Raw genomic sequence first — 451,593 nt, 5'->3', positions numbered from 1 at the left:
GCGGGCGACGAAGGGCACGGTGACGAACACGGTGGCGAGGACGATGCCGGGCAGGGCGAAGATGATCTGGATATCACGCTCCTGCAGCCATTCGCCGAAGAAGCCCTGGGCGCCGAACAGCAGCACGTAGATCAGGCCGGCGATCACCGGGGAGACGGAGAACGGCAGGTCGATCAGCGTCACCAGGATGCTCTTGCCGGTGAACTCGTACTTGCTCACGCACCAGGCGGCGGCCACGCCGAACACCAGGTTGAGCGGCACCGAGATGCCCACGGCGAGCAGGGTCAGATTGAGGGCGCTGATGGCGTCCGGCTCGATCAGTGCGGTGAAGAAGGTGCCCAGGCCGAGCTTGAGCGCCTCGTGCAGCACCACCAGAAGCGGCAGCAGCAGGAAGATCGCGAAGGCCAGCCAGGCGCCGACGATCAGGGCGATGCGCCCGGCCGCGCTGCCACGTCGGGCGGCATTGGCGGCGGCGCTGGCCGACAGGGTTGTAGTCGTCATGGCGGCCTCCTTACGGGCGTTCGATGCGGCGCTGCAGCAGGTTGATCAGCAGCAGCAGGATGAAGGAGACCACCAGCATCAGCACGCCGATGGTAGTGGCGCCGTGGTAGTCGTACTGGTCGAGCTTGACCATGATCAGCAGCGGCAGGATCTCGGTCTTCATCGGCATGTTGCCGGCGATGAAGATCACCGAGCCGTACTCGCCGACGCCGCGGGCGAAGGCCAGGGCGAAGCCGGTCAGCCAGGCCGGCAGCAGGGCCGGCACCAGGATGTGGCGGAACACCTGGAACGGCTTGGCGCCCAGGCAGGCGGCGGCCTCCTCGACCTCGCGCGGAATGTCCGCCAGCACCGGCTGGATGGTGCGCACCACGAAGGGCAGGGTGACGAAGGTCAGCGCCAGGGTGATGCCCAGCGGTGTGTAGGCGATCTTGAAGCCGAGCCAGGTGGCGATCTGCCCGACCAGGCCGGCCGGGGCATACAGAGCGGTCAGGGCGATGCCGGCGACGGCGGTGGGCAGGGCGAACGGCAGGTCGATCATGGCGTCGATCAGCTTGCGTCCGGGGAAGTCGTAGCGCACCAGCACCCAGGCCAGCAGCGTGCCGATGATGCCGTTGAGAACGGCGGCGGCGAGGGCGGTGGAGAAGCTCAGTTTCAGCGCGGCGAGCACGCGCGGGGCGGTGACGATGGTCCAGATCTGCTCCCAGCTGAGCTGGGCGGCGTGGACGAACATGGCACCCAGGGGAATCAGCACCAACAGGCTGAGGTACACCAGGGTGTAGCCCAGCGTCAGCCCGAAGCCGGGTATGACGGGGGAAATGCGGCGTGACATTGTCTGTCCCTTATTCCGTTGTGAAGCGCCGAGGGCGGAACACACCCGCGTGAGCCGGTGTTGCGGTGAGCACGCGATTGTTCCGACCTACACACCAAAAAGCCACAGGTCGAGGTCATCGGCCTGTGGCTGCTTTCAGTCGCTTACTGCGCCTGGTAGATCTGGTCGAAGATGCCGCCGTCGTTGAAGAACTTCGGCTGTGCTTCTTTCCAGCCGTTGAAGTCCTTGTCGATGGTGACCAGCTTCAGCTGCGGGAACTGCTTGGCGTATTCGGCGGCGACCTTCTCGTCACGCGGACGGTAGAAGTTCTTCGCGGCGATGCGCTGGCCTTCCTCGCTGTACAGGTACTGCAGGTAGGCGGTGGCCACTTCGCGGGTGCCTTTCTTGTCGACGTTCTTGTCGACCACGGCCACCGGCGGCTCGGCCAGGATGGACAGGCTCGGCGCGACGATCTCGAACTGGTCGCCACCTTGTTCCTTCAGGGCCAGGAACGCCTCGTTTTCCCAGGCCAGCAGCACGTCGCCGATCTGGTTGTTGACGAAGGTGATGGTCGAGCCACGGGCACCGGTGTCCAGTACCGGCACGTGCTTGTACAGCTCCTGCACGTATTCCTGCGCCTTGGCGTCGCTACCGTACTGCTGCTTGGCCCAGGCCCAGGCGGCCAGGAAGTTCCAGCGCGCACCGCCGGAGGTCTTCGGGTTCGGGGTGATGACTTCCACGCCCTTCTTGGTCAGGTCGCCCCAGTCCTTGATGCCTTTCGGGTTGCCCTTGCGCACCAGGAACACGATGGTCGAGGTGTACGGAGTGCTGGATTGCGGCAGGCGGCTCTGCCAGTCGGCGGGGATCAGCTTGCCGATCTTGTTCAGCTCGTCGATGTCGCCGGCCAGGGCCAGGGTCACCACGTCGGCCTTGAGGCCGTCGATCACGGCGCGGGCCTGTTTGCCCGAGCCACCGTGGGATTGCTGGATGGTCACGGCTTCTTTGCCCTGGGCGGTCCAGTGCTTGTTGAAGGCGGCGTTGTACTCCTGGTACAGCTCGCGGGTCGGGTCGTAGGACACGTTGAGGATTTCCGCGGCAGCGGCGGCTTGGCCGGCGAACAGGGCGGAGGCCAGTGCGGCCAGGGCGAAACGACGAATGGACATGGTGCAGCTCCTGAATCTCGGGTGTTGTTCTGTGTTGGCTTATGGGCGTTGCGGAGGTGCCGTGGCGCTCACTGACGCATTCGCGCTGGGCAAAGACTGGGCCGCTGCATGGGCATGCTCGTGGCGGGTATGCTGACTTTCATGGGTGGCGCCCTCCGGTCGTCCAGTCGGGTTTCGCGGTGATCAGGCCTGCTTGGCGTTCTGGGCCTGCAGGCGGAATTTTTCCTTGCGCTCGATCTGCACCACCTGGCCGTTGTGCACGGTGATTTCCACCGAACCGAAACGCAGGTTCTGCAGGGCTACTTGGATTTCGCGCAGGATGCCGGCTTCGTCCTGGCCTTCGACGCTTCTGAGAGTGGCGCTCATGACTCTGCTCCTTGGATGGGGGCCCGGGGTTGGGCGTGGAGCGGATAGTAGGGGGCGTTTTATATTCTTAAAAAGAATGTTTTTTTCTTTATTTATTCTCTTGAGATCTATAAGGCCTCGGTATACCGCAGAATCTGCTTCGGGTTCCCGCTTCCTGACTGCGGAGTCGAAATTTCTGCCACTCGTCACAACACCCGGTTGCCACCATCGCCAGCGGGGCGGCTGGGCGCATAGTCTTAGTTCATGAACGTGACAAGGCGGCGTCCTATGGACGACAACGAGCAGGCTCCCAGCGAGCTGGAAACCCTGACCCTGGCGCTGCTGCACAGCCGCGGCGAGGTTGAGCGCCTGCGTGAACGCGAGCTGCTGGTGAGCAGCCTGCTGGCCGGTCTCAACGCCGTGCTGTGGGCCTTCGACTGGGAGCAGCAGAAGGTGGTCTACGTCAGCCCGGCGTACGAGCAGATCTTCGGCCGCAGCGCCGCGCTGCTGCTGGCCGACTACAACGAGTGGCTCAACAGCATCTACCCGGACGACATGGAGTACGCCGCCCAGAGCCTGGCGTCGGTACTCGAGGTGGGCTCGGTGGAGCAGCGCGAGTACCGCATCATCCGGGGCGACGGCGAGGTGCGCTGGCTCAGCGACAAGTGCTTCATCAGCCCGCCCAACCTGTTCGACGGGCAGACCCTGATCGTCGGCATCGCCGAGGACATCACCGAGAAGAAAGTGCTGCAGAGCGAGCTGCATCGCCTGGCCACCAGCGACGTGCTAACCGGCGCGAGCAACCGCCGGCATTTCTTCGACCAGGCCGGCACCCTGTTCGACGAGGCGGTCGCCAACGGCCGGCCGCTGTCGTTCCTGCTGCTGGATATCGACGACTTCAAGAAGATCAACGACGGCCACGGCCACCAGATGGGTGACCGCGTGCTGCAGCGCGTGGCCCACTGCGGCGCCTATGTGGTGCGGCGCGACGACCTGTTCGGGCGCATCGGCGGCGAGGAGTTCGCCATCGTCTTCCCCGGCTGCGACAGCGAGCAGGCGCGCCAGGTGGCCGAGCGCCTGCAGCGCGAGGTGCAGCGCCTGCAGTTCCACAACGACGGCGAAAGCTTCGGCGTGACCATCAGCCAGGGCATCACCAGCCTGCGCGAGGGCGACGAGCTGGAGGATCTCTACGCCCGCGCCGACGCCGCCATGTACCAGGCCAAGCGCCAGGGCAAGGACTGCATCGTCCTCGGCTGAGCCGCGCCTAGGGGTGCAGCCAGAAGGCGAACTCGGCGAACTGCTCGTCGCGCCACCAGTCGCTCCTGCCGGTGCCATAGCGGAAGTTGCTCGCCCCGGCCTGACTCTGCAGCGGGGCGGTGATGCGCCCAGCACTGTCGCGACGGGCATGTAGCTCGCCCGACTCCGGCACCACCACCACGATATGCCCGGATTTGCCGTCGACCTTGCGCCGCGCCACGATCAGGCCGATGGCACCCTGGTTGGCTTCCAGCTGCAGTTCATTCAGGTCGGCGGCACGGCGCCAGGCGAAGCCCTCGCCGAAATCGCGCAGCCAGCGGAACAGGTCGTTGGCCCGCTGCTCCTCGATGGTCTGCCCGTAGTGTGCCGCCACCGTCTCGCCACGGCCCATGCGCAGCAGCGCGCCGGCGCTCCACCAGACCCGCGGCAGGTAGGCACCGGCCAGGTGGCAGTAGTCGTGGGCGTACAGGTTGCAGTAGGTGCGGCCGTTGCCCGGCTGGTAGCGCAGGTGCGCGGGGTTGTCCACCGCCAGCCAGGCGATGATCGCCGCCAGCTCCGCGCGGCGCTGGGCTGCGTCGCTGCCCTGGCGCCCCGGCTGGTTCTTCTCGTTCAGCGAATGGGCGTTGGCCGCTTCGCTGCGTCTGGTCAGCGAGCCGCTCTTGCGCGGCATATGCGCCTCGGGCAGGCCCTGCGCAGCACTCGCCGGTGGCGCCAGCACGCTGCCGGCGGGCGCCGGCTTTAGGTAGCGCGCGGCGACGAAGCCCTGCAGCAGGGCGCCGCTGAGCCGGGTCTGGATCTCCAGGAAGCCATTCTCCTGGCGCCCGCCCACGGCCTGCACCAGCTGGCCGTCCGGCAGCGAGCCGCGCAGGTTGCTCGCCGGCCTGGCGGGTATCTCCGGGCTGGCGCGCAGGTTGAGCATGCCGCTGCTGACCTGCACCTCGAACAGCTTGCCCGCCGCACTCGGCTCGGCCACCGGCGGTAGCGGCGCCTGGCCGGGGGCCGTTGGAGCGCTCGGGCCGTCCGGATCGACCCTGTGGCACAGGCGGATGAAGTCGAACAGCGCCTCGCCGTAGTAGCGCGTACCGTCGAAATAGCCCTGCCTGAGTCCTTTGGACGGGGTGAAGCTGCCGCGATTGTAGGCGATTCCCAGGGCCGCCATCTCGAAGTCGCTCAGGCTGCTTCTGTCCGCCCAGCCGAGGCGGCGCAGCTTGGCGCGCAGCTCGCCGACCGCCTTGTCCAGGGCGGCGTCGAAGTCCGCGTAGCGGCGCTGCAGGAAGTAGTCCGGCTCCTGCAGGAAGAACTGCAGGTCGTACTGGAAGATGCCGAAGCCATGGCAGAACTTGCTCGGGTTGGCGGCCGCCTTGCGGTAATCGGGAATATGCTCGGCCATCTCCACCAGGGCCTGGCGCGCCAGGTCGAACATGGCCTGGCCGTTGGGCTTGCTGAGCAGCTCGGCCTTGGTCTGCGGGAAGGCGCGGCGCCCGGCGCTGGCGTCCAGCGTGTCGCCCACGCACAGCTCAAGCACCCGCGCCACCGGCATCTGCTTGCGCAGGCGGTTCCACAGGTAGCCGGTCTCCTGGCAGGCGATGGCGGTGAGCAGGTCGAGGGTGAGGGGCGTGCCACGCAGCACCGGCTCGATGCGCGGGCGGAACTCTTGCTTGAACCAGGCGATGGCCGCGGCATCGGGCATGGCGGCTCCTCCTCCGTGAGTGGAAACGGTCCTACGTTGGAGTGAGCGAGCAAGACCGGAGGGCGCCACTGGAACGACATCGGGACGATGCGAACAGGCTCAAGCAAAGACGAGCATGCTGGCCGCTGCCAGGCCGTTCGGCAGACGAGCATTGGTATAAATGGAATAAGTAAATGAATTCTTATTCCTTAACTTGTCATCCATCCCTGCCTAGACTGGCCTCCGGAACGTATCGAGGAGGCCCGTCATGGCCAGCCAGACCACCAGTTACCTGATCCTGCCAGGATGGCAGGGTTCGCCGGACGACCATTGGCAGAGCCATTGGCAGCGCAATCTGCCGCATGCCAGCCGGGTCGAACAGGCGGACTGGGACAATCCCGACCCGCAGAGCTGGGTCGCCGCCCTGGAACAGCAGGTGGCCGCCGCCCGCGGCCCGCTGATCCTGGTGGCGCACAGCCTCGGCTGCGTCACCGTGGCCCGCTGGGCCATCCAGGCGCCGCTGGCGTCCCTGCGCAAGGTGCGCGGTGCCCTGCTGGTGGCCCCGGCCGATGTCGAACGGGCCGGCTGCCCCGAGGCGCTGCGCGGTTTCGCGCCGATCTCCCGCGAGCTGCTGCCGTTCCCCAGCCTGCTGGTCGGCTCGGACAACGATCACGCCGCCAGCGCACCGCGTGCCCTCGAACTGGCCCGCGCCTGGGGCGCCCAGGCGGCCATCCTGCCGGGCGCCGGGCATATCAACGTGAAGTCCGGCCACCAGCGCTGGGAGCAGGGCTTCGCCTACCTGTACCGCCTGCAGCGCCAGATCGAGCAGCAGGAACGCCTGCGCGCATGAACGCCGGGTGCCGTGCGCCACGAATGTGCCCGCCGCGGCGCCGCGTCCCGCCCATTCCCATCTGAGCCGCCGCCAGTCGGCGGCTCGCCGTGACAAGAGATTCCGCAATGAGCCGCCCAGATTTCCCCCAGCAAGCCCTGCTGACCTTTGCCGACACCGAGAAGAGCCCGCTGAGCATCCGCGCCAAGGCGCTGGTGTTCGTCGACCCGCGCTCGCGCCAGTTGCGCGAGCAGGCCAATGCCCTGGCCACCGCCGAACTGCCGGTACTGATCCTCGGTGAAACCGGCACCGGCAAGGAGCTGCTGGCCCGCCACGTGCACCGCGAGAGCGAGCGTGGCGGCCTGTTCGTCGCCGTCAACTGCGGCGCGATCAGCCCGCAGTGGGGCGAGGCCGAGCTGTTCGGCCATGCCGCCGGGGCCTATTCCGGCGCCGCCAGCAGCCGCGCCGGCTGGTTCGGTTCGGCCAACGGCGGCACCCTCTACCTGGACGAGATCGGCGATTTGCCGCTGGCGCTGCAGGGCAAGCTGCTCAGCGCCCTGGAGACCCGCGAGGTGCAGCGCGTCGGCGGGCAGCAGGCGACGCCGGTGGACGCGCGCCTGGTGGCCGCCACCAGCATCGACCTGGCCCAGGCGGTGGCCGCCGGCAAGTTCAACGAGCGGCTGTTCCTCTACCTCAACGAAGGACGCCTGGAACTGCCGGCACTGCGCGAGCGGCCGGGCGACATCCTGCCGCTGGCCGAGTACTTCCTCGGCATCTATGCCCAGCGCCTGGGCCTGGATATCCCGCAGATCGGCCTGGATGCCCAGGCGGCGCTGGAGGGCCACCCCTGGCACGGCAATACCCGCGAGCTGGAGAACGTCATCCACTTCGCCCTGCTGGTGAGCAGCGGCGAGGAGATCCTGCCGCAGCACCTCAATCTGCCGGCGGGCTCGCCGCTACAGGCCATCGAGCGTCAGCTGGCGCTGCTCAGTGGCGCGGAGCTGGAGCTGCTGCGCCAGCGCCTGGCGATCTACTCGCCGAGCTGCTCCAGCCACTGCGCCTCCAGCTCGGCGACCTTGGCCACCGAGGGGCGCGCGGCGATGCGCTCGACGTAGGCCTGGATCACCGGCAGCGCCGGCACCACGCCGAAACCGACCGTCCATTTCAGCGCCGTGCCCCAGAGGATGTCGGCGCTGCTCAAGCGCTCGCCGAGCAGGTAGGGCCCCTGTTCCAGCTGCTGCACCAGGGTGCCGAGCATGGTGTCGAAGTCGCCGTAGGGGCTCATCGACTGCGGCGGCACATGCTGCTGGGCGCGGTCGGCGATGGCCGGCTCGAAGCTCGAACCGTAGAACACCAGCCAGCGCAGCCAGGCGCCGCGCTGCGGGTCGCCCAGCGGCGGGGTGAGGCCGGCTTCCGGATACAGATCGCTGAGGTAGATGAATACCGCGCCCTGCTCGGTGATCAGGGTGTTGCCGTGGAGAATGGCCGGCACCTTGCCCATCGGATTGATCGCCAGGTACTCCGCCTGGCGCGTCTGGCCCTGCTTGATGCTGAGCAGGCGTGGGCGGTAGTCGGCGTGCAGCTCCTGGAGCAGGATGGCGGTGCCGGTAGAGCGGCTGCGCGGCGAGTGAAAGAAGGTGATGCGGCGATCCTGTTGCATGACGGCCTCCGGTCTGGTCGGGTAGTGAACCCTAGTCCAGGCCAGAGGCCGCTGTCGGGATGGCGGATGAAAGGCGCGGGCCGAGCGGCCCGCGTAGCCGCTTCAGCTCAGGAATACAGCGACGGCGTCGGCGCCACGCCGCTGGTTAGCCACTGGCCGATGTCGCGCACCTTGTAATCCAGCGGGTCGTGCAGGCTGTGCACCCGCACGTTGCGCCAGAAGCGGTCGAAGCCGTAGCGCGCGGCGGTGGCGCGGGCGCCCATGGCCTCGAACACCTGGCTGGTGATCTCCAGCGCCGCGCGGGCCGAGGCCACTCGCGCCTCGGCGATCAGCAGCGCCACCTCGCCGCGCTCGGCGGCGCCCAGGGCCGGTTTGTCCCAGGCCTGCTGTAGGCGCTCGGCGGCCTGTTCGGCCAGCAGCAGGGCGCCGCGATAGAGCAGCCACAGTTCGCCGTAGCGTTTCTGGATGAACGGGTCTTCGCGTGCCTCGTCGACTCCGGCGCCGGGCCAGGGGCGGGCCTGCTCGCGGGTGTAGCGCAGGGCGCCGTCCAGCGCGCCCTGGGCATTGCCCAGGTAGAGCTGGGTGAGGATCAGCTGCGACACGCAGACCCGCAGGCTGCTGCGCGGGCTCTGGCCGCCGGACACCAGCAGCTCGTCGCGGTCGACGAAGACGTTCTCGAACTGCACCGTGCCGCTGTCGGTCTGGCGCTGGCCGAAGGCATCCCAGTCGTCGTTGATGGCCAGGCCCTCGCGCTGCGCCGGCAGCACCAGGAACACCCGCTCCGTGGCGCTGTTGCCACGCGGCGCGCTGACCACCAGGGCGTCCGAGCCGAGGGCGCCGGAGCAGAACGACTTGCGCCCGTTCAGCTCGAAGTGTTCCTCGCGTGGCGTTAGGCTCAGGCCGAGGTCGCGGCCATTGCTGGCATTGCCCCAGAACCAGCGCTCGCGCACCGCGCGGGTCAGCCAGTGGCGCTGCTGCTCGGCGCTGCCATGCAGGAGGATGGTCGCTACCTGCAGGTGGTTGAAGGCTAATAGGTGGGCCAGCGAGCTGTCGGCCGCGGCCAGGTGGCGGACGATGCGGTAGATCTCCGGCCAGGCGCGTTCCTGGCCGTCGAAGCGTTGCGGGATCGCCAGGCCGAGCAGGCCGCTGTCGCGGATCAGCTCGCGTTCGGCCCGCGCGTGGCCGCCGCGGCGGTCGCGCTCCACGGCGCTCTCGGCCAGCTTGCGGGCCAGCCGTTCGACCCGGGCGGTGAGGTTGCCGAAGTCGACCGGGAACAGCCGCGCATCCAGCAGCGGTTCGGCCTGCGGGTGCAGATGACGGGCTTCACTGGCCATCGCGGGGCTCCGGCTGCCAGATGGCGACCTGGCTGGCGTCCACGCGCTTGGGCAGCAGGCCCTCGGCGAAGAAGGCGTCGGCGATCTTCTGTTGCTCGGCCAGGCTGCCCGGTTGCACGGCGCGCACCTGATAGCTGCGACGGCCGTTGGCCTGCTGGACGATGGCCGGGTCGAGGTTGCCCCACAGCGGGCCGAGGATCTGCGCGCCCTCGGCCGGGTTGGCGCGCAGCCAGTCGCCGGCCTTGACCAGCTCGGCGTATACGGTCTGCAGCACCTGGGGATGCTCGGCGGCGAAGCTGGTGCTGGTCAGGTAGTAACGCTGGTAGCTGGCCAGGCCCTTGCTGTCGGCCAGGGTGCGGGTCGGCAGCTGGCGCTGGGCGGCGCTGAGGAAGGGCTCCCAGATCACCCAGGCGTCGACCTTGCCGTTCTCGAAGGCGGCGCGGCCGTCGGCCGGGGTCAGGTAGGCCGGCTGGATATCGCTGAACTTCAGGTTGGCCTTGGCCAGTGCGGCGATCAGCAGGTAATGGGCGCCGGCGGCCTTGGTCACAGCCACCTTCTTGCCTTTGAGGTCGGCCAGGGCCTGCAGCGGCGAGCCGTCGCGCACCAGGATCGCCTGGGCGGCTGGCGAGGGCGCCTCCTGGGCGAAGTAGGTGAGCTTGGCGCCGGCGGCCTGGGCGAATACCGGCACGGTGTCGGCGACATCCGCGGACAGGTCGATATTGCCGACATTGAGCGCCTCGAGCAGCGGCTGGCCGCTGGCGAACTCGTGCCAGCTGACCCGGATGTTCTGACCGGCCAGGGCTTTTTCCAGGGTGCCCTGGCTCTTCAGCAGGCTGATCAGGGTGGAGGACTTCTGGTAGCCGATGCGCAGGGCGGTGTCCGCCTGGGCTGGGCTGGGCAGGCTGGCGAACAGGCCGAGGCTCAGGCCGAGGCCGAGCAGGGTGCGGCGGGAAAGCAGATGGCGGGACATGACAGGCCTCTTGTTAGGGCGCGTCCCGGCGGTGCGAGGCGGCGGAACACGGAAACTTCAGAAGAAACAGCGCGAAGTCCGGTGATCCGGTAGGGCACAAGCTAGTCGATCTAAAAAACAGGCTGCAAATACTTTTCGGGAATTAGCTTATGAGTCGGTTGGATGACGACTTATATTCTTTTTTGTTACATAAAAGTGAAAAACAATTCTTTTTGGAGATTATGAAAATCCCCTAGATTTGCCGCCAAGCCGCCAGCGGACCACCGCACCGAGCCCGAACTCTATAAGGGGCTCCATTGCCAACCCGAGCCCCAGACAACTAGAACAGCATCTGGAGCATCGAGCATGAACAAGTCGTCCCTGGCCCTGGCCATCGCCCTCGGCGTGATCGCCCAGCAGGCTTCCGCCGCCGGCTTCATCGAGGACAGCAAGGCCACCATCGGTCTGCGCAATTTCTACATCAATCAGGACACCCGCAATCAGGACGCCAACACCCAGGAAGAGTGGGGTCAGGGCTTCCAGTTCAACTACATATCCGGCTACACCGAGGGCACCGTCGGCTTCGGCGTCGACGCCCTGGGCCTGCTCGGCGTCAAGCTGGATTCCGGCAAGGGTCGTCACTACAACCCGGACTCGAGCAAGTACGGCGGCACCGTGTTCCCCACCGATGAAAACGGCCGCGCCGTGGACGATTTCAGCAGCCTGGGTCTGACCGGCAAGGTGCGTCTGTCGAAGACCGAGGCGCGTATCGGCACCCTGCAGCCCAAGCTGCCGGTCGTGACCTTCAACGACGGCCGTCTGTTGCCGCAGACCTTCGAGGGTGGCCAGGTCACCTCCGCTGAAATCGACAACCTGACTCTGATCGGCGGCCAGCTGGAACATGCCAAGGGCCGCAATTCGAGCAACGACGAGGGCCTGTCCATCGCCGGCGCCAACAACGCCGAGACCGGCCAGTTCAGCAACAAGTTCTACTACGGTGGTGCCGACTACAAGATCAGCAAGGACCTGCTGGCGCAGTACTACTACGGCAATCTGGACGACTTCTACAAACAGCACTTCCTCGGCCTGACTCATAACTGGGCGATCGGCCCGGGCGCACTGAAGACCGACCTGCGCTACTTCCACAGCAGCTCCGACGGCAAGAACTCCAGTGCCGAAGGTCGTGCCGATGGCTACCGCAGCAGCGGCTACTGGGCAGCCGGTGACAGCGACCGTGGCGAAGTGGACAACAACACCTGGAGCGCCCTGTTCACCTACAGCCTGGGCGGCCACGCGCTGAGCGCCGGTTACCAGCAGGTGGAAGGCGACAGCAACTTCCCGTTCCTCAACCAGGGTGACGGTGCCACCGCCTACCTGATCACTGACCGCCAGATCGGCAAGTTCCTCTCCGCCGGTGAGCGCACCTGGCTGGCCGAGTACGCCTACGACTTCACCAAGGTTGGCGTACCGGGTCTGAAGGCCACCGTCACCTACCTGTCCGGCGACAACGTCGATTCGGCCGACGGCGAGAAGAAGGAATGGGAACGCGACTTCCGCCTCGACTACGTGCTGCAGGACGGCGCCCTCAAGGGCCTCGGCTTCTCCTGGCGTAACGCCACCCTGCGTGGCAACACCAGCGCTGCGGACCAGGACGAGAACCGCCTGATCGTCAGCTACAGCCTGCCGATCCTCTGACCGGCAACGGGCGGGGCCATATGGCCCCGCCTTCTCCTGACCCGTCCGCCATCGGTCGGGAAGGTCTCATCCAGAGTCCAAGGAGATTCCCATGCAAAGCTTCAAGCCCCGTCATCTGCTCGCCGCCCTGCTGGCCGCCGCCCTGCCGGTCACCACGCACGCCGCCGAGCCCAAGGAAGTCCGTCTGGACTACGCCTATTACGCCCCCACCAGCCTGGTGCTGAAAGACCAGGGCATCCTCGAGAAACGCCTGGCCGCCGACGGCATCGCGGTCAAATGGGTGTTCAGCCAGGGCAGCAACCGCTCCCTCGAATACCTCAATGGCGGCAGCATCGACTTCGCCTCCACCGCCGGCCTGGCCGCCGTGCTCAGCCGCGCCAACGGCAGCCCGGTGAAGACCGTGTACATCGCCAGCCGTCCGGAATGGACTGCCCTGGCCGTGCCCAAGGATTCGCCGATCAAGACCCTGGCCGACCTCAAGGGCAAGAAGGTCGCCGCCACCAAGGGCACCGATCCCTACCTGTTCCTGCTGCGCAGCCTGCACAGCGTCGGCCTGGACAAGGGCGACGTGGAGATCGTCCACCTGCAGCATCCGGACGGCCGCGTGGCCCTGGAGCGCGGCGACGTGGACGCCTGGTCCGGTCTCGATCCGCACCTCGCCGCCAGCCAGCTGCAGGCCGGCTCGCGCCTGCTGTATCGCAACCTCGAGTTCAACAGCTACGGCGTGCTCAACGTCAGCGACAGCTTCCTCAAGGAGCAGCCGCAGCTGATCGGCAAGGTCATCGCCGCCTACGAGGAAGCACGTCAGTGGACCCTCGCCCATCCGCAACAGACCGCCGAGCTGCTGGCCAAGGAAGCCAAGCTGCCGCTGGAAGTGGCCAAGCTGCAGCTGTCGCGCACCGACTTCAGCAACTCGCAGCCCGGCGCCGAACACGTGACCGCACTGAAGGCCGCCGCGCCGATCCTGCTCGACGAGCAGCTGGTACGCCCCGGCACCGACGTGGCCGCGGTGGTCGATCAGCTGATCAGCCCGCAGGTGGCGGCCGCCGTCATCGGCCAGCCGCTGGCCAAGACGGAGCGCTGAGTGGTGATCGGCACCAGCCTACTCGCCCTGCTGGCCGCCCACGTCGCGAGCCGTCCGGCCGCCGCCGGTGGCCGGGCTCGGCTGCTGCCGGGCAACTGGCGCGGGCTGGTGCTGCCGCTGGCCTTGCTGGTGCTGCTGGAAGTGCTGGTGCGTCTGGGCTGGATTCCCGCCCACCAGCTGCCGGCGCCCAGCCAGATCGGCCAGACCCTCTGGTGGCTGGCTGCCGGTGGCGAGCTGTGGGGACATATCGGCGTCAGTCTGGCGCGGGTCACCGCCGGTTTCGCCATCGGTGCGGCCCTGGCCGTGCTGATCGGTGCCTGGGTCGGCCTCAGCCGGCGGGCCGAGGGTTACCTGGAACCGACCTTCCAGGCCCTGCGGGCGATTCCCAGTCTGGCCTGGGTGCCGTTGCTGCTGCTGTGGCTGGGCATCGACGAGACGCCCAAGGTGGTGCTGATCGCCCTCGGCGCCTTCTTCCCGGTGTACCTGGCGTTGCTCGCCGGCATCCGCAATGTCGACCGCAAGCTGGTCGAGGTCGGCCGTCTGCATCGCCTGTCCGGTGTCGAGCTGACCCGACGCATCCTCCTGCCGGCGGCCCTGCCGAGCCTGTTCACCGGCCTGCGCGGGGCGCTCAGCCTGAGTTGGATGTTCCTCGTCGCCGCCGAGTTGATCGCCGCCACCCGTGGCCTCGGCTACCTGCTCAGCGACGGCCGCGAGACCTCGCGCCCGGACCTGGTGATCGCCGCCATCCTGCTGCTGGCCGTGCTCGGCAAGCTCAGCGACGGCCTGCTCAAGAGCATCGAGGCGCGCGCCCTGCACTGGCGCGACAGCTTCGCCGGCGGGGAGGGCTGAAGATGAGCAGCGCACTGCTGGAGCTGCGCGGCATCCGCAAGGCCTTCGCCGGCCAACGGGTGCTCGACGATATCGACCTCAGCCTGGCCCCGGGCGAGATCGTCAGCCTGCTCGGCCCCAGTGGCTGCGGCAAGAGCACCCTGCTGCGCATCGCTGCTGGCCTGGACGACGACTTCACCGGCGGCCTGGCACACAACCCGTTGCTGGACTTCGGCGGCGGCAGTGGCATCGGCGTGGTGTTCCAGGAACCGCGCCTGCTGCCCTGGCTGAACGTGGCGCAGAACATCGGCTTCGCCGACGGTCGCCGCGCCGATGCAGCCTGGATCGAGCAGCTGCTGAGCGACGTCGGCCTGGCCGGCCAGGGCGACAAACTGCCCAAGCAGCTCTCCGGCGGCATGGCCCAGCGCGTGGCCATCGCCCGCGGCCTGTACCAGCGTCCGCAGGTATTGCTGCTGGACGAACCGTTCAGCGCGGTGGACGCCTTCACCCGCATGAAACTGCAGGACCTGGTGGTGACCCTGGCCGATCGCTACGGCATCGCCCTGCTGCTGGTCACCCATGACCTCGACGAGGCCTTCTATCTCAGCGACCGCGTGCTGATCCTCGGCGGAAGCCCCAGTCGCATCCAGCGCGAGCTCGCCGTGCCGCTACCCCACCCGCGCGACCGCCGCGCGGTGGAGCTGGCCTACCTGCGCGGCGAGGCGCTGACCGAGCTGACGCTGTAAACGATTCCTCAAGGTGGAAGCTATTTCCGGGCCCCATGGCCCGGTTTTTTTAGCTGCGCTGTAACGAGGAAGCGGCCAGACCCAGGCCCAGCGCCACCAGCACGCCGCCGATGGCCCGTTCGATCAGGTGCCGGCTGCGGGCGACGAAGCCGCGTGCGGCCTCCGAAGACAGGCCGTAGGCAACCAGGGCGAACCAGAACAAGTGCGCCGCAGACATGAACAGGCCGTAGCCAAGCTGGGTCAGGCTGGCGGTGTCCGGGCTGATCACCTGGGTGAACAGGGCGACCACGAACAGCGTGGTCTTGGGGTTCAGCGCATTGGTCAGGAAGCCGATGCGCAGCGCCTGCCAGTCGCTCAGCTGCGGTGCGGCCACCACCTGCTGCGGGTCGACCTTGCGGCTGCGCAGCATGCCGATGCCGAGCCAGATCAGGTAGGCGGCGCCGGCGAACTTGACCAGGTTGAACAGCAGGATCGACTGCGAGATCAGCAGGCCGATGCCGAGCATCGAGTAGGTCACGTGGACCAGCACGCCAAGGCTGATGCCCAGCGCCGTGAGCAGGCCGGCGCGACGCGAGAGAAACATGCTGTTGCGGCTGACCATGGCAAAGTCGGCGCCGGGGCTGATCACGGCGAGCAGGGTGATGGTGACGACCGAGACGAGTTCGAGCATGGTGCAGTCCGCTTTCCGGGTGGGCAGATCAAGATGGCGGCAGCCACCGTTTCCTGCAAGCCTGCGCTAGCGCTGCGCCAGCTGGCGCAGGTACTCCGCGCTCTCGGCATCGGCCGGGAAGAAGGTCTCCAGGGCCAGCTCGGCCAGGGTCACGTCGTTGGGCGTGCCGAAAACCGTGGTGGTGCTGATCAGGCTGAGCACGCCCTGCTCGGTCTGGAACTGCAGCGGCATCAGCACGCTCTCCGGCATCGGTTCGGCCTTCTCGGTCGGGGCCGGGTAGCTCAGCAGTTCTTCCTGCAGGGCCATCAGCTGCGGGTCGCCGCTGATGTCGATGTCGTGCTGCAGACGCATCAGCAGGTAGGCACGCCAGTGGGCCAGATTGAGGATGCGTGGTGCCAGGCCGTCCGGGTGCAGCGACAGGCGCAACACGTTGAGTGGCGGGCCGAGCAGCTCGGTCGGCACGCCGGCGAGGAAGGGCGCCACCGAGCCATTAGCCGCCACCAGGTTCCACTGGCGGTCGATGGTCAGCGCCGGATAGGGCTCGTGGGCCTTGAGCAGCTGCTCGATGGCGGCGCGGGCGGCGGCCAGGGCCGGGTCGTTCAGGCCGTGCTGGCTGTACAGCGGTGCGTAGCCGGCGGCGCTTAGCAGGCGGTTGCGCTCGCGCAGGGGAATCTCCAGCTGCTCGGCCAGGTGCAGCAGCATCTCGCGGCTGGGCAGGGCGCGGCCGGTCTCGACGAAGCTCAGGTGGCGGGTGGAGATATCCGCCTCGCAGGCGAGGTCGAGCTGGCTCAGGCGGCGGCGCTGGCGCCACTGGCGCAACAGGGCGCCGACGGGGTGATTGGCTGTGTTCATGGTTGCGGACGATAGCCCAGGAGCGTCATCGCGACCATTACCTGGCAGGTAATCGACTGGCATCCCACGCAGGGAGAACTCTATGGCCAGGCGCCAATCCGGCGCTGTCACCTGGAGGTTTTGCCATGACTACCCTGAACGCTTCTCCGCTGCTGCGTCGCGCCCTGCTCGCCGATGGCCTGATGGGGATCGCCAGCGGTTCGCTGCTGATCCTGCTCAACGGCTGGTACGCCAATCTACTGGCCCTGCCCGGCGATCTGTTGCTGGCTGCGGGGCTGACCCTGCTGCCTCTCGGCCTGTTCCTCATGTGGCTGGGCAGCCAGGAGACGGTCAGTCGCCGCCTGGTGTGGGTGGTGCTGGCGATCAACGCGATGTGGGTCATCGACAGCCTGGTGCTGTTGTTCTCCGGCTGGATCTCGCCCAACCTGCTCGGCCAGGTCTTCGTCATCGGCCAGGCTGCGCTGGTGCTGCTGCTCCTGGAGCTGGAGCTGATCGGCCTGAAACGCTCGGAGCCGGTGCTGGCCTGAGCGCCAATGAAAAAGCCCGGCGCAGGCCGGGCTTTATTTGCACGGGTGGCTTATTGGGCGGTGTAGATCTGGTCGAACACGCCACCGTCCTTGAAATGGGTGGCCTGCAGCTGCGGCCAGTCGCCGAAGGTCTTGGTCACGCTGAAGAAGCTGACCTTGGGGAAACGGTCGGCGAATTCGGCGAGGATCTGCGGATCACGCGGGCGCAGGTAGTTGTTGGCGGCGATGCGCTGGGCTTCCGGCGACCACAGGTACTTGAGGTAGGCCTCTGCCTCGGCGCGGGTGCCTTTCTTGTCGACCACCTTGTCGACCACCGTGACCGGCGGCTCGGCCTCGGCGGAGACGCTGGGGTAGACCACCTCGAAGCTGCCGCGGCCGAACTCGCGGGCGATCATCTCGGCCTCGTTCTCGAAGGTCACCAGCACGTCGCCGATCTGGTTCTGGATGAAGGTGGTGGTGGCGGCGCGGCCGCCGGTATCCAGCACCGGGGCCTGCTTGAACAGCTTGCCGACGAAGGCCTTGGCCTTGATCTCGTCACCGCCGTTCTGCAGCACGTAGCCCCAGGCGGAGAGGTAGGTGTAGCGGCCGTTGCCCGAGGTCTTGGGGTTCGGCACCACCACCTGCACGCCATCCTTGAGCAGGTCCGGCCAGTCCTTCAGTGCCTTGGGGTTGCCCTTGCGCACGATGAACACGGTGGCCGAGGTGAACGGCGCGCTGTGATTCGGCAGGCGCTCGGCCCAGTCCTTGGGCACCAGGCCGCCGTTGTCGGCCAGGGCGTTGATGTCGGTGGCCATGTTCATGGTGATCACGTCGGCCTGCAGGCCGTCGATCACGGCGCGGGCCTGCTTGCTCGAACCGCCGTGGGACATCTGGATCTGCAGCGGCTTGCCGCCCTCGGCCTGCCAGTGCTTCTGAAAGGCGGCGTTGTAGTCCTTGTAGAAGTCGCGCATCACGTCGTAGGAGACGTTGAGCAGGCTCGCCGCTTGGGCGGAGGTGGCGAGAGCGAAGCCGGCGGCCAACAGCGAGAGGGGCAATAGGCGTTTCATCTGACGTCCTTGGAAGATAGAGAGCGCCGCCGACTATAGAAGGCGACTTTTATTCTTTGAAAGAATAATTGATTAGATGCTTATGCTTTTTCGTTGCGATCCTTTATAGCTCTTAATGGAATAAATAAATCGTTATTTATTCTTTTTATTCCATTTCGTTCCTGAGCATAGTGAGCCCACGCAACGAACAGCCAAGGAGCAGCACCATGAGCATTCGCCTGGGCGATATCGCCCCCGACTTCGAGCAGGACTCCAGCGAGGGTCGCATCCGTTTCCACGACTGGCTGGGCGACGGCTGGGGCGTGCTGTTTTCCCACCCCGCCGACTTCACCCCGGTGTGCACCACCGAGTTGGGCTTCACCGCCAAGCTGAAGGAAGAGTTCGCCCAGCGCGGCGTGAAGGCCATCGCCCTGTCGGTGGACCCGGTGGATTCGCACATCAAGTGGATCGACGACATCAACGAGACCCAGAGCACCCGGGTCAACTTCCCGATCCTGGCCGATGCCGACCGCAAGGTCTCCGGCCTGTACGACCTGATCCACCCGAACGCCAACGACACCCTCACCGTGCGTTCGCTGTTCATCATCGACCCGAACAAGAAGGTGCGCCTGATCATCACCTATCCGGCCAGCACCGGGCGCAACTTCCACGAGATCCTGCGCGTCATCGACTCGCTGCAGCTCACCGACAACCACAAGGTCGCCACCCCGGCCAACTGGCAGGACGGCGATGAAGTGGTGATCGTGCCGTCGCTGAAGGACGAGGAGGAAATCGCCCGCCGCTTCCCGAAAGGCTATCGCGCGGTGAAGCCTTACCTGCGTCTGACGCCGCAGCCGAACCGCTAAGGACAGAGCATGCACGTTGTCCTGTTGTCCGGCAGCCCATCGGCGCGCTCACGCACCGAACTGCTGCTGGAGTATGTCAGCCAGCGCCTGCAGGCCAATGGCCTGGAGGTAAGCCTGCTACGGGTGCGCGACTTCCCGGCCGACGCCCTGCTGCACGCCGACTTCGCCAGCCCCGCCGTGCAGCAGCTGCAGGCTGCGGTGGCTAGCGCCGATGGCCTGGTGGTGGCGACGCCGGTGTACAAGGCGTCCTTCACCGGTGCGCTGAAGGTGTTGCTCGACCTGCTGCCGGAGCGCGCCCTGGCGCACAAGGTGGTGCTGCCCATCGCCAGCGGCGGTAGCCCGGCTCACCTGTTGGCCGTGGACTATGCGCTGAAGCCGGTACTGGCCGCGCTGAAGGCCCAGGAGATGCTGCCCGGCGTGTTCGCCGTGGACAAGCAGATCGCCTATCCCGAGGGCGAGCGTCCCGCGCAGTTCGACGACGAACTGCGCGAACGTCTCGACGAATCGGTGGACCAGCTGCTCGCCGCCCTGGCGCGCCGGCCCAAGCCGATCGACCCGCAACTGTTGAACGACCGGCTGGTGAACGCCCGCTGGAGTATCTGAGCCAACTCGCTAGACCCCGCCTTACTCGCCCGCCAACGGGCCAGCAGGTAGCCAACCAAGAAACCACAGCAAAGGAGAGCGCCATGCGCACCATTACTTTGCGTCGGAGCCTGGTCGCCCTGTTTGCCGCGGCCATCTCGTTCGGCGCCATCACTCAAGCTCAGGCCCAATCAGAGCAGGAGAAAGTCCTGCGCATCGGCTATCAGAAATACGGCACCCTGGTGCTGCTCAAGGCCAAGGGTTCGCTGGAGAAGCGCCTGGCCGAGCAGGGCATCGAAGTGCAGTGGACCGAATTCCCCGGCGGCCCGCAGCTGCTGGAAGGGCTGAACGTCGGCTCGATCGACTTCGGCACCACCGGCGAAGCGCCGCCGATCTTCGCCCAGGCCGCCGGTGCCGACCTGCTGTATGTGGCGCATGAGCCGCCAGCGCCGACCAGCGAGGCGATCCTGGTGCCCAAGGACTCGTCGCTGAAGTCGGTGAGCGAGCTGAAGGGCAAGAAGATCGCCCTGAACAAGGGCTCCAACGTGCACTACCTGCTGGTGCGTGCCCTGGAAGATGCCGGCCTGAAGTACAGCGACATCCAGCCCGTGTACCTGCCGCCGGCCGATGCCCGCGCCGCCTTCGAGCGCGGCAGCGTCGATGCCTGGGTGATCTGGGACCCCTTCCAGGCCGCCGCCGAACACCAGCTGCAGGCCCGCACCCTGCGTGACGGCAAGGACCTGGTCGCCAACCACCAGTTCTATCTGGCCGCCAAGCCCTACGCCGAGAAGCACCCGGAAGTGGTCAGCGTACTGGTCGAGGAGATTCGCTCGGTCGGTGGCTGGATCCGCGAGAACGGCGACGAGGCGACCAAGCAGGTCGCACCGCTGCTCGGCCTGTCGCCGGAAATCACCCGCACGGCGGTCGAGCGCCAGGCCTACGGCGCCCAGTTCATCGGTGCGGATGTGATCGCGGCGCAGCAGAAGATCGCCGACACCTTCAGCGACCTCAAGCTGATTCCCAAGCGCCTGACCATCAAGGACGTGATCTGGACCCCGCCGGCCTCGGCCAAGGTGGCCCAGCAATAACCTGAAGCCCTCCAGCCCTTCTCCTGCCCGCTTGCGGGAGCAGGGGCGGGAGCGCCGAGCGATTCGAGTAGCCCGGATGCAATCCGGGAAATCCAGTCCCGGATTGCATCCGGGCTACGCCTGACCAAGGAGACCACTCCATGAGCCTCAATATCTTCTGGTTCCTGCCCACCCACGGTGACGGCAAGTACCTCGGCACCAGCGAAGGCGCGCGCGCCGTCGATCACGGCTATCTGCAGCAGATCGCCCAGGCCGCCGACCGTCTCGGTTTCGGCGGCGTGCTGATTCCCACCGGGCGTTCCTGCGAGGACTCCTGGCTGGTGGCCGCCTCGCTGATTCCGGTGACGCAGAACCTGAAGTTCCTGGTCGCGCTGCGCCCGGGGATCATCTCGCCCACCGTGGCCGCGCGCCAGGCGGCGACCCTGGACCGCCTGTCCAACGGCCGCGCGCTGTTCAACCTGGTCACCGGTGGTGACCCGGACGAGCTGGCCGGTGATGGCCTGCACCTGTCCCACGAGGAGCGTTACGAGGCCTCCGTCGAATTCACCCGCATCTGGCGCCGGGTCCTGGAGGGCGAGACCGTCGACTACGACGGCAAGCACCTGCAGGTGAAGGGCGCCAAGCTGCTCTACCCGCCGATCCAGCAGCCGCGTCCGCCGCTGTATTTCGGCGGCTCCTCCGAAGCTGCCCAGGATCTGGCCGCCGAGCAGGTCGAGCTGTACCTGACCTGGGGCGAGCCGCCGGCCGCGGTGGCCGAGAAGATCGCCGCCGTGCGCGAGAAAGCCGCTGCCCAGGGCCGCGAAGTGCGCTTCGGCATCCGCCTGCACGTGATCGTGCGCGAGACCAACGAGGAAGCCTGGGCCGCCGCCGATCGCCTGATCAGCCACCTGGACCAGGACACCATCGACCGTGCCCAGGCGTCCCTGGCGCGCTTCGACTCGGTCGGCCAGCAGCGCATGGCCGCCCTGCACGGCGGCAAGAAGGACAAGCTGGAAGTCAGCCCCAACCTCTGGGCCGGCGTCGGCCTGGTGCGTGGCGGCGCCGGCACCGCGCTGGTCGGCGATGGCCCGACCGTGGCCGCGCGGGTCAAGGAATACGCCGCGCTGGGCATCGACACCTTCATCTTCTCCGGCTACCCGCACCTGGAAGAGTCGTACCGGGTCGCCGAGCTGCTGTTCCCGCATATCGACGTGGCCCAGCCGGAGCGCCCGGAGTCGCGTGGCTACGTCAGCCCGTTCGGCGAAATGATCTCCAGCGACATCCTGCCCAAGGCCGCTGCGGCCAGCTGACCCGACAACGGGGCGGCCCACCGCCCCGGTTCCCTGCAACACGAGAGAAGGAGCGTTGCCATGTCGACGCAGACGCTACACAACATCGGTCGCCGTCTGGCGCCCTGGGCACTGCCCGTGGCCCTGCTGGCCATCTGGCAGGGCGCGGTGGTGGCCGGTTGGCTGTCCACCCGCATCCTGCCGGCGCCCAGCGCGGTGATCGAAGCCGGCTGGAGCCTGCTGGCCAGCGGCGAGATCTGGACCCACCTGGCCATCAGCGGCCAGCGCGCGGCCATCGGCTTCGCCATCGGCGGCGGCCTGGGCCTGCTGCTCGGCTTTATCACCGGCCTGTCCAACTGGGGCGAGCGCTTCCTCGACAGCTCGGTGCAGATGATCCGTAACGTGCCGCACCTGGCGCTGATCCCGCTGGTGATCCTGTGGTTCGGCATCGACGAGGCGGCGAAGATCTTCCTGGTCGCCCTCGGCACCCTGTTCCCGATCTACCTGAACACCTACCACGGCATCCGCAACGTCGACCCGGCCCTGGTGGAAATGGCGCGCAGCTATGGTCTCAAGGGCTTCGCCCTGTTCTGGCAGGTGATCCTGCCCGGCGCGCTGCCGTCGATCCTGGTGGGCGTGCGCTTCGCCCTCGGCTTCATGTGGCTCACCTTGATCGTGGCGGAGACGATTTCCGCCAGCAGCGGCATCGGCTATCTGGCGATGAACGCCCGCGAGTTCCTGCAGACCGATGTGGTGGTGCTGGCCATCCTGCTGTATGCGGTGCTGGGCAAGCTGGCCGACGTCGCCGCGCGGCTGCTCGAGCGCCTGTGGCTGCGCTGGCACCCGGCCTACCAAGCCAAGGCAGGTGCGCAATGACCGCCCTGCACAGCATTCACCGCGGCATCCCGCTGAGCATCGAGGGCATCCGCAAGGCCTTCGGCGAGCGCGAGGTGCTCAAGGGCATCGACCTGCATATTCCGGCCGGGCAGTTCGTTGCCGTGGTCGGCCGCAGCGGTTGCGGCAAGAGCACCCTGCTGCGCCTGCTGGCCGGCCTCGATGCACCCAGCGGCGGCGCGCTGCTGGCGGGCAAGGGTTCGCTGGCGGCGGTGCGCGATGACACCCGACTGATGTTCCAGGACTCGCGCTTGCTGCCGTGGAAGCGGGTGATCGACAACGTCGGCCTTGGCCTGTCCGGTGACTGGAAGCCCAAGGCCCGCGAGGCGCTGGCCGCCGTCGGCCTGGCCGAGCGTGCCCAGGAATGGCCGGCGGCCCTGTCCGGCGGGCAGAAGCAGCGCGTGGCCCTGGCCCGTGCGCTGATCCACCAGCCGCGTCTGCTGCTGCTGGACGAGCCGCTGGGCGCCCTGGATGCGCTGACCCGCATCGAAATGCAGCAACTGATCGAGCGTCTGTGGCAACAGCATGGCTTCACCGTGCTGCTGGTGACCCACGACGTGGCCGAGGCCGTGGCCATCGCCGACCGGGTGATCCTGATCGAGGACGGCGAGATCGGCCTCGATCTCGCCGTCGACCTGCCCCGCCCGCGTCAGCGCGGTTCGGCGCGCCTGGCCGCGCTGGAGGCCGAAGTGCTCAACCGGGTGCTGGCGCTGCCACCGCTGCCGCCGCAACCGGAACCCCTATCCCCTCTGCCCACGCAACTGCGCTGGGCCCTGTAAAACGACCCAAGGAGCAACATCATGACCATCAAAGCCATCAACGTGCGCAACCAGTTCAAGGGCAACATCAAGGAGATCGTGATCGGCGACGTGCTGTCGGAAATCGACGTGCAGACCGCCGCCGGCATCGTCACCTCGGTGATCACCACCCGCTCCGTGCGCGAGCTGGACCTGCAGGTGGGCAGCGAAGTGATCGCCTTCGTGAAATCCACCGAAGTGTCGATCGCCAAGCTGTAACGGCAGGGCGGCGTCGCGCCGCCTGCGGCTCAGTTATCCGCCTGCACCGCCAGCAGCCGCTCGGCTGGTTGCGGGCGGCCGAACCAGTAGCCCTGGCCGAACGGGCAGCCGATCTCGCGCAGATAGGTGGCCTGCTCTTCGGTTTCGATGCCTTCGGCCAGCACGTGCAGCCCCAGGCTCTGGCCGAGGGTGATCACCGCGTGGGCGATGGCCGCGTCCTTGCCGTCCTGGGGCAGGCCGCGGACGAAACTCTGGTCGAGCTTGAGCTTGTGCACCGGCAGGCTCTTCAGGCGCGCCAGGGACGAGTAGCCGGTGCCGAAGTCGTCGATGGCCAGGCGCACGCCCAGGCGATGCAGCTGGGTGAGCAGCTCCTCGGCCCGCTGCGGGTCGTCCATCACCGCGCTCTCGGTCACTTCCAGCTCCAGCTGCGCCGGGTCCAGCCCGGTCTCGCGCAGCACCCGCTCCACGCGCAGGTCCAGCTCGCCACGGCTGAACAGGCGGCTGGAGACGTTGACCGCGATGAACTCCAGCTGCAGGCCCAGGGCCTGCCAGCGACGCATCTGGGTGCAGGCCTGCTCCAGCACCCAGGCGTCGATGGCGCCGATCAGTCCGCTGTCCTCGGCCACCGGAATGAATTCGCCCGGCGGCACCAGGCCGCGCTCGGGATGCTGCCAGCGCACCAGGGCCTCGGCGCCGATCATCCGCCGGTCATCCAGGCGGTGGATCGGCTGGTAGTGCACGCGCAGCTCGTCCTGCTCCAGAGCCTGGCGCAGCTCGGCCTCCAGGCGCACGCGCTGCTGGGCCAGGGCGGTCATGTCCTGGCTGTAGAAGCTGAAGGTCTGGCGGCCGCTGCTCTTGGCGCGGGCCAGCGCGGAGTCGGCGTTGCGCATCAGCTGCTCGACGCTGTCGCCGTCGTCGGGGAACAGGCTGATGCCGATGCTGGCGCCGATGAACAGGGTCTCGCCGTTGATGGCGAAGGGCTGGGCGAGGCTGTCCAGCAGCTCCAGGGCCAGTTGCGAGGCCTGGTCGGCTTCGCTGCAGTCGCAGCTGAGCAGGCCGAACTCGTCGCCACCCAGGCGCGCCAGGGTGACATTGGCGCCGATGGCCTCGCTCAGGCGTTCACCGATCAGCTTGAGCAACTGGTCGCCGGTGTTGTGGCCAAGGCTCTCGTTGACGATCTTGAAATGGTCCAGGTCAAGCAGCAGCAGGGCTCCGCCGCGCTGGATGGCCTGCTCGATGCGCTCGCCGAACAGCAGGCGGTTGGGCAGGCCGGTCAGTGCGTCGTGGTGGGCCAGGTAGTCCAGCTCGTGCTGCGAATGCTTGATCGCGCTGACGTCGGAGAACACCGCCACGTAGTGGGTCAGGGTGCCGCTCTCGTCGCGGATGCTGCGGATGCACTGCCACATGGGGAACACCTCGCCGTCCTTGCGCCGGTTCCACACTTCGCCGCTCCAGGCGCCGCGGCTGTTCAGGGCGTGCCACAGGCTCTGGTAGAAGGCCTCGTCGTGGCGCCCGGACTTGAGCAGGCTCGGCAGCTTGCCCAGCACCTCGTCGACGGCGTAGCCGGTGATACGGCTGAAGGCTGGGTTGACGTGGACGATGCGCTGCTCGCGGTCGGTGACCAGCACGCCTTCCAGGGTGCTGTCGAATACGGCGGCGGCCTGGCGCAGGCTGTCCTCGTCGGCGCGGCGCCGGGTGACGTCGCTGGCGGTGCCGATGAAGCGGCTGGGCTGACCCTGGGCATCCAGCAGCATCTGGCCACGGTAGTGCAGCCAGCGATATCCGCCGTCGCGGTGGCGCATGCGAAAGCTGCTCTCGTCGTGCGTGCTGCGGCCGGCGAGCAGGGTCTTCAGGCGCTGTCCGGCACGTTCGCGGTCATCGGGGTGCAGGCGCGAGAGCCAGGAGTCATTGGTCGCGCCGAATTCCTCGAGTGTGTAACCGAGCATGTCGCAGTACTGCCGTGAGTAATACACCTGGCCGCTCTGCATGTCCCAGTCCCACAGACCCTCCTGGGCCGATTCCAGGGCCAGTGCCAGGCGTTCCTCACTGTGTTTCAGGGCGCTGCGCGCGCGCCGCTGTTCGAGGCGATACTGGTTCAGTGCGCAGTACAGAGCGAAGCCGGTGACCAGCACGAAACACACGCCCTTGAGGGTCTGGTAACGGTTCAGCGTGTCGCGGTCCAGACCCAGCCACAGTAGCAGGGCGTCGCTGCAGAAAATCCACAGTGCGGCGACGATCAGGTAGAACAGAGAGAGCTGCAGCGGGCTACGCTGGAATTTCATCGAGATGGGGTCGGCCCTGTCGGTGTGAGCTGCGGCACATTATAGATAAGTCATCATCCAGTGCATTCTCGTCTAATGGTGCACTGGCTTTATCTCCCGTCTTGGTGATAATGCCCGCAAGGCCAGGGCCCCGGCCGCTCTATTTCTCCCCGCGAGGCTACACCCTTCATGTGGTACAACGGCTTTCTCGACCTGTCACCCTGGCAACTGGTGGCGGTCACCCTGGTGATGACCCACATTACCATCGTCAGCGTCACCGTCTACCTGCACCGCTACTCCGCGCACCGCGCGCTGGAACTGCACCCTGCCCTCAAGCACTTCTTCCGTTTCTGGCTGTGGATCAGCACCGGCCAGAACACCCGCGAGTGGACCGCCATCCACCGCAAGCACCACGCCAAGTGCGAGACCGTCGATGACCCGCACAGCCCGGTGATCAAGGGCCTGGGCACCGTGCTGCGCAAAGGCGCCGAGCTGTACCAGGAAGAGGCGAAGAACGAGGAGACCCTGCGCATCTACGGCAAGAACTGCCCGGATGACTGGCTCGAGCGCAACGTCTACAGCCGCTTCCCGATGGGCGGCATCATCTTCATGGCAGTCGTCGACCTGGCCCTGTTCGGCGTGCTCGGCATGACCGTGTGGGCGGTGCAGATGATGTGGATTCCGGTGTGGGCGGCGGGCGTGATCAACGGCCTCGGCCATGCCGTCGGCTACCGCAACTTCGAGTGCCGGGACGCCGCCACCAACCTGGTGCCCTGGGGCATCCTGATCGGCGGTGAGGAGCTGCACAACAACCACCACACCTACCCTAACAGCGCCAAGCTGTCGGTGAAGAAGTGGGAGTTCGACATGGGCTGGGCCTGGATCAAGCTGTTCAGCTTCCTGCGCCTGGCCAAGGTGCAGCGCGTGGCGCCCATCGCCCACCGCGTCGAGGGCAAGCGCAGCCTGGACATGGACACCGCCATGGCCATCCTCAACAACCGTTTCCAGATCATGGCCCAGTACCGCAAGCTGGTGATCAAGCCGCTGGTCAAGCAGGAGCTGGCCAAGGCCGACGAGTCGGTGCGCCACCTGTTCCGTCGCGCCAAGCGCCTGCTGTCGCGCGAGACCAGCCTGCTCGACGAGAGCCACCAGGCACGCATCGCCGCGATGCTGGAGCAGAGCCAGGCGCTCAAGGTGATCTACGAGAAGCGCATCGCCCTGCAGCAGATCTGGGTCAAGACCAGCAGCAACGGCCACGACATGCTCGAAGCCATCAAGCAGTGGGTGCACGAGGCCGAGGCCAGCGGCATCCAGTCCCTGCGCGACTTCGCCGAGCAGCTGAAGACCTACTCGCTGCGCCCGACCGCTGCCTGAGTAGCAGTCACCTGAACAAGCCCGCCACTCGGCGGGCTTTTTCTTGGGTGCAAAAAAGTTTGAACCGCCGGACCTGCTGGCCACGACTGAGGGGTGTCATTCACCCGGCAGGAGAGCCCGGTCATGCAACGCAATCTCAACCCCCTGTTCCTCGGCCTGCTGTTGGCCTGCAGCGGCGCCGCCAACGCCGAAGACACCTACGCCCCCGACAACGTCACGCCGAGCACCATGCTGTCCGGCATAAAGCGGATCGAGGTCAAGCAGACCGGGCCGGTACCGGTCATCCGCGTGCAGTCCGACGGCACCAGCTACACGGCGGTCAAGCCGGGACAGCAGGTGGCCTGGCAGGCCAGCAGCCAGGTCGAGTGCCGTGGCGTGCGCAAGATCGACCGGTTGATCTGGTGGATCAATGACAACAGCCAGGTCGGCCCGCGCAGCTACTACATCCATCACCAGCGTCTGCTGCAGAAGGACTGGATCACCAGCAAGTCTAAGCACAAATCGCACAGCACCAGCGGCAGCATCAACGTGCCGGTGAGTGCCAAGCTGGCCAACGCGGCCAAGCAGGCCTGCAACAGCTATCTCAAGGCCGAGCAGGGCAAGGGCCGCGACCTCAAGCAGATCCTGGCCCAGGACAAGCGCCTGCCAGCCACCGACAAGCCGCTGCTGGCGGGGGTGGTCTATCTGCAGTGCAATGGCCTGGACGACAAGGAAGCGCACGCCTGGCAGCACGTGAAGATCGAGACGATCTGCGAGGGCTATGACTTCCCGAATGTTGCCCCGAAACCCAAGGGAATGGATCTGGCCGCCGCCTTCGCCCTGGAGCAGCCCAAGATCAAGGTCGAGCCTACGCCCTACAGCGGCACCTGCCCGGTGACCCTCAAGGTGGAAGGCACGCTCAAGGCCAACAAGGGCCAGCAGCAGGTGCAGTACCGCTGGGCGCACAACGGTGGCCTGGGCCCGGTCTACACCATCACCCTCAACACCAGCGGCTGGCACAGCGTCGCCACGCAGCTGAAAGACATCGGCAAGCAGGCCGGCCCCAATGCCAAACTGGCCCTGCCGAACCAGGCCAAGGGCCAGGGCCTGCAGCTCAAGGGCCACGCTGCCAACGTGCACAGCGGTCAAGTGGAGCTGAAGGTGCTAGCGATGGGCGAGAACAACTGGAGCAAGGCCAAGAGTGCCGCCGCCGCTTACCAGGTGACCTGCAAGGAGGCGCCCAAACCTGCTCCGGATACCTTCACCGCGCCGCAGCCCAAGCCTGCTCAGATCGATCTGTCCTACGCACCGGCGCTGACCATCGGCAATGCCAGCGCACAGTGGGGCGGCAGCCTCAAGGTAGACGCCAGCCAAGCCGGACGGCAACGCGAGGGGCGCTGCGAGCTGCGCCTGGTCTACGATGTGAAGAACCTGGGCCAAGCCGCGGCGGGCACCTTCGTCAGCCGCTTGCGCGAGGACCAGGAGCTGCTGCATAACGCCTCTTTGCCCGGCCTGGCCGGAGGGGCGCAGCACAAGGTGTCCGGCTTGATCTACCTGGGTAACGGCACGCACCTGCTGGGCCTGTCGGTCGATGACCAGCAGCAGGTTGGGGAAAGCAACGAGAGCAATAACAAAGCACGGGTCACGGTGGAAGTACGCAACTGTGGCCAAACCCAACCCGGCCGGGCGCCGCTGCGCGCTCCGGTCCTGCCCCAGTGAGTCGTTCCGGCCGCCTGTTGCGTGCGGGCGGCCGGGGTGAATGCCAGGAACAGGCCATGAACATCCTGAAGCCTATTCGTAGCTGCTGCGTCCTGCTGCTCGGGGGCCTGATCGGCCCGGCGGCAGCCGAGGAGCTGCTGAGCGCCGAGCCCGGCCAGACCCAGCTGAGTTTCAGCGTGCAGGGGCTGGAGATACTCGCCGAAGGCGATCAGCTGGCCGTCGAACTGGACGGCTACGACGTGACCGCGCTGATCAGCCGCAGCGAGAGTGAGTTCATCCTCGACATGCCCAGCCCGTTGGCGAGCGGCAAGCATCCGCTGCTGGTGATGGTGTTCCACGCCGACGGCAACGTCGCCACGCTGCTGGAGGCCGAGGTCCAGGTCAGCGGCCCCGCCGAGGCTGAGGTGGCCCTGGAGGGCGATGCGGGCGAGCCGGTTGCGGCCGATGCCGATGCCGGTGTTGATGCCGCCGACCCGGCGCCGGTGGATAGCGATTTCGTCGGCCCGCTGCCGGCAAGTGCCGAGGAGCTGGCCCAGGCGCCGGCCCCGGCGGCGCATCGCTATACCCTGTACGGCCTGCTCAGCAACAGCTACCGGGTCGACGAGAAGGATGCCGCCAGCTACACGGGTACTCCGCGCTACGCCAGCAACGGCGGCGTCAGCTATCGCGGCGAGGGCGCGGCCGCCGAGTGGCAGTGGCAGGCCGAGGTGGACGCACTGTACGACAACCTCAGCGACAACAACCCCAGCGGCCACGAATGGGAGCTGCCCAACTACCGCCTGGCCGCTTCTCGTGGCAGCGGCCTGCGCCGCCAGGGCCTGGCCCTGGGCAACTATGGGGTGCTGCGCGAGGACCTGCTTTTCAGCGCCTACCAGCGCCGCGGCGCGGTGGTGACCCTGGGAGATGCCTTGGACGGCCCGCTGCAGCTGGATGTGTTCGGCCTGCAGAGCGAGCCGCTGACCGACTACAACCGCCATCTGGGCTATCCCTCCAGCGGCAGCGAGCGCAGCAGCGGTGGCCTGCTGACCTTCACTCCGCTGCAGGACGACCCGCAGCTGCTGCAGCTCAGCGCCGCCTATATCAACGGCGAGACGACCGACAGCGGTACCGCCTGGCTGGCCACCGACCAGCAGACCCGCTACGGCGGCGACAGCTGGAACCTGGCGGTGGATTCGCGCTTCGGCGAGAACAGCCTGTGGCTGCACGCCGACTACGCCTGGTCGAGCTTCGACAGCGACGGCCTGGGACGCGGCGAGGATGCCAGCAGTGACGGCTCCCACGACCTGCAGGCGCAATTCAGCTCCGGCCAGTGGTTCCCCTCCGGCCCGTTCGACCAGTGGAACCTGACCCTGCAGCGGCGCGAGGTGGGCCTGGACTTCTTCACCCTGGGCAACCTCTCGCTGCCCGGCGACCTGCGCATGGATCGCCTCAACTGGCAGGGCTACCTGGGCAACCTGCAGATGGACGCCGAACTGGCGCGCGAGACCAACAACCTCGACGACCAGGACGAGGTGGCCGACCAGATCGCCGAGCGTCGCGTGCTCAACCTCTACTACTACCCGACGGTGGACGGCGAATCGCTGCCCTGGCGCCTGCTCGGCCTGCCCTCGCTGAACGCCGGCTTCAACGACACCCGTCGGCGTCAGGACGACGAGGACGCTCCGCGAGTCGGCTTCGATCTCGACGACCGCACGCGCGAAAGGCTGTTTGGCATGAGCTTCTATCACGCGCGCTGGAACTGGTCGGTGCAGCACACCCTGCAGAGCACCGACGACTATTCCCGCGAGGTGGAGCAGAACGGCTACCTGATCTACGAGCCGCCATCGGACCAGCGCAATCGTTTCACCACCCTGCAGATCGGCTACATGCCGCTGGATTCGCTGAGTCTCTCCACCAGCTGGCAATGGAACAAACTGCAGGAGACCGACAACGGCAATGTCTACCGCGGCATCAGCCGTGGCCTGGATGTGGCGTGGCAGATCGTCCCGGAGCGCTGGCGGCTGAACGCCTCCTACTACCGCGGCCGCGACACCAGCCATCTGGGCGATGGCGATTTCCTTGGCGACAGCGTGCTGCAGCAGAGCGCCAACCTGCAGCTGACCTGGACCGTGGCACAGCCGCAAGGCATGCGCCCGGGCCTCGACTGGTTCCTCAAGAGCAGTTACGCGCAACAGGACAGCCGGCTTTACGACCAGGCGCTGGAGGACTGGCAGCTGCTGCTGGGCTTCGACCTGCGCTGGGATACTCACAACTACTGACAGGCAGTCCCGCGCACAGGCGCGGGCGGAAGGTGAACCATGAACGCTTCATACAAGCTGATCCTGCGCGCCCTGCTGGTACTGCTGCCGGCGCTGCCCATGGCCGCCGAGGCGGTGTTGCTGAATGCCAGCGCGCAGCCGGCCCAGCGCCAGTTGCTGGCGACCCAGGACAACAACTGGGCGGTGAGCTGGCGCGTCACCAGCGACTCGGCCCATAGCGGTGGCGCGGTGTCCACCCAGGCGCGGATCGTCAATCCATCCGGCGGCGCCACTCTGGCCACGGTCGGCGGCACCCTCAGCCAGGGCGGCAGCGGCCCCTTCATGTTCGGCGAATTCATCGTGCTGCCCCAGGCCACCGTGCAGGCCTGGCAGGCCAGCGGCTTGCGGCGGGTGCTGCTGGTACGCGACTTCGCCGATCTGTCCGGTGGCGGCGTGGTGCGTGGCCAGCAGGTGTTGACCATCCCGGTGGCCGGCGCCCTGCGTGCGGTGAAGATCCAGCCGGCGCAGCGCCAGTTGCTGGCCAGCCAGAACAACCCATTGCCGCTGGCCTGGCAGGTGGTGGCCAGCGATGGCTACAGCGGTGGCGTGACCTCGGCGCAGGCGCAGGTGGTCGATCCCGCCAGTGGCTCGATCCTGACCAGCCTGGGCTCGCGCCTGAGCGCCGACGGTGGCGGCCCCTTCCTGCTCAACGAGCAACTGGAGCTGCCGGCCGGCATGGTGCAGGGCTGGTACGAGCGCGGCCTGCGGCGTCTGGTCCTGCAGCGTGAATTCATCGGTGGCGCCTCGCGGCTGCGCGGCCAGATCACCCTCAACCTGGTCAGCAGCGGCCTGCGTGCTCCGCGCGAGAATCGCACCGGCGAGCTGCTGGTACAGCGCCTGAGCCTGAGCTTCACCGACAACCAGCGGATCAAGGTGGTGCCGCCAGGCGAAGGGCTGATGGCCAAGGTGCTGCTGGCCTACAGCGGCAACGGTCTGCTCGAAGGGCGCTGGCAGGTGGCGGAGCCGGGCAGCACCGAAGGCAAGCCGATCTACCGCACCCTGACCCTGGTGCGCAGCTACCTGCGCGACGCCCAGCAGAGCACCATCAACAGCCCGCCGCTGCCCAGCGATAAGGCCGGCAAATACCGGGTGCGCTTCTGCGTGACCAATCGCGAGCTGGTGCCGGCCGATGCCCTGGTGCTGGACGCCGGTTGCCCGCTCGACGGCCTGACGGTGGAGACGGTGTATGAGGTGCTCGGCGGCAGCGAGCCTGCACGCCAGCCGCTGATCGACGCCGGTCCGCGCGATGGCGATGTCGGCAGCGCCAGCCAGTTCCACTGGCAGCCGGTGGCCGGTGCGGTGGTCTATCAGCTGCAACTGTTCACCGCCGATGCCCAGCGCACCGGTGAGGGCGAGGTGCTGGGCGAGTCGCCCAACTTCGTCGCCGGCATGCTGTTGCCCGCCAGCGTGACCCGCAGCGCGCTGTCGACCCTGCTGCGCAGCAAGCTGCAGCCGGGGAGTTACTATCTGTGGCGGGTCACCGCCCACGACCAGGGCGGCGCCATGATCGGCCGCAGCCAGGAATGGAGGGTGCGTTACCAGCCATGATCGACGACACGGATGTGCAGTTGCTGCACCGCATCGCTGGCGGCGACCAGCGCGCGTTGCGGCAGTTCTACGAACGCTTCCACGGCGTGGTCTACCAGTTCTCCCTGCGCACGGTGAACAACGCGGCGGATGCCGCCGAGGTGCTCAACGAGGTGATGCTGGAAGTCTGGCGCCGTGCTGCGACCTTCGCCGGCCAGTCGCAGGTGCGCACCTGGCTGCTCAGCATCACTCGCTACAAGTCGGTGGACCTGCTGCGCCGCAAGCGCCCCAGCGAGATGCTGGACGAGGCGAGCCTGGAGGACGAGGCGAGCGACCAGGCCTGCCCGGCCAGCCTGGCCATCGAGCTGAGCCAGCAGGGCGAACAGGTGCGCCAGTGCCTGGACAGGCTCAAGGACGGCCACCGCCAGGTGGTCTACCTGACCTTCTTCGAGGAGCTGTCCTATCCCGAGATCGCCGCCATCATGGACATCCCCAACGGCACCGTGAAGACCCGCATGCTGCACGCCAAGCAGCAGCTGCTGCAGTGCCTGCGCCGTTTGCTCGGGAGCGCGCCGACATGAGAAGACTGAACCGCCAGCCCACCGCGAACGACTCAGTGGCACAGACCGCGGAGGTGAAATATGAACACTGAAATCGACGACGGGTCGCTGCTGCAGCTGCTGCCCTGGTACCTGAACGGCACCCTGGAGGGTGAAGAGCTGGCGGCGGTGGAGGCCTTGCTGTTGCGCTCGGCCGAGGCCCGCGAGGAGCTGGAGGTGCTGCGGCGACTGGCCGTCGCCGTGCGCGAGCAGGAGAAGGTGCATTCCGCCGGGCAGACGCCGCCCTTCGAGCTTGGCTGGGCCCGCCTGCAGCGCAGCCTGCAGCAGGAGCAGCCGGCGCTGCCGAAGCGCGACTGGTGGCGTCCTGGCCTGGCCGTGGCGGCTGCCCTGGTGGTGGCGCTGCAGGTGGGCATCCTGACGCGTCCGGCGCAGACCGATAGCGACTGGCGCATGCTCAGTGGCGGCCAGGAGCAGGTGCTGAGCGGCGGCTACCGGGTGCAGCTGCGCTTTGTCGAGCATGCCCAGTGGCAGCAGATACGTGCCCTGCTGCTGGAGCTGGATGCCGTGCTGGTCGATGGGCCTTCGGCGCTCGGCGTGGTGCAAGTGCATGTACCGGCCGACCAGCGCTTTGCCGATGGCCAGGCCCTGCTGCGCTGGCTGCAGCAGCAGGCCGTGGTGCAGCACGCTGCACTGCTGGCGCGGGCGCAGCCGTGAAGCGTTGGGCGCTGCTGCTGGCGTTGCTGCTGAGCCTGCCGCAGCAGGCCACCAGCGATCCGGCCACGGCGCCCACCGCGCCCGGTGCTGCGCCGCCCTCCAGCACTGCTCCACCGGGTAGCGCCCCGCCGAGTACTGCGCCGCTGCCCGGCAGTTCCGCCGTGCCGCCTGCTGCCCCCCCGCCGGCACCTAGCGTGCAGGCGGCAACACCACCTCCAGCGCCCACGCCTGGCCAGGTTGTCCCTGCGCCGCCGCGGCGCGGTGGTGGCAGCCTGCTGGACAGGCCGACCCTGCAGGCGCCTCCGGCGCAATGGCGTGGCGTGGCGCAACCGCCGGCGGACGATCTGCCCGTGCTGCGCGAATGGCTGGTGTTCGGCCGCGACCTGCCGGAGGCGGAGCACCAGCGCCAGGCCCTGCAACCCTTCGGCCTGAGCATCCTGCGGCGCCAGCGTCTGCTCAATCTGGGCCTGGTGCTCAGCGTGTTTCGCATTCCCGCCGAGGTCGATCTGCCGACGCTGGAGAGCGAGTTGCGCGGCAAATTCCCCGGCTGGCAGCAGGAGCTCAACCTGCGCTACCGCCCGCTGCAGCAACCGGATGGCGCCGAGCTGCAGCTGCGCAACTGGGGGCAGCGCGCCATGGGCCGCGGCCAATGGGCGCCCGCAAACTGTGGCAAAGACAAGGTGCTGGCGATGCTCGACGGTCCGGTAAATACCGGTTTGGCGGAGTTCGGCGGTGCCGACCTGCATTACCAGAGCCTGCCGCCCGAGCAGTACGCGGCGACCAGTGCCGAGGCCCGGCGGCATGGCACCGCACTGGCCGCGCTGCTGGTCGGCCGCCAGCAGGTGGCCGGCCTGCTGCCGGGGGCGCGCCTGCATGCCTTCGGCGTCTTCGGCGAGGACCGCGCCGCCGGCCTGCATACCCGCAGCGACTGGGTGATCGCGGCGCTGGATCGCGTGGCCGGTGTGCAGCCGCCCCCGCAGGTGGTCAACCTGAGCTTCGGTGGTTCGCGCAGCCAACTGCTCGAGGGGCTGTTCGAAAGCCTCGGCGAGCGCCTGACGTTCGTCGCCGCCGCCGGCAACGATGGCCAGGCCGGAGTGCGCTACCCGGCGGCCTATCCCGATGTGCTGGCAGTAGGCGCCGTGGATGCGCGCCTGCGCCGCCTGCGCCAGTCCAACTTCGGTCGCCATCTGGCGCTGGTGGCGCCGGGCGAGGACATCTGGACCCTGGACGGCGACGGCCAGGGCTTCTACGCCAGCGGCACCTCCTTCGCCGCGCCCTTCGTCGCTGCCGCTCTCGCCCTGGCGCCGTCCAGCGAGGCTCTGCTGGCTCAGGCCCGCGACCTCGGCGAGCCCGGCCGCGACGAGCAATACGGCGCCGGCCTGCCGCGCCTGGCGGCCTGTCGCTGAGTGTGCTGCGGTTTTGCAGACAGGTGCTGGCACGCTTTACTCAGAAAGAAAAAATGCCGCTGAAAATTTTTTGAACCGTTGCCGGGGCTGCCAACGACAGAGGGGCGTAAGGCAACCAATCACGCCCCACCAGGAGCAACCCCATGAAAGCGTCCAAATCCATCTTCACCCTCAACACCCTCGGCCTGGCCCTGCTGCTGGCCACCGGCCAGGCCCTGGCCGTCGATGACAATCCGGCCGCCAAGGCCAGCATCAAGGCCATGCCGGATGCCGGCCAGTCGCATACCCTCAAGGTGCAGCTGGACCAGAAGGGCGAGTGGACGGTGATCCCCAGCACTACCGTGAAGATGCGCTTCCAGTACACCCACCAGTGGTCGCAGCAGCCGAACAAGCCCTGGGCGCGCATCTATGTCGGCGAGGCGAAGATCCCCAAAGGCGGCGAGAACTACTTCGAGAAGTCGCAGATGTTCGACCTGGGCGCCAGCAAGGTGCTGGCCAGCAGTGGCTACCTGAACGCCAACCTGCCGTTCAAGCTGCTGGTGGCGGACGGTATCCCGGGTACGGATATCGCCGGCTACTGCAGCTTCGAGAAGAGCAACCGGCTGAAGCAGGGCAAGGGCCTCAACCAGGTGTTGCGCCAGGGCTTCAACGTCAAACTCAACGTGCCGCTGAAGATGGCCGGCTTCTACCAGCTGGGCGGTGGCCCGGGCACCTCGCGTCCGCCGAGCAGCCACCAGTACCACCTGTGGGACAAGAGCGCGCCGGTGACCATCCAGTGCCTGGGTAATCCGGCCATCGCCGACAAGGTGGCTCCGCCGAAGGGCCCGCAGGGCCTGGTAGCCGGCTTCCAGGTCAACAGCGTCGAGCTGGCCGCCCAGCCGGCCAAGCTGAAGGGTGTGTGCCCGGCCGAGATCACCCTCAAGGCCACGATCAAGGGCTCCGGTGGCGGCCAGATCAAGTACTGGCTGGAAGAAGTCGGCGGCAAGGGCGCGGCCGTGCAGATGACCAGCAACCTGCCGGGCAAGGTCGGCGAGGCCACCCAGCGGGTGATCAGCCAGAAGGTCAGCATCAAGCCCGACCCGCAACCGCAGCAGCAGGGCATCGGCGGCTTCAAGGCCAATACCCAGGGCCAGGGCACGCTGGTCAAGCGCAGCTACCGCTTCAACGTCATCGCGCCGAACAAGAAGCAGTCGAGCGTGGTGGCCGTGGAAGTACTGTGCACCAGCACCCTCAACATCGATATCGGTGAGCAGAACAAACAGCTGCAGATGGATACCGTGAAGCCCGAGCCGCACCCGCAACCCAACCCGGGCATGAAGCTGCAGGCCCCGCAGCCCCAGCCGAAGCCGGAGATGAAGCTGCAGGCGCCGCAGACCCAGCCCGAGCCGCCGAAGCCGAGCCTGCAGATCAAGGCCGTCGAGCCCAAGCCGCAACCGCCGAAGCCGCAGATGCAGCTCCAGGCCCAGTGAGCCGCAACGAAAAAGCCCGCCGATTGGCGGGCTTTTTTATGGGCGGCAATCAGCGCTGTTGCGGCGCCGGTTGCTGCTGGGTGATGCAGTGGATGTTGCCGCCGCCGAGGAGGATCTCGCGGCCCGGCACCATCACCACGCGGTGCTCGGGGAACACGCGCTGGAGGATGGCGCGGGCCTCCTCGTCCTTGGCGTCGTCGAAGCTCGGCGCGACGATGCCGCCGTTGACGATCAGAAAGTTGACGTAGGAACCGGCCAGGCGCACGGCGGGGCTGCGCTCCTGGCTGCCGTCGGCGGCGTCGACGCCGGCGCACTCTTCCCCGGTGGCGTGGATCGGCCCGGGGATCGGCATCTTGTGCACCACCAGCTGGCGGCCCTTGGCGTCGCGGACGGACTCCAGCACCTGCATCGCCGCCTGGCAGCGCGGGTAGTTGGGGTCGTTGACGTCGTCGGTCCAGGCCAGCAGCACTTCGCCCGGGCGCACGTAGCAGCAGAAGTTGTCGACGTGGCCGTCGGTCTCGTCGTTGAACAGGCCGTCCGGCAGCCAGATCACCGTGTCGATGGCCAGGTGGTCGCGCAGCACCGCTTCGATCTCTTCGCGAGTCAGGTGCGGGTTGCGGTTTTTGTTGAGCAGGCATTCCTCGGTGGTGATCAGGGTGCCTTCGCCGTCGACGTGGATCGAGCCGCCCTCCAGCACGAAGCCCTCGGTGCGGTAGCGGTCGCGGCGCTCGATCTCGAGGATCTTGCTGGCCACCTGGTCGTCGCGCTGCCAGGGCCAGTACAGGCCGCCGTCGAAGCCGCCCCAGGCGTTGAAGGTCCAGTCCACGCCGCGCACTTCGCCGCTGGCGTTGGTGACGAAGGTCGGGCCGGTGTCGCGCACCCAGGCGTCGTCAGTGGTGATTTCCACCAGGCGGATGCCGCTGCCCTCCAGGCGGGCGCGGGCGTTCTCGTACTGGCCGGCGGACACGCAGATGGTCACCGGCTCGAACTCGGCGATGGCCTTGGCCACGGCGGTGAAGGCGGCCTGCGCCGGTTTGCCGCCGAGGCGCCAGTTGTCGGGGCGCTCGGGCCAGACCATCCAGGTCTGGCTATGGGGCTCCCACTCGGCGGGCATGCGGAAGCCGTCGGCGCGTGGGGTGCTGTTGAGGGTGGTCATGTCCTGCTCCTGTAACCCGGATGTAGTCCGGGGGCGTGTGTCAGGGATTTCCGGATGACATCCGGGCTGCTGCGTCGGGCCCTGGTGGGAGCCGACGCCGTGAATCACTCGGAGGCCAGGTGGCCGTCGAGGGTCTTGAGCGGACCATACAGGGTCGGTCGGCGATCGCGGAAGCTGCCCCAGGCGCTGCGGATGTGTTCCAGCTGGTCGAGGTCGAAGCTGCGCACCAGCACGCCTTCCTCGGTCTCGCCCAGTTCCGCGACCTTCTTGCCGAACTGGTCGGCGATGAACGAGGAGCCGTAGAAGGTGATGTGGTAGCCGTCCTGCTCCTCGCGACCGATGCGGTTGGCGGCGATCAGCGGCATCAGGTTGGCGCCGGCGTGGCCCTGCTGTACGCGCTGCCAGTGATCGCGGGAGCTGATGCTGGGGTCGTGCGGCTCGCTGCCGATGGCGGTCGGGTAGAACAGCAGCTCGGCGCCGAGCAGGGCCATGCTGCGCGCCGCCTCGGGGAACCACTGGTCCCAGCAGATTCCCACGCCGATCTTGGCGTAGCGGGTGTTCCAAACCTTGAAGCCGGTGTCGCCCGGGTTGAAGTAGTACTTCTCGTGGTAGCCGGGGCCGTCGGGGATATGGCTCTTGCGATACACGCCGAGGTTGCTGCCGTCGGCGTCGATGATCGCGATGCTGTTGAAGCGCGCGCGGCCGGCACGTTCGTAGAAGCTGATTGGCAGCACGACCTGCAGCTCACGAGCGACTTTCTGGAAATGCAGGATGGCCGGATTTTCCGCGGTCGGCGTGGCCAGCTGCAGGTAGTCGGGGTTGGGCTTCTGGCAGAAGTAGGGCGTCTCGAACAGCTCCTGGATCAGGATGATCTGTGCACCGTTGGCGGCCGCCTGACGCACCAGTTTCTCGGCCGTGGCGATATTGGCGGCGCTATCCCAGGAGCAGGCCATCTGGGTAGCGGCGACGGTGACGATACGCGACATGGAGCACCTCGGTGGAGCATGCAGAGGAGGTCTTCTGACACTAGCAGAGACCCATGGCTGCGCCCCGCTGTTGGGTCGGGCGGGGCGCTGGATAGCCCAATTTATATCCGATAAAAATCGACTTTAAAAGGCGTTTTATCGATTTCCATCGAAAACTATCCAGATATTGCAGATAAATATTGGCTGTTTCGGGTGGGTAAAGCCTGAAGGCAGGGCGATTGCCTGCCGGAAGGTAAGGCTGAGAAGACGCGGGTAAATCGATGAATATCGGCTTACGACAGGGGCTTTTCGCGCTTGGGCAGGGCGGGCGGCAGGTACAGGGCCAGGTAGGCATCGAACACGCGCATGCCTTCCTCGGCCATGCGAGGGGTGATCTCGCCGTGCAGCTGCACGGCGCGGGCATAGACCCGGTCGCCCAGCTCCATGGCCAGGGCGAACACGTCGATATCGCGCGGCAGTTGCGGCAGCGGGAAGTGGCGCTCGAACACCGCCTGCATCAGGCGCCCCAGCTCCAGGTCGTGCTGGCGGTCGGCCTGGATCACTTCGGCCAGGCCGTGCTGGGCCAGGATCAGCTGGCGCGCGGCGCTGTCGCCGGCGTAGATCGCCAGCATGCGTTCCTCGATGACACGCGACAGGTCGCGCCAGTCGCGCAGCGAGGCGTGCTCCACCGGTTGCAGCAGGCAGTCGCGGAAGGCGGCGTGGATGTCGGCGGTCAGCGCCTCGAGCAGCGCCGGCACGCTGGCGAAGAAGTGGTACACGGAAGAGGGCGGGATGTCCGCGCGCTCGGCCACCGCATAGATGGTCAGGCCGGCGAAGCCCTGGCTGCTGAGCAGATCGCGCGCCGCCCCGAGAATCAGGTCGATGCGCGCCTGGCTGCTGGCGCGGGGCTTGCGGGGGCTTGCGGTGCGGGTCATGCCGGTCTCCTGTCCGTGGCAGGCGCTATTGGACGCCAGACGGACAGGGGAGGCAAGCCGCCCCAGGGAGGGGGCTGAGATCGTAAGCAGATGCTCAGCTGCCGTCGCGGAAGCGGTTCCACACCTCGTCGCGGGCGCCCTTCAGCTTGTCCGACAGGGGCATGAGGGCGAACAGGCGGTTCTTGGCGTCGTCCAGGTTGCGCCCCAGCTGCTCGCGCAGCTTGGGTTCGAGGAACCGCTGGGCCTCGGTGTTGGCGCTGGGGTACAGCGTCTCGCTGCTGATCTGCGCGGCCACCTGCGGCTGCATCAGGTAGTCGATGAACTTGTGCGCCAGGTCGGCGCGGCGCGCGCTGGCCGGAATCACCAGGTTGTCGATGAACAGGGTGGAGCCCTCGTCCGGCACCACGAACTGCACCGGCTGGCCGGCATCGCTGGCGCCCAGGGCGTCGCCGACCCAGGCCACGGCCACGCACAGCTTGCCCTGGTTGAGATCCTCGATATAGCGCTCGCTGTCCACGTAGCGCAGGTTCGGCCGCAGGTCCTGGAGGGTCTCGCCGGCCTTGCGGATGCGTCCCGGCGAACTGTTGGTGAAGCTGCGGCCCTGGTAGCTGAGCAGGTTGTAGAGCAGCTCGTCCGGGGCATCCAGCACGCTGATGCCGCAACCGGTCAGCTTGGCGCTCTGCGCCGGGTCGAACAGCAGGCTCCAGCTGTGCGGCAGCGGGCCGCCATAGGCCGCCTCGGCTTGCGGTGTGTTGATCGCCAGGCCCACGGCGCCCCAAAGGTAGGGCACCGCATGGCGATTCTGTGGGTCGACTGCGGCCAGTTTGCTCAGCAGCTGCTTGTCCAGATGCTTGCGGTTGGGCAGGCGGGCGAGGTCCAGCGGCTGCAGCAGGCCGGCCTTGATCAGCGATGGCAGGTCGTTCTGCGAGGGTACGGCGATGTCGATGCTCTCGCCGCTGGCGAGGATCTTGTCGAGCTCCTCGGCCGAGGCGTAGGTGTGGTACTCGACGGCGATGCCGGTGGCCTTGGTGAAGTCCTCCAGCACCTGCGGGGCGATGTAGTCGTTCCAGTTGTAGACCCGGATGCTATCGGCGGCGGCCGCCAGTCCGGGAGCGAGGGCCAGCAACAGCGGAGCAAGAACGCGAAACATGACGACCTCCTTGGCGAATGATGGGCAAGGCTTCGCCAGTCCGCGCGCCGGGGCGAGATGGCAGAACCTGGGCAGTGGAAAAAACAACGCCGGCACTAGGGCCGGCGTCGGGTGTTGCGTCAAACGGTATGCAGGTACCAGTTGTATTCGAGGTCGGAGATGGTGGTCTCGAACTCCTGCAGCTCGGCTTCCTTGCACGCGACGAAGATGTCGATGTAGTCCGGGCTGATGTACTTGTTCAGCACTTCGCTGTCGTCCAGCTCGCGCAGGGCATCGCGCAGGTTGTTCGGCAGGCTCTGCTCCAGCTGCTCGTACGAGTTGCCCTCGATCGGCTCGCCCGGCTCGACCTGGTTGGTCAGGCCGTGGTGAATGCCGGCGAGGATCGCCGACATCATCAGGTACGGGTTGGCGTCGGCGCCGGCCACGCGGTGCTCGATGCGCACGGCATCGGCGCTGCCGGTCGGCACGCGGACGGCTACGGTGCGGTTGTCCAGGCCCCAGCTCGGCGCGTTGGGTACATAGAACTGCGCGCCGAAGCGGCGGTACGAGTTGACGTTGGGGCAGAGGAAGGCCATGGACGCCGGCATGGTCTCCAGGACACCGCCGATCGCATGGCGCAGTGCGGCGTTCTCCTGGGGATCATCGCTGGTGAAGATGTTCTTGCCGGTGGTCTTGTCGAGCAGCGAGATGTGTACGTGCAGGCCGTTGCCCGCCTGGCCCGGGTAGGGCTTGGCCATGAAGGTGGTGTCCATCTCATGGTCGTAGGCGATGTTCTTGATCAGGCGCTTGAGCAGCAGCGCGTGGTCGCAGGCCTTGATGGCGTCTTCCACGTGGTGCAGGTTGACCTCGAACTGCGCCGGGGCGCTTTCCTTGACGATGGCGTCGGCCGGGATGCCCTGTTCCTTGGCGGCTTCGAGCATGTCCTGCAGGCAGTCGACGTACTCGTCGAGGTCGTCGATCAGGTACACCTGGGTAGAGATCGGACGCTTGCCCGACATCGGCGAGCGCGGCGGCTGCGGACGGCCGTTCACGTTCTCCTGGTCGATCAGGTAGAACTCCAGTTCGAAGGCGGCGCAGATGCGCAGGTTCATCTCGTCGAACTTAGCCACGACCTGGCGCAGCACTTCGCGCGGGTCGGCGAAGAACGGCTTGCCGTCCATCTCGTGCATGGTCATCAGCAGCTGCGCGGTGGGGCGCTTCTGCCAGGGCTCGTTGCACAGGGTATTGGCGATGGGGAAGCAGATGCGGTCGGCGTCGCCGATGTCCAGGCCGAGGCCGGTGCTTTCGACAGTGGAACCGTTGATATCGAGGGCGAACAGCGAAGCGGGCAGATTGATGCCCTTTTCATACACCTTGTGCAGGCTGTTCCTTTCGATGCGCTTGCCGCGCACCACCCCATTCATATCTGCAATTAGAAGGTCAACGAACTGGACCTCAGGATGTTCCTTAAGGAACGCGTTCGCCTCGTTGAGCTGAACGGCACGCGGGGGTACCGACATGATGCAACACCTTTTTTGTTAAAAATTTCAATCATGCTATTGAGCAGCTGTGAGTCAATCTCAAACACCCAGGGCTGTCAATAGCGGGCCATTTTGCCCCGAAACGGGGCTCGATGGCCAGTTTTGGGGCACTCCAGGGTTTTTCGACCCGCTGGTCAGCCTTGTGCGGCCTGCTGCTCAGTTGCCTGTGTTCAATTTTTTACAGCCCTATTGTGTAAAAAATTGAACAAGGCTAATCTCGGCCTCAACCTAACAACAGCAATAAAACAAGGTGTCCCATGTTGCGCCTGCCGTTGATCGGCGTCACCGCCTGCACCAAGCAGGTCGGACTTCACCCCAACCACATCGTCGGCGACAAATATGTCCGCGCGGTGGCGGTCGGAGCGGAGGGTCTGCCTCTGGTGATCCCCGCCCTGGGCGAACTGATCGATCAACCCACCCTGCTGGCCAGCATCGACGGCCTGCTGTTCACCGGTTCGCCGTCCAACGTCGAACCTCATCATTATAGTGGCCCGGCCAGCGCGCCAGGCACAGCCCACGATATCGCTCGCGACGCCACCACGCTGCCGCTGATCCGCCAGGCCATCGCTGCCGGGATTCCGGTGCTGGGCATCTGTCGTGGCTTCCAGGAAATGAACGTGGCCTTTGGCGGCAGCCTGCACCAGCGCGTGCAGGAAGTGGCCGGGCTGATGGACCACCGCGAGCCGGCCGACGAGCCGGTCGAGGTGCAATATGCCCCCCGTCACACCGTGCGTGTGCAAGCGGGCGGGGTGCTCGCCGGCCTCGGCTTGCCGGACGAGATTCAAGTCAATTCCATTCATGGCCAGGGCGTTCAGCGTCTGGCGCCGGGCCTTCGCGTAGAAGCACTGGCGCCTGACGGGTTGATCGAAGCCTTCTCCGTCGAAGGTGCGCCAAGCTTCGCTCTCGGTGTGCAGTGGCACCCGGAGTGGCAGGTACGATCCAACCCGAATTATCTCGCAATCTTCCAGGCCTTTGGTGAGGCTTGCAGGAAGAGGGCGGGACAACGCTGAGTAGGTGAGCAACCGGTCGGTGAAACTGGGAGGTTTCGCTAGGCTTTAACCGGTCCGCAGTAGCCGCTCTACAACCCTGAGGTCTCTATGAGTACCAAGCTAGACCAGCTCACCAGCTGGCTGAAAGAACGCAAAATCACCGAAGTTGAATGCTTGATCAGCGATCTTACCGGCATTGCGCGCGGCAAGATCTCGCCGACCAACAAGTTCCTCGACGAGAAGGGCATGCGCCTCCCCGAGAGTGTGCTGCTGCAGACCGTGACCGGCGACTACGTCGAGGACGACATCTATTACGAACTGCTCGACGAGGCGGACATCGACATGTTCTGCCGTCCGGACGAGAACGCCGTGTTTCTCGTGCCCTGGGCCATCGAGCCCACTGCGATGGTGATCCACGACACCTTCGACAAGCAGGGCAACCCGATCGAGCTGTCGCCGCGCAACATCCTTAAGAACATCCTCAAGCTCTACGCCGACAAGGGCTGGAAGCCGATCGTCGCGCCGGAGATGGAGTTCTACCTGACCAAGCGCAACAGCGATCCAGACTTCCCGCTGGTAGCGCCGATGGGCCGCTCCGGCCGTCCGGAAGTCGGTCGCCAGTCGTTCTCCATCGACGCGGCCAACGAATTCGACCCGCTGTTCGAAGACGTCTACGACTGGTGCGAGCTGCAGGAGCTGGACCTCGACACGCTGATCCACGAGGACGGCCCGGCGCAGATGGAAATCAACTTCCGTCACGGCGACGCCCTGCACCTGGCCGACCAGATCACCGTGTTCAAGCGCACCATGCGCGAGGCCGCGCTGAAGCATGACGTGGCGGCCACCTTTATGGCCAAGCCGATCACCGATCAGCCGGGCAGCGCCATGCACATCCACCAGAGCGTGGTGGACATCAAGACCGGCAAGAACCTGTTCTCCAACGACGACGGCAGCATGAGCGAGCTGTTCATGCACCACATCGGTGGCCTGCAGAAGTACATCCCCGAGGTGTTGCCGCTGTTCGCGCCCAACGTCAACTCGTTCCGCCGCTTCCTGCCCGATACCTCGGCGCCGGTGAACGTGGAGTGGGGCGAGGAGAACCGCACCGTGGGCCTGCGCGTGCCGGAAGCCGGCCCGCAGAACCGCCGCGTGGAAAACCGCCTGGCCGGTGCCGACGCCAACCCTTATCTGGTGCTGGCCGCCTCGCTGCTGTGCGGCTATATCGGCATGGTCGAGGGGCTCAAGCCCAGCGCGCCAGTCAAGGGCCGCGGCTACGAGCGGCGCAACCTGCGTCTGCCGGTGACCATCGAAAGCGCGCTGGAGCGCATGGAGGCCTGCAAGGCCGCCGAGAAATACCTGGGCGAAAAGTTCGTCCGCGGCTATGTCGCGGTGAAGCGCGCCGAGCACGAAAACTTTAAGCGGGTGATCAGCTCCTGGGAACGCGAGTTCCTGCTGCTCTCCGTCTGATGGGGGACGGGCGCCGGGTATCCGCCCTGCGCCCCGACCGGATGCGTAATCTGAGGTGAAGAATGACTAACCAAGCGAACAACCCGAAAACCCGCGAGTGGCAGGCCATGAGCCGTGAGCACCACCTTGCGCCGTTCAGCGACTATCAGCAGCTGCACGAGAAGGGCCCGCGCATCATCACCAAGGCCGACGGTGTCTACCTGTGGGACAGCGAAGGCAACAAGATTCTCGACGGCATGGCCGGTCTCTGGTGCGTCGCCGTCGGTTACGGCCGCGAAGAGCTGGTCGAGGCGGCTGCCGCGCAGATGCGCGAGCTGCCGTTCTATAACACCTTCTTCCAGACCGCCCATCCGCCGGCGCTGGAGTTCGCCAAGGCCATCGCCGATGTGGCGCCGGCCGGCATGAATCACGTGTTCTTCACCGGCTCCGGCTCGGAAGGCAACGACACCATGCTGCGCATGGTCCGCCACTACTGGGCGAGCAAGGGCCAGCCGAGCAAGAAGGTGATCATCAGCCGTCACAACGGCTACCACGGCTCCACCGTGGCCGGCGCCAGCCTTGGCGGCATGAAGTATATGCACGAGCAGGGCGACCTGCCGATCCCCGGCATCGTCCACATCCCGCAGCCGTACTGGTTCGGCGAGGGCGGCGACATGAGCCCGGAAGAATTTGGCATCTGGGCCGCCGACCAGCTGGAGAAGAAGATCCTCGAGGTCGGCGAAGACAACGTGGCGGCCTTCATCGCCGAGCCGATCCAGGGCGCGGGCGGCGTGATCATCCCGCCGGACAGCTACTGGCCGCGCATCCGCGAGATCCTCGCCAAGTACGACATCCTGTTCGTCGCCGACGAAGTGATCTGCGGCTTCGGCCGTACCGGCGAGTGGTTCGCCAGCGAGTTCTTCGGCAACAAGCCGGACCTGATCACCATCGCCAAGGGCATGACCAGCGGCTACGTGCCCATGGGTGGCTTGATCGTCAGCGACAAGGTGTACCAGGTGATCAACGCCGCCGGTGACTTCAACCACGGCTTCACCTACTCCGGCCACCCGGTGGCCGCCGCCGTCGGCCTGGCCAACCTGCGCATTCTCAAGGAAGAGAAGATTATCGAGCGGGTTCAGGCGGAAACGGCACCCTATTTGCAAAAGCGTTTGCGTGAGCTGGCGGATCATCCGCTGGTGGGCGAAGTCCGCGGCGTGGGCATGCTCGGCGCCATCGAACTGGCGAAGAACAAGCAGACCCGCGAGCGTTTCCCGAGCGAGATGGGCGTGGGCATGATCTGCCGCGGCCATTGCTTCGAGAACGGACTGATCATGCGCGCCGTGGGCGATACCATGATCATCGCGCCACCGCTGGTGATCAGCAAAAACGAGATCGACGAACTGGTCGAAAAGGCACGCAAGTGTCTCGATCTGACCGCCCGGGCAGTGCTGGTGTAAGGCTTGAGTGACAGGCCAGACCTTGCCAGACTGCAGGGTGCGTTGGCCAGGCTCACCGGAGGGTGCGTCGCTCAGGCGACGCAGCCTTCGGATACTTCAAACGACAATGGAGCTAACCCGCATGATCAAGACCTTCGGCAAGACTCTGCTTGCCATGACTCTGGCAGGCGCCGTAGCCGGCGTGGCCCAGGCTGATGACAAGGTACTGCACGTCTACAACTGGTCCGACTACATCGCCCCGGAAACCCTGGAGAAGTTCACCAAGGAAACCGGCATCAAGGTCGTCTACGACGTCTTCGACAGCAACGAAGTGCTGGAAGCCAAACTGCTTGCGGGCAGCTCCGGTTACGACATCGTCGTACCGTCCAACCCCTTCCTGGCCAAGCAGATCAAGGCCGGCGTGTTCCAGAAGCTGGACAAGTCCAAGCTGCCGAACTGGAAGAACCTCGATACCAACCTGCTCAAGGCCCTCGATCCGAGCGACCCGGGCAACCAGTACTCCATCCCCTACATGTGGGGCACCATCGGCATCGGCTACAACGTCGACAAGGTCAAGGCCGTGCTGGGCGAAAACGCCCCGGTCGATTCCTGGGACCTGGTGTTCAAGCCGGAGAACATGGCCAAGCTGAAGGAGTGCGGCGTGTCCTTCCTCGACTCGCCGACCGAGATCCTGCCGGCCGCCCTCAACTACCTGGGCTTCAGCCCCACCAGCGAGAAGCCGGATGAGCTGAAGAAGGCCGAGGAACTGTTCCTCTCCATCCGTAAGGACACCGCCTACTTCCACAGCTCGAAGTACATCGGCGACCTGGCCAACGGCAACATCTGCGTGGCCATCGGCTACTCGGGCGACCTGTACCAGTCCAAGTCCCGCGCCGAAGAAGCCAAGAACGGCGTGAACATCCTGTACAGCATCCCGAAAGAAGGTGCCGGCAGCTTCTTCGACATGCTGGCCGTACCGGCCGACGCGAAGAACGTCGAGGGTGCCCATGCCTTCCTGAACTTCCTGATGAAGCCGGAAGTCATGGCCGAGATCACCAACTTCGTGCAGTTCCCCAACGGCAACGCGGCGGCCACCCCGCTGGTTGACGAGGCGATCCGCAACGACCCGGGCATTTATCCGGACGCCGCGACCATGGCCAAGATCTACACCTTCCCGGATCTGCCGGCGAAAGTGCAGCGCACCATGACTCGTAGCTGGACCACCATCAAGTCCGGCAAGTAAGCCAAACAGCGACACCCTCCGGCGGGTGCTCCCGCCGGAGCCACCGCCAGGAGGTCCCATGACCCACCTCGACTACCGTCACACACGAGCCCCACACAGCTCCGTGCGCGGGCGGCTGGGCGAACGGCATGGGCGTCAGGGATAGGACAGCCAGATTTTCCACCACCCCCAGGACGCATCGCGGCCTGCAAGATCAACAAGAAAGAGGACTGACGTGTGCGAATTTCCTTCCGCAGAACCCTGACCGCCGTCGCCGTGGCGCTGGGCCTGAGTGGCGTTGCCCAGGCCGAGTCGACCCTGCACATCTACAACTGGAGCGACTACATCGGCGAGACCACCCTGGCCGATTTCGAGAAGGCCAGCGGCATCAAGCCGGTCTACGACGTGTTCGACTCCAACGAAACCCTGGAAGGCAAACTGCTGGCGGGCCGTTCCGGCTACGACATCGTGGTGCCGTCCAACCATTTCCTCGGCAAGCAGATCAAGGCCGGCGCGTTCCAGAAACTCGACCGCTCCCTGCTGCCCAACTGGCAGAACCTCGACCCGGCGCTGCTCAAGCAGCTCGAGGCCAACGACCCGGGCAACCAGTATTCCGTGCCCTACCTGTGGGGCACCAACGGCATCGGCTACAACGTCGAGAAGGTCAAGGCGGTGCTGGGCATCGACAAGATCGACTCCTGGGCCGTGCTGTTCGAGCCGGAAAACCTGAAGAAGCTCAGCGCCTGCGGCGTGGCCTTCATGGACTCGCCGGACGAGATGTTCCCCTCGGTGCTCAACTACCTGGGCCTCGATCCGCGCAGCACCAATCCGGACGACTACAAGAAGGCCGAAGAGAAGCTGCTGGCGCTGCGCCCGTACGTCACCTACTTCCACAGCTCCAAGTACATCGGCGACCTAGCCAACGGCGACATCTGCGTGGCCTTCGGCTACTCCGGCGACGTGTTCCAGGCCGCTTCCCGTGCCGAAGAGGCCGGCAAGGGCATCGAGATCGCCTACAGCATCCCCAAGGAAGGCGCCAACCTGTGGTTCGACATGCTGGCCATCCCGGCCGACGCGAAGAACGTCAAGGAAGCCCATGCCTTCATCAACTACCTGCTCGACCCGGCGGTCATCGCCAAGGTCAGCGACTACGTCGGCTACGCCAATCCCAATCCCAAGGCCGGCGAACTGATGGACCAGGAAGTGCGCAACGATCCTTCGGTCTATCCATCGCAGGCGGTATTGGACAAACTTTACATTTCCACCGAACTGCCGCCGAAGATTCAGCGGCTGGTCACCCGCAGCTGGGCCAAGGTCAAGTCGGGCAAGTAAGCAGTATCAGTAATACACCGTACGGCGGGCCGGGCCTGACCGTACGGGACCGCTGCGCATAGCGCGGCAGATTATCGTTCGGGTCTCTGACCTTATTTTCCCGGGAGTTTTGGAAATGGCTGTTGCCTCCAGCGCCTACAAGAAAGCCCTAGAGGGCAACCAGCAACCCAAAGAGGTGCTGGTCAAGATCGATCGCGTGACCAAGAAATTCGACGAGACCATCGCCGTCGATGACGTCTCGCTGACCATCAACAAGGGCGAGATCTTCGCCCTGCTCGGTGGTTCCGGTTCGGGCAAGTCGACCCTGCTGCGCATGCTGGCCGGGTTCGAGCGTCCCACCGAAGGGCGCATCCTGCTCGATGGCGTCGACATCACCGACATGCCGCCCTACGAGCGGCCGATCAACATGATGTTCCAGTCCTACGCGCTGTTCCCGCACATGACCGTGGCGCAGAACATCGCCTTCGGCCTCAAGCAGGACAAGCTGCCCCAGGCCGAGATCGACGAGCGCGTGGCCGAGATGCTCAAGCTGGTGCACATGACCCAGTACGCGCGCCGCAAGCCGCACCAGCTGTCCGGTGGCCAGCGTCAGCGCGTGGCCCTGGCCCGCTCGCTGGCCAAGCGTCCCAAGCTGCTGCTGCTTGACGAGCCCATGGGCGCCCTGGACAAGAAGCTGCGCTCGCAGATGCAGCTGGAGCTGGTGGAGATCATCGAGCGCGTCGGCGTGACCTGCGTGATGGTGACCCACGACCAGGAAGAGGCCATGACCATGGCCCAGCGCATCGCCATCATGCACCTGGGCTGGATCGCCCAGACCGGCAGCCCGGTGGACATCTACGAGACCCCGGCCAGCCGCCTGGTCTGCGAGTTCATCGGTAGCGTCAACCTGTTCGACGGCCAGATCACCACCGACGAGACCGACCACGCCATCATCAGCTGCCCGCAGCTGGACAAGCCGATCTACATCGGCCACGGCGTCTCCACCCGGGCCGAGAGCAAGGCGGTCAGCTACGCCCTGCGCCCGGAAAAGCTGCTGATGGCCACCGCCCTGCCGGCCGATCACGAGCACCCCGAGTACAACTGGTGCAACGGCACCGTGCACGACATCGCCTACCTGGGCGGCCACTCGGTGTACCACGTCAAGCTCACCTCCGGGCAGATCGTGCAGTGCTTCATCGCCAACGCCGAGCGTCGCGGCAAGCGTCCGACCTGGGACGACGCCGTGGTGGTGTACTGGGAAGACGATAGCGGCGTGGTACTGCAATCATGAAAATCGGCAAACTGAAACGCTATCTGCCCAGCGGGCGGCATGCCGTGATCGGTGTGCCCTTCTTCTGGCTGTTCCTGTTCTTCCTGCTGCCGTTCTTCATCGTGCTGAAGATCAGCTTCGCCGAAGCAGACGTGGCGATTCCGCCCTACACCGAGATCTACAGCTGGGCCGACAATCAACTGTCGATCGTGCTCAACCTAGGCAACTACATCTTCCTCAGCGAGGATGAGCTGTACCTGGCGGCCTATCTCGGCTCGCTGAAGATGGCCTTCGTCAGCACTCTGCTGTGCATCCTCATCGGCTACCCGATGGCGTACGCCATCGCCCGTGCCAGCAAGGAGATGCAGACCACCCTGCTGCTGCTGATCATGATGCCGACCTGGACCGCGATCCTGATCCGCGTCTACGCCTGGATGGGCATCCTCAGCAACAACGGCCTGCTCAACGGCTTCCTGCTGTCGATCGGGGTAATCAGCGAGCCGCTGCAGATCCTCAACACCAACCTGGCGGTGTACATCGGCATCGTCTATTCGTACCTGCCGTTCATGATCCTGCCGCTCTACGCCAACCTGGTGAAGCACGACATGAGCCTGCTGGAGGCGGCATCGGACCTGGGTTCGAGCAACTTCAACAACTTCTGGAAGATCACCGTGCCGCTGTCCAAGAACGGCATCATCGCCGGCAGCATGCTGGTGTTCATCCCGGTGGTGGGCGAGTTCGTGATTCCGGAACTGCTCGGCGGCCCGGAGACCCTGATGATCGGCAAGGTGCTGTGGCAGGAGTTCTTCAACAACCGCGACTGGCCGGTGGCGTCCGCCCTGGCGGTGATCATGCTGCTGATCCTGATGGGCCCGATCATCTGGTTCAACCGTAACCAAGCCAAAGAGATGGAGGGCCGCGCATGAAAAAGCTGAATTTCTCCACCGTCATGCTGTGGCTGGGACTGACCTTCATCTACCTGCCCATGGTCATCATGGTCATCTACTCGTTCAACGCCTCCAAGTTGGTCACCGTCTGGGGTGGCTGGTCGGTCAAGTGGTATGCCGGCCTGCTCGACAACAGCCAGCTGATGGGTTCGGTGCTGCGCTCCCTGGAGATCGCCCTGTACACCGCGGTCGCCGCCGTGGCGCTGGGTACCCTGGCCGCCTTCGTGCTGACCCGGGTGACCCGCTTCAAGGGCCGCACCCTGTTCGGTGGCCTGGTCACCGCGCCGCTGGTGATGCCGGAAGTGATTACCGGTCTGTCGCTGCTGCTGCTGTTCGTGGCCATGGCTCAGCTGATCGGCTGGCCTGCCGAGCGCGGCATCATGACCATCTGGATCGCCCACACCACCTTCTGCTCGGCCTACGTGGCGGTGGTGGTGTCGGCACGCCTGCGTGAGCTGGACCTGTCCATCGAGGAGGCGGCCATGGACCTGGGCGCCAAGCCGTGGAAGGTGTTCTTCCTGATCACCATCCCGATGATCGCGCCGTCCCTGGCGGCCGGCGGCATGATGTCCTTCGCCCTGTCGCTGGACGACCTGGTGCTGGCCAGCTTCGTCTCCGGTCCGGGCTCGACCACCCTGCCGATGGAGGTGTTCTCCGCCGTGCGCCTGGGCGTGAAGCCGGAGATCAACGCGATCGCCAGCCTAATCCTGCTGACCGTGTCGATCTTCACCTTCTTCGCCTGGTTCTTCGCCCGCCGCGCCGAAGAGCGCCGCAAGCGCGCCATCCAGCAGGCGATGGAGTCGATGGCCGAGGAAGTCACCAGCACCAACTGGAAACCGGCTCAGGCTGCCTGATCGTTTCCCGCTCAAGAAAAAGGTCACCTTCGGGTGGCCTTTTTCATTGCCGGCGTTGTCAGTCGGCCGGCTGCAGTTGCAGGGTGCCGCGGGTATCGGCCTGCACATCCTCGTCGCTGAAGTGCATCGGCACGTACTGACCGCCGATGTAGGCCTCGGCTTGGTCGGCGTAGTGCGCGTCGAACGGTACGCCGCTCTGACCGACCGGATTGATGCCCAGGCCCTTGCTGGCATCGGCCATGTCGATCAGGCGGCGGGTCGAGGGACCGTAGACCACCGACCAGGGCGCCGGGCCGACCCGGTGCGACAGATTGTTCGGCACCTCGTGACCGCCCGGTGCGGCGAACGGACCGACGTTGAACAGCAGGTTGAGCGGCTTCTGCGCACCCAGCGGATGCTCATGAGTCAGGGTGTGGCCCTTGCCCCAGGCCCACTGGCTGCTGTCCGTGCCGAAGCTCTGGCGCAGGTGGGCGAGGCTGGCCTGCCAGGCGGCCTTGACCGTGTCGGCGCGGCTCTCCACCGCATTGCTACCACGCTTGTCCCACCAGGCCGAACCGGCATCGGCGGTCAGGCGCGGCAAGGCCACGTCGAGCACGCGGGTCTGCAGCAGGCTGTCGAAGAAGGCGTCGCCCAGTTCGTCGCGCATGGCCTGGTTGACCAGCTCGAAGGTCAGCTGGTTGAACAGGGTGGCGGCGGTCGATTGCAGCGGATGGCTACCGTCCCAACTGGCGAGCTGCTCGACCAGGCCGCGCTCCTCGTCACTCGCTGCCGCAGCGCGCAGGTCGGCGAGGATCGGCGCCAGCAGGCGCGGGCCATAGCCGGTGCCGTCGTCCAGTTGCAGGGCCTGGCTGTTCCGGGTATCCCACTTCACGTCCGGCTGGGCCAGGCGCTGGTTCAGACGCTCGCCGCGGTCGGCCAGGTTGTAGTAGCCGGGGATGCTCACCCCGGTCGGCGAGGCCGGCTGGTAGTTGGCGGAGACGATATAGCCGCGCGCCGGATTCTCTTCCTGCGGGTTGGCGCTGAACGGCAGGTAGCCGGGCTTGTCCGCCTCGCCGCTGGCGCCGTCGAGGATAAAGCTCGGGTTCACCCCGGCCGGGCGCTGCGGCAGCTTGGCCGCGGCCCACCAGCCGATGTCGCCGCCGGCGTTGGCGTACATCACGTTGAGGCCCGGCGAGTGGATCTTCGCGGTGGCGGCGCGGGCCTTGTCCAGGCTGTCGGCGCGGTTGAGCTGGTAGAAGGCCTCGAGGATCGGGTTCTCGGTCTCGAGGAAGGCCCACCACATGGCGATCGGTGTCTTGCCGGTGTTGGCGCCGAGGGCGTCGTTGATGATGGGGCCGTGGGGGGAGCGGCGCAAAGTCAGCTTGACCGGTTCGCCGCCCTTGACCCGGATGGTCTCCTCGCGGCTCTGCAGATCGACCCACTGGCCATCGATCTGCACCTGATTGGCGTTGTCCGGATTGACCTTCTCGGCGATCAGGTCGAGATCGTCGTTCTGGAACATGGTCAGGCTCCAGGCGAACTGCCGGTTGTGGCCGAGCGAGGCGTAGGGGTTGAGCGCCTGGTGGTGGCCGTACAGCTCGAAGCCCGGGTAGCTCAGCTGCGCCTCGTACCAGACCGCCGGTACGGCGAAGCGGATATGCGGGTCGCCGGCCAGCAGCGGCTTGCCGCTGGCGGTGCGGCTGCCGGCCACGGCCCAGGCGTTGCTGCCTTCGAACTGCGGCAGGCCGGCCTCGACCAGCGCCTGCTGGCTGAGCTGGGCGAGACCATTGAGCGCCTGCCAGTCGGCGCCGCTGAGGTTCTGGGCGACGGCGCCGCCGGGGTGCCAGGCGAGGTCGAAGACCTTGAGGTAGTCGCCGCCCAACTGGTCGCGCACATAGGTCAGCACCGGTTCGGTGCGGAAGGCGGCGGCGAAGCTATAGGCCATGTAGCCGGCCACGGACACCGTGTCTTCCAGCGTGAACGGGCGCGGGTCTATGCCCAGCAGATCGAACTCCACCGGCGCCGGGCGGCTGTCCTGGAACTGGTTGATGCCCTCCAGATAGGCCTGCAGCGCCTTGACGGCCGGGCTGTCGCGGTCGAGGGTCTTGGCGTAGCTGTCGGCCTGCTCGCGAATGCCCAGGGTGCGGAACAGGCGGTCGGTATCGACCAGCTTCGGCCCCAGCACTTCCGCCAGTTCGCCACGTGCCAGGCGGCGCAGCATCTCCATCTGGAACAGGCGGTCCTGGGCATGCACGAAGCCCAGGGCGCGGTACAGGTCGGCTTCGTTCTGCGCCTGGATATGCGGCACGCCGCGTTCGTCGTAGCGCACGACGACCGGGGCCTGCAGGCCGGCCAGCGGCAGGGTGCCGTCGCGCACGGGAAGTTTGCTCTGGCTGTACCAGGTGGCGCCGGCGGCGGCCGCGGCAATGGCCACAGCGAGGAAGGTCAGACTGCGTTTCATGACGCGCTCCTTGTTGTTGTGCGGCCATTCTGCGCAGCGCTTCGGCCAGCGGCATTGACCGTAGACCTTGCGACTGGAATTCTCCGGTCAAACAAGGAGTCGCCATGAACCCGCTCGCCGGCGCCGCACCGCTGACCCATTCCGCCACCCTTCGGCGTCTGCTGTACGAGGCCCTGGCCGAGCTCGGCCATGATCCGGCAGCGATCTATCGGCGCACCAACCAGCATCGGCGGCTGGTACCGCCGCCCAGCGAGGGCCGCCTCAGCCACGACGAGGCGCCGCTGTTTTGGCTGGCCGCCGATGCATTGACCGGCGACGCCGATATCGGCCTGCACCTGGGCGAGATGATGAAGCCGCGCCTGCTCGATGTGGTCGGCTACCTGCTGCTGGCCAGTCGCGACTTGGAGCAGGCGCTACGCAGCTTCCTGCAGTTCCAGCACATCCTCGCCGGCGGCTTCGTCGCCCAGTTGCGTGTCGAGGGCGAGCGCGCCTGCCTGGTGCTGGACCTCAACTACCGCGGCTTCGGCCCGCTGCGCCAGCAGATGGAATGCTTGGCCCTGCTGTTCATCAAACTGCTGCGGCTGGTCACCGACGACGAGTTTCGTTTCGACGCTCTCGACTTCCGTCATGCACGTCCAAAACGCGTGACCGAGCACCGCCGGCTGTTCGGCCTGCTGCCGAGCTTCGCCCGCGAGCATGACGCCCTGTGGTTCCCCGCCGCGTTGCTCAAGCGCCCCTCGCGCAATGCCAACCCCGCACTGCACCGCCTGCTTTGGCAGCATGCCGAGGTGGAGCTGGCCGCCTTGGTGGAAAATGACCTGCTCAATCGCCTGAGCTACCTGATCGGCGTGCGCCTGGGGCGCGCCGACTGTTCGCTGCAGGCCTGCGCGGCCGAACTGGGCATGCCCGCCGCCGCCCTGCAGCGCGGCCTGGCCGCCCAGGGCAGCCACCTGCGCCAGTTGCGCGAGGCGATCCAGCAGGCCCGTGCCCATGCGCTGCTGCAGGACGGCCAGGCGATCCGCGAGGTGGCACGCGCCTGCGGCTTCGCCGAGTTGTCGCCGTTCTACCGGGCGTTCCGCCGCTGGTACGGCATCGCGCCGGATGCCTATCGGGCCAAGCTGTTGCGGGAGGAGGGATAGTCGAGCGGTTAAGGGCGCCGCGCAGGCGCCCGAAAATCAGCTCTGGATGGTCGCCGCCGGGTTGATCACGCGACCCAGGCCGAGGTTGCGCAGGGCCAGGTGCAGGGTGCTGTGGATCACCTGCGGGTTGTCGATGGCCATCAGGTGGCCGAGCAGTTCCTTGGCGCGGGTCGAGCTGATCTGGCGCAGCAGCCACTTCACCTTGGGCAGGTTGGTGGCGTTCATCGACAGGCTGTCGAAGCCCATGGCCAGCAGCAGCACGGCGGCCGCCGGGTCACCGGCCATCTCGCCGCAGATGCTCACCGGCTTGCCTTCGGCGTGGGCGCCGTCGACCACCAGCTTCAGCGCGTGCAGCACGGCCGGGTGGAGGAAGTCGTAGAGGTCGGCGACCCGCGGATTGTTGCGGTCCACCGCCAATAGATACTGGGTCAGGTCATTCGAGCCGACCGAGAGGAAGTCGACCTGGCGCGCCAGGTCGCGCACCTGGTAGACGGCGGCTGGGATCTCGATCATCACGCCCACCGGCGGCATGGGGATGTCCACGCCTTCGTCGCGCACCTCGCCCCAGGCGCGGTGAATCAGGTGCAGCGCCTCTTCCATCTCCTGCATGCCGGAAATCATCGGCAGGAGGATGCGCAGGTTGTTCAGGCCCTCGCTGGCCTTGAGCATGGCGCGTACCTGGACCAGGAAGATTTCCGGGTGGTCGAGGGTGATGCGGATGCCGCGCCAGCCGAGGAAGGGGTTCTCTTCCTTGATCGGGAAGTAGGAGAGCGCCTTGTCGCCGCCGATATCCAGGGTACGCATGGTCACCGGCAGCGGGTGGAAGGCGGCCAGCTGCTCGCGGTAGGTGGCCAGCTGTTCCTTCTCACTGGGGAAGCGCTCGCCATTCATGAACGGCACTTCGGTGCGGTACAGGCCGACGCCTTCGGCGCCGCGTTCCTGGGCGCGCTTCACGTCGGCCAGCAGGCCGGTGTTGACCCACAGCGGCAGGCGCTGGCCGTCCAGCGTCTCGCAGGGCAGCTCGCGCAGGGCGTCGAGGCCCTGGGCCAGTTGGCGCTCTTCTTCGACCACTTCGGCGTACTGCTTGCGCAGCAGATCGCTGGGGTTGGTGAAGACCTCGCCGTGGTAGCCGTCGACGATCAGCTCGATGCCGTCGACCTTGGAATAGGGCAGGTCGACCACACCCATGACCGTGGGGATGCCCATGGCACGGGCGAGGATGGCCACGTGGGAGTTGCCCGAGCCCTGCACCGAGATCAGGCCGACCAGCTTGCCTTCCGGCACCTGGCCGAGCATGGCCGGCGACAGTTCCTCGCTGACCAAGATGCTGTTGTCCGGGTAGACCAGGCTCTGCTTGCGCTCTTCCTGCAGGTAGGCGAGCAGGCGGCGGCCGAGGTCGCGCACGTCGCTGGCGCGTTCGCGCAGGTAGGCGTCGTCCATCAGCTCGAAGCGCGAGACGTGCTCGGTGACCACCTGGCGCAGGGCGCCCTGGGCCCACTGGCCGGTCTTGATGACCTTGCGCACCTCGTTACCGAGGGCGTTGTCGTCGAGCATCATCAGGTAGACGTCGAACAGCGCCAGCTCTTCCTTGCGCAGTTGGCTGGCGAGTTTCTCGGACAGCTCCTGCATGTCCTCGCGCACCCACTCCAGGGCCTTGCCGAACACTTCCAGCTCGGCCTCGATGTCGTCGATGGCCTTGTCCGGCACCACGTTCAGGTCGGCCGGCGGCAGCACCACCACGGCGGTACCCACGGCCGCGCCGGGGGCGCCGGGCACGCCGACGAAGCGCGCCTCCTGGATGCCCTTGCCCTGCTTGCCCAGGCCACGGATCGAGCCAGTGGCCTCGGCGTGGGCGATGACGCCAGCGAGCTGGGCGCTCATGGTGACCAGGAAGGCTTCCTCGCCCTCGTCGAACTGGCGGCGCTCCTTCTGCTGCACAACCAGTACGCCCATCACCCGCCGGTGGTGGATGATCGGTGCGCCGAGGAAGGAGGCGTAGCGCTCCTCGCCGGTCTCGGGGAAATACATGTAACGCGGGTGTTCGGAGGCGTGCTCGAGGTTGAGCGGCTCTTCGCGGGTGCCCACCAGGCCGACCAGGCCTTCGTTGGGCGCCATGCTGACCTTGCCGATGGAGCGCTTGTTGAGGCCGTCGGTGGCCATCAGCACGAAGCGCTTGGTCTCGGAGTCGAGCAGGTAGACGGAGCAGACCTGGCTGCCCATGGCCTCTTTCACCCGCTGCACGATGATCGTCAGCGCCGCCTTGAGATCCTTGGCGGCGTTTACTTCCTGGACGATCTTGCGCAGGGTGTTGAGCATGGCTCGCTATCGAACTCCGTCAGTCGCGCGCCAGCAGGCGCGGGGCTAATTCCTTCAGGGCGCGACGGTAGACCTCGCGCTTGAATGTCACTACCTGGTTCAGCGGGTACCAGTAACTCACCCAGCGCCAGCCATCGAACTCCGGCTTGCCGGTCAGGTCCATGCGCACCCGGCTCTCATCGCCGGTCAGACGCAGGAGAAACCACTTCTGTTTCTGCCCGATGCACAGCGGCTGGCTGTGGGTGCGCACCAGGCGCTGGGGCAGACGATAACGCAACCAGCCCCGGGTGCAGGCGAGAATCTTCACATCCTGCTGTTCCAGGCCGACTTCCTCGTTCAGCTCGCGGTACAGCGCCTGCTCAGCCGACTCGTTGGGGTTGATGCCGCCCTGGGGAAACTGCCAGGCGTCCTGGTTGATCCGCCGCGCCCACAGCACCTGGCCAACATCGTTGGTCAGGATGATGCCGACATTAGGGCGAAAACCATCGGAATCAATCACGGCACAGCACCTCGAAAACGCATGTTTCGGCATTGTTCCACAAAGGCCGCGGGCGCAGCAAACGCGCGGCTCGGCTAATGGGCAGTGGCGGTGAAAGCGGCTATTCTGACGCCCCCTCATGACCCTCCGAACCAGGTAATCCGACGTGCGCCTTGCCCTCTTCGACCTCGACAACACCCTGCTCGCCGGCGACAGCGACCACAGCTGGGGCGAATTCCTCTGCGACACCGGCCGGGTCGATGCCGTCGAGTACCGTGCGCGCAACGATGCCTTCTATGCCGACTACTGCGCCGGCAAGCTGGACGTGGTGGCCTACCAGAGCTTCACCCAGGCCATTCTCAGCCGCACCGAGGCCGCCGAGCTGGTGCGCTGGCAGGCCGAGTTCATGGCCGAGGTCATCGAGCCGATCATCCTGGCCAAGGGCGAGGCGCTGCTGCAGCAGCACCGCGAGGCGGGCGACAAGCTGGTGATCATCACCGCTACCAACCGCTTCATCACCGCGCCGATCGCCGCGCGCCTGGGCGTCGACACGCTGCTGGCCACCGAGTGCGGCATGCAGGACGGCCGCTACACCGGCCAGGTCGCCGGTGTGCCCTGCTATCAGGAAGGCAAGGTGACGCGGATGCAGCAGTGGCTGGCCGAGACCGGCCTGAGCCTGGACGGCAGCTACTTCTACAGCGACTCGCGCAACGACCTGCCGCTGCTGCAGGCGGCGAGCCACCCGGTGGCGGTCGACCCGGACGACACCCTGCGCGCCATCGCCGTCGAGCGCGGCTGGCCGGTGATCAGCCTGCGCGACTGAGCCTCACAGCGGCTTGGCCACCATCAGCCAGAAGATGGCGATAAAGGCGATAAAGGCCGGCCAGCCCAACACGAACCAGATGCGCATATAGCGGTTGGCCCGCTCCGGCAGCGCGCCGCCATCGCACAGCGCCGCGACGGCCATATCGCGCACGCGGATCTGCAGCCACAGCACCGGCAGCCAGCACAGCCCCGCCAGCACGAACAGCCCGGCACTCCACAGCAACCAGGATTGGCTCAGCGGCCAGCCCGCGATCTTGGCCAGGGCCAGGCCGGATAGCGGCTGAAAGACCGCCGTCGTCGCGATAAACAGCCAGTCGGCGGTGACCAGGTGGCGGAAGGTGGTGGCGATCACCTGCACCTCGCCGCTGCGCCAGGCGCGCAGGGCGTAGTAGGCCGAGCCCAGGCCGGTGCCGAACAGTAGGGTGGAGGAGAGGATGTGCAGGGTCTTGAGCAGCAGGTACAGACTCATCGTGGTCTCGTCGTCGAGGCGGAAAGTCCCAGCAGCCAGACACTCAGCAGCAGGACCGCGAAATTCTTGCCCACCGCCATATAGGGGTCGAACCAGTAGTGGGGCAGCAGCAGGCTGATCACCAGGCTATAGACCAGCATCAGAGCGATCTGTGCCTGCAGGGCGCAGCTGCGCCAGCGTCGGGGCAGCAGCGCCAGGCCGAGCAGACCGTCCAGCAGGGCGCCGCCGATCACGGCCAGGCGCGCCGGAAGACCCTCGATGCCGGCCTCGGCCATGATCCGCAGGCCCCAGTCGAAGCCTGGCCCCAGGCAGACCACCGCGGTCCCCAGCCAGATCAGCGCGAGTACCAGCAGCACCAGGGGTTGCAGCGCCATCGCCAGGCTCTGCGCCGGTTGCGGCCAGTGCTGCAGGCGGCTCGCCAGTGGCGCGGCGCGATAGCCGCAGGCCTGCTCCAGTAGTGCGGGGTCGGCAAGGTTGTCGTGCTCGCTCAGCCGCAGGGTCTGGCGATTCAGCGCCTGCCAGCCCAGTCGCTCGCCCAGTGCCGCGCCGAGCCGCGCGAGCGGCGCCGGTACGGTGAAGTAGCGAGCCGGGCGCCAGCCCTGGGCCTGGCGCAAGGCATCGATCAGCTCGCCCTGGGTCAGCGCCTGCGGGCCTACCAGCGGCAGCACGCTCGGCCGTGCCGGCCAGTTGCGCAGCAGCGCCAGGATGGCCGCGTAGAGGTCGTCGACATGCAGCGGCTGCAGCCGTGCCCGGTTGCCCAGCAGCGGTATCAGTGGCAGCGGTGACAGCCGTTGCAGCCAGGCGCTGCTGGCGCCGCCCGGTCCCACGACCAGCGAGGGCCGCAGCACTACGGCCGGGATGCCGAGGCTCAGCAGATGCTGGTCGGCCTCCGCCTTGCTGGCCAGGAAGGGAATATCGGGATGCTCGCCGGCGCCCAAGGCGGAAATCTGCAGCACGGCGGCGCCATGCCGTTTGGCCAGCTCGAACAGGGCGCCGGCGCCATCGCGTTGCAGGCGCCGCATGTGCTCGCCGTCGGTGGAGAGTTCGCCGCTGGCGTTGATCACCAGTTCGATGCCGTCCGGCCAGGCAAAGCTGTCGGGCTGGTCCGCCAGCTGCAGCAGATCCAGCGTGCGCCACTGCACACCGGGCAGCGCGAGTGCCGCAGCCTGGCGGCGGGTGGCGACCACCGAGTGTCCGGCCAGGCTCAGGGTGTCGAGCAGGTGGCGGCCGATGAAGCCGCCGGCGCCGACCAGCAGGATGCGCATCAGGCCGGCTTGGCCCCCATCAGGGCGAAGATCGCCAGCAGCAGGATCAGCACCAGCGCGGCGTAGGCGATGACGAAGCGCAGCAGCATGACCGGCACCGCGTCGTTGGCGACGGCCGCCTGCCAGGCGCCGAGGCGGTTGTGCAGCAGCAGGCCGAACAGCACCAGCAGGCCGAACAGCTTGGCGCTGAACAGCAGCCAGCTGGCGCCCAGCGACAGGCCCAGGGTGTGCACCAGCCACCAGCCGGTGACCGGCAGGCTCAGGGTGAGCAGGCCGATGGCCGGCATGCTGTACAGACGGGTGATCCGCAGCTTGCGGGTCAGGATCGCCGCATCCCCGGACTTGTTCGCCTTCCACAGCATGAAGGCGTGGGCGATGAAGCCCGCTAGGATCAGCACGGCGGGAATCAGGTGGGCGTACTTCAGCAGCTGGTAGTGTTCCATCAGCATTCCTTAACCGAGGAAGAGCTTGTAGGCCGGGTTGTCGGTCTCGTCCCAGTAGGGATAGCCGATGGCGTCGAAGGCTGCCGGGATCTGTTCGCGCTCCTCCGCCGGCACCTGCAGGGCGGCCAGCACGCGGCCGTCGGCGGCGCCGTGGTTGCGGTAGTGGAACATGGTGATGTTCCAGCGCCCGCCCAGGCGGTTGAGGAAGTTGAACAGCGCGCCCGGCCGCTCGGGGAACTCGAAGCGGAACACCACCTCGTCCGCCACTGCCGCCGCATGGCCGCCCACGGTGTGGCGGATGTGCAGCTTGGCCAGCTCGTTGTCGGTCAGGTCCAGCACCGGGAAGCCCTGGCTGCGCAGATTCTCCACCAGCGCCTGACGCGGGTCGTTCTCCGGGTGAGTCTGCACGCCGACGAAGATGTGCGCCTCGCGGTCGGTGTGGTAGCGGTAGTTGAACTCGGTGATCTGGCGCTTGCCGATCGCCTCGCAGAAGGCCTTGAAGCTGCCCGGCCGCTCGGGGATGGTCACGGCGATGATCGCCTCGCGCTTCTCGCCCAGCTCGGAACGCTCGGCCACATGGCGCAGGCGGTCGAAGTTGATGTTGGCGCCCGAGTCGATGCCGACCAGCACCTTGTCGCGCAGGCCTTCACGCTCCACGTACTTCTTGATCCCGGCCACGGCCAGGGCACCGGCCGGCTCGGTGATCGAGCGGGTGTCGTCGTAGATGTCCTTGATCGCCGCGCAGATCTCGTCGGTGCTGACGGTGATCACCTCGTCGACATGGTCCTTGCAGATATCGAAGTTGTGCTTGCCGATCTGCGCCACGGCCACGCCGTCGGCGAACAGGCCGACCTGCGACAGCACCACGCGCTCGCCGGCGGCCATGGCGGCCTGCAGGCAGTTGGAGTCGTCCGGCTCGACACCGATGATCTTGATATCCGGGCGCAGGTACTTCACGTAGGCGGTGATGCCGGCGATCAGGCTGCCGCCACCGACCGGCACGAAGATGGCGTCCAGCTGGCCCGGCTGCTGGCGCAGGATCTCCATGGCCACGGTGCCCTGGCCGGCGATCACGTCCGGGTCGTCGTATGGCGGCACGAAGGTGTAGCCCTTTTCCTCGGCCAGCTTCAACGCATGAGCCAGCGCCTCGGGGAAGGCGTCGCCGTGCAGCACCACCTTGCCGCCGCGCGAGCGCACGCCCTGGATCTTGAGCTCCGGGGTAGTGCGTGGCATGACGATGGTGGCCTTGATGCCGAGCTTGGCCGCCGCCAGGGCCAGGCCCTGGGCATGGTTACCGGCCGAGGCGGCGATCACGCCCTGGGCCTTTTCGACGTCGGACAGCTGCGCCACGCGGTTGTAGGCGCCGCGAATCTTGAACGAGTACACCGGCTGCAGATCCTCGCGCTTGAGCAGAATCTGGTTGCCCAGCCGCTCGGTGAGCTGGCGGGCGGGTTGCAGCGGGGTTTCCACCGCGACGTCATAGACGCGCGAGGTGAGGATCTTCTTTACGTACTGTTCGAGCATCACGGGCTTCACTGGCGGGCTTTTCACGGATTCTGGAGTCTACCCCAGCGCTTCGACCGGCGGCCACCGACAGTCCGCAGCAAAAGCCGCATATCAGTAGGGCTGTGGCGATAAAACGCAGCCGATTGCCCTAGGCAGGAGGCTATAATTCGGCCCTTCCCGTATTTCCCAGGCGCAGAACCCCGCGATGACCCAGGATCAGCTCAAGCAGGCGGTGGCCCAGGCCGCCGTCGACCATATCCTTCCCTTCCTCGACAGCAAGAGCGTGATCGGCGTCGGCACCGGCTCCACCGCCAACTGCTTCATCGACGCCCTGGCCCAGCACAAGATGGCCTTTGACGGCGCCGTGGCCAGCTCCGAAGCCACCGCCGCGCGCCTCAAGGGCCATGGCATCCCGGTGTACGACCTGAACAGCGTCAGCGAGCTGGAGTTCTACATCGACGGCGCCGACGAGAGCGACGAGCGCCTCAACCTGATCAAGGGCGGCGGCGCTGCGCTGACCCGCGAGAAGATCGTCGCGGCGGTGGCCAAGACCTTCATCTGCATCGCCGACGCCAGCAAGCTGGTGCCGGTGCTCGGCGCCTTCCCGCTGCCGGTGGAAGTCATCCCCATGGCCCGCAGCCACGTGGCGCGCCAGCTGGTGAAGCTGGGCGGCGACCCGGTGTACCGCGAGGGCGTGGTGACCGACAACGGCAATATCATCCTCGACGTGCACAACATGTCGATCACCGACCCGGTGAAGCTGGAGGCCGATATCAACGCCATCGTCGGCGTGGTCACCAACGGCCTGTTCGCCGCGCGCCCGGCCGATCTGCTGCTGCTCGGCACCCCTGAGGGCGTGAAGAGCCTCAAGGTTTGAGCGGAGAGAGCCTGTAGCCCGGACTTCAGTCCAGGACACCGCCAGCCCCGGACTGAAGTCCGGGCTACGGCCTGCTGCTTGGCGGCAGCGAAGGTGCGAAAGGCCTCAAGGCCTGAGCCCGGGGGCGCACCAGCGTAGGAGCGAGCTCTGCTCGCGAACCAAGCCCCGGCAAAGCTTCGCGAGCAGAGCTCGCTCCTACAGGATCAGGTCGTAGGGTGGGTGAAATCGCGTTGCTCTCTTGCGCGGGTTGCACCCGCCCTACAAAGAAAACCCGGCCTAGGCCGGGTTTTTCATTTCAGGGCGCGAAGGGCGGCGACTCCAGCACCTCGATGATCAGTGGCCGGTCGCTCGGCGCGTCCTTCAATAGCTGCTGCAGGTGCGCCAGATCGCGCGCGCGTTCCGCTGCGCAGCCAAAGCCACGGGCGATGGCGAGGAAGTCCGGGGTGTAAATATCCACGCCGATCGGGGTGATGTCGCGGCGCTCCATGTAGCGCTTGATCTCGCCATAGCCCGAGTTGTTCCACAGCAACACGACTATGCCGATGCCGGCCTCCACCGCGCTGGCCAGTTCGGGCAGGGTGAACTGGATACCGCCGTCGCCCATCAGGCTGATCACCGGGCAGCCCGGCTCGGCCAGCTTGGCGCCGAGCGCCGCGGGCAGGCCGTAGCCCAGCGTGCCGTAGCCGGTAGAGGCGTTGAACCAGCGCCGCGCGCCGTCCAGCTCGACCAGGTGGTTGCCGCTGTACACGGTCTGCGTCGAGTCGCCGACAAAGCGCGCCTCGGGAAGCACTTCCAGTACCGCATCGAACAGCGCGCGGTAGTGCGTCCAGCCGCTGAAGCCCTCGGCCAGCTCTGCCTGCACGGCGGCGGTGCGCCTCGCGCCGGGGCTGTCAGAGCTGGCCTCGCGCGGCTGCAGTTCGGCCAGCAGCATGCGCATGGCCAGGCGCGCGTCGCCCTGGATCGCCAGGGTCGGGGCGTGGTTGCGGTGCAACTGCTGCGGGTCGATATCGATGCGGATCAGCCGCCCGGGCAGCTTGAAGTTGCCGTCGAACACCACGTCGTAATCGGTCTCGCCCAGCTCGGTGCCGATGGCCAGCACCAGGTCGGCCTGCAGCGCCAGCTGGCGCACCGGCACCAGCGCCTGGTTGCTGCCCAGCAGCAGCGGGTGACCCGGTGGCAGCAGGCCCTTGGCGTTGATGGTCAGCGCGGTCGGTGCGTCCAGCGCGGCGGCCAGGGCGCGTGCCTCAGCCTGGGCCTCGACGCAGCCGCCGCCTAGCAGCAGCAGCGGGCGCTCGGCGCTCTTGAGCAGGCCGGCGGCCTCGCGCAGCAGGCTGCGATTGGGCGCCGGGCGCGCCTGGCGCGGCTTGGGTTGCACGCGCATATGGGTGGCGTCGGCGGTGATGATGTCCAGCGGCAGCTCGATATGCACCGGCCGCGGCCGCTCGCCCTCGAACACGGCGAAGGCGCGGGCCAGCACCGCCGGCAGCTCCTCGACGCTCATCAGGGTGTGGCTGAAGGCGGATACGCCGGCGACCATCGCGCTCTGGTTGGGCAGCTCGTGCAGGTAGCCGTTGCCGTGGCCGAGGCGGGCGCGCTCGTTGACGCTGGAGATCACCAGCATGGGAATGGAGTCGGCGTAGGCCTGGCCCATGGCGGTGAGGATATTGGTCATGCCCGGGCCGGTGATGATGAAGCACACCCCCGGCTTGCCGCTGACGCGGGCATAGCCGTCGGCCATAAAGCCGGCGCCCTGCTCGTGACGCGGGGTGATATGGCGGATCTTGCTGGCCGGCAGGCCGCGGTACAGCTCGACGGTGTGTACGCCGGGGATGCCGAACACGGTGTCGACGCCCCAGGCCTCCAGCTGCTTGACGAGAAATTCACCGCAGGTGGTCATGGTCTGTTCCTTCCGATGACGCGGGATAAAAATGCGACTCCAGTCGGGACGGCTGGAGTCGCCAGGGCCGGCCACATCGAGTGTGGGGGATGGGCCGGCATTCGCATGCTCAGTTGCGGTAATCGGGACACTCACGGTCCAGCTTGCGCAGCCAGGCCTGCCACAGCAGCGGGCGCTGCCACTCGCTGCCCTGGAACTGCTCGCAGGCGTGCTGGCTGAGCGCCTCGGACATCTCGCGCACGCCGGCCAGGGGCGCGGCGGCCAGCTGGATATCGCAGGCCTTGTTCAGGTAGTACATCACGTAGAAGGCATCCGCCACGCTGGCGCCGACGCTGAGCAGGCCGTGGTGGCGCAGGATCAGCGCGATGTTGTCGCCCAGCGAGGCCACCAGGCGCTCGCGCTCGCCCAGGTCGAGGGCGATGCCCTCATAGTCGTGGTAGCCGACCCGCCGGTGGAACTCGGCGCTGATCTGGTTGAGCTGCAGCAGGCCGCCGTCCGCCGCGGCCACCGTCATACCCGCCATAGTGTGGGTGTGGATCACGCAGTGGGCGTCGGCGCGGGCCATGTGCATGGCGCTGTGGATGGTGAAGCCGGCCACGTTGTAGTCGGCCCCGCCCTCCAGCACGCGGCCGTCCATGTCGACCACGATCAGGTCACTGGCGCGGATCTCCTCGAACAGCAGGCCGAAGGGGTTGATCAGAAAGCGCGGCGCCACGCCGGGCAGGCGCACCGAGAAATGGGTGTACAGGGTGTCGTCCCAGCCGAAGCGCGCGGCCAGCCGGTAGGCCGCGGCCAGGTCGCGGCGCAGCAGGGCTTCTTGTTTGTCCATCGGGCGCTCCATCAGTGGCGGATCTGCGACAGGAAGGCGCGGGTGCGCGGGTGCTGCGGATTGTCGAAGAACTCCGCCGGGCTGGCGGTCTCGACTATCTGGCCGGCGTCCATGAACACCACGCGGTCCGCCACCTTGCGCGCGAAGCCCATCTCGTGGGTCACGCAGAGCATGGTCATGCCGTCGCCGGCCAGTTCGGTCATCACCTCCAGCACCTCGCCGACCATCTCCGGGTCGAGCGCCGAGGTCGGCTCGTCGAACAGCATCACCTTGGGGCTCATGCACAGCGCGCGGGCGATGGCCACGCGTTGCTGCTGGCCGCCGGAGAGCTGGCCGGGCTTCTTGTGCGCCTGGCTGCCGATGTGCACACGGCCGAGGTACTTCATGGCCAGCGCCTCGGCGTCCTGGCGTGACAGGCCGCGCACCTTCATCGGCGCCAGGGTGCAGTTGTCCAGCACGGTCAGGTGGGGGAACAGGTTGAAGTTCTGGAACACCATGCCCACCTCGCGGCGCACGTGGTCGCCGCCGGCGCGGGTCGAGACGTCCTGGCCCTCGACGGTGATGGTGCCCGTGTCATGTGGGTTGAGGCGGTTGATGCAGCGGATCAGGGTCGACTTGCCGGAGCCCGAGGGCCCGCAGATGACGATCTTCTCGCCCTGCTCGACGGACAGGTCGATGCCCTGCAGCACCTGGAAGCTGTCGTAGCGCTTGCCGACCTGGTGCAGACGGATGATTTCGCTCATGAGGCTCTCCTCAGATGCGGCGCATGCGCGCCAGGGTACGTTGCACCAGGCCGACCGGGGCGGCGGCGACGGCCACCGAATCCCACGACAGCCGGCGTTCCAGGCCGCCCTGCAGCCAGGTCAGGCTGTAGACCATGGCCAGGTAGTAGACCAGGGCCACGGCGTAGTACTCGGAGAACTGGAAGGTGGTGGAGACCGTCTGCGAGGTCACCGCCATCAGCTCCTGCAGGGAGATCACCGAGGCCAGCGAAGTGATCTTGAGCAGGGTGATGAATTCGTTGGAGGTCGGCGGAATGGCGATGCGCGCGGCCTGCGGCATGATCACGTGGCGGAAGATCTGCCAGCGCGACAGGCCCAGCGCATGGCCGGCGGCGTACTGGCCACGGTCCACGGCCTTCAGTGCGGCGCGGTTGATCTCCACCTGGTAGGCCGCCTCGTTGATCGACAGGGCGATCCAGGCGGCGAAGAACGGGGTGAACCACTCCTCGCGGAAGATCGGGAAGAACTGCGGCAGGGCGTTCCACACGAACAGCAGCTGCAGCAGGGTCGGCGCGCCGCGGAACACGCTGAGCACGCCGCGCAGGGTGGCGCGGGCCGGGTTGTTGGGGCCGTCCAGGGCGAGGGCGGCGGGGATCGAGATGAGGATGCCCACCGAGTGTGCCAGCAGGGCCAGCAACAGGGTGATGCAGGCGCCGCGGAAGAAGTGGTAGGAGGTCAGGGCATCCCAGAAGACGGCGACATCGAAGTTCATGTGCGTGTCCTGCGTGAAGGAAGCGGGCGCCCGCTGCATTGGCGCGGACGCGATGTTGAGGAGCACAGCCCGCCCGTTGCCGGGCGGGCCGGGACCTTACTGGGCGGTGTCCAGATTGGCCGGGTCGAGCTTCCACTTCTCGGCGATGGCCTTGAGCGTGCCGTCGGCCTTGAGCGCCTCGACGGCGGCCTGCACGGCGGCCTTGTCGGCATCGACCGGGCGCATGTAGGCACCGAAGATGTCCTTCTCGGGGAAGCTGTAGAGGGTCTTGAACTGGCCCGGGGTCTGCAGCTCGCGGTAGGCCAGCTCGGTGTCCTGGGACAGGCCGGCGGCGGCGCGGCCGACCAGCACCTGCTGGGCCACGTCGCTGCCCTTGGGGTAGGTCTGCAGGGTGGCCGGAGTCTTGCCGGCGGCCGTCAGGTCGGCGTTGAGCTTCTCCATGATGGCCACGTACTGGGTGCCCGACTGCACGGCCACGACCTTGCCGGAGAGATCCTCCAGGGTGTTCAGCTTGAGGTCGCTCTTGCCGCTGCCGAAGACGATGGTGGCGGTGGCGAGGTAGGGCACCGCATGCAGCTTCTGGGTACGCTCGGGGGTTACCAGGGCGCCGCTGATCACCGCGTCGCAACGCTTGGCGTCGAGGCCCGGCAGCAGGCCGGTGAACTCGGTGACGATGAAGCGCGGCTGCACGCCCCAGTGCTTGGCCAGGGCACGGATCAGGTCGGTGTCGAAGCCGCTCGGCTCGCGGTCGCCGGTCTTCTCGAAGAACTCCATCGGTGGGTAGGTCGGGTCGGAGCAGACCTGGAAGCTGCCCGATTCGACGAAGGAGGGCTTGCCGGCGGCCAGCAGGCCGGTGCTCAGGGTGGCGGCCAGCACAGCGCTGGCCAGTTGCAGCGGACGTTTGTTCATGGTGACTCCCGTTCAGGCTAGATGCATCGTTTATTGGCAGTACGTGGGAAAAGCCTTTCTTGTTATGCAGCCTCAGGTGCGCCCTGAGTAATGGGTTGCTGATGGGGCTTGCCCGCCTTGACCCAGCGCGGCCCCTTGGGACCATAGACGGCGGCGGGCTCGGGGAAGAGCAAGAGCAGCAGCAGGTAGAGCACCGCGGCCAGGCCGAGGGTCACCGGCAGGCTGATGTCGATGCCGCCGGCCAGCTCGCCGAGCGGGCCGACGAACTGCCCCGGCAGGTTGACGAAGCACAGGCCGACCACCGCGCTGGGGATCCAGGCGCCCATGCCGCGCCAGTTCCAGCCGTTGTGGAACCAGTAGGCCCCGCCGCGCTGGCCGCGGGTGAACACCTGCAGGTCGTCGGCGTGGTAGAAGCCGCGGCGCACCAGCAGGCCGATGATCATGATCACCATCCACGGGCTGGTGCAGGTGATGATCAGCACGGCGAAGGTGGACACGCTCTGCACCAGGTTGAAGGCGAAGCGGCCGACGAAGATGAAGGCGATCGACAGCAGGCCGATCAGCAATGTGGCCTGCACCCGGCTGAGCAGGCGCGGCAGCACGCTGGACATGTCCAGGCCGGTGCCATACAGCGCGGTGGTGCCGGTGGACATGCCGCCGATCACGGCGATCAGGCACACCGGCAGGAAGAACCAGGTGGGCGATACGGCCAGCAGGCCGCCGACGTAGTTGTAGCTGGCGATGTAGTCCGGTGCGCGGGCCGCGACTATGGTCGCGGTGATCAGGCCGAAGAAGAACGGGATCAGGGTGCCGACCTGGGCACCGATCACCGCCAGCATGATGCGTTTCTGCGAGGTCTCGCGCGGGATGTAGCGCGACCAGTCGCCGAGGAAGGCGCCGAACGACACCGGGTTGCTCATGGCCAGCAGGGCGGCGCCGATGAAGGCGGCCCAGAAACCGGCCTGGCCGAGCTGCACGCTGCCGGCGTAGGCCGCGTCGAACGGACCGAAGAAGGCCGCGGCGCCGAGCAGGAACAGCAGGCTGGCGGCCCACACGGCGATCTTGTTGACCCACAGCATGAAGCGGAAGCCGTAGATGCACACGATCAGCACCAGCACGGCGAACAGGCCGTAGGCCAGGCCCAGGCTGAGGTCGCTGTCCTCCAGGCCGACCAGGCGCTTGGCGCCGCCGACCAGGGCATCGCCCGAGCTCCACACCGACAGCGAGAAGAAGGCGATGGCGGTGAGCAGCGAGAGGAACGAGCCGACGATGCGCCCGTGCACGCCCAAGTGGGCGCCGGACGACACCGCGTTGTTGGTGCCGTTGAGCGCGCCGAACAGGCCCATGGGCGCGAGGATCAGCGAGCCGACCAGCACGCCGAGCAGGATGGCCCAGGCGCCGGCCTGGAACGACAGACCGAAGATCACCGGGAAGCTGCCCAGCACTGCGGTGGAGAAGGTATTGGCGCCGCCGAAGATCAGGCGGAACAGGTCGAACGGCTTGGCCGTGCGTTCGCCGGCGGGGATCTGTTCGACCCCGAAGGCTTCTATCTGTGTGATGGCGTGCTGCTTATTGTTGTTATGCATTTCTGTCTCCCGGGATGCCTTGTCAGATTGGCGGCAGCTGCTCCGGCATGGCCGATAAGTGTTCGTGACAGGCCAGCCAGCGGCCCTGTTCTTGTTGTTGGAAGACGATGGTCTCCCGTTCCTGGCTGTCCACCACGCGGCCGTCCACCTGCAAACGGGTGGTCACGTCGTGGATGAAGATCGCCAGCCCGTCGTGCAGGCTGACCATTGGGTTGCTCGGCTCGCAGGCCAGCACGCGGAAGCCGTCGCGCTGCCACTGGTCCCACAGCTCGCGGTAGGCGGCGCGCGACGGCAGCACCCGACCGTGGCCATGGAAGACGAAGGTGGCGTCCTCGCTGAAGGCGGCGAAGTAGGCCTCGGTGTCGTTGGCGGCGAAGGCCGCCACCAGCGCACGGGCGGCCTCGAGCACCTGTTGCGCGGCGATCATTTGTGTTGCACGCCCGGCAGGATGCAGAGCATCTCGTACAGCAGGTTGGCGCCCAGCAGCGAGGTGTTGCCGGTGGTGTCGTAGGGCGGGGAGACCTCGACCAGGTCGCAGCCGACGATGTCCAGGCCCTGGCAGCCGCGAACGATCTCCATGGCCTGGATAGTGGTCAGGCCGCCGATTTCCGGGGTGCCGGTGCCGGGCGCCCAGGCCGGGTCGATGCCGTCGATGTCGAAGCTCAGGTACACCGGGCCGCCGCCGACCTTCTCGCGCACTTCGGCCATCAGCGGCGCGAGGGACTTGTGCCAGCACTCCTCGGCCTGCACCACGCGGAAGCCCTGCTTGCGGCTCCAGTTGAAGTCCTCGGCGGTGTAGCCCTGGGCGCGCAGGCCGATCTGCACCACGCGCTGGCAGTCGAGCAGGTCCTCTTCCACGGCGCGGCGGAAGGTGGTGCCGTGGGCGATCTTCTCGCCGAACATGTGGTCGTTGACGTCGGCATGGGCGTCGATATGCACCAGGCCGACCTTGCCGTGCTTCTTCTTGATCGCGCGCAGGATCGGCAGGGTGATGGTGTGGTCGCCACCCAGGGTCAGCGGCAGGATGCCGTGCTCGAGGATGCGGTCGTAGGACTCCTCGATGATGCGCACGGCGTCGAGCAGGTTGAAGGTGTTGATCGCCACGTCGCCGATATCGGCGACGTTCAGCGAGTCGAACGGCGCGGCGCCGGTGGCCATGTTGTACGGACGGATCATCACCGATTCGGCGCGGATCTCGCGCGGGCCGAAGCGGGTGCCGGAGCGCAGCGAGGTGCCGATGTCGAGCGGCACGCCGACGAAGGCGGCATCCAGTTTGGCGAGCTCGGCGGGGTCCTGGATATGCGGCAGGCGCAGCATGGTGGCGATGCCGCCGAAGCGCGGCATTTCATTGCCGCCCAGGGGCTGGTGGAGTTCTTTATCCACGGGTGGCCTCACGGTGTTGTGTTTGTAATCGAGCCACGGGGAGCGAGCCCCATGGCCAAGGCGTGAGGCGGATTCTTCTGCCGAATCGCAACGGGAAGAATCGCTGCGGTGAAATAATTAGTTCAGAAATTTCAAAACTAATGGCAGCCTGGGCACGTTCGCCGGAGACCGCCCATGACCCTCGCCCTGCCCGATATCAAGCTGCTGCGCATCTTCGCCACCGTGGTGCGCTGCCAGGGGTTCGCCGCCGCCCAGCAGGAGCTCAACCTGTCGACTTCGGCGATCAGCACCTACATGAGCCAGCTGGAGACCCAGCTGGGCCTGAGCCTGTGCCATCGCGGCCGCGGCGGCTTCAGCCTGACCAGCAAGGGCGAGCTGTTCCACCAGGAGTGCCTGCGCCTGCTGTCCGAACTGGAAGGCTTCGAGCGCTACTCGGCGGCGCTCAAGGGCGAGCTGCGCGGCACCCTCAACCTCGGCGTGCTGGATTCCACGGTAAGCGACCCGGCCCTGCCGCTGGCCGAGGTGATCGGCGCCTACAGCCAGGAACACCCGGCCGTGCACCTGCACCTGGCGGTGCTGAGCCCGGCCGAGCTGCAGCTGGCGGTGCTGGAGAATCGCCTGGACCTGGCCATCGGCGCCTTCTACACGCGGATGAACGGCCTCACCTACCAGGCCCTGTACCGCGAGCAGCACTGGCTGTACTGCAGCGACCGCCACCCGCTGTTCGAGCAGCGCAAGATTCCCGCCGAGGTGATCACCCAGCAGCGCATGGTCGGCCGTGGCTACTGGAGCCAGAGCGAGCTGGCCCGCCACGGCTTCAAGCACAGCGCGGCGACGGTGGAGTCGATGGAGGCGCAGCTGATCCTGGTGCTGTCCGGCGCCTATATCGGCTACCTGCCGGAGCACTACGCCCAGCCCTGGGTGGAGCAGGGCCGGCTCAAGGTGCTGCTGCCGACCACCTTCGGCTACCAGGCGCCCTTCAGTCTGGCCCTGCGTCGCGGGCGCTCGCGCGAGCCGCTGATCCAGACCTTCCGCGACCGCCTGAAGAGCCAGCTCGACCCGGCCTGATGGGCGCGCCGTTGCGCTTTGCATCTGCGGCTACGCTTAGCTGACTTCACCAAGGAGGTCCGGCCATGGCCAGCAAGTTCCACCTGAAGAAAGCCAGCAACGAGCAGTTCCATTTCAACCTGCACGCCGGCAACGGCGAGATCATTCTCGGCAGCGAGCAGTACAAGGCCAAGCACTCGGCCCTGGACGGCATCGAGTCGGTGCGCAAGAACGCCCAGCGCGCAGACGCCTTCGAAATCAAGGCGGCCGCCGGTGGCAAGTTTCACTTCGTGCTCAAGGCCAGCAACGGCCAGGTGATCGGCACCAGCCAGCTGTATGCCAGCGAGGCCAGTGCCAAGGCGGGTACCGAGTCGGTAAGGAACAACGCGCCGGGCGCGGGCGTGCAGGACGACGCCTGAGGGAAGCCGGGCGATCATCCCCGCCTCATGATGCGTTGCTACTGCGCCGCCTGCTTCTCGAACACGTAGAACAGGTTCGGCTCGCTGACCACATACAGCCTGCCCCGGTCGTCCGTGGCCACGCCCTCGGCCTGCGGCACGCTCTTGTCCAGGCCGCTCTGGCCGCCGATCAGCGACAGCGTGCTGATCGGCCGGCCATCGGAGTTGATCTCCAGCACCAGGTGCGACTCGTCCGACAGGGCCAGCAGGTGCCCGGTGTGGGCATCGTAGTCGAGGCTGGAGAGGTCGCGCACGAACAGCCGGGCGTCGCGCTCCGGGTCGTCCACCACATGCACGGCGAACGGCTTGTCCGGGTTGGTGTGTGGGAAGCCGTGGATCTCGTAGATGCTCACCGGGTCGCGCTCCTTGGCGGCGAACAGGCGGTGCTTGGCGGCGTCGTAGGCCAGGCCCTCGAAGCCCTTGTTGCCGTTGAGGCCGATGCCCAGCGACAGCTGCTCGGAGTCGGCGGCGTCGACGAAGTCGGTGTCGTCGTCCAGGTGCACGCGGAACAGGCGCTGCTGGCGCTCATCGGTGATCACGTAGAGGTCGCGGCTGATGTACTCGATGGCCTCCGGGTCGCCGAAGCCGACCAGGGGCACGCGGCGCACTATCTTGCCGTCCAGCGACAGCTCGATGATCTCGGGATTCTTGTTGGTCACGGTGAACAGGCTGCGCCGGTCCGGATCGTAGGTCAGCGCCGACACGTCGTCGCTCAGCCCCTCGATCGGCAGCGCCTGCACGGTGGCGCGGTAGTCCGGCAGCCAGATCGACTTGTCCCGCCACTCGGCCGCATGGCGCCATTCTTGCACCACGAACCAGCCACGTTCGAGCAGGCGCCATTGCTGGGCAACCACCAGCAGGGCCACGAGAACGAGCAATGCCAGGGTGGGCAGCAGAACGCGAGCTTGAGTCAGGCGGCGCATGGAAGAGGTTCCAGGTCAGAGGTGCTGCATCAGAACAGGTGCAGCTGAATTGAAGCTTAAGAAGCCTGAAGCGAAACGCCAGACGCAGTTACCGAATACCACCCCAGTGGAACGGCAGTCATGTCAGTGTTACCGGAAGAACGCATCTTGACCACCCTGCATACGGTCGCCCTGGCCGTGCAGAGCCTGCAGCGCATGGGGGTCGATGCCGAGCGGGTACTGGAAGGTAGCGGCATCCCGGTGGCCGACCTGGCCAGCCCGACGCGCCTGGTCAGCCATGCCCAGGAACTGCGCGTGCTGGCCAACGCCCTGGCGGCCAGCGCCGACCCGGCCCTGGGTCTGCTGCTGGGCAAGCGCATGCACGTGTCGGCCTACGGCATGCTCGGCTACACCCTGCTGGCCAGCCGCAATCTCGGCGAGGCCCTGCGCCTGGCCATCGCCCATCCCGCGCTGCTCGGCACCTATTTCCGCCTGGAGCTGCAGACGGTGGGCGACGAGGTGCGCCTGAGTGCCAGTGGCTACCGCTACGACCCATCGTTGACGCTGTTCAATATCGAGCTGTGCCTGACCTCGCTGCTCACCGTGGTGCAGGACCTGCTCGGCGAATCGGTGCGCCCGCGCCGCCTGCTATTGGCCTACCGCGCGCCGGCGCATGCCGCCAGCTATAGCGAGAAGCTCGGCTGCCCGGTGGAGTTCGATGCCGGCTGCAATGCCCTGTGCTTCAACCCGATTCTGCTGGAGCGAGCGCTGCCGCTGGCCGACCCGGTCAGCCACCAGCACGGCCTGCAGCAATGCATGCAGCTAGAGGCCCAGCTGTACAACCGCCACGACCTGCGCGACCTGATCCGCCAGCAGCTGTCCGGCGACCTGGCCGAATGCTCCAGCCTGGAGCGCGTCGCCACCCGCCTGCACCGTTCCGAGCGCACCGTGCGCCGCCATCTGCAGCAGCTCAACACCAGCTTCCAGCACCTGCTCGACGAGGTGCGCTACGACAAGGCGCGCCAGCTGCTGCTGCACACCGACCTGCCGATCTACCTGATCGCCGAGCAGCTCGGCTACAGCGAGACGGCCAGCTTCCGCCACGCCTTCCAGCGCTGGAGCGGCCTGGCGCCGAGCGAACTGCGCCGCTGATTGATCGGGGACAAGGGCCGGCCTGGGTGCCAGCCGTAGACTCGTGCGCATCCCAGTGCCGCGCGGAGCCCCCATCCATGATCCACGATGTCGTCATCATCGGCGCCGGTCCGGCCGGCCTGTGCCTCGCCCGCGCCCTGTCCGGCCATGGCCTCTCGGTCGTGCTGCTGGAGCGCCAGGCCGAGCAGGAGTTGGCCGAACCGGCCTTCGATGGTCGTGAGATCGCCCTGACTCACGCCTCCCAGGCGCTGCTGGAAAAACTCGGATTGTGGCAGCGGCTGCCTGCAGAGGAGGTCGCCGTGCTGCGCGACGCCCAGGTGCTCAACGGCCCCTCGCTGTTCGCTTTGAAGATCCGCGCCGAGCAGGCCGGTGCCGAGCGCCTCGGCCATCTGGTGGCCAACCGGGCGATCCGCCGTGCCGCCTTCGAGGCGGTCGCCGAGTGCGCCGATGTACGGCTGCGCTGCGGGGTGCAGGTAGGCGCGATTCGCCATCGTGAACGCGTGGTAGAGCTGGAGCTGGCCAATGACGAGGTGCTGCACACAGGCCTGCTGGTCGCCGCCGACAGTCGCTTCTCCGAGATCCGCCGCCAGCTGGGCATTGGCGCGCGGCTCAAGGACTTCGGCAAGAGCATGCTGGTGTGTCGCATGGACCACCAGAAGCCGCATCGGCAGACCGCTTGGGAGTGGTTCGGCTATGGCCAGACCCTGGCTCTGCTGCCGCTCAATGGCAACCGGTCTTCCGTGGTGCTGACCCTGCCGCCGCGGGAGATCGAGCGCCTGCGCGGGCTGCACGAAGAGGCCTTCGCCCGCGAGATGGAGCGGCGCTTCGACCGGCGCCTCGGTGCCATGCAGCTGGCCAGCGAGCGCCACGCCTATCCGCTGATCGGCGCCTACGCCGACAAGCTGGTCGGCCCGCGCTGCGCGCTGATCGGCGACGCCGCCGTCGGCATGCATCCGGTCACCGCCCATGGCTTCAACTTTGGCCTGGGTAGCGTGCAGTGCCTGACCGAGGCCGTGCTGGCCGCCCAGTCGCGTGGCGAGAATATCGGCGCGCCGGCGCTGCTGTCCCGCTATGAGCGCCAGCACCGCCTGGCGACATGGCCGTTGTACCAGGCCACCAACCTGTTGGTGGATGTCTATACCAACGACCGTCTGCCGGTGAGGCTGCTACGTGGGGCTGGGCTGCGGGTGGCGCAGGGGTTGTTGCCGCTGAAGAAGGGGATTGCGCGGCATCTCACTGCGCTGAATTAGTAAGAGATGGTTCTTGAGTGATTTTTGAGCGTTGGCTCTGTTGATACGTCACCAGCCGAATGATTTGGTCATTCTTGAAGACATATCTATAGCGAGCGGAGCTGGTGACCGGTTTCCGGTTGTTCCTACCGAACTTGTGGGTGATGGTTTCCAGAAGATCGGCATGACCATCCGCGTCCAGGTCTACGTACTGCCAGTCCAGTTCCTTCGCTCTGTACCTATCGGAGCGAGTGCCCCACGTACCCTCGTTGCTCTCGAAGGTCGATTGATGCAGCACTACCGCTTCCCAACCGTCGAATTGAACCAGCGAGGTATGACCGTAAGTTGCTCCTCCGCCAGACTCTATTCGGGTTGTCTCTACTTCTGAAACACCGTCCTTGTCGAGATCGAGCACTTTCACATGCCTGCCGAGTAGAAATGGTATTTCTTGGGCCAACTGTTCCTCGGGGCGGACGATAACCATCCCAAACATCCCGTTTCTGCTTCTCGACCCTCCGAACATTGCATTTTGGAGGTAGGCGAGCTCTCCGCTGGCAAGGCGAATCGCAACAGGCGGCTCATTGAGCATGAGCTTCTCGTTCGAGCTATGGCTCCACCAAGCGTGAATATCCGCTGCCGAGGGAGGGCTGCCGGTTGCCGCACAAGTACCGCCGCTGAGGAAGAGACAGATCAGCCATGGCACCCGTATTCCCTTCATGTTTTCTCCTTGATGCAGGCCGCTCTTAATTCTTTCAGCCCTCGCAGCTTATCTGCTTGTGGCTGGGCTAGATAACTTGGCCACATCTATCCCCTTTTGTCCGCATCTATCGTTCTGCCGCCAGCGCCGCGCTGCCTAGAATCGATCCCAGTGCGCCCTGGCGTCTACCTGCCTCTTAATCACCAATAAAAACAATTGGTTAGGAGCTAATTGCGGATGAGCAGCGCGATCTTGATCGAAACCCTGAGCATGGAGTTCGGTCCGGGCATGAAGGCCTTGGACGAGGTCTCTCTGGAAATCCGCGACAACGAATTCTTCACCCTGCTGGGCCCCTCCGGCTGCGGCAAGACCACGCTGCTGCGGCTGATTGCCGGTTTCGAGCAGCCCAGCGTCGGGGTGATTCGCCTGTACGGCGAGCCGATGCAGGACCTCCCGCCCTTCCGCCGCCCGGTCAATACGGTGTTCCAGAGCTATGCGCTGTTCCCGCACATGACGGTGGCGCAGAACATCGGCTTCGGCCTGGAGATGCAGGGCAAGCCCAAGGGCGAGATCGCCGCCACGGTGGAGCGCATGCTGGCGCTGGTGAAGCTGCCGGACGTGGGCAACCGCCGCGCCGACCAGCTCTCCGGCGGCCAGCAGCAGCGCATCGCCCTGGCCCGCGCGCTGGCCAGCCGGCCCAAGGTGCTGCTGCTCGACGAGTCGCTGTCGGCGCTGGACATGAAGCTGCGCAAGGAGATGCAGATCGAGCTCAAGCGCCTGCAGGCGGAGACCGGCATCACCTTCATCTTCGTCACCCACGATCAGGAAGAAGCGCTGACCATGTCCGACCGCATCGCGGTGATGAGCAAGGGGCGCATCCTGCAGATCGGCACTCCGAGCGAGATCTACGAGAGCCCGGTGAACCGCACCGTGGCCGACTTCATCGGCGAGACCAACTTCCTCGAGGCCCGTGCGGTCGGCGAGCAGCTGCAGCTGGCCGACGGCCAGACCCTGCCCAGCTATTGCGCGACTCAGGGCGCGGTGACCCTGGCCATCCGCCCCGAGCGGGTGGCGCTGAGCGAGACTGGCAACCTGGCCGGCGAGGTGGAGGAGGTAGTGTATATCGGCACCGACACCCTCTACCTGCTGCGGGTCGCCGGGCAGTCGGGCTTTCGCGTGCGCCAGCAGAATCGCTGCGGCGCGCGCCGAATGCTGGAGCGTGGCGCCCCGGTGCGGCTGGACGTGCCGGCCGCGGCCATCCGGGTGCTGAGCGAATGAGTACGCCGCGGCAACTGGCCGAGCGCCGCCAGCTGCTGCGCCGCCTCGGCCTGATCGCGCCGGGCATGGCGGTGCTGGCGGTGTTCCTGGTCGCGCCGCTGGCGATCATGCTGCTGGTGTCCTTCCTGCAGCCCGGCGAGTACGGCGGGGTGAAGTGGGGCGAGTACTCGGTGGAGGCCTACGTCAGCTTCCTCTACGAGCGCGACTTCGATGACAGCCTGGTGTTCAACACCGATTACCTGGGCATCTTCCAGCGTTCCTTCTGGCTGGCCGTGGCGACCACCGCTGGCTGCCTGCTGATCGGCTTTCCCACCGCGCTGTACCTGGCGCTGCAGAGCGAGAAGAAGCGCAATCTGCTGCTGTTCCTGGTCACCGTGCCGTTCTGGACCAACCTGCTGGTGCGGGTCTACGCCTGGATGCTGCTGCTGCGCAACGGCGGCCTGGTGGATGGCGTGCTGGGCGTATTCGGTGTGCCCGAGGGCAGCGTCGGCCTGCTCTACAGCAATGGCGCGGTGATGATCGGCCTGCTCTACAGCTTCCTGCCGTTCATGGTGCTGCCGATCTACACCAGCCTGGAGAAGCTCGACTGGCGCCTGGTGGAGGCGGCCTTCGACCTTGGCGCCAACCGCTGGCAGGCGCTGAAGCGGGTGATCCTGCCGCTGGCGCTGCCCGGCATGCTGGCCGGCGCCACGCTGGTGTTCATCCCGGCGCTGGGCAACTACATCATTCCCGAGCTGCTCGGTGGCGGTAAGGCGCTGATGATCGGCAACCTGGTGCAGCTGCAGTTCGGCTCCGGGCACAACTGGCCGCTGGGTTCGGCGCTGGCCTTCTCGCTGTTCAGCCTGGTGCTGCTGGCCCTGCTGTTCAATGGTCTGCGCCAGCGTGGCCAGGTACGCGGATGAACCTGCAGGGCCCGCTGTGGCGCTTCACCGGCGTGCGTCCGGCTGCCTGGGCGTTCTTCGCCTTCCTCTACATCCCGATCCTGGTGCTGGTGGCGCTTAGCTTCAATGCCGGGCAGTCGGCCACCCTGTGGCAGGGCTTCAGCCTCAAGTGGTACGGGGTGGTGGCCAATGACCCGGAGATCCTGCGCGCGGCGAAGAATTCGCTGATCGTCGCCGTGTGCGCCACGCTGATCTCCACCTGCCTGGCGACCCTGGCGGCGCTGGGCATGCACGGCCGGCGCTTCCGTGGCCAGGGCGCGCTGCAGGGCGTGCTCGGCCTGCCGCTGCTGGTGCCGGACATCGTCTGCGCGGTGGCCATCCTGATGTTTTTCGCCTTTATCGGCCTGAAGCTGTCGCTGCTGACCATCCTGATCGCCCACGTGGTGTTCTGCACGCCGTTCGCCTACCTGCCGATCCGCGCGCGCCTGCAGGGCATGGACCCGCGCCTGCTGGAGGCCGCCGCCGATCTGTACGCCTCGCCCTGGCGGGCGTTCTGGCGGATCAGCTTCCCGCTGCTGCTGCCCGGCATCCTCTCCGGCGCGATGCTGGCCTTCATCATCTCGATGGACGACTTCGTCATCACCTACTTCGTCGCGGGGGCCGGCTCGACCACCCTGCCGGTGTACATCTTCAGCTCCATCCGCATGGGCATATCGCCGAAGATCAACGCGATTTCCTCGATCATGCTCGTGCTTTCCATTCTGTTCGTCACCCTGTCGTACTACCTCGGCCAACGCAAACGCTAGGAGCCAGACCATGATCCGTCGTACCCCGCTCGCGCTATCCGTCGTACTCGCCCTCGGCCTGTCCGGCGCCGCCCAGGCTGCCGGCAGCCTGAACTTCGCCAACTGGTCGGACTACTACCCGCCGGAGCTGCTGAAGAAGTTCGAGGCCGACACCGGCATCAAGGCCACCCTCGACGCCTACGACTCCAACGAGACGCTGCTGGCCAAGCTCAAGGCCGGTGGCGGCAACTACGACGTGGTGGTGCCGTCGGACAGCTTCATCCAGATCATGGTCCAGGAAGACCTGCTGCAGAAGTTCGACAAGAGCAAACTGCCGAACCTGGCCAACCTGGCGCCGACCTTCCAGAAGCTCGACTTCGACCCAGGCCACGACTACAGCGTGCCGTACCTGTGGGGCACCACCGGCTACAGCTACGACAGCGCCCAGGTGCCGGGCGGCAAGCTCGACGAGAGCTGGGGGCCCTTCTTCGCCCCGCCGGCCGACCTGAAGGGCAAGGTGGTGGCGCTCAACTCGATGGACGACCTGTTCCCGCCGGCCGCCTTCTACCTCGGCATCGACCGCTGCACCGAGGACCCGCAGGAGGTGAAGAAGATCATGGAGCTGCTGAGCCAGCAGAAGGACATGCTCGCCATGTACAACAGCGACGGCACCATCGAGCGCATGGCGGCCGGCGAGGTGGCCATGCACCAGCAGTGGAACGGCGCCTTCCACCGCGCCAAGGAGCAGCGCGCCTCGCTGGTCTACGTCTATCCGAAGGAGGGCGTGTCCACATTCATCGACAACTTCGTGATTCCCAAGGGTGCGACCAACGTCGAGGAGGCCCACGTGTTCATCAACTGGATGATGCAGCCGGAGAACATCGCCGCCGCCTCCAACTTCGCCAAGTACAACAACGCCATCGCCGGTGCGGAGAAGTTCATGGACAAGGCGCTGTTCGAGGACCCGGCGATCAACACCCCGGCCGACAAGCTCGAGCGCCTGCGCTCGTTCAAGCTCTGCTCGCCCAAGGCCCTAGCCCTGCGCAGCAAGGTCTGGACGAAACTCAAGAAGTAAGCCCATGGCTCCCCTCTCTCTTTTACGGGAGAGGGGATTCCACTCGCAACTTTCACGGACCGACCCGAGTCCGGGGAGCCCCTCATGCTGACGATCTATAGCGACGACCATCACCTGCACCACGGCAAATACGAGCTGATCGACGGCCAGCTCACGCCCTGCTTCGAGAAGCCCAGCCGCGCCGACATGGTCCTGGCGCGCGCGCAGAAGGTGAAGCTGGGTGAAGTGGCGGCGCCGCGCGACTTCGGTTTATCGCCAATCCTGCGGGTGCACGACGAGGGCTTCGTGCACTTCCTCAAGGACGCTTGGGCCGAATGGCAGGCCCTGGGTCGCGATTACGACATGCTGCCGTTCACCTGGCCCAACCGCCGCCTGCGCCAGACCATTCCGGACTGCATCGACGGCAAGTTCGGCTACTACAGCTTCGACGCCGGCGTGCCGATCACCGCCGGCACCTGGCAGGCGGTGAGCAGCTCGGTGAACGTGGCGCTGACCGGCCAGGCCGAGCTGGCCAAGGGCGCGCGCGGGGTGTTCTCCCTGTGCCGCCCGCCGGGTCACCACGCCGCGGCCGACTACATGGGCGGCTACTGCTACTTCAACAACGCCGCCATCGCCGCCCAGGCCATGCTCGACCAGGGCGCCAGCCGGGTGGCCATCCTCGACGTGGACTACCACCACGGCAACGGCACCCAGGACATCTTCTACGACCGCGCCGACGTGCTGTTCACCTCGATCCACGGCGACCCGCGCTTCGAGTACCCGTTCTTCCTCGGCTATGCCGACGAGAAGGGCGAGGGCGTCGGCCGCGGCTTCAACTTCAACTACCCGCTGGCCGCCGGCAGCGACTGGTCGGCCTGGAGCCTGGCGCTGGCCGCCGCCTGCCGGCAGATTGCCGCCTACGCGCCGGACGCGCTGATCGTCTCGCTGGGGGTGGACACCTTCAAGGAAGACCCGATCTCGCAGTTCAAGCTGGATAGCCCGGACTACCTGCGCATGGGCGAAGTCATCGGCGCGCTGGGCCTGCAGACCCTGTTCGTCATGGAAGGCGGCTACGCGGTGGAGGAGATCGGCATCAACGCCATCAATGTGCTGCAGGGCTTCGACAGCGTTACTCGCTGAGGCCTGGGCAACAGCGCCTCAACCCTGGGGCGCGGTGAAGGGTTCATCCTTGCGGAACACGTAGAACAGGTTCGGCTCGCTGACCATGTAGATGGTGCCGTCCTCGTCCATGGCCACGCCCTCGGCGCGCGGGATGCGCCGGTCCAGGCCGCTCTGGCCGCCGATCAGGCTGATGAAGCTGACCGGCTCGCCGCGCTCGTCCAGCTCCAGCAGCAAATGCGACTGGGCGGACAGGGCGAGGATATGCCCGGTGCGCGGGTCGACGCTCAGCGCCGAGAGGTTGCGCATGCCCAGACCGTACCTGGGTAGCGGCTGCAGCTGGCTGTCGAGCAGGTGCTGGCCGTCGCTGCCGAGGCTGAACATGGCGGTGGGGTTGCGCTCCTTGCCGAGCAGCAGGCGCTGCTGGGCCGGGTCCCAGGCGATGCCCTCGAAGCCCTTGTTGCCGGCGTCGGGGAAGCCCAGGTCGAAGGGCTTGGCGTCGGCCAGGTCGAGCTCGCGGGTCAGCGGATTCAGTTCGAAGATCGACAGGTTGCGGCGCCGCTCGTCGGCCACGGCGATGTTGCCGTTCTCCAGCACCGCCACGCCCTCCGGATTGGAGAAGCCCTTCAGCGCGATGCGCCGCAGCACGTCGCCGCTGCGGCTGAGCTCCACCAGCATCGGCAGCTTGCCGGTGACGGTGAACAGGGTGCCGGTGATCGGGTTGTAGGTCAGGTCGGAGGTCTCGTCCTCCTCCAGGCCGACCAGCGGTTTGCCCTCGACGCTGGCCTTGTAGCCTGGCAGCCAGATGCTGGCAGCGCGCTCGGCGGCCGGCACGCTCTGCTCCTTGAGCCACAGCAGGGCGCGGTCGTCCCAGTGCAGGTAGCGGGTCAGGGCGGCGGTGCAGGCGAGGGCGACGACCAGCGCCAGGGTCAGGCGACGCTGGCGCGGCAGGAAGAGGCTGAGGGACATCGAATACTGCTCGGGGGGATCGAGCCTCTCAGACTACTCGGCGCCGGTGAAAGTTCTGTGAAGGGCGGCGGAAAGGCCCGCCGCACAGGACCGGTGGCGGATCAGAGTACGCGGCTGGTGAAGCGCGACAGGCCGACCAGTTCGATCTCCAGGCTCTCGCCGCTGGCCAGCGGGCCGACGCCGGCCGGGGTGCCGGTGGACACCACATCGCCCGGTTGCAGGCTGAAGTGGCCGGCAATGTGCTGGATCAGGCCGATGATCGGGTTGAGCATGTCGCGGCTGTTGCCGTCCTGGCGGACCTGGCCGTCGATGGACAGGAGGATGCCGATGTCGCGCACGTCTTCCACCGCGTCGGCGGCGACGAAGGGCGCCAGCACATAGGCGCCATCGAAGGACTTGGACAGCTCCCAGGGCAGGCCCTTCTCCTTGAGCTTGGCCTGCACGTCGCGCAGGGTCAGGTCCAGGGCCGGGGCGAAGCCGGAGATGGCGTCGCGCACTTCTTCCTCGGACGGCTTCTTCGACAGCGGCTTGCCGATCAGCACGGCGATCTCCGCCTCGAAGTGCACGGCACCGCGGTCGGCCGGAATGGCGAAGCTGTCGTTCAGCGGCACGGTGCAGCTGCCCGGCTTGATGAACAGCAGCGGCTCGGTCGGGATCGGGTTGTTCAGTTCGGCGGCATGCTCGGCGTAGTTGCGCCCGACGCAGACCACCTTGCCCAGCGGGAAGTGGATCGGCGTGCCGTCGGTGTACTGGTGCTGGTAGCTCATCCGCTTTTCTCCGAATAGATGCCTGTGAAGCGTCACGAGCGAAGGTCAGGCAAGGCGGCGGAGCTGGGAAAAAGCGGAGTTGGCTAGTGCCAATGAGCATTTTTCCCGGCTTCGCCAACGCAGCATGGCCGAGCGCAGTAGCTTCAGAGCGGGAAGATTTTGCCGGGGTTCATGATGCCGTTCGGATCGAACGCCTGCTTGATCGCCTTCATGTAGCTGATCTCGGCTTCCGAGCGGCTGTAGTGCAGGTAGTCGCGCTTGGTCATGCCCACGCCGTGTTCGGCGGAGATCGAGCCGTTGTACTTCTGCACGGTCTCGAACACCCACTTGTTGACGATGGCGCACTTGGCGAAGAAATCGTCCTTGGACAGGTTCTCCGGCTTGAGGATGTTCAGGTGCAGGTTGCCGTCGCCGATATGGCCGAACCAGATCACCTCGAAGTCCGGGTAGTTCTCGCCGACGATGCGGTCGATGTCGTGCAGGAAGGCCGGCACCTGGCCGACGGTGACCGAGATGTCGTTCTTGTACGGGGTCCAGTGGCTGATGGTCTCGGAGATGTACTCGCGCAGCTTCCACAGGTTCTGCAGCTGCTGCTCGCTCTGGCTCATCACGCCGTCGACCACCCAACCCTGCTCGACGCAGTGCTCGAAGGTGGCCAGAGCCTGCTCGGCGACTTCCTCGGTGGTGGCCTCGAACTCCAGCAGGGCATAGAACGGGCAGTCGGTCTCGAAGGCCGGCGGCACGTCGCCGCGGGCCATGATCTTGGCCAGGGCCTTGTCGGAGAAGAACTCGAAGGCGGTCAGGTCCAGCTTGTTCTGGAAGGCGTGCAGCACCGGCATGATCGAGTCGAAGTCCGGGGTGCCGAGCACCATGGCGGTGAGGTTCTTCGGCGCGCGTTCCAGGCGCATGGTGGCTTCAACGACAAATCCGAGCGTGCCTTCGGCGCCGATAAACAGCTGGCGCATGTCATAGCCGGTGGCGTTCTTGATTAGGTCACGGTTCAGCTCCAGCAGCTCGCCGGTACCGGTGACCACCTTGAGGCCGGCGACCCAATTGCGGGTCATGCCGTAGCGAATCACCTTGATACCGCCGGCGTTGGTGCCGATGTTGCCGCCCAGCTGGCTGGAGCCGGCGGAGGCGAAGTCCACCGGGTAGTACAGGCCCTTGTCCTCGGCGTACATCTGCAGCTGCTTGGTCACCACGCCCGGCTGGCACACCACGGTGCGGTCGAATTCGTTGAATTCGAGGATCTGGTTCATGTAGTCGAAGGCCACCACCACTTCACCGTTGGCGGCGACGGCGGCGGCGGAGAGGCCGGTACGGCCGCCGGAGGGCACCAGGGCGACCTTGTGCTGGTTGGCCCAGCGCACGATGGCCTGCACCTGCTCGGTGGTCTTGGGGAAGACGATGGCGCTCGGTGCGGGGGCGAAATGCTTGGTCCAATCCTTGCCGTAGGCGTTGAGGGAATCGGCGTCGGTCAGCACCTTGCCGGGTTCCACCAGGGTCTTCAGCTCATCGATCAGGGCAGGATTGGTCATCTGGGAACTCTCAAACGATTCATGGTCACCCTGAGAACGCTTCATCGGTCAGGGGTGGCGGTTTCGCGGGGCTCGTATGCTAGCATACGCACCCCGTCAATCGTGCCCCCGAGCCGATCCGCGGGGCCGGCCGGCAGCGTTTTCGGCCGTTTTCCTGACACCTTTTTGTGGGACAACAGGTACTCCGATGAGCAAGACCTCTCTCGACAAGAGCAAGATCAAGTTCCTTCTGCTGGAAGGCGTGCACCAGAATGCCGTCGACACCCTGAAGGCCGCTGGTTACACCAACATCGAGTACCTCAAGGGCGCCCTGTCCGACGACGAGCTGAAGAGCAAGATCGCCGACGCCCACTTCATCGGCATCCGTTCCCGCACCCAGCTGACCGAGGAAGTCTTCGACTGCGCCAAGAAGCTGGTCGCCGTAGGCTGCTTCTGCATCGGCACCAACCAGGTCGACCTGGACGCCGCCCGCGAGCGCGGCATCGCCGTGTTCAACGCCCCCTATTCCAACACCCGCTCGGTCGCCGAGCTGGTCCTGGCCCAGGCCATCCTGCTGCTGCGCGGCATCCCGGAGAAGAACGCCTCCTGCCACCGCGGCGGCTGGATCAAGTCGGCAGCCAACTCCTTCGAGATCCGCGGTAAGAAGCTGGGCATCGTCGGCTACGGCTCCATCGGCACCCAGCTCTCGGTCCTGGCCGAAGCCCTGGGCATGCAGGTGTTCTTCTACGACACCGTGACCAAGTTGCCGCTGGGCAACGCCACCCAGGTGGCCAAGCTGCACGACCTACTGGGCATGGCCGACATCGTTTCCCTGCATGTGCCCGAGCTGCCGTCCACCCAGTGGATGATCGGCGAGAAGGAAATCCGCGCCATGAAGAAGGGCGGCATCCTGATCAACGCCGCCCGCGGCACCGTGGTGGTGCTGGAGGCCCTGGCCGAAGCCATCAAGGACGAGCACCTGATCGGTGCCGCCATCGACGTGTTCCCGGTCGAGCCGAAGTCCAACGACGAAGAGTTCGAGAGCCCGCTGCGCGGCCTGGATCGCGTGATCCTGACCCCGCATATCGGTGGTTCGACTGCAGAGGCGCAGGCCAACATTGGCCTGGAAGTGGCCGAAAAGCTGGTCAAGTACAGCGACAACGGTACTTCGGTTTCGTCCGTGAACTTCCCGGAAGTCGCCCTGCCGGCGCACCCGGGCAAGCACCGCCTGCTGCACATCCACCAGAACGTGCCGGGCGTGATGAGCGAGATCAACAAGGTGTTCGCCGACAACGGCATCAACATCTCCGGCCAGTTCCTGCAGACCAACGACAAGGTCGGCTACGTGGTGATCGACGTCGACGCCGAGTACTCGGATCTGGCCCTCGAGAAGCTGCAGCACGTCACCGGCACCATTCGCAGCCGCGTCCTGTTCTAAGAACGCCGCGCTGCAACGAAAAAGGGAGGCCTAGGCCTCCCTTTTTCATGTCCGGCGTTTCAGCGCACGCTGAGGGTGAAGCCGATCCGCGTCAGCCACTCGGCTTCCTGCTCGAAGTCGGCCTGGGTCAACGGATTGGCCGCCAGCCAGCCGTCGGGGAAGGTCAGGTCCAGGCTCTGCGGGCCGGCCTTGAGCTGCACCTTGGGCATCTCCTGGGTACCGCGGATGTGGTGGAAGAGGATGGCGAAGCGCAGCAGCACGCACAGGCGCTGCAGCTGCACTCCATCCTCGCCGAACTCGGCGAAGCGATCCTTGGGGATGTTGCGGCGATGGCCGCGTACCAGCAGGGCCAGCATCAGTTGATCGCGACGGGAGAAGCCGGCCAGGTCGGAGTGCTCGATCAGGTAGGCGCCGTGCTTGTGGTACTGGTAGTGGGCAATGTCCAGGCCGATCTCGTGGACCCGCGCGCCCCATTGCAGCAGGTCGCTGTGCCAGTCCTCGTCCAGCTGCCAGGCCTCGGTCACCTTCTCCAGGGCCTGCAGGGCCTTGGCCTCGACGCGCGCGGCCTGCTGCAGGTCGACGTGGTAGCGCTCCATCAGCGCGCCCAGGGTGCGCTCGCGCACGTCCTCGTGGTGATGGCGGCCGAGCAGGTCATACAGCACGCCTTCGCGCAGAGCGCCTTCAGAGTGGTCCATGCGCTGCAGGTCGAGGGCGTCGAAGATGGCCTCGGCGATGGCCAGGCCGGCCGGGAAGATCTGCCGGCGATCGGGCTTGATGCCTTCCAGGTCGAGCTTGTCTGCTTCGCCCAGCTTGAACACCTTGCGCTTGAGCCAGGCCAGGCCCTCGGGGTTGATCTCGCCGTTGCCCAGGCCGCCGGCCTTGATCGCCAGGCCCACGGCGCGGATGGTGCCGGAGGCGCCCACCGATTCCTGCCAGCCCAGGCGCTGCAGGCCCTGCTCGATGCTCATCAGCTCCAGGCGCGCGGCGGTGTAGGCCTGGGCGTAACGCGCCGGGGTGATCTTGCCGTCGCGGAAGTAGCGCTGGGTGTAGCTGACGCAGCCCATCTGCAGGCTCTCGCGCAGCAGCGGCTCGAAGCGCTGGCCTACGATGAATTCGGTGCTGCCGCCACCGATGTCCACCACCAAGCGCTTGCCGGGGGTGTCGGCGATGCTGTGCGACACGCCGAGGTAGATCAGGCGCGCTTCCTCGCGGCCGGAGATGACTTCCACCTGGTGGCCGAGCAGTTCGTCGGCGCGGCGGATGAACTCGGCGCGGTTGCGCGCCTCGCGCAGGGCGTTGGTGCCGACGATGCGCACGGCGCCCTGGGGCAGGCCTTGGATCAGTTGGCCGAAGCGGCGCAGGCAGTCCAGGCCGCGCTGCATGGCTTCCTCGCTGAGCACGCGCCCGTCGTCCAGGCCGGCGGCCAGCTGCACTTTTTCACCGAGCCGCTCGAGGATGCGGATCTCGCCGTGGTCGGCCTTGGCCAGCACCATGTGGAAGCTGTTGGAACCGAGGTCGATGGCGGCAATCAGAGGAAACTGCTTGGCGGTGTTGGGCATGAAGGATTGTCCCTTGGCAAACGTTGGCGCCGGTCCTGAGCGAGCGGGCACCGCATGGCAGCATGTTAACCGCCCGTGGCTGGGTTGCCGTAGTCTTTCATCAGCAGTATGAAATCCATTGATAGTCAAGCTCAATGGAGAGCGGCTTTCGGCAGGGGCGGATGCGGGCTATCATGGCGCCACTTTTCTGCTTCCGATCACGGAGACTCACATGAGCGATTTCATCACCAACGTCAGCGACACCAGCTTCGAAGACGACGTGATCAAGGCCGAAGGTCCGGTCCTGGTCGACTACTGGGCCGAATGGTGCGGCCCGTGCAAGATGATCGCCCCGGTGCTGGACGAAATCGCCCAGACCTACGCCGGCAAGCTGAAGGTCTGCAAGCTGAACATCGACGAAAACCAGGAAACCCCGCCGAAGTACGGCGTGCGTGGTATCCCGACCCTGATGCTGTTCAAGAACGGCAACGTCGAGGCCACCAAGGTCGGCGCCCTGTCCAAGTCGCAGCTGGCTGCCTTCCTCGACGCCAACATCTAAGGCGTTCGCCGCTGTAATAGAAGCCCCGTACTCGCGGGGCTTTTTCTTTGGGCGCAGGCTGGACGTCGCGATAAACGCGGTGTTACATTCGGGCCTGCAACGGGTTCCCCGTTGCCCCCCAAGCCGTCGCCGACGCACTCCTCCCGATAATATCGAGCGATCCAGTCGCCTTCTCGCGGCGCGGCCAGCAAAGCCCAAGGCTTTCCTTCCCTCCTTCATATACCTACGTCATTCCTATGAATCTGACCGAACTCAAGCAAAAGCCGATTGCCGAACTGCTGGACATGGCCGACCAGGCTGGTCTGGAAAACATGGCCCGTTCGCGCAAGCAGGACATCATCTTCGCCCTGCTCAAGAAGCACGCGAAAAGCGGCGAAGAGATTTCCGGCGACGGCGTGCTGGAGATTCTCCAGGACGGCTTCGGCTTCCTGCGCTCCGCGGACTCCTCCTACCTGGCCGGCCCTGACGACATCTACGTCTCGCCCAGCCAGATCCGCCGCTTCAACTTGCGTACCGGTGACACCATCGTCGGCAAGATCCGCCCGCCGAAAGAAGGCGAGCGCTACTTCGCCCTGCTCAAGGTCGACACCATCAACTTCGACCGTCCGGAAAACGCCAAGAACAAGATCCTGTTCGAGAACCTGACGCCGCTGTTCCCGACCAAGCGCCTGACCATGGAGGCCGGCAACGGCTCCAAGGAAGACCTCACCGGCCGCGTGATCGACCTCTGCGCGCCGATCGGCAAGGGCCAGCGCGGCCTGATCGTCGCCCCGCCGAAAGCGGGCAAGACCATCATGCTGCAGAACATCGCGGCCAACATCACCCGCAACAACCCCGAGTGCTACCTGATCGTTCTGCTGATCGACGAGCGCCCGGAAGAAGTGACCGAGATGCAGCGCACCGTGCGCGGCGAAGTGGTCGCCTCCACCTTCGACGAGCCGCCGACCCGCCACGTGCAGGTCGCCGAGATGGTGATCGAGAAGGCCAAGCGCCTGGTCGAGCACAAGAAGGACGTGGTCATTCTGCTCGACTCCATCACCCGCCTGGCGCGTGCCTACAACACCGTGATCCCGAGCTCCGGCAAGGTGCTGACCGGTGGTGTCGACGCCCATGCCCTGGAGAAGCCCAAGCGCTTCTTCGGCGCCGCCCGTAACATCGAGGAAGGCGGCTCGCTGACCATCATCGCCACCGCGCTGGTCGAGACCGGCTCGAAGATGGACGAGGTGATCTACGAGGAATTCAAGGGCACCGGCAACATGGAGCTGCCGCTGGACCGCCGCATTGCCGAGAAGCGCGTGTTCCCGGCCATCAACATCAACAAGTCCGGCACCCGCCGCGAGGAGTTGCTGACCGGCGAGGAAGAGTTGGCGCGCATGTGGATTCTGCGCAAGCTGCTGCACCCGATGGACGAGATCGCCGCCATCGAGTTCCTCACCGACAAGCTGAAAGACACCAAGACCAACGAAGAATTCTTCCTCTCCATGAAGCGGAAGTGATTCGAGCGTTGCCACAGAGGCCGGGGAAACCCGGCCTTTGCATTTGCGCAGCCTTCTGAATAACCCAGTTCGGCGCTAAACTTTGCGCCCCGACCTGTGAGGCCCAAGCATGCAGTACCGCGACCTGCGCGACTTCATCCGCGAGCTGGAAAAGCGCGGCGAACTCAAGCGCATCCAGACCCCGGTCTCCCCCGTGCTGGAAATGACCGAAATCTGCGACCGTGCTCTGCGCCGCGGCGGTCCTGCGCTGCTGTTCGAGAAACCCACGGGCTTCGACGTGCCGGTGCTGGGCAACCTGTTCGGCACCCCCGAGCGCGTGGCGCTGGGCATGGGCGCCGAGGATGTCGGCGAGCTGCGCGAGATCGGCAAGCTGCTGGCCTTCCTCAAGGAGCCGGAGCCGCCCAAGGGTCTGAAGGACGCCTGGAGCAAGCTGCCGATCTACAAGAAGGTCATCAGCATGGCGCCCAAGGTCCTCAAGGACGCGCCGTGCCACGAGGTGATCGAGGAGGGCGACGCCGTCGACCTGGGTAAGCTGCCGGTGCAGACCTGCTGGCCGGGCGACGTGGCGCCGCTGATCACCTGGGGCCTGACCATCACCAAGGGGCCGAACAAAGAACGGCAGAACCTCGGCATCTACCGTCAGCAGGTGATCGGCCGCAACAAGGTGATCATGCGCTGGCTCAGCCACCGCGGTGGCGCGCTGGATTACCGCGAGTGGTGCCAGAAGTACCCGGATCGTCCCTATCCGGTGGCCGTGGCCCTGGGTGCGGATCCGGCGACCATCCTCGGCGCGGTTACCCCGGTGCCGGACACCCTCTCCGAATATGCCTTCGCCGGCCTGTTGCGCGGCCATCGCACCGAGCTGGTCAAGGCCATCGGATTCGACCTGCAGGTGCCGGCCAGCGCCGAGATCGTGCTGGAGGGCCATATCTACCCGGGCGAGACGGCGCCGGAAGGCCCCTATGGCGACCACACCGGTTACTACAACGAGGTCGACACCTTCCCGGTGTTTACCGTCGAGCGCATCACCCGTCGCCGCGAGCCGATCTACCACAGCACCTACACCGGCCGGCCGCCGGATGAGCCGGCGATCCTCGGCGTGGCGCTGAACGAGGTGTTCGTGCCGATCCTGCAGAAGCAGTTCCCGGAGATCACCGATTTCTACCTGCCGCCGGAAGGCTGCTCCTACCGCATGGCGGTGGTGACCATGAAGAAGCAGTACCCCGGCCATGCCAAGCGCGTGATGCTCGGCGTCTGGTCCTTCCTGCGCCAGTTCATGTACACCAAGTTCGTCATCGTCACCGACGACGATGTGAATGCCCGCGACTGGAACGACGTGATCTGGGCCATCACCACGCGCATGGACCCCAAGCGCGACACGGTGATGATCGACAACACGCCGATCGACTACCTCGACTTCGCCTCGCCGGTCTCCGGTCTGGGCTCGAAGATGGGCCTCGATGCCACCCACAAGTGGCCGGGCGAGACCTCGCGCGAGTGGGGTCGGGTGATCGAAAAGGACCCGGCCGTGGTCGCACGTATCGACGACATGTGGAAAGAGCTGGGCATCGACTGATGAGTGCGTCACCTGCTGAGCAAGTCATGAAGGTCACCCTGCAGCCCTCGGGCGCGGTGCTCGACGTGCATGGCGGCGAGCGCATCCTAGATGCCGCGCGGCGCCTGGGCTACGACTGCCCGCAGAGCTGCCGCAACGGCAACTGCCATATCTGCGCGGCGTTGCTGGTAGAGGGTAGGGTGCGCCAGGCCGGCGCCGAGCTGGATCATGGCGAGCTGTTCACCTGCCTGGCCGAGCCGTTGCAAGACTGCGTGTTGCACTGGGACGGCGTGCTCGCCCCGGGCGAGTTGCCGGTGCGTACCTTCGGTTGCCAGGTGCTCGATCTGGAGGACCTCGGTGGCGATGTCTGCCGCGTGCTGCTACGCGCACCGGCCGGCAAGGCGCCGCGCTACCACGCCGGGCAGTACTTGCTGCTGCAGCGTGACGACGGCGAATGGTCGGCCTTCTCCCTGGCCTCGGCGCCCCATCAGGGCCGTGATCTGGAGCTGCATATCCTCACCCGCGAGGACAGCAGCCGGCAGATCGTCGCGCAGCTGCGCCGCACGCGCCTGGCGGGGGTGCAGATGCCGTTCGGCGATACCCATCTGGCCGAGTTGCCCGACGGGCCGCTGGTGCTGCTCGCCGCCGGTACCGGCATGGCGCAGATGCACAGCCTGATCGAGCACTGCCGCGCCACCGGCTTCACCCATCCGCTGCACCTGTACTGGGGCGTGCGTCAGCCAGACGATTTCTATCGGCTGGACAGCTGGCAGGCCTGGGAAGGCCAGCCCGGCCTGCATCTGCACAAGGTGGTCAGCGACAGCTGCGGCTGGGAGGGGCGTTGCGGCATGCTGCACGAGGCGGTGTGCCAGGACTTCGCCGATCTCAAGGCCTTGCACGTCTACGCCAGCGGCTCGCCGGGCATGGTCTACGGCACCCTCGATGCCCTGGTCGAGGCCGGCATGGATGCGCACCAGATGCGCGCCGACGTCTTCGCCTACGCACCGCGGGAATGATCGCCCGGCCATGAAAAAAGCCGCCCGCGGGCGGCTTTTCCATTCATCCGATAGGCTGAATCACCCTTCTCCCTCCGGGAGAGGGGCCGGGGGTGAGGGATCTCACAGGCGACTCGGCGCCCCTCACCCCAACCCTCTCCCATAGGGAGAGGGAGCATCAGCGAACCTGTACCACCACCTTGCCCACGGCCTTGCGCTGACCCAGCGCATCGATGGCCGCGGCACCCTGTGCCAGCGGGAAGGTCTGCGACACCAGCGGCTTGAGTTTGTTCTCGGCATGCCAGGCGAACAGCTGCTCGAAGTTGGCGGCGTTGTCCTGCGGTTGGCGCTGGGCGAACGAGCCCCAGAACACGCCGACCAGCGATGCGCCCTTGAGCAGCGGCAGGTTGGCCGGCAGGGCCGGAATGCCGCCGCCGGCGGCGAAGCCGACCACCAGGAAGCGGCCGTTCCAGGCGATGGAGCGGAACGCCTCCTCGAACAGCTCGCCACCCACCGGGTCGTAGATCACGTCCACGCCCTGGCCGCCGGTGAGCTTCTTCACCTCGTCCTTGAGGCTCTGTTCGCTGTAGTTGATCAGGTGGTCGGCACCGGCGTTGCGCGCCACTTCCAGCTTCTCGGCCGAGCTCGCCGCGGCGATCACGGTGGCGCCCATGGCCTTGCCGATCTCCACGGCCGCCAGGCCGACGCCGCCGGAGGCGCCCAGCACCAGCAGGGTCTCGCCCTTCTGCAGGTTGGCGCGCTGCTTGAGGGCGTGCATCGAGGTGCCGTAGGTCATGCTGAAGGCCGCGGCGGTGGTCAGGTCCATGGTCTTGGGCACCGGCAGCACGTTGTAGCCGGGCACCGCCACCTCTTCGGCGAAGCTGCCCCAGCCGGTCAGGGCCATGACCCGGTCGCCGGCCTTGAGGTGGCTGATCTTCTCGCCAACCGCCTTGACCACGCCGGCCGCTTCACCGCCCGGGGCGAACGGGAACGGCGGCTTGAACTGGTACTTGCCTTCGATGATCAGGGTGTCGGGGAAGTTGACGCCGGCGGCATGCACCTCGATCAGCACCTCGTTCTTCTTCGGTTCGGGGCTGGGCAGGTCTTCCAGGACCAGGCTGGAGGCCGGGCCGAAGGCTTTGCAGAGCAGGGCTTTCATCGCACTTTCCTCGGGTTCGTGACTGTCCGGCAGTGTAGGAGGCGCGCCCGGTGGGTCAACGAGCATGCCCGCATCTGATGGCGGCCTATAAGCGTCGGGCTTGGGCGCGCGGGCCGCTATGGCTATGCTAGGCGGCATCTGCCTTCGAGGAATCGTCCGTGAAAAACCGCATCGCTCTGCTGCTGGCCCTGATCCTGCCGTGCACCGCCCTGGCCAGTGGCGGCGGCGAGGAAGAGAACGCCGCACCCAAGGTCGCCTACGTCAGTCTGGTGCCAGCACTGGTGGGCAACTTCGGCGCCGGGCCCAAGCTGAAGTTCTTCAAGGCCGACATCGCCCTGCGGGTGACCGGCAGCGAGGCCGAGGAGAAGGTCGAGCACCACGAGCCGCTGATCCGCAACCAGCTGGTGATGCTGTTCGCCCAGCAGACCGAGGCCGGCATGGCCGACGAAGCGGCCAAGGAGAAGCTGCGCCAGGAGGCGCTGAAGCAGGTACAGGACGTGCTGAATCAGGAAGAGGGCAAGCCCATCGTCGAGGACCTGCTGTTCAACAACCTGATCATTCAATGAGTCAGGCGGGCGGCGCCTGGCGCTCGCGCCCTTCGCCGGCCATGGCCTCGCTCCACACGCAGGTGCGATTGCGCCCCTCGTGCTTGGCCCGATACAGGGCCTGATCGCTACGCGCCACCAGCCCGCCCGGTTGTTCCTCGCTGACCGGCTCCGCCACCGCCAGGCCGATACTCAGGGTCAGGCGGCCCAGCGGGCTGCCTGGGTGGGCGATGGCCAGCCCGGCGATCAGGTCGTGGACCCGCGCGGCCACATGCTCGCCGCCCTCGAGGCCGGTATTGGCGAGGATGATGGCGAACTCCTCGCCGCCGTAGCGACAGACTACATCGCCCTCGCGCTGCAGGCTGTTCTGCAGGACTTCACCGACCTTGCGCAGGGCATCGTCGCCGGCCAGGTGGCCGAGGCCGTCGTTGAACGCCTTGAAGTGGTCGATATCCAGCATCAGCAGGGCCAGCGGCGCGCCGATCCGGCGCAGGCGGCGCCATTCGCTGTGCAGCTGCTGGTCGAAGAAGCGCCGGTTGTACAGGCCGGTCAGGCCGTCCAGCTGCGACAGGCGCTGCAGGCGCGCCTCCAGTTCCAGGCGCTCGCTGTTGTCGCGAGACACGGCAATCAGGTACTCGCGCTCGCCCAGCTGCACCAGTTGGGTATTGATCTCCGCCGGCTGGCGGCTGCCGTCACGGCGGCACAGCTCGCGCTGAAATATCCGTGACTGGTTGTCCTGCTGGGCCGTGCGCACCTCCTCCAGCCAGGCGTGGAAGCCCGGCAGCAGCTGCTCGGGTGCCTCGCGCAGGAGCTGGGCGAACTGCTCGGCGCGGTAGCCGAGGCCGGCATAGGTGGCCTGGTTCATGTGCAGCAGCTCGCGGCTGCGGGTGTCGAAGATGAACAGGCTGTCGTGGCTGGAGTCGGTGAGGTCGAGCACCAGCTGCAGACGCTCGCGACTGTCGCGCAGGTGGCGCTCGATCTCTTCGCGGCGCGTGGCTTCCACCTGCAGGCTGCGATTGGTGCGCTGCAAGGCGCCGGCGCGGTGGGTGTTCTCCAGGGCCAGGGCCAGGGCCGCCACCAGCAGCAGGCTGATGGTCAGCCCGGCGCCCAGAACCACCTGCGGCAGGGGCGTGGCCAGGCTCTGCAGGAGTTTGGCGGTGGGGCTCAGCTGCAGGCTGAAGGTATCGTTGTTGAGCAGTCGCAGCGGCACCTCGCTGGCCATCTGCGGCAGCGTGTCCGGGCGCTCGCGGCTGTACAGGCTCTGGCCATTTTCCCGCAGGCGCACGCTGAAGCTGTCGCTGTCGAGCTGAGCGAGCAGCTCGTCCATCAGCGGCTCGACGCGGAATACGCCCTGCAGGAAGCCGTCGAAGCGATGCTGGTCCGGGCCTGCCTCCAGATACAGCGGGGTATAGAGAACGAAGCCACGCCCGCCCTGGACCAGCTGGAAACTGTTGGAGAAGCGCTGCTCGCCGGTCTGCTTGGCCTGCATGGCCAGCGGGTAGTTGGGATGATCGGCGGTGAGGCGGAAATTGGCGGCGGCCTCGTTGCCGCGCAGCGGCAACAGCCAGCGCATCTGCAGGTCGGGGCCGATCCACTGCACCGATTGATAGGCGCGGAAGTCGGTTAGTGCCAGCTCGGCTTCCTGTTCCCAATCGTCGCGTGACAGGCGGCCCAGGTTGTTCCACAGGCGGGCGATGCGGCCGAGGCTCTCGACCTCGGTGTGCAGCGTGCCTTCCAGCTGGCGCGCCAGACTGCGCGCCTGGTAGTCGACCCGTTCTTCCACGCGCGCCTGCTGGTCGCGCTCCAGCTGGCGCCAGAGCATCAGGCTGGCCAGGCACAGCACCAGGAAGAGGAAGCCCAGCGCCAGGCGCGCGGGCCAGACGGGTCGTGCGCGCATTATCGGCTCCGCGAGGCTATGCCGTGGTGATAGCACAGCGCCGGTAGGGACTCAACGCATGGCGAGAATGGCCTGCCATTGTTCTGCGCTGACCGGCATCACCGACAGGCGGCTGCCGCGTTGCACCAGGGCCAGTTCGGCCAGTGCCTGCTGCTCGCGCAGGCTGGCCAGCGGCAGCACGCGCGGGAAGGCCTCGACGAACTCGACGTCGAGGGCGCTCCAGGGATTCTTCTCGGCGCTGGCCTTGGCATCGAAGTAGTGGCTGTTCGGGTCCAGGGCGGTAGGGTCCGGATAGACCGGGCCGGCGATGCGCGCGATGCCGGCGATGCCCGGTTCCGGGCAGCTGGAGTGATAGAAAAAGAACTCATCGCCGATCTGCATGCTGCGCATGAAGTTGCGCGCCTGGTAGTTGCGCACCCCATCCCAGCGCGCTCGGCCCAGCTGTTTCAGATGTTGGATGGACAGTTCGTCGGGTTCCGATTTCATCAGCCAATAAGGCATGAACTTTGCTCCTGTCTGCCGGTCATTGCGCGGGACTGAAAATCGTTCCCGCGGATGACTGCCGGATGGCGTCAAAAAATGTGTGAGCCTTCACCGCTTCCTGGCGGCCGATGGCCCAGGCTAGGCGCCGCCGTAACGGCCAATAACAACACCGCCACCGGTAGAGAACAGTAGTGTGCCGAAAGGGGGAGGCAACTCGATGAAGCGCAAGCCAGATATTTTGTGGGTCCTGGTCATTCTATTCAGCCTAGGCATGGTTACCACGGGTTACACCCAGGGTCTCTGGGACCGTCAGGGCAATTCGCCGTCCAGCCAGATTCAGCAATGACCTGCTGATATCGCCGCAGGGAGCGCGGCGGTCTCAGTGATGCCAGCGGCGGTCGGTCACCACCGCGCCGAGGCGAATATCCCAGCTGGCCAGGGTCAGCCTGTCCACCTGCTGACACTCATGCGCCACTCCTAAAAGCGTCGGCTTGTGCCAATTTTTGCGCAGTTGCCTATAGGCCAGGCTGCGGTCATAGAAACCGCCGCCCATGCCCAGGCGCCCGCCGTACAGATCGAAGCCCACCAGCGGCAGCAGCACCAGGTCCAGTGTCCAGACCTTGCGTTGGCGTGCGCGCCGCGCCGGCGGTTCCTCGATGCGGAAACGATTGCGTGCCAGCGCCTCGTGCGCATGCACGCGCTGGAAGTTCATCTTGGTGCGTGGCCAGTCGCGGAGCACCGGCAGGTACGTCGCCTTGCCGCGACGCTGAGCCTCGCGCAGCAACGGGCGCGGATCGATCTCGCCGTCATTGGGCAGATACAAGGCGATATGGCGGGCGCGGCGGAACAACGGATGCTGGGCCAGTTGCCGGTACAGCGCGCGGGCAGCGCGCTGTTGTTGCTGGGGGGAGAGGTTGCGGCGAGCCTGGCGGAGCTGGCGGCGTAGCGCCGCGCGGGATAGATCACCAGCCAGGATCATGGAATTCTGGACTCCCCGGTCATGCCGCTGTCGGGTTAGCCCTTGAACCCGAAAGTTCAAGGTGGAGATTGCAGGAGGCGTTAAGGCTTTCCGTCAGGCGGACATGCACACCGGCCCCGCTGGCAACCCCCGTGGTTGTGCGTATCGGCTCAGGGACATCACCGACTGGCCAACACACCAGGGAGCTCGAGGCGAGTATACCCCATTCGACCGCTCTGCAATCAGAGTGTCTGGCCATCCGGATCGGCGGCCAAGGCAGTGTCGACCCGATCCAGCAGGTCGCGCACGCGCTCGCGGGTGGAGTTGGCTTCCTGATCCAGGCGCTGCTGCTTGTGCAGCAGATCGTGGGTGATGTTCAGCGCGGCCATTACGGCGATGCGGTCGGCGCCTATGACTTTGCCGCCGGAGCGGATCTCGCGCATCTTGCCGTCCAGGTAGCGCGCGGCGCTCTCCAGGTTGGCGCGTTCGTCCGCCGGGCAGGCGATGCAGTATTCCTTGTCGAGAATATGCACGGTTACGGTGTTCGACTGGGTCATGAGTCCTGCTCCAGGGCTTTCAGGCGCGAAATCATCGCTTCGACCTTCTGCCGGGCCATTTCGTTCTTTTCGATCAGATGGGCGCGTTCCTCGCGCCAGGCCTTTTCACTGGCCAGCAGGGAGCGATTCTGCGTCTTCAGCTGCTCGACGCGCTGGATTAACAGTTCCAGCTTGCGTGTGAGGGCTTGCAGTTCGGCGTCTTCCATCGGCTCCATACCTGGGCAGTTATCTCGGCACTATAAAGGATTGCGGGGAGGGGGCGGCAAGCGCTGTGCGGCAACGAGGCGGTGGAAACCCTGGCGCGCAGGCCCTAGGATACGAGGCCTCCATTCTAGAGATTGCGCGATTCAGCGCCTAGTTGCCATGTCCATTTCGAATTCCCCCTACGCTGCCTTCGCCGCCCTCCTGGCGAGCACTGGCAAACCCGTTTCCCCTGCCGAACTGCACGGCCTGCTGCTCGGTCGCAGCTGTGCCGGTGCCGGCTTCGAGGCCGATGCCTGGATCGCCGATGCCGTCGAGCTGCTCGGCGCCGAGCCGGCCGACAACGTGCGCCAGGCCCTGGTCGGTCTGCAGGAGATGGTCAAGGGTGAGCTGGGTGGCAGCGATGTCACCGTGGTCCTGCTGCTGCCTGGCGACGATGCGCCTCTGGGCGAGCGCGCCAAGGCCCTCGGCCAGTGGTGCCAGGGCTTCCTCGACGGCTTCGGCATGATCCTCGGCAACGCCGCGCTGAGCGCCGAGGCCATGGACGTGCTGCAGGATCTTTCCGCCATCGCTCAGGTGCAAAGCGCGCTGGAGGAATCCGAGGACGGCGAAAGTGACTATATGGAAGTGATGGAATACCTGCGTGTGGCTCCGCTGCTGCTGTTCGCCGAGTGCGGCAAGGCCGCGGCGCCCGCCCCCAAACCTTCTCTGCACTGAGGTTCAGCCATGGTCAGCATCCCCCGCGCGGAATACGCCCGTCGGCGCAAGGCGCTGATGGAGCAGATGGAACCCAACAGCATCGCCATCCTCCCGGCGGCGCCGGTGTATATCCGCAACCGCGACGTCGAGCACGTCTATCGCCAGGACAGCGACTTCCAGTACCTCACCGGCTTCCCCGAGCCGGAGGCGGTGCTGGCGCTGATTCCCGGTCGCGAGCACGGCGAGTATGTGCTGTTCTGTCGCGAGCGTGATCCCGAGCGCGAGCTGTGGGATGGCCTGCGCGCCGGCCAGGATGGTGCCGTGGCGCAGTATGGCGCCGACGATGCCTTCCCCATCGGCGATATCGACGACATCCTGCCCGGCCTGATCGAGGGCCGCGAGCGCGTCTACTACGCGATCGGCACCAACCAGGAGTTCGATCACCGGCTGATGGACTGGATCAACGTGATCCGCTCCAAGGCGCGCCAGGGCGCGACGCCGCCCAACGAGTTCGTCGCCCTCGACCACCTGCTGCACGACATGCGCCTGTACAAGAGCGCGGCCGAGGCCAAGGTGATGAAGGAGGCCGCCGAGATCAGCGCGCGCGCCCATGTGCGTGCCATGCAGACCAGCCGCGCCGGGCTCTACGAATACCACCTGGAAGCCGAGCTGGATTACGAGTTCCGCAAAGGCGGGGCGAAGATGCCGGCCTACGGCTCCATCGTCGCCGCCGGCAAGAACGCCTGCATCCTGCATTACCGCGAGAACGACGCGCCGCTGAAGGATGGCGACCTGGTGCTGATCGACGCCGGCTGCGAGATCGACTGCTACGCCAGCGACATCACCCGCACCTTCCCGGTCAACGGCAAGTTCTCGCCCGAGCAGAAGGCCATCTACGAACTGGTGCTCAAGGCCAACGAAGAGGCGTTCAAGCACATCGCCCCCGGCAAGCACTGGAACGAGGCCCACGAGGCCACCGTGCGGGTGATCACCGCCGGCCTGGTGGAGCTGGGCCTGCTCGAAGGCGACGTCGAGGAGCTGATCGCCAGCGAGGCCTACAAACCCTTCTACATGCACCGCGCCGGCCACTGGCTGGGCATGGACGTGCACGATGTCGGCGACTACAAGGTCGGCGGCGAGTGGCGCGTGCTCGAGCCGGGCATGAGCATGACCGTGGAGCCGGGCATCTATATCGCCATCGACAACGACAAGGTGGCGAAGAAGTGGCGCGGCATCGGCGTGCGCATCGAGGATGACGTGCTGGTGACCAAGACCGGCTGCGAAGTCATCACCAATGGCGTGCCCAAGACCGTCGCCGAGATCGAGGCGCTGATGGCCGCCGCTCGCGAGCAGGCCGCCTGAGCCGATGAGTCGTGTGCAGCTGGCCATCGTCGGTGGTGGCCTTGTCGGCGCGAGCCTGGCCCTGGCCCTGCAGGCCGGGGCTCGGGCGCGCGGCTGGCGCATCGTGCTGGTCGAGCCCTTCGCCCCGGGCGATGCTTGGCAGCCCAGCTACGACGCGCGCTCCAGTGCGCTGTCCTATGGCTGTCGGCAGATCTTCGAGCGCCTCGGCCTGTGGCCGGCGCTGGCCGAGCGGGCCGAGGCCATCACCCAGATCCAGGTGTCCGACCAGGGCCGCTTCGGCGCTACCCGCCTGTCCGCCGCCGATGAAGGCGTGCCGGCCCTGGGTTACGTGCTGGAGAACGCCTGGATGGGCCATTGCCTGTGGCGTGCGCTGGACCCCGAAGTGGTCGAGTGGCGCTGCCCGGCGGAAGTGACCCGCATGGAGGCGCTGGACGACGGCTACCGCCTGTTCCTCAGCGACGACTCCAGCCTCGATTGCGACCTGGCCGTGCTGGCCGACGGCGGTCGCTCCGGCCTGCGCGAGCAACTCGGCATCGCCGTGCGCCACACGCCATACGACCAGTGCGCGCTGATCGCCAATATAAGCCCGGCCGAACCCCATGCCGGCCAGGCCTTCGAGCGTTTCACCGAGCAGGGGCCGCTGGCCCTGCTGCCGTTGCCGGACAAGCGCTGCGCGCTGGTCTGGACCCGCCCACCGGTGGACGCCGAGCGCCTGCAGCAACTGCCCGACCGCGAGTTCCTCGCCGAGCTGCAGCAGGCCTTCGGCTACCGCCTGGGCAGCTTGCGCCAGGTTGGCGCGCGGCATGTCTACCCGCTGGCGCTGGTGGAGGCCACCGAGCAGGTGCGTCCGCACCTGGTGATCCTCGGCAACGCCGCCCACAGCCTGCATCCGGTGGCGGGGCAGGGCTTCAATCTGTCCCTGCGCGACGCCCAGGCCCTGGCCGAGACCCTGCTGGCAGGCGGCGAGCAGCCCGGCGATTTCGCCGGCCTGCAGCGCTACCTGGCGCGGCAGAGCCAGGACCAGGCGCTGACCGTCGGTTTCTCCGACCGCGTCACCCGCCTGTTCGGCCGTGACGAGTCGCTGCTGGTGGCCGGGCGTACCCTCGGCCTGCTCGGCCTCGATCTGCTACCGCCAGCCAAGCGCTGGTTCGCCCGCCAGGCCATGGGCCTCGGCACCCGATCCTTATGAGAGCTGTACATGAGTGACCGTAAACTGGCGCGTCGCGCGCGCCTGCTGCGCATCGGCCTTAACTGCTACCCGCCTTACATCGGCGCCGGCATCCGCGTGCAACAGATCAGCCCGGACTGCCGCCATGCGCGGGTGAAGATGGCCCTGCGCTGGTACAACCGCAACTTCGTCGGCACCCAGTTCGGCGGCTCGCTGTACAGCATGGTCGATCCCTTCTACATGCTGTTGCTGATGCCGCTGCTGGGCGACGACTACATCGTCTGGGACAAGTCTGCCAGCATCGACTTCGTCAGCCCCGGCAAGGGCCCAGTGTACGCCGACTTCCGTATCGACGACGCCCTGCTAGCCGATATTCGCGCCAAGACCGCCGGCGGCGACAAGTACCTGCCGCAGCTGCACGTCGAGATTCGCGACGGCGAAGGCACCCTGGTTGCCACTGCCCACAAGACCCTCTATATCCGTCTCAAGCCGCGCGCGCGGCCGGCTGCGGCCTAAGGAAGCGAGATGCAAGCGGACCTGATCATCGTTGGCGCCGGCATGGTCGGCAGTGCCCTGGCCCTGGCCCTGGAGCACAGCGGCCTGGAGATCCTGGTGGTCGACGGCGGCCCGCTCAGCGTCAGACCCTTCGATGCCAGTGGCGCCTTCGAGCCGCGGGTCAGCGCCCTGTCCGCCGCCAGTCAGCGCATCCTCGAACGCCTCGGCGTGTGGGACGGCATCACCGCCCGGCGCGCCTCGCCCTATCGCGACATGCAGGTGTGGGACGGTTCCGGCACCGGCAGCGTGCACTTCTCGGCGGCCAGCGTGCATGCCGAGGTGCTCGGCCATATCGTCGAGAACCGTGTGGTCCAGGACGCCCTGCTCGAATGCCTGCACGACAGTCAGATCGGTCTGCTCGGCAACGCCCGCCTGGAACAGCTGCGCCGCTCCGGCGACGGCTGGCTGCTGACCCTGGCCGACGGCCGCGAGCTGCGCGCGCCGCTGCTGGTGGCCGCCGATGGCGCCAACTCGGCGGTGCGTCGCCTGGCCGGCTGCGCCACCCGCGAATGGAATTACCTGCACCACGCCATCGTCACCAGCGTGCGCTGCGAGCGGCCGCACCAGCTCACCGCCTGGCAGCGCTTCACCGACGATGGACCGCTGGCCTTCCTGCCGCTCAACCGCCAGGGCGACGAGCACTGGTGCTCGATCGTCTGGTCCACCGTGCCGGCCGAGGCCGAGCGCCTGATGGTGCTGGACGACGAGGCCTTCCGCCACGAGCTGGGCAAGGCCTTCGAATGGCGCCTGGGCCCGGTGACTGCGGTCGATCCGCGGGTCTGCATCCCGCTGCGCCAGCGTCACGCCAAGCGTTATGTGGAGAGTGGCCTGGCGCTGATCGGCGACGCCGCCCACAGCATCCACCCTCTGGCCGGCCAGGGCGTCAACCTCGGCTTCCTCGATGCCGCGGTGCTGGCCGAGGTGCTGCAGCACGCGTTGCCGCGCGGCGAGCAGCCGGGCGATGTGCGCGTGCTCAGCCGCTACGAGCGCCGGCGAATGCCGCACAACCTGGCGATGATGGCGGCCATGGAGGGTTTCGAGCGCCTGTTCCAGGCCGACCCGCTGCCGATCCGTCTGCTGCGCAACAGTGGCCTCAACTGGGTCGACGAGCTGCCGGATGCCAAGGCCCTGTTCGTTCGCCGCGCCCTCGGCCTGGTCGGCGATCTGCCCGAGCTGGCCAGCGCCTGAGGTTGCCAACGCCGGCGGTGGCTGCCGCTGGCGAAACACTGCGACATAAAATCGCTACAGCTCTCAGCTGCGAGTCACTATCATTTGTGATCTTTCCGCAGTCACGAGAGCCTTCGCCATGTCGCTGTCCAAACGCCTGCTCGCCGTCCTGGCCCTGAGCGCCGCCGCCGGTTCCGCCACGGCCGCCGAGGAAGTGGTGGTCTATTCCTCGCGCATCGACGAGCTGATCAAGCCGGTCTTCGACGCCTACACCGCCAAGACCGGAGTGAACATCAAGTTCATCACCGACAAGGAAGCGCCGCTCATGCAGCGCATCAAGGCCGAGGGCGAGAATGGCGTGGCCGATCTGCTGATCACCGTGGATGCCGGCAACCTGTGGCAAGCCGAGCAGATGGGCATACTGCAGCCCTTCACCTCGCCGGTGATCGACGCCAACATCCCGGCCCAGTACCGCTCCAGCAACCATGCCTGGACCGGCCTGTCGCTGCGCGCGCGAACCATCGTCTACTCCACCGAGCGCGTGCAGCCGGGTGAGCTGACCACCTACGAGGCGCTGGCCGGCCCCGAGTGGGAAGGCCGCCTGTGCCTGCGCACCAGCAAGAAGGTGTACAACCAGTCGCTCACCGGCACCCTGATCGAGACCCATGGCGCCGAGAAGACCGAGCAGATCCTGCAGGGTTGGATGAACAACCTGGCCACCGACGTGTTTGCCGACGACAACGCGGTGATCCTCGCCGTGGACGCCGGTCAGTGCGACGTCGGCATCGTCAACACCTACTACTACGGCCGCCTGCACAAGGAAAACCCGCAGCTGCGCGCCAAGCTGTTCTGGCCCAACCAGAGCGACCGTGGCGTGCACGTCAACCTGTCCGGCGTCGGCCTGACCAAGCACGCACCGAACCCGGAGGCGGCGAAGAAGCTGGTCGAGTGGATGACCACGCCGGAGGCCCAAGGCTTGTTCGCCGAGATCAACCAGGAGTTCCCGGCCAACCCGGCGGTCAAGCCGTCGGCGGAAGTGGCGGCCTGGGGCGAGTTCAAGGCCGACAGCATCCCGGTGGAAGTGGCCGGCAAGCGCCAGGCCGAGGCGATCAGGATGATGGATAGGGTCGGCTGGAACTGATCGGACTCCTCCCATTCGTGGGGAGGGGTCGAGGGGCTGCGGCGCTAAGGCTCTCTCCCCCCACAACCTCTCCGCTCGGCATACCCGTAAACGGGAGAGGGCGCGTCCAGCATCTGCTCTGCCGTTATACTCTCGACGCCCCGGCCCGCCCGGGGCGTATCGTTTCCGCCCGCCAGGAGTTCGCGTGAGTCATCCCGTCCAGCGCCGCTGGTATCCCATCGCCTTTGCCATCGCCGCCCTGGTGCTGCTGCCGCTGTCGGTGCTGGTACTGTCCTGGCACGAGGTCGATGGCGAGATCTGGAGCCATCTGTGGGATACCCAGATGCCGCGCCTGCTGGGCAACACCCTGGTGCTGGTGTTCGGCGTGGGCGTCGGCGTGACGCTGCTCGGCGTCAGCCTGGCCTGGCTTACCAGCCTCTGCGAGTTTCCCGGCCGACGCTGGCTGGACTGGGCGCTGATGCTGCCCTTCGCCATCCCGGCCTACGTGCTGGCCTTCGTCTTCATCGGTCTGTTCGATTTCTCGGGCCCGGTGCAGAGCCTGCTGCGCGAGTGGTTCGGCACGGGCATCCGTTTGCCCCGGGTGCGCTCCACCGGCGGGGTGATCAGCGTGCTGGTGCTGGTGTTCTACCCCTACGTCTACCTGCTCGCGCGCAGTGCCTTCCTGGCCCAGGGCCGTGGCCTGCTGGAGGCGGCGCGAGTGCTCGGCCAGTCGCCCTGGCAGGCGTTCTGGCGCGTGGCCCTGCCGATGGCCTGGCCGGCCATCGGTGCCGGGCTGGCGCTGGCGATCATGGAGACCCTGGCCGACTTCGGTGCGGTGGCGGTGTTCAACTTCGACACCTTCACCACCGCCATCTACAAGACCTGGTACGGCTTCTACAGCCTGTCCAGCGCTACCCAGCTGGCCAGCCTGCTGCTGCTGGCGGTCATGCTGGTGCTCTACGGCGAACGGCGCGCGCGCGGCGCCAGCCGCCCGGCCAGCGAACGGCCGCGGGGCAAGGCGCTGTATCGACTGCATGGCTGGAAGGCCCTGGCCGCCAGCGCCTGGTGCGGCCTGGTGTTCGTCTGCGCCTTCGTGGTGCCGCTGCTGCAGCTGCTGGTGTGGTTCTGGCAGCGCGGCCGCTTCGACCTGGACGAGCGCTACGCCGGCCTGATCCTGCACACCCTGTCCCTCGGCGGCCTGGCCGCGCTGATCACCGTGGCCGTGGCGCTGCTGCTGGCCTTCGCCCGCCGCCAGGCGCCGACCCGACCGATCCGCAGCGCGGTGAGCCTGGCCAACCTCGGCTACGCGCTGCCCGGCTCGGTGCTGGCGGTGTCGATCATGCTGGCCTTCAGCTTCCTCGACCGCGAGCTGGTGATCCCTCTGTCCACCTGGCTCGGCGGCGCCGGCAAGCCGCTGCTGCTGGGCAGCCTGGCGGCGCTGCTGCTGGCCTATCTGGTGCGCTTCATGGCGGTGGCCTACGGCCCGCTGGAGAGCGGCCTGGCGCGCATCCGCCCGTCGTTGCCGCAGGCCGCGCGCAGTCTCGGTGTTGGCGGGCCGGCGCTGTTCCTGCGCGTTTACCTGCCGCTGCTGGTGCCGGGTGCGCTGTCGGCCGCGCTGCTGGTGTTCGTCGATGTGCTCAAGGAGATGCCGGCCACCCTGCTGATGCGCCCCTTCGGCTGGGACACCCTGTCGGTGCGTATCTTCGAGATGACCAGCGAGGGCGAATGGGCCCGCGCCGCGCTGCCGGCGCTGACTCTGGTGCTGGTCGGCCTGCTGCCGGTGATCGGTCTGATCCGCCGTTCCGCCCGCCAGCCGGGGCATTAGGGCGGGCTGCCAGGCTCTGGCTGGCGCGATCCGCTCGACATTGACTGGTCGGTCGGCTATCGAGGTGACCGGGCGGCGCGTCGGGGCTACAATGCGCGCCTGCTGACGCAGCCGTCCATGAGCCCGTGCCCACCAGGGCAGGGCCCGTTTGAGGAGTTTTCCATGGGACAGCGTACACCCCTGTATGAACAACATCTGGCGCTCGGCGCCAAGATGGTCGATTTCGGCGGCTGGGATATGCCGTTGCATTACGGTTCCCAGGTCGAGGAGCACCACCAGGTGCGCCGCGACTGCGGCGTGTTCGACGTCTCCCACATGACCGTGGTCGACGTCACCGGCGCCCAGGCCAAGGCCTGGCTGCAGCATCTGCTGGCCAACGATGTGGAACGCCTGAAGACGCCCGGCAAGGCGCTCTACAGTGGCATGCTCAACCCGCGTGGCGGGGTGATCGACGACCTCATCGTCTACCTCACCGACTGGGGCTACCGCGTGGTGGTCAACGCCGCCACCCGCGACAAGGACCTGGCCTGGATGCAGGCGCAGACCGCCGGTTTCGAGGTCAAGCTGAACGAGCGCGCTGAACTGGCCATGCTCGCCATCCAGGGCCCCAACGCCCGGGCCAAGACCGCCGAGCTGGTGTCCCCGGCTCGCGCCGCGCTGATCAACGAACTCAAGGTGTTCCAGGGCCTGCCGGAAGGCGACTGGTTCATCGCCCGCACCGGCTACACCGGTGAGGACGGCCTGGAGATCATGCTGCCGGCCGCACAGGCTGCCGATTTCCTCAACGAACTGGTCGGCGCCGGCATCGCCCCGATCGGCCTGGGCGCCCGCGACACTCTGCGCCTGGAAGCCGGCATGAACCTGTACGGCCAGGACATGGACGAAGAGGTTTCCCCGTTGGCCGCCAATATGGGCTGGACCATCGCCTGGGAACCGGCCGAGCGCCAGTTCGTCGGCCGCAGCGCCCTGGAAACCCAGCGCGCCGCCGGCGATCAGCAGAAGCTGGTCGGCCTGGTCCTGGAAGAGCGCGGCGTGCTGCGTGCCCACCAGGTAGTGCGGGTGGAAGGCGTGGGCGAGGGTGAGATCACCAGCGGCAGCTTCTCGCCGACCCTCAACAAGTCCATCGCCCTGGCCCGCGTGCCGGCCGCCACCAGCGATCGCGCCGAGGTGGAGATTCGCGGCAAGTGGTACCCGGTACGCGTCGTGCAGGCGAATTTCGTCCGCAACGGCAAGGCCGTCATCTGATTCGAACGGGCGGAGCTGCGGCTTCCGCTCCAACTGCTAAATTTTCCGGGCGGGTCTTCCGCCCCCACTGATTTCGAGGGTACCGACATGAGCAATATCCCCGCCGACCTGCGTTACGTTGCCAGCCACGAGTGGATCCGCCTGGAGGCCGACGGCTCGGTCACCGTGGGCATCACCGACCATGCGCAGGAAGCCCTGGGCGACGTGGTCTACGTCGAGCTGCCGGAAGTCGGCAAGCAGCTGGCCAACGGCCAGGAAGCCGGTGTGGTCGAGTCGGTGAAGGCCGCCTCGGACATCTACGCCCCGCTTTCCGGTGAAGTCCTCGCCGTCAACGAGGCCCTGGCCGACGCTCCCGAGCAGGTCAACGGCGACCCTTACGCCGCCTGGTTCTTCAAGCTGCAGCCGAGCAATCCGGCCGAGCTGGAAGAGCTGCTCGACGCCGCCGGCTATGAAGCCGTCTGCTCCGCCGATGCCTAAGGTGCGTGGCCGCGTCTAGGTCGCGGCCGCCCGCCGATCAACCCGATTTCCGCTGTCGAGCCTCGATCCGTCGAGGCTCTGTCATTTTCCGAGAGCCCTGCTATGTCCACGCCCCGTCTCGATCAACTGCAACAGCCCGATGCCTTCCTCCGCCGCCACCTCGGCCCGGACGCCCGTGAAGAACAGGCCATGCTCGACGCCCTCGGCGTTGCCAGCCGCGAAGAGCTGATCGTGCAGACCGTGCCGCCGGCCATCCGCCTCAACCGCCCGCTGGATCTGCCGGCGGCACTGGACGAGCAGGGCGCCCTGGCCAAGTTGCGGGGCTATGCCGAGCAGAACCAGCTGTGGACCAACCTGATCGGCATGGGCTACCACGGCACCATTACCCCGACCGTGATCCTGCGCAACCTGCTGGAGAACCCGGGCTGGTACACCGCCTACACCCCCTACCAGCCGGAAATCGCCCAGGGTCGCCTGGAGTCGCTGCTGAACTTCCAGCAGCTGACCATCGACCTGACCGGCCTCGACCTGGCCAGCGCCTCTCTGCTCGACGAAGCCACCGCCGCCGGCGAGGCCATGGGCCTGGCCAAGCGCGTGGCCAAGTCGAAGAGCAATGTGTTCTTCGTCGACGAGAACTGCCACCCGCAGACCATCTCCGTGGTGCAGACCCGTGCCGAAGGCTTCGGCATCGAAGTCCAGGTCGGCGCGCTGGACCAGCTGGCTGGTCTCGACGTGTTCGGCGCCCTGCTGCAGTACCCGGATACCCACGGCGAGATCCGTGACATCAAGCCGCTGATCGAGCAGCTGCACGCCAAGAATGCCCTGGCCTGCGTCGCCACCGACCTGCTCAGCCTGCTGCTGCTGACCCCGCCCGGCGAGCTCGGCGCGGACGTGGTGCTCGGCTCCGCCCAGCGCTTCGGCGTACCCATGGGCTACGGCGGCCCGCACGCGGCCTTCTTCGCCACCCGTGACGCCTTCAAGCGCGCCATGCCCGGCCGCATCATCGGCGTGTCCAAGGACGCCCGCGGCAATACCGCATTGCGCATGGCCCTGCAGACCCGCGAGCAGCATATCCGCCGCGAGAAGGCCAACTCCAACATCTGCACCTCGCAGGTGCTGCTGGCCAACATGGCCAGCTGCTACGCCGTGTACCACGGTCCGGAAGGCCTCAAGCGCATCGCCCAGCGCGTGCACCGCCTGACCTGCGTGCTGGCCGCCGGCCTGGAACAGAAGGGCGTCAAGCGCGACAACCAGTTCTTCTTCGACACCCTGACCCTGGATGTCGGCGGCATGCAGACCGCCATCCTCGAGTCGGCCAAGGCCGCGCGCATCAACCTGCGCATCCTCGGTCGCGGCAAGCTGGGCGTCAGCCTGGACGAGACCAGCAGCGCGCAGACCGTCGAGCAGCTGCTGTCGATCTTCCTCGGTGCCGACCACGGCCTGAGCGTGGCCGAGCTGGACGCCGGCAACGTGCCGGAAGGCATCCCGGCCGACCTGCGCCGCACCTCGGCCTACCTGACCCACCCGGTGTTCAACAGCCACCACAGCGAAACCGACATGCTGCGCTACCTCAAGCGCCTGGAGAACAAGGACCTGGCGTTGAACCAGGCCATGATCCCGCTCGGTTCCTGCACCATGAAGCTCAACGCCACCAGCGAGATGATCCCGGTCACCTGGCCGGAATTCGGCGCCCTGCACCCCTTTGCCCCGCGCGAGCAGGCCGCCGGCTACAAGCTGATGATCGACGAGCTGGAAGCCTGGCTGCGCGCCATCACCGGCTTCGACGCCATCTGCATGCAGCCCAACTCCGGCGCCCAGGGCGAGTACGCCGGCCTGCTGGCGATCCGCAAGTACCACGAGAGCCGCAACGACGGCCACCGTGACATCTGCCTGATCCCGGCCTCGGCCCACGGCACCAACCCGGCCTCGGCGCAGATGCTCAACATGCGCGTGGTGGTGGTGGAGTGCGACGCCGCCGGCAACGTCGACATGGACGACCTTAAGGCCAAGGCCGCCGAAGCCGGCGACAAGCTGTCCTGCCTGATGATCACCTACCCGTCGACCCATGGCGTGTACGAGGAAGGCATCCGCGAGATCTGCGAGGTGGTCCACGGCTTCGGCGGTCAGGTCTACATGGACGGCGCGAACTTGAACGCCCAGGTCGGCCTGGCGCGTCCGGCCGATATCGGCGCCGACGTGTCGCACATGAACCTGCACAAGACCTTCTGCATCCCCCACGGCGGTGGCGGCCCGGGCATGGGCCCGATCGGTGTGCGCGCACACCTGGCACCCTTCGTCGCCAACCATCCGGTGGTCGAGCTGCAGGGCCCGAACCCGCAGAACACCGCGGTCAGCGCCGCGCCCTGGGGCAGCGCCAGCATCCTGCCGATCAGCTGGATGTACATCGCCATGATGGGCCCGCAGCTGGCCACCGCCACCGAAGTGGCGATCCTCAATGCCAACTACCTGGCCAGCCAGCTGGCCGGCGCCTTCCCGGTGCTGTACAGCGGCCGCAACGACCGCGTCGCCCACGAGTGCATCCTCGATCTGCGTCCGCTCAAGGCCGAGACCGGCATCAGCGAGGAGGACGTGGCCAAGCGCCTGATGGACTACGGCTTCCACGCGCCGACCATGAGCTTCCCGGTACCGGGCACGCTGATGATCGAGCCGACCGAGAGCGAGTCGAAGGAAGAGCTGGATCGCTTCATCGAGGCGATGCTGAGCATCCGTGCCGAGATCGCCAAGGTCGCCGCCGGCGAATGGCCGGCCGAGGACAACCCGCTCAAGCGTGCCCCGCACACCCTGGCCGACGTGATCGGCGTGTGGGAGCGGCCGTACAGCATCGAGGAAGCGGTGACCCCGTCCGCCCACACCCGCGCGCACAAGTACTGGCCGGCGGTGAACCGCGTGGACAACGTCTACGGCGACCGCAACCTGTTCTGCGCCTGCGTGCCGATGGACGACTACCGCGAGTAAGCGCCCTGCACCAGCAAAGAGGCCGCCCAATGGGCGGCCTCTTTGTTTTCGGGGCGAATCATTCTTCCGGCGCGCAGCCCTTTGTCGGCAGCGAGTCCAGCGCCCGCTGCAACAGCGCCACGCTGCGCGCGTCGTGCAGGATGCCGGTGTGATTCGCCTCGATCAAATACAGGCGTTCGGCCTCGTCCTGGGCGGCCGGCAGCAGCTCGCTGGCCAGCGGCACGGTGCCGTCGTTGGGTTCGGCGATCATCCGGCTGTTACCGGTATAGGCCACCAGCTGCCACTGGCGCAGATGCTCCGGCAGTGGCGCGGCGAACAGGCTGCGCAGGTAGGGGCTGCCGGGCGCCATGTCACGCCACACCGGCACGTTGACTGGCGCGTTCTTCACCCCGGAGGCGGCCGAGGGATGTCCGCCCCAGGGCGTGGCCAGGGTCAGGAACAGGCACAGCTCCTGGTCGCTACCGCCCGGCTCCAGCAGCTGCACGGTGCGCCGCGCCACCAGGCCGCCCATGCTGTGGGCGAACAGGTGAAAGCGCGCGGGGCGCAGGCGCAGGCGCACGTCGCGGATCGCCTCGCTGAGCAGGTAGGCGCTGTTGTTCAGCGGCAGGCCGCTGGGGTAATGGAACAGCACCAGCTGGTAGCGCTCTTGGTCGATGCTGGCGGCCAGCTCGCGCCACACGTCGGGCGAGCTGTTGATGCCGTGGACCAGGAAGATCGGCTCCTTGTCCGGGTCCCAGGGCTGCAGCAGGTACAGGCCGTAACCGACCTCGCTGAGGAAATCCAGGGGCCGCCAGGCGCCCTGGGCGGTGCGCTGGGCGGAGAAGCGCGGGTCATCGAAATCCACCTCCCGCAGATAGTTGTGGCGCACCCGCGGCAGATCTCGCAGCAGCCTGTCCAGGCTCAGGTCCAGGGTGGGAAGTGGGGCGCCGTCGGCGGCTGCAGGTTGCAGCAGATTGAGCCGGCCCAGTTCTGCGCGCTGCTCGGTGGTCGGTTGCAGTTGGAAGGGCGCGGTGCGCGGCTGTGGCAGCCAGTGGCGTGGTTCGTCGGCATCCAGGCGGAAATTGCCGTTGCGATCCTGAAAGGCCAGCAACTGATAGTCACCGGCCGCCATGCTGAAGTAGAACAGGCCGCCGGGCTGCACGCTGCGATAACCCACCAGCCGCTCGCCGGAGAACAGCGCGACCAGCGCTTCCTGGCCGGCGCCGGCGTCCAGGCTGCCGGGGATCAGTACCTGGGTTTGCTGGGCCTGCTGCATCTGCCGGTCCAGCGCCAATAGCTGGCAGCCGCCGAGCAGGCTTGCCAGCACCAACAGCAGTAGCGATCTCGACATCCATGTTCTCCAGCCCGATATAGGGCTGGAGTCTAGCCGCTGCGCTTCTAGCGTGTGGGCTGTTGCTGCGTCGGTTGCATGAGCAGGGCCTGGGCCAGTTCCGCGTCGCTGGCCTGCAGCTGCGGATGCTCGCTGCGCACCCGCTGCAGCGCCGCCTCTAGGTGCGCACCGCGGATCTGCCCGCCACTGGCGACGAAGGCACTGGCATCGTCGCGGGCGGCGACCAGCTGCTTGTCGTCCTTGAAGGTCACGTAAGTGGAGGCGGTAGTGGCGCCGGACGAGAGAACGTCGCGCCAGAAGTCGGCGTCGGCCATGGCTGGGGCAGCGGGGGCGGCAACCAGGGCGATGGCGAGGAACAGGCGGTTATGCGGCATGACGATGGCTCCAGGGAGTGTTCCTGGACTTAGGATGCCGCGCCGGTCGGCCGAGTTCCCCCAACCGACCGGCAGGCCGCGGCTAGAGTGCTTCGACCTTGAGCAGCACGCCGTCCTGGCCGGTGACCCGCACCGAACTGCCGGCCGGCAGGTCCGGGCCGATGACCAGCCACAGGCTGTCGCCGGCCTTGATCTTGCCGCGCCCGTCAACGATGGCCTCGTGCAGGACGAAGCTGCGACCGACGAACTCGCTGCCACGGCGGTTCAGCCCCGGCGCGTCGGAAGGCTTGGCCGCACTGCGCTGGCGCTGCCACCAGAACACCGCGGTGAGCACCGAGAGCAGGGCGAAGATGAGGAACTGCCAGGCCCAGGGCAACTCGGGGAACAGGTAGGTGAGCACGCCGACCGTGGCGGCGGCGACGCCGATCCACAGCAGGTAGCCACCGGCGCCGAACACCTCGAAGATCAGCAGCACGGTGCCGAAGGCCAGCCAGTCCCAGAACGACAGGTGCTGCAGGTAGGCGATCATGCTGGCTTGCCGTCCTTGTCGAAGGTGGCGCGGACGATCTCGCCGATGCCGCCGACCGCACCGATCACCTGGCTGGCTTCCAGCGGCATCAGGATGACCTTGCTGTTGCTGGCCGAGGCCAGCTGGCCCAGGGCCTCGACGTACTTCTGCGCGACGAAGTAGTTGACCGCCTGCACGTTGCCGCTGGCGATGGCGTCGGAGACCATGCGGGTCGCCTCGGCTTCGGCCTGGGCGGCACGCTCGCGGGCTTCGGCCTCGAGGAAGGCGGCCTGGCGCTGGCCCTCGGCCTTGAGAATTTCCGCCTGCTTGTGGCCCTCGGCGGTGAGGATGGCGGCGGAGCGCGAACCTTCGGCCTCGAGGATCTGCGCGCGCTTCAGGCGCTCGGCCTTCATCTGGCTGGCCATGGCCTCGACCAGGTCGGCGGGCGGGCTGATGTCCTTGATCTCGATGCGGGTGATCTTGATGCCCCAGGGTGCGGTGGCTTCGTCCACGGTCTTGAGCAGGCGCTCGTTGATCGCGTCGCGCTGGCTGAGCATGGCGTCCAGCTCCATGGAGCCGAGCACGGTACGGATATTGGTCATCACCAGGTTGCGAATGGCGTGCTCGAGGTTGTTCACCTCGTAGGCCGCCTGGGCCGCGTTGATCACCTGGAAGAAGCACACCGCGTCGATCTGCACGATGGCGTTGTCGGCGCTGATCACTTCCTGCGGCGGGATGTCCAGCACGCTCTCCATGACATTGAGCTTGCGGCCGATGCGGTCCATCACCGGCACGATGATGTTGAGGCCCGGGGTGAGGGTGTTGGTGTAGCGGCCGAAGCGCTCCACCGTCCACTCGTAGCCCTGCGGCACCACCTTGAAGCCCATGAACACCACGGCCACCGCCAGGGCGACGAAGAGAAAGATCACACCACCGATTTCCATAGAAACTCCTTTTTGCTGGTCAGTCGCGGGCGGGCGTCGGTGCCGGCCCGGTGCTTCACTTCTGTTCGCTCTGCGGGGTGACCCGCAGCACTTCCTCGATGGTGGTCTGCCCGGCGGCGACCTTCTGTGCGCCAGACAGGCGCAGGCTGCGCATGCCGTCCTTGAACGCTGCCCGGCGCAGGGCGATAAGGTCGGTATCGGCGGTGATCAGCGGCTTGATGTTGTCGTTCAGCAGCATGATCTCGTACACGCCGGCACGGCCGCGGTAGCCGGTCTCGCGGCACTCCAGGCAGCCGACGGCGCGGTGCGCCTGGGTTGGCAGCGGCGCGCTCCAGGGTTTGGTCAGGCTCTGCCAGTTTTCTTCGTCCATTTCCATCGGTGCCTTGCAGTGCGGGCACAGGGTGCGCACCAGGCGCTGGGCCATGACCCCGAGGATGGTGGCCTTGAGCAGATAGTGCGGCACGCCCAGCTCCAGCAGGCGGCTGATGGCGCTGGGCGCGTCGTTGGTGTGCAGGGTGGAGAGCACCAGGTGGCCGGTGAGCGCCGCCTGGATCGCCATCTCGGCAGTCTCCAGGTCGCGGATCTCGCCGACCATGATGATGTCCGGGTCCTGGCGCATCAGGGCGCGCACGCCGCTGGCGAAGGTCAGGTCGATGTTGTGCTGCACCTGCATCTGGTTGAAGGCCGTCTCGATCATCTCGATCGGGTCCTCGATGGTGCAGACGTTCACTTCCTCGGTCGCCAGCTGCTTGAGCGTGGTGTACAGGGTGGTGGTCTTGCCCGAGCCGGTGGGGCCGGTAACCAGAATGATGCCGTTGGGCTGACTGGTCATGCTCTCCCAGCGGCGCAGGTCGTCCGGCGAGAAGCCCAGCTGATCCGGGCTTTTCAGCAGCACTTCCGGGTCGAAGATCCGCATCACCATCTTCTCGCCGAAGGCGGTGGGCAGGGTCGACAGGCGCAGTTCCACTTCGCCGCCGTCCGGGGTCTTGGTCTTGATCCGGCCGTCCTGCGGCTTGCGCTTCTCCGCCACGTTCATCCGGCCCAGTGACTTCAGGCGGCTGACTGCCGCCATGGTCACCTGCGGCGGGAACTGGTAGACGTTGTGCAGTACGCCGTCGATACGGAAGCGCACGGTACCGGCCTCGCGGCGCGGCTCGATGTGGATATCGCTGGCACGTTGCTGGTAGGCGTACTGGAACAGCCAGTCGACGATATTGACGATATGCGCGTCGTTGGCATCCGGCTCCTGGTCCTGGGCGCCCAGGTTGAGCAGCTGCTCGAAGTTGCCGACACCACTGATCTTCTGGTCCACGGCGGTGGCACCGCTGACCGAGCGGGCCAGGCGGTAGAACTCGGTGGTGAAGCGCTGCAGCTCGGCGGGATTTACCACCACCCGCTTGATCGGGCGCTTGAGCACATGGGTCAGGTTGGCTTCCCAGCCATGCACGAAGGGCTGGGCGCTGGCGATGGTCACCGCCTCGCTGTCCACCGCCACCGCCAGGATCTTGTGGCGCTGGGCAAAGGCGAAGGACATCAGAGGGGTCACGGCTGCCACGTCGATCTTCAGCGGGTCGATGCGCAGGTACGGCTGGCCGGCGAAGTTGGCCAGCCACACGGTGAGGCCTTCCAGATCATGCTTCTTGCCCGGCCGCAGCAGATCGTCGAGCTGCTGGGCGGCGAGGAACTCCAGCGGGTGCATTTGCGCGTTGGCCGAGGCGCGGCGCAGCACCATGCATTGCTCCGCGCTTTCCTGGGAGACCCGGCCCTGGGCCACCAGTTCGCGGAGGATGTCGTTGAGATCGAGCCAGCGGTCCTGGGCGGGCGAGGCGAGGGCGGACATGGAGCTCCCTTTGTTCTGGATGACGGGGTGAGCAGCTTATTTCAGCAGCAGCTTCCAGGGTTTGAGCGTCGCCACAGTATGGGCCTGTGCCACGCGTGCGGCCAGCGCCTCGGGGTCGTTGGCCGGGGCGAACAGCGCTTGCAGCTTGCCCAGCTCGCCGTACAGGCGATCCAGCTCGGGCAGCTCCGGCACCTGGCGGGCCAGGCGCAGCCAGGCCTGGATGCGCTCGAGGCGCGGCAGCTGCTCGGCCAGCCCCTCGGGAAACTGCTGGTAGTGCTTCAGGCGCAGGCCCGCGGCTTCCTCGCTAAGCAACGTAGGCAGCCAGTTGCCCAGCGTCGCCGCGCCCTGGCGATCGCCGCGCGGGTTGCGGCCGATCGTCCAGCCGCGTTGCAGCAGCCAGCGCGACAGCTGCAGGGACAGCAGCCCCCAGCGATTGCCCTGCAGCTCGCCGGCGAACATGGCCGGCGCGTTGTGGCGCAGGGCCTCGTCGTCGCGGCCGGCGGCCAGGCGTGGGCGCCAGTCGACCAGCAGCGCGTCGAGGCCTTGGCGCAGTTCGCGGCTGGAGGCGCGTGGCGCGGCCTGGCCGAGGCTGCTGAGCAGGGCGCGCAGGTCAATCAGCTGTTGCAGCCACTGTTCCAGCAGCTTCCAGTGACCGTTCCAGCGGTACTGCTCGGCCAGGCGCTGACTGCTGCCGAGCAGGTGCCAGGCCAGCGCGGCGAAGGCGTCGTCCAGCGTCATCTCGGCGTTCAGTTCCGGCAGCGGCAGGCTCAGGCTGTAGCTGCTGGAGTCGAACAGGCGATAGCCGCGCTCGGCCTTGCTGATGTCGCAGGGCATCAGCGGCAGGTCGGCGGCCAGCTCGCAGGCCAGCTCCAGCAGGGCGGCCGGCTCGCCTTCGCGCAGCTCCAGTTCCAGCTCGCAGATTTCTTCCTCGCCCTCGCCGGCGACCACCTTGCCCAGGTCCAGGGCCGCCTCGATCACCGTCTTGGCCTTGCCGCGGCCCCAGGCGATCTCGGCCTTCTCGCGGACGAAGTCGGTGGTGAACAGCGGCCGCAGGCTCTTCTTGTCCAGTTCGGCCAGGCTGGCCGGCCAGCAGTCGTCGCCGAGCAGCTTGAGATCGAGCTTGGCCTTCTTCAGCTGCCAGTCCCACTCGTTGCGCTCGGACAGCCCGGCCACGCTCTGGCCGCGGCTCTTCAGGGTCTGGATGAACTGCTCGCCGTCGCGGCGCAGGCGCAGCGCGACGCGGGCCTCGGCCAGATCGCGCGCGGGTGTGTCGTAGTACTGGTTGAACAGCTCGTGGGTCTGCCAGCCGGACTTGTTGCGCTTCTTCAGCAGCGGATGGTCGCGCAGTGCGGCGAGGGTTTCGCGGCTGACGCGCAGCTTGATCTCGGTTTCTTTGGCCATGTCGGGACTCTCGGAGCGATTCGGAAAACAACAAGGCCGCCCGTGGGCGGCCTTGTCATGCGGCGGGCGGTGTTCAGACGAACAGCTTCACGCCCACCCAGAACAGACCTGCGGACAGCAGGACGGTGGCCGGCAGGGTCAGTACCCAGGCCATCAGGATGTTGCGCACTGTACCGAATTGCAGGCCGCTCTTGTTGGCGACCATGGTGCCGGCGACGCCGGACGACAGTACGTGGGTGGTCGACACCGGAAGACTGTAGACGTTGGCCAGGCCGATGGCGATGGACGCGGTGATCTGCGCGCTCATGCCCTGGGCGTAGGTCATGCCCTGCTTGCCGATCTTCTCGCCGACGGTCAGCACCACGCGCTTCCAGCCGACCATGGTGCCGATGCCCAGGGCCAGGGCCACGGCGAAGATCACCCAGAGGGGCGCGTATTCGGTGGTGGCGGTGAGGTCCTTGCGCAGCTTCTCCAGGTCCGCCTTCTCGCGCTTGGGCAGGCTGTCCAGCTTGCCGACCTTCTTCGCGGTGTCGTCCAGGCAAAGCAGGTAGCGGCGCACCTGGGTGCGTTTTTCCTGGCCCATCTGGTTGTAGTCGGTGACGCCCTGCAGGTCTGCCAGCAGGGTGGCGATGGTCACCTCGGTCAGTTTGGCGTCGCAGCGGAACTTGGCCGGCAGCTCGGTGGTGCCGTTCTCGCCCAGGGCCAGGTAGTCGCTCAGCGCGTCATGGTTGCGGGTGTAGAACTGCTGCAGGTGCGCGGCGGCGTCGCGGGTGCGCTCGATCTGGTAGGTGGTGCTGTTCAGGTCCAGCACGAACTTGGCCGGGACGATGCCGATCAGCACCAGCATGATCAGGCCGATACCCTTCTGCCCGTCGTTGGAGCCGTGCACGAAGCTCACGCCCATGGCGGAGGCGATCAGTACCACGCGGTTCCAGAACGGCGGCTTCTTCTTACCCTTGACCTCCATGCGGCTCTCGGGGGTCTCATGCATCTTCGAGTCGGCGAAGGCGCGGCGCAGGGCGATCAGGATCAGCGCCGCCACGGCGAAGCCGGCCAGCGGCGAGAGCAGCAGGGACAGGCCGATATCGATCGCCTTCTGCCAGTTCACGCCGTCGGCCAGCGAGATGTTGGTGAGCAGGGCGTTGGCCAGGCCCACGCCGAGGATCGAACCGATCAGGGTGTGCGAGCTGGAGGCCGGGATGCCGAAGTACCAGGTGCCCAGGTTCCAGGCGATGGCCGCGGTCAGCAGGGAGAACACCATCACCAGGCCGTGGGTCGTGTTGACGTTGATCAGCAGCTCCACCGGCAGCAAGTGGACGATGGCATAGGCCACGCCGATACCGCCGAGGACCACGCCGAGGAAGTTGAAGATGCCGGAGGCGATTACCGCCAGGTGCGGCGGCATCGCCTTGGTGTAGATCACCGTGGCCACCGCGTTGGCGGTGTCGTGGAAACCGTTGATGAATTCGAAGGTCAGGACAAAGGCCAGGGCTAGCACCAGACCGATGGCGACCCAGGCATCGAGCCCGCTGAATATCTCGAACATGACGTTTTCGTGACCGGAAAATGGGGCGCGAAGTATGCCAGATGACAGCAAGTTCTGCTCGAACGGTCGTTTCCAGTCATGTCAGCCGGACGAAAGGTCGTCCCGCCGCGGCATAGGCAGCGGGCGCCGGCCTCTCTATGATGGGGCATGCCACGGAGAATCCCCATGTCGCTTCCCTCCCTGCAGGACCAGTTCGCTGCGCTGATCGCCACCCCGTCGGTGAGCTGTACCCAGCCGCACTGGGATCAGTCCAATCGCGCGGTGATCGACCTGCTGGCCGGCTGGCTGGGCGACCTCGGCTTCGCCTGCGAGATCCAGGAAGTGGCACCGGGCAAGGCCAACCTGCTGGCCACCCTCGGCTGCGGCCCCGGCGGCCTGGTGCTGGCCGGGCACAGCGACACGGTGCCGTTCGACGCCGCCTTGTGGCAGAGCGATCCGCTCAAGCTGACGGCGCAGGGCGACCGCTGGGTCGGCCTCGGCGTGTGCGACATGAAGGGCTTCTTCCCGCTGGTGATCGAGGCGGTGCGCAGCCTGCTCGATCAGCCGTTCAGGCAGCCGCTGCTGGTGCTGGCGACCTGCGACGAGGAAAGCTCGATGGCCGGCGCCCGCGCCCTGGCCGAGGCCGGCCAGCCCCTGGGGCGCGCCGCGGTGATCGGCGAGCCGACCGGCCTGAAGCCGATCCGCCTGCACAAGGGCGTGATGATGGAGCGCATCGATATTCTCGGACAGAGCGGCCACAGCTCCGACCCTAGCCTCGGCCACAGCGCCCTGGAGGCCATGCACGACGCCATCGGCGCGCTGCGCGAGCTGCGCAGCCAGTGGCAGCGCGAGTTCAACAACCCGCAGTTCGGGGTGCCGCAGCCGACCCTCAACCTCGGTTGCATCCATGGCGGCGACAACCCCAACCGCATCTGTGGCCAGTGTTCCCTGGAGTTCGACCTGCGCCCGCTTCCGGGCATGGACCCGGAGCAGCTGCGCGCGGCCATTCGCGGCAAGCTGCGGCCGCTGGCCGAGCGGCACCAGGTGAAGATCGACTACGCGCCGCTGTTCGCCAATGTGCCGCCATTCGAGCAGCGCGCCGACAGCGAACTGGTGCGCCTGGCGGAAAAGCTCACCGGGCATGCGGCGCAGTCGGTGGCATTCGGTACCGAAGCCCCGTATCTTCAGCAGCTCGGCTGCGAGACCATCGTCCTCGGCCCCGGCGACATCGCCTGTGCCCACCAGCCGGGGGAGTTCCTGGAGCTGGCGCGCATCGAGCCGACGGTGCGCCTGCTGCGCCAGCTGATCCAGCACTACTGCCTATGACCCGCCCAGCCTAAGGGGAGCACCGATGTTGCGACGACGCTAGACCGACCTTCCTTCTCCGCTTGCGGAGAGGCAAACCATCGCTCGTCCGTCCCCGCTCACAGGCTCCTTCATGCACGACTACGTCAACTGGCTCCGCCACGCTTCGCCCTACATCAACGCCCACCGTGACTGCACCTTCGTGGTCATGCTGCCTGGCGAGGGTGTGGAACACCCGAATTTCGGCAATATCGTCCACGACCTGGTGCTGCTGCACAGCCTCGGTGTGCGCCTGGTGCTGGTGCACGGCTCGCGTCCGCAGATCGAGGCACGCCTGGCCGAGCGCGGCCTGACTCCGCGCTATCACCGCGACCTGCGCATCACCGACGGCCCGACCCTGGATTGCGTGATCGACGCCGTCGGCCGCCTGCGCATCGCCATCGAGGCACGCCTGTCGATGGATATGGCCGCCTCGCCGATGCAGGGCTCGCGCCTGCGCGTGAGCGGCGGCAACTTCGTCACCGCACGGCCGATCGGCGTGGTCGATGGCATCGACTACCACCACACCGGCGAGGTGCGCCGGGTCGACCGCAAGGGCATCGGCCGCCTGCTCGACGAGCGCAGCATCGTGCTGCTGTCGTCGCTCGGCTATTCGCCCACCGGGGAGATCTTCAACCTGGCCTGCGAGGACGTCGCCACCCGCGCCGCCATCGACCTGCAGGCCGACAAGCTGCTGTTGTTCAGCGCCGAGCGCGGCCTGCTCGACGAGAGCGGCAAGCTGGTGCGCGAGCTGCGTCCGCAGCAGGTGCCGGCGCACCTAGCGCGGCTCGGCAGCTGCTACCAGGCCGAGCTGCTGGATGCCGCGGCCCAGGCCTGCCGTGGCGGGGTCAAGCGCAGCCATATCGTCAGCTACATGGAAGACGGCTCGCTGCTCACCGAGCTGTTCACCCGCGATGGCGGCGGCACCCTGGTCGACCAGGAGCAGTTCGAGTCGCTGCGCGAGGCGACCATCGAGGACGTCGGCGGGCTGATCGACCTGATCACCCCGCTGGAGGACCAGGGCATCCTGGTACGTCGCTCGCGCGAGGTGCTGGAGCGCGAGATCGAGCAGTTCAGCATCGTCGAGCGCGACGGCCTGATCATCGCCTGCGCCGCCCTGTATCGCATCGCCGACTCGGACGCCGGCGAGCTGGCCTGCCTGGCGGTGAACCCCGAGTACCGTCACGGCGGTCGCGGCGACGAGCTGCTGGAGCGCATCGAGGAGCGCGCCAAGGCGCTGGGGCTGAAGACTCTGTTCGTGCTCACCACGCGCACCGCCCACTGGTTCCAGGAGCGCGGCTTCGAGCCCAGCGGCGTCGAGCGTCTGCCGGCGGCGCGCGCCTCGCTGTACAACTACCAGCGCAACTCAAAGATCTTCGAAAAGCTGTTGTGAGCGCTGCGGCGCTGCAATGAAAAAGGGCCGCGCTTGCGGCCCTTTTTTCATGGTGTAGGGAATGTCAGGCGCTACGGCGCTGGTGCAGCTTGAATTGCTCGTTGCCGTCGTCCCAGCCGGCCTCCCAGGCGGCGGCCAGCACTTCCACGGGGTAGGGTTGCGCGTGCTGCGGCTGGCCGGTGAGTCCGGCCATGTAGCCTTGCTGGTAGGCCTTGTTCAGGCTTTCCAGGCTCCAGTCGTGGTTGTCTGCGTCGGGCGTCATGGCTGTTCGCCAATGCGGGTTTCCCCACAGGCTAGCCCCTGCCGGCGTCAGCGGCGTACCGTCGGTCAGGGGCGAACGGTCGAAGTGGCGGAATTGTGACGAATTGCCGCTAAAGCGACGGTTCGTTGACCGCTGCGCCTGGCGAGACCGGTGCCGAGCGCATCGGCACGCACCTCACACGCTGATGCCGAGAATGCTCGCCTGATAGGCCGCGACGAAGGTGTCGAAGTCGCCGGCCGGTGCACGCTCCAGTTCGGCCTGTTCGGCCAGGGACTGGCGCGCGGCTGCCTCGAACTGCGCCTGCTCCGTCGCGCTCAGCGGCTGGGCGCGGAAGGTGGCGGCGTGAGCCTTGCTCTGGCGCAGGGCGAACGCGCGGAAGCTCTCGCCGCTGTCCTTCAGCTCGGCCAGCACCCGGGCCGACGGGGTCAGCGCCGGATCTTCGACCTTGCGCCGTTGCAGGTGCAGGGCGGTCTGGTAGGCGTCGCCGCCATAGGCGCGGTCGAGCAGCGCGGCGATCGGGGCGAAGGCGTCGAGCAGTTCGCCGGCCCAGGTCCGCAGCTCGACCTGCTCGCCGTCGCGCTGCAGGTGCAGGCCGGGGCGGCGACCTTCCTTGACCGTCTTGAGGAAGTTCTCGGTGCTGGCGCGACACACGCCGCTGGCCAGCAGCGGGCTGTCCTGCAGGGCGCAGAACAGGATGAAGGCGTCGAGGAAGCGCGCCTGGTCCAGGTCGATGCCCATCGGCAGGTAGGGGTTGATGTCCAGGCAGCGCACTTCCACGTACTGCACGCCGCGGCTCATCAGGGCCTGGATCGGCCGCTCGCCGGAATAGGTGACGCGCTTCGGGCGGATGCTCGAGTAGTACTCGTTTTCGATCTGGATGATGTTGGTGTTGAGCTGCAGCCACTCGCCATTGGCGTCCTTGGTGCCGATCTCGGCGTAGGCCGGGTAGGGCGTGGCCACCGCCGCACGCAGGCTCTCGGTGTAGCTGGCCAGGTCGTTGTAGCAGGGCGTCAGGCCGGACTGGGCGCTGCTCTGGTAGCCCAGGTCGCTCATGCGCAGGCTGGTGGCGTACGGCAGGTGCAGGGTATCGGCGTCCAGCGGCTGCAGCTGGTGCGGGCGGCCGCGCAGGAAGCTGGCGTCCAGTGCCGGCGAGGCGCCGAACAGGTACATCAGCAGCCAGCTGTAGCGGCGGAAGTTGCGGATCAGCGCGATGTAGCTGGCGGACTGGTAGTCGCGTGCGCTCTGCGTGTCGCCGTCCAGCCGCTGCAGCAACGGCCACAGGCCCTCGGCCAGGCTGAAGTTGTAGTGGATGCCGGCGATGCACTGCATGGTCTTGCCGTAGCGCAGGGCCAGGCCCTGGCGATACACGTACTTGAGGCGACCGATATTGGAGTTGCCGTAGCGGGCGATCGGGATGTCCGCCTCGTCCGGCAGCACGCCGGGCATGGACGGGCTCCATAGGTATTCGCCGTCCAGCTGGCTGGCGGCGAAGCGATGGATGCGCTCCAGGTCGGCCAGGGTGTCGGCCGGGTTCGGCTCGGCCGGGGTGATGAACTCCAGCAGGGCCTCGGAATAGTCGGTGGTGATCTGCGGATGGGTCAGCGCCGAGCCGAGTGCAACCGGGTGTCCGGTTTGCGCCAGCTCGCCCTGTTCGGTCACGCGCAGGGTCTCGCGCTCGATGCCGTGCAGGCACTGGGTGAGCAGGGACAGGTGGGCGGCATCGCCGAGCAGAGCCAGGCGGCGGGAGAGGAGATCGCTCAAGATTCTTGTTCCTTCACTCGACGGTCGCCCCTATATGGGGGTGGAGCCGCCACACTGCAAGTCGGGTACGGACGGACGCTGTCGCCTGACCGGAAGGGGAGGATGCGCCGACAGCCCGGCTCTGCGCAATGCCTCTAGCTCCTCTCTCCCGGAGGGAGAGGGAGTCAGATCACTTGCAGATAAAGGTGGCCTGGGCGGTGGCGATCAGCTTGTCGCCCTGTTCCACCTTGGCCTCCAGCACATGCACCTTGCGTCCGCCGTTGAGCACGCGGGCGTGGCAGACCACCTCGCCGGACTCGACGCCGCGGATGTAGTTGACCTTGCATTCCAGGGTCATGCTGCCGGCCTCGCCGTCGAACAGGCTGTGGCTGGCCTGGCCGAGGGCGGTGTCGATCAGCGAGTAGAGCGCGCCGCCGTGCATGCGCCCGTGCAGGTTGAGCATCTGCTCCTGCATGTCCATGCGCAGCTCGGCTTCGCCATTCTCGGCACGCAGGATGCGGATGCCGAGCAGGCGGCTGAAGTTGCTTTGCTTGCCGACGGGCGCGTCACTCATGACTCACTTCCTCAGCTGCTTGGCGTTGGCGAACAGCGAGGCCATGGCCGCGTTGGCCGGGGCCGGCTTGTCCTGGCTGGAGTGGCGCTCGCTGCGCGGCTGGTTGCCGCCATTGCCGCGGGACTGGCCGCCACGGGATTGTCCGCCACGCGGACCATCGACCTTCTCGCCGGGGGTGTCGCTCATGCGCATGGTCAGGCCGACGCGGTTGCGCGGGATGTCCACTTCCATGACCTTCACTTTGACGATATCGCCCGCCTTCACGACCTCGTAGGGGTCTTTGACGAACTTCTCCGACAGGGCGCTGATGTGCACCAGACCGTCCTGGTGCACGCCGATGTCGACGAAGGCGCCGAAGTTGGTGACGTTGGTCACCACGCCCTCCAGGATCATGCCCGGCTGCAGGTCCTTGAGGCTCTCGACGCCCTCCTGGAACTCGGCGGTCTTGAACTCCGGGCGCGGGTCGCGGCCCGGCTTGTCCAGTTCCTTGAGGATGTCGGTGACGGTCGGCAGGCCGAACGTTTCGTCGGTGAAGCGCTTGGGATCCAGGCTGCGCAGGAAGCTGGAGTCGCCGAGCAGCGAGCGCACGTCGCGGCCAGTATCGGCGGCGATGCGCTGCACCAGCGGGTAGGTCTCCGGGTGCACGGCGGAGGCGTCCAGCGGGTTGTCGCCATTCATCACGCGGAGGAAGCCGGCAGCCTGCTCGAAGGTCTTGTCGCCCAGGCGCGGCACTTTCTTCAGCTCGCTGCGGCTCTTGAACGCGCCGTTGGCATCGCGGAACTGCACGATGTTCTGCGCCAGGGTGCTGTTGAGGCCGGAGATTCGTGCCAGCAGGGCGGCGGAGGCGGTGTTCACGTCCACGCCGACGGCGTTCACGCAGTCCTCGACCACCGCGTCCAGCGAACGGGCCAGCTTGAGCTGCGACACGTCGTGCTGGTACTGGCCGACACCGATGGATTTCGGGTCGATCTTCACCAGCTCGGCCAGCGGGTCCTGCAGGCGGCGGGCGATGGAGACGGCGCCGCGCAGCGACACGTCCATATCCGGGAATTCGCGGGCGGCCAGCTCGGAGGCGGAGTACACCGAGGCGCCGGCCTCGGAGACCATCACCTTGGTCAGCTTGAGCGCCGGCAGCTTCTTGATCAGGTCGATGGCCAGCTTGTCGGTCTCGCGGCTGGCGGTGCCGTTGCCGATCGAGATCAGGTCCACCGCGTGCTTGGCGCACAGCTTGGCGAGGATGGCCAGGGTGCCGTCCCAGTCGTTGCGCGGCGCATGCGGGTAGACGGTGGCGGTTTCCAGCACCTTGCCGGTGGCGTCGACCACCGCCACCTTGCAGCCGGTGCGCAGGCCCGGGTCCAGCGCCAGGGTGGCGCGCGGGCCGGCCGGGGCGGCCAGCAGCAGGTCGTGCAGGTTGCGGGCGAACACGGTGATCGCCTCGTCCTCGGCCTTCTCGCGCAGCTCGCCGAGCAGGTCGGTTTCCAGGTGGGTGTAGAGCTTGACCTTCCAGGTCCAGCGCACTACCTCGCCCAGCCACCTGTCGGCGGCGCGGCCGCGCTGCTCGATGCCGAAGCGCTCGGCGATCATCAGCTCGCACGGGTGCATGGTGCCCGGGGCCTCGTCGCCGACTTTGAGGCTGGCGCCGAGGATGCCCTCGTTGCGGCCGCGGAAGATCGCCAGCGCGCGGTGCGACGGTACGCCCTTGAGGGCTTCGTCATGCTCGAAGTAGTCGCTGAACTTGGCGCCTTCGGCTTCTTTGCCAGCAACCACGCGGGCGCTGAGGGTGGCCTCGTGCTTGAGGAAGGAGCGCAGCTTGTCGAGCAGGCTGGCGTCTTCGGCGAAGCGCTCCATGAGGATGTACTTGGCGCCTTCCAGCACGGCCTTCACATCGGCGAAGCCCTTCTCGGCATCGACGAAGCGCGCGGCCTGTTCTTCGGGATTGAGCGTCGGGTCATTGAACAGGCCGTCGGCCAGCTCGCCGAGGCCGGCTTCCAGGGCGATCTGACCCTTGGTGCGGCGCTTCTGCTTGTATGGCAGGTAGAGGTCTTCGAGGCGAGTCTTGGTATCGGCCTCGTTGATTTCGCGGGTCAGCTCGGGGGTCAGCTTGCCCTGCTCCTCGATGCTGGCGAGGATCGCGGCGCGGCGCTCGTCCAGCTCGCGCAGGTAGCGCAGCCGCTCTTCCAGGTGGCGCAGCTGGGTGTCGTCCAGGCTGCCGGTGACTTCCTTCCGGTAGCGGGCGATGAAGGGCACGGTGGAACCTTCGTCGAGCAGGGCCACGGCGGCGGCGACCTGTTGCGGGAGGACGCCGAGCTCGGCGGCGATACGCTTGTTGATGCTATCCATGAACCCTACCTGACAGAAAAACCACGCCGGTACCGACGCGAAAGCGCCGCATTATAAACACCGGGTCGAAAAGCATTGGGAACCGTTCGGGGAAAAATCTGCTAACAATGGTCGAGCCGCCGCGCTGCGGCTCTGGGCGATAATGCCGCGCCACCTCGGACAGGAGAGAACATGAGCAGTACACCCGCAGTCGAAGGCGAGAAGATCCTCATCGTCGACGACGATCCCGGCCTGCGCCGCCTGCTGGAGCGCTTCCTCAGCGAGCAGGGCTACCGCGTACGCGCCGTGGAGAACGTCGAGCAGATGGACCGCCTGCTGGCCCGCGAGCTGTTCCAGCTGCTGGTGCTCGATCTCATGCTGCCGGGCGAGGACGGTCTGTCCGCCTGCCGCCGCCTGCGCGAGGCGAACAACCAGATGCCGATCATCATGCTCACCGCCAAGGGCGACGAGGCCAGCCGCATCCAGGGTCTGGAAGGCGGCGCCGACGATTACCTGGCCAAACCCTTCAACCCGCGCGAGCTGCTGGCGCGGATCAAGGCCGTGCTGCGCCGCCAGGCGCCGGTGGTACCGGGCGCCCCGGCCAGCGAGGACGAGACCGTCACCTTCGGCGACTACGAACTTTCCCTGGCCACCCGCGAGCTGAAGAAGGGCGACGAGCTGCACATGCTTACCACCGGCGAGTTCGCCGTGCTCAAGGCCCTGGTCCAGCACGCCCGCGAGCCGCTGACCCGCGACAAGCTGATGAACCTGGCCCGCGGCCGCGAGTGGGACGCCCTGGAGCGCTCCATCGACGTGCAGATCTCCCGTCTGCGCCGGCTGATCGAGCCGGACCCGTCCAAGCCGCGCTATATCCAGACCGTCTGGGGCGTGGGCTATGTCTTCGTGCCGGACGGTAACAAGTAAGCCCCTTTCCTGATGAAAACCCCCGTCTGGTTCCCGCAGAGCTTCTTCGCCCGCACCCTGTGGCTGGTGCTCATCGTCGTGCTGTTTTCCAAGGCGCTGACCCTGGTCTATCTGATGATGAACGAGGACATGCTGGTCGACCGCCAGTACAGCCACGGCGCGGCGCTGACCCTGCGCGCCTACTGGGCGGCGGAGCCGGAGGACCGCGCGCATATCGCCGAGGCGGCGACGCTGAGCCGGGTGGCGCAGGACAAGGTGCCGGCCACCGAGCAGCACTGGCCCTATTCGGAAATCTTCTTACGCCAGATGCAGGCCGAACTGGGCCCGGACACCGAGGTGCGGGTGCGGGTGCAGAGCCCGCCGGCGCTGTGGGTGCGCGCGCCGAGCCTGGGGCCGGACTGGCTCAAGGTGCCGCTCTACCCGCACCCGCTGCGCGGGCAGAAGATCTGGAGCGTGCTCGGCTGGTTCCTCGGCATCGGTCTGCTGTCCACCGCCGCCGCCTGGATCTTCGTGCGTCAGCTCAATGCGCCGCTCAAGCGCCTGGTGTTCGCCGCCCGCCAGTTCGGCCAGGGGCGCAGCGTGCGCCTGCCGGTGAGCGACACGCCGAGCGAGATGACCGAGGTGTACCGCGCCTTCAACCAGATGGCGGAGAATATCGAGCAGGGCGCCCGCGAGCGCGAGCTGATGCTGGCCGGGGTGTCACACGACCTGCGCACGCCGCTGACGCGCCTGCGCCTGTCGCTGGAGATGCTCGGCGGCGATGCCGAGATGAGCGAGGACATGATCCGCGACATCGAGCATATGGACGCGATCCTCGACCAGTTCCTCGCCTTCATCCGCGACGGCCGCGACGAGAAGCCCGAGCCGGTGCTGCTCGACGAGCTGGTGCGCGAGACGGTGGCGCCGTACAACCAGCAGGAGGAGCGTGTGCGCCTGTGCCTGGAGCAGGTGCCGGCCTTCCCGCTGCGCCGGGTGTCACTCAAGCGCCTGCTGGTCAACCTGCTGGACAACGCCCTGCGCTACGGCGGCCAGGGCGTGGAAGTGGTGGCCAACGTCGCCGGCGACGAGAGCGCGCCCTATGTGGTGCTCAGCGTGCTGGATCGCGGCCCGGGCATCGCCCCGGCGGAGATGGGCGAGATCTTCAATCCCTTCATCCGCGGCGATCGCGCCCGTGGCGGCAAGGGCACCGGCCTGGGCCTGGCCATCGTCAAGCGCATCGCTGCGCTGCACGGCGGCAGCGTGGAGCTGCGCAACCGTTCCGGCGGCGGCCTGGAGGCACGCATCTGCCTGCCGCTGGGCCTGCTGCTGCCGCGCGACGCCAACTGACGGCGCGCGGCGCCTCTCGGTAAAGCACCCCCGCGGGCCTCGGCCGACCGCTCTAGCAGGCCTGATCTATGCTGCTCTGGTGATCCGCATGAGGTCAGCATGGCCGTAGATTCCGCTCCTCTGCCGCGATGGACCTGGTGGCTGCCGCTGCCGCTGCTGCACCTGGCCACCTGGCTGTCATTGTCGACCCAGTACGCCACCGGTGCCGCGCTGTGCTACCTGCCGTTCGCCCTCGGCCTGTGTGCCGTGCTCTGGTGGGGGCCCCGCGTGCTGCTGGCGCTCTATCTCAACGCCGTGCTCAGCGCGCCGCTGTGGGGCCTGGACTGGCAGTGGGCGCCGCTGCATGCGCTGCCGGAAACCCTCGCCATCGGTCTTGCCTGGCTGGCCCTGGGCCGGCGCGGCAACGCGGCGCTGCCGGATGTCGCCAGCCTGCTGCGCTTCGTCCTGCTCGGGGTGCTGGCCCCGGCGCTGCTCGGCGCCCTGCTGGTCCAGGGTGGTCTGCTGCTTACTGGCCGACTGGAGTCTCAGTGGCGCGAGGCGATCCTCGAAATGTGGCTGCTCGACAGCCTGATCGCCCTGGCCGTGTCCCTGCCCCTGCTGTGCCTGTTGACCCGGCGTCTGCAGCGGCGCGGCTGGGCTCTGCTGGCGGGGCCGGCCCTGGGCGAGGAGGGCGTCGGCGTGCGGGTGCTGCCCTGGTGGCTGCTGCCGGTGCTGCTGGCCGTGCTGCCGTTGTCGCTGTGCTTCCTGCCGCTGCTGCTGATCCTGCCGCTGATCGGCGTCATGCTGCTGGCGCTGGCCCTGCTCTGGGGTTTCGCCGGTGCGCTCTGGGGCACGGCGCTGACGGCGCTGACGGTGCTCCTACTGCCGCTGGCCGGGGGCCTCGGCAGCAAGCTGGAATGGGGCGCGCCGCAGCGCCTGGAGATGCACTTCAGTGTGCTGCTGATGATGCTCGCCGCGCTGCTGGTGGGCCGCGCCCTCGGTGACCTGCGCAATACCCTGCGGCGCAGCGCGGCGATGCAGAAGGAGCTGGCCCTGGCCAATCTGGCGCTGCAGTCCTGCCCGCTCGGCGTGTCGATCTCCGACCTGCGTCAGCCCGGCGTGCCCTTCATCTACTGCAACCCGGCGCTGGAGCGCATCAGCGGCTATTCCCGCGAGGAGATCATCGGTACCTCCAGCCGTCTGCTGATCGACCAGGACGAGTCGCAGAGCGGCCTGCTGCGGGTGCGCCATGCAATCCGCCACGGCGTGGCGCACCAGGAGGTGCTGCGCAACTACCGCAAGAACGGTCAGCAGTTCTGGAACGAGATAACGGTGGCGCCGCTGCTCGACGAAAACGGCGAGGTCAGCCACCTGGTGGCGCTGAACAACGATGTCAGCGAGCGCGAGCGCCTTGCCGCCGAGCTGGCCCAGCGCCGCGAGGAACTGCTGCGCCAGGCCCATCTGCTGACCCAGACCGAGGAGGTGGCGGACATCGGTGGCTGGGTGCTGGACCTGGTGACCCAGCGCATGTACTGGACCGAGGGCTGCTTCCGCCTCAACGAGCTCGACCCGGCCGGCGGCGCGCCGGACATGCAGGGCTCGCTGGATCGCTACGATGCGCCCAGCCAGAAGCTGATGAACGAGACCCTGGAGCGGGTGCTGCAGACCGGCGAGCCGTTCGACCTCGAAGTGCGTCTGCTCGGTGCCCGCGGCACTGCGCGCTGGGTGCGCCTGAAGGGCTTCGCCGAGCGCGACGGCGAGCAGGTGGTGCGTCTATACGGGGCGATCCAGGACATCAGTGAGCGCCGCCGCACCGAGCGCCGCCTGCGTGAACGCGACGAGTGGCTGCGCCTGTTCTTCGAGGCGCCGCTGATCGGCATGGCCATGGTCAGCCCGCAGCGTCAGTGGCTGGAGGTGAACTTCAAGCTGTGCCAGATTCTCGGTCGCAACCGCGACGAGCTGCGTGCCAGCCACTGGCTGGAGATTACCCATCCGCAGGACATCGAGCGCGAGGAGGCGCTGTTCGCCGCCATCTGCAGCTGCGAGCGCGACGACTACGAGCTGGAGAAGCGCTTCCTGCGCAAGGACGGCAGCATCGTCTACGCCCGCCTCAGCCTGCGTGCGGTGCGTGACCCGAGTGGCCAGCTGGAGGCCTGCCTGGCCCTGGTGGAAGACATCACCGCGCGCCACGAGGCCGAGGCGCGCTACCGCACCCTGGTCGAACACGCGCCGGAGGCGATCCTGCTGTTCAGCCCCGACGGCGGCATTATCGACGCCAATGCCAACGCCCTGCGCCTGTTCCGCTGCAGCCGCGCCGAGCTGATCGGACGCAAGCCGACCGAGCTGAGCCCACCGCACCAGGCCGATGGCAGTCTGTCGGAACCGCTCGGTCGGCAGCACATCGATGCCGCCATCGCCGGCGAGACACCGGTGTTCGAATGGCTGCACCGCGACCTCGGCGGCCGCCTGCTGCCCTGCGAGATCCGCCTGGTGCGCATGCCCGGCGAACCCCTGCTTATCCGCGCCAGCGTCACCGATATTTCCGAGCGCCAGCGCTACCAGCGCGAGATCGAGCGCCTGGCCTACAGCGACGAACTGACCGGCCTGCCCAACCGCCGCCTGCTGCAGGACCGCCTGCAGCACGCCATGGCCCGCGAGCGCCGCGAGGGCAGTTTCGGCGCGCTGCTGTTCATCGACCTGGACCACTTCAAGACGGTCAACGACAGCCTCGGCCATCACGTCGGCGATGACCTGCTGCGCGAAGTCACCGCCCGTCTCGGCCACAGCCTGCGCGCCGAAGACACCCTGGCCAGGCTCGGCGGTGACGAGTTCGTGGTGCTCCTGGAGACCCTGGCCGACAGCCAGGCCATGGCCGCCGAACTGGCCGCTGAGGTGGGCGACAAGCTGCTGGCCAGCCTGCGCGGCAGTTTCCAGGTGCAGGGTCACGATCTGATGGTGACCGGCAGCATCGGCATCACCCTGCATCCGCTGGCCGGCCAGGACGCCGCCGACGCCCTCAAGCAGTCGGACACGGCGATGTACCGGGCCAAGCATTCCGGGCGCAACGCCCTGCATTTCTTCGCCCCGGAGATGCAGGCGGTGATCGATCAACGCCTGCAGCTGCAGAGCGAGCTGCGCCTGGCCATGGCCCGCGACCAGCTGTACCTGGTGTTCCAGCCGCAGCTGGAGCTGGCCAGCGGGCGCATCGCCGGTGCCGAGGTGCTGCTGCGCTGGCGCCATCCGGAGCGCGGCGAGATTTCGCCGGTGCAGTTCATCCCGCTGGCCGAGGAGACCGGGCTGATCCACGAGCTCGGCCATTGGGTGCTGGAGCACGCCTGCGCCAGCCTGGCGCGCTGGCAGGCCGACTGGCCGCAGCTGGTGCTGGCGGTCAACCTCAGCCCGCGCGAGCTGCGCCAGGCCGATTGCGTCCAGCGCGTCGGCGACTGCCTGCGCCGCCATGCGCTGCCCAACGGCGCGCTGGAGCTGGAGATCACCGAGGGCGTGCTGCTGGAGGATGTCGAACACTGCATCGCCACCATGCTGGCGCTCAAGGCCCAGGGTGTGCGCTTCGCCATCGACGACTTCGGCACCGGCTACTCGTCGCTCACCTACCTCAAGCGCCTGCCGCTGGACCGTCTGAAGATCGACCGCAGTTTCATCCACGACCTGGAAGGCGACGCCAGTGGCGGCATGCTGGTGGAGACCATCCTGATGATCGCGCGCAACCTGGGCCTGGAGTGCGTGGCCGAGGGCGTGGAGAACGAGGTCCAGCTCGACTGGCTACGCCGGCACGACTGCGCGCTGGGCCAGGGCTTCCATCTGGGGCGGCCCCTGGGCGAGCGGGAGTTTATCGAGTGGATGGAGCGTAACGCGGGAGCCGGCCTGCCTCTCGGATAGGCGACTCGGCGGCGGACAACTGGTCAGCCACGCCCGCGGGTGCGGGTCTGTCCCGGAATGGCGTTCTTCTCCAGGTACTCGATGATGATGCCGGCCACGTCCTTGCCGGTGGTGGTCTCAATGCCCTCCAGGCCCGGCGAGGAGTTCACCTCCATCACCAGCGGGCCGTGGTTAGAGCGCAGGATGTCGACGCCGGCCACCGACAGGCCCATCACCTTGGCCGCGCGGATGGCGGTCATGCGCTCTTCCGGGGTGATCTTGATCAGGCTGGCCTCGCCGCCGCGGTGCAGGTTGGAACGGAACTCGCCGGGCTTGGCCTGGCGCTTCATCGCCGCGATCACCTTGTCGCCGACCACGAAGCAGCGGATGTCGGCACCGCCGGCTTCCTTGATGTATTCCTGCACCATGATGTTCTGCTTCAGGCCCATGAACGCCTCGATCACCGACTCGGCGGCCTTCTCCGTCTCGCAGAGCACCACGCCGATGCCCTGGGTGCCCTCCAGCACCTTGATCACCAGGGGGGCGCCGTTGACCATCTGGATCAGGTCGGGAATGTCGTCCGGCGAGTGGGCGAAGCCGGTCACCGGCAGGCCGATGCCCTTGCGCGACAGCAGCTGCAGCGAGCGCAGCTTGTCCCGCGAGCGACTGATCGCCACCGACTCGTTGAGCGGGAACACGCCCTGCATCTCGAACTGGCGCAGCACGGCGCAGCCATAGAAGGTCACCGAGGCGCCGATGCGCGGGATCACCGCGTCGAAGCCTTCCAGCGGGCGGCCGCGGTAGTGGATCTGCGGCTTGTGGCTGGCGATGTTCATGTAGGCGCGCAGGGTGTCTATCACCACCACCTCGTGGCCACGCTCCTCGCCGGCTTGGATCAGGCGACGCGTCGAGTACAGGCGCGGATTGCGCGACAGGATGGCGATCTTCATTGGGCACCGGAAAGAATGGGGAGCTGCGGTTTGTCTTGCACGTAGGTCAGCGCCGGGTTGACCACCAGCTGGCCGTCGACCAGGGCGTGGGCGCCGAGCAGTACGCGATAGCGCATGGTCTTGCGGCAGGCCAGGGTGAAGTCCACTGGCCAGCTGCGGTCGCCCAGGGTCAGCGTGGTACTGATCACGTAGCGGGTCTGGGCCTGGCCGTTGGAACTCTTGATGGTCTTCACCGTCACCACCTTGGCCTCGCACGGGTGGCGGCGCTGCACCAGGGTGCCGAAGTGCGCGGTGAAGCGCACCCAGCGCACGCCGTCACGCTCGAAGGGCACTATGTCGCTGGCATGCAGGGTCGAGGTGCTGGCACCGGTGTCGATCTTCGCGCGCAGGCCGATCATGCCCAGCTCGGGCAGGTTGATCCATTCGCGCAGACCGATCACGGAGAGTTGGTCGAAGGTCTTCAATACGGGTTTCCATCGGCGATGCAGGCATTCTAGATGTGCCATGTGACAACTGCATCAGGCAAGATTCACGCCGCGTGACGAGTTTTCCAGGGTGAGAAATGAGCGACAAAGACGACAAGGTGCGCCTGGACAAGTGGTTGTGGGCGGCCCGCTTCTACAAGACCCGCTCCCTGGCCAAGGAGGCCATCGAAGGCGGCAAGGTGCATTGCCGCGGCGAGCGCTGCAAGCCGGGCAAGGAGCCGAAGCTCGGCGACGAGTACGTCATTCGCGCCGGTTTCGACGAGCGGACCGTGGTGGTGCGTGCGCTGTCCATGGTGCGGCGTGGCGCGCCGGAGGCGCAGCTGTTGTATGAGGAAACGGCCGAGAGCATCGCCCATCGCGAAGAGGCCGCGGCCCTGCGCAAGGCCGGCGCCCTCGGCGTGCAGACCGACGGCCGGCCGAACAAGAAGCAGCGCCGCCAGCTGCTCGGCCTGCGCGGCGACTGAGCCGCCGGCCATCGCCGCATGGCTTGGATGCACCGGCGTTTGTCCCTAGAATTCCGCCTTATTCCCCGGGCCATCCAGCGCGGCGCTCTCGTCAGAGGCGCCGGTGGCCCGTCATCCTCTTCGTCAGGCGGTCCCCGATGCACGATTTCGATCATTCCCAGCGTTTCATCTTCGACGACAACGACGTCCGCGGCGAGATGGTCAGCCTGGCCGAGAGCTACCAGCACGTGCTGGCCAAGCATCCCTACCCGCAACCGGTGGCCCAGCTGCTCGGCGAAATGCTCGCTGCCGCCGCTCTGCTGGTCGGCACCCTGAAGTTCGAAGGCCTGCTGGTGCTGCAGGCGCGCTCTTCCGGCCCGGTGCCGCTGGTGATGATCGAGTGCTCCAGCGAGCGCGAAGTGCGCGGCATTGCCCGTTACGATGCCGAGGCGGTGGATGCCGGCGCCGGCCTGCGCGAGCTGATGCCGGACGGCGTGCTGGCATTGACCATCGACCCGGCCAAGGGCCAGCGCTACCAGGGCATCGTCGAGCTGGAGGGCGACAGCCTGGCCGACAGCCTGAGCGCCTATTTCGCCACCTCCGAGCAGCTGCCGACCCGCTTCTGGCTGCGTGCCGACGGCCAGCGCGCCCGTGGCCTGTTGCTGCAGCAGCTGCCGCCGCACCATCAGACCGAGCCGGAAGAGCGCCAGGAGAGCTGGAATCATGTGCTGACCCTGGCCGACACCCTGAGTGCCGAGGAACTGCTCGGCCTGGACAACCAGACCGTATTGCACCGCCTCTATCACCAGGAGGCCGTGCGCCTGTTCGAGCCGAACCCGCTGCAGTTCCGCTGCAGCTGCTCGCGCGAGCGCTCGGCGCGGGCCCTGATCAGCGTCGGCCAGGCCGATGCCGAGGCACTGCTGGAAGAGAGCGGCGGGCGCGTGGAGATCGACTGCCAGTTCTGCAACGAGCGCTATTTCTTCGATGCCAGCGACGTGGCCCAACTGTTCGCCACGGGCGACAGCCAGGCGCCATCGACGACTCGGCACTGAAAGTGATAGCCAGGCTCTATTGATGGCATTCGCGGACAAGAGGCTGCCAAGCCCCTGGCTTTTCTGGCATACTCCCGCGACTTTTTTATCGCTGTAGTGAAGCTTCAGGCCCACTACACAATGTTCGGAAGACTCGGCCGCCGGCCGACGGGGACCCAAATGACGCAAGCCAATACCACCGTGTACACCGACATCAGCGCTGCCCAACTGGTCGAAGAGGCCATCCGTCGTGGCGAGGGTGAGCTGGCCGCCAACGGTTCTCTGGTTGTCCGTACCGGTCACCGTACCGGCCGCTCGCCTGCCGACCGCTTTATCGTCCAGGAGCCGAGCACCGAGGCGAAGATCGCCTGGGGCAACATCAACCGTCCGTTCCCGGCCGACAAGTTCGATGCCTTGTGGGATCGCGTCGAGGCGTTCAACGCGGCCCAGGGCCACTTCGTTTCCCATGTACACGTAGGTTCGGCCGACGCCCACTACCTGCCGGTGAAGATGACCACCCAGACCGCCTGGCAGAACCTGTTCGGCCGTTGCCTGTTCATCAACCCGGAAACCTACAACCCGGCCGGCAAGGCCGAGTGGCAGATCCTCAACGTCGCCAACTTCGAGTGCGTACCGGAGCGCGACGGCACCAATTCCGACGGCTGCGTGATCATCAACTTCGCCGCCAAGAAGGTCCTGCTGGCCGGCATGCGCTACGCCGGTGAAATGAAGAAAGCCATGTTCTCCGTGCAGAACTTCCTGCTGCCGGAAGCCGATGTGCTGCCGATGCACTGCGCCGCCAACATCGGCGAAGAAGGCGACGTGACCCTGTTCTTCGGTCTGTCCGGTACCGGCAAGACCACCCTGTCCGCCGACCCGAGCCGCTACCTGATCGGCGACGACGAACACGGCTGGGGTGTGGGCGTGGTGTTCAACATCGAGGGTGGTTGCTACGCCAAGTGCATCGACCTGTCCGAGAAGAACGAGCCGGTGATCTGGAAAGCCATCCAGTTTGGCGCCGTGCTGGAGAACGTGGTCCTCGACGAGAACCGCGTGCCGGACTACGCCGACGACAGCCTGACCCAGAACAGCCGTGCGGCCTACCCGCTGGAGCTGGTCGAGAAGCGCTCCGAGAAGAACCTCGGCGGCGAGCCGAATGCAGTGATCTTCCTGACCTGCGACCTGACTGGCGTACTGCCGCCGGTGTCGATCCTCAGCGAAGAGCAGGCCGCCTATCACTTCCTGTCCGGCTACACCGCGCTGGTCGGTTCCACCGAGATGGGTTCGGGCGGCGGCATCAAGTCGACCTTCTCCACCTGCTTCGGCGCGCCGTTCTTCCCGCGTCCGGCCGGCGAGTACGCCGAGCTGCTGATCAAGCGCATCCGTGGCTTCGGCTCCAAGGTCTACCTGGTCAACACCGGCTGGACCGGCGGTGGCTACGGCGTCGGCAAGCGCTTCAACATTCCGACCACTCGCGGTGTGATCGCCGCCATCCAGAGCGGTGCTCTGGTCGGTGCCGAGACCGAGCAGCTGCCGATCATCAACCTGAGCGTGCCGAAGGCCGTTCCGGGCGTCGAGACCAACCTGCTCAACCCACGCAACACCTGGGCTGACGGCAACGCCTACGACGAAGCCGCCCGGGGCCTGGCCCAGCAGTTCGTCGACAACTTCAAGAAGTTCGACGTCTCCGACGCCATCCGCAACGCCGGTCCGCAGCTGTAAGCTGCAGGCCAATGAAAAAGCCGCCCGAGGGCGGCTTTTTTGTGCCTGTCCACCTGATGGCTCAGGCACTGGATGCAGCGTAGGGCTCCGGCCTGGCCGGCTCGTTCTCAGGCCGCTCGGGGCGGCTGGCGATATCTGCGATGTTCTGGGCCCGGTCGTTGCGCTCTTGCGCCTCGCGCAGCTCCGTAGCGGTCTCCAACGGGGTCGGCTGGCTCTCGACTTCGCCTTCGCTGGCCACTGCCAGATAGGTTTCGATCTGCCTTTGCTGAGTGTTGGCGCTATAGATCTGCGTAGCCGCATCGCGCTTGGCGGCCTGGCTCAGTTCGCGGCTTTCCTGGCGCTCTGCGACTCGGTCGGAAGCAGCGTCCACAACCTTGTTCACCTGTTCGGGATTGGTCGGGCCGTACTTGTTGATCACCTGAGTCGAGGGCGGCAGATTGCCGCTGTAGCCTTCGATCTGCATAAGGAATGCGCCTCCCTGTAATTGCCTGGCTTTACTGTAATCCTCGACGAGGGAAGTACATTAGATTGATTGGCAATAGCCGGCCCGCTTCATGGCAGGCCGGTGCCTAGCAGGTGACGGTTGTCTATACCGGCGGACTCGGCGAGCGCACCGGGGCTGAGCAGGCTGGTGAGAATCAGCAGCAGGGGAGCGAAGCGTTTCATGGTGGCCTCCTGATGGTCAGTGAGGACAGCCGGACGGCTCAGTCGATTACCTCTGCGCCCTGGATGGTCAACTCCGGCAGGGCGGCGGGCATCGGACAGATCTGCAGATACTTGATGCTCTCGCGCGGGATCATCAGCAGGTCGCCATCCACCTAGATGCTCAGAAAAGGCGATTCCAGCTGTTTGCGCAAGGCGCGGGCGACGGCCGCCGGGTCTTCGCTCTGCTTGGGAAAGCGCAGTGCCAGGCGCTGGCTGTCCTGAAAGTGCAGGTAGAGATGCTTGAGTGGCTTCATGGTGCTCCTCCCTGGGAGGGCTCGCCCCATGGTGGGCGGCCCTAGCTGCGGTCGGCCAGTACGCCGATCAGGAAGAAGACTAGTAGCAGTACCGGGGCCAGGGTGAAGTTGTTGAAGTAGCCCAGGCCCTTGGCCAGCCAGGGGGTGAGAAAGACGATGGCCAGGCCGTAGCCGATGGCGCAGACCAGCACGAAGATGAAGGTGCGCAGGACGAAGTTGAGGCCGCCGATGGAGCGCTGCACCCAGGCGTTGATGCCGGGACCGAACAGCACGAACAGGGTGGCCATGATCGCCAGGGAAATGTCGTACAGGTTGCCACGGCACCAGCGCGAGAGGGTGGCGATCAGGTCGAGCACGAGATCCATCGGTTCGGTGGTCCTTGGGGCGGATTGTGAGGCCGCCATTCCACCCTAGTCCGGGCGCGAATGCAAAGCGTGGTGAACGGTTTTGCTACAGGTCGCGGTGGCTTGATCGAGAGGGCGTCTTATGCCCTGGCGGGTATCGACCCGCAGGTTCTCGACCGTGGGCGCAGGTCTCAGTCGTCCCGGCGGATCTCGCGCGACTCCTGCCGCACGTCCTGTTTGGTGCCGCGCTTGAGCTGGCGGCAGTCCATGCGGTTATCACCCGAATCGAGACACTCCTGCTTGAGGTCGCGTGCTTCCTCGCGCCCGCTCTGGCGATTGTCGCGGGCGTCTTGGCGATCGTTGCGCCGATCCTGTCGCCGCTCCGAGCCATAGGTGTCCGCATGGGCAGGTGGTGGGGTGAGCAGGGGCGTGACGATAGCCAGCAACAGGGCCGATACCGCGAGGCGCAAACCAGTGGAGCGATTCATGTTGCCTCCTGGTCGATGGGCGGGGCTGGAAAAGTATAGGTGAGGCTGGCCCGGCCTCTTCGGCGAGTGGATATACGGAGTGATGCCGTTGCCCGGGCGACTTATCGGTTGGCCGGGCTCAGGGCAGGAAGTGCTGCAGCAGGTCGTTGAGGAACAGCTGGCCTTCGCGGGTGGCGACCAGGCGCGCGGGGTCGGTCTGCAGCAGCTGGCGCGCCTCGGCCTCGCGGCGCGCCGCATCCAGGCTGGCCAGCGCCAGGCCGGTGCGCTGCTCGAACAGCGCGGCCGGTACGCCATCGCTAAGGCGCAGCACGTTCATCAGAAACTCGAAGGGCAGCTCCTCGGCGTCCAGCAGGCGCTCGCCGGCCTGGAAGCTCTTGCTCGCATCCAGGTAGTCCTTGGGCAGGCGGGTCTTCCAGGTGCGGATGATGCGACCGTTCGGCGCGGAGAGCTTGGCGTGGGCGCCGGCGCCGATGCCGAGAAAGTCGCCGAAGGTCCAGTAGTTGAGGTTGTGCCTGGCCGCCTTGCCGGCCTGGGCGTAGGCGGATACCTCGTACTGCCCATAGCCCTCGGCGGCCAGCAGCGCCTGGCCGGCCTCCTGGATGTCCCATAGCAGGTCGTCCTCGGGCAGCTCCGGCGGCTGGCTCCAGAACACTGTGTTGGGCTCCATGGTCAGCTGGTACCAGGACAGGTGTGTCGGGCCCTGGGCGATGGCGGTGCGCAGGTCGAACAGGGCGTCCTCGATGCTCTGCTCGGGCAGGCCGTGCATCAGGTCCAGGTTGAAGTTGTCGAAGCCGGCGGCGCGCGCCATATCGGCGGCGCGGATCGCCTCGCCGCCATCATGGATGCGCCCCAGGGCCTTGAGCTTGGCCTCCTGGAAGCTCTGCACGCCGATCGACAGGCGATTGATGCCGAGGCTGCGGTAGTCGCGGAACTTGGCTTGCTCGAAGGTGCCCGGATTGGCCTCCAGGGTGATCTCGATATCGCCGGCGAACGGCACGCGGCGCTGCACGCCTTGCAGCAGGCGGCCGAGGGCCTTGGCTGAGAACAGGCTGGGCGTGCCGCCGCCGAAGAAGATCGAGGAAAGCGTGCGGCCGTGGACATGCTCGCGGTCGGCGTTGAGGTCGGCCAGCAGGGCGTCGACGTACTCCTCTTCCGGCAGGCTAGGGCCGGCGGCGTGGGAGTTGAAGTCGCAGTAGGGGCATTTGCGCACGCACCACGGGATGTGGATGTACAGCGCGAGTGGCGGCAGCTGGAAGCCACCGCCGGGCGAGGTGTTCATTGCAGACCCAGGCGCTGCTTGAGCAGGGTCATGGCTCGGGCGCGATGGCTGATGCGGTTCTTCTCGGCGCTGGCCAGTTCGGCGCTGGAGCACTCGCGCTCCGGCACCCAGAACAGCGGGTCGTAGCCGAAGCCCTCGGCGCCACGGGCCTCGCGCAGGATGCTGCCGTGCCACAGACCTTCGCAGATGATCGGCAGCGGATCGTCGGCATGCCGCACCAGTGCCAGGGCGCAGACGAACTGGGCGCCGCGCTCGGCGTCTGCCACGTCCTTCAGGGCATCGAGCAGCTTGGCGTTGTTGGCCGCATCGCCCTGGCCATCGGCGTAGCGCGCCGAGTAGATGCCCGGGGCGCCGCCGAGGAAGTCCACCGCCAGGCCGGAGTCGTCGGCCAGCGCCGGCAGGCCGGACACGCGGGCCGCGTTGCGCGCCTTGAGGATGGCGTTCTCGACGAAGGACAGGCCGGTCTCCTCCGGCTCGATGCTGGAGAACTCGCCCACCGAGCGCACGCGCACATGCTCGCCGAGCATGGCCTGGAGTTCCTTGAGCTTGCCGGCGTTGTGGCTGGCCAGTACCAGTTCTTTGAAGGGCATGGTCATTCGTCCGGGAACACTTCCTGGTTGAAGGTGAGGATGTGCGGTGCGCCGTCGCCGATCTGCACGTTGACGCTGAAGGTCAGGATCTCGCGCTCGCGCAGCGGAAACTCGGCCAGGTAGTACACGGCGCCGCTCTCCAGTACCTGCTTGAACTGCAGTTCGACGGTCTGCCCGAGCAGGTTCTTCAGGGTGCCGGCGACCTTGGCCGGCTGGCCCTTGCCATCCTTGAGCGCGGCGATGTTGAGCACGCCGACGGTCTTGCTGCGAGTCAGGCCGGCGGCTGCGGCGATGTCCGGCTGCAGGAAGCTGGAATTGAACACGCTGTAGTGCACGTCCAACTCGCCGAAGGTCTGTTTGCGTTCGGCGAACGCGGGCAGGGCGAAGAGCAGGCAGAGCAACAGGGATGCGAAACGGCGCATGAGAGGTCCTCCGGTGCGTCGCGGGTTAGACGGCTACGCGGTGATCGGCCAGGCCGGACCCGCTGACGCGATAGATGCCGATCTCACCCAACAGGTTAGGCCAAAGACGGCTACCCAGGTTGTGGCGATGTTCGTGGTCGACGGCCAGGCGTTCTTCCACCTTCGCACCCTGCGCCAGGCACAGGCGCTCGAAGTCTTCGAAGGTGCAGAAGTGGATGTTCGGCGTGTTGTACCAGGTATAGGGCAGGAAGTCCGACACCGGCATGCGGCCCTTGGTGGTCAGGTACCAGCGGCAGCGCCAGTGGCCGAAGTTGGGGAAGGTGATGATGCAGGTCTTGCCGACCCGCAGCATCTCCGCCAGGACCTTGTCCGGATACCTCAGGGCCTGCAGCGACTGGGTCATCACCACCACGTCGAAGCTGTTGTCGGCGAAGTTGCCCAGGCCCTCGTCGAGGTTCTGCTCGATCACGTTGACGCCGCGCTCGATGCACTTGGCGATCTTCTCCGGGTCGATCTCCAGGCCGTAGCCGCCGACCTGCTTGTGGTCGCGCAGGTGGGCCAGCAGTTCGCCGTCGCCGCAGCCCAGGTCGAGCACGCGGCTGCCGGCCGGGATCCATTCCTGGATGATTTCCAGATCCGCTCGCATATCAGACCTCGATCCGTTTCATGTAGGCGCTGAAGCCCTGCAGATAGCGCGGGATCGGCATGAGGAAGGCGTCGTGGCCCTGCGGTGCGTCGATCTCCAGGTAACAGACGTTCTTCTTCGCTGCCAGCAGGGCGTCGACGATTTCCCGCGAGCGCGCCGGCGAGAAGCGCCAGTCGGTGGTGAAGGACATCAGGCAGAAGTCGGCCTTGGCCACGCTCAGGGTTTTGGCCAGGTCGCCACCGTGGGCGGCGGCCGGGTCGAAGTAGTCCAGCGCCTTGGTCATCAGCAGGTAGGTGTTGGCGTCGAAGCGCCCGGAGAACTCCTCGCCCTGGTAGCGCAGGTAGCTCTCGACCTGGAACTCGACGCTGTGGAAGTCGTAGTTGAGCTTATCGGTCTTCAGCTCGCGGCCGAATTTCTCGCCCATGGCGTCGTCCGACAGGTAGGTGATGTGACCGACCATGCGCGCCAGCATCAGGCCGCGCTTGGGAATCACGCCCTGTTCCTGGAAGTGCCCGCCGTGGAACTCCGGGTCGGTGAGGATGGCCTGGCGCGCCACTTCGTTGAAGGCGATGTTCTGCGCCGACAGCTTGGGCGCCGAGGCGATGCACAGGCAGTGACGGACGCGTTCGGGGTAACTGATGGTCCACTGCAGGGCCTGCATGCCGCCGAGGCTGCCGCCGATGGTCGCGGCCCACTGGTGGATGCCGAGCTGGTCGGCCAGGCGCGCCTGGCTGTTGACCCAGTCTTCCACCGTCATCACCGGGAAGTCGGCGCCGTAGGGCTTGCCGTTGGCCGGGTTGAGGCTGGACGGACCAGTGCTGCCATTGCAGCCGCCGAGGTTGTTGAGGCTGACGACGAAGAACTTGTTGGTGTCGATCGGTTTGCCGGGGCCGATGCAGCTGTCCCACCAGCCGGGCTTGCGCTCTTCGGCACTGTGGAAGCCGGCGGCGTGGTGGTGGCCGGAGAGCGCGTGGCAGATCAGCACGGCGTTGCTGGCCGAAGCGTTGAGCGTGCCGTAGGTCTCGTAGACCAGCTGGTAGTCGGCCAGGCTGCGGCCGCACACCAGCGCCAGCGGCTCGCTGAAATGGGCGACCTGCGGGGTGACCAGGCCAACGGAGTCGGCGGGGAAAACAGTCGGCATCGACCCTGCTCTCGATCCAGGAAAGTGCAGCAGTCTAAAGAGCACGGCCCCCGGCAGCAAGCGCGGGGGCCGTGGTCAAGTCCCTGAATCCACAGGCTTTCAGGCCGGGTCGGCGGCGCTGTGCTGGCGCGGTGCCGCGGGCAGGGTGACGACCTTGCCCTGGCGCTGGATCGGTGCCGGGCGGCGCAGGGCGCGGAGCATCTCGTTGGCCTGGGCCAGCTGGGTTTCCAGTTGCTTGCAGTAGCCGGTCAGTTGCTGGCCGCGCTGGCGCGCCTGCTGGGTTTCCTGGGCCAGGGCCTTGAGGCGCAGCATGTGGGTTTCCAGCATCTGCTTGTGCTCGAGGGTATGCTGCATCAGCGGCATCAGCGCGTCGTTGGCCCACTGCTCAGCGTCCGTGCGCAGGCGCTGGTGCATGCCGATGACTTCCTGAACCAGGGTGGCGAAGAAGCGCTTGGTCAGGCTGCGCTGCTCGGTGAGCAGGGTCTTCAGGTGCAGGCGGAACTGGTCGGCCTTGCCGCGCAGCTGCTTGAGCTCGCGCAGGTAGCGCTGACTGTTGAACTGCGGCGCGTCGACCCCGTGCAACGGGTTCTCTTCGTTGTGCCGGCGGTAGATGGCGGCGACCATCTTGTTGGCCATCTCCGCTTCCTGGGCGAGGTTGCCGAGGTCGTGCTCCACCGAATGGAAGAACTGCACGATGGCCTGGTTGATGCCCAGGGTGGTCCAGCTGCCGGTCAGGCCGTGGCGTGCCTGGGACAGGTGTTCCTCCAGGCGCTCCGGGCGCACCGCGGTGCGCAGCAGATCGCCCTGGCGCTTGAGCAGGCGCTGGTTGGTCTTCAGACCGAGCAGGCGCTTGTGGTGCAGGCTGTGGTCTTCCTTGGTCTTGGCGGTCAGCTCGAACAGCAGCTGGCCGTTGTCGTGCTGGTGGCTGTTAAGCAGGTTCTGCTGCTCGCGCACCTTGTCCAGGCGCAGGCTGAGCACGTGCTGGCTGTTGTTGAGCAGGGCCAGCACCTGGTTGACCACGCGCTCCTCGAGCAGGCGTTCCTTCTGCGCCACGATGCGCTCGCACAGCAGCTGCTCCAGATTGGCCAGACGGCTGCGGTCGAGCAGTTCCTCGTCCTTGCGCACCTTGGCGATCAGCGCCTGCTTGGCCGACAGCGGCAGCACGCTGGCCGCGGGAATGCCGAGCTGCTTGGCGGTGGTGTTCTGCACCAGGCCGATGGCCTTGTTGACGTATTCCTCGCCGGCCAGGTCGTCCCACAGCACGTCGATCTTGTTCAGCACGGCGAACAGGCTGGCCTGGGTGTCCTCGTCGAGCTGGCGGATATGCTCCTTCCAGATCGCCATGTCGCTGGCGGTGACGCCGGTATCGGCGGCCAGCAGGAAGATGATCGCCTGGGCGCTGGGCAGCATCGAGAGGGTCAGCTCCGGCTCGCTGCCCAGGGCGTTGAGGCCGGGGGTGTCGAGGATGCGCAGGCCCTGGCGCAGCAGCGGATGGTCGAAGTTGACCATGGCGTGGCGCCAGGCAGGTACCAGCACCTGGCCGGGCTTGCCGGCCGGCTCCAGCATGTCCGGCAGGAAGCCGAGCTGGATCGCCTGCTCGACCAGCATCGGCTTGGTCTTGGCCACCTGGGCGAAGGCCAGGGCCATGTTGTCCGGGTCGCTCGGGTCCAGCGGGATGTTCACCCAGTGCCGCGGGATGCGCTTGAACTGCGCCACGCTGGCATCGGCCATGCGCGTCTCGATCGGCAGCAGGCGGATGTAGGAACGTTCCGAGCGCGGGTCGAAGAACAGCTCGGTGGGGCACATGGTGGTGCGCCCGGCGTGGGACGGCAGCATGCGCTGGCCGTACTCGGAGAAGAACAGGCTGTTGATCAGCTCGGTCTTGCCGCGGGAGAACTCGCCGACGAAGGCCAGGGTGATGTGGTCGGTGCGCAGCAGCTTGAGCGCGCGCTCCAGTCGCGTGTCCATCGCCTCGGAGCCGAGGCGGTTGTGCGCCAGCCAGCTGCGATAGCGGGTGATCTCGCGCATCAGCTCGCGCTTCCAGGCGACGTAGGCATCCACCTGCTGGCTGAGACGTTCCATGCTCATCCGGGCACTCCTGCTTCGAGGGTCGGTTGGGTTGGCGCGCAACGGCAGGGAACGCCCGCGGCTTTGCCGGAGATGGCGGCATTATGCGATGAGAGGCGTTCGCGTCAATCGCTGTGCTTCACAACTTCGGCTCGAAGGTCGCTCAGGGCGACCGGGCGGTCATGCCCGGCAGGTCCGGCAATTGCCGTGGGGCGCGTATGCGTACACGCTTCTGGCGGTTCAGTTCGCCGCTTTCCAGGCTGACCTGGCTCTTGGCGACACCGAAGGCGGCGGCGAGGAAGGCCAGCAACTGGGCGTTGGCCTTGCCCTCCACCGGCGGTGCGGTGAGGCGAATCTTCAGGCGCTCGCCGTGCAGCCCGGCGAACTCGTCCTTGCTCGCCTTGGGCTGCAGGTGACAGTCGAGGATCAGGTCGTCGCCGTCCCAACGGAACCAGCCCACCTCAGATGAAGGGGCTGAGGATCGCCGGCATGCCGGTCATGGCGGCCAGGTTGCCGATCACGAAGCGGTCGATCAGGTTCAGCGCGATGAAGGCGAAGATCGGCGAGATATCCAGGCCGCCGAGGTTGGGGATCAGCTTGCGGAACGGCGCCAGCAGCGGCTCGCAGATCTGGTTGACCAGCTGCGCGCCCGGGTTGTAGCTGCCCGGGGCAACCCAGGAGAGGATCACGCTGATGATCATGGCGAAGAAGAAGATCTTCAGGAACAGCGAGGTCACTGCGATGATCGCCCAGACCAGCAGCTGCAGGCCGACCGCGAGCGGGTTGTAGCCGGCGATCAGCACCACCACCACCATCAGCACCAGCTGCACCAGGATCGCCAGGATCAGCGAGGCCAGGTCGAGGCCGCCGAAGCCGGGGATGATCCGCCGCAGCGGCTTGAGCAGCGGCTGGGTGGCCTTCACCGTGAACTGGCTGAGCGGGTTGTAGAAGTCGGCGCGCACCAGCTGCAGGATGAAACGCAGCAGCACGATCAGCAGGTAAAGGCTGCCCAGTGTCTGCACGATATAGATGAGGGCTTCAGCGAATCCGGACATAGAAGTTCCTTAATGACCCAGTTGTTCGGCGAGTTCGGCGGAGCGCCGGGCGGCGGCGTCCAGGGCCTGTTGCACCAGGGCCTCGAAGCCGCCGGCCTGGAAGGTCTTGATCGCCGCCTCGGTGGTGCCGTTGGGCGAGGTGACGCGGCGACGCAGCTCGGCGGCCTCGACGTCGCTCTCGGTGGCCATGCGCGCGGCGCCGAGGGCGGTGTGCAGGGTCAGCTGGGCGGCGGTGTCGCGCGGCAGGCCGAGTTTCTCGCCGGCGGCGGTCATCGCCTCGATCAGCAGGAAGAAGTACGCCGGGCCGCTGCCGGAGACGGCGGTGACGGCGTCGATCAGCTGCTCTTCATCCAGCCACAGGGCCAGGCCGACAGCGGCCAGCAGTTGCTCGGCCTGCTGGCGCTGGGCGGCGGAAACCCGTGCGTTGGCATACAGGCCGCTGACGCCCTGGCGCAGCAGCGCCGGGGTATTGGGCATGCAGCGCACGATGGCCACGTCGCCGAGCCAGGCACTGAGGCTGGCGCAGGTGATGCCGGCGGCGATGGAGACGATCAGTTGGCCCGGCTGCAGGCTGGGCGTCAGGGCCTGGCACACGCCCTTGAGCACCTGCGGCTTGGTCGCCAGGACCACCAGGTCGGCGCCGGCAATCGCCTCGGCATTGCTCTCAAACAGTTCGATGCCGTATTCGGCGGCGACCTTGGCGCGCTGCTCGGCACCCGGATCGCTGGCGTGGATATGGCCGGCCGGGATGCCCTGGGCAAGCAGGCCGCCGATCAGGCTGGCGGCCATGTTGCCGGCGCCGATAAAGGCGATACGCGGATGAGTCATGTACATGCTTCCTTTATAGGGAGGGTGAGCCATAGTCGCGGGCACCGAACAGCGCGGTGCCGATGCGCACCCAGGTGGCGCCTTCGGCGACGGCGGCCTCCAGGTCCTGGCTCATGCCCATGGACAGGGTGTCGAGGTTCGGGTTCAGCGCGTCGCGCAGCTGGCGCAGGCGTGCCAGGGGGGCGCGCTGGGCTTGTGGGTCGTCGCTCGGTTCGGGGATTGTCATCAATCCGCGCAGGCGCAGTCGCGGCAGTTGTGTAACCGCCTGTGCCAGGGTCGGCAGCTCCTCGGGAGTGCAGCCGGACTTGCTGGCCTCGCCGCTGACGTTGACCTGCAGACAGATGTTCAGCGGCGGCAGGTGCGCGGGGCGTTGTTCGGACAGGCGCTGGGCGATCTTCAGGCGATCCACCGAGTGCACCCAGTGGAAGTGCTCGGCGATCGGCTTGGTCTTGTTCGACTGGATGGGCCCGATGAAGTGCCAGACCAGGTCCAGGTCGGCCAGCTCGGCCTGCTTGGCCAGGGCCTCCTGCAGATAGTTTTCGCCGAAGTTGATCTGCCCGCCGGCATGCGCCTCGCGCACCGCCTGTGCCGGCTTGGTCTTGCTCACGGCGAGCAGGCCGATTGCCTGTGGATCGCGCTGCGAGGCTTGCGCCGCCTCACGGATACGCTCGCGAACCTTTGCAATATTCTCTGCTATCGTGGACATTACTCGCGCTCTATAGCCCGCCCGTCAGGGGTCTGCGGCATTCTACCTGCTTGCATGTGATTGGGGAGTCCCATGGATATTACCGAGCTGCTTGCCTTCAGTGCCAAGCAAGGCGCGTCGGACCTGCACCTCTCGGCGGGTCTGCCGCCGATGATTCGTGTCGATGGCGACGTACGGCGGATCAACCTGCCGGCGATGGACCACAAACAGGTCCACGCGCTGATCTACGACATCATGAACGACAAGCAGCGCAAGGATTACGAGGAATTCCTCGAGACCGACTTCTCCTTCGAAGTGCCTGGCGTGGCGCGCTTCCGGGTCAACGCCTTCAACCAGAACCGTGGCGCCGGCGCCGTGTTCCGGACCATTCCCTCCAAGGTCTTGAGCATGGAGGACCTGGGCATGGGCGAGGTGTTCAAGAAGATCACCGACGTGCCGCGCGGCCTGGTGCTGGTCACCGGTCCGACCGGTTCGGGCAAGTCGACCACCCTGGCGGCCATGCTCGACTACCTGAACAGCAACAAGTACCACCACATCCTCACCATCGAAGACCCGATCGAATTCGTTCACGAGTCGAAGAAGTGCCTGGTCAACCAGCGCGAGGTGCACCGTGATACCCACGGTTTCTCCGAAGCCCTGCGTTCGGCCCTGCGGGAAGACCCGGACATCATCCTGGTGGGTGAGATGCGTGACCTGGAGACCATCCGCCTGGCGCTGACCGCCGCGGAGACCGGTCACCTGGTGTTCGGCACCCTGCACACCACCTCCGCCGCCAAGACCATCGACCGTGTGGTCGACGTGTTCCCGGCCGAGGAGAAGTCCATGGTCCGCTCCATGCTGTCCGAATCGCTGCAGGCGGTGATCTCGCAGACCCTGCTGAAGAAGATCGGCGGCGGTCGCGTGGCGGCCCACGAGATCATGATCGGTACCCCGGCGATCCGTAACCTGATCCGCGAGGACAAGGTGGCGCAGATGTATTCGTCGATCCAGACCGGTGGTGCGCTGGGCATGCAGACCCTCGACAACTGCCTCAAGGGCTTGGTTTCCAAGGGCCTGGTCAGCCGCGAGGCGGCCCGCGAGAAGGCCAAGACACCGGAAAACTTCTAACAACAAAGAGGCGGCCGCCTAGGCGGTCGCCGCATACGAGAGATGCGGGGCGGGAAAGATGGAATTTGAAAAGCTGTTGCGCTTGATGGTGGAGAAGGGCGGTTCCGACCTGTTCATCACCGCCGGCGTGCCACCGTCGATGAAGGTCAACGGCAAGATCATGCCGGTGACCAAGAACCCTATGTCGCCGGAGCAGACCCGCGAGACTGTGCACTCGGTGATGAACGAGCAGCAGCGCCGCGAGTTCGCCGAGAACCACGAGTGCAACTTCGCTATCAGCGCCCGTGGCGTCGGGCGCTTCCGGGTCAGCGCCTTCTACCAGCGCAACCTGGCCGGCATGGTGCTGCGTCGCATCGAGACCAACATCCCGACCATCGACGACCTCAAACTGCCCGAGGTGCTGAAGAAGCTGGCCCTGACCAAGCGCGGTCTGGTGCTGTTCGTCGGCGCTACCGGTACCGGTAAATCCACTTCGCTGGCGGCGATGATCGGCTACCGCAACAAGAACACCAGCGGCCATATCATCTCCATCGAAGACCCGATCGAGTACATCCACCAGCACCAGAGCTGCATCGTCACCCAGCGCGAAGTGGGTATCGATACCGAGTCGTTCGAGGTGGCGCTGAAGAACACCCTGCGCCAGGCGCCGGACGTGATCCTGATCGGTGAGATCCGTACCCGCGAGACCATGGACTACGCCGTGGCCTTCGCCGAGACCGGTCACCTGGCCCTGGCCACGCTGCACGCCAACAACGCCAACCAGGCGCTGGACCGGATCATCAACTTCTTCCCGCCGGACCGACACAACCAGGTGTGGATGGACCTGTCGCTCAACCTCAAGGCCATCGTCGCCCAGCAACTGGTGCCGACTCCTGACGGCAAGGGCCGCCGCGCGGTGATCGAGGTACTGATCAACACCCCGCTGGCCGCCGACCTGATCCGCAAGGGCGAGGTGCACGAGCTCAAGGGCCTGATGAAGCGCTCCACCGAGCTGGGCATGCAGACCTTCGACCAGGCTCTGTACAACCTCTACACCCAGGGCGAGATCACCTACGAAGACGCCCTGCTCTACGCCGACTCGGCAAACGACCTGCGTCTGCTGATCAAGCTGGGTTCGGAAACCGATGGCGATCACCTGACCAGCATGAGCGAAGGCCTCAGCCTGCAGGCCAGCGAGGAAGATCCCGGCCGACGCTTCCGCTGATCAGCCTGCCGCCGGCGCCAGCTGGCGCGCCCGAGTCAAGGCGGTGACCAGCTCGTCGAAGCGCTGTTCGCCGCCATCGCCCGCCCGCAGCACCGCTGCGGGATGCGGTGCCACCACCAGCCAGCGCTCTTCATGCCTGAGCGGCTCGGCGAAGTCTGCCAGGCGCAGGCGTTGCGGCTCGTAGGTTTGCAGCAGCGCTGCCAGTGCCGTCTTGCCGAGCGCCACCACCACCTGCGGCGCCACCTCTGCCAGTTCCTCGCTCAGCCAACGGCGACAGGCTTTTATCTCTCCCGGTTTCGGCGTCACATGCAGGCGCGTGGCGGCGCGGCTGTTCGGTCCGCCGCGCGGGAGCCATTTGAAGTGCTTGACCGCGTTGGTCAGGTAGACCCTCTCGCGAGGTAGTCCGGCCTGGGCCAGCGCACGCTGCAGCACCTGACCGGCGGGGCCGATGAAGGAGCGCCCGGCCAGGTCTTCCTGATCGCCCGGCTGTTCGCCGACCAGCATGATCCGGGCATCGCGCGGCCCCTCGCCGGGTACCGCACAGGTGGCGCCGCGCCAGATGTCACAGGCGCGGCAATCGTCCAGTGACGTTCTGGGCGCGCGCTGCGGCTGGGCTCTGTCGCTGGCGATCAGCACCTCCTTGCCCACGCGCTCGCCGACGCTGGCGGTCTGTGCCAGGCGCTGCTGGCCGGCGCGGGCCTGGCTCATCAGCTGCGGGATCAGCGGGCCCTCGGGCAGATCCTTCCAGAAACGTACCGGCATGTTGCTTTCCAGTACGTCCCGGTTGAGTCGCGCCGGGTTGAAGGTGGCGCCGTAATAGGCCAGCCACAGGTCGGCACCGGGGTCTTCCGCGCCGCGCGCCAGTTCGCGCAGCTCAATGGGGCAGGGGCGCAGGATGCGCATCTGCGCGCCGTCCCACAGCGCGGCGGCGTCCGGCGTGGCGATCAGCCAGGTGGCGCGGCCCAGGCGCTCGGCGAAATGTTCGACGGCGATTTCCAGGATGTCATGGGCCGGTTCGTGCCAGGCGACGAAGGCCGGCGCTCCGGATTCGGCCGGGCGCTGGCGAAAGCGCAGGAAGGCGTGCATGTGGTGAGCTTCGCGGTACACGCTCCTGATCCGCCGCTGCAGCACGCTACCGTCGCGATCGCCAGCCAGCATGGCGGCGCGGTCGCCCTGGCTGACGCGCCAGAGAATCCGGTAGAGCAGCGCCCAGCGATCATCGGCGCGAAAGCGTGCGGCGTTTTCCAGCAGTTCGGGCAGTTCACGTGGGATGAGTAGGGCGGGCGACGACGAAGCCTGTAACGGCTCCGGCGCGAGGCCGGCAAACAGGTTGCCGTCATCCTTGCCCGCTTGCCAGTTCACCGCATGCGGTGGGATGCCCGCCTGCAGCAGGCGCCGGGCCTCGCTGCGCCAGCCGGCGAAGCTGCCATCGAAGTGCGCCGCCTGCATCACCACAGGGCCATCTGTGCCGGCGTGTCGCTGAGCTGGCGGCGCAGCACGGCGGATTCCAGGGTGGCCTGCTGCGGGCGATAGTCCTGGGTGACGATGAAGGGTTTGACCTTGTCCATGGCGCAGCGCAGGCGCACCACGTCGGCGTAACGGATGCGCCGCTGGCGCCGCAAGTCGACCAGGCGCTTGGCGCTGAGCATGCCGATGCCCGGGACGCGGGCGATCATCGCCGGTTCCGCGCGGTTGAGGTCGAGCGGGAACTGCGCGCGATTGGCCAGCGCCCAGGCCAGCTTGGGGTCGATATCCAGGGCCAGGTTGCCCGGTGTGGCGATCAGCTCCTGAACGTTGAAGCCGTAGCCGCGCAGGAGGAAATCCGCCTGGTAAAGGCGGTGTTCGCGCAGCAGTGGCGGCGCCTGGAACGGCACGCTCTTCGGGCTGTGCGGGATCGGGCTGAAGGCCGAGTAATACACGCGCTTGAGCTTGTAGGCGCCGTACAGGGTCTGGGCGGTGTCGAGGATGGTGCGGTCGTCGGTGTCGTCGGCGCCGACGATCATCTGCGTGCTCTGCCCGGCCGGGGCGAACGCCGGGCCACGGGTTTCCTCGCTGGCCTCGTCGACGCCGAGGCGGATCGTGCCCATCGCCTGCTTGATGGTGCCGACCTTCTTCTCCGGGGCCAGGCGGATCAGGCTGGCCTCGCTGGGCAACTCGATATTGACGCTGAGGCGATCGGCATAGCGGCCGGCCTCGGCGATCAGCTCGGGGGAGGCGTCGGGAATGGTCTTCAGATGGATATAGCCGCGGAACTCGTGCTCCTCGCGCAGCAGCTTGGCGACGCGCACCAGTTGCTCCATGGTGTAGTCGGCGGAGCGGATGATCCCGGAACTGAGGAACAGCCCGCTGATGCAGTTGCGCCGGTAGAAGTCCAGGGTCAGGCGCACCACTTCCTCGGGGGTGAAGCGCGCCCGTGGTACGTCGCTGGAGCGGCGGTTGACGCAGTACTGGCAGTCGTAGAGGCAGAAGTTGGTCAGCAGGATCTTGAGCAGCGCCACGCAGCGGCCGTCCGGCGTGAAGCTGTGGCAGATGCCCATGCCGTTGGTGGCGCCCAGGCCGGATTTGCCGCGCGAGTCGCGTTTAGGCGCGCCGCTGCTGGCGCAGGAAACGTCATACTTGGCCGCGTCGGCCAATACGGTTAGCTTGTCGATGAGTTCCATGGGGCGTTATCGATAACTGTATTTATATACAGTATTTGGCGATCGCCCTTATCGCGCAAGTCTTTGCGTCGGCCGGTGGTCGGCCCGTTCAGCCACAAGGAGTTTTCATGCAACGACAGGACACCCACAGCAAGGTCATCGGCTATCTGCTGTGGATCTTCGGCTTTCTCGGCGCGCACCGCTTCTACTACGGCAAGCCGGTGACCGGGACCATCTGGTTCCTCACCCTGGGCCTGCTGTTCATCGGCTGGATCATCGACCTGTTCCTGATCCCGGCCATGGATCGCGAGGCCGATCTGCGCTTCACCGCCGGCGATACCGACTACAACGTGGCCTGGATCCTGCTGACCTTCCTCGGCGTGTTCGGCGTGCACCGCATGTACCAGGGCAAGTGGATCACCGGGATCATCTACCTGTTCACCGGTGGCCTGTTCCTGCTCGGCGTGCTCTACGACTTCTGGACCCTGAATACCCAGGTGTCGATCAAGAACGCCTCGCGCGCCTGAGAACCTGCTTAAAGCCTGCTGCGCGTCGGAAAAACTGCGTTGGAAGTGGCCTGGATCGCCAGCCCGGTCGGAATGCTCATTTACCATTCGTAAACTCCGCTTCCTCAGCCACTTCCGCCTTGTTTTTCTCTAGCTCGCGAGCCTTTAAGCAGGTTCTTGTTTGCGTAGAAAAAAGCCCGCCAATCGGCGGGCTTTTTCATGGCTGGGGGTTTAACCCTGGTAGCTGAGGCGGCCGTCTACCAGGGTGTAGCGCACCTGGCCGGGCAGGCAGTGGCCGATGAACGGGCAGTTGCCGCCCTTGGAGCGCCAGGTCTCGCCGGCCAGGGTTTGGCCCTCGGCATCGAACAGCAGCAGGTCGGCCGGGGCGCCCACGGCCAGGCGGCCGGCGGGCAGGCGCAGGGCCTTGGCCGGGCCGCTGGTAAGGCGGGCGAGCAGGGTCGGCAGATCGAGCAGGCCGTCCTGGACCAGGGTCAGGGCCAGCGGCAGCAGCAGCTCGACGCTGCTGATGCCCGGCTCGGTGGCACCGAACGGCGCCAGCTTGGCGTCCGGCTCATGGGGCTGGTGGTGGCTGGCGATGCTGCCGATCGTGCCATTCTTCACCGCCTCGCGCAGGCCGTCACGGTCGAACGCGGTGCGCAGCGGCGGCTGCACGTGGTAAAGGCTGGAGAAGCCGAGCAGTGCCTCGTCGGTGAGGATCAGCTGGTACATGGCCACGTCGGCGGTCACCGGCAGGCCACGGGCCTGGGCGGCGGCGATCATCTCGGCGCCGCGGGCGCTGGTGATCTGGCTGAAGTGGGCGCGCACGCCGCTCTGCTCGACCAGCAGCAGGTCGCGGGCCAGGGCCACGGTCTCGGCGCTTTCCGGAATGCCGGCCAGGCCGAGGAAGCTGGCCGTGGCGCCTTCGTGGGCTAGGCCGCCGTCGGCAAGGTCGGCGTCCTGCGAATGGAAGATCACCGTCAGGTCGAAGGTGGCCGCGTATTCCAGGGCACGGCGCAGGGTGCGGTTGTTGGCCAGCGGCGCCAGGCCGTTGGCGAAGGCCACGCAGCCGGCGTCGCGCAGCGCGACCAGCTCGGCCAGCTGCTCGCCGGCCAGGCCCTTGGTCAGGGCGCCGATCGGGAAGACCTTGGTGTGCCCGGCTTCCTGGGCGCGGTCGAGGATCAGTTCGGCCACGGCCGGGGTATCGAGTACCGGCTTGGTCAGCGGCGGGCAGCACAGGCTGGTGACGCCGCCGGCCGCGGCGGCCAGGGTCTCGCTGGCAATATTGCCCTTGCGGCTGTAGCCCGGCTCGCGCAGGGCCGCGGACAGGTCGACCAGGCCGGGGCTGGCGATCAGGCCGCGGGCGTCCAGTTCCTGGTCGGCGCTGAAGCCGGCCGGCGCCTGGTCGAAGGCAACGATCTTGCCGCCGTCGAGGTAGAGCTCGCGGACCTGGTCCAGGCCGCTGGCCGGGTCGATCACCCGGGCTCCGAGGATTCGCATGCGCATCAGTTGTGCTCCTCGGCGTTGATTTGGCGCTGGGCGGCCTGGCCGCTCATGGCCATCGACAGCACGGCCATGCGGATGGCGATGCCATAGGTGACCTGGTTGAGGATCACCGATTGCGGGCCGTCGGCCACCGCCGATTCGATTTCCACGCCGCGGTTGATCGGCCCTGGGTGCATCACCAGGGCGTCCGGCTTGGCCAGTTTCAAGCGCTGCTCGGTGAGGCCGTAGAGGCGGTAGAACTCGCCTTCGCTGGGCAGCAGGCCGCCCTGCATGCGCTCGCGCTGCAGGCGCAGCATGATCACCACGTCGACGTCCTTGAGGCCCTCTGCGAGGTCGCTGTAGACGGTCACCCCGTACTGCTCGATGCCCACCGGCAGCAGGGTTTTCGGCGCGATCACGCGCATGTCCGGGCAGCCCAGGGTCTTCAGCGCCAGCATATTCGAACGCGCCACCCGCGAGTGCAGGATATCGCCGACGATGGCCACCGAGAGGTTCTCGAAGCCGCCCTTGTGGCGGCGGATGGTGAGCATGTCGAGCATGCCCTGGGTCGGGTGCGCGTGGCGGCCGTCGCCACCGTTGATGATCGCCAGGTTCGGGCACACGTGCTCGGCGATGAAGTGCGCGGCGCCGGAGTCGGCATGGCGCACGACGAAGATGTCGGCGGCCATGGCTTCCAGGTTACGCAGGGTGTCGAACAGGGTCTCGCCCTTGCTGGTCGAGCTGGTCGACACGTTCAGGCTGATCACGTCGGCCGACAGGCGCTGGGCCGCCAGCTCGAAGGTGGTGCGGGTGCGCGTGGAGTTCTCGAAGAACACGTTGCACACGGTCTTGCCGCGCAGCAACGGGACCTTCTTCACCGCGCGGGCACCGACTTCGAGGAAGGAGTCGGCGGTGTCGAGGATTTCCGTCAGCAGCTCGCGGGGCAGGCCGTCGAGCGAGAGGAAGTGGCGCAGCTGGCCCTGGTCGTTGAGCTGCAGCGAGCGCTTGGCGTCGATGGGCATGGGGTGGTCCTAGGCGGAAAGGCTTTGCAGCTCGAGGGTGAGCGGCGCGGGGCCGGACAATTTTACCCGTTGCGCTGGGGGCAGGGCGAGGGTCGCGCCGAGCACGTCGGCGTGGATCGGCAGCTCGCGGGCGTCCAGGTCGAGCAGGCTGACCAGGGTCACGCTGGCCGGGCGGCCGTAGTCGAATAGCTCGTTGAGGGCGGCGCGGATGGTGCGGCCGCTCATCAGTACGTCGTCGACCAGCACCAGGTGCTGGTTCTCGATCTCGAACGGCAGCTCGGAGGGGCGTACCTGTGGGTGCAGGCCGCTGCGGGTGAAGTCGTCGCGGTAGAAGGACACGTCGAGGGTGCCGAGCGGCTGTTCCAGGTTCAGCTCGCGCAGCAGCGCCTCGGCGACCCACACACCGCCGGTGCGGATGCCGATGAAATGCACCTGCGCGACACCGCGGCGCTTGAGCAGCGCCTGCAGGTCGCCGGCCATGCGCGGCAGCAGCTGTTGGGGATCGGGCAGGGTCATGGCGTTCCTCGCAATCAGTTCGAAAGATTCTGTTCCAGCCAGCCTTCCAGCAGCAGGGCGGCGGCCAGGGCGTCCACCGGGCGCTCGCGGTAGCCGCCGCGCTGGCCCTGGGACAGGCGCTGGCCCTTGGCCTCGAAGGTGGTCAGGCGTTCGTCGTGGGTATGCACCGGCAGGTTGAAGCGACCGTTGAGGCGGCGGGCGAACTTCTCGGCGCGCTCGCTCATCTCGCTCTTCGTGCCGTCCATGTTCAGCGGCAGGCCGACGACGATGGCGTCCGGCTGCCACTCCTTGATCAGTGCCTCTACCTTCAGCCAGTCCGGCACGCCATTCTGCGCCTTGAGTACACAGAGCTCGCGGGCCTGGCCGGTGATGGCTTGACCGACGGCGACGCCGATCTGCTTGGTGCCGTAGTCGAAGCCCAGCAGCAGGCGTGGCGCGCCGCTCATGCGTGGCCGGCCTGGGCGGTCAGCAGGCTGAGATTGATGCCCAGGCGCGCGGCGGCAGCACCCAGGCGCTGCTCGGCGGGGGTGTCGAAGAGGATGGCGGCGTCGGCCGGGCAGGTCAGCCAGGCGTTCTCGGTCAGCTCGGTCTCCAGCTGGCCGGCTTCCCAGCCGGCGTAGCCGAGGGTGATCAGATACTTGGCGGGGCCGCTGCCGTCGGCGATGGCGAACAGCGCGTCCTGGGAGGTGGACAGGGCCAGCTCGCCCAGCTCCAGGGTAGCCTGGAAGCTCTGCCCAGACGGATGCAGGACGAAGCCGCGATCGGTCTGTACCGGGCCGCCGGCGAAGATCGGCAGGCTCTGGCAGAGGGCAGGGGGTGTCTCGTCGGGGCGCAGCTGTTCCAGCACGTCGGCCAGGTTGAGACCGTTGGGGCGGTTGATCACCAGGCCCATGGCGCCCTGCTCGTTGTGCTCCACCAGGTAGGTGACGGTCTGCGCGAAGTTGGGATCGGCCATGTGCGGCATGGCGATCAGGAAGTGATGCTTGAGGTAGCTGGCGGCGGTCTTCATGGGCGCTAGTTTCGACCCTGGCGGCGCCGTCTTCAAGCGCCGGGCGGAAATGCCCGGCGCGCCTTAGTTGCTGGAGAGTCGGTCGCCGCGCTCGAAGCGCCAGGTGCGGATGATTTCCAGGCGGTCGATGTCCGCCAGGTCGCCGGTGAACGGGGCGAAGGGCGCGGCCAGGCGCACGATGCGCAGGGCGGCCTGGTCCAGCACCGGCTGGCCGGACGGCTCCAGTACCTGCACTTCATACAGGGTGCCGTCGCGATTGATCGACACCAGCAGGCGCAGGCTGCCGTAGACGCGCTGGCGCCGGGCTTCTTCCGGGTAGTTGAGGTTGCCGACCCGCTCGACCTTCTTGCGCCACTCGTCCTTGTACCAGGCGCCCTTGTCGCGCATGGTCGAGGCAGCGTTGAGGCGGTGGATCTTCGGGCGCTTGGCGTAGAGCTGTTGTTCCTGGGCCAGTTCGGCCTCCAGGCTTGCGATCTCGGCGGACAGCTGGGCGGTGTCGAACACCGGCGCCGGCTGGGCGTCGGGTTGCGGCTCCTCTTCCTTCTGCTTGGTCGCCGCTTTCTGCTGTTGCTGCTTGGTGGTGGTCAGCGAAGTCTTGCTGGCGACCGCTTCCTTGCGCTGGGTCGGCTGCGGCGCGGCGGCCGGGGTGACCTTGTTGACCTTGCTGTCCTGGAACGGCGCCTGCTCGGTGGTCTTGGGCGCCGCCTTGTGCTCCAGGGTGCCGCTGCCCTGCTGGTTGTGCTGGGCCAGGTAGTCGGCTTTGTCGGGCTGTTTGTCGCTGTTGAAGGTCGACAGCGTGATTTCCAGGGTCTTGCTCAGCTCGCCGGGCTTGGCCAGGGTGAAGCTGACGCCGAGGATCAGTGCCAGGTGCAGCAGGGTGGCGACGAACAGGGTGAAGCCCAGGCGATCCGCGGGGCGGATGCCTGAGCTGGTCAGTTCGGGCGGCGGTCTCAAGGCTGCGTTCATCTGGCGGGCGCGGTTACGAATTGCCGCGCAGTCTGCCGGCTCGGGTCGTCAGGCTGCAAGCCGCAAGCGCCAAGCTGCCACCTGGATCAAGCTTTGCGCGCAGCAAGCTTGCCCTCGATGGCATCCATCAGGCGTTCGCCGATGCGGGTGTCGAAGGCCTTGTCGATCTCGCGGATGCAGGTCGGGCTGGTCACATTGATCTCGGTGAGGTGCTCGCCGATCACGTCCAGGCCGACGAACAGCAGGCCCTTCTCGCGCAGCGCCGGGCCGACCTCGGCGGCGATCCAGCGGTCGCGCTCGGTCAGCGGGCGTGCCTCGCCGCGACCGCCGGCGGCCAGGTTGCCGCGGGTCTCGCCCTGGGCTGGGATGCGCGCCAGGCAGTAGGGGATCGGCTCGCCATCGATCATCAGGATGCGCTTGTCGCCGTCCTTGATGCCGGGCAGGTAGCCCTGCGCCATGCACTGCTGGGTGCCGTGGGCGGTCAGGGTCTCGAGGATCACCGAGAGGTTGGGGTCGCCGACGCGGTGGCGGAAGATCGAGGAACCGCCCATGCCATCCAGGGGTTTGAGAATGATGTCACGCTGCGCTTCGGCGAACTCGCGCAGAATGTCGGCCCTGCGGCTGACAAGGGTAGGTGGCATGCAGTGAGGGAACTGGGTGGCAAACAGTTTCTCGTTGCAGTCGCGCAGGCTCTGGGGGCGGTTGACCACCAGTACGCCATCGCGCTCGGCCTGCTCCAGTAAGTAAGTGGAGTAGACGAACTCGTTATCGAAGGGCGGATCTTTGCGCATCAGGATCACGTCCAGCTCGGCCAGAGGGGCGTCCTTCTCCGCATCCAGTTCGAACCAGCGCTGCGGGTCGTTGAACACCTGCAGCGGCTGCATGCGGGCACGGGCCTGGCCGGCGTTGCTGTAGAGATCGCGCTGCTCCATATAGAAGAGAGACCAGCCGCGAGCCTGCGCGGCCAGAAGCATGGCCAGCGAGCTATCCTTCTTGAAATTGATCTGGGCGATGGGATCCATGACGATCCCCAGGCGAATGCTCATGGGGTGAAACCTGCTTCAGGTTGGCAGAAGTGATGCGCAAGGGTGGCGCCGGAGGGCGCCACCGGTCAAGAAAAACCCCGAGTATTAGGGGCTTATAGATTGCATCAGGAGAGTGTGCTAAAAAGTCCGGACGATCGGGTCGCAGCCCGTCAGTTTTACGGCCTCAGCCACACTGTGCTGTATAGATAAAACAATGACTCACCGAGGCGATGGTAGGGCAGACATGGAACAGCATTCCGAGGGTTTGAAGGTCATGGTGATCGACGATTCGAAAACGATTCGTCGCACCGCCGAGACTCTGCTGAAGAAGGTGGGTTGTGAGGTCATCACTGCGGTGGACGGTTTCGATGCGTTGGCCAAGATCGCCGATACGCATCCGAGCATTATCTTTGTCGATATCATGATGCCGCGCCTCGATGGTTATCAGACCTGCGCCCTGATCAAAAACAACAGTGCTTTCAAATCCACCCCGGTGATCATGCTGTCCTCCAAGGACGGCCTGTTCGATAAGGCCAAGGGGCGCATCGTCGGTTCCGACCAGTACCTGACCAAGCCCTTCAGCAAGGAAGAGCTGCTCGGCGCCATCAAGGCGCATGTGCCCGAATTCGTCCCGGTGGAGCAAGCCTCCTGATAGCTGGCCACAAGCCGGCGATGCCTATTCCGTATGGGGAACTTCATGGCTCGTATTCTGATTGTTGATGACTCGCCGACCGAGATGTACAAACTGACCGCCATGCTCGAGAAGCATGGTCATCAGGTACTCAAGGCGGAGAATGGTGCCGACGGCGTTGCCCTGGCGCGCCAGGAAAAACCCGATGCCGTGCTGATGGATATCGTCATGCCCGGTCTCAATGGCTTCCAGGCGACCCGTCAGCTGACCAAGGACGCCGAAACCAGCCACATCCCGGTGATCATCGTCACCACCAAGGATCAAGAAACCGACAAGGTCTGGGGCAAGCGCCAGGGCGCGCGTGACTACCTGACCAAGCCGGTCGACGAAGACACGCTGATGAAGACCCTCAACGCGGTGCTGGCCGGCTGAAGCCGCGCCAGTCCGTAGCCACATAAGAAGAAAAGGCCAAGGCCGGCATGTCGGACGCGCAATCCCCCTTCCAGCTTCTCGTTGACCTCGATCAGCGCTGCCGTGCGCTGGCGGCCGGTCTGCCGTCGCAACAGCAGACGGTACAGACCTGGAGCGGCATCGGCTTCCGCATGGGCGAGCGTTATTTCGTCGCGCCCATGGGGGAGGTCGGTGAGGTTCTGCACGAGCCGCGGCACACGCTGCTGCCGGGCGTGAAGAGCTGGGTCAAGGGCGTGGCCAACGTGCGTGGCCGGCTGTTGCCGGTGATGGACCTGTGCGGCTTCTTCGGCAGCGAGCTGTCGCCCCTGCGCAAGCAGCGGCGGGTGCTGGTGGTGGACCATAACGAAGTGTTCGCCGGCCTGACGGTCGACGAAGTGTTCGGTATGCAGCACTTCCCGGTGGATACCTTTTCCGAGCAGTTGCCACCGCTGGAGGCGGCCATTTCGCCGTTCATTCATGGGGTCTTCCAGCGCGAGCGACCCTGGCTGGTGTTCAGCCCGCATGCGTTGGCGCAGCACCAGGGCTTTTTAGACGTGGCGGTATAAAGATTTTCGGTTGGGTCGGCAGTTGCCGGCCCTTTGGCGTTACATGGGAACTGAAGTGCGGTCGGTCCAGGCGGGGGCCAAATAATGAAAAAACTCGATGCAGGCAATCTCTTGGCAGGTGTGCGCAGTAACACGCTGATCGCCGGACTCTTCATAGTCCTGATCATTTCCATCGTGTTGCTGTTCGCCAACTTCGCCTATCTCAACACCCAGTCCAACTACGACAAGGAATACATCAGCCACGCGGGCGAACTGCGCGTGCTGTCCCAGCGTATTGCGAAGAACGCCACCGAAGCGGCGACCGGCAAGGCAGAAGCCTTCCCGCTGCTCAAGGAAGCGCGTCGCGACTTCGAAGAACGCTGGGGCTTCCTGACCTCCGGTAACGAGGCCAGCGGCCTGCCGGCGGCGCCGGAGTCGGTAAAGGCGCAGATGGACGAGGTGCAGAAGGACTGGGACGTGCTGCGGCAGAACGCGGACGCCATCCTGCAGAGCGAACAGACCGTACTGTCGCTGCACCAGGTAGCCGCCACCCTCGCCGAAACCATCCCGCAGCTGCAGGTCGAGTACGAAGAGGTGGTCGACATCCTGCTGCAGAGCGGCGCGCCCGCTGCCCAGGTGTCGGTTGCCCAGCGTCAATCGCTGCTCGCCGAACGTATCCTCGGCTCGGTGAACAAGGTGCTGGCCGGTGACGATGATTCCGTCCAGGCCGCCGACATGTTCGGCCGCGACGCCAGCCTGTTCGGTCGCGTACTCAAGGCGATGATCGAAGGCAACGCAGCCATGGAGATCTCCGCCGTTACCGATACCGACGCCCTGGAGCGTCTGGCCGAGATTTCCGAGCTGTTCCAGTTCGTATCCGGCTCGGTGGACGAGATTCTCGAGACCTCCCCAGAACTGTTCCAGGTCCGTGAATCCGCCAACACCATCTTCACCGGCTCGCAGACCCTTCTGGACAAGACCTCCGGCCTGGCCACCGAGTTCGAAAACCTGGCCGACGGCCGTTACTTCAACACCATCGCCGGTTACGTGCTGGGTGCCCTGGCCCTGGCCTCGATCATCCTGATCGGCCTGGTCATGGTGCGCGAGACCAACCGCCGACTGGCGTCCACCGCCGAGAAGAACGAACGTAACCAGTCGGCGATTCTGCGACTGCTCGACGAAATCGCCGACCTCGCGGACGGTGACCTGACCGTGGCCGCGACCGTAACCGAAGACTTCACCGGTGCGATCGCGGACTCCATCAACTACTCCATCGATCAGCTGCGCGACCTGGTAGCGACGATCAACTCGACCGCCGTCCAGGTGGCCGCCGCCGCCCAGGAAACCCAGGCTACCGCGATGCACCTGGCCGAGGCTTCCGAGCACCAGGCCCAGGAAATCGCCGGTGCCTCCGCGGCGATCAACGAAATGGCGGTGTCGATTGACCAGGTATCGGCGAACGCCGCGGAATCCTCCGCGGTAGCGGAACGTTCCGTAGCCATCGCCAACAAGGGTAACGAGGTAGTGCACAACACCATCACCGGCATGGATAACATCCGTGAGCAGATCCAAGACACCTCGAAGCGGATCAAGCGCCTCGGTGAATCGTCCCAGGAGATCGGTGACATCGTTAGCCTGATTAACGACATTGCCGACCAGACCAACATCCTCGCACTGAACGCCGCGATCCAGGCGTCCATGGCCGGTGACGCGGGCCGCGGCTTCGCCGTGGTAGCGGACGAGGTACAACGCCTCGCAGAACGTTCCTCCGCGGCGACCAAGCAGATCGAGGCGCTGGTTAAGACGATTCAGACCGACACCAACGAAGCGGTTATCTCCATGGAGCAGACCACTTCCGAAGTGGTACGCGGTGCACGCCTGGCGCAGGACGCCGGTGTGGCCCTGGAAGAGATCGAGAAGGTATCCAAGACCCTCGCGGCCTTGATCCAGAACATCTCCAACGCCGCCCGTCAGCAGGCTTCGTCCGCTGGCCACATCTCCAACACCATGAATGTGATTCAGGAGATCACCTCGCAGACCTCCGCAGGTACCACCGCTACCGCCAAGAGCATTGGTAACCTGGCCAAGATGGCCAGTGAGATGCGTCGTTCGGTATCCGGCTTCACCCTGCCGGACGGCCAGGCCTGATCAAGGGAGGTGCGGCAGCCTGAGATGGCTGCCGCCCGGGGCATTCGGCCATGAGCGAGGGGCACGGCATGCAGCCAAGCGGCGTCTGGGCCTTGAAACCCCTGGCCGACATGTCACAGGCGGAGTTCCGCGACTGGCAGGCACTGCTCGAAGAGCGCACCGGCGTGGTGATCAACGAACAACGCCGGGCATTCCTGCAGACCAACCTGACCGCGCGCATGCGTGAACTGGGCGTCGGCGACTACGCCAGCTATTTCCGCCAGGTCACCGATGGCCCGCGTGGCGCGGTGGAGTGGTCGACCCTGCTGGACCGCCTGACCGTGCAGGAGACCCGCTTCTTCCGCCACCGCCCGTCCTTCGACGTCCTGGAAAGTTACCTGCGTGGCCGTCTGGCCACGGATGAACAGCAGCAACCCCTGGCACTGTGGAGCGTTGGCTGCTCCAGTGGCGAGGAGCCCTACTCGATGGCCATCGCGGCCGCCGAGGTGTTGCGCGATGTGGGCAGTGATCGGCAGTTCGGCGTGACCGGCACCGATATCAGCCTGAATGTGTTGAACAAGGCGCGCGACGCGACATACGGCGCGCGCAAGCTGGAACAGATGGACAGCGACCTGTGCGAGCGTTACTTCCTCGCCCAGGACGATGGTCGTTACCAAGTGGTGCCGGACCTGGCCGCGCGTGTCTGCGTCGCCCGGTTGAATGTGCTGGAGCTGGCCAAGGCGCCGCAGTCCGGCATGGACGTAATCTTTTGTCAGAACCTGCTGATCTATTTCCGCCGCTGGCGCCGCCGCGAAATCCTCAACCGTCTGGCCGAACGCCTGGCGCCGGGGGGCATGCTGGTGGTGGGAGTGGGGGAAGTGGTCGGTTGGCAGCATCCGGACCTGGTACCGGTGGCCGACGAGCGCGTTCTGGCGTTCACCCGCAAGGGCTAAGACAAGAATATGAGTGGAGTCGGTATGGGTGATCGGCACGACTATGTCGCCCTGGAGTGGGTCAAAGGCGAGATCGCGGAAACCCTGAAGCAGGCGCGTCAGGCCCTGGAGGCGTTCGTCGAGAACCCGCAGGACGCCACGCGCATGCGTTTCTGCCAGACCTATGTGCACCAGGTTCACGGCACCCTGCAGATGGTCGAGTTCTACGGCGCGGCTCTGCTCGCCGAGGAAATGGAACAGCTGACCCAGGCCCTGCTGGACGGCCGCGCGAGCAACCAGACGGAAGCCCTGGAAGTGCTGATGCAGGCCATCCTGCAGCTGCCGGCGTACCTGGACCGCATCCAGAGCGCGCGTCGCGACCTGCCGATGGTCGTGCTGCCGCTGCTCAACGACCTGCGTGCCGCCCGCGGCGAGAACCTGCTGTCGGAAACCAGCCTGTTCTCCCCAGACCTGTCCGGTCGCCTGCCGGCGCTGTCGCTCGATTCCCTGGAAAAACTGCGTACCGCCGAGCTGCCCGTGCTGCTGCGCAAGCTGCGGCAGATGCTGCAGATGGCCCTGGTCGGGGTGATCCGCAACCAGGACCTGGCCACCAACCTGGGCTACATGGCCCGCGTGTTCGCGCGCCTGGAAACCCTGTGCAAGGAGGCGCCGCTCGGCCCGCTGTGGCAGATCGCCTCGGGCATGGTCGAAGGCCTGGCCAACGGCAGCGTGACCAATAGCGCCTCGGTGCGCACCCTGCTGCGCCAGGTCGACAAGGAGCTCAAGCGCCTGGTCGACCAGGGCGCCGACGGTATGAACCATACCGCCCCGGACGAACTGACCAAGAACCTGCTGTTCTACGTGGCCAAGGCCTCGGCCCAGTCGCCGCGCCTGCGCGCGCTGAAGGACCAGTACCGCCTCGACGAGGCCCTGCCCGACAGCGGCGTGGTCGACGAAGAGCGCGCCCGCCTGGCCGGTCCGGACCGCGACGCCATGCGTTCGGTGGTCGCCGCGCTGTGCGAGGAGCTGGTGCGGGTCAAGGACAGCCTCGATCTGTTCGTGCGCAGTGATCGCAAGCAGGTCGCCGAACTGGACGGCCTGCTGGCGCCGCTCAAGCAGATCGCCGATACCCTGGCGGTACTTGGCTTCGGCCAGCCGCGCAAGGTCATCGTCGATCAGCTCGACGTGGTGCACAGCCTCTCCGTCGGTCAGCGCGAGCCGAGCGATGCGGTGCTGATGGATGTGGCCGGCGCGCTGCTCTATGTCGAGGCCACCCTGGCCGGCATGGTTGGCCCCAGCGACGATCAGCAGAACGAACAGAGCCACCTGCCGACCACCGACGTGGCGCAGATCCACCAGCTGGTGATCAAGGAAGCGCGTACCGGCCTGGAACAGGCCAAGGACGCGATCATCGAGTTCATCGCCTCGCAGTGGAACCACGAGCACCTTGCCCGCGTGCCGGAGCTGCTGACCCAGGTCCGCGGCGGTCTGGCCATGATTCCGCTGACCCGTGCCGCTTCGCTGCTGCAGGCCTGCACCCGCTATATCCAGGAGCAGCTGCTGGTGCGCAAGGCCGTACCCAACTGGCAGAACCTGGACACCCTGGCCGACGCCATCACCAGCGTCGAGTACTACCTGGAGCGCCTGGCCGAAGACCATGCCAGCCAGGGCGACCTGATTCTCGACGTCGCCGAGGAAAGCCTGGAGAGCCTGGGCTACCCCCTCAAGGAAAAGCCCTCGATCCTCGACCGCATCGAACCGCGCGAGGAGGCCCCTGCGCCGCTGGCCGACCCGCTGCAGGACATCGAAGTGCTGGCCGCCGAAGAGGCTGCCTTCGAGGAGCCGCTGCTGGAAGAACAGCCGCTGGAGCTCGAAGAGCTGCCCGCACTGTCGCTGGAAGAGTCGGGCGACGAGCTGAGCATCGAGTTCGCCGAGCTGCCGGCCGAAGAGACCGGCGAGCTGCTGGTCTCCGACGACAACTGGAGCCTGGGCGAGGCCACGCCGGAAGCGTCCAGCGGCATCGATCTGAGCCTGGATGCCCCGCTCGAGCTGGGCACTCTGGACGATCTGCAGCCACTGTCCGGCGAGCTGGAAGAGCTCAGTCTTGATAGCTCCTTCAGCGTCGAAGCTGACGAGCTGTCGGGCGGCGCAGAGCTGCCGGCGCTGGACGAGAACCTGAGCGAACTGTCGCTGGAAGCCGAAGAGCTGAACCTCGACAGCGCCCCGGCCAACTGGGACGAGCTGGAAATCGCCGACCTGGAGCTGCCGGAAGTCGAGTTGCCGAGTGCCCCGGTCGAGCCCGAGCCGGTTCAGCCGGCGGCCGACAAGCCGCTGACCATGGCTGAGGTCATGGCCGCTCCGGTGCAGGCGATCAACCCGCCGGCCCAGGACGTGCCGCCGAGCCTGCTACCGCCGCCTGCCGACGAGGAGCCGGTGGACGAGGAGCTGCTGGAAGTCTTCATCGAGGAGGTCGGCGAGGTTCTCGAAACCATCAACGAATACCTCCCGCAATGGCGTGCGGATACCGACAACAAGGACGCGCTGACCGAAGTGCGGCGCGCCTTCCATACCCTCAAGGGCAGCGGCCGCATGGTCCGCGCCCTGATCATCGGCGAGCTGGGCTGGTCCATCGAGAACATGCTCAACCGCGTGCTGGATCGCAGCATCCAGCCCGATCAGCCGGTGCAGCAGGTGATCGTCGACGTGGTCGAGCTGATGCCGGCGCTGGTCGACGAGTTCGCCGCCAAGGCCCAGCGCCAGCGCGACGACGTCGACCGTCTGGCCGCCACCGCCCATGCCCTGGCCCGTGGTCAGGTGCCGAGCTTCGCCAGTGCGCCGGTTGTCGCCGAGTCACAGAGCGAGCCGGAGGCCGAACCGGCCGCCGAGCTGCCAGTAGAAGAGATGGAGGTCGATTTCGCCCAGGAGGAGCTGCCGCAGCCAGTCGCTCCCGCCCTGGCCACCAGCGACGACGAGGCCCTCGATCCGCTGCTGCTGGAGATTTTCCGCAACGAGGCCGAGACCCACTTGGACACCCTGGTCGGCTTCCTTGCCGACTGTGCCCAGGAGCTGCCGCAGCCGGTGACCGATGACCTGCAGCGTGCCCTGCACACCCTCAAGGGCAGCGCGCACATGGCCGGCATCCTGCCGATCGCCGAGATCGCCACGCCGCTGGAAAAGCTGGTCAAGGAATTCAAGACCAACCTGATCGACATGGACCTGGGCGAGGCCGAGCTGCTGCGCGACGCCGAGCATCTGTTCCGCGCCGGCTTGGAGCAGCTGGAGAGTCAGCCCCTGGCGCCGATTCCGGGTGCCGCCGAGTTCCTCGAGCGCGTACAGAAACTGCACAACGCTCGCCTGGAAAGCGCTGAGAGCGCGCGCCTGGAAGAGCAGGATTACCGTGACCCGCAGCTGATCTCGATCTTCCTCGCCGAGGGCATGGACATCCTGCTCGACGCCGAGGACCTGCTGCGCAAGTGGCGTGAGCACCCCAGCGAGCAGCAGGAGCTGTCCGCCCTGCTGGAAGAGCTGACCACCCTCGGCCGTGGCGCCGAGATGGCCGAACTGCCGCAGATCGACGAGCTGTGCCAGGCCCTGCTGGCCCTCTACCAGGCCGTGCTGGATGGCCGCCTGGCGGTCAGCGAGCATTTCTTCGCCGAGGCCGAATCCGCCCATGAGGCGTTGATCGGCATGATGGATCAGGTCGCCGCCGCCCTGCAGGTCAGCCCGCAGCCCGAGCGCGTGGCGGCCCTGCGCAATCTGCTGGATCAGGCGCTCGACCCGGCCACCCTGGCGCTGCTGCATACCGATGCCGTGGCCGGCCTGGAAGTGGTCGAGCTGGACGAGTTGCCCGCCGTTGAGCCGGAGCCCGCGCCGCAATCCGCGCTGGAGCCCGAACCACTGGCCGAGCCGGAAAGCTTCGCCGCCGCCGAGCCGCAGCCGGTGTTCGAGCCGGTGGCGAGCATGCCGGAGAACCTCGACGCCGAGATGGTGGAGATCTTCTTGGAAGAGGCCGTCGATATCCTCGACAGCGCCGGCCAGGCCCTCGATCGCTGGCTGAGCGACCCCGAGAGCAACCTGGCCCTGTCGTCCCTGCAGCGCGACCTGCACACCCTCAAGGGCGGCGCACGGATGGCCGAGATTCGCGCTATCGGCGACCTGGCCCACGAACTGGAGTCCCTCTACGAAGGCCTGGTGGATCGCCGCTTCAGCTACTCCCCTGCCCTGGCCGGCCTGCTGCAGCAGAGCCACGACCGCCTGGCGGTGGTGCTCGAGCAACTGCAGCGCGGCCAGCCGCTGCTGGACTCCTCGGCGCTGATCGACGCGATACGCTCCTTTCGCCAGGGCGGCCCGATAGCCGCGCCGAGTCATTCGGCCAGTAACGAAAGCCAAGCCAGTGCCGACGAGGCGGAGCCCGCAGTCGACGCGCTGCCCTCGATCGAGCTGGAAGAGGACACTGCGCCCTCGGCGGAGATCGACCTGGGCGAGCTGACCGAGGTGGACTTCGTCGCACCGCAGCTGGACGAGCTGCCGGAGCTGCACATCGAGTCTGCCGCGCCGCCAGCCGAAGAGTTGCCGGCAGAGCTGCCCGCGCTGAGCTCGGATGAGTGGCATCTGGACGAATCACTGCCGGCCCTCGGCGCCGAGGCGCTGGACGATCTGCCGTCCACCGATCTGCAGCCGCTGCCCGAAACAGCTGCTGCGGAAGAGCCGAGCGAGTCGCCGGAGATCGACCTGGGCGAGCTGGCCGAGGTGGACTTCGTCGCACCGCAGCTGGACGATCTGCCGGAGCTGCATATCGAGCCTGCCGCCGAGCAGCCCGGCGAACTGCTGCCGGAAGAGCTGCCCGCGCTGAGCTCGGACGAGTGGCACCTGGACGAATCGCTGCCGGCTCTGGGCGCCGAAGACCTGGAGCCACTTGCGCAGGACCTGCCGCCGGCCGAGATTGTCGAGCCCGAGCCCGAGCCCGAGCCCGAGCCCGAGCCCGAGCCCGAGCCCGAGCCCGAGCCCGAGCCCGAGCCCGAGCCCGAGCCGCAGCCTGTATTCGAGGTCGCGCCGATTGCCGTCGCGCCAGCACCTGCGGTCGACCGCGATCCGGAGCTGGTAGAGATCTTCCTCGAAGAAGGCTTCGACATCATGGACAGCGCCGGTGCCGCCCTGCAGCGCTGGATGGCCGATGTCGACAACACCCTGGAAGTGGAAGCCCTGCAGCGCGACCTGCACACCCTCAAGGGTGGTGCGCGCATGGCCGAGATCCGCGAGATCGGCGATCTGGCCCATGAACTGGAATTCCTCTACGAAGGCGTCGGCGACGGCCGCCTGAAGGCCAATGGCGACCTGTTCGGCGTGCTGCAGGCCTGCCACGACCGTCTCTCCGAGATGCTCGAGGCGGTGCGCGGTAACCGGGCGATCCCCGATGGCCTGGCCCTGATCGAGACCATCAAGCGCTTCCGCGCCGACCCCGACGCGCAGCTGAGCATGCCCACCAGCGTGCATCTGCAGCCGGTAGTGGAAGAAGACGAGGTCGGCGCCGAAGCCGACGACATTCTCGACATCTTCCTCGAGGAGGCGGATGAACTGCTGGAGGCCATGGAGGCTGCCATCGGGCGCTGGGAAGCCGATCGCAGCAATGGCAGCCCCATCGACGAGCTGCTGCGCATCCTGCACACCCTCAAGGGCGGTGCGCGCCTGGCCGGGCAGAAGCGCCTGGGCGATCTCAGCCACGACTTCGAACAACACCTGACCGAGGCCCAGCAGCAGGGTGCGCCCTGGCCGGACAGCCTGTTCCTCGACGTGCAGTCCGGCTACGAGGGCCTGCAGAAGGAACTCGACCAGCTGCGCAAGCGCCTGGATGACAGCCATGTGGCCGAGATCCAGGCCGCTCCGGTGGCCGAGCCGCAACCGGTCGAATCGGCTCCGGCGCCCGTGGCGCTGAGCACGCCGATCGTCGCCGCCAGCGCCCAGCCGCAACAGTCGCAACAGGTCAAGGTACTGCCCTTCGTCGAGCGCGCCGCCGAGGCCGCCGCCCGCGCCGCCGCCCAGCGTGCGCCGCAGGAGCTGGTCAAGGTGCCGGCGGATCTGCTTGAAGGCCTGGTCAACCTGGCCGGTGAGACCTCAATCTTCCGCGGTCGCGTCGAGCAGCAGGTCAGCGACTTCGGCTTCACCCTCGGCGAGATGGAAGCGACCATCGAGCGGGTGCGCGATCAGCTGCGCCGCCTCGACATCGAGACCCAGGCGCAGATCCTCAGCCGCTACCAGGCCGAGGCCGAGCGTGCCGGCTACGAAGACTTCGACCCGCTGGAAATGGACCGTCACTCGCAGCTGCAGCAGCTGTCGCGTGCGCTGTTCGAGTCGGCCTCCGACTTGCTCGACCTGAAGGAAACCTTGGCCACGCGTAACCGCGATGCCGAGACCCTGCTGCTGCAGCAGGCGCGGGTCAACACCGAGCTGCAGGAAGGCCTGATGCGCACCCGCATGGTGCCGTTCGACCGCCTGGTGCCGCGTCTGCGCCGGATCGTCCGCCAGGTGGCCGGCGAGCTGGGCAAGCAGGTCGAGTTCCATGTCGGCAACGCCGAAGGCGAGATGGACCGTACCGTGCTGGAGCGCATCGTCGCGCCGCTGGAGCACATGCTGCGCAACGCCGTCGACCACGGCATCGAGCCGGGCGACAAGCGCCGCGCGGCCGGCAAGCCGGAAGTCGGCAATATCCGCCTGACCCTCGGTCGCGAAGGTGGCGACATCCTCCTGACCCTGGCCGACGACGGTGGCGGCATCCGCCTCGACGCGGTCAAGCGCAAGGCCATCGAACGCGGCCTGATGGACGCCGACAGCGATCTCACCGACCACGAGGTGCTGCAGTTCATCCTCGAGGCCGGCTTCTCCACCGCCGAGAAGGTCACCCAGATCTCCGGACGTGGCGTCGGCATGGACGTGGTGCACTCCGAGGTCAAACAGCTCGGTGGCTCCATGAGCATCGAGTCGACCGTCGGCGAGGGCACGCGCTTCCTGATCCGCCTGCCATTCACCGTGTCGGTCAACCGCGCGCTGATGGTGGTCTCCGGCGAAGACTTCTACGCCATCCCGCTGAACACCATCGAAGGTATCGTGCGGGTCTCGCCGTACGAGCTGGAGGCCTACTACGGTCCGGACGCGCCGCGCTTCGAATACGCCGGCCAGGCCTACGAGCTGAAGTACCTGGGTGACCTGCTGAACAACGGCCAGCAGCCCAAGCTGGTGGGCCAGAGCCTGCCGCTGCCGGTGATCCTGGTGCGTTCCAGCGAACACGCGGTGGCGGTGCAGGTGGACGCCCTGGCCGGTTCCCGCGAGATCGTGGTGAAGAGCCTCGGCCCGCAGTTCGCCGGCGTGCACGGCATCTCCGGCGCGACCATCCTCGGTGACGGTCGCGTGGTGGTGATTCTCGACCTGCTGGCGACCATTCGGGTGCGCCACGCGCACCTGCTGGGCCAGGTGCAGATGCCGCGCCTGGTCAGTCAGGACACGACGGCGAGCGATACCGATACCAGCCGGCCGACCCTGGTCATGGTGGTGGACGACTCGGTCACCGTGCGCAAGGTCACCAGCCGCCTGCTCGAGCGCAACGGCATGAACGTGCTGACCGCCAAGGACGGGGTCGACGCCATCGCCCAGCTGCAGGAGCACAAGCCGGACATCATGCTGCTCGACATCGAGATGCCGCGCATGGACGGTTTCGAAGTGGCCACCCTGGTGCGCCACGACGAGCGCCTGAAGGACCTGCCGATCATCATGATCACCTCGCGGACCGGCGAGAAGCACCGCGATCGGGCCATGGCCATCGGCGTCAACGAATACCTGGGCAAGCCGTACCAGGAGTCGGATCTGCTGGAAAACATCCTGAAACTGGTCAAGGACAAGGCCAATGGCTGACAGAACTGCTGCTCGTATCGCGGTCATCGCCGACACCTCGCTGCAGCGCCACGTGCTGCAGCAGGCTCTGTCCGGCAGCGGCTACCAGGTGGTGCTCAACAGCGACCCGGCGCGTCTCGACGAGGCGGCCCTGGCCGACTGCGAGACCGACCTGTGGCTGGTGGACCTGGCCCAGTCGGAAGACTCGCCCCTGGTCGACAATCTTCTGGAGAAGGCCAGCGCCCCGGTGCTGTTCGGCGAGGGCCACGCCCCGGAACGCCACTCGGAAAATTACCCGCGCTGGGAGCGCCGCCTGTTCGGCAAGCTCAAGCGCCTGGTCGGTGACCCGGCCCAGGCCGTAGGCCCGAGCCTGGAGGCCCTGCTGGCCGAGGCGCAGCGCCCCAGCCGCCTGGAGCTGCCGGCCTCGCTGGCCGAAACGCCGCTGGTGGCCGGTGAACCGGCCAGGCAGGTCTGGCTGCTGGCCGCCTCCCTCGGGGGTCCGGCGGCGGTGAAGGAGTTCCTCGACGCGCTGCCCGGCGGTCTGCCGATCGGCTTCGTCTATGCCCAGCATATCGATGCCGCCTTCGAGACGGCGTTGCCCCAGGCCGTCGGCCGCCACAGCCAGTGGCACGTCAACCCGGCGCGCAACGGTGATGCTGTGCGTTGCGGCGAAGTGGTGGTGGCGCCGATCAGCAACGAGCTCGGCTTCGCCGAAGACGGTGCCATGCAGGTGGCCGACCGCGGCTGGCCGGAGCCCTACAGCCCGTCCATCGACCAGATGATGCTCAACCTGGCCCAGCAGTTCGGCGCCCATTGCGGCGTGATCGCCTTCAGCGGCATGGGCAGCGACGGCAGCGCCGCCGCGGCCTACGTGCGCCGCCAGGGTGGCGTGATCTGGACCCAGAAGGCCGACAGCTGCGCCAGCCCGAGCATGCCCGACAGCCTGCGCGAGGGCGGCTACAGCAGCTTCAGCGGCGACCCGCGCGAGCTGGCTTCCGCCCTGGTCAATCACCTGGCCGAACAGTGCCAGTAACGGCGCCAGCAGTCATTCAAGGAGCCGCCATGAGCCAAGCCATCGCCAGCCAGAACAGCATCAGCAGCCTCACCGGCCTGCTGGTGCCGCTGGCCGACCGCACCCTGCTGCTGCCCAACGTGGCGGTGGCCGAGCTGATTCCCTACCGTCCGCCGCATGTCACGCCGGGGCTGCCGTCCTGGTTCCTCGGCCAGGTGGCCTGGCGCGACCTGCAGCTGCCGCTGCTGTCGTTCGAGGCGGCCTCCGATGGTCAGCCGCAGATCGGCCCGGGCGTGCGCGTGGCGGTGCTCAATGCCATGGGCGGTCGCGACCAGGTCAAGTTCATCGCCCTGCTGGTGCAAGGCATCCCGCGCTCGATGAAGGTCGACGGCAACCTGCAGCGCGCCAGCGCCGAACTGGCTCCGCTGGAGCTGGATGCCGTGCAGCTCGGCGAAGCCGTGGTGAAGATCCCCGACCTGATCGGCCTGGAGCAAAAGCTGGCGGACGCCGGCCTGATCTGAAAATCACCCGCCCAATGCCTGCGCTTGCCGATACTGCGTTGGAAATGGCTTCGAAATGCTCATTTACCACTCGTAAACTGCGCTTTCTCAGCCCTTTCCGCCTAGTCTCGACTGCGCTCGGCGATTGCTCGGGCGATTTTTGAGATGAGTTCGGTCCGCCTGGCGCGCCTGGGCGAGCTGGAAGTCGCCAGCAATTTCGCACCGGGCCAGTACTTCGAAAAACACAGCCACGACGAATTCGTCATCGGTGCCAACCTGGTCGGCACCGAGCGCATCTGGCTGGACGGTCGGACCTTCGACGCCGGTGTCGGCGCCATCACCACCTACAACCCCGGCGAGATCCAGGGCGGCGGTGCCCGCGAAGGGCAGCCGTGGCGCTATGTCAGCCTGTACCTGCCCGCGGCGCGACTGGCCGAGAGCCTCGGCCGCAACGAGCTGCAGTTCGAACGTCCACTGCAGCAGGCACCGACCCTGGCCGGTGAACTGGCCCGAGCGATCGAGGCCTGCCTGAGCGACGATCCGCTGCTGCGTGAGCATGGCGAGGAGGGCGTGACCCTGCTGCTCGGACGGATCGCCAGCGGCGCCGGTGTGCGTCTGGCCGAGGCCCGGGATATCGGCAGCGAGGCGGTCGGGCGCCTGCAGGAACTGCTGGCCGCCAGCCTGGAGCAGACGCCGAGTCTGGAGCAGATGGCTGCGGCGGTGGACCTGTCCAAGTTCCACCTGCTGCGCGCCTTCAAGCGCCGTACCGGGCTCAGCCCGCGGCAGTGGGCCATGCAGCTGCGCACTCGCCGCGCCCAGGGGCTGTTGCGCCTTGGCTGCCGGCTGGCGAAGTGGCTCATGCTTTGGGCTTCGCCGACCAGAGCCATCTCAACCGGCATTTTCGCGCCGCCTACGGTGTCAGTCCCGGCCGCTATCAGGCGCTGGTCCGGCGCTGAGCACCTAGCAATCCGGTTCAAGTCGGCGGCTCGCGCTTCGCCGATAATCCGCGCCGTCATCGATTCGGAGCACCCTCCATGCTGGCCATCTTCCTCGCCGCCATGCTGTTCGGCCTGGCCTTCTGCGCATCCCCCGGCGCCGTTTTCAGCGAGACCCTGCGCCGCGGCCTGACCGGCGGCTTCCGTCCGGCGCTGCTGGTGCAGCTGGGTTCGCTGATCGGCGATGCGGTATGGGCGCTGATCGGCCTGACCAGCCTGGTCCTGCTGCTGGCCCAGGACAGCGTGCGCGTGCCGCTGACCATCGCCTGCGCGGCCTATCTGGCCTGGCTCGGTATTCAGGGGTTGCGCGATGCCTGGCAGCCGCCGGCGCAGGAGGAAGGCGCAGCGCAGGGGCGCAATGCCTTCGGCGCCGGCGCGCTGCTGTCGCTGTCGAATCCGAAGAACATCGTGTTCTGGGGCGCCCTGGGCAGCGCGCTGGCGGGCATCGTCGAGGGCACGCCGAGTCGCACGGAGATGGCGGTGTTCTTCGCCGGCTTCATGTTCGCCTCGCTGCTCTGGTGCTTTATCTGTGCGGCGCTGGTGGACTGGCTGCGGCGTAATACTTCTCCGCTTTGGCACCGTATCAGCTACGCCTGCTGCGGCCTGCTGTTGCTGGCGCTGGCCGGGCTGACTCTGCGCGGGATATGAGCGCCCAGCAAAAAGCCCCGGACCTTGCGGTGCCGGGGCTGTGCTCACAGGCGGCGACTCAGCGCTGGGTTTCCGCCCGGCCCTGCAGTTCGGCGGTGTGCTCGGCGGCGAGATTGTCCTCGGAGGTATGGGTGCCCCAGTAGTCGGCGTTCTTGATGCCCAGTTTCTCTGGGTGGAACACCGGTTCCTTGCCCTCCTTCTGCTGCGCCTCGTAGTCCTTCAGGCACTTGAACGCGGTCTTGTGCATCAGCACGATGGCGGCGATGTTGAGCCAGGCCATCAGGCCCACGCCGAGGTCGCCCAGGCCCCAGGCCAGGTCGGCGGTCTTCACCGTGCCATAGACCGTGGCGGCGATGATGCCGGCCTTCAGCAGCAGGGTCAGCACCGGACGGTGCACCTTGCGGTTGATGTAGGCGATGTTGGTTTCGGCGATGTAGTAGTAAGCCACGATGGTGGTGAAGGCGAAGAAGAACAGCGCCACGGCGACGAAGATGTTGCCGAAGCCGGGCATGATGTTCTCCATCGCCGTCTGCACATAGCCCGGGCCAGCGGCCACGCCGGCGATGCCGGTGAACAGAGCGCTACCATCCGGCGCCTGGACGTTGTACTGGCCGGTGATCAGCAGCATGAAGGCGGTGGCGGAGCATACGAACAGGGTGTCGACATACACCGAGAAGCCCTGCACCAGGCCCTGCTTCACCGGATGGCTGACGGCGGCGGCCGAGGAGGCATGCGGACCGGTTCCCTGGCCGGCCTCGTTGGAGTACACGCCGCGCTTGACGCCCCACATGATGGCCAGGCCGAGGATGGCGCCGAAGCCCGCATCCAGGCCGAAGGCGCTCTTGAAGATCAGTGTCATCACGCCCGGCAGCTTGTCGATGTTCAGCAGTACGATGACGCAGGCCACCAGGATGTAGCCCAGCGCCATGAACGGTACGACGAACTCGGCGAAACGCGCGATGCGCTTGACCCCACCGAAGATGATCAGACCGAGCATGATCGCCAGCACGGCGGCGGTGGTATTCGGGTGCACGCCGAGGGCGGTCTGCACGCTGGAGGCGATGGAGTTGGCCTGTACGCCCGGCAACAGCAGGCCGCAGGCGAAGATGGTGACGATGGCGAAGATCCAGGCGAACCATTTGATGCCCAGACCCTTCTCGATGTAGAAGGCCGGGCCGCCACGGTATTGGCCGTCCAGCTTCTCCTTGTAGACCTGGCCTAGGGTGGACTCGACGAAGGCCGAGCTGGCGCCGAGGAAAGCCACCATCCACATCCAGAACACCGCACCCGGGCCGCCGAAGGTGATGGCGGTGGCGACGCCAGCAATGTTGCCGGTACCGACGCGACCGGCGAGGGTCATGGTCAGGGCCTGGAACGAGGTGATGCCGTGTTCGTCGGTGCGCCCGTTGAACATCAGGCGGATCATTTCCTTGAAATGGCGGACCTGCAGGAAGCGGCCGCGCAGCGAGAAGTACAGACCCACGCCGAGGCAGAGGTAGATCAGTGCCGGGCTCCAGATATACCCGTTGAGGGTCGAAACCAGTTCGTTCATTTAGTGCTCCTTGTACCTCGGGCTTGCAGCGACTCCTTTGTGGGGAGTACGGAGCCCGGGCGAACTATTTTTGGAGTGGGGCCGTTGCGATACGCACCGGCTCCGGCAAGGGCGGAGCGGGGTGATAGGCCGTCGCTTCGTCATTGGCGCGCAGAGCATGCCAGAGGCGGACGGCCGTGCCATCCCATGAAGTCACACCTTGTGACGCCCAGACGGCAATCGCCCCTAGAAATCGCCCCATAGCTGCTGGGCTACGGCCAACGCAACCACCGGCGCGGTCTCGGTACGCAGCACGCGTGGGCCGAGGCGGGAGGCGTGGAAGCCGGCGGCCTTGGCCTGCTCCACCTCGGCGTCGCTGAGGCCGCCTTCCGGGCCGATCAGGAAGGCCAGGGTCTCTGGGCTGGCGTGACTGGTCAGCGGCTCGGCCACCGGATGCAGCACCAGCTTGAGATCTGCACTGGTCTGTTTCAGCCAGTCGGCCAGCAGCATGGGTGAGTGGATGACCGGCAGCACCGAGCGGCCGCACTGCTCGCAGGCGCTGATCGCCACCTGGCGCCAGTGGGCCAGGCGCTTGTCGGCGCGCTCGTCCTTCAGACGCACTTCGCAGCGCTCGGAGACGATCGGGGTGATCTCGCTGGCGCCCAGCTCGGTGGCTTTCTGGATCGCCCAGTCCATGCGTTCGCCGCGTGACAGCCCCTGGCCCAGGTGTACGCGCAGGCTCGATTCGGGCTGGCCGGCGAACCGCTCACGCAGCTCGACCCGCACAGTCTTCTTGCCCACTTCGATCAGCTCGCCCAAATACTCCTGGCCGCTGCCGTCGAACAGCTGCACGGCATCGCCCACCGCATGCCGCAGCACGCGGCCGATGTAGTGCGCCTGGGCCTCGGGCAGCTCGTGCTGGCCGAGGGAGAGCGGGGCATCGATAAAGAAGCGGGACAGGCGCATGGCGAGGTTCGTGGCAGTAGCTGGAGGCGTGCAGTTTACCCGCTGATCAGCCGGGGTCGCGATGGTTGGGATACAGGTCGCTGGCCACCGCCACGCTGACCGATTCGCGGGTGGCGATATCGATGCCTTCGCTGGCCACCTCGGCGAGGAAGTCGATCTGCTCGGGCGTGATCACATACGGCGGCAGGAAGTACACCACGCTGCCTAGCGGGCGCAGCAGGGCGCCGCGCTCCAGGGCGTGCTGGTAGACCTGTAGGCCACGGCGCTGCTGCCAGGGGTAGGCGGTCTTGCTGGCCTTGTCCTGCACCATCTCGATGGCCAGGGCCATGCCGGTCTGGCGCACTTCGGCCACATGCGGGTGGTCCTTGAGGTGTTCGGTGGCGCTGGCCATGCGGGTGGCCAATGCCTTGTTCTTCTCGATGACATTATCGTCGCGGAAGATATCCAGGGTCGCCAGGGCGGCGGCGCAGGCCAGCGGATTGCCGGTGTAGGTGTGCGAGTGGAGGAAAGCGCGCAGGGTGGCGTAGTCGTCGTAGAAGGCGCCATAGACTTCATCGGTGGTGAGTACGGCAGCCATCGGCAGGTAGCCACCGGTCAGCGCCTTGGACAGCACCAGAAAGTCTGGGGTGATGCCGGCCTGTTCGCAGGCGAACATCGTCCCGGTGCGGCCGAAGCCGACGGCGATCTCGTCGTGGATCAGGTGCACGCCGTAGCGGTCGCAGGCCTCGCGCAGCAGCTTGAGGTAGATCGGGTGGTACATGCGCATGCCGCCGGCGCCCTGGATCAGCGGCTCGACGATCACCGCGGCGACTTCGTGATGATGCTCGGCCAGGGTCTGCTCCATGGCGGCGAACAGGTTGCGTGAATGTTCCTCCCAACCCATGCCCTCGGGGCGCAGGTAGCAGTCCGGGCTCGGCACCTTGATGGTGTCGAGCAGCAACGCCTTGTAGGTGTCGGTGAACAACGCGACGTCGCCCACCGACATGGCCGCCACGGTCTCGCCGTGGTAGCTGTTGCTCAGGGTGACGAAGCGCTTCTTGCCGGGCTGGTCGTGGTTGATCCAGTAGTGGTGGCTCATCTTCAGCGCCACCTCGATGCCCGAGGAGCCGTTGTCGGCGTAGAACACCTTGTTCAGCCCGGCGGGAGTGATCTGCACCAGGCGCTCGGACAGTTCGACCACCGGCGCATGGGTGAAGCCGGCGAGCATCACGTGTTCCAGGCTGTCGAGCTGGTCGCGGATGCGCTGGTTGATGCGCGGGTTGCCGTGGCCGAACACGTTGACCCACCAGGAGCTGACCGCGTCGAGGTAGCGCTTGCCGTCGAAGTCCTCCAGCCACACGCCGTCGCCGCGCCTGATCGGGATCAGCGGCAGGCGCTCGTGGTCCTTCATCTGGGTGCAGGGGTGCCACAGCACGGCGAGGTCGCGCTGCATCCACTGGCTGTTCTGGGTCATGGGGGCTTCTCCGAAACGAATGCGGGTGAGACTACCAGAAGGCCCTAGGCGATACGCCGCTCGCCGTTCGTTCTCGCAGGTGCGCCGTCCAAGGCCGCCGCGCTGAACCCGGCGGGATGCTTACGGACTAACTCGACGGCGCACAAGTATCTGTTTGCTCGATATTTCGAAGCGAAAATTTCCGCTTTTATTCGATGCGTTTGCCGCTAGGCTGTCTTTCATCCCCTGGTACGGAAACATCTCATGCAGTGGCGCAACTCCAATTCCACCTATGGCCTGGTCAGCATCACGCTGCACTGGCTGGTGGCCCTGGCGGTGTTCGGTCTGTTCGGCGTGGGCCTGTGGATGGTCGGCCTGGACTACTACAGCGGCTGGTATCGCACGGCTCCGGATCTGCACAAGAGCGTCGGCATCACCCTGTTCGTGGTCATGCTCGGCCGTGTCGTCTGGCGCTTCCTCAGCCCGCCACCACCGGCCCCGGCCAACCATGGCGCCGTCACTCGCCTGGCCTCCAAGGCCGGCCACGCCTTCCTCTATCTGGCGCTGTTCGTACTGATGCTCAGCGGTTATCTGATTTCCACCGCCGATGGCCGCGGCATCCCGGTGTTCGGCCTGTTCGAAGTGCCGGCCACCCTGACCAGCATTCCGGACCAGGCCGACATCGCCGGCGTGGTCCACGAATACCTCGCCTGGGCCCTGGTGATCTTCGCCGGCCTGCATGCCCTGGCGGCCCTCAAACACCATTTCATTGACCGTGACGCCACCCTGGTGCGCATGTTCGGTCGCACCGGCAAGTAACCCACAAGGAGACTGTTAATGCTCAAGCAATCCCTCGCCGCCCTGACCCTGGGCGCTGCTCTGTTCGCTGGCCAGGCCATGGCCGCCGACTACGCCATCGACAAGGAAGGCCAGCACGCCTTCATCAACTTCAAGATCAGCCACCTGGGCTACAGCTGGCTGTACGGCACCTTCAAGGACTTCGACGGCAGCTTCAGCTTCGACGCCAAGGCGCCGGAAGCCAGCAAGGTCAGCGTCAAGATCAACACCGCCAGCGTCGACTCCAACCACGCCGAGCGTGACAAGCACCTGCGCAGCGGCGACTTCCTCAACGTCGACAAGAACCCGACCGCGACCTTCGAGTCCACCTCGGTCAAGAGCACCGGTGAAGGCACTGCCGACATCACCGGCAACCTGACCCTCAACGGCGTGACCAAGCCGGTGGTGATCGCCGCCAAGTTCATCGGTGAGGGCAGCGACCCGTGGGGCGGCTACCGCGCCGGTTTCGAGGGCAGCACCAAGCTGAAGCTGAAGGACTTCGACATCCAGAAGGACCTCGGCCCGGCTTCCCAGGAAGTGGAGCTGATCCTCTCCGTCGAAGGCGTTCGCCAGTAACTCGGATTGCCTGCGCAGTGGCCAGGCGGCCGCTGCGTACGATCCTCGCCATCTTTCGGGTGGCACAAAAAAGCCGGCCCTGGGGCCGGCTTTTTCATGGCGCGAGGATTACTCCGCCGCGTCGTTCTTGCGCGTCAGCAGCGCCGGCTTCTCGCCGCGCGGACGGCTGTCCTGCAGGCTTTCCAGCTGCTCCATGGTCGGCAGGCGCTCACCCTTGCGGATGATCAGCGGCTGCTTGGTCGCGCGGCTGTCCTGCACCGCAGGCTCCTGGCGCTCGTAACGCGGCTCGTCGCGACGACCGCCGCCCTGGCTACGCTGACCGCCCTGGCGCTGGCCGCGGTTCTGCCCCTGTCCGCCACCCTGGCGCTGACCGCCGGGCTTGCCCTGACGCTGGCCGCCCTGACCACCACCGCCCTGGCGCTGGCCCTGCTGGCCGCCGCCCTGGCTGCGCTGGCCTTGGCCCTGACCACCCTGGCCGCCGCCGCGCCGCGGGTTGCGACCCTGGGGCTTCGGCTGGGTCGGGACGTAGTCGGCGCGGTTGCCGAAGTTGTCGAAATCGTCGTCGAGGAACTCTTCCGGATCGCGATCGGGGTGCGCCGCCGGAGCCGGCGCTTGTGCTTGCGACTGGCGAGGCTGGCGTGCCTGCTGGCCCTGTTGCTGGCCTGGTTGCTGCTCGCCTTCGCCCTTGCCTTTACCGCGGCGGCGCTTGCGCTTCTTGCCCTGGCCTTCGCCGGCTTCGCCAGCGGCCTTGGGCTCGTGCTTGGCTTCATGGCGCGGTCTGTCGGCGCGTGGCTGGCGCTCGGGGCGCGGGCCGCGCACTTCCGGCTTCTCGACTTCGACGCTGGCCGGGTCGAAGCCCAGGGTGTCGCCGTCGGGAATGCGTTGCTTGGTCATCCGCTCGATGCCTTTGAGCAGCTTCTCCTCGTCCGGCGCCACCAGAGAGATGGCCTCGCCGCTACGGCCGGCGCGGCCTGTGCGGCCGATGCGGTGCACGTAGTCTTCCTCGACGTTGGGCAGCTCGAAGTTGACCACGTGGGGCAACTGGTCGATATCCAGGCCGCGAGCGGCGATATCGGTGGCGACCAGGATGCGCACCTGGTTGGCCTTGAAGTCGGCCAGGGCCTTGGTGCGGGCGTTCTGGCTCTTGTTGCCATGGATCGCCACGGCCGGCAGGCCGTGCTTGTCCAGGTATTCGGCCAGGCGGTTGGCGCCGTGCTTGGTGCGGGTGAACACCAGCACCTGCTCCCAGGCACCCTGGGTGATCAGGTGGGCGAGGAGGGCGCGCTTATGGCTGGCCGGTAGGCGGAACACGCGCTGTTCGATGCGCTCGACCGTGGTGTTCGGCGGCGTGACCTCGATGCGCTCGGGGTTGTGCAGCAGCTTGCCGGCGAGGTCGGTAATGTCCTTGGAGAAGGTCGCCGAGAACAGCAGGTTCTGGCGTTGCGCCGGCAGCTTGGCCAGCACCTTCTTCACGTCGTGGATGAAGCCCATGTCGAGCATGCGGTCGGCTTCGTCGAGCACCAGGATCTCCACATGGGAGAGGTCGATGGCCTTCTGGTTGACCAGGTCGAGCAGGCGGCCGGGGCAGGCGACCAGGACGTCGACGCCCTTGGCCAGGGCCTGCACCTGGGGATTCATGCCGACGCCGCCGAAGATGCAGGCGCTGACGAATTTCAGGTCGCGGGCATAGACCTTGAAGCTGTCATGCACCTGGGCGGCCAGTTCGCGGGTCGGGGTCAGTACCAGGACCCGGGGTTGTTTCGGGCCGTGGCGGTGTTCGCGGTCCGGATGGCCGTTGGGGAACAGGCGCTCGAGGATCGGCAGGGCGAAGCCCGCGGTTTTACCGGTACCCGTCTGGGCGGCGACCATCAAATCGCGGCCTTGCAACACGGCGGGAATGGCCCGCTGCTGCACAGGAGTGGGTTGGGTGTAGCCGGCAGCTTCTACCGCATTGGCTAAAGCCTCGGAGAGACCGAGGGAAACAAAGGACATGAGTCATCCTGTCATATTGGGGCGAAGGCCCATTGGGGAAGTTGCCTGGCTTGAATCGCTCTTGCTGAACGATCCCGTCCGGTACTGCTGGGCGATGGGTTGCCGAGCATCCGGGCGCAAGCCTGGCGGGAGCCCGGAGTATAACAGAGCATCATGGCTACGCCGCTAGCTGCCCGTCGCCTGATTTTCGTGGCCTGGATCAATCCTTGGCGGCGACCGGCGCATCGTCCGGCTCGGCATAGCGCGCCTGCAGATGGGCATAGGCCGGCTCGCGCTTGAAGCGGCGCAGTTCGCTGGCGAAGCGCTCGGCCAGGGCCGCCAGTTCCGGCGTGCGGCGCAGGGCCAGGTACAGGCGGTCCTCGCCGACGGCCTTGGGGTTGTAGCCGAGCTGCGCGCCCAGCCCCATGCGCGCGGCCAGGTACATGCCGGCGCGGCGGTCGTTGACCACCAGGTCCACGCGCTGGCGCACCAGCTTGCCCAGGTTGGCCTCGTGAGTCGGTGCTTCCTCGCGGCTGAACAGGCGCGAGTCGCGGAAGGCCTGGTCGTTGTACCAATAGCCCGGCGAGATGCCGATCAGCAGGTCGCGCAGGTCTTCCAGCGAACGGTAGGGATAGGGCCGCTGGCGCGCGTAGAACAGCACGAACTCGACCTCCGACAACGGCTCGTCGACGAACAGCATCTGCGGCTCGCGCTCGGCGATGCGGAAGATGTCGAGAATGCCGTCGGCCTGGCCCTGCTCGAAGGCCAGCAGGCAGCGCTTCCACGGCAGGAACTGCCACTCGACCTCCACGCCCAGGCGGCGCAGCACTTCGGCGCTGATCTCGTAGTCGAGCCCGACCGGCTGGCCGTTCTCCTCGTAGACGTAGGGCGCCCAGGCTTCGGTGACGATGCGCAGCGGCTCCGCCCGCGCCGTGAAGGCGAGGCAGAGCAGCAGTGCGGCGGCATAAAGCTGGCGCTGGAATAATGGCATTGCGCCAGAGTAGCGAGATTACTGCTGCCGCAACAGTGCTCAATTGGTCGAATACGCGACTAACTGACCACCCGGTAGCAGGGCACGTAGGCGCTGCCGCCCGGCAGCTTCATGCGGTGCTGTTCGACGAAGGCCTGCAGCAGGCGGTCGAGCGGACGCATGATGGTCGGGTCGCCCTTGATCTCGTACGGGCCGTGCGCCTCGATCATGCGAATGCCGTGCGCCTTGACGTTGCCGGCGACGATGCCGGAGAAGGCGCGGCGCAGGTTGGCGGCCAGCTCGTGCAGCGGCTGCTCGCGGGTCAGGTTGAGCGCGGCCATGCTGGCGTGGGTCGGCTCGAACGGACGCTGGAAGCCCTCGTCGATCTTCAGCAGCCAGTTGAAGTGGAAGGCATCGTTGCGCTCGCGGCGGAACTGCTCCACGGCGTGGATGCCTGCGGCCATCTGCCGAGCCACTTCGGCCGGGTCGTTGATGATCATCTGGTAGCGCTGCTGAGCCACTGCGCCGAGGGTCTCGCCGATGAACTCGTGCAGCTGCTTGAGGTAGGTCGAGGCGCTCTTCGGGCCGGTGAGGATCACCGGGAAGGGCAACTCGGCATTGTCCGGATGGGTGAGGATGCCGAGCAGGTAGAGGAATTCCTCGGCCGTGCCGACCCCGCCGGGGAAGATGATGATGCCGTGGCCGACGCGGACAAAGGCCTCCAGGCGCTTCTCGATGTCCGGCAGGATCACCAGCTCGTTGACGATCGGGTTGGGTGCCTCGGCGGCGATGATGCCCGGCTCGGTCAGGCCCAGGTAGCGGGCGCCGACGATGCGCTGCTTGGCGTGGGCGATGGTGGCGCCCTTCATCGGTCCCTTCATCACGCCCGGGCCGCAGCCGGTGCAGACGTCCAGGCGGCGCAGGCCGAGCTCGTGGCCGACCTTCTTGGTGTATTTGTATTCCTCGGTGCTGATCGAGTGGCCGCCCCAGCACACCGCCATCCGCGGCTCGACGCCGGCGCGCAGGGTGCGGGCGTTGCGCAGCAGGTGGAAGACGTAGTCGGTGATGCCCTGGGAGCTCTCGAAGTCGATGCGCTGGTTCTCCAGCTCGCTCTGCGTGTAGACGATGTCGCGCAGGGCGCTGAACAGCATCTCGCGGGTGCTGGCGATCATCTCGCCATCGACGAAGGCGTCGGCCGGGGCGTTGCGCAGCTCCAGGCGGATGCCGCGATCCTGCTGATGGATGATCACCTCGAAGTCCGGGTAGGCCTCGAGGATGGTCTTGGCGTTGTCGCTGTGCGAGCCGGTGTTGAGGATCGCCAGGGCGCATTGGCGGAACAGGGCATAGATGGTGCCGGAGCCGGTTTCGCGCAGTTGCTGCACTTCGCGCTGGGAGAGGGTTTCCAGGCTGCCCTTGGGGCTAACCGAGGCGTTGATCTTGTTGCGTACCAGAGTCATCTAGGCTTCCGTGTCGAGCGCGCGATCGCGTCGGGGGCGGTGCGCAGGGGGTGTCTGGTATGAGATCGCGCCGCCATCGCGAAGTTGCTCCGGCGGCGCGCTCGCCTCAGCGTGGCAGCTTGAGGTTGTTCCAGATGGCCAGACTGGCGTCGGCCTGGTTCAGGGTATAGAAGTGCAGGCCCGGCGCGCCACCTTGCAGCAGGCGCTCGCACATCTCGCTGACCACCTGCTCGCCGAAGGCCTGGATGCTGTCCAGGTCGTCGCCGTAGGCTTCCAGCTGCTTGCGGATCCAGCGTGGGATCTCGGCGCCGCAGGCGTCGGAGAAGCGCGCCAGCTTGCTGTAGTTGGTGATCGGCATGATGCCCGGCACGATCGGCAGCTCCACGCCCAGCTTGCGCACGCGCTCGACGAAGTAGAAGTAGCAGTCGGCACTGAAGAAGTACTGGGTGATGGCGCTGTTGGCACCGGCCTGGCACTTGCGCACGAAGTTCTGCAAATCGTCCTCGTAGCTGCGTGCCTGCGGGTGCACTTCCGGGTAGGCGGCCACTTCGATGTGGAAGTGATCGCCGGTCTCGGCGCGGATGAACTCCACCAGTTCGTTGGCGTAGCGCAGCTCGCCGCTGGCCATGCCCATGCCGGACGGCAGGTCGCCGCGCAGGGCGACGATGCGTTTGATCCCGGAGTTCTTGTACTGGCTGAGCAGGCTGCGCAGCTCGTCCTTGCTGTCACCGACGCAGGACAGGTGCGGCGCGGTCGGCACGCCGACATCGCCATCCAGCTGCAGCACGGTGTTCAGGGTGCGATCGCGGGTGGAGCCACCGGCACCGTAGGTGCAGGAGAAGAAGTCCGGGTTGTAGCCGGCCAGCTGGCGGGCCACGCCCATCAGCTTCTCGTGGCCGGCGTCGGTCTTGGTGGGGAAGAACTCGAAACTGTAGCGACGTTCTTGCGACATATATCTGGTCCTTGCAGACACGAAGAAGGCGGGGCGTTGCCGCCCCGCCTTCCCGGTGCATCAGTAGCGGTAGGCGTCCGGCTTGAACGGGCCTTCGACGGTCACGCCGATGTACTCGGCCTGTTTCGGGGTCAGCTGGGTGACCACGCCGCCGAAGCCGCGCACCATCTCCAGGGCCACTTCCTCGTCCAGCTTCTTCGGCAGCACTTCCACGGTCAGGCGCGCGCCCTTGTCGGCAGCCGGCAGGTCGGCGAACTTGGCGCCATACAGATGGATCTGCGCCAGCACCTGGTTGGCGAAGGAGCCATCCATGATCCGGCTCGGGTGGCCGGTGGCGTTGCCCAGGTTCACCAGGCGGCCTTCGGCCAGCAGGATCAGGTAGTCCTCGTTGCGCGGGTCGAACTGGCCGGCGCCAGTGCGGTGGATCTTGTGCACCTGCGGCTTGACCTCTTCCCAGGCCCAGTTCTTGCGCATGAAGGCGGTGTCGATCTCGTTGTCGAAGTGGCCGATGTTGCACACCACGGCGCGCTTCTTCAGGGCCTTGAGCATGTTGGCGTCGCAGACGTTGACGTTACCGGTGGTGGTGACGATCAGGTCGATCTTGCCCAGCAGGGCCTTGTCGATGCTCGCTTCGGTGCCATCGTTCAGGCCGTTGAGGTACGGCGAGGCGACTTCGAAGCCGTCCATGCAGGCCTGCATGGCGCAGATCGGGTCGATCTCGGAAACCTTGACGATCATGCCTTCCTGGCGCAGGGATTGAGCCGAGCCCTTGCCCACGTCGCCGTAGCCGATCACCAGAGCCTGCTTGCCGGACAGCAGGTGGTCGACGCCGCGCTTGATGGCGTCGTTCAGGCTGTGACGGCAGCCGTACTTGTTGTCGTTCTTGCTCTTGGTCACCGAGTCGTTGACGTTGATCGCCGGGACTTTCAGGGTGCCGGCCTTGAGCATGTCGAGCAGACGGTGCACGCCGGTGGTGGTCTCTTCGGTGATGCCGTGGATCTTGTCCAGCATCGCCGGGTAGCGCTCGTGGATGATCTGGGTCAGGTCGCCGCCGTCGTCGAGGATCATGTTGGCGTCCCACGGCTGGCCATCCTTGAGGATGGTCTGCTCGATGCACCACTCGTACTCTTCCTCGGTCTCACCCTTCCAGGCGAATACCGGGATACCGGCGGCGGCGATGGCGGCAGCGGCCTGGTCCTGGGTCGAGAAGATGTTGCAGGACGACCAGCGCACTTCGGCACCGAGCGCGATCAGGGTCTCGATCAGCACGCCGGTCTGGATGGTCATGTGGATGCAGCCGATGATCTTGGCGCCCTTGAGCGGCTGCTCACCGGCGTACTTGCGGCGCAGGCCCATCAGAGCCGGCATTTCCGACTCGGCGATGATCAGCTCTTTGCGGCCCCAATCGGCCAGGGAAATATCGGCGACTTTGAAATCGTTGAAAGCCATGCAATAGCACTCCATTCGTTGTCTGCGAATGGGCGCCGTTGATGCGTATGGTTAACGCCCCATCCGAGCCTGACAGGTGAAAGCCACATGGGGCTTTCGTCTGCTGCAGCGCCCCTCGGACAGGTGGCGGGCACGACCGGGCGGAGCCGGATCGCGTGAAGCCCGGCGATTATAGCCAGCCTGACGGCGTAGCCCAAGGTCTTCCGTCGCGCGCTTCTATCGGGACGATTGAAAACCTTGCCGGGAAATCGGCGCCGTTACGGTTCATCCTGTCGCTCGAAACTGACCGACCAGACAGGAGAAGTGGCGATGAAATTCCACACACGCAAATGGGTGAAACCCGAAGACCTCAACCCCAACGGCACCTTGTTCGGTGGCAGCCTGCTGAAATGGATCGACGAGGAGGCGGCGATCTACGCCATCATCCAGCTCGACAGCCAGCGGGTGGTGACCAAGCTGATCTCCGAAATCAACTTCGTCAGCTCGGCGCGCCAGGGCGACATCATCGAACTGGGCATCACCGCCACCGAGTTCGGCCGCACGTCGCTGACCCTGCGTTGCGAGGTGCGCAACAAGATCACCCGCAAGAGCATCCTGACCATCGACAAGCTGGTGTTCGTCAACGTGGATGCGGATGGCCTGGCGACGCCGCACGGCAAGACGCAGATCAGCTACATCCGCGACCGCTTCCCGGAGCAGGCTGCGGCATCCTAACCCTTGGCCGCGGGGCGGAGAGTGGCAATACTGTCGCCCTCCGTTCCCAGCCAGTCGTAACGATGAAGTCGAAAATCCTCCTGGCCCTGCTGGCCTGTACCCTGCTCGCCGCCTGCGACCGGGTCGATCCCGACTCGCCACTGGGCAAGCGCCAGGCGCTGTTCAAGGACATGCTGCGCACCAGCGAAGACCTGGGCGGCATGCTGCGCGGACGCCTGAGCTTCAATGAAAAGAACTTCACCGCAGGTGCTATCCGCCTCGACGAGCTGTCGCGCCAGCCCTGGCAGCATTTCCCCCAGGTGCAGGAAGCCGGCGAAGACAGCCATGCGCGTGACGACGTCTGGCAACGCCAGGAGCGTTTCCAGCAGCTGGCGCGCGAGCTGGAGGTGGCCACCGCCGAGCTGCGCAGCCAGGCTCAGGTCAAACCGTTGCGCGCCGAGGCGCTGGGCGCGCCGGTGGCCAAGGTCGAGGGCGCCTGCAAGGCCTGCCACGAAGAGTTTCGCATTTACTAGAAACCCGCCACTCCGGCGCGTTGCAGCTGCTCGCGCAGACGCAGCACTTCCGGGTGACGGAAGAAGGCCGCCAGCTGTGCGGCACGGGTCGGGCCGATGCCGCCGTAGGCGTCCCAATCCGCGGCATCGCGGGCGGCCAATGTCGCCCAGTCGTCTTGCAGCGGTGCCGAGCCGCTGGGCGGCAGTCCCAGGGCGCGCAGCCACTGCTGGAACGGGCGCCGCCGGGCGCTGGCGAAGCTGCCGTGCAGGTTGGCGGCGCTGCGCTGGCCGAAGCCCGGGCGCGTGGCCAGTTCGCTCTCCTGCAATTCCAGCCAGTCGAGCAGCCCCTGCAGACGCAGTTTCTCCCAGGTGCCGGCGCCGACGCCGGGCAGCGCCAGGCCCTGCTTGCCGCTCAGCCATTGCTGGCGCGCGGCGAACTGGCTCTCGCAGCCGGACGTCGGGCGCCAGCAGCTGAGCGGGTGGTGGGCGGCCGGATCGGGAATGGCCAGCGTGCTGCGCTGCTGGCTACGCCAGACCACGCCGTCCAGCCGCGGAATAGTCAGGCCGGCCAGGGCGATCGCCACCTGGTCGCCGGGGCGGATATCCAGCGCCTGCCAGCGTTGCAGCGAGCCGAGGCCGACGCGGCTCACCCGGCGGCCATCCAACTCGACCGGTTGCAGCTGCAGCAGCGGAGTGATGCGCCCGGTGCGGCCGATCTGAAACTGCACGGCACGCACTTGCGCCAGCGCCTGGCGCGGCGGGTACTTCCAGGCGGCGGCCCAGCTCGGTGGCTCGGCGATCCAGCTCTCGCCGCTCGGCCGCCGGCCTTGGCGCAGCACTACGCCATCACTGGCGAAGGGCAGTTCGGTGCGGTACCAGCGCTCGCGCCACTGACCGGCCTCTGTCGCCGAGCGCAGGGGCTGGGTCAGCTCAGCGCTGTCGGCGAAGCCCAGCTCGCGTAGCCCCTGCAGGCGTTGGACCATGCCGGCCGGGCCATTGGGCCAGTCCCACACGAACAGGCCGATGGCGGCGGCCCGTTCGGCGTCCAGCGTGCCGCGCGCCATGGCGCCGGCGGCCTTGCCACGCAGGCCGTTGCCGCCGTCGCGGGCCTGCACATGGCCGGGCGTGCGCCAGTACAGCTCGCCCTGCAGGATAAGTTCGCCGTGTCGCGGCAGTTGCCGGGGAATGGCCTCGATCAGCCTGGCGCGGGCGGTCCAGTCCTGGCCGCTGCGACCGTCACCACGGCTGATCGCCTGCTGCAATCGGCCATCGCGATAGACCAGGGTGACGGCCACGCCGTCGACCTTGGGTTGAATCCACAGATCGTCGCGTCCGGCCATCCAGCTGCGTACGGCCGCTTCGTCACGCAGCTTGGCCAGCCCGGTCTGGGCGACCGGATGCGCAACCGGGCCGCCGGCGCCTTGCAGCGCTGCGGCAGGCGCAGCGGCATGTTGTTGAGCAAAGCAGGCCTGCCACTGCTCGAGGCGAGCGCGGCTCTGGTCATAGAGCTCATCGTCGATCTGCGCCTGGCCATCGACGTGATAGGCCCGATCCCACTCGGCGATGCGCCGCTCGAGGGCGGCGATTTCTTCGGTGCCCTGGGTGGCGGGCCAGTCGGGGCAGGGAGTGGCGGCGAGATGGCCGGCGAACAGGCAGAGGCATAGCGCGATGCGGTATGGCATGGAGAGCATCCTTGCTCGATGAGGGTGGCAATAGCCTAGTCGCCCTATGGGGTTGCGGCTGATAGCATTGCGCCGCCATGCAGGAGTCTGCTCAACAAGGAGGTGTATATGGCGACTATCGGTTTCTTTGTGCTGGTCGGCGGCTGGATCTGGTCGGTAGCCAGGGGGATTCAGGTGTCCATGCTGTGCGTGGTGCTGAATTTCATTTTTCCGCCCCTGGCCCAGGGGATCTTCTCGCTGTACGAGCCGCCCATCCGCGCGCCGCTGATGACCATGGTGGTGGGAACGGCGCTGATGTATTTCGCGGGCGCACTGCGTTTCGCCGACGGCGGCCTGGGTTTCTCCTTCCATCTCTGAGCCGGGTGGGGTTTCGCCCACCAACAAAAAGCCCCGCACTAGGCGGGGCTTTTTGCATTGCGGGATAGCCTTACAGGCCGGCAGCGGCGCGCAGGTCGGCGACCTTGTCGGTCTTCTCCCAGGTGAAGGTGCTGAAGGTGTCGTCGCCGACGGTCTTCTGCTGCGGGGTGCGGCCGAAGTGACCGTAGGCTGCGGTCTCCTGGTACATCGGGTGCAGCAGGTTGAGCATCTTGGTGATGGCGTATGGACGCAAGTCGAACACTTCACGCACCAGCTTGATGATCTTGTCTTCGGCGATCTTGTGGGTGCCGAAGGTGTTGATCGAGATGGAGGTCGGCTGGGCCACGCCGATGGCGTAGGACACCTGGATCTCGCAGCGGTCGGCCAGGCCGGCGGCCACGATGTTCTTGGCGACATAACGGCCTGCGTAGGCAGCCGAACGGTCGACCTTGGATGGGTCCTTGCCGGAGAAGGCGCCGCCGCCGTGACGGGCCATGCCGCCGTAGGAGTCGACGATGATCTTGCGGCCGGTCAGACCGCAGTCGCCCACCGGGCCGCCGATCACGAAGTTGCCGGTTGGGTTGATGTGGAACTGGGTGTCCTTGTGCAGCAGTTCGGCCGGCAGCGCGTGCTTGATGATCAGCTCCATCACGCCTTCACGCAGGTCGCTCAGCGACACTTCCGGGTTGTGCTGGGTGGACAGCACCACGGCGTCGATGCCGACTACCTTGCCGTTCTCGTACTGGCAGGTGACCTGGGACTTGGCGTCCGGGCGCAGCCAGGTCAGCAGACCGGACTTGCGCGCCTCGGCCTGGCGCTCGACCAGGGCGTGGGAGAAGCGGATCGGCGCCGGCATCAGCACGTCGGTTTCGTTGCTGGCGTAGCCGAACATCAGGCCCTGGTCACCGGCACCCTGGTCTTCCGGCTTGGCGCGGTCGACACCCTGGTTGATGTCCGGGGACTGCTTGCCAATGATGTTCATCACGCCGCAGGTGGCGCCGTCGAAGCCGACGTCGGAGCTGGTGTAGCCGATGTCGCAGATGACGTCGCGGACGATCTGCTCGAGGTCGACCCAGGCGCTGGTGGTGACTTCGCCGGCGACGATGGCGACGCCGGTCTTGACCAGGGTTTCCACGGCCACGCGGGCGTGTTTGTCCTGGGCGATGATGGCGTCGAGGACGGCATCGGAAATCTGGTCGGCGATCTTGTCCGGATGGCCTTCGGACACGGACTCGGAGGTAAACAGGGAGTATTCGCTCATTTCAAAATCCTATTCATTCCTGGTTTTGCTTCGCATCCGGCTTGGCGAAGTGCCGTACCTGAATCTGAAAGCCGTTCTTGAGGCCCACATAGAGGCTCTCGCCGGGCGTGAGCCCCGCGGCATCGGCCCAGCGGGCCAGATCTTCCTGTTCGAAGCCGAGCCAGAGATCGCCGCAGGCCGTCCTGGCCCAACTCTGGTCATGGCTGCACAACTCGGTCACCAGCAGGCTGCCGCCGTTCTTCACCAGGCGGGCCAGCTGTTTCAGCGCTTCGGCCGGGGCGGCGAAATGGTGCAGGACCATGTTCACCACCACGCAGTCGGCAGCGCCGATCTCGTCGTTCAGGGCATCGGCGAGCAGTAGCTGAACATTGCCCAGTTGTTCTTGCTCGCAGCGCTGGCGGGCCAGCTCCAGCATCGCCGTGCTGTTATCCAGCGCCACCACCTTGCCGAAGCGGCGCGCCAGCTCGGGCAGGAAACCGCCGTCGCCGGGGCCGACTTCCAGCGCCGTGCTGTTCGGCGCGAAATTCAGCGCATCGAGCAGGGCCAGCACGCTGTCGCGGTACTGCGGCAGGCCGGCGATCAGGTCCTGCTGGGCCTGGAACTTGTCCGCCGTCTTGGCGAAGAAGTCGCGGCTGGCCGCGGCGCGCTGGGCGTGCACGGCGGCGATGCGCTGCTGCACGTCGGCCGGCAGCTGCAGCTCTTCGACTTCCTGCAGCAGCGCGGCATGCAGGGCACCGCCGAGCAGTTCGCCCTGGGGCAGGGCGCGGCGGTAGAACACCGCATTGCCTTCGCGCCGTGTGGCCACCAGACCGGCCTGGGCCAGCACCTTGAGGTGGTGGCTCATGCCCGACTGACCGATGGCGAAGATCTGCGCCAGTTCCAGTACGCCGAACGAGTCGTTGGCCAGCGCGCGCAGCACGTTCAGGCGCAGCGGATCGCCGCCGGCCTTGCACAGGGCGGCGAGCTCATCGGCTGGCTCGAAACGGAGCTGGGGCACGCGCATATTCATAGTGGCGGCAGTCTAGTCGCTCACTTTTCATCCAGCAACAGCAATATCAAAAAGTTTTGATATTGCCTGTCAGCAGCTCCAGGAAAGCGGCCGGTGCCGGGCTCAGCTGGCTGTCGCGGCGCCAGAGCATGTGCAGGTCGCGCTCGATCTGCAGGTCGCGCACGTCCAGGCGCACCAGGCGGCCATCGGCCAGTTCATCCTCGACCACCAGTTGCGACAGCCAGGCGATGCCATGGCCGCCGGCGATCAGGCGCTTGAGCGCCTCGGTGCCGCCGATGGCCATGCGCGCCTCGGCCTGCAGGCCGTGCTCGCGGTAGGCCTGCTCGATGCTGGCGCGGGCGCCGGAGCCGGGCTCGCGCAGGTACAGGTCGTGCTCCTGCAGGTCGCGCCCGTGCAGGCCGCGGCGCCCGGCCAGCGGGTGGGACGGGCCGGCCACCGGCAGCAGCCGGTCGCGGGCCAGGCGGTGGCAGGCGTAGTCGTCCTGGGCGAAGGGACCTTCGACGAAGCCCAGGGCGATACTGCCGTCGTCCAGTTGCTGGGTGACTTCATGGGTGTTGCTCACTCGCAGGTCGACGAACACCTGCGGATGCAGGCGGCGGAAGCGGTTGAGCAGCGGTGGCAGCAGGTACGCGCCTAGAGTGGCGCTGGCGCCCAGGTACAGCTCGCCGTGGCTGAGGTTGGCGTAGTCGCGCAGGTCGCGCTCGGCCGCCTGCTCCAGGGCGAAGATGCGTTCGGCGAACTGCAGCAGGCGCTGGCCGCCCTCGGTCGGCCTCACGCCGCGCGGGTGGCGATCGAACAAAGCCAGGCCGAGGCTGGCTTCCAGATCGCGGATCTCGCGGGTCACCGCCGGCTGGCTGATATGCAGGCGCGCCGCTCCGGCGCTGATGCTGCCGGCCTCGGCGACGGCGAGGAAGACCTTGAGGTGGTGCAGGTTCATGGTGCTTACACATAAAGAGAAGGTATGCGAATCATGCTGAATATGTATTTTTCATATGGCAAGCGCTTGCCTAGCCTTGGCGCCTCGCTTGTCTGCCGTTCGGAATCCTCATGCCGCGCCCCTTTACCCGTCTGCCCGAGCCCTGGGCCTTCGTTCGCCACTTCACGCCCAACTGGTTCGCCATGACCATGGGGACCGGTGTGCTGGCCTTGGTGGTCGCCCATCTGCCGTGGACCCTGCCGGGGCAGATGGCCCTGGCCGAGGCGCTGTGGCTGTTCGGCTTGCTGCTGTTCGCCCTGTTCAGCCTGCTGTTCCTCAGTCGCGTGCTGCTGCACCGCGATACGGTCTGGCCGATGCTGCTGCACCCGGTGCAGTCGATGTTCCTCGGCGCCATTCCCATGGGCCTGGCCATGCTGATCGGCGGGCTGGTGCAGTTCGGCCCCGCGCGCTGGGGCCAGGGTGTGTATGAGCTGGCGCATGTGCTGTGGTGGCTGGATGCGGCCATGGCGCTGGGCAGTGCGCTGCTGGTGCCCTACCTGATGTTCACCCGGCAGAGCCATGCGCTGGAGAAGATGACCGCCGTGTGGCTGCTGCCGATCGTCGCGCCCGAAGTGGCGGCCGGTGCCGCCGGTGGTCTGGCACCCTACCTCGATCCGGCTTCCGCGCGGCTGATGCTGGCGGTCGGTTTCGTGCTGTGGGGCATGTCGCTGTCCCTGGCCTTCTCGCTGATCACCCTGGTGTTGCTGCGCCTGGCCCTGCACAAGCTGCCGGACACCGACTTCGCCGCCACCAGCTGGCTGCCGCTGGGCCCGCTGGCCACCGGCTGCCTGGGCCTGCTGACCATGGGCCAGGATGCCCCGGCCGCCTTCGCCGGCACGGCCATGGCCGGCGCCGCCGAGGTGGCCAGCGGCCTGAGCCTGGTCGGCGGCCTGGCGCTGTGGGGCGCCGGGCTGTGGTGGCTGGTCACGGCGATCTTCTTCACCCGCCACTACATCCGCGACAACATGCCGTTCAACCTGGGCTGGTGGGGCTTCACCTTCCCGCTGGGGGTGTTCACCCTGGCCACCTTCGAGCTGGAGCGCCTGACCGAGCTGCGCTTCTTCGCCCTGGTCGGCCTGGTGCTGGCGGTGCAACTGGCGGCGGTCTGGCTGCTGGTGCTGCAGCGCACCCTGCGCGGCGTATGGCATGGCGAGTTGTTCGAGGCGCCCTGCCTGAGCGGGCCGAACGCGCCGGCCCATGGGGTGTTCACGGCGGATTGAGGGGGCGCTTCGGCACGCTTTTCGCCGATCTGCGCGGGCGTTCGACCATCTGTCATTGCCCCTGAGCACTCGGCTGGGCGAAAATACGCGCCTTTTTACCGCCCCCTTCTTCTAGAAGTAGCCCCCGCAGGAGATTCAGCGATGCCCAGCCGTCGTGAGCGTGCCAATGCCATTCGTGCCCTCAGCATGGATGCTGTGCAGAAAGCCAACAGCGGCCACCCCGGTGCCCCGATGGGCATGGCGGACATCGCCGAAGTGCTGTGGCGCGACTTCCTGCAGCACAACCCGAGCAACCCGAACTGGGCCGACCGCGACCGTTTCGTGCTGTCCAACGGCCACGGCTCGATGCTGATCTACTCGCTGCTGCACCTGACCGGCTACGACCTGTCCATGGACGACCTCAAGCAGTTCCGTCAGCTGCACAGCCGCACCCCGGGCCACCCGGAATACGGCTACACCCCGGGCGTGGAGACCACCACCGGCCCGCTGGGTCAGGGCATCGCCAACGCCGTCGGCTTCGCCATCGCCGAGAAGGTACTGGGCGCCCAGTTCAACCGTCCGGGCCATGAAGTGGTCGACCACTTCACCTACGCCTTCCTCGGCGACGGCTGCATGATGGAAGGCATCAGCCATGAAGTCTGCTCGCTGGCCGGCACCCTGGGCCTGGGCAAGCTGATCGCCTTCTACGACGACAACGGCATCTCCATCGACGGCGAAGTGCACGGCTGGTTCACCGACGACACCCCGGCGCGCTTTGAGTCCTACGGCTGGCAGGTGATCCGCAACGTCGACGGCCATGACGCCGACGAGATCAAGATCGCCATCGAGACCGCGCGCAAGACCAGCGACCGCCCGACCCTGATCTGCTGCAAGACCGTGATCGGCTTCGGTTCGCCCAACAAGGGCGGCAAGGAAGAGTGCCACGGCGCCCCGCTGGGCAACGACGAGATCGCCGCCACCCGCGCTGCGCTGAACTGGAGCCACGGTCCGTTCGAGATCCCCTCGGAGATCTACGCCGAGTGGGACGCCAAGGAAGCCGGCGCCGCCCGCGAGGCCGCCTGGAACGACAAGTTCGCCGCCTACGCCGCCGCCCACCCGGAGCTGGCTGCCGAGCTCAAGCGCCGCCTGGCTGGCGAGCTGCCGGCCGATTTCGCCGAGAAGTCCGCCGCCTACGTCCAGGAAGTCGCCGCCAAGGGCGAGACCATCGCCAGCCGCAAGGCCAGCCAGAATGCGCTGAACGCCTTCGGCCCGCTGCTGCCGGAATTCCTCGGCGGTTCCGCCGACCTGGCCGGTTCCAACCTGACCCTGTGGAAGGGCTGCAAGGGCGTGGAATCCACCGACGCCGCCGGCAACTACCTGTTCTACGGCGTGCGCGAGTTCGGCATGAGCGCGATCATGAACGGCATCGCCCTGCACGGCGGCTTCATCCCCTACGGCGCGACCTTCCTGATCTTCATGGAATACGCGCGCAACGCCGTGCGCATGTCTGCGCTGATGAAGCAGCGCGTGCTCTATGTGTTCACCCACGACTCCATCGGTCTGGGCGAAGACGGCCCGACCCACCAGCCGATCGAGCAGCTGGCCAGCCTGCGTGGCACGCCGAACCTGGACACCTGGCGCCCGGCCGACGCGGTGGAATCCGCGGTGGCCTGGAAGTACGCCATCGAGCGCGCCGACGGCCCGAGCGCGCTGATCTTCAGCCGCCAGAACCTGCCGCACCAGGCGCGCGACGGCCAGCAGGTCGCCGACATCGCCCGTGGCGCATACGTGCTCAAGGACTGCGCCGGCGAGCCGGAACTGATCCTGATCGCCACCGGTTCGGAAGTCGGCCTGGCAGTGCAGGCGTTCGACAAGCTGACCGAGCAGGGCCGCAAGGTACGCGTGGTGTCCATGCCGTCGACTTCCGTGTTCGACCAGCAGGACGCCGCCTACAAACAGGCCGTGCTGCCGCTGCAGGTCGGCGCGCGCATCGCCATCGAGGCCTCCCACGCGGACTACTGGTACAAGTACGTGGGCCTGGAAGGCCGCATCATCGGCATGACCACCTTCGGTGAGTCCGCCCCGGCGCCGGCGCTGTTCGAGGAGTTCGGCTTCACCGTCGCCAACATCCTGGAAACCGCCGAAGAGCTGCTCGACGCCTGATGCGCCTGGCCCCCTCGCCTGAGGGGGCCGCGCCGAGAACCGCCATGGCCAGACGCCCCTATAAAGTCGCCCTCAACGGATACGGCCGTATCGGTCGTTGCGTGCTGCGCGCCTTGCACGAGCGCGGCGCCGCGGCCGGTTTCGAGATAGTCGCGCTGAACGATCTGGCCGACCAGGCCAGCATCGAATACCTGACCCGCTTCGACTCCACCCACGGCCGCTTCCCAGGCGAGGTGCGGGTCGACGGCGACTGCCTGCATATCAATGGCGACTGCGTGAAGGTGCTGCGCCAGGCCACGCCGGAGGCCATCGACTGGGCGGCCCTGGATATCGACCTGGTGCTGGAATGCTCCGGCGTCTACCACAGCCGCGCCGATGCCGAGCGCTTCCTGGCGGCTGGCGCGCCACGGGTGCTGTTCTCCCAGCCGATGGCCAGCGAGGCGGATATCGACGCCACCATCGTCTACGGGGTCAACCAGCAGCAGCTGAGCGGCCGCGAGACCCTGGTCTCGAACGCCTCCTGCACCACCAACTGCGGCGTACCGCTGTTGAAACTTCTCAACGAGGCGGTGGGTCTGGAGTACGTCTCCATCACCACCATTCACTCCGCGATGAACGACCAGCCGGTAATCGACGCCTACCACCACGAAGACCTGCGCCGCACGCGCTCGGCCTTCCAATCGGTGATCCCTGTTTCGACGGGGCTCGCACGGGGTATCGAGCGCCTGCTGCCGGAACTGGCCGGGCGCATCCAGGCCAAGGCCATCCGCGTGCCGACGGTCAATGTCTCCTGCCTGGACATCACCCTGCAGACCGCCCGCGATACCTCCGCCGAGGAGATCAACCGGGTGCTGCGCCAGGCCGCCGAGGCCGGCCCGCTCAAGGGCCTGCTGGCCTATACCGAGCTGCCCCACGCCAGTTGCGATTTCAACCACGACGCCCATTCGGCCATCGTCGACGGCAGCCAGACCCGCGTGTCCGGCCCGCGCCTGGTCAACCTGCTGGCCTGGTTCGACAACGAATGGGGCTTCGCCAACCGCATGCTCGACGTCGCGGAACACTTCCTCGCCGTCTCCACGACTTCCAACTAACCAGCCCCTTGTGAAGGACTGACCATGACCGTTCTGAAGATGACCGACCTCGACCTCGCCGGTAAGCGCGTGCTGATCCGCGAAGACCTCAACGTGCCGGTGAAGGACGGCGTGGTGAAGAGCGACGCGCGCATCCTCGCCTCCCTGCCGACCATCAAGCTGGCCCTGGAGAAGGGCGCGGCGGTGATGGTCTGCTCGCACCTGGGGCGTCCGACCGAGGGTGAGTTCAGCGAAGAGAACAGCCTGGCACCGGTCGCTGCCTACCTGAGCAAGGCCCTGGGCCGCGAAGTGCCGCTGGTCAAGGACTACCTGGGCGGTGTCGAGGTGAAAGCCGGCGACATCGTGCTGTTCGAGAACGTGCGCTTCAACAAGGGCGAGAAGAAGAACGCCGACGAGCTGGCCCAGCAGTACGCCGCGCTTTGCGACGTGTTCGTGATGGACGCCTTCGGCACCGCCCACCGCGCCGAGGGTTCGACCCACGGCGTGGCCAAGTTCGCCAAGGTCGCCGCCGCCGGCCCGCTGCTGGCCGCCGAGCTGGACGCCCTGGGCAAGGCTCTGGGCAACCCGCAACGCCCGATGGCCGCCATCGTCGCCGGCTCCAAGGTTTCCACCAAGCTCGACGTGCTCAACAGCCTGAGCGAGATCTGCGACCAGCTGATCGTCGGCGGCGGCATCGCCAACACCTTCCTCGCCGCGGCCGGCCACAAGGTCGGCAAGTCGCTGTACGAGGCCGACCTGGTCGACACCGCCAAGGCCATCGCGGCCAAGGTCAGCGTGCCGCTGCCGGTGGACGTGGTAGTGGCCAAGGCCTTCGCCGAAGACGCCGAGGCGACCGTGAAAGCCATCGCCGATGTGGCCGACGACGACATGATCCTCGACATCGGCCCGCAGACCGCCGCCCAGTTCGCCGAGCTGCTGAAGTCGTCGAAGACCATCCTGTGGAACGGCCCGGTCGGCGTGTTCGAGTTCGACCAGTTCGGCAACGGCACCAAGGTGCTGGCCCAGGCTATCGCCGAGAGCCCGGCGTTCTCCATCGCTGGCGGTGGCGACACCCTGGCGGCCATCGACAAGTACGGCGTGAACGAGCGGATCAGCTATATCTCCACCGGCGGTGGCGCCTTCCTCGAGTTCGTCGAGGGCAAGGTCCTGCCGGCCGTGGAAGTGCTGGAGCAGCGCGCCAAGTAAGCGCGGGCGCCTAAACCAAACGCCTTGCTCCGCGGTCCCTTGCACAGGAACCCCGGAGAAAGGAACACGGTCATGCGCAGCTTCAGCATCCTGTTACTCTGTGTGGCCGGCCTCGCCGGCTGCAGCGGCAAGGCCCCCAGCACCTGTGAGGTGCTCAGCCCGCCGGAAATCATTCTGCCGTCCACCCAGGACGATCAGCGGGTCGAGGTGCAGAGCAGCGGTGACCCCACCGTGGACGGCAGCGCCCAGCAGGACTGCCCCTGACATGGAGTGAGCGATGAAGGCGGTGATGATGGCGTTGTCCGTCGTGTGGCTGGCCGGCTGTGCCGGCCAGCCGACGCCCAGCGATAGCTGGACCCGCTGGGTCTGCGACAGCCAGGCCGAAGTGCTGTGGCGGCCAGTCGGCGACGAGGCGGTCGATCTGCGTCTGGGTGACGGTGACATCGTTCATCGCCTGCAGCGCGAACCCTCGGGCTCCGGTGCGCTCTATAGCGACGGCGTTCTGGCCTTCCACAGCAAGGGGGAGGAAGGCCTGGTGTACCGGGTGGCGGACAACGACCTGATCGGTCGCGGCTGCAAGGCACAGTAATTGCGTTAGCAGTGGCTCGGACCTGTCCGGGCGAGCAGTGCGGCGGGCGCCCGAGCGCCGCCGGATTCGAATCCCGCGTGCCCCTGGCGCGCGGGGCGGAGAGGGTTGACCCCCGATCCCCTGAAACTTGAACAACGCCCGCCCCTGCGGCAGGCTTGCACACTTAACGACCCTCATTTGGGAGCTTCACAGATGGCACTTATCAGCATGCGCCAGATGCTCGACCACGCCGCAGAATTCGGCTACGGCGTGCCGGCCTTCAACGTCAACAACCTCGAGCAGATGCGCGCGATCATGGAAGCGGCCGACAAGACCGACTCCCCGGTGATCGTCCAGGCTTCCGCCGGTGCCCGCAAATACGCCGGTGCGCCCTTCCTGCGCCACCTGATCCTGGCTGCCATCGAAGAATTCCCGCACATCCCGGTGTGCATGCACCAGGACCACGGCACCAGCCCGGACGTGTGCCAGCGCTCGATCCAGCTGGGCTTCAGCTCGGTGATGATGGACGGCTCGCTTAAGGAAGACGGCAAGACCCCGGCCGACTACGACTACAACGTCCGCGTCACCCAGCAGACCGTCGCCTTCGCCCACGCCTGCGGCGTGTCCGTGGAAGGCGAGCTGGGTTGCCTGGGCAGCCTGGAAACCGGCATGGCCGGCGAAGAAGACGGTGTCGGCGCCGAAGGCGTGCTGGACCACAGCCAGCTGCTGACCGACCCGGAAGAAGCCGCCGACTTCGTCAAGCGCACCCAGGTCGACGCCCTGGCCATCGCCATCGGCACCAGCCATGGCGCCTACAAGTTCACCAAGCCGCCAACCGGCGACGTGCTCTCCATCGAGCGCATCAAGGAAATCCACAAACGCATCCCCAACACCCACCTGGTGATGCACGGTTCCTCCTCGGTGCCGCAAGAGTGGCTGAAGGTGATCAACGAGTTCGGCGGCGACATCAAGGAAACCTACGGCGTGCCGGTCGAGGAGATCGTCGAAGGCATCAAGCACGGCGTGCGCAAGGTCAACATCGACACCGACCTGCGCCTGGCCTCCACCGGCGCCATCCGCCGCATGATGGCCGAGCACCCGAGCGAGTTCGACCCGCGCAAGTTCTTCGCCAAGACCATCGTCGCCATGCGCGACATCTGCATCGCCCGCTACGAAGCCTTCGGCACCGCCGGCAACGCCTCGAAGATCAAGCCGATCTCCCTCGAGGGCATGTACCAGCGCTACGCCAAGGGCGAGCTGACCGCCAAGGTCAATTAAGTCTCTCGATGAATGAAAAGGCCCGCCATAGGCGGGCCTTTTCATTTCTGCTGGATATTTAGACAAGCAGGCTGCTGGCATCCAGGCTGCTGACGCCGAGTAGTTTGATCTCGAAGTCGGCTTTCATATCCCCACTCAGGTTTCCATAGAGAATCTGATTCTGGAAACGCAGCTGGCCTAAGCCGGTGAAGCTCGCCGAGCCGATGAAGGTGAACGCGTTGTTCCCGCTCAGCAGGCTGTTTGCATCGAGTGCCGAAAGGTTGATCTGGTCACCCTGGCTGGCATTGAAGTCGGTAATTACATCACGCTGCGCACCCATTCCCAGTTCGCTCAGTGCTCTGAACAGGAAGATGTCTGCACCTTCTCCTCCAGTCAGGACATCGGCCCCCAGGTTGCCAAACAGGAAATCATTGCCACCCCCTCCAATCAGGGTGTCGGCTCCTGCGCCGCCATCGAGACTGTTGCCATTCGCATCACCGGTCAAGGTGTTGGCCTCACCATTGCCTGTGAGATTGAGGGTGGTGATGCCATTGAGGGCGCTGGCATCGAGGTTCTCCAGGTTGGCCCCGAGGGTGAGAGTGGTAGGCTGGCTCAAGACGTTACCGCGTAATAGCACGGTATCGATACCAGCACCGGCTGCTTCGATTATGTTGTCCTCAAGAGCGGTGGTGCTATTGATGTCCAGCTGGAGGAGATCGACGATGTAGGTGTCGTTGCCCTTGCCGCCGGAGAGGGTATCGGCGCCGGCCCCGCCGTCGAGGATGTTGTTGCCGTCGTTGCCGGTGAGGCGGTTGCGTAGGGCGTTGCCGATGCCATCGAGGTTGGCGGTGCCGGTGAGCGTGAGGTTCTCCAGCTCGGCACCGAGGGTCCAGGACAGGCTACTGCTGACGGTGTCGGCGCCTTCTCCGGCAACCTCGGTGACGACATCGTCGATGTTGTCGACGACATAGGTGTCGTTGCCCAGACCGCCGATCAGGGTGTCGGAGCCAGCGCCGCCGTCGAGGCGATCGTCACCGGCATTGCCGATGAGGAGGTTGTCGGAAGCGTTGCCAGTAAGGATGTTATTGGCCTCATTGCCGGTGCCGTTGATGGCATCAGAGCCTGTGAGGACGAGATTCTCCAGTTCGGCGCCGAGGGTCCAAGAGATGCTGCTGCTGACGGTGTCGGTGCCCTGTCCGGTGAATTCGGTGACGACGTCGCTCGCGTTGTCGACGACATAGGTATCGTGACCCAGGCCACCGATCAGGGTGTCGGCACCGGCCCCACCGTCGAGGCGATTGTTGGCGGCGTTGCCAGTCAGAACGTTGTTGGCGTCGTTACCGGTCAGGTTGAACAGGCCGGTGCCGGTGAGGGTGATGTTCTCCAGGTGCTGGCGGCTGCTCAGATCAATGCTCTGAGCCACGGTGGTCGAGGCGTTGGTATAGGCGATCCGCAGGGTGTCGGTGCCCTCGTCGGCCAGCTCCTGCACCAGGTTCAGCTCGCTGGCATTGTCGAGCACGTAGGTGTCGTTGCCCAGCCCGCCGATCAGGGTGTCGATACCGGCTCCGCCGTCGAGGCGGTCATCACCAAGCCCGCCGCTGAGTACGTTGACCGAGGCGTTGCCGATCAGCACGTTGTTAGCGTCGTTACCGGTCAGGTTGAACAGGCCGGTGCCGGTAAGCGTGATGTTCTCCAGGTGCTGGCGACCGCTCAGATCAATGCTCTGAGCCACAGTGGTGGAGGCGTTGGTATAGGCGATCTGCAGGGTGTCGGTGCCCTCGTCGGCCAGCTCCTGGATCAGGTTCAGCTCGCGGGCGTTATCGAGCACATAGGTGTCGTTGCCCAGGCCACCGATCAGGGTGTCTACTCCGGTACCGCCATCGAGGCGATTGTTGGCGGCATTGCCGGTGATGAGGTTGTTGGCGCTGTTGCCGGTCAGGTTGAGGCGCGTGGTGCCGGTGGCGCTGGCGTCGAGGTTCTCCAGGTTGGCCCCCAGGGTGAGGGTGGTGGCCTGGGTCAGGGCAATGGAGCCACGCAGTTGCACGGTATCGGTGCCGGCACTGGCGGCCTCGGTGAGGCTGTCTTCCAGGGCGGTGCTGCCGCTGCCGGCCTGGATCAGGTCGACGATGTAGGTGTCGTTGCCCTTGCCGCCGGCGAGGGTATCGGCGCCGGCCATGCCGTCGAGGATGTTGTTGCCGTCATTGCCGGTGATGCTGTTGCGCAGGGCGTTGCCGGTGCCGTCGAGATGGGCGGTGCCGGTGAGAGTGAGGTTCTCCAACTCGGCGCCGAGGGTCCAGGACAGGTTGCTGCTGACGGTGTCGGTGCCCTGTCCAGCGAGCTCGGTGGCGACGTCATTGATGTTGTCGACCACATAGGTGTCGTTGCCCAGGCCGCCGATCAAGGTATCGGCGCCGATGCCGCCATTGAGGACGTTATTGGCGCTGTTGCCGGTGATCTGGTTGTCGAGGGCGTTACCGGTGCCGTTGATGGCGGTGGTACCGGTGAGTAGAAGGTTCTCCAACTCTCTGCCGAGAGTCCAGGAGATGCCGCTCTTGACGGTGTCGATGCCTTCGCCAGCGAGCTCCTCGGTACGGTCGGCCGCATTGTCGACGACGTAGGTGTCGTTGCCCAGACCGCCGATCAGGCGGTCAGCCCCAGCACCGCCATCGAGGCGGTCGTCACCAAGCCCGCCAGTGAGTACGTTGACCGAGGCGTTGCCGATCAGCACGTTGTTAGCGTCGTTACCGGTCAGGTTGAACAGGCCGGTGCCGGTAAGCGTGATGTTCTCCAGGTGCTGGCGACCGCTCAGATCAATGCTCTGAGCCACAGTGGTGGAGGCGTTGGTATAGGCGATCTGCAGGGTGTCGGTGCCCTCGTCGGCCAGCTCCTGGATCAGGTTCAGCTCGCGGGCGTTATCGAGCACATAGGTGTCGTTGCCCAGGCCACCGATCAGGGTGTCTACTCCGGTACCGCCATCGAGGCGATTGTTGGCGGCATTGCCGGTGATGAGGTTGTTGGCGCTGTTGCCGGTCAGGTTGAGGCGCGTGGTGCCGGTGGCGCTGGCGTCGAGGTTCTCCAGGTTGGCCCCCAGGGTGAGGGTGGTGGCCTGGGTCAGGGCAATGGAGCCACGCAGTTGCACGGTATCGGTGCCGGCACTGGCGGCCTCGGTGAGGCTGTCTTCCAGGGCGGTGCTGCCGCTGCCGGCCTGGATCAGGTCGACGATGTAGGTGTCGTTGCCCTTGCCGCCGGCGAGGGTATCGGCGCCGGCCATGCCGTCGAGGATGTTGTTGCCGTCATTGCCGGTGATGCTGTTGCGCAGGGCGTTGCCGGTGCCGTCGAGATGGGCGGTGCCGGTGAGAGTGAGGTTCTCCAACTCGGCGCCGAGGGTCCAGGACAGGTTGCTGCTGACGGTGTCGGTGCCCTGTCCAGCGAGCTCGGTGGCGACGTCATTGATGTTGTCGACCACATAGGTGTCGTTGCCCAGGCCGCCGATCAAGGTATCGGCGCCGATGCCGCCATTGAGGACGTTATTGGCGCTGTTGCCGGTGATCTGGTTGTCGAGGGCGTTACCGGTGCCGTTGATGGCGGTGGTACCGGTGAGCAGAAGGTTCTCCAGCTCACTGCCGAGAGTCCAGCTAACACTGCTTTTGACAGTGTCGTGACCCTGATCAACCAGCTCTTCGATGCGATCACTGGAATTGTCGACGACATAGGTGTCGTTGCCCAGGCCGCCGATCAGGCGGTCAGCCCCAGCACCGCCATCGAGGCGATTGTCGGCGGCATTGCCAGTGATGCGGTTGTTGGCGCTGTTGCCGGTCAGGTTGAGGCGAGTGGTGCCGGTGGCACTGGCGTCGAGGTTCTCCAGGTTGGTCCCCAGGGTGAGGGTGGTGGCCTGGGTCAGGGCAATGGAGCCGCGCAGTTGCACGGTATCGGTGCCGGCACTGGCAGCCTCGGTGAGGCTGTCTTCCAGGGCGGCGGTGGCGGTGCTGCCGCTGCCGGCCTGGATCAGGTCGACACGATAGGTGTCGTTGCCCTTGCCACCGGCGAGGGTATCGGCGCCGGCCATGCCGTCGAGGATGTTGTTGCCGTCATTGCCGGTGATGCTGTTGCGTAGGGCGTTGCCGGTGCCGCCGAGATGGGCAGTGCCGGTGAGGGTGAGGTTCTCTAGCTCGGCGCCGAGGGTCCAGGACAGGTTGCTGCTGATGGTATCGGTGCCTTCGCCAGCCAGTTCCTCTGTAAGGTCGCCGATGTTGTCGACAACATAGGTGTCGTTGCCGGTGCCACCATGCAGGGTATCGGCGCCAGCTCCGCCGTCCAGGCGGTCGTTACCCGCACCGCCGGTTAGGACGTTGGCGAGCGCGTTACCTACCAGGGTGTCGTTGTGGTTTGAGCCTATGGCGTTCTCGATCTGTGCGCCATGGGCAATCGCCAGTCCCTGATTGAACTGATAGTTGCCGTATAGGTAATCGATGAAGGTCTTGCCGATATTGCTGTAGGCACCTTCGTTCAGGTTGATCTTGACCGCTGCCAACTGGTTGCTGGCGTCTATGGTATCGGTGCCGCCGCCATCCCAGATGGTCTCGAAGATGCGCTCGTCTGCACCCCAGGTGTAAGTGGTGTCGCCTTGGTTCCAGCTGTAGTTCGCGCCGTAGATGTACTGGATGGCCGCGATGTCCAGCACCATGGGTGTGGTGGGATAGAAGGAGTAGGCATCGTTGTAGCTCATGACGGTGTAGGCCACCTCATCGAGCGCATTTCTCAGAACTGTCGAGTTATAGGGGCTGGTGGAGAAGTTGTGCTTGAGCCCGAGCGCGTGCCCTACTTCGTGGAGAAGAGTCAGGAAGTCGTAAGAGCCTGCACTGGTGTCGGCCGACGAGGTGGCCGGGCCGATCCAAACGTCACCGGCCGCTGGGCCATTCGAAGGTAGATAGGCCCAGGCGAGAGTGCCCTCATCCATGCCGGAGTAACCGCCGAAGCGCAGGTCGCCAACACTGCTGCTCGTCTCGCTGACAGCCGTGAATTGGAGATTGGCGACAGCGCTCCAGCTGGCCAGCACATTGGACACTGCCGTGGCCTGGGATTCGGTAAGCGCGAAAGTGGAAAGGTATTCCCTGTTATTGCTGTAGTAGGGCGAGAACCGAGACTGGCCAGGCGTGATGAAGCTGTAGCTCAGCGTGGTTTGTCCTGCGGTGGACTGCCAGGCGCTGCCGTAGAGGAGGGCGTCGACGAGGTAGTCCTGGCTGAGAGGAATCAGCACGCTTGGGGTATAACCAGTGGGAGACGGCATAATCCTTCCTTAGAGGCGCTAATCCATGGTCTCGCCTGTCCTGCCCTGGCGCCTCAGGGCAACTGCGAATTGGGCGAGGCATTTTGCCAATCCTGATGGGGAAAGTCATGAAGAGGGTGTGCTGGTTAGGCATGATCGCCTTTGTTTCCGGCTGTTCCAGCGTACCTCCGCCGCCTCTTCCGATGAGCGGTCGCACGGAGGCTGATCCGCAGCGTTGCATCGAGCGCGCCGAGTGCACCACCAAGGTCTCGCGCACCCTGCTGTTCGTCTTCGACTATGCCGCTGCCGGCGGTGCACTGATGCAGCGCCAGGGGCGCCTGCTGTTCACCCCGGACGATTCGCCTTCCAGCGATTGGCCGGCACTTGCCATCCGCCTGGCGGAGCCTGCCGACAGCCGCTTCGAGTTCGCCGCCGAGTGCATGAGCTCGAGCTGCCGCTACGACGCCGAGCAGTTGTTGCGGGTGTATCGCAGCTACCTGGCCGATCGGCCCTGCTCGCTGCTGCTGGAGAGCGCCGTGCGCGCCTGTGGCGAAGTGGCGAGTATTCCGCTGGCGCCCTAGTCGCTCAGGCAATCCGGCTCGCCGGGCGCCAGCAGCCGCTCGGGGCCGGCGTCGGCGCTGAGCATCACCTGCATGCAATAGCCACCCTCGACGCTGAACTGGCCGATCAGGTCCGGTTTGCCGTCGCGATCCAGGTCGCCGGCCCAGAGCAGCTGCCAGGAGCCGTTGGCGGGCTCGTTTGCCGGAAGTATCTGGGTGAGCCCCGCACTGCTGAGCAGCAGGTTGTAGCGACCTTCCTGGTCGCCATGGCAGTCCAGGCGGTAGTCGCCCGCCTGCAGCAGGGTCTGCTGGAATACCTTGGGTTCGTATGGGTCGTTGTAGCAGGTGGTCTCTGTGTCGAGCGGCAGGACGCTGGGAATGGCACCGGCGCGCAGCCGCGTATCGGCCAGATTGAGCTGGGCATCCGCCACCGAGCTGCGAATTTCCGCCAGCGCGCCGAGTTCGTCGACGTAGGACTGCAGCTGTGTCGGCAGCAACAGCCAGGCGCCATCGCGCTGCACCAGCGCCATGGCTGGCACCGGCTCGCCGGAGGGAAGCTTCTCCGTCGCGGCGGCGCATAGCGGCAGCAGGAGCAGGGCAGGCAAGAGGCGTTTCATAGCAGTTCGAGCTCGCTGACAGGGCGGTTTCAGGGTTTGGGTGCGTGGACAGTGCCGTGAGTCATTATGCAATGCCAGCATCAGCGCCCGGCTTTATGCGCTCGCTCACTGCTTTGTTGGTGGCTGCGCAACATGTTGCGCACTGGTACGGGCGTACATCACGTTCGTCGGCTGCGCAGGTGCTTCCGGGGGTTGGCAATCAAGCCTTGCGCTGCGCTACCGATAACCGGGATATGCTGATAACAGGCTCATCCCGGGCCTTTCCCGCGACGCAGTGCCGCGCGGGAGCACCGGCAGTCAGCGAGCAGGAGCAACCATGGGCTCAATAAAAACAATCCAGGCCCGTTACACCCTTATTTTCATTGCCTTCATCGCGGTGGTATTTCTGCTCACCGAGGAGGGTATCCGCCACTTCGTCACGCCCAAGCTCAAGGCATCCGAGGAGCAGCTTGTACTGGGGCGGGTCGGCACCATCGCCGACACCATCCTCTTCGAGCTGGCCAAGGTCGAGGCGCAGTCGCGCAGCATCACCCAGACCATACCGCTGCTCGACAGTGACACCATCGATGTCGTGGTGCCCGGCCTGGTCGACCAGTATGGCGATCCCAAGGTCTTCGGCGGCGGCATCTGGCCGCTGGCGCAGAAGCGCTCCGAGCAGGACAAGCACAGCACCTTCTTCCACCGCGATGCCAGCGGCAAGATGACGGTGAACACCTACTGGAACTCCGACGCCGCGCCGGCCTACTACGAGCAGCCCTGGCACCGTGCCGGCCAGCAGGCGCCAGCCGGCAAGTGCGCCTGGGCCGCCGCCTACAAGGACGACGCCAGCGCCCAGCCGCGCACCAACTGCGCCATGGCCATCCAGAAGGACGGCTCCCTGTTCGGCGTATCGACCATCGACGTCACCCTGGGCTTCTTCAACAACCTGGTGGCGGAGAAGGAGAAGGAGATTCAGGGCGAGGTGATGATCGTCGAGCCGGACGGGAAGATCCTCAGCAACCAGGCGCGTATCGGCGGCGAGATCGTGCTGAAGAACGTCTCCGAGCTGGCCCGCCAGTCGGTATTCGTCGGCGAGATCCAGGAAGGCCTGGGCAAGATGGGGCGCGAGGCGCTTTACAAGCACGAGTTCGACAGCCCCGACGGCGAGGCCTGGACCTTCTACCTGCAACCGATCGAGGGCACGCCCTGGCTGCTGGCGGCGGCGCTGCCGACCCGCCTGCTGACCGAGAACAGCTCCGAGGTGCTGAGCACCCTGGCCTACATCCAGGTGCCGCTGGTGATCCTGCTGCTGGCCACCATGCTGTTCGCCATCCGCCAGCTCATGCAGCGCCTGCACGTGCTGCGCGGCAACATCGATTCGCTGTCGGCCGGCGACGCCGATCTGACCCGGCGCATCGCCCTGAAGGGCGAGGACGAGATGGACGCGGTGGGCGACTCGGTCAACCGCTTCATCGCCTACCTGCAGAACATGATCGCCGACGTCACCCAGGCCTCGGCGCTGATCGCCGAGGAGTTGGCCCAGCTGCAGCAGCAGTCGCGGCACACCAACGAGGTGCTGACCCGTCACGCCAACGAGACCGACCAGGCGGTGACCGCCATCACCGAGATGAGCTCCACCGCCGACACCGTGGCGCAGAGCGCCACCGAGACGGCCGCCTTCACCCGCAACGCCAACGACAACGCCGAGCAGTCCAAGCAGGTGGTGGCCGAGGCTTCGGCCAGCGTGCTGGCCCTGGTCGGCGAGGTGGAGAGCGCCACCGCGCGGGTGCTGGCCATGCAGCAGGACGCTCAGCGCATCAACGACGTGCTCGGAGTGATCGGCGAAATCGCCGGGCAGACCAATCTGCTGGCGCTCAACGCGGCCATCGAGGCGGCGCGTGCCGGCGAGCAGGGCCGTGGCTTCGCCGTGGTGGCCGACGAGGTTCGCGCCCTGGCCGGCCGCACCCAGCAGAGCACCTCGGAGATCAACGAGATGCTGGCCAAGCTGCAGCAGGGCGTGAGCTCCGCGGTACAGGCCATGGAGCAGACCAAAGCCAGCTGCCAGGCCACGGCGGACCGCACCTCGCGGGTCAACGTCGGCCTCGACGACATGGCCTCGGCCGTCAGCCGCATCCACGACCTCAGCGCGCAGATCGCCACCGCCGCCGAGGAGCAGAGCGCGGTGACCGAGGAGATCAACCAGAACATGGTCGCCATCCGCCACATGGTCGACGACCTGGTCGCCGGCGGGCAGCAGGCGGACCGCAGCACCGACGCGCTGCTGGCCTCCAACCGTCGCCTGGTCGAGCTGGTCAACCGCTTCAAGGTGCGCTGACCGTTCGCCGCCGACGGCTGCCGGAAGGCGCCCGTCGGCGGTTACACTGGCGACCCCGTACCAAGCACCAGGCTATGACCACATCCTTCAAGTATCTCCAGGGCTACCCGCCGCACCTGCAGCAACAGGTAATGCAGATGGTCGCCGAGGATCGCCTGGGCGACTACCTGGCCAAGCGTTATCCCAATCGCCATCAGGTGCAGAGCGACAAGGCGCTGTACGGCTACACCCTGGAGCTGAAGCAGGAATACCTGCGCAACGCGCCGAGCATCGACAAGGTGCTGTACGACAACCGCCTCGACCTGACTCACCGCGCCCTCGGCCTGCACACGGCCATCTCGCGAGTGCAGGGCGGCAAGCTCAAGGCGAAGAAGGAAATCCGCGTGGCTGCGCTGTTCCGCGAGGCGGCGCCGGAGTTCCTCAACATGATCCTGGTGCACGAGCTGGCGCACCTGAAGGAGGCCGAGCACAACAAGGCCTTCTACAAGCTGTGTCAGTACATGCTGCCCGACTATCACCAGCTGGAGTTCGATCTGCGCCTGTACCTGACCTGGCGCGAGCTGGCGGACTGACTGGAAGGAAATACTCATGGACGAAATTAATCCCTATGCCACGCCGGGCAGTAGCCTGCACAGCGAGGCCTCGGCAATGCCTGGGAGACCGCGGGGATACGGGTGGTACAAGTGGTGCAGCCTTATCTATGGTCTGCTGTTCATCGCCATGGGACTTGCCATTGCAGCGCGGCATGGCCTCGATCTTTCGGTAGTCACGCTGGTAGCGATGCTGATCATCCTCGCGCCCTTGATCAGCTATTTACTGGTGGCGGCTCGCTGGCGGCGTCTGTTCTATGCCTGGATTTCTCTGCACCTGCTGGGCTCGCTATTGCTGACGACGTTTGGCTTCGAGCGGGCAAGTACCAAGGAAGGCGTCGAGTGGGGCTTCATTGTGTTCGTAGCCGGCAGCAATCTGCTGTCCTGGCTTGCAGGCCTTTACTTTCACTGGCGCCTGGGCAAGAAATAGGCACTGCCGGCCAGCCCACGCCAGCCGTGGCCCGGGCGCAGTCATCACCGGCTTATCCACAGAGTCATCCCCGGCCTCTGTGCACAACCCTCTGATTGAGAAGTGCTTTTTTCGGCGCGACCAAAGGACTGGGAGCCACTGGCAGCCGGTGCCATAGTGGTTGTATCACTTGCAGGAGAGCCCGCCATGAGTAGTGCCCCGCTCACGCCCGAACAGCTGAGCAGCTTCAGTCCCATGGACTTCCTCACCCCGGCCTACCGCCAGCAGCTGCACGCCAGCCTCAAGTACCTGCAGCGCCCGGCCGGTACCCAATTGCTGCAGAAGGGCGAGCGCGCCCTTGCCCAATACTACTTGCTGGAAGGCAAGGTCGCGGTGGATGCCGGCCCCGGTCGGCAGACCATTGAGGGCGGTTCGCCACAGGCGCATCTGCCGCTCAATCCGGGTCAGGTCAATCCGAACAGCATCAAGGCGATCACCGACGTGCGCCTGTTCGCCGTCGAGCACCAGCTGCTGGAGCGCCTGCTCGGCTGGAGCCAGGACGCCGCCTACCAGGTCAACAGCCTCGGCGGCGACGGCATGGTCGAGGAGCACGACGAGGACGACTGGCTGGCGCGCCTGCTCAGCACGCCGCTGTTCGGTCGCCTGCCACCTTCGCACCTGCACGCCCTGCTGGCACGCTTCGAGTACCTGCAGGCGCGGGCCGGTGACAGCGTGGTCACTTATGGCGAGCCTGGCGAGCACTTCTACGTGATCAAGCACGGGCGGGCGCGCATCAGCCTGCCGCAGGCCTACCGTGAGCAGCCGACCCAGGTGCTGGAGAGTGGCGACTTCTTCGGCGAGGAAGCTCTGGTCAGTGGCGCCGTGCGTTCGGCCAGCGTGATCATGCTGGAGGACGGCGAGCTGGCGCGCCTGCACCGCGACCTGTTCGTCGAACTGGTGCGGCCGAGCCTGATCCCGCGTATCAACAGCCAGGATCTGCAGCGCATCACTCACCAGGGCAGCCGCAAGTATCTGCTGCTCGATGTGCGCCTGGCTGCCGAGTACCGCCTGGCGCATCTGCCGGAGAGCTTCAACCTGCCGGTGGCCAACCTGCGCACCCATGCCGACAGCCTGGACCGTGCCACCTGCTATGTGGTCACGCCCGAGGGCGGCATCCGCAGCGAGCTGGCCGTGCACCTGCTCAACCAGCTGGGCTTCGACGCCTACCTGCTGGGTGACTCCTCCACCGAGGCGGCCTGAGTGCCGTAGTCGTCCATGCGCCGGACAGCGTTGTGCGCGTGTCTGCTCGGCCTCTGCGCCAGCCTGTTCGGCTCGCTGGCACAGGCGCGCGAGTGGCTGGTGGTGGGCACCAGCTTTCCCCAGGTCTACGAGCGCAATGCCGCCGGTGACTTCACCGGCCTGGCACCGGCGGTTCTGCGCCGGCTGGCTGCCGAACTGGGTGGCGAGCTGCGCTTCGAGCTGTATCCCTGGGTTCGTGCCCAGCGCATGGTCGAACTGGGCCAGGCGGACATCCTGGTCGGGCCCTACCGCACGGCCGAGCGCGAGGCGCGCTTCGCCTTCGCTGCCGAACCCTTCTATCAGGACCGCATCGTCTTCTATGCCCGGCGCAGTCAGGCGGCAAGCTGGAACGGCGATTACGCCAGCCTGCGCGGCAAACGGGTCGCCGTGGTGCGGGGGTGGATCTACGGCAGCCAGTTCGAGGCGGTGCGCGCCAGCCTGCGGCCGATCACGGTGGAGTCGGTGCACAACGGCCTGCTCATGCTGGAGGCCGGGCGCATCGACCTGCTGGCCAGCAACCAGCGCAACACCCAGCCCCATCTGCGCGAACTGAGGCTGCAGGAGCGGGTCGGCGAGGTGGGGCCGTTGATCGATGTGCAACGCGGCTACTTCGCCTTCCCCAAGGGCAGCGCTCATGCGGAATTGCGCCGGCGCTTCGATCACGCCTTCGCGCGCTTGGTCGAGTCCGTTCAGCTGGCGCGGCTGGCGGAGCCGCTCGGGGTCAGCGTGCCCTGATGGCATTCACTCCACGGTAACGATTCGCCAGGCCGCCGCCCCGGCCTGCACCTCGTCGTCGGGGCCGCGGCCGAGCAGCTGCTGGCCGAGTGGCGCCTGGGCGGTGATTAGCATGATCTCCAGGCCCAGGTGCTCCAGCTTGAGCCCGGCGCCATCCGGGCCCAGCAGTAGCCACTGCTGGCGTTCGGCGGCATCGGCCAGGCAGATCAGCGCGCCGAGCTGGATGCCGCTGGCATCGTCGTAGGCGCGCATCTGCAGGGCGCGCCAGACGGCCAGCGCGCGGCGGATGTCCTCGGCACGGCGCGACTGCCCGGCGGCCAGGTACGAGGCCTCCAGACCGCGGGTGTCGTACTTGTTCTCCGCCTTGCTCTCCTCGTGGGTAGCGGCCTGGCGGGCGAGGTCGGCGGCGGCGAGCAGCATGGCCAGGTCGGCCTCGAGGCGCTGGCAGACCTGTTGCTGCAGGAGAAGCTTGTCCATGGTGCGCAATCGCGGGCGGTGGGGTGTGCAGGGTAGCAGCCTCGCCCGATCTCCTACACTGCAACACACAACGCAAGGTGAATCGCGATGCGTATTACCCGCTGGCGTTGGCTGGGATGCCTGCTCGCCCTGTACCTCGCCGCCGGCCCGCACGCCGAGCAGCTGCAGCTGTATACCGAGGAGTACCCGCCGCTGAACTTCGCCCGCGACGGGCGCCCGGTGGGGCTGGCGGTGGATCTGGTGCGCGAGCTGTTCGAGCGCACCGGCCACCACGGCAAGATCAGCGTGGTGCCCTGGGCGCGCGGCTATCAGGCGGCGCAGCACGAGGCCAATACCGGGCTGTTCGTGACCATGCGCACGGCCGAGCGCGAGCGGCTGTTCAAGTGGGTGGGCCCGGTCTGCGTGGTGATCACCGGCTTCTATGCGCTGAAGGGCTCGGGCATCCGCATCGACTCGCTGGACGAGGCGGGTCGGGTCGGCACCATCGCCGTGCCGCGCCAGTGGTACAGCTACCAGGAGCTGCAGTCCCGCGGCCTGCCCAACCTGTACGGGGTGATCGGCCCGCAGCAGATGATGAGCATGCTGCGCCATGGTCGGGTGCCGGTGGTGGTGGCCGACAACGTGACCCTGGAGAGCCTGCTGGCCCTCGGCGGCCTGCGCCCGGAGAACGTCGAGCCGCTCTATGGCTTCCTGCGCAGCGAGGCCTATATCGCCTTCTCGCCGGCCACGGCGGACGCGGTGGTGCATGAGTGGCAGCAGGCGCTGGATTCGACCAAGCGCGACGGCAGCTTCGCCCTGATCTACCGGCGCTGGCTGCCGGGCCAGGAGATTCCCGCCGAGCTGCTCAGTCCAGCGCCGCCGCGCTGACCGCCTCGTCGGCCTGGTCGCGGCAGGCCTGGCGCTGGCGCAGGAACTCGGCGCGGGTGATGCGTTGGCGGATCGCGTAGTTGTAGGGCTGGCCGTCCCGCTGGCTCAGCTGCACCAGAACCTGGTAGTAGCCCAGCGGCTGGCCCAGCTCGAGTGGCGCGGCGCCGCTGCTGGTCAGTTCTAGGCGCTGGTGGCGGGGCTGCGTGTTGTAGGCGCTGAAGCACTGGCCATGAATTTCTGCCTCGCCGAGCTGTGGAGTGCTCCAGCGCAGGCGCAGGTCCTCGAACACTGGCGCGGCCTCGCGCAGGTCCTGAATCTCGCCGATCAGGCCCAACACCGGGCGGTCCGGCGCCACCGGCTGCTGCTCCATGCTCAGCGCGAACTGGCGCAGCGGTTGGCCGTGCACATCGGCGACCACCACCAGGTCGGGCAGGCGGATCTGGTAGTGGGTATCGCCGAGCAGCTTGTCGAGCACATCGGTACTGCCCTCGTATTCCCAGTCGTCCCAGTAGCTCACCTCGGGGCGGAAGTGCGCGTAGTCGCGGCGCAGCTCGGTCAGGTCGCGGTAGGTTTCGGGGTAGGCGAAGGCCACGGCGGCGTCGACCATCTGCTGGCGATCCGCCCGGCCCAGGTGCTGCCAGCTGAAACCGTACAGCGCGCCCAGCTCCCAGACCACGAAAGCGCCGCACAGCAGCAGGCTCAGGCCGTAGCGACGCAGGGCCGGCTCCCAGCCCTGGCGCAGGCCGCGCAGGGGAAACAGCAACAGCGCACGAACCAGCACCGTCAGGCAGAACAGCGCCAGCAACAGGAACCCCAGCAAAAAAATCAGCATGACTCATCTCCCTCGTTCAATCGGGAGCAGTCTGCAGTCGCCGCGTGGGGCGGGTGCGGAGGCAGTGTGGAGATTTGGCGGAGCTCAGTCGTGCTGCGGCTTGACCCGTACCGCCCAGAGCACGCCGACGATCAGCAGGACGATGCCGGCCAGGGTCAGCGGCGCCGGCCACTCGCCGCGCAGGATGAAGGCGTAGCTCAGCGCCGCCAGGGTCTCGAACACGATCAGCTGGCCGGCCAGCGAGGTGGGCAGGCGCTGGCTGGCTTCGTTCCAGCACAGGGTGCCGACCCAGGACGAGAGCAGGGCGATGGTGACCATCAGGACGATGAAGAACTCCGGGCGTGGGCCCAGCGGCATGGCGAACCGGCTGCCGCCAAGCGTCATGCCCAGCCACAGCAGGGCGTAGCCGAGCAAGGCCATGGGCAGGGTCACCAGGCCCTGGGCGGTGGCCCAGGTGCGCGGGCTGCGCCCGGGGTGATCGCGCAGCCAGTCGGCGTTGCGCAGCGGATACCAGGTCCAGCAGGCCACGGCGATCACCGCCAATAGTGCGCCGCTGGCGTAGCGGACCCAGTCCGTCTTGCCGGCGGTCTGCAGGGCATGCAATTCGGCCTGGTTGACGCAGGCGATGCCGGCCGCGATCAGCGCCAGCGAGGGCAGCAGCTTGGCCCAGGGCAGGCGCCCGTCGCGCTTGGCATTACGCAGGTTGGCGGCGATGGCGATGACCACCGGCAGGGTGCCGATGATCATGGTTGGCAGCGGCCCGCCGGCGCGCTGGATGGCGCTGGCCAGGCACAGGTAGTAGAGCAGGTTGCCCACCGCCGACAGCTTGAGCGCCTCCAGCCAGTCGCCGTGCGCCAGCTGGCGCAGGCGATGGCGGTCGAACCAGGCCAGCGGCAGGGCGATCAGGCCGAAGGCCAGGTAGCGCCCGGCCGAGAGCAGGGCGGCCGAATATTCCGGCAGCAGCAGCGGGCCGACGAACACCAGGCCCCACATCATCCCGGCGATCAGGGCGAACAGCGTACCCATCCACATCGACACGAACCTCGAAAGCGCCGCCGGTCATGGGCGGCGGAATTGAATCTACTGGGGCTGGCGACGCATGCCGATATGCGGGATGTCGTCTTCCAGGTAGGGCTCGGTCACCGCGATGAAGCCGTAGCGACCGTAATAGCCCTGCAGGTGGGCCTGGGCTGAGAGGTAGATCGGCAGCCCCGGCCAGCGCTCGAGGCAGGCCGCGACGGCGCGCTCCATCAACTGGTGACCGAGACCGCTGCCGCGCGCCTCCGGGGCTATCACCACTCGGCCGATCACCACGTCGCCATCCTGGGTCGACGGATCGAGCAGGCGCAGGTAGGCCACCAGCCGCTCGTCCTGCCAGGCCAGCAGATGGTGGGTGTCGGCGAGCAGGTCCTGGCCATCGACGTCCTGGTAGGGGCAGTTCTGCTCGACCACGAATACGCGGGAGCGCAGTTCGAGCAGGGCGTATAGCTCGTGCGGAGCCAGTTCGGAGTGGTGCTTGGTGTGCCAGGTAAAGGTCATGGGACGTGGTATTTCCGTGTCGGCGAGAGGCGATTCTGTCATGTCCGGTCGCCGGCCTCGATCTTGCCGAGTAGCCACTGCAGGCCGGCCAGGTGCTGCTGGTCGTGGCTGCACAGATAGTGCACCAGGCTGCGCAGGGTCAGCTCGCCATAACCCTCGAAGCGCGCCGGTCGCAGGAACTGCTCGGCGCTGATCGATTCGATCAGCGCCAGGGTCTCGCGGCGGGCACGGCGAAAGTCGGCCAGCACCGAGTCGGCATCCGCCTCGGCATAACGGCGCTCGCGGGCCATGGCCTCGCCGTCCAGCGAGATCAGCAGCGGGTTGTCTTCCTCCAGCGTGCGGCGCAGGCGCAGCTGGTAGCCCTCCACCTCGATATCGCGCACATGGCAGAGCTGTTCGATGGCGCTGAAGGGCTCACTCGGCACCCCTTCCCAGGACGCCGGCGTCCAATGCCGATGTTCGTGTGCAAAGGCAGCGAAATGGGCCTCCAGCTGATCGGGAAAGGCGGCCAGAGCGGCGAGGGTGGTGGTGAGCATGGCGGTGCTCCGGCTAAGGGCTAGGCCTCATGCTGGCATGCCGCGCTCCGCACCGCGCGGTACAGATAGCGAGAAAATCGGGGCGGCAGTCAGGCCTGGCCACTCCAGATGCGGATCGCGGCGAACAGCTGGTCATCCTCGCCGTACAGGCTGATCAGTTCGGCGCGGGTCTCCAGCAGGTAATCAAGGAAGCGCACCACGAAATCCCGCTGCGCCTCGCTGAAGGTCAGCACATGGCGGTTCTGCGGGCCGTCGTAGCTGATATGGAAGAGGAACTGGCCGATATAGGACCACTCCTCGCTACTTTCCAGGCATAGGCGCACCAGCGCGGGGAAGTAGTAGATGAGGCCCTCTGGCTCGACGAAGCACATGGGGTCCCAGCCGGGATTGCCGAGCTCCTCCATGCCGATGTCGTCGATGGTCGAATTGAGCAGCGTCTGGTCTTGCTCGAAGCACTCCTCGCAGTGCTGGTAGTTGGTGAAGTGGTCGGGCCTGGGCGTGGCGAACAGCGACTTGGATTCTTCCAGCCAGTTCATGGTGGGCACGGATGGTGGGATTGGTTTCCATGATAGGCGTCCGAGCCGCCGGCAGCACCTACACTGCTTCTGGGGGACCTAGGGAGGTGTGCATTGGGCGTCGAGGCTTCGGACTATTCGATCTACCGGCGGGTGGTGTCGCAGTTGATGCAGGGCCAGGAGCAACTACCCAGCTTGCCGGCACTGACCCTGGATATCCGCCGGGCACTGAGCGACGGGCAGATCAGCACCGGTGCGCTGGCCCGGTTGGTCAGTCGCGACCCGGCACTGGCGGCGCTGCTGATGAAGCATGCCTCCTGCGCCCTGTACCGCCACCCGATGGCGCCGCGCACCCTGCAGGATGTGATCGCCCTGCTCGGCATGGGCGAGGTGGATCGCATCACCATGGTCCACAGCATCAAGAGCCTGTTCACCCTGCACAGCCCGGCGCACAAGCGCCTGTTCATGGAGGTGTGGGGGCGGCTGACGCTCAAGGCCAGCACCTGCGCCATGCTGGCGCGGTTGATCGGCCATGTGGCGCCGGAGCATGCCCTGCTGGCGAGCCTGCTCAGCGAGGTCGGCACCCTGGCGGTGCTCTCGGCGTTCAAGGACGAGGCGGAGATTCCCTCCGGCGAGCTGTATTACAAGCTGTGCCGTGAATACAGCAAGTCGCTGGGCGTGATCGTGTTGAAGAAGTGGGCGGTGGACGACGAATACATCGAGGTGATCCGCGCGGCCGGCAACTGGGGCGCCTTGACCAGTCGCGAGCTGGAGCTGATCGATCTGGTCAACCTGGCGCTGTTCCATGCCATCAAGGAGCGCAATGTCGACGCCGAGCTGCCGCTGCTGGTGGAGCTGACCGCCTACCACAAGCTGCAGCCGCCGCTGAACTTCATCGGCGACAACGGCGAGCTGGAGCTGGTGCTCAATCACCGGGCGGACATTCACGCGATTGCCGAGACCCTGCGCTGAGCCGGTGGCATTGGCAGCCGCGGCCCGCGGGCCTGGCGTCCGCCGCATGCAGCCGCGATGCATGACCTGCTAAGGTCTCAGCCCATTGCCCATCCATGAGAGCCCGCCATGCCCGCGCCTTGCGTCCTGATTCCCCTGCCGCGCCGCGACTACGACCCCAGCGAGACGGCCCTGGCCTGGCGCCAACTGCGCCAGGCCGGCTACCGGGTGTGCTTCGCAACCCCGGATGGCCAGCCGGCGGAGCCCGATCCGCAGATGATCAGCGGCGAGGGTCTGGACGCCTGGGGACTGGTCCCCGGCCTGCGCCGGCTCAAGCTGCTCGGCCTGCTGCTGCGGGCCAATGGCGCGGCGCGCGCGGCCTGCGCGGAGATGCTGCGTGATCCCGACTACCTGCAGCCACTGCGTCATGAGCGCCTGCGCGTCGAGGACTTCGCCGGCCTGATGCTGCCCGGCGGGCACTGGGCCCGGGGCATGCGCGAGTACCTGGAGAGCGAGACGCTGCAGGCCTTCGTCGCGGCTTTCTTCGCCGCCGATAAGCCGGTGGCCGCAGTCTGCCACGGCGTGCTGCTGGCGGCGCGCAGCAAGGGCGCGGATGGTCGCTCGGTGCTGCACGGGCGCAAGACAACCGGGCTGACCTGGAAGATGGAGAAGACCGCCTGGGGCCTGACCCGCTTCTACGGTCGCTGGTGGGAGGGCGACTACTACCGAACCTACTCCGAGGCGGCGGGCGAGCCGGCCGGGTACATGAGCGTACAGGGCGAGGTGGGGAGGGTGCTGGCCAGCCCGGATGACTTCCTCGACGTGGCCAAGGATGCCCCCGATTTCTGGCGCAAGACCAGCGGCCTGCACCGCGACACGCCGAGCGACAGCCGCCCGGCCTGGGTGGTGCATGACGGCAACTATGTGTCCGGGCGCTGGCCGGGCGACATGCACGAGCTGATGCGGCGTTTTATCGAGCTGTTGCCGGCGGTCTAGGCAGACATGCAACTGCGTAGCCCGGATGCAATCCGGGAAATACAGGCGGCACCGCCCCCGGATTGCATCCGGGCTACATACTTTGTCGAGCTGTTGCCCAGGCCGTAGGCGTTGAGGATTCGCAAGTGGCGAGCTCATCGGCAGTCGGGCGGTGAGCGAGGGCCTATGGACTCGCCCTCACCCCAGCCCTCTCCCGCGGGGAGAGGGAGCCTGAGCGGTGCTGATCTGGGTCTATAGGCGAGCTTTAGACGAACTGCGCAGCGGCATGGGCTGAGGCCCAGGCCCACTGGAAGTTGAAGCCGCCCAGGTGGCCGGTGACGTCCAGCACTTCGCCGATGAAGTACAGGCCCGGCGACTTCTGCGACTCCATGGTCTTCGACGACACCTCGCGGGTATCGATGCCGCCCAGGGTCACCTCGGCGGTGCGGTAGCCCTCGGTGCCGGCCGGCACCAGGGTCCACTCGGCCAGCTTGGCCGCCACCGCATCCAGCTCTGCCGGGGTGTACTGCTTGAGTGGCTTGCTGACGAACCACTGCTCGGCCAGCAGGCCGGCCATCTTCTTGGTGAACAGCTCGGCGAGCAGGGTCTTCAGCTCGCTGTTCGGCCGCTCGCGCTGCTGCGCCGCCAGCCACTCGGGCAGGTCGATGTGCGGTAGCAGGTTGATGCTGATGGCGTCGCCCGGCTGCCAGTAGGAGGAGATCTGCAGGATCGCCGGGCCACTCAGGCCGCGGTGGGTGAACAGGATATTTTCCTTGAAGCTCTGCCCGTTGCAGCTGACCACGCAGTCCTCCACCGAGGTGCCGGACAGCTCGGTGCACAGGGCCTTGAGCTGCGGCTCGGTGATGGTGAAGGGCACCAGGCCGGCGCGGGTCGGCAGCAGCGTATGGCCGAACTGCTTGGCCACCTGATAGCCGAAGCCGGTGGCGCCGAGGGTGGGGATGGACAGGCCGCCGGTGGCGATCACCAGCGACTCGCAAGTGAACTTACCGGCGCTGGTGTGCAGGGTGTAGCCGGTATCAGACTTGGCGATAGTCTCGACCGAAGTATCCAGGCGCAGGTCGACGCCGTGCTCGTCGCATTCGGTCAGCAGCATGCTGAGGATGTCGCTGGCCTTGCGGTCGCAGAACAGCTGGCCGAGCTTCTTCTCGTGGTAGGGCACGTCGTGCTTGACCACCAGTTCGACGAAGTCCCACTGGGTATAGCGGGCCAGGGCCGACTTGCAGAAATGTGGGTTGTGCGAGAGGAAGTTGGCCGGCTCGCAGTACATGTTGGTGAAGTTGCAGCGGCCGCCGCCGGACATGAGGATCTTCTTGCCCGGCTTGTTGGCGTGGTCCAGCAGCAGGACCTGGCGCCCGCGTGCGGCGGCTTGCGCCGCGCACATCAGGCCGGCAGCACCGGCGCCGATGATGATGACCGAGAAGAAGGACACGGCTGAACCTCGATGAGTCGCGAAGCCGCGCATTCTAGCGGAAAGGCGCGGCGAATCCGCGGACGGTCATCGCCCCGCAGGCGCCGTGGCGCCTGCGGGGTAGGCTCAGCGCCCGCTGTTGTGGTTGTTGCCCTTGGGTTGCTTGCTGTGAGTCTCGCCACCGAAGCTCTGGTTACGGTCTTCGCCGCGCTTGCGGTTGGTGTTCTTGCTCAGGTCCTTGCAGTTGCTGCAGTACTCGGCCGATTCGGCCGGCGCGCTCTTGGCCAGCTGGGAGCCGCATTGGGGGCAGCGTTTCATGGCGTCACCTCGTCACTGAACGGCCCCGGAATGGGGCCGGCAGTGCAATGGTCGGCGGCTGCGGCGCGGCGACGCAGAGGGAAGTGCCTCCTCAGGCGGCCTTGGCCTGGGCCATTTCGGCCGGGCCCTTCTGCAGGTGCGCGACCAGGGTGCGCAGCGGCGCCAGCTGGCGGCAGATCAGGCCGAGCTGCACCTGCACCAGGCGGTGGCCTTCGTCCATCTCCTCCGGCAGTTGTTCCAGCTCCTCGGCCAGGGCCTGGTCGGCTTCGTCGTACACCGCCACCGGAGTGCCCGTCTGCAGGCCCGTGGCGATGGCGTCGAGGCTCTGGCTGATATGCGCCACTGCGCGGTCGTGCAGGGCGTCGCTGGCGTCGTCGGCCAGGGTCGCGCGGTGTGCGCCGAGGGCAGAGAGGTAGCTGAGCAGGGTGTGCGACAGCACCAGGAAGCGGAAGCCGGTTTCGGCGTCTTTGCGGAAGTGGCCGGGCTCCAGCAGCATGTTGGACAGGGTGGTGGACAGCGCCGCGTCGGCGTTGTGCGCGTTGCGCCGGGCCAGGCGGTAGCTCAAGTCGTCGCGGGCACCGGACTCGTACTGCTGCATGATCTGCAGCAGGTAGCGGCTGTTGCTGCTCAGGGTGCTGGCCAGCACCTGGTTGAGCTTGCGTCCCTGCCAGTCCGGCAGGATGAAGAACACCGCCAGGCCGGCGATCACCGTGCCCAGCACGGTATCCACCAGGCGCGGCCAGAGCAGGGTGTAGGCATCGCTGATCTGGTTGAAGCACAGCACCACCACCAGGGTCATGGCGGTGGTGGCCAGGGTGTAGCGGTCGACCCGGTTGGTGAAGAAGATCACCCCGGCGGCCACGGCGATCAGCGATTGCAGCAACGGATCGGGGAACAGGCGGATCAGCGCCCAGCCCAGTACCAGGCCGATCAGCGTGCCGCTGACCCGCTGCACCAGGCGCAGGCGGGTGGCACCGTAGCTGGGGCGGCAGACGAACAGGGTGGTCAGCAGGATCCAGTAGCCCTGCTGCGGATGGATCCAGTGCAGCAGGCCATAGCCGGCGAGCAGCGCGGCGGACAGGCGCAGGGCGTGGCGGAACACCAGGCTGGTCGGGGTGAAGTGCTGGCGCAGGCGCTCGAAGGCCTCCCTGAGGGTCTGCGGCGAGCGATCCAGCAGGCTGCTGTCCTGCTCGTCGGCCAGGGCGTCCGGGTTGCTGGCGCTGGACAGCTTGCGCTCCAGGCTGGCGAGGTTGTCGGCCAGGGCGCCGAGGGAGCGCAGCAGGTGGCGCCAGGCCGGGTTGTGCTGCTCGCGCAGGTAGGTCATGGAGGCGTCGAGGTCGGCCATGGCCTGGCTGTTGTCGTTGTAGTCGAACGGCTGGCGCAGGCGGATGGCGCGGCCCAGCGCCTGGCAGGCCTTGCCCTGCTGGCTGAGCAGGCGGCCGCAGCGGAACATCACGTCGCTGTGGAAGAAGGCCTCGGCCAGGGCGTTGTACGGGTAGTGCGAGGAGCTGGCGCGCTCGTGGATGTCCTGGGCGATGAAGTACAGCTTGAGGTAGCGGTTGGTCTTCTGCCCGCTGCGCTTGCGGCTCATGCGGTTGAGGATGATCTCCTTGGCCAGGTTCAGCGCCGTCACCACCCGACCGTTCTGCCGCGCCAGCTCCAGGCGCCGCGCCTCGACGTCCAACTGCTTGATCGGCTCGAACAGTGAGGCCTTCAGGCGCAGGTAGGCGCCCAGCTCCTCGAACACCCTCGCCAGTGCCTGCTGCACCGGTTGCTGGCTGAACAGCGCGCTCCAGAGAATGCCGAGCAGGCCGTACCAGGCCGCGCCGCCGATCAGCAGCAGCGGCTCCTGCCAGAAGCCGCCGGCCTGGCCGCCGCGGTGCTCCAGGCCGATGGCGGTGTAGATCGCCAGGATCAGAGTGGCCTGGGCCACCGCCGCGTAGCGTTCGCCGATGCCGCCGAGCAGGGTCATGGCGAAGGCCGCCAGGGCCAGGCCGGCGCCGAACAGCCAGGGCATCGGGAACAGCAGCTGCACCGCAGTGGCGGTGGCACCGAAGCACAGCAGGGTGACCAGCAGTCCCTGGGCGCGCCCGCGCCAGTGGTCGTCGTTCTCGGCCAGGGCGCTGGCGATGCAGCCGAGGAACAGCGGGATGACCAGGGCGATCCGCTCCAGGTACCAGCACAGGGCCATGGCGCCGGCCAGGGCGATGAATACCCGCACACCGTAGGTGAATTTCTCGCGCGCCCAGAGCTGGCGCAGGGTGTGCTTGAACGATGAGGGCATGGGCGAACGGCTACCCGCCGGGAAATGGGTTGGTGTGCCGAGAAGACGGCATCAGGTGCTGGCGAGGCACCATTTTATTGACCTTTCGTTCAGAGGATAGCCCGCGCGGTGCGGCAACGAAAACGGGCCCCGTGGGGCCCGTCTGGTTCAGCGCTGGCTGTGATCAGTCTTCGCCGTCGTCATCGTCGGCGCCGTCGACCTTCATGCCCAGCTCCTTGATCTTGCGGGTCAGGGTATTGCGGCCCCAGCCGAGCAGCACCGCGGCGTCGCGGCGGCGGCCGGCGGTGTGCTTGAGCGCGGTCTCGATCATGATCCGCTCGAAGGCTGGCACGGCGCTGTCCAGCAGGCTGGATTGGCCGCGAGCGAGGGCCTGGTCGGCCCACTGGCGCAGGGCCTGTTCCCAGTTGGCGGCCGGCGCGCTTTCCTGGGGCTGGGTCAGCAGCTCCGGCGGCAGGTCGTCGATATGCACCTCGCGGCCGGAGGCCATCACGGTGATCCAGCGGCAGGTGTTCTCCAGCTGGCGCACGTTGCCCGGCCAGGGCAGATGCTTGAGGTAGTCCTCAGTCTCGCTCTTCAGCAGCTTGGGCTCGACGGCCAGCTCCTGGGCGGCGCGGCCGAGGAAGTGGCGGGCCAGGGTGGGGATGTCCTCGCGGCGATCGGCCAGGCGCGGGATATGGATGCGGATCACGTTGAGGCGGTGGAACAGGTCCTCACGGAACTTGCCGGCCTGCACCAGGGATTCGAGATTCTGGTGGGTGGCGGCGATGATGCGTACGTCCACCTTGACCGGGGTGTGGCCGCCGACCCGGTAGAACTCGCCGTCGGCCAGCACACGCAGCAGGCGGGTCTGGGTGTCGGCGGGCATATCGCCGATCTCGTCGAGGAACAGGGTGCCGCCGTCGGCCTGCTCGAAGCGCCCGCGGCGCTGGTTGGCCGCGCCGGTGAAGGCGCCTTTCTCATGGCCGAACAGCTCGGACTCCATCAGGTCCTTGGGGATGGCCGCCATGTTCAGCGCGATGAACGGCTCGGCCGCGCGCGGGCTGTGGCGGTGCAGGGCGTGGGCGACCAGTTCCTTGCCGGTACCGGATTCGCCGTTGATCAGCACGGTGATATTGGAGTGGGAGAGGCGGCCGATGGCGCGGAACACCTCCTGCATCGCCGGCGCCTCGCCGATGATTTCCGGCGTGCGACCCAGTGCGGCCGGCGCCTCCAGGCCCTGCTGCTCCTGGGCGTGCTGGTTGGCGCGCTTGACCAGCGACACGGCCTCGTCGACGTCGAATGGCTTGGGCAGGTACTCGAAGGCACCGCCCTGGTAGGAGGCCACCGCGCTGTCCAGGTCGGAGTGGGCGGTCATGATGATCACCGGCAGGCGCGGGTGCATGTCGCGGATGCGGGCCAGCAGGTCGAGGCCGCTGGCGCCGGGCATGCGGATGTCGGAGATGATCACGTCCGGCTGCTGGCGGGACAGGCGGGTCAGCACGCCATCGGCGCTGTCGAAACTCTGGGTGGTCATGCCTTCCTGCTGCAGGGCCTTCTCCAGGACCCAGCGGATGGAGCGGTCGTCGTCGACGATCCAGACGGTTTCACTGCGGCTCATGACGGTGTGGCTCCTTGGTCCAGGGGCAGGAAGATCGAGAACACGGTATGGCCAGGATGGCTCTCGCATTCGATCAGGCCCTGGTGCTGACTGATGATGTTCTGGGTGATGGCCAGGCCCAGGCCGGTGCCGTCGGGGCGGCCGCTGACCATGGGGTAGAAGATGGTTTCCTGCAGCTCTGGCGGGATGCCCGGGCCGTTGTCGATGATCTCCATCTTCACCACCAGACGATGGCGGGTGTGGCCGATGGTGAACTGGCGCAGGGTGCGGGTGCGCAGGCTGATGCGGCCCAGGCGCAGGTCGCTCTGGCTGGACAGGGCCTGCAGGGCGTTGCGCACGATGTTGAGCACGGCCTGGATCAACTGCTCGCGGTCGATCAGCAGGTCGGGGATGCTCGGGTCGTAGTCGCGCACCAGGGTGATGCTGCCCTGGGACTCCGCCTCGATCAGACTGCCGACGCGCTCCAGCACTTCATGGATGTTGGTCATCGCCAGCGACGGCAGCTTGTTCGAGCCGAGCATGCGGTCCACGAGATTTCTCAGGCGGTCGGCCTCCTCGATGATCACGTTGGTGTAATCCTTGAGGCTCTCTTCCGGCAGCTCGCGGGACAGCAACTGGGCCGCGCCGCGGATGCCGCCGAGGGGGTTCTTGATCTCGTGGGCCAGGCCGCGCACCAGCAGCTTGGTGGTCTCCTGCTTGGACAGCTGCGCCTCTTCCTTGGTGATGCGCAGCAGACGGTCGCGCGGATGCACTTCCAGCAGCAGCAGGGTCTGGCTGCGGTTGAGGATCGGCGTCACCGCATAGTCGACGGTGATGGTCTGGCCAGCCAACGAGGTGAGCATCGCCTCGCGCTTGGTGAAGGGATGCGCGTGCTCGACCGCCAGGCGCAGCGAGCTGAGCGCTTCCGGCGACTCGGTGAACAGTTCGCTGATGAACTGCCCGTGGCTGCGCTGGCCACTGACCGCCAGCAACATCTCGGCGGCCGGGTTCATGTACTCCAGGCGCAGCTCGGCATTGAGCAGGATGGTGGCGGTGGTCAGGTTGTCCAGCAGTAGGCGGTGCAGCGCGTCGTTGATCATGGCAGGTCTGAGTCCCGGCGTTGGGCTGGAAAATGCAAAAAGCAAACCAAAGCCCTGAAAAGACGCGTATCTCTGCCAGCAACCGCCCTTCAGGCTGCGTTTCGGCGCAGCCGGCGCGGTCGTCGATGAACCAAAACGGGGAGAGTATAGAAATCGGTGCAGGCTGATGCATCAATATGGTGCATTGGCCCGCGCGATCAGATGAAGGGAATCAGCGGGATGTCTTTCGGCGGGTCTTTCGGCTTGTCTTCGATGGGGCATTCCGGGCGCACGCCCCAGTCCTTTTTCTTGCAGGGGTTGGTCTTGCGCTTCTCGGCCAGGGAAATGCGCTTCATGTGGAAGGGTTGACTGGGAGTGCGCTCGACGATGCGGCCATAGGAGTCGAGTATTTCCACCGAGAGTTTGTGCGTGCCACGATCGATATTCTGCAGAGGGAATACCGGGCTGCGGCCGGCTTCTCCAATCGGCTGGCCATCCATGATCAGTCTGTAGTTGTGTCCATCGCGCAGCGTCGGCTCGCTGCTGGCGGTGACTATAAGATTGCCCGCCGGGTCGCGAATGGTTGCATCGGGTTCGGGGACGATGATGCGCAGCACGTCATAGGCCGGCTCTACCTTGGTGGTTGGATAGGCGGGAGGTGGGCGTAGTGGCGCTTGGGTTGCGTCCATGGCGTTGGAGGGCGCCAGCTCAATGCGCTGGGCCTTATCCGAGGGCGGCTGGTCGGTGAACACCCGGTTACCTTCGGCGTCCACATAGGTGTAGACCCCGGCATGGCTGGCAAAGCTGGTCAGGCCGAGCAGTAGGAATAGCAGTGGACGTAGCATGGAGGCTCTATGGTCAGGATGCTGGTTTGGGCGGAGGCTTGTGCGGTGTCGGCTTGGGTCTGGCCGGGCTGTTCAGGCTGATGCGTTGCACGGTGAAGGTCACCGGTTCACTCTGTTGCACTTGGCGCTGGCCGCTTAGCACTTCCACGGCAAGGGTGTGTTCGCCCCGATCAATTTCGGTCAGTTGCAGGCGCGGTACATTGCTCGGTTGCCCATAGGGCTGGCCATCCAGCAGCAGGCGAAGGCTGTGGCCTGGTCGCAGGCGCGGTTCGATATCGACGCTGACGGTAAAGGTCCCGTTGTTAGCGCGCAGGGCCTCTTCGCTGGGCATATCGCTCAGCGCCAGATGACTATAGGCAGCCTGTTCTTTCTCGACCGTCTTCGGCTGTTCCACCACTACGGGCTGCTGTGGCTCTACCGTATTGGTCGGCTGCAACTCGACAGACTCCGTCGCCTGGCCTTCCGGCGGCTGGTTGGTGAATACCGTGTTGCCGTTGGAGTCGGTGTACTTGTAGATCTGCGCGGCGGCTGGCAGGGCCAGGGTGCACAGCAGGCAGGCGGTGAGCAGGCGCATCGGTAGGCTCCTGAATGATCCTGCGGCAAGGGTTGCATCGCTGAACGTCTCTGGCAAGTCCGCACGCTGCCGTGCGTGGCGTGGCGCAAGAAATAGTTGCGGCAATCGCTGGTCGCTCCCCAGCTCAGGGCTCTCTCACGGCTCTGCCATGAAATCTCGGGGCACAAAAAAGGCCTCCCGAAGGAGGCCTCTTTCAAGCGAGCCGCGTAAGCGGCCGGCGCTGGATCAGACGCTGTAGTACAGGTCGTATTCCAGCGGGTGCACGAAGGTGCGCACCTTGATTTCTTCTTCCGATTTCAGCTCGATGTAGGCATCGATGAAGTCGTCGGAGAATACGCCGCCCTTGGTCAGGAAGGCGCGGCCCTTGTCCAGCTCTTCCAGGGCTTCTTTCAGGCTGCCGCAAACCTGCGGGATTTCCTTGGCCTCTTCCGGCGGCAGGTCATACAGGTTCTTGTCGGCGGCGTCGCCGGGGTGGATCTTGTTCTGGATACCGTCCAGACCGGCCATCAGCAGAGCAGCGAAGGCCAGGTACGGGTTGGCAGCCGGATCCGGGAAGCGAGCCTCGATGCGGCGAGCTTTCGGGCTGGAAACGTACGGGATACGGATCGAGGCGGAACGGTTACGAGCCGAGTAGGCCAGCATGACCGGAGCTTCGAAGCCCGGGACCAGACGCTTGTAGGAGTTGGTCGACGGGTTGGTGAAGCCGTTCAGGGCCTTACCGTGCTTGATGATGCCGCCGATGAAGTACAGGGCGGTATCGGACAGGCCGGCATAGCCTTCGCCGGAGAAGGTGTTCTTGCCGTCTTTGGAGATCGACAGGTGCACGTGCATGCCCGAGCCGTTGTCGCCGTACAGCGGCTTCGGCATGAAGGTAGCGGTCTTGCCGTAGGCATCGGCCACGTTGTGTACGCAGTACTTCAGGGTCTGTACTTCGTCAGCCTTGTTGACCAGGGTGTTGAACTTCACACCGATCTCGTTCTGGCCGGCAGTCGCCACTTCGTGGTGGTGAACTTCGATAACCAGGCCCATTTCTTCCATGGCATTACACATGGCGGTACGGATTTCGTGGTCGTGGTCGCACGGCGGAACCGGGAAGTAACCACCTTTGACGGCCGGGCGGTGGCCCTTGTTGCCGGACTCGACGTCGGCGTCGGTCATCCACGAGCCTTGTTCGGAGTAGATCTTGAACATGGAGCCGGAGATGTCGGACTTGAACTTCACTTCGTCGAAGATGAAGAACTCCGGCTCCGGGCCGACGAAGACGGTGTCACCGATACCGGTGGTCTTCAGGTATTCCTCGGCGCGCTTGGCGATGGAACGTGGGTCGCGATCGTAGCCTTGCATGGTGCTCGGCTCGATGATGTCGCAGACCAGGATCAGGGTCGGCTCTTCGGTGAACGGGTCCAGAACGGCGGTGTCATCGACCGGCAGCAGGATCATGTCGGAGGCTTCGATGCCTTTCCAGCCATGGATGGACGAACCGTCGAACATCTTGCCGACTTCGAAGAAGTCCTCGTCCAGGGCGTCACGGGCCGGCATGGTCACGTGGTGTTGCTTGCCTTTGGTGTCGGTGAAGCGCAGATCAACCCACTTCACGTCGTGTTCTTTAATCAGTTGAATCGACTTCGACATGCTGTCCTCCAGGTGGATGGGGCCGGCTGAGCCAGCCTCCAAAATTAGGTGCAAAGCCGGGCGCGATAGTCGGCCAGGCTGGGCTGCCTCACAAGGGAGCAAATTGCATGCCAGTGCCCCGGAATGGGTTGGAAGCTTGAAAGTCAGGGGCTGCGCGGCCTGTGTCGATTTTTTGAGCGATTTTGTGCACCGAGTTGGTGCCGTTAAAATGCAGTTCGCACTTTTTTGGTGCCTTGTCGCGACGACTATTGTTTTTGATCAAAGCTTGAGCAATTTCCGCTATAATCCGCGCCCCTGTTTTTCGGTCTCCCGTCCGGCACCCGTTTTCCATGAAGCTCATCGTCAAACCCTTCGCAGAAATCACCATCAAGAGCCGGCCGGTGCGCAAGCAGTTCATCCGCCAGCTGGCGAAGAATATTCGTACGGTGCTGCGTGATCTGGACCCCGAGCTGGAGGTGCAGGGCGAATGGGACAACCTCGACCTGATCAGCCGGGTCAGCGAGCCGAAGGTGCAGGCCGAGATGTTCGCGCGCCTGCGCAGTACGCCGGGCATCGCCCACTTCCTGGAAGTGCACGAATACCCCTACGTCGATTTCGATGACACCTTCGAGAAATGCCGCGCCCACTTCGGCGCCCAGCTGCCCGGCAAGATCTTCGCCGTGCGCTGCAAGCGCGCCGGCAATACCCATGACTTCTCCTCGATGGAGCTGGCCAGCCATGTCGGCAGCCGCCTGCGTCGCGAGTGCGGTGCCGCCGGCATCGACCTCAAGCAGCCCGAGGCCGAAGTACGCTTCGAAGTGCGCTATGACCGCCTGCTGATCATCCACGCCCAGCACGAGGGCCTCGGCGGTTACCCGCTGGGCTCCATCGAACAGACCCTGGTACTGATGAGTGGCGGCTTCGACTCCACCGTCGCTGCCTATCAGATGATGCGTCGCGGCCTGCTCACCCACTTCTGCTTCTTCAACCTCGGCGGCCGTGCCCACGAGCTGGGTGTGATGGAAGTGGCTCACCACCTGTGGCAGAAGTTCGGCAGCTCGCACCGCGTACTCTTTATTAGCGTGCCGTTCGAGGAAGTGGTCGGCGAGATTCTCGGTAAGGTCGACAACAGCCAGATGGGCGTGGTGCTCAAGCGCATGATGCTGCGCGCCGCCAGCCGCATCGCCGCCGAGCTGAATATCGATGCACTGGTCACCGGCGAGGCGATCAGCCAGGTCTCCAGCCAGACCCTGCCCAATCTCTCGGTGATCGACGCGGTCACCGACACCCTGGTGCTGCGCCCGCTGATCGCCGCGCACAAGCAGGACATCATCGACACCGCCACCGCCATCGGCACCGCCGAGTACGCCAAGAACATGCCCGAGTACTGCGGCGTGATCTCGGTGAACCCGACCACCCGCGCCAAGCCCGGCCGCATCGAACACGAGGAGAGCCACTTCGACATGGCCATTCTCGAGCGTGCGCTGCAGCGTGCAACCCGCGTGACGGTGGACAAGGTGATCGACGCGCTGGGCCAGGACCTGCAGGTCGAGGAAGTGCGTGAAGCCCTGGTCGGGCAGATCGTCATCGATATCCGCCACCCGGATGTCGCCGAGGACGAGCCGCTGCAGCTGCCCGGCATCGAGGTGCAGGCCCTGCCGTTCTACGCGCTGAACAACCGATTCAAGGAACTGGATGAGAGCCGCCAGTACCTACTCTATTGCGACAAGGGTGTGATGAGCCGCCTGCACGCTCACCACCTGCTCAGCGAGGGGCATGCGAATGTTCGCGTCTATCGCCCGCATTAAGCGTGCAGGTCTGCTCGGTGGCAGCATCCGCCACCGGCCTCCCGACCGTCGCAGCGCGTAACCCCGAGTTCACAACGGCCAGGCAGACTGCAGGGCCACAGCTTTCAGAATCTTCAATCGAGACGACATCGTGATCGAAAAACTGCGCAACATCGCCATCATCGCCCACGTCGACCATGGCAAAACCACCCTCGTCGACAAACTCCTGCGCCTGTCCGGCACCCTCGACCGCAAAGAAGCGGAAAACGAGCGCGTGATGGACTCCAACGACCAGGAAAAAGAGCGCGGCATTACCATTCTGGCGAAGAACACCGCCCTGAAGTGGAACGACTACAACATCAACATCGTCGACACCCCCGGCCACGCCGACTTCGGCGGTGAAGTAGAGCGCGTGATGTCGATGGTCGACTCCGTGCTGCTGGTGGTCGACGCCCAGGACGGCCCGATGCCGCAGACCCGTTTCGTGACCCAGAAGGCGTTCAAGGCCGGCCTGCGTCCGATCGTGGTAGTGAACAAGATCGACCGCCCGGGCGCGCGCCCTGACTGGGTCATCGACCAGATCTTCGACCTGTTCGACAACCTCGGCGCCACCGATGAGCAGCTCGACTTCCCGATCGTCTATGCCAGCGCCCTGAACGGCATCGCCGGTCTGGACCACGAGAAGATGGACGACAATATGGACGCCCTGTTCCAGGCGATCATCGACCACGTGCCGGCCCCCAAGGTCGACGTCGACGGTCCGTTCCAGATGCAGATCTCCCAGCTGGACTACAACAGCTTCCTCGGCGTGATCGGCATCGGCCGCATCGCCCGTGGCCGCATCAAGGCCAACACCCCGGTGGTCGCCATCAGCGACGACGGCAGCAAGCGCAACGGCCGTATCCTCAAGATCATGGGCCACTCCGGCCTGCAGCGCATCGAAGTAGGCGAAGCCGAAGCCGGCGACATCGTCTGCGTATCGGGCATGGACGAGCTGTTCATTTCCGACACCCTGTGCGACCCGCAGCACGTCGAGGCCCGCCCGCCGCTGACCGTCGACCAGCCGACCGTGAGCATGACCTTCCAGGTCAACGACTCGCCGTTCGCCGGTAAAGAAGGCAAGTTCGTCACCAGCCGCAACATCAAGGACCGTCTGGACAAGGAACTGCTGCACAACGTGGCCCTGCGCGTCGAAGCCGGCGAGTCGGCCGAGAAGTTCAAGGTCTCCGGTCGTGGCGAGCTGCACCTGTCGGTACTGATCGAAACCATGCGCCGCGAAGGCTTCGAGATGGCCGTCGGCCGTCCGGAAGTGGTGATCATCGAGAAGGACGGCGAGAAGCAGGAGCCGTACGAGAACGTCACCATCGACATCGAAGAGCAGCACCAGGGCTCGGTGATGGAACAGATGGGCCTGCGCAAGGGCGATCTGACCAACATGGTTCCCGATGGCAAGGGCCGCGTGCGACTGGAATACACCATCCCGGCGCGTGGCCTGATCGGCTTCCGTAACAACTTCCTGACCCTGACCTCGGGCAGCGGCATCCTGACCTCGACCTTCAGCCACTACGGCGCGATCAAGGCCGGTGAAGTCAGCAACCGTCAGAACGGCGTGCTGGTTTCCATGGCCACCGGCACCGCGCTGACCTACTCGCTGGAAACCCTGCAGAGCCGCGGCAAGCTGTTCCTGGCCCCGGGCGACGAGATCTACGAAGGTCAGCTGGCCGGTATCAACAGCCGCGACAACGACCTGGTGATCAACCCCACCAAGGGCAAGAAGCTCGACAACATGCGCGCCTCCGGCAAGGACGAAGTCATCGCCCTGGTGCCGCCGATCAAGTTCACCCTCGAGCAGGCGCTGGAATTCATCGCCGATGACGAGCTGGTGGAAGTGACGCCGAAGTCGATCCGCCTGCGCAAGAAGATGCTCAACGAGAACGACCGCAAGCGCTACGAGCGCGCCAAGGTCTGATTCTTATCGGGCAATGAAAAGCCCCCGCCGGAGTGATCCGGCGGGGGCTTTTTCATGCGCCGCGTTTTTACAGCAGGGTCGGGCAACGCACGCCCACCTTGGCGAAGGCGGCGATCACCTCGGCACTGCCGTAGCTGCGGTTCTGCGCCGACTGGATCACCCCGCAGGCGCCCTGGTCGAAGCCGCTGGTTTCGGTCCAGTAGAAGCGGTTGGCGTCGACGAACACCTCGAAGGCCTTGCGCGTGTTCCAGCCGCTGGTGCGGCTCAGCAGGTAGAAGGCGCGGTTGTAGATGCCGCTGGAGTGGTGCACGTCGATGCCGTCGTGGTACTGATCGGCGTGCTCGATGGAGGCACCGTCGCGGCTGGGCCGGTTCATGTAGCGCAACGAGCCGCTGCCCTTGAAGATGTCGGCGCCGACCTTCCAGTCGTTGCTGCCCTTCATGAAGTACTCGGCGGCCTCGCCGGCCATGTCCGAAAAGGCCTCGTTGATCCCGCCGGACTGGCCCTCGTAGACCAGGCCGGAGTTCAGTTCGGTGAAGCCGTGACTGACCTCGTGGGCCGACACGTCCAGCGACACCAGCGGATAGAAGCGGCTGTGGCCGTCGCCGAAGGTCATGGCCTGGCCGTCCCAGAAGGCGTTTTCGTAGCCGTTTCCGTAGTGCACCTTCATGTACAGCTTGCGCGCGTTGAGCGGGCGCAGGCCGCCGAACCAGCCGCCGTACATCTGAAACACCACGTTGCCGAAGTAGTGCGCGTCGTTGAGTGGCGAGAAGGCGCCGTTGATGGCCTTGTAGTCGTTGTACGGGCAGGCGAAGCGGAAGGGCGTGACGCTGGAGTTGTCGTAGCTCTGGTTGAGATTGACGGTGATCACGTCGCCGCTGTTCATCTGGCAGTTGCTGTTGACGATCAGCGGGCCGTACTGGGTGCCGTACAGGTGCTGGCCGGTCTTGGCGTTGCCGCCGGGGCCGCTGGCTTCCGCGTGGGCCAGGCCTTCCCAGCGCTGCAGCAGCTCGCCGGTGTTGGCCTCGATCATGAAGTGCGGGCGCGACGGGCTGGCGCCGCCGACGAAGAAGGACACCACGTAGGCCAGCTGGGCCTGGCCCTGCTCGTTGCGGCGCACCACCAGCTCGCTCTGCTGGTTGGTCGGCGGCAGCGCGCTGTCGATCAGGCTTCTGGCCTGCTGCAGTGCCTGCTCCTTGCTCAGGGTCGGGGTGGCGTCGCGGGCCAGGTCCTGCTCGATGCCGACCAGCATGCGGCCGCTGCGTTGCGGGCGTGGGCCGCTGGTTTCGGTGATGACCTCGCCCCACACCCGCACGCCCTTGTAAAACTGCTGGTAGCGGGTGACACGGGCGCCGCTGGGCAGGCGCGCGCTGGTGTCGGCGTCGAGCTCGTCCGGGGTCAGGCCGAGGGCGCTGTGGATATCGCCGGCGGCGATGCCGGCACGGGCCTTCGGCAGGCTGGCGACGTCGACCAGTTCGGCGGCGAAGCCGGCGGCAGGGGCGGCCAGACCGGCCAGTAGCAGCGACTGTTGAATCAACTTCCTATGCATCGTCTTCTCCTTGCGGGGCGGAGGTGTCCTCCGGGGTAGGTTCCGGCCGCCTTGTGGGCGGCGCGGAGTGCTCATCGCCGCCGATGGGCGGATAACCCTGCCATTGGCGATGAAAAGGGAAGGCAGTCGGAGAGGCGCCGACGGGTGGTCGGTAGCGGTGGGGCGGAAGGCTCAGGCGAAGCGCAGGGTCACGCGTCGGTTGTGCCGGCTCTTCTTCTCGATCTTGTCGCAGATCACGGCGCCCACCTCGGCGGTGTTGCGCACGTGGGTGCCGCCGCAGGGCTGCATGTCCACGCCGGGGATGTCGATCACCCGCACCGTGCCGTTGCCCTGGGGCGGTGCCACTTGGGTGCGGCAGAGATTGGGCAGGCTGCGGTACTCATCGTTGGAGAGCAGTTGCACCTGCACGTCGAGGGCGCCGTCGATCAGCTCCATCAGGCTGCGGGTGATCTGCTCCTTGTCCAGGGTCGATTCCGGCAGGTCGAAGTCCAGGCGGCCCTTGTCGGCGGCGATGCTGCAACCGGTCACCGGCGCGTCGACGATGGCGCACAGCAGGTGCAGGCAGGTGTGCATGCGCATGTGCCGGTAGCGCCGTTCCCAGTCCAGACAGCCTTGCAGTTCCGTGCCGGCGCGGATGTCCGGGTGACCTTCCTCCAGCTGGTGCCAGATGATCGCCCGCAGCAGCGGATCGCGCTGGGTGTTGACCACCGCCACGGCCGAGCCGTCCGGCAGCAGCAGGTGGCCCTGGTCGCCGGGCTGGCCGCCGCCGGTGGGGTAGAACAGGGTCTGGTCCAGGGCCACGCCCAGCTCGCTCACCGCCAGTACGCGGGCGGTGAAGGTGTGCTGGTAGGGCAGCTCGTCGAACAGGGGGCGGGTATGCAGGGCCAGTGCCGACATGGGTCAGCCTCCGATACTGAGGATGTGGGGTTTGAGCACCGCCCGGACCAGATGGCTGAGACCGGGCGGATCGAGCAAGGTCATGTCCTGCAGCACGTCGCCGATCCGCAGGTTCAGCGGATAGCGCGGCGCCGGCGTCACGGCGCCGAGGTTGCGCAGGCGGTACTGGCGGTGATGGCGCTCGCGCACCGTGCATTCCAGGGTCAGGCAGCCAAGCAGGTGGTGGTCGGCATCGAGCACGGTGATCTCCTCCGCCTCCGGCAGTTCGCCGACCAGGTGCAGGCGCTCGCCGAGCACGAACGCACCCAGGTAGCCGCGGCTGGCGCCAGCGCTGGCGCGCTGCATCTGCAACTGGTTGACGATGCTGACCCGGGTATTGGCCGGCACGTCCTGGGTGATCACGCAGGCGGGGCTGATGAAGGCGTGGTCGCCGATATGCACGGCGCCGAGGATGCGCGCGCCGGCGCCCACTTCCACGCCGTTGCCCAGGCTCGGGTGGCGCTTGCCGCCGGGGTTGTCGGCGATGCCGGCGGCGCCCAGGGTCACGCCGCTGAGCAGGTAGCAGTCGTCGCCGATCTCGCAGGTCTCGCCGATCACCGTGCCGAAGCCGTGGTCCAGCACGAAGCGCCTGCCGATGCGCGCCGCCGGGTGAATCTCCACCCCCGACTGCAGCTTGCCGGCGTTGGCCAGGCGGTGGGCGATCAGCTCGCGCTCCACCAAGCCGCCGCGCAGCCACACCTGGTGGGCCAGGCGATGGAACAGCACCGCCTTGAACGAGGCATAGGTGTCGAGGATCAGCTCGGTGCGCCCGCACGAGGCCGGGTCGCGCGCGGCATAGGCCTGCAGGTCCTCGGCCACCTGGACCACGGCGCTGTCCATGATGCCGTCCAGGTACGGCATCAGGTGCTCCATGTCTTCCGCTTTGAGCGCATGCACCAGATGGTCCAGCAGCCCGTCGTAGAGTTTCAGCCTGTCGAGGTAGCGCATCCCGTCGTCCTCCATGGCTAGCATTCGAAGTGCGGCAGGTAGCTGTCGACGCTGTCGTAGACCAGCGTCAACACCCTTGTTGCTCGCGGCAGCTCGCCGGCCAGCTGGGCGATGGCCACCAGGTTGGCCGCCGAAGACAGCCCCAGGCTGACGCCGTCGCTGCGCATGGTGCGGCGCACCCGCTCCAGACAGGCCTGCTTGGAGACCTTGAGCATGCCGTCGAGCACGCCGAGGTTGAGGATGCGCGGCACCAGGCCGATGGACAGGCCCTGAATCTCGTGCGGCGCGTGGCGGTCGGCGAGCAGGTCGCACTGCTCCGGCTCCACGCCGAATACCCGCAGCCACGGCCAGCGCGCCTTGAGCGTCTCGCCCAGGCCGGTGACGTGGCCGCCGGTGCCGATGCCGGCCACCAGGCAATCCGGCGGCAGCGTGGCGAAGTCGCGGAGAATTTCCTGGGCGGTGGTGCGCCGATGGATCTCCGGATTGGCCGGGTTGCGCTGCTGGTTGAGCATCACGTAGCCGGGGTTTTCCAGCTGTAGCTCCATGGCCAGCTCGCCGTGGGAGTTGTTGCCGCGGCGGCTGTCGGACAGCACCACCTCGGCGCCGTACAGGCGCAGCAGCTTCTGCTTCTCCGGGCTGTAGTTGTCGGGAATCACCAGGACCACCCGGTAGCCGAGGATGTTGCCGGCGATGGCCAGGCCGATGCCGGTGTTGCCACCACTCGGTTCGATGATGGTCTGCCCGCTGCCGGGCCGCAGAACGCCGCGCTCCTCGGCGTCGCGCACCATGGCCAGGGCGATGCGCGCCTTGTGGCTGCCGCCGGGATTGAGCGATTCGAGCTTGGCGTACACCTCCAGCCCGGTCTCGGCGCTGAAGGCTGCCAGGCGCACCACCGGCGTCTCGCCGATGGCCTGCAGCAGGGATTCGTGGATCATCGCGCGGCCCTCAATACAGCGGCATGTCGGGGGCGACGTCGCGGGCCCAGGCCTTGAGCCCGCCCTGCAGCACCTTCACCTGCGAGTGGCCGGTGTCCAGCAGCTGGCGCGCGGCGCGCTCGGCGCGCGGGCCGCCATAGCAGATCAGGCACAGGGTGCGCTCGCGGTCCAGCTCGCCTAGACGCTCACTCAGCTCGCCGAGCGGGATATTGAGCGCCGTGGGCAGACCGCAGACCTCCAGCTCGTTCGGTTCGCGCACATCCAGCAGTTGCAGATCCTCGCCGTACACCAGGCTCAGTTGCAGCTGCTGCGGGCTGATGAACAGCTCCGCCGGCAACGTGCTGTCGCCGGCCATGGCGGCGCAAGTGGAGGGCGGCTCGACCTGCAGGTTGTGGTCGCTGCGCGCCGGCGAGCAGGTGGGGCAGTCGCCACGGCGCTTGAAGCGTATCTCGGTGAACTTCATCGCCAGGGCATCGAAGCGCATCAGGCGGCCGACCAGGGGCTCGCCGATGCCGAGGATCAGCTTGATCGCCTCGGTGGCCTGGAGCAGGCCGACCACGCCCGGCAGCACACCGATCACCCCGCCGGCGTTGCAGTTGGGTGCCAGTTCGGCGGGCGGGCTCTTGGGGTAGAGGCAGCGGTAGCAGGGCCCGTCCTGGTGATTGAACAGGCTGATCTGGCCGTCGAAGCGGTGCAGGGCGCCGTACACCAGCGGGCGCTTGAGCAGCACGCAGGCATCGTTGAGCAGATAGCGGGTGGCGAAGTTGTCGGTGCCGTCGATCACCAGGTCATAGGCGTCGACCAGCTCCAGCGCGTTGTCCGGGGTCAGGGCGCAGTCGTGGGCGTCGATGCGGATGTCGGGGTTGAGGTCGAGCAGGCGGCGGCGCGCCGATTCCACCTTGGCCAGGCCGAGGGTGCTGGTGCCATGCACTACCTGGCGCTGCAGGTTGCTGCTCTCGACCCGGTCGAAGTCCACCAGGCCAAGGGTGCCGATGCCGGCGGCGGCCAGGTAGAGGCTGACCGGCGAGCCCAGGCCGCCGGTGCCGATGATCAGCACGCGGGCGTTCTTCAGGCGCAGCTGGCCGCGGCGGCCGACGTCCGGCAGGGTGATATGGCGCACGTAGCGGCGCACCTCGTCGTTGCTCAGCTCGTCGCAGTCCAGGCCGCCGGAGGTGGCGAGCATGATGTCCAGCTCGGCATCGGCCGGCAGCTGGCTGTCGGCCTCAACCAGCTCGCCGTCGGCGGTGAGCAGGAAGTGCTCCTTGAACTGGTCGTTGCCGTAGAACAGGTGCTCGCGCAGTCCGGCGTGACGGCCGCAGACATCCTCCACCAGCTCGCGCACGGTACGCCCCTGACCCTCCAGCTTTGCTGAGGGCAGCCTGGCGACGCGGGCCAGCACCTCCGGAAAAATCACCACACTCATAGCCAAACTCCTTTTATTGCAGGCCATTAGGGGGAGCCGGGAACTCCCGGCTGCAGACGAATTCTTCTCCGCTCCACTCGAACAGCTTGGCGCCATGGGCCTGGCCCTCGCGCACGTCGACCACCAGGTAGGCGACCGGGTGGATGGGCTGGCCCATGAACAGAGCCTTGTCCACGTCCTCGCTGCTGAAATAGGCGCCGACATCCGGGTGCGAGTGGTAGATGACCCGCGCCGGGTTGTCGCCGCGCAGGCTGCGGTTGAGCAGCAGGGTGTCGGCCACGGCGAAGGTGTAGCCGTTGGCGGCGCTGCGCCGGTACACCTCGGGATCGAGCCGGTTGAGCTGGTCCTGGATGTTCTGGCCCTGGTGCACGCGTGCATCGGCGAAGACGAAGCCGCAGCATTCCTCCGGGTAGGTGGCGCAGGCGTGGCGGTAGATGATCTGCAGGGCTTGCGGGTCGAGGACGTCCTTGTCGGGCATGGCTTAGTCCCTCTTCGCCAGAAGCTTTTCCACCGGCACCTTGGTGATGGCGAAACCGGCCAGCAGCAGGGCGGAGTACAGCGCCAGGTCGCGGGAAATCGGCAGGCCCTCGTACCAGGAGCCGATGATCACGGCGAACACCGGGAAGATGATGAAGACGAAGGACAGGATCACCGGGCTCAGGCGCTTGAGCAGGAAGAAGTAGACGATGAAGCCGCCCACCGAGGCGCACAGGCCGAGGTAGGTGAGGGCCATCCACGAGCGCGCGCTGATGGCGGAGAAGCTGGGGTGCTCCACGCCCAGGCCGACGAGGAACAGCATCAGACCGGCCAGGCCGATGGGCAGCGTGTTGTAGGTGATGACGCTGATGTCGGCGCCCTTCTTCTTGGTCACCACGTAGCACAGCGCGTGCATCACCGCCGCCGCCAGGATCGCCAGCACGCCGGCGAACTCGTCGTGGGCCAGGCTCAGGCCCTGGCTGCGCAGGATCATGAACAGGCTGCCGAAGCCGATGCCGATGCCCATCACCTGGGACAGGTAGATGCGCTCGCGCAGGAACATCGCGGAGAACAGCAGGATGAACACCGGCATGCAGCTGAACAGCAGCGCGGTGAGGCCGGAAGAAACGTGGGTCTCGCCGTAGTTGAGCAGGTAGTAGGGCAGGCTGAAGTAGCACAGGGTGACGAAGACGAAGAAGCCCAGGTGGCTGCGCGGGAAGAAGATCGAGTCGCCGCGGATCAGGGCGAAGCAGAGGAACAGCGGGAAGGCGATCAGGAAGCGCAGGCCGGAGGCGGTCAGCGGCGGCACGGTCTCCACCGCGATCTTGATCCCCAGCCAGGTGGTGCCCCAGCTCAGGCAGACGATCAGGAACAGCAGGCTGGTGATCAAGGCACCCAACCAGTACTTGGCGGATTTACCGGTGTTTTCAATTACGGCAGACATTGGCATGATGACAATCCTTCGTGATCACAAAATTGAACCCTAATGCTCAGGAATCAATCGCGATTGATACTGGTCAATTAGGCTATTTGGACGAAAAATGGCTGTCAAACCAATTATTGACACGGTGTCAATGCTGCGCGAGGCGTTAACCTCGGGGCATGGCGCCAAATACAAACGCCTGGCCGGGTCCATGGAGATCGGGATTCTGGAAGGCAGCATCGAGGGCGGGGCCAAGCTGCCGCCGCACCGCAACCTGGCGGATCGCCTGGGGGTGACCATCGGCACGGTCAGTCGCGCCTATGCCGAGCTGGAGCGCATGGGCCTGGTGGTGGCGCGGGTCGGCGACGGCACCTTCGTTCGCCAGCGCGACCTGGAGCGCAAGCGCGACGCCGGCTTCAGCAACTTCGTCGAGGAGCGGCCGGAGCAGTTCGACATGAGTCGCAACATGCACATCCCCGGCCTGGAGACCAGCCTGCTGGCGCAGAGCCTGATGGACCTGGCGCATGATCCGCAGACCCTCGCCGAGCTGACCCTCTACACCCCGGACGCCGGCCTGCCGCGCTACCGCCAGGCCGGTGCGGACTGGCTGGCCCATGGCGACTTCCAGCCCCAGGCCGAGCAGGTGCTGTGCGTCAACGGAGGCCAGCACGGCCTGCTCTGCACCCTGATGGCCCTGCTGCGCGCCGGCGACAGCCTGGTCACCGAGCAGCTCACCTACCCGGGCCTGATCACCGCCGCACGCATGCTCGGCATCAAGCTGCTCGGCGCCAGCATGGACGAGGAGGGGATCATTCCCGCGTCCCTCGACGAGCTGTGCCGGCACAACCGGGTCACCGCCCTGTACTGCACGCCGACCCTGCAGAACCCCACCACCGGGGTGATGTCCGCGCGCCGCCGCGAGGCCATCGCCGCCATCTGCCGCGAGCACAACCTGCTGATCATCGAGGACGAGGCCCACGCCGTGCTGGTCGAGGACCGGCCGCCGCCACTGAGCTGCTACGCGCCGGAGCGCACCATCCTCATCGGCAGCCTGAGCAAGGCCATGGCCGCCGGCCTGCGGGTCGGCTACCTGCACGCGCCGGCGACCCTGGTCGGGCGCATCTCCGCGACCCTGCGCGCCAGTTGCTGGATGGCCACGCCGCTGGCCATGGAGCTGGCCACCAACTGGATCAGCAACGGCATCGCTGCCAAGCTGCTGCGCCAGCAGATCGCCGAGATCGGTCGGCGCAAGGCGCTGGTGCAGGGGCTGCTGGAGGGCCTGAGCTATCGCACCCATGCGCAGTGCCCGCACTTCTGGATCGAGGTGCCCGAACCCTGGCGCGCCTCGGACGTAGAGGTGGACCTGAAGCAGAAGAACTGCCTGATCGCCACCGCCGAGGCCTTCGCCGTCGGCCGCGCGGCGGTGCCGCAGTTCGTCCGCGCCAGCGTCAGCAACGCCTCGCACAGCGACCAGCTGTTGCTGCAGGGCTTCCAGGCCCTGGCCGCGACCCTGCGCCAGGACATCGGCCAGTTCGACGAGTAGATGCGCCCGTATGGCGCCTTTTTGCACCTTGATGGCGCAATGCCTTCTATCGTTTAGCTCATGAAGTCAGCGAGGCTTCCGATATCCATGGAAGCCTTGAAGCGGCGAAGGCGTGGCTCGGCATTTGCTAGCTCATGCGTTTCGCAGTTTCGTCCGATTCAGGAGTTCGACGATGAATGCGCTGTTGCTGCCCGGAGTCAACGCACTCGAGAAATTCAGCTTCGCCCGCAAGTTCCAGCTGCTGGCGCTGCTGTTCATCCTGCCGCTGGCCTACGCCGCCTGGTCCATCGGCGAAAACTATCTGGGCAAGCTCAAGGTCGTCGCCGACGAGCATTCCGGTGTCCTGCAGCTGCAGGCCCTGGACAAGGTCGAGCAGGTGCTGGTGCGCCAGCGCAACCTGACCGCCCGCTGGAAGTCCACCGAGCGCAACCGCGAGGCCTCGGCGGAAACCCAGGCCGCCATCACCCGCCTGCAGCAGAGCGAGACCGAGCTGGACCAGGCGCTGGATAGCCTGCAGCAGACCCTGGTCGCCGAGGGCGCCAGCGAACAGCTGCAGGCCAGCCTGCGCACCCTGCAGGGCCAGCGCGACGGCCTGCGGGCCCAGGCACTGGGCGGCATCGGCTGGTGGCCGGATGCCTACGATCGCTTCACCCTGAGCCTGCAGCAGCTCGGCGCCCTGCGCGAGCAGATCGCCACCGAGAGCGGGCTGATCCTCGATCCCTGGCTGGAAACCTACCTGCTGATGCAATTGGCCACCGAAGATTCGCCACGCCTGCAGCAGCGCCTCGGCGTGCTCGCCAGCGTCGGCCAGGGCGCCGTGGCCGCCGGCCAGTTCAGCCTGCAGAGCCGCCTGCAGCTGCGCGAAATGCGCGCCGCCGCCGGTGAGTCGCGCCAGCAGCTGGCCAAGCTCGGCGAGCGCCTGGAAAGCGAATTGCCGAAGTCGCTCTCGGCCTGGAACCAGGCCTATGCCCAGAGCCTGGCCGGGCTGGACGACTGGCTCAAGCAGCTGGACCAGAAGATGTACGGCGACGCCGGCATCCAGCTCGACGTGGCGGCGTTCGAGCAGGGCATGGATACGGCGCTGGGCCATATCGAGACGCTGCAGCGCGCCACCCTGGAGGCGCTGGATACCCGCCTCGGCCAGTATCGCGCCAAGGCCCTGCGCGCACTGATCATCACCCTCGGCGCCTTTGGCGTGCTGGTGGCGCTGGCGCTGTATGCACTGGTCTGCCTGCAGGCGTCGATCCGCGGCAGCAGCTGGCGCATCACCGCGCTGGCCCAGTCCCTGCGCGACGGCGACCTGCGTCGGCATGTCACCGTGCATGGCAATGACGAACTGGCGCTGATCGGCGCCGCGCTGAACGACGCCGTGGCGCAGATGCGCGGCTCGCTGCAGGGCGTGAACCGCGAGAGCGCTGAGCTGAGCGACACCGTGGTCACCCTCAGCGAACAGGCCCAGTCGGCCCTGCGCGCGGTGGAGCAGCAACAGCAGCAGGTCAGCCAGATCGCCGCCGCCGCCACGCAGATGGCCGCCACCGCGCAGAGCGTGGCGGAGAACTGCGAGATGGCCGCCCAGGATGCGACCCAGACCCGTCACATCGCCGAGCAGAGCAACCAGCGCAGCCAGCAGACCACCGCCAGCATGCGTCAGCTCACCGCGCGTCTGGGCGACACCGCCGCCGCCCTCGGCGAGCTGCGCGAACAGGCCCAGCAGATCGACCGGGTGGTGGTGGTGATCAAGGGCATCGCCGAGCAGACCAACCTCCTGGCACTCAACGCCGCCATCGAGGCGGCGCGGGCCGGCGAGCAGGGCAGGGGCTTCGCCGTGGTCGCAGACGAGGTGCGTTCGCTGTCGCAGCGCACCCAGGAGTCGACCCGCGAGATCAGCGCCACGGTCGAGGCCCTGCAGCGCGTGGTCCTGCAATCGGTGGAGCTGATGCAGACCGCCTGCAGCCAGGCCGAAGTGGACGCCGGCTCGGTCACCGAGCTGGGCGACCACTTGGGCGAGATCGCCGGCGCCGTGCAGCGGGTCAGCGACATGATCGCGCAGATCGCCACCGCCGTTGAGCAGCAGGCCGCCACGGCCGAGGAGGTCAGCGGCAATATCCAGCAGGTCGACCAGGCTGCCGCCGACCTGCTGCACGGCGCCCAGGCCGTACACGGCGTCGCCGACCGCCTCAGCGACGGCAGCCGCGCCTTGGCGCAGAACACCGCGCACTTTCATCTGGATTGAAGGGCGGCTGGATTGAACCCGAGCGGGGCGCTATGGTTGGCGCTCCGCAATCACCACGGACAGGTGTCAGTCTCTAACACGCAGCTCATGCCGGTCACCGTCGTTCTGACCGAACAGGAAAGTGTCGAGCAGGCCCTTCGCCGGCTGCGGCACGTACTTCATGCCGAACTGGCGCGCCCCTGGCACAAGCGCCGCTACGGCTGCCACGAAAAACCCTCCGAACTGCGCCGCAAGCGCGAAAAGATGCAGCACCTGCAGTGCCGGTCCGGCAACGGCTTGTGGCTCAAGGTGCCGCTGGCGACGCAGTTCAGTCGTACGGCTGGCTTGGCGGCGGGGCGGTAGGCCTGGCGTAAGGTTGCGCATAAAGCCTCTCGTCGTAGGCAGTGAGAGACTTTTTCTGACCTTTTGACAAAGTTTTCACGCCCGCTCCGGCAGATTCCCCGGCCATAAGGGAGTTTCCCGCTTCGCCTTGGGGCTGTGATGACTATCGCGCAACGCGCCGACGCTTCTCGTGGCGGCATCGACTGGGCTGGCCTGGGCTGGACCTTTCTGTTCTTCTGGTACTTCTCGGGTGTCACCCAGGTACTGATCTACGCCAGTGACAGTGCCGGCTTCTCCGGGCTGCGCCAGTCGCTGGTGCTGAGCCTGCTGTGGCTGGTGCCGCTGGTGCTGTTCCCGGCGCGGGCGCGCCTGCTGGCGGCGCTGATCGGTGTGCCGCTGTGGCTGTGTTCGCTGGCCGGTTTCGGCTACTTCCTGATCTATGGCCAGGAGTTCTCGCAGAGCGTCATCTTCATCCTCTTCGAGTCCAACGTCAGCGAGGGCACCGAGTACCTGGCGCAGTACTTCGCCTGGTGGATGGTGCCGGCCTTCCTCGCTTACGGCCTGGGTGCCTGGCTGTTGTGGCGCAAGGTGCGCCCGGTATACCTGTCCAGGCCGGGGGCGCTGCTGGCTTCGCTGTTTCTGCTGTTTTCCTCGCTTGGCTATCCGGCCCTGCGCCAGTTCAGCAAGCATGACGACCTGCGCTCGGCGCTGGAAAACTTCGAGGAGCGCATCGAGCCGGCCACGCCCTGGCAGCTGGTGGTCGGCTATCGGCAGTACCGCGCGCAGCTGGCCAACATGCAGGCGCTGCTGGAGGGCCGCCAGCGCATCGCACCGCTGACCGATCTGGTGGACGCCCACGCCGGCCAGCCTGCGACCCTGGTGCTGGTCATCGGCGAGTCGACCAACCGCCAGCGCATGAGCCTGTATGGCTACGACCGCCAGACCACGCCGGAGCTGGACAAGCTGCGCGACCAGCTGCAGGTGTTCGGCAACGTGGTCACGCCGCGGCCCTATACCATCGAGGCGCTGCAGCAGGTACTGACCTTCGCCGACCAGAACAACCCCGATGCTTACCTGAACACGCCTTCGCTGGTCAGCGTGATGAAGCAGGCCGGCTACAAGACCTACTGGATCACCAACCAGCAGACCATCACCAAGCGCAATACCATGCTCACCACCTTCTCCAAGCAGGCGGACGAGCAGTTCTACCTGAACAACAACCGCGAGCAGAATGCCCGCCAGTACGATGGTGACGTGCTCGAGCCGTTCGCCAAGGTGCTGGACGAGGATGCGCCGCGCAAGTTCATCGTGGTCCACCTGCTCGGCACCCACATGAGCTATCAGTACCGTTATCCGCCGGAGTACGAGCGCTTCACCGATCGCCAGGGTGCGCCGGAGCATGTCAGCGACGCCCAGCTGCCGACCTACAACGCCTACGACAATGCGGTGCTGTACAACGACTTCGTCGTCTCCAGCCTGATCAAGCGCTTCTCGGCCACCGACCCGAACGGCTTCCTGCTCTATCTCTCCGACCACGGCGAGGCGGTGTTCGACGCGCCCAAGGCCGAGGTGCTGGGGCGCAACGAGGCGGCGCCGACCGGGCCGATGTACACCATTCCCTTCATCCTGTGGAACTCGCCGAAATGGCAGGCCCAGCAGCCGCGCGATTTCAGCCAGGCGTTCGGGCGGGCGGCCAGCAGCTCCAGCCTGGTGCACACCTGGGCCGACCTCGCCGGGCTCGACTTCGCCGAGCGTGACCGCAGCCGCAGCCTAGTGGGGGCCGACTTCAAGCCGCGCCCGCTGCTGATCGGCAATCCGCAACAGCCGCAGAACCTGATCGACTTCAGCCTGATCAAGCCTAAGGCGGTCGATCATGAGCTGGCCCGCCAGGAGCCGCACAAGGTGAGCGCCCAGCCGCTCTAGCCTCCGCTTCATCCCTCGTTGGAACGAGCGCCGCACGGTGGAGTAATCCGTCGCGCGGCGTTTCAGTCTTAGGAGGGAAAATGCGTGGAGCGATCGTGCGCTCCCGCCTCGCCGTCCCCTACAGTCCCTCGCCGCTTGCCCATCACAACAAGAACAAGGGACATGACACATGAAGCGAGTACTGACTCCGCTGGCCTTCGCCTGCCTGCTGGCCAGCGCCACCTCGGCCCAGGCCGGCGCCTACAGCGGCATGGTGGTGTTCGGCGACAGCCTGAGCGACGCCGGCCAGCGCCCCGAGGCGGGCGCCCCGAGCAACCCGGTGCGTCATACCAATCGCGTGGGACCGGGCTTCGGGCCGGGCGAGGCCTATGGCTACACCTCGCCGATGTTGATCAACCAGCAGCTGGGGCTAGCCCCGCAGGTGGCTTCGACCAACGTCATGCGTGCCCTCAACGGTCAGGCCGACGGTGACAACTGGGCGGTGGGCGGCTATCGCACCGAGCAGATCTACAACTCCATCACCGGCGTGTTCGACCCGCTCACCGGCATCGGCGGCTCCCAGGTGCGCGCCGGCCTGAACTACAGCGATCCGCTGATCCGCCAACGCGACGGTTACCTGGTCAACCTGCGCAACCAGGGCCTGAGCATCGACCCGGACACTCTGTTCTACCTCAATGGCGGCGGCAACGACTTCCTCCAGGGACTGATCGTCGACGATGCCAGCGCGCGGGCCGCCGCCGGCCGTCTGGTCGCCGGCGTGCGTGCCCTGCAGGCGGCCGGTGGGCGCTACTTCATGGTGCCGCTGCTGGTGGACGTGGCCAGCCCGGTCACCGGTGGTGTGGTCAACAGCGCCCAGGTGCCGCTGGCCCAGGCGTTCAATGCCGAGCTGGCGACGCAGCTCGGCGCCGTCCGCGCCGAGGTCATTCCGCTCAATGTGCCGCTGCTCTATCGCGAGGTCCTGGCCGATGCCGCCGCCTTCGGCTTCGACCCGACGCAGAATCTGCTCGGCACCTGCTTCGCCGGTTGTGGCGCTGGGGTCAATCCGGTGTATGGCCTGAGCGGCATCACCCCCGATCCCAATCGGCTGATCTACGCCGACATCGTGCATCCGACCACCGCCATGCAGCAGATCCTTGCCGACCAGGGCTATTCGATCCTGGCCGCGCCATGGGAGCTGAGCCTGTTGCCCCAGGCCGCCGAGACGGCCCTGCGCGGCAGCCAGGATCATCTGCGCCAGCAATGGCTGGGCGACACGGGCGCCTGGCAGGCGGTCGGTCGTTGGCGTGGCTTCGTCGACGGCAGCACGCGCCGTGCCGATCTGGAAGGCAGCGACACCAGCGCCGCCGGCGATGTCAGCGGCAAGGGCCTGAGCCTGGGCGGCAGCTATCGCCCGAGTGAGCAGTGGCGCCTGGGGGCGGCGCTGGATGTGCAGGAACAGGGCCTGCAGATGGGCCCGCGCGACTCCGACTACGGCCTGCGCAGCTACCTGGCCAGCGCCTTCGCCCAGTATCGCGACGGCCTGCTGTGGGGCGACGTGACGCTGAGCGCGGGCTACCTGGATTATCAGGACCTGGAGCGGCGCTTCGCCCTCGGCCAGACCACCCGCACCGAGCGCGGCGATACCGACGGCCAGGTGCTGGCCCTCGGCGGGCGCCTGGGCCTCGAGCTGCAAGCCGGCGACCCGCGCCTGAGTCTGCGTCCTTTCGTTAGCGCCGACCTGGCGCGCGTCGAGGTCGATGGCTACCGCGAGGATGGCGCCAGCTCCACCGCACTGAGCTACGACGACCAGGCCCGCGACTCGCGGCGCCTGGGCGTCGGTCTGCAGGCGCGTTTCCAGTTGGCCGAAGATGCCGAGCTGTTCGGCGAAATCGCCCAGGAGAAGGAGTTCGAGGACGAGCAGAGCGAGGTCGACATGCGCCTGAACAGCGTCGCCGGCATCGACTTCAGCCTCGAGGGCGTGGAGCGCGAGGAGCACCTGACCCGCGCGGCATTCGGCCTGCGCCAGCGCCTGGCGCCGGAGCTGGCCCTGCAGGTCGGCTACGACTACCGCAAGGCCGGCGACAACGACCTGCACGGCATCGGCCTGAGTCTGTCGCTGAATTGGTAGGGCGTTGCGCTTGTGGGGGTTGGCCGGTAGCGGATAACATGAGAAGTATTCGCAAATGATTACCGAGCCGTATACGCAGCAGCGGGAAGAGCGCGCGCATGTTCGCCACCGCGAAAAGAGCTCCTAGCCTTTTCGTGGCGGCAGAACTGCTACTGCCAGCTTCCGTTCCTCGCAGGCCGCTCGGACGCCAAGACGAGCCGAAGATGACCGCCCGATCCCTGCGTAACTGGTACCTGGTCCACAAGTGGACCAGCCTGATCTCCACCGTCTTCCTGCTGATGCTGTGCCTGACCGGCCTGCCGCTGATCTTCCACGAGGAGATCGAGCACTACTTCGAGCCGCACCCCGAGCTCAAGGAGATCACCGCCGACTCGCCGCGCATCGACTACGACAAGCTGATCACCGAGGCGCTGGCGGTGCGGCCGGGCGAGGTGGTGCGCTTCGTCGGCTTCGATCCGGAAGAGCCGCTGGGCTTCATCTTCACGGCGCCGACCATTCAGCCGCCGCCGCTGGATGCCTATATCCAGAACTTCGATACGCGCACCGGTGAGCTGTTTCCCTCGGAGCCGCCGGAAGACGGGTTCATGCACCTGATGCTGCGCCTGCACACCGACATGTTCCTCGGCCTGCCCGGCTACCTGTTCCTCGGCTTCATGGGCCTGCTGCTGGTGGCCTCGCTGGTGTCCGGCGTGGTGGTCTACACACCGTTCATGCGCAAGCTGGACTTCGCCACCGTGCGCACCGCGCGCAGCAACCGCCTGAAGTGGCTGGACCTGCACAACGTGCTCGGCATCGTCACCCTGGCCTGGGTGCTGGTGGTCGGCGCCACCGGGGTGATCAACACCCTGGCGATTCCGATTCTCGGCCTGTGGCAGAACGGCCAGCTGGCGGAAATGACCGCGCCCTACAAGGACCTGCCGCCGCTGACCGAGCTGGGCTCGCTGCACAAGGCCATGCAGACCGCGCAGGCGGCTGCGCCGGACATGAAGCCGAGCTTCGTCGCCTACCCCGGCACCGACTTCAGCAGCCAGCACCACTACGCGGTGTTCATGCGCGGCGACACGCCGCTGACCGCGCGCCTGCTCAAGCCGGCGCTGGTCGATGCCACGACCGGCGAGCTGACCGACATGCGCGAGATGCCGATGTACGTGAAAACGCTGCTGATCTCGCAGCCGCTGCACTTCGGTGACTACGGCGGCCTGCCGCTGAAGATCATCTGGGCGCTGCTGGACATCGTGTCCATCGTCATCCTGATCAGCGGCCTGTACCTCTGGCTGGCCCGGCGCAAGGCACCCATCGAGAAGCGCCTGGCGGAGCTGAATGCCGGTGGCCTGGTGGCGGAGGGCGGGGCATGAGGCGCGGACTGTGGATGATCTTCCGCTGGCCCCTGGCGCTGGGTGTACTGAGCCTGTTCGGCCTGCTCTCGGCGCTGGTCGGCGACCAGGTCTACGACCTGCTGTCGTGGCTCAGCCTGGGCATACCGCTGGTGCTGCTCGGCGTGGTCTGGCTACGGATGCGTAACAGCCCGCGCCAACCGTCGTAAGCGCCTGGCCTCAGCCCTTGGGGCGCCAGGCGCAATAGCCCGGGCGCGGGCCGATGCGCGGGTGGTTGCGGCAGGTGTCCGGGCGCTTGTCGTAGACGGTGCACAGGCGGGTCTTGCGATCCAAGTACATGCAGTCGTCGTTGCTCATGCGGGTCAGGGTGAAGATGCCCGACTTCTGGTTGAAGCGCTCGATCAGCCCTTCCTTCTGCAGACGCTTGGCGATGTTCTTCGGCGGCTCGCCGCGCTCGAACTCGTCGACCACGCCGAGGCGGATCAGGTCGACGATGCGTACTTCCACCGGCATGGTGCAGCAGGTGGACATGCAGCTGGTGCACATGTCCTTGTTGTACTTGGTCCAGGTTTCGACGCGGTCGATTTCCGCGGCGGCGATCAGTTGCGGTCTCATGTCAGGCTCGGTGGCGCGGGGCGCAGGTCAATCAGGCGCGCGATGATAGCGGTCACACCGACTTTGTGAACCCCTTCCCGCTCGGCGGCTTTGTAATCTTTGGCTTACACGGCGCGCCGGCGAAGGCTGCTATCACCGTGCCATTAGGAAGATTAATCTCGCTTTCAAGGACTTAGCGCAGGAAGCGCACCGCGACAACAGGGAAATGAGGGATTGTCCGCCAGGATGGCGAACGGATCACGGATGTCAGGAACCAGTCTGCAGAACCCCGCGCAAGCGGGGTTTTTTATTTTCTGCGTCAGCCATTTCCCTTCACCACCTCGTTCAGCAGCTTGCCCAGCAGATCCAGTGTCGGCTGCTGGCGCTGCGCATCGCGGAATACCAGGCCGACCTTGAGCGGCACGCGCGGCTCGCTGATCGGCTTCCACAGCAGTCCCTGATTGGCATGCAGCTGGCGCGCCTGGCCCGGCAGCACGGTAGCCAGGCCGGCCGAGTGCGGCAGGCTGTCGAGGATGCCGCTCATATGGTTGAGCTCGGCCTGCACATGGGGGCGGCGGCCGAGCAGGGCCAGCTGCTCCTGCCAGATCTGCCGCACGCGGAATTCCTCGCCGAGCAGCAGCATGGGCTGCTCCGCCGCCTGGGCCAGCGATACCTTCCTGAACTCGCGCAGCGCATGGTCCGGCGGCACCACCAGCTGCAGCTCGTCCTCGTACAGTTCCAGGCTGTGCAGGCCGGGCTTGCGCGGCGGCAGGAAGCCGATGCCGATATCCAGACTGCCGCTGAGCAGACGCCGCTCGATCTCCAGGCCGGACAGCTCGTAGATCTGCACCACCAGCTGCGGCTGGGCGGCGCGCAATTTCTCCAGCAGGTGCGGCACCAGGCTGGCGTTGACCGTCTGCAACACGCCGATGGCCAGGCTGCGCGGCGCGCGGCCACGGAAGCCGCGCAGGGCATCGCGGGCCCGCTCCAGGCCGTCGAGCAGCGGCAGGGCGTGGTTGTACAGGGTGTGGGCGGCGAGGGTCGGCAGCAGGCGCTTGCCGCTGCGTTGGAATAGCGCCACTTCCAGGTTCTGCTCCAACTGGCGGATCTGCTGCGACAGCGCCGGCTGCGACAGGCTCAGGCGCTCGGCGGCTCGGCCGACATGGCCTTCCTCGTAGAGAGCGACGAAGTAGCGCAGCTGGCGAAAATCCACAGGCTATTCCTCGATTATCGATAACTCCAGCTTATCAATGAAGCTGGGAAATCGAAATGTCGTCGCGCTGCTCAAGTCCCTATCATCTGCCGCATCGAAAGCCGCGACGTGGGTGGCGGAGAAAATGATCAAGGCAGAGGTGGCGGGATTATTCATAGGAAAAGCCGTGGATGAGGGCCTTGGCTATGTCAGCGCGCTGAACAAGTTGCCGGTGACTGCCGAGGTATGGCTCGGCCCGCTGGGCCTGGAAGGCGACGAGCAGGGCGATAGTCGCCACCACGGCGGCCCCGAGCGCGCCCTGCACCTCTACCCCTCCGAGCACTATGCGCAGTGGCGCCAGCACTACCCGCAGCGCGACTGGCAGCAGCCGGCCTTCGGCGAGAACCTGTCCAGCCGCGGCCTGCTGGAGAGCCAGGTGTGTATCGGCGACATCTTCCGCTGGGGCGATGCCCTGCTGCAGGTCAGCCAGCCGCGCTCGCCCTGCTACCGCCTGGCCGAGCGCTGGGCGCTGCCGGGGCTGGCGCTGCAGATGCAGGACAATGGCCTGTGCGGCTGGTTCTTCCGTGTGCTGCGTCCGGGCTGGGTCAGCGCCGCGCAACCGCTGGAGCTGGTGCAGCGCAGTCACCCCGGCCTGAGCGTGGCCCAGGCCATCCGCAGCTACTTCCAGTTCCCCCTCGAGCGCGGCGGCCTGCAACAGCTGCTGGCCTGCGAACCCCTGTCCGAGCGCTGGCGCCACAGCGCCGCGCGGCGCCTGTCCAGCGGTCAGCTGGAAGACTGGCGCAACCGCCTGGAGGGCCCGGCACGGCCGGCGCTGAGTGCATGAACGAGTACCTGATCCAGCTGCATCGCGACGATTGCCTGTGGGCCGAACTGATGGTCACCGGCGCGCGCCTGAGCGAGGTGCGCGACGAACTGGCGCAACGTTTCCTGGCCACCGAGGGCTTCAGCCTGCGGGTGCAGCAACGCCAGGAACAACGACGCATCGTCGAGTGCGGCCCGGAAGGTATTCGCCTGCTCGGCGTGCAGTACCGGTACCTGGAACTCGAACAGGCGTGACGGCCACGCAATGCACGGCGAATGACGGAGGAGGTGAAGCGATGCATGTATCCATCCTGCAGCATGTGGCGTTCGAGGGACCGGCGCAGATCGGCCAGTGGCTGGATCAACGCAATCTGCCGGCGCGGGTACACCACCTGTATGCCGGCGATGCCCTGCCGACGCTCGACGACTTCGAGCTGCTGGTGGTCATGGGCGGGCCGATGAGCGTGCATGACGAGGCCGAATATTCCTGGCTGGTAGCCGAGAAGCAGCTACTGCGCGCGGCGCTCGAAGCCGGCAAGCGGGTGCTGGGTATCTGCCTGGGTGGCCAGCTGCTGGCCGAGGCGTTGGGCGGCGAGGTGCGCGTGGCCGACACGGCGGAGATCGGCTGGCACCCGATCGAGCAGCACGCCGAGGCGCGCCTGTCGCCGCTCGGGCGCATGCTGCCGCAGCGGCTGATGGCCATGCACTGGCATGGCGAGACCTTCAGTCTGCCGGCCGATGCTATCCCGCTCTACCACTCGGCGGCCTGCGCGATGCAGGGCTTCGTCTGGAACGAGCGCGCCGTGGCCCTGCAGTGCCATCTGGAAAGCAGCCCGGCGAGCATCGAGCAGCTGCTCGCCGCCTGTCCGCAGGACTTGCAGCGCTCTGGCGCGGTGCAGGATGCCGCGACCATCCAGGCCGGCAGTGCCCATTGCGCCTCGCTCAAGGCCAGCCTGTTCCGTCTGCTCGACTACCTCAGCGGCCCCCACGCCCATCTGACCTGATTTGCCCTTTGTCACCCTGCGCTTGGCCCCACTCCCGGGGCCTTTTTTATGCCCGTGATCAGGCGGCGCTGTCGTGCAGGATGGTGGTGCGACGGAACTCGTCCTGAGGGAACACCCGGCCGCTGACCAGGCACTCGAACAGATGGTCGAACACCACGCCGGGAATGCCCTTGATGCGCCCGCTGCGGAAGTACGAGTGGCCCTTGGGGAAGTCGTACAGGGTGTTGATGTCGTCGCAGTCCACCGCATAGACGTTCTGCGGCGTCAGCTCCAGGTTCTCCGGCCCGCTGTGGCCGAGGCGCCGCGAGGCGATGCGGTTCTTCAGGTTGGCCGCCTTGCTGCTGCGCAGGGCCATGTCGTCCGAGGCGTAGTACACCACCACGTTACGCGAGGCGTGGGAGATCAGCTCGCCGCGCTGGCCGCGGTGGATCGACTCGTTCTCGATGTCGGCGGCGACCAGGAAGGTGTTGCGGAACAGCATCGGCACGCCGTTGGCCAGGTCGTAGCGGTCCCATTCGCAGAGGGTCTCGCGCAGCACGCGGTTGCCCATGGAATGGGCCAGCACGTTGATGCGCTTGAGGCAGCTGGCCTGGCCGGCCTCCTCGCGGTCCTTGCGCCAGGCGAGGAAGAAGCACAGGGCGCGGGCCAGGGACACGGCGCTGTAGTCGGCGGATTTCTGGTCGTCCCAGTAGTCCTGGACGATGCCCTTGTCGTTGTCGCAGGGCCAGATCACCGGCACCACCAGCACCTCGTCCTTGCCGCGCTGGTTGCACAGGTCCTGGAACTCGTCGACGGCGGCGAACACGTCGTCAGGCAGGTTGGAGTAGCCGTGGATGTACAGCAGGATCTGCCGCTGCTTGGCCTCCTGCAGGCGGCCGAGGAAGACCTGGCTGCCCAGCTCGACCAGCTTCTTCTTGCTCTGCCGCTCGCAGAAGAACACCGAGTTGCTCGGCGCGTTGTTGTCCAGGTCGAAGGCGAACGGGCGGTCGATCTCGCTCTTGATCGAGCCTTTGGGAAAACGATTGGTGATGAACAGCATGGCGGTGCTCCCTGGCTGTTTGGCGTCGATGCCGCGAATACGGCGGTGGCGGCAGAACAGCGAGGGAGAAGGGACTGACAGCGGTGCACTCCTGTGCTTCCGATCTCTGCCTTCTCTCACGTTAGGTCGGCGTTGCGCTTTCGCCAGTGCTTTTCAGCGGCGCAGCAGTGGCCAGCAGCCGAGCACGGCCGGCAGGCCCAGGCCGAGCCAGGCCAGGGCGTCCCACGGGCCGTCGCCGAGCAGCGCGGCGAACAGGCCGCCGGCGCTGAGCGCGCCGATCAGGGTGGGGATGGCGAAGGTTGATTCGCGCCAGCGCTTCATGCAGCCACCTCGTCGCGCAGGGCCGCTCGTGGCGCGCGGCGACGCACCCACCACAGGTACAGGCCGCTGCCGAGAACGATGATGGTCAGCACGTCGAGCACCGCCCAGAGGATCTGCATCGGCCGGCCGCCATAGTCGCCGAAGTGCAGCGGTTGCGACATGGCCAGGGCGTCCATGTACCAGGGGCGGCTGGCCACGGCGGTGACCTGCAGGGTCTTGGCGTCGATCAGCACCGGCGTCCACAGGTGCGAGGTCAGGTGCGTGCTGCCCTTCATGAACACCGAGTAGTGGTGCTCGCTGGAGAAGCGCGTACCGGGGAAGGCGATGAAGTCCGGCTGCATGCCGGGCGCGGCCTGCTGGGCGATGTCCAGCAGGCGGGTGGCCGGGGCGCGCTCGGTGAGCGGCGGGGCGTCGCGATAGGGCGCGACCATGGCGGTCAGGGTGTCGTTGCGCCAGGCACTGATCAACAGGTCGGCGCAGGCGCTGATCACCCCGGTGACGCCCACGGTCAGGGCCCAGACCAGGGTGACGATGCCGATCAGGTTGTGCAGGTCGAGCCAGCGCAGGCGCGTGGACTTGTGCTGGCGCACGGTGCCGAAGTCCAGCCGGCGCATAAAGGGCGAGTAGAGCACCACGCCGGAGATGATCGCCACCACGAACAGGATGCCCATAAAGGCCAGCAGCAGCTTGCCCGGCAGGCCGGCGAACATGTCCACGTGCAGGCGCAGCATCAGCATCATGAAGCCGCCATTGGCCGCCGGCATTTCCACTGCCTCGCCAGTACGCGCGTCGAGCATGAAGGTGTGCGAGGAGTTGGGCTCGGTGCCGGCGGTGGCGGCCATGATAGTCACCACGCCGTTGGGCTCGTCCTCCTCCCAGCCGAGGTACTGCACCACCTCGCCGGGGCGGTGGCGCTCGCCGGCCTCGACCAGCTGCTGCAGGTCCAGGCGCGGTGCGTCCGGCGTCATCTCGCGCAGCTCCGGTGCCTCGCCCAGCAGGTGTTCGATCTCGTGATGGAAGATCAGCGGCAGGCCGGTGAGCGCCAGCAGAAAGAGGAACAGGGTGCACACCAGGCTGGTCCAGGTGTGGATGACGGACCAGCGGCGGATGGTGGTGGAGCGCATGGGGCAGCCCGGGGCCTGGAGAGGGCCCCGCATTCTAGGGGAGCGTTGCCGCAGGTGGAATCGAGAATGTTTTACAAACGGTATTGAGCCGTCTATCAGAGCGAGGGCGCCAGCTGTCGGCGGCGCCAGGCCTGGGCCCTGTGCTGCAGCTCGGCCAGACTGTCCAGGCCCTGGCGGCGGGCCTTGCTGAACAGGATCAGCGCCAGTTCGGCGGTGGCCAGGGCATCGGCGCTGGCGTGGTGGCGTTCGCTGGCCTGCAGCTGGAAGTGTTCCAGCCACTCGTCCAGGCCGCGGCAGGGTGGCGCCTCCGGGTAGAGCAGCGGGGCCAGCACGGCGGCATCGAGGAAGGGGTGGCGCAGGCGATAGCCGAGCTGTTCGCGCAGGGCGCGTTCGAGCATGTGCTGGTCGAAAGGTGCGTGGAAGGCCAGCAGTGGGCTGTCGTCGACGAACTGCATGAAGTCCAGCAGCGCATCGTCCGGCTCGCGGCCGGCGGCGACCGCACTGGGCGCGATGCCGTGGATCAGGGTACTGGGCCCGGCGCGGTGATCGGCCTGGCGCAGGGTGCACTCGAACTGCTGGGACAGGTCGATGGCGCCGTCCTCGATCACCACCGCGCCGATTGCCAGCAACTGGTCGCGCTGCAGATCGAGGCCGCTGGTCTCCAGGTCCACCACCACCAGGCGCTGCCTGGCCAGCGGCCGCTCGTCCAGCGCCGCCGGCGCGGGCAGGCGCAGGCTGCGTGGGTCGACGACGGGGCTGCTCTGGCGCAGCCATTCGAGCATCTTCCTCATAGCTGGTAGCGCAGCGCGAGGCTGGCCTGCAGGCGCTGGGCCTGGCGGAAGGACTCGCGCAGGATGCGCCGGTCCAGGTGATTGAGGCTGTCCGGGTCGAGGCGGTTGGAAAAGCCCAGGCCCTGGGCCGCCTGCTGCTGGTGCAGCTGAAGGCGCATCTGCTGGATCAGGTGGTAGGCCTCCTCGTAGGCCGCGCCGTCCTGGGCGTCGATCACCCGCAGGCGCACCAGCTCGGCGAAGCGGCGCAGGGTGCTGCTCTCGCCGATGCCGTGGGCCAGGGCCAGCAGGCGGGCGCCGTCGACGAAGGGTGTCAGGCCTTGCTCCTTGAGATCGAGGGTGTCCTTCTCGGCGCCCTTGCGCGCCACCACGAAGTCGCGGAAGCGCCCCAGCGGCGGGCGATGGCGCAGGGCGTTGGCCGCCAGCTGGCGCTGGAACAGGCTGTTGTCGGCGACTTCGGCGAGCAGGTGCTGGTTCAGCTGCCGGCAGCCCTGCTCGGGGCCCCAGACCACCCGCAGGTCGAAGTAGATGCTCGAGCCCAGCAGGCTCTCTGGGGTGGCCTCGCGGATGAAGCTGGAGAAGCGTCGCGTCCATTCCTGGCGCGACAGGCACAGCTGCGGGTTGCCGGCCATGATGTTGCCGCGGCACAGGCTGAAGCCGCACTCGGCGAGCAACTGGTTGATGCGTCGGGCGCGCGGCAGCAGGAGCTGGCGGATGCGCTCGGCATCGGCGGCGTCCCGGGCCTCGAAGAGGATGCCGTTGTCCTGGTCGGTGTGCAGGGTCTGCTCGCGGCGGCCCTCGCTGCCGAAGCACAGCCAGCTGAACGGCACGCCGGGGTCGCCCATTTCCTCCAGCACCAGCTCGATTACCCGGCACACGGTGTGGTCGTTGAGCAGGGTCACCAGCTGGGTGATCTGGGTGGAGCTGGCGCCGTGGGCGAGCATGCGCTCGACCAGCAGGCGGATGTCGCCGCGCAGCGCCACCAGGGTCTCGATGCGCCCGGCATGGCGGATGGTGCGGGCCAGGTGGACCAGGTCGACACGCTGCAGGGAGAACAGGTCGCGCTCGGACACCACGCCGACCAGGCGGCCGTCTTCCACCAGGCAGACGTGGGCGATGTGTCGCTCGGTCATCGCCAGGGCGGCGTCGAAGGCGCTGGCGTCGGGCGACAGGTGGAACGGGCGCTGGGTCATCAGCGCGCTGATCGGCTGCTCCAGCGATTCACCATCGGCCACCACCCGGCGCAGGTCGCGCAGAGTGAAGATGCCCTCGGGGCGCGCCTGCTCGTCGACGATAACGATGCTGCCGACGTGCAGCTCGTGCATGCGCCGCACCGCGTCGCGCAGCGGCGTGTCGGCGCTGCAGGCCACCGGCTGCTGCGGCGCCAGCTCGCGCAGCGGGGTATCCAGCGAATACTGCGCGCCGAGGTTTTCCGCCGCGCGCAGCTGCACCTGCTGGTTGACCTGGTCGAGCAGGCTGCTGACCCCGCGCAGAGCAAAGTCGCGGAAGGGCGCGGACTGGGCGAACAGGCGAACGAAGGCGTCCTTGGCCAGCAGCAGGCAGAAGGTGTCCTCGCCGGCCAGGTGCTCGGTGCGAGTGGCGCGCTCGCCGAGCAGGGCGGCCAGCGGGAAGCATTCGCCGCTGGCGATCTCGAAGGTGGTCTCGCTGCCGCGCCGAGCCGAGTGCGGGCGTTCGCCGACCACCTGGCCCTGCTTGACGACGTAGAAGTGCTGCACCGGCCCGTCGGCGGGCTTGATGATGCTCTCGCCGGCGGCATAGAAACGCAGCTGGCAGTGCTCCACCAGATAGGCCAACTGGGCGCTGTCCATCTGGTTGAACGGCGGGTACTTGCGCAGGAACTCCATGGTGCCATGGACGTTCTGCAGCACCGCGGCCTTGCTGGCGGCCAGGCCTTGCTTGGATTGCATGGGAGTGATCCCTGCGCGGGGAGGTTTGCAGCATGCTGGCGCTTGCGCAGCAGGCCGCCAATTGGACCTAGGTCGCAGGCCGGGCAAGCCGGGCGCAGGGCCGACACAGGGCCGCGCCCAGCGCCAGGGCGCTCGCAGCGACCAGCAGGGCCGGGTTGAAGCTGTTGCTGCGGGCGAACAGTGCCGAGGCCAGCAGCGGGCCGAGGATCTGGCCCAGGCCATAGGCGGCGGTGATGGTCGCCGGCATGTTGAAGTGCACGCGGCTGGCCAGCGCCTGGGCCGCGGGCATGGCGATGGTCACCGTGCCCATGAAGGTAGCGCCGACCAACACTGCGCTGCCGAGGCAGGCCCAGGTGGCCTGGCTGAACACCGGCAGGATCACCCCGACCGCCTGCAGCAGCAGGTTGAGTGCCAGGCCGCGCGCCGTGCCCAGGCGCCGATGCACGGCGTGCCAGGCAAAGCACGAGGGCATGGCGGCGAGGCCGAAGGCGGTCCAGATCTGCAGCGGGTCGAGGTCGCCGAGATGGCCCTGCAACAACAGCGGCAGGTAGGTGGCGGTCACGATGTAACCGAGGCCGGCCAGGCCGTAGATCAGGATCAGGCGCCAGGCGCCCAGACTTCCCGTGGCGACAGCCGATGCCCCCGGCGCTGCTCCGTCGCGCCGCAGCGGCCGGCGCAGCTGCAGCCAGGCCGGCAGCGCCAGCAGCAGGCCGCCGAGGGCCAGGCTCAGCCACAGTGCCTGGCTGTGCATTCCGCTGGCGTGGCCGACGGCGATCAGCTGTGCCGACAGCGCAATACCCAGGCCGACACCGGCGAACAGCAGTGGCGCGCTGCGCGCCTGGCCGCCGGCGGAGAGCAGCCAGAGCGAGGCGCCGACCAAGGCCATGGCGCTGAACAGCCCGGCAGCGAAGCGGGTCAGCACGATCAGCCAGGGCTGGCCGATCCAGGCCAGGGCCGCCAGCGTCAGCAGGGTGCCGCCCAGCGCCCACTGGCACAGGCGCGAGGCCCGGCTGGCGTTGCTGCGGGCCAGCAGCAGGGCGCCGAGCAGATAGCCGGCGTAGTTGGCCGAGGCCGCCAGCGAGCCGGCGTGCAGGCTGAGCAGGCCGTCGTCGAGCATCAGCGGATACAGGCCGGTAAAGGCGAAGCGGCCAAAACCCATGCCGATGGCCAGCAGCAGGGCGGCGGCGATGGGGGCAGCGAAGCTTGGCATCAGGCCGCCCGCAGCGTCTCGCGCCATTGCTCGAAAGCCGCGCTGCGGTAGTCGCCACGCCAGACCAGCAGGGTGTCGACTTCGAGCAGCGGCACGCACTGCACCGCCGGCGGTTCGCGCAGCAGTTCGAGCAGCGAGCGCGGCAGGATGCCGACGCAGGAGCCGGCCGCCACGCAGGCGAGAATCGCGTGGTAGGAGCCGACCTCCTGCACGCGCACCGGGCTGCCGGCGCCGTTCAGCCAGCTCTGCGCGATCTGCCGGTAGGTGCAGCCCTGGGCGAAGCCGGCCAGGGTGCGCAGCTGCACATCCTGCGGGCCACGGACCGGCGGGTGGTCGCTCGGCAGCACCAGCAGCAGTTCCTCGCTGAACACCGCCTGGCTGAGCAGGCCTGGGTCCAGCGCCTCGACCGCCCAGCGCTTGCCGACCCGGCTGGTCGGCGCGGCGATCAGCGCGCAGTCCAGGCGTCGCGCCAGCACGGCGTCGAGCAGCGGTTGGCTGGGTCCGGTGCTGACCTCCAGGCTGACCTGCGGGAAGGCGCGGTGAAAACGCGCCAGCGGTCCGGGCAGGCGGCTGGCCGCGGTGCTTTCCATACTGCCCAGGCGCAGGGTGCCGCCCGGTTGCTGCGGGTGCATGGCCTGGCGCGCCTCGTCGGCCAGGGCCAGCAGGCGTTCGGCATAGGCGAGGAACTCGCGACCCTGCTCGGTCAGGCTCATGCGCTTACCCTCGCGCAGGAACAGCTGCACGCCGAGGTCGTCCTCCAGCTGGCGGATGCGCGTGGTCACGTTGGACTGCACACGCTCCAGGCGCTGGGCCGCGCGCGTGATGCTCTGCTCCAGGGCAACGGTGCGAAAGATGGTCAGCGTCGACGGATCCATGGGCTTTCAATAATCTCTTAAAAAGAATAATGTTTTGTGAAGAATCTCTTTTAGAGAATATTTGGTCAAGCCCAAGGAGTCGAAATCATGGCAACGCCGCGCATCACCGAATTGCTCGCCATCGAGCAGCCGATCATCCAGGCGCCGATGCTCGGCGTTTCCACCCCGCAGCTGGCGGCGGCGGTCTCCAATGCCGGTGGCCTGGGCTCGATCAGCCTGGCGGCGAGTACGGCGGAGCAGGGTCGCGCGCTGATCGCCGAGCTGCGCGGGCAGACCGGCAAGCCGTTCAACATCAACCTGTTCTGCCACCGCCCGACACCGGTCGATACCGCAACTCAGGCTGCCTGGCTGGAGCATCTGCGGCCCTTCTTCGCCGAGTTCGGCGCCACGCCGCCGGGTGAGCTGCGCGACATCTACCGCAGCTTCATCGCCGATGCGGACATGCTGGCAATGCTGCTGGAAGAGCGCCCGGCCGTGGTCAGCTTCCACTTCGGCCTGCCGCCGCAGGCCAGCATCGACGCCCTCAAGGCGGCCGGCATCCGCCTGCTGGCCTGCGTCACCAGCGTGGCCGAGGCCGAGCTGGCCGAGGCCGCCGGGGTCGATGCGCTGGTGGCGCAAGGCATCGAGGCGGGCGGTCACCGCGGGCTGTTCGAGCCGGAGCGGGGCGACTCCGGCATCGGCACCCTGGCCCTGGTGCGGGTGCTGACATCTCGCAGCCACCGGCCAGTGATTGCGGCAGGCGGGATCATGGATGGCGCCGGCATCAACGCCGCGCTGGCCCTCGGCGCCGCCGGCGTACAGATGGGCACGGCGTTCGTGCTGTGTCCGGAGTCGCTGGCCAACGCCGCCTACCGCGCGGCGCTCAAGAGCGACAAGGCCCATCGCACGCAGATCACCGCGGCGATGTCCGGGCGCCCCGCTCGCGGGTTGCCCAATCGGGGGTTCAGCGAGCTGGGTAGGCCCGGTGCCCCGGCGCTGCCCGGTTACTCCTACACCTATGACGCCACCAAGGCCCTGCAGGCAGCGGCTGTGGCCCGAGGCAACCACGACTTCGCCGCGCAATGGGCTGGCCAGGGCGCACCGCTGGCGCGGGAGCTACCGGCCGGGGAGCTGCTGGCGATTCTGGTGGCAGAGATGCGCCAGGCATGAAAAAGGCCGGTGGGTTGCCCCACCGGCCTCTTTCATCGCGCTACCCCGAAATCAGGGCAGGGTGAACAGCACCTTGACCTTGTCGGTCACTGCGGCCTTGTCCACGTAGCCGATGGCATCGGCTTCGGCGGCCACCTTGGCGACCACGTCGGCGTCGCCGGCCACGCTCGGCAGCGGCTGGCCCTTGCCGGTAAACACCAGGCCGGACCAGTAGGACTTCAGCTGGGCTTCGTTCTTGTTGGTGACCGCGGTGTAGAACTTCTCCTTGGTCGGGTTCCAGTCTTTCTGGTCGACGCCTTTCAGCGACTTGTTCTTGCCCAGGAAGATGTTGGCGACGTCGGACTGCGACGGTGCGGCGGACGCGCCGGCATTGACGATCACGGCGACCTCGGCCTGGGCCAGGGCGGCAGCGCCCAGGCTGGCGGCGGCGAGGAGGATGCGAATGGACAGCTTCATGTGCATGCTCCTCAGAAGACGAAGTCGACGCCGGCGCTGATGATGTCGCCGTCGTAGTTGCGGGCCGGTACGCCGAGCAGGCCGTTGGTGCGGTCGTTGACGGTGTTGTCGTAGAGCTCCTGGGAGTTGCGTACGAACACGCCGTCGTAGCCACCGTTGGTGTCCACGCGCTTGTACTCGCCCTTCAGCACCACGGTCGGCAGGATGTTGTAGTTCAGACCGAGGGTCCAGGAGTTCTGGCGGCCTTCGTCCTCGTCCAGCTGAGCGTAGGTGACATGAGCCAGGAAGTCGCCGAAGCGGCGGCCGCCCATCAGGTAGAACGAGTCGGTGCTGTGGGTGTTGTCGTTCTCGATGACGCGGCTGGTCCACTCGTTGGCGGTCAGCCAGGTACCGTTGTCGTACTGGTAGCCGATCGAGGTGAACTTGCCCTTGTCCTTGTCCAGGGCCAGCAGGGTGGCCGAGCTCGGGCGACCGAAGATGTCGGTGAAGCTGCCGGAGATCTCGGTCTCGATATCGGCCTCGACATAACCGACGCGGAAGGTGCCGTAGTCGTTGGTGGCCATGCTCACGCTGGCGCCGAAGACGTTGTCGTAGTCGATGTCGAATTCTTCGTCGTACAGGTAGTAGTCACGGTTCTTGGCGACACCGCCGGCGACCTGGAACGAGACGGTGGCGAAGGACAGCGGCAGGTTGTAGACCAGATCGGCGCCTTCGTAGTTGGACAGCTGGACCTGGCTGTAGACCTCGTCCGGCAGGCGCAGCCAGGGGTAGGCGAAGCCCACGTCGATGCTCTCGGAGTACATGTACACCGGGGTGCGCAGACGGCCGAAGCGCAGCATCAGGTTGTCGGTGCTCTGCCAGGACAGGTAGGCCCATTCCAGGTTGGCTTTCCACTCGTCGGAGTAGGCCTTGGCGGTGGTCTGCAGGGTCAGGCCGACGGTGTCGGTGACGCCGTAGGTCAGCTGGGCGCCGAACTTGCTCAGCTGGTCGCCGCGCCAGGAGTCTTTGGTCTGACCGGAGAGACCGTAGCCGCGGCCGTCGTCTTCACCACCCAGGTGGGTGACGCCGACGGTGCCGAAACCGTTGATGAGGGCTTCGCCTTGTTCCAGCGCGAATGCCGAAGTGCTGGCCAGGCAGATGGCCAGGCCGAGGACGCGGGCAGTAGTCATGCGGTGATGCTCCATTGAATGGGTTAAACGCGGAATTGGGCCGTTGCCGCGCGCAGGTGGTCTCCTGTGCTGACCAGCTGCTCGCCTAGGCGTGCGGTGGCTTCGGCCCCATGTGCGGTTGCTTGGGCATCCTGCTGCAACACTTGGGTCTCTTGTTGGATGGAACTGGACAGGCCGATCTGCTCCTGGGTGAGCTGGGCGATGCCGGCGTTCAATTGGTCAATCTGGCCCACCGCCACGGCGATGGACTCGAGCATGCGGGTGGCTTCCACCGAGCGCTCGATGCTGTTCTGCGCCTTCTCGCCGTTGGCGGTCATGACGTTGAGCACGCCGTTGGCGCTGTTCTGCAGGCGCTGGATGATCTGCTGGATCTCGGCGGTGGAGGCGGCGGTCTTCTGCGCCAGGTTGCGCACCTCGTCGGCGACCACGGCGAAGCCGCGACCCTGCTCGCCGGCGCGGGCGGCCTCGATGGCGGCGTTGAGCGCCAGCAGGTTGGTCTGTTCGGCGATGCTGCGGATCACGGTGAGCACCGAGCCCACCTGCTGGGTCTCTTCCTCCAACTGCTCCATGGCCTGCACCGCGCCCATCACGCTGCTGCCCAGGTCGCTGATGCTGCTGGACAGGCTGCCGATGCTCTCGCGGGCATTGCCGGCCTGGCGCGAGGCAGCGCCGGCGCCTTCGGAGGCCTGCTGGGAGCGCTGCGCCACTTCCTGGATGCTGCTGGTCATGGTCTGGATGTCGCGGCCGATCGAGTCGGTATGACCCTGCTGCGAGCGGGCGTTCTGGGTGGCGTCCTGGGTCAGGCGATAGAGCTCCTGGGACATCTGCCCCAGCGGGCTGGCGGCGTCGATGGTCTGGCGGATGGTGCCCTGCAGCTTGTCGAGGAAGCCGTTGAACAGCTGGATCATCTCGCCGATCTCGTCGCGCGAATCGACGTTGACCCGGCGGGTCAGGTCGCCGTCGCCGCGGGCGATGGCTTTCAGCGAATCGATCACGCCGTGCACGTTGCCCATGATGCCGCGGATGATCACCCAGGCGCCAAGGCCGACCAGGCCGACCAGCAATGCGGTGAGGATGAAGCCGACGCGGGTGGTCTCGGCGTTGTCGGTACGCGCCTGGCCCAGGGTGCTCTGGAAGTCTTCATAGGCATGGGCGCGGAAGGTCTCGCCGAGCTTCTGCGCGGCGGCCAGGTCACTGGCCATGCGGTCCAGGTTGGGGCGCAGGTCTTCGAAGCCGGCGCTGCCCTTGATCAGTTGCTCGGAGGAGGGCAGGGCGTTGTCGGCGTAGCGGCCGATGGCCTGGCGCCAGGCATCCAGTTCGCCGGCGCGCTCGTCGTTGGCGCGGGTCAGTGGCTGCAGGGCCTGCTGCAGATTGGAGATCTCGGCCAGCACCTGGCGCGCTTCGTCCAGGGTCGACAGCTCGCCGGCGGCGACGGCGCTGTTTAGCAGGCCGGGCAGGCGGGAGAACTGGAAGTTCACCGCGTCGGCTTTCTCCAGGGTGGGGAAACTGTGGGTCTCCAGGGTATCCAGACGGGCATCGTTGGCCGACAGCTGCACCGAGGTGTAGCCCACGAACAGCAGCAGGCCGAGCAGGGCGACGGCGGGCAGCAGCGACAACTTCAGGGTCAGTGACAGATTCTTCAGCATGGCAGGTACCCAAGTCGGGGGCGCGAAGTGTACAGAAAGCCAACTAATGGCTAAAGGCCATCGGTCGGTCATCCTGTGACCGTATGTGATGCTTATGTGTAGTTATCGCTATGTCGGCCATCCCTCCTCTTTCTATAGCTGCAAAAAGCCGGTCTTGCCTGGGACCATCAGTCGCAGGCTGCTCTGGCGGCGGCGCCGGGCAGTCGCCTAGACTCAGCGCATAATTAGAAAAGGAGCCTCGGATGCGCGCTGCGATATTGCTCGGCCTGTTGCTGAGCACGGCCACGCAGGCGGCCGATCCGCTGCTGGAGGCCATGGCCGAGTTGCAGCCCAGTTCCCTGAGTGCCGCCGAGCAGCGCGCCGAGCTGGCCTGGTTCGCCGCAGCCGGCAAGCCGTTCGCCGGCACCCAGGTGCGGGTGATCGCCGAGCGCATCGACACCCACTGGTACGAGACCAATGTTCTGGCGCCGTTGTTCACTCGGCTGACCGGCATCCGCGTGATCCACGAGATCAGCGGCGAGGACGACGTGGTCAACAAGCTGCGCACCCAGCAGGAGACCGGCCTGCCGCTGTATGACGCATATGTCAGCGACAGCGACTTGCTCGGTCAGCACTTCCGCGACGGCCAGGTGCTGGTGCTGTCCGACTTCATGGCCGGCGAAGGCGCCAGCGTGACCCTGCCGACCCTGGATCTGGGCGACTTCATCGGCCTGCCCTTCGTCACCGCCCCCGACGGCAAGCTGTACCAGCTGCCCGACCAGCAGTTCGCCAACCTCTACTGGTACCGCCGCGACTGGTTCGAGCGCCCGGAGCTGCGCAAGGCCTTCCGCCAGCGCTATGGCTACGAGCTGGACGTGCCGCAGAACTGGTCGGCCTACGAGGACATCGCCGCCTTCTTCACCGAACAGGTCGGCGAGCTGGATGGCCAGCGCGTCTACGGCCACATGGACTACGGCGGCTTCGACCCCTCCATCGGCTGGCGCCTGTCGGACGCCTGGCTGGGCATGGCCGGGGTGGGCGATCTGGGCCTGCCCAACGGCGTGCCGGTGGACGACTGGGGCATCCGCGTCGAGGGTTGCCGCCCGGCCGGCGCCAGCGTCGCCCGCGGTGGCTCGCTGGACAGCCCGGCAGCGGTCTACGCCATTCAGCAGTACGTCGACTGGCTGCAGCGCTACGCACCGCCCGAGGCGCAGCAGATGAGCTTCAACCAGGCCGGCAATGTCGCCGCCCGCGGCCACGTGGCCCAGCAGATCTTCTGGTACACCGCCTTCACCGCCGACTACACCAAGCTCGGCAGCCCGGTGGTGGATGCCGAGGGCAAGCCCAAGTGGCGGGTGGCGCCGTCGCCCCGCGGCGCCTACTGGCGCGACGGCATGAAGTCCGGCTACCAGGACGTCGGCGCCTGGACCCTGCTCAAGGCCACGCCGCTGCGCCAGCGCCAGGCGGCCTGGCTGTACGCCCAGTTCGTCACCGCCAAGAGCGTGTCGCTGCGCAAGACCCTGGTCGGTCTGACCCCGATTCGCCGCTCCGATCTCGACTCGCCGGCCCTGCTGGCCGAGGCGCCGCGCCTGGGCGGGCTGGTCGAGTTCTACCGCAGCCGCGCGGCGCGGCGCTGGACGCCTACCGGCGCCAACGTGCCGGACTACAGCGGCATGGCCAGCCTGTGGTGGCGCCAGCTGCACCCGGCGGTGTCGGGCAAGCTCAGCGCGAGCCAGGCCCTGGGCAATCTGGCCCTGGCCTTCGATCGCCACTTGCAGGTCGTCGGCCAGCGTCAGCAACACGCCTGCGCGCCGGCGCTGAATGCCCCGCGCCCGGCCGGCGAGTGGCTGAGCCAGCCCGGCGCACCCTGGCCACGCCTGGACAACGAGCGCCCGCCCGGGCGCACCCTGCCGTACGAGGAGGCCCTGCGTGCGTGGGATTAGCCTGCTGTTGCTGAGCCTGTTCAGCCTGCCGCTGGCGGCGGCCGAGCTGCAGCTGTTCGCCTGGGAGCGCGCGCCGCTGGTGCAGCAGCGCCCCGATGGCAGCGCCAGCGGCCTGGTGCCGGAGCTGACCGCCGAGCTGTTCCGCCGCGCCGATATCGCCTACCGACTGAGCTTCATGCCGCTGCAGCGAGCCCTGCACCAGGTGCAGCAGCAGGAGCGCAGCTGCGTGCTGCTGGTGGAACGCCAGCAGGAACGCGAGCCGCAATTCGCCTGGGTCGGCCCGCTGCTGGTGTCGCGCCTGGGGCTGTACGCCAAGGCCGACGACAACCTGCAGCTGAGCAGCCTGGAGCAGGTGCGCGGCCTGCGCGTGCTCAGCCACCAGGGCTCCGGCGCCGGCGAGTACCTGCAGAGCATCGGTGTGGAGGTGATCTACTCGAACAAGGAGTCGCTCAACCTGAGCATGCTGCAGCGCAGCCGCGCACGGTTGTGGGCCACCAGCTCGGCGGTGGTCGACTCGCTCCCGGCCAGCCCGCGCCCGCGCGAGGTGCTGCCGTTCCTGACCCTGATGGAAGACATCGCCTGCCACCCGCGCATGGACCCCGGCGAGTTGCAGCGCCTGCAGGACAACCTGCGGCAGCTGTACCGCGAGGGCTGGGTGCAGGCGCTGTACCGCAAGCACGGCCTCGAGCTGCGCTGAGGCCGCTGCTGGCTCAGTGGCGGGTCAGCGGTCCGGCGAGCCCGGCCAGGGTCTGCTCGAGCACCTCGCGGGCCTGCTGCAGGACCCGCTGCTTCCAGTCATCCGCGTCGACGTAGAAGGCATCGCGCAGCTGGCGCTTGATCCGCTCCTGCTGGGCGGCGGGTGCCTGCGGGTTGCGGTACAGCCAGTGGTCGGCGCGCAGCGCGTTGAACACCTTGAGCCCGGCCAGGGTGCCGTACTCCAGGGTCAGGCCGTTGTACTCGGCCTGGGCGCACTCGGTCATCGTCGCCAGGTCCTGGGTGCCGTTGAGGGCGGCGGAGGTGGAGCTGCCGTCCTGGCTGCTGGTCACTCTGTCGCCCCACCAGGCCCGGGCCCGCTGCATCGACTCCGGGCTGTTGTCGCCCTTGTAGATGCGCTCGCCGAAGCCGCGCGGGCCGAGGCCGGTGTGCACGTCGATCCAGCCGATGCGCCGGCACTGCTGGCCATGCTGGCGCAGCACCTGGCGCAAGGTCTGGTTGCTCCAGGTCGGCGCGGTACCGGCGAAGAACATGCCCTGCGGGTCGCTGTGCTGGCCGCGGGAGATGGCGCCCTGCAGGGCCATGCGTCCGTGGCGCAGGGAATAGCCGACCAGGCCGAGGGTGGTCGGCAGGGTGGGAGGCTGGCGGCGCGGCAGCAGCAGGTGGGCGACCCGGCGGTAGTCGCGGTTGTCCGGCAGCGGCTGGGTGAAGTCGAGGAAGTTGCGGTTGAGGTCGACGTTGTCCTCGGTCACCCGGCGCAGCCAGGAGAAGCCGTGCGGGTTGAGCGCATGGATGAACAGCACGGCCAGGTCGTCGCGCTGGCAGCGCTGCATCCAGGCCGCGTCGCGCAAGCGGTCGATCTGCACGGCCGAGCCGCAGAAACCTTCCACACCGTGGCAGCCGCTGCTCAGCACCAGCAGGTTGGCGGCGTCGGCCGGGCCGAGGCGGGCCACGTCCATGGCCAGCTCTTCGCCGTCGCGACCTTTCAGGGGGTGGATATGCGCTTCGACGGCCAGGCCGCTGGCGGCGCAGGCGTCGAGGAATTTCTGCCGGGCTTCGGCGTAGCTCTGCGAGAAACAGGTCAGGTCCATGTTGCTTCCGTGTGGTGGATGGCGCCCGCGCGGTTTCGCGGGCGCGGCCGTGCCCGTGGCGCGGGCTTGTGGCCTGCACCGGACGTCGGCAGGAGGGTTGAGGGTGGGGCCAGGCCCCGGGCTGGCGGCCTTGTGGGCCGCTGGCGTCAGGCAGCCGTCATGAGGCGATCACCACGCGGCCGACGCTGCTCTGGCGTTCGCCGTGCTGTACGGTCTCGATCTCGATGACGGTGCCGAACTCGGCGGACAGCTCGCGCAGGCGCTCGAGGATGCGCCGCGCCTGCTGCTGGTTGTCGTCGTTGTCGAAGGCCAGGCGCGGAATGCCGCGCTCGGCATCGCGCCCGGCGAAACCCAGTTGGATCGGGTGCAGCAGCAGTTGCTTGAGGGTGCCGTCGGCCTTGAAGTGGCACTCGGCGACCACGCTCTCGAACCACACCGGCTCGCTGAAGATGCCGACCACGCGCTTCCACTCGAGGAACTCGGCCGGGGTGCTCAGGCGCGGGTTGGTGATGCCCTTGGGCCCGACGAAGGCCTCGGCGGCCAGCCACTCGCGGCTCTCCCACTTGTCCATTGGCATCAGCTTCATGCTGTTGTCCATGAAGCAGAAGTTGCCCAGCGAATACAGCAGCGGCTTGCCCTTGTAGATGTCGATGCCGCGAATCTGGTGCGGGCCGTGGCCGCAGAGCATGTCGGCGCCGTTGTCGACCAGGCTGCGGGCCAGGGCCGGCAGGTAGTTGGGCACCTCGATGCACTGGTTGTCCGGTTCGTGGGTGTGCTGGGCGACGATGGTGAAGTCGCTGCTCTGCTTGGCCTGGCGCAGGTCACGCAGGATGGCGGCCTGGTCGAGCTTGTCGCACTCGTAGTGGATGCGCACGGTGCCCGGCGCGGCATTTGGGTCGACGCGGTAGTGCAGGGCCATGCCCAGGTGCACGCTGTGCTCGCCGTGCAGGGTGCGCAGCAGGTAGTGATCCTGGAAGGCCTCCTGCTCGTTGAGGCGCTTGAGCACGGCGAAGTCCTGCGGCGATATAAGGCGGTGCGGGGTGGTGCGCAGCGGGCTCAGGCCCGGACGCGGCGGCACCATGCCCAGGCCGTCGGCAGCCGGCGCATTGGCCTCGAAGGTGGTGGCGTAGGAAATCAGCGAGACGCGCGCCTTGGCGGTGTTGACGAAGGCCGGCGCGCGGGCGGCGGCCAGGCTGCCACCGGTGCCGGCGTGGGCGATGCCGGCGTCATCCAGCAGCGCGTTGGTCATCTTCAGGCCGGCGGCGCCCCAGTCCAGCGCGTGGTTGTTGGCCCGCGACATCAGGTTGAAGCCGATACTGGCCAGGTCCGCCGGGGCGTCGGCATCGCTGAGCAGCCAGGAGAAGCCGGACAGCGCCTCGGGGTAGCCGTCGTAGCGGTTGAAGTCGATGGCGGTGCATTCGTAGTTGCCCACCACCACGTCGCCACGCTTAAGGATGTCGAGCAGCTCGGGCGACCTGCGCGCCAGTTTGTCGGCGATCGCGTGGGTGATGATGATGTCGCCGACGGCGACCACGCAGAAGCCGTCTGCCACGTCGGCGTCGCGCCAGCTGTCCGGCAGGGTGATACGGTCGGGACGCTGCTGGGGCGAGGGGATTCGTTTGTGCATCTCGGAAAACTTCCTGACTCAGGCCTGGCTCGCGGCCGGCGCGTTGTGGGATTCGCTGGAGGATTGGCCGGTGAGGACGGCCAACTGTTTGCGGCTGCGCTCCGGGTCGACCAGGAACAGGGCCAGCAGGCCGCCGACGATCAGCACCAGGCCGAACAGGCCGACGGCCAGCTCGAAGCCCTTGACCAGGTCGCCGCCTTCCCAGCCGATGGCCTGGCCGACCACGTGCGGGGCGAGCATGCCGGCGCTGGTCATCAGGCCGATGTGGATCGCCAGCATGCTGCCGCGCTGCTTGGCCGGCGCGATGTAGGCGACGGCGGAGTTGGCGAAGGCCGGCACCAGGTTGACGATGGAGCCGCCGACCAGATACAGCGCGATGGTCATGTCCACGCCCTGCTCGACGAAGCCCATCAGGCTCATCGCCACACCACCGATCAGGCAGGCCGCGGCGATCGGCACGGCCATGGCCACCCGCACGTTGGCTCCGCGCTTGAGGGCACGCTGAGACAGGCTGGAGACCAGCAGGTTGAGGACGATCACGCCGAGGGTGGCGGCCATCACCACGTAGCCGGACTGCATCGGCGTCATGCCCAGACCTTTCTGCAGGTAGGTCGGAATCCAGCTGTAGATCAGCGCGGTGGGCAGGTAGATGCAGAAGCCGGCCAGGGTGACGAAGAAGAAGGTGCGGTTGAGCAGCAGGTGGCGGTAGCTGGTGGTGCCACCGGCGGCCTCGTCGCTGGCCTCGTCATGCTGGCCTTCGCGGCCGACCATCAGCCACAGCGCCAGCCAGAGCAGGCCGACGCCGGCGAGGATCAGGTAGCCGGCGCGCCAGCCCAGGTGCTGGATCAGCAGCGGCAGCGACAGCGCGCCGAGGATGGCACCGGACATGATCGCTACCTGGATCCAGGCGGCCGGCAGCACGCGCTCGCGCGGGGCGTACCACTTGAACGCGGCGTGCTGGGTCACCGCGGTGCCCGGGCCGCAGCCGGCGCCGAGCAGCATGCGGCTGGCGACCAGGGCGAAGAAGCTGGTGGAAATCGCGGTGAGCACCTGCGCGGCCATCCACACCACCGACATGCCGGAGAGAATCCAGCGGCTCGGCACGCGGTTGGCGAGGAAGCCGACCAGCACGCCGGACACCGAGTAGAGGAAGAAGAAGGCGCTGCCGATGAAGCCGAACTGCTCGGGCGTGAGCTTGAGCTCGTCGATGATCTGCGGGCCGGCGAAGGCGAAGATGGTCTTGTCCAGCACGCTGATGACCATCACGGCCAGCAGCATCAGGACCACCAGGGGCCGCTTGCTATTAGGGAGGGGCTGCATCAATCAGGTCTCGCTCAGGTAGGTTTCCACCAGGCGCGCCCACAGGCTTGCGCCGAAGGGGATGGCCAGGTCGTTGAAGTCGTATCCGGGGTTGTGGACCATGCAACCGCTGGGCCCGCTGTTGCCGTTGCCGGTGACGATGTAGCAGCCGGGGCGCACCTCGAGCATGGAGGCGAAGTCCTCGCTGCCCAGGTAGCCGCTCGGCACGCTGGTCAGCACGCCCTTGTCGCCGCTGATCTGGCGCGCCACCTGTTGCAGCAGGGCCGTCTCCGCCGGACTGTTCATCAGCACGCCGATGCGCTCGTCGTAGTCCAGGTCCAGCCCGATGTCATGGGTCTTGGCCACGCCTTCGGCGATCTCGGTGATGCGCTTCTTCAGCAGCTGGCGGATCTCCGGGTTGGTCGAGCGCACGCTGAGCTTGAGCATGGCCACATCCGGAATCACGTTGGCCGCCTCACCAGCCTGGATCGAGCCCACGGTGACCACGCCGACCTCGCCGGCCGGCACATTGCGCGCAACGATGCTCTGCAGCGCCAAGACCAGTTCGGCGGCGGCGATCACCGGGTCCTTGGCCTTGTGCGGCATGGCGCCGTGGCCGCCGACGCCGAGCAGCCTGATGGTCACCACATCGGAGGATGCGCTCATGGCGCCGGCCTGGGTGACGAACATGCCCACCGGCAGGCCCGGCATGTTGTGCAGGGCGTATACCGCGTCGCAGGGGAAGCGCTCGAACAGGCCGTCCTCGATCATCAGGCGCGCGCCCTTGAGGGTCTCCTCGGCTGGCTGGAAGATCAGGTTGAGGGTGCCGTCGAAGGCGCGGGTCTCGGCCAGGTAGCGCGCCGCGCAGAGCAGGATGGCGGTGTGGCCGTCATGGCCGCAGGCGTGCATCTTGCCGGCGTGGCGGCTGCAGTGGGCGACGCCACTCTCCTCGTGGATCGGCAGGGCGTCCATGTCGGCGCGGATGCCGATGCTGCGGCTGCCGCTGCCGTTCTTCAGCACACCGACCACGCCGGTGCCGCCAATGCCCTCATGCACCGCGTAGCCCCACTGGCGCAGCAGGCTGGCGACCAGCAGGCCGGTGCGGCTCTCCTCGAAACCCAGCTCCGGGTGCTGGTGGAGGTCTCGGCGAATCGACGCGAATTCATCCTGCCAGGCCAGGATCTGCGGGATCAGCTGCATGTGGTTGTCCTTGTGGTGATGCCCAGGATGCGGCGCAGCATGCCGCAGGCAGCCGGCGGCGGATAATCACCTCTGCGCATGTGTATCGGCTTTGGTTATGTGCGTCGGCGCAGCCGCTTGGTTATGCTGGTCCGCCCCCTCTTGCGGAGCGCTCCGATGGCCATGCACACCGCCGAAATCCTCTGGTCGCGCGGCGACCAGGACTTCCTCGACAACCGCTACAGCCGCGCGCATCTGTGGCGCTTCGACGGTGGCGTGGAGGTGCCGGCCTCGTCCTCGCCGCACGTGGTGCCGCTGCCCGGTTCGCGCGAAGACGCGGTGGATCCGGAGGAGGCCTTCGTCGCCTCGCTGTCCAGCTGCCATATGCTCTGGTTCCTGTCGCTGGCGGCGCGCGATGGCTGGCGCGTGGACGCCTACCACGACCAGGCCGAGGGCAAGATGGGCAAGAACGCCGAGGGCCGCCTGGCCATGACCCGCGTCACCCTGCGCCCGAGCGTTACCTTCAATGGCGCCGCACCGAGCCGCGAACAGCTCGATGCGCTGCACCACGAGGCGCACGAGGAGTGCTTTATCGCCAGCTCGGTGAAGACCGAGGTGCTTTGCGAGCCGCGCTACAGCTGAGCCTGAGTCAGTCTCCCAGCTTCGGCGCGTGCGGGCTCTTGTAGGCGTACACCAGCTCGTCGGCCAGGGCCTTGGCCTCGCGGGTCATCAGTTCCTGGTCGCGACAGACCAGGGAAATGTTCATCGGCGGCACCTGTTCCGCCACGTCCAGCACGTGCAGCTCCTGGCCGAGTTTCTGGACGTGTTCCAGCACCCGCAGTGACCAGTAGCTGATGGCGTCGGTATTCAGCGCCAGCTCGGAGAACAGCACCACCGAGGCGCACTCGATGACCCGTGTCGGCGGTTCGACCCGGTACTGCTCGAACATCAGGCCGACCCGCGATTGCTCCAGCGAGTCTTGCAGCAGCCACTCCTGATCGCGCAGCTCCTCCAGCGAGCGCGCGCCGCTCAAGGGGTGGCCCTTGCGCACGGCCAGCACGGTGGGCTGGGCGTACAGCTCGGTCCAGTGGAAGCCATCGCTGTTGCGCACGGCCGGAAGCGAGGTCAGCACCAGGTCCAGCTGGCCTTCGCGCAGGCCCTCCATCAACTTGGACGGGCGCAGTTCGTGGATCTGCACCTGCACCTTGGGGTAGCGCTTGCGGTAGCGGTTGAGGCTAGCGATGAACTGGGCGCCGGGGGTGACCGGTGACACGCCGATCGACACCTTGCCGTCCATCACGCCCTTGAGCGTCTCGATCTCCTCGCGGGCACGGCGCACTTCCTCGAGGATCAGGCGGGCGCGGCGCACCAGGCGCTCGCCGTATTCGGTGACGGTGATGCCGCGGTTGGAGCGGATCAGCAGGGGCACGCCGAGTTCGGCCTCCAGCTCCTTGATGCCCTTGGACAGGGCCGGCTGGGAGATGTGCAGCAGGCGCGAGGCCTCCTGGATGCTGCCACTCTCGCTGATGGCGAGCATGGCGCGGAGCTGGTGCAACTTCATGGGAACGGCCCGGCTTCTTTAGGCAAGGTGCGGAATTTAAAGCAAAAAATACGCCTCGTGGCCGAATGCCGATGGGCTGCGTCGGGCCATTTGTAAGATAAAAAAACGGCGGCCGCAGGCCGCCAAGGTAGGAGTGTTGCGTGGAGATCAGCGAATCCCCGAGGCGCGCAGGGCGCTGGGGGTGAACTGCTTGCGGCTGTACTGCATGTCGAACTGGTAGGCGTTCTTCTCCTCGTTGTACAGCGCGTTGACGGCGTAGCGGCCGGAGAGCACGTCGTAGTGGGTCTCGGCGGCCAGGCGCGGCATCTGCTGGTCGTAGAAGAAGCTGGCGTGGCCCTCGGAGACGCGCCACAGCTGGCCGCGGCCGTCGTAGGCATCGGCCTCGGCGGCCTGCCAGCTGTCCTCGTCGATGAACAGGTCGCGGCGCGAGTACACGTGGCGCTGGCCCGGCTTGAGGGTGGCGGTCAGGTGCCACACGCGGTGCAGCTCGTAGCGGGTGTGCTCGGGGTTGAGGTGGCCGGGCTTGATGATGTCGCTGTACTTCAGGTCCGGCGAACCCAGCTTGAAGCTGTTGTAGGGGATGTACATCTCCTTCTTGCCCACCAGCTGCCAGTCGAAGCGATCCGGCGAGCCGTTGAACATGTCGAAGTCGTCCTGGGTGCGCATGCCTTCGGCGCCGGGGCTGTCGTAGGCGATCTGCGGGGCGCGGCGCACGCGGCGCTGGCCGGCGTTGTACTGCCAGGCCATGCGCGGTTCCTTGACCTGGTTGATGGTCTCGTGGACCAGCAGCACGCCGCCGGCCATGCGTGCCGGGGCGAGGAACTCCTCGCGGTAGAAGTACAGGATGTTGGCCATTTCCTTCGCGCTGTAGTCGCTCAGGCCGACCGGGTAGGCCAGCTGCTGCTTGACCAGGCTCGGGGTGAACGCGCCGTTGGCCTGCGGCGAGGCCTGGATGACGATGCGCTGGAAGGCCAGGCCCTGGTAACGGCCGATATGGTTCCAGATCACCTCCAGGCCGTTCTGCGGGATGGCGAACGGCAGGCCGCCGCTGCGGTAGTTCTGTAGGCCGTTGCCGCCTTCGGCGAGCTGGGTGTCGGCGGCGTTCTGCCGGGTGGTGTCTAGGTAGCTCTGCGGCAGGCTCACCGAGCGGCGCGTCGGGTAGACCGGGATGCGGTAGCTCTGCGGGTAGCGCTTGAACAGGGCGAGCTGGCCGGGAGTCAGCTTGTCCTGGTACTGCGCGACGTTGTCGGCGGTGATGGTGAACAGCGGCTGGTCGGCGGCATACGGGTCGCTGAGGAAGCCGTTGGCGTCGCGGCTGCCGGCGTCCTTGGCCAGGCCGCCGGTCCACTCGGGGATGCTGCCGTCGGCATTGCCGGCGCGCTCGGCGCCGACCGGGGTCAGCTCCTTGCCGAGGCGGGCGATGTCGGCGGCCGGCGCCGCGGCCAGGGTATGGCCGGCGGCGAGCAGGCCGAGGCCGAGCACGCCGGCGCGCAGCAGTTGGGTGTGGATCAGGGAGAACGTCATGTGCATAACCCTCAGAAGCTCATGCCGACGCTGAAGGCGAGGAAGTCGCGGTCGGTGTTGGTGTTGAAGTCGCCGCCGAAGTAATTGGTGTAACTGAGGCTGGCGGTGTAGGTGGACAGGTAGTCGGCATCCAGGCCGAGGCTCACCGACTTGTTGCCTTCGGTGAAGGTCGGGCCGTAGCCCTCCACGTCATGGGCGAAGGCCAGGTTGGGCTTGAGGTTGACTCCGGCGAGGGCGTCGTTGAACTCCAGCTGGGTGCGCAGGCGGTAGCCCCAGGAGTTCTGGGTGTAGAAGCCCTTGTCGGTGCACTGGTCCGGGTTGGCGCTGTTGAGCAGGCTCTTGCACAGCTCGTTGCCGCTCATGCCCAGGGCGGCGGCGTAGTCGGGCAGGGCGCCGTTGCCGAACACGCTGCTGCGGCCGAAGCGCAGGTCGGAGCCGTCGGCCGAGCCGAGGTTGCCGATATGGCTGTAGCCCACTTCGCCGATCAGGGTCAGGCGGTCGCCACCGAGCACGTTGTCGAACACGTGCACGGCACTGACCTGGGCCTGGCTGAAGGGCATGCGCTTGTAGCCCTGCACCTGGCTGCCGAAGGCGGTGCCGGCCCAGTCGTTATCGAAGATCGCCAGGCCGTCGATGCCCAGCGCGGCGACCAGGCCGCCGACGCTGGCGGCGGTGGACACGTCGGTACCGTTGAGCGCCATCGGCATGTTCGGGCGGTGGCTGATCTCGCCGGACAGCGCGGTGCCATCGGCCGTGGTGGTGGCGAAGCTGATGCCGTACAGGCGGATGTCTTCCGGGTATTCCAGGTAGTAGCGGGCGCTGGCCGGGCCGGGGGCGCCGGTGATGGCGCTGAGCGAGGCGGTGCCGACCTGCCACATGCTCTCCGGCGTGCGGCTGTGGTAGTTCATGGCGTAGAAGCCGAACTCGGTGTCGTTCAGCTCCGGCACCAGCCAGCGCATGGCCACGCCGAACTGGCCGCTGTCACGGGCCTCCTTGTCGTCCAGGCGCGGGACCCAGCCGTACACCGACGGGTCGCGATCGTAGTCGCTGCCGAAGGTGGTCATGCCGTATTCGCAGCCCTTGGCCGCGGTGTCCGCGCCGAAGAAGGTGCCGCAGTTGTCGAGGACGGTCTTCTCCCACTCCAGCTGGTAGAAGGCCTCGACCGAGAGGTTGTCGCTCAGGCCCTGGGTGACGTACAGCATGTTCACCGGGATCAGGCCTTCCTTGATCTCCGAGCCCGGGCGGCGCAGGGCGGCGACGTCGGCCGGGTTGATGGCGTTGATGCTGTTGCCGATGAAGGTGCTCTCGCCCCAGCTCACCACCTGTTTGCCGGCGCGCACGCTGCCGGGCAGGTCGCCGATCAGGTAGTTGTGGTAGACGAAGGCATCCAGCAGCTCCGCGCCTGCGGCCTGGGCGGCGTTGTCGCGGCCGCTGTCGTCGATGTCGTAGAGCAGGCGGTGTTCGTCCTTCAGCTCGAAGTCGTACCAGTACTTGCCGCGCAGGAAGATGCCGCTCTCGCCGTAGCTCAGCTGCAGGTCGTGCACGCCCTTGAAGATCTTCGAGAAGGTCTCGCCCTTCTTGAAGTTCAGCCGGCCGTCGTCGCTGGTGCGGGTGGAGGCGCTGCCGCCGTTGGCCTTGCCGATGAACTTGGCGTCGGCGTCGTCCAGTGCCCAGCTGGCGCCGATGGACAGGGAGGAGTCGAACCGTCCCTCGATTTCCCCGATATTGAAGCTGGCGGCCTGTGCCGGTAGCGCGGTTGCCAGTGCTACGGCCAGTGCCAGGGCATGGGGATGCATCGCCCCCGCGCCTGTTGTTGTTCTTCTCATGGTGCTCTCCTGCTGATCAAAGAAGGCCCGCGGCTCGGCCGCGCGGCGCATCACTTCTTTGCAGCCTGATGACAGGTGCCGGGGCATCCTAGGTAAGCCCCGCGGCCCTGACTTCTGAAAAATCCTTATGCCCATAGCCAAAGGTGAGGTCGGCCCGCCCGCTCACTCGACGGACGCTGCGGCAAAGGCTCGCGAGGCTCATGGTTGCTGGCCCTGTGCGCGGATAGCGTGCATAACCCGGGGTTATCCCGATAAGCAGCCGGTGGGCGACGCCCCTTTTCAGGCATAAAAAAACCGCCCCGGAGGGCGGTTCTTTTGCTCGCTTGCGGCGAATTACAGACCGTTGGCGGCCTTGAACTCGCGGCGGCGGCGGTGCAGGACCGGCTCGGTGTAGCCGTTCGGCTGCTTGGTGCCTTCGACCACCAGTTCCAGGGCGGCCTGGAAGGCGATGTTGCTGTCGAAGTTCGGCGCCAGCGGACGGTACAGCGGGTCGTTGGCGTTCTGGCGGTCAACCACCGGCGCCATGCGCTTGAGGCTGGCGACGATCTGCTCTTCGGTGACGATGCCGTGGCGCAGCCAGTTGGCCAGCAGCTGGCTGGAGATGCGCAGGGTAGCGCGGTCTTCCATCAGGCCGACGTCGTTGATGTCCGGCACCTTGGAGCAGCCGACGCCCTGGTCGATCCAGCGCACCACGTAGCCGAGGATGCCCTGGGAGTTGTTGTCCAGTTCGTTCTGGATTTCCTCGGCCGACCAGTTGGTGTCCTTGGCCAGCGGGATGCTCAGGATGTCGTCGATGGAGGCGCGCTCGCGCTTGGCCAGTTCGGCCTGGCGGGCGAATACGTCGACCTTGTGGTAGTGCAGGGTGTGCAGGGTGGCGGCGGTCGGCGAGGGGACCCAGGCGGTGTTGGCACCGGCCAGCGGGTGGGCGATCTTCTGCTCGAGCATGCCGGCCATCAGGTCGGGCATGGCCCACATGCCTTTGCCGATCTGGGCGCGACCCTGCAGGCCGGTGGCCAGGCCGATGTCGACGTTCCAGTTCTCGTAGGCGCCGATCCACTTCTCGGCCTTCATGGCGGCCTTGCGCACCACGGCGCCGGCTTCCATGGAGGTGTGGATCTCGTCACCGGTACGGTCGAGGAAGCCGGTGTTGATGAACACCACGCGCTCGCTGGCGGCCTTGATGCACGCCTTGAGGTTGACGGTGGTACGGCGCTCTTCGTCCATGATGCCGACTTTCAGGGTGTTGCGCGGCAGGCCGAGCACGTCCTCGACGCGGCTGAAGATTTCGCCGGTGAAGGCGACTTCTTCCGGGCCGTGCATCTTCGGCTTCACGATGTAGACCGAGCCGGTGCGGGTGTTCTTGCGGCTGGTGTTGCCATTCAGGTTGTGGATGGCGATCAGGCTGGTGAACAGACCGTCCTGGATGCCTTCCGGAATCTCGTTGCCCTGGGCATCGAGGATCGCCGGGTTGGTCATCAGGTGGCCGACGTTACGCACGAACAGCAGGCTGCGGCCGTGCAGGGTCAGCTCGGAACCGTCGGCCTTGGTGTAGACGCGGTCCGGGTTCATGGTACGGGTGAAGGTGCTGCCGCCCTTGCTGACTTCTTCGGCCAGGTCGCCCTTCATCAGGCCGAGCCAGTTGCGGTAGACGATGACCTTGTCATCGGCATCGACGGCGGCGACGGAATCTTCGCAGTCCATGATGGTGGTCAGGGCGGCTTCCATCAGCACGTCCTTCACGCCGGCGGCATCGGTCTGGCCGATCGGGCTGGAAGCGTCGATCTGGATCTCGAAGTGCAGGCCGTTGTGCTTGAGCAGCACGGCGATCGGTGCGGCAGCGTCGCCCTGGAAGGCGATGAACTGGGCGGCGTTCTTCAGGCCGGCTTCGCTGCCGTTCTTCAGGGTCACGGCCAGCTGGCCGTTCTTCACGACATAAGCGGTGGCATCGACGTGGGAAGCACCTTCCAGCGGCGCGGCCTCGTCGAGGAAGGCGCGGGCGAAGGCGATCACCTTGTCACCGCGGACCTTGTTGTAGCCCTTGCCTTTCTCGGCGCCGCCTTCTTCGCTGATCGCATCGGTGCCGTACAGAGCGTCGTACAGCGAACCCCAGCGGGCGTTGGAGGCGTTCAGCGCGAAGCGCGCGTTCATCACCGGGACGACCAGCTGCGGGCCGGCCAGGCGGGCAATTTCTTCGTCGACGTTCTGGGTGGTGGCCTGGAAGTCGGCCGGCTCCGGCAGCAGGTAGCCGATTTCCTGGAGGAAGGCCTTGTACGCGGCGGCGTCATGGGCCTGGCCTTTGCGGGCCTGGTGCCAGGCGTCGATCTTGGCCTGGAACTCGTCACGTTTGGCCAGCAGAGCGCGGTTCTTCGGAGCCAGATCGTTGATCACGGCTTCGGCGCCGGCCCAGAACTTGTCGGCAGCGATGCCGGTGCCGGGGATGGCTTCGTTGTTGATGAAGTCGTAAAGGGCCTTGGCGACCTGCAGACCACCTACTTGAACGCGCTCAGTCATTGCTTGCCTCACTTGATGCAGAACAGGGCCGGAAGGCCATGTAGTAAGAGTCGGCGGATACTACATGACTCATTCGGAAAAATCAGTCACAAACTGTGCCCGTCTGCCGGGCGGCGGCGCAGGCCCTGGCTATACTGCGGGCACTTTTTCGCCTGTGGAGTTGCCATGCCGGTCAGCCGCGTTCTTCCTGCCGATTTACCCACCGTTCTGCCCGAGCTTGCCGAGCTGTTTGCCGGCTATCTGGACTTCTATCGGGTACCGCGTCCGATTGGCGAAATCGAGGCCTTTCTCGCCGCGCGCCTGACCGCCAACGAGTCGGTGGTGCTGCTGGCGCGCGACGCCGCCGGCACGGCGCTGGGCTTCGTCCAGCTGTATCCGTTCTTCGCCTCGCTGCAGCTGAAGCCGGCCTTCCTGCTCAGCGATCTGTACGTGAGCCCGGCCGGGCGCCGCCAGGGCCTGGCCGAGACACTGATGAACGCCGCCCGCGCCCATGCCGAGCAGAGCGGCGCCTGCGGACTGCAGCTGGAGACGGCGAAGGACAATTTCGCCGGCCAGGCGCTCTACGAAAAGCTTGGCTATGTGCGCGATGAGGTGTTCTATACCTACTGGCTCGGCCTGAACGCCCCGGCCTGAAACCTGAACGAGGAGTCGCACGTGGATCATCTGGTACTCACCGTCATCGCCCCGGACCAACCGGGCCTGGTCGAACGCATCGCCCAGTGCATCGCCGCCCATGGCGGCAACTGGCTGGAGAGCCGCATGTCGCGCATGGCCGGGCAGTTCGCCGGCATCCTGCGCGTGGCCGTGCCGGCCGAGGGCTACGACGAGCTGGTGGACGGCCTGCAGGGCCTCCATGCCCACGGCATCCGCGTGCTGGTGGCGGAGAGCGGCATCGAGCCGTCCTGCACCTGGAAGCCGATCCACCTGGACCTGGTCGGCAACGACCGCCCCGGCATCGTCCGCGATATCACCCGGCTGCTGGCCGAGCACGGCATCAACGTGGAGAGCCTGACCACCGAGGTGGCGCCGGCGCCGATGAGCAGCGAGCCGCTGTTCCACGCCGACGCGGTGCTGGCCGTGCCGCTGACCCTGTCGCTGGACCTGCTGCGCGACAAGCTGGAAAGCCTGGCCGACGACATGATGGTGGAGCTGAACCTGCGTACCACCGAGGAGTGATCCCCAGTTTGCGTGGGTGAAGCTGTGGATAGTCTGGGGAGCCCCGGCGCACTGCCTAGTGCCCCGGGGCTTTTCTTTGCCTGATCAAAAAACCTTCATATTCAGAGGCTTGTGCACAGAGGCCGGGGATGGAGCTGTGGATAGCGCGGGGATCATCGCGTGCGGCTCACGGCCGGCGCGGCCTGCAGCCGGATGAGCGAATTTCGTCCAGACCGGTGTGGCGGTTGGATATCCCCGAAAGCTGTGGATGAAGGTGTGGGCAGCCTGGGGGATGGCCGCTGCAGGCCAGGCGTGCCGCGGTTTCCCGCGCTTCGCTCAGAAAACCAGCAGCATCAAGGGCTTGTGCACAAAGGCCGGGGATCGTTCTGTGGATAACGCGGGGATGTAGCGCTGCGCTGCAAGGCTGGCGCGGGCTGCAGCGTTCTGGCTGATATTTGCGCAGGCCCGATCTTCCGGGCTCGGTGGATAACGCTCTCCCCAGCGTTGCGTCGGACTATCCCCGTTCGCCGTGGGCAGGCCTGTGGAAAGCCTGGGGAGTCAGGGCTGCAGGCCAGGGTTGGCGAGGCCTACAGCCAATCGATCAGGAACTGAGCAGGCCCGCCTGGCTTGTGCACAAAGCCTGGGGATGGAGCTGTGGAAAAGGTTGGGAACAACCGCCTCAGCCCAGCTCCGCCGGGCCTCTGCGCCGGCTGGCTGTTTTCTAGCCAGCCTGGCCGCGACGACGCAGGCCCAGCCAGATGTCCAGGCTATAGATGAACAGCGCCGCCCAGATGCACACGAAGGACAACAGCTTGCTCGGCTCCAGAGTCTCGCCGAACAGCAGCACCGCCTGCAGCAGCACCAGGGTTGGCGCCAGGTACTGCAGGAAGCCCAGGGTGGTGTAGGGCAGGTGGCGCGCGGCGGCGTTGAAGCACAGCAGCGGCACCAGGGTGATGGGGCCGGCGGCGATCAGCCAGAGCGCCTCGCTGCTGCTCCAGAACGCCGGCTGGGTGCTTATCGCCGCCGGGTGCAGCAACAGCCAGCCGAGGGCCAGCGGCAGCAGCAGCCAGGTCTCCACCACCAGGCCGGGCAAGGCGGCTACCGGCGCCTGCTTGCGGATCAGCCCGTAGAAGCCGAAGGTCAGCGCCAGCACCAGCGATACCCAGGGAATGCTGCCCACCTGCCACACCTGCTGCAGCACGCCCAGCGCCGCTAGGCCGACCGCGACCCATTGCAGGCGGCGCAGACGCTCGCCGAGCAGCAGCATGCCGAGCAGCACGTTGATCAGCGGGTTGATGTAATAGCCCAGGCTGGCCTCGAGCATGCGCCCGTTGTTCACCGCCCAGACGTACACCAGCCAGTTGCTGGCGATCAGCAGACCGCTGCCGGCGAGCACCGCCAGGCGCCTGGGATTGTCGCGCAGCTCGCGCCACCAGCCAGGATGCTTCCACAGGGCCAGCAGCAACGCGCCGAACAGCGCCGACCAGATCGCCCGGTGGGCGATGATCTCCAGCGCCGGCACTGCCTGGATGGCCTTGAAGTAGAGCGGGAACAGGCCCCAGATCAGATAGGCGGCAATGCCGAGCGCGTAGCCGCGGCTGGGGTTGGCGGAAGACATGGGCGTCCTTGGTGGATAGGCGGCTAACGAAAGAGCCCTGATTCTAGTGCCGGTCGGTGGAGCTTGTCTGTGTGATCAGCTTTGGCGCGCGCTGCCGATGCGAAAATGGCGTAAGAAAGGCTTTACGGCGGCGGCTGGCTTCGGGCTTCGCCCTCGATCAGAACAGCCGCAACGGCTCCTCATCCAGCGCCGCCAGCTGCTCGCGCAGCGCCAGGATCTGGTCGCCCCAGTAGCGTTCGTTGGCGAACCAGGGGAAGGCCAGGGGGAAGGCCGGATCGTCCCAGCGCCGGGCGATCCAGGCGCTGTGGTGCATCAGGCGCAGCGCGCGCAGGCCCTCGATCAGCGGCAGCTCGCGGGAGTCGAAGTCGTGGAACTCCTGGTAGCCGTCGATCAGCTCGGAGAGCTGGCCGAGGCGTTCCTGGCGCTCGCCGGCCAGCATCATCCACAGGTCCTGCACGGCCGGGCCCATGCGGCAGTCGTCGAGGTCGACGACATGGAAGGCGTCGTCGCGGTGCAGCAGGTTGCCCGGGTGGCAGTCGCCATGCATGCGGACCGGGGTGTAGCGGACCCGGCCGAACAGCTCGTCCAGGCGCTTGAGCAGGTCGCGGGCCACCGACTCGTAGGCCGGCAGCAGGCTGCGCGGGACGAAGTCGCCTTCCAGCAGTGTCGTCAGCGAGGCATGACCGAAGTTATCCACCGCCAGCGTCTCGCGGTGGGCGAACGGGCGGCTGGCGCCGACCGCGTGCAGGCGGCCGAGCAGCTGGCCGAGGCTGTACAGCTGGTCCAGGTTGCCCGGCTCCGGGGCGCGTCCACCGCGGCGGGGAAACAGGGCGAAGCGGAAGCCGGCGTGCTCGAACAGGCTCTCGCCGTCCTGCTGCAGTGGCGCCACCACCGGTACCTCGCATTCGGCCAGCTCGAAGCTGAAGGCATGCTCCTCGCGGATCGCCGCATCGCTCCAGCGATCCGGGCGATAGAACTTGGCGATCAGCGGCTGGCTGTCCTCGATGCCCACCTGGTAGACGCGGTTCTCGTAGCTGTTCAGCGCCAGCACGCGGGCATCGCTGAGATGGCCGATGCTCTCGACGGCATCGAGCACCAGGTCAGGGGTAAGGGTGGCGAAGGGGTGGCTCATGGCGGGCTCCAGTCAGGGCGCCCAGTCTATCTCTAAAGCAGCCTCTCAACTGCGCATTGGTGCGGCGCGGCGCGCATCGCCCAGGCCATAGACCAGCAACAGCAGCAGGAACGACAGCCCCAGCAGGCAGGCGGCTAGGCGGTGCGCCTCGCCATAGCGCAGGGCCTCGACATGCTGGAACAGGGCGATGGACACCACCTGGGTCTCGCCGGGGATGCTGCCGCCGAGCATCAGCACCACGCCGAACTCGCCCAGGGTGTGGGCGAAGCCGAGCGTGCCGGCGACCAGGATGCCGCGCCGCAGCAGCGGCAGTACCACGCGCAGCAGGCGCTCCCAGCGGTTGGCGCCGAGGCTGGCGGCGGCTTCCAGCAGGCTCTGCGGGATCTCGCGCAGGGCCACGGTCAGCGGCTGCACCACGAACGGCAGCGAGTAGAGTACCGACCCCAGCACCAGGCCGGCGAAGCTGAAGGCCAGGCCCTGGCCGGTCAGCCAGTGCCAGGCCTGGCCGAGCGGCGTGGTGGGGGCGAACAGCACTAGCAGGTAGAAGCCCAGCACGGTCGGCGGCAGCACCAGGGGCAGGGCCAGCACGGCGTCGAGGATGCGCCGCAGTGCCGTCTGCTTGCGCACGCGCCAGGCCGCCAGCGGCAGGCCGATCGCCAGCAGCAGGGCAGTGGACAGCGCCGCCAGCTGCAGGGTGATTGACAGCGCCTGCCAGTCGCTGTCAGTCAGCAGCACAGCCGGCCTCGCCGGGCAGGGCGTAGCCCGCGGCTTTCAGGGTGGCGTGCTGGGCGTCGAAAAACGCCAGGAAGGCTTCGGCGGCCGCCTGGCGCTCGCCCTTGGCCAGCAGCACGCGCTTCTGTACCAGCGGGTCGTAGAGCTTGGTATCGACCTGCACGTACTGCGCGGTCGGGGTCTTGGCCGCGGTCAGCTGGCTGAGGGCGACGAAGCCGCTCGGCGCGTGGCCGGTGGTGACGAACTGGAAGGCCTGGCCGATGTCCTGGGCGTACACCAGGCGCAGCTTGAGTGCGTCCAGTTGGCCGCTGCGCTCGAGGGTCTGCAGGGCGGCCTTGCCGTAGGGCGCTGTGTCAGGCAGGGCGATGGCGATCTTGCCGGCGGGCAGGGCGTCCAGTCTGGGTTCGGTCTTTGGTGCCCACAGGGCAAGGCGGCCGCAAGCGTAGGCGCGCGCCGCTGCGCCCGCGCCGGCGGCGACCAGCTTGTCGGGGCGCTCGGCATCGGCCGAATAGAACAGGTCGAAAGGCGCGCCGCGCTGGATCTGCTCGAAGAAGGTGCCGCTGGAGCCACCGGCCAGCTGCACTTCGGCACCGGTCTGGGCCTGGTAGTCCATGGCGATCCTTTCCATCACCGGCAGCAGGTTGGCGGCCACGGCGATGCGCACCGGCTCGGCGGCCTGGGCCTGGGTGGCGCCGAGCAGGGTGAGGGTGAGTAGCAGGCGGCGCATGGTGGACTCCTTGTCTTCAGGTGGCGATGCCCAGCAGGACCTGGGCGGCGGAAACGCGGGCCTGGATCGGGCGACCGATGGCCAGGTCGAGAGACGGCAACTGCCGGGCATCGAGCAGGGCGCACAGGCGCTGGCCGCCGGGCAGGGCGATGCGCACTTCGCAGGGGCTGTTGCCTTCGTCGAGCACTTCCTCGACCTCGCCGCGCAGCGCGTCTGCGGCTGGCGGGTCGCTCGGCAGCAGCTCCAGGCAGCCGGCCTTGAACAGCGCGACCACGGTGCTGCCGATGGCCAGCTCCAGGTGCAGGGTGCTGTCGTGGGTAATCTGCGCCTGCAGGCGGTTGTCGTCGCCCAGGGTGATCTCGATCAAGTCGTTGCGGCCCTGCGGCTGGATGGCGCTGACCCGGCCGCTGAGCTGGTTGCGCGCGCTGGTACGCAGCATCAGGCGGCCGAGCAGGGCCAGGTCGGCGTCCTGTTCGGCAGCGTCGAACAGTTGCGCCTGCAGCTGTTCGAGGCGGCGATACAGCTGCAGCAGACGCTCGCCGGTGGCCGACAGGTGTGCACCACCGCCGCCCTTGCCGCCGACGCTGCGCTCGACCAGCGCCTGGCCGGCCAGGTTGTTCAACTCGTCGATGGCGTCCCAGGCCGCCTTGTAGCTGAGCCCTGCGGCCTTGGCCGCGCGGGTGATCGAGCCCTGTTCCGCCACCTGCTGGAGCAGGGCGATGCGTTGCGGGCGGCGGGCGATATGCTGGGCGAGGGCGGTCAGCAGGGTCATGGCTCAAGCGCAGTATAGTTTTCTATATAGCGTGGCACGATGCGCGATCCAGCGCCTGCGGTCAATCTCCCGGCTTGGGTGTGCGGGCCAGGCAGTAGACGTCCACGCGCGCCGCGCCGGCATTCCGCAGCAGGCGCGCCAGTGCCTCGGCCGTAGCGCCGGTGGTGAGCACGTCATCGACCAGCGCGATATGCCGGCCGTGTACCTCGGCGCGCTCGTCGAGGGTGAAGGCCTGGCGCAGGTTGCGTTTGCGCGCGGCTGCATCCAGCTCCTGCTGGTGCGCACCTTCCTGGGGGCGCAGCAGCCAGTGCTCCTGCACCGGCCGCCGCAGGCTCTTGCCCAGCCAGTCGGCGAGCATCCCGGCCTGGTTGAAGCCGCGGCTGCGCAGGCGCTTGCGCCCCAGCGGCACGGGCAGCAGCAGATCGGGGCGCGGCAGGCCTTCGGCGAAGGCGTGTTGCAGATGATGTGACAGAAGCTCGGCCAGCAGACGTCCCATTGGCCACTGCGCCTGGTGCTTGAAGCGGGTGATCAGGCTGTCGACCGGAAAGGCATAGCGCCAGGCCGCTTCCACCCGGGCGAAGCTCGGTGCTCGCTTCTGGCAGGCGCCGCAGGTCAGGCCGCTGGCCGGCAGGGGCAGGGCGCAGACGAGGCAGTGGCCGCCCAGCCATGGCAGTTCGCCCTCGCAGGAGCTGCACAGCGGGTGCTCGGTGTCCGCCGCTTCGGCACACAGCAAGCATGTTTGTTTATTTTTCGTCCAGATGTAAACCTGGCTATCGGTGAATGGTTGACAGCGCATGGTCCTTCCTTTGACTATGCCTCACAGCCGTGTTGCACAGCCTAGAACAAGGAATATCGCCCATGAGCGCCAGTATCGCCTCCGTCACCCGTCACGATTGGTCCCTCGCCGAGGTGAAGGCGCTGTTCGAGCAGCCGTTCAACGACCTGCTGTTCCAGGCCCAGACCGTCCACCGCGCGCATTTCGACCCGAACCGCGTGCAGGTCTCCACCCTGCTGTCGATCAAGACCGGCGCCTGCCCCGAGGACTGCAAGTACTGCCCGCAGTCCGGCCATTACAACACCGGTCTGGACAAGCAGAAGCTGATGGAAGTGCAGAAGGTGCTGGAAGCGGCCGCCGAGGCCAAGGCCATCGGTTCCACCCGCTTCTGCATGGGCGCGGCGTGGAAGCACCCGTCGGCCAAGGACATGCCCTACGTGTTGAAGATGGTCGAAGGCGTGAAAGCCCTGGGCCTGGAAACCTGCATGACCCTCGGCAAGCTCGACCAGGAGCAGACCCGTGCCCTGGCTGAAGCCGGCCTCGACTACTACAACCACAACCTCGACACCTCGCCGGAGTTCTACGGCAACATCATCACCACCCGCACCTACGCCGAGCGCCTGCAGACCCTGGCCTACGTGCGCGATGCGGGGATGAAGATCTGCTCCGGCGGCATCCTTGGCATGGGCGAGTCGCTGGACGACCGCGCCGGCCTGCTGATCCAGTTGGCCAACCTGCCGGAGCATCCGGAGTCGGTGCCGATCAACATGCTGGTCAAGGTCGAGGGCACGCCGCTGGCCGGTGAGAAGGATGTCGATCCGTTCGACTTCATCCGTATGCTCGCCGTGGCGCGGATCATGATGCCGAAGTCCCACGTGCGCCTGTCCGCCGGCCGCGAGGCGATGAACGAGCAGATGCAGGCCCTGGCCTTTATGGCCGGCGCCAACTCGATCTTCTACGGCGAGAAGCTGCTGACCACCAAGAACCCGCAGGCCGACAAGGACATGCAGCTGTTCGCCCGCCTCGGCATCAAGCCGGAGGAGCGCGAGGAGCATGCCGACGAGGTGCATCAGGCCGCCATCGAGCAGGCGCTGGTCGAGCAGCGCGACGGTCAGCTGTTCTATAACGCCGCCTCGGCCTGATCCCGCTTTGAGTAGGGGCGAGCTCTGCTCGCGAAGGAGCTCGCGTGACCAAGGTGCGCGAGCAAAGAACTAGGCGTCCTCCTCGCTCCTACGGACCAATCGCATGAGTTTCGATTTTGCCGCCCGCCTCGCCGAGCGCCGCGCCGCTCACCTCTATCGCCAGCGCCCGTTGCTGGAAGGCCCGCAAGGGCCGGAGGTGGTGGTCGATGGTCAGGCGCTGCTGGCCTTCTGCTCCAACGACTACCTGGGCCTGGCCAATCACCCCGAGGTGACCGCGGCCATGCGCGCCGGCGCCGAGCGCTGGGGTGTGGGTGGCGGGGCCTCGCACCTGGTGATCGGCCACAGCACGCCGCACCACCAGCTGGAAGAGGCGCTGGCCGAGTTCACCGGCCGCCCACGCGCACTGTTGTTCTCCACCGGCTATATGGCCAATCTGGCCGCCGTGACCGCGCTGGTCGGGCAGGGCGATACGGTGCTGGAAGACCGCCTCAATCACGCCTCGCTGCTGGATGCTGGCCTGCTCTCCGGCGCGCGCTTCTCGCGCTACTTGCACAACGATGCGGTGAGCCTGAGCAAGCGCCTGGACGGTGCCTCCGGCAACACCCTGGTGGTGAGCGATGGGGTGTTCAGCATGGACGGCGACCTCGCCGACCTGCCGACCCTGTGCGCCGAGGCCCGCAGCAAGGGCGCCTGGATGATGGTCGACGACGCCCACGGCTTCGGCCCGCTGGGCGCCAGCGGCGGCGGCATCGTCGAGCACTTCGGCCTCGGTCTGGATGATGTGCCGGTGCTGGTCGGCACCCTGGGCAAGGCCTTCGGCACCGCCGGCGCCTTCGTCGCCGGCAGCGAGGAGCTGATCGAGACGCTGATCCAGTTCGCCCGCCCCTACATCTATACCACCAGCCAGCCCCCCGCCGTGGCCTGCGCCACGCTGAAGAGCCTGGAGCTGCTGCGCACGGAGAGCTGGCGCCGCGAACATCTGAACCAGTTGATCGCGCGCTTCCGCGCCGGCGCCGCCGAGATCGGTCTGAGCCTGATGGGCAGCCCGACGCCGATCCAGCCGATCCTGGTCGGCGACAGCGAGCGCGCGCTGCAGCTCTCTGCCCTGTTGAAGGAGCGCGGCCTGCTGGTCGGCGCCATTCGCCCGCCCACCGTGCCGGCCGGCAGTGCGCGCCTGCGCGTGACCCTCTCCGCGCTGCACAGCGAGGCGCAGCTGGAGCGCCTGCTCGATGCCCTGGCCGAATGCTGGCCATTGGTGAACCACGATGCGTAATCATCTGATCCTGCTGCCGGGCTGGGGCCTGGGCAGCCTGCCGCTGGAAGTGCTGGCCGAGGCCCTGCGTGGCCTCGCTCCGACGCTCAAGGTGGAAATCGAGCCGCTGCCCGAGCTGACCCGCGGCGAGCCGCGCGACTGGCTGCTGGAGCTGGACGAGCGCCTGCCGCCGCATACCTGGCTGGGCGGCTGGTCCCTCGGCGGCATGCTCGCCAGCGAGCTGGCGGCCCTGCGCGGCGAACGCTGCCGCGGACTGCTGACCCTGGCCAGCAACCCCTGCTTCGTCGCCGGTTCGGACTGGCCGTTCGGCATGGATGAAGCCACCTTCAATGCCTTTGTCGACGGTTGCCGCGTCGATCCTGCCGCCACCCTCAAGCGCTTCAGCCTGCTCTGCACCCAGGGCTCCAGCGAGGGTCGCGGCCTGGCGCGTCAGCTGCAGGCCGCCGCCCCGCATGCGTCTGCCGAGGTGTTGCTGGCCGGGCTCGAGGTACTGGGCAACTTCGATGGGCGCAGCGCCCTGCAACGCTTCGCCGGGCCGCAACTGCATCTGCTGGCCGGTGCCGACGCCCTGGTGCCGGCCGAAGTGGCCGGCGAGCTGCTGATGCTGCAGCCGGATATCGAGGTGGGACTGATCGAGGAGGTCAGCCACGCCTTCCCGCTGGAGCGCCCGCACGAGATTGCGGCGGCGATACTGGCCTTCCTCGGCGAGGCCGGCGATGTCTGAGTCGCTGCAGCAGGGCGACCTGCCGGACAAGCGCCAGGTCGCGGCCTCCTTCTCGCGCGCGGCGCACAGCTATGACGGCGTCGCCGCGCTGCAGCGCGATGTCGGCAATGAGCTGCTGGCACGCCTGCCGGCGCTGACCCCCGCCCGCTGGCTGGACCTGGGGTGCGGTACTGGCTACTTCACCCGTGGCCTGGCCGAGCGCTACTCGCAGGGCAGCGGGCTGGCCCTGGACCTGGCCGAGGGCATGCTGCGCCATGCGCGGCCCCAGGGCGGCGCCCGCCACTTTGTCGCCGGCGATGCCGAGCGCCTGCCGCTGCGCGATGTCAGCCTCGACCTGATCTATTCCAGCCTGGCCGTGCAGTGGTGTGGCGACTTCGCCGCCGTGCTGGACGAGGCGCGACGCACGCTGCGATCGGGCGGAGTACTGGCCTTCAGCAGCCTGTGCGTGGGCACCCTGCAGGAGCTGCGCGACAGCTGGCAGGCGGTGGACGGCTTCGTCCACGTCAACCGCTTCCGCCGCTTCGAGGATTACCAAGCGCTGTGCGTGGCCAGCGGTATGCAGCTGCTGACGCTGGAGCGCCGGGCCAGGACGCTGCACTTCCCCGATCTGCGCGCCCTGACCCACGAACTCAAGGCCCTCGGCGCGCACAACCTCAACCCCGGGCGTCCGGGCGGCCTCACCGGACGGGCGCAGGTGCGCGCCCTGGTCGAGGCTTACGAACATTTCCGCCAGCCCCAGGGCCTACCAGCCACCTACCAGGTGGTGTACGGCGTGCTGCGCAAGGACTGATATGAGTCAGGCCCATTTTGTCACCGGTACGGACACCCTGCTCTTGGGTAGAGAGCCGGCAAGACCATCGGCTCGACCATGGCGAGGGGGGATGTGCGTATGAGCCGAGCATACTTCGTCACTGGTACTGACACTGAAGTCGGCAAGACCACCGTCGCCGCCGGCCTGCTGCACGCAGCGCGCCTGGCCGGGCTAAGTACGGCGGCGGCCAAGCCGGTGGCTTCCGGCTGCGTGCGGACCTCCGATGGCCTGCGCAATGACGACGCCCTGGCCCTGCTCGGCGAGTGCTCGTTGGCGCTGGGCTACGACGAGGTCAATCCATTTGCCTTCGAGCCCGCCATCGCCCCGCATCTGGCGGCGTGCGAAGCGGGTGTCGAGCTGAGCGTGGCGCGGCTGCTGCCGGCGGTACGGTGGGTGCTGGATAAAGGCGCGGACTTCTCTCTGGTCGAGGGCGCGGGTGGCTGGCGGGTGCCGCTGGCGGGGCGCGAGAATCTGTCCGATCTCGCTATCGCATTACGGCTGCCAGTGATTCTGGTGGTCGGCGTGCGCCTGGGCTGCATCAACCATGCGCTGCTCAGCGTCGAAGCCATCGAGCGCGACGGCCTGCGCCTGGCCGGCTGGGTGGCCAATATCGTCGACCCGCAGACCTCGCGCCTCGAAGAGAACCTGGCGACCCTCGCCGAGCGCCTGCCGGCGCCCTGCCTGGGGCGGGTGCCGCGTCTGGCGGCGGCGACGCCCGCGGCGGTGGCCACGCATCTCGATCTGCGACCGTTAAGCGCCGCGCTATAAGCCGCTGATCGGCCATAACGCTTTGCTTGTACGTTTTTTGAGCATTTTCTGCTTCAATTGTCCGCACGAGTCTGTCCCCGTCAGGGAGTCACCACCATGCAAATCTCCGGTAACGCCTTCAGCGCTGGCCTCAGTGGCATCCAGGCCGGGCAACGTCGTGTCGACCAGGCCGCCAGCGAGATCGCCAGCAACACCCTGCCGGTGCAGCAGCCGAGCGAGACTCCGCCGACCCAGCAGGTCGAGCCCAATCCGGAGGTGCTCGCCAATCGCCAGCCCGACCTGGCCGAGAGCCTGGTGGGTCTGACCCAGGGTCGCAACGAAGTGCAGGCCAGCGCCCGGGTGGTGGAAACCGCCGACGAAGTGCTCGGCACGCTGATCGATACCCGCGCCTGACAGGGCTGTCGGCGCCGCAGTAATCAGAGGGCTCGCCCGGTCGGGCGAGGAGGGGTGTGATGCAGATCGGCAGCGCCATGACCTACGCTGCGCCCCTGCCGTCGTCTCAGACGGCCAGGAATCCTTCGTCCGAGCTTTCCCCTTCAGCCGATCCCGCCGCCAAACCACTGGAAGCCAGCGCCGACTCGCCCGAGCTGCGCGACGAGGCGCAGAGCCCGGCGAGCACCGATGCCGAGGGTGAGGAAGAGTCCCCGCGCGAAGCCCAGCAGCTGCGTCAGGAGCAGCTGGAGATCGCCGAGCTGGCCAGCCGCGACCGCGAAGTGCGCGCTCACGAACAGGCCCATGCCTCGGTCGGCGGCTCTTATGCCGGCGCCCCCACCTATACCTTCAAACGCGGCCCGGACGGCAAGAGCTACGCCGTCGGTGGCGAAGTCAGCATCGACACCGGTCCCATTCCCGGTGACCCCGAAGCCACCCTGCGCAAGATGGAGCTGGTGCAGCGCGCCGCGTTGGCGCCTGCCGAGCCTTCCGCCCAGGATCTGCGCGTAGCCGCCGAAGCCGCGGCGCAGGCCACCCAGGCTCGCGCCGAACTGGCCGAGCTACGCCGCGAGGAGGCGCTTGCCGCCGCCGAAGAGCGTGCCACTCGACGCGAGGAGCAGTTGGCCGAAGAGGAAGAGAAGGCGGCCAGCGAGGAAGAGGAAAAGCCGCAGCAGGCTGCGGCGGCGCCACCTAAGCTTGATCTGTATCTGCGTCTGGCCCAGTTGCAGGCTCCGCTTCCGGCGGTCGACCTGCAGGTCTGAAGCGCTTCCCGGGGGTGCTTGACAAGGGTAGGGCGTAAACGTATGTTTCAAACGCTTGTTTGAGTGCCGGGCGGGTTTTCGCCTGCCGGGTGCCGGGAGAAATCCCGCGAACGACCGCTCCAGACGGTCACCCTAACACTAAGGAATCCACCGTAGAGGTTTACCGCTATGCCTGAGTACAAGGCCCCCTTGCGTGATATCCGCTTCGTTCGCGACGAACTGCTCGGCTACGAAGCGCACTATCAGAGCCTGCCTGGCTGCCAAGACGCCACCCCGGACATGGTCAGTGCCATTCTGGAAGAAGGCGCCAAGTTCTGTGAGCAAGTCATCGCTCCGCTGAACCGTGTTGGTGACCTCGAGGGCTGCACCTGGTCCGAGTCCGGTGTGAAGACCCCCACCGGCTTCAAGGAAGCCTACCAGCAGTTCGTCGAAGGCGGCTGGCCGAGCCTGGCTCATCACGTAGACCACGGCGGCCAAGGCCTGCCGGAATCCCTGGGCCTGGCCCTGAGCGAGATGGTCGGCGAAGCCAACTGGTCCTGGGGCATGTACCCCGGCCTGTCCCACGGCGCGATGAACACCATCGAAGCCCACGGCACCGACGAGCAGAAGCACACCTACCTGACCAAGCTGGTATCCGGCGAGTGGACCGGCACCATGTGCCTGACCGAGCCGCACTGCGGTACCGACCTGGGCATGCTGCGCACCAAGGCCGAGCCGCAGGCTGATGGCTCCTACAAAGTGTCCGGCACCAAGATCTTCATCTCCGCCGGCGAACACGACATGGTCGACAACATCGTCCACATCGTGCTGGCCCGCCTGCCCGACGCCCCGCAAGGCACCAAGGGCATCTCCCTGTTCATCGTGCCGAAGTTCAACGTCAAGGCCGACGGTTCCGTGGGCGAGCGTAACGCCGTTTCCTGTGGCTCGATCGAGCACAAGATGGGCATCCACGGCAACGCCACCTGCGTGATGAACTTCGACGGCGCCACCGGCTACCTGATCGGCCCGGCCAACAAAGGCCTGAACTGCATGTTCACCTTCATGAACACTGCACGCCTGGGTACCGCCCTGCAGGGCCTGGCCCACGCCGAAATCGCCTTCCAAGGCGGCATCAAGTACGCCCGCGAGCGTCTGCAGATGCGTTCCCTGACCGGCCCGAAAGCTCCGGACAAGGCTGCCGACCCGATCATCGTCCACCCGGACGTACGTCGCATGCTGCTGACCATGAAGGCCTTCGCCGAAGGCAACCGCGCGATGGTGTACTTCACCGCCAAGCAGGTCGACATCGTCAAGTACAGCCAGAACGAAGAAGAGAAAAAAGCCGCCGACGCGATGCTGGCCTTCCTGACTCCGATCGCCAAGGCCTTCATGACCGAAGTCGGCTTCGAAGCCGCCAACCACGGCGTGCAGATCTACGGTGGCCACGGCTTCATCGCCGAGTGGGGCATGGAGCAGAACGTGCGCGACAGCCGCATCTCCTGTCTCTACGAAGGCACCACCGGTGTTCAGGCCCTCGACCTGCTCGGCCGTAAAGTGCTGATGACCCAAGGCGAAGCCCTGAAAGGCTTCACCAAGATCGTGCACAAGTTCTGCCAGGCCAACGAAGGCAACGAGGCCATCAAAGGCCTGGTCGCACCGCTGGCCCAGCTGAACAAGGAGTGGGGCGACCTGACCATGAAAGTGGGCATGGCTGCCATGAAGGACCGCGAAGAAGTGGGTGCCGCCTCGGTGGACTACCTGATGTACTCCGGCTACGCCTGCCTGGCCTACTTCTGGGCCGACATGGCGCGCCTGGCTGCCGAGAAGCTGGCTGCCGGCACCGAGGACGAGGCCTTCTACAAGGCCAAGCTGCAGACCGCGCGCTTCTACTTCGAGCGCATCCTGCCGCGTACCCGTACTCACGTCGCCACCATGCTGTCCGGCGCCAGCAACCTGATGGAAATGGACGAAGAGCACTTCGCTCTGGGCTACTAAGTCCGCTCCGACCTCAGGTCAGAAGAACCGCGGCCCTTGGGTCGCGGTTTTTTTTGGTCCGGAAAAAGGCGAGTCGACAGAATGCGAACGATTGCCGCTGCCCTTTGTTCGCGATACAGGCAAAATGCCGCGTCCCGCTCCTGCTTTGCGGGCTGGAGAATCTGAAGTGTCGCGTCTCGCCGCCTACCGCCCCGATCATCTGCTGACCGCGCTGCCGCTGCTTGTCGCCGGGCTGTTGGTCGCGCGCATGAGCGAGCTCAACGAATTCTTCCTGTCGCTGTTCAACGTGCTGCCGACCCTGCTCCTGCTGCTCGGCGGCGCCTTCTGCGTGGTCTATGGCCGCCAGCGCGAGTTGTCGCTGCTGGTGGTGGTCTACCTCTGCTATTTCCTGCTGGATACCCAGACCGACCATTTCCGCGAGCACGGCAAGGTGCGCGAAGACGCGGCGCTGATGTTCCACCTGTGCAGCCTGCTGCTGCCGCTGCTCTATGGTCTCTATGGCGCCTGGCGCGAGCGCAGTCACCTGCTGCAGGACATGGTCGCCCGCGCCGCCGTGCTGCTGGCCATCGGCGGCACCGCACTGGCCCTGGCGCGGCGCTTCCCCCAGGGCCTGCAGGCCTGGCTGGCGGAGATCCATTGGCCGCTCTGGCATGGCCAGTGGATGAGCCTGATCCAGCTGTCCTACCCGCTGTTCCTGATCGCCGGCGTACTGCTGCTGGTGCAGTACCTGCGCCAGCCCCGCCCGCTGCATGCCGCGGTGCTGCTGGGGTTGTTCGGCCTGCTTTGGATGCTGCCCAACACCTTCATCCTGCCGCATGCGCTGCAGGTGATGAGCAGCCTGGTGATGCTGATGTTGGTGGCCGCCGTGGTCCACGAGGCCTACCAGATGGCCTACCGCGACGAGCTCACCGGCCTGCCCGGACGGCGCGCGCTGAACGATCGCCTGGAGCGTCTGGGGCGCAGCTATGTGATCGCCATGGCCGACGTCGACCACTTCAAGAAATTCAACGACACCCACGGCCACGACGTCGGCGACCAGGTGCTGCGCCTGGTCGCCAGCCAGCTGCGCAAGGTGGGCGGCGGTGGCAAGGCCTATCGCTACGGCGGCGAGGAATTCACCCTGGTGTTCCCCGGTAAGTCCATCGAGGACTGCCGCCAGCACCTGGAAGCCGTGCGCCTGGCGGTGGAGAACTACCCGCTGCAGCTGCGCGACAAGCAGCAGCGGCCGAAGGACAACAAGGAAGGCCGCCAGCGCCGGCGCGCGAGTGCCGCGGCCAGCGTGTCGGTGACCATCAGCATCGGCGTGGCCGAGCGCGAGCTGCAGCAGCGCACGGCCGACGAGGTGATCCGCAGCGCCGACAAGGCCCTGTATGCGGCCAAGAGGGCCGGGCGCAATTGCGTGGTAGCCCAGGGCGAGAATCGCCGTGGCGCAGTGCGGGTCAAGGCCGCGACCGAGTGAAAAAGGCGGCGTGACCAGTGGTTCACAACTAGAACCTATGTCCTAAATTGGTGTTCAGATAGACTCCGGAGCATGTTGGATCGGCCGGATCGTCGGCCGTTTCGTTGCTCCCGAGGATCGCTCCATGGCCGACTACAAAGCTCCCCTGCGCGACATGCGCTTCGTTCTCAATGAAGTCTTCGAGGTCTCCAAGCTCTGGGCCCAGCTGCCCGGTCTGGCCGAAGTGGTCGACGAAGACACCGCTGCCGCGATCCTCGAAGAAGCCGGCAAGGTCACCGGTGGCGTGATCGCCCCGCTGAACCGCAGCGGCGACGAAGAAGGCTGCTCCTGGACCAACGGCGTGGTGAAAACCCCGGCCGGCTTCCCCGAGGCTTACCAGACCTACGCCGAAGGCGGCTGGGTCGGTGTCGGCGGCGCGCCGGAGTTCGGCGGCATGGGCATGCCGAAAGTGATCGGCGCCCAGGTCGAGGAAATGGTCAACTCGGCCAACCTGTCGTTCGGCCTGTACCCGATGCTGACCGCCGGCGCCTGCTTGTCGATCCTCAACCACGCCAGCGAAGAGCTGAAGCAGCAGTACCTGCCGAACATGTATTCCGGCGTCTGGGCCGGCTCCATGTGCCTGACCGAGCCGCACGCCGGTACCGACCTGGGCATCATCCGCACCAAGGCCGAACCGCAGGCCGACGGCAGCTACAAGATTTCTGGCACCAAGATCTTCATCACCGGTGGCGAGCACGACCTGACCGAGAACATCGTTCACCTGGTGCTGGCCAAGCTGCCGGACGCCCCGGCCGGTCCGAAAGGCATCTCGCTGTTCCTGGTACCCAAGGTCATGGTCAATGCCGACGGCTCGCTGGGCGAGAAGAACTCGCTGTCCTGCGGCTCGATCGAGCACAAGATGGGCATCAAGGCCTCGGCCACCTGCGTGATGAACTTCGACGGCGCCACCGGCTGGATCGTCGACGAGCCGAACAAGGGCCTCAACGCCATGTTCACCATGATGAACTACGAGCGTCTGGGCGTCGGCATCCAGGGCCTGGCCCTGGGCGAGCGTTCCTACCAGAGCGCCATCGAGTACGCCCGCGATCGCATCCAGAGCCGTGCCCCGACCGGTCCGGTGAACAAGGACAAGGCTGCCGACCCGATCATCGTGCATCCGGACGTGCGCCGCATGCTGCTGACCATGAAGGCGCTGAACGAGGGTGGTCGCGCCTTCTCCAGCTACGTCGCCATGCAGCTGGACACCGCCAAGTACAGCGAAGACAAGGACACCCGCAAGCGCGCCGAGGAATTGGTTGCCCTGCTCACCCCGGTGGCCAAGGCCTTCCTCACCGACATGGGCCTGGAAACCACCATCCACGGCCAGCAGATCTTCGGCGGCCACGGCTTCGTCCGCGAGTGGGGCCAGGAGCAGCTGATCCGCGACTGCCGCATCACCCAGATCTACGAAGGCACCAACGGCATCCAGTCGCTGGACCTGATGGGCCGCAAGATCGTCGGCAGCGGCGGCAGCTTCTACAAGCACTTCAGCGATGAAGTGAAGGCCTTCATCGGCAGCGCCGATGCTTCGCTGGGCGAGTTCACCGAGCCGCTGAAAGCCGCCATCGCCAACCTCGACGAACTGACCGCCTGGGTCATCGAGCAGGCCAAGGCCAACCCGAACGAAATCGGCGCCGCGTCGGTCGAGTACCTGCAGGTGTTCGGCTACACCGCCTACGCCTACGTCTGGGCGCTGATGGCCCGCGCCGCACTGGCCAAGCAGGGCGACGACGAGTTCTACGTGAGCAAGCTGGGCACCGCGCGCTTCTTCTTCGCCCGCCTGCTGCCGCGTATCCACTCGCTGACCGCCTCGGTCAAGGCCGGTAGCGAGTCGCTGTACCTGCTGGACGCCGCTCAGTTCTGAGTCTGATCCGGCAATGAAAAGCCCCCGCTTCGGCGGGGCTTTTTTTATGCCTGGCGAAAATGTGAGCAAGCGAAGCGTTGTGTCTGTGCACCAGTTGGCCTACGTCTTCAGGTAGTGTCCCCCGCTGCGCCGATATACTCGGCCATCCTCGGTCAGGCGCACGGGGAAGGGACTTCGCCTCAACGGCTCGGGAATTACTGCATGCAATGGATCTTCATGCTGGTCGGCCTGGTGCTCGGTGCACTGGCTGGTGAATCGATAACCTCGGCCCTGCTGGGCGGTCTGCTGGGGTTGGGCCTGGGCCAGGCGCTGCGCCTGCAGCAGCTGGCGGCGGACAACGAGCGGCTGCGCAAGGAGCTGAAGGGCTTCGCCGAACGCTTCGAGCACGGCACCACGGCGCTGTACGAGCGCCTGTTCAGGCTGGAGAGCGCCACGCCGAGCACGGCCGCGCCGGTCGCCGAGCAGCCCGCTGCCGTGGCGGCAGCTGCAGCGCCTGAGGTCGATCCGCCTGCCGAGCCCGAAGTCGAGCCCGAATCTGCCGAGCTGGTCTGGGAGCTGCCGGAGCAGCTCAGTCCAGCGCCGCAGGCTGCCGCCGAGGCACCGCGCCCGATGCCGGCGCAGGTCGCCCCTCTGCCACAGCTTCCGCCGCGCCCCAGCGAGCCGCGTCGCCCGGCCGCGCCGCGGGAGCCGTCGCCGATCGAGCGTGGCTTCGCCCTGGCCAAGGCCTGGCTACTGGGGGGCAACACCGTGCTGCGGGTCGGCGTGGTGCTGCTGTTCCTTGGCCTGGCCTTCCTTCTGCGCTACGCCACAGAGGGCATGGTGGTGCCGGTGGAGCTGCGCTACGCCGGCGTGGCGGCCAGTGCCATCGCCCTGCTCGGTCTCGGCTGGTGGCTGCGCCGCCGCAACCCCAGCTACGGCCTGATGCTGCAGGGCACCGGCATCGCCGTGCTGTACCTGACAGTGTTCGCGGCCATGCGCCTGCACCCGCTGCTCGACCCCAAGCTGGGCCTCGGCCTGCTGGTGCTGGTCACCGCCTTCTCGGCCATCCTAGCCGTGGCGCAGAACGCCCTGGGCCTGGCGGTGGCGGCGGCGCTCGGCGGCTTCGCCGCGCCGATCCTCACCTCCACCGGCAGCGGCAACCATGTGGCGCTGTTCTCCTACTTCATCCTGCTCAACGCCGGCATCTTCGCCATCGCCTGGTTCAAGGCCTGGCGCCTGCTCAACCTGGTCGGTTTCGTCGGCACCTTCGGCATTGGCTTCGCCTGGGGCATCCGCTCCTACACGCCGGAGCTGCTGTGGAGCACCGAGCCGTTTCTGGTGCTGTTCTTCCTGATGTACGTGGCCATCGGCCTGCTGTTCGCCCGACGCAAGCTGCGTGAGGCGGCGGATGCCCCCGAAGGGCGCGACGAGTTGCTGCGCTGGGCCCGCGGCCGCGCCGACTATGTCGACGGCACCGTGCTGTTCGGCCCGCCGCTGGTGGGCTTCGGCCTGCAGTACGCCATCGTCCAGCACCTCGAATTCGCCGCCGCCTTCAGTGCTCTCGGCCTGGGCCTGTTCTATATGGTCCTGGCGCGCCTGCTGCGCGGGCGCAGCGTGCTGTTGCTGATGGAGACCTGCCTGGCCCTGGGCGTGGTGTTCGCCACCCTGGCCATTCCGCTGGGCCTGGACGCACGCTGGACCTCCGCCGCGTGGGCGGTGGAAGGCGCCGGCATCTACTGGCTGGGCCTGCGCCAGGGGCGGCCGCTGGCGCGCAGCTTCGCCTTGTTCCTGCAGTTCGCGGCGGCGCTGGCCTTCCTCGGCGGCATCGATTTCTCCATCCCCAGCGACACGGTGCTCGATGGCGCCCCGCTGGGCGCGCTGATGCTCGGGGTGGCGCTGCTGTTCAGCTTCTGGCAACTGCGCCAGGCGCCGGACGACGTCAGCCGGGCCTGGGAGCGCCGTGGCCTGCCGCTGCTGGCGACTGCCGGACTGGGCTTCCTCTATCTGATCGCCCCGCTGTGCCTGGGCCCGGAAGGCACCGCCATCGCCTGGGCGCTGGCCGGCCTGGCGACCCTGTTTGCCGGCCTGCGCCTGCAGTCGCGCACCTTCCTGTTCAGCGCATTCGCCATCCAGTTGCTTGGCGGCGTGCTGTTCCTTACGCGGCTGCGCGGCGCCGATGCGGATGGCGCGGGCGTACTCGACTCCGGCTGGCGCGGCCTGATGGTCTGCTCGCTGATCGGCCTGGCGCTGGTGGCCGGCATGCTGATCGCGGTGCGCGACAAGCTGGTCAGCGAGGATCGCGGCCTGATGCGCGGGCTGTCGCTGGTGATGCTGGTCGGCCTGCTGTTCGTCAACCTAGCGGTGCTGTTCGTGCTGCCCTGGCAGAGTGCCGCGGCGGTGTGGGCTGGTACGGGCCTGCTGATCATCTGGCTCAGCCTGCGTCTGCAGCTGCGCGCCAGCTTCCTGTTCGGCCTGCTGCTACAGGTGGTCGGCGGCATCGCCTTCCTCGCCGCCAGCCCGTTGCTGCTCGGTTATCTGCCCCGCGAGGGGCTGCGTCCGTTGGCGCATGCCGGCTTCTGGGCGCCGTTGGTGTTGGCCCTGGCCGCGCAGGTCGGCGCCTGGCGCCTGCGCCATGTGCTGTTGCGCCAGCAGGCGGGCAGCCTGGGTAGCCTGAGTTTGCAACGTCTGTCGCAACTGCTGCTGGCCTGGGGCGCCGCCTGGTGGGCGCTGGCCCTGAGCAGCGAAGTGCTGCGCTTCGTCGCCATCGATCTGCAGGGCGCCGCGCTGCTGGCCCTGGCCGCGCTCAGCGTGGCGCTGTGGAGCTGGCTGGCCGGGCGCCTGCGCTGGCGTGCGCTGGTACTGCTGTGCAGCCTGTTGGTGCCGGCCGGCCTGGTGATCCTGCTGCACCTGGGCGAGCGCACCTACCATCCGGCGGCCGGCTTTGGCTGGCTCGGCTGGGGCCTGCTGTTCGCCGTGCACCTGTCGTCGCTCAGGCGTCTGGCCGAGCTGCTGCCAGCCGGTGTGCGCAGCGCCGCCCATGTGCTGGGTTGCTGGCTGATCCTCGGTGTACTGGCCCTGGAGCTGCGTTATCTGCTGATGCTGCTGGCCGAGCACTACAACGCCTGGCGCTGGCTGGGCTGGGCCGTGCTGCCGAGCGCCTTCCTCCTGGCCCTGGCCGCACCGCGTGCCTGGCCCTGGCCGGTGGCGGCCTACCCGCGCGAATACCGGGTGCTGGCCGCCGCGCCGCTGGCGCTGCTGATGCTCGGCTGGCTATGGCTGGCCAACATCGCCAGCGACGGCAGCGCCGATCCGCTGCCCTACCTGCCGCTGCTCAACCCGCTGGAACTGGGCATGCTGCTGGTGCTGCTGGCGATCTACGCCTGGCTGCGCGCGGGTCTGCCGCAGCTGGGGCTGGCGGCGCACAGTGAGCGCATCGCTCAGGGCGTGGCTGGCGCCACGCTGTTCGTCGTGCTCACTGCCACCGTGTTCCGCGCCGCGCATCACTGGGGCGGCGTGCCCTATGAGCTGGATGTACTGCTCGACTCGATGCTGGTGCAGGCCGGCCTGTCGATCGTCTGGACCCTGATCGCCCTGCCACTGATGATCGTCGGACACCTGCGTGCCCGCCGCGAGCTGTGGCTGCTGGGCGCGGCGCTGATCGCCGTGGTGGTGGCCAAGCTGTTCTTCGTCGAGCTGGGCAACCGCGGTGGCCTGGAGCGCATCATTTCCTTTATCGGCGTTGGCGTGCTGTTGCTGGTGGTGGGCTACTTCGCCCCGCTGCCGCCGCGCAAAGCCGAATCTGCACAGGTGAATACATGAACAAGTGCTTGTCGATCGCCCTCGCGGCCCTGCTCGTCGCACCGTTGGCGCAGGCCGACTACTCGACCCAGGTACCGCTGAAGCTGGAAGGCGAAGGGCCCTGGTATCGCCTTGAGTTGCCGCTGGGCCTGCAGATGGCCGCCCGCCACGCGGACCTGCGCGACCTGCGGGTGCTCAACGCCGAAGGTGAGGAGCTGGCCTATGCCCTGACCCTGGGCAGCGCCCAACCCGAAGAGAAGCGTCAGGAGGCGGCGGTGAAGTGGTTCCCGCTCAAAGGCGCTGCGGATGCCGAGGCGGCGCCGGCCATCCGCGTGCAGCGCAGCACCACCGGTACCCTGGTTGAGGTGGCGCCGGAGCAGGCGGGGCAGGGCGAGCAGATCCTGCGTGGCTGGCTGCTGGATGCCAGCGCCTTCGACGAGCCGCTGCACCGCCTGCAGCTGGACTGGAGCTCCGATCAGGAAGGCTTCCAGCGCTTCTCCATCGAGGCCAGCGACGACCTGCAGCACTGGCAGCGCTGGGAGGACGGACAGATCGCCCGCCTGAGCTTCGCCGACGAGCGCGTCGAGCAGCGTGAAGTGGAGCTGCCTGGCGCCAAGGCACGCTACCTGCGTCTGCTCTGGCAGGCGCCGCAACAGGCTCCGGCCTTGCTGGCCGCGCGTGTTGTGAGCATCGAGAACCAGGAGTCGGCGCCGGCGCTGGCCTGGTCCGCCGCTCTGGCGCCGACGACGAACAAGGTCGGCGAGTACAGCTGGGAGCTGCCGCTGTCTCTGCCGCTGGAGCGCGTGCGGGTGTCGCTGCCCCAGGGCAATGTGCTGGCGCCGGTCAGCCTGTCCTCCCGCGGCGCCGGCAAGCTGGAGTGGCAACCGCTGACCAGCGGCCTGCTCTATCGTCTGCCGCAGGATGGCAAGGAAGTGCTGCAGGATGAGATCGAGCTATGGGGCATGCCGGTGCAGCAGCTGCGCCTGCGCGTCGATGCCCGCGGCGGTGGTCTCGGCAAGGAAGCTCCAAGCCTGCAGGTGGCGGTGCGCGGTACCCAGGTGGTGTTCCTGGCGCGCGGTTCGGCGCCCTACCGACTGGCGGTGGGCGACAGCTCGGCCCGCTCTGCGGCGTTGCCGCTGGGCACCCTGATCCCCGGCTACGAGCCCAAGCGCCTGGCCAGCCTCGGTCGCGCGACTGCCCCCGAAACGGTGCCGGAGGTGGTGCGTGAGGCGGCCGATGCGGCGCAGTCCGCGGCGGACTGGAAACGTATCGGCCTGTGGGTGGTGCTGTTGGCCGGCGTGGCCCTGCTCGGTGGCATGGCCTTCAGCCTGCTGCGCAAGCCACAGGCCAGTGAACACTAGTGCGCCGAAGCAAGCGCTTGGTGAATTGAGACGAAAATCACGCTAGAGTCGCAGGTGCCAAACGGTCCAATAACAATCATAAGGACACCCCGATGAAGCGCTTACTGACTCCACTGGCAGCCGCCTGTCTATTGGCCGGTACTTCCCTTTCGCTGCAAGCGTCGCCTTACTCCTCCTTGGTCGTATTCGGCGACAGCCTGAGTGACGCCGGCTGGTTCACCGATGCCGACGGCCCCGTGCGCTTTACCAACCGCGTCGGGCCGGGTTACCTGCCGGGCGAGGCCTATGGCCCGGTGGCGCCCATGCTGCTGGGAAGCCAGTTGGGGCTCGGCGAAGACGGCCTGGCCGCCGCGAACTCTGGCGGCAGCAACTGGGCGGTAGGCGGCTATCGCACCGACCAGATCCTCGACACGGTCAATAATCAGTACCTGGCCGCCAATGGCTTCCGTGCCGATCCCAATGCCCTGTACTACATCACCGGCGGCGGCAACGACTTCCTCCAGCTGCAGGTCACCAGCCCCGCCACGGCTCAGGCTGCTGCCGGCCGCTTGGTCGATAGCGTCCAGGCGCTGCAACAGGCCGGCGCGCGCCACATCATGGTCTGGCTGCTGCCGGACGTGGGCAAGACCCCAGCGATTTCCGGCACCGGGCTCGCCGCCACCGTGTCCCAGCTGGGCGTCGAGTTCAACAATGAGCTGGTGCGCCAGCTGTCCACGGTCAACGCCGAGATCATCCCGCTGAACGTTCCGCTGATGCTCTCCGAGGTGTTGGCGAACCCCGGCCAGTATGGCCTGGCCACCGACCAGAACCTGATCGGTACCTGCTTCGACGACTGCGCGGTACAGAACCCGGTCTACGGCATCAACGGCACCAACCCCGACCCGACCAAGCTGCTGTTCAACGATGGCGTGCACCCGACCATCGCTGGCCAGACCCTGATCGCCGACTACGCCTACTCGCTACTGGCTGCGCCGTGGGAAATCAGCCTGCTGCCGGAAATGGCCCATGGCACCCTGCGCTCGCATCAGGATCAGCTGCGTGCCCAGTGGCAGTCGGACTTTGAGGCCTGGCAGGCCGTCGGCCAGTGGCGCGCCTTCGTCAACGGCGGCGGCCAGCGCCTGAGCTACGACATCTACGAGAGCGATGCCGATGGCAACGGTTACAGCCTCAACTTCGGCGGCAGCTATCGCCTCGACGAGGCCTGGCGCGTTGGCCTGGCGGCGGGCCTGTACGAGCAGAGCCTGGAAGCCGGCGAGGCCGACTCCGACTACGACCTGCGCAGCTACCTGACCACCGCCTTCGCCCAGTACCAGCAGAACCGCTGGTGGGGCGAGCTGGCCGCCAGTGTCGGTTATCTGGACTACCACGACCTCAAGCGCAAGTTCGACCTGGGGCCAACCACCCGCAGCGAGAAGGCCGACACCGACGGCGACTTGTGGAGCCTCAGCGGTCGCGTCGGCTACGACATCGCCCAGAGTCCGGACAGCCAGTGGCACCTGAGTCCCTTCGTCAGCGCCGACTACGCACGGGTCGAGGTGGATGGGTATTCGGAGGACAGCGAGCGCTCCAGCGCGCTGAACTACGACGACCAGAAGCGCAACTCCAAGCGCCTGGGCATCGGCCTGCAGGGGCTGTTCGATCTGGACCAGCAGACCCGTCTGTTCGGTGAAGTGGCGATGGAGCGCGAGTACGAGGACGACGCCAGCGAAGTGGACATGTCCCTGCGCAGCCTGCCGACCATCGGCTACACCCTGGACGGCTACACCCCGGACGACAAGACCTGGCGCGCCAGTTTCGGCGTCAGCCACAAGCTCGCTCCGGGCCTGGCCGTACGCGGTGCCTATACCTACCGCGACGCCGACGACAGCGATCAGCACGGCATCAACCTGTCCCTGTCCTGGGACCTGTAAGCGCTTCACGACGTGGCCCCGCAACGGGGCCACGCTTTTGAACTTCCCCCGTGTCGCCATCCTCTCATCTGCTGTCCGGTTCGGCAGAGGCGCCCGCGCGCGCAAACGGTTAAACTGCCGCCGATTTTTCCCAGTTTCCGGAGCCCCTCCATGTCGCGCGTCACCCTCAGCCGCTACCTGATCGAACAGACCCGCAGTCACAACACCCCGGCCGACCTGCGTTTCCTCATCGAGGTGGTCGCGCGCGCGTGCAAGGAAATCAGCCATGCCGTGTCCAAGGGCGCCCTCGGCGGCGTGCTCGGCAGCATGGGCACCGAGAACGTCCAGGGCGAGGTGCAGAAGAAGCTCGACGTGATCTCCAACGAGATCTTGCTGGAGGCCAACGAGTGGGGCGGCCACCTGGCGGGCATGGCTTCCGAAGAGATGGACAACGCCTACCAGATCCCCGGCAAGTACCCGAAAGGCGCCTACCTGCTGGTGTTCGACCCGCTGGACGGCTCCAGCAACATCGACGTCAACGTCTCGGTCGGCACCATCTTCTCCGTGCTGCGTTGCCCGGATCAGTACCTGAGCCAGAACGATACTCTGGACGAGAAGGCCTTCCTGCAGCCGGGTACCCAGCAGGTCTGTGCCGGCTACGCAATCTACGGTCCACAGACCATGCTGATGCTGACCCTGGGTGACGGCGTGATGGGCTTCACCCTGGACCGCGAGATGGGCAGCTTCGTGCTCACCCACGACAATATCCGCGTGCCGGAGAGCACCGCCGAGTTCGCCATCAACATGTCCAACCAGCGCCACTGGGAAGCCCCGGTGCAGGGCTATGTCTCCGAGCTGCTGGCCGGCAAGGAAGGCCCGCTGGGCAAGAACTACAACATGCGCTGGATCGCCTCCATGGTGGCCGACGTGCATCGCATCCTCACCCGCGGTGGCCTGTTCATGTACCCGCGCGATGCCCGCGAGCCGGAGAAGCCGGGCAAGCTGCGCCTGATGTACGAGGCCAACCCGATGTCGATGCTGATCGAGCAGGCCGGTGGTGCCGCCACCAACGGCACCCAGCGCATTCTCGACATCCAGCCGGAGTCCCTGCACCAACGCGTGGCGGTATTCCTCGGTTCGAAGGAAGAAGTCGAGCGCGTCACCGGTTACCACAAGGCCTGAGTCATGACTGCCTGGCAGCCGCTGCTGGACTGGTGGTTCGGTGATACCGAGGCCACCGCCAGCGTCGTGGCTGCCAGCCGCCAGCGGCTGTGGTTCGGCTACCGCGCCGAACAGGACGACCAGGCTCGCCGGCTGTTCGGCGAGCCCTGCGCCGCCGCCCTCGCCGGTGGCCTGCAGGAGTGGAGTGAGCAGCCGCAGGGCTGGCTGGCGCTGATCCTGCTGCTGGACCAGCTGCCGCGCATGATCCATCGCGGCACGCCGCAAGCCTTCTCCGGCGATGCCCGCGCGCAGGCGCTGGTTCGCCAGGGCCTGGCGTCGGGGTTGGATAGCCAGCTGCCGGCGATCTGCCGGGTATTTCCCTATCTGGTGCTGGAGCACGCCGAAGACCTCGCCCAGCAGGACGAGGCGGTCGCGCGTTTCGCCGCATTGCGCGAGCAGGTTGCCGCCGACCAGCGTGCGCCGTTCGATGGCTATCTCGATTACGCCGAGCGCCACCGCCAGGTGATTCGTCGCTTCGGCCGCTTCCCGCATCGCAACGCAAGCCTCGGCCGTTCTTCCACCGCCGAGGAGCTGGCGTTTCTCGCGCAACCGGGTTCGCGTTTCTAGCAGGCGCCGCCGAGGCCTGCGAACTGTGCACGAGTTCGAGGGTCGGAGAGGCGCAATCGGGCGCGTCCTGTGCCAAGCTCTCTCGCAGTTTTCCTTCCTCTGGAGTTCCCCATGTCGCTGCGCAACCTCGCCATCCTCGCCACCTGCGTCCTGCTCGCCGCCTGCAGCAAGATCAACCAGGACAACTATTCCAAACTCAAGGCCGGCATGCCCAAGGCCGAGGTCGAGAGCCTGCTCGGCAGCCCCACCGAATGTTCCGGCGCCATCGGCCTGACCAGCTGCACCTGGGGCGACGAGAAGACCTTCATCAGCGTCCAGTTCGCTGGCGACAAGGTGATGATGTTCTCCGGCCAGGGCCTCAAGTAACCCCCGGTCGAGATAACTCGCTCCTTCGGCCCGGCTCGCGGTCGAACAGCGCACAGGCACGAAGGAGACTCCGCCATGCGCCCCATCCTGCTTTCCCTGCTGTTGCTCACCCTGGTCGGCTGCGCCGGCTCCGGCGAACAGGACGACCCGCCGCAGACCGCCGGCCAGGTCGACCTGCAGCGCTACCAGGGCACCTGGTACGAGCTGGCCCGTCTGCCGATGTTCTTCCAGCGCCACTGCGTCGCCTCCGAGGCCCATTACCGCCTGCAGGACGATGGTCGCGTAGCGGTGACCAACCGTTGCCGCACCGAGGATGGCGAGTGGCAGGAGGCGAAGGGTCAGGCCGAGCTGCAACAGGCGGGGCACACCGACAAGCTGTGGGTGCGCTTTGACAACTGGTTCAGCAAGCTCTTCCCCGGCCTGAGCAAGGGCGACTACTGGGTGCTCTATCTGGGGCAGGACTACAGCGTCGCGCTGGTGGGCCATCCGAATCGCGAGTACCTGTGGCTGCTGTCGCGCACGCCGCAGGTTTCTGCCGAGACTCGCGAACGCCTGCTGGCCGAGGCCCGCGCCCGCGGCTACGACACCGGCGAGCTGATCTGGCGCGCCGACTAGCGCTTCTTGCTGCGCAGCTTCACCGTGATCAGGGTATCGCCGCTGCCGTGCTCGAACAGGCACTGCGAGGGCGTCGGCTTGCCCTTGAGCAGCGTCGGATTGGTCGAGAAGCCCACCGGCTCCCGCGGTATCCCGCGCGGGCTGAGGGCCAGCGCGCCGTCGCCGTCCAGGTCCTGGAACAGCTGCACGGCATAGCGTCCCGGCGGCAGGTCGCGTAGGCGCAGTTCGCCGTCCTCGCTCTGGATCTGGCGCAGGATGGAGCCGTTCCAATCGGGCTGATCGGCGGAGAGCAGGGCCAGATGCACGGGGGCATTGGCCTGTTTGCCCTCGACCCTGACCAGAATGTCCCCGGCGACCGTCTGTGAACTGACGAACAGCAGCGCCAGCAGGCATGGCCAGGTTACGGTTTGAAGAAATCGCTGTGGCATAATCCAGCCATTCTGCAGGGAATAGGCAAGGGATGCGTCAGGTTTTAGTGGTTCATTTTTCACAAACCGGCCAGTTGGGGCGTCTGACCCAGTCGGTATGCGCTCCCCTGGAGAAAGCCGACGGCGTTCAGGTCGACCATCTGGCACTGCAGCCAGCCCAGCCTTTTCCCTTCCCCTGGCCGTTCCTCGGCTTCTTCCGCATCTTCCCCGAAACCGTGCTGATGCGCCCGCAGCCGCTGCTGCCGCTGCAGGTGGATGCCGGCAAGCGCTACGACCTTGTGATTCTCGCCTACCAGGTGTGGTTCCTCTCACCGTCGCTGCCGCTGACCAGTTTCCTCGCCTCGCCCGAGGCGGCCAGGCTGCTCAAGGACACCCCGGTGGTGACCCTGATCGGCTGCCGCAACATGTGGTTGATGGCCCAGGAGAAGGTCAAGGCCAAGCTGAGCGAGTTGGGCGCGCGGCTGGTCGACAATATCGCCCTGACCGACGCCTGCGGCACCGCCGCCAGCTTCCTGGCCACCCCGCTGTGGATGTTCACTGGCCGGCAGAAACCCTATTCCTGGGTGCCGCGTGCCGGCATCGAGGAGGGCGAGATCGTCGCCGCCAGCCGCTTCGGCGAGGCCATTGTGCAGCGCCTGACCCGCGACACCCAGCCCATCACCGAGCCCATGCTCAAGGGCCTCCGCGCCGTGCGTATCGACGAGAAGCTGATCGGCAGCGAGAAGGTCGGCAACCGCAGCTTCCAGCTGTGGAGCCGCCTGCTCTCCGCCCTCGGCCCGCAGCAGAGCCGTCGCCGCGGCGCCGGCCTGGTGGTCTACATCGTCTTCCTGCTGTGCCTGATCGTTACCGTGGTGCCGCTCGGCGCCCTGCTCAAGAAATTGCTGGCTCCGCTGTCCAGGGAACGGACGTTGCGTGAAAAGGCCTACTTCGCCGGCCCGTCCGGCGAGTGAAGTGACCCGAGGAATTCAACGTGGCCAATCCCGTCTTCATCAACCGCATCAGCGCCTACCTGCCGTTCGACCCGGTCGACAACGAGCAGATGGAGGAGCGCCTCGGCCTGGTCGGCGGTCAGCCGTCGCGGGCGCGGCGCCTGGTGCTCAAGCGCAATGGCATCCAGAGCCGCCACTACGTGATCGACCCGGCCAGCGGCCTGGCGGCCATGAGCAACGCGCAGATCAGCGCCGCGGCCATCCGCAACCTGCAGGCGCCCGGCTTCGATCTGAATGAGCTGGACTGCCTGGTGGCCAGCACCTCGTCGCCGGACCAGACCATGCCTGGCCACGCGGTGATGGTGCATGGCGAGCTGGGCAGCCCGCCCGGCGAGGTGGTGACCACCGCCGGCATCTGTCTGTGTGGCATGACGGCGCTGAAGTACGCCTGGCTCAGCGTCGCCAGCGGTGAGAGTCGCAACGCCGTGGCCTGCGGCTCGGAGGTGGCCTCCACGCTGATGCAGGCGCGCAACTTCGACGCCGAGTACGAGCGCCGCGCCGCCGAACTGGAGACCCATCCGGAGATCGCCTTCGAGAAGGACTTCCTGCGCTGGATGCTCTCCGACGGTGCCGGCGCCGTGTGGCTGCAGGGCCAGCCCAACGCCCGCGGCCTGAGCCTGCGCATCGACTGGATCGACATCCTCTCCTTCGCCGACCAGATGCCGCCGTGCATGTACGCCGGGGCCGAAATGACGGACGGCGGCCTGGCCGGCTGGAGCCGCTTCGACGCCGACGAGCGCAACCGCCGCTCGGTGATGGCGATCAAGCAGGACGTCAAGCTGCTCAACGACAACATCGTCAAATACACGGTGGTCGAGGCGCTCAAGCGCATCCTGCACAAGCGCGACCTGCGCGTCGCCGATATCGACCACTTCCTGCCGCACTATTCCTCCGAGTTCTTCCGCGAGCCGCTGGCGGTGGGCCTGGCCGAGGCCGATCTGCCGATTCCCATGGAGCGCTGGTTCACCAACCTGACCAGCAAGGGCAATACCGGCGCCGCCTCGATCTTCATCATCCTCGAGGAGCTGTTCAACGGCGGCCGCCTGCGCAGTGGCGAGCGCCTGCTCTGCTACGTACCCGAAAGCGGGCGTTTCTCCAGCGCATTCATGCATTTGACGGTGGTTGGCCAATGAAGCTTGACGAGGTTCCCCAGGATCACAGCTCCACCTACGGCGGCCATAGCAAGCTGGTCTACGCCGTGGATGCCGAGGGTCACTACCAGCGCGCGCAGAGCGATGGCTGGGACACCGAGGCCTACGCCACCCAGCTGGCCGTGGCCGAGCTGGAGGCCCAGGAAGCCGAGGCCGAGGCGGCCTGGCAACGTGGCGAGCTGTCGCCGCTGAAATGCCTGATGTACCGCTACCGCCTGGACGAGCCGGCCCTGGCGCAGATCACCGGGCTGTTCCAGTGGCGCATCCGCCGCCACTTCCGCCCGGCCATCTACCGGCGCCTGAGCGCCGCCATCCTCGCCCGTTACGCCGAAGCCTTCGGCCTGCCGGTGGAACAACTGATCGGCTACCAGAAGGCCCCGGCATGAGCAGCTTCGAACCGCATTTCCAGCACCGCCAGAGCGCCCACTGCGAGAGCGGGGTAATGGCCAGCCTGCTGACCCACGCCGGCCTACCGATGAGCGAGCCGATGGCCTTCGGCCTGGCCTCGGGCCTGGCCTTCGCCTACCTGCCGATCGTCAAGCTCAGCGGCATGCCGCTGATTGCCTATCGCATGCCGCCCAAGCACCTGATCAAGACCCTGAGCAAGCGCCTCGGCGCACGCCTCAACAGCCGCACCTTCGGCAACCCCGAGCAGGGCCGCCGCGAGCTGGATGCGCTGCTCGACCAGGGCCGCCTGGCCGGTCTGCAGAGCTCGGTGTTCTGGCTGCCGTACTTCCCGCCGGAGATGCGCTTCCACTTCAACGCGCACAACCTGCTGGTCTACGGCCGTGACGGCGACGAGTACCTGATCAGCGACCCTGTGTTCGAGGAGCCGGTGCGCTGCGCCAGCGCCGACCTGCAGAAGGCGCGCTTCGCCAAGGGCGCGCTGGCGGCCAAGGGCCTGATGTACTGGCTGGACGACGTGCCGCAGCAGCAGGACTGGGAGAAGCTGATCCGCCAGGCCGTGCTCGGCACCACGCGCATCCTCGATGGCATGCCGCTGCCGTGGATCGGCATCCGCGGCATCCAGCACCTGGCCAAGCAGGTCGAGAACCTCGATCCGGCGCAGACCAAGTACAACCGCCTGTACCTGACCCACATCGTGCGCATGCAGGAAGAGATTGGCACCGGTGGCGCCGGCTTCCGCTTCATGTACGCCAGCTTCCTGCAGGAGGCCGGCGAGAAGATCGGTGCGGCCGAGTTGGGCGAGGCCTCGGCACGCCTGACCGCCATCGGCGATGACTGGCGCCAGTTCGCCTCGGCCTGCGTGCGCGCCAGTCGCAGCAAGGGCGAGGCGCCGGATTTCCGTCCGATTGCCGAGATGCTGCGCGGCATCGCCGGCCAGGAACGGGCGCTGATGAAGGAACTGGGCGCCTGGAGCAAGCGCAAGGGCTGAGGCCACTGTGGGGGGGGGGCGCCTTATCGATCCACCTGCGGGACTGGTGGTGGATGAGCGGAGCGTCATCCACCCTACGCGCTGAGGCTACGGCCGTTCGGTAGGAGCGAGCTCTGCTCGCGAATGACCTCGCGCGAGTCGGGTTCGCGAGCAGAGCTCGCTCCTACAGATTCAGCTGACGAACCTCGATCACCGCCGTCAGCGCGGCGAAGTCCGCCGCCGCGGTCTCTGCGCCACTCTCCAACAGCACTGCCTGCACCCGGAAATCCCCCAGGTCCTCGACCACTACCAGCAGCGCCTGGCTGACCAGGCCATCGGCCAGGTCCAGTGCGGCCAGCCGCTGTAGCTGCGACCACACCCGTGGCCCGGCGCCGACGAACAGGTTCGGCCCTTCCAGCCCCAGTTGCTGGGCGACATGGAAGCCGGCGGCATTGCTCACGCTGTTGACGAACTCGAAGGGCTTGGGCTGTCGCTGCTGCACGCACACGGCGTCGAGCAGCGCGCCCATGGTCGGCCGCGCCGGGTGGCGCGAGGCCAGGTACAGGCCGCAGTTGCTGCGTACCTGCTCCTTGAGCAGCGCGGCGCCGAGCAGGGCCTGGAAGATCAGGCGGTCGATGCGTCGCGGCGGGCTGGCCAGGTACTTGCTCAGCGCGGCCTTCAGCGCCTTGTCGTCGAGCTCGGCGCTGCCGTGGATTTCGCTGGCGGCAATAACCTTCATGACTGTTCTCCCACCACGCAGCCCTGCAGCACCAGGCTGGCGTTGTTGCCGCCGAAGCCGAAGAAGTTGGCCAGCAGCAGGACGTCGGGGGCGATCACCATCGGCTCGCTGGGCAACGGCAGCAGCGCCGCGTCGGCATAATCCAGCGCCGGCAGCGGGCCCTGGCGCAGGGCGGCGAGTAGCAACAGGGTCTCGCTCAGGCCGCAGGCGCCGAGGGTGTGGCCGAGCCAGGGCTTGAGCACGGCCAGCGGCGGCATCGTTTCCGGATAGAGCAGGCGCATGCCGGCGCTCTCGGCGAGGTCGTTGGCGCCGGTGGCGGTGCCGTGCAGCTTGGCCAGGCCGATCTGCCCGGCTTCGACTCCGGCGATGTTCAGCGCGCGCTGCATCACCCAGTCGATATGGCTGCCATCCTCGCGGGTGGTGGTCAGGCTGCTGGTGTCGCAGGCGCTGAAACCGCCGAGCAGCTTCGCCAGTGGCGCGGGGCCGGGTTCGAGACCGAGCAGGGTGGCGCAGTAGCATTCGCCGAGCACCAGGCCATCGCGTTCGGGATGGAAGGGCCGGTACGCGCCGCTGGGGCTGGTCAGGTCGAGGGCGCCGAAGCCCTGCTGGGCGATTGCGCTGGGCGTCTCGAAGGCCAGCACCAGTACCTGCTTGTATGCGCCGCTGGCGAGCAGGCGTGCACCGTACAGCAGGCCATTGGCGGCGCTGGTGCAGGCGGTGTTGAGGGTGAAGGCCTCGGCGAAGCCATGGCGCTGGCGCAGCCGCTCGGCCATCAGGTCCAGCGGCGTGGAGTGTTCGAAGCGGAAGCCGCCGTCGGCCGCCACTTGGGTTTCCAGCTCGGTGATGTCCAGCGCGGTGCTGGCGACGATCAAAAGGCAGTCATCGGCCGCTGCGTCGCCTAGGGTTTCGCTCAGCAGGCGATCCAGGCGCGCATCCAGCACCTCGTCAGTGGCGACAGCGAAGTAGGGCCGCGGCTGCTGCAGTTCGTGCAGCTGAAAGGGCGTCGGCTGCGGCCGGCGATCGGCCAGCAGGTTGCTCGCCGCATCGCTCAGTTCGGCGCCGAGGGCGCTGTTCAGGGCGCCGCGTTGCAGGTAGACCGGGGTCATTTCTGGCTGCGGATGAAGGCGGCGATATCGGCGATGCTGGCGAGGATCTTGCGGCCGTCCTTGGCGCCCTCGATGCGCACGCCGTAGTGCTGCTGCAGGGCCAGCGACACCTGCAGGGCGTCCAGGCTGTCCATCTGCACGCGGCTGTTGGCGCCGAACAGCGGCTCATCGTCGGCGATGCTCTGCCAGTCGATGTCGTCTTCCTTGTCGCACTCACGAATCAGCAGTTGCTTGAGTTGTTGTTCTAGTCGTTCGTCCATTGCGTTTGCTGCACTCGTCTGCGGAACAGAAGCCAGCCGCCGCCGCCCAGCAGGGCAGCCATCAGCAGCAGGCGGAAACAGTAGGGGGCGATGTCGGCGAGCGAACCCTGGCCCACCAGCAGGGTGAGGAAGGCGTCCAGCGCCCAGCTCATCGGCGAGACTTCGGCCAGCTGGCCCATGGCCGCCGGCATCACGCTCTTCGGCACCATGATGCCGCCCAGTGAGGCGAGGATGATATTGATCCCGCCGCCTAGCAACAACGCCTGCTCGGCGCTGCGCGCCAGGGCGGCCAGCAGCAGGCCGAGGCCGCAGGTGGCCAGGCTCAGGCTGATGGCGAGCAGGGCGTAGGCCGCCGGGCTGCCAGGCAGGCTCAGGCCCTGCAGGCCGAGCAGCGGCAGACCGTGCACGCCGATGCTCAGCAGCAGGGCGAACTGCACCAGGTTGATGGCGAAGTAGGGCAGCAGCTTGCTCAGTGCCAGCGTCACCAGACTCAGGTCGAGGGCGCGGAAGCGCAGGAGGGCGCCGCTCTGCTGTTCTCGCTGGAAGCCGCCGGCCATCGGCAGGGCGACGAAGAACATGCCGAAGATCAGCCAGGCCGGCACGCTCAGCTGGCTGGCATTGGCGCGGCCGCTGAGGTCGCCGCTGGCGAGCAGTTCGTGTTCCTCGATCTGGCTCTGCGTGCGCTGCTGTACCAGGGCCAGGCGCTCGGTCAGCGGCAGGTTAGCGTCCAGGTCGCCGCTGTCTTCGAGGAAGGCGAGCAGGCGGGTTTGCGCCAGGGCGATGCGTACGGCGCCGCGCAGGTGCTGGCGCGACAGCTTGTCCAGCTGCGGCGGGAAACTCAGGGCCAGGCCCTGGCGCTGATCATCCAGGAGGCTCTCGCTGAAGTCGGCGGGCAGGCTGATCCTGGCGCTGCGCGCATCGCCCTGCGCCAGCAGCTCGCTGCCCGGCAGCTGTGCTTCAAGGGCAGCGCGGAACACCTGCTCATAGCTGCCATTGGGCTCGGCCTGTAGCACCACACGCAGGGCCGGCGGCTTGTCCTGCAGGTAGTTGGACATGGCGCCGGCCATCAGCACCAGGAACAGGGTCGGCATGATGAACAGCACGGCCAGCGCGTGGGGGTCGCGCAGCATCAGCAGGAATTCCTTGCGCGCCAGGGCCCGCAGTCTCATAGGCGCCCTCCGTTGAGGCGCAGGTAGAGCTGCTCCAGCGAGGGCCGGCCGAAGCGCAGCAGGTGCGGCAGCTCGGGGCGCTCGGCGAGGAAGCGGGTGATCTCCAGCAGCTGCGGGCCGTCCAGGGCCGGGATGCGCAGGCCGCCCGGCAGCGCCTCCATGCTCAGGTGCAGTTTGTCCAACAGCTCACGCAGGCCGGCGGGTTCCTCGCCCTGCCATTCCAGCAGCAGACCGTGGCTGTCGCCGAGCAGCTGGCGGCTGTCCAGGTCCAGGCGCACGCGGCCTTCGTGCAGCAGGACGATGCGCTGGGCCACGCGCTCGATTTCATCGAGGTAGTGGCTGGTATAGATCACCCCGTGGCCTTCACTGGTCAGGCGCTCGACGGCGCCCAGCAGCAGCTGGCGACTGGCGGCGTCGACACCGACCGTGGCCTCGTCGAACAGGTACAGGCGCGCCGGTTGCAGCAGGCCGATGGCGAAGTTCAGGCGGCGCTGCTCGCCGCCGGACAGGCGTGCGGCACGGCGCTGCAGTTTGTCTTCCAGATTGGTGCTGGCGATGCAAAGCTCCAGGCGGCGGGCGCGCTCGGCGCCACGCAGGCGGTAGAGATCGGCGAATAGCTCGAGGTTCTCGCGCACCTTGAGTTCGGCATAGAAGGCCAGCTGCTGCGGCACCAGGCCGAGGCTGCGCTCGCCGTCCCAGCGGATCTCGCCCTGCTGCAGCGGCAGCACGCCGGCCAGCAGCGAGAGCAGGGTGGTCTTGCCGGCACCGTTGCTGCCGAGCAGGCCCAGACACTGGCCAGCCTGCATCTGCAGGTCGATGCCCTGCAGGGCCGGGGTGTCGGCGCCGGGATAGCGGTGGACGATATTGTTCAGTTCAAGCACGGACCAGTACCAGCAGGAGCTTGCCGTCCAGCAGCAGGCGCTGCTCGGCGTGGATGCTGAAGGCGTAGAGGGCGCCGGCCGGGCTCAGCGCTTCTTGGATGGCGGCGACATGCAGCGCGCCCTCGCGGTGTTGCGGCTCGAAGTGCAGCTGCAACTGGGACAGCTTGCCCACCAGGGCCATGTCGATGGCGCTATCCTCGCCATATAGGGCACCATGCGCGGCGCACAGCTGGGCGGCGGCCTCGAACAGCAGGCAGGGCGAGGCGTCGTGGCCCAGGGCGTCCAGGTGATGCCAGGCGGACAGCCCCTCGATGCGGCCGGCGTCGTGGCCGAGCAGGGCATCCAGCCACAGGGCTTGGCCCTGGTGTGGCAGCAGGCTGTGTAGTTGGGTGCGGTCCATTGCGTACGCCGGAGCTGAAGAGGCCGGCAGTGTATCAGAGGCCCGAACGGGGCTGGCGAAGCGGCAGACGGAGGAGAAAGGGATGGTGTGGCTGCAGGTGGCGGGATTTGCGCTGGGCTCACTGGTGTTGCTGGGCATCTCCTGGCGCGCGCTGAAGAACACCCGTTCCCACGGCTTCTACCGCTTCCTCGCCTGGGAGGCGATGCTCGGTTTGCTGGTGCTCAACGCGCCGGTCTGGTTCGAGGACCGCTATGCGCTGCACCAGAAGGTGTCTTGGGTGCTGCTGTTCGCCTCGCTGAGCGTGCTGTTCTGCGGCATCTACCAGCTGCGCCGTGACGGCAAGCCCAGCGAGCAACGCCAGGACGATGAGCTCTACGCCTTCGAGCGCACCTCGCAGCTGGTCACCGGCGGCATCTATCGCTTTATCCGCCACCCGCTGTTCTGCTCGCTGCTGCTGCTGACCTGGGGTATCGCCTGGAAGGACCTGCATGCCCTGACTCTGGCTCTGGCCGTGGTGGCCAGCGTGCTGCTGTACCTGGCGGCGCGGCGCGACGAGGCGGAGTGCCTGGCCTATTTCGGCGAGGACTACCGCGCCTACATGGGCCGCAGCCGGATGTTTATCCCCTACCTGTTCTAGCAGGCGTAGGGCGGGTGAAACCCGCGTTGGTCCTATGCGGAAACGCGGGTTTCACCCGCCCTACGACTACTCCCAGTTCAGCCGCGCCAGCTTCCACTCGCCGTCCTCCAGCCACCATTCCAGCTTGACGCTGTAGTGCCGGGCGCTGTCCGGGATCAGACCCTCGGCGCCGGTCATGGCCACCTCGGCGCGGGTGTGGCCCTTCTCGCTGTAGGTCGGATCGACTTCGCTGCTGGTGCCGATGGCGATCACCCGCACCTGCTTGTGGCGCAGGAACAGCAGGGCCATGGTGCGCCGCGCCCACTCGCGGTCGTACTGCTGCTGGGCGCTGAACTGCGGGTGCAACTGGTCCAGCACCTCGTCGTTGCGCTTGGCCTCGATATTGTCCTGCAACTGCTGGACGGCAGCCTCCAGCGCGGCCTGCGGATCGCTTGGCGCGCAGCCGGTGAGCAGGGAGCCGATCAGTAGAAAAGCGGGGATTAATCGCGCTGCAGTCATGTTCAAGGTCCTTTTCATGGTTATGATGCCCGGCACGGCTGACCGTCGGCAGACGGTCCAAGGACCTTACGCACAGACTCGGGAGTGCGCCATGCAGACTTTGTATCCGGAGATCAAACCCTACGCCCGTCATGAGCTGGCGGTGGAGGAACCGCACGTTCTCTACGTGGACGAGAGCGGCTCTCCGGACGGCCTGCCGGTGGTGTTCGTCCACGGCGGCCCGGGCGCCGGCTGTGACGCGGCCAGCCGCCGCTACTTCGATCCCAACCTGTACCGCATCGTCACTTTCGATCAGCGCGGCTGCGGTCGCTCCACGCCCCACGCCAGCCTGGAGGGCAACGACACCTGGAGCCTGGTGGCGGACATGGAGCGCATCCGCGAGCACCTGGGCATCGACAAGTGGGTGCTGTTCGGCGGCTCCTGGGGTTCGACCCTGTCGCTGGCCTATGCCCAGACCCATCCCGATCGGGTGCATGCGCTGATCCTGCGCGGCATCTTCCTCTGCCGGCCCCAGGAGTTCGACTGGTTCTACCAGGAGGGCGCCAGCCGCCTGTTCCCCGACTACTGGGAAGACTACCTGGCGCCGATCCCGGCCGAGGAGCGCGGCGACCTGATGCAGGCCTTCTACAAGCGCCTCACCGGCCCGGACCAGATCGCCCAGATGCATGCGGCCAAGGCCTGGTCGTGCTGGGAGGGCCGCACCGCCACCCTGCGCCCCAATCCGCAGGTGGTCGACCGCTTCACCGAGCCGCACCGGGCCCTGTCGATCGCCCGCATCGAGTGCCACTACTTCGTCAACAAGGCCTTCCTTGAGGAAGACCAGCTGCTGCGTGACATGCCGAAGATCGCCCACCTGCCGGGCGTGATCGTGCATGGCCGCTATGACGTAATCTGCCCGCTGGACAACGCCTGGGCGCTGCACCAGGCCTGGCCGAACAGCGAGCTGCAGATCATCCGCGACGCCGGCCACGCCGCCGCCGAGCTGGGCATCACCGATGCGCTGGTGCGCGCCGCCGACCAGATGGCCCGGCGCCTGCTCGACCTGCCCCTGGAAGACGCGTGAAGCTATTGATCCAGCGGGTGCGTGGCGCCCGCGTCGAAGTCGAGGGCGAGATAGTCGGCGCCATCGACCAGGGCCTGCTGGCGCTGGTCGGCATCGAGCCGCAGGACAATCCCGCCAGCATCGCCAAGGGCCTGCAGCGCATGCTGGCCTACCGGGTTTTCAGCGATGCCGAGGGCAAGATGAACCTGTCGCTCAAGGACGTGAACGGTGGCCTGCTGCTGGTCTCGCAGTTCACCCTGGCCGCCGACACCAGGAGCGGCCTGCGTCCGAGCTTTTCCACCGCCGCGCCGCCGGCCCAGGGCCTGGCCCTGTTCGAGCAGCTTGTCGAAATGGCGCGTCAGCAGCACCCACAGGTGGCCACCGGCCGCTTCGGCGCCGACATGCAGGTGCATCTGGTTAACGACGGGCCGGTGACCTTTCTCCTCGAGATCTGAGTGCGGTAGAAGGCGTTCCAAACGGAGTGAGTGGACATGGAAGATAGTCGCATCAATCGCTTTACCTACGAGCACCATGGCACCGGCCAGCAATACCAGCTGGTCGGCATGCTCGACCGCGGGGCCGGCGCCCTGCTGGACTTCCTGTTGCTGTTGATCCTGTCTGGCACTGGTCTGTTTGGCGCAGTGCTGCTGATGCGCTTCGCTGCCGATGCCAGCGGTCTGCTCGCCCTGCTAAGCGAGATGTCGCTACTGCTGCTGGGGCCGGTCTACTTCCTGCTTTGCTGGTATTGCTGGGGCAAGACTCCTGGGATGAGGGCGATAGATGCGGAGCTGGTGGATCGTCGCACTCTGGAGCGGCCGGTTTGGTGGCGGCTGGTGCTGCGCTACGTGGTCTTCATGGCATTGTTTGTCGTGCTAGGCGGCTATGCCTTCCTCTTGCTGGCGGTCTGGATGAGCGTGGATAAGCGCAAACAGGGGCCGCATGATCGTCTCGCCGGCACCCTGGTCATTCTGCGGGTGCCGCCGAAGCCTCGGGCGGATAGCTCTGCCGGGTCGGATGGCTCGCTAGAACCCTTGGCCTGAATCGCCGAGTGCTGCTTAGTGCAGCGGTCGGGCCGGCTGCAGTTCGTTCTGTTCCAGCCAGTCCTGCGCCAGCTCGCGCAGGCGTTCGGCCTCGAAGCTCTGCCAGGCCTGTAGCAGTGTTGGGTACTGCATCAGTGCATGGATGAAGGTGCGCGCCGGGCGGCGGCCCTCCAGAGCCTGCTCCAGTTCGCCATAGGCGTGCGGGTGGATGACCTCGGCGAGGAACTCACGCATCAGCTCCAGGCCGTCCTGCTGGTCCAGCGGCTCGACCAGCAGGAAGCGCTCCGGCTCGCTGCGCAACAGCGTTTCCAGCTCGGGATCGGCGTCTTCTTCGGGGATCAGCAGCACCTTGCCGCTGAGCAGGTCGAGGTAGTGATCGAGGCCCTCGGTGTTGAGGGCGCAGGCCAGTTGGTCCAGATCGATGGTCAGTGGGCGCATGATCGGCTTCTCGACGGCTGAGGATGCCGTCAGCCTAAGCCGGCCACTGTTTCAGAACAACAGCGTTTCGTGCGGGGCTCAGAACAGGCGTGCCAGCAGCGCCGTGACCGCCGTTTCCACGCGCAGGATGCGCTCACCCAGCTGCACCGGCTGCAGGCCGGCCTCTTGCAACTTGTCCACCTCGTAGGGGATCCAGCCGCCTTCCGGACCGATGGCCAGGGTCACCGCTTCGCTGACCGCCCGTGGGCAGGCGGGGAAATCACCGGGGTGGCCGACCAGGCCCAGGGTGCCGGCGGCGATCGCCGGCAGGCGGTCTTCGACGAAGGGCTTGAAGCGCTTCTCGACGACCACCTCGGGCAGCACGGTGTCGCGGGCCTGTTCCAGGCCGAGGATCAGCTGCTCGCGGATGGTCTCCGGTTCGAGAAAGGGGGTCTGCCAGAAGCTCTTCTCCACCCGGTAGCTGTTGAGCAGCACCAGGCGCGGCACGCCCATGGCGGCTACGGTCTGCAGCACGCGCTTGAGCATCTTTGGCCGGGGCAGGGCCAGCAGCAGGGTCAGCGGCAGCTTGGCCGGTGGCGGCTGGTCCAGCTCTACCTGCAGTTCGGCGTGCTGCTCGTCCAGGGCCAGCAGGGTGCCGCGGCCCATCAGGCCACCGAGGCGGCCGACGCGCAGCTGGTCGCCGGCCTCGGCACGATGCACTTCGTGCAGGTGCTTGAGGCGCCGGCCTTCGAGCACGGCGCGATCGGCCGCGACGAAGTCGGCGTCTTCCAGTAGCAGCAGGTTCATTGCAGCGGGGCGGGCGGCTGGTCGTCGGACTCGACTTCGTCGTGGTCGCTACGCTTGCGCACCAGGCCGCCGAAGAACAGGCCGACCTCGAACAGCAGCCACATGGGCACGGCCAGCAGGGTCTGCGAGAAGATGTCCGGCGGAGTGAGGATCATGCCGACCACGAAGCAGCCGACGATCACGTAGGGTCGGCTCTTCTTCAGGGTGTCGATGTCGATGATGCCGACCCACAGCACCAGGAAGGTCGCCACCGGGATCTCGAAGGCCACGCCGAAGGCGAAGAACAGGGTCAGGACGAAGTCCAGGTACTCGTTGATGTCGGTCATCATCGCCACCCCTTCCGGGGTCACGCTGGCGAAGAAGTGGAACATCAGCGGAAACACCAGGAAGTAGGCGAAGGCCATGCCGCCATAGAACAGGAAGATGCTGGAGACTAGCAGCGGCATGGCGATGCGCTTCTCGTGCTTGTACAGCCCGGGCGCGATGAAGCCCCACACCTGGTGCAGGATGATCGGGATGGCGAGGAACAGCGCGCACCACGCGGTCAGCTTGAACGGGGTGAGGAAGGGCGAGGCGACGCCAGTGGCGATCATCGTCGCGCCTTCGGGCAGGTAGGCGCGCAGCGGCGCCGAGACGATGGTGTAGATGTCCTGGGCGAAGTAGAACAGCCCGGCGAACACGATGAAGATGGCGATCACGCAGCGCAGCAGGCGTGAGCGCAGCTCGGTGAGGTGCGCTACCAGGGGCATCTCGCTGTTCTGTTCGGTCATGGCTGGCGCGGCGGCTCCGGATTGGCTGGGGAAGGGGCCGGGGGAGTGGCGGGTGCGCTGGTCGTCGGGGTGACGGGCGCCTCAGCCTCGGGCTGCGGCTCCTGCGCGGCAATGACGGGCGGCGCCGGTGGCTGGATCGACTGCTTGAGCTCGCGCTCCATCTGCAGGATCTGCTCGTTGTGCAGCTGCCGACGAATCTCGTCGGCGCCCATCTCGCGCTCCACTTCCGCCTTGATCGCGCCGAAGCTGCGCTTCAGCCGGCCGATCCACAGGCCGGCGGTGCGAGCCGCACCGGGCAGGCGCTCGGGGCCGAAGACGATCAACGCCACCAGCCCGACCAGCAGCAGCTCGGAGAAGCCGATATCGAACACGCGTCAGTCCTTACGGGCCGGCTCTTCGACCTTCTGCGCCTGGGCGTCGATGGTCTGCGGCTTGTGCAGCTGCTCGTTGCTGGCGGCCGGCGCAGGCTCGGCGGGCTTGTCTTCCTCGGTGTTCATCGCCTTGCGGAAGCCCTTGATGGTCTCGCCCAGGTCGGAACCGAGGTTCTTCAGGCGCTTGGTGCCGAACACCAGCACCACCACGATCAGAATGACTACCCAGTGTTTCCAGTCGAAAATGCCCATGCATCAGTCCTCGAAAAATGATCAGTCGGAAGTTGTGGGGCGCGCCGCTTTCTCGTCGTGCCCGGAAAGACCGAAGCGCCGATCCAGCTCGTCCAGCACGGCCTGCGGATGCTGGCCGAGGGCGGCGAGCATGACCAGGCTGTGGAACCAGAGGTCCGCGGTTTCGTAGATCAGGTCGCTGCAATCGCCGTTGATGGCCGCGTCCTTGGCCGCAAGAATGGTCTCGACCGACTCTTCGCCGACCTTCTCCAGAATCTTGTTCAGGCCCTTGTGATACAGGCTGGCCACGTAGGAGCTGTCCGGCGCCGCGCCTTTGCGCGCCTCCAGCACCTCGGCCAGGCGGGTGAGGGTGTCACTCATGCTTGTGTCCCTGGTAGATGGCATGCGGGTCTTTCAGTACCGGATCGACGCTGTGCCACGCACCATCTTCCCAGACCCGGTAAAAGCAACTTTCACGCCCGGTGTGGCAGGCGATGCCGCCGATCTGCTCGACCAGCAGGATGATCACGTCGGCGTCGCAGTCCAGCCGCAGCTCGTGCAGCTTCTGCACATGGCCGGAGTCTTCGCCCTTGCGCCACAGCTTGCCACGCGAACGTGACCAGTAGATGGCGCGCTGTTCGGCGGCGGTGAGGGTCAGGGCCTCGCGGTTCATCCAGGCCATCATCAGCACGCGGCCGGTCTTGTGGTCCTGGGCGATGGCCGGGACCAGGCCATCCTCGTTCCAGCGAATTTCGTCGAGCCAGTCGGTCATTTCTCAATCCACCCGTTGCCGGGCACTTCGGTGGCGCGGGCATTGCGCCGGTGGTGCACCCTGTTGGTGCCTGAAACAGCCAGTGTGCCAGCCGGGCGCGATACTGGCTATCGGCGCAGGATCAGCGCCAGTCCGGCCGCCAGGCTGAGCCAGGCGGCCCAGGCCGTCGGAGCCAGCGCCAGGCCCTGGCTAACGCCGCCGGCCACCAGGGCCGCGCCGAGTAGGCGCAGCGGCCACTGGTCGCGCTGCTCGCGCCACGGTGGTGGCGGGTCGCTGGCGTGCGGCTGGCTCATGCGTTCGAGCATGTCGCGGGCCATGTGGGCGAAGTGCGGCACCTGTTCGGCCTGGCTCTGCAGGTTATGCAGCAGGTTGCGCGGGCTGACGCGCTCGCGCATCCAGCGTTCGAGGAACGGCTGGGCGGTGCTCCACAGGTCCAGGTCCGGGTACAGCTGGCGGCCGAGGCCCTCGATGTTGAGCAGGGTCTTCTGCAGTAGCACCAGTTGCGGCTGCACCTCCATGTTGAAGCGCCGTGCGGTCTGGAACAGGCGCAGCAGCAGCTGGCCGAAGGAGATGTCCTTCAGCGGCTTCTCGAAGATCGGCTCGCACACGGTGCGGATGGCCGCCTCGAAGTCGTTGACCCGGGTTTCCGCCGGCACCCAGCCGGAGTCGATGTGCAGCTGCGCGACCTTGCGGTAGTCGCGCTTGAAGAAGGCGATCAGGTTGCGCGCCAGGTAGTCCTGGTCCTCGGGGGTGAGGCTACCGACGATGCCGCAGTCGATGGCGATGTACTGCGGGCTCCACGGCGTGCGGGTGGCGACGAAGATGTTGCCGGGGTGCATGTCGGCGTGGAAGAAGCTGTCGCGGAACACCTGGGTGAAGAAAATCTCCACGCCGCGCTCGGCCAGCAGTTTCATGTTGGTGCGCTGGTCGGCCAGGGTCGCCAGGTCGGTCACCGGCACGCCGTAGATGCGCTCCATCACCAGCACCTTGGGCCGGCACCAGTCCCAGTGCACCTGGGGCACATAGAGCAGCGGCGAGTCCTGGAAGTTGCGCCGCAGCTGGCTGGCGTTGGCCGCCTCGCGCAGCAGGTCGAGCTCGTCGTAGATGGTCTTCTCGTAGTCCGATACCACCTCCACCGGGCGCAGGCGGCGGGCGTCGGCCGAGGCCTTCTCGGCGATGCGCGCGGCGAGGAACAGCCAGGCCAGATCGGAACGTATGATCGGCCGCAGGTTGGGGCGGATCACCTTGACCACCACTTCCTCGCCGCTCTTCAGCTGCGCGGCGTGCACCTGGGCGATGGAGGCGGAGGCCAGCGGGGCCACGTCGAAGCGGGCGAACACTTCGCCAACCTTGGCGCCGAGCTGCTGCTCGATGCGCTCCACGGCGTGCTCCGGATCGAACGGCGGCACCTGGTCCTGCAGGCGTGCCAGCTCGTCAGCCACGTCCGGCGGCAGCAGGTCGCGGCGGCTGGAGAGCAGTTGGCCGAACTTGATGAAGATCGGCCCGAGGTCTTCCAGCGCCAGACGCAGGGCCTCGCCGCGACTCAGTTCCAGCTTGCGCCGCGGCAGCCAGCGCCAGGGCAGGGCGAAGCGCAGGGCGCGCATCCAGGTGGGCAGCGGCAGGTTGAGCAGCAGGTCGTCCAGGCGGTAGCGGATGACCACGCGCAGGATGCGCAGCAGGCGGCGGGTGGCGAGCAGCTTCATGCGTCGGGTTTCATTCTTCTGGCGAGGCGCTCGAGGCGGGCGTCGAGGCGGTCGAGGGCGAGCTTGAGGTCGTCCAGTTCGGTAAAGCGGGCCTGGGCTTCGCGCTCGCCGACCAGGCTGCGCGACTCCTCGGCCAGGTAGTCGGCGAGGGTCTGGCGCAGGCTGTCGAGGCTGTCGCCGGCCCAGTTGACGCGGCTGCGCAGGTGGCCGGCGAGCAGCGTGCTGCCGACCGGGCCGAGCCAGCGCGACAGCTCGTATTCCCAGTCCAGCTCCAGGTCCTGGAGGATGCCGGCCAGTTCCAGCAGCACGGCGCTGTCGCCACTCAGGGTGACGTCGGGGCGGTGCAGGATGGCGGTCTTGTCCTTGGCCAGCGCCAGGCGCAGCAGGCTGCTGGCCGGGGCGCTGAGGGTGCAGTCGGCGTCGCCCCACTGGCTGGCCAGTTGCAGGCCGTCTGCGCCGGGCAGGATGAACAGCTTGAGCGCGGGGCTCTGGCAGTCGACTTCGATCACCGTACCTTCCAGCCGGGCCAGACGCGGCAGCGCGGTGCTGTCCATCTGCAGCACGCGGTTGAGGCCGAGCTCGACGCCGGCCAGCAGACCGGTGAGCAGCATCAGGGTTTGATACCGCGGTGCAGGGCGACGATGCCGCCGGTCATGTTGTGGTAGGTGACGCGCTCGAAGCCGGCCTCGACCATCATGGCCTTGAGGGTCTCCTGATCCGGGTGCATACGGATGGATTCGGCCAGGTAGCGGTAGCTGTCGGAGTCGTTGGTGATCAGCTTGCCGGCCAGCGGCATGAAGCTGAACGAGTAGGTGTCGTAGACCTTGGCCAGCAGCGGGTTGCCGGGCTTGGAGAACTCCAGCACCAGCAGGCGGCCACCGGGCTTGAGCACGCGCAGCATGGAGCGCAGGGCATCTTCCTTGTGGGTGACGTTGCGCAGGCCGAAGGCGATGGTGACCACGTCGAAATGGTTGTCCGGGAACGGCAGCTTCTCGGCATCGGCCTGGACGAACACCACGTTGCCGGCCACGCCCTTGTCCAGCAGGCGATCACGGCCGACCTTGAGCATCGAGTCGTTGATGTCGGCCAGCACCACCTCGCCGGTCGGGCCGACCAGGCTGGAGAATTTGCGGGTGAGGTCGCCGGTGCCGCCGGCGATATCCAGCACGCGATTGCCCGGACGCACGCCGGACAGCTCGATGGTGAAGCGTTTCCACAGGCGGTGCAGGCCGCCGGAGAGTACGTCGTTCATCAGGTCGTACTTGGCCGCCACCGAGTGGAAGACTTCCGCCACCTTCTCCGCCTTCTGGCTTTCCGGCACATCCTGGAAGCCGAAGTGGGTGGTCTGTTCCTGCTCTGGGGCCTTGCGCGGGTCGTTCATGTCGCCGTCACCTGAATCGAAGTGGCGGCCATTCTAAACCCGTGGCCGGCCTTTGTCTTGGCGCCGGGCGGAGCTGATATAGTCGCGTGACACAAGGTCGCAGCAGGAGTCGCGCATGTCCCGCATCACCGTCGAACGCACCCATTCCCTCGGCCTGGCCGTAGCCCGCGAGAAGGCCGAGGCGCTGGCCCAGCGCCTGGCCAGCGAGTACGACGTGAAGTACCGCTGGAGCGGCGACATCCTGGAGTTCAAGCGCAGCGGCGCCGACGGCACCATCGCGGTGGGCGATTCCAGCGTGCGTGTGGAGCTCAAGCTCGGTCTGCTGCTGTCCGCCCTGGGCGGCACCATCAGGCGCGAGATCGAGGAGACCCTCGACAAGCATCTGCAGGCCTGACGGTCCCTAGTATGTGATTTCTAATTTTCTTCACTACCTTGCGCTCAAGTCCTGGTACAGGACGACCAGTCCATCACTTTGAGCAAGAGGTGCACCATGGCCACTAAAGTTGCCGCGAAGAAGAAAGTCGCTGTTGAGAAAGTCGAAGACAAACTCACCGTTCTGACCGACGTCAAAGCCTATGCCCGCAAGGTCTGGCTGGCCGGTCTGGGTGCCTACGCCAAGGCCGGTGCCGAGGGCGCCGATTACTTCAAGGAGCTGGTCAAGGCCGGCGAAGGCGTCGAGAAGCAGGGCAAGAAACTGGTGAACGAGCAGGTCGATGCCGCCAACAGCCAGATCGAGTCCCAGCTCAAGAGCGTCAAGAACAGCGTCTCCGAAGTCAAAGGCAAGGTCGAAGTGCAATTCGACAAGATCGAAAAGGCCTTCGACAATCGTGTAGCCAGCGCTCTGAACCGTCTGGGTATTCCCTCCAAGCAGGATGTTGAGGCACTCTCTGCTAAGCTGGACGAGTTGAATGCTTTGCTTGAGCGAGTGGCGCGTACCCAATAAGGAGAGCAGGATGGCTGTTAAGAAACCTACCGCTGCAAAACCGGCGGCTAAACCGGCAGTGAAGAAACCGGCTGCCAAGAAGGAAAGCAACTCCTGGATCGGCGAGATCGAGAAGTACTCGCGCCAGATCTGGCTGGCCGGCCTCGGCGCCTATTCCAAGATCAGCAACGACGGCAACAAGCTGTTCGATGGCCTGGTCAAGGACGGCGAGAAGGCCGAGAAGAAAGCCAAGACCGAAGTCGACAAGCAACTGGGTGTGGTCAAGTCCAGCGTCGGCAGCACCGTCGGTTCGGCCAAGTCGAAAGTCGACGAAGTCAAAGGCAAGGCCATCGGCAAATGGAGCGAACTGGAAGAGGCTTTCGACAAGCGTCTTAACAGCGCCATCTCCCGTCTGGGTGTACCGAGCCGCAACGAAGTGAAGTCGCTGCAGACCAAGGTCGACAGCCTGACCAAGCAGATCGAAAAGCTCACCGGTGTATCGGTGAAGTCGGTCAAACCGGTCGCCAAGGCCGCCGCCAAGCCGGCAGCCAAACCTGCTGCTAAGCCAGCCGCCAAGGCCGCCGCTAAACCGGCCGCCAAGCCCGCTGCCAAAGCTGCCGCCAAGCCGGCTGCTAAGCCTGCGGCCAAGGCTGCTGCCAAACCAGCCGCCAAGCCTGCGGCGAAACCGGCTGCAGCCAAGCCCGCTGCAAAACCGGCCGCCAAGCCGGCTGCCGCGAAGAAGCCGGCGGTGAAGAAAGCCGCTGCGCCGAAGCCGGCCGCCAAACCGGTCGCTGCCAAGCCCGCCGTTCCGGCGCCGGCTCCGGCTGCTACCCCGGCTCCGACCGCTGCACCGGCAACGCCCGCAACTCCGTCCTGATTCCCTCAGGATGTACAAACGCCCGGCCCAGTGCCGGGCGTTTGCATTTCAGGGGCAGAGAAAATGCTGTGAGGGGTTTCAGGCTTCCAGATAGCGGTGGGCGATGCGTTCGGCGGCGTGGCGCGATTCGTCGGTGAGATGCGGGGCGACCAGCATCATGATCTGGAACACCACCAGGCGCACTTCGCCGCTGGCGCCGAGGATGCGTTGGTAGTCGAGAGAGAACAGCAGGGTCAGGGTGATCTGCTCCACCAGCTGGCCGAGCGCCTCGGTATCGCTGCGCAGCTGGCCCAGGGCCTTGAGGCGCGCCAGCAGGCTGGCCAGGGTGCGCTTGAGCAGGTTCAGCCACTGGCGGACGCCACGCGCCAGCTTGGGCAGGCGGCCGGAGAGGTTGGACAGGTCCTGGAACAGGAAGCGGTACGAGGCCAGGCGCTCGACGATCAGGTGCAGGAACAGCCAGTAGTCCTCGGCGCCCAGCTCGGCTTCGGCGGGCGGGTCGAGCAACGGCGCCAGTTCGCCCTGGAAGCGCTCGAACAGCTCCATCACCAGCGGCTCCTTGCCATGGAAGTGGTAATAGAGATTGCCCGGACTGATGCCCATCTCGGTGGCGATTTCGAGGGTGGAGACGTTGGGTTCGCCCTGGTCGTTGAATAGCTGCAGGGCGGTTTCGAGAATGCGGTCGCGGGTCTTCATTCCATGATCTTGTAGGGCCGCTGGAGCTTCGACGATAACCGGCCGGGCTTGCGCCCGGCCAGTGTTTTTCGCCGCGTCTCAGCGCACGTGGACATAGGTTCCGGGGGCTGCTTCCATCGCCGGGTATTTGTTGCTGCCGACACGGAACACCGTTTCGCGTTGCTCCCCCGAGCGCTGCTGGATCCACTCCAGCCATTGCGGCCACCAGCTGCCCTCGTGCTTCTGCGCGTCGTAGTACCAGGCGCGCGGATCGCTGGTCAGCTTGCCGTTCTCGAAGTAGGTGGCCTTGGGGTTGCTCGGCGGGTTGAGGATGCTCTGGATGTGGCCGCTGTTGGACAGGATGAAGCGGCGGTTGCCGCCGAGCAGCAGCGCCGAGCGGTACACCGTGTCCCAGGGGGTGATGTGGTCGTTGATGCCGGCGACGCTGAAGCTGTCCAGGTTGACCTTGGACAGGTCGATCGGCGTGCCGCAGACCTCCAGAGCGCCGATGCGGGTCAGCGGGTTGTGCTTGAACAGGTCGAGCAGGTCGCCGTGCAGGGCGGCCGGCAGGCGGGTGTTGTCGTTGTTCCAGTAGAGGATGTCGAACGCCGGCGGCTCCTTGCCCATCAGGTAGTTGTTGACCCAGTAGTTCCAGATCAGGTCGTTGGGGCGCATCCAGGCGAACACCCGGGACATGTCGCGGCCATCGAGCACGCCACTCTGGTAGGAGCGACGCTTGGCCGACTCCAGGGTCTGCTCGTCGGCGAACAGCATCGCCGGGCTCTCCACCTGACTGTCCAGCAGGCTGACCATGTAGGTGGCGCAGCCGATCTTGCGCAGCTGGCGCTTGGCCTGCAGGTGGCCCTGCAGGGCGGCGATGGTCAGGCCACCGGCGCATGCGCCCATCAGGTTGACCTCCTTGCTGCCGCTGATGGCGCGGCACACGTCGGTGGCGTCCTCCACGGCCTGCACATAGCTCGACAGGCCCCACTCGCGATGGCGAGCGTCCGGATTGCGCCAGCTGATCATGAACACCTGCAGGCCGTTCTTCAGGCAGTACTGGACGAAGCTCTTCTCCGGGCTGAGGTCGAAGATGTAGAACTTGTTGATCTGCGGCGGTACGACTAGCAGCGGGCGCTCGTACTGCTTTTCGCTCATCGGCTTGTAGTGGATCAGCTCGAACATCTCGCTGCGGAACACCACCGAGCCGGGGGTGATGGCCAGATTGCGACCGACCTCGAAGGCGCGCTTGTTGACCTGCTGCGGCATGCCGTTGTTGTGCAGCAAATCGTCGAACAGCTGACGTGCGCCGCGCAGCACACTGGTGCCGCCGCTGTTGAACAGCTCCTTGATCGCCAGCGGGTTGAGCAGGGTGTTGGACGGCGCCAGGGCGTCGTTGAGCAGGGCGAACAGGAAGTGCGCGCGGGTGCGGTCGTCCGGCGACAGGTCGCTCTCGTCGATCCACGCCTTGAGCTGCCTCTGCCACGCCAGGTAGGCCTGCAGGCTGCGTCGATAGAAGGGGTTGAGGTGCCAGGTGGGATCGGCGAAGCGGCTGTCCTGCGGGTTGGGCTGGAAGGGCGTGTCACCGAGCATCACCCGGCCCAACTGTTTGCCGAACGACAGCAAGTGTCGCGTGCTGTGCATCGGCTGGCGCAGGCCCTGGAAGGCCAGGGTGCGCAAGGTGGAAAACAGATCGCGGCCGCGCACGCCGACCATCGCGCTCTGCGCGTTCATGAAGTGTGCGGGTACCGGCATGGATCCCGGTGCAGTCTTGTCTCGCATGGGGCAGGCTCCGTCGTCGAACTGTCACGTCCAGTGACAGCAAGGCTTGTACCAAGGCGCGCCGGAGGGCATTCCAGACTGCCGCGCGAAAAAACTTCCTTGTCCGGCTGGCGTCGCCCTGGGGCGAGCCTGCCGGAGTAGCACTACAGTTGTGCGATCAGTGACTGCGAATCGGCTGCGGCTGCGGATGCATGACCGCGCGCTGCCGTTCCTCCTGGAGGAACTTCATGATGATAGGCGCGACCGCTTCGGCGCGCGTCACGAGGAACAGGTGACCGTCGTCGATCACGTGAAGTTCCGAGTTGGGGATACGCCAGGCCAGCAGGCGCATGTTGACCAGCGGGATGAGCGGGTCATCGTCGCCGGCCAGTACCAGCGTAGGTTGGCGAATGCGATGCAGCCAGTGGATGCTGGTCCAGCCGAGGCCGGCGAACAGCTGCCAGTAATAGCCCATCTTGCCGCCCGAGCGCACCTTGCTGGCATGCGCCAGGGCGAGCTTGGGGTCGCGGCGGAAGGCGCCGCCGTAGATGTCCGGGGCGATGTGCACGCCGTAGGAAGGCTGGATGTAGCGCTTGGGGCTGGCCATGCGCCAGAGCACCTTGGGCTTGCCCGGCACCATCACCGCGCCAGCCGAGGTGGCGGCCAGCACCAGCTTCTTGCAGCGCTCCGGGTAGTCGTGGGCGAACTGTTGCGCCAGGGCGCCGCCCCAGGACACGCCGATGGCGTTGACCTGGCCGTAGTCCAGGTAGTCGAGCATGCGCGCGGCCAACTTGGCCAGGCCGGGGAAGCGGTAGGGCGTGCTCGGGGTGGACGAGCCGCCGACGCCGGGAACGTCGAAGGCGATCACCTCCAGGTCCGGGTCGAGGGCGCGGACAAAAGGCATGACCAGTTCCAGGTTGGCGCCGATGCCGTTGAAGATCAGCAGTGGCGTCAGGCTGCTGCTGCCCGGGCGGACCGCGGTGCGGATGGTCTGGCCGTCCAGCTCGATGGTGCGAAATACAAAAGGTTGCGGCATGCGCTAGGCCCTATACATGGATCTGCGGAGAGCGACCTTCCGAGGCCGCTCGCCAGTCTCCCGCCTTGCGGCGGGCGCCGCCCCGGCCATGGCCGGTTGCGGCGTGCGGCACTTCCGGGTGCCGCGGGCAGTACTGCGCAAGGTGCAGCGTTGCTTGTTTCAGCGTTCGTGTACGTAGGTTCCCGGTGCGGCCTCGCCGGGCGTGTGGGTCTTGTTGCCCAGGCTGGCGGGAGCCTTCTTCAGCTTGCCCGAGCGCTCGGCCAGCCACTGTTGCCAGTGCAGCCACCAGGAGTCGGCGTGCTTGGTGGCCTTCTCCTGCCACTCGCGGGCATTGGCCGCCGGCTCGCTGTTGGTGACGAAGCGTGCCTTCGGGTTGCCCGGTGGGTTGAGGATGCTCTGGATGTGCCCGCTGTTGGACAGCACGAATTCGACCTTGCCGCCGAACAGCAGCGAGGACTTGTAGCAGGCTTCCCACGGGGTGATGTGGTCGGTGGTGCCGGCCACGCAGTAGATGTCGCTGGTGACCTGCTTGAGGTCGATCGGCGTGCCGCAGACTTCCAGGGCGCCGGCGCGGGTCAGCGGGTTGGTCTTGAACAGCTCGATCAGGTCGCCGTGCAGGGCGGCGGGCAGGCGGGTGGTGTCATTGTTCCAGTAAAGGATGTCGAACACCGGCGGCTCGTTGCCCAGCAGGTAGTTGTTGACCCAGTAGTTCCAGATCAGGTCGTTGGGGCGCATCCAGGCGAAGACCTTCGCCATGTCCTTGCCTTCCAGCACGCCGGATTGGTAGGAGCGGCGCTTGGCGGCCTCGAGGGTCTTCTCGTCGGCGAACAGGGCGACCTGGGTGTCCAGCTTGGTGTCGAGCACGCTGACCAGCAGGGTCATCGAGTGGACCTTCTGCTCGCCGGTGGCGGCGTAGTGGCCCAGCAGCGAGGAGATGGTGATGCCGCCGGAGCAGGCACCGAGCATGTTGACGTCCTTGCTGCCAGTGATGCTGGTGACCACGTCGATCGCTTCCTTGAGCGCCTCGATGTAGGTCGACAGGCCCCACTCGCGCTGGGCCTTGGTCGGGTTGCGCCAGCTCACCACGAAGGTCTGCACATGGTTGCGCAGGAGGAAGCGGGCGACGCTCTTCTCCGGCGACAGGTCGAATACATAGAACTTGTTGATCTGCGGCGGTACCACCAGTAGCGGGCGCTCGTGCACCTGCTCGGTGGTCGGCTTGTACTGGATCAGCTCTAGCAGGTCGTTGCGGAAGATCACCGCGCCTTCACTGGTGGCCAGGTTCTTGCCGACCTCGAAGGCCGCCATGTTCACCTGGCTCGGCATGCCGCCGTTGTTGACGATGTCCTTGGCCAGGTGGGAGAGGCCGTCGAGCAGGCTCTTGCCGCCGGTCTCGAAGAAGCGTTTGACCGCGGCCGGGTTGGCCATGCTGTTGGTCGGCGCCATGGCTTCGGTCATTAGGTTGATGACGAAGTGGCCGCGGCTGGTGTCCTGCTCGGAGAGGTTGCTGTCCTCGATCCAGTCGTGCAGTTCCTTGCGCCAGGCCAGGTAGGTCTGCAGGTAGCGGCGGTACAGCGGATTCTGGCTCCAGGCCGGGTCGGCGAAGCGGCGGTCGCCGTCTTCCGGGAGCAGCTCGGATTGGCCGAGCAGTACGTTCTTCAGTTCGAAGGCGAAGTGGGTAACGTGCTTGGCGCTGTGGAACGGTTGCTTGATGGCCTGGGCCAGCACCATTCGGGCAGAAGTGAGTAGATCCTTGCCGCGCAAGCCGATCACCGGGTTCAGACCCAGGGTGTTCTCCGAGGCTTGGCGATGCAGGTCTTCATTATTCTTTTGGGTCATCTACGACGCTCCATTGTCCTGAGACGAATACCAACTGCAGCTGTGTGAAGGGCACAGGGCGAAGGGCTGGTACTGCTCGGGTTTACCGGGTGCGGAACGAACTCCGCGCTTTCTTCGCATTCGCCGGGGCAAATGCATGGAACCTGCCAGTTCCTTGGTTACCCGAGTTTCCGTTTTTGCGCAAGTTCGCGAACACCGATTGCGCGGCGCGCGGGAGTATGCCGAGCGCGATTAGAAAATGCGCTCTAGGCGTGAAACTAATATGGCGGAAGGGGCGAAACAGAGCTTGGCGATGAGCGCTCGCCGGTAAGCCCTAGAGCATCAGTTTGACTACCGACTCGCTCGGGTCGCGGGATTTGCCGGCGCGGGCCAGCTCCTCCAGGTAGTCGGCCCACAGCTGCTCCTGGCGGGTGGCGAGCTGGTAGAGGTAGTCCCAGGTGTACAGGCCGCTGTCGTGACCATCGTCGAAGCACAGTTTCAGTGCATAGTTACCGGCCGGCTCGACGCGGCTCAGGCCGACGTTCTGCTTGCCATGCTGGAGGATGGGTTTGCCGTGGCCCTGCACCTCGGCCGAGGGCGAGTGCACGCGCAGGAATTCGGCGCCGAGGCTGTAGCGTTCGTCGCCATAGGCCAGCTCCAGGGTGCGGGAGGCCTTGTGCAGTTTGATGGCGGTGGGCATGCGCATCGCGGAGAGTCCTGAGGCGGGTGGATAAGGCATTATCCACCCCGCGCGCGCATCAGAGAATGTAGCGCGACAGGTCTTCGTCCTGCGCCAGCTCGCCGAGGTGGCCATTGACGTAGGCGGCGTCGATGCGGATCGGCTCGCCGTTCTGCTGGCCGGCCAGGTCGCCGGCGCTGAAGGAGACTTCCTCCAGCAGGCGCTCGAGCAGGGTATGCAGGCGACGGGCGCCGATGTTCTCGGTCTTCTCGTTGACCTGCCAGGCGATCTCGGCGATGCGCTTGATGCCGTCGGCGGCGAACTCGATGTTCAGCCCCTCGGTCTTCAGCAGCTCGCTGTACTGCTCGGTCAGCGCCGCGTGCGGCTCGGTGAGGATGCGCTCGAAGTCCTCGGGCGACAGCGCCTTGAGTTCGACGCGGATCGGCAGGCGACCCTGCAGTTCGGGCACCAGGTCGCTGGGCTTGGCCAAGTGGAAGGCGCCGGAGGCGATGAACAGGATGTGGTCGGTCTTGACCATGCCCAGCTTGGTGTTGACCGTGCAGCCTTCGATCAGCGGCAGCAGGTCGCGCTGCACCCCTTCGCGGGACACGTCGGCGCCGCCGACATTGGCGCGCTTGGCGACCTTGTCGATCTCGTCGATGAACACGATGCCGTGCTGTTCCACCGCTTCCAGGGCGCGGGCCTTGAGGTCCTCTTCGTTGACCAGGCGCGCGGCTTCCTCGTCGCGCACCAGCTTGAAGGCTTCCTTGACCTTGAGTTTGCGGGTCTTCTTCTTGCCCTTGGTCAGGCCGGAGAACAGGTTCTGCAGCTGGCTGGTCATCTCCTCCATGCCTGGCGGGGTCATGATCTCGACGCCGGCCGGCTGCTCGGCCACCTCTATGTCAATCTCCTTGTCATCCAGCTGGCCTTCGCGCAAGCGCTTGCGGAACAGCTGGCGGGTGTTGGAGTCCTGGCTCGGCGCCGGGTCGTCGTTGAAGCCGACGCGGGCCGGCGGCAGCAGGGCGTCGAGGATGCGCTCCTCGGCGGCGTCCTCGGCGCGGTGGCTCATCTTCTGCACTTCCTGCTCGCGCAGCAGCTTGAGCGCGGCGTCGGCCAGGTCGCGGATGATCGATTCGACGTCACGGCCGACATAGCCGACCTCGGTGAACTTGGTCGCCTCCACCTTGAGGAACGGCGCATTGGCCAGCTTGGCCAGGCGGCGGGCGATCTCGGTCTTGCCGACGCCGGTGGGGCCGATCATCAGGATGTTCTTCGGCGTCACTTCCTGGCGCAGCTCGGCCGGCAGCTGCATGCGCCGCCAGCGGTTGCGCAGGGCGATGGCCACGGCGCGCTTGGCGTCGTCCTGACCGATGATGTGGCGATTGAGCTCGGAAACGATCTCGCGGGGCGTCATGGACATGTAGGTGGCTCCGGAAGCCGCGCTCATTCGGCGCAGTCTTCTTCCTCGATGGTCAGATTCTGGTTAGTGAAGACACAGATGGAGCCGGCAATGTTCAACGCCGTCTCGGTGATTTCGCGGGCGGACAGCTCGGTCTTCTGCAGCAGGGCCATGGCCGCGGCCTGGGCGAAACCGCCGCCGGAACCCATGGCGATCAGGCCGTGTTCGGGTTCGACCACGTCGCCGTTGCCGGTGATGATCAGCGAGGCATCCTTGTTGGCCACCGCCAGCATGGCTTCCAGGCGGCTCAGCGAACGGTCGGTGCGCCAGTCCTTGGCCAGCTCGACGGCGGCCCGTACCAGATGGCCCTGGTGTTTCTCCAGCTGACCCTCGAAGCGCTCGAACAGGGTGAAGGCGTCGGCGGTGGCGCCGGCGAAGCCGGCCAGCACCTGGCCGTGGTAGAGGCGCCGCACCTTCTTGGCGTTGCCCTTCATCACGGTGTTGCCGAGGGAAACCTGGCCGTCGCCGCCCATGACGACTTTGCCATTGCGGCGGACTGAAACGATGGTGGTCAAGGGGTGAATCTCCACGCAGCGGGGCTGATGTGCCCGAATGGAGATCAGATGGGGTGGCCCGTCCGGCTTTTCAACCGGAGCGGGCAACTTGATGACTCAGCGGCTCTGCCGCTGTTGTAGCAGGAGATTACTGAAGCCGCTGCCGGCCAGCTGCTTCTGCGCCGTGGCCAGCTGCTCGCGGTTGGCGTAGGGGCCGACCAGCACGCGGTGCCAGGTCTCCTCACGCACCTTGCCGGACTCCACCTGCACGTTCTGGCCGAGCATGAGGATCTGGGCGCGCACCTTGTCGGCGTCCTCGCGCTTGCGGAACGAGCCGGCCTGCAGGAAGAACTGGGTGGTGACCGGCGCCTTCGCCACCACCACGGGCGGCGGAGGCGGGGTCTCGCCATTGAGCGCGGCCTCGGCGCGGGCGGCGTCGATCTTGGCCGCCTCCTCCGGGCTCACCGGCTTGCTTTCCGGCGGCTTCACGGCGTCGGCCGGCGGCAGGGCATCCGGCGGCACTATGACCTCGGATTCCGGCAGCAGGGTGTAGAAGTCGTACTTGGGCTTGACCGGCTCCGGCGCCACCTGCGGCTTCTTCTGCTGCTCGGTGACGCGCTTCTGCTCCTCGGGCTTGGCCCGCTTCACGTCGTCGCGGCCCGGCTCCAGGCTGAACAGGAACATGAAGAACCCGCCGATCACCAGGCCGCAGACCATCCACACCCAGCCGGGTACCGGCTTCTTCGCTGGCGCCTGGTAGCGGCTGGCGCCGCGCTTGGGCGCGGGCTTCTTCTTCGCTGCCGCCACTTACATGCGCTCCAGGGTTTCCAGGCCCAGCAGTTCCAGGCCCTGCTTGAGGGTGCGGCCAGTCAGGGCGGCCAGGCGCAGGCGGCTCTGCTGGGTGGCTTCATCTTCGGCGGCGAGGATCGGGCAGTTCTCGTAGAAACTGGAGAACAGGCCGGCCAGGTCGTAGAGGTAGGCGCACAGCAGGTGCGGCTCGCCCTTGCCGGCGACGTTGTTGAGGGTGTCGGCGAACTGCGCCAGCTTGCCGGCCAGGGCCTGCTCCTGCGGCGCCTCGATGCGGATCTGCCCGCCGATCTCGGTCACGTCCTTGCCCAGCTTGCGCAAGATGCTGGCGACACGGGTGTAGGCATACAGCAGATAGGGCGCGGTGTTGCCCTCGAAGCTGAGCATCAGTTCGAAGTTGAAGCGGTAGTCGCTGGTGCGGTGCTTGGACAGGTCGGCGTACTTCACCGAGGCGATGCCGACCACGCGGCCGATCTGGCGCAGCTCGTCTTCGGCCAGCTCGGGGTTCTTGTCCTTGACCAGCGCGTAGGCGCGCTGCTCGGCCTCGTCGAGCAGTTCGACCAGCTTCACGGTGCCGCCGTCGCGGGTCTTGAACGGTTTGCCGTCGGGGCCGTTCATGGTGCCGAAGCCCATGTGCTCCAGCTCCATGCTGGCCGGCACGAAGCCGGCCAGGCGCGCGGCGGCGAACACCATCTGGAAGTGCAGGGCCTGGCGCTGGTCGACGAAGTACAGGACGCGGTCGGCCTTGAGCACATTGGCACGGTAGCGGGTGGCGGCCAGGTCAGTGGTGGCGTACAGATAGCCGCCACCGGCCTTCTGCACGATTAGCGGCAGCGGGTTGCCCTCCGAGTTCTTGAACTCGTCCATGAATACGCACTGGGCGCCATTGTCCTCGGTCAGCAGGCCCTTGGCCTGCAGGTCGGCGACCACGTTGGCGAGGTCGTCGTTGTAGGCGCTCTCGCCCTTGACGTCGGCCATGCTCAGCTTCACGCCCAGGCGGTCGTAGATGGCCTGGCAGTGGGACAGGGAGATGTCATTGAAGCGGTTCCACAGGCGCAGGCACTCGGCGTCACCGGCCTGCAGTTGGACCACCAGCTCGCGGGCGCGGTCGGCGAACTCGGCGGACTCGTCGAAGCGCTTCTTGGCCGCGCGGTAGAAGCCTTCCAGGTCGGACAGCTCGCTTTCCGCGGCAATCGGGTTTTCCTGCATGTAGGCCAGCAGCATGCCGAACTGGGTGCCCCAGTCGCCCACGTGGTTCTGGCGGATCACGCTGTCGCCGAGGAACTCCAGCACGCGGGCCACGCCGTCGCCGATGATGGTCGAGCGCAGGTGACCGACGTGCATCTCCTTGGCCAGGTTCGGCGCGGACAGGTCGACCACCACGCGCTGCGGGTTGCCGGCCTTGCGCACGCCGAGCTTGGCATTGGCCAGGGCTGCTTCCAGGCGCTGGGCCAGGGCGTCGCTGTTCTGGAAGAAGTTGAGGAAGCCGGGGCCGGCGATCTCCACCTTGGCGATGCCGTCATCGGCCGGCAGGGCGGCGACCAGCTTCTCGGCCAGGTCGCGCGGCTTCATGCCGGCCGGCTTTGCCAGCATCATGGCGATGTTGCTGGCGAAGTCGCCGTTGCTGCGGTCCTTGGTGTTCTCCACCTGAATGTCCGGGCTCAGGCCCTCGGGCAGCACGCCCTCGGCGGTGAGGCGGGTCAGGGCTTGCTGGATCAGGTGGCGAATCGTGTCTTTCATGGTCTGCTCGGGTCGGCCGCGGCTGGTCGAAAACTGTGCATTATCGGCGCCCGAGGGGCGCGGCTTCAAGCTTTGACGGCTTGGAGCCCGCTTGCGGTCTTGCGAACTGGAGAAAAACAGGGCGAAAGGGACTGAGCGCAGCAGGCCGCAGGCAGGCTCTCAGAACAGGTCGATGGGATCTACATCCAGCGACCAGCGTACCGCGCGCCCGCTGGGCATGGCTTCCAGTATCGGCAGCCAGTGGGCCAGCAGCTTGTGCAGCGGCACGCGGGCGTTGGCCATCAGCAGCAGCTGGGCGCGGAAGCGCCCGGCGCGGCGCTCCATCGGCGCCGGCACCGGGCCGAGCAGCTCGATGCCGGCCAGCTTCAGCTCGTCGCGCAGTTGCTCGGCGTAGGTGCAGGCCTCGTCGAGGAAGCCTTCGGCCTGGCCCGGCTTATGCGCCTCGCCGCGCAGCAGGGCGAGGTGGGCGAAGGGTGGCAGGCCGGCGCCGCGGCGCTCGCTCAGGGCCTGCTCGGCGAAGGCCGGGTAGCCCTGCTCGGTGAGCTGGACCAGCAGCGGATGGTCGGCCAGGTGGCTCTGGATGATTACCTTGCCGGGCTCTTCGGCGCGCCCGGCACGCCCGGCCACCTGGACGATCAGCTGGGCCATGCGCTCGCTGGCGCGGAAGTCGGCGGAGAACAGGCCGCCGTCGGCGTCGAGGATGGCCACCAGGGTGACGCGTGGGAAGTGGTGGCCCTTGGCGAGCATCTGGGTGCCGACCAGGATGCACGGCTCGCCCTTGTTGATGGTGGCGAACAGCTTGCCCATCGCGCCCTTGCGCGAGGTGGTGTCGCGGTCGATGCGCAGCACCGGGAACTGCGGAAAGAGGATGGCCAGGCGCTCCTCGGCACGCTCGGTGCCGGCGCCCACCGGGCGCAGGTCGACCTTCTGGCAGTCCGGGCAGTTGCGTGGCGCGCGCTCGACGTGGCCGCAGTGGTGGCAGCGCAGTTCGTTGTGGCGCTGGTGCAGGGTCATGCGTGCGTCGCAGCGCGGGCACTGGCTGATCCAGCCGCAGTCGTGGCACAGCAGGGTGGGCGCGAAGCCGCGGCGGTTGAGGAATACCAGCACCTGCTGGCCGGCCTCCAGCGTCTGGCGGATGGCCAGCTGCAGCGGACCGGAAATGCCGGAATCCAGCGGCAGACTCTTCACGTCCAGGCGCAGGAAACGCGGCGGCTGGGCGTTGCCGGCGCGCTGGCCGAGCTTAAGCAGGGCGTAGCGACCGGCGTGAGCGTTGTGCAGGCTTTCCAGCGACGGTGTGGCCGAACCGAGCACGATCGGCAGGTTCTCCTGGCGCGCGCGCACCAGGGCCAGGTCGCGGGCGTGGTAGCGCAGGCCTTCCTGCTGTTTATAGGAGGCGTCGTGTTCCTCGTCGATGATGATCAGCCCCGGGTTCTTCATCGGGGTGAACAGCGCCGAGCGGGTGCCGATGATGATATCGGCCTCGCCGTCGCGGGCCGCCAGCCAGGCGTCCAGGCGCTCGCGGTCGTTGACCCCGGAGTGCAGCAGGGCGATGCGGGCGTTGAAACGGCGAGCGAAGCGCTCGACCGTCTGCGGCCCCAGGTTGATCTCGGGGATCAGCACCAGTGCCTGCTTGCCGGCTTCCAGGCAGTGGCGGATCAGCTGCAGGTAGACCTCGGTCTTGCCGCTGCCGGTGACGCCATACAGCAAATAGGCACCGAAGCCGCCCATGCCGGCCTGCACCGCGTTGAAGGCGGCGCGCTGTTCGGCGTTGAGCGGCAGCTCCGGCTGCGCCAGCCAGCCACCGTGGCGCTGCAGCGGCGCGCTGCGGCGCACCTCGACGCGCGCCAGGCCCTTTTCCAGCAGCAGGTCGAGGCTGTCCTTGTTCAGCTGCAGCTTGCTCAGCAGGCCGTGCGGCACGCCGTGGTGATGCTGTGCCAGGGCGCGTAGTGCCTCGCGCTGGCGCGGCGCGCGGGCCAGGCGCGGGTCGTCCGGGCTGGCGCCCGCGGTGGCGTGCCAGTAGCGCTCCTGGCGCACCTCGGCCGGCTCGCCCTGGCGCAGCAGCACCGGCAGGGCCCAGCTCAGGGTGTCGCCGAGGCTGTGCTGGTAGTACTGCGCGGTCCACAGGCACAGCTTGAACAGCGGTGCCGGCAGGGGCGGGGTGCGGTCGAGCAGCTGCAGGGCCGGCTTGAGCTTGTCCTGCGGCACATCGCTGCTGTCGGCCAGTTCCACCAGCACGCCGATCACCTCGCGCCGGCCGAACGTCACGCGCAGGCGTACGCCGGGCTGCAGCATCGAACGAGGCACGCCCTCGGGGGCGTGGTAGTCGAACAGGCGGCGCAGCGGCGAGGGCAGGGCGAGGCGCAGGATGGTGTCAGGCACGGTGGGCTCCGGATTCGAAGCTGCGATGCTAGCACGGCCGCACGTCGCCCCGTCCGGGCGGCGGCTTGCTTGGTAGTGGCCGTCTGGTATAGTGCGCGGCCTATTTCCGTGCGGTACTCGGCAGTGAGCTGAGTGGCGGCACACCTACCCGAGGAAAATACGATGAAAGCCGATATCCATCCGCAGTACGAAGAAATGGTTGCAACCTGCAGCTGTGGCAACGTGATCAAGACCCGTTCCACCCTGTGCAAGCCGATGAACCTGGACGTGTGCTCCGAGTGCCACCCGTTCTACACCGGCAAGCAGAAGATGCTGGATACCGGCGGCCGTATCGACCGCTTCAAGCAGCGTTTCGGTGTGTTCGGCGCCAAAACCGAATAAGAGTGGCTCAAGCCTCTCTGCTGAAAAAGGCGTCCCTGGTGGGCGCCTTTTTCGTTTCTGTCTGCCTGGTTCTGCCGGCCCAGGCCTTCTGTCCGCGGGTCGACGACCTGGCGCCGCTGCGCGTGGCCAAGGTGGTGGATGGCGATACCCTGCGCCTGGCCGATGGCCGCAGCGTGCGGCTGATCGGCATCAATGCGCCGGAGCGTGCCCGCGACGGCCGCCCGGCCGAGCCCTTCGCCGAGGCGGCGACCAGGCGCCTGCAGGCCCTGGTGGCCGCCAATGACGGGCGCATCGGCCTGCGCGTCGGCAGCAAGGCACGCGACCACTACGGCCGCACCCTGGCGCACGCCTACGACGGAGCTGGGCGCAATCTCGAGGCGCAACTGCTGGCCGAGGGGCTGGGCTACCGCGTGGCGTTCGAGCCGGCCACCGGTCTGGAAGACTGCCAGCGCAACGCCGAGGATGAGGCGCGTGAGCAGCGCGTCGGTCTTTGGCAACAGGCGCGGATTTTCACACCCTTCGATCTGCGCAGCGGCGGCTTCGCCCTGGTGCGCGGCGAGGTCGCGCGGGTGCAGCGCAACCGCGGCGGCCTGTGGATCGAGATTGACGGGCCGCTGGTGCTGCGCGTCGAGCCGAAGCTGCTGCGCCACTTCGACGTGGCGGCGCTGCAGGGCCTGGCCGGTCGCCAGGTCGAGGCGCGCGGCTGGGTGATTGACCGTTCCCGGCGCGGCGGCGTACAACCGGAGCAAGCCCGCTGGATGCTGCCGCTGACCCACGCGGCCATGCTCGAGGTGTTGCCATGAAGTTGCGTCTGTTCCTGCTGCTGTCCCTGCTTGCCCAGCTCGTCGGTTGCGCGGTCAATCCGGCCACCGGCAAGACCGACTTCGTGATGATGAGCGAGCAGCAGGAGATCGACCTGGGGCGCAACTACGCCCAGGAGATCGCCAAGCAGTACCCGCGCTATGCCGACGAGAAGCTGCAGGCCTACGTGCAGCAGGTGGGCGAGCGGGTGGCGCGCAACAGCCATCGCAGCAACCTCGACTACAGCTTCACCGTCATCGACTCGCCGGACATCAACGCCTTCGCCATTCCCGGCGGGCACATCTATATCCACCGCGGACTGATGGCCTACCTCGGCTCCGAGGCGGAGCTGGCCGCCGTGCTCGGGCACGAGGTCGGGCACGTCACGGCGCGCCACAGCGTGCGCCAGCAGAGCCAGTCGACAGCCTGGAACATCCTCGGTCAGGCCGTGGCGATCGGCACCGGCGTCGGCGCCGCCGGCGATATCACCAACGTGTTGGGCGGCGCCCTGGTGAGTGGCTACGGCCGCGACATGGAGCTGGAGGCCGACGGCTTCGGCGCCCAGTACCTGGCGCGCAGCGGCTACGACCCGCAGGCGATGATCGAAGTGGTCAAGGTGCTGAAGAGCCAGGAAGACTTCGCCCGCGACGAGGCCCAGGCCAAGGGTAAGGAAGTGCCGCCGGCCGGCTATCACGGCCTGTTCGACACCCACCCGGACAACGACACCCGCCTGCGCCAGGTGGTGGCCTCGGCCAGCCCGCTGGCGACCAGCCAGGGCGAGGTGGGGCGCGACACCTACCTGAAGCGGATCGAGGGCATGCCCTTCGGCGACTCGGCCGAGGCCGGTGTGCGTCGGGGCCAGCGCTTCTATCATGTTGGCCTGGATTTCACCTTGGCCATTCCCCAGGGCTGGGAGCTGATCAATCGCCCGGACGCGGTGATCGTTCACAGCGGCGATCAGCAGGCCTTCATGGTCATGAGCATGCAGCCGCTGAAGCCGGGCACCGACTCACGCACCTTCGTGTATGAGAAGACTGGCGGGCGCGGCCTCACCGCTGAGCAGAGCTTCACCCAGAACGGTCTGGATGTGACCACTGGCGTGCTGACCGGCGACGGCGCCAAGCGCGTGGCGGTGGTCGCACGGCAGAGCGAAGCCTTCCTGTTTATCGGTGCGGTCAAGGGGCGTGCCTCGCTGGAGAGCGCCGACGACCAGTTCATGGAGGTGGTGCATAGCTTCCGGCCACTGCAGGCCAAGGAGCGCGAACAGGGGCAGCCCTGGCGTCTGCATCTGGTGCAATTCAAGGCCGGCCAGAGCCTGGAAGCGCTGAGTCGGGAGATGGGTGGCGAGGGGGACAAGCTGAAGCGTCTGCGTCTGCTGAATGGTCTGTATCCGACCGGTCAGCCACTTCCCGGCGATTGGCTCAAGGTAGTTCGCTGACCCGCTCAGAGGCCCGATCTTGTGGGCCTTGGCCTTCTTGCGTATGCTCGCTCGCCTGCCTTCACTGCAAAGCGGAAATAGCCGAAATGTCTGATCTGAAAACTGCCGCTCTCGAGTATCACGCGCAGCCCCGTCCGGGCAAATTGAGCGTCGAACTAACCAAGCCCACCGCGACCGCCCGCGACCTGTCCCTGGCCTACAGCCCAGGCGTTGCCGAGCCGGTCCGCGAGATTGCCCGCGATGCCGAACTGGCCTATCGCTACACCGGCAAGGGCAACCTGGTGGCAGTAATTTCCGATGGCACCGCGATCCTAGGTCTGGGCAACCTCGGCCCGCTGGCCTCCAAGCCGGTGATGGAAGGCAAGGGCGTGCTGTTCAAGCGCTTCGCCGGCATCGACGTATTCGACATCGAAGTCGACTCCGAGAGCCCGCAGGCCTTCATCGACACCGTCAAGCGCATCTCCATCACCTTCGGCGGCATCAACCTGGAAGACATCAAGGCGCCCGAGTGCTTCGAGATCGAGCGCGCGCTGATCGAGCAGTGCGACATCCCGGTATTCCACGATGACCAGCACGGCACTGCCATCGTCACCGCCGCCGGCATGCTCAACGCCCTGGAAATCGCCGGCAAGACCCTGGAGCAGGCCAAGATCGTCTGCCTGGGCGCTGGTGCCGCCGCCATCTCCTGCATGAAGCTGCTAGTGAGCATGGGGGCCAAGGTCGAGAACATCTTCATGCTCGACCGCAAGGGCGTGATCCACGCCGATCGCGACGATCTGAATCAGTACAAGGCGGTATTCGCACACGCCACCGACAAGCGCAGCCTGTCCGACGCTCTGGATGGCGCCGACGTGTTCGTCGGTCTGTCCGGTGCCAACCTGCTGAGCCAGGACGACCTCAAGCTGATGGCGCCGAACCCGATCGTGTTCGCCTGCTCCAACCCGGACCCGGAAATCAAACCGGAGCTGGCTCGCGAGGCCCGTCCGGACGTGATCATGGCCACCGGCCGTTCGGACTACCCGAACCAGGTCAACAACGTGCTCGGCTTCCCCTTCATCTTCCGCGGTGCCCTGGACGTTCGCGCCACCCGCATCAACGAGGAAATGAAGATCGCCGCCGCCAACGCGCTGCGCGATCTGGCCAAGCTGCCGGTGCCGAAGGAGGTCTGCGAGGCCTACGGCGGCATCGAGCTGAGCTTCGGTCGCGAGTACATCATTCCCAAGCCGATGGATGCCCGCCTGATCACTGTGGTGGCCGATGCCGTGGCCAAGGCCGCGATCGAGACTGGTGTGGCGACCCTGCCGTATCCGAAGCACTATCCGCTGCAGTCGGTGAATGACGTGTTCAACGGCTGATCACCGGCCCAATAAAAAGCCCCGCCGATGCGGGGCTTTTTATTGGGCGTCTGAAACTCAGAACAGGTCGAGCGGCGCCGATTCGTCTGCCGGCAGCGGGCTGCCGGGGATGCCCATGGCCGGGTCCAGCTCGCTCATCGGCGGCGGCGAGTCCTCGCTCTTGAACAGCTCGAAGTAGGCGTCGGGTGTGCCCGGCGAGGCGGCGCGACCGCTGACCGGATCGACGCGCAGGCTGAGCAGTCCGGCCGGCTCCGGTGGCAGGTGCTCCGGCTTGTCCTTGAGCGCGGCGCCCATGTAGCTCATCCAGATCGGCAGGGCCACGGTGCCGCCGTACTCATGGCGACCCAGGCTCTCCGGCTGGTCGAAGCCGACCCAGACAGTGGTCATGTAGTCGGCGTTGTAGCCGGAGAACCAGCTGTCCTTGGACTCGTTGGTGGTGCCGGTCTTGCCCGCCAGGTCGCCACGTCCCATGGCCAGGGCGCGGCGGCCGGTGCCGCGCTTGATCACGTCCTGCAGCATGCTGGTCATGATGTAGGCGGTGCGCTCGTCGATGATCTGCTCGGCGAGCACCGGTTGCTGCACTTCGGCGTTGGGCTCTTCGATCAGCAGGGCGGCGTTCTGTTCTTCGACCAGTTGCGCGCTCTCCGGAGTGCGCGGCGGGTTGGCGGTGAACAGGGGCTTGCCGTCGCGGCTGTCGATGCGCTCGATCAGGTAGGGCTGGATCTTGCGCCCGCCGTTGGCAAAGGCGCTCCAGCCTCCGGCGATCTCCAGCGGCGTCAGGCCGGCGGTGCCGAGCGCCAGGGACAGATTGCGCGGCAGCTCCTGGCGGTTGAAGCCGAAGGCGCTGATGTAGTCGAGGGTGTAGTCGATGCCGATGGTCTGCAGCAGGCGGATCGACACCAGGTTGCGCGACTTGTATAGCGCCTCGCGCAGACGGATCGGGCCGAGGAAGGTGTTGTTGTCGTTCTTCGGGCGCCAGGCCTCTTCCATCCCGGCTTCCTGGAACACGATCGGCGAATCGTTGACCAGGCTGGAGGCGGTGAAGCCGGCATCCAGCGCCGCGCTGTAGACGAAGGGCTTGAAGCTGGAGCCCGGCTGGCGCTTGGCCTGGGCGGCGCGGTTGTAGTTGCTCTGCTCGAAGGAGAAGCCGCCGACCAGGGCACGGATCGCGCCGTTCTGCGGATCCAGCGAGACCAGTGCGCTCTGCGCGGCGGGGATCTGGCGGAATAGCAGGGTGCCGTTCTCGGCATCTGCCTCGACGCGCACTAGGTCGCCGATCTGCGCGACGTCCGCCGGCTTCTGCGGGCGGGGGCCGAGGCTGTTGGTATTGAGGAAGGGGCGGGCCCATTTCATGCTGTCCCACGCGACTGCCTGTTCCTCGCCGTTGCGCAGCAGGACCATGATGCCGCTGGCTTCCACCTGAGTGACGATCGCCGGCTGCAGTCCGCCGATGCTCTTGTACTTGGCCAGCTCCTGCAGCCAGGCTTCGCGGGTCAGGCCGGGCAGACGGGTTTCCGGGCCGCGGAAGCCGTGGCGCTGGTCATAGGAGATCAGCCCGTCATGCAGCGCCTGGTTGGCCGACTCCTGCAGTACTGCCGGCACCGTGGTGGTGACGCGGAAGCCCTCGGTATAGGCCTCGCTGCCATAGCGGCCGACCATCTCGGCGCGAGCCATCTCGGCTATATAAGGTGCATTGAGCTCGATCGGCTGCACGTGATGACGAGCGCCGACCGGCTCGGCCAGCGCCGCCTCGTACTGGGCCTGGTTGATGGCGCCGAGTTTGTACATGCGGCCAAGAATCCAGTCGCGGCGCTCCTTGCTGCGCTGTGGATTGACCAGGGGGTTGTAGCGCGAGGGCGCCTTCGGCAGGCCGGCGATCATCGCCATCTGCCCCAGGGTCGCCTCGCGAATCGACTTGCCGTAGTAAACCTGTGACGCGGCCTCGATGCCGTAGGCACGGTTGCCCAGGTAGATCTTGTTGACGTAGAGCTCGAGGATCTGGTTCTTGCTCAGCTCTCGTTCGATCTGCAGTGCGAGGAGGATTTCATTGATCTTGCGCGAGAAGCTTCTTTCGTTGGTGAGGAAGAAGTTCTTCGCCACCTGCATGGTGATGGTACTGCCCCCGGTTTGAATGTGGCCGCTCGCCAATAACTGCGTAGCAGCGCGCATCAGGCTGGTGAAGTCGACGCCATAATGGTTCGCGAAATTGTCGTCTTCGGCGGCCAGCAGGGCGCTGATGAAGTCGGGGGGGATGTCATCGAAGCGGATCGGCGAGCGGCGCATCTCGCCAAATTCGGCGATCAACTTACCGTCGGCGCTATAGACCCTTAGCGGTATCTGCAGCTGGATGCTGCGCAGCGACTCGACGGAGGGTAAGCCAGGACTAAGATAGAGAAAGGCTCCACTGAAACTGAGCGCTAACCCGCAAAAAGCGGCGACACAGGACCACCAGAAAAACTTCAGCAAACGCATCAAGGTTCTTGGAATTCCAGTTAAAAGAATGGGTTAAGCGGTGCGTGGTGCGAAAAGGGGAAAACTGTTCACATTATAAGCGGTTTTTTTACAGGGGAGCCATTTGCGCTTCTGTCAAGACTGTTATTTAATGTGGAAAAACATAAATAGTCCGTAAGTCGCGGATGCCAATAGGAAATCGGTCGTGCTAGGGCTCTTCAATAAGAAAGCGAATACGCTTCTGGGGATCGACATCAGCTCGACCTCGGTCAAGCTCCTTGAATTGAGTCGCTCGGGAAGCCGCTACAAGGTAGAGGCCTACGCAGTCGAGCCGCTCCCGCCAAATGCGGTGGTCGAAAAGAACATTGCTGAGTTGGAGGGGGTCGGTCAGGCCCTTTCTCGCGTGCTCAGCAAGGCCAAGACCGGCGTGCGCACTGTCGCCGTCGCGGTGGCTGGTTCTGCAGTGATCACCAAGACCATCGAGATGGAAGCTGGGCTCAACGACGATGAGCTGGAGAACCAGCTGAAGATCGAAGCCGACCAGTACATTCCCTATCCTCTCGAAGAAGTGGCAATCGACTTCGAAGTCCAGGGCGTCTCCGCGCGCAACCCCGAGCGGGTTGAGGTGCTGCTGGCAGCCTGCCGGAAAGAAAACGTCGAGGTTCGCGAGGCGGCACTTGGCCTTTCCGGTCTGACCGCCAAGGTGGTCGATGTCGAAGCATACGCTCTGGAGCGGGCATACAGCCTGCTCGAATCTCAGCTCGGCGGCCGCACCGATGAGCTGACCGTTGCTGTCGTCGATATCGGCGCCACCATGACCACGCTGAGCGTTCTACACAATGGTCGCACCATCTATACCCGCGAACAGCTGTTCGGCGGTCGCCAGCTAACGGAAGAAATTCAGCGCCGCTACGGTCTGTCCGTTGAAGAGGCGGGCCTCGCCAAGAAGCAGGGCGGTCTTCCAGACGACTACGAGAGTGAAGTGCTGCAGCCCTTCAAGGAAGCCGTGGTGCAGCAGGTGTCCCGCTCGCTGCAGTTCTTCTTCGCTGCCGGTCAGTTCAATGATGTGGACTACATCCTGCTGGCTGGCGGCACCGCTTCCATTCCTGATCTTGATCGACTGATTCAGCAGAAGATCGGCACTCCCACTTTGGTAGCCAACCCATTTGCCGACATGGCATTGGGTGGCAAGGTCAATGCCGGTGCGCTGGCTAGCGACGCACCGTCCTTGATGATTGCCTGTGGTCTGGCGATGAGGAGTTTCGACTAATGGCGCGGATTAACTTACTTCCGTGGCGTGAGCAGTTGCGTGAAGAGAGAAAGCAGCGTTTTCTAGTTGCAATGGGTGCAACCCTGATGATCGCTGGGGGGCTGGTTTTTCTCAGTGGCCAGTATCTGGACGGTGCTATTGAGCATCAAGCCGCTCGAAATGGATTCATTAAGAAGGAGATTGCCGTTTTAGATGCTCGCATTAAGGAAATTAGTGAGCTGAAAGAGCGGCGGCAGCAACTTCTTGAGCGAATGAAGATTATTCAAGATCTCCAGGGTAATCGTCCGGTGATTGGGCGGGTTTTTGATCAGTTAGTGCGAACCTTGCCTGATGGGGTTTATTTCACTGAGTTGCGGCGCTCCGGGAAGGCCATTGCGATAGTCGGTGCTGCGGAGTCAAATAACCGAGTGTCAAGCTTGATGCGCAACTTGGATGCTTCGGATTGGTTGGCTGCTCCTGCCTTGACGGAAGTTAAAGCGGTCACGGCTGGAGCAGTGGATCAGGCGAATATCTTCCAGCTTACAGTGCAGCAGACCCAGCCTGGTGAGGAGTTGGAGGCTGCGCCAGCTTCAAGTCCCAAGGCTTCCTTAAAGCGCAAGAAAAAAGGCGGTAAGAAATTATGAGCCTTGCTGAATCTATCGGCTCTCTTAAAAGAGTAGATTTCTCAGAGTTAGATCTCAATAACCTAGGGTCATGGCCGGCAGCAGTTAAAGTAATAGCCTGTGCTGTGTTGTTGATTGTGGCGTTGGCTCTTGGTTATAACTTTTATCTTAAAGACTTGCAGGGGGTTCTTGATCAGCGCCGCAGTGAAGAACGCTCACTCAAAGAGCAGTTTTCTGCTAAAGCGTTCCAGGCTGCAAATCTAGACGCCTACAAGGTGCAGATGAAGGAGATGGAGGAGTCTTTTGGCACTCTGTTGCGTCAGCTGCCAAGCGATACCGAAGTTCCAGGGCTTTTAGAGGATATTACTAGGACTGGTCTCGGTAGCGGTCTTGAGTTTGAGGAAATCAAACTGCAACCTGAGGTTGTTCAGCAATTTTATATCGAGTTGCCAATACAGATTACTGTGGTGGGCGGGTACCACGATCTTGCAACATTTGTGAGTGGTGTGGCTAGCTTGCCTCGCATCGTTACACTGCATGATTTTGAAATGAAGCTTGTTGATGCCAAAGATGGAAATGCTTCGAAGCTGAGAATGGGTATTTTGGCTAAGACATATAGATATAACGACGAGGGGCTTAAGAAATGAATAAGTCCTTCGCTATTTCCTTGTCTTTTCTGGTTGTCTGTTTATCTGGCTGCGTAGGTGGAGATGATTTTTCTGACTTGCAAAGCTATATGGATGATGTAAGGGCACGTCCCCAAGGGGCTATCGAACCGCTTCCGAAATTTCAGCCGTATGAGGCCTTTACCTACGGCGCGTCGGCGTTGAGAAGTCCATTCCAGCCGCCAGTTAAGATCGACCTCGCGAGTCAGCAAAAAGGTTCGAAGGATGTTAAGCCCGATGACACGAGGGTTAAGCAGTTCCTTGAGGGCTTTAATATTGAAGCGTTTGAGATGGTGGGAACCTTAGAGAACAACGGCGGAGTTTTCGGTCTAGTTCGAGGTGCGGGGGGGTTCACCGGGTCAAAGTTGGCGATTACTTGGGGCGAAATCATGGAAAAATTCTTTCCGTCGATGAGTCCAAGATCGAAGTTGTTGAAATAGTTCCTGATGGTGAGGGCGGCTGGCTTGAGCGTCCGCGCAGTATTACCCTTAAAGAGCGCACATAGTCGCGGGGTTCATCATGAAAAATAATTACGGGCCTGCTAAACGGAACAAGCTAATGAATATTTCATTTACTCGCCTTGGAGCGTCGTTGCTTCTGGCTTTGGTCGCCCCAACGCTGATGGCGGCAGAGTTACAGGGGTTAGACGTTGCTGCTTTGCCTGGGGATAAGATTGAGCTGAAGCTCTCCTTTGATCAGGCTATGTCTGCTCCGCGAGGCTATACGATAGAGCAGCCAGCCCGAATTGCGTTGGACCTTCCAGGTGTCATCAATAAGTTGGGGACCAAAAATCGTGAGTTGGGCGTGGGTAACGCCCGTAGCGTAACCGTGGTTGAGGCGAAGGATCGTACAAGGCTAATTATTAATCTTACGACTCTAGTGCCATACAGTACTCGTGCAGAGGGTAAGGATCTTTACGTTGTGGTTGGTGATGCGGCTGGTCGCTCGCTTTCATCTACTCCCGCCGCCACAGTTGCAGAAGTTGCTAAGCCAGCTAAGCCTGCGTTGGCAGGGCGTGCAATCAACGGAATAGATTTCCAGCGCGGAGAGCAGGGTGAAGGTAATGTCGTTATTGAGCTTTCTGACTCTTCCGTGAGCGCAGATATTCAAGAGCAGGGCGGGAAAATTAGGCTTGAATTTTCCAAGGCACAGCTCCCGGAACATCTTCGTGCCCGCTTAGATGTCAAGGATTTCGCTACTCCTGTTCAGTTTGTTAATGCCTCTGCTCAAGCTGATAAAGTCACGATAAGCATTGAGCCTACAGGGTTTTATGATTATTTGGCTTTCCAGACTGACAACAAGCTAACTGTCAGTTTCAAACCCTTGAGCCGGGATGATGTCGAGAAGCGCAAAGCGGAGCGCTTCGCTTATAGCGGGGAGAAGCTGTCCTTAAATTTCCAAGATATTGACGTTCGCTCGGTGCTTCAGTTGATTGCTGATTTCACTGATTTGAATTTGGTCGCTAGCGATACTGTGCAGGGAAATATCACTCTGCGCCTTCAAAATGTACCTTGGGATCAAGCTCTCGATTTGGTTCTTAAGACTCGAGGGCTGGATAAGCGCAAGGTTGGTAATGTTCTGCTAATTGCACCCGCCGACGAAATTGCAGCTAGAGAACGTCAGGAGCTTGAGGCTCAGAATCAGATAGCAGAGCTTGCGCCGCTGCGTCGAGAGTTGATCCAGGTGAACTACGCTAAGGCTGCTGACATAGCAGCGCTATTTCAGTCGGTTGCTGCTACAGAGGGTGGTGGTGCTGGTGAGCGCGGCACGGTGACAGTTGATGATAGAACGAACAGTATCATTGCCTATCAAACTCAGGATCGTCTGGATGAACTGCGGCGGATCGTGGCCCAACTTGATATTCCTGTGCGTCAGGTAATGATTGAAGCTCGTATAGTTGAGGCTTCCGTCGGTTACGAGAAAGATATTGGTGTCCGTTGGGGGGGGACCCTCGGTGGGGCGGGGTCTAAATGGCGTAGCTATGGTAAGGATGGGGCTACTGGCATTGAGGATCAAGACGGCGCGAACTGCGGCCCGTTCGCAGGGGTTTGTACTCGGCCGACTGTGGAGAATGGGGATAGCAATGTTCCTGTGCCCTTCGTCGATATGGGAGCCTCGGAGGCTACTTCCGGCATAGGTATCGGGTTTATTACGGATAATGCCATTCTCGATCTGCAGTTAAGTGCGATGGAGGCTAGCGGTAATGGTGAGATCATTTCCCAGCCTAAGGTTGTTACTTCGGATAAGGAGACTGCGAAGATACTGAAAGGCTCCGAGATTCCATATCAAGAAGCTAGCTCTAGTGGTGCTACCTCTGTTTCCTTTAAGGAAGCGGCGCTCTCTCTGGAAGTTACCCCTCAGATTACCCCTGATAATCGAATTATCATGGAGGTGAAGGTTAATAAGGATGCGCCCGATTATGATCGAGAGGTCAATGGGGTTCCGCCGATCAACAAGAACGAGGTGAATGCCAAGATCCTTGTTGAGGATGGTGAGACGATAGTGATTGGTGGCGTATTCTCCAATACTCAGTCGAAGTCAGTTGAAAAGGTTCCACTCCTTGGTGACATTCCTTTTATCGGGCGTGTGTTCCGTCGGGATGCGGTAAGGGATGAGAAGAACGAACTGCTGGTCTTCATTACCCCGCGGATCATGAATAGCCAGGCTATCGCTGTAAGTAAGTAAGATTGTGAACGTAATCTTGGTAGGCCCGATGGGGGCTGGTAAGAGCACCATCGGGCGGTTTTTGGCGAAAGAGCTGAGGCTGCATTTCAAGGATTCGGACAAGGAAATCGAGCAGCGTACCGGTGCCGATATTCCCTGGATCTTCGATGTGGAGGGTGAGCAGGGTTTTCGCGAGCGTGAGCAAGCGATGATTGCGGAGCTCTGCGAGCTCGGTGGTGTGGTGATTGCCACGGGTGGTGGGGTCGTGCTGCGACCTGAGAATCGCCAGGCGTTGCGCGAAGGAGGGCGGGTCGTATATCTGCACGCTTCCGTCGAGCAGCAGCTGGAGCGCACTTCTCGAGATCGTAATCGGCCTCTGCTGCGCAATGCGGAGCCTGGCAAGGTGTTGCGCAACCTGATGGAGATTCGTGATCCGCTCTACCGGGAGATCGCAGATGTGATCATCGAGACGGATGAGCGGCCGCCGCGTCTGGTGGTGCAGGAAATCATTGAGCGTCTCGAGGCACTGCCTCCCCGTTAAAGAGCGCGTCTATCTGCGTTATCCTATGCCCTTTCTGTTCGGGGGCTTCATGCAGACTCTTACTGTCGATCTTGGTGAGCGCAGCTATCCCATTTACATCGGGGAAGGGCTGCTTGCTCGTTCTGATCTGTTCAGGCCTCACTTGGCGGGGCGTCAGGTGGCGATCGTCACCAACGAAACCGTCGCTCCTCTCTATCTCGATACGCTGCAGCAATCCCTGAATGGGCAGGACATCGCGTCCGTGGTGCTGCCCGATGGCGAAAGCTTCAAGACCTGGGAAACCCTGCAGCTGATCTTCGATGGCCTGCTCGAAGCGCGCCACGATCGCAAGACTACCGTTATCGCGCTGGGTGGCGGTGTTGTTGGCGATATGGCTGGCTTCGCAGCGGCCTGCTACCAGCGTGGCGTCGACTTCATTCAGGTGCCGACCACCTTGCTGTCGCAGGTGGACTCTTCCGTTGGCGGCAAGACGGGCATCAACCACCCGCTGGGCAAGAATATGGTGGGCGCTTTCTATCAGCCCAATGCTGTGATCATCGATACGGCTGTCCTTGGCACCCTGCCTGCGCGCGAGCTGTCTGCCGGGCTCGCTGAAGTGATCAAGTACGGCCTGATCTGCGATCTGGAGTTTCTGGGCTGGCTGGAAGAGAACATCGATGCATTGCGTTCGCTGCAGCCTGAAGCTCTCATCGAAGCCATCGAGCGCTCCTGTGCGGCCAAGGCGCAGGTGGTGGGGGTGGATGAGCGCGAGTCTGGCTTGCGCGCCATCCTGAACCTCGGCCATACCTTCGGTCATGCCATCGAGACGCATATGGGCTATGGCGAATGGCTGCACGGCGAGGCAGTGGCTGCCGGTACCGTCATGGCGCTGGAAATGTCGTTTCGCCTGGGTTGGATCGCGACCGCCGAGCGCGATCGGGGCATTCGTCTTCTGCTGCGGGCCGGTCTGCCGGTGGTTCCGCCCGCTGAGATGGGGCCCGACGATTTTCTCGAGCACATGGCGGTCGACAAGAAAGTGCTCAATGGTCGCCTGCGCCTGGTCTTGCTGCGTCAGCTCGGCGAGGCCGTGATTACCGATGACTTCCCGCGGGAAGTTCTGGATGCCACCTTGCGCGCAGACTACCGCGCGCTGCTGGCTCAGCTTGGAGAATAAGAGAGCTACATGACCAGTTTGCATGCCGACGAGGCGCTCCTCGCGCACTACCAGTTCAGTCATGACCCCTTCGCTGCGCGGGTGCCGGGCTTCCGTTTCTATCCGGCCCAGCGCAAGCCGGTGCTGGGGCAGCTGCACCACCTGGCGCGCTACAGCCAGTTGCTGCTGGTGGTGACCGGCCCGCATGGCAGCGGCAAGACCCTGCTGCGCCAGGCGCTGGTCGCCAGTACCAACAAGCAGGCGGTGCAGTCGGTGGTTGTCTCCGCGCGCGGCGCCGGGGATGTCGCCGGCGTGCTGCGCCAGGTCGCCCAGGGGCTGGGCATGCAGCAGACGGACGTGCGCAGCATCCTGGCTCAGGTGGCGCAACTGGCGCTGACCGGGCAAGAGGTCTATCTGCTGGTGGATGACGCTGAGCAGCTGGCCGATGCTGCCCTCGAGGCCTTGTTCACATTGGCGGCGGGCAATGCCGATGGGCGCCCGCACGTCTTCTTGTTTGCCGAGAGCGACATCCTGCCGCGACTCGAGCTGATGGCCGATGGCGAGGAGCGCTTCCACGCGGTCGAGCTTCTGCCGTACAGTGAGGACGAGACCCGCGAATACCTGGCGCAGCGCCTCGATGGGGCCGGACAGGGTATCGACCTGCTGAGCGACGATCAGGTCAGCGATATTCACCTGAGCTCCGGCGGCTGGCCGGGTGCGATCAATCAGGCGGCGCGCGAAGTGTTGGTCGAGGCCATGCTGGCGAGCCGTAGCGCTGGTGCAGGCTCGTCCGGTGCCGGCTTGCCGAAGAAGCATCTGCTGGCATTGGCCGTGGTTGCGGTTGCGCTCGGTGCTGCCTGGCTGATGCAGGGGCGGACGGAAAGCACGCCGCCGATGGTTACCGAGGCTCCGATCGAGTTGCTGCCGCAGAGTGCCGCGCCGGTGGTTGCCGATGCGCAGCAGCCGGTGAGTGCGCCCGCGGCTCCGGCGCAGGCTCCTGCTGCAGTGGAGTTCAGTGGTGCCAGCCAGCCGCTGCCGCTGCCCTTGGTGGGCGAGGCGCAGCCGGTGATCCGTGAGCCGCTGGCCCAGGCCTCCGGCATGGAGGATGACGAGGCTGGAGCCGCTGCTGGCCAGGAGGCGGTGCCGTCCGCGGTGCAGCCGACTCCGACAGTTACACCGGCTCCGGTCGTGGCTGCGCCAGTGGTTCCGACTGTGGCGAGCGTACCGGCGGTGGCGCCAGCCGCTCCGGTTACCACCAAGCCTGCTCCGGCGCCTGTTGCGGCTGCTCCGGTGATCAAGCCGGCGCCCGCTCCGGCTGCCGCAGCCAAGCCTGCGCCAGCGCCCAAACCTGCAGCTGTGCCTGCAGCCAAACCGCCCGTGGTGGCCAGTGCCGCTCCGGCTCCGGGTGGCGAATGGTATGCCAGCCGCCCGTCTGGTAATTACGCCCTGCAGATCCTCGGTACCCGCTCCGAGAGCAGCGCCAAGGCGTTCGTCAGCAAGAACGGCGGCGAATATCGCTACTTCAAGAAGCTGCACCAGGGTCAGGCACTCTACGTGGTGACCTATGGGCAGTTCTCCAGTCGCGCTGCCGCCCAGGCGGCGGTCAAGTCGCTGCCGGCGGCGGTGCAGGCGGGCAAGCCCTGGCCGCGCAGCTTTGCCAGCATCCAGCAAGAGGCGGTGCGGGCCCACTAGTGGCCCGTGGATTGCCTCTCATTTGGTGACCGGCTGGTCCTAGCACGGGCCTCTGGTCGCCGCCTTTCTTCCAGGCGACAGAAGTTTTCATTTGGCCGTCACAAAAATTTGTGAGGGCCGGGGTCGCTATGTAAAATGACCCCCCTTTGCCTGCGCCAAGCTGGGGCACAGCCCTGCGCGGAAGGCAGCTAGGTCGATGAATTAGAAAGCAATTTGCCCTTCGAGGCAGCCTGGTGAGAGTGTCTATGAAAGCAGGTCTATACCATCCTGATCAGTTCAAGGATAACTGCGGCTTCGGCTTGATCGCCCACATGCAGGGCGAGGCGAGCCATCACTTGCTGAATACTGCCATTGAAGCCCTGACCTGCATGACCCACCGCGGCGGCATCAACGCCGACGGCAAGACCGGTGACGGTTGTGGTCTGTTGATTCAGAAGCCTGACCTGTTCCTGCGCGCCATCGCCAAGGAACAGTTCGGCAGCGAACTGCCGCAGCAGTACGCCGTGGGCATGGTGTTCTTCAATCAGAGCCCGGCCAAGGCCGAGGCCGCCCGCGCCAACATGAACCGTGAGATCGAGGCCGCCGGCCTGCAGCTGATCGGCTGGCGCAAGGTGCCGGTGGATACCAGCGTGCTCGGCCGCCTGGCCCTGGAGCGCCTGCCGCAGATCGAGCAGGTGTTCATCGGTGGCGCCGGCCTGGATGACCAGCAGTTCGCCATCAAGCTGTTCAGCGCCCGTCGTCGCTCCTCGGTGGCCAACGCCGCCGACACCGACCACTACATCTGCAGCTTCTCGTCGAAGACCATCATCTATAAAGGCCTGATGATGCCGGCGGACCTGCAGCAGTTCTATCCGGACCTCGGAGACGAGCGCCTGCAGACCGCCATCTGCGTGTTCCACCAGCGCTTCTCCACCAACACCCTGCCGAAATGGCCGCTGGCGCAGCCGTTCCGCTTCCTCGCCCACAATGGCGAGATCAACACCATCACCGGCAACCGCAACTGGGCCGTGGCCCGTCGCCTGAAGTTCGCCAACGAGCTGATTCCGGACCTGGAAGAGCTGGGCCCGCTGGTCAACCGCGTCGGCTCCGACTCCTCGAGCATGGACAACATGCTCGAGCTGATGGTCACCGGCGGCATCGACCTGTTCCGCGGCGTGCGCATGATCATTCCGCCGGCCTGGCAGAACATGGAAACCATGGACGCCGACCTGCGCGCGTTCTACGAGTACAACTCCATGCACATGGAGCCGTGGGACGGCCCCGCGGGCGTGGTGATGACCGACGGTCGTCACGCCGTCTGCCTGCTCGACCGCAACGGCCTGCGCCCGGCGCGCTGGGTCACCACCAAGAACGGCTACATCACCCTGGCGTCGGAAATCGGCGTGTGGGACTACAAGCCGGAAGACGTGATCGCCAAGGGCCGTGTCGGCCCGGGCCAGATCCTCGCGGTGGACACCGAGACCGGTCAGGTGCTGGACACCGATGCCATCGACAACCGCCTGAAGTCGCGCCACCCCTACAAGCAGTGGCTGCGCCAGAACGCCGTGCGTATCCAGGCCAAGCTCGACGACGACCATGGCGTGGCCAGCTACGACGCCGACCAGCTCAAGCAGTACATGAAGATGTTTCAGGTCACCTTCGAGGAGCGTGACCAGGTGCTGCGTCCGCTCGGCGAGCAGGGCCAGGAAGCCGTGGGCTCGATGGGCGACGACACGCCGATGGCGGTGCTGTCGCAGCGCATCCGTTCGCCCTACGACTACTTCCGCCAGCAGTTCGCCCAGGTGACCAACCCGCCGATCGACCCGCTGCGCGAGTCGATCGTCATGTCCCTGGAGATCTGCCTGGGCGCCGAGCGCAACATCTTCGAGGAGTCCCCGGCCCACGCCAGCCGCGTCATGCTGAGCAGCCCGGTGATCTCCCCGGCCAAGTGGCGCGCGCTGATGAGCCTGACTACCCCGGGCTTCGAGCGTCACGTCATCGACCTCAACTACGATCCGGCCATCGGTCTGGAAGCCGCGGTGCGCAACATCGCCGACCAGGCCGAGGAAGCCGTGCGTGCCGGCAAGGTGCTGCTGGTCCTCACCGACCGCCACATCGCCCCGGGCAAGCTGCCGGCGCATGCCGCGCTGGCCACCGGCGCCGTGCACCATCGCCTGACCGAGAAGGGCCTGCGTTGCGACTGCAACATCCTGGTCGAGACCGCCACTGCCCGTGACCCGCACCACTTCGCCGTGCTGGTGGGCTTCGGTGCCTCCGCCGTTTACCCGTTCCTGGCGTACGAAGTGCTGGCTGACCTGATCCGCACCGGTGAAGTGCTGGGCGACCTCTACGAGGTGTTCAAGTACTACCGCAAGGGCATCTCCAAGGGTCTGCTGAAGATCCTGTCGAAGATGGGTATCTCCACCGTCGCTTCCTACCGTGGCGCCCAGCTGTTCGAGGCCGTCGGCCTGTCCGACGAAGTCACCGAGCTGTGCTTCCGTGGTGTCGCCAGCCGCATCCAGGGTGCGCGCTTCACCGACATCGAGGCCGAGCAGAAGCTGCTGGCCAACGAGGCCTGGAACAACCGCAAGGCCATCCAGCAGGGCGGTTTGCTCAAGTTCGTCTACGGTGGCGAGTACCACGCCTACAACCCTGACGTGGTCAACACCCTGCAGGCCGCCGTGCAGCAGGGCAGCTACGAGAAGTACCAGGAGTACGCCGCGCTGGTGGACAACCGCCCGGTGTCGATGATCCGCGACCTGTTGCAGCTCAAGCTGGCCGACCAGCCACTGCCGCTGGACCAGGTCGAATCGCTGAGCGACGTGCTGAAGCGCTTCGACTCCGCCGGTATCTCCCTCGGTGCCCTGTCGCCGGAAGCCCACGAAGCCATCGCCGAGGCGATGAACCGCCTGGGCGCGCGCTCCAACTCCGGTGAGGGCGGTGAAGACCCGGCCCGCTACGGCACCGTGCGCAGCTCGAAGATCAAGCAGGTGGCCACCGGCCGCTTCGGTGTGACCCCGGAATATCTGGTCAACGCCGAAGTGCTGCAGATCAAGGTGGCCCAGGGCGCCAAGCCCGGCGAAGGCGGTCAGCTGCCTGGCGGCAAGGTCAACGGCCTGATCGCGCGTCTGCGTTATGCCGTCCCCGGCGTGACCCTGATCTCGCCGCCGCCGCACCACGACATCTACTCGATCGAGGACCTGTCGCAGCTGATCTTCGACCTCAAGCAGGTCAACCCGCAGGCGCTAGTCTCGGTCAAGCTGGTGGCGGAAGCCGGTGTCGGCACCATCGCCGCCGGCGTGGCCAAGGCCTATGCCGACCTGATCACCATCTCCGGCTACGACGGTGGCACCGGCGCTTCGCCGCTGACTTCCATCAAGTACGCCGGCAGCCCGTGGGAACTCGGCCTGGCCGAAACCCACCAGACCCTGCGCGGCAACGACCTGCGCGGCAAGGTGCGCGTGCAGACCGACGGCGGCCTGAAGACCGGCCTCGACGTGATCAAGGCCGCCATTCTCGGCGCCGAGAGCTTCGGTTTCGGCACCGGTCCGATGGTCGCCCTGGGCTGCAAATACCTGCGCATCTGCCACCTGAACAACTGCGCCACCGGCGTGGCCACCCAGAACGACAAGCTGCGTAAGGATCACTTCATCGGCACCGTCGAAATGGTGATGAACTACTTCACCTACGTCGCCGAAGACACCCGCCAGTGGCTGGCCAAGCTGGGCGTGCGCAGCCTGGGCGAACTGATCGGGCGTACCGATCTGCTCAGCGTGCTGCCGGGCGAGACCGACAAGCAGGGCAACCTGGATCTGAGCCCGCTGCTCGGCAGCGACCACATTCCGGCCGACAAGCCGCAGTTCTGCGAAGTCGAGAAGAACCCGCCGTTCGACCAGGGCCTGCTCGCCGAGAAAATGGTCGAGCTGGCCAAGGCCGCCATCGCCGGCAAGACCGGCGGCGAGTTCGAGCTGGACATCTGCAACTGCGACCGCTCCATCGGTGCGCGCGTGTCCGGCGAGATCGCCAAGCAGCACGGCAACCAGGGCATGAAGGACGCGCCGATCACCTTCCGCTTCAAGGGCACCGCGGGCCAGAGCTTCGGCGTGTGGAACGCCGGCGGCCTGCATCTGCGCCTGGAAGGCGATGCCAACGACTACGTCGGCAAGGGCATGACCGGCGGAAAGCTGGTGATCACCCCGCCGGCCGGCAGCCCGTTCAAGACCCAGGAATCGGCCATCGTCGGCAACACCTGCCTGTACGGCGCCACCGGCGGCAAGCTGTTCGCCGCCGGTACCGCCGGTGAGCGTTTCGCCGTGCGCAACTCCGGCGCCCACGCCGTGGTGGAAGGCACTGGCGACCACTGCTGCGAGTACATGACCGGCGGTTTCGTCTGCGTACTGGGCAAGACCGGCGTCAACTTCGGTTCGGGCATGACCGGCGGCTTCGCCTATGTGCTCGACCTGGACAACGGCTTCGTCGACCGCGTCAACCACGAGCTGGTGGAAATCCAGCGCATCAGCAACGAGGCCATGGAGGCTTACCGTAGCCACCTGCGCGGCGTGCTGAGCGAATACGTGGCGGAAACTTCCAGTCCCTGGGGCACTCACCTGCTCGAGAACCTGGAGGATTACCTGCGCAAATTCTGGCTGGTCAAGCCGAAGGCCGCGAGCCTCGGTTCGCTGCTCTCCAGCACCCGTGCCAATCCGCAATAACGCGCCTGAAGTGGTTTGATGAGGTTTTAAAATGACTGAACGTCTGAACAACGACTTCCAGTTCATCGAGGTCGGGCGCAAGGATCCGAAGAAGAAGCTCCTGCGCCAGCGCAAGAAGGAGTTCGTGGAGATCTACGAACCCTTCAAGCCGGCCCAGGCCGCGGACCAGGCACACCGTTGCCTGGGTTGCGGCAACCCGTACTGCGAGTGGAAGTGCCCGGTGCACAACTTCATTCCCAACTGGTTGAAGCTGGTCTCCGAAGGCAACATCCTGGCCGCCGCCGAGCTGAGCCACCAGACCAACACCCTGCCGGAAGTGTGCGGCCGCGTGTGCCCGCAGGACCGTCTGTGCGAGGGTGCCTGCACCCTCAACGACGGCTTCGGCGCGGTGACCATCGGTTCGGTGGAGAAGTACATCACCGACACCGCCTTCGCCATGGGCTGGCGTCCGGACATGTCCAAGGTCAAGCCGACCGGCAAGCGCGTCGCCGTGATCGGTGCCGGCCCGGCCGGCCTGGGCTGCGCCGACGTACTGGTGCGCAACGGCGTGACCCCGGTGGTGTTCGACAAGAACCCGGAAATCGGCGGCCTGCTGACCTTCGGCATCCCCGAGTTCAAGCTGGAAAAGACCGTGATGAGCCGTCGACGCGAAGTCTTCACCGGCATGGGCATCGAGTTCCGCCTGAACACCGAGATCGGTGTCGACATCACCATGCAGCAGCTGCTGGATGAGTACGATGCCGTGTTCATGGGCATGGGCACCTACACCTACATGAAGGGTGGCTTCCCGGGCGAAGACCTGCCGGGCGTCACCGACGCGCTGGACTTCCTGATCGCCAACGTCAACCGCAACCTCGGCTTCGAGAAGTCCCCCGAGGATTTCATCGACATGAAGGGCAAGCGCGTGGTCGTGCTTGGCGGCGGCGACACCGCGATGGACTGCAACCGCACCTCCATCCGCCAGGGCGCCAAGGCCGTGACCTGCGCCTACCGTCGTGACGAAGAGAACATGCCGGGCTCGCGCAAGGAAGTGAAGAACGCCAAGGAAGAGGGCGTGAAGTTCCTCTTCAACCGCCAGCCCATCGCCATCGTCGGCGAGGACAAGGTGGAAGGCGTCAAGGTGGTCGAGACCCGTCTCGGCGAGCCGGATGCCCGTGGCCGTCGCAGCCCCGAGCCGATCCCGGGCTCCGAGGAAATCATCCCGGCCGAAGCCGTGCTGATCGCCTTCGGTTTCCGTCCGAGCCCGGCTGCTTGGTTCAGCGACTTCAAGATCGACACCGACAGCCAGGGCCGTGTGGTGGCGCCGGAACAGAACCAGTTCAAGCACCAGACCAGCAACCCGAAGATCTTCGCCGGTGGCGACATGGTGCGTGGTTCCGACCTGGTGGTGACGGCGATCTTCGAAGGCCGCAACGCCGCCGAAGGCATCCTCGACTACCTCGGCGTCTGATCCTCGGCGCCCCATTCTGGGGCGCCTGCGCGGCTAGTTCGCTAGCCGCGCGGATCAATCCCCGCTTCACCCAAGTATCTCCAAGGCCGCGCCGCTCGTACCCGGTGCACTGCCGCACGCGCGGCACATGGCCGTCGTGCGCCTGGTACGACTCCTGCTTCGCTTCTTCACGCATCCCATCCGGGCCGCCATCTGGCGAGGCCCATGACCCGCGTGAGGACTTTCCATGGACAAGCAACAGATGAGCACGGCCATCATCCAGGCCCGCCAGCGTCTCGGTATCAGCTGGGCCGAACTGGCGCACGCCATCGAGATGTCGCCGGTGTGGACCACCTCGGCCTGCCTCGGCATGAACAGCATGCCGGCCGACAAGGCCGAAGCCCTGTGCCGCACGTTGGAGCTGCCCGGCGAGGTGGCCCTGGCCCTGCAGGCCTTCCCGCACAAGCACTGGGACAAGACGGTGCCGACCGACCCGCTGGTGTACCGCTTCTACGAGATGATCAATGTCTACGGCGACACCATCAAGGAGCTGATCCAGGAGGAGTTCGGCGACGGCATCATGAGCGCCATCGACTTCAGCATGGATATCTCGCGGGTCGCCGACCCCAAGGGCGACCGCGTACAGATCGTGCTCAACGGCAAGTTTCTGCCTTACAAGGCCTGGTGACGACGCGCGGCATAAGGTCGCGATAGACAAAAGGCACGGCGCTCGCCGTGCCTTTTGTTTTTGGGTCTGCGAAAATGCCCGCACTTTTTCTGCGCCACGGTGCGCGGTGCACCTGTGATCCAGGGCCCGCCCGGAGGAGGGGGACGCCACTGGCCGACTCCCGCACAATCCCCGCCGTTAAGTTTCCCTGCCGTATTTCCAGGAACCCTGCCGATGTCCGCCCTGAAGAACGACCGTTTCCTGCGCGCCCTGCTCAAGCAACCCGTCGACGTCACTCCCGTATGGATGATGCGTCAGGCCGGCCGTTACCTGCCGGAGTACCGCGCCACTCGCGCCAAGGCCGGTGACTTCGTCAGCCTGATGAAGAACCCCGAGCTGGCCTGCGAGGTCACCATCCAGCCGCTGGACCGCTACCCGCAGCTGGACGCCGCGATCCTGTTCTCCGACATCCTCACTATCCCCGACGCCATGGGTCAGGGCCTGTACTTCGAGACCGGCGAAGGTCCGCGCTTCAAGAAGGTGATCAGTTCGCTGGCCGATATCGAGGCGCTGCCGATTCCCGATCCGGAGAAGGACCTGGGCTACGTGATGGACGGCGTGCGTAATATCCGCCGCGAGCTGAACGGCCGTGTGCCGCTGATCGGCTTCTCCGGCAGCCCATGGACCCTGGCCACCTACATGGTCGAGGGCGGCTCCAGCCGCGACTTCCGCAAGTCCAAGGCGATGCTCTACGACAACCCGCAGGCCATGCACGCGCTGCTCGACAAGCTGGCGCAGTCGATCATCGCCTACCTCAACGGGCAGATTCGCGCCGGCGCCCAGGCCGTGCAGATCTTCGATTCGTGGGGCGGCGCGCTGTCGGCCGCGGCCTACCAGGAATTCTCCCTGCGCTACATGAAGCAGATCGTCGACGGCCTGATCCGCGAGCACGACGGTCGCCGCGTACCGGTGATCCTGTTCACCAAGGGTGGCGGCCTGTGGCTGGAGTCCATGGCCGAGACCGGTGCCGAGGCCCTGGGCCTGGACTGGACCTGCGATATCGGCAGTGCTCGTGCCCGCGTCGGCAGCAAGGTGGCCCTGCAGGGCAACATGGACCCCGCGGTGCTCTACGCGAAACCTGAGGCCATCCGCGCCGAGGTCGCGCGCATCCTGGCCAGCTTCGGCCAGGGCAGCGGCCAGGTATTCAACCTCGGCCACGGCATCACCCCGGAAGTCGATCCGCAGCATGCCAAGGCCTTCTTCGAGGCGGTGCACGAGCTGTCGGCGCAGTACCACGCCTGATTCAGGCGCATAAAAAAGGGCCGCTGATGCGGCCCTTTTTTATGGCGGACAAGCGTCTTACTTGACGTTGGCCAGGTCGGCCTTCAGGGCGACACCGGCCATGATGGCGCCGGCGTGGCACTCGTACTTCTGCGCGTCGGAATAGACCACGTTCTTGTAGTTGCTGACGATGTTGACCACGGCATTGGCACCGGCCTGCTTGGCGGCGTTCTGCATGCGGATCAGCGCGGACTGCAGGGCCCAGGAGCAGGCGCCTTCGTCGCTCTTGTTGAAGGCGTTGGTCTTCTGGCTGGTGGTCACGCCGGACTTGACCACGCTGGCCTTGACCGGGTTGCCGGCCAGGTAGAACTTCACGCTGCCATCCAGGCGCCCGGCGTTCAGGGCTTCCTGCACGGCCTGCTCGAACGGCAGGAAGTGGGTGGTGTCACGCGCCTGGCTGATGCCCGGGATAACAGCGAAGAGCAGGGCGGCCAGGGTCCAGTTTTTCAGTTTCATGGTCGTCTCCTTGACGAAAGGTCACGGGGTGGGGGGAAGGTTGAGCTGGTGTTCGATCTCTAGCTTGAGGTACTTCACCCAGCGATTGTAGGTGCGGTGAATCTTGCCGTTCTTGTACTCCAGACCCTGGCTGCTGCGATAGCGGATGAAGATGTCGCGCGGGTTGTAGTCGATGGTGATGGCCGCCTGGTGGCGCTCGCGCACCAGGATATCGGCCTGCACGCGGCCCGGCTGGACCTGGCCGACCTGCCAGCGATAGGTGTGCAGGGCGCTGAGAATGGCCTGCTCGACCTGCAGGTCGCTGATGGCCGAACCCGGCGGCAGCTCGATAGTCGGCGTGTCGACGGGCTGCAGCGTGCTGCAGGCGGCAAGGCCCGAGACGATCAGGCCGAGCAGGAGGGTGCGCAGTAGTGCGGGCATGGGGACTTCCTTGTGTCTGTTTTCAGTTCCAGCGCTTGAAGATCAGCGAGGTGTTCACCCCGCCGAAGGCGAAGTTGTTGTTCATCACGTACTGATGGCTCATCTGGCGGAACTCGCCGCGCAGGTAGTCCAGCTCGCCGCATTCCGGGTCCACGTTGTCCAGGTTCAGCGTGTGGACGTAGCTGTCGCTGTTCATCATCTCGATGCTGAACCAGGACTCCAGCGCGCCGCAGGCGCCCAGGGTGTGGCCGAAGAAGCTCTTCTGCGAGCTGATCGGCATCTGCGGGCCGAACAGGCTGCTGGTGGCCAGGCTCTCGGCCACGTCGCCCTGGGCGGTGGCGGTGCCGTGGCCGTTGACGTAGCCGATGGCAGAGGGCGCAAGGCCGGCATCTTCCAGGGCCAGCTCCATGGCGCCGCGCATGGTTGCCTGCTCCGGCTTGGTGGCGTGGATGCCGTCAGAGTTGCAGCCGAAGCCAACGATCTCGGCGTGGATGGTCGCGCCGCGCGCCAGCGCGTGCTCCAGTTCCTCCAGCACCAGGATGCCGGCGCCTTCGCCGATCACCAGGCCGTCGCGGCCGGCGTCATAGGGGCGCGGCGACAGGTGCGGGGTATCGTTCTTCAGGCTGGTGGCGTAGAGCGCGTCGAAGACCATGGCCTCGGTCGGGCACAGCTCCTCGGCGCCGCCGGCCAGCATCATCTTCAGGCGGCCGAACTTGATCGCCTCGTAGGCGTAGCCGATGCCCTGGCTGCCGCTGGTGCAGGCGCTGGAGGTGGGAATCAGGCGGCCCTTGAGGCCGAAGAAGATGCTGATATTGGCCGCCGTGGTGTGCGGCATCATGCGGATATAGGAGTTGGCGTTAAGGCCATCGGCGACGGAGTTGAGCAGCATATTGCCGAACGCTTTGATCTCGTCGGTGCTGCCGGTGGACGAGCCGCAGGCCACGCCCATACGGCCATCGGCGATGCACGGATCGCCGAGCAGGCCGGCATGCTCCAGGGCGCGCTCGGCGGCGAACACTGCCAGCTTGGACACCCGGCCCATGCTGCGGGTCTGCTTGCGCGACCAGTGCTTGGGCTGGACGAAGTCGTCCACCGGGCCGCCCAGGCGGGTGTTCAGTTCGGTGAAGCGATCCCACTCGTCCATGCGGCGGATGCCGCTGCGGCCTTCCTTGAAGGCGGCCGAGATGGTCGGCCAGTCGCTGCCCAGCGAGGTGATACCGGCCATGCCGGTGACGACTACACGTTTCATCAACACAAACCACCGTTCACCGCGAGGACCTGGCGGGTAATGTACGCCGCCTCCTCGGACATCAGGAAATTCACTGCTCCGGCCACTTCCTCGGGCGTGCCCATACGCGCGGCCGGAATCATCTTGAGGATCTCCTCCACCGGCACCTGCTCGTCGAGGATCTCGGTGTCGATCAGCCCCGGCGCCACGCAGTTGACCGTGATCTTGCGCTTGCCCAGCTCGACGGCCAGTGCCTTGGCCGCGCCGATCACGCCGGCCTTGGAGGCGCTGTAGTTGACCTGGCCACGGTTGCCGATCAGCCCGGAGACCGAGGTGATGCAGACGATGCGCCCGGCCTTGCGGCGGCGGATCATCGGCATGGTCAGCGGGTGCAGCACGTTGTAGAAACCGTCCAGGTTGGTGCGCAGCACCTGATCCCAGTCGTCGTCGGTCAGCGCCGGGAAGGCACCGTCGCGGGTCAGGCCGGCGTTACACACCACGCCGTAGTAGGCTCCGTGCTGTTCCACATCGGCTTCCAGCGCCGCGCGGCAGGCGGCGCGGTCGGAGACATCGAACTGCAGGATGCGCGCCTGCCGGCCGAGCTCGGCGATCTGCGCCTGCACGGCCTCGGCCTCGTCGCGGCGCGAGCGGCAGTGCAGGACGATGTCGTAACCGGAGCGGGCCAGGCGCAGGGCGATGGCTCTGCCGATGCCACGGCTGGAGCCGGTGACCAGGATGGTTTCAGTCATTGCGATTGCTCTTGCTGCTCTTGTAGATACCTCGCCACTTCCGGCGGGCGGAACACATTGAGGCGCGCCTCGGCATGGATATCCGGGCCGTCCAGGTGGCACTCGAACACGCCCATGCCGTTGTCGTCCTGCAGCGAGCGCAGGGCCTTGATGCGCAGCTCGGCGCCGGCCGGGAAGCGCTCGACGTTGCACTCGAACTTGCGTGTACCGAGGAGGAAGCCCAGCTCCACCGGCAGGCCGGCCTGGCGCGCCTGGCAACCGGCGTAGGCGGCGATGCTCTGCGCCATCAGCTCGACGCCGACCCAGGCCGGCAGGCTGCCGTCGGCCTGGTTGAACAGGCCGCCGGGACGCACGGTAAGACGGGTCTCGATGTCTTCGTCACCGAAGCTGACGACTTCGTCGATCAGGATCATGTCGCCGGCGTGCGGCACCAGCTCGGCGATGGGCCAGAGGCTCATGGCGCGTCTCCCAGTGGTACATCACCCAGGATCAGTGCGACGTTGTTGCCGCCGAAGGCGAAGGAGTTGCTCATCAGCCGGCGGCTACTGCTGCGGGCCAGTTGATCGCCAGCACCGACCAGTTGCAGCGGTTCCAGCGATGGGTCGGCCTGGCCGTCCCACAGGTGAGGCGGCAGCAGGCCGTCGCGGTTGTGTTCGCTTAAGACGAGCCAGCAGAAGGCCGCCTCCAGTGCGCCAGCGGCGCCCAAGGTGTGGCCGGTCAGCGGCTTGCTCGACGAGCAGGGCACGCCAGCGGGAAACAGGCCGCGCACGGCCTTGCTCTCCATCGCATCGTTGTGCGCCGTGGCGGTGCCGTGCAGGTTGAGATAGTCGATATCCGTGGCGTTGAGGCCGGCGTTGGCCAGGGCCTGCTGCATTGCCGCGCGAGCGCCGAGGCCCTCGGGGTGCGGCGCGGAAATATGGTGGGCGTCGGAGGTGGCGGCGCCGCCGAGGAAGGCGATCGGGCTGGCTTCGCGGGTCATCGGCTCTTTAGTCATAAGAAATAGCGCGGCGCCCTCGCCGATATTGATGCCGTGGCGGTTCACTGAGAAGGGATTGCACGGCTCGGCGGACACCGCTTCGAGGGCCGAGAAGCCGTTCAGGGTCAGGCGGCACAGGCTGTCCACGCCGCCGCAGATCACCGCATCGCACAGGCCCTGTTGCAGGAGGCGATGGGCGCTGAGCAGGGCGCGCGCGCTGGAGGTGCAGGCGGTGGACTGGCAGTACACCGGGCCGGCCAGGCCCAGCCAGTCGGCGAGGAAGGTGGCCGGCGCGGCCATCTCCTGCTGGGCGTAGTCGTAGTCGGCGGGCAGTTCGCCGTCGTGGAGGAAGCGGGCGATGCCGGCACTGGCCTCGCGGATGCCCGAGGTGCTGGTGCCCAGCACCAGGCCTACGCGGGTGGCGCCGTAACGGGCGATGGCGGCGCGCAGCTCCGGCTCGATCTGCTGGGCGGCGGCCAGCAGCAGCTGGTTGTTGCGGCTATGGGCGGCCTCGAAGCCTTCCGGCATGGCCGGCAGGGGAGCACGCACGGCGCCGACGGTGAGGCGGCGGTCGCTGACCCAGCCGTCCTCGGCGCGCATGCCGGAGGCGTCGCCGGCCAGCAGCGCGTCGGCCACCGCCTGCTTGCCTTCGCCTAGGGCGCACAGCAGGCCGAGGGCATTTAAATAGCTGGGCATCAGTTGCCTTCTTCTTGGTTCAGCGCGCGCACCCGATAGCTGAGCTGCGGTGCGGCGAGGGTGAAGTCCAGTGCGGAACGGTAGCGGATTCGCCAGTCCGGGTTAAGCCGGCGCTGACCATCGGCGCCGCGCTGCCAGCTGCCCTCGGGGTAGGCGGTCAACGCGTCATCGGTGGTGAGGGCGAACAGCAGGGCGGCGAACAGCTCGCGCGCTTCGGCGTTGGGTGGCAGCAGGCCGTCGTTGCGCCACTCGCCGTGCTCCAGCAGTTGGCGCGCCAGGGGCACGCCGAGCGGGTCGAACAGCGACCAGCGCAGGGCCTCACCTTCGGCCTGGATCACCAGCAGCCAGTCGCGCTGCTCGGCGTTCTGCGTGCGCTGGACCTGCAGGCTGATCGGCAGTGCGGCGCTCAGGGCGGGGCTGCTCGCCGGCACGGGCGTATGCCCGGCGCAGGCGCCGAGCAGCAACGTGAGGGCGAGTAGCAGAACCCTAGGCATCACGGCTTGCGTGCCACCGCGTTGACCAGGGTCTCGTCACGCTGGCCGAACGGCTTGGCCTTGACGATGCCCCAGCGTTCCAGCAGGCCGAAGTCCTTGGAGCGGCTCCACCACAGATAGGGGTAGGAGACGTTGCGTTCCTCGAACTGGAAGCTCTGCTGGCGCAGCATGCCCAGGTATTCCTCGGCGCTCTTCTGCACGTGCATGGGGTGGCGGAACAGCCAGCGGATCACCCAGGTGTCGATGTAGAACTTGGTCGACTCGGCGAACAGCAGCAGGCCGCCCGGTTTCAGCACTCGCCAGAACTCGGCCAGCGCCTGCTCCTGCTCGACCAGGTGATGGAAGGTCTGGTGGCAGAACAGGATGTCGACGGAGGCGTCGGGCAGGTCGATGGCCGCACAGTCGCTGGCGATCAGCTGCACGTCGAGGCCCAGGCGCTCGGCCTCGGCGCGCGAGCAGTCGAGGCTGTACGGGTCGGCATCGAGGCCGATCATCCGCGCCGGAGCGAAGGCCTCCTGCAGCAGGCCGAACGAGCGGCCCTGGCCGCAGCCGGCGTCGAGCAGCACCGGCGCCTGCGGCAGCGGTGCATCGATCAGGCGCTTGAGGTCGTTGATCGCCACGCGCAGCACATGGTGCTGCCAGACGTGGCTCTGCAAAAACCAGAAGCCGAAGCGGGTTTCCTCGACGTAGGTGGCGGCGGCGCGTTCCATCGACATTTATTCCTTTAGGAAGTGGTTTGCACAGTCGCCGAGCGCCGCTGAGGCTAGGCAAAAACGGCTGAGGAAGCGCAGTTTACGTGTTGTAAATGAGCATTCCGAAGCCGTTTTTAACGACGCATCGGCAAGCGCAGGCACTGTGCAGACCACTTCAGTTCATGGCGCAGAGTTCGGCCAGTACGCCCAGGCGGCGCTTGGGCTCGGCGACATAGGGGTTCTTCTCGTCCCAGGCGTAGCCGGCGAGGATCGAGCAGATCATGCGGCGGATTTCCGGTGAGGCCTTCTCGTAGAAGATCACGTCCTGGAAGCTGCCATCGTACCAACCCTGCACATACACGCGGAACGTATCCACGCCGCGCTTGAGCGGGATGGCGAACTGGTTTTCCCAGTCGATCTGTTCGCCGTTGAGCTGGCGATGCAGCAGGCCGGCGGCCATGCTCGCCGAGCGCATGGCGATGGTCACACCGGAGCTGAACACCGGGTCGAGGAACTCGGCGGCGTTGCCCAGCAGGGCGAAGCCCGGGCCGTGCAGGCTCTTGACGTTGGCCGAGTAGCCGCCGATGGCGCGTGCCGGGGTGTCCCACACGGCGTTTTCCAAGACCTTGGAGAGGCTTGGCGTTTCCGCGACGAATTGCTTGAGGCAGGCATCGAGGTCCTTGGGGTAGCCCTCGTAGTGTTCGGCGGCGGAGACCACGCCCAGCGAGCAGCGGCCGTTGCTGAACGGAATGGTCCAGAACCACACATCACGCAGCTTGGGATGGGTAGTGATCAGGATCTTCTCGCGGTCGAAGCCGGAGGCCGGGTCGATGCGGTCCTCGATATGGGTGAACACCGCCTGGCGGATCGGGAAGGACGATGGCGTGTCGAGGTCGAGCAGGCGCGGCAGCACGCGGCCGTAGCCGCTGCCGTCGAGGACGAAGGCGCACTCCACTTCATACTCGTGGCCGTCGGCCAGGCGCCGCACCGACAGGCGTGGGCAGTCGCCAGCGAAGTCGGCGGCGAAGATCTCTTCCTCGTAGCGGATTTCCACGCCCTGCAGCTCGGCCTGGTCGGCCAGCAGCTTGTCGAAGTCGGCGCGAATCACCTGGTAGGTCGAGCCCTGGCCTTCGGTGAACTTGTCGCGGAAGTCGAACTCGGTGTAGCGCTCGCCCCAGGCGAAGGCCGCACCGTGCTTGGTCTGGAAGCCGGCGGCCTGCACCGCCTCGAGCATGCCGGCCTCCTCGACGAAGTCCAGGCAGTGCGACAGCAGGCTCTCGCCGATGGAGAAGCGCGGGAAACGCTGACGCTCCAGTACCAGCACATCGTGGCCGTGACGCTTGAGGATGGCGGCGGCGATGGCGCCCGACGGGCCGGCGCCGATGACGACGATCTGACGCTGTTCGACTTCAGGAGACTTCATAACGGCTTCTCGCTTGATTGTTGTTGGCATGCTTGCCGAGCAGGGCCGGCAGCAGGGTGGAGAACAGACTCATCAGCAGCAGACCGAAGTAGATCAGCGAATCGATCAGCTGCAGTTGCAGGAGCAGGTTGAGGAAGACGATTTCGGTGAGGCCGCGGATGTTCAGCAGCAGACTCTCGTGCCACTTCACCCGCGCCGCGGCGCTCGGGTCGGCCCAGTGCAGACCGAGCCAGCTGCCGAGCACTTTGCTCAGTACCGGCAGGGTGATGAGGATAGCGATGGCCAGCCATGAGTAGTCTTGACCTATGCCATGGAAGTCCACGCGCAGCACGCCGAACGTCAGGATCAGCGGCACGGCCAGGCCGTTCATCAACAGCTTCCAGGCGCGCTCCGGCAACGGCAGGACGAAGGGCTGTTTGATCCAGCCGAGGCACAGCATGTAGGCGATGCCGAACACCAGGGCGTTGAGTTTGAGTTGCTGGAACAGCAGCATCAGGGCGAAGAACGGCAGGCTGTAGAACAGCGGGTGGCGCAGCTTGAGCAGGTGCAGCAGCAGTGGCAGGGCGGCGGCCAGCAGCGGCCACAGCAGCGCGGCCGGGTGGCCGCTGCCCTGGGCCAGACCGAACAGGCTCCAGCACAGGAAGTCCATGAGGATCGCCGCATGCAGCAGGCGCTTGGTGTCCGCCGCCGGGTAGCCGATGCTCTGCAGGAACAGGTAGAGCACCGGGATGGCGGTGATCGAGAACAGCAGGCCGATGCCCACCGAACTGAGCCAGCTGCGCTCGCCGGGCAGCAGCCAGAGCGAGCAGGCCAGGCCGGCCAGCATCGGCACCAGGAAGCTGGGCAGGGCGATCTTCACGCAGGCAGGGCTCAGGTCCAGATCGATCACGTCGCTGAGGATGTAGCCCAGCAGCAGGGCGAAGCACAGGCCGTAGGCCAGGTTCAGCCAGGTCGGCGCCAGCAGGTCGGCGGCGCTCAGTTGCCAGTGCGGCTCGACCCACAACAGCAGCAGGGCGGGAATGGCGATGGCCGCCACCAGCAACTGGCCGACGATGGGGATCAGCCGGCGCCCGCCGATGATCGCCACCAGGGCGTAGATCGCCAGGGCCAGCAGCCAGAATCCGAGCACGCTCACGCGACAACCTCCTTGTGTGGCCGCGTGGCGGCCCAGGGTGAGAGCAGGAAACAGAACAGCAGGCCGAGGCTGATGGCCAGGCCGAAATTGGCGATGGCCGGGGTCTGGCTGAGCAGCAGCAGGCCGAACGACATCCACGCGGTGAGCGCCGAGAGCAGGGTGCCGAGCAGGCTCACTGCCGGCCCGCCGATGTTCTCGCGCATCAGGATGGCGTAGTCGACGCCGATGGCGGTGATCAGCAGCAGGCCGAACAGGCTGAACAGGGTCAGCGGCTGGCCCAGCCAGCCGAGGCAGGCCAGCGCCGCCAGGGCCGACAGCAGCGGCAGGCAGATCACCCGCAGCGCGCCGCCGAGGCCGAAGGGCAGGCACAGCAGCAGGAGGATGGCGGCGCTGGACACTAGTTTCAGTTGGGCGGCGCTAAGTTGGGTGGCGGCGAACAGCTGGTTCAGCTCGCCCAGGCGATCGATCAGCTGCACGCCCTGCAGCCCCTCGGCCGTTTGCTGCAGCAGGGCGCTGTCATTCAGGCCCTGCAGGCTGACGATGCCGGCTACTCCACTCTCACTGCGGCCCAGCCATAGCGGGCGCCAGGCCTCGCCCAGTGGGCCGGCCAGGGCCTGCTCCAGGCTTGGCTGCGGCGCATGCAGCAACTCGTCCAGCTCGGCGCGCAGGGCCGCTTCCGGCAGACCGAGGTCGAGCAGCGGTTGCCAGTGCTGCGGCAGCTGCTGCAGCGCGGCACGCAGCGGCGCCAGTTCGCTTTCCGGCGCACTGAGCTGGCTAAGGGCGCGATAGCCGCGCAGATGGCCGGCGGCGATGGCGGCATCCAGACGTGCACTGAGTTCGGCCTGGCGCTGCAGCAACTGTTGCTCGTCGGCGCCACGGACCAGGAAGAACTGGCTGGTGGGCTGCTGGCCGGTGAGTTCGGCGATGCGCCTGGCTTCGGCCATCAGCTGCGGCTCCTGGCCCAGCCACTGGCGCAGGTCGTTCTGCAGCGTCAGCTGCCAAAGGCCGCCGGCGCAGAAAACCAGCAGCGCGAGCAGCAGTGGCCAGCTGCCGGTGCGTGCCAGCAGGCGCGCACGTCGCTCGACCAGGTTTTCGGCGGCGCGGCGCAGGCCACCAGGCGGTTGCAAGCGCAGATTGTTCAGCCAGGCCGGCAGCAGGCACACCGAGCACAGGTAGGCGCCGATCAGGCCGGCGGCGGAGAACAGGGCGATCTGGGTCAGCGCCGGGAAAGGCGTGAAGGCCAGTGCCACATAACCGGCGAGGTTAGTGCCCAGGCTCAGGCTCAGGCCCGGCAGGGTCTCGCGCAGGGCGGCCCAGCTCGACCAGGGGCCGTCGCCCCAGCTCTTGCTCAGGTAGTGCTGCGGGTAGTCGGCGGCGACGCCGACCAGGCTGGCGCCAAGCACCAGGGTCAGCGCATTGATCTGGCCGAACACCAGCACGCAGGCGGTGCAGCCGGCCAGCAGCGCGACGCCCATCGGCAGCAGGCTGACCAGGATGCGCGGGCGGCGGAAGGCGAGCAGTAGCAGCAGCAGGGTGCCGAGGGTGGCGCCGCCGCCGATCAGGGCGATCTCCTGGGTGGCCTTGGCCTGACCGGCTGCGGCGTGCAGCGCGCCACCGGCAGCGAGCAGTTGGCCGCCTTCGTTCTCGACCTGCTGGCGCAGCTCGGCAACCGCGGCGGCGATCTGCGGTGGCGCCTGCATATCGAAGGCATCGCCACGGGTGCGCAGGCGCAGCAGGGCCCAGGTGGTGCCGTCGTCCTGCAACAGCAGGGCGCCGCTGCCGAGGTCGGCCTGGATGCGGCTACCGGGATTCAACGTCTGCTGGGCGCGCAGGCCCAGGCCGAGCCAGTCCTGCTCGGTGGGCAGCAGGCCGAAGCCGGCGAAGGTGTCGAACAGCTGTTGCGTGCGCTGCTCGATGAAGCTGGCCGGCTGCTCGATCAGCAGCTGGCGGTCGGTCGGTGCCAGCAAGGCCAGGCGTTCGCCGCGCAGTTGCTGGCGGATGGCGTCGAGGTCGGCCTGCAGGCTCCACTGCACCTTGTCGAAGCGGCCGCTGGCCTGCCACTGCTCGCCGGCCTGGCGCACCAGTTCGATGGCGCGCTCACGCTGCGGGTGGCCGACGAGTATCAGCAGCTCGCGCGACAGCGGTTCCTGCATGCGCTGCTCGGCCTGTTGTACCAGTGAATCGCCGGCGCCCTTGGGTAGCAGGGCGAGCATGCTGGCCTGCACCGGCGGGCCGTCGCGCCACTGCCAGGCGGCCAGCGCCAGCAGAGCCAGGAGCAGGGCGCCGAACAGGCGCGGCAGGGCGCGTTGCAGGCTAGTAGACAAGGTCGCCGCGCTCCTGCTCGGTCAACGCGTCGCCAGCCTGGCTCTGCGGCATCTTGAGGACGGTACGGTCGCCCTGGGTCTCGATCAGTTCGATGCGTTCGACCAGCGCGCCGCCGTCGATGCGGATGGCGCTGAAGATCTGCTTGAGCAGCAGCGAGTGTGGGGTGAGTTCGAGCCGCCAGGCGTTGTGTTCGCCGCTGAGCTTGAGGTCGAAGTCGCGCTCCAGGCCCGAGCGGTCACCCTTGAGCACGGCGAGGAACAGGCGGCTCTGCTGGGCGGCCACATCCTGGCCCGGTTGCTGTTGCCAGCCCTCGCCGGTACGCCGGGCGATACCGGCATCGTCGATGCGGTAGTCCTGCTTCAGCGGCTTTTGCAGCAGCCAGAGCAGGCCGTGGTCGCGGGACAGGGTGAACTGGCCCTGGCTGGTCAGCGGCGTGGGCAGGGCGCGCAGGTGCTTCTCCTGCACGAAGGGTCCGCGCACTACCGCCGGCTTGGCCAGCTGGGCGCTGAGTTCGGCCAGGTCGAAGGCGTGGGCTGCTGGGGCTGCTAGCAAAAACAGAGCTGCGAGTCCCTGGCCGATTGCCGAAGTGATCTTGGCTTTTGGTTTCGCCCTCCCGGGCGAGTCACTTTCTTCTTGCTTGCCCAAGAAGAAAGTAACCAAAGAAGAAGGGCCCCCCGGCATGCGGGTCTCGCTGCGCTCGACTTCCCTCGCTCCGGCACTGCTCCGGGGGCCGTCACGAAGGGACATCCCTATCCCATCGTGACTCGCTCGGCGTCCTGCCTCGCGTCCCCCTACGCAGTGCCTACGCTCGGCCTCCTGACGGGGAGTCGGCGCGCCTGATACTTCGTAGGGCGGGTGAAACCCGCGGGTTGTCTGTGGGAGCGAGCTCTGCTCGCGAAAGGGCGCGCACAAGACGGCTCCCTCACCCCAACCCTCTCCCAGAGGGAGAGGGGGCTGGTCATGCGAGCTTGGATGCCCCCGAGTAATTACCGGTTGCGTGAGAAAGGTTGGGCCAGGATGCGGGGTCCCCTCAGCAGGCCGAGAGGAATCCCTGTGTAAGGGGTTGAGCGGCATGGATGCCGCGAGAGGCGCGATGGGCCATGGATGGCCCTTCGCGGCGTGCCCCTGGAGCAGGGATGGAAGGAGGGAAGTCGAGCGCCGCGAGACCCGGATGTGGGGCGCGCTTTCTCTTTGGTCACTTTCTCTTTGCGCGCGCAAAGAGAAAGTGACTCGCCCGGCGGGGCGAAACAGAGCCTTCAACAGGCGTAGGAAACCAGCCGGGCACAAAGAATTCACGCAATAGCCCTCTCCACGGCTTCCACAAACACCTTCGGCGAAGCCAGCAGCATCTCGCGAGTCGCAATCTCCACCGCCACCTGCACGCTACTGCCACGAGTCATGCGCTCGCCCGTCGCCACATCGGTGATCAGGTAATTGATCTTCAGCCGGTTCTCCCACTCCACCAGATCGGCGCGCACGCGGATGCGTTGGCCGAACTGGGCGCCGCGGATATAACGCACCTGCAGGTCGATGATCGGCCAGGCATAGCCCGCATCACGCATCTGCCGGTAGTTGTGCCCCAGCTTGTCGAGCAGGGCGCAGCGCGCCTCCTCGAAGTACTTCACGTAGTGGCCGTGCCAGACCACTTCCATCATGTCGACGTCGAAGAACGGGACGAGGATTTCAACGTCCGCCTGCAGCACGCCTTCCTTACGCATGGGCGGCTCCTTGGTCGGCGGGGCGCACGGCGTCCATCAGGGCCGGCTTACGCATACAGCCTCCAATGGCGGCTGCGGATATGCGCCAGGCACAGGCGCAGCTCGCCTTCCAGGGCGCGGTCCTCGATTACCGGCGGGAAGTCCACGGCCAGCTGCTCGCGCATGGCGGCCAGTGGCGCGGGGATGTCGGTCTTGCCGGCGCGCTCACGCAGCCACACGCCCTGGTTGGCGGCCAGCAGGGTGGCGGCGGCCACCTGCTCGGTCAGCTCCAGGCTGCGCAGAGCGTCGCGCGCGGCGATGGTGCCCATGCTCACCTTGTCCTGGTTGTGGCACTCGGTGGAGCGCGAGAACACGCTGGCCGGCATGGTGTTTTTCAGCGCTTCGGCGGTCCAGGCGCTGGTGCCGATCTGCACGGCTTTGAAGCCGTGGTTGATCATCGCGGTTTCCGCTGGCGCGCCGGACAGGTTGCTCGGCAGGCCGTGGTTGTAACGAGTGTCGACCAGCAGAGCGAGCTGGCGGTCGAGCAGGTCGGCGACGTTGCCGACCAGGTTCTTCAGGCTGTCCATGGCGAAGGCGATGTGCCCTCCGTAGAAGTGGCCGCCGTGCAGGGTGCGCTCGGTCTCGGCGTCGAACAGCGGGTTGTCGTTGGCGCTGTTCAGTTCGATCTCGATGAACTGGCGCAGCAGGCCCAGGCTGTCGGCCAGCACGCCGAGCACGTGCGGTGCGCAGCGCAGCGAGTAGCGGTCCTGCAGGCGGTGCAGCGGTGGCAGCGGTTCGGCCACGGCCAGATCCTCGCGCAGCCAGGCGGCGACCTGGGTCTGGCCCGGGTGCGGCTTGGCGGCGAACAGGCGCTCGTCGAAGTGTTCCGGGTTGCCTTCCAGCGCCACCACGTTGAGCGCGGTGATGCGCGTGGCCAGTTGCAGCAGGTAGTCGGCGCGCGAATAGGCCAGGCAGGCCAGGGCGGTCATCACCGCGGTGCCGTTCATCAGCGCCAGCGCTTCTTTCGGACGCAGGGTCAGCGGCGTCCAGCCGAGTTCCTTATGCACGTCCGCCGCGCTGCGGCGCTCGCCATTGTACATCACCTCGCGCTCACCGCTTAGGGTGGCGGCCACGTAGGACAGCGGGGTCAGGTCGCCGCTGGCGCCGACTGAGCCTTCTTCCGGAATCAGCGGCAGCACATCGTGTTCGAGGAAGGCCTGGATGCGCTCCAGCAGCTCCACGCGCACCCCGGATACACCGTGGCACAGCGACTGCAGGCGCGCGGCCAGTACGGCGCGGGTGCTGGCCTCGTCGAGCAGCTTGCCCAGGCCGCAGCCGTGGAAGGTGAACAGGTGCTTGGGCAGCGCCTCGACCTGGTGCAGCGGCACGGCCACCACGCAGGAATCGCCGTAGCCGGTGGTCACGCCGTAGATCACGCCTTCCTTGTCCAGCAGGGTGTCGAGGAAGCGCGCGCCCTTGGCGATCTTCTCGCGGTAGGCGGCATCGTTCTGCAACTGGGCACGGGCGCTGCGTTGGGACAGGGCGACCACCTGCTCGATGGTCAGCTGCTGTTCGCCGAAGGTCACGTGGTCAAGCGGGAAGGTCGTCATTGGCGTTCCAGAACGGGTAGAAGTTGAACCATTGCCGCGGAGCGTTCAGGCAGCGTTCGCCAAGACGCTCGGCATAGCGTTGTACCCAGCCGCGAATCACCTCGTCGCGTTCCTTGCGCGTCCACTGCACGCGCTCGGCGAAGCGTTCGAGGATCACCTGGTAGCGGCCGTCGATCTTCAGGCAGCTCATCAGGTTGACCGGGCATTGCAGAAGTCCGGCCAGCAACCAGGGCCCTTGCGGGAAAGCGGCCGAATGGCCGAGGAAATTCACGCTGACGTTGCGTCCGCCATGCAGCGGCACGCGGTCGCCGGCAATCGCCAGCCACTCGCCGCGCTCCAGGCGCTCGGACAATTGCAGCATGATCGCCGCGTCCAGTTCGCTGACCTGGATCAGGCGCAGGTGGCTGGCGCCGGCCTCGCCAAGCAGGCGGTTGAATTGCTCGGCGTGCTTGGTGTGCACCAGCACGTTCATCTGCACCTTCTCGCCCAGCTCGGCCAGGGCGCGGCACACCTCGAGGTTGCCCAGGTGGGCGCCGACCAGCATCTGCCCGCGCGGCTCGCTGTGCAGGCGCTGGCGGATGCCGTCGGGGTCGACCAGGGTGATCTGCTCCAGGCCGAGGCGGCCGTTCCACACGTCGAGCTTGTCCAGCAGGGCGTCGGCGAAGGCCATGAACTGGGCGAATACCGAGCCGAAGCGCGGTGCCAGTTCGCTACGCCCGCTCCAGCTGGCCAGGTTGTGCTGGTACTGGCGGATGCTGCGCCGCGCCTGGCGGCCGAAGGCGAAGAAGTACAGGACGATGGCGTACAGCAGCGGCGTCAGCGCGCGGCGGCCGAGCAGGCGCACGGCGCCGGCGGTGAACTTCATGAGCAGGAAGTTGCCGCGCTCGCGCTGGCCGGCCCAGTGTTCGGCCTTCTGCCCGTTCATCCGCGCCACCTGCGCCAGAGGATCAGCGGTGCGCGCAGCAACATGCCGAAGAACAGCTTGGCGTGCATCTTCGAGATCAGCGCGTTGTCATGGAACAGGCGGAAATGCGACAGGCCGTCCAGCGGGTAGTGAACCTTGGTCGGCAGCCACTGCATCGGCTGGTTGCGCCAGGCCAGGCGCACGAGGATCTCCGGATCGAAGTCCATGCGCTTGCCCAGGTTGCTAGCCTCGATCAGCGCCACCGTGGCCGGCAGCGGGTAGACGCGGAAGCCGCACATGGCATCGCGGATCGACAGCGACAGGCTGTTGATCCACACCCACACGTGGGTCAGGTAGCGTGCGTACAGGCGGCTCTTGGGTACGCTGGCGTCGTACTGCGGGTAGCCGCAGACCAGCGCCTGCGGATGTTCGCGGGAGGTGCCGAGGAAGGTGGCGATATCGGCCAGGTCGTGCTGGCCGTCGGCGTCCACCTGCAGGGCGTGGGAGAAGCCCAGGCGCTGGGCCTCGCGCAGGCCGGCCATCACTGCACCGCCCTTGCCCTGGTTCACCGGCAGGCGCACCAGGTAGGTGTTGTCCTGGGTGGCCAGCTGATCCATCACCGCCGCGCAGCTCGGGCTGGAGGCGTCGTCGACCAGCACGCAGGGCAGACCGGCTTCGTGCAATGCGGCGACCACCACGGGCAGGGCGTGCTCGTGGTTGTAGACCGGGATCACGGCGCAGGGGTTATGCATGGGCACGCTCCCTCACCCCTGGCCCCTCTCCCGGAGGGAGAGGGGAACTACAAGCTTGCGCCTCGCACGGCCAACTCCCTCTCCCCTTGGGAGAGGGTTGGGGTGAGGGGCTTTGGCACGCGAACAGACTCACTGCGCTGCCCCCAGCAGAATGCGCCCGGACGAGCACGGCGCTTCGCCATTGCGGTAGGCGAAGTACAGCTTGCCGCGCTCGGCGTCGAAACGCAGGGTCAGCTGGATGCGGTCGCCGGGGCGCACCAGTTGCTGGAACTTGAGCACTTCCATGCCGCAGAAGCGCGGTGGCAGTTCTTCGATCAGGCTGCGCGCCAGCTGCTGGGCCCAGTCGATCTGCACCACGCCAGGCAGTACCGGGGTCTGCGGGAAGTGGCCGGTGAAGTGGGCCAGGTCCGGCGGCACATCCAGCTCCAGCTGCCATTCGCCGTCGACCAGCTCGGCCTTGCGCGGCTCGACACGAGTCGGTCGCGGCGCGGCGACCAGTTCGTCGACCTTGCTCTGCGCCAGCTTGCCCTGGCTGCTGTAGGGCAGCTCCAGCAGCAGGCGCCAACGGCGCGGCAGGGCGATGGCCTCGCAGTGGCCGGCCAGATGTTTGCGCAGGGTCTCGGTAACGGTCTTGCGGCCCTGGTTACGCAGGGCGTGCAGGCCGGCCGGGCTCAGCGCCAACAGGGCGCCGAGGAAGGCGCGGCCTTCCTGGATCACCCCGAGGCGCGCATCGGCGACCCACTCGTGTTGGCTCAGCGCCTGCTCCAGCATGGGCAGGGAGATGCGCTTTTCTTCCAGCTTGACGATGCGGTCCAGGCGGCCTCGCAGGGCGAAGCGGCCATCGGCCTGCAGCTCGGCGGCATCGGCGCTCTGCTCGATATGTCCGGCCGGCAGGTAGGGCGAGGCGATGCGCAGGGCACCTTCGTCGTTCAGGGAAAGTTCGACGCCGGGAAATGGCTGCCACAGCTCGCCGCCCTGGCGCCAGGCGATGCCGCCGGTCTCGGAGCTGCCGTAGATCTCGCTCGGCTGCTGGCCGAGCTGGGCGCCCAGCTCGCTGGAGACTTCCGACGGCAGCGCGCCACCGGAGGAAAATACCCGGCGGACCGAACTCAAAGCCTGCCAGTCGAGGTTATCGCCCATGCGCTTGAGCAGTGCGGGACTCGCTACCCAGGCGAAGGCCGCCTGACCCAGGCTCTCGCGCTGCAGGTCTTCGGGGAAGGGCAGGGCGCGGCGCCAGAACGGGCGGCCGGCGCACAGCGGCCAGAGCACGCGGAACAGCAGGCCGTAGATATGCTGGGCGGCGACGCTGCCGAAGATGGTCGCGCTGCCCAGATCCTGGCCCCACAGCTGTTCCAGGGCCTCGACCTCGTTGGCCAGCTGGCGCAGGGACTTGTCGATCAGCTTGGGTTCGCCGCTAGAGCCGGAGGTGCACAGGGTCAGGCGGCAGGTGTCGAGGTCGAGCGCGGCGGGCGCCAGGGGCTCAGCGTCCAGATCACCGAGGCTATCCAGCCATAGATCGGCCTGTTCGCTGAGGCGCTGGCGGCTCTGCGCCTGGGCATCGGCCGGCAGCAGCACGGCGGCGCCGGCGCGCCAGGCGCCGAGCACGGCGATGGCCAGTTCGCCGGCATCCTCCAGGTACAGCGCCACGCGCTGCACGCCACGCGCTTGCAAGGCGCCGGCCAGGCGCAGGGCGCTGGCCTGCAGCTGGGCGTGGTCGAGCGCCGGCTCCAGCGCCACGGTGCGGCCGGCCAGGGGTTGCAGTAGCTGCTCGGCGAGTCCCAGCCAGCTCATCCATCTCTCCTTACCCGCTGGCGGATCAACCACTCAGCGGCAAACAACAGGCCCATCAGGGCATAGGCGATCAGCCCGGTGTAGAGCATCCACCAGCTCAGCGGTGCCCACAGGGTCAGGGCGCTGATCAGCAGGGCGTTGGCCAGGAAGAAGCCGGCCCAGACCAACGTGACCTTGCGCGTGTAGCGCACCGCGTGTTCCGGCAGCTCCGGCTCGCGCAGGCGCGCCAGGCGTTCCACCAGCGGCGGGCCGAACTTCAGCGACAGGCCGAACAGCGCCAGCAGCATCAGGTTGAGCAGCACCGGGTACCAGCGCAGCAGCGCCGGCTCGCCGGCTAGTCCTAGCAATGCGCAGAAGGCCAGGGCGGCGCCGGCCATCCAGCGGCTGCCGGGCTTGCCTTGCTGGCTCAGCGCTCGCGCCAGCCACAGGCCGCCGAGCAGCGCGGCGAACAGGCGTGGCGACAGGTGCTCCATGCCGTAGTACACGGCGAAGGGGTAGAGCAGGCCGGCCACGACCAGCAGCAGGCCGAACAATCGCCCCATGGCTTAGCCGGCGGCCGCTTCGGCGTTGACCACCTGGTACACGGCCTCGACCACGTCACCGACGGTGCGTACGGCCTTGAACTCCTCGGCGGCGATCTTCTTGCCGGTCTGGCGCTTGATGTGGTCGATCAGGTCGACGGCGTCGATGCTGTCGATCTCCAGGTCCTGGTATAGGTTGGCCTCGAGGGTGACGCGCTCGGCGTCCAGCTCGAACAGCTCGACCAGTGCGGCCTGCAGGGTGGCGAAAATATCTTCACGGCTTTGCATCGCTAACGTCCTCAGGCGGCCTGTTTCGAGGCGACGAAAGCCGCCAGGCTGGCCACGTTGGCGAAGTGCTGGCGGGTGTCCTTGGCTTCGGCGTCGATCTTGATGCCGAAACGCTTCTGGATGGCCAAGCCCAGCTCCAGGGCGTCCACCGAATCCAGGCCCAGGCCTTCGCCGAACAGGGTCAGGTCGGCGGCGATGTCTTCGGCGGCCATGTCTTCCAGGCCCAGGGCCTCGATGATCAGGTGCTTAATCTCGGTTTGCAGATCGCTCATCTGTTGCGAGCTCCTTCATGAAGTGTTGATGCAGATGGTCGTTGAGCTTGCGCGAGGCAATCGGCAGTGGCGCCTGCTCGGTGAATTGCCGCGGGTCGATATCCTCCCCGACCCGCAAGCGGAAATGGAAACGGCGCGACGGAATGCTGTACCAGGGCTCGGCCTTGGTCAGGGTGGTGGGCGTCACGCTGATCACCACCGGGGTGACGATGCTGGCGCCGCGCACGGCGATGGCGGCCGCGCCACGGTGGAATTCCGGTACCTGCCCCGGCGTGGTGCGGGTGCCTTCGGGGAATACGATCAGGGTCTGGCCTTCCTGCAGGGCGCCGGCGGCCTCGTCGAGCATGTCCATGCTGCCGCTGTTGCTGATGAAGCCGGCGGCGCGGATCGGCCCGCGCATGCAGGGGTTGTCCCACAGGCTCTGCTTGACCACGCAGTTGGCGTCGCGGATGAAGGCGATCAGCACCACCACGTCGATCAGCGAGGGGTGGTTGGCGATCACCATCTGCCCCGGGCGGCCCAGGCGCTCGGCGCCTTCCACTTCGTAGGTCAGCACGCCGGTGCGGAACATGAACTGGACGAACCAGTAGAAGGTGCGGCTGACCACGGCGCGGGCGCGGGTGCGGCGGGCCAGGGCGTCGCCCGGCAGCAGGGCGAGAAGCGGGAAGACGACGATGCGCAGCAGCACGCCGCCGATGCCGAACAGCGAGAAGCTCAGCGCGGTGGCGATCAGGCGCCACCAGTAGGGCGCGGAGTAGGGGCTCAGGCCGTGCTGCGAGACCAGTTCCATTGCCGGCGCTTCCAGTGATGTTGCAGGGAATCCGCATCGCTCGAGAGGGCGCGGACCAGTTCCAGGGCGTGCGGCCAGGCGGCGCGCGGGCCGGAGCCCTCGGCGAGCCGCAGCTGCCACTCCGTGCCCGGGCGCAGCAGCAGGGCCACGGCGTAGGGGAAGGGCACGTCGTCGACATAGGGGCGGTACAGCTCGGGCGGGGTCTCCTCGGCGATGATCAGCAACACCCCGGGTGCGCCCTCGCCGAGCAGGGTGGCGGCCTCCAGCAGGGCCTGCTCCAGGCCATCGCCTTCGGCGGCCAGGGCGGTCATCTCGCTGGTGTCGCCACGCTGGATGGACCACAGGCCGATGATCGCGTTGTGCACCGAGAGGCTGAACTGGGTGGGCGAGAGCGGCTCGTCGTGGGCCAGGTCGCTGAGAATGGCCAGGGTGCGCGGGGTTTCGCCGTGGCGCGAGGCGAACACCAGGGGCATGGGGCCGTGCTCTTCGGCCAGCGGCCAGGCGACGTGGAAGGCCATGCGGGCCAGACGACTCAGGCGCCGGCGCTGCAGGGCCGGGAGAAAGCCGACATCGGGCTGTTCGCCGCCGTCCTGCGGGGCGAAGGGGGCCTGGTGCCAGGCGTGCCAGTCGGCTGCGCTGTCCAGGCCTGGAGCCCAGGCACGCCAATGTTCGATCCTGAAGTTTGTCACGCTGAGAGCTCTTCTCGGCCCCTTCCGAGGGCGTCCTTGTCTACTGCGATCCCGCCCGCGGGAAGGGTGGCCGGGAATATGGCGAGGTGCTTGCATTATCCAGACGGTGCGCGGCCTGCGCAAATTTTGGAACGTTCGGCCAGACCAGAGGTCAGGCGCTGCCGCGCTTACTCCTCGCCCTTGCCACGGGGTTTGCATAGAATCCCCAACCATCTGCGATCAGGGAGGTGTCACATGCGGCGCGTGGTGTTCAATCAGAAAGGCGGAGTGGGCAAGTCCAGCATTGCCTGCAACCTGGCGGCAGTCAGTGCGGCCGAAGGCTACCGCACGCTGCTCATCGACCTGGATGCCCAGGCCAACTCGACTCATTACCTCACCGGCCTGACCGGCGATGACATCCCCATGGGCATCGCCGAGTTCTTCAAGCAGACCCTCTCGGCCACTTCCTTCAAGAAGGGCAAGGTCGATATCTACGAGACACCTTTCGATAACCTCCACGTGGTCACCGCCACCGCCGAACTGGCCGAGCTGCAGCCCAAGCTGGAGCAGAAACACAAGATCAACAAGCTGCGCAAACTGCTGGAAGACCTGGCCGAGGATTATGACCGGATCTACCTGGATACCCCGCCGGCGCTGAACTTCTACACCGTTTCCGCACTGATCGCCGCCGATCGCGTGCTGATCCCCTTCGATTGCGACAGTTTCTCGCGCAATGCCCTGTACGGTCTGCTGCAGGAGATCGAGGAGCTCAAGGAGGACCATAACGAAGATCTGGAAGTGGAAGGCATCGTGGTCAACCAGTTCCAGCCGCGTGCGACCCTGCCGCAGCAGCTGCTCGACGAGCTGGTCGCGGAAGGGCTGCCGGTGCTGCCGGTGAACCTGATGAGCTCGGTGAAGATGCGCGAGTCGCACCAGGTCTGCACCCCGCTGATCCACCTGGATCGCGGCCACAAGCTGACCCAGCAGTTCGTCGAGCTGCACAGCCTGCTGGAAAGCTGATTATTCAGCGGTAATGAAAAAGGCGCCCTCGGGTGCCTTTTTCGTGTTCGTCGTAGCGCTAGCGGACCACAAAGACGTCGCACGGCGCCTTGTGCAGGTAGTGCTGGGCCAGGCTGCCGAGCAGGGCCTGGGACAGGGCGCTGCGGCCATGGCTGCCGAGCACCAGCAGCTGCGGCTGACGGTTGTTGAGGGCTTCCTGCAGGGTGCGCGGCAGGGTGCCGGGTTGTACCTCGTGGCTGAGGGTGGGCGCCTGTTCCGGCAGGCGCAGCGACTCGTCCTGGATCAGCTGATCGACCAGGGCGCGCTGGGTGAGCAGTTGGGTGTCGGCGTGGGCGTTGTTCTTCTGGCCCTCGAACACGTGCAGGGCGTGGATGCTGGCCTCGCTCGGCAGCAGCAGGCAGGCCTGGTGCAGTGCGGTGCAGGCGCACAGGGAGAAGTCGATGGCGGCCACCGCGCTGCGGTAGGGCGTGTCCTCGTCGCGGGCGGCGAGCAGCAGCGGCACCGGGCAGCGTCGGGCGATGCGGTCCAGGGTGGTGCCGGAGAAGAACTCGTGGCGCTGATGGTGGGCGCCCAGCACCAGCAGGTCGGCGCCCGTCTGTTGTACCTGCTCCAGCACACCCTCGGCGGGCTTGCCCTGGCACAGGCGCAGATGGCTGCCGGGCGGGGCGAATTCGGTGAGGCTGCGGTCGAGGCTCTGCTCGATGCGCTCGCGCTCTGTCTGGCTGAGCTTGGGGTCGAACACGTGCAGCAGGGTTAGCTTGGCGTTGTGTTGGCGGGCCAACTGGGCGGCGCGCCTCAGCGCGAGATCGGCGGTGCTGCGCAGGTCGTGCGCGATAAGGACGTGTCCTGTCATCTCGTTCCCCTTGGACGCCCCGTCCATGCGTGGCGTCGGTGAAAACCTCTGCGGGTTCTTAGAATCAGCTTTCTAAATAGACCTGCTTTGGCTCGGGGACAAGTCCCGCACGTCAGTGTTTGCGCAATTGATACAGAGCGCTCGTTTCGGCCACCACTTGGCCATCAGCATCCTTGAGTTGCAGCGCCAGACGGTACTCGGCCTTGCCCTCGCGCTCGGCCTCGTTCTGGATGCGCTCGATCTCCTCGGCGTCTAGGCGCGCCTCCACCGAGATATCGCTGGTCGCCGGGCGGCGGAAGCGCAGGTTCATCTCCTTGATCAGCGGATAGAAACGCTGCACGTCGAAGCTGGTGAGGAACAGGGCGCCGCCGGGGATCTCGGCCAGGGTGAACAGGGCGCCGGCGTAGAGCGTGCCGATATGGTTCTGGTTGCCGGCCAGCGGCATGCGCAGGCGCACGAAGCCGGGCTCCAGCTCCTCGGCCTTGAGGCCGCTGCGTTTGACGAAATCGATCTTCTCTTCGGTGAATACACGGGCCATCTCGGCGGGCAGCGGCATGTCGTGCTCCTTGCAGTGAAGCCCCGAGACTAGCCGCTGGCGCCTGCCAGGCAATGACCGCGGCGCTCGCCGCGGCTGACCGATCCGCTCAGGCGATGCCCTGGCTGCGCAGCCAGCCGAGCAGCTGTGGCAGCGGCAGGGCGCCGGCCTGGCGCGCGACTTCGGCGCCGCCGCGGAACAGGATCAGGCTGGGGATGGAGCGGATGCCGAGCTGGCCGGCCAGTTGCTGATTGGCCTCGCTGTCCAGCTTGCCCAGGCGGCAGCGCCCCTGCAGCTGCGCGGCGGCCTGCTGGAAGGTGGGCGCGAAGGCCTTGCACGGCCCGCACCAGTCGGCCCAGACATCCACCAGCAGCGGCAGGTCGCCCTTGAGCTGAGAAGCGAAGCTGGCCTGGCTCAGCTCAAACGGCGCGCTCGACAGCACCGCGTTCTTGCAGCGCCCGCAGCGCGGCGCATCGCCCAGGCGCTCGGCCGGGATGCGGTTGAGTCCGCCGCAATGCGGACAGGGTATCAGCAGGGGTTGGCTCATGACGGTCTCCTCGTTGCCCTTCAGGTGGAGGCTGACAGCCGCTAAAACAAGGGTAGAGTGGCGCCATCGAGGAGGGCCCATGTCGCTGCCATCGCTGAACCTGCTGCGCACCTTCGCCGTGCTCGGCGACACCCTGAGCGTCAAACGTGCGGCCGAGCGCCTGCATGTCACGCCGACTGCGGTGAGCCACCAGCTGCGCGAGCTGGAGATGGCGTTGGACTGTCGGCTGTTCCAGCGTCTGCCGCGCGGCCTGGCGCTGACCGATGCCGGGCAGAGCTTCTGGGCGGAGATCGCGCCGGCGGTACGCCAACTGGAGAGCGCCACCCGCGTGCGCCAGGTGCAGCGGCCGCTGCGCATTTCCAGCTTCCCCTATCTGGCGCAGGCGGTGGTGCTGCCCGCCCTGGGCGAGCTGCAGGCGCTGCTCGGCGAGCGCCTGCTGACCCTGGACACCCGCCGCGAGACCCTCGACCTGGCCACCCATGGCATCGACCTGGGCCTGCGTTTTGCCCCCGAGCCTACGGACTGGGGGACGCTGCGCTCGCGGCGCCTCAGCGGCTTCGGCCTGGCGCCGCTGGCGGCCCCGGGCTTTTCCGTGCCGGCCTGGCCGCCACAGGTCGAGCTGCTGCCGATCCGCCTGAGCCAGGAGCAGCACAGCTGGCGCCAGTGGGCCGCACGGCACGGTTGGCAGCCGGCCGCCGAGGGGCTGGTGCTGGACAGCTACGCGGCGGTGCTGACCGCCGCCGAACAAGGTTTAGGTGTGGCCATGGGCTTCCTGCCGCTGTGCATCGATGCGCTGCAGGCGGGGCGCCTGCGCCCGCTGTGGCCGCAGCGGCGGGTCGCCAACGGCGCACTTTGGGCGGTGTGGCCGGCGCAGGCGGAAAGCCCGGCGCTGCTGCGGGTGGTGGACTGGCTGGAGCAGCGCCTGGGCGAGATGGAGCGGCGCACGGCTGAGTTTTTCTCAGCTCTGGGAGGATGAAATCTCGCTTTTCCCCGCCGGCCCCGGCGTCGAGACTGGAGCCAGCCACAGGGGAACCAGCATGCACATCGATCACTATTCACTGCCTGCCCGAGACGGTTATCCGCTGGCCGTCACCAGCCTGCGTCCCGAGCGGCCGCGCTACAGGCTGCTGCTCAATGCCGCCACCGGCGTGCCGCAGCGCTTCTACCGCAGCTTCATCGAGCACGCCGCCGGGCGCGGCGCCTGGGTATACAGCTATGACTACCGGGGCATGGGTGCCAGCCGGGCGCCGGACTGGCGTGGCGCCGCGCCGTGCATGGCCGACTGGGGCCGGCTCGACCTGGCCAGCCTGCTCGACCACCTGCCCGGCGACCTGCCACTGGCGCTGGTCGGCCATTCGGTGGGTGGTCAGCTACCGGGCCTGGCTGACAACGTCGGACGGGTGCAGGCGCTGCTCGGCGTGGCCGCGCAATCGGGTTACTGGCGTCTCTGGCCGCTGCGCCAGCAGCCGCGCCTGGCGCTCAACTGGTACGGGGTGATCCCGCTGGCGACACGCCTGTTCGGCCAGCTGCCGGGCTGGGCGATCGGCGGCGAGCCGCTGCCGCGCGAGGTCGCCCTGGAGTGGGCGCGCTGGTGCCGCACGCCCGCCTTCATCAGCACCCCGGACGGCGCGCCCTGGCGCCCGCACTTCAGCGAACTGCGCGCGCCGGCGCGCTTCCTGGCGATCAGCGACGACCAGACCTTCGCCCCGCGGCGCGCAGTGGAGGCCTTGATGGGCTTCTATGGCAGTGCCCGCCGCGAGCTGGCGACGGTCGAGCCGCGTGACTGGGGGCTGCGTCGCATGGGGCATTTCGGCTTCTTCCGCCGCGACACGCCCACCGAGCTGTGGGACCAGCAGCTGGCCTGGCTGGAGGGCGCGCTCGGCCTGCTGCCGGCGCGCGCGGTGGCCTGACCGGCCGGGGGCCTCAGCCCTGCGCCGCCCGCAGGGCCTGTTCGAGGTCGGCGCGGATATCGTCGAAGTGCTCGATGCCGATCGACAGACGCACCATGTCGCGCGGCACGCCGGCCTTCTCCAGCTCCTCGTCGTTGAGCTGGCGGTGGGTGGTGGAGGCCGGGTGGCAGGCCAGCGACTTGGCGTCGCCGATATTGACCAGGCGCACCACCAGCTTGAGTGCGTCGATAAAGCGCGCGCCGGCCGCCTGGCCACCCTGGATGCCGAACGAGAGGATCGCCGCCGGCTTGCCGCCGGTGTAGCGCACGGCCAGCTCGTGCTCGGGATGGTCCGCCAGGCCGGCGTATTTCACCCAGGCCACCTGCGGGTGGTTCTGCAGGTAGTGGGCGACCTTTAGGGCGTTCTCGCAATGGCGTTCCATGCGCAGGGCCAGGGTCTCCAGGCCTTGCAGGATGAGGAAGGCGTTGAACGGCGACAGCGCCGCGCCGGTGTTGCGCAGCGGCACCACGCGGCAGCGGCCGATAAAGGCGGCGGGGCCGAAGGCTTCGGTATAGGTCACGCCGTGGTAGGACGCGTCCGGGGTGTTGAGCAGCGGGAAGCGCGCCTTGTGGTCCGCCCAAGGGAACTTGCCCGAGTCGACCACGATGCCGCCGATGCTGGTGCCGTGGCCGCCGATGTACTTGGTCAGCGAGTGCACGACGATATCCGCGCCGTGCTCGAACGGCCGGCAGAGGATCGGCGTGGCCACCGTGTTGTCGACGATCAGCGGCACGCCGTGGCGGTGCGCGGCGTCGGCCAGGGCCTGCAGGTCGACGATATTGCCGGCCGGGTTGCCGATCGACTCGCAGAACACCGCCTTGGTCCTGTCGTCGATCAGCGCCTCCAGGGCGGCGATATCGTCATGGGCGGCGAAGCGGGTCAGGATGCCGAAGCGTGGCAGGGTGTGGGCCAGCAGGTTGTAGGTACCGCCATACAGCTTGGCCACCGAGACGATGTTGTCGCCGGCCTCGGCCACGGTCTGGATGGCATAGGTGATTGCGGCCATGCCCGAGGCCACGGCCAGCGCGCCGACACCGCCTTCCAGGGCCGCCACGCGCTCTTCGAGCACGGCGTTGGTCGGGTTCATGATGCGCGTGTAGATGTTGCCGGGGACCTTCAGGTCGAACAGGTCGGCGCCGTGCTGGGTGTCGTCGAAGGCGTAGGAGCTGGTCTGGTAGATCGGCACCGCCACCGCCTTGGTGGTCGGGTCGGGGCTGTAGCCGGCGTGGATGGCCAGGGTTTCCAGTTTCATGCAGTGCGTTCCTTCGGCTGTTTGGAAGGCCCGCAGCATGGGGAAAACGCCGAGGCCCGGTCAATGCGCTAGGTCAATGATCCGGGCCTCGTGGCTAGAACGTTTTGATCGATGCTTAGATCGCGATTACACCAGCGACTTGTAGATATTGAACGCGCTGATCAGGGTGATCAGGCAGCCGACGATGGTCATCAGGGTGCGCGCCGGAATCTTCTTGCACAGGAAGGCGGCGAATGGCGCGGCGAACAGACCGCCGAACACCAGGCCAGCAACCATCAGCCAGGTATCCAGCTCGCCGGCCAGCAGGATGAAGGAAGCGGCGCTGGACAGGGTCAGGAAGAACTCGGCGAAGTTCACCGAGCCGATGGTGGTGCGCGGGTCGCTGCCCGAACCGATCAGGCTGCTGGTGACTACCGGGCCCCAGCCGCCACCACCGGCGGCGTCGACGAAGCCGCCGAACAGGGCCAGCTTGGCCACGTGCTTGGGCGCCTTGCGCTGGGCCACGTGGCGGTAGGCCTTGTAAAGGATGTACAGGCCCATCAGCAGCAGGTAGGCGGAGATGAAGGGCTTCATCACGGCGCCGTCGAACTGGGTGATCAGTACCGCGCCGAGCACCGCGCCGATGATGCCCGGCAGCAGCAGGCGCAGGAACAGCGACTTGTTGACGTTGCCCAGCTTCACATGGGAGATGCCCGACAGACCGGTGGTGAACACCTCGGCGATGTGCACGCTGGCGCTGGCCGCGGCCGGCGAGGCACCGGCGCTGAGCAGGAAGGTGGTGGCGGTGATGCCGTAGGCCATGCCCAGTGCCCCATCCACCACCTGGGCGAGGAAGCCGACGGCGACAGCGCTCCAGAAGGTCGGGCTGCTCAGGGCGCTCTCGATGATCTCCAGGCCGCTGTGGCCGCCGTTGTCGCCGAAGAACAGGCGCCAGGCCAGGAAGAGCAGCAGGCTCGCCAGGATCAACACCGCCGCCCACATGGCGGCACGCAGCACCGGATGGTTGTCCGGGTGAGCGACGTAATCTTCTACGGGGGGCAGGCCGAGCGCTTCATGCTCGGCATTGAGCGGGCTCTGGCTGAGGTCGAGATCGCGGATTTTCATTGCAACGGCTGCCTGACAGTGGGTGGTAGAACAGGCTGGAATAAGCAGGCCGCGAAGATAATGGGCTTTGCTTAGAGAGTCTAAGAATGTTTCTGTAGGTTTATATTCTTTTTTGTTTTGTGTTTCTGCCGAAGCCGCGCTGTTGCCCAGGCGCCACGGCCTGGCCTAGGCTTGGCCACCTTTCTCGCAGGGATGCTGCATGACGACCTCCAGCGAACGCCCCGGCAATACCACCCTGGTACTCCTGGCTTCCCTCTATTGCGCCCAGGGCCTGCCGTCCGGGCTGGTGGCTCATTCGCTGCCGGTGCTGCTGCGCCAGCACGGTGTCGACCTGGGGCTGATCGGCCTGCTCAAGCTGCTGGCGCTGCCCTGGCTGCTCAAGGTGCTGTGGGCGCCGTGGATCGACCGCATCGGCTCGCGTCGCCTCGGTCATCACCGTGGCTGGATACTGCCACTGCAGGGCACGGTGATTACCTGTCTGGCCGGCTTGGCGCTGATCGCTCCGCAGGCGCTGTTCGGAAGCGCGTTCTGGCTGCTGCTGGGCATGCTGCTGATCATCAACCTGAGCGCCGCCACCCAGGACGTGGCCACCGACGGCCTGGCCGTGCGCCTGTTGCCGGAGCGCTGGCGCGGCCTGGGTAACAGCCTGCAGGTGGGTGGCTACAAGGTCGGCATGCTGGCCAGCGGCAGCGGTCTGCTGCTGGTAATCGGCGGGCTGGGCTGGAATCTCTCCATTGGCCTTCTGGCGGGTGCCTTGCTGCTGCTGACCCTGCCGATCTGGTTGTTCCCCGAGCGTCGCCTGCTGCCGCAACACAGCGAACAGGCCGAGCCCGCCGGCCCCGGTTTATTGTGGCGCCATTACAAGGGGCTGCTGGCGCAACCGGGCATGCTCGCCTGGCTGGCGGTGGTGCTGACCTTCAAACTCGGCGACGCCCTCGGCTCACCGATGATCAAGCCGATGCTGGTGGACCAGGGCTGGGCCACCACCGACCTAGGCCAGCTGACCCTGATCAGCAGCCTGGCCGGCATCGGCGGCGCCCTGCTCGGCGGCCTGCTCTACGCCCGCCTCGGCGCCCTGCGTGCGCTGCTGACATTCGGCGCCCTGCAGGCGCTCGGCATCGCCAGCATGGCTCTGCTGGTCGGCCGGGGCGGTGACGCCGTACTGGTCTATGCGGTGTCGCTGTTCGAACAGGCCGCCGACGGCATGTCCACCGTCGCCCTGTTCGCCGTGATGATGCGCATGTGCCGCCCCGAGCACGAGGGCGCCGACTTCACCCTGCAGGCCAGCGCGCAGGTGCTGCTGGCGGGGGTCGTAGGAGCCTGTAGCGGGTTGCTGGCCAAGTGGTGGGGGTATGAGCTGCTGTTTATCGGCGCGGCCGGGATAGGAGTGGTGGTCCTGACTCTAGTGTGGCGCTATTTTGTGCGACAGCCACGATAGCAGGGCTACACAGCTATGCCGCGCGCCTGCTCGAGATCGATCAGTCTAGTGGTTGGGCCGTTCTCATCCAGGCGTTCGAGCACGATACTTGGCCAACGGTTACGTGAGCGCCGCTGAGCGATACCGTAGGTGAAGTCCTGGATCAGGTTCGCCGGATAGAAGAGCAAATTTCCGAATAGCATCATCGCGTCGATGCCGCTGAGGTAGTTCTTGCCTTCGGTGGCCGCTTTCTTCTCGGCTATGACCTTGCGCCAGTGCCCAAGAAAGTCCGAGGGACGCAGGTTAGCTGCCAGTTGCGACCTGACGAACTCATCCGAATCGCTGCGATTACCATGGGCGTCGAACCAAGGGCCATTGTTCATGTAGGAGCGGATGTACTCCCAGAAGCCTTTCTGCATCTCCAGCGTCTTGCCCGCGGGGCTACCAAGGCTGAGTAGCAGGGCGTTGTCCGGCTCACCCAGTCGGCGGACCAATATCTCAAGAGATGCATGTCTCGTTCCGCCCGTATAGGGGCCGACCATCTGAAATTCGCAAGCCATTGCCTGAATCCCTTCCCATGGACAGTGGAACAGCTCTCCCGCATTGTCGAAATACACTTCCTGCGTACGGCGATTGAACAGGACGGGCAAGGGAAGCGGGCGCAGAGTTTCCAGCAGGAACGGTATCAGGAACAGCGCCGCACACATCACCAGAGTCATGACAACCATGTCACCACGACCTGCGCCGGCCATCCAAATAATGGTCAGAAGCCCAAGCGGCGCCGATATTCCTGCCAGCAGGCCGGTAAACATGCCGCGATCCTTATCCGCATTCGTTTGCAGCGTCAGATAGTGTCGCGTGTGCTCGTCGGTGACGAAGAGCTCCATGGGTGCCTGCCCTGTTGGCTTGTCCGAGGAGAGAGTCACCGAGGGCACGTCGCCATACTTGGCATGTATCTGCTGGCGAATACCGTTTAGAGCCATGCGATGTCCTTGATCTCAACGGCTGGCAGGGTCATGCCCTCCAGTGGGGAGTAGAGCAGCGTTCCGGAAATCTTGTTCAGTTTCCGACCTTCCGTGTCCTGGTGGTAGACGCGGCGGTAGGTTAATACACCCTGGTCGGTTGCTATTCGTGTGCCGCGGTGCGCATCGAAGTCTTTACCGGTCCAGCTCACATTGACTCGCTTGCTGCCATAGCCGAAGAATCCGCCCCAGGTTTCCTCGCCTTTGAAGCTGATCATTTCATCGGTAAGTGTCGTTTTTCCGGGCATGCGTAGCATCACATAGGTGGTTTCTACCATGCCCGTGTACGGATTCAGTTCGTTGAGGCGGTAGGCGTCAAGTGTGATGGGGAATACCACCTTGTAGAACTCCACCATGGTCTGGCTGTAGTTGTCTGCCCAATCGGCAGGGCTGGTGCCGAAGCGGGTTCCCTTCACCCACTTTTCCAGCGGTGTGTCCTGGGTGTAGAGCCTGGCTATGACTCCACCCACTATCAGGATGGTCACGCCCAGAGCCTTGAAGGCTAAATGCGGCGCTTGGGCTACCCCGCGACCGATGGTCGCTGCTTCGCCCGCAATGACAGCAGCGCGCGCCGCGCGGACAACTCGATAGGTTTTCACATAGATGGCCAGGTTGGCTGATGATGCAGCACTCAGCCCTGCATTGATCGCCGCGGTATCAAAGTCGCCTGAGCGATAGGACTCCAGTGTTTCCAGGCCGTAGGTGACGATATCGAACCCGGCCACAATGGCCTGCAGGCCCGCGGTTCTGGCCCCAATGCCCAGCGCTTCGGCAAGGGCTACTCGCGCAGACGTGGACTGCGCACCACTTGGTGTGGCAATGGCCTCCCAATTGGTCTCGGCCACTTTCTGCCACACGGCTGAGGTCGCAGCCGCAATTCCGAAGGCTCCGCCGAAGCTGCTGACCAGATTCTTTGCCGAGGGCGAGGAGGCCATTTCTTTGACTCCCCAGCCGAAATTGACTGCGGCGACCAAGCCGACCAGAACCTTGATTGGTGCGCTGTCCAGGGCGTCCTTGCTCAGATTCAGCAGGCCGCGGAGATTGGTTTCGGGTGCGAGCTCGGCAATGTTAGGCAGGATGCTGGATGTACCTGCTGCCGATTTGGCAGGTGCCAGATAGAAGAATGGGAAGGCTTCCTTTATGCCCGCCGCTAGGGGGGTGAGCTTGAGCTTTGCAGGCGGGGTCAGGCGGGTGCCCATCTGGTCACTCAGCCACTCCCCTACCTGCCTTTGGCTGGCGCCGCCGACATTTAGTCGCTGGTGGGTTCTGGCCAGGGCCGCGCTTATGTAGACCTTAACGGCGATGCATACTTTGTCCCGGACACCATGTAAATGCAGGCCGGCAACTGGCGACAATGCCAGCGCCAGGGCTTCCAGCCCTTCAGCGGGTGCTTGCCGAGAAAGATTGGCGGCGGCCTTATTGATCAGCATGCTGAGTGCCAGGGCACGTCCCATCTGGGCGCCTGCTTTGGCTAGACCGCCCGCGTTGTCGTTGGCGCCATCTGCCAGATCGACGAGGGATTTTATTTCCGGCACGTTAAGGCGTTTGGCCAGCCCCATGAGTGCCCAGAGCAACCAAGGCGAGCCTTGTTGGTCCTCTAGGTTGAGGGTCTGGGATAGTCTCTTGGCTCCCAGGCTGGTTGTGGCTGGACCGAGGCAGGCAGCGGCAAGGGTCATTTCCAGGCCCGCGCGCGAATCGGGCAGGCTGATGTCGAAATGCCCGCAGGCGGTATCCAGGCTCGCGGGGCCCTTTTCAGCCATGGTTTCGTACCAGCGCACCCACAGCACGGATAGCACGCGCAGGTCGTCGGCGTAGGCGCTCTCCTTCTGCGCCTGCTCCTGCCAGGTCTTGCTCAGGGCGTCATAGCGAGTAATCGAGGGCAATTGGCCTCTTATCTGCGCGTCACTCTCGCTCAATGTCTTGAGCACTCCAGCCATGGCCCAGTCATCGCTGCGCTGCTTTCGGTAGGCATCGAAAGTTGATTGGCGATGGCGTATGAGGGCGGCGAGGTCCAGCAGAACCCCCCAGGGGTCGTCGACTATCGCATAGGCGTTTTGCTCGCAGCGCTTCATGCCGTCGAGCGTGCGTACCCAGTCAGGTCTTTTGCGAGTATCGGGTGCCACGCTCCAGCGAAAACCGATGGGCTCCATGTAGTCGCCGATGTATTCATGAATGCTTTCCGCTTTCCCACTTACCGGCTTTGCTCCAGGGATGAAGGCGCGCATTACCCTGTTGCGTGTCTTGCTTTGCCCCTTGGCCGCGGAGAATTGACTATCGTTCCACTGCACCGGAGACCAGGCCATCATGGCTTCGACTCCCGCGGGGAGCATGACGAAGGCTTTTGCCTGGTTGTCGATGATCTTTCCGCCTCGGGCGGTTTCTTGCAGCAGTGACTTTTGAACTCGGAACTCGATCAGTTTTGCCGGTGTGCTTTGCCAGACATATAGCCAGCCGTCACGAAGCAGGCGGGCGACATACCTCATATCTCGTCCCGCCACTGTTTCCGACAGTTCGCCGAGCTCCGGGAATCTGCCCTGCAGTGGCGGTAGCTTGAAGGGGCTCGTGTCGAGGGGCAGAGACGGGCCCAGCGCATAGCGCAGGGGCAGAACGGCTGCCAGCAGTGGGCACGCAGGTGCTTTGATATTGTTGGCTGCCATTACCCCACCTCCTGTGGGTTGTCCGATTCCTGTGCCAATGCCTGTAGCAGAATCCAATCCAGGGTGACCTCATTGGCGCCTGTGTCGGTGCAGTCCAGATGAGGGGCTTCGTTGCTCCAGGCGCAACGGGGAGTGCCCTGATGATGCAGCCATACGCTATTGACCCCATGCCAGAACCCGGTGGGCCATTGAGCTTCGGCTAGCCAGGCGTGACGCAGGGCTTCGCCGTTGCCAAGACGCAACCACAGCGAGCGGTGGTCTGGAGATTGCACGCGTAGTCGTCGTTGCAGGTGGACGAATACTTGCTCTGCTGTCAGTGGGGTTTCCAGCCAAATGGTCGTATCTGCGAGGCGCTCATCACCTCGCCACCAGGCCTGCTGAAGAGGGCTTCCCTGCCATGCTTCGAGAAGAATGGTGCCTGCATCGGCGATGGCCTCGTATGGGGTTCCGGTGAGAAGGGGCAGGGGCTGATGGCTGGGAAATGTTTGATACAACCAAGTCATGGAGTCATCAAATAGAGCCCCGTCGAGAAGCACTATGCCCTGGGAGCTCTGGCTCATGTGGACCCTCCCGCGGCTTTCGCGGCTTCGCAGATTTCGCAGATGCCCGCTCGGCTCTGTCTGAGCAGTAGGTTTTGTTTAACCAGTGCTTCCAGCGGAGTGCCGGACTTGTCCGAGTCGGCTGTGAGAAGTTTTCCGGGTAGTAATGGCGCAGCTCCCGTCCCGCTACCCGGCCCTCCGCCCGAGTTGATCTTGATCTGCGGGCCGACCAGGGTGACGCCGCTGGCGTCCAGCTTGATGAAGCTGCCGGCGGCCTTGAAGCTGAGTTCGGCGCCGGCTTCGAGGACGACTTTGAGGCCGCTGGAGAGGTGGATCTCGTTACCCGCTTCGACAAACTGCCCCGTACCCAGCTTCACATGCTGGTTGGTGGCCACGGTGAGATGGTCGTTGGCGCGGATCTCGGTCTTGCGGTCCTGGTGGGTGGTGCGGTGCTCCTCGGCTTTCAGCTCGGTGTAGCTGTTGGCCTCGACGGTGTCGTGGCGCTCGTGGCCGATGCGGATCTTCTGGTCGTTCTCGACGTTCTCGTCCCAGTCCTTCTGGGCGTGGATGTAGATCTGCTCCTGGCCCTTGCGGTCTTCGATGCGCAGCTCGTTGTAGCCACCTCCGCCCGGTGAGCTGAGAGTCTTGAAGACGGTCCGGGTCTTGTTCGCCGGCAGGTCGTACGGGACCACGTGTTCCTTGTGGTACAGGCAGCCGGTGACCAAAGGCTGATCGGGGTCGCCCTCGAGGAAGGTGACCAGCACCTCCATGCCGATGCGCGGGATGGCGATGCCACCGTAGCGGTCGCCGGCCCAGCTGGAGGAGACGCGCAGCCAGCAGCTGGTGGTGTCGTCGGCCTGGCCTTCGCGGTCCCAGTGGAACTGCACCTTCACGCGGCCGTACTGGTCGCAGTGGATCTCTTCGCCCTTGGGACCGGTGACCACGGCGCTCTGGCTGCCGAGGATGCGTGGCTTGGGGTGTTCCAGCGGCGGGCGCCAGGGCGTGTCCCAGGGCGTGGCGCTGAAGCGGTTGCGATAGCCCTGGTTGAAGCCGTCGTCGGCTTGTCCGTCTTCCTTGCGCCCGCCGATAAAGCTGGTGATGGACTCTTCCAGCACCTGGGGCTGCTTGCCCTCGTGGTGGATCTCGCTGAGCAGCCACAGCTGGTTCCAGTCCGCGCGCGGATGGGCGGAGAGGCTGAGGAAGTGGCCTGTTCTCAGCAGCGGTTGATCGCTCTCGCCCTCGGCCAGCTGATGATCGCTGCGATGGCGTTCCAGGGCGCGCTGAGACAAGTGCTTGCCGCGGCCGCGCTCGGTGAAGCGGCCGGGGTAGTCGTAGTCTTCCAGGTCCGGCTTGGCCTCACCCTTGTGCGCGGCCTCCAGCTGCAGGCGCGGTTTCTCGAAGTCGTAGTCGCGGCGGGTGACGCGGCTGGTGCGGGTGGCCAGGCGCAGGGCGAAGCGCTTGATCACCGGGTCGTCCGCCACCAGGCCAGAGTCCTGCTGGTAGGCGGTGGGGGCGAGCTTGGGAAAACCGGTCTGGTCGTCGCCGAACACCAGCACATGGCCGTCGGGCCTGTGCTGGAAGTGGTAATGGATGCCTTCTTCCTCGCACAGGCGCTGGATGAAGTGCAGGTCGGATTCGTCGTACTGCACGCAGTAGTCGCGAGCAGGATAAGTGCCGCCGAGCTGGAAGCGCTGACCGCTGCCTTCGAGGATGCCGTGCTCGCTCAGCACCTGGGCGACGATCTGCGGCACCGTCAGGTGCTGGAAGGTGCGCTGGTTGATGCGGTGGCCGAGCCAGGCCAGCTGCGGACGCAGGGTCAGGTGGCAGCGGGTCAGGCGCTGGCCGGAGTCGCCCTGGGCGCAGGCGTGCACCTGGGCGTGGATGCCGTTGCCCTGCGCATCCAGGGTGAGAAAGGCCGGTTGGCCGAGCAGGGCTTCGAGGTCCAGGTCCGGGCGCTGGCTGACCAGGGTGACCTCGAACACGAAGGGCTGGCTGAGTGCCTCATGGCCGGTGAACTCGAGGACCTGCAGGTCGTGCTCGACGCCGGGCAGGCTCAGGCTGAAATGCGTCTGGTTGGCGGGGGCGAACATCCGTTGTTCCTTCTGCCGAAAGGGCATCGGCCAGGAGTGCTGGCCGATGGGGCGGCTCGCTTACCTGCGAGCCCGGGCATTGTCGGCGAGACGGCGGCGGGGCGCGGTGATGCGTGGCGCAAAACCGCGTGCCGCCGGTCGCCTGCGGCCTTAGGCCGAGATCGGCGAACGCCAGTCGTCGGAGCCGGAAGTGCCGGACACTTCGTGGGTCCAGACGATCTTGCGGTAGGTGAAGTAGACGTCTTCCAGGTGGGTGAAGTGGGCCATGGCCGGGTCCTGGCAGTTCGGCATGCGCGACTGCACGTCGACGATCACCGCGTCTTCCAGCTCGATGGTGAAGTAGTGCTCCTGGGTACCGGTGGAGGAGGTGCGGAACCATTCCAGACGGCACTTGGACAGACGCTCACCGGAGGTCAGGGAGTTGAAGATCAGCGGCGAGGCCTTGTCGAACACCTTGGTGATCATCAGCGGCTTGTGTACGCGCTGGCCGGTCGGCTGACCGGACTGCGGGTCGCGCGGGATGATGACCTGGTGGTTGAAGCCCTGGACCAGGATCTGGTCCTCGTGACCTTCCTGGAAGATGTTGCCGACCGAGTCCTCGGTGAAGGTGCCAGCGGTGATCAGGCCTTGCTTGGTGCCTTCGAGGGTCATGTACGCGGGTGTTGGCATGGTGCTCTCCTTGCTATGAGACGAGACCGGTAAGGTCCGGGAGCTCGGAGGAGTACAAGTGGCGTGCCAGAGGGCTGCGGGCCAGACGTGGCGGGGGTTGCAGCGCGGCTAGAAGAAGCCCGGGAGGCGCCTTGTGCGGGGCGTCACGGAAGGTTGTGCAATATCTGGCGCAGGGCTGTGCAGGGGGTTGCGCAGGGCGCGAGGGCCCGTGAATTGGGCGCTGGGGCGTGGCTGAGAGGGGCGCGGCGAGGCGGGTGTGCAAGGAGTTGCGCAGCGGCATGGTGTACTGCCTGCGGCGAGTACACCCTACGTGGGTATACATCCTGGGTCTGTAGGCTGACTCAGGACGAGCAGCTGATCTCCAGATGCTTTCCCCATTCCGGCGGGCGCTCAGTGTAGTGCTGCATGCCGGGCTGTTCCTCGAAGGGTTTCGAGAGCACCGCGTGCAGTTCACGCACCGGGGCGTAGTCGCCTTGCTCGGCGGCGCTGATGGCGTTCTGCGCCAGGTAGTTGCGCAGCAGATAGAGCGGATTGACCGCATGCATGCGTGCCTGACGCTCGGCCTGCTCGCCACCTTCCTGTGCGGCGCGCGCCTGATATTCCTGGCCCCACTGATCGAAGCCGGCGAGGTCGACGAAGTCCTCGCGCAGTTGCACCAGGGCCTCTGTCGGAGCCTGCTCGCCGAGGCGGCGGAAGAACAGGTTGTAGTCCACCGCGCTGGTCTGCATCAGCTGCAGCAGGCGCTCGATCAGCGCGGCGTCGCGCTCGTCGGCGGTGGTCAGGCCGAGGCGGCGGCGCATCAGGTCCTGGTAGTGCGCCTGGAACAGAGGCAGGAACAGGCCCAGCGACTCGCGCAGCTGCTCCACCTCGACGAAAGGCGTCAGGGCCTGGGCCAGGGCGCTGAGGTTCCAGTGGGCGATGGGCACTTGGTTGCTGAAGCTGTAGCGGCCCGAGTCGTCCGAGTGGTTGCAGATGTGGTTGGCGTCGAAGTCGTCGAGGAAGGCGTAGGGGCCGTAGTCGAAGGTGATGCCGAGGATCGACATGTTGTCGCTGTTCATCACCCCGTGGCAGAAGCCATAGGCCTGCCACTTGGCGATCAGCTCGGCGTTGCGCTCGACTATCTCGCGGAACATCGCCGCCCAGGGGTTCTCCGCCGCCAGGCACTCGGGGAAATGGCTGGCCAGTACGTGCTCACCCAGCTCCTTCAGACGCTCGTGCTGGTTGGTGTAGTAGAAGTACTCGAAGTGGCCGAAGCGTACATGGCTGGGTGCCAGGCGCAGCAGCATGGCGCCGGTCTCCTGCCGTTCGCGCCACACCGGCGTGCTCGAGCCGGTGACGCACAGGGCGCGCGACGTGGGGATGCCGAGCGCATGCATGTATTCGCTGGCGAGGAATTCGCGGATCGAGCTGCGCAGCACGGCACGACCGTCGCCCATGCGCGAGTAGGGCGTCTGCCCGGCGCCCTTGAGGTGCAGGTCCCAGTGCTCGCCGGCGTCGTTGACCACCTCGCCCAGCAGCAGGCCGCGACCATCGCCCAGGCGCGGGTTGTAGACGCCGAACTGGTGCCCGGAATAGACCATGGCGCGTGGCTCGGCATCGCTCCACAGCTTGTGCCCGGCGAACAGCTGGGCGAACACCTCGGTGTTGGCCTCGGCCGGATCGAGATCGAGCAGGGCCATGGCTGCCGGGCTGGCCACCACCAGGCGCGGCTCGTCCAGCGGCTCGGGCAGTACCTCGGTGGAAAAGGCGTCGCCCAGGCGGGCGAAGCGGTTGTCGAACTGCAGCGCGTCGAGAGTCTTCATGGGCTCAGCTTGTCACGGGCGCGGGGCCCTGGGGAAATCGCCGGGATGAGTGGTCCCGGCGTTTGAGTGTCAGCGCGGCGGCTGTTGCGGAGCGGCTTCCTCGGCGTCGGCCGGCTCCGGGTGAACGGCGGAGCGGCGACTGAAGACCACATCCATCTTCGGCGTCGAGGCGATATTGATGCCGTTGTCCTGGAACAGCTGGTCGATGCGCCGGTTCAGCTCGTCGGTGGCCAGACCGCGGTCGCCGAGTTCGCGCACATACACCTTGAGCTCGTGCTCCAGGGTGCTGGCGCCGTAGGTCTTCAACTGCACGTTGGGCGCCGGGTCGCGTAGCACGCGGCTGTTCTCCTGGGCGGCCTGCAGCAGCAGCTTGCGCACCAGCTCCAGGTTGGCGCCGCGATTGACCGTGTAGACCAGCACGACGCGGGTCACGGTGTCGGTCAGGGTCCAGTTGATCAGCTGGCTGGTGAGGAGGATCTGGTTCGGCACTATCACTTCCTTGCGATCGCTGTCGGTGATGTGCGTGGCGCGGATGCGGATGCGGTTGACCGTGCCGGTGACGGTGCCGATGGTCACCAGGTCGCCGATGCGGATCGGCCGCTCGAACAGCAGGATCAGGCCGGAGATGAAGTTGGCGAAGATCGCCTGCATGCCGAAGCCGATACCCACCGAGAGCGCGGCGACCAGCCACTGCAGCTTGTCCCAGCTGACCCCGAGGGTGGACAGCGCGGTGACGAAGCCGATGCCGGCGATGGCGTAGGACAGCAGGGTGGTGGTGGCGTAGGCGCTGCCCTGGGCCAGGCGCAGCTTGGACAACACCAGCACCTCCAGCAGGCCGGGCAGGTTGCGCGCCAGGGCGGCGGTGATGCCGGCGATGATCAGCGCGCCGAGTACGTCGAGCAGGCTGATGGGGATCTGCGTGGCGGTGGCGCCGGTGCCGGCGGAGTACTGGTACAGGTTGATCTGGTCGAGGTAGGCGAACACGCTGATCAGGTCGGCCCAGACCAGGTACATACAGGCGAGGAAGCCGCCGAGCAGGGCCAGGCGGATCAGACGCAGGGACTGCTGGTTGATCTGGTCGATGTCCATGGCCGGTTCTTCGACCACTACCTCATCGCCGTCCTCGTTCTCCTTGGTCTGCGCCTGGCGCTTGGCCAGGACCCGGGCGTAGGCCAGGCGTCGCGCGGCCACGGCCAGGCCGCGGACGAAGGCGGCCTCGATCAGCAGCGCGAGGATCAGCAGGTAAAGAGTGTTGATCAGGCGGTCGGTGAGCTTGAGCGAGGTGTAGTAGTAGCCGAAGCCGACGGCGACGATGAACGCCAGCGGCAGCACGGAGACGCCGATACCGAGCAGCAGGCGGAACGGCGAGGTCTGCTCGCGCATCGGCTCGGCCAGCAGCAGCTTGCTGAGGATCAGGGTCATCAGCGCGTAGCCGGTGAGCACCACGAGGATGCCAACCACGTCTTCGGCCAGGGCCTGCGGCTGATGCTCGGCAACGGTCACCACCGCCACCAGCGCCATCACCACCAGGCCCAGGCGGCGCACCTGCTTGCTCAGTAGTGCTACCTGCGGCCGCGGCCAGCGGAAGTGCAGCTCGGCCACGCCACCGGGGGACAGGATGCGGTACAGGGTGTAGAACACCAGCCAGGCCTGGGCCATGTCGATCAGCGCGCTGCCGAGGGTGGCGTTCTGGCCGCGGGCATCGATCAGCAGGGCCACGCCGCACAGGGTAAGGAACAGCGTCACCGGCAGGGCCAGCAGCACGTTGAGGAAGATCGCCATCGGCGTGTGCATCTGGCTGTCGCGCTTGTAGTGGCCGATGTCCTCGTGCAGCGCCTGCAACTTGGCGTACAGCCAACTGCGCCGCCACAGCAGCCCGCCGATCAGCAGCAGCAGGGGGATGAACAGCCACGGGCGGTCGACCAGGCCGGCGCCCAGCTCGCGCACGCCTGCGCCCCAGGGCATGGTCTTCAGCTGGCGCTCCAGCAGGTGCGGCATCTGCTGCAACCAGGCCAGGTCGAGCGGCTTGTTGCTGGGAATCCAGAACATCTGCTCGTCCAGCGTGGCGCGCAGGGTGCCGATCATTTCCTGCAGCTGCTTCTGGTTCAGCTGCAGGGTGATGGACTCGTTGAGCAGGGTGTTCAGCTCACGGTTCATGTGCTGTAGCAGGTCGTTGCGGGTGGTCGCCAGGTCCAGCAGGGTCTTGCGTAGCTCGGGCGTGACCTGCTCGCTCGGCTGGCTGGCCAGCAGGCCGTCGACATAGGCGTTGAGGTCGCCCAGCTTGTCGCGCTGCTGGTTCAGCTCGAACTGGTACAGGCGGATGTCGGCGATCTCGTCGGCCAGGTTGCGGTCCAGTTGCGGCTTGGGCAGGGCCTGCTTCTGCTGGTAGAGAATCTTCGCCAGCAGCAGGCTGCCCTTGAGCACGCTGACCTGTTCGTCCAGGGCCTGGGCGGCCTGGCTGACGCTGTCCAGCTGCTGCTTGGTCTCCAGGTTCATCCGGGTCAGCTGGTTGAGGCGCTCGGTGGCGCGCAGCAGGTAGTCGGAAATCTTCAGATTGGTGGCGCTTTCCTGGGCCAGCAGGCTGTCCGGCGTGGCCTTCTCGGCCTCGCGGGAGAGTTCGGCAACGGTCTTCTCCGAGCTGACCCGGCGCTTGTCGCTGATCAGCGCCTGCAGGTCGAGGCTCTCCTGGTCCAGGCGGCGGATGCGCTCCTGCAGCAGCTCGTGGCGGGCGCTGCCGAGGTCCTGCAACAGACTGTTGCCGGCCAGCTCCTGGCGGCGCAGCGCGGTCTGCGCATCGAGGGCGGCCAGTTCGGCGTTGAGTTCGCCGCGGCGCTCGGATGTCAGGGACTTGCCTGCTTCCTTGCCGACCTTGAGCAGATTGTTGATCTGCATGGCGCGGGTCTGGTTGGCGCTGATCTCGGCCTGAGCGCGTTCGGGGCGGGTCTGCGCGGTGATCAGCAGGCTGCTGGCCTCGGCCAGATCCTGCTGCCAGCCGCTGAGCTTGACGCTGCGCTCGCTGAGTTGCTGCTCCAGCTGCTCCACGCTGGCGCGGGCGTAGCGGGTGGCGACGTTGACCGGCTGGCTGGCCTTGAGGCGCGCCAGCTCGCGCTGGGCCTCGCTGGTCAGGCGCGGGGCGTCGCGCAGCTGGACCTTCAGCGCGTCGAGCTTCTGCTGGCTCTCGTCGCGGGCGGCAAGGAAGCTCAGGGTCTGCTCCAGCTGGGCCTTGATCTCGCTCTGTTCGGGCTCCGCCAGCTTGCGGTCGGCCAGGGCGGCGAGGCTGTCCTGCACGGCCTTGGCCGCCGGTGGCTCGGCGGCGGCAACGGGATGGGCGGCCAGGCACAGGCCAAGAATCAGGGTGGCGAAGAGGGGACGCAGAAGAGACATGGTCGCGGGCGCGGCTCGTAACGGAAATGCGGCTAATGATATGCCAGGCGCAACGCGGGCGCTGCCGCCCGCATCACTTTCGCCTGGCCTAGAGGAAGAGCCCGGGCTTGGCCTGACCTTCGGGGAATCGGACGCCGACCTTGCGCACCTTGTTCCCTTCCATCAGGGCCACGGTCCAGGTCAGGCCATTCCACTCCACCTGATCGCCGAGAATCGGCTGGCCGCCAATCTCATGGGCAATGAAGCGGCCCAGCGGCTGGTTGCTGTCCTCGTCGCCGAGCTTGAGGCCGTACAGGGCGGCGATCGCGCTGAGCTGGGCGTCGCCCTCCAGCACGAAGTCGCCGAAGAAACGCAGGTCGGCGCTGCGCTGCGGCGCCTGGCTGAACAGCTTGCCGAGGGCCGACAGGTCGTGTTCGTGGCCGACCACGCAGAGGATGTCGCCGGCGTCCAGGGTGGTACTGCCGGACGGGTGCAGCAGCTCGGTGCCGCGGAACAGCGCGGCGACGCGGGTGCCTTCCGGCATCTTCAGCTCGCGCAGCGGCGCGCCGATGCACCACTTCTCCGCGCCCAGGCGATAGATGAACAGCTCCCACTCGCTGGTCGGGTGGATCTCCAGGCCGGCGCGCGAGATCGGCGCCGGCTCCGGCGGCACGGTGACGCGCAGCAGCTTGGCCGCCAGCGGCAGGCTGGCGCCCTGCAGCAGCAGGGACACCAGGACGATGAAGAAGGCCAGGTTGAAGTACAGCTGCGAGTGCTCCAGGCCGGCCATCATCGGGAACACGGCGAGAATGATCGGCACCGCGCCACGCAGGCCGACCCAGGCGATGAAGATCTTCTCGCGGTCGTGGAAGGCACGGAACGGCAGCAGGCCGATCACCACCGACAGCGGGCGGGCGAACAGGATCATCCACAGCGCCAGGCCCAGCGCCGGGAGGGCGATGGGCAGCAGGTCGTGTGGCGTCACCAGCAGGCCGAGCACCAGGAACATGCCGATCTGCGCCAGCCAGGCCATGCCGTCGAGCATGTGCAGGATGCTGTGGCGCGAGCGGATCGGCCGGTTGCCCAGCACCAGGCCGCACAGGTAGGCGGCGAGGATGCCGCTGCCATGCATGAAGTTGGTCAGGGCGAACACCAGCAGGCCGCCGCTCACCACCAGCAGCGGATACAGGCCGTTGGGCAGGCTGACCCGGTTGATCAGCTGCAGCAGCACCCAGCCGCCGCCGAGACCGAGCGCGGCGCCGATGCCGAACTCGCTGAGCAGGTGGCCGATGAAGGCGATGCTGAAGTCGCTCTGGCCCTTGGCGAGCATGTCGATCAGGGTCACGGTGAGGAACACCGCCATCGGATCGTTGCTGCCGGACTCGATTTCCAGGGTCGCGGTGACCCGCTCGTTGAGGCCCTTGCCGCCGAGCAGGGAGAACACCGCGGCGGCATCGGTGGAGCCGACGATGGCGCCGATCAGCAGGCCCTGCATCATGTTCAGGTCGAACAGCCAGGCGGCGGCCATGCCGGTCAGGCCGGTGGTGATCAGCACGCCGACCGTGGCCAGCGACAGTGCCGGCCACAAGGCCACGCGGAAGCTCGACACCCGTGTGCGCAGGCCGCCGTCGAGGAGGATGATGGCCAGCGCCAGGTTGCCCACCAGGTAGGCCATCGGGTAGTTGCTGAAGCCGATGCCGCCGGGGCCGTCGACGCCGGCGACCATGCCCACGGCGAGGATGATCACCAGGATCGGGATGCCCAGGCGCGAGGATACCGAGCTGACCAGGATGCTCGCGCCCACCAGCAATGCACCGATCAGGAACAGGCTATTGATGGCGCTGGCGTCCAAGGGCGTACTCCGGGCGAGAAGGCGAGGGGCGACGCTCCAGGTTCTGTTCACGTGCGGTCGCGGCCGCAGGGGTCGTCAACAGATCCTAAGCAGAGATCATGCCGGATAATAACCCGCCGCTTTGCTCTCCTGTCAAAAGGAAACGCCCCGCATGTGCGGGGCGTTCTTCTCGGCAAATCAGCGGCTTAGCCGAGGCTCAGAACCAGGCGTCCTGCATGTTCAGGCAGGTGTCGTCGCGCGCCTCGAGAATGTTCAGCTCGTGCTGGCAGCTCGGTACTTCCCAGGTCAGGAAGAAACGCGCGGCCTGCAGCTTGCCCTGGTAGAAGTCGACATCGGCGGCGTTTCCGCGCGCCAGGCCTTCTTCGGCGCGAATCGCCTGCTCCAGCCAGCGCCAGCCGATCACCGCGTGGCCGAAGGCCTTGAGGTACAGCGCCGAGTTGGCCAGGCCCTGGTTGACCTTGCCGGTCAGCAGGTCGCCAAGCAGGGCCAGGGTCACGCCACCGAGGCGCTGCACCAGCTGCTCCAGCGGCTGGCGCAGGCGATTCAGCGACTCGAAGGCCGTGGCGCGCTGGCAGGTGTCCTGGATCAGCGCCATCAACTGCTTGAGCGCGGCGCCGCCGTTCATCGACACCTTGCGGCCGAGCAGGTCGAGCGACTGGATGCCGTGGGTGCCCTCGTGGATCGGGTTGAGGCGGTTGTCGCGGTAGTACTGCTCCACCGGGTACTCGCGGGTGTAGCCGTGGCCGCCGAGCACCTGGATGGCCAGTTCGTTGGCCTTGAGGCAGAACTCGGAGGGCCAGGATTTGACGATCGGGGTCAGCAGGTCGAGCAGCTCCAGGGCCTTCTTGCGCTCTTCCTCGCTGGGCAGGGTGTGGGTGTCGTCGAACAGCCGGGCGGCGTACAGGCCCAGGTCGAAGGCGCCTTCCACATAGGCTTTCTGGGTCAGTAGCATGCGCCGCACATCGGCGTGCTCGACGATGGATATCTGCGGGCTGCTCGGGTCCTTGCCATCCGCGTGGCGGCCCTGCGGGCGGTTGCGCGCATAGTCCAGCGAGTACAGGTAGCCGGCGTAGCCGAGCATGATCGCGCCCATGCCGACGCCGATGCGCGCCTCGTTCATCATCTGGAACATGTAGGACAGGCCGTGGTGCGGCTTGCCCACCAGGTAGCCCACGCACTCGCCGTTGTCGCCGAAGTTCAGCGCGGTGGAGGTGGTGCCGCGCCAGCCCATCTTGTGGAACAGGCCGGCCAGGGTCACGTCGTTGCGCTTGCCCAGCGAGCCGTCGTCGTTGACCAGGAACTTCGGCACGATGAACAGGCTGATGCCTTTCACCCCGGGCGGGGCGTCCGGCAGCTTGGCCAGCACCATGTGCACGATGTTCTCGGAGATCGGTTGGTCGCCGCCGGAGATAAAGATCTTGTTGCCCTTGATCCGGTAGCTGCCGTCGGCGTGCGGCTCGGCCTTGGTGCGGATGTCCGACAGCGAGGAGCCGGCGTGCGGCTCGGTCAGGCCCATGGTGCCGAAGAAGCGGCCGTCGATGATCGGCTGCAGGAAGCGCTGCTGCTGTTCGGCGCTGCCGAAGGCCTCGATCAGGTTGGCCACGCCCATGGTCAGCATCGAATAGGAGCTGGTGGCGCAGTTGGCCGACTGGAAGTGGGCGAAGCAGGCCTGCGACAGCAGGTTGGGCAGCTGCATGCCGCCGGCCTCGAAGTCGCGAGTGGCGTTGAGGAAACCGGCCTCGTGGAACGCCTTGAGCGCCGGGGCGACTTCCGGGATCAGCACCGCGGCGCCGTCCACGTACTGCGGTTCGTGCTCGTCGTTCTTGCGGTTGTGCGGGGCGAACAGTTCCTCGGCGATACCGCGCGCGGTGCCGATGGCGGCATCGAAGGTTTCCCGATTGTGGTCGGCGAAGCGCTCGCGCTGGGTCAGGGCTTCGGCGTCCAGCACTTCGTAGAGTTCGAAGGCCAGGTTGCGGGAACTGAGCAGGGACTCGGACATGATCGTCTCCGGTGGGATCTTCTTGAAGTCTAGAGTCGTGAATAGAGGCCGCCTAGCAAGATTCATCGCCCTGATGCTGAGCTAGAAACTGTTCGCGTCGTCCCTTCGGGCTACAATTCGCACCCGCTCCAGGTTCTGCTTCAGGTAACGCGCCCATGAACTACCGCCACGCCTTCCATGCCGGCAACCACGCCGACGTGCTCAAGCACATCGTCATCAGCCGCATCATCGCCCTGCTGTCGCGCAAGGAGGCGCCCTTCGCCTACCTCGACAGCCATGCCGGCGTCGGCCTGTATGACCTGCAGGGCGACCAGGCTACCCGCACCGGCGAGTGGCTGGAAGGCATCGGCCGCCTGTGGGATGCGCCGGACCTGCCCGAGGCGACCGTCGACTACTTCGGCGTGCTGCACACGCTCAACCCGGACGGTGCGCTGCGCTATTACCCCGGCTCGCCGGAGCTGGCCTGCCAGCTGACCCGCGAGCAGGACCGCGTGCTGCTCAACGAGAAGCACCCGGAAGACGGCCAGCTGCTGAAGGACAACATGAAGGGCGACCGCCGCGTGGCCGTGCACCTGGGCGAGGGCTGGCACGTGCCGCGCGCCCTGCTGCCGGTGGCGGAGAAGCGTGCGCTGCTGCTGATCGACCCGCCGTTCGAGAAGGCCGACGAGCTGGAGCGTTGCGTCACCGCGCTGGACGAGGCCATCGGCCGCATGCGCCAGACCGTGGTCGCCATCTGGTACCCGATCAAGGACGAGCGCCAGCTCAAACGCTTTTATCAGGGCCTGGAGAAATCCAGCGCGCCCAAGCTGCTGCGCGTCGAACTGTTCGTCCACGCCCCGGACGATGCCAATCGTCTGGCCGGCTCCGGCCTGGCCATCGCCAACGCGCCCTGGGGCCTGGAAGACGAGCTGAAGCAGCTGCTGCCATGGCTGGCCACGAAGCTGGCGCAGAGCCAGGGCAGCTTCCGCCTGGATTGGCTGATCGCCGACTGACCGGCCCCTACGGCCCGGCGCGCTCGAAAGCGCCGGCGCGGCGCTAGAGAGGCGTGGTTTGGTCGCGCAGAAGCGCGGCCAGTTCGGCCAGCGCCTGGTCGTGCTGCTGCAGCTCGCCCAGGGCGTCGCTGGATATTTCCGGCGGCGTGGCGAGCGAGCTGCTCATCGCCTGCAGCAGTTCGCTTAGTTGACCGGCGATATCCAGGGTGCGTGCCTGGCTTGCCTGCAGCGCGCTCAGGCTATCGGCGATGCGCTGCTGCGCCTCTTCACCGATCTGCGCGCCGTCCTGAGCCAGTTGGTTGGTCTGCGCGTCGGCCTGACGCAGGGCCTCCAGCATCTCGCCCACCGTGCCGCGAATGGCCAGAGAGAAGTCGGTGGAACGGCTGGATAGGGCGCGCACTTCGTCGGCCACCACGGCGAAGCCGCGACCGCTGTCGCCGGCTCTTGCCGCTTCGATGGCGGCGTTCAGCGCGAGCAGGTTGGTCTGCTTGGCGATGGCGTCCATGTCGGTGGTGGCGCGCAGCACGGTCTCGGCCTGCTGGGCGATGCCGCGCATGCCCTCGGCCAGGACGGCGGCCTGGTCGCGGGTCTGCCGCTGTTGCTCGAGCAGGGTGGCGAGTGCCTGGCGCGCCTGGGTGTCGTCGCCCGGCGCCGCCGACAGCTCGGCCAGCAGGGCCAGGGCGCGGTGATTCTGCTGCTGCAGGCGTTCGTCCTGGATCTGCCAGTGCTGCTGGGCGGCCGCGTCGCGGGCCTGCAGGTCTCGCTGCAGGCGTTCGAGCAGCTCGCGTTGCTGGGCATACTGCGCCTCCAACTGGTCGGCCAGCGGCGCGACCCAGTCCGGCACCTGCGGCTCGACGGCGCGCGGCTGCATCAGCGCGCGCCAATGGGTGGCGGTGGCCAGCGCGGGCAGCAGGCCGAAGCTCAGGCACACGCCGCTGAACAGGCAGATCCACAGTGGCAGGCCACCCCAGGCGCCCAGGCCGACCAGTAGCCAGGGCGACAGCTGCAGCGCCACGGCAGCCGTGCTGAAGGCCTTGGGCGGAATCTCGTGGAGGTCGGAAAAGCGCGGGTTGTGCATGGCTGGCCGGGTCTACTTCTTGTTTGGCGGCGATCGATCTGCTCCGCTGTATCGGCAGCGGCGACGGTTCGCTGAGTTTAGGCGCGATTGTTCTGGCGCGGTCATCCGCCCTAAGCGCTATTTTCCGCGCTGGCGCGGGTCGACGTAATAGGTGAGTTGCTGGCGCGGGTTGAGGTATTCCAGCGCCTCCAGCGGCAGCTGGGCCGGACGCAGGCTGCGGGCGATGGCCAGCCTGGGCTCGTGCTCCAGGTTGACGATCAGCGCCTCGGCCTTGGGCACGCTTGGTTCGTAGAGGATCAGCGTGGGCTTCAGCGGCAGGCTCGGGTGCATGGCCAGCACCAGGGCGTAGCGCTCGTCCTCCAGCTGCACCAGGCTGCCCGGCGGATACACGCCCATGCAGCGGATGAAGGCCTTCAGGGCCACCTCGTCGAAGCGTTCGCGCTGCTGCTTGAACATCAGCGCCAGGGCCTCGTGGGGGCTCAGGCCGTCGCGCGGGTTGAGCGGGTTGCACAGGTTGTCGAAGGCGTTGGCGATGCTCACCACCCGGCTCAGGCGACCAATCGCCGCCTCGCGCAGGCCCTTGGGATAGCCGCTGCCATCGCAGTATTCGTGGTGCTCCTGGATGATCCGCAGCACCTCGTCGTCGAGCATCAGCTCGCGTCCGCGGCGCACGCCGAAGTCCACGTGCAGCTGCAGCAGTTGCTGCTCGGGGCGGGTCAGCGGCTCGGCCTTGAGCAACACCTTGCTCGGCACCTCCAGCTTGCCCATGTCGTGCAGCAGGGCGCCGAGGCCCAGGCTGTGGCAGGCCTCGGAGTCGTAGCCGAGCTGGCGGCCGAGCATCACCGACAGCACGGTGACATTGAGCGGATGGAAGTAGGCGTCGTCCGCGGCCTTGCCGTTGATGCTGTGCAGCGCCGCGCCATCCTCGCCGAGCAGCGCCTCGACCAGCTCGCGCACCACCTCGCCGGCCAGCTTGAGGGCGTCCTCCGGCTGGTTGCGCAGGGCCTGGTTGAGCGACTTCACCCGCTGGCTGGCCTGCACGAAGGTGCGGTCCACCTCGGCCAGGCGCTTGCGCAGGGCGCCGAGCTTGGCCGCGCGGGCCTGGCGGGCCTGTTCCTCGGGGCTGGGCTTGGGCGGCTCTTCGGCCTGCTGCTTGGGCTCGGCGGGTTGCAACGCCAGGGGCTGGCAGTCGCTGCGCGCCGGTTCGTAGCGCAGCTGGGCCAGGCCCAGGTCGCGCAGGGCCTGGAGTTGGCCCTCGTCCTTGATCTTGAAACTGCTGAAGGCGAAGTTGTGTTCCCACCAGCTCAGGTCCAGGTGCACGTAGAGGCCCACGCACAGCTGTTCGGGGGAGATGGAAATGGTCGTTGCGGGCATGCCGGGCTCGCTGGCTGCTGGCTGTTTGCTGGCAGTCTAGCGCCTGCCCGTCGCCGGTGGCAGAGGCGTCTGGCCGGCGGGATCTCGCCACACCGTTGGCGGGAATCGGCCATCAGCACGGCCAGGGGCGGCGCAAAGGCCCGCCGTTAGTGGGCGAGCGATCCGGCATCGGTTTTGCTCTGGGAGCGACCTTTGGTCTTTCGGCCGCATAAAACCGTCAACACCGGGGTGGTTCGACGGTCAACCGACTGAACGGCCTCGTGCCGCGTGCTCCGCGTCCCGCCGCTGCGGCCGGGGGAACATCTCGTAGCGCCTCGTCTACGCCCTCCACTGGAACTGGTCATTGCCATGAAGAAAATCCTGTTGATCCTCGCCTGCCTCGCGGCAGTGGGATGCTCGAAACCGCCCGCGCCGGAGAAGACCGTCGACGTGCTGCTGATCGGTGGCGGCGTGATGAGTGCCACCCTCGGCACCTACATCAGCCAGCTGGAACCGGGCTGGACCATCGACATCTACGAGCGCATGGACCAGGTCGCCGACGAGAGCTCCAACGCCTGGAACAACGCCGGCACCGGCCACTCGGCCTTCTGCGAGCTGAATTACACGCCGGAGACCCCGGACGGCGGCATCGACATCAGCAAGGCGGTGGCGATCAACGAGTCCTTCGAGATCTCCAAGCAGTTCTGGGCGCACCAGATCGACCAGGGCGTGCTCAAGAATCCCAGGTCGTTCATCAACAACGTGCCGCACATGAGCTTCGTCTGGGGCGACAAGAACGTCGCCTACCTGAAGAAGCGCCACGCGTCGCTGCAGCACAGCTCGCTGTTCCGCGGCATGCAGTACTCCGAGGACCCGGCGCAGATCGCCCAGTGGGTGCCGCTGGTGATGAACGGCCGGCCCGAGGGCGAGAAGATCGCCGCCACGCGCATGCCGATCGGTACCGACGTCAACTTCGGCGAGATCACCAAGCAACTGATCGGCGCGCTGACCCAGCGTGACGGCGTGGCGTTGCACCTGCGCCATGAGGTGCGCGACCTGCAGCGCAACGACGACGGCACCTGGACGGTGGTGGTCGCCGACCTGGCCAACGACGAGCGGGAAAGCAGCGTCAAGGCCAAGTTCGTGTTCATCGGCGCCGGCGGCGCGGCGCTGCCGCTGCTGCAGAAAGCCGGCATCGAAGAAGCGGATGGCTACGGCGGCTTCCCGGTGGGCGGCCAGTTCCTGGTCACCCGCAACCCGGAGGTGGTCGCCCAGCACCAGGCCAAGCTGTACGGCCTGGCCTCGGTCGGCTCGCCGCCGATGTCGGTGCCGCACCTGGACACCCGGGTGATCGACGGCGAGAAGGTGCTGCTGTTCGGGCCCTTCGCCACCTTCTCCAGCAGGTTCCTCAAGCACGGTTCGCTGTGGGACCTGTTCGCCTCGGTGAGCAGCGACAACCTCGGGCCCATGACCCACGCCGGCTGGGACAACATGGACCTGAGCCAGTACCTGATCGGCCAACTGATGCTCGACCAGGACGACCGCATGCAGGCCCTGCGCGACTACTTCCCCGATGCGCGGGACGAGGACTGGGAGCTGATCACCGCCGGCCAGCGCGTGCAGGTGATCAAGAAGGATGAGGAGAAGGGCGGCGTGCTGCAGTTCGGCACGGAGGTGGTGAGCGCCGCCGACGGCAGCATCGCCGCGCTGCTGGGCGCCTCGCCGGGCGCCTCGACCGCCGCGCCGATCATGCTCACGGTGCTGGAACGCACCTTCAAGGAAGAGATGCAGACCCCCGAGTGGCAGGCGCGCCTGAAGGAGATCATCCCGTCCTACGGACAGAAGCTGAATGACGACATCGAGCTGACCAACCGCATCCGCGCCTATAGCAGCGAGCGCCTGCAGCTGCTGCACGTACCGGTCGAGGCGGAAGCCAGCGTGGCGGGCGCCGCGCTCTAGCGGTGTGCCTGCGGGGCGCGTCGGCTCAGTCGGCGCGGCCCAGCTCCGCCGCCACTTCGTCGGCCCAGGCCAGCCAGGACTGTTCGCCGAGGATGCCGCGGCGCAGAGTCAGGTAGGGCAGGCGCAGCGCGGCGCGCTGTTCGGCGGGAAGGGCGTGGTAGTCGCGCTCGATGCTCAGCAGGCTGTCCAAGGTCTTGCGGTGCACGGCCACGTGGCGAGCCATTTCCTCGCGCAAATTGTCGAGCGAGGTGTGGGCGCCGGCGTACAGCTTCACCAGCAGCGCATCGTTGATCTTGTTCGGCTGCACCGGCTCGCCCAGCCAGCGCAGCAGCTCGGCATGGCCGGCCGGGGTGAGGCGATAGATCTTCTTGTCCGGGCGGGTCTCCTGCGCCTCCGCCTCGAACTCCAGCCAGCCGGCCTCGTTGAGTTTCTTCAGTTCCAGGTACACCTGCTGGTGCTTGGCGTTCCAGAAATAGCCGAGGCCATCCTTGAAGCGCTTGAGCAGGTCGTAGCCGCTGCCGGGTTCGCTTTCCAGGAGGATGAGGATGGCGTGCTTGAGCGACATGAACGGGATTCACCGGCTGGCTGGGAGATGCGCGGCAGTATACGGATTATGCAAAAAGTTGCATGGTCGGTGGGTGCTGTCTAGTATGCAAAAAGTTGCATAACAAGAATAACCTAGGAGACCCTCATGAAACGCACCGGTACCCGCTTGCGCGCGCGTCTGCTCGGCAACGACTACGACGCCATCATCATCGGCTCCGGCATCGGCGGCCTGACCACCGCCGCGCTGCTGGCCAAGCTCGGCAAGCGTGTGTGTGTGCTGGAGCAGCACTACACCGCCGGCGGCTACACCCACAGCTACGAGCGCGAGGGCTACGAGTGGGACGTGGGCGTGCACTACATCGGCGAGGTGCACAAACCCTGGTCGGCGATCCGCCGCATCTTCGATGTGATCAGCGACGGCAAGCTGGAATGGGCGCCGATGGATGCCCGCTATGACCGCATCGTCATCGGTGACCAGACCTACGACTACGTGGCCGGGCGCGAAGAATTCAAGGCCGAGATCAAGCAGCACTTCCCCGACGAAGCGGCGGCCATCGACCGCTATGTGGAACTGCTCAGCGACGTCAGCGCGCGGGTGCCACGCTTCTTCGCCGGCCAGGCCCTGCCGCGCTCGCTCGGCATGCTCTACGCCAGGCTGCGCCGCCTGTGGCTGCCGGCCTACTTCTTCAAGAGCACCCGCGAAGTGCTGGAAGGCCTGACCCGGAATCAGGAGCTGATCGGCGTGCTCACCGCCCAGTGGGGCGACTACGGCCTGCCGCCGGCCAAGGCCGCGTTCGTCATGCACGCGATGGTCGCCAAGCACTACATCACCGGCGGCAACTACCCGGTGGGCGGCGCGATCAAGATCTCCGAGACCATCATCCCGACCATCGAGGCGGCTGGCGGCCATGTCTTCACCTACGCCGGGGTCGACAAGATCCTGGTGGAGAACGGCCGCGCCGTGGGTGTGCGCCTGCAGAAGGACGGCCTGGAGATCCGCGCGCCGCAGATCGTCAGCTGCGCCGGCCTGGTGCCCACCTACACCCGCCTGCTCGATGCGCAGGTGGCTAGCGAACATGGCCTGCTGGCGCCGCTGCGGAAGGTCGACCTGTCCGCCGCCACCCTGTGCCTGTATGCCGGCTTCAAGGGCAGCGCCGCCGAACTGGGCCTGCCGAAGACCAACTACTGGGTCTACCCGACCTTCGATCACGATTACAACGTCAGCAGTTTCGAGAGCGGGCAGAACCCGGCGATGCCGCTGATCTACATCAGCTTCCCCTCGGCCAAGGACCCGGCCTGGGATGCCCACTACCCGCACAAGGCCACGGTGGAGATCGTCGCACCGACCTTGCCGCAGTGGTTCGCCAAGTGGAAGGGCACCACCTGGGGCAAACGCGGCGCCGAATACGAGGCGTTCAAGGCCCAGCTCACCGAGCAGCTGCTGGAAACCCTGTACAAGCACCAGCCGCAACTGCGCGGCGCCCTGGACTTCTGCGAGCTGGGCACGCCGCTGTCCACCGAGTGGTACCAATGGAACGAGCAGGGCGAGATCTACGGCATCGACCATACGGTGCAGCGCTTCGACCAGCACTGGATCCACAGCCAGACGCCGATCGAGGGCCTCTACCTGACCGGTGCCGACACCGTGACTGCCGGGGTCGGCGGCGCGCTGATGGCCGGGGTGATGACGGCAACGCGCATGCTTGGTTGGCGCGGGTATCGGATTGGTGGGGTGTTGAAGAACTGGAAGTCGAACGCGGGTGCCGAGGCGGACGCCACATCCGTCGGCCAGGAGGGCTAGGGTACGCGCCGCTGGCCTTATAGCGGCGTCCACACCTCGAACACTTCCTCCCGGGCGATCAGTCCGTCGCGCATCTGAAAGTGGTGCACCAGGCGCAGCTCGGCGCGGCTGCCGACCGGTAGCGGGCAGTTGTCGATGCCTTCGCTGGCGATGGTCAGGCGCACGCGCATGTCGTCCACCACGCGGTCCTCGGTGGCGAAGCGGTCCAACGGCTGCAGTTCGATATCGCGCATGGCGCCGAACAGGCGCAGGTACATGGCGCGGATCGGCGCCTTGCCGTGCAACTCGATGCCGCGGCCGGGGATGCTCATGACGATGTCGTCGGTATACAGGCCGAGCACCGAGTCGACGTCCTGGGCCTCACCGCGGATATGGCGGTCGACGACATCGAGGTTGTGGGCGATGTTGCTCATGGGGAACTCCAAATAAGTCAGTTTGTCTGTCTATAATAGACATATAGACTGACTAAAATGCAAGCTGCCGCCATGATCGTCGATCCTTCTCGCAAGACCCTAGGTGCACTGCTGCGCCTGCCCTACGAACAGCTGGCCGGCTGGCTCTATGGCCGCCTGGCCGAAGAGTTCACCGGCGTGCGCCTGCCGCACAGCGCGGTGCTGCGCCATATCGCCGCCCAGGGCAGCCGCGTGGTGGAGCTGGCGGCAGCGGCCGGCATGACCAAGCAGAGCATGGCCTATCTGGTGGAACAGCTGCACGAGCTGGGCTACCTGCTGATCGAGGCCGACCCGGATGACGGGCGAGCTAAGCGCGTGCGCCTCACCGAACGCGGCGAAGCGCTCTATGCGCGCGCGCTGCAGCTCTCGGCCGAAGCCGAGGCGCAACTGGCGGAGTTGTTGGGAGAGGCGGATGCGGGCGAACTGCGCCGCATCCTGGAGCGGCTGGATCAGGAGTGGCGGGCGCTCAGTTAAGGCGCTAGACCGTCACGTCTATCGCGTTGCCCAGGTTCGGCGGATTGCTCGGTGGAGTGACCTGCGGAATGGCCTGGATCAGGCCGATGGCGCTGGCGGCCTGAATATCCAGGGACTTTCTCAGCAGCATCAGCGAGGCGGTTGCCGAGGCCTGCGCCGCGTTGGCATTGGAAACGGCGCTGGCGATATTGCTCAGGTCCATGGCGGGTTCTCCTGCGGAGATGGCTCTACCGGGTCGACCGGTAGAGCGCGGCGAAGGTTCCGCCACTCAGACCGGCAGGCACACCCCCGTGCCGCCCAGCCCGCAGTAGCCGCCCGGGTTCTTCGCCAGGTACTGCTGGTGATAGGCCTCGGCGTAGTAGAAGGCCGGCGCGTCGGCGATCTCGGTGGTGATGGGGCCGAGTCCGGCCTTCTCCAGTTCGGCCTGGAACTGCGTCTGGCTGGCTTCGGCGGCGGCGCGCTGGGTGGCATCCAGGCAATAGATGGCCGAGCGGTACTGGGTGCCGATGTCGTTGCCCTGGCGCATGCCCTGGGTCGGGTTGTGCGCCTCCCAGAACACCTTGAGCAGTTTCTCGTAGCTGGTCTGCTGCGGGTCGAACACCACCAGCACCACTTCGGTATGGCCGGTCAGGCCGGAGCAGACTTCCTCGTAGGTCGGGTTCGGCGTATGACCGCCGGCGTAGCCCACGGCGGTGGTCCACACGCCGGGCTGTTGCCAGAAGCGCCGCTCGACACCCCAGAAGCAGCCCATGGCGAATACCGCCTGCTGCAGGCCGGCGGGGAAGGGGGCCTTGAGCGGGTTGCCGTTGACATAGTGTGCGGCTGGCACCGCCATGCTCTCGGCGCGGCCGGGCAGGGCCTGTTCGGCGCTGGGCAGTTCGAGTTTGTGGGCGAGGATTTGCGAACGCAGAACCATGATCTGTTCCTGTGCTGTGACGGACTGGGGATAGCTTACTCCGCTGGGCGGGCGGTTGAAGCCGAGGGATAGACGCGAATCTTGGGGCTGGATTACAGCGCTGGCCTGCCGTTGGTCGGCTGGGCGAGGTCAGGCGCCGCGGCAGGGATAGCGGCGCAGGCTATCCACCAGGTCGCGGCCGGGAATCGGCCGGTCGAACAGGTAGCCCTGGCCGACGTCGCACAGCTGGCGTCGCAGGAAGCCGAGCTGGGCGGCGGTCTCGATGCCTTCGGCGACCACCTTGAGGCGCAGGTTGTGGGCCATGGCAATCACCGCGGCAGTGATCTCCATGTCGTCCTGGTTCTCGGGGATGTCCTTGATGAAGCTGCGGTCGATCTTGATCACGTCGATCGGGAATTTCTTCAGGTAGCTCAGCGACGAGTAGCCGGTGCCGAAGTCGTCCATCGCTAGGGTCAGGCCCAGGGCCTTGAGGCGTGCCACCTGCTGGCGGGTAGCGTCGTTGCCTTCGAGCAGCAGGCTCTCGGTCAGCTCCACTTCCAGCAGGTGCGCAGGCAGTTGTTCCTCGTCGAGGATGGCGGCGATGGAGCCGACCAGGTCGGGGTCGGTGAACTGCTTGGCCGACAGGTTGATCGCCACCTGGATATCGCCCATGCCGAGGGCTGACAGCTCCAGGCTGGCGCGGCAGGCCTGGCGCACCACCCATTTGCCGATGGGGATGATCAGGCCGGTTTCCTCGGCGACGCTGATGAACTGGTCGGGGCTGATCATGCCCTTCTCCGGGTGCTGCCAGCGCAGCAGCGCCTCCAGGCCGAGCAGTTGCCCGCTCTTCAGGCACAGCTTGGGCTGGTAGTAGACCTCCAGCTCGTTCTGGGTCAGGGCACGACGCAGGTTGTTCTCGACGAACAGCTTGTAACTGGCCTCGGCATTCAGCGCCTCGGTGAACAGCTGGACCTGGTGCTTGCCGTTGGCCTTGGCCTTGTGCAGGGCCAGACCGGCGTGCTTCATCAGCACGTGCGGGTCGTCGCCGTGCAGCGGCGCGCAGGCCAGGCCGACCGAGCCGGTGACGCTGATCAGCTGGTTGTCGACGAACAGCGGCTTGTCCAGGGTGGCCAGCAGTTCCTGAGCCAGTTTGAGACCGGCTTCCTGCTCTGCACCATCCAGCAGCACGGCGAACTCGTTGCTGGCGAAGCGCGCCAGGCTGGTGTTCTGGCTCAGGCTGTTGCGCAGGCGGCGGGCCAGGTTGGTCAGCAGCTTGTCGCCGGTCTGGTGGCCGAGGCTGTCGTTGATCCGCTTGAAGTTGTCGATGTCCACCAGCAGCAGGCTGAAGGCCTGGCCGTCGTGGCGGGCGAAGCGTTCTTCCAGGCAGCGGATGAAGTAGGGGCGGTTGCCCAGGCCGGTGAGGTTGTCGCTATAGGCCAGGCGCTCGATGCGCTGCTGGGCCAGCTTGCTCTGGGTGATGTCTTCGTAGATGCCGATGTAGTGGGTCAGCTCGCCGTCGTCGTTGTACACCTTGGAGATCGACAGCTGGCCCCAGTAAGGCTCGAGGTTCTTGCGCCGGCTGCGGAACTCGCCCTGCCAGCTGTTGCGCTCGGCCAGGCCGGCCTGGGCGTCGAACAGCAGGTCGCCGAGGTTCTCCAGGGCCGGCAGCTGGGAGATGCGCCGGCCCTGGATCTCCTCGGCGCCGTACTGGGTGATCGAGGTGAAGCTGGGGTTGACGTACTGCACCAGACCATCGCGGTCGAACAGCAGGAAGGCGCTGGCGCTCTGCTCCACGGCGCGCTGGAACAGGAACAGGGCGCTGGTGGCGTCGCGGCGCTGCTGGTTGCTCATGACCTGGGCGAACTGGTCGGCCAGCTCGCCGGCGAAGGCGATCTCGTCGGCCTGCCAGGTGCGCGCCGGGCCGATGTGTTCCAGGCACAGCACGCCGACCACCTCGCCGCCGAGACGGATGCTGGCGTCGAGCATGGCGCTGATGCCCAGCGGCTTGAGGTAGCCGCGGGCCAGCTCGCTGGTGCGCGGGTCGCGCTGGGCGTTGTGCGCGTCGATGGCGCGGCCGCTGTGCAGCGCCTCCAGGTAGCGCGGGAACAGGCGGGCGTCGATGGCCGCCGGCATCTCGTGGCCGTCGATGTCGCGGCGGTACATGGCCACCGGCTCCAGGGTCTCGCCGATCAGGTGCCAGAGGCTGGCGCGGGCCACGTCATAGGTCTCGCAGGCGGCCTGGGTGATCAGCTCGGCGGCTTCCTTGAGCGGGTCCAGCGCGCTGTAGCGATGCCGCGCCAGGCGCACGATGAGGCTCTGCTGGGCGCGCGAGCGGATCAGGTGCTGCAGGTGCTCCTCCTGGGAGTGCTGGTACAGCTCCAGAGAGGTCCTCAGCTTGTTGTTCTGTTCTTCCAGCTCCTGCATGCGCTGCTCGGCCAGGGTCTCGCCGGCCTCGGCGGTGACGAGCAGGTAGCCACGCAGCAGCAGGCGGCCGCGCTGCTGGAACGACTCACCGATCTCCAGCAGGTGCAGGGCGCCGTTGGGCGTGTGCAGGCGGTAGCGCACCGAATAGTGCGGGGCCTTGCTCAGCTGCAGCTGGATCTCGTCGTGCAGCTGGTAGCGCGACTCCGGCTCCATCAGGCTGGCGTAGGGGCAGTCGAGCAGGGCGCAGAGTTCGCCGGCGCTGACGCCGAGCTGGCGCTCGCAGGCGGGATCGAGGAACAGCAGGGTCCAGCTGGGCTCGTTGATACGCTCGAAGCGCAGCATTCCCAGGCGCGAGGGCACTGGCAACTGCGTCACAACCTCGGCCGCCTGACGGCTGGCGGCATCGGGATGGCTTTTCATCGAACGACTGGCTTCCTTATGCTGCCGCTTCAGGGCAGGCTTGGAACCTGTTGGCGCTCCAGTGTGTGGGGCCGCCAGACGAGTTCATAGGTCTGTTACATCAACCAAGTGGGGCAAGGGTGCATCATGCGGCAGGGACTGACAAGAAGACTGAGCGGGTTATTGCTGATGCTGAGCCTGGGCGCGGGTGCCCCGGCGCAGGCCAGCGAGGCCCAGCTGAGCGGTGAGGAGCAGGCGCGTTATCTCGCCGAGCTGAAGCGACTGTATCTGACCAAGGACGAGCGCAAGGCGCTGCTGGCGCACAGCAACGCGCTGCTCGACACCTACGCCCTGCGCGCCGGCTACCAGCTGGGCAAGGCGCCGGCGCAGCGCAGCGACCTGCGCTACCAGCTCAGCGTCGCCGCCCCGGGCGAATTGCTGGTGCGCCAGGAGACCCGCGCCGAGCAGACCAACAGCCTGGCGGTGAGCAACCAGCGCCTGTCGGTGTTCGGCCTCGACCCCTATATCCACTACGACTGTCCGACCAACGGCATCACCTGCGTGCTGAACAATCCGGCCGATGGCAGCCCGTGGATCACCGTGCTGCGCGATCACCAGGGCGCGGCCGACCTGGCCAAGGCGATCACCTTCCTGATCCGCAACCTGCAGAAGAACTGATCCGCAGGCTGGCGCAGAAAGCCCCGCTTCGGCGGGGCTTCTTTGCGCGATAAAAAAGCCCCGCCAGGAGGCGGGGCCGAGGAGTGAGGCGTCGATGCCTCCAAAGCACAGCTTGGTTCGTTACAGCAGCAGGGTGCGGATATCTCCCAGCACGTCGCCCAGGCGCTTGGTGAAGCGTGCGGCGGCGGCGCCGTTGATCACCCGGTGATCGTAGGACAGCGACAGCGGCAGCATCAGGCGCGGCTGGAAGGCCTTGCCGTCCCACACCGGCTGCATGGTCGCCTTGCTCACCCCGAGGATCGCCACTTCCGGTGCGTTGACGATCGGCGTGAAGCCGGTGCCGCCGATGTGGCCGAGGCTGGAGATGGTGAAGCAGGCGCCCTGCATGGCGTCCGGCGAGAGTTTCTTGGTGCGCGCCTTCTCCGCCAGCTCGGCGGCTTCGCCGGCCAGCTGCAGCAGGCTCTTCTGGTCGACGTCGCGGATCACCGGGACCAGCAGGCCATCCGGGGTATCGACGGCGAAGCCGATGTGCACGTACTTCTTGCGGATCAGCGCCTTGCCGCTCGGCGCCAGCGAACTGTTGAAGTCCGGCAGCTCCTTGAGCAGGTGGGCGCAGGCCTTGAGCAGCAGCGGCAGCACAGTCAGCTTGACCCCGGCCTTCTCCGCCACTGCCTTCTGCGCCACGCGGAAGGCTTCCAGCTCGGTGATGTCGGCGCTGTCGAACTGGGTCACGTGCGGCACGTTGAGCCAGCTGCGATGCAGGTTGGCGGCGCCGACCTGCATCAGGCGGGTCATCGGCACTTCTTCCACTTCGCCGAACTTGCTGAAGTCCACGGCCGGGACCGGCGGGATGCCGGCACCGCCGGTGGCGCCGGCCGCCGGAGCGTCCTTGGCCTTCTGCAGCATGGCCTTGACGTAGTTCTGCACGTCCTCCTTGAGGATGCGGCCTTTCGGGCCGCTGCCCGGCACGGCGGCCAGGTCGACGCCAAATTCGCGGGCGGTCATGCGCACGGCGGGACCGGCGTGGACCTTGCTGCCGTCACGCACCGGCGCACTGACCGCAGCGGCGGCGGCAGACAGCGCGGCGATGGCGCCGACTTCGGCGGCCACCTCGGGCTTGGCTCCGGGAGGGGTGCTGTGCACGGGCGCGGCAGCTGCCGGGACAGGAGCTGCGGCAGCAGGTGCCGGAGCGGCAGCGGGCGCTGCGCCGGCGACCTTGAGCTTGAGGATCAGGTCGCCGGTGCCGACTTCGGCGTCCAGCTTGACCAGTACTTCCTCCACCACGCCGGCGGCCGGCGAGGGGATTTCCATGCTGGCCTTGTCCGACTCCAGGGTGATCAGCGACTGGTCGGCGGCGATGCTGTCGCCGGCCTTGACCATGACCTCGATGACCTTGACCTTGCCGCTGGTGCCGATGTCCGGCACATGCACGTCCTGCACGCTCTCGCTGGCGGCCGGAGCCGCGCTCGGCTGTGGCACCGGTGCGCTGGGCGCCTCGGCCTCGTCGACGGCCTGGGTCGGTTTGCTCGGTACGGGAGCCGCGGCGGGCTCGGCGGCCGGGGCGGCGCCCTCGACCTCCAGCTCCAGCAGCTCGTCGCCGGTCTTCAGCTTGTCGCCCAGCTTGACCTTCAGGCTCTTGATCACGCCGGCCTTGGGTGAGGGCACCTCCATGGAAGCCTTGTCGGATTCCAGAGTCAGGATGCTCTGCTCGGCCTCGACGCGATCGCCGACCTTGACCAGCAGTTCGATCACTTCACCTTCGCCGCCGATATCGGGTACGCGTATCAACTCGCTCACAATGCGTCTCCTCAGCAGTCCAGGGGGTTGGCTTTTTCGGGGTCGATGCCGAACTTGGCGATGGCGTCGGCCAGCACCTTGGCTTCGATCTCGCCACGGTCGACCAGCGCCTCCAGCGCGGCCAGCACCACCCAGTAACGGTCCACCTCGAAGAAGTGGCGCAGTTTCTTGCGGCTGTCGCTGCGGCCGAAGCCGTCGGTGCCGAGCACCTTGTATTCCTTGCTGGGCACCCACTGGCGCACCTGCTCGGCGAACAGCTTCATGTAGTCGGTGGAGGCCACCACCGGGCCCTTGCGCCCGGTCAGGCATTCCTGGATGAACGCCTGCTTGGGCTTCTGCCCCGGATGCAGGCGGTTCCAGCGCTCCACGGCCAGGCCGTCGCGGCGCAGCTCGTTGAAGCTGGTGACGCTCCACACGTCCGAGCCGATGTTGAACTCGTCACGCAGGATCTTCGCCGCCTCGCGCACCTCGCGCAGGATGGTGCCGGAACCCAGCAGCTGCACGTGGTGCGCGGCCTCCTTCTTGTCCTCTTCGAGCAGGTACATGCCCTTGATGATGCCGTCCTCGGTGCCGGCCGGCAGGGCCGGCTGCTGGTAGGACTCGTTCATCACGGTGATGTAGTAGAAGACGTTCTGCTGCTGCTCGATCATCTCCTTGATGCCGTGACGGATGATCACCGCCAGCTCGTAGCCGTAGGTCGGATCGTAGGTGCGGCAGTTGGGGATGGTCGCGGCCATGATGTGGCTGTGGCCGTCCTCGTGCTGCAGGCCTTCGCCGTTGAGCGTGGTGCGGCCGGCGGTGCCGCCGATCAGGAAGCCACGGGCACGGCTGTCGCCGGCGGCCCAGGCCAGATCGCCGATGCGCTGGAAGCCGAACATCGAATAGAAGATGTAGAACGGCAGCATCGGCTGGTTGTGCGTGGAGTACGAAGTACCGGCGGCGATCCAGCTGGACATGGCACCGGCCTCGTTGATGCCTTCCTCGAGGATCTGGCCCTTCTTGTCCTCGCGGTAGAACATCACCTGGTCCTTATCCACCGGCTCGTACAGCTGGCCGACCGAGGAATAGATGCCGAGCTGGCGGAACATGCCTTCCATGCCGAAGGTGCGCGCCTCGTCCGGCACGATGGGCACGATGCGTGCGCCCAGGTCCTTGTCCTTGACCAGCTGCGAGAGGATGCGCACGAAGGCCATGGTGGTGGAAATGTCGCGGTCGCCGGTGCCGTCGAGGATGGCCTTGAGGGTCTCCAGCGGCGGCGTCGGAATGCTGAAGCTCTGCGCGCGGCGTTGCGGCACGAAGCCGCCGAGGGCGGCGCGGCGCTCGTGCAGGTACTTGTATTCCGGGCTGCCCGGCTCGGCCTTGACGAAGGGCAGACTCTCCAGCTCGTCGTCCTTGACCGGGATGTCGAAGCGGTCGCGGAATTTCTTCAGGCTGTCGATATCGACTTTCTTGGTGTTGTGCGCGGTGTTCTTCGCCTCGCCCGCGCCGGTGCCGTAGCCCTTGATGGTCTTGGCCAGGACCACGGTCGGCTGGCCCTTGTGGTTCACCGCCTGGTGGTAGGCCGCGTACATCTTGTACGGGTCGTGGCCGCCGCGGTTGAGGTTCCAGATCTCCTGGTCGGAGAGGTCCTTGACCATTTCCTTGAGCTCGGGGCTGTTGAAGAAGTGCTCACGCACGTAGGCCCCGTCCTTGGCCTTGTAGTTCTGGTACTCGCCGTCGATCACTTCGTCCATGCGGCGTTGCAGCAGGCCGTCGACGTCCTTGGCCAGCAGCGGGTCCCAGAAGCGGCCCCAGACCACCTTGTTGACGTTCCACTCGGCGCCACGGAACACGCCTTCCAGTTCCTGGATGATCTTGCCGTTGCCGCGCACTGGGCCGTCCAGGCGCTGCAGGTTGCAGTTGATCACGAAGATCAGGTTGTCCAGCTTCTCGCGGCCGGCCAGGGAGATGGCGCCCAGGGATTCCGGCTCGTCGCACTCGCCGTCGCCCATGAAGCACCACACTTTTTGCTTCCCAGCGGGGATATAGCCGCGGCTCTCCAGGTACTTCATGAAGCGCGCCTGGTAGATCGCCTGGATCGGACCCAGACCCATGGACACGGTGGGGAACTGCCAGAAGTCCGGCATCAGCCACGGGTGCGGGTAGGAGGACAGGCCCTTGCCGTCGACCTCGCGACGGAAGTTGTTCATCTGCTCTTCGCTGATGCGGCCTTCGAGGAAGGCGCGGGCGTAGATGCCGGGGCTGGCGTGGCCCTGATAGAAGATCAGGTCGCCGCCGTGCTCCTCGGTGGGAGCCTGGAAGAAGTAGTTGAAGCCAATGTCGTACAGGGTCGCCGAGGAGGCGAAGCTGGAGATATGGCCGCCCAGGTCCGGGTCCTGCAGGTTGGTGCGCATCACCATGGCCAGGGCGTTCCAGCGCACCAACGAGCGGATTCTCCGCTCCATAAACAGGTCGCCGGGCATGCGCGCCTCGTGGCCGACCGGGATGCTGTTGCGGTAGGGCGTGGTGATCGCATATGGCAGCTGGGTGCCGCTGCGGGTGGCCAGCTCACCCATGCGGGTCAGCAGGTAGTGGGCGCGGTCTTCACCTTCTTTGTCGAGGACGGACTCGAGGGCATCCAGCCATTCCTGGGTTTCGACGGGATCGAGGTCTTGCATGGCTTGCTCCAGGGCGGAAAGGCTTCCAGAATCGGAGGCCTGGGCTCGTGCACGCTTTTTGGGCGGGCTACGGGAAGTCGTTATCGACCAGGGTGTTCATGGTCGTTTTTGTAGTTTTACTACATTTCGATGGCGCCTGTGGAGTCCGGGACACATTCTTTAGTAGTAAAACTACAGTTTCAGGAAGGGCAGTGGCGCCTGGGATAGATCGGGTCTGACTGCCCGTCCCCAAGGATAGACCATGAGTTTGCCGCCACTGGCCGCCCTGCCGACCACCCTGTTGCCCCTCGCCGAACGCGCTGCCGCGCTGCTGCCTTCCGACTGGTCGGGCGAGCGCGCGGAGGCGCTGCAGCGGGTCTGCGCGCTCAGCGATTTCGTGCATGAACAGGCCGTGCGTGCCCCCGAACTGCTGGCCGAGTTGGGCGCCAGTGGCGAACTGGAGCGGCGCCTGCAGGGCGGCGAGCTGCGCGCCCAGCTGCAGGCAGCGCTGGTCGACTGCGCCGACGAGGACGAACTGGGCCGGCGCCTGCGGCGCTTCCGCAACCGCCAGCAGGTGCGCATCATCTGGCGCGACCTGACCCGCCAGGCCGACCTGGCCGAGACCTGCCGCGATCTCTCCGACCTGGCCGATGCCAGCATCGATGGCGCCTACGAGTGGCTGTTCCCACGCCACTGCGAGCAGTTCGGCACGCCGATGGGTCGGCGCTCGGGCCAGGTGCAGCACATGGTCATCCTGGGCATGGGCAAGCTCGGCGCCCACGAACTCAATCTGTCCTCGGACATCGACCTGATCTTCGGCTACCCGGAAGGCGGCGAGACCGAGGGGGTGAAGCGCTCGCTGGACAATCAGGAGTTCTTTATCCGCCTCGGACAGAGACTCATAAAGGCGCTGGATGCGATCACCGTCGAGGGCTTCGTGTTCCGCGTCGACATGCGCCTGCGGCCGTATGGCTCGGCCGGCGCGCTGGTGCTCAGCTTCAATGCCCTGGAGCAGTACTACCAGGACCAGGGCCGCGACTGGGAGCGCTACGCCATGATCAAGGCGCGAGTGGTCGGTGGCGATCAGGCCGCCGGCAAGCAGCTGCTGGAGATGCTGCGGCCCTTCGTCTATCGGCGCTATCTGGACTTCTCGGCCATCGAGGCGCTGCGTTCCATGAAGCAGCTGATCCAGCAGGAAGTGCGGCGCAAGGGCATGAGCGACAACGTCAAGCTCGGCTCCGGCGGCATCCGCGAGGTGGAGTTCATCGCCCAGGCCTTCCAGCTGATCCACGGCGGCCGCGACCTCAGCCTGCAGCAGCGGCCGCTGCTCAAGGTGCTGGCGACCCTGGAGGGGCAGGGCTATCTGCCGCCGCCGATTATCGCCGAGATGAAGGAAGGCTACGAATTCCTGCGTTATACCGAGCATGCCCTGCAGGCCATCGGCGACCGCCAGACGCAGATGCTGCCGGACAACGACATCGACCGCGCGCGGGTGGCCTGCATCATGGGCTGCGACTCCTGGGCGCAGTTCCTGGAGCGCCTGGCGCAGTGGCGCGGGCGCATCGAGTGGCACTTCCGCCAGGTCATCGCCGACCCGGACGAGGACGAGGGTGGCGAGGCCGAGACCTGCGTCGGCGGCGAGTGGCTGCCACTGTGGGAGGACGCGCTGGACGAGGAAATGGCCGGCCGCCAGCTGGCCGAGGCAGGCTTCAGCGAACCCGCCGCCGCGCTCAAACGCCTGATCGACCTGCGCAGCGGCAGCCAGGTGCGCACCATGCAGCGCCTCGGTCGCGAGCGCCTGGATGCCTTTATCCCGCGCCTGCTGGCGCAGACCGTCGAGCACGCCAATCCGGACCTGGTGCTGGAGCGCGTGCTGCCGCTGATCGAGGCGGTGGCGCGGCGTTCCGCCTACCTGGTGCTGCTCACCGAGAACCCGCTGGCGCTCAAGCGCCTGCTGACCCTGTGCGCGGCCAGCCCGTGGATCGCCGAACAGATTACCCGCTTCCCGCTGCTGCTCGATGAACTGCTCAACGAGGGCCGCCTGTTCAAGCCACCACTGGCGCCGGAGCTGGCCGCCGAGCTTCGCGAGCGGCTGACGCGGATTCCCGAGGACGACCTGGAGCAGCAGATGGAGGCCCTGCGCCACTTCAAGCTGGCCCACGGCCTGCGCGTGGCCGCCTCGGAAATCGCCGGCACCCTGCCGCTGATGAAGGTCAGCGACTACCTGACCTGGCTGGCCGAGGCCGTCCTCGACCAGGTGCTGGCCCTGGCCTGGCGCCAGACCGTGGCCAAGTACGGCAACCCGCGCCGCGCCGACGGCAGCCTGTGTGATCCGGATTTCATCATCGTCGGCTACGGCAAGGTCGGCGGCCTGGAGTTCGGCCACGGCTCGGACCTGGACCTGGTGTTCATCCATGACGGCGACTCCCAGGCCGAGACCGATGGTGCCAAGCCCATCGACGGCGCGCAGTTCTTCGCCCGCCTGGGCCAGCGCATCATCCACCTGCTGACCACTCAGACCACCTCCGGCCAGCTGTACGACGTCGATATGCGCCTGCGCCCTTCGGGGGCGGCGGGCCTGCTGGTCAGCTCCCTCGGCGCCTTCCAGCGCTACCAGGAAAACGAGGCCTGGACCTGGGAGCACCAGGCCCTGGTGCGTGCCCGCGTGCTGGTCGGTTGCGCGCGAGTCGGCGCGGCCTTCGAGCGAGTGCGCGCCGAGGTGCTCGGCCGCGAGCGCGACCTGCCCAAGCTGCAGGCTGAAGTCAGCGAGATGCGCGCCAAGATGCGCGACAACCTGGGCACTCGGGAGACCGCCGCCGGCACCGCGCAAAATGCCTTCGACGCCGCGTCTTCCTTCGATCTGAAGCAGGACGCCGGAGGTATCGTCGATATCGAATTTATGGTGCAATACGCGGCCCTGGCGTGGTCGCGGCAGCACCCCGAGCTGCATCGCTACACCGATAACATCCGCATTCTCGATGGCCTGCGCGACGTGGGATTGATGCCTGCCGCAGACGTCGAACTGTTGCAGGAGGCCTACAAGGCCTACCGCTCCGCCGCCCACCGGCAGGCGTTGCAGAAACAGCCGGGCAAGGTCGGCGGCGACCAGTTCGCCGCCGAACGACGCAGCGTGATGCGCCTGTGGCGCGAGCTGGGCCTGAGCTGACCGACGATTTGAACGAGACGAACACTGAGGAGTGGCAACGATGTCGATGGCCGACCGCGATGGCGTGATCTGGTATGACGGCGAACTGGTGCAGTGGCGCGAAGCGACCACCCACGTGCTGACCCACACCCTGCACTACGGCATGGGCGTGTTCGAGGGCGTACGCGCCTACAACACCCCGCAGGGCACCGCCATCTTCCGCCTGCAGGCGCACACCGACCGCCTGTTCGACTCGGCCCACATCATGGGCATGAAGATCCCCTTCACCAAGGAGGAGATCAACGAGGCCACCCGCGCCGCCGTGCGCGAGAACAACCTGGAAACCGCCTACATCCGCCCGATGGTGTTTTACGGAAGCGAGGCCATGGGCCTGCGCGCCACCGGCCTGAAGGTGCATGTGATAGTCGGTGCCTGGCACTGGGGCGCCTACATGGGCGACGAGGCGCTGCAGAAGGGCATCAAGGTGCGCACCAGCTCCTTCACCCGTCACCACGTCAACATCTCCATGACCCGCGCCAAGGCCAACGGCAACTACATCAACTCGATGCTGGCCCTGCAGGAAGCCATCTCCGGCGGCGCCGACGAGGCCATGCTGCTGGACACCGAAGGCTATGTGGCCGAGGGTTCGGGCGAGAACATCTTCCTGGTCAAGAACGGCGTGGTGTACACCCCGGAAGTGACCTCCTGCCTGAACGGCATCACCCGTGCCACCGTCCTCACCCTGGCCAAGGAGCTGGGCATCGAGGTGGTGGAGAAGCGCATCACCCGCGACGAGGTGTACATCGCCGACGAGGCCTTCTTCACCGGCACCGCCGCGGAAGTCACGCCGATTCGCGAAGTCGATGGCCGCCAGATCGGCATCGGCAGCCGCGGTCCGGTGACCGAGAAGCTGCAGAAGGCCTACTTCGACCTGGTCACCGGCCAGACCAGCGCCCATGCTGAGTGGCGCACACTGGTCAAGTAAGGCCGGTCGCAGGCATTGAAAGATCGTGACCAAAACCTTATCTATTGGTCACGATTGCCCCGTTCCGAGTCGCCTTGGTTCGTTCGGGGCATACGAAAAGAGATAACAGGGCAGTGACTGGGGAGGCGAGAGCCTCCCTGCTCATTTCCGGAGTCGTGATGAGAATACTGATCGTGGGCCCGAGCTGGGTCGGTGACATGGTGATGGCGCAGACGCTGTTCGTCTGCCTCAAGCAACGCCACCCCGGCTGCGAGATCGACGTGCTGGCACCCGAGTGGAGCCGGCCGATCCTCGAGCGCATGCCCGAAGTGCGCGCGGCGCTGAGCTTCCCGCTCGGCCACGGCGTGCTGGATATCGCCACTCGCCGCAAGATCGGCAAGTCCCTGGCCGGCCAGTACGACCAGGCGATCCTGCTGCCCAATTCGCTCAAGTCCGCCCTGGTACCCTTCTTCGCCGATATCCCCAAGCGCACCGGCTGGAAGGGCGAGATGCGCTACGGCCTGCTCAACGACATCCGCAAGCTGGATAAAGAGCGCCTGCCGCTGATGATCGAGCGCTTCATGGCGCTGGCCTATGAGGATGGTGCGGAGCTGCCCAAGCCCTACCCGCAGCCGCGCCTGGCGATCGACGAAGCCAGCCGCGCCGCCGCCCTGGCCAAGTTCGGCCTGGGCCTGGACCGCCCGGTGCTGGCGCTGTGCCCCGGCGCCGAGTTCGGCGAGGCCAAGCGCTGGCCGGTGGAGCATTACGCCAAGGTCGCCGAGATCAAGATCCGCGCGGGCTGGCAGGTGTGGCTGTTCGGCTCGAAGAACGATCATCCCGGCTGCGAGGACATCCGCAATCGCCTGATTCCCGGCCTGCGCGAGGAGGCGGTCAACCTGGCCGGCGAGACCTCGCTGGCCGAGGCCATCGACCTGATGTCCGCCGCCGGCGCCGTGGTGTCCAACGACTCCGGCCTGATGCACGTGGCTGCCGCGCTCAACCGCCCGCTGGTGGCGGTGTACGGCTCCACCTCGCCGCAGTTCACCCCGCCGCTGGCGGATCAGGTGGAGATCGTGCGCCTGGGTCTGGAGTGCAGTCCGTGCTTCGAGCGCACCTGCCGCTTCGGTCACTACAACTGCCTGCGCGAGCTCAAGCCGCGCCCGGTGCTCGAGGCGCTGGATCGCCTGGTCGCCGATCCGGTCGAGGTGCAATAGCTTGCGGGTACTGCTGATCAAGACGTCCTCGCTCGGCGATGTGATTCACACCCTGCCGGCGCTGACCGACGCGGCGCGGGCGATTCCCGGCATCCAGTTCGATTGGGTGGTGGAGGAGGGCTTTGCCGAGATTCCCGCCTGGCATCCGGCCGTGGCCCAGGTGATCCCGGTGGCCATCCGCCGCTGGCGCAAGCACCTGCTGCAGACCTGGAAGAGCGGCGAGTGGAAGCGCTTCAAGCAGCGCCTGGGCGAGGTCGACTACGACCTGGTGATCGATGCCCAGGGCCTGTTCAAGAGCGCCTTTCTGACCCGCTACGCCAAGGCCCCGGTGGCCGGCCTGGATCGCGATTCGGCGCGCGAGCCGATCGCCTGTCGCTTCTACGACCGCCTGTACGCGGTGGCCAAGGATCAGCACGCCTTGGAACGCACCCGCCAGCTGTTCGCCCAGGCCCTGGGCTACGAGCTGCCGCAGCAGATCGGCGACTACGGTCTGGATCGCGCCGCCATGGCCGATGCTGCTGCGCAGCCCTACCTGCTGTTCCTGCATGGCACTACCTGGGCCAGCAAGCACTGGCCGGAGGCCGACTGGCGCGCCCTGGCCGAACGCATGGCCGCGCAGGGCTGGGCCATCCGCCTGCCCTGGGGCAACGAAGTGGAGCGCGAGCGGGCCCAGCGCATCGTCGCCGGTATCGACAACGCCGCCGTGCTGCCCAAGTTGAACCTGGCCGGGGTGGCCAAGGTGATCGCCGGCGCCACCGCCTGCGTCGCCGTGGACACCGGCCTCGGCCACCTGGCCGCGGCGCTGGATGTGCCGAGCATCTCCCTCTACGGCCCGACCCTGCCGGGCAAGGTCGGCGCCTATGGCCGCGGCCAGGTGCATCTGTGCGCGACCGGCCCCGATGCCGGCCTGGGCGACCGGCGCAAGCCGTGCTTCGACGGGCTCGACGCCCAGCGCGTGGGCGATGCGCTGAACGCCATGCTGCTGGCGCAGCAGGAGGCCGTCTGATGCAGTTGGCCTTCGTGCTCTACAAATATTTCCCCTTCGGCGGCCTGCAGCGCGACTTTATGCGCATCGCCCTGGAGTGCCAGGCGCGTGGCCACGCCATCCGCGTCTATACGCCGATCTGGGAGGGTGAAGTCCCGGCCGGTTTCGATGTGCGGGTGGCGCCGATCAAGGCGCTGTTCAACCACCGTCGCAACGAGAAGTTCAGCGCCTGGCTGGCCGCCGACCTGGCGCGCGATCCGGTGGATCGGGTGGTGGGCTTCAACAAGATGCCGGGGCTGGACGTGTACTACGCCGCCGATGGCTGCTACGAAGACAAGGCGCAGACCCTGCGCGCGCCGATCTACAAGCGCTGGGGCCGCTACAAGCACTTCGCCGACTACGAGCGGGCGGTGTTCGCCCCCGAGTCGAAGACCGAGATCCTGATGATCTCCGAGGTGCAGCAGCCGCTGTTCATCAAGCACTACCGAACCCCGGAGGCGCGCTTCCATCTGCTGCCACCGGGCATCGCCCAGGACCGCCGCGCGCCGGCCAATGCCGCCGAGATCCGCGCCGAGTTCCGCCGCGAGTTCAAGCTGGCGGACGACGACCTGCTGCTGGTGCAGATCGGTTCCGGCTTCAAGACCAAGGGCCTGGACCGCAGCCTCAAGGCCCTGGCCGCCTTGCCGCGCGAGCTGAAGCAGCGCACGCGGCTGATCGCCATCGGCCAGGACGATCCCAAGCCCTTCCTGCTGCAGGTCAAGGCGCTGGGGCTCTCCGACCAGGTGCAGATCCTCAAGGGGCGCAGCGACATTCCGCGCTTCCTGCTCGGCGCCGACCTGCTGGTCCACCCGGCCTACAACGAGAATACCGGCACTGTGCTGCTGGAGGCGGTGGTCTCCGGTTTGCCGGTGCTGGTCAGCGAGGTGTGCGGCTACGCTCACTACATCGCCGAGGCCGACGCCGGGCGTGTGGTGCCTGCGCCTTTCGCGCAGGACAGCTTCAACCGCCTGCTGGCCGAGATGCTGGGTGATGACGCGGCGCGCGCCAAGTGGGGCGCCAATGGCCTGGCCTTCGCTGCCAGCGCCGACCTGTATTCCATGCCGCAGCGCGCGGCCGATGTGATCCTGGCGGAGCGCGCATGAAACTAATCCTCGCCGAGCCGTTCCAGTCGCTGTGGGCCGGGCGCGACGCCTTCGCCGCCGTGGAGGCTTTGCAGGGCAAGGTCTACCGCGAGCTGGAAGGGCGCCGCACCCTGCGTACCGAGGTCGACGGGCGCGGTTACTTCGTCAAGATCCACCGCGGCATCGGCTGGGGCGAGATCGTCAAGAACCTTCTCACCGCCAAGCTGCCGGTGCTCGGCGCCGGCCAGGAATGGGCGGCCATCCAGCGTCTCACCGAGGCCGGCGTGCCGACCATGACCGCAGTGGCCTACGGCGAACGCGGCAGCAACCCGGCGGCGCAGCATTCGTTCATCGTCACCGAGGAACTGGCGCCGACCACCGATCTGGAGCAGCTGACCCTGAACTGGGTGCAGCAGCCGCCCGAGCCGCGTCTGAAGCGCGCGCTGATCGCCGAGGTGGCGAAGATGACCGGCAGCATGCACCGCGCCGGGGTCAACCACCGCGACTGCTACATCTGCCACTTCCTGCTGCACACCGACAAGCCGGTCACCGCGGACGGCTTCCGTCTGTCGCTGATCGATCTGCATCGCGCCCAGGTGCGCGGCGCCACGCCGACTCGCTGGCGCAACAAGGACCTGGCCGGCCTGTATTTCTCCGCCCTCAACATCGGCCTGACCCGCCGCGACAAGTTGCGTTTCCTCAAGGCCTACTTCCAGCGCCCCCTGCGCGACATCCTGCGCGACGAGGCGGCGCTGCTGGCCTGGCTGGAGCGCAAGGCGGACCGTCTGCTGGCGCGCTACGCCCGCAAATACGCGCCGGGAGCCCAGGGATGAGCGAATGGCGGCTGAATGCCGAACTGCCCGCGCCACTGGCGGCCGAGCTGGCCAGCCTGGAGCGAGTGTTTGCCCTGGAGGGCAAGCGCCTGACCCGCGATCCGCTGTCGGAAGTGATCCTGATCGAGCGCGATGGCGTGCGTTACTACGTCAAGCGCTACTGGGGCGCCGGCAAGGGCCTGCGCCGCTACCTGGGGCGGCCGCGGGTCAAGGCCGAGTGGCAGAACCTCAAGCACTTCGCCAAGTGGGGCATTCCCACCGCGCCCATCGTCGCCTATGGCCTGGAGCGCAAGGGCGGCGCCTTCCTGCGCGGCGCGCTGATCACCCGCGAGCTGGAAAACACCCAGGACATGGCGCTGCTGGCCAAGCGCCGCGACGAGCGCCTGCGCGATCCGCAGTGGGTGGACGGCGTCAGCCGCCAGCTGGCGACGGCGACCCGGGCGCTGCACGACCACCACTTCGCCCACAACGACCTGAAGTGGCGCAACGTGCTGGTCAACGACCGCGCCGAGCTGTTCCTCATTGATTGCCCGACCGGCACCTTCTGGTGGGGGCCGTTCCTGCGCTACCGCATCGTCAAGGACCTGGCCTGCCTGGACAAGGTCGCCAGCCAGGTGCTGTCACGCAGCCAGCGCCTGCGTTTCTTCCTGCAGTATCGCGGCCGCGAGCGCCTGAGCGCCGGGGACAAGCGGCGGGTGAGAGAGATAGTGAAATTCTTCGAGGGCAGGGAATGAGCGACTTTATCGCCGCCGAGGATCGCGCGATCCTCGAACGCCACGGACTGGCCGATTTTGATGCGCTTTGGGCGCTCAAGCTGGAGGCGGTGGACGAGCCCAACACCGAGCGTGGTGGCTGGAGTAGCGTCTATCGCCTGGACCTGGGCGAGGCGGCCTACTACCTCAAGCGCCAGAGCAATCACCTGACCCGTACCCTGGCCCGTCCGTTCGGCGAGCCCACCTTCGCCCGCGAGTTTCGCAATATCCAGCGCTATGACGGCCTGGGCATCCCCGCGCTGCAGGCGGCCTTCTTTGGCGAGCGCCGCCTGCCTGGCGAACGCCGCGCGATCCTGCTGACCCGCGCCCTGGATGGCTGGCAGGATCTCGAACAGTGGCTGCAGCGCTGGCCGCAGCTGTCGGCGACCCAGCGCGGCGCCATCCTGCAGGCCTGCGGCGAGCTGGCCGGGCGCCTGCACGCTGCCGGACAGGTGCATGGCTGCTTCTATCCCAAGCACATTTTTCTGCGCGAACAGGGCGCCGGCTTCGCCGCACAGCTGATCGACCTGGAGAAGACCCGGCCGCTGCTGTTCGGCCGCCGCGACCGGATCAAGGATCTGGAGCCGCTGCTGCGCCGCGCCGGCGCCTGGAGCGAGGCCGAGGTGCGCCAGCTGCTGGCCGCCTACCTCGGCAACGAGGCGGATCTCGAGCCTTGGCGCCAGCGCCTCGGCGCGCGCCGGCGGCACAAGGAAGCGCGCTGATGCGGCTCGCCGAGCTGGCCTCGTCCGGCCGCACGCCGGCCCTGCCGCTGACGTTGCAGCTGGCCGGCGACGAACTGGTGGTCGAGCGCCTGCTGCGGGTGTTGCCGGGGCAGCGCTATGTCGGCCTGGCCCGCTGGCAAGGCCGCGCGGTGCTGGCCAAGTTGCTGGTGGGAGCCAAGGCCGAACGTCATTTCCAGCGTGAGCTGACCGGCGCGGGTCTGCTCGCCGAACAGGGCCTGACCACGCCGCAGCTGCTGGCCCAGGGCTTCGCGGCGGAGCAGGGCGGCTGGCTGCTGTTCGACTACCTGGACGGCGCCGAGAGCCTGTGGGGTGCCTGGCGCGCCGTGGAGAACGAACCGCTGCTGTCCGACGCCCAGCAAACGGTGCTCGGCGAGGCGCTGGCCGCTATCGGCCAGCTGCACGCCAAGGGGCTGTGGCAGTCGGACCTGCATCTGGACAACCTGCTGCGCCAGCACGGGCAGCTGTACCTGATCGATGGCGGCGGTGTGCAGGCCGAAACGGCCGGCCGGCCGCTGTCGCGGGCGCGGGTGCTGGCCAATCTCGGGGTGTTCTTCGCCCAGCTGCCGGCGGAGCTGGAGCCCTTCACCGAAGAGCTGCTGGTGCACTACCTGCTGGTCAATGCCGAGCATGCCCTGCCTCTGGAAGCGCTGCTCGATGAGGTGGCCAAGGTGCGCCAGTGGCGCCTGCGCGACTACCTGAAGAAGGTCGCCCGCGACTGCAGCCTGTTCGCCGCGCAGATCGGCGCCTTCGGCCTGCGCGTGGTCCGCCGCGAGCGGGTCGAGCAATTGCAGGGCCTGCTGGCTGATCCGGATGCGGCCATCGTCCGGGGTCAGGCGCTGAAGAACGGCGGCAGCGCCACGGTGGCGCTGGTGCAGGCCGAGGGCGGGCCGCTGGTGGTCAAGCGCTACAACATCAAGAACTGGCGGCACTGGCTCAAGCGCTTCTGGCGGCCGAGCCGGGCCTGGCACAGCTGGGTCGAGGGCAATCGCCTGGAGCTGCTCGGTATCGCCACGCCGCGCCCGCTGGCGGTGCTCGAGCGGCGCTGGTGCTGGCTGCGTGCCCAGGCCTACCTGGTGACCGCGCATTGCGCCGGCGAAGACCTGCTCGTGCGCTTCGCGCCCTATGTCGACAGCACGCCGCCGGAGGCCGAGCTGCAGGCCCTGGACCGGCTGTTCGCCGCCCTGCTGCGCGAGCGCATCAGCCATGGGGATCTCAAGGGCACCAATCTGTTCTGGGACGACGGGCGCTGGAGCCTGATCGACTTGGATGCCATGCAGCAGCACCAGGGCCAGGCCGGTTTCGCCCGCGCCTATGCCCGTGACCGGGCGCGCTTCCTGCGCAACTGGCCGCAGGATTCGGCCCTGTATCTCCTGCTCGACCAGCGCCTGCCGCGGCTCTAGAGGCCTCGGCGAGCGGACCGCATGGTCAGCTTCCCGGCGGAATACCCTAGGCCGGGTGCAGCGGCTATAATCCCCCGCTTTGTTTGGGCGAGCGCATGCTCGCCTTCCACCCTTCCGTGGCGGCCCGCCCGCCCGCAGCTGCAAGAGGCTTTCCCGTGGCATTGACCATTCTCGGCCTGTCCGGCGCACTCAGCCATGACCCGTCCGCCGCCCTGTACATCGACGGCAAGTTGATCGCGGCGGTCGAGGAAGAGCGCTTCGTGCGCGACAAGCATGCAAAGAACCGCATGCCCTACGAGTCCGCCAAGTTCTGCCTGGAACAGGCCGGGATCAAGCCCTCCGAGGTTGACGTGGTGGCCATTCCCTTCGCCCCCATCAGCCTGTTCGGCAAGGCCCGCTGGCACTACGCCAAGCGCTACTGGTATGCCCCGGACCGCTCGCTCGACGCGATCCTGATGGGCAACCGCCGCTACAAGCGTTACCACAAGAAGATCCAGTGGTGCCTGGAGCAGCTGGGCTTCGACCTGAAGAAGGTCAAGATCGAGCCGGTCGAGCACCACCTGGCCCACGCCGCCAGCGCCTACCACTGCTCGGGCTTCAAGGAAAAAACCGCGATCCTCGGCATCGACGGCAAGGGTGAGTACGCCACCACCTTCTTCGGCTACGGCGAGAACGGCAAGATCCACAAGATCAAGGAGTTCTACGATCCGGACTCCCTCGGCGGCCTGTACGGCGCGATCACCGAGTTCCTCGGCTTCGAGATGCTCGACGGCGAGTTCAAGGTCATGGGCATGGCGCCCTATGGCGACGCCGCCAAGTATGACTTCTCGCGCCTGGCCAAGTTCGAGAACGGCGAGCTGACCATCAACACCGACTACGCCAACGTCATCGGCTTCCGCCGCTACAAGGAAAACGGCAAGGGCTACTACTTCTCGCCCAAGCTGATCGAGTGGCTGGGGCCGAAGCGCCAGGGCGACATCGCCGACGACCCGTACATCCACTACGCCGCCAGCATGCAGGCCCTGTTCGAGAAGCTGGCACTGGAGATGATGGAGTACTACCTCGGCGACATCCTCAAGGAAACCGGCAAGATCGCCTTCGCCGGCGGCTGCGCGCTGAACGTCAAGCTGAACCAGAAGATCATCGCCCGCGACGACGTGAAGGAGCTGTTCGTGCAGCCCGCCTCGGGCGACGCCGGTACCTCGGTCGGCGCCGCCGCCTACGTCTCGCACCAGCGCGGCGTGCCGGTGGAGAAGATGGAGCACGTCTACCTCGGCCCGTCCTACTCCAACGAGGACGTGATCGCCGCCTGTGCCCGCCACCCGAACAAGCCGGTATTCAAGCAGATCGACAACGTCGAACAACGCATCGCCAAGATCATGGTCGACGCCAACCCCGTGGCCTGGTTCCAGGGTCGCATGGAGTTCGGTCCGCGCGCCCTCGGCGGCCGTTCGATCATCGGCTGCCCGAGCGTGCCGGGCGTGGCCGACCGCATCAACGAGCAGATCAAGTTCCGCGAGCGCTGGAGACCCTTCTGCCCGTCGATGCTCGACACCGTGGCCGCACAGATGCTCAAGGTCGACCACCCGAGTCCGTTCATGACCTTCACCTTCGAGGTCAACGAGGAGTGGAAGAACCGCGTCGGCGAAGTGGTGCACGAGGACGGTACCTCGCGCGCCCAGGTGCTGGAGCGCCAGTACAACCCGCGCTGGTACGACCTGATGCTGGAGCTGGAAAAGCTCACCGGCAACGGCGTGTCGCTGAACACCTCGCTCAACCGCCGCGGCGAGCCGATGATCTGCTCGCCGACCGACGCGCTGAACATGTTCTATGGCTCCGACCTGCAGTACCTGATCATGCAGGACATCCTGGTGGTCAAGGATGGCAAGGACTGGTATGACAATATCTGAGGGGGCTGGCCGTCGTCTGGCTGAGCGAGCTAGCGCAGGGCTAGGCGAGGGGCGCCGAGGAAGCGGAGTTTACTGTGGTAAATGAGCATGGCTCGCGGAGCTCGCCCCTTCGGGGCCGCACTGAAGTGCGTCAGCAGCAAGCTGCTTCCGAGGCGGCGCTCAACGACGCCCTGCCGACGCACAGCCAACCAGAGCAGTGGGTTCTGCAGTTCTGCCATGGCTATGACGGCCCCTTCCTCGATTGCGCGCGGCAGTACGCCGCGCTGTTTGCCGGTACGCCGTACAAGGTCTGCACCGTCTATCTGACCGGTGCGCCGAGCCGCGGGGTGGAGCAGGGCTCCGCCTCCGACGAAGTGATCTTTCTCGATTTCTCCAGTCGCCAGGTGCGCGGCCTCAAGCTCGCCGCCATTCGCGAGTTGCGGCGCATCGCGGCCTCGCGCGAATTCAAGCTGTGCATCGCCCATCGCTTCAAGCCCATCTACGTGGCGCTGCTGGCCACCGCACTGCCGGTGATCGGCGTGCACCACGCCTTTGGCGTCTATGGCCGACTCAGCCGCCGGCTGTTCGTCAATCGCTTCCGTGGGCGCCTGCTCCTGCTCGGGGTGTCCAATGCTGTGCGTGATCAGATGCGTGCGCACCTGGGCAACTGGCCGGACGAGCGCATCGAGACGCTGTACAACCGCATCGATGTCGATGCTGCCCGTGCCGAGCTGGTGTCCCGCGAGGCCGCCCGCGAGCATCTCGGCCTGCCGTTGGATGCCTGGGTGGTCGGCAATGTGGGGCGCCTGCATCCGGACAAGGACCAGGCCACCCTGATCCGCGGCTTCGCCCAGGCCCTGCCGCGGCTGCCGCGCGGCAGCCTGCTGGCGATCATGGGCAGCGGTAGGCTGGAGGCAGCGCTGAAGGCCCTCGCCGCGGAGCTGGGCGTTGCCGATTCCGTGCGTTTCCTCGGTCAGGTGGCCAATGGGCGCCGCTATTTCCGGGCCTTCGATGTCTTCGCCCTGAGCTCCGACCACGAGCCGTTCGGCATGGTTCTGCTGGAAGCCATGGCCGCAGGGGTGCCGGCGATCGGTACCGACTGCGGCGGTGGTCGCGAGGTCATCGAGGGGGTGGGCGGACTGTTCCCGCTCGGCGCGCCGGCCGATCTGGCGGAGGCACTGGTGCGCCAGGCCCAGGTCCAGGATCTGCAGGCCCTGCGCCAGGAAATGCTGGCGCGGCTGCAGCAGTGCTTCTCCGATCAGGCGGTGCGCAAGCGCTTCTGGACATTGCCGCTACTTGCCGAGCTGAACTGAGGACGCCATGACGCAGGATGCCGTCGCCAACCCCTGGGCCGCCAAGGCCAGAGCCCTGGATCGCTATCGCTGGCTGCTGCTGCGCGAGCGTCATGGCCTGGTTGGCAGCGCCCTGCGCTTCGCCCGCGAGGCGCTGAGCGACTGGTGGTTCGGCGTGCGGGCGAAGTCGCGGCTGGCCGAGGCGGAGCCCACTGAGCCCTGCGATTTCCTGTTGCTGCAGTCGTCCCCCAAGGTGATCAAGCTGCAACGCAAGAAACTGCTGATCGAGGCGTTGCGCGCACGCGGCCATCGCCTGATCGAGACCGCGCTGCAGGAGCCCAAGGTTCTCCTGGGCGAACGTCAGCTCAAGCGCCCGCCATTCCCGGTACCGACCCGCTACTTCGGTATCGCCGCGCATGCCGAGTGGCTGGTGGAGCATTATCAGCCGCGGGTGTTGCTCAACGATCGCAACGGCAGCCTGTATTCGCCCTTCCTGCGTCTGGCCCTGAACGCCAGGCAGAGCGTGCTCGTGCACCTGGCCCACGCCACCACCGGTGAAGGCTCGCGGCGCCTGGGGATGAACGACTATGACTATTACTTCCTGTTCGGCCAGAGCTCGCTGGATGCCTTGCAGGCGCGCGAGCTGCGTTTCGGCACCTCGACGGCGGTGCTGGCCGGCTCGCACATGATCGACAAGGCCTTCGACCTGCCGCCGGCCGATCCGGCGCGGCGGGTGATGCTGGTGCTGGGCGTCGGTCCGGACAAGGAGAAGGAAGCCGGCTATCAGCGCACCTATGCCCTGTTGCGGGACTGGGCGGCGCGCAATCCCGAATACCAGATGCTGATCAAGGCCCATCCGCGCAGCCAGGTACCGTTCTGGCAGGAGGCGGCCGGCGCGCTTGGCAATGTCAGCGTGCTGCCTCGCCAGTGCAGCCTGGCCGAAGCCCTGGAGCGCGCCTCGATCGTAGTTAATATCATGTCCAATGCGGTGATCGAGGCGGGGTTGGCTCGGCGACCGGTGTTACCGGTCAATCTGAGCGAGGATGCCGATATCTTCGACCAGCAGCGATTTTTCGGTGACATGATCAGGGCCTCCGAGGCACTGAGCAAGCGGCTCGAATCGCTCGAGGGCGATTACGCGTCGGCGGTGAAGCAATCCACAGCGTTCGGCCATTTCCATCTCGCGCACGGGTGCGATGGGCTCGACATGAATCTGCAGATTCTCGAATGCCTGTTGCGGGAAGAGAAGATCCCGGGGCAGGTGGAATTGCACAGTCTGTCTGCCACCGCCTGAATGTTTACCGTATTTTATCGCCGCCGGCGGATGGCCGGCCCGGACTTCCTGTCGTGGATATGACAATGACCCAGTTCTTATTCTTCTCCCTGGCCAAGCACCAGCGCATCTATTTCCAGCGCCTGCTTGACGAGACCGAGCTGCAAGGCAAGGTTGTCGCGCCGCGGAACATGCCTTGGCCACATCCGTGGCAGTGGGCACGCGTGGCGGGGCGTATCGATTGGGCGCACCTGGTCGAGGAGAAGTGCCAGGAGCGACGGGTCAAGCGCAAGTATCAGGGCAGTTTGTACCGGCTGTTGCTGCGGCTCGAGCTGGCTTTCATGGCGCTGCGCGCCGAGGCGCTGCTGAGTCGTGAGCGCCCCGCCAATTTGGTCATGTGGAACGGCTCGCATCGTTATTGCCAGCTGTTGCGGGCATTGCTGCCAGAGGGTTGCGGTACCTTCTTCGTCGAGAATGGCCTGCTGCCGGATACCACGACTCTCGATCCGCGCGGGGTCAACTATTTCAACTCCGTACCGCGTGACGCCGCCTTCTACCGGGCCTACGCCGAGCGTCAGCAGGGTACCGACCTGCAGCAGGCCGTGACGTTGATTCCGCGCAAGCCTCGCGTGGAAGGGCGGGTGGCGATCGCGCTGCCCGAGCGCTTCGTGTTCATTCCGTTTCAGGATGATCGCGATACGCAGGTGCGCCTATTCTCGCCCTGGATCGGCAACATGCGTGAGTTGTTCGCCCTCGGTGAGCGGGTCGCCGCCGAGACCGGTTGGACCGTGGTGTTCAAGGAGCATCCGTCGAGCCGCGAGTCATACCCGGAGCTGCATCAGCGCACGCACGAGCGGTTGCTGTTCGCCAATGGCAATCCCACTCAGGAATTGATCGAGGCGAGCGAGTTTGTGATAACCATTAACTCGACCGTGGGGCTGGAGAGCTTGCTGCTCGGCAAGCCGTTACTGACGCTGGGTCAGGCGTTCTTCAACGTGGAAGGTGTGGTCATGCATGCCGACTCGGCGGGTGAGATGGTGCGGATCGTCAAGGCATATCCGCAGTGGCCGGTGGATGAGGCGCTGCGCCGGAGCTTTCTGCATTATCTGCGACATGAATATTGTGTGCCTGGACGCTGGCAAGATTCCAGTGCAGACCATCTGATGGAAGTTGCTCGGCGAATGGGCGCGTAAAGCAGGAAGGTGTTGGTTGAACGTCAGAGACAAGTTGTACCCCTTCTTTCAGTACTGGCTCGCGCTCGGGTTGTTCCTGCAGTTGGCCGGGCTGTGCTTCATTACCGACGGCAGCCGCTACACGGCGATCGGTAATCTGATGTTGTTTCTGCCAGCCTTGCTGGCGGTCGTGCTGCTGTGGCCGCGCCTCGATAGCTGGCAGCGCCCGTTGCATGCAGTGCTGCTAGCGCTGCTCGGCTGGGTGTTGATCGTCGCGCTGTTGAACCCAGGTAGCGATGGCAGTGCGTTGCGTTGGTTGCGCGTGACCCTCTATACCTGGCTGTATCTGCAGGCCATCAGCTTGGTGATGCAGGACCGCCGGATTTGGCAGCGATTGCTGGTGGCCGTCGTCCTGGTGGCAGGCCTGTTTGCCTGGGGCAGTCTGGTGCAGGCACTGTATATCGAGCAGCGTGGGCTGGAGTATCGCGCGTTCCGCCTGTTCGCCTGGCATCGCAATGGGCTGGCCGACTTCGGCAATCCGATCGTTTCCGCCCTGTACTTCGGTGTGACTGCACTGTTGGCGGCGCATCTGAGCGTCAAAGTGTCGGGGATCCTGCGCTGGCTGTGTCTATTCGCGCTGATAGGCATGCTGACCTACCAGTATTTCACCTACTCGCGTGGAGTATGGATAAGCGTGCTCGCGGGTCTAGCAACCCTAAGCTGGTTTCTGCTGAGTTGGCGCCTGCTGGGTATTGCCATCGCTGTGGCTGTGCCGCTATTGGTGCTGATGCTGTTCCTGCTGAATAGTGCCGGTGGTTTGGAATTGAGCTACCGCGATGTCATTTTCAAACGCTGGCTCGCGCAGATGGACACTTTTTGGCTATGGGGAACTGGCGCGGGCGCCGAGGCCAAGATCTGCGTCGAGGCTGCCGGTCGCTGCTTCAACCAGGCACATAGTCTCTACCTGCAATTCTTCTTCGAGTATGGACTGCCGGGGCTTTTGCTCCTGCTGACGCTGGTCGTTCTGGTATTGCATAAGGGCTGGGCCCGCAGGCTGCAGGACGACATGGTGCCTCTGGGGCTGGCGTTGATGGTCTTCACGCTGGTGGCCTCGATCGCCAACTTCTATGTGATTTTCCTGCGGCCGGGAGTCTTCTGGATAGTTTTCTGGTTGCCCGTAGGTATTTTGCTGGCTATATCGGCGCTCCCGCGCCGCGCTGTCCACTTGACTTCGCCAGGAGCACCGCGATGAGCCTGTTTGCCGATCTCCAGCTGCTCAAGCGTTACTGGTCCATCGAGATCCTTGGTAGTGCGGAGCGGCGCTTTTCCTGGCGGCGTGTCCGGCAGAAATGCAAACGCAGCAACCGCTACGCATACGTGTTCTGGTATCGCGTGGCCTATGTGATGCACTCCAGCAAAAGCGATTTCTGGCGCCGCCGGGCCAAGTTGTTCAACGAGCGCCTGAGTCGTCGCTACAACGTAGAAATCATGCTGGGGGCCGAGGTCGGCGAGGGGTTGTGGATAGGCCATCCGACGGGAATCGTCATTAGTGGCTACTCCGTAATCGGCAAGAATTTCAAGGTGTGGCAAAACTGCACGGTAGGGATCAAGGGTGGGGATGGCGAGAAGTGCATTCGCATCGGTGACAACGTGAAGCTCGCTGCCCACTCCTGCATCATCGGTGACGACATCCAGATTGGGGACAACGTCAGCATCGGCGCCATGTCTTTCGTAAACAAAAATTTGCCTGACAACAGCGTCTATTTCACCCGCAAAACCGGCGAGATATTCCCGCAGTAAAGTTGAACGATGCAGGGTTGAGGCGGGCAACAAAGGAATTGTTGGTCAACCAACCGTGTATATGTACCAGTTTCATGGAGCAGAAGTACCGCGCTCGCGCGGTAAGCTAGGGAGGGCTTGTTGCCAGGGCAATCGTTTTGGACATTGCGGGGTCGCTATACGGGTGACCTATTCGTCATTGCATCCGGCCACGGCCAAGGACCTTCCGCTGCAGCGCTACGCCGGCTATCCGATGCTGGCGCTCAACGGCTCCATCCGCTGCCTGGTCGCAGCGGCTATCGCGCCGCTTTTCTACCTGTGCGATGACAGCTTCGTGCGCAATCGTCTGCCGCTGCTGATGCAGGCTGTACATTCAGCGCAGCATTTGGCGCTCAGTCCCAGAGTCATTGAGGCCTTACTTAAACAAGCCGCACGCGTTGCGCGAGGCGTCGGTGTTCCGCTTCGAGCGGGTCAATCGCGACGTGGCGGGGCGCGAAATCATGGATGACCGGCAGTTTGCCTGGCAGGCCCAGCGTGACCCTGATCTGGAGTGCGGATTTTCCTGGTTGCGCCAGAAACCCAATCGGATCGGCTTCAGCCGCAATCTGGAAAAGGGCTATTTCAGCAGTCGCACCGTGCCTTATGCTGGGATCCAACTGGCGTATCACCTTGGCTTCAGCAGGGTATTTCTGGTCGGGATGGATTTCGACTCGAGCTTACGAGCAGGGTAGCGAGGCGGCACCCAGTCGCCTGGATGAGGATTACATTCAGCCGTGCTTCGAAATGATGGCGGAGCGCGTCATCAGCCGGAATTTCCAAGTCTTCAATCTGTCTGCGGAAAGTCGGCTGCCGGCGAGTGTGGTACCCAAGCTAAACCTCGCTCAGTTGGATGCCTTGCTTGCCGCTCCATACGCCTCCAGGAGCTCATCCAAGGGGAAGTTCTCTACCTTGCGGCGCTGCAGATAGCTCTGCAGGTGGCGGAAATTGCGGCGTACCAATAGGCGCCCCAGTGGGGCGCGCTTGAAGCGAATGTCCAGGAAGTCGATCAGGCCATAGCCGCCATCCGGTGTGCGCAGGACGTTACCGAGATGCAACGAGCGGAAGTAGATGCCGAGCTGGTGCAGCTTGAGGATGTAGGCGGCCAGCTCGGGCAGCTGGGCCATGAAAGTCTCGCGGGACTCGCGGAACTGGCCATCCAGGGGCGTGCCGGCCAGCGGCGCATACAGGCAGGCGCTCACGGCCCGCTTCTTGTCCACCCAGAACGGCTCTTCGATTCGCGGTGTCTGGATGCCCATCTGCTGCAGACGCGTGGCGCGCTCCGCGAAGCGCCTGGCATCGGGGCGCAGCCTGGCCAGGAACGGATGGCGCCGGCTGCGGAAGATCTTCAGCAGAAGGCCGCTCTCCAGAGCCACTACCTTGGGGCCCTTGGCATCCTTCTCGAGCACCTTGCCGCTGGCTAGCCAGCTTTCCAGTTCCTGCGCTGTTACAATCCGCATCTCGTTCCTCTAGCCAGTCTATGGTGCCTTTCCGCATGGCCAATTCTACCCGGCAATCCAGCCTGAAGGTTTACCTGCGATTGCTGAAATACGTGGTGCCCTACTGGGGGCTGTTCGCCATCAGTATTCTGGGCTTCCTGATCTTCGCCTCCACGCAGCCCATGCTGGGCTACATGCTCAAGTTCTTCGTAGACGGGCTGAGCAACCCGGATGCTGGCTTCTTCGCCACGGTTCCCTACCTTAAAGACTACGCCTGGCTTGCCGAGCTCAAGCTGCTGCAGGCGGTGCCGCTGTTGATCGTGCTGATCGCGGTTTGGCAGGGCCTAGGGTCCTATCTAGGCAACTACTTTCTGGCCAGGGTCTCCATGGGGCTGGTGCAGGACCTGCGCATCGCCCTGTTCAACAACCTGCTCACGTTGCCCAACCGATACTTCGACAATCACAACTCCGGCCATCTGATCTCCCGCATCACCTACAACGTGACCATGGTGACGGGCGCCGCCACCGACGCGATCAAGGTGGTCGTGCGTGAGGGGATGACGGTGTTGTTCCTGTTCGCCAGCCTGCTGTGGATGAACTGGAAGCTGACCATGGTGATGCTGGCCATTCTTCCCGTCATAGGCCTGATGGTCAGCAGCGCCAGCAAGAAATTTCGCAAGCAGAGCAAGAAGATCCAGGTAGCCATGGGCGATGTGACCCATGTGGCTGCCGAGACCATCCATGGTTACCGCGTAGTGCGCAGCTTTGGTGGCGAAAACTACGAGCAGGAACGCTTCAAGGCGGCCAGCGAGGCCAACAAGGATAAGCAGCTGCGCATGGTCAAGACCAGCGCGGTCTACACCCCCAGCCTGCAGCTGGTGATCTACAGCGCCATGGCCGTGCTGATGTTCCTGGTTTTGCTGCTGCGCGGCGATTCTTCCACCGGTGATCTGGTGGCCTACATCACGCTGGCCGGCCTGTTGCCCAAGCCGATCCGCCAGTTGTCCGAGGTCAGCACCACCATTCAGAAGGGCGTGGCAGGCGCCGAGAGCATCTTCGAGCAGCTCGACGAGGAGCCCGAGGTCGATCACGGCACTCAGGAACGCGAGCGCGTCAGTGGCCGCCTGGAGGTGCGCAACCTGAGCTTCCAGTATCCGGGGGCGGAAAAGCCGGTGCTGCGCGACATATCCTTCGTCGCCGAGCCGGGCCAGATGATCGCCCTGGTCGGCCGCTCCGGCAGCGGCAAGTCGACCCTGGCCAGCCTGATCCCGCGCTTTTATCACCATGAGCAGGGGCAGATTCTGATCGATGGTCTGGATGTCGAGGAATATCGCCTGCGCAATCTGCGCCAGCACATCGCCCTGGTCACCCAGCACGTCACCCTGTTCAACGACAGCGTGACCAACAACATCGCCTACGGCGATCTCGCGGGCGCACCGCTCGAGCAGGTGCGCCAGGCGGCCGAGGCGGCCTATGCGTCCGAGTTCATCGACAAGCTCCCGCAGGGCTTCGATACCCTGGTCGGCGAGAACGGCGTGCTGCTCTCCGGCGGCCAGCGTCAGCGCCTGGCCATCGCCCGCGCGCTGTTGAAGAACGCTCCGCTGCTGATTCTCGACGAGGCCACCTCGGCGCTGGATACTGAGTCCGAGCGCCACATCCAGGCCGCCCTGGATCAGGTGATGAAGGGCCGTACCACGCTGGTGATCGCCCATCGCCTGACCACCATCGAGAAGGCCGACCTGATCCTGGTGATGGACCAGGGCGAGATCGTCGAGCGCGGCAGCCACGCCGAGTTGCTGGCGCAGAACGGTTACTACGCCCGCCTGCATGCCAAGCAGTTCGAAGATGGCGGCGAGCAGCCGCTGGAGCAGGAATCAGTGTAAGTGCGCCGCCCCGTTTTCGGGGCGGTGCTGGCCATCGGTTCTATCCATTCCGGCAGGCACTGTTCGGGCGGGCGGCGGTCAGCCGACGGGCCTCGCATGCTATGATTCGCGGCGATTTTTGCCGCCCCAGCCGAGAGTTCAGTGTCCATGAAGCTGTCCATGCCCCGTTACGATCAAGCCCCCGTTTTGGTGGTGGGCGATGTCATGCTCGACCGTTACTGGCATGGCGGTACGTCGCGTATTTCTCCGGAAGCGCCGGTGCCGGTGGTCAAGGTCGAGCAGATCGAGGATCGTCCGGGCGGTGCCGCCAACGTCGCGCTGAACATCGCCGCCCTCGGCGCGCCCGCGCTGCTGGTCGGCGTGACCGGTGAGGACGAGGCCGCCAACAGCCTCACCGATAGCCTCAACGCCGCCGGCGTTCGTGCGCACTTCCAGCGCATCGACGACCAGCCGACCATCGTCAAGCTGCGGGTCATGAGCCGTCACCAGCAGCTGCTGCGCATGGACTTCGAGGAACCCTTCCGTACCGATGCCGCCGCCCTGGCCAAGGATGTCGACGGTCTGCTCGCCGGGGTCAAGGTGCTGGTGCTGTCCGACTACGGCAAGGGTGCGCTGCAAAATCACCAGGCGCTGATCCAGCTGGCCCGCGCCCGTGGCATCGCCGTGCTGGCCGACCCCAAGGGCAAGGATTTCTCCATCTACCGCGGCGCCAGTCTGATCACCCCCAACCTCAACGAGTTTGAGACCATCGTCGGCCACTGCGCCGACGAGGCCGAGCTGGTGGCCAAGGGCGCCAAGCTGATGCGCGAACTGGAGCTGGGGGCGCTGCTGGTGACCCGTGGCGAGCATGGCATGACCCTGCTGCGCCCGGACCACGCACCGCTGCACCTGCCGGCCCGCGCCCGTGAGGTGTTCGACGTGACTGGCGCCGGCGACACGGTGATCTCCACCCTGGCGGCCTCCATTGCCGCCGGTGAGGACCTGCCGCAGGCCGTGGCCCTGGCCAACCTGGCTGCCGGTATCGTGGTCGGCAAGCTGGGCACCGCTGCCATCAGCGCCCCGGAACTGCGTCGTGCGGTGCAGCGCGAGCAGGGCTCCGAGCGCGGCGTGCTGGGCCTGGAGCAACTGCTGGTGGCCATCGAGGATGCCCGCGCCCATGGCGAGAAGATCGTCTTCACCAACGGCTGCTTCGACATCCTGCACGCCGGTCACGTGACCTACCTGGAGCAGGCCCGCGCCCAGGGCGATCGCCTGGTGCTGGCGGTCAACGACGACGCCTCTGTGTCGCGCCTGAAGGGCCCTGGCCGGCCGATCAACTCGGTGGATCGGCGCATGGCCGTGCTCGCCGGCCTCGGTGCGGTGGACTGGGTGGTGAGCTTCAGCGAGGACACTCCGGAGAACCTGCTGCGCGCGGTACAGCCGGACGTGCTGGTGAAGGGCGGCGACTACGGCATCGACCAGGTGGTCGGCGCCGATATCGTGCGCGCCTATGGCGGCGAGGTGCGGGTGCTGGGGCTGGTGGAGAACAGCTCGACCACCGCCATCGTCGAGAAGATCCGCAGCAAGTGACAGTCGCGGCCACCGTCGGTGGCCGCATTCTCTTTACCCGGCCAGGCGGCCGGGCTCCTTCTCCGCCTGGCTCAGGCGTGCCTGCCAGTCCTTCCAGCGGATGCGCTCGTCGCGCACCAGCCAGCCGTCCTGGGCGGCGAAGCTCTCCGAAAGCCAGATGCCGCGGGTGCTGGTCGGCAGCAGCGCGCCCTTGCGCAGGGTGAACAGCTCGGCGCCGGGTTTGCCGTGTTGCAGCGGCAGCAGGTAGATATCCGGACGGCGGCGCTCCAGGCGCGCCACCAGCTCCTCGCCCTCCATGCGCTCATCGACATGGAACAGGCTCGGTTGGCGGCAGTCCTTCGGCAGCTCCAGGCGCAGGTCGTAGACCAGCTGCAGCGACGCGGTGGGCAGGTGCACATAGGCACGCGGGCGCTCCATCAGCATCAGGTTGCCGCATTGCACCGGGCGCGCGGCGCCGGACAGCGGGCTGAGGCGAAAGTGATCACTCTCGCGGTAGCGCAGCGCGCCCTGGTAGGGCGTCGGCAGCCAGGTGTCGGCGTAGCGGCCGGCCAGCCAGGTGCCGTCGTTCTCGAGCAGGCATTCCTCGGCGACTTCCTGGATGGCGGTGAGCAGCGGCAGGTTCAGCTCGTGGGCCGGCACGTAGCCGGAGATCAGTTTGAGCACCTCGTCGCCGCGATCCGGGCGGCGCTGGCGCACCAGCAACCAGTAGTCGCGGCCTTGCCAGGCCAGGGTCAGGCGGACGGAGACGCCGAGGTTGGCCAGCTCCAGGGCGAAGCGCTGGCTGTCGGCGGCCTGCACCGGGCGGCGCCGCTCGAGCATCTGGGCGAAATTCAGCGGCAGGCCGAGGCCGCGGTAGCTGAGTGCGTCCGCGCTGGCCTCGACATGCAGCGGCAGAGTCTTGAAATGACCGGGGGCTTTGCGGGCCAGCAGTCTCGACATATCGGCTCCTCAGTCGGCAGCCGTGCGGCTGCGGCGGATGGATGGACGTACGGAGGTTCAGACCGCGCCCGGAGCCCTGCAGTTTAGCCGCGTATCACCGCGGCGGCG

Annotated in this window: 404 protein-coding genes, 1 other RNA gene, 6 pseudogenes and 1 riboswitch (2 of these 412 only partly in view); of the genes and pseudogenes, 192 read left to right on the top strand and 219 right to left on the bottom strand. The window is 66.4% G+C overall.

Going from position 1 to position 451,593, the window contains the following annotated elements; all coding sequences use genetic code 11:
• From cysW to oscA, 4 genes are all read right to left on the bottom strand, one after another.
• Nucleotides 1–501, bottom strand: partial view of a sulfate ABC transporter permease subunit CysW gene (cysW, locus tag OH686_RS11430; RefSeq protein WP_289538720.1) — the 5' portion only. 372 nt of this gene lie to the left of the window's left edge; 501 of the gene's 873 nt are visible here — the first part of the coding sequence; its start codon is at nt 499–501; its stop codon lies off the left edge, out of view.
• 10 nt (nt 502–511) lie between these two features.
• Nucleotides 512–1,330: a sulfate ABC transporter permease subunit CysT gene (gene cysT / locus OH686_RS11425; protein ID WP_137973779.1), complete on the bottom strand. Its 819-nt coding sequence runs from the start codon at nt 1,328–1,330 to the stop codon at nt 512–514.
• Between the two features lie 143 nt (nt 1,331–1,473).
• On the bottom strand, nt 1,474–2,472 hold the full coding sequence (locus OH686_RS11420; protein WP_137973778.1) for a sulfate ABC transporter substrate-binding protein: 999 nt from the start codon (nt 2,470–2,472) through the stop codon (nt 1,474–1,476).
• 183 nt (nt 2,473–2,655) lie between these two features.
• Entirely contained in the window at nt 2,656–2,838 is a 183-nt protein-coding gene (oscA, locus tag OH686_RS11415) for a sulfur starvation response protein OscA (RefSeq protein ID WP_137973777.1), read from the bottom strand.
• 267 nt (nt 2,839–3,105) lie between these two features.
• Between oscA and OH686_RS11410 the strand changes: the two genes are divergently transcribed.
• Entirely contained in the window at nt 3,106–4,074 is a 969-nt protein-coding gene (locus OH686_RS11410; protein ID WP_137973776.1) for a sensor domain-containing diguanylate cyclase, read from the top strand.
• 7 nt (nt 4,075–4,081) lie between these two features.
• Here OH686_RS11410 and OH686_RS11405 read toward each other — a convergent pair whose 3' ends face one another.
• Complete coding sequence (locus OH686_RS11405; RefSeq protein WP_289538715.1) at nt 4,082–5,764, bottom strand: SH3 domain-containing protein; 1,683 nt, start codon at nt 5,762–5,764, stop codon at nt 4,082–4,084.
• 247 nt (nt 5,765–6,011) lie between these two features.
• Here OH686_RS11405 and OH686_RS11400 point away from each other — a divergent pair, with 247 nt between their 5' ends.
• Both OH686_RS11400 and OH686_RS11395 read left to right on the top strand, forming a co-directional pair.
• Nucleotides 6,012–6,593, top strand: coding sequence for an RBBP9/YdeN family alpha/beta hydrolase (locus tag OH686_RS11400; RefSeq protein ID WP_289538712.1), 582 nt, complete (start codon nt 6,012–6,014; stop codon nt 6,591–6,593).
• Nucleotides 6,594–6,700: 107 nt separating this feature from the next.
• Complete coding sequence (locus OH686_RS11395; RefSeq protein ID WP_289538709.1) at nt 6,701–7,687, top strand: sigma 54-interacting transcriptional regulator; 987 nt, start codon at nt 6,701–6,703, stop codon at nt 7,685–7,687.
• Here OH686_RS11395 and OH686_RS11390 read toward each other — a convergent pair.
• The 3 genes from OH686_RS11390 to OH686_RS11380 form a co-directional block, all read right to left on the bottom strand.
• Nucleotides 7,603–8,232 (bottom strand): glutathione S-transferase family protein, encoded by a 630-nt coding sequence (locus tag OH686_RS11390; protein WP_289538706.1) that lies wholly within the window; start codon nt 8,230–8,232, stop codon nt 7,603–7,605. The genes OH686_RS11395 and OH686_RS11390 overlap by 85 nt on opposite strands.
• Before the next feature lie 107 nt (nt 8,233–8,339).
• Complete coding sequence (locus OH686_RS11385) at nt 8,340–9,566, bottom strand: acyl-CoA dehydrogenase family protein (protein ID WP_289538703.1); 1,227 nt, start codon at nt 9,564–9,566, stop codon at nt 8,340–8,342.
• Nucleotides 9,556–10,536, bottom strand: coding sequence for an aliphatic sulfonate ABC transporter substrate-binding protein (locus OH686_RS11380; RefSeq protein WP_289538700.1), 981 nt, complete (start codon nt 10,534–10,536; stop codon nt 9,556–9,558). The genes OH686_RS11385 and OH686_RS11380 overlap by 11 nt, the downstream gene beginning before the upstream one ends.
• Nucleotides 10,537–10,881: 345 nt before the next feature.
• Between OH686_RS11380 and OH686_RS11375 the strand changes: the two genes are divergently transcribed.
• From OH686_RS11375 to OH686_RS11360, 4 genes are all read left to right on the top strand, one after another.
• The gene (locus OH686_RS11375) at nt 10,882–12,210 is read left to right on the top strand and encodes an OprD family porin (protein ID WP_289538697.1); all 1,329 of its coding nucleotides are present in this window, start codon (nt 10,882–10,884) and stop codon (nt 12,208–12,210) included.
• A gap of 91 nt (nt 12,211–12,301) precedes the next feature.
• Entirely contained in the window at nt 12,302–13,294 is a 993-nt protein-coding gene (locus tag OH686_RS11370; RefSeq protein WP_289538694.1) for an aliphatic sulfonate ABC transporter substrate-binding protein, read from the top strand.
• A gap of 27 nt (nt 13,295–13,321) precedes the next feature.
• Entirely contained in the window at nt 13,322–14,143 is an 822-nt protein-coding gene (locus OH686_RS11365; protein WP_289538933.1) for an ABC transporter permease, read from the top strand.
• A gap of 2 nt (nt 14,144–14,145) precedes the next feature.
• Nucleotides 14,146–14,868, top strand: coding sequence for an ABC transporter ATP-binding protein (locus tag OH686_RS11360; protein ID WP_289538691.1), 723 nt, complete (start codon nt 14,146–14,148; stop codon nt 14,866–14,868).
• Nucleotides 14,869–14,917: 49 nt separating this feature from the next.
• On the opposite strand, the gene OH686_RS11355 is transcribed toward OH686_RS11360, so the two are convergent.
• Both OH686_RS11355 and OH686_RS11350 read right to left on the bottom strand, forming a co-directional pair.
• The gene (locus OH686_RS11355; RefSeq protein WP_289538688.1) at nt 14,918–15,538 is read right to left on the bottom strand and encodes a LysE family translocator; all 621 of its coding nucleotides are present in this window, start codon (nt 15,536–15,538) and stop codon (nt 14,918–14,920) included.
• A 66-nt stretch (nt 15,539–15,604) separates the two neighbouring features.
• On the bottom strand, nt 15,605–16,390 hold the full coding sequence (locus tag OH686_RS11350; RefSeq protein ID WP_289538685.1) for an MmyB family transcriptional regulator: 786 nt from the start codon (nt 16,388–16,390) through the stop codon (nt 15,605–15,607).
• A 125-nt stretch (nt 16,391–16,515) separates the two neighbouring features.
• Here OH686_RS11350 and OH686_RS11345 point away from each other — a divergent pair, with 125 nt between their 5' ends.
• On the top strand, nt 16,516–16,917 hold the full coding sequence (locus OH686_RS11345; RefSeq protein ID WP_289538681.1) for a hypothetical protein: 402 nt from the start codon (nt 16,516–16,518) through the stop codon (nt 16,915–16,917).
• A 50-nt stretch (nt 16,918–16,967) separates the two neighbouring features.
• Here OH686_RS11345 and OH686_RS11340 read toward each other — a convergent pair whose 3' ends face one another.
• Nucleotides 16,968–17,963, bottom strand: a complete 996-nt coding sequence (locus OH686_RS11340; protein ID WP_289538679.1) for a sulfate ABC transporter substrate-binding protein — start codon at nt 17,961–17,963, stop codon at nt 16,968–16,970.
• 206 nt (nt 17,964–18,169) lie between these two features.
• Here OH686_RS11340 and OH686_RS11335 point away from each other — a divergent pair, with 206 nt between their 5' ends.
• The 7 genes from OH686_RS11335 (at nt 18,170) to OH686_RS11305 (ending at nt 23,656) form a co-directional block, all read left to right on the top strand.
• On the top strand, nt 18,170–18,808 hold the full coding sequence (locus OH686_RS11335; RefSeq protein ID WP_289538678.1) for a peroxiredoxin: 639 nt from the start codon (nt 18,170–18,172) through the stop codon (nt 18,806–18,808).
• Nucleotides 18,809–18,817: 9 nt separating this feature from the next.
• On the top strand, nt 18,818–19,411 hold the full coding sequence (gene ssuE / locus OH686_RS11330) for an NADPH-dependent FMN reductase (protein WP_137973759.1): 594 nt from the start codon (nt 18,818–18,820) through the stop codon (nt 19,409–19,411).
• 83 nt (nt 19,412–19,494) lie between these two features.
• Entirely contained in the window at nt 19,495–20,478 is a 984-nt protein-coding gene (locus OH686_RS11325) for a sulfonate ABC transporter substrate-binding protein (protein ID WP_289538674.1), read from the top strand.
• 140 nt (nt 20,479–20,618) lie between these two features.
• Entirely contained in the window at nt 20,619–21,767 is a 1,149-nt protein-coding gene (gene ssuD / locus OH686_RS11320) for an FMNH2-dependent alkanesulfonate monooxygenase (RefSeq protein WP_137973757.1), read from the top strand.
• 60 nt (nt 21,768–21,827) lie between these two features.
• The gene (ssuC, locus tag OH686_RS11315; RefSeq protein ID WP_289538671.1) at nt 21,828–22,622 is read left to right on the top strand and encodes an aliphatic sulfonate ABC transporter permease SsuC; all 795 of its coding nucleotides are present in this window, start codon (nt 21,828–21,830) and stop codon (nt 22,620–22,622) included.
• Nucleotides 22,619–23,419, top strand: coding sequence for an aliphatic sulfonates ABC transporter ATP-binding protein (gene ssuB / locus OH686_RS11310; protein ID WP_289538669.1), 801 nt, complete (start codon nt 22,619–22,621; stop codon nt 23,417–23,419). Before ssuC ends, ssuB begins: the two co-directional genes overlap by 4 nt.
• 21 nt (nt 23,420–23,440) lie before the next feature.
• On the top strand, nt 23,441–23,656 hold the full coding sequence (locus OH686_RS11305; protein WP_043312198.1) for a TOBE domain-containing protein: 216 nt from the start codon (nt 23,441–23,443) through the stop codon (nt 23,654–23,656).
• A gap of 29 nt (nt 23,657–23,685) precedes the next feature.
• Here the strand turns inward: OH686_RS11305 and OH686_RS11300 are convergent, their stop codons facing one another.
• Complete coding sequence (locus OH686_RS11300; RefSeq protein WP_289538664.1) at nt 23,686–25,938, bottom strand: putative bifunctional diguanylate cyclase/phosphodiesterase; 2,253 nt, start codon at nt 25,936–25,938, stop codon at nt 23,686–23,688.
• Between the two features lie 168 nt (nt 25,939–26,106).
• Here OH686_RS11300 and desA point away from each other — a divergent pair, with 168 nt between their 5' ends.
• The 8 genes from desA to OH686_RS11260 all read left to right on the top strand — a co-directional run bounded on the left by desA (nt 26,107) and on the right by OH686_RS11260 (nt 36,962).
• Nucleotides 26,107–27,291: a delta-9 fatty acid desaturase DesA gene (desA, locus tag OH686_RS11295; protein WP_289538661.1), complete on the top strand. Its 1,185-nt coding sequence runs from the start codon at nt 26,107–26,109 to the stop codon at nt 27,289–27,291.
• 123 nt (nt 27,292–27,414) lie between these two features.
• On the top strand, nt 27,415–28,989 hold the full coding sequence (locus OH686_RS11290) for a CARDB domain-containing protein (protein ID WP_289538658.1): 1,575 nt from the start codon (nt 27,415–27,417) through the stop codon (nt 28,987–28,989).
• Nucleotides 28,990–29,045: 56 nt separating this feature from the next.
• The gene (locus OH686_RS11285) at nt 29,046–31,247 is read left to right on the top strand and encodes a hypothetical protein (protein ID WP_289538656.1); all 2,202 of its coding nucleotides are present in this window, start codon (nt 29,046–29,048) and stop codon (nt 31,245–31,247) included.
• A gap of 39 nt (nt 31,248–31,286) precedes the next feature.
• On the top strand, nt 31,287–32,834 hold the full coding sequence (locus OH686_RS11280) for a hypothetical protein (RefSeq protein ID WP_289538654.1): 1,548 nt from the start codon (nt 31,287–31,289) through the stop codon (nt 32,832–32,834).
• The gene (locus OH686_RS11275; protein WP_289538652.1) at nt 32,831–33,394 is read left to right on the top strand and encodes a sigma-70 family RNA polymerase sigma factor; all 564 of its coding nucleotides are present in this window, start codon (nt 32,831–32,833) and stop codon (nt 33,392–33,394) included. Before OH686_RS11280 ends, OH686_RS11275 begins: the two co-directional genes overlap by 4 nt.
• A 60-nt stretch (nt 33,395–33,454) precedes the next feature.
• Entirely contained in the window at nt 33,455–34,087 is a 633-nt protein-coding gene (locus tag OH686_RS11270) for a hypothetical protein (RefSeq protein WP_289538649.1), read from the top strand.
• Nucleotides 34,084–35,493 (top strand): S8 family serine peptidase, encoded by a 1,410-nt coding sequence (locus tag OH686_RS11265; RefSeq protein WP_289538646.1) that lies wholly within the window; start codon nt 34,084–34,086, stop codon nt 35,491–35,493. Before OH686_RS11270 ends, OH686_RS11265 begins: the two co-directional genes overlap by 4 nt.
• A gap of 143 nt (nt 35,494–35,636) precedes the next feature.
• Complete coding sequence (locus OH686_RS11260) at nt 35,637–36,962, top strand: superantigen-like protein SSL4 (protein WP_289538643.1); 1,326 nt, start codon at nt 35,637–35,639, stop codon at nt 36,960–36,962.
• Between the two features lie 49 nt (nt 36,963–37,011).
• Here OH686_RS11260 and aguA read toward each other — a convergent pair whose 3' ends face one another.
• The 5 genes from aguA to OH686_RS11235 form a co-directional block, all read right to left on the bottom strand.
• Nucleotides 37,012–38,118 carry an agmatine deiminase gene (aguA, locus tag OH686_RS11255; protein ID WP_289538640.1) on the bottom strand — a complete coding sequence of 369 codons (1,107 nt, stop codon included), beginning with the start codon at nt 38,116–38,118 and terminating at the stop codon, nt 37,012–37,014.
• Nucleotides 38,119–38,222: 104 nt separating this feature from the next.
• Nucleotides 38,223–39,104 carry an N-carbamoylputrescine amidase gene (gene aguB / locus OH686_RS11250; protein ID WP_289538638.1) on the bottom strand — a complete coding sequence of 294 codons (882 nt, stop codon included), beginning with the start codon at nt 39,102–39,104 and terminating at the stop codon, nt 38,223–38,225.
• A 272-nt stretch (nt 39,105–39,376) separates the two neighbouring features.
• Nucleotides 39,377–40,018 carry a TetR/AcrR family transcriptional regulator gene (locus OH686_RS11245; protein WP_137973749.1) on the bottom strand — a complete coding sequence of 214 codons (642 nt, stop codon included), beginning with the start codon at nt 40,016–40,018 and terminating at the stop codon, nt 39,377–39,379.
• A 94-nt stretch (nt 40,019–40,112) separates the two neighbouring features.
• Nucleotides 40,113–41,168 (bottom strand): extracellular solute-binding protein, encoded by a 1,056-nt coding sequence (locus OH686_RS11240; protein ID WP_289538636.1) that lies wholly within the window; start codon nt 41,166–41,168, stop codon nt 40,113–40,115.
• A gap of 119 nt (nt 41,169–41,287) precedes the next feature.
• Nucleotides 41,288–42,667: a glutamine synthetase family protein gene (locus OH686_RS11235; protein ID WP_137973747.1), complete on the bottom strand. Its 1,380-nt coding sequence runs from the start codon at nt 42,665–42,667 to the stop codon at nt 41,288–41,290.
• A gap of 278 nt (nt 42,668–42,945) precedes the next feature.
• On the opposite strand from OH686_RS11235, the gene OH686_RS11230 reads away from it, so the two are divergent.
• The 8 genes from OH686_RS11230 to OH686_RS11195 all read left to right on the top strand — a co-directional run bounded on the left by OH686_RS11230 (nt 42,946) and on the right by OH686_RS11195 (nt 52,163).
• Nucleotides 42,946–43,698, top strand: a complete 753-nt coding sequence (locus tag OH686_RS11230) for a gamma-glutamyl-gamma-aminobutyrate hydrolase family protein (protein WP_289538634.1) — start codon at nt 42,946–42,948, stop codon at nt 43,696–43,698.
• Nucleotides 43,699–43,785: 87 nt separating this feature from the next.
• Nucleotides 43,786–45,144, top strand: a complete 1,359-nt coding sequence (locus OH686_RS11225; protein ID WP_137973745.1) for a glutamine synthetase family protein — start codon at nt 43,786–43,788, stop codon at nt 45,142–45,144.
• Nucleotides 45,145–45,206: 62 nt separating this feature from the next.
• The gene (locus tag OH686_RS11220) at nt 45,207–46,580 is read left to right on the top strand and encodes an aspartate aminotransferase family protein (protein WP_137973744.1); all 1,374 of its coding nucleotides are present in this window, start codon (nt 45,207–45,209) and stop codon (nt 46,578–46,580) included.
• A gap of 121 nt (nt 46,581–46,701) precedes the next feature.
• Nucleotides 46,702–47,802, top strand: a complete 1,101-nt coding sequence (locus tag OH686_RS11215; protein WP_137973743.1) for a polyamine ABC transporter substrate-binding protein — start codon at nt 46,702–46,704, stop codon at nt 47,800–47,802.
• Between the two features lie 222 nt (nt 47,803–48,024).
• Entirely contained in the window at nt 48,025–49,113 is a 1,089-nt protein-coding gene (locus OH686_RS11210; protein WP_502942808.1) for a polyamine ABC transporter substrate-binding protein, read from the top strand.
• Between the two features lie 115 nt (nt 49,114–49,228).
• Entirely contained in the window at nt 49,229–50,383 is a 1,155-nt protein-coding gene (gene potA, locus OH686_RS11205) for a polyamine ABC transporter ATP-binding protein (RefSeq protein WP_137973741.1), read from the top strand.
• Nucleotides 50,384–50,406: 23 nt separating this feature from the next.
• Nucleotides 50,407–51,288: an ABC transporter permease subunit gene (locus OH686_RS11200; protein WP_171016363.1), complete on the top strand. Its 882-nt coding sequence runs from the start codon at nt 50,407–50,409 to the stop codon at nt 51,286–51,288.
• Entirely contained in the window at nt 51,285–52,163 is an 879-nt protein-coding gene (locus OH686_RS11195) for an ABC transporter permease subunit (RefSeq protein WP_289538629.1), read from the top strand. Before OH686_RS11200 ends, OH686_RS11195 begins: the two co-directional genes overlap by 4 nt.
• Before the next feature lie 58 nt (nt 52,164–52,221).
• Here OH686_RS11195 and OH686_RS11190 read toward each other — a convergent pair whose 3' ends face one another.
• Nucleotides 52,222–54,603, bottom strand: a complete 2,382-nt coding sequence (locus OH686_RS11190) for a penicillin acylase family protein (protein ID WP_289538627.1) — start codon at nt 54,601–54,603, stop codon at nt 52,222–52,224.
• A 104-nt stretch (nt 54,604–54,707) separates the two neighbouring features.
• Between OH686_RS11190 and OH686_RS11185 the strand changes: the two genes are divergently transcribed.
• Entirely contained in the window at nt 54,708–55,742 is a 1,035-nt protein-coding gene (locus tag OH686_RS11185; protein ID WP_289538625.1) for an AraC family transcriptional regulator, read from the top strand.
• Between the two features lie 36 nt (nt 55,743–55,778).
• Here the strand turns inward: OH686_RS11185 and ptsP are convergent, their stop codons facing one another.
• Nucleotides 55,779–58,058 (bottom strand): phosphoenolpyruvate--protein phosphotransferase, encoded by a 2,280-nt coding sequence (gene ptsP, locus OH686_RS11180; protein WP_289538623.1) that lies wholly within the window; start codon nt 58,056–58,058, stop codon nt 55,779–55,781.
• Nucleotides 58,059–58,077: 19 nt separating this feature from the next.
• Nucleotides 58,078–58,557: an RNA pyrophosphohydrolase gene (locus OH686_RS11175; protein ID WP_137973730.1), complete on the bottom strand. Its 480-nt coding sequence runs from the start codon at nt 58,555–58,557 to the stop codon at nt 58,078–58,080.
• A gap of 145 nt (nt 58,558–58,702) precedes the next feature.
• Between OH686_RS11175 and OH686_RS11170 the strand changes: the two genes are divergently transcribed.
• Nucleotides 58,703–59,359, top strand: a complete 657-nt coding sequence (locus tag OH686_RS11170; protein ID WP_289538621.1) for a histidinol-phosphatase — start codon at nt 58,703–58,705, stop codon at nt 59,357–59,359.
• Nucleotides 59,360–59,362: 3 nt separating this feature from the next.
• Here the strand turns inward: OH686_RS11170 and OH686_RS11165 are convergent, their stop codons facing one another.
• From OH686_RS11165 to ilvA, 4 genes are read right to left on the bottom strand one after another with little or no spacing between them, the layout of a single operon-like run.
• Nucleotides 59,363–59,830, bottom strand: coding sequence for a DUF2269 family protein (locus OH686_RS11165; protein ID WP_289538620.1), 468 nt, complete (start codon nt 59,828–59,830; stop codon nt 59,363–59,365).
• On the bottom strand, nt 59,827–61,095 hold the full coding sequence (locus OH686_RS11160) for an SDR family oxidoreductase (RefSeq protein WP_289538618.1): 1,269 nt from the start codon (nt 61,093–61,095) through the stop codon (nt 59,827–59,829). The genes OH686_RS11165 and OH686_RS11160 overlap by 4 nt, the downstream gene beginning before the upstream one ends.
• Nucleotides 61,095–61,538: a DUF2269 family protein gene (locus OH686_RS11155; protein WP_289538616.1), complete on the bottom strand. Its 444-nt coding sequence runs from the start codon at nt 61,536–61,538 to the stop codon at nt 61,095–61,097. The genes OH686_RS11160 and OH686_RS11155 overlap by 1 nt, the downstream gene beginning before the upstream one ends.
• 9 nt (nt 61,539–61,547) lie before the next feature.
• A complete protein-coding gene (gene ilvA / locus OH686_RS11150; RefSeq protein ID WP_289538614.1) occupies nt 61,548–63,062 on the bottom strand; it encodes a threonine ammonia-lyase, biosynthetic in 1,515 nt (504 codons plus the stop codon).
• 187 nt (nt 63,063–63,249) lie between these two features.
• Between ilvA and rpiA the strand changes: the two genes are divergently transcribed.
• On the top strand, nt 63,250–63,921 hold the full coding sequence (gene rpiA / locus OH686_RS11145; RefSeq protein ID WP_289538612.1) for a ribose-5-phosphate isomerase RpiA: 672 nt from the start codon (nt 63,250–63,252) through the stop codon (nt 63,919–63,921).
• A 295-nt stretch (nt 63,922–64,216) separates the two neighbouring features.
• Here the strand turns inward: rpiA and OH686_RS11140 are convergent, their stop codons facing one another.
• The 8 genes from OH686_RS11140 to speB form a co-directional block, all read right to left on the bottom strand.
• Nucleotides 64,217–65,818 (bottom strand): 5-guanidino-2-oxopentanoate decarboxylase, encoded by a 1,602-nt coding sequence (locus OH686_RS11140; RefSeq protein ID WP_289538611.1) that lies wholly within the window; start codon nt 65,816–65,818, stop codon nt 64,217–64,219.
• 109 nt (nt 65,819–65,927) lie between these two features.
• Nucleotides 65,928–66,647, bottom strand: coding sequence for a class II aldolase/adducin family protein (locus OH686_RS11135; RefSeq protein WP_289538609.1), 720 nt, complete (start codon nt 66,645–66,647; stop codon nt 65,928–65,930).
• Between the two features lie 11 nt (nt 66,648–66,658).
• The gene (locus OH686_RS11130; RefSeq protein ID WP_289538607.1) at nt 66,659–67,390 is read right to left on the bottom strand and encodes an amino acid ABC transporter ATP-binding protein; all 732 of its coding nucleotides are present in this window, start codon (nt 67,388–67,390) and stop codon (nt 66,659–66,661) included.
• A 10-nt stretch (nt 67,391–67,400) separates the two neighbouring features.
• Nucleotides 67,401–68,141, bottom strand: coding sequence for an amino acid ABC transporter permease (locus OH686_RS11125; RefSeq protein WP_137973720.1), 741 nt, complete (start codon nt 68,139–68,141; stop codon nt 67,401–67,403).
• Between the two features lie 96 nt (nt 68,142–68,237).
• Nucleotides 68,238–69,050 carry a transporter substrate-binding domain-containing protein gene (locus OH686_RS11120; protein ID WP_289538605.1) on the bottom strand — a complete coding sequence of 271 codons (813 nt, stop codon included), beginning with the start codon at nt 69,048–69,050 and terminating at the stop codon, nt 68,238–68,240.
• 62 nt (nt 69,051–69,112) lie between these two features.
• On the bottom strand, nt 69,113–70,636 hold the full coding sequence (locus OH686_RS11115; RefSeq protein WP_289538603.1) for a purine-cytosine permease family protein: 1,524 nt from the start codon (nt 70,634–70,636) through the stop codon (nt 69,113–69,115).
• A gap of 22 nt (nt 70,637–70,658) precedes the next feature.
• Entirely contained in the window at nt 70,659–71,063 is a 405-nt protein-coding gene (locus OH686_RS11110; protein ID WP_289538601.1) for a YybH family protein, read from the bottom strand.
• On the bottom strand, nt 71,060–72,019 hold the full coding sequence (gene speB / locus OH686_RS11105; protein ID WP_137973716.1) for an agmatinase: 960 nt from the start codon (nt 72,017–72,019) through the stop codon (nt 71,060–71,062). The genes OH686_RS11110 and speB overlap by 4 nt, the downstream gene beginning before the upstream one ends.
• A 174-nt stretch (nt 72,020–72,193) precedes the next feature.
• Between speB and OH686_RS11100 the strand changes: the two genes are divergently transcribed.
• Nucleotides 72,194–73,087, top strand: coding sequence for a LysR family transcriptional regulator (locus OH686_RS11100; RefSeq protein ID WP_137973715.1), 894 nt, complete (start codon nt 72,194–72,196; stop codon nt 73,085–73,087).
• A gap of 65 nt (nt 73,088–73,152) precedes the next feature.
• A complete protein-coding gene (locus OH686_RS11095; RefSeq protein ID WP_289538597.1) occupies nt 73,153–73,485 on the top strand; it encodes a YegP family protein in 333 nt (110 codons plus the stop codon).
• A 38-nt stretch (nt 73,486–73,523) separates the two neighbouring features.
• Here OH686_RS11095 and OH686_RS11090 read toward each other — a convergent pair whose 3' ends face one another.
• Entirely contained in the window at nt 73,524–74,447 is a 924-nt protein-coding gene (locus tag OH686_RS11090; RefSeq protein ID WP_289538595.1) for an SdiA-regulated domain-containing protein, read from the bottom strand.
• A 147-nt stretch (nt 74,448–74,594) separates the two neighbouring features.
• Between OH686_RS11090 and OH686_RS11085 the strand changes: the two genes are divergently transcribed.
• Together OH686_RS11085 and ubiM are read left to right on the top strand one after the other, a co-directional pair.
• Nucleotides 74,595–75,578 (top strand): AraC family transcriptional regulator, encoded by a 984-nt coding sequence (locus tag OH686_RS11085; RefSeq protein WP_289538593.1) that lies wholly within the window; start codon nt 74,595–74,597, stop codon nt 75,576–75,578.
• Between the two features lie 77 nt (nt 75,579–75,655).
• Nucleotides 75,656–76,828: a 5-demethoxyubiquinol-8 5-hydroxylase UbiM gene (gene ubiM, locus OH686_RS11080; protein WP_289538591.1), complete on the top strand. Its 1,173-nt coding sequence runs from the start codon at nt 75,656–75,658 to the stop codon at nt 76,826–76,828.
• Here the strand turns inward: ubiM and OH686_RS11075 are convergent.
• Nucleotides 76,812–77,525, bottom strand: coding sequence for a hypothetical protein (locus OH686_RS11075; RefSeq protein ID WP_289538589.1), 714 nt, complete (start codon nt 77,523–77,525; stop codon nt 76,812–76,814). The genes ubiM and OH686_RS11075 overlap by 17 nt on opposite strands.
• Before the next feature lie 216 nt (nt 77,526–77,741).
• On the opposite strand from OH686_RS11075, the gene OH686_RS11070 reads away from it, so the two are divergent.
• The 5 genes from OH686_RS11070 to OH686_RS11050 all read left to right on the top strand — a co-directional run bounded on the left by OH686_RS11070 (nt 77,742) and on the right by OH686_RS11050 (nt 82,642).
• The gene (locus OH686_RS11070) at nt 77,742–78,782 is read left to right on the top strand and encodes an ABC transporter ATP-binding protein (RefSeq protein ID WP_289538587.1); all 1,041 of its coding nucleotides are present in this window, start codon (nt 77,742–77,744) and stop codon (nt 78,780–78,782) included.
• Nucleotides 78,779–79,684, top strand: a complete 906-nt coding sequence (locus OH686_RS11065) for an ABC transporter permease (protein ID WP_289538585.1) — start codon at nt 78,779–78,781, stop codon at nt 79,682–79,684. Before OH686_RS11070 ends, OH686_RS11065 begins: the two co-directional genes overlap by 4 nt.
• On the top strand, nt 79,681–80,469 hold the full coding sequence (locus OH686_RS11060) for an ABC transporter permease (protein WP_289538582.1): 789 nt from the start codon (nt 79,681–79,683) through the stop codon (nt 80,467–80,469). The genes OH686_RS11065 and OH686_RS11060 overlap by 4 nt, the downstream gene beginning before the upstream one ends.
• A gap of 10 nt (nt 80,470–80,479) precedes the next feature.
• Nucleotides 80,480–81,523, top strand: a complete 1,044-nt coding sequence (locus tag OH686_RS11055) for an ABC transporter substrate-binding protein (protein WP_289538580.1) — start codon at nt 80,480–80,482, stop codon at nt 81,521–81,523.
• An 84-nt stretch (nt 81,524–81,607) separates the two neighbouring features.
• Nucleotides 81,608–82,642, top strand: coding sequence for a histone deacetylase family protein (locus OH686_RS11050; protein WP_289538578.1), 1,035 nt, complete (start codon nt 81,608–81,610; stop codon nt 82,640–82,642).
• Between the two features lie 18 nt (nt 82,643–82,660).
• On the opposite strand, the gene OH686_RS11045 is transcribed toward OH686_RS11050, so the two are convergent.
• The 3 genes from OH686_RS11045 to OH686_RS11035 form a co-directional block, all read right to left on the bottom strand.
• A complete protein-coding gene (locus OH686_RS11045) occupies nt 82,661–83,590 on the bottom strand; it encodes an SdiA-regulated domain-containing protein (protein ID WP_289538576.1) in 930 nt (309 codons plus the stop codon).
• Nucleotides 83,591–83,691: 101 nt separating this feature from the next.
• Nucleotides 83,692–84,357 (bottom strand): fumarylacetoacetate hydrolase family protein, encoded by a 666-nt coding sequence (locus OH686_RS11040; RefSeq protein ID WP_289538574.1) that lies wholly within the window; start codon nt 84,355–84,357, stop codon nt 83,692–83,694.
• A 143-nt stretch (nt 84,358–84,500) separates the two neighbouring features.
• Complete coding sequence (locus tag OH686_RS11035) at nt 84,501–85,895, bottom strand: D-2-hydroxyglutarate dehydrogenase (RefSeq protein ID WP_289538573.1); 1,395 nt, start codon at nt 85,893–85,895, stop codon at nt 84,501–84,503.
• Nucleotides 85,896–86,082: 187 nt separating this feature from the next.
• Here OH686_RS11035 and serA point away from each other — a divergent pair, with 187 nt between their 5' ends.
• Nucleotides 86,083–87,312, top strand: a complete 1,230-nt coding sequence (gene serA, locus OH686_RS11030) for a phosphoglycerate dehydrogenase (protein ID WP_289538571.1) — start codon at nt 86,083–86,085, stop codon at nt 87,310–87,312.
• Between the two features lie 59 nt (nt 87,313–87,371).
• On the opposite strand, the gene ppx is transcribed toward serA, so the two are convergent.
• Nucleotides 87,372–88,871 carry an exopolyphosphatase gene (gene ppx, locus OH686_RS11025; RefSeq protein ID WP_192399065.1) on the bottom strand — a complete coding sequence of 500 codons (1,500 nt, stop codon included), beginning with the start codon at nt 88,869–88,871 and terminating at the stop codon, nt 87,372–87,374.
• Between the two features lie 211 nt (nt 88,872–89,082).
• On the opposite strand from ppx, the gene trxA reads away from it, so the two are divergent.
• From trxA to OH686_RS11005, 4 genes are all read left to right on the top strand, one after another.
• The gene (trxA, locus tag OH686_RS11020) at nt 89,083–89,409 is read left to right on the top strand and encodes a thioredoxin TrxA (protein ID WP_137973699.1); all 327 of its coding nucleotides are present in this window, start codon (nt 89,083–89,085) and stop codon (nt 89,407–89,409) included.
• 236 nt (nt 89,410–89,645) lie between these two features.
• Nucleotides 89,646–90,905 (top strand): transcription termination factor Rho, encoded by a 1,260-nt coding sequence (rho, locus tag OH686_RS11015; protein ID WP_137973698.1) that lies wholly within the window; start codon nt 89,646–89,648, stop codon nt 90,903–90,905.
• Nucleotides 90,906–91,014: 109 nt separating this feature from the next.
• Nucleotides 91,015–92,481: a 4-hydroxy-3-polyprenylbenzoate decarboxylase gene (gene ubiD / locus OH686_RS11010; RefSeq protein WP_289538567.1), complete on the top strand. Its 1,467-nt coding sequence runs from the start codon at nt 91,015–91,017 to the stop codon at nt 92,479–92,481.
• A gap of 26 nt (nt 92,482–92,507) precedes the next feature.
• Entirely contained in the window at nt 92,508–93,476 is a 969-nt protein-coding gene (locus OH686_RS11005) for a CDP-6-deoxy-delta-3,4-glucoseen reductase (protein ID WP_289538565.1), read from the top strand.
• Nucleotides 93,477–93,633: 157 nt separating this feature from the next.
• Here the strand turns inward: OH686_RS11005 and OH686_RS11000 are convergent, their stop codons facing one another.
• Nucleotides 93,634–94,614 (bottom strand): NADPH:quinone oxidoreductase family protein, encoded by a 981-nt coding sequence (locus tag OH686_RS11000; RefSeq protein WP_289538563.1) that lies wholly within the window; start codon nt 94,612–94,614, stop codon nt 93,634–93,636.
• A 158-nt stretch (nt 94,615–94,772) separates the two neighbouring features.
• Between OH686_RS11000 and OH686_RS10995 the strand changes: the two genes are divergently transcribed.
• On the top strand, nt 94,773–95,180 hold the full coding sequence (locus tag OH686_RS10995; protein WP_137973694.1) for a flagellar basal body-associated protein FliL: 408 nt from the start codon (nt 94,773–94,775) through the stop codon (nt 95,178–95,180).
• A 1-nt stretch (nt 95,181) separates the two neighbouring features.
• On the opposite strand, the gene OH686_RS10990 is transcribed toward OH686_RS10995, so the two are convergent.
• The 6 genes from OH686_RS10990 to OH686_RS10965 all read right to left on the bottom strand — a co-directional run bounded on the left by OH686_RS10990 (nt 95,182) and on the right by OH686_RS10965 (nt 99,260).
• On the bottom strand, nt 95,182–97,056 hold the full coding sequence (locus OH686_RS10990) for a sensor domain-containing diguanylate cyclase (protein ID WP_289538561.1): 1,875 nt from the start codon (nt 97,054–97,056) through the stop codon (nt 95,182–95,184).
• 51 nt (nt 97,057–97,107) lie between these two features.
• Nucleotides 97,108–97,557, bottom strand: a complete 450-nt coding sequence (locus OH686_RS10985; protein WP_289538559.1) for an EVE domain-containing protein — start codon at nt 97,555–97,557, stop codon at nt 97,108–97,110.
• A gap of 361 nt (nt 97,558–97,918) precedes the next feature.
• Nucleotides 97,919–98,518, bottom strand: a complete 600-nt coding sequence (locus OH686_RS10980; RefSeq protein WP_289538557.1) for a 5-formyltetrahydrofolate cyclo-ligase — start codon at nt 98,516–98,518, stop codon at nt 97,919–97,921.
• Nucleotides 98,519–98,526: 8 nt separating this feature from the next.
• Nucleotides 98,527–98,705: non-coding RNA, 6S RNA (gene ssrS / locus OH686_RS10975), on the bottom strand.
• 34 nt (nt 98,706–98,739) lie between these two features.
• Entirely contained in the window at nt 98,740–99,054 is a 315-nt protein-coding gene (locus OH686_RS10970; RefSeq protein WP_137973690.1) for a cell division protein ZapA, read from the bottom strand.
• Nucleotides 99,051–99,260: a TIGR02449 family protein gene (locus OH686_RS10965; protein ID WP_137973689.1), complete on the bottom strand. Its 210-nt coding sequence runs from the start codon at nt 99,258–99,260 to the stop codon at nt 99,051–99,053. Before OH686_RS10965 ends, OH686_RS10970 begins: the two co-directional genes overlap by 4 nt.
• Before the next feature lie 157 nt (nt 99,261–99,417).
• On the opposite strand from OH686_RS10965, the gene OH686_RS10960 reads away from it, so the two are divergent.
• The 10 genes from OH686_RS10960 to gcvP all read left to right on the top strand — a co-directional run bounded on the left by OH686_RS10960 (nt 99,418) and on the right by gcvP (nt 111,849).
• On the top strand, nt 99,418–99,972 hold the full coding sequence (locus OH686_RS10960; RefSeq protein ID WP_289538554.1) for a YecA/YgfB family protein: 555 nt from the start codon (nt 99,418–99,420) through the stop codon (nt 99,970–99,972).
• Nucleotides 99,973–99,981: 9 nt separating this feature from the next.
• On the top strand, nt 99,982–101,316 hold the full coding sequence (gene pepP / locus OH686_RS10955; RefSeq protein ID WP_289538552.1) for a Xaa-Pro aminopeptidase: 1,335 nt from the start codon (nt 99,982–99,984) through the stop codon (nt 101,314–101,316).
• Between the two features lie 4 nt (nt 101,317–101,320).
• Nucleotides 101,321–102,505 carry a 2-octaprenyl-6-methoxyphenyl hydroxylase gene (ubiH, locus tag OH686_RS10950; RefSeq protein WP_289538550.1) on the top strand — a complete coding sequence of 395 codons (1,185 nt, stop codon included), beginning with the start codon at nt 101,321–101,323 and terminating at the stop codon, nt 102,503–102,505.
• 9 nt (nt 102,506–102,514) lie between these two features.
• Nucleotides 102,515–103,000, top strand: coding sequence for a DUF4442 domain-containing protein (locus OH686_RS10945; RefSeq protein ID WP_289538549.1), 486 nt, complete (start codon nt 102,515–102,517; stop codon nt 102,998–103,000).
• A gap of 9 nt (nt 103,001–103,009) precedes the next feature.
• Nucleotides 103,010–104,227, top strand: coding sequence for a 2-octaprenyl-3-methyl-6-methoxy-1,4-benzoquinol hydroxylase (locus OH686_RS10940; protein WP_289538547.1), 1,218 nt, complete (start codon nt 103,010–103,012; stop codon nt 104,225–104,227).
• 118 nt (nt 104,228–104,345) lie between these two features.
• Nucleotides 104,346–105,347, top strand: a complete 1,002-nt coding sequence (locus OH686_RS10935; protein WP_289538545.1) for an extracellular solute-binding protein — start codon at nt 104,346–104,348, stop codon at nt 105,345–105,347.
• Nucleotides 105,348–105,531: 184 nt separating this feature from the next.
• Nucleotides 105,532–107,151 (top strand): ABC transporter permease, encoded by a 1,620-nt coding sequence (locus OH686_RS10930; protein WP_289538543.1) that lies wholly within the window; start codon nt 105,532–105,534, stop codon nt 107,149–107,151.
• Nucleotides 107,152–107,313: 162 nt separating this feature from the next.
• Nucleotides 107,314–108,396, top strand: a complete 1,083-nt coding sequence (gcvT, locus tag OH686_RS10925) for a glycine cleavage system aminomethyltransferase GcvT (protein WP_289538541.1) — start codon at nt 107,314–107,316, stop codon at nt 108,394–108,396.
• A gap of 87 nt (nt 108,397–108,483) precedes the next feature.
• Nucleotides 108,484–108,873 carry a glycine cleavage system protein GcvH gene (gcvH, locus tag OH686_RS10920; RefSeq protein ID WP_137973680.1) on the top strand — a complete coding sequence of 130 codons (390 nt, stop codon included), beginning with the start codon at nt 108,484–108,486 and terminating at the stop codon, nt 108,871–108,873.
• A gap of 102 nt (nt 108,874–108,975) precedes the next feature.
• Entirely contained in the window at nt 108,976–111,849 is a 2,874-nt protein-coding gene (gcvP, locus tag OH686_RS10915; RefSeq protein WP_289538538.1) for an aminomethyl-transferring glycine dehydrogenase, read from the top strand.
• Between the two features lie 58 nt (nt 111,850–111,907).
• Here gcvP and OH686_RS10910 read toward each other — a convergent pair whose 3' ends face one another.
• The 7 genes from OH686_RS10910 to OH686_RS10880 all read right to left on the bottom strand — a co-directional run bounded on the left by OH686_RS10910 (nt 111,908) and on the right by OH686_RS10880 (nt 119,792).
• Nucleotides 111,908–113,179, bottom strand: a complete 1,272-nt coding sequence (locus OH686_RS10910) for an alpha/beta hydrolase (protein WP_289538536.1) — start codon at nt 113,177–113,179, stop codon at nt 111,908–111,910.
• A 47-nt stretch (nt 113,180–113,226) separates the two neighbouring features.
• Nucleotides 113,227–113,553 (bottom strand): DUF2388 domain-containing protein, encoded by a 327-nt coding sequence (locus OH686_RS10905; RefSeq protein ID WP_289538534.1) that lies wholly within the window; start codon nt 113,551–113,553, stop codon nt 113,227–113,229.
• An 82-nt stretch (nt 113,554–113,635) separates the two neighbouring features.
• A complete protein-coding gene (locus OH686_RS10900) occupies nt 113,636–114,082 on the bottom strand; it encodes an NfeD family protein (protein ID WP_289538532.1) in 447 nt (148 codons plus the stop codon).
• Entirely contained in the window at nt 114,079–115,005 is a 927-nt protein-coding gene (locus OH686_RS10895) for an SPFH domain-containing protein (protein WP_137973675.1), read from the bottom strand. The genes OH686_RS10900 and OH686_RS10895 overlap by 4 nt, the downstream gene beginning before the upstream one ends.
• A 55-nt stretch (nt 115,006–115,060) precedes the next feature.
• Nucleotides 115,061–116,845 carry a type IV pilus assembly ATPase TfpB gene (tfpB, locus tag OH686_RS10890; RefSeq protein WP_289538529.1) on the bottom strand — a complete coding sequence of 595 codons (1,785 nt, stop codon included), beginning with the start codon at nt 116,843–116,845 and terminating at the stop codon, nt 115,061–115,063.
• Between the two features lie 36 nt (nt 116,846–116,881).
• Nucleotides 116,882–118,246 (bottom strand): CYTH domain-containing protein, encoded by a 1,365-nt coding sequence (locus OH686_RS10885; protein ID WP_289538527.1) that lies wholly within the window; start codon nt 118,244–118,246, stop codon nt 116,882–116,884.
• 73 nt (nt 118,247–118,319) lie between these two features.
• Nucleotides 118,320–119,792, bottom strand: coding sequence for an inorganic phosphate transporter (locus tag OH686_RS10880; RefSeq protein ID WP_289538525.1), 1,473 nt, complete (start codon nt 119,790–119,792; stop codon nt 118,320–118,322).
• Nucleotides 119,793–119,957: 165 nt separating this feature from the next.
• On the opposite strand from OH686_RS10880, the gene argE reads away from it, so the two are divergent.
• Complete coding sequence (argE, locus tag OH686_RS10875) at nt 119,958–121,097, top strand: acetylornithine deacetylase (protein ID WP_289538523.1); 1,140 nt, start codon at nt 119,958–119,960, stop codon at nt 121,095–121,097.
• Between the two features lie 112 nt (nt 121,098–121,209).
• Nucleotides 121,210–122,508, top strand: coding sequence for an amino-acid N-acetyltransferase (gene argA / locus OH686_RS10870; protein WP_192399107.1), 1,299 nt, complete (start codon nt 121,210–121,212; stop codon nt 122,506–122,508).
• A 64-nt stretch (nt 122,509–122,572) separates the two neighbouring features.
• On the opposite strand, the gene rmf is transcribed toward argA, so the two are convergent.
• The 4 genes from rmf to OH686_RS10850 all read right to left on the bottom strand — a co-directional run bounded on the left by rmf (nt 122,573) and on the right by OH686_RS10850 (nt 127,424).
• Nucleotides 122,573–122,770 carry a ribosome modulation factor gene (gene rmf / locus OH686_RS10865; protein ID WP_137973669.1) on the bottom strand — a complete coding sequence of 66 codons (198 nt, stop codon included), beginning with the start codon at nt 122,768–122,770 and terminating at the stop codon, nt 122,573–122,575.
• 174 nt (nt 122,771–122,944) lie between these two features.
• Entirely contained in the window at nt 122,945–124,531 is a 1,587-nt protein-coding gene (gshA, locus tag OH686_RS10860; protein ID WP_289538521.1) for a glutamate--cysteine ligase, read from the bottom strand.
• Between the two features lie 169 nt (nt 124,532–124,700).
• Nucleotides 124,701–125,084 carry a PaaI family thioesterase gene (locus tag OH686_RS10855; RefSeq protein ID WP_289538519.1) on the bottom strand — a complete coding sequence of 128 codons (384 nt, stop codon included), beginning with the start codon at nt 125,082–125,084 and terminating at the stop codon, nt 124,701–124,703.
• Between the two features lie 3 nt (nt 125,085–125,087).
• The gene (locus OH686_RS10850; RefSeq protein ID WP_289538517.1) at nt 125,088–127,424 is read right to left on the bottom strand and encodes a Tex family protein; all 2,337 of its coding nucleotides are present in this window, start codon (nt 127,422–127,424) and stop codon (nt 125,088–125,090) included.
• Nucleotides 127,425–127,595: 171 nt separating this feature from the next.
• Here OH686_RS10850 and ompR point away from each other — a divergent pair, with 171 nt between their 5' ends.
• From ompR to OH686_RS10835, 3 genes are all read left to right on the top strand, one after another.
• Nucleotides 127,596–128,327 (top strand): osmolarity response regulator transcription factor OmpR, encoded by a 732-nt coding sequence (ompR, locus tag OH686_RS10845; RefSeq protein WP_137973665.1) that lies wholly within the window; start codon nt 127,596–127,598, stop codon nt 128,325–128,327.
• Between the two features lie 12 nt (nt 128,328–128,339).
• Nucleotides 128,340–129,653 carry an ATP-binding protein gene (locus OH686_RS10840; protein ID WP_137973664.1) on the top strand — a complete coding sequence of 438 codons (1,314 nt, stop codon included), beginning with the start codon at nt 128,340–128,342 and terminating at the stop codon, nt 129,651–129,653.
• A gap of 99 nt (nt 129,654–129,752) precedes the next feature.
• Nucleotides 129,753–133,529 (top strand): sensor domain-containing protein, encoded by a 3,777-nt coding sequence (locus OH686_RS10835; RefSeq protein WP_289538514.1) that lies wholly within the window; start codon nt 129,753–129,755, stop codon nt 133,527–133,529.
• Nucleotides 133,530–133,552: 23 nt separating this feature from the next.
• On the opposite strand, the gene rimK is transcribed toward OH686_RS10835, so the two are convergent.
• Nucleotides 133,553–134,458: a 30S ribosomal protein S6--L-glutamate ligase gene (gene rimK / locus OH686_RS10830; protein WP_137973662.1), complete on the bottom strand. Its 906-nt coding sequence runs from the start codon at nt 134,456–134,458 to the stop codon at nt 133,553–133,555.
• On the bottom strand, nt 134,455–134,922 hold the full coding sequence (rimB, locus tag OH686_RS10825; protein WP_289538511.1) for a retropepsin-like aspartic endopeptidase RimB: 468 nt from the start codon (nt 134,920–134,922) through the stop codon (nt 134,455–134,457). The genes rimK and rimB overlap by 4 nt, the downstream gene beginning before the upstream one ends.
• 98 nt (nt 134,923–135,020) lie before the next feature.
• Between rimB and OH686_RS10820 the strand changes: the two genes are divergently transcribed.
• The 3 genes from OH686_RS10820 to OH686_RS10810 all read left to right on the top strand — a co-directional run bounded on the left by OH686_RS10820 (nt 135,021) and on the right by OH686_RS10810 (nt 138,139).
• Entirely contained in the window at nt 135,021–135,407 is a 387-nt protein-coding gene (locus OH686_RS10820; protein ID WP_289538509.1) for an RNA-binding S4 domain-containing protein, read from the top strand.
• A 137-nt stretch (nt 135,408–135,544) separates the two neighbouring features.
• The gene (gene hslO, locus OH686_RS10815) at nt 135,545–136,438 is read left to right on the top strand and encodes an Hsp33 family molecular chaperone HslO (RefSeq protein WP_137973659.1); all 894 of its coding nucleotides are present in this window, start codon (nt 135,545–135,547) and stop codon (nt 136,436–136,438) included.
• A gap of 159 nt (nt 136,439–136,597) precedes the next feature.
• Nucleotides 136,598–138,139: a phosphoenolpyruvate carboxykinase gene (locus OH686_RS10810; RefSeq protein ID WP_137973658.1), complete on the top strand. Its 1,542-nt coding sequence runs from the start codon at nt 136,598–136,600 to the stop codon at nt 138,137–138,139.
• 61 nt (nt 138,140–138,200) lie between these two features.
• Here the strand turns inward: OH686_RS10810 and OH686_RS10805 are convergent, their stop codons facing one another.
• The 14 genes and pseudogenes from OH686_RS10805 to OH686_RS10740 all read right to left on the bottom strand — a co-directional run bounded on the left by OH686_RS10805 (nt 138,201) and on the right by OH686_RS10740 (nt 148,664).
• Nucleotides 138,201–138,602 carry a hypothetical protein gene (locus OH686_RS10805; protein ID WP_289538505.1) on the bottom strand — a complete coding sequence of 134 codons (402 nt, stop codon included), beginning with the start codon at nt 138,600–138,602 and terminating at the stop codon, nt 138,201–138,203.
• Between the two features lie 241 nt (nt 138,603–138,843).
• Nucleotides 138,844–139,098: pseudogene (locus OH686_RS10800) on the bottom strand (hypothetical protein).
• A gap of 41 nt (nt 139,099–139,139) precedes the next feature.
• Nucleotides 139,140–139,463 carry a DUF3392 domain-containing protein gene (locus tag OH686_RS10795; protein ID WP_289538503.1) on the bottom strand — a complete coding sequence of 108 codons (324 nt, stop codon included), beginning with the start codon at nt 139,461–139,463 and terminating at the stop codon, nt 139,140–139,142.
• A 170-nt stretch (nt 139,464–139,633) separates the two neighbouring features.
• A complete protein-coding gene (locus OH686_RS10790) occupies nt 139,634–139,930 on the bottom strand; it encodes a hypothetical protein (RefSeq protein ID WP_289538501.1) in 297 nt (98 codons plus the stop codon).
• A 118-nt stretch (nt 139,931–140,048) separates the two neighbouring features.
• Nucleotides 140,049–141,209 carry a radical SAM family heme chaperone HemW gene (gene hemW / locus OH686_RS10785; protein ID WP_289538499.1) on the bottom strand — a complete coding sequence of 387 codons (1,161 nt, stop codon included), beginning with the start codon at nt 141,207–141,209 and terminating at the stop codon, nt 140,049–140,051.
• Nucleotides 141,206–141,799: an RdgB/HAM1 family non-canonical purine NTP pyrophosphatase gene (gene rdgB / locus OH686_RS10780; protein WP_289538497.1), complete on the bottom strand. Its 594-nt coding sequence runs from the start codon at nt 141,797–141,799 to the stop codon at nt 141,206–141,208. Before rdgB ends, hemW begins: the two co-directional genes overlap by 4 nt.
• 2 nt (nt 141,800–141,801) lie before the next feature.
• Nucleotides 141,802–142,221, bottom strand: coding sequence for a DUF4426 domain-containing protein (locus OH686_RS10775; RefSeq protein WP_289538496.1), 420 nt, complete (start codon nt 142,219–142,221; stop codon nt 141,802–141,804).
• A 25-nt stretch (nt 142,222–142,246) separates the two neighbouring features.
• On the bottom strand, nt 142,247–142,867 hold the full coding sequence (gene metW / locus OH686_RS10770) for a methionine biosynthesis protein MetW (RefSeq protein WP_289538494.1): 621 nt from the start codon (nt 142,865–142,867) through the stop codon (nt 142,247–142,249).
• Between the two features lies 1 nt (nt 142,868).
• Nucleotides 142,869–144,008, bottom strand: a complete 1,140-nt coding sequence (gene metX, locus OH686_RS10765; protein WP_289538492.1) for a homoserine O-succinyltransferase MetX — start codon at nt 144,006–144,008, stop codon at nt 142,869–142,871.
• Nucleotides 144,009–144,107: 99 nt separating this feature from the next.
• Nucleotides 144,108–146,096, bottom strand: a complete 1,989-nt coding sequence (locus tag OH686_RS10760; RefSeq protein ID WP_289538490.1) for a dynamin family protein — start codon at nt 146,094–146,096, stop codon at nt 144,108–144,110.
• Between the two features lie 142 nt (nt 146,097–146,238).
• Nucleotides 146,239–146,535, bottom strand: a complete 297-nt coding sequence (locus tag OH686_RS10755; protein WP_289538488.1) for a DUF167 family protein — start codon at nt 146,533–146,535, stop codon at nt 146,239–146,241.
• Between the two features lies 1 nt (nt 146,536).
• Entirely contained in the window at nt 146,537–147,130 is a 594-nt protein-coding gene (locus OH686_RS10750) for a YggT family protein (protein WP_289538486.1), read from the bottom strand.
• Between the two features lie 9 nt (nt 147,131–147,139).
• Nucleotides 147,140–147,958: a pyrroline-5-carboxylate reductase gene (proC, locus tag OH686_RS10745; RefSeq protein ID WP_289538484.1), complete on the bottom strand. Its 819-nt coding sequence runs from the start codon at nt 147,956–147,958 to the stop codon at nt 147,140–147,142.
• A 13-nt stretch (nt 147,959–147,971) separates the two neighbouring features.
• A complete protein-coding gene (locus OH686_RS10740) occupies nt 147,972–148,664 on the bottom strand; it encodes a YggS family pyridoxal phosphate-dependent enzyme (protein ID WP_289538482.1) in 693 nt (230 codons plus the stop codon).
• 72 nt (nt 148,665–148,736) lie between these two features.
• On the opposite strand from OH686_RS10740, the gene OH686_RS10735 reads away from it, so the two are divergent.
• Entirely contained in the window at nt 148,737–149,771 is a 1,035-nt protein-coding gene (locus tag OH686_RS10735; RefSeq protein ID WP_289538480.1) for a type IV pilus twitching motility protein PilT, read from the top strand.
• Nucleotides 149,772–149,829: 58 nt separating this feature from the next.
• Nucleotides 149,830–150,975 (top strand): PilT/PilU family type 4a pilus ATPase, encoded by a 1,146-nt coding sequence (locus tag OH686_RS10730; protein ID WP_192399133.1) that lies wholly within the window; start codon nt 149,830–149,832, stop codon nt 150,973–150,975.
• On the opposite strand, the gene OH686_RS10725 is transcribed toward OH686_RS10730, so the two are convergent.
• Nucleotides 150,976–152,424: a UdgX family uracil-DNA binding protein gene (locus tag OH686_RS10725; RefSeq protein ID WP_289538478.1), complete on the bottom strand. Its 1,449-nt coding sequence runs from the start codon at nt 152,422–152,424 to the stop codon at nt 150,976–150,978. It lies immediately after the preceding gene.
• On the bottom strand, nt 152,424–153,635 hold the full coding sequence (locus OH686_RS10720; RefSeq protein ID WP_289538476.1) for a putative DNA modification/repair radical SAM protein: 1,212 nt from the start codon (nt 153,633–153,635) through the stop codon (nt 152,424–152,426). Before OH686_RS10720 ends, OH686_RS10725 begins: the two co-directional genes overlap by 1 nt.
• A 107-nt stretch (nt 153,636–153,742) precedes the next feature.
• Between OH686_RS10720 and OH686_RS10715 the strand changes: the two genes are divergently transcribed.
• Nucleotides 153,743–154,141: an NINE protein gene (locus tag OH686_RS10715; protein ID WP_289538474.1), complete on the top strand. Its 399-nt coding sequence runs from the start codon at nt 153,743–153,745 to the stop codon at nt 154,139–154,141.
• A 210-nt stretch (nt 154,142–154,351) separates the two neighbouring features.
• On the opposite strand, the gene OH686_RS10710 is transcribed toward OH686_RS10715, so the two are convergent.
• From OH686_RS10710 to gshB, 7 genes are all read right to left on the bottom strand, one after another.
• Nucleotides 154,352–155,623, bottom strand: a complete 1,272-nt coding sequence (locus tag OH686_RS10710) for a dihydroorotase (protein WP_289538472.1) — start codon at nt 155,621–155,623, stop codon at nt 154,352–154,354.
• Complete coding sequence (locus tag OH686_RS10705; RefSeq protein ID WP_289538470.1) at nt 155,623–156,624, bottom strand: aspartate carbamoyltransferase catalytic subunit; 1,002 nt, start codon at nt 156,622–156,624, stop codon at nt 155,623–155,625. The genes OH686_RS10710 and OH686_RS10705 overlap by 1 nt, the downstream gene beginning before the upstream one ends.
• 9 nt (nt 156,625–156,633) lie before the next feature.
• Nucleotides 156,634–157,140 carry a bifunctional pyr operon transcriptional regulator/uracil phosphoribosyltransferase PyrR gene (pyrR, locus tag OH686_RS10700; RefSeq protein WP_289538469.1) on the bottom strand — a complete coding sequence of 169 codons (507 nt, stop codon included), beginning with the start codon at nt 157,138–157,140 and terminating at the stop codon, nt 156,634–156,636.
• A gap of 14 nt (nt 157,141–157,154) precedes the next feature.
• A complete protein-coding gene (gene ruvX / locus OH686_RS10695; RefSeq protein ID WP_289538467.1) occupies nt 157,155–157,586 on the bottom strand; it encodes a Holliday junction resolvase RuvX in 432 nt (143 codons plus the stop codon).
• Nucleotides 157,583–158,149, bottom strand: a complete 567-nt coding sequence (locus OH686_RS10690; RefSeq protein WP_137973636.1) for a YqgE/AlgH family protein — start codon at nt 158,147–158,149, stop codon at nt 157,583–157,585. The genes ruvX and OH686_RS10690 overlap by 4 nt, the downstream gene beginning before the upstream one ends.
• Nucleotides 158,150–158,212: 63 nt before the next feature.
• Nucleotides 158,213–159,115, bottom strand: coding sequence for an energy transducer TonB (locus tag OH686_RS10685; protein WP_289538463.1), 903 nt, complete (start codon nt 159,113–159,115; stop codon nt 158,213–158,215).
• A gap of 86 nt (nt 159,116–159,201) precedes the next feature.
• Complete coding sequence (gene gshB, locus OH686_RS10680) at nt 159,202–160,161, bottom strand: glutathione synthase (protein WP_289538461.1); 960 nt, start codon at nt 160,159–160,161, stop codon at nt 159,202–159,204.
• Nucleotides 160,162–160,384: 223 nt separating this feature from the next.
• Here gshB and pilG point away from each other — a divergent pair, with 223 nt between their 5' ends.
• From pilG to OH686_RS10630, 10 genes and pseudogenes are all read left to right on the top strand, one after another.
• Nucleotides 160,385–160,792 carry a twitching motility response regulator PilG gene (pilG, locus tag OH686_RS10675; RefSeq protein WP_021698994.1) on the top strand — a complete coding sequence of 136 codons (408 nt, stop codon included), beginning with the start codon at nt 160,385–160,387 and terminating at the stop codon, nt 160,790–160,792.
• A 45-nt stretch (nt 160,793–160,837) separates the two neighbouring features.
• Complete coding sequence (gene pilH / locus OH686_RS10670; RefSeq protein ID WP_043216118.1) at nt 160,838–161,203, top strand: twitching motility response regulator PilH; 366 nt, start codon at nt 160,838–160,840, stop codon at nt 161,201–161,203.
• A gap of 47 nt (nt 161,204–161,250) precedes the next feature.
• Nucleotides 161,251–161,787 carry a chemotaxis protein CheW gene (locus tag OH686_RS10665; protein WP_289538454.1) on the top strand — a complete coding sequence of 179 codons (537 nt, stop codon included), beginning with the start codon at nt 161,251–161,253 and terminating at the stop codon, nt 161,785–161,787.
• Between the two features lie 84 nt (nt 161,788–161,871).
• Nucleotides 161,872–163,914, top strand: a complete 2,043-nt coding sequence (locus tag OH686_RS10660; RefSeq protein WP_289538452.1) for a methyl-accepting chemotaxis protein — start codon at nt 161,872–161,874, stop codon at nt 163,912–163,914.
• Nucleotides 163,915–163,982: 68 nt separating this feature from the next.
• Nucleotides 163,983–164,846, top strand: a complete 864-nt coding sequence (locus OH686_RS10655; protein WP_289538926.1) for a CheR family methyltransferase — start codon at nt 163,983–163,985, stop codon at nt 164,844–164,846.
• Nucleotides 164,847–164,870: 24 nt separating this feature from the next.
• A complete protein-coding gene (locus OH686_RS10650; RefSeq protein ID WP_289538450.1) occupies nt 164,871–172,727 on the top strand; it encodes an Hpt domain-containing protein in 7,857 nt (2,618 codons plus the stop codon).
• On the top strand, nt 172,720–173,739 hold the full coding sequence (locus OH686_RS10645; RefSeq protein ID WP_289538448.1) for a chemotaxis protein CheB: 1,020 nt from the start codon (nt 172,720–172,722) through the stop codon (nt 173,737–173,739). The genes OH686_RS10650 and OH686_RS10645 overlap by 8 nt, the downstream gene beginning before the upstream one ends.
• A gap of 29 nt (nt 173,740–173,768) precedes the next feature.
• Nucleotides 173,769–174,239: a chemotaxis protein CheW gene (locus OH686_RS10640; protein WP_289538445.1), complete on the top strand. Its 471-nt coding sequence runs from the start codon at nt 173,769–173,771 to the stop codon at nt 174,237–174,239.
• 144 nt (nt 174,240–174,383) lie between these two features.
• Nucleotides 174,384–175,174 (top strand): annotated as a pseudogene (locus OH686_RS10635) (AraC family transcriptional regulator).
• A gap of 78 nt (nt 175,175–175,252) precedes the next feature.
• The gene (locus OH686_RS10630; protein WP_289538443.1) at nt 175,253–175,861 is read left to right on the top strand and encodes a LysE family translocator; all 609 of its coding nucleotides are present in this window, start codon (nt 175,253–175,255) and stop codon (nt 175,859–175,861) included.
• 58 nt (nt 175,862–175,919) lie between these two features.
• Here the strand turns inward: OH686_RS10630 and OH686_RS10625 are convergent, their stop codons facing one another.
• The 3 genes from OH686_RS10625 to OH686_RS10615 all read right to left on the bottom strand — a co-directional run bounded on the left by OH686_RS10625 (nt 175,920) and on the right by OH686_RS10615 (nt 179,811).
• The gene (locus OH686_RS10625) at nt 175,920–177,413 is read right to left on the bottom strand and encodes an alanine/glycine:cation symporter family protein (protein ID WP_289538441.1); all 1,494 of its coding nucleotides are present in this window, start codon (nt 177,411–177,413) and stop codon (nt 175,920–175,922) included.
• 225 nt (nt 177,414–177,638) lie between these two features.
• On the bottom strand, nt 177,639–178,358 hold the full coding sequence (locus tag OH686_RS10620) for a 16S rRNA (uracil(1498)-N(3))-methyltransferase (protein WP_289538439.1): 720 nt from the start codon (nt 178,356–178,358) through the stop codon (nt 177,639–177,641).
• 46 nt (nt 178,359–178,404) lie between these two features.
• Nucleotides 178,405–179,811: an adenosylmethionine--8-amino-7-oxononanoate transaminase gene (locus tag OH686_RS10615; protein WP_289538437.1), complete on the bottom strand. Its 1,407-nt coding sequence runs from the start codon at nt 179,809–179,811 to the stop codon at nt 178,405–178,407.
• 243 nt (nt 179,812–180,054) lie between these two features.
• Here OH686_RS10615 and OH686_RS10610 point away from each other — a divergent pair, with 243 nt between their 5' ends.
• Both OH686_RS10610 and OH686_RS10605 read left to right on the top strand, forming a co-directional pair.
• Nucleotides 180,055–180,609, top strand: a complete 555-nt coding sequence (locus OH686_RS10610) for a cytochrome b (RefSeq protein ID WP_289538435.1) — start codon at nt 180,055–180,057, stop codon at nt 180,607–180,609.
• Between the two features lie 18 nt (nt 180,610–180,627).
• Nucleotides 180,628–181,203: a YceI family protein gene (locus tag OH686_RS10605; protein ID WP_137973623.1), complete on the top strand. Its 576-nt coding sequence runs from the start codon at nt 180,628–180,630 to the stop codon at nt 181,201–181,203.
• A gap of 108 nt (nt 181,204–181,311) precedes the next feature.
• On the opposite strand, the gene rhlE2 is transcribed toward OH686_RS10605, so the two are convergent.
• The 5 genes from rhlE2 to ahcY all read right to left on the bottom strand — a co-directional run bounded on the left by rhlE2 (nt 181,312) and on the right by ahcY (nt 188,002).
• Nucleotides 181,312–183,195: an RNA helicase RhlE2 gene (rhlE2, locus tag OH686_RS10600; protein ID WP_289538432.1), complete on the bottom strand. Its 1,884-nt coding sequence runs from the start codon at nt 183,193–183,195 to the stop codon at nt 181,312–181,314.
• 199 nt (nt 183,196–183,394) lie between these two features.
• Nucleotides 183,395–184,165 (bottom strand): substrate-binding periplasmic protein, encoded by a 771-nt coding sequence (locus OH686_RS10595; RefSeq protein ID WP_289538430.1) that lies wholly within the window; start codon nt 184,163–184,165, stop codon nt 183,395–183,397.
• A 59-nt stretch (nt 184,166–184,224) separates the two neighbouring features.
• A complete protein-coding gene (ppnN, locus tag OH686_RS10590; protein ID WP_289538428.1) occupies nt 184,225–185,601 on the bottom strand; it encodes a nucleotide 5'-monophosphate nucleosidase PpnN in 1,377 nt (458 codons plus the stop codon).
• Nucleotides 185,602–185,707: 106 nt separating this feature from the next.
• Nucleotides 185,708–186,553: a methylenetetrahydrofolate reductase [NAD(P)H] gene (gene metF / locus OH686_RS10585; protein WP_289538426.1), complete on the bottom strand. Its 846-nt coding sequence runs from the start codon at nt 186,551–186,553 to the stop codon at nt 185,708–185,710.
• 60 nt (nt 186,554–186,613) lie between these two features.
• Entirely contained in the window at nt 186,614–188,002 is a 1,389-nt protein-coding gene (gene ahcY / locus OH686_RS10580; protein WP_289538424.1) for an adenosylhomocysteinase, read from the bottom strand.
• A 23-nt stretch (nt 188,003–188,025) separates the two neighbouring features.
• Nucleotides 188,026–188,125: riboswitch (S-adenosyl-L-homocysteine riboswitch) on the bottom strand.
• 186 nt (nt 188,126–188,311) lie between these two features.
• Here ahcY and OH686_RS10575 point away from each other — a divergent pair.
• A complete protein-coding gene (locus tag OH686_RS10575) occupies nt 188,312–188,716 on the top strand; it encodes an acyl-CoA thioesterase (protein ID WP_289538422.1) in 405 nt (134 codons plus the stop codon).
• Between the two features lie 62 nt (nt 188,717–188,778).
• A complete protein-coding gene (locus OH686_RS10570; protein ID WP_289538420.1) occupies nt 188,779–189,228 on the top strand; it encodes a c-type cytochrome in 450 nt (149 codons plus the stop codon).
• Here OH686_RS10570 and ligB read toward each other — a convergent pair.
• Nucleotides 189,225–190,889, bottom strand: a complete 1,665-nt coding sequence (gene ligB / locus OH686_RS10565; RefSeq protein ID WP_289538418.1) for an NAD-dependent DNA ligase LigB — start codon at nt 190,887–190,889, stop codon at nt 189,225–189,227. The genes OH686_RS10570 and ligB overlap by 4 nt on opposite strands.
• A gap of 108 nt (nt 190,890–190,997) precedes the next feature.
• Here ligB and OH686_RS10560 point away from each other — a divergent pair, with 108 nt between their 5' ends.
• The gene (locus tag OH686_RS10560) at nt 190,998–191,246 is read left to right on the top strand and encodes a hypothetical protein (protein WP_289538416.1); all 249 of its coding nucleotides are present in this window, start codon (nt 190,998–191,000) and stop codon (nt 191,244–191,246) included.
• 70 nt (nt 191,247–191,316) lie between these two features.
• Here the strand turns inward: OH686_RS10560 and metK are convergent, their stop codons facing one another.
• Genes metK through OH686_RS10545 form a run of 3 tightly spaced genes read right to left on the bottom strand, consistent with a single transcriptional unit; the run spans nt 191,317 to nt 194,453 of the window.
• Nucleotides 191,317–192,507, bottom strand: a complete 1,191-nt coding sequence (metK, locus tag OH686_RS10555) for a methionine adenosyltransferase (RefSeq protein ID WP_289538414.1) — start codon at nt 192,505–192,507, stop codon at nt 191,317–191,319.
• A gap of 13 nt (nt 192,508–192,520) precedes the next feature.
• Entirely contained in the window at nt 192,521–193,516 is a 996-nt protein-coding gene (locus OH686_RS10550; RefSeq protein ID WP_289538412.1) for an ArsR/SmtB family transcription factor, read from the bottom strand.
• A gap of 46 nt (nt 193,517–193,562) precedes the next feature.
• Nucleotides 193,563–194,453: a LysR family transcriptional regulator gene (locus OH686_RS10545; RefSeq protein WP_289538410.1), complete on the bottom strand. Its 891-nt coding sequence runs from the start codon at nt 194,451–194,453 to the stop codon at nt 193,563–193,565.
• A gap of 110 nt (nt 194,454–194,563) precedes the next feature.
• Between OH686_RS10545 and OH686_RS10540 the strand changes: the two genes are divergently transcribed.
• The 7 genes from OH686_RS10540 (at nt 194,564) to fba (ending at nt 201,976) form a co-directional block, all read left to right on the top strand.
• Nucleotides 194,564–195,712, top strand: a complete 1,149-nt coding sequence (locus OH686_RS10540; protein WP_289538408.1) for a TDT family transporter — start codon at nt 194,564–194,566, stop codon at nt 195,710–195,712.
• A 141-nt stretch (nt 195,713–195,853) separates the two neighbouring features.
• The gene (tkt, locus tag OH686_RS10535) at nt 195,854–197,854 is read left to right on the top strand and encodes a transketolase (protein ID WP_289538405.1); all 2,001 of its coding nucleotides are present in this window, start codon (nt 195,854–195,856) and stop codon (nt 197,852–197,854) included.
• A 44-nt stretch (nt 197,855–197,898) separates the two neighbouring features.
• The gene (gene epd, locus OH686_RS10530) at nt 197,899–198,945 is read left to right on the top strand and encodes an erythrose-4-phosphate dehydrogenase (RefSeq protein WP_137973610.1); all 1,047 of its coding nucleotides are present in this window, start codon (nt 197,899–197,901) and stop codon (nt 198,943–198,945) included.
• Nucleotides 198,946–198,969: 24 nt separating this feature from the next.
• Complete coding sequence (locus OH686_RS10525; protein WP_289538402.1) at nt 198,970–200,130, top strand: phosphoglycerate kinase; 1,161 nt, start codon at nt 198,970–198,972, stop codon at nt 200,128–200,130.
• A 72-nt stretch (nt 200,131–200,202) separates the two neighbouring features.
• Entirely contained in the window at nt 200,203–200,394 is a 192-nt protein-coding gene (locus OH686_RS10520) for a putative periplasmic lipoprotein (protein ID WP_137973608.1), read from the top strand.
• 13 nt (nt 200,395–200,407) lie between these two features.
• Nucleotides 200,408–200,719 (top strand): MliC family protein, encoded by a 312-nt coding sequence (locus OH686_RS10515; RefSeq protein ID WP_289538400.1) that lies wholly within the window; start codon nt 200,408–200,410, stop codon nt 200,717–200,719.
• Between the two features lie 192 nt (nt 200,720–200,911).
• Nucleotides 200,912–201,976, top strand: a complete 1,065-nt coding sequence (gene fba, locus OH686_RS10510) for a class II fructose-bisphosphate aldolase (protein ID WP_289538398.1) — start codon at nt 200,912–200,914, stop codon at nt 201,974–201,976.
• A 58-nt stretch (nt 201,977–202,034) separates the two neighbouring features.
• Here the strand turns inward: fba and OH686_RS10505 are convergent, their stop codons facing one another.
• Nucleotides 202,035–207,242 carry a M10 family metallopeptidase gene (locus tag OH686_RS10505; RefSeq protein WP_289538396.1) on the bottom strand — a complete coding sequence of 1,736 codons (5,208 nt, stop codon included), beginning with the start codon at nt 207,240–207,242 and terminating at the stop codon, nt 202,035–202,037.
• A 182-nt stretch (nt 207,243–207,424) separates the two neighbouring features.
• Here OH686_RS10505 and OH686_RS10500 point away from each other — a divergent pair, with 182 nt between their 5' ends.
• The gene (locus OH686_RS10500; RefSeq protein WP_289538394.1) at nt 207,425–207,802 is read left to right on the top strand and encodes a hypothetical protein; all 378 of its coding nucleotides are present in this window, start codon (nt 207,425–207,427) and stop codon (nt 207,800–207,802) included.
• On the opposite strand, the gene OH686_RS10495 is transcribed toward OH686_RS10500, so the two are convergent.
• The gene (locus OH686_RS10495) at nt 207,799–208,398 is read right to left on the bottom strand and encodes a hypothetical protein (protein WP_289538392.1); all 600 of its coding nucleotides are present in this window, start codon (nt 208,396–208,398) and stop codon (nt 207,799–207,801) included. The two genes, OH686_RS10500 and OH686_RS10495, sit on opposite strands and share 4 nt — an antisense overlap.
• 316 nt (nt 208,399–208,714) lie before the next feature.
• On the opposite strand from OH686_RS10495, the pseudogene OH686_RS23390 reads away from it, so the two are divergent.
• From OH686_RS23390 to OH686_RS10470, 6 genes and pseudogenes are all read left to right on the top strand, one after another.
• A pseudogene (locus OH686_RS23390) lies at nt 208,715–209,851 on the top strand (cache domain-containing protein); the annotation flags it as partial.
• 15 nt (nt 209,852–209,866) lie between these two features.
• Nucleotides 209,867–210,712: a methyl-accepting chemotaxis protein gene (locus OH686_RS23385; protein ID WP_502942807.1), complete on the top strand. Its 846-nt coding sequence runs from the start codon at nt 209,867–209,869 to the stop codon at nt 210,710–210,712.
• Nucleotides 210,713–210,786: 74 nt separating this feature from the next.
• A complete protein-coding gene (locus OH686_RS10485) occupies nt 210,787–211,284 on the top strand; it encodes a M48 metallopeptidase family protein (protein WP_289538388.1) in 498 nt (165 codons plus the stop codon).
• 16 nt (nt 211,285–211,300) lie between these two features.
• A complete protein-coding gene (locus tag OH686_RS10480; protein WP_289538386.1) occupies nt 211,301–211,732 on the top strand; it encodes a hypothetical protein in 432 nt (143 codons plus the stop codon).
• 186 nt (nt 211,733–211,918) lie between these two features.
• The gene (locus OH686_RS10475; RefSeq protein WP_289538384.1) at nt 211,919–212,971 is read left to right on the top strand and encodes a cyclic nucleotide-binding domain-containing protein; all 1,053 of its coding nucleotides are present in this window, start codon (nt 211,919–211,921) and stop codon (nt 212,969–212,971) included.
• Between the two features lie 15 nt (nt 212,972–212,986).
• A complete protein-coding gene (locus OH686_RS10470) occupies nt 212,987–213,745 on the top strand; it encodes a substrate-binding periplasmic protein (protein WP_289538382.1) in 759 nt (252 codons plus the stop codon).
• A gap of 6 nt (nt 213,746–213,751) precedes the next feature.
• On the opposite strand, the gene OH686_RS10465 is transcribed toward OH686_RS10470, so the two are convergent.
• A complete protein-coding gene (locus tag OH686_RS10465) occupies nt 213,752–214,222 on the bottom strand; it encodes a transcription elongation factor GreAB (protein ID WP_289538381.1) in 471 nt (156 codons plus the stop codon).
• Nucleotides 214,223–214,309: 87 nt separating this feature from the next.
• Between OH686_RS10465 and OH686_RS10460 the strand changes: the two genes are divergently transcribed.
• The gene (locus OH686_RS10460; RefSeq protein ID WP_289538379.1) at nt 214,310–215,089 is read left to right on the top strand and encodes a substrate-binding periplasmic protein; all 780 of its coding nucleotides are present in this window, start codon (nt 214,310–214,312) and stop codon (nt 215,087–215,089) included.
• On the opposite strand, the gene OH686_RS10455 is transcribed toward OH686_RS10460, so the two are convergent.
• The 5 genes from OH686_RS10455 to OH686_RS10435 all read right to left on the bottom strand — a co-directional run bounded on the left by OH686_RS10455 (nt 215,067) and on the right by OH686_RS10435 (nt 218,532).
• A complete protein-coding gene (locus OH686_RS10455) occupies nt 215,067–215,921 on the bottom strand; it encodes a hypothetical protein (RefSeq protein ID WP_289538377.1) in 855 nt (284 codons plus the stop codon). The genes OH686_RS10460 and OH686_RS10455 overlap by 23 nt on opposite strands.
• Before the next feature lie 84 nt (nt 215,922–216,005).
• Nucleotides 216,006–216,953, bottom strand: a complete 948-nt coding sequence (locus OH686_RS10450; protein WP_289538375.1) for a DMT family transporter — start codon at nt 216,951–216,953, stop codon at nt 216,006–216,008.
• Between the two features lie 48 nt (nt 216,954–217,001).
• A complete protein-coding gene (locus OH686_RS10445; RefSeq protein ID WP_289538373.1) occupies nt 217,002–217,460 on the bottom strand; it encodes a GNAT family N-acetyltransferase in 459 nt (152 codons plus the stop codon).
• Nucleotides 217,461–217,498: 38 nt separating this feature from the next.
• Complete coding sequence (locus OH686_RS10440; RefSeq protein ID WP_289538371.1) at nt 217,499–217,996, bottom strand: DinB family protein; 498 nt, start codon at nt 217,994–217,996, stop codon at nt 217,499–217,501.
• An 89-nt stretch (nt 217,997–218,085) separates the two neighbouring features.
• On the bottom strand, nt 218,086–218,532 hold the full coding sequence (locus OH686_RS10435; protein ID WP_289538369.1) for a DUF6714 family protein: 447 nt from the start codon (nt 218,530–218,532) through the stop codon (nt 218,086–218,088).
• Between the two features lie 93 nt (nt 218,533–218,625).
• Between OH686_RS10435 and OH686_RS10430 the strand changes: the two genes are divergently transcribed.
• Both OH686_RS10430 and OH686_RS10425 read left to right on the top strand, forming a co-directional pair.
• Nucleotides 218,626–219,483 (top strand): HDOD domain-containing protein, encoded by an 858-nt coding sequence (locus tag OH686_RS10430; protein ID WP_289538368.1) that lies wholly within the window; start codon nt 218,626–218,628, stop codon nt 219,481–219,483.
• Between the two features lie 108 nt (nt 219,484–219,591).
• A complete protein-coding gene (locus OH686_RS10425; RefSeq protein WP_289538366.1) occupies nt 219,592–220,458 on the top strand; it encodes a type 1 glutamine amidotransferase domain-containing protein in 867 nt (288 codons plus the stop codon).
• Between the two features lie 244 nt (nt 220,459–220,702).
• Here OH686_RS10425 and OH686_RS10420 read toward each other — a convergent pair whose 3' ends face one another.
• The 9 genes from OH686_RS10420 to OH686_RS10380 all read right to left on the bottom strand — a co-directional run bounded on the left by OH686_RS10420 (nt 220,703) and on the right by OH686_RS10380 (nt 230,514).
• Nucleotides 220,703–221,887: a BaiN/RdsA family NAD(P)/FAD-dependent oxidoreductase gene (locus tag OH686_RS10420; protein ID WP_289538364.1), complete on the bottom strand. Its 1,185-nt coding sequence runs from the start codon at nt 221,885–221,887 to the stop codon at nt 220,703–220,705.
• Between the two features lie 105 nt (nt 221,888–221,992).
• On the bottom strand, nt 221,993–222,184 hold the full coding sequence (locus OH686_RS10415) for a hypothetical protein (protein WP_289538363.1): 192 nt from the start codon (nt 222,182–222,184) through the stop codon (nt 221,993–221,995).
• Between the two features lie 91 nt (nt 222,185–222,275).
• On the bottom strand, nt 222,276–224,468 hold the full coding sequence (gene yccS / locus OH686_RS10410) for a YccS family putative transporter (protein ID WP_289538361.1): 2,193 nt from the start codon (nt 224,466–224,468) through the stop codon (nt 222,276–222,278).
• A 163-nt stretch (nt 224,469–224,631) separates the two neighbouring features.
• Entirely contained in the window at nt 224,632–226,065 is a 1,434-nt protein-coding gene (gene ntrC, locus OH686_RS10405; RefSeq protein WP_137973586.1) for a nitrogen regulation protein NR(I), read from the bottom strand.
• Nucleotides 226,062–227,144, bottom strand: a complete 1,083-nt coding sequence (glnL, locus tag OH686_RS10400; RefSeq protein WP_289538358.1) for a nitrogen regulation protein NR(II) — start codon at nt 227,142–227,144, stop codon at nt 226,062–226,064. Before glnL ends, ntrC begins: the two co-directional genes overlap by 4 nt.
• 197 nt (nt 227,145–227,341) lie before the next feature.
• A complete protein-coding gene (locus OH686_RS10395) occupies nt 227,342–227,968 on the bottom strand; it encodes a DUF4124 domain-containing protein (protein WP_289538356.1) in 627 nt (208 codons plus the stop codon).
• Nucleotides 227,969–227,981: 13 nt separating this feature from the next.
• Nucleotides 227,982–228,542: a DUF4124 domain-containing protein gene (locus OH686_RS10390; RefSeq protein WP_289538354.1), complete on the bottom strand. Its 561-nt coding sequence runs from the start codon at nt 228,540–228,542 to the stop codon at nt 227,982–227,984.
• 225 nt (nt 228,543–228,767) lie between these two features.
• Nucleotides 228,768–230,174, bottom strand: coding sequence for a glutamate--ammonia ligase (gene glnA, locus OH686_RS10385; protein WP_137973582.1), 1,407 nt, complete (start codon nt 230,172–230,174; stop codon nt 228,768–228,770).
• 88 nt (nt 230,175–230,262) lie between these two features.
• Nucleotides 230,263–230,514 carry a hypothetical protein gene (locus tag OH686_RS10380; RefSeq protein WP_289538352.1) on the bottom strand — a complete coding sequence of 84 codons (252 nt, stop codon included), beginning with the start codon at nt 230,512–230,514 and terminating at the stop codon, nt 230,263–230,265.
• Here OH686_RS10380 and thiI point away from each other — a divergent pair.
• Both thiI and typA read left to right on the top strand, forming a co-directional pair.
• Nucleotides 230,504–231,961, top strand: a complete 1,458-nt coding sequence (thiI, locus tag OH686_RS10375; RefSeq protein ID WP_289538350.1) for a tRNA uracil 4-sulfurtransferase ThiI — start codon at nt 230,504–230,506, stop codon at nt 231,959–231,961. The genes OH686_RS10380 and thiI overlap by 11 nt on opposite strands.
• Before the next feature lie 130 nt (nt 231,962–232,091).
• On the top strand, nt 232,092–233,909 hold the full coding sequence (typA, locus tag OH686_RS10370) for a translational GTPase TypA (protein WP_289538348.1): 1,818 nt from the start codon (nt 232,092–232,094) through the stop codon (nt 233,907–233,909).
• 67 nt (nt 233,910–233,976) lie between these two features.
• Here typA and OH686_RS10365 read toward each other — a convergent pair whose 3' ends face one another.
• The 6 genes and pseudogenes from OH686_RS10365 to OH686_RS10340 form a co-directional block, all read right to left on the bottom strand.
• The gene (locus OH686_RS10365; RefSeq protein WP_289538346.1) at nt 233,977–235,458 is read right to left on the bottom strand and encodes a M4 family metallopeptidase; all 1,482 of its coding nucleotides are present in this window, start codon (nt 235,456–235,458) and stop codon (nt 233,977–233,979) included.
• Nucleotides 235,459–235,629: 171 nt separating this feature from the next.
• On the bottom strand, nt 235,630–236,355 hold the full coding sequence (locus OH686_RS10360) for an alanyl-tRNA editing protein (RefSeq protein ID WP_289538344.1): 726 nt from the start codon (nt 236,353–236,355) through the stop codon (nt 235,630–235,632).
• A gap of 3 nt (nt 236,356–236,358) precedes the next feature.
• Nucleotides 236,359–237,342 (bottom strand): serine O-acetyltransferase, encoded by a 984-nt coding sequence (locus OH686_RS10355; RefSeq protein ID WP_289538342.1) that lies wholly within the window; start codon nt 237,340–237,342, stop codon nt 236,359–236,361.
• 17 nt (nt 237,343–237,359) lie between these two features.
• Entirely contained in the window at nt 237,360–238,277 is a 918-nt protein-coding gene (locus OH686_RS10350) for a PLP-dependent cysteine synthase family protein (RefSeq protein ID WP_289538340.1), read from the bottom strand.
• 10 nt (nt 238,278–238,287) lie between these two features.
• Nucleotides 238,288–240,178: pseudogene (gene moeB, locus OH686_RS10345) on the bottom strand (molybdopterin-synthase adenylyltransferase MoeB).
• Between the two features lie 3 nt (nt 240,179–240,181).
• Nucleotides 240,182–241,120: a DMT family transporter gene (locus OH686_RS10340; protein ID WP_137974008.1), complete on the bottom strand. Its 939-nt coding sequence runs from the start codon at nt 241,118–241,120 to the stop codon at nt 240,182–240,184.
• 97 nt (nt 241,121–241,217) lie between these two features.
• On the opposite strand from OH686_RS10340, the gene OH686_RS10335 reads away from it, so the two are divergent.
• From OH686_RS10335 to OH686_RS10305, 8 genes and pseudogenes are all read left to right on the top strand, one after another.
• Nucleotides 241,218–242,642, top strand: coding sequence for an aminotransferase-like domain-containing protein (locus OH686_RS10335; RefSeq protein WP_137973572.1), 1,425 nt, complete (start codon nt 241,218–241,220; stop codon nt 242,640–242,642).
• A 172-nt stretch (nt 242,643–242,814) separates the two neighbouring features.
• Nucleotides 242,815–244,014: pseudogene (locus OH686_RS23380) on the top strand (HAMP domain-containing protein); the annotation flags it as partial.
• A 6-nt stretch (nt 244,015–244,020) separates the two neighbouring features.
• Complete coding sequence (locus OH686_RS23375) at nt 244,021–244,875, top strand: methyl-accepting chemotaxis protein (RefSeq protein WP_502942806.1); 855 nt, start codon at nt 244,021–244,023, stop codon at nt 244,873–244,875.
• Between the two features lie 87 nt (nt 244,876–244,962).
• Nucleotides 244,963–245,217 (top strand): 30S ribosomal protein S21, encoded by a 255-nt coding sequence (gene rpsU / locus OH686_RS10325; protein WP_289538335.1) that lies wholly within the window; start codon nt 244,963–244,965, stop codon nt 245,215–245,217.
• 138 nt (nt 245,218–245,355) lie between these two features.
• Complete coding sequence (cptA, locus tag OH686_RS10320; protein ID WP_289538333.1) at nt 245,356–247,119, top strand: phosphoethanolamine transferase CptA; 1,764 nt, start codon at nt 245,356–245,358, stop codon at nt 247,117–247,119.
• Between the two features lie 169 nt (nt 247,120–247,288).
• A complete protein-coding gene (locus OH686_RS10315) occupies nt 247,289–249,226 on the top strand; it encodes an autotransporter domain-containing SGNH/GDSL hydrolase family protein (protein WP_289538331.1) in 1,938 nt (645 codons plus the stop codon).
• A gap of 203 nt (nt 249,227–249,429) precedes the next feature.
• On the top strand, nt 249,430–250,581 hold the full coding sequence (locus OH686_RS10310) for a PepSY-associated TM helix domain-containing protein (RefSeq protein ID WP_289538329.1): 1,152 nt from the start codon (nt 249,430–249,432) through the stop codon (nt 250,579–250,581).
• Nucleotides 250,578–250,769, top strand: coding sequence for a hypothetical protein (locus OH686_RS10305; RefSeq protein ID WP_289538327.1), 192 nt, complete (start codon nt 250,578–250,580; stop codon nt 250,767–250,769). Before OH686_RS10310 ends, OH686_RS10305 begins: the two co-directional genes overlap by 4 nt.
• Before the next feature lie 10 nt (nt 250,770–250,779).
• Here the strand turns inward: OH686_RS10305 and OH686_RS10300 are convergent, their stop codons facing one another.
• The gene (locus tag OH686_RS10300) at nt 250,780–251,175 is read right to left on the bottom strand and encodes a YkgJ family cysteine cluster protein (protein ID WP_273815897.1); all 396 of its coding nucleotides are present in this window, start codon (nt 251,173–251,175) and stop codon (nt 250,780–250,782) included.
• A gap of 298 nt (nt 251,176–251,473) precedes the next feature.
• Nucleotides 251,474–252,367 (bottom strand): LysR family transcriptional regulator, encoded by an 894-nt coding sequence (locus OH686_RS10295; protein WP_289538323.1) that lies wholly within the window; start codon nt 252,365–252,367, stop codon nt 251,474–251,476.
• 124 nt (nt 252,368–252,491) lie between these two features.
• Here OH686_RS10295 and OH686_RS10290 point away from each other — a divergent pair, with 124 nt between their 5' ends.
• From OH686_RS10290 to OH686_RS10280, 3 genes are read left to right on the top strand one after another with little or no spacing between them, the layout of a single operon-like run.
• The gene (locus OH686_RS10290; RefSeq protein ID WP_289538923.1) at nt 252,492–253,190 is read left to right on the top strand and encodes an MOSC domain-containing protein; all 699 of its coding nucleotides are present in this window, start codon (nt 252,492–252,494) and stop codon (nt 253,188–253,190) included.
• Entirely contained in the window at nt 253,187–253,423 is a 237-nt protein-coding gene (locus tag OH686_RS10285; protein ID WP_289538321.1) for a hypothetical protein, read from the top strand. Before OH686_RS10290 ends, OH686_RS10285 begins: the two co-directional genes overlap by 4 nt.
• Nucleotides 253,424–253,464: 41 nt before the next feature.
• Entirely contained in the window at nt 253,465–254,172 is a 708-nt protein-coding gene (locus tag OH686_RS10280; RefSeq protein ID WP_289538319.1) for a type 1 glutamine amidotransferase, read from the top strand.
• A 58-nt stretch (nt 254,173–254,230) separates the two neighbouring features.
• Here OH686_RS10280 and OH686_RS10275 read toward each other — a convergent pair whose 3' ends face one another.
• The 7 genes from OH686_RS10275 to OH686_RS10245 all read right to left on the bottom strand — a co-directional run bounded on the left by OH686_RS10275 (nt 254,231) and on the right by OH686_RS10245 (nt 261,457).
• The gene (locus OH686_RS10275; RefSeq protein WP_289538317.1) at nt 254,231–255,211 is read right to left on the bottom strand and encodes an alpha/beta hydrolase; all 981 of its coding nucleotides are present in this window, start codon (nt 255,209–255,211) and stop codon (nt 254,231–254,233) included.
• A 153-nt stretch (nt 255,212–255,364) separates the two neighbouring features.
• The gene (locus OH686_RS10270) at nt 255,365–255,532 is read right to left on the bottom strand and encodes a hypothetical protein (protein WP_289538315.1); all 168 of its coding nucleotides are present in this window, start codon (nt 255,530–255,532) and stop codon (nt 255,365–255,367) included.
• Nucleotides 255,529–256,656: a PepSY-associated TM helix domain-containing protein gene (locus OH686_RS10265; RefSeq protein WP_289538313.1), complete on the bottom strand. Its 1,128-nt coding sequence runs from the start codon at nt 256,654–256,656 to the stop codon at nt 255,529–255,531. The genes OH686_RS10270 and OH686_RS10265 overlap by 4 nt, the downstream gene beginning before the upstream one ends.
• A gap of 95 nt (nt 256,657–256,751) precedes the next feature.
• Complete coding sequence (locus tag OH686_RS10260; protein WP_502942791.1) at nt 256,752–257,447, bottom strand: 3'-5' exonuclease; 696 nt, start codon at nt 257,445–257,447, stop codon at nt 256,752–256,754.
• The gene (locus OH686_RS10255) at nt 257,444–259,372 is read right to left on the bottom strand and encodes a putative nucleotidyltransferase substrate binding domain-containing protein (protein ID WP_289538309.1); all 1,929 of its coding nucleotides are present in this window, start codon (nt 259,370–259,372) and stop codon (nt 257,444–257,446) included. Before OH686_RS10255 ends, OH686_RS10260 begins: the two co-directional genes overlap by 4 nt.
• Before the next feature lie 67 nt (nt 259,373–259,439).
• Nucleotides 259,440–260,582: a YbfB/YjiJ family MFS transporter gene (locus tag OH686_RS10250; protein ID WP_289538307.1), complete on the bottom strand. Its 1,143-nt coding sequence runs from the start codon at nt 260,580–260,582 to the stop codon at nt 259,440–259,442.
• Nucleotides 260,582–261,457, bottom strand: a complete 876-nt coding sequence (locus OH686_RS10245) for a LysR family transcriptional regulator (protein ID WP_289538305.1) — start codon at nt 261,455–261,457, stop codon at nt 260,582–260,584. Before OH686_RS10245 ends, OH686_RS10250 begins: the two co-directional genes overlap by 1 nt.
• A gap of 87 nt (nt 261,458–261,544) precedes the next feature.
• On the opposite strand from OH686_RS10245, the gene OH686_RS10240 reads away from it, so the two are divergent.
• On the top strand, nt 261,545–262,606 hold the full coding sequence (locus OH686_RS10240) for an NAD(P)H-dependent flavin oxidoreductase (RefSeq protein WP_289538304.1): 1,062 nt from the start codon (nt 261,545–261,547) through the stop codon (nt 262,604–262,606).
• A 51-nt stretch (nt 262,607–262,657) separates the two neighbouring features.
• Here OH686_RS10240 and OH686_RS10235 read toward each other — a convergent pair whose 3' ends face one another.
• From OH686_RS10235 to OH686_RS10225, 3 genes are read right to left on the bottom strand one after another with little or no spacing between them, the layout of a single operon-like run.
• A complete protein-coding gene (locus OH686_RS10235; RefSeq protein ID WP_289538303.1) occupies nt 262,658–263,062 on the bottom strand; it encodes a phosphate ABC transporter substrate-binding protein in 405 nt (134 codons plus the stop codon).
• 11 nt (nt 263,063–263,073) lie between these two features.
• Nucleotides 263,074–264,231: a hypothetical protein gene (locus tag OH686_RS10230; RefSeq protein WP_289538301.1), complete on the bottom strand. Its 1,158-nt coding sequence runs from the start codon at nt 264,229–264,231 to the stop codon at nt 263,074–263,076.
• A gap of 23 nt (nt 264,232–264,254) precedes the next feature.
• Nucleotides 264,255–265,877 carry a methyl-accepting chemotaxis protein gene (locus tag OH686_RS10225; protein WP_289538299.1) on the bottom strand — a complete coding sequence of 541 codons (1,623 nt, stop codon included), beginning with the start codon at nt 265,875–265,877 and terminating at the stop codon, nt 264,255–264,257.
• Between the two features lie 242 nt (nt 265,878–266,119).
• Between OH686_RS10225 and OH686_RS10220 the strand changes: the two genes are divergently transcribed.
• The gene (locus OH686_RS10220; protein ID WP_289538297.1) at nt 266,120–267,799 is read left to right on the top strand and encodes an ABC transporter substrate-binding protein; all 1,680 of its coding nucleotides are present in this window, start codon (nt 266,120–266,122) and stop codon (nt 267,797–267,799) included.
• Complete coding sequence (locus tag OH686_RS10215; RefSeq protein WP_289538295.1) at nt 267,786–268,496, top strand: substrate-binding periplasmic protein; 711 nt, start codon at nt 267,786–267,788, stop codon at nt 268,494–268,496. Before OH686_RS10220 ends, OH686_RS10215 begins: the two co-directional genes overlap by 14 nt.
• A gap of 13 nt (nt 268,497–268,509) precedes the next feature.
• Here the strand turns inward: OH686_RS10215 and OH686_RS10210 are convergent, their stop codons facing one another.
• From OH686_RS10210 to OH686_RS10195, 4 genes are all read right to left on the bottom strand, one after another.
• A complete protein-coding gene (locus tag OH686_RS10210) occupies nt 268,510–269,604 on the bottom strand; it encodes a M14 family metallopeptidase (RefSeq protein WP_289538293.1) in 1,095 nt (364 codons plus the stop codon).
• A 157-nt stretch (nt 269,605–269,761) separates the two neighbouring features.
• On the bottom strand, nt 269,762–271,231 hold the full coding sequence (locus OH686_RS10205) for a CapA family protein (RefSeq protein ID WP_289538291.1): 1,470 nt from the start codon (nt 271,229–271,231) through the stop codon (nt 269,762–269,764).
• A gap of 18 nt (nt 271,232–271,249) precedes the next feature.
• Nucleotides 271,250–272,551 carry an MFS transporter gene (locus tag OH686_RS10200; RefSeq protein WP_289538290.1) on the bottom strand — a complete coding sequence of 434 codons (1,302 nt, stop codon included), beginning with the start codon at nt 272,549–272,551 and terminating at the stop codon, nt 271,250–271,252.
• A gap of 3 nt (nt 272,552–272,554) precedes the next feature.
• Nucleotides 272,555–273,730, bottom strand: coding sequence for a M20 aminoacylase family protein (locus OH686_RS10195; protein ID WP_289538288.1), 1,176 nt, complete (start codon nt 273,728–273,730; stop codon nt 272,555–272,557).
• 156 nt (nt 273,731–273,886) lie between these two features.
• Here OH686_RS10195 and OH686_RS10190 point away from each other — a divergent pair, with 156 nt between their 5' ends.
• Nucleotides 273,887–274,351, top strand: a complete 465-nt coding sequence (locus tag OH686_RS10190) for an OsmC family protein (protein ID WP_289538286.1) — start codon at nt 273,887–273,889, stop codon at nt 274,349–274,351.
• 7 nt (nt 274,352–274,358) lie between these two features.
• Here OH686_RS10190 and OH686_RS10185 read toward each other — a convergent pair whose 3' ends face one another.
• The 4 genes from OH686_RS10185 to OH686_RS10170 form a co-directional block, all read right to left on the bottom strand.
• Complete coding sequence (locus tag OH686_RS10185; protein WP_289538284.1) at nt 274,359–275,270, bottom strand: LysR family transcriptional regulator; 912 nt, start codon at nt 275,268–275,270, stop codon at nt 274,359–274,361.
• Nucleotides 275,271–275,417: 147 nt separating this feature from the next.
• The gene (locus OH686_RS10180) at nt 275,418–276,794 is read right to left on the bottom strand and encodes a DUF1329 domain-containing protein (RefSeq protein ID WP_502942789.1); all 1,377 of its coding nucleotides are present in this window, start codon (nt 276,792–276,794) and stop codon (nt 275,418–275,420) included.
• Between the two features lie 11 nt (nt 276,795–276,805).
• Nucleotides 276,806–278,620 (bottom strand): DUF1302 domain-containing protein, encoded by a 1,815-nt coding sequence (locus OH686_RS10175; protein ID WP_289538280.1) that lies wholly within the window; start codon nt 278,618–278,620, stop codon nt 276,806–276,808.
• Between the two features lie 333 nt (nt 278,621–278,953).
• Complete coding sequence (locus OH686_RS10170) at nt 278,954–281,131, bottom strand: malate synthase G (RefSeq protein WP_289538278.1); 2,178 nt, start codon at nt 281,129–281,131, stop codon at nt 278,954–278,956.
• A gap of 165 nt (nt 281,132–281,296) precedes the next feature.
• Here OH686_RS10170 and OH686_RS10165 point away from each other — a divergent pair, with 165 nt between their 5' ends.
• Nucleotides 281,297–281,764, top strand: coding sequence for a GNAT family N-acetyltransferase (locus tag OH686_RS10165; RefSeq protein WP_289538276.1), 468 nt, complete (start codon nt 281,297–281,299; stop codon nt 281,762–281,764).
• Nucleotides 281,765–281,785: 21 nt separating this feature from the next.
• Entirely contained in the window at nt 281,786–282,307 is a 522-nt protein-coding gene (locus OH686_RS10160; protein WP_289538274.1) for a glycine cleavage system transcriptional repressor, read from the top strand.
• 700 nt (nt 282,308–283,007) lie between these two features.
• On the opposite strand, the gene rarD is transcribed toward OH686_RS10160, so the two are convergent.
• The 6 genes from rarD to OH686_RS10130 all read right to left on the bottom strand — a co-directional run bounded on the left by rarD (nt 283,008) and on the right by OH686_RS10130 (nt 288,063).
• Complete coding sequence (rarD, locus tag OH686_RS10155; protein WP_289538272.1) at nt 283,008–283,904, bottom strand: EamA family transporter RarD; 897 nt, start codon at nt 283,902–283,904, stop codon at nt 283,008–283,010.
• A gap of 157 nt (nt 283,905–284,061) precedes the next feature.
• Nucleotides 284,062–285,036 carry a serine/threonine protein kinase gene (locus OH686_RS10150; RefSeq protein ID WP_289538270.1) on the bottom strand — a complete coding sequence of 325 codons (975 nt, stop codon included), beginning with the start codon at nt 285,034–285,036 and terminating at the stop codon, nt 284,062–284,064.
• Nucleotides 285,037–285,081: 45 nt separating this feature from the next.
• A complete protein-coding gene (modB, locus tag OH686_RS10145; protein ID WP_289538268.1) occupies nt 285,082–285,771 on the bottom strand; it encodes a molybdate ABC transporter permease subunit in 690 nt (229 codons plus the stop codon).
• A complete protein-coding gene (gene modA, locus OH686_RS10140) occupies nt 285,758–286,495 on the bottom strand; it encodes a molybdate ABC transporter substrate-binding protein (protein ID WP_289538266.1) in 738 nt (245 codons plus the stop codon). Before modA ends, modB begins: the two co-directional genes overlap by 14 nt.
• A 16-nt stretch (nt 286,496–286,511) precedes the next feature.
• Complete coding sequence (locus OH686_RS10135) at nt 286,512–287,267, bottom strand: TOBE domain-containing protein (protein WP_289538263.1); 756 nt, start codon at nt 287,265–287,267, stop codon at nt 286,512–286,514.
• 61 nt (nt 287,268–287,328) lie between these two features.
• Nucleotides 287,329–288,063: a ComFC family protein gene (locus tag OH686_RS10130; RefSeq protein ID WP_289538262.1), complete on the bottom strand. Its 735-nt coding sequence runs from the start codon at nt 288,061–288,063 to the stop codon at nt 287,329–287,331.
• Nucleotides 288,064–288,125: 62 nt separating this feature from the next.
• Between OH686_RS10130 and bioB the strand changes: the two genes are divergently transcribed.
• From bioB to OH686_RS10045, 17 genes are all read left to right on the top strand, one after another.
• Nucleotides 288,126–289,184 (top strand): biotin synthase BioB, encoded by a 1,059-nt coding sequence (gene bioB / locus OH686_RS10125; RefSeq protein ID WP_289538260.1) that lies wholly within the window; start codon nt 288,126–288,128, stop codon nt 289,182–289,184.
• Between the two features lie 103 nt (nt 289,185–289,287).
• Nucleotides 289,288–290,457, top strand: a complete 1,170-nt coding sequence (gene bioF, locus OH686_RS10120; RefSeq protein ID WP_289538258.1) for an 8-amino-7-oxononanoate synthase — start codon at nt 289,288–289,290, stop codon at nt 290,455–290,457.
• Nucleotides 290,450–291,181 carry an alpha/beta fold hydrolase gene (locus tag OH686_RS10115; protein WP_289538256.1) on the top strand — a complete coding sequence of 244 codons (732 nt, stop codon included), beginning with the start codon at nt 290,450–290,452 and terminating at the stop codon, nt 291,179–291,181. Before bioF ends, OH686_RS10115 begins: the two co-directional genes overlap by 8 nt.
• Nucleotides 291,174–291,971, top strand: a complete 798-nt coding sequence (gene bioC / locus OH686_RS10110) for a malonyl-ACP O-methyltransferase BioC (protein WP_289538254.1) — start codon at nt 291,174–291,176, stop codon at nt 291,969–291,971. The genes OH686_RS10115 and bioC overlap by 8 nt, the downstream gene beginning before the upstream one ends.
• Nucleotides 291,972–292,070: 99 nt before the next feature.
• Entirely contained in the window at nt 292,071–292,760 is a 690-nt protein-coding gene (gene bioD, locus OH686_RS10105; protein WP_289538253.1) for a dethiobiotin synthase, read from the top strand.
• Nucleotides 292,761–292,856: 96 nt separating this feature from the next.
• Nucleotides 292,857–293,153 (top strand): pyrroloquinoline quinone biosynthesis protein PqqE, encoded by a 297-nt coding sequence (locus OH686_RS10100; RefSeq protein WP_289538251.1) that lies wholly within the window; start codon nt 292,857–292,859, stop codon nt 293,151–293,153.
• 59 nt (nt 293,154–293,212) lie between these two features.
• Nucleotides 293,213–293,953 (top strand): putative metalloprotease CJM1_0395 family protein, encoded by a 741-nt coding sequence (locus tag OH686_RS10095; RefSeq protein ID WP_289538249.1) that lies wholly within the window; start codon nt 293,213–293,215, stop codon nt 293,951–293,953.
• A 168-nt stretch (nt 293,954–294,121) separates the two neighbouring features.
• A complete protein-coding gene (locus OH686_RS10090) occupies nt 294,122–295,927 on the top strand; it encodes a phenylacyl-CoA dehydrogenase (protein WP_289538247.1) in 1,806 nt (601 codons plus the stop codon).
• Nucleotides 295,928–296,093: 166 nt separating this feature from the next.
• Nucleotides 296,094–297,386: a GGDEF domain-containing protein gene (locus OH686_RS10085; RefSeq protein ID WP_289538245.1), complete on the top strand. Its 1,293-nt coding sequence runs from the start codon at nt 296,094–296,096 to the stop codon at nt 297,384–297,386.
• A 124-nt stretch (nt 297,387–297,510) separates the two neighbouring features.
• Nucleotides 297,511–299,289: an acyl-CoA dehydrogenase C-terminal domain-containing protein gene (locus OH686_RS10080; RefSeq protein WP_289538243.1), complete on the top strand. Its 1,779-nt coding sequence runs from the start codon at nt 297,511–297,513 to the stop codon at nt 299,287–299,289.
• 201 nt (nt 299,290–299,490) lie between these two features.
• Nucleotides 299,491–303,087, top strand: a complete 3,597-nt coding sequence (locus OH686_RS10075; protein WP_289538242.1) for a DUF2339 domain-containing protein — start codon at nt 299,491–299,493, stop codon at nt 303,085–303,087.
• Nucleotides 303,084–304,427 (top strand): DUF3999 domain-containing protein, encoded by a 1,344-nt coding sequence (locus OH686_RS10070; protein WP_289538240.1) that lies wholly within the window; start codon nt 303,084–303,086, stop codon nt 304,425–304,427. The genes OH686_RS10075 and OH686_RS10070 overlap by 4 nt, the downstream gene beginning before the upstream one ends.
• Nucleotides 304,428–304,519: 92 nt before the next feature.
• On the top strand, nt 304,520–306,337 hold the full coding sequence (locus tag OH686_RS10065; protein WP_289538238.1) for an autotransporter domain-containing SGNH/GDSL hydrolase family protein: 1,818 nt from the start codon (nt 304,520–304,522) through the stop codon (nt 306,335–306,337).
• 150 nt (nt 306,338–306,487) lie between these two features.
• Nucleotides 306,488–307,498, top strand: a complete 1,011-nt coding sequence (locus OH686_RS10060) for a class 1 fructose-bisphosphatase (RefSeq protein ID WP_137973521.1) — start codon at nt 306,488–306,490, stop codon at nt 307,496–307,498.
• Between the two features lie 3 nt (nt 307,499–307,501).
• Complete coding sequence (locus OH686_RS10055; RefSeq protein ID WP_289538235.1) at nt 307,502–308,104, top strand: DUF924 family protein; 603 nt, start codon at nt 307,502–307,504, stop codon at nt 308,102–308,104.
• A gap of 111 nt (nt 308,105–308,215) precedes the next feature.
• On the top strand, nt 308,216–308,470 hold the full coding sequence (locus tag OH686_RS10050) for a hypothetical protein (protein ID WP_289538234.1): 255 nt from the start codon (nt 308,216–308,218) through the stop codon (nt 308,468–308,470).
• 75 nt (nt 308,471–308,545) lie between these two features.
• The gene (locus tag OH686_RS10045; protein ID WP_289538232.1) at nt 308,546–309,085 is read left to right on the top strand and encodes a lipocalin family protein; all 540 of its coding nucleotides are present in this window, start codon (nt 308,546–308,548) and stop codon (nt 309,083–309,085) included.
• Here OH686_RS10045 and OH686_RS10040 read toward each other — a convergent pair.
• Complete coding sequence (locus OH686_RS10040) at nt 309,082–309,513, bottom strand: DUF2141 domain-containing protein (RefSeq protein WP_289538230.1); 432 nt, start codon at nt 309,511–309,513, stop codon at nt 309,082–309,084. The genes OH686_RS10045 and OH686_RS10040 overlap by 4 nt on opposite strands.
• A gap of 74 nt (nt 309,514–309,587) precedes the next feature.
• On the opposite strand from OH686_RS10040, the gene OH686_RS10035 reads away from it, so the two are divergent.
• From OH686_RS10035 to darH, 4 genes are read left to right on the top strand one after another with little or no spacing between them, the layout of a single operon-like run.
• Complete coding sequence (locus OH686_RS10035) at nt 309,588–310,463, top strand: dialkylrecorsinol condensing enzyme (protein ID WP_289538228.1); 876 nt, start codon at nt 309,588–309,590, stop codon at nt 310,461–310,463.
• Nucleotides 310,464–310,483: 20 nt separating this feature from the next.
• Entirely contained in the window at nt 310,484–311,635 is a 1,152-nt protein-coding gene (locus OH686_RS10030; RefSeq protein WP_289538226.1) for a beta-ketoacyl-ACP synthase III, read from the top strand.
• Nucleotides 311,632–312,039 carry a DarG family dialkylresorcinol biosynthesis protein gene (locus OH686_RS10025; protein WP_192314667.1) on the top strand — a complete coding sequence of 136 codons (408 nt, stop codon included), beginning with the start codon at nt 311,632–311,634 and terminating at the stop codon, nt 312,037–312,039. Before OH686_RS10030 ends, OH686_RS10025 begins: the two co-directional genes overlap by 4 nt.
• Nucleotides 312,036–313,049 (top strand): BtrH-related acyltransferase DarH, encoded by a 1,014-nt coding sequence (darH, locus tag OH686_RS10020; RefSeq protein ID WP_289538222.1) that lies wholly within the window; start codon nt 312,036–312,038, stop codon nt 313,047–313,049. The genes OH686_RS10025 and darH overlap by 4 nt, the downstream gene beginning before the upstream one ends.
• Before the next feature lie 163 nt (nt 313,050–313,212).
• Here the strand turns inward: darH and OH686_RS10015 are convergent, their stop codons facing one another.
• From OH686_RS10015 to OH686_RS09990, 6 genes are read right to left on the bottom strand one after another with little or no spacing between them, the layout of a single operon-like run.
• Nucleotides 313,213–313,767, bottom strand: coding sequence for a hypothetical protein (locus OH686_RS10015; RefSeq protein ID WP_289538221.1), 555 nt, complete (start codon nt 313,765–313,767; stop codon nt 313,213–313,215).
• Complete coding sequence (locus OH686_RS10010) at nt 313,764–314,873, bottom strand: beta-ketoacyl synthase N-terminal-like domain-containing protein (protein ID WP_289538220.1); 1,110 nt, start codon at nt 314,871–314,873, stop codon at nt 313,764–313,766. Before OH686_RS10010 ends, OH686_RS10015 begins: the two co-directional genes overlap by 4 nt.
• Entirely contained in the window at nt 314,870–315,133 is a 264-nt protein-coding gene (locus tag OH686_RS10005; RefSeq protein ID WP_289538218.1) for an acyl carrier protein, read from the bottom strand. The genes OH686_RS10010 and OH686_RS10005 overlap by 4 nt, the downstream gene beginning before the upstream one ends.
• Complete coding sequence (locus tag OH686_RS10000) at nt 315,118–316,302, bottom strand: ABC transporter permease (protein ID WP_289538216.1); 1,185 nt, start codon at nt 316,300–316,302, stop codon at nt 315,118–315,120. Before OH686_RS10000 ends, OH686_RS10005 begins: the two co-directional genes overlap by 16 nt.
• Complete coding sequence (locus tag OH686_RS09995) at nt 316,299–317,183, bottom strand: ABC transporter ATP-binding protein (protein WP_289538214.1); 885 nt, start codon at nt 317,181–317,183, stop codon at nt 316,299–316,301. The genes OH686_RS10000 and OH686_RS09995 overlap by 4 nt, the downstream gene beginning before the upstream one ends.
• Nucleotides 317,176–317,583: a hotdog family protein gene (locus OH686_RS09990; RefSeq protein WP_289538212.1), complete on the bottom strand. Its 408-nt coding sequence runs from the start codon at nt 317,581–317,583 to the stop codon at nt 317,176–317,178. The genes OH686_RS09995 and OH686_RS09990 overlap by 8 nt, the downstream gene beginning before the upstream one ends.
• Before the next feature lie 82 nt (nt 317,584–317,665).
• On the opposite strand from OH686_RS09990, the gene OH686_RS09985 reads away from it, so the two are divergent.
• Entirely contained in the window at nt 317,666–318,220 is a 555-nt protein-coding gene (locus OH686_RS09985) for a methyltransferase family protein (RefSeq protein WP_289538210.1), read from the top strand.
• A gap of 66 nt (nt 318,221–318,286) precedes the next feature.
• On the opposite strand, the gene OH686_RS09980 is transcribed toward OH686_RS09985, so the two are convergent.
• On the bottom strand, nt 318,287–318,718 hold the full coding sequence (locus OH686_RS09980) for a hypothetical protein (RefSeq protein ID WP_289538208.1): 432 nt from the start codon (nt 318,716–318,718) through the stop codon (nt 318,287–318,289).
• A gap of 91 nt (nt 318,719–318,809) precedes the next feature.
• On the opposite strand from OH686_RS09980, the gene pip reads away from it, so the two are divergent.
• The 3 genes from pip to OH686_RS09965 are packed head-to-tail and all read left to right on the top strand — an operon-like array spanning nt 318,810 to nt 320,800.
• Nucleotides 318,810–319,781 carry a prolyl aminopeptidase gene (gene pip / locus OH686_RS09975; RefSeq protein WP_289538206.1) on the top strand — a complete coding sequence of 324 codons (972 nt, stop codon included), beginning with the start codon at nt 318,810–318,812 and terminating at the stop codon, nt 319,779–319,781.
• Nucleotides 319,778–320,215, top strand: coding sequence for a D-aminoacyl-tRNA deacylase (dtd, locus tag OH686_RS09970; protein WP_289538204.1), 438 nt, complete (start codon nt 319,778–319,780; stop codon nt 320,213–320,215). Before pip ends, dtd begins: the two co-directional genes overlap by 4 nt.
• A gap of 36 nt (nt 320,216–320,251) precedes the next feature.
• Nucleotides 320,252–320,800 (top strand): RDD family protein, encoded by a 549-nt coding sequence (locus OH686_RS09965; RefSeq protein WP_289538921.1) that lies wholly within the window; start codon nt 320,252–320,254, stop codon nt 320,798–320,800.
• Between the two features lie 15 nt (nt 320,801–320,815).
• Here the strand turns inward: OH686_RS09965 and OH686_RS09960 are convergent, their stop codons facing one another.
• From OH686_RS09960 to ubiE, 10 genes are all read right to left on the bottom strand, one after another.
• On the bottom strand, nt 320,816–321,238 hold the full coding sequence (locus OH686_RS09960; RefSeq protein WP_289538202.1) for a UPF0158 family protein: 423 nt from the start codon (nt 321,236–321,238) through the stop codon (nt 320,816–320,818).
• 78 nt (nt 321,239–321,316) lie between these two features.
• Nucleotides 321,317–322,024: a 16S rRNA (uracil(1498)-N(3))-methyltransferase gene (locus tag OH686_RS09955; RefSeq protein ID WP_289538200.1), complete on the bottom strand. Its 708-nt coding sequence runs from the start codon at nt 322,022–322,024 to the stop codon at nt 321,317–321,319.
• Entirely contained in the window at nt 322,021–322,794 is a 774-nt protein-coding gene (gene tatC, locus OH686_RS09950; RefSeq protein WP_289538198.1) for a twin-arginine translocase subunit TatC, read from the bottom strand. Before tatC ends, OH686_RS09955 begins: the two co-directional genes overlap by 4 nt.
• The gene (tatB, locus tag OH686_RS09945; protein WP_289538196.1) at nt 322,791–323,165 is read right to left on the bottom strand and encodes a Sec-independent protein translocase protein TatB; all 375 of its coding nucleotides are present in this window, start codon (nt 323,163–323,165) and stop codon (nt 322,791–322,793) included. The genes tatC and tatB overlap by 4 nt, the downstream gene beginning before the upstream one ends.
• A gap of 3 nt (nt 323,166–323,168) precedes the next feature.
• A complete protein-coding gene (locus OH686_RS09940; RefSeq protein ID WP_289538195.1) occupies nt 323,169–323,417 on the bottom strand; it encodes a twin-arginine translocase TatA/TatE family subunit in 249 nt (82 codons plus the stop codon).
• A gap of 21 nt (nt 323,418–323,438) precedes the next feature.
• The gene (locus OH686_RS09935; RefSeq protein ID WP_137973497.1) at nt 323,439–323,777 is read right to left on the bottom strand and encodes a phosphoribosyl-ATP diphosphatase; all 339 of its coding nucleotides are present in this window, start codon (nt 323,775–323,777) and stop codon (nt 323,439–323,441) included.
• Complete coding sequence (hisI, locus tag OH686_RS09930; RefSeq protein WP_137973496.1) at nt 323,770–324,168, bottom strand: phosphoribosyl-AMP cyclohydrolase; 399 nt, start codon at nt 324,166–324,168, stop codon at nt 323,770–323,772. Before hisI ends, OH686_RS09935 begins: the two co-directional genes overlap by 8 nt.
• Before the next feature lie 107 nt (nt 324,169–324,275).
• Entirely contained in the window at nt 324,276–325,871 is a 1,596-nt protein-coding gene (gene ubiB / locus OH686_RS09925; protein WP_289538194.1) for a ubiquinone biosynthesis regulatory protein kinase UbiB, read from the bottom strand.
• Nucleotides 325,868–326,482: a ubiquinone biosynthesis accessory factor UbiJ gene (locus tag OH686_RS09920; protein WP_289538193.1), complete on the bottom strand. Its 615-nt coding sequence runs from the start codon at nt 326,480–326,482 to the stop codon at nt 325,868–325,870. Before OH686_RS09920 ends, ubiB begins: the two co-directional genes overlap by 4 nt.
• Complete coding sequence (gene ubiE / locus OH686_RS09915) at nt 326,482–327,252, bottom strand: bifunctional demethylmenaquinone methyltransferase/2-methoxy-6-polyprenyl-1,4-benzoquinol methylase UbiE (RefSeq protein ID WP_192399288.1); 771 nt, start codon at nt 327,250–327,252, stop codon at nt 326,482–326,484. Before ubiE ends, OH686_RS09920 begins: the two co-directional genes overlap by 1 nt.
• A gap of 115 nt (nt 327,253–327,367) precedes the next feature.
• Here ubiE and OH686_RS09910 point away from each other — a divergent pair, with 115 nt between their 5' ends.
• From OH686_RS09910 to OH686_RS09900, 3 genes are all read left to right on the top strand, one after another.
• Complete coding sequence (locus OH686_RS09910; RefSeq protein ID WP_289538192.1) at nt 327,368–327,646, top strand: polyhydroxyalkanoic acid system family protein; 279 nt, start codon at nt 327,368–327,370, stop codon at nt 327,644–327,646.
• A gap of 96 nt (nt 327,647–327,742) precedes the next feature.
• The gene (locus tag OH686_RS09905) at nt 327,743–328,195 is read left to right on the top strand and encodes a phasin family protein (protein WP_289538191.1); all 453 of its coding nucleotides are present in this window, start codon (nt 327,743–327,745) and stop codon (nt 328,193–328,195) included.
• Nucleotides 328,196–328,205: 10 nt separating this feature from the next.
• Nucleotides 328,206–329,051, top strand: coding sequence for a phasin family protein (locus tag OH686_RS09900; protein ID WP_289538190.1), 846 nt, complete (start codon nt 328,206–328,208; stop codon nt 329,049–329,051).
• A gap of 78 nt (nt 329,052–329,129) precedes the next feature.
• Here the strand turns inward: OH686_RS09900 and OH686_RS09895 are convergent, their stop codons facing one another.
• The 10 genes from OH686_RS09895 to OH686_RS09850 all read right to left on the bottom strand — a co-directional run bounded on the left by OH686_RS09895 (nt 329,130) and on the right by OH686_RS09850 (nt 341,896).
• Entirely contained in the window at nt 329,130–329,744 is a 615-nt protein-coding gene (locus OH686_RS09895) for a TetR/AcrR family transcriptional regulator (protein WP_289538189.1), read from the bottom strand.
• Nucleotides 329,745–329,822: 78 nt separating this feature from the next.
• A complete protein-coding gene (phaC, locus tag OH686_RS09890; RefSeq protein WP_289538188.1) occupies nt 329,823–331,505 on the bottom strand; it encodes a class II poly(R)-hydroxyalkanoic acid synthase in 1,683 nt (560 codons plus the stop codon).
• Between the two features lie 157 nt (nt 331,506–331,662).
• Nucleotides 331,663–332,520 (bottom strand): poly(3-hydroxyalkanoate) depolymerase, encoded by an 858-nt coding sequence (gene phaZ, locus OH686_RS09885; protein ID WP_192399294.1) that lies wholly within the window; start codon nt 332,518–332,520, stop codon nt 331,663–331,665.
• Between the two features lie 159 nt (nt 332,521–332,679).
• The gene (gene phaC, locus OH686_RS09880) at nt 332,680–334,359 is read right to left on the bottom strand and encodes a class II poly(R)-hydroxyalkanoic acid synthase (protein WP_289538187.1); all 1,680 of its coding nucleotides are present in this window, start codon (nt 334,357–334,359) and stop codon (nt 332,680–332,682) included.
• A 313-nt stretch (nt 334,360–334,672) separates the two neighbouring features.
• Nucleotides 334,673–335,044, bottom strand: coding sequence for a gamma-butyrobetaine hydroxylase family protein (locus tag OH686_RS09875; RefSeq protein ID WP_289538186.1), 372 nt, complete (start codon nt 335,042–335,044; stop codon nt 334,673–334,675).
• Between the two features lie 52 nt (nt 335,045–335,096).
• Nucleotides 335,097–336,437 (bottom strand): ATP-dependent protease ATPase subunit HslU, encoded by a 1,341-nt coding sequence (gene hslU, locus OH686_RS09870; RefSeq protein WP_137973484.1) that lies wholly within the window; start codon nt 336,435–336,437, stop codon nt 335,097–335,099.
• Nucleotides 336,438–336,460: 23 nt separating this feature from the next.
• Nucleotides 336,461–336,991, bottom strand: coding sequence for an ATP-dependent protease subunit HslV (hslV, locus tag OH686_RS09865; RefSeq protein WP_068824557.1), 531 nt, complete (start codon nt 336,989–336,991; stop codon nt 336,461–336,463).
• A gap of 96 nt (nt 336,992–337,087) precedes the next feature.
• Entirely contained in the window at nt 337,088–337,777 is a 690-nt protein-coding gene (locus tag OH686_RS09860) for an SPOR domain-containing protein (RefSeq protein ID WP_279868812.1), read from the bottom strand.
• A complete protein-coding gene (gene argS, locus OH686_RS09855) occupies nt 337,778–339,517 on the bottom strand; it encodes an arginine--tRNA ligase (protein WP_289538185.1) in 1,740 nt (579 codons plus the stop codon).
• Between the two features lie 159 nt (nt 339,518–339,676).
• The gene (locus OH686_RS09850; protein ID WP_289538184.1) at nt 339,677–341,896 is read right to left on the bottom strand and encodes a primosomal protein N'; all 2,220 of its coding nucleotides are present in this window, start codon (nt 341,894–341,896) and stop codon (nt 339,677–339,679) included.
• A 162-nt stretch (nt 341,897–342,058) separates the two neighbouring features.
• Here OH686_RS09850 and rpmE point away from each other — a divergent pair, with 162 nt between their 5' ends.
• From rpmE to OH686_RS09830, 4 genes are all read left to right on the top strand, one after another.
• Nucleotides 342,059–342,277 (top strand): 50S ribosomal protein L31, encoded by a 219-nt coding sequence (gene rpmE, locus OH686_RS09845; RefSeq protein WP_289538183.1) that lies wholly within the window; start codon nt 342,059–342,061, stop codon nt 342,275–342,277.
• 2 nt (nt 342,278–342,279) lie between these two features.
• The gene (locus OH686_RS09840; RefSeq protein ID WP_289538182.1) at nt 342,280–343,080 is read left to right on the top strand and encodes a thermonuclease family protein; all 801 of its coding nucleotides are present in this window, start codon (nt 342,280–342,282) and stop codon (nt 343,078–343,080) included.
• Complete coding sequence (locus tag OH686_RS09835; protein ID WP_289538181.1) at nt 343,077–344,516, top strand: M48 family metalloprotease; 1,440 nt, start codon at nt 343,077–343,079, stop codon at nt 344,514–344,516. Before OH686_RS09840 ends, OH686_RS09835 begins: the two co-directional genes overlap by 4 nt.
• Before the next feature lie 86 nt (nt 344,517–344,602).
• Nucleotides 344,603–345,871 (top strand): malic enzyme-like NAD(P)-binding protein, encoded by a 1,269-nt coding sequence (locus OH686_RS09830; RefSeq protein ID WP_137973478.1) that lies wholly within the window; start codon nt 344,603–344,605, stop codon nt 345,869–345,871.
• Between the two features lie 57 nt (nt 345,872–345,928).
• Here the strand turns inward: OH686_RS09830 and OH686_RS09825 are convergent, their stop codons facing one another.
• Nucleotides 345,929–348,343, bottom strand: a complete 2,415-nt coding sequence (locus tag OH686_RS09825) for a penicillin-binding protein 1A (protein ID WP_502942788.1) — start codon at nt 348,341–348,343, stop codon at nt 345,929–345,931.
• A gap of 184 nt (nt 348,344–348,527) precedes the next feature.
• Here OH686_RS09825 and OH686_RS09820 point away from each other — a divergent pair, with 184 nt between their 5' ends.
• From OH686_RS09820 to hemE, 12 genes and pseudogenes are all read left to right on the top strand, one after another.
• Entirely contained in the window at nt 348,528–349,592 is a 1,065-nt protein-coding gene (locus OH686_RS09820; protein ID WP_137973476.1) for a pilus assembly protein PilM, read from the top strand.
• Nucleotides 349,592–350,215 carry a PilN domain-containing protein gene (locus OH686_RS09815; RefSeq protein ID WP_289538177.1) on the top strand — a complete coding sequence of 208 codons (624 nt, stop codon included), beginning with the start codon at nt 349,592–349,594 and terminating at the stop codon, nt 350,213–350,215. The genes OH686_RS09820 and OH686_RS09815 overlap by 1 nt, the downstream gene beginning before the upstream one ends.
• A complete protein-coding gene (gene pilO, locus OH686_RS09810) occupies nt 350,212–350,841 on the top strand; it encodes a type 4a pilus biogenesis protein PilO (protein WP_289538175.1) in 630 nt (209 codons plus the stop codon). Before OH686_RS09815 ends, pilO begins: the two co-directional genes overlap by 4 nt.
• Nucleotides 350,838–351,364, top strand: a pseudogene (pilP, locus tag OH686_RS09805) (type 4a pilus biogenesis lipoprotein PilP). The gene pilO and the pseudogene pilP overlap by 4 nt, the downstream one beginning before the upstream one ends.
• Nucleotides 351,365–351,417: 53 nt before the next feature.
• The gene (locus tag OH686_RS09800) at nt 351,418–353,544 is read left to right on the top strand and encodes a type IV pilus secretin PilQ (protein WP_289538919.1); all 2,127 of its coding nucleotides are present in this window, start codon (nt 351,418–351,420) and stop codon (nt 353,542–353,544) included.
• A 1-nt stretch (nt 353,545) separates the two neighbouring features.
• Nucleotides 353,546–354,064, top strand: coding sequence for a shikimate kinase AroK (gene aroK, locus OH686_RS09795; RefSeq protein WP_289538916.1), 519 nt, complete (start codon nt 353,546–353,548; stop codon nt 354,062–354,064).
• 49 nt (nt 354,065–354,113) lie between these two features.
• Nucleotides 354,114–355,217, top strand: a complete 1,104-nt coding sequence (gene aroB, locus OH686_RS09790) for a 3-dehydroquinate synthase (protein WP_289538173.1) — start codon at nt 354,114–354,116, stop codon at nt 355,215–355,217.
• A 9-nt stretch (nt 355,218–355,226) separates the two neighbouring features.
• On the top strand, nt 355,227–356,888 hold the full coding sequence (locus OH686_RS09785) for an AAA family ATPase (protein WP_289538171.1): 1,662 nt from the start codon (nt 355,227–355,229) through the stop codon (nt 356,886–356,888).
• Nucleotides 356,889–357,133: 245 nt separating this feature from the next.
• On the top strand, nt 357,134–361,579 hold the full coding sequence (gltB, locus tag OH686_RS09780) for a glutamate synthase large subunit (protein WP_289538169.1): 4,446 nt from the start codon (nt 357,134–357,136) through the stop codon (nt 361,577–361,579).
• Nucleotides 361,580–361,610: 31 nt separating this feature from the next.
• The gene (locus tag OH686_RS09775) at nt 361,611–363,029 is read left to right on the top strand and encodes a glutamate synthase small subunit GltD family protein (protein WP_289538167.1); all 1,419 of its coding nucleotides are present in this window, start codon (nt 361,611–361,613) and stop codon (nt 363,027–363,029) included.
• A 226-nt stretch (nt 363,030–363,255) separates the two neighbouring features.
• Nucleotides 363,256–363,696, top strand: coding sequence for a cyanase (gene cynS, locus OH686_RS09770; protein WP_289538165.1), 441 nt, complete (start codon nt 363,256–363,258; stop codon nt 363,694–363,696).
• A 213-nt stretch (nt 363,697–363,909) separates the two neighbouring features.
• A complete protein-coding gene (gene hemE, locus OH686_RS09765) occupies nt 363,910–364,977 on the top strand; it encodes a uroporphyrinogen decarboxylase (RefSeq protein WP_289538163.1) in 1,068 nt (355 codons plus the stop codon).
• A 57-nt stretch (nt 364,978–365,034) separates the two neighbouring features.
• Here the strand turns inward: hemE and OH686_RS09760 are convergent, their stop codons facing one another.
• The 22 genes from OH686_RS09760 to OH686_RS09655 all read right to left on the bottom strand — a co-directional run bounded on the left by OH686_RS09760 (nt 365,035) and on the right by OH686_RS09655 (nt 384,924).
• Nucleotides 365,035–365,472, bottom strand: a complete 438-nt coding sequence (locus OH686_RS09760) for a YbjQ family protein (RefSeq protein ID WP_289538161.1) — start codon at nt 365,470–365,472, stop codon at nt 365,035–365,037.
• A 21-nt stretch (nt 365,473–365,493) separates the two neighbouring features.
• A complete protein-coding gene (locus OH686_RS09755; protein ID WP_289538159.1) occupies nt 365,494–365,892 on the bottom strand; it encodes a hypothetical protein in 399 nt (132 codons plus the stop codon).
• Between the two features lie 22 nt (nt 365,893–365,914).
• Entirely contained in the window at nt 365,915–367,141 is a 1,227-nt protein-coding gene (locus OH686_RS09750; RefSeq protein WP_289538158.1) for a beta-ketoacyl-ACP synthase, read from the bottom strand.
• Nucleotides 367,141–367,869, bottom strand: a complete 729-nt coding sequence (fabG, locus tag OH686_RS09745; protein ID WP_289538156.1) for a 3-oxoacyl-ACP reductase FabG — start codon at nt 367,867–367,869, stop codon at nt 367,141–367,143. Before fabG ends, OH686_RS09750 begins: the two co-directional genes overlap by 1 nt.
• The gene (locus tag OH686_RS09740) at nt 367,866–368,327 is read right to left on the bottom strand and encodes a hotdog family protein (protein WP_289538154.1); all 462 of its coding nucleotides are present in this window, start codon (nt 368,325–368,327) and stop codon (nt 367,866–367,868) included. The genes fabG and OH686_RS09740 overlap by 4 nt, the downstream gene beginning before the upstream one ends.
• Entirely contained in the window at nt 368,324–369,541 is a 1,218-nt protein-coding gene (locus OH686_RS09735; RefSeq protein WP_289538152.1) for a beta-ketoacyl-[acyl-carrier-protein] synthase family protein, read from the bottom strand. Before OH686_RS09735 ends, OH686_RS09740 begins: the two co-directional genes overlap by 4 nt.
• Complete coding sequence (locus tag OH686_RS09730; RefSeq protein ID WP_289538150.1) at nt 369,541–370,035, bottom strand: hypothetical protein; 495 nt, start codon at nt 370,033–370,035, stop codon at nt 369,541–369,543. Before OH686_RS09730 ends, OH686_RS09735 begins: the two co-directional genes overlap by 1 nt.
• On the bottom strand, nt 370,035–370,745 hold the full coding sequence (locus OH686_RS09725) for a class I SAM-dependent methyltransferase (protein WP_289538148.1): 711 nt from the start codon (nt 370,743–370,745) through the stop codon (nt 370,035–370,037). The genes OH686_RS09730 and OH686_RS09725 overlap by 1 nt, the downstream gene beginning before the upstream one ends.
• A gap of 157 nt (nt 370,746–370,902) precedes the next feature.
• Nucleotides 370,903–372,150: an NAD(P)/FAD-dependent oxidoreductase gene (locus OH686_RS09720; RefSeq protein WP_289538146.1), complete on the bottom strand. Its 1,248-nt coding sequence runs from the start codon at nt 372,148–372,150 to the stop codon at nt 370,903–370,905.
• The gene (locus tag OH686_RS09715) at nt 372,137–373,285 is read right to left on the bottom strand and encodes a cation:proton antiporter (RefSeq protein WP_289538144.1); all 1,149 of its coding nucleotides are present in this window, start codon (nt 373,283–373,285) and stop codon (nt 372,137–372,139) included. The genes OH686_RS09720 and OH686_RS09715 overlap by 14 nt, the downstream gene beginning before the upstream one ends.
• Nucleotides 373,282–375,609, bottom strand: a complete 2,328-nt coding sequence (locus tag OH686_RS09710) for an MMPL family transporter (protein WP_289538141.1) — start codon at nt 375,607–375,609, stop codon at nt 373,282–373,284. The genes OH686_RS09715 and OH686_RS09710 overlap by 4 nt, the downstream gene beginning before the upstream one ends.
• Nucleotides 375,599–376,162, bottom strand: a complete 564-nt coding sequence (locus tag OH686_RS09705) for an outer membrane lipoprotein carrier protein LolA (RefSeq protein ID WP_502942787.1) — start codon at nt 376,160–376,162, stop codon at nt 375,599–375,601. The genes OH686_RS09710 and OH686_RS09705 overlap by 11 nt, the downstream gene beginning before the upstream one ends.
• A 740-nt stretch (nt 376,163–376,902) precedes the next feature.
• Nucleotides 376,903–377,328, bottom strand: a complete 426-nt coding sequence (locus OH686_RS09700) for an acyl-CoA thioesterase (protein WP_289538139.1) — start codon at nt 377,326–377,328, stop codon at nt 376,903–376,905.
• A gap of 47 nt (nt 377,329–377,375) precedes the next feature.
• Nucleotides 377,376–378,917 carry an HAL/PAL/TAL family ammonia-lyase gene (locus OH686_RS09695; RefSeq protein WP_289538137.1) on the bottom strand — a complete coding sequence of 514 codons (1,542 nt, stop codon included), beginning with the start codon at nt 378,915–378,917 and terminating at the stop codon, nt 377,376–377,378.
• Nucleotides 378,898–379,842 carry a lysophospholipid acyltransferase family protein gene (locus tag OH686_RS09690; protein ID WP_289538135.1) on the bottom strand — a complete coding sequence of 315 codons (945 nt, stop codon included), beginning with the start codon at nt 379,840–379,842 and terminating at the stop codon, nt 378,898–378,900. Before OH686_RS09690 ends, OH686_RS09695 begins: the two co-directional genes overlap by 20 nt.
• Complete coding sequence (locus OH686_RS09685; RefSeq protein WP_289538133.1) at nt 379,839–380,573, bottom strand: glycosyltransferase family 2 protein; 735 nt, start codon at nt 380,571–380,573, stop codon at nt 379,839–379,841. The genes OH686_RS09690 and OH686_RS09685 overlap by 4 nt, the downstream gene beginning before the upstream one ends.
• Nucleotides 380,574–380,702: 129 nt before the next feature.
• Nucleotides 380,703–382,364 (bottom strand): acyl-CoA synthetase family protein, encoded by a 1,662-nt coding sequence (locus OH686_RS09680; RefSeq protein WP_289538131.1) that lies wholly within the window; start codon nt 382,362–382,364, stop codon nt 380,703–380,705.
• Entirely contained in the window at nt 382,361–382,906 is a 546-nt protein-coding gene (locus tag OH686_RS09675) for a COG4648 family protein (RefSeq protein ID WP_289538130.1), read from the bottom strand. The genes OH686_RS09680 and OH686_RS09675 overlap by 4 nt, the downstream gene beginning before the upstream one ends.
• 3 nt (nt 382,907–382,909) lie before the next feature.
• Nucleotides 382,910–383,173 carry an acyl carrier protein gene (locus tag OH686_RS09670; RefSeq protein WP_289538129.1) on the bottom strand — a complete coding sequence of 88 codons (264 nt, stop codon included), beginning with the start codon at nt 383,171–383,173 and terminating at the stop codon, nt 382,910–382,912.
• An 11-nt stretch (nt 383,174–383,184) separates the two neighbouring features.
• Nucleotides 383,185–383,445, bottom strand: coding sequence for a phosphopantetheine-binding protein (locus tag OH686_RS09665; protein ID WP_192312272.1), 261 nt, complete (start codon nt 383,443–383,445; stop codon nt 383,185–383,187).
• Nucleotides 383,420–384,235: a lysophospholipid acyltransferase family protein gene (locus tag OH686_RS09660; protein ID WP_289538125.1), complete on the bottom strand. Its 816-nt coding sequence runs from the start codon at nt 384,233–384,235 to the stop codon at nt 383,420–383,422. The genes OH686_RS09665 and OH686_RS09660 overlap by 26 nt, the downstream gene beginning before the upstream one ends.
• Entirely contained in the window at nt 384,208–384,924 is a 717-nt protein-coding gene (locus OH686_RS09655; RefSeq protein WP_289538123.1) for a beta-ketoacyl synthase chain length factor, read from the bottom strand. The genes OH686_RS09660 and OH686_RS09655 overlap by 28 nt, the downstream gene beginning before the upstream one ends.
• A gap of 234 nt (nt 384,925–385,158) precedes the next feature.
• Here OH686_RS09655 and OH686_RS09650 point away from each other — a divergent pair, with 234 nt between their 5' ends.
• Nucleotides 385,159–385,923 (top strand): ParA family protein, encoded by a 765-nt coding sequence (locus OH686_RS09650; RefSeq protein WP_137973445.1) that lies wholly within the window; start codon nt 385,159–385,161, stop codon nt 385,921–385,923.
• Nucleotides 385,924–385,981: 58 nt separating this feature from the next.
• On the opposite strand, the gene OH686_RS09645 is transcribed toward OH686_RS09650, so the two are convergent.
• The 3 genes from OH686_RS09645 to trxC form a co-directional block, all read right to left on the bottom strand.
• The gene (locus OH686_RS09645) at nt 385,982–386,776 is read right to left on the bottom strand and encodes a universal stress protein (RefSeq protein ID WP_289538120.1); all 795 of its coding nucleotides are present in this window, start codon (nt 386,774–386,776) and stop codon (nt 385,982–385,984) included.
• 112 nt (nt 386,777–386,888) lie between these two features.
• Entirely contained in the window at nt 386,889–387,332 is a 444-nt protein-coding gene (locus OH686_RS09640) for a YiiD C-terminal domain-containing protein (RefSeq protein ID WP_289538118.1), read from the bottom strand.
• A gap of 88 nt (nt 387,333–387,420) precedes the next feature.
• On the bottom strand, nt 387,421–387,858 hold the full coding sequence (trxC, locus tag OH686_RS09635) for a thioredoxin TrxC (RefSeq protein WP_289538116.1): 438 nt from the start codon (nt 387,856–387,858) through the stop codon (nt 387,421–387,423).
• 79 nt (nt 387,859–387,937) lie between these two features.
• Here trxC and OH686_RS09630 point away from each other — a divergent pair, with 79 nt between their 5' ends.
• Both OH686_RS09630 and OH686_RS09625 read left to right on the top strand, forming a co-directional pair.
• Nucleotides 387,938–388,834, top strand: a complete 897-nt coding sequence (locus tag OH686_RS09630; protein WP_289538114.1) for a LysR family transcriptional regulator — start codon at nt 387,938–387,940, stop codon at nt 388,832–388,834.
• Between the two features lie 61 nt (nt 388,835–388,895).
• Entirely contained in the window at nt 388,896–389,768 is an 873-nt protein-coding gene (locus tag OH686_RS09625; protein ID WP_289538112.1) for an alpha/beta hydrolase family protein, read from the top strand.
• 13 nt (nt 389,769–389,781) lie between these two features.
• On the opposite strand, the gene OH686_RS09620 is transcribed toward OH686_RS09625, so the two are convergent.
• Nucleotides 389,782–391,059 carry a bifunctional O-acetylhomoserine aminocarboxypropyltransferase/cysteine synthase gene (locus OH686_RS09620; protein WP_289538110.1) on the bottom strand — a complete coding sequence of 426 codons (1,278 nt, stop codon included), beginning with the start codon at nt 391,057–391,059 and terminating at the stop codon, nt 389,782–389,784.
• Nucleotides 391,060–391,185: 126 nt separating this feature from the next.
• Nucleotides 391,186–392,163: a sulfite exporter TauE/SafE family protein gene (locus OH686_RS09615; protein ID WP_289538109.1), complete on the bottom strand. Its 978-nt coding sequence runs from the start codon at nt 392,161–392,163 to the stop codon at nt 391,186–391,188.
• A gap of 199 nt (nt 392,164–392,362) precedes the next feature.
• Between OH686_RS09615 and OH686_RS09610 the strand changes: the two genes are divergently transcribed.
• Complete coding sequence (locus tag OH686_RS09610) at nt 392,363–393,601, top strand: MFS transporter (RefSeq protein WP_289538107.1); 1,239 nt, start codon at nt 392,363–392,365, stop codon at nt 393,599–393,601.
• Nucleotides 393,602–393,606: 5 nt separating this feature from the next.
• On the opposite strand, the gene OH686_RS09605 is transcribed toward OH686_RS09610, so the two are convergent.
• From OH686_RS09605 to OH686_RS09565, 9 genes are all read right to left on the bottom strand, one after another.
• Complete coding sequence (locus OH686_RS09605; RefSeq protein WP_289538105.1) at nt 393,607–394,563, bottom strand: hypothetical protein; 957 nt, start codon at nt 394,561–394,563, stop codon at nt 393,607–393,609.
• Complete coding sequence (locus tag OH686_RS09600; protein WP_289538103.1) at nt 394,554–397,259, bottom strand: toxin VasX; 2,706 nt, start codon at nt 397,257–397,259, stop codon at nt 394,554–394,556. The genes OH686_RS09605 and OH686_RS09600 overlap by 10 nt, the downstream gene beginning before the upstream one ends.
• Nucleotides 397,259–397,819 carry a DUF4123 domain-containing protein gene (locus OH686_RS09595; protein WP_289538101.1) on the bottom strand — a complete coding sequence of 187 codons (561 nt, stop codon included), beginning with the start codon at nt 397,817–397,819 and terminating at the stop codon, nt 397,259–397,261. The genes OH686_RS09600 and OH686_RS09595 overlap by 1 nt, the downstream gene beginning before the upstream one ends.
• Complete coding sequence (locus OH686_RS09590) at nt 397,816–399,888, bottom strand: type VI secretion system Vgr family protein (RefSeq protein WP_289538099.1); 2,073 nt, start codon at nt 399,886–399,888, stop codon at nt 397,816–397,818. The genes OH686_RS09595 and OH686_RS09590 overlap by 4 nt, the downstream gene beginning before the upstream one ends.
• A 150-nt stretch (nt 399,889–400,038) precedes the next feature.
• Complete coding sequence (locus OH686_RS09585; protein ID WP_137974499.1) at nt 400,039–400,557, bottom strand: Hcp family type VI secretion system effector; 519 nt, start codon at nt 400,555–400,557, stop codon at nt 400,039–400,041.
• A 341-nt stretch (nt 400,558–400,898) separates the two neighbouring features.
• The gene (selO, locus tag OH686_RS09580) at nt 400,899–402,359 is read right to left on the bottom strand and encodes a protein adenylyltransferase SelO (protein WP_289538097.1); all 1,461 of its coding nucleotides are present in this window, start codon (nt 402,357–402,359) and stop codon (nt 400,899–400,901) included.
• Nucleotides 402,360–402,428: 69 nt separating this feature from the next.
• On the bottom strand, nt 402,429–405,743 hold the full coding sequence (gene mscK / locus OH686_RS09575) for a mechanosensitive channel MscK (RefSeq protein WP_289538095.1): 3,315 nt from the start codon (nt 405,741–405,743) through the stop codon (nt 402,429–402,431).
• A gap of 88 nt (nt 405,744–405,831) precedes the next feature.
• Nucleotides 405,832–407,574 carry a potassium/proton antiporter gene (locus OH686_RS09570; RefSeq protein ID WP_289538093.1) on the bottom strand — a complete coding sequence of 581 codons (1,743 nt, stop codon included), beginning with the start codon at nt 407,572–407,574 and terminating at the stop codon, nt 405,832–405,834.
• A gap of 196 nt (nt 407,575–407,770) precedes the next feature.
• On the bottom strand, nt 407,771–409,573 hold the full coding sequence (locus OH686_RS09565) for an acyl-CoA dehydrogenase (protein WP_289538091.1): 1,803 nt from the start codon (nt 409,571–409,573) through the stop codon (nt 407,771–407,773).
• Between the two features lie 155 nt (nt 409,574–409,728).
• Between OH686_RS09565 and OH686_RS09560 the strand changes: the two genes are divergently transcribed.
• Nucleotides 409,729–410,565: a 23S rRNA (adenine(2030)-N(6))-methyltransferase RlmJ gene (locus tag OH686_RS09560; protein ID WP_289538089.1), complete on the top strand. Its 837-nt coding sequence runs from the start codon at nt 409,729–409,731 to the stop codon at nt 410,563–410,565.
• A 43-nt stretch (nt 410,566–410,608) separates the two neighbouring features.
• On the opposite strand, the gene OH686_RS09555 is transcribed toward OH686_RS09560, so the two are convergent.
• Nucleotides 410,609–411,436, bottom strand: coding sequence for a methyl-accepting chemotaxis protein (locus OH686_RS09555; RefSeq protein WP_502942805.1), 828 nt, complete (start codon nt 411,434–411,436; stop codon nt 410,609–410,611).
• Between the two features lie 324 nt (nt 411,437–411,760).
• On the bottom strand, nt 411,761–413,017 hold the full coding sequence (locus OH686_RS09550) for an HD-GYP domain-containing protein (RefSeq protein WP_289538086.1): 1,257 nt from the start codon (nt 413,015–413,017) through the stop codon (nt 411,761–411,763).
• 348 nt (nt 413,018–413,365) lie between these two features.
• On the opposite strand from OH686_RS09550, the gene OH686_RS09545 reads away from it, so the two are divergent.
• Nucleotides 413,366–414,955: a malate:quinone oxidoreductase gene (locus tag OH686_RS09545; RefSeq protein ID WP_289538084.1), complete on the top strand. Its 1,590-nt coding sequence runs from the start codon at nt 413,366–413,368 to the stop codon at nt 414,953–414,955.
• Nucleotides 414,956–414,980: 25 nt separating this feature from the next.
• On the opposite strand, the gene OH686_RS09540 is transcribed toward OH686_RS09545, so the two are convergent.
• Nucleotides 414,981–415,520, bottom strand: coding sequence for a PadR family transcriptional regulator (locus tag OH686_RS09540; protein WP_289538082.1), 540 nt, complete (start codon nt 415,518–415,520; stop codon nt 414,981–414,983).
• Between the two features lie 126 nt (nt 415,521–415,646).
• Between OH686_RS09540 and OH686_RS09535 the strand changes: the two genes are divergently transcribed.
• Nucleotides 415,647–417,302 (top strand): phytoene desaturase family protein, encoded by a 1,656-nt coding sequence (locus tag OH686_RS09535; protein ID WP_289538080.1) that lies wholly within the window; start codon nt 415,647–415,649, stop codon nt 417,300–417,302.
• A gap of 17 nt (nt 417,303–417,319) precedes the next feature.
• Here OH686_RS09535 and OH686_RS09530 read toward each other — a convergent pair whose 3' ends face one another.
• Nucleotides 417,320–417,715: a nuclear transport factor 2 family protein gene (locus OH686_RS09530; protein ID WP_289538078.1), complete on the bottom strand. Its 396-nt coding sequence runs from the start codon at nt 417,713–417,715 to the stop codon at nt 417,320–417,322.
• A 57-nt stretch (nt 417,716–417,772) separates the two neighbouring features.
• Between OH686_RS09530 and OH686_RS09525 the strand changes: the two genes are divergently transcribed.
• Entirely contained in the window at nt 417,773–418,228 is a 456-nt protein-coding gene (locus OH686_RS09525; RefSeq protein ID WP_289538076.1) for a MarR family winged helix-turn-helix transcriptional regulator, read from the top strand.
• 4 nt (nt 418,229–418,232) lie between these two features.
• On the opposite strand, the gene OH686_RS09520 is transcribed toward OH686_RS09525, so the two are convergent.
• The 3 genes from OH686_RS09520 to OH686_RS09510 all read right to left on the bottom strand — a co-directional run bounded on the left by OH686_RS09520 (nt 418,233) and on the right by OH686_RS09510 (nt 421,967).
• Nucleotides 418,233–418,430, bottom strand: a complete 198-nt coding sequence (locus tag OH686_RS09520) for a YjfB family protein (protein WP_192400091.1) — start codon at nt 418,428–418,430, stop codon at nt 418,233–418,235.
• Nucleotides 418,431–418,496: 66 nt separating this feature from the next.
• The gene (gene msrA / locus OH686_RS09515; protein ID WP_289538074.1) at nt 418,497–419,144 is read right to left on the bottom strand and encodes a peptide-methionine (S)-S-oxide reductase MsrA; all 648 of its coding nucleotides are present in this window, start codon (nt 419,142–419,144) and stop codon (nt 418,497–418,499) included.
• 129 nt (nt 419,145–419,273) lie between these two features.
• On the bottom strand, nt 419,274–421,967 hold the full coding sequence (locus OH686_RS09510; RefSeq protein WP_289538072.1) for a sensor domain-containing protein: 2,694 nt from the start codon (nt 421,965–421,967) through the stop codon (nt 419,274–419,276).
• 168 nt (nt 421,968–422,135) lie between these two features.
• On the opposite strand from OH686_RS09510, the gene OH686_RS09505 reads away from it, so the two are divergent.
• Complete coding sequence (locus OH686_RS09505; RefSeq protein ID WP_289538070.1) at nt 422,136–422,624, top strand: hypothetical protein; 489 nt, start codon at nt 422,136–422,138, stop codon at nt 422,622–422,624.
• A gap of 120 nt (nt 422,625–422,744) precedes the next feature.
• Here OH686_RS09505 and aceF read toward each other — a convergent pair whose 3' ends face one another.
• Together aceF and aceE are read right to left on the bottom strand one after the other, a co-directional pair.
• The gene (gene aceF, locus OH686_RS09500; protein ID WP_289538068.1) at nt 422,745–424,421 is read right to left on the bottom strand and encodes a dihydrolipoyllysine-residue acetyltransferase; all 1,677 of its coding nucleotides are present in this window, start codon (nt 424,419–424,421) and stop codon (nt 422,745–422,747) included.
• Between the two features lie 11 nt (nt 424,422–424,432).
• Nucleotides 424,433–427,078, bottom strand: a complete 2,646-nt coding sequence (aceE, locus tag OH686_RS09495) for a pyruvate dehydrogenase (acetyl-transferring), homodimeric type (protein ID WP_289538066.1) — start codon at nt 427,076–427,078, stop codon at nt 424,433–424,435.
• Between the two features lie 241 nt (nt 427,079–427,319).
• Between aceE and glnE the strand changes: the two genes are divergently transcribed.
• The 16 genes from glnE (at nt 427,320) to OH686_RS09415 (ending at nt 446,350) form a co-directional block, all read left to right on the top strand.
• Nucleotides 427,320–430,223, top strand: coding sequence for a bifunctional [glutamate--ammonia ligase]-adenylyl-L-tyrosine phosphorylase/[glutamate--ammonia-ligase] adenylyltransferase (gene glnE / locus OH686_RS09490; RefSeq protein WP_289538064.1), 2,904 nt, complete (start codon nt 427,320–427,322; stop codon nt 430,221–430,223).
• A gap of 40 nt (nt 430,224–430,263) precedes the next feature.
• A complete protein-coding gene (locus OH686_RS09485; RefSeq protein ID WP_137975112.1) occupies nt 430,264–431,187 on the top strand; it encodes a branched-chain amino acid transaminase in 924 nt (307 codons plus the stop codon).
• A gap of 158 nt (nt 431,188–431,345) precedes the next feature.
• Nucleotides 431,346–432,380: a lipopolysaccharide heptosyltransferase II gene (gene waaF, locus OH686_RS09480; RefSeq protein ID WP_289538062.1), complete on the top strand. Its 1,035-nt coding sequence runs from the start codon at nt 431,346–431,348 to the stop codon at nt 432,378–432,380.
• Between the two features lies 1 nt (nt 432,381).
• Nucleotides 432,382–433,386, top strand: coding sequence for a lipopolysaccharide heptosyltransferase I (gene waaC / locus OH686_RS09475; RefSeq protein WP_289538060.1), 1,005 nt, complete (start codon nt 432,382–432,384; stop codon nt 433,384–433,386).
• Nucleotides 433,386–434,507, top strand: a complete 1,122-nt coding sequence (locus OH686_RS09470; RefSeq protein WP_289538058.1) for a glycosyltransferase family 4 protein — start codon at nt 433,386–433,388, stop codon at nt 434,505–434,507. Before waaC ends, OH686_RS09470 begins: the two co-directional genes overlap by 1 nt.
• A complete protein-coding gene (gene rfaP, locus OH686_RS09465; protein ID WP_289538056.1) occupies nt 434,504–435,319 on the top strand; it encodes a lipopolysaccharide core heptose(I) kinase RfaP in 816 nt (271 codons plus the stop codon). The genes OH686_RS09470 and rfaP overlap by 4 nt, the downstream gene beginning before the upstream one ends.
• The gene (locus tag OH686_RS09460; protein ID WP_289538055.1) at nt 435,316–436,053 is read left to right on the top strand and encodes a lipopolysaccharide kinase InaA family protein; all 738 of its coding nucleotides are present in this window, start codon (nt 435,316–435,318) and stop codon (nt 436,051–436,053) included. Before rfaP ends, OH686_RS09460 begins: the two co-directional genes overlap by 4 nt.
• The gene (locus OH686_RS09455; RefSeq protein ID WP_289538054.1) at nt 436,050–436,793 is read left to right on the top strand and encodes a lipopolysaccharide kinase InaA family protein; all 744 of its coding nucleotides are present in this window, start codon (nt 436,050–436,052) and stop codon (nt 436,791–436,793) included. The genes OH686_RS09460 and OH686_RS09455 overlap by 4 nt, the downstream gene beginning before the upstream one ends.
• Nucleotides 436,793–438,214 (top strand): lipopolysaccharide kinase InaA family protein, encoded by a 1,422-nt coding sequence (locus tag OH686_RS09450; protein WP_289538052.1) that lies wholly within the window; start codon nt 436,793–436,795, stop codon nt 438,212–438,214. The genes OH686_RS09455 and OH686_RS09450 overlap by 1 nt, the downstream gene beginning before the upstream one ends.
• 155 nt (nt 438,215–438,369) lie before the next feature.
• Nucleotides 438,370–440,124: a carbamoyltransferase family protein gene (locus OH686_RS09445; protein WP_289538050.1), complete on the top strand. Its 1,755-nt coding sequence runs from the start codon at nt 438,370–438,372 to the stop codon at nt 440,122–440,124.
• 170 nt (nt 440,125–440,294) lie between these two features.
• On the top strand, nt 440,295–441,416 hold the full coding sequence (locus tag OH686_RS09440; protein ID WP_289538910.1) for a glycosyltransferase: 1,122 nt from the start codon (nt 440,295–440,297) through the stop codon (nt 441,414–441,416).
• A 7-nt stretch (nt 441,417–441,423) separates the two neighbouring features.
• On the top strand, nt 441,424–442,689 hold the full coding sequence (locus OH686_RS09435) for a capsule biosynthesis protein (protein WP_289538048.1): 1,266 nt from the start codon (nt 441,424–441,426) through the stop codon (nt 442,687–442,689).
• A 65-nt stretch (nt 442,690–442,754) separates the two neighbouring features.
• Nucleotides 442,755–443,861 carry a capsular polysaccharide export protein, LipB/KpsS family gene (locus OH686_RS09430; protein WP_289538046.1) on the top strand — a complete coding sequence of 369 codons (1,107 nt, stop codon included), beginning with the start codon at nt 442,755–442,757 and terminating at the stop codon, nt 443,859–443,861.
• A 16-nt stretch (nt 443,862–443,877) separates the two neighbouring features.
• Nucleotides 443,878–445,092, top strand: a complete 1,215-nt coding sequence (locus tag OH686_RS09425) for an O-antigen ligase family protein (RefSeq protein ID WP_289538044.1) — start codon at nt 443,878–443,880, stop codon at nt 445,090–445,092.
• Complete coding sequence (locus OH686_RS09420; RefSeq protein ID WP_289538042.1) at nt 445,089–445,640, top strand: serine acetyltransferase; 552 nt, start codon at nt 445,089–445,091, stop codon at nt 445,638–445,640. Before OH686_RS09425 ends, OH686_RS09420 begins: the two co-directional genes overlap by 4 nt.
• Before the next feature lie 431 nt (nt 445,641–446,071).
• Complete coding sequence (locus tag OH686_RS09415) at nt 446,072–446,350, top strand: WaaZ-like lipopolysaccharide core biosynthesis protein (protein ID WP_289538040.1); 279 nt, start codon at nt 446,072–446,074, stop codon at nt 446,348–446,350.
• Nucleotides 446,351–446,500: 150 nt separating this feature from the next.
• Here the strand turns inward: OH686_RS09415 and OH686_RS09410 are convergent, their stop codons facing one another.
• Nucleotides 446,501–447,115 carry a BUD32 family EKC/KEOPS complex subunit gene (locus OH686_RS09410; RefSeq protein WP_289538038.1) on the bottom strand — a complete coding sequence of 205 codons (615 nt, stop codon included), beginning with the start codon at nt 447,113–447,115 and terminating at the stop codon, nt 446,501–446,503.
• 35 nt (nt 447,116–447,150) lie between these two features.
• On the opposite strand from OH686_RS09410, the gene msbA reads away from it, so the two are divergent.
• Together msbA and hldE are read left to right on the top strand one after the other, a co-directional pair.
• Nucleotides 447,151–448,977 carry a lipid A export permease/ATP-binding protein MsbA gene (gene msbA / locus OH686_RS09405; protein ID WP_289538036.1) on the top strand — a complete coding sequence of 609 codons (1,827 nt, stop codon included), beginning with the start codon at nt 447,151–447,153 and terminating at the stop codon, nt 448,975–448,977.
• A gap of 147 nt (nt 448,978–449,124) precedes the next feature.
• Nucleotides 449,125–450,546, top strand: coding sequence for a bifunctional D-glycero-beta-D-manno-heptose-7-phosphate kinase/D-glycero-beta-D-manno-heptose 1-phosphate adenylyltransferase HldE (hldE, locus tag OH686_RS09400; protein WP_289538034.1), 1,422 nt, complete (start codon nt 449,125–449,127; stop codon nt 450,544–450,546).
• Nucleotides 450,547–450,579: 33 nt separating this feature from the next.
• On the opposite strand, the gene OH686_RS09395 is transcribed toward hldE, so the two are convergent.
• A complete protein-coding gene (locus OH686_RS09395) occupies nt 450,580–451,485 on the bottom strand; it encodes a metal ABC transporter ATPase (protein ID WP_289538032.1) in 906 nt (301 codons plus the stop codon).
• Nucleotides 451,486–451,568: 83 nt separating this feature from the next.
• Nucleotides 451,569–451,593, bottom strand: the final stretch of a protein-coding gene (locus OH686_RS09390) for an aldo/keto reductase (protein ID WP_289538030.1). It continues 773 nt past the right edge of the window; only the last 25 of its 798 coding nucleotides appear in the window; its start codon lies beyond the right edge, outside the window; the stop codon is at nt 451,569–451,571.

The sequence above is a fragment of the Pseudomonas sp. SO81 genome (assembly GCF_030374125.1).
In the GTDB taxonomy this organism is placed as follows: domain Bacteria; phylum Pseudomonadota; class Gammaproteobacteria; order Pseudomonadales; family Pseudomonadaceae; genus Aquipseudomonas.
This window is presented reverse-complemented; position numbering and strand designations above follow the sequence as displayed.

What these genes read in the sequence shown, in the direction of transcription:
- OH686_RS09430 (WP_289538046.1), top strand. Translation starts at nt 442,755, where the DNA reads ATGACCCAGTTCTTATTCTTCTCCCTGGCCAAGCACCAGCGCATCTAT.
- OH686_RS11395 (WP_289538709.1), top strand. Translation starts at nt 6,701, where the DNA reads ATGAGCCGCCCAGATTTCCCCCAGCAAGCCCTGCTGACCTTTGCCGAC.
- selO (WP_289538097.1), bottom strand. Translation starts at nt 402,359, where the DNA reads ATGAAGACTCTCGACGCGCTGCAGTTCGACAACCGCTTCGCCCGCCTG.
- OH686_RS10990 (WP_289538561.1), bottom strand. Translation starts at nt 97,056, where the DNA reads ATGCGCGCACGACCCGTCTGGCCCGCGCGCCTGGCGCTGGGCTTCCTC.
- OH686_RS09455 (WP_289538054.1), top strand. Translation starts at nt 436,050, where the DNA reads ATGAGCGACTTTATCGCCGCCGAGGATCGCGCGATCCTCGAACGCCAC.
- OH686_RS10810 (WP_137973658.1), top strand. Translation starts at nt 136,598, where the DNA reads ATGACGCAAGCCAATACCACCGTGTACACCGACATCAGCGCTGCCCAA.
- tatC (WP_289538198.1), bottom strand. Translation starts at nt 322,794, where the DNA reads ATGACCGAACAGAACAGCGAGATGCCCCTGGTAGCGCACCTCACCGAG.
- OH686_RS09640 (WP_289538118.1), bottom strand. Translation starts at nt 387,332, where the DNA reads ATGCCGCTGCCCGCCGAGATGGCCCGTGTATTCACCGAAGAGAAGATC.
- OH686_RS11235 (WP_137973747.1), bottom strand. Translation starts at nt 42,667, where the DNA reads ATGTCGGTACCCCCGCGTGCCGTTCAGCTCAACGAGGCGAACGCGTTC.
- ilvA (WP_289538614.1), bottom strand. Translation starts at nt 63,062, where the DNA reads ATGCTCGAACAGTACGTAAAGAAGATCCTCACCTCGCGCGTCTATGAC.
- OH686_RS10895 (WP_137973675.1), bottom strand. Translation starts at nt 115,005, where the DNA reads ATGGAAATCGGTGGTGTGATCTTTCTCTTCGTCGCCCTGGCGGTGGCC.
- OH686_RS10850 (WP_289538517.1), bottom strand. Translation starts at nt 127,424, where the DNA reads ATGGATAGCATCAACAAGCGTATCGCCGCCGAGCTCGGCGTCCTCCCG.
- OH686_RS09525 (WP_289538076.1), top strand. Translation starts at nt 417,773, where the DNA reads ATGCAAGCTGCCGCCATGATCGTCGATCCTTCTCGCAAGACCCTAGGT.
- OH686_RS10760 (WP_289538490.1), bottom strand. Translation starts at nt 146,096, where the DNA reads ATGAGCATGGAACGTCTCAGCCAGCAGGTGGATGCCTACGTCGCCTGG.
- OH686_RS10050 (WP_289538234.1), top strand. Translation starts at nt 308,216, where the DNA reads ATGTCGCTGCGCAACCTCGCCATCCTCGCCACCTGCGTCCTGCTCGCC.
- OH686_RS10185 (WP_289538284.1), bottom strand. Translation starts at nt 275,270, where the DNA reads ATGAAGTTGCACCAGCTCCGCGCCATGCTCGCCATCAGCGAGAGTGGC.
- OH686_RS10055 (WP_289538235.1), top strand. Translation starts at nt 307,502, where the DNA reads ATGACTGCCTGGCAGCCGCTGCTGGACTGGTGGTTCGGTGATACCGAG.
- cysT (WP_137973779.1), bottom strand. Translation starts at nt 1,330, where the DNA reads ATGTCACGCCGCATTTCCCCCGTCATACCCGGCTTCGGGCTGACGCTG.
- hemE (WP_289538163.1), top strand. Translation starts at nt 363,910, where the DNA reads ATGTCCGCCCTGAAGAACGACCGTTTCCTGCGCGCCCTGCTCAAGCAA.
- OH686_RS10505 (WP_289538396.1), bottom strand. Translation starts at nt 207,242, where the DNA reads ATGCCGTCTCCCACTGGTTATACCCCAAGCGTGCTGATTCCTCTCAGC.
- OH686_RS10540 (WP_289538408.1), top strand. Translation starts at nt 194,564, where the DNA reads ATGCCGCGCCCCTTTACCCGTCTGCCCGAGCCCTGGGCCTTCGTTCGC.
- OH686_RS10720 (WP_289538476.1), bottom strand. Translation starts at nt 153,635, where the DNA reads ATGGAACTCATCGACAAGCTAACCGTATTGGCCGACGCGGCCAAGTAT.
- OH686_RS11290 (WP_289538658.1), top strand. Translation starts at nt 27,415, where the DNA reads ATGCAACGCAATCTCAACCCCCTGTTCCTCGGCCTGCTGTTGGCCTGC.
- OH686_RS10790 (WP_289538501.1), bottom strand. Translation starts at nt 139,930, where the DNA reads ATGAATCGCTCCACTGGTTTGCGCCTCGCGGTATCGGCCCTGTTGCTG.
- OH686_RS09920 (WP_289538193.1), bottom strand. Translation starts at nt 326,482, where the DNA reads ATGCTGCTCACCGGTCTGCTGGCCGGCGTCGAGCTCGGCCTCAACCGC.
- OH686_RS10655 (WP_289538926.1), top strand. Translation starts at nt 163,983, where the DNA reads ATGCAGCCAAGCGGCGTCTGGGCCTTGAAACCCCTGGCCGACATGTCA.
- OH686_RS10360 (WP_289538344.1), bottom strand. Translation starts at nt 236,355, where the DNA reads ATGTCGGCACTGGCCCTGCATACCCGCCCCCTGTTCGACGAGCTGCCC.
- pepP (WP_289538552.1), top strand. Translation starts at nt 99,982, where the DNA reads ATGGTCAGCATCCCCCGCGCGGAATACGCCCGTCGGCGCAAGGCGCTG.
- argA (WP_192399107.1), top strand. Translation starts at nt 121,210, where the DNA reads ATGCACGACTACGTCAACTGGCTCCGCCACGCTTCGCCCTACATCAAC.
- ppnN (WP_289538428.1), bottom strand. Translation starts at nt 185,601, where the DNA reads ATGACTCTGGTACGCAACAAGATCAACGCCTCGGTTAGCCCCAAGGGC.
- OH686_RS09900 (WP_289538190.1), top strand. Translation starts at nt 328,206, where the DNA reads ATGGCTGTTAAGAAACCTACCGCTGCAAAACCGGCGGCTAAACCGGCA.
- OH686_RS10115 (WP_289538256.1), top strand. Translation starts at nt 290,450, where the DNA reads ATGCGTAATCATCTGATCCTGCTGCCGGGCTGGGGCCTGGGCAGCCTG.
- OH686_RS09590 (WP_289538099.1), bottom strand. Translation starts at nt 399,888, where the DNA reads ATGTTCGCCCCCGCCAACCAGACGCATTTCAGCCTGAGCCTGCCCGGC.
- OH686_RS10500 (WP_289538394.1), top strand. Translation starts at nt 207,425, where the DNA reads ATGAGCGGTCGCACGGAGGCTGATCCGCAGCGTTGCATCGAGCGCGCC.
- OH686_RS10820 (WP_289538509.1), top strand. Translation starts at nt 135,021, where the DNA reads ATGAGCGACAAAGACGACAAGGTGCGCCTGGACAAGTGGTTGTGGGCG.
- OH686_RS10130 (WP_289538262.1), bottom strand. Translation starts at nt 288,063, where the DNA reads ATGCGCTGTCAACCATTCACCGATAGCCAGGTTTACATCTGGACGAAA.
- OH686_RS09450 (WP_289538052.1), top strand. Translation starts at nt 436,793, where the DNA reads ATGCGGCTCGCCGAGCTGGCCTCGTCCGGCCGCACGCCGGCCCTGCCG.
- OH686_RS09735 (WP_289538152.1), bottom strand. Translation starts at nt 369,541, where the DNA reads ATGCCCAGCTATTTAAATGCCCTCGGCCTGCTGTGCGCCCTAGGCGAA.
- OH686_RS11070 (WP_289538587.1), top strand. Translation starts at nt 77,742, where the DNA reads ATGAGCAGCGCGATCTTGATCGAAACCCTGAGCATGGAGTTCGGTCCG.
- OH686_RS09775 (WP_289538167.1), top strand. Translation starts at nt 361,611, where the DNA reads ATGACTGAACGTCTGAACAACGACTTCCAGTTCATCGAGGTCGGGCGC.
- OH686_RS10475 (WP_289538384.1), top strand. Translation starts at nt 211,919, where the DNA reads ATGAGTAGTGCCCCGCTCACGCCCGAACAGCTGAGCAGCTTCAGTCCC.
- OH686_RS09830 (WP_137973478.1), top strand. Translation starts at nt 344,603, where the DNA reads ATGTCTGATCTGAAAACTGCCGCTCTCGAGTATCACGCGCAGCCCCGT.
- ntrC (WP_137973586.1), bottom strand. Translation starts at nt 226,065, where the DNA reads ATGAGCCGCAGTGAAACCGTCTGGATCGTCGACGACGACCGCTCCATC.
- OH686_RS09690 (WP_289538135.1), bottom strand. Translation starts at nt 379,842, where the DNA reads ATGAACGGGCAGAAGGCCGAACACTGGGCCGGCCAGCGCGAGCGCGGC.
- OH686_RS10095 (WP_289538249.1), top strand. Translation starts at nt 293,213, where the DNA reads ATGCAGATCGGCAGCGCCATGACCTACGCTGCGCCCCTGCCGTCGTCT.
- OH686_RS10220 (WP_289538297.1), top strand. Translation starts at nt 266,120, where the DNA reads ATGCGCGCTGCGATATTGCTCGGCCTGTTGCTGAGCACGGCCACGCAG.
- gcvT (WP_289538541.1), top strand. Translation starts at nt 107,314, where the DNA reads ATGGGACAGCGTACACCCCTGTATGAACAACATCTGGCGCTCGGCGCC.
- glnL (WP_289538358.1), bottom strand. Translation starts at nt 227,144, where the DNA reads ATGATCAACGACGCGCTGCACCGCCTACTGCTGGACAACCTGACCACC.
- OH686_RS10940 (WP_289538547.1), top strand. Translation starts at nt 103,010, where the DNA reads ATGCAAGCGGACCTGATCATCGTTGGCGCCGGCATGGTCGGCAGTGCC.
- trxC (WP_289538116.1), bottom strand. Translation starts at nt 387,858, where the DNA reads ATGAGCCAACCCCTGCTGATACCCTGTCCGCATTGCGGCGGACTCAAC.
- trxA (WP_137973699.1), top strand. Translation starts at nt 89,083, where the DNA reads ATGAGCGATTTCATCACCAACGTCAGCGACACCAGCTTCGAAGACGAC.
- rdgB (WP_289538497.1), bottom strand. Translation starts at nt 141,799, where the DNA reads ATGCCCTTCAAAGAACTGGTACTGGCCAGCCACAACGCCGGCAAGCTC.
- OH686_RS10805 (WP_289538505.1), bottom strand. Translation starts at nt 138,602, where the DNA reads ATGCAGATCGAAGGCTACAGCGGCAATCTGCCGCCCTCGACTCAGGTG.
- OH686_RS09940 (WP_289538195.1), bottom strand. Translation starts at nt 323,417, where the DNA reads ATGGGCATTTTCGACTGGAAACACTGGGTAGTCATTCTGATCGTGGTG.
- OH686_RS10945 (WP_289538549.1), top strand. Translation starts at nt 102,515, where the DNA reads ATGAGTGACCGTAAACTGGCGCGTCGCGCGCGCCTGCTGCGCATCGGC.
- OH686_RS10620 (WP_289538439.1), bottom strand. Translation starts at nt 178,358, where the DNA reads ATGCGCCTGTCCCGCTTCTTTATCGATGCCCCGCTCTCCCTCGGCCAG.
- OH686_RS09520 (WP_192400091.1), bottom strand. Translation starts at nt 418,430, where the DNA reads ATGGACCTGAGCAATATCGCCAGCGCCGTTTCCAATGCCAACGCGGCG.
- serA (WP_289538571.1), top strand. Translation starts at nt 86,083, where the DNA reads ATGAGCAAGACCTCTCTCGACAAGAGCAAGATCAAGTTCCTTCTGCTG.
- OH686_RS09615 (WP_289538109.1), bottom strand. Translation starts at nt 392,163, where the DNA reads ATGAAAATCCGCGATCTCGACCTCAGCCAGAGCCCGCTCAATGCCGAG.
- OH686_RS10665 (WP_289538454.1), top strand. Translation starts at nt 161,251, where the DNA reads ATGTCGGACGCGCAATCCCCCTTCCAGCTTCTCGTTGACCTCGATCAG.
- OH686_RS09660 (WP_289538125.1), bottom strand. Translation starts at nt 384,235, where the DNA reads ATGGAACTGGTCTCGCAGCACGGCCTGAGCCCCTACTCCGCGCCCTAC.
- OH686_RS09720 (WP_289538146.1), bottom strand. Translation starts at nt 372,150, where the DNA reads ATGAAGTCTCCTGAAGTCGAACAGCGTCAGATCGTCGTCATCGGCGCC.
- OH686_RS11140 (WP_289538611.1), bottom strand. Translation starts at nt 65,818, where the DNA reads ATGACCACCTGCGGTGAATTTCTCGTCAAGCAGCTGGAGGCCTGGGGC.
- OH686_RS11045 (WP_289538576.1), bottom strand. Translation starts at nt 83,590, where the DNA reads ATGTCCCTCAGCCTCTTCCTGCCGCGCCAGCGTCGCCTGACCCTGGCG.
- OH686_RS10380 (WP_289538352.1), bottom strand. Translation starts at nt 230,514, where the DNA reads ATGAGCTTCATGGAAAACGGGTGCCGGACGGGAGACCGAAAAACAGGG.
- OH686_RS10440 (WP_289538371.1), bottom strand. Translation starts at nt 217,996, where the DNA reads ATGCTCACCACCACCCTCGCCGCTCTGGCCGCCTTTCCCGATCAGCTG.
- OH686_RS10730 (WP_192399133.1), top strand. Translation starts at nt 149,830, where the DNA reads ATGGAATTTGAAAAGCTGTTGCGCTTGATGGTGGAGAAGGGCGGTTCC.
- hemW (WP_289538499.1), bottom strand. Translation starts at nt 141,209, where the DNA reads ATGAACACCTCGCCCGGCGGTGGCTTCCAGCTGCCGCCACTCGCGCTG.
- OH686_RS11185 (WP_289538625.1), top strand. Translation starts at nt 54,708, where the DNA reads ATGAACCCGCTCGCCGGCGCCGCACCGCTGACCCATTCCGCCACCCTT.
- OH686_RS10610 (WP_289538435.1), top strand. Translation starts at nt 180,055, where the DNA reads ATGCAGTGGCGCAACTCCAATTCCACCTATGGCCTGGTCAGCATCACG.
- metW (WP_289538494.1), bottom strand. Translation starts at nt 142,867, where the DNA reads ATGCGAGCGGATCTGGAAATCATCCAGGAATGGATCCCGGCCGGCAGC.
- aguB (WP_289538638.1), bottom strand. Translation starts at nt 39,104, where the DNA reads ATGTCGCGTATCGTCACCGTCGCCGCTACCCAGATGGCCTGCTCCTGG.
- rfaP (WP_289538056.1), top strand. Translation starts at nt 434,504, where the DNA reads ATGAAACTAATCCTCGCCGAGCCGTTCCAGTCGCTGTGGGCCGGGCGC.
- OH686_RS10645 (WP_289538448.1), top strand. Translation starts at nt 172,720, where the DNA reads ATGGCTGACAGAACTGCTGCTCGTATCGCGGTCATCGCCGACACCTCG.
- bioB (WP_289538260.1), top strand. Translation starts at nt 288,126, where the DNA reads ATGAGCGCCAGTATCGCCTCCGTCACCCGTCACGATTGGTCCCTCGCC.
- proC (WP_289538484.1), bottom strand. Translation starts at nt 147,958, where the DNA reads ATGACTCATCCGCGTATCGCCTTTATCGGCGCCGGCAACATGGCCGCC.
- ssuE (WP_137973759.1), top strand. Translation starts at nt 18,818, where the DNA reads ATGCACGTTGTCCTGTTGTCCGGCAGCCCATCGGCGCGCTCACGCACC.
- OH686_RS10630 (WP_289538443.1), top strand. Translation starts at nt 175,253, where the DNA reads ATGCTGGCCATCTTCCTCGCCGCCATGCTGTTCGGCCTGGCCTTCTGC.
- OH686_RS09650 (WP_137973445.1), top strand. Translation starts at nt 385,159, where the DNA reads ATGCGGCGCGTGGTGTTCAATCAGAAAGGCGGAGTGGGCAAGTCCAGC.
- OH686_RS11240 (WP_289538636.1), bottom strand. Translation starts at nt 41,168, where the DNA reads ATGTTTCGCGTTCTTGCTCCGCTGTTGCTGGCCCTCGCTCCCGGACTG.
- OH686_RS11380 (WP_289538700.1), bottom strand. Translation starts at nt 10,536, where the DNA reads ATGTCCCGCCATCTGCTTTCCCGCCGCACCCTGCTCGGCCTCGGCCTG.
- OH686_RS10080 (WP_289538243.1), top strand. Translation starts at nt 297,511, where the DNA reads ATGGCCGACTACAAAGCTCCCCTGCGCGACATGCGCTTCGTTCTCAAT.
- OH686_RS10715 (WP_289538474.1), top strand. Translation starts at nt 153,743, where the DNA reads ATGCAACGACAGGACACCCACAGCAAGGTCATCGGCTATCTGCTGTGG.
- ubiM (WP_289538591.1), top strand. Translation starts at nt 75,656, where the DNA reads ATGATCCACGATGTCGTCATCATCGGCGCCGGTCCGGCCGGCCTGTGC.
- OH686_RS09620 (WP_289538110.1), bottom strand. Translation starts at nt 391,059, where the DNA reads ATGAAACTGGAAACCCTGGCCATCCACGCCGGCTACAGCCCCGACCCG.
- OH686_RS11340 (WP_289538679.1), bottom strand. Translation starts at nt 17,963, where the DNA reads ATGAAACGCCTATTGCCCCTCTCGCTGTTGGCCGCCGGCTTCGCTCTC.
- OH686_RS10060 (WP_137973521.1), top strand. Translation starts at nt 306,488, where the DNA reads ATGTCGCGCGTCACCCTCAGCCGCTACCTGATCGAACAGACCCGCAGT.
- OH686_RS10235 (WP_289538303.1), bottom strand. Translation starts at nt 263,062, where the DNA reads ATGAAGCTGTCCATTCGCATCCTCCTCGCCGCCGCCAGCCTGGGCGCT.
- ligB (WP_289538418.1), bottom strand. Translation starts at nt 190,889, where the DNA reads ATGCCATACCGCATCGCGCTATGCCTCTGCCTGTTCGCCGGCCATCTC.
- OH686_RS11035 (WP_289538573.1), bottom strand. Translation starts at nt 85,895, where the DNA reads ATGACCAATCCTGCCCTGATCGATGAGCTGAAGACCCTGGTGGAACCC.
- oscA (WP_137973777.1), bottom strand. Translation starts at nt 2,838, where the DNA reads ATGAGCGCCACTCTCAGAAGCGTCGAAGGCCAGGACGAAGCCGGCATC.
- OH686_RS10415 (WP_289538363.1), bottom strand. Translation starts at nt 222,184, where the DNA reads ATGAAACGCTGCCCCCAATGCGGCTCCCAGCTGGCCAAGAGCGCGCCG.
- OH686_RS11225 (WP_137973745.1), top strand. Translation starts at nt 43,786, where the DNA reads ATGAGTACCAAGCTAGACCAGCTCACCAGCTGGCTGAAAGAACGCAAA.
- OH686_RS11000 (WP_289538563.1), bottom strand. Translation starts at nt 94,614, where the DNA reads ATGAAAGCCCTGCTCTGCAAAGCCTTCGGCCCGGCCTCCAGCCTGGTC.
- OH686_RS11370 (WP_289538694.1), top strand. Translation starts at nt 12,302, where the DNA reads ATGCAAAGCTTCAAGCCCCGTCATCTGCTCGCCGCCCTGCTGGCCGCC.
- ompR (WP_137973665.1), top strand. Translation starts at nt 127,596, where the DNA reads ATGAGCAGTACACCCGCAGTCGAAGGCGAGAAGATCCTCATCGTCGAC.
- OH686_RS11050 (WP_289538578.1), top strand. Translation starts at nt 81,608, where the DNA reads ATGCTGACGATCTATAGCGACGACCATCACCTGCACCACGGCAAATAC.
- hldE (WP_289538034.1), top strand. Translation starts at nt 449,125, where the DNA reads ATGAAGCTGTCCATGCCCCGTTACGATCAAGCCCCCGTTTTGGTGGTG.
- OH686_RS09955 (WP_289538200.1), bottom strand. Translation starts at nt 322,024, where the DNA reads ATGAACCTGCTGCTACTGGAAGACGCCGACTTCGTCGCGGCCGATCGC.
- OH686_RS10175 (WP_289538280.1), bottom strand. Translation starts at nt 278,620, where the DNA reads ATGAGAAGAACAACAACAGGCGCGGGGGCGATGCATCCCCATGCCCTG.
- OH686_RS11195 (WP_289538629.1), top strand. Translation starts at nt 51,285, where the DNA reads ATGAAAAAGCTGAATTTCTCCACCGTCATGCTGTGGCTGGGACTGACC.
- OH686_RS10605 (WP_137973623.1), top strand. Translation starts at nt 180,628, where the DNA reads ATGCTCAAGCAATCCCTCGCCGCCCTGACCCTGGGCGCTGCTCTGTTC.
- OH686_RS11190 (WP_289538627.1), bottom strand. Translation starts at nt 54,603, where the DNA reads ATGAAACGCAGTCTGACCTTCCTCGCTGTGGCCATTGCCGCGGCCGCC.
- OH686_RS09680 (WP_289538131.1), bottom strand. Translation starts at nt 382,364, where the DNA reads ATGAGCTGGCTGGGACTCGCCGAGCAGCTACTGCAACCCCTGGCCGGC.
- OH686_RS11405 (WP_289538715.1), bottom strand. Translation starts at nt 5,764, where the DNA reads ATGCCCGATGCCGCGGCCATCGCCTGGTTCAAGCAAGAGTTCCGCCCG.
- OH686_RS10485 (WP_289538388.1), top strand. Translation starts at nt 210,787, where the DNA reads ATGACCACATCCTTCAAGTATCTCCAGGGCTACCCGCCGCACCTGCAG.
- fabG (WP_289538156.1), bottom strand. Translation starts at nt 367,869, where the DNA reads ATGACTGAAACCATCCTGGTCACCGGCTCCAGCCGTGGCATCGGCAGA.
- OH686_RS10740 (WP_289538482.1), bottom strand. Translation starts at nt 148,664, where the DNA reads ATGTCCACGATAGCAGAGAATATTGCAAAGGTTCGCGAGCGTATCCGT.
- OH686_RS10625 (WP_289538441.1), bottom strand. Translation starts at nt 177,413, where the DNA reads ATGAACGAACTGGTTTCGACCCTCAACGGGTATATCTGGAGCCCGGCA.
- hslO (WP_137973659.1), top strand. Translation starts at nt 135,545, where the DNA reads ATGCACGATTTCGATCATTCCCAGCGTTTCATCTTCGACGACAACGAC.
- OH686_RS10310 (WP_289538329.1), top strand. Translation starts at nt 249,430, where the DNA reads ATGACCGCCCGATCCCTGCGTAACTGGTACCTGGTCCACAAGTGGACC.
- OH686_RS09560 (WP_289538089.1), top strand. Translation starts at nt 409,729, where the DNA reads ATGAACTACCGCCACGCCTTCCATGCCGGCAACCACGCCGACGTGCTC.
- OH686_RS11100 (WP_137973715.1), top strand. Translation starts at nt 72,194, where the DNA reads ATGACCCTCGCCCTGCCCGATATCAAGCTGCTGCGCATCTTCGCCACC.
- rpsU (WP_289538335.1), top strand. Translation starts at nt 244,963, where the DNA reads ATGCCGGTCACCGTCGTTCTGACCGAACAGGAAAGTGTCGAGCAGGCC.
- ubiD (WP_289538567.1), top strand. Translation starts at nt 91,015, where the DNA reads ATGCAGTACCGCGACCTGCGCGACTTCATCCGCGAGCTGGAAAAGCGC.
- gshB (WP_289538461.1), bottom strand. Translation starts at nt 160,161, where the DNA reads ATGAGCATTCGCCTGGGGATCGTCATGGATCCCATCGCCCAGATCAAT.
- OH686_RS10560 (WP_289538416.1), top strand. Translation starts at nt 190,998, where the DNA reads ATGGCGACTATCGGTTTCTTTGTGCTGGTCGGCGGCTGGATCTGGTCG.
- OH686_RS10525 (WP_289538402.1), top strand. Translation starts at nt 198,970, where the DNA reads ATGACCGTTCTGAAGATGACCGACCTCGACCTCGCCGGTAAGCGCGTG.
- OH686_RS10985 (WP_289538559.1), bottom strand. Translation starts at nt 97,557, where the DNA reads ATGCCTTATTGGCTGATGAAATCGGAACCCGACGAACTGTCCATCCAA.
- OH686_RS11420 (WP_137973778.1), bottom strand. Translation starts at nt 2,472, where the DNA reads ATGTCCATTCGTCGTTTCGCCCTGGCCGCACTGGCCTCCGCCCTGTTC.
- OH686_RS09595 (WP_289538101.1), bottom strand. Translation starts at nt 397,819, where the DNA reads ATGAGCCAGAGCTCCCAGGGCATAGTGCTTCTCGACGGGGCTCTATTT.
- OH686_RS10795 (WP_289538503.1), bottom strand. Translation starts at nt 139,463, where the DNA reads ATGGATCTCGTGCTCGACCTGATCGCCACCCTCTCGCGCTGGTGCCGT.
- OH686_RS09695 (WP_289538137.1), bottom strand. Translation starts at nt 378,917, where the DNA reads ATGACGACCTTCCCGCTTGACCACGTGACCTTCGGCGAACAGCAGCTG.
- OH686_RS09935 (WP_137973497.1), bottom strand. Translation starts at nt 323,777, where the DNA reads ATGAGTGACACCCTCACCCGCCTGGCCGAGGTGCTGGAGGCGCGCAAA.
- gltB (WP_289538169.1), top strand. Translation starts at nt 357,134, where the DNA reads ATGAAAGCAGGTCTATACCATCCTGATCAGTTCAAGGATAACTGCGGC.
- OH686_RS11355 (WP_289538688.1), bottom strand. Translation starts at nt 15,538, where the DNA reads ATGCTCGAACTCGTCTCGGTCGTCACCATCACCCTGCTCGCCGTGATC.
- pilG (WP_021698994.1), top strand. Translation starts at nt 160,385, where the DNA reads ATGGAACAGCATTCCGAGGGTTTGAAGGTCATGGTGATCGACGATTCG.
- OH686_RS10260 (WP_502942791.1), bottom strand. Translation starts at nt 257,447, where the DNA reads ATGAGGAAGATGCTCGAATGGCTGCGCCAGAGCAGCCCCGTCGTCGAC.
- msbA (WP_289538036.1), top strand. Translation starts at nt 447,151, where the DNA reads ATGGCCAATTCTACCCGGCAATCCAGCCTGAAGGTTTACCTGCGATTG.
- OH686_RS10750 (WP_289538486.1), bottom strand. Translation starts at nt 147,130, where the DNA reads ATGTCCGGATTCGCTGAAGCCCTCATCTATATCGTGCAGACACTGGGC.
- OH686_RS09460 (WP_289538055.1), top strand. Translation starts at nt 435,316, where the DNA reads ATGAGCGAATGGCGGCTGAATGCCGAACTGCCCGCGCCACTGGCGGCC.
- OH686_RS10135 (WP_289538263.1), bottom strand. Translation starts at nt 287,267, where the DNA reads ATGACCCTGCTGACCGCCCTCGCCCAGCATATCGCCCGCCGCCCGCAA.
- OH686_RS09985 (WP_289538210.1), top strand. Translation starts at nt 317,666, where the DNA reads ATGGTGTGGCTGCAGGTGGCGGGATTTGCGCTGGGCTCACTGGTGTTG.
- OH686_RS09685 (WP_289538133.1), bottom strand. Translation starts at nt 380,573, where the DNA reads ATGCATAACCCCTGCGCCGTGATCCCGGTCTACAACCACGAGCACGCC.
- OH686_RS11110 (WP_289538601.1), bottom strand. Translation starts at nt 71,063, where the DNA reads ATGATCGCCGCGCAACAGGTGCTCGAGGCCGCCCGTGCGCTGGTGGCG.
- OH686_RS10200 (WP_289538290.1), bottom strand. Translation starts at nt 272,551, where the DNA reads ATGCAGCCCCTCCCTAATAGCAAGCGGCCCCTGGTGGTCCTGATGCTG.
- OH686_RS10570 (WP_289538420.1), top strand. Translation starts at nt 188,779, where the DNA reads ATGAAGTCGAAAATCCTCCTGGCCCTGCTGGCCTGTACCCTGCTCGCC.
- OH686_RS09825 (WP_502942788.1), bottom strand. Translation starts at nt 348,343, where the DNA reads ATGCGTTTGCTGAAGTTTTTCTGGTGGTCCTGTGTCGCCGCTTTTTGC.
- OH686_RS10010 (WP_289538220.1), bottom strand. Translation starts at nt 314,873, where the DNA reads ATGACCCCGGTCTACCTGCAACGCGGCGCCCTGAACAGCGCCCTCGGC.
- OH686_RS09630 (WP_289538114.1), top strand. Translation starts at nt 387,938, where the DNA reads ATGTCGCTGCCATCGCTGAACCTGCTGCGCACCTTCGCCGTGCTCGGC.
- phaC (WP_289538187.1), bottom strand. Translation starts at nt 334,359, where the DNA reads ATGACCCAAAAGAATAATGAAGACCTGCATCGCCAAGCCTCGGAGAAC.
- ubiB (WP_289538194.1), bottom strand. Translation starts at nt 325,871, where the DNA reads ATGAAGCTGCTCGCCACCCGCCGCCTGCTGCGCATCCTGCGCGTGGTC.
- OH686_RS10900 (WP_289538532.1), bottom strand. Translation starts at nt 114,082, where the DNA reads ATGATCGCCTACCTGCAGCACCTGTCGTTCTGGGACTGGCTGGCCTTC.
- OH686_RS11375 (WP_289538697.1), top strand. Translation starts at nt 10,882, where the DNA reads ATGAACAAGTCGTCCCTGGCCCTGGCCATCGCCCTCGGCGTGATCGCC.
- OH686_RS10355 (WP_289538342.1), bottom strand. Translation starts at nt 237,342, where the DNA reads ATGCGCTACCTCGACAGGCTGAAACTCTACGACGGGCTGCTGGACCAT.
- OH686_RS10290 (WP_289538923.1), top strand. Translation starts at nt 252,492, where the DNA reads ATGATCAAGGCAGAGGTGGCGGGATTATTCATAGGAAAAGCCGTGGAT.
- OH686_RS10615 (WP_289538437.1), bottom strand. Translation starts at nt 179,811, where the DNA reads ATGACCCAGAACAGCCAGTGGATGCAGCGCGACCTCGCCGTGCTGTGG.
- OH686_RS09750 (WP_289538158.1), bottom strand. Translation starts at nt 367,141, where the DNA reads ATGAAACGTGTAGTCGTCACCGGCATGGCCGGTATCACCTCGCTGGGC.
- OH686_RS09875 (WP_289538186.1), bottom strand. Translation starts at nt 335,044, where the DNA reads ATGCGCATGCCCACCGCCATCAAACTGCACAAGGCCTCCCGCACCCTG.
- OH686_RS11220 (WP_137973744.1), top strand. Translation starts at nt 45,207, where the DNA reads ATGACTAACCAAGCGAACAACCCGAAAACCCGCGAGTGGCAGGCCATG.
- OH686_RS09535 (WP_289538080.1), top strand. Translation starts at nt 415,647, where the DNA reads ATGAAACGCACCGGTACCCGCTTGCGCGCGCGTCTGCTCGGCAACGAC.
- OH686_RS10335 (WP_137973572.1), top strand. Translation starts at nt 241,218, where the DNA reads ATGGCTGTCAAACCAATTATTGACACGGTGTCAATGCTGCGCGAGGCG.
- OH686_RS11075 (WP_289538589.1), bottom strand. Translation starts at nt 77,525, where the DNA reads ATGAAGGGAATACGGGTGCCATGGCTGATCTGTCTCTTCCTCAGCGGC.
- yccS (WP_289538361.1), bottom strand. Translation starts at nt 224,468, where the DNA reads ATGCCCTCATCGTTCAAGCACACCCTGCGCCAGCTCTGGGCGCGCGAG.
- aceE (WP_289538066.1), bottom strand. Translation starts at nt 427,078, where the DNA reads ATGCAAGACCTCGATCCCGTCGAAACCCAGGAATGGCTGGATGCCCTC.
- OH686_RS09835 (WP_289538181.1), top strand. Translation starts at nt 343,077, where the DNA reads ATGAAGTTGCGTCTGTTCCTGCTGCTGTCCCTGCTTGCCCAGCTCGTC.
- OH686_RS10710 (WP_289538472.1), bottom strand. Translation starts at nt 155,623, where the DNA reads ATGCGCATGCGAATCCTCGGAGCCCGGGTGATCGACCCGGCCAGCGGC.
- OH686_RS10090 (WP_289538247.1), top strand. Translation starts at nt 294,122, where the DNA reads ATGCCTGAGTACAAGGCCCCCTTGCGTGATATCCGCTTCGTTCGCGAC.
- OH686_RS09725 (WP_289538148.1), bottom strand. Translation starts at nt 370,745, where the DNA reads ATGGAACGCGCCGCCGCCACCTACGTCGAGGAAACCCGCTTCGGCTTC.
- OH686_RS09785 (WP_289538171.1), top strand. Translation starts at nt 355,227, where the DNA reads ATGACCAGTTTGCATGCCGACGAGGCGCTCCTCGCGCACTACCAGTTC.
- OH686_RS10015 (WP_289538221.1), bottom strand. Translation starts at nt 313,767, where the DNA reads ATGAAGGTTATTGCCGCCAGCGAAATCCACGGCAGCGCCGAGCTCGAC.
- OH686_RS09395 (WP_289538032.1), bottom strand. Translation starts at nt 451,485, where the DNA reads ATGTCGAGACTGCTGGCCCGCAAAGCCCCCGGTCATTTCAAGACTCTG.
- OH686_RS09905 (WP_289538191.1), top strand. Translation starts at nt 327,743, where the DNA reads ATGGCCACTAAAGTTGCCGCGAAGAAGAAAGTCGCTGTTGAGAAAGTC.
- OH686_RS10265 (WP_289538313.1), bottom strand. Translation starts at nt 256,656, where the DNA reads ATGCGCTCCACCACCATCCGCCGCTGGTCCGTCATCCACACCTGGACC.
- OH686_RS10280 (WP_289538319.1), top strand. Translation starts at nt 253,465, where the DNA reads ATGCATGTATCCATCCTGCAGCATGTGGCGTTCGAGGGACCGGCGCAG.
- cptA (WP_289538333.1), top strand. Translation starts at nt 245,356, where the DNA reads ATGACTATCGCGCAACGCGCCGACGCTTCTCGTGGCGGCATCGACTGG.
- modA (WP_289538266.1), bottom strand. Translation starts at nt 286,495, where the DNA reads ATGCGCCGCCTGCTACTCACCCTCACCCTGCTCGGCGCCACCCAGGCC.
- OH686_RS09470 (WP_289538058.1), top strand. Translation starts at nt 433,386, where the DNA reads ATGCAGTTGGCCTTCGTGCTCTACAAATATTTCCCCTTCGGCGGCCTG.
- OH686_RS10205 (WP_289538291.1), bottom strand. Translation starts at nt 271,231, where the DNA reads ATGCACAAACGAATCCCCTCGCCCCAGCAGCGTCCCGACCGTATCACC.
- tfpB (WP_289538529.1), bottom strand. Translation starts at nt 116,845, where the DNA reads ATGTCCGCCCTCGCCTCGCCCGCCCAGGACCGCTGGCTCGATCTCAAC.
- OH686_RS10575 (WP_289538422.1), top strand. Translation starts at nt 188,312, where the DNA reads ATGAAATTCCACACACGCAAATGGGTGAAACCCGAAGACCTCAACCCC.
- OH686_RS09895 (WP_289538189.1), bottom strand. Translation starts at nt 329,744, where the DNA reads ATGAAGACCCGCGACCGCATTCTCGAAACCGCCCTGCAGCTATTCAAC.
- OH686_RS10470 (WP_289538382.1), top strand. Translation starts at nt 212,987, where the DNA reads ATGCGCCGGACAGCGTTGTGCGCGTGTCTGCTCGGCCTCTGCGCCAGC.
- OH686_RS09980 (WP_289538208.1), bottom strand. Translation starts at nt 318,718, where the DNA reads ATGACTGCAGCGCGATTAATCCCCGCTTTTCTACTGATCGGCTCCCTG.
- OH686_RS09645 (WP_289538120.1), bottom strand. Translation starts at nt 386,776, where the DNA reads ATGACAGGACACGTCCTTATCGCGCACGACCTGCGCAGCACCGCCGAT.
- aroB (WP_289538173.1), top strand. Translation starts at nt 354,114, where the DNA reads ATGCAGACTCTTACTGTCGATCTTGGTGAGCGCAGCTATCCCATTTAC.
- tkt (WP_289538405.1), top strand. Translation starts at nt 195,854, where the DNA reads ATGCCCAGCCGTCGTGAGCGTGCCAATGCCATTCGTGCCCTCAGCATG.
- OH686_RS09760 (WP_289538161.1), bottom strand. Translation starts at nt 365,472, where the DNA reads ATGAAACTGAAAAACTGGACCCTGGCCGCCCTGCTCTTCGCTGTTATC.
- OH686_RS09600 (WP_289538103.1), bottom strand. Translation starts at nt 397,259, where the DNA reads ATGGCAGCCAACAATATCAAAGCACCTGCGTGCCCACTGCTGGCAGCC.
- OH686_RS10885 (WP_289538527.1), bottom strand. Translation starts at nt 118,246, where the DNA reads ATGGCCAAAGAAACCGAGATCAAGCTGCGCGTCAGCCGCGAAACCCTC.
- ahcY (WP_289538424.1), bottom strand. Translation starts at nt 188,002, where the DNA reads ATGGCTTTCAACGATTTCAAAGTCGCCGATATTTCCCTGGCCGATTGG.
- OH686_RS10340 (WP_137974008.1), bottom strand. Translation starts at nt 241,120, where the DNA reads ATGTCTGCCGTAATTGAAAACACCGGTAAATCCGCCAAGTACTGGTTG.
- OH686_RS11285 (WP_289538656.1), top strand. Translation starts at nt 29,046, where the DNA reads ATGAACATCCTGAAGCCTATTCGTAGCTGCTGCGTCCTGCTGCTCGGG.
- potA (WP_137973741.1), top strand. Translation starts at nt 49,229, where the DNA reads ATGGCTGTTGCCTCCAGCGCCTACAAGAAAGCCCTAGAGGGCAACCAG.
- OH686_RS11385 (WP_289538703.1), bottom strand. Translation starts at nt 9,566, where the DNA reads ATGGCCAGTGAAGCCCGTCATCTGCACCCGCAGGCCGAACCGCTGCTG.
- OH686_RS09545 (WP_289538084.1), top strand. Translation starts at nt 413,366, where the DNA reads ATGAAGAAAATCCTGTTGATCCTCGCCTGCCTCGCGGCAGTGGGATGC.
- darH (WP_289538222.1), top strand. Translation starts at nt 312,036, where the DNA reads ATGAGCAGCTTCGAACCGCATTTCCAGCACCGCCAGAGCGCCCACTGC.
- OH686_RS10245 (WP_289538305.1), bottom strand. Translation starts at nt 261,457, where the DNA reads ATGGATCCGTCGACGCTGACCATCTTTCGCACCGTTGCCCTGGAGCAG.
- rho (WP_137973698.1), top strand. Translation starts at nt 89,646, where the DNA reads ATGAATCTGACCGAACTCAAGCAAAAGCCGATTGCCGAACTGCTGGAC.
- pip (WP_289538206.1), top strand. Translation starts at nt 318,810, where the DNA reads ATGCAGACTTTGTATCCGGAGATCAAACCCTACGCCCGTCATGAGCTG.
- OH686_RS09665 (WP_192312272.1), bottom strand. Translation starts at nt 383,445, where the DNA reads ATGAGCGATCTGCAAACCGAGATTAAGCACCTGATCATCGAGGCCCTG.
- OH686_RS10520 (WP_137973608.1), top strand. Translation starts at nt 200,203, where the DNA reads ATGCGCAGCTTCAGCATCCTGTTACTCTGTGTGGCCGGCCTCGCCGGC.
- OH686_RS11335 (WP_289538678.1), top strand. Translation starts at nt 18,170, where the DNA reads ATGAGCATTCGCCTGGGCGATATCGCCCCCGACTTCGAGCAGGACTCC.
- OH686_RS10165 (WP_289538276.1), top strand. Translation starts at nt 281,297, where the DNA reads ATGCCGGTCAGCCGCGTTCTTCCTGCCGATTTACCCACCGTTCTGCCC.
- OH686_RS11095 (WP_289538597.1), top strand. Translation starts at nt 73,153, where the DNA reads ATGGCCAGCAAGTTCCACCTGAAGAAAGCCAGCAACGAGCAGTTCCAT.
- OH686_RS11160 (WP_289538618.1), bottom strand. Translation starts at nt 61,095, where the DNA reads ATGCGCATCCTGCTGGTCGGCGCCGGCGGCTTCATCGGCCGCCACCTG.
- OH686_RS09965 (WP_289538921.1), top strand. Translation starts at nt 320,252, where the DNA reads ATGGAAGATAGTCGCATCAATCGCTTTACCTACGAGCACCATGGCACC.
- OH686_RS09800 (WP_289538919.1), top strand. Translation starts at nt 351,418, where the DNA reads ATGAATATTTCATTTACTCGCCTTGGAGCGTCGTTGCTTCTGGCTTTG.
- OH686_RS09550 (WP_289538086.1), bottom strand. Translation starts at nt 413,017, where the DNA reads ATGCCCGCAACGACCATTTCCATCTCCCCCGAACAGCTGTGCGTGGGC.
- OH686_RS11230 (WP_289538634.1), top strand. Translation starts at nt 42,946, where the DNA reads ATGTTGCGCCTGCCGTTGATCGGCGTCACCGCCTGCACCAAGCAGGTC.
- OH686_RS10460 (WP_289538379.1), top strand. Translation starts at nt 214,310, where the DNA reads ATGCGTATTACCCGCTGGCGTTGGCTGGGATGCCTGCTCGCCCTGTAC.
- OH686_RS10255 (WP_289538309.1), bottom strand. Translation starts at nt 259,372, where the DNA reads ATGCAATCCAAGCAAGGCCTGGCCGCCAGCAAGGCCGCGGTGCTGCAG.
- OH686_RS11065 (WP_289538585.1), top strand. Translation starts at nt 78,779, where the DNA reads ATGAGTACGCCGCGGCAACTGGCCGAGCGCCGCCAGCTGCTGCGCCGC.
- OH686_RS11400 (WP_289538712.1), top strand. Translation starts at nt 6,012, where the DNA reads ATGGCCAGCCAGACCACCAGTTACCTGATCCTGCCAGGATGGCAGGGT.
- OH686_RS10240 (WP_289538304.1), top strand. Translation starts at nt 261,545, where the DNA reads ATGGCAACGCCGCGCATCACCGAATTGCTCGCCATCGAGCAGCCGATC.
- OH686_RS09730 (WP_289538150.1), bottom strand. Translation starts at nt 370,035, where the DNA reads ATGCCTAGGGTTCTGCTACTCGCCCTCACGTTGCTGCTCGGCGCCTGC.
- OH686_RS11215 (WP_137973743.1), top strand. Translation starts at nt 46,702, where the DNA reads ATGATCAAGACCTTCGGCAAGACTCTGCTTGCCATGACTCTGGCAGGC.
- OH686_RS10960 (WP_289538554.1), top strand. Translation starts at nt 99,418, where the DNA reads ATGTCCATTTCGAATTCCCCCTACGCTGCCTTCGCCGCCCTCCTGGCG.
- OH686_RS10965 (WP_137973689.1), bottom strand. Translation starts at nt 99,260, where the DNA reads ATGGAAGACGCCGAACTGCAAGCCCTCACACGCAAGCTGGAACTGTTA.
- OH686_RS10735 (WP_289538480.1), top strand. Translation starts at nt 148,737, where the DNA reads ATGGATATTACCGAGCTGCTTGCCTTCAGTGCCAAGCAAGGCGCGTCG.
- OH686_RS11350 (WP_289538685.1), bottom strand. Translation starts at nt 16,390, where the DNA reads ATGAACACAGCCAATCACCCCGTCGGCGCCCTGTTGCGCCAGTGGCGC.
- metK (WP_289538414.1), bottom strand. Translation starts at nt 192,507, where the DNA reads ATGAGCGAATACTCCCTGTTTACCTCCGAGTCCGTGTCCGAAGGCCAT.
- OH686_RS09585 (WP_137974499.1), bottom strand. Translation starts at nt 400,557, where the DNA reads ATGCCAACACCCGCGTACATGACCCTCGAAGGCACCAAGCAAGGCCTG.
- OH686_RS11165 (WP_289538620.1), bottom strand. Translation starts at nt 59,830, where the DNA reads ATGAGTCTGTACCTGCTGCTCAAGACCCTGCACATCCTCTCCTCCACC.
- OH686_RS10065 (WP_289538238.1), top strand. Translation starts at nt 304,520, where the DNA reads ATGAAGCGCTTACTGACTCCACTGGCAGCCGCCTGTCTATTGGCCGGT.
- bioF (WP_289538258.1), top strand. Translation starts at nt 289,288, where the DNA reads ATGAGTTTCGATTTTGCCGCCCGCCTCGCCGAGCGCCGCGCCGCTCAC.
- OH686_RS11125 (WP_137973720.1), bottom strand. Translation starts at nt 68,141, where the DNA reads ATGAACTTCGATGTCGCCGTCTTCTGGGATGCCCTGACCTCCTACCAC.
- OH686_RS10275 (WP_289538317.1), bottom strand. Translation starts at nt 255,211, where the DNA reads ATGCTGTTCATCACCAATCGTTTTCCCAAAGGCTCGATCAAGAGCGAG.
- OH686_RS10190 (WP_289538286.1), top strand. Translation starts at nt 273,887, where the DNA reads ATGGCCATGCACACCGCCGAAATCCTCTGGTCGCGCGGCGACCAGGAC.
- OH686_RS10905 (WP_289538534.1), bottom strand. Translation starts at nt 113,553, where the DNA reads ATGCCGCATAACCGCCTGTTCCTCGCCATCGCCCTGGTTGCCGCCCCC.
- OH686_RS11360 (WP_289538691.1), top strand. Translation starts at nt 14,146, where the DNA reads ATGAGCAGCGCACTGCTGGAGCTGCGCGGCATCCGCAAGGCCTTCGCC.
- metX (WP_289538492.1), bottom strand. Translation starts at nt 144,008, where the DNA reads ATGCCGACTGTTTTCCCCGCCGACTCCGTTGGCCTGGTCACCCCGCAG.
- OH686_RS11115 (WP_289538603.1), bottom strand. Translation starts at nt 70,636, where the DNA reads ATGCATAACAACAATAAGCAGCACGCCATCACACAGATAGAAGCCTTC.
- mscK (WP_289538095.1), bottom strand. Translation starts at nt 405,743, where the DNA reads ATGTCTCTTCTGCGTCCCCTCTTCGCCACCCTGATTCTTGGCCTGTGC.
- OH686_RS09990 (WP_289538212.1), bottom strand. Translation starts at nt 317,583, where the DNA reads ATGGACCGCACCCAACTACACAGCCTGCTGCCACACCAGGGCCAAGCC.
- OH686_RS10880 (WP_289538525.1), bottom strand. Translation starts at nt 119,792, where the DNA reads ATGTTCGAGATATTCAGCGGGCTCGATGCCTGGGTCGCCATCGGTCTG.
- OH686_RS10835 (WP_289538514.1), top strand. Translation starts at nt 129,753, where the DNA reads ATGGCCGTAGATTCCGCTCCTCTGCCGCGATGGACCTGGTGGCTGCCG.
- OH686_RS10515 (WP_289538400.1), top strand. Translation starts at nt 200,408, where the DNA reads ATGAAGGCGGTGATGATGGCGTTGTCCGTCGTGTGGCTGGCCGGCTGT.
- OH686_RS10660 (WP_289538452.1), top strand. Translation starts at nt 161,872, where the DNA reads ATGAAAAAACTCGATGCAGGCAATCTCTTGGCAGGTGTGCGCAGTAAC.
- OH686_RS10545 (WP_289538410.1), bottom strand. Translation starts at nt 194,453, where the DNA reads ATGAACCTGCACCACCTCAAGGTCTTCCTCGCCGTCGCCGAGGCCGGC.
- OH686_RS10210 (WP_289538293.1), bottom strand. Translation starts at nt 269,604, where the DNA reads ATGGACCTGACCTGTTTCTCGCAGAGCTACGCCGAAGCCCGGCAGAAA.
- OH686_RS09505 (WP_289538070.1), top strand. Translation starts at nt 422,136, where the DNA reads ATGCTGAGCCTGGGCGCGGGTGCCCCGGCGCAGGCCAGCGAGGCCCAG.
- OH686_RS11410 (WP_137973776.1), top strand. Translation starts at nt 3,106, where the DNA reads ATGGACGACAACGAGCAGGCTCCCAGCGAGCTGGAAACCCTGACCCTG.
- OH686_RS11120 (WP_289538605.1), bottom strand. Translation starts at nt 69,050, where the DNA reads ATGAACAAACGTCCGCTGCAACTGGCCAGCGCTGTGCTGGCCGCCACC.
- OH686_RS09540 (WP_289538082.1), bottom strand. Translation starts at nt 415,520, where the DNA reads ATGTCGCTCAAGCACGCCATCCTCATCCTCCTGGAAAGCGAACCCGGC.
- OH686_RS09755 (WP_289538159.1), bottom strand. Translation starts at nt 365,892, where the DNA reads ATGCCCGCACTACTGCGCACCCTCCTGCTCGGCCTGATCGTCTCGGGC.
- epd (WP_137973610.1), top strand. Translation starts at nt 197,899, where the DNA reads ATGGCCAGACGCCCCTATAAAGTCGCCCTCAACGGATACGGCCGTATC.
- OH686_RS10395 (WP_289538356.1), bottom strand. Translation starts at nt 227,968, where the DNA reads ATGCTACGTCCACTGCTATTCCTACTGCTCGGCCTGACCAGCTTTGCC.
- OH686_RS09435 (WP_289538048.1), top strand. Translation starts at nt 441,424, where the DNA reads ATGACGCAGGATGCCGTCGCCAACCCCTGGGCCGCCAAGGCCAGAGCC.
- OH686_RS10000 (WP_289538216.1), bottom strand. Translation starts at nt 316,302, where the DNA reads ATGAGACTGCGGGCCCTGGCGCGCAAGGAATTCCTGCTGATGCTGCGC.
- OH686_RS11055 (WP_289538580.1), top strand. Translation starts at nt 80,480, where the DNA reads ATGATCCGTCGTACCCCGCTCGCGCTATCCGTCGTACTCGCCCTCGGC.
- fba (WP_289538398.1), top strand. Translation starts at nt 200,912, where the DNA reads ATGGCACTTATCAGCATGCGCCAGATGCTCGACCACGCCGCAGAATTC.
- OH686_RS10425 (WP_289538366.1), top strand. Translation starts at nt 219,592, where the DNA reads ATGCCCGCGCCTTGCGTCCTGATTCCCCTGCCGCGCCGCGACTACGAC.
- OH686_RS10230 (WP_289538301.1), bottom strand. Translation starts at nt 264,231, where the DNA reads ATGACTACTGCCCGCGTCCTCGGCCTGGCCATCTGCCTGGCCAGCACT.
- glnE (WP_289538064.1), top strand. Translation starts at nt 427,320, where the DNA reads ATGAGTTTGCCGCCACTGGCCGCCCTGCCGACCACCCTGTTGCCCCTC.
- OH686_RS11345 (WP_289538681.1), top strand. Translation starts at nt 16,516, where the DNA reads ATGACTACCCTGAACGCTTCTCCGCTGCTGCGTCGCGCCCTGCTCGCC.
- OH686_RS10970 (WP_137973690.1), bottom strand. Translation starts at nt 99,054, where the DNA reads ATGACCCAGTCGAACACCGTAACCGTGCATATTCTCGACAAGGAATAC.
- OH686_RS10640 (WP_289538445.1), top strand. Translation starts at nt 173,769, where the DNA reads ATGAGCCAAGCCATCGCCAGCCAGAACAGCATCAGCAGCCTCACCGGC.
- OH686_RS09610 (WP_289538107.1), top strand. Translation starts at nt 392,363, where the DNA reads ATGACGACCTCCAGCGAACGCCCCGGCAATACCACCCTGGTACTCCTG.
- OH686_RS23385 (WP_502942807.1), top strand. Translation starts at nt 209,867, where the DNA reads ATGATCGCCGACGTCACCCAGGCCTCGGCGCTGATCGCCGAGGAGTTG.
- OH686_RS10690 (WP_137973636.1), bottom strand. Translation starts at nt 158,149, where the DNA reads ATGAAGACCGCCGCCAGCTACCTCAAGCATCACTTCCTGATCGCCATG.
- rimK (WP_137973662.1), bottom strand. Translation starts at nt 134,458, where the DNA reads ATGAAGATCGCCATCCTGTCGCGCAATCCGCGCCTGTACTCGACGCGT.
- OH686_RS10445 (WP_289538373.1), bottom strand. Translation starts at nt 217,460, where the DNA reads ATGACCTTTACCTGGCACACCAAGCACCACTCCGAACTGGCTCCGCAC.
- OH686_RS11300 (WP_289538664.1), bottom strand. Translation starts at nt 25,938, where the DNA reads ATGAAATTCCAGCGTAGCCCGCTGCAGCTCTCTCTGTTCTACCTGATC.
- OH686_RS10725 (WP_289538478.1), bottom strand. Translation starts at nt 152,424, where the DNA reads ATGCAGGCGGCGCACTTCGATGGCAGCTTCGCCGGCTGGCGCAGCGAG.
- hisI (WP_137973496.1), bottom strand. Translation starts at nt 324,168, where the DNA reads ATGACCGACTGGCTCGACGAAATTCGCTGGAACGAGGATGGCCTGGTC.
- OH686_RS09675 (WP_289538130.1), bottom strand. Translation starts at nt 382,906, where the DNA reads ATGGGGCGATTGTTCGGCCTGCTGCTGGTCGTGGCCGGCCTGCTCTAC.
- OH686_RS09510 (WP_289538072.1), bottom strand. Translation starts at nt 421,967, where the DNA reads ATGAAAAGCCATCCCGATGCCGCCAGCCGTCAGGCGGCCGAGGTTGTG.
- OH686_RS11130 (WP_289538607.1), bottom strand. Translation starts at nt 67,390, where the DNA reads ATGAGCGAAATCATCCGTCTGCACCAGGTCGGCAAGCGCTACGACAGC.
- OH686_RS11305 (WP_043312198.1), top strand. Translation starts at nt 23,441, where the DNA reads ATGACCATCAAAGCCATCAACGTGCGCAACCAGTTCAAGGGCAACATC.
- OH686_RS10005 (WP_289538218.1), bottom strand. Translation starts at nt 315,133, where the DNA reads ATGGACGAACGACTAGAACAACAACTCAAGCAACTGCTGATTCGTGAG.
- OH686_RS11135 (WP_289538609.1), bottom strand. Translation starts at nt 66,647, where the DNA reads ATGGACAAACAAGAAGCCCTGCTGCGCCGCGACCTGGCCGCGGCCTAC.
- OH686_RS10705 (WP_289538470.1), bottom strand. Translation starts at nt 156,624, where the DNA reads ATGCCCATCGACGCCAAGCGCTCGCTGCAGCTCAACGACCAGGGCCAG.
- OH686_RS10170 (WP_289538278.1), bottom strand. Translation starts at nt 281,131, where the DNA reads ATGACTGAGCGCGTTCAAGTAGGTGGTCTGCAGGTCGCCAAGGCCCTT.
- OH686_RS10935 (WP_289538545.1), top strand. Translation starts at nt 104,346, where the DNA reads ATGTCGCTGTCCAAACGCCTGCTCGCCGTCCTGGCCCTGAGCGCCGCC.
- OH686_RS11155 (WP_289538616.1), bottom strand. Translation starts at nt 61,538, where the DNA reads ATGGAACACTACCAGCTGCTGAAGTACGCCCACCTGATTCCCGCCGTG.
- OH686_RS10180 (WP_502942789.1), bottom strand. Translation starts at nt 276,794, where the DNA reads ATGACGTTCTCCCTGATCCACACCCAACTGCTGCGCGCCGGCGTGCTC.
- OH686_RS11260 (WP_289538643.1), top strand. Translation starts at nt 35,637, where the DNA reads ATGAAAGCGTCCAAATCCATCTTCACCCTCAACACCCTCGGCCTGGCC.
- ubiE (WP_192399288.1), bottom strand. Translation starts at nt 327,252, where the DNA reads ATGAACGACCCGCGCAAGGCCCCAGAGCAGGAACAGACCACCCACTTC.
- rmf (WP_137973669.1), bottom strand. Translation starts at nt 122,770, where the DNA reads ATGACGCCCGACGCAGACAACCACGACTGGAGCCTGGAAAGCCTGAAC.
- thiI (WP_289538350.1), top strand. Translation starts at nt 230,504, where the DNA reads ATGAAGCTCATCGTCAAACCCTTCGCAGAAATCACCATCAAGAGCCGG.
- OH686_RS10070 (WP_289538240.1), top strand. Translation starts at nt 303,084, where the DNA reads ATGAACAAGTGCTTGTCGATCGCCCTCGCGGCCCTGCTCGTCGCACCG.
- ssuC (WP_289538671.1), top strand. Translation starts at nt 21,828, where the DNA reads ATGTCGACGCAGACGCTACACAACATCGGTCGCCGTCTGGCGCCCTGG.
- OH686_RS09670 (WP_289538129.1), bottom strand. Translation starts at nt 383,173, where the DNA reads ATGCAAAGCCGTGAAGATATTTTCGCCACCCTGCAGGCCGCACTGGTC.
- waaF (WP_289538062.1), top strand. Translation starts at nt 431,346, where the DNA reads ATGAGAATACTGATCGTGGGCCCGAGCTGGGTCGGTGACATGGTGATG.
- OH686_RS10840 (WP_137973664.1), top strand. Translation starts at nt 128,340, where the DNA reads ATGAAAACCCCCGTCTGGTTCCCGCAGAGCTTCTTCGCCCGCACCCTG.
- hslU (WP_137973484.1), bottom strand. Translation starts at nt 336,437, where the DNA reads ATGTCCATGACGCCCCGCGAGATCGTTTCCGAGCTCAATCGCCACATC.
- OH686_RS10040 (WP_289538230.1), bottom strand. Translation starts at nt 309,513, where the DNA reads ATGCCACAGCGATTTCTTCAAACCGTAACCTGGCCATGCCTGCTGGCG.
- ptsP (WP_289538623.1), bottom strand. Translation starts at nt 58,058, where the DNA reads ATGCTCAACACCCTGCGCAAGATCGTCCAGGAAGTAAACGCCGCCAAG.
- OH686_RS11390 (WP_289538706.1), bottom strand. Translation starts at nt 8,232, where the DNA reads ATGCAACAGGATCGCCGCATCACCTTCTTTCACTCGCCGCGCAGCCGC.
- ruvX (WP_289538467.1), bottom strand. Translation starts at nt 157,586, where the DNA reads ATGAGCGGCGCGCCACGCCTGCTGCTGGGCTTCGACTACGGCACCAAG.
- OH686_RS10300 (WP_273815897.1), bottom strand. Translation starts at nt 251,175, where the DNA reads ATGAGACCGCAACTGATCGCCGCCGCGGAAATCGACCGCGTCGAAACC.
- rhlE2 (WP_289538432.1), bottom strand. Translation starts at nt 183,195, where the DNA reads ATGTCCTTTGTTTCCCTCGGTCTCTCCGAGGCTTTAGCCAATGCGGTA.
- aguA (WP_289538640.1), bottom strand. Translation starts at nt 38,118, where the DNA reads ATGACCACCCTCAACAGCACCCCACGCGCCGACGGCTTCCGCATGCCC.
- OH686_RS11270 (WP_289538649.1), top strand. Translation starts at nt 33,455, where the DNA reads ATGAACACTGAAATCGACGACGGGTCGCTGCTGCAGCTGCTGCCCTGG.
- OH686_RS11280 (WP_289538654.1), top strand. Translation starts at nt 31,287, where the DNA reads ATGAACGCTTCATACAAGCTGATCCTGCGCGCCCTGCTGGTACTGCTG.
- OH686_RS09530 (WP_289538078.1), bottom strand. Translation starts at nt 417,715, where the DNA reads ATGAGCAACATCGCCCACAACCTCGATGTCGTCGACCGCCATATCCGC.
- OH686_RS09420 (WP_289538042.1), top strand. Translation starts at nt 445,089, where the DNA reads ATGAGCCTGTTTGCCGATCTCCAGCTGCTCAAGCGTTACTGGTCCATC.
- OH686_RS10250 (WP_289538307.1), bottom strand. Translation starts at nt 260,582, where the DNA reads ATGCCAAGCTTCGCTGCCCCCATCGCCGCCGCCCTGCTGCTGGCCATC.
- OH686_RS10285 (WP_289538321.1), top strand. Translation starts at nt 253,187, where the DNA reads ATGAACGAGTACCTGATCCAGCTGCATCGCGACGATTGCCTGTGGGCC.
- OH686_RS10435 (WP_289538369.1), bottom strand. Translation starts at nt 218,532, where the DNA reads ATGAACTGGCTGGAAGAATCCAAGTCGCTGTTCGCCACGCCCAGGCCC.
- OH686_RS11275 (WP_289538652.1), top strand. Translation starts at nt 32,831, where the DNA reads ATGATCGACGACACGGATGTGCAGTTGCTGCACCGCATCGCTGGCGGC.
- OH686_RS10025 (WP_192314667.1), top strand. Translation starts at nt 311,632, where the DNA reads ATGAAGCTTGACGAGGTTCCCCAGGATCACAGCTCCACCTACGGCGGC.
- OH686_RS09555 (WP_502942805.1), bottom strand. Translation starts at nt 411,436, where the DNA reads ATGCAGCCGCGCGCCGTCGAGCCGCAGGTGCCGGACTGGGTCGCGCCG.
- OH686_RS10450 (WP_289538375.1), bottom strand. Translation starts at nt 216,953, where the DNA reads ATGTGGATGGGTACGCTGTTCGCCCTGATCGCCGGGATGATGTGGGGC.
- OH686_RS10650 (WP_289538450.1), top strand. Translation starts at nt 164,871, where the DNA reads ATGGGTGATCGGCACGACTATGTCGCCCTGGAGTGGGTCAAAGGCGAG.
- metF (WP_289538426.1), bottom strand. Translation starts at nt 186,553, where the DNA reads ATGTCGCAAGAACGTCGCTACAGTTTCGAGTTCTTCCCCACCAAGACC.
- rarD (WP_289538272.1), bottom strand. Translation starts at nt 283,904, where the DNA reads ATGTCTTCCGCCAACCCCAGCCGCGGCTACGCGCTCGGCATTGCCGCC.
- OH686_RS11040 (WP_289538574.1), bottom strand. Translation starts at nt 84,357, where the DNA reads ATGAGCTACCAGCACCAGTACACCGACGGCACGCCGATCCACTTCCCG.
- OH686_RS11325 (WP_289538674.1), top strand. Translation starts at nt 19,495, where the DNA reads ATGCGCACCATTACTTTGCGTCGGAGCCTGGTCGCCCTGTTTGCCGCG.
- rpmE (WP_289538183.1), top strand. Translation starts at nt 342,059, where the DNA reads ATGAAAGCCGATATCCATCCGCAGTACGAAGAAATGGTTGCAACCTGC.
- OH686_RS23375 (WP_502942806.1), top strand. Translation starts at nt 244,021, where the DNA reads ATGCGCGGCTCGCTGCAGGGCGTGAACCGCGAGAGCGCTGAGCTGAGC.
- OH686_RS11005 (WP_289538565.1), top strand. Translation starts at nt 92,508, where the DNA reads ATGAAGGTCACCCTGCAGCCCTCGGGCGCGGTGCTCGACGTGCATGGC.
- OH686_RS09410 (WP_289538038.1), bottom strand. Translation starts at nt 447,115, where the DNA reads ATGCGGATTGTAACAGCGCAGGAACTGGAAAGCTGGCTAGCCAGCGGC.
- phaZ (WP_192399294.1), bottom strand. Translation starts at nt 332,520, where the DNA reads ATGCCGCAACCTTTTGTATTTCGCACCATCGAGCTGGACGGCCAGACC.
- OH686_RS09740 (WP_289538154.1), bottom strand. Translation starts at nt 368,327, where the DNA reads ATGAGCCTCTGGCCCATCGCCGAGCTGGTGCCGCACGCCGGCGACATG.
- OH686_RS10270 (WP_289538315.1), bottom strand. Translation starts at nt 255,532, where the DNA reads ATGAAGCGCTGGCGCGAATCAACCTTCGCCATCCCCACCCTGATCGGC.
- ssuD (WP_137973757.1), top strand. Translation starts at nt 20,619, where the DNA reads ATGAGCCTCAATATCTTCTGGTTCCTGCCCACCCACGGTGACGGCAAG.
- OH686_RS10855 (WP_289538519.1), bottom strand. Translation starts at nt 125,084, where the DNA reads ATGAGTGACGCGCCCGTCGGCAAGCAAAGCAACTTCAGCCGCCTGCTC.
- OH686_RS10550 (WP_289538412.1), bottom strand. Translation starts at nt 193,516, where the DNA reads ATGAATATGCGCGTGCCCCAGCTCCGTTTCGAGCCAGCCGATGAGCTC.
- OH686_RS10305 (WP_289538327.1), top strand. Translation starts at nt 250,578, where the DNA reads ATGAGGCGCGGACTGTGGATGATCTTCCGCTGGCCCCTGGCGCTGGGT.
- OH686_RS10225 (WP_289538299.1), bottom strand. Translation starts at nt 265,877, where the DNA reads ATGCTGAAGAATCTGTCACTGACCCTGAAGTTGTCGCTGCTGCCCGCC.
- OH686_RS10465 (WP_289538381.1), bottom strand. Translation starts at nt 214,222, where the DNA reads ATGGACAAGCTTCTCCTGCAGCAACAGGTCTGCCAGCGCCTCGAGGCC.
- OH686_RS09700 (WP_289538139.1), bottom strand. Translation starts at nt 377,328, where the DNA reads ATGCGTAAGGAAGGCGTGCTGCAGGCGGACGTTGAAATCCTCGTCCCG.
- bioD (WP_289538253.1), top strand. Translation starts at nt 292,071, where the DNA reads ATGAGCCGAGCATACTTCGTCACTGGTACTGACACTGAAGTCGGCAAG.
- OH686_RS10315 (WP_289538331.1), top strand. Translation starts at nt 247,289, where the DNA reads ATGAAGCGAGTACTGACTCCGCTGGCCTTCGCCTGCCTGCTGGCCAGC.
- OH686_RS10350 (WP_289538340.1), bottom strand. Translation starts at nt 238,277, where the DNA reads ATGATCCACGAATCCCTGCTGCAGGCCATCGGCGAGACGCCGGTGGTG.
- OH686_RS10775 (WP_289538496.1), bottom strand. Translation starts at nt 142,221, where the DNA reads ATGCGCCGTTTCGCATCCCTGTTGCTCTGCCTGCTCTTCGCCCTGCCC.
- OH686_RS10195 (WP_289538288.1), bottom strand. Translation starts at nt 273,730, where the DNA reads ATGCAGCTGATCCCGCAGATCCTGGCCTGGCAGGATGAATTCGCGTCG.
- pilH (WP_043216118.1), top strand. Translation starts at nt 160,838, where the DNA reads ATGGCTCGTATTCTGATTGTTGATGACTCGCCGACCGAGATGTACAAA.
- OH686_RS10045 (WP_289538232.1), top strand. Translation starts at nt 308,546, where the DNA reads ATGCGCCCCATCCTGCTTTCCCTGCTGTTGCTCACCCTGGTCGGCTGC.
- OH686_RS09625 (WP_289538112.1), top strand. Translation starts at nt 388,896, where the DNA reads ATGCACATCGATCACTATTCACTGCCTGCCCGAGACGGTTATCCGCTG.
- rpiA (WP_289538612.1), top strand. Translation starts at nt 63,250, where the DNA reads ATGACCCAGGATCAGCTCAAGCAGGCGGTGGCCCAGGCCGCCGTCGAC.
- OH686_RS09605 (WP_289538105.1), bottom strand. Translation starts at nt 394,563, where the DNA reads ATGGCTCTAAACGGTATTCGCCAGCAGATACATGCCAAGTATGGCGAC.
- pyrR (WP_289538469.1), bottom strand. Translation starts at nt 157,140, where the DNA reads ATGACCCTGCCCGATCCCCAACAGCTGCTGCCGCGCATGGCCGGCGAC.
- cynS (WP_289538165.1), top strand. Translation starts at nt 363,256, where the DNA reads ATGGACAAGCAACAGATGAGCACGGCCATCATCCAGGCCCGCCAGCGT.
- OH686_RS10910 (WP_289538536.1), bottom strand. Translation starts at nt 113,179, where the DNA reads ATGTCGAGATCGCTACTGCTGTTGGTGCTGGCAAGCCTGCTCGGCGGC.
- phaC (WP_289538188.1), bottom strand. Translation starts at nt 331,505, where the DNA reads ATGCGAGACAAGACTGCACCGGGATCCATGCCGGTACCCGCACACTTC.
- OH686_RS10595 (WP_289538430.1), bottom strand. Translation starts at nt 184,165, where the DNA reads ATGCCATTATTCCAGCGCCAGCTTTATGCCGCCGCACTGCTGCTCTGC.
- OH686_RS10365 (WP_289538346.1), bottom strand. Translation starts at nt 235,458, where the DNA reads ATGCATAGGAAGTTGATTCAACAGTCGCTGCTACTGGCCGGTCTGGCC.
- gcvH (WP_137973680.1), top strand. Translation starts at nt 108,484, where the DNA reads ATGAGCAATATCCCCGCCGACCTGCGTTACGTTGCCAGCCACGAGTGG.
- OH686_RS10150 (WP_289538270.1), bottom strand. Translation starts at nt 285,036, where the DNA reads ATGAGCCACCCCTTCGCCACCCTTACCCCTGACCTGGTGCTCGATGCC.
- OH686_RS10980 (WP_289538557.1), bottom strand. Translation starts at nt 98,518, where the DNA reads ATGATCCTGGCTGGTGATCTATCCCGCGCGGCGCTACGCCGCCAGCTC.
- ppx (WP_192399065.1), bottom strand. Translation starts at nt 88,871, where the DNA reads ATGCCCAACACCGCCAAGCAGTTTCCTCTGATTGCCGCCATCGACCTC.
- gcvP (WP_289538538.1), top strand. Translation starts at nt 108,976, where the DNA reads ATGTCCACGCCCCGTCTCGATCAACTGCAACAGCCCGATGCCTTCCTC.
- msrA (WP_289538074.1), bottom strand. Translation starts at nt 419,144, where the DNA reads ATGGTTCTGCGTTCGCAAATCCTCGCCCACAAACTCGAACTGCCCAGC.
- OH686_RS11090 (WP_289538595.1), bottom strand. Translation starts at nt 74,447, where the DNA reads ATGCGCCGCCTGACTCAAGCTCGCGTTCTGCTGCCCACCCTGGCATTG.
- OH686_RS10495 (WP_289538392.1), bottom strand. Translation starts at nt 208,398, where the DNA reads ATGAAACGCCTCTTGCCTGCCCTGCTCCTGCTGCCGCTATGCGCCGCC.
- OH686_RS10075 (WP_289538242.1), top strand. Translation starts at nt 299,491, where the DNA reads ATGCAATGGATCTTCATGCTGGTCGGCCTGGTGCTCGGTGCACTGGCT.
- ubiH (WP_289538550.1), top strand. Translation starts at nt 101,321, where the DNA reads ATGAGTCGTGTGCAGCTGGCCATCGTCGGTGGTGGCCTTGTCGGCGCG.
- OH686_RS10455 (WP_289538377.1), bottom strand. Translation starts at nt 215,921, where the DNA reads ATGCTGATTTTTTTGCTGGGGTTCCTGTTGCTGGCGCTGTTCTGCCTG.
- OH686_RS09960 (WP_289538202.1), bottom strand. Translation starts at nt 321,238, where the DNA reads ATGCGCCCACTGACCATCGATCTGGACCAACTGGCCTGCGCCCTCAAC.
- OH686_RS10100 (WP_289538251.1), top strand. Translation starts at nt 292,857, where the DNA reads ATGCAAATCTCCGGTAACGCCTTCAGCGCTGGCCTCAGTGGCATCCAG.
- argS (WP_289538185.1), bottom strand. Translation starts at nt 339,517, where the DNA reads ATGAAAGACACGATTCGCCACCTGATCCAGCAAGCCCTGACCCGCCTC.
- OH686_RS11245 (WP_137973749.1), bottom strand. Translation starts at nt 40,018, where the DNA reads ATGACCCGCACCGCAAGCCCCCGCAAGCCCCGCGCCAGCAGCCAGGCG.
- OH686_RS09565 (WP_289538091.1), bottom strand. Translation starts at nt 409,573, where the DNA reads ATGTCCGAGTCCCTGCTCAGTTCCCGCAACCTGGCCTTCGAACTCTAC.
- OH686_RS09910 (WP_289538192.1), top strand. Translation starts at nt 327,368, where the DNA reads ATGTCCCGCATCACCGTCGAACGCACCCATTCCCTCGGCCTGGCCGTA.
- OH686_RS11060 (WP_289538582.1), top strand. Translation starts at nt 79,681, where the DNA reads ATGAACCTGCAGGGCCCGCTGTGGCGCTTCACCGGCGTGCGTCCGGCT.
- pilO (WP_289538175.1), top strand. Translation starts at nt 350,212, where the DNA reads ATGAGCCTTGCTGAATCTATCGGCTCTCTTAAAAGAGTAGATTTCTCA.
- OH686_RS10390 (WP_289538354.1), bottom strand. Translation starts at nt 228,542, where the DNA reads ATGCGCCTGCTCACCGCCTGCCTGCTGTGCACCCTGGCCCTGCCAGCC.
- OH686_RS10685 (WP_289538463.1), bottom strand. Translation starts at nt 159,115, where the DNA reads ATGAACGCAGCCTTGAGACCGCCGCCCGAACTGACCAGCTCAGGCATC.
- ssuB (WP_289538669.1), top strand. Translation starts at nt 22,619, where the DNA reads ATGACCGCCCTGCACAGCATTCACCGCGGCATCCCGCTGAGCATCGAG.
- argE (WP_289538523.1), top strand. Translation starts at nt 119,958, where the DNA reads ATGTCGCTTCCCTCCCTGCAGGACCAGTTCGCTGCGCTGATCGCCACC.
- OH686_RS09485 (WP_137975112.1), top strand. Translation starts at nt 430,264, where the DNA reads ATGTCGATGGCCGACCGCGATGGCGTGATCTGGTATGACGGCGAACTG.
- glnA (WP_137973582.1), bottom strand. Translation starts at nt 230,174, where the DNA reads ATGTCGAAGTCGATTCAACTGATTAAAGAACACGACGTGAAGTGGGTT.
- desA (WP_289538661.1), top strand. Translation starts at nt 26,107, where the DNA reads ATGTGGTACAACGGCTTTCTCGACCTGTCACCCTGGCAACTGGTGGCG.
- OH686_RS09815 (WP_289538177.1), top strand. Translation starts at nt 349,592, where the DNA reads ATGGCGCGGATTAACTTACTTCCGTGGCGTGAGCAGTTGCGTGAAGAG.
- bioC (WP_289538254.1), top strand. Translation starts at nt 291,174, where the DNA reads ATGTCTGAGTCGCTGCAGCAGGGCGACCTGCCGGACAAGCGCCAGGTC.
- OH686_RS10480 (WP_289538386.1), top strand. Translation starts at nt 211,301, where the DNA reads ATGGACGAAATTAATCCCTATGCCACGCCGGGCAGTAGCCTGCACAGC.